Genomic DNA, 461,373 nt, shown 5'->3' with positions numbered 1-461,373 from the left:
GACCGTCACCAAATATATTTTCATTTCAAACCTTCAATATTATTTAAATAAACCAGAAAATCTTATCCCGAAAAAACAGCGATTAAATTAACAAAATACCGCCAAAGCGGATACTGCATTTTGGCTTTGAAAAAATCATTATTTAATCAGTTAGGATAAAATATCTATTTTGCTTTCTAACCAAAAAACCACATCAAAGCTAACTCCAAAACTTTTTCAGTCTAGCCATAGATGAATATCGTGGCGTTACACTTCGGCTTTGAATCCGCCCCAATACTATCTTAATAATTTAACCGTCAATTTTTGTGGCAGTAAGCGTAAACAAATCTAATGCCAACCGCGGTGCCAGCCGGATTTTGGATGATGCCAACCCCAACCGAATTGCGGATGGTATTGCCATACGTAACCATAACCCGGACTAGCGTAGCTGGGCGATATGTATGTCACGCCCGGCGGTGGCGCTACCGGACCTACCGGTGCAGACTGAACGACACACCCGGAGATTATCAGTGATAGAAAAACCGTATAGCCAAGACTTTTCACGAGATTACCTTTGTTAATATTTATGAAAATTAACTCAATTTATTAATTTACAGTTAATCAGCAATCAACTCATCCTGACTATTTTTTTAACAAAAAATTCAAATTTATTTACCGTTTTTCCTAAGCCTTTCCAGGGCAAAAACGATGAATCTATTTTTAATACGCGACGCGAAAAATATAATATATGCATACATCAGAAAGGCAAATACCGAACAAGAGAAGTTATCGTCAGAGGTAGTTAGGGCAATCGATAAATCGGCCAATAAAAACAGATGCAATAATTAATTTCCAAGCCATCCGGATTATGGATTAGCATTGCTCATGTCGGTCAAAGATCAAAAATAAACTCGGCAATAATTATCCAGGCCGATAAAACATGGAGATTTCAATTGTGCTTTGTTCAGAGCGATAAAAATACGGCCCGATCTTTAAACCGCACCAAACAAAACAAATTGCCAATCAAAAATTGATAAAAACCGATGCCATACCCAGGTGATGCATGGTCAGACTGGTTTTGCCGGTGGTGGCACTGACCGAATCCAAATACTGATTCATATAACCCAGCTCGGTTCTGACATTTTTATTAAACGTCCAACCAATCCCAGCAAACGCCCGGTTTTGATCAAAACCGGATTTTCCGCCCCAGGTGGTCGTGTTGACCCGGTAAAACGCTTCGTCCCAGGCAATCAGGCTCAGCCTAGGTTCAAATTCCATAGGGTGCATAAATTTGATCATTTGCCGAGGCCTTTCGCGAACTTGATTACCGACCACGAAGTTGGTCTCCCACATGGTGCGGAAGGTAAAAGTACCCACGTCGGTGGGCAGCACATAGCGGAATGCAGGCCAAACGTCCTGTTGCGAATAATAAGGTTTGCCAATATTCTGGGTTGGCAACCAAGTATAACCCGCCCAAATGGTAGCGCGATCACTTAGCGAATAGCCCACCGCAGTACGAACCATGCCTTGGTACCAATGATTCCAGTTGCCATCGAAACGCGATTGCCCTTCCAACCATACCCGCCCTTTCTTCAAGGACGGATCGATAAACTCCATACTGCCTTCCGCCACGGCTTGCAGCCATGCCCCGGTATCTTCGGCCAGTTCAGCGGCAGGTACGGCAGTGGCAGCACCCGACAGCGCTAAAACCGAACAGAGATAGAGGGATTTTTTGGTTACTTTTACAAACATGGAGCTCTCCGATAAAACAGTATCTTAATGTTATTTAAACGAATGAGTGGCTATCGGCCCTACCGCGAGTTCGACGGGGACGAAACGTCGATACCAGCCGTAATACAACGCAAATGCCACCAGAAAAACCAGGTAACCCGACCAAAGGATGTCGGATAAATAAGCCCACCTGACGTCATGCGGGTAAAACGCGATCCCCAGCGTAAGGATCAAATAAAAGTGCCTTGTATTGATTCACCAGAAAATATAGGGCAAAAAATGCATATTGATCCAGGTTGGTGAACCAAAACACCAGAGTGCTTGCCAAGGGCAAGCACCGTCAAGGCCATAAGTTCGTAGCGACTACACGCGATCCGCCTTTCATGCTGTTCCTGCCTAAAAAGCGATCCGGCGTTTGGCGGACAATTGGTGATTGGAGTAACTTTCGTGTTTATCCAGACCGACAATTTCGCAATGCCCGCCGGCATGGTTATAGTCTTCAGTGAAGTGGTGGATGAATTCCATCACTGTGTGGTCAATCAAATCCGTATCGCTCAGATCAAAAAACACCGTTTTGCCTTCTGGAAAATCAGCCAACAAGCTTTTCAGCGTAATGATATTGGAGAACACCGCTGCGCCGGACACGGCAATGTGGTAAGTGCCGGGTGCGGTTTGCCGCAACTGATAAGCCATTGAAAAGGTATTCCTGAGTTTTAAGCCGCGGCTAATGTGAATTGTCAGCTCGACCACAATACCGATCGCCACGCCAACCAATAAATCGGTGGTCAGCACGCCGATGATGGTGATCACAAACACCGCGAAATTATCGACTCCGATCGCCAAGGTTTTAGCGAACTCTTTCGGCGATGCCAGCCGAAAACCGGTAAACACCAGCAAGGCAGCCAGGGCGGATAACGGAATCTCGTGAATTAATTTCGGAAACAACGCCACAAAAATCAACAAAAACAGGCCATGAAAAAAATTGGCCCAGGCGGTCTTCGCACCGTTGTTGATGTTGGCCGAACTACGCACAATTTCCGCGATCATCGGCAAACCGCCAATCATGCCGGCGATCAAATTACCGGTGCCGACAGCGGCCAAGTCCCGATTCAGATTGGAATTGCGTTTGTAGGGGTCCAATTTATCCACGGCGGATGCGCTCAACAAACTTTCCAGGCTACCTACCAACCAGATAGTCACGACCGCGACCCAAAATTCCGCAGTTCCGATTTTGGAAAAATCGGGGAGATAGAATCCAGCCGAAAAGTTTTCCGGCACCGCGACTAAAAATGACGGACCGACGGTGAATTCATGATGCGGGAGAATTTCAGCATTCGGTAAAAACAAGTATTGGTGGACATGATCCAGATCGAAATACTGCCCTAGCGCCAAACCGACCAACACAACTAACAAGGGCGCCGGAATCATCTTCAAAGTCGGGTGTTTGATCAGGGACCAAACAATCAACAACAGCAAACCCGAAATGCCGATTAACGACACTTCCGGATTCAAGGCCGCGATGGAATGCGGTATTTCGGCAATAACTCCCAATAAGGCTTTGGATTCGGGTTTGACGCCAAGCAGGGTATGAATTTGCTTGGCCATAATAATAATGCCGATCGCCGCCAGCATGCCGTGCACCACCGAGGAAGGGAAGAAAGCGCTGAGTTTGCCGGCCTTGAATATACCCAACAAAATTTGCAATACGCTGGCAAACACGATGGCGGCCAAGGTATAACGATACCCTGCCATCGCATCGCCCTGCCCCAACGACTGCACGGCATCGACGATCACTACAATCAAACCGGCGGCCGGGCCATTGATCGTCACGTAAGAGCCGCTAATCCGCGAGACGACTACTCCGCCAATGATGGCGGTGATGATGCCGGACATCGGCGGAAAACCCGAGGCCATGGCGATACCCAGGCATAGCGGCAGCGCGATTAAAAACACCAGAAAACCTGACAGCAAATCACTACGCCAGTTTTCGATCAAACCGGGGATACCGATTTTAGGAGCAGTAGAGATGAAGGAATTGGACATGGTTTTTCTCTCAACAAGTGAAGGACAAATCCTCTTCAGCGATAAACGTGCCAGATTTCGACGTTTGCCGCCCAAGCCATGTGGAATAGGAGCTGCGTGCTGTTTGAGACGCACTCCCTGTCTACGAATCTGTGCAAAACAGGTGGAAAATCCCAATTTAACCATTTGGCTCCGGTTTTTTTGCACCACTACCGGAGTGAAGTCTGACCGATAGTGGAAAGCACAACGCGCAAAAAACGGGCTTGATTGCGCCGGTTTTACTTTGTCATTTGAATGTGTAAGCCCGGCGCGGCCAAAACTGTGATTGTATGCAACACAACAGCCATATCGTCCCGTCGAATTACAAGAAACTGAAAACCTGCGATTTACTGCTCTTAAAATTGGTCGCGCCTTTGGTTTAAAAAATAAATGCCGTTTAAGCGCAGAAATTTTAAAAGTCCCGACTAAAGCAATACTTTTTAAAAGAGCAGTATTAGCAGATTATAAATGGGATTTATATAGCAAGCCTAATTTATAGAGCCCATCGAAATGCTAGAGTGGACATATTTTTCGCCCATCAATATATAACGCTCGCCTTCTTTATTTTTTGCTTTCAAACTTGGAATAGTCTGAACCACATACATAATGCCTTTTGGAAAGACGCAAACAGGCGGAAGGCTATTTCTATCTTTTACCTGTATATTTTTGCCGGCGCAAGGACCGCCAATAAACGATATATTCATATTTTCCTCTCTGATAGTGCTATGTATCGCGATGAATAGTCCTATAAAATCTATCTATACTACATTTCACAAACACAAATTGACGTTGACGTTAGAAAGCCTAACGTATCAGTAATTGAGCGAATCTAACCTACTCACTCGCCAGCTATTCAGCAGAATTTATGCCACATTTAAAAACTGAACTTTTCGCCGTTACATCAGGCTTGGCAGTCAATCCGTTTGCTCGCCCTATCGAACGGATTACCCTCTCACGGCTGAAATTTTGGTTGTTCTGGTTTAATTGAACCGGGAAGAAAACAGTCAACGCCCGTAGAGTATTTTTTAATTGAAAAATACCAAAAAATTATAACCACAAACTGTTAATACTATTTTTTTTAAAAAAACCATATTGTAAAATATAAATAATTAATATAATACGAAAAAAAATATCCGACTAAATCAATGAGCAACGACTACCGCTATTTTTTTGGCGCGAAAATATACCGACGCTTCCCCATAAAACAAAAAACCCGGCGCATCGGGGATCGATGCGCCGGGTTTTTATGTAGCATAACAGCTTGGCAAGCTATTATGCAGCCGCAGAGCGTCGACGGAGACCGACTACACCGGCAATCGCGCTGCCGAATAACCAGACCGCGCCCGGTACAGGCACCGGTGACGTGGTTAAAGTCAACTTGTAGTTGTCGATCCCGGTATTCCACTTCGAGAAGCCGACACCGCCCAAGTAAATGGTGTAAATCTGCCCGGCCTGTGCGGTAAACGTGAAGTCGTTGGTGCCGGTGACGTGGTTACTGTAGCCGATATTGGTTAAACCGGCCGTTCCGGCAAATGGATTGTTTTTTGTGAACGGTGTAGGGGTTGCGCAAGCAGGGCAATTCCACGCGCCATGGTGGCTGTAAGCACCGGTTGCAGTATCCATTCCCTGAAACACCGTCACGCCGAAAGTGCTGAATGTGGTTGGCGTCAAGTTGCCGAGAGTTACCAAATTGATATGGACTTGCTGAGTCACATCCGATGCTATCAAACCAATATCGGTTTGATGTTTCCAGCCGGTTGGGGTTGCTGAATTATCTTGCCAAGCGCCGCCACCGGTATCGATTTCGGCGGCAACGCCGTAGCGTGCCAGAGAATCGGCGGCGGAAATCTCGGCGGTATCGCCGGCACTGGTCAATTTAGCTGCCCAGTTCAAAGAACCTGAGCCAATGTAATTGAACGGTCTGGTGTCGCCATATAAACCGGCTGTGCCGACCCAAGGCTGTAAAGCGCCGCTATTGGTAGTGCCGTTTGTATGCGTCCAACCATCGGTATTATTATTTAATCCGTTAACGTTCGGTATACCGGTCGAAACATTGGGCACACCGGCTGTGGAAAAAGTGTTGTACATAGTGTTCGACGCGAACGTAGTTGAAGCGCCCGCGGAAAGAACCGCACCAACCAGCGTCTTAGTAACGGCTTTAGCCAATTTGGTTTTTGTTAAGATCATATTTTTCACGTTTTTATGTCGTTATTTTAAATATCCAGTACTGTCTGCCAAACGCTTGGCAAAATTTACGGCACTGGGATTCTTCCTTGTTAACTCACGAATATGGCTGTCCGGTCATATTCGTAAAATCCAAGCCCTTTGTTTTAACCACACCGCCGAATAACAAGGAGGCATGAAAAATAAAAAGCCGGTGAATAGCGTCTGACAACCGATAGTCGGGTCACGATAAACAAGCCGCGACAGATTGTCAGTCTATCCGGCTTTAAATATCGCATTTTTCATGCCTATATTTAAAATAACGACAAGAACATTGAAAATCATATAATTAACAATAACTTAAAACACCCAAAACCCACTGAAGGACAAAAGATTTCATTATATTTTTAACCGAATTAATTAAACTTTGTTATATGAATATTTGTAATGCGGAAAACTGCATAAACTCTATGTTCAAGGGTACGTCCTTACCGATGGTTATAGAATAAATTAGGCGGAAACCTTGAATTATTGACTTATTCGGTTAAACAGGTAAAAGCATGCAATCCGGTGTAGTATCAACAATAGTCGGATCGGCGTGTTGAAAACCAGTTTTGGTGTCGATGATTTTTCACTGAAAGTTTTGCAACAGGGCGCAAACGGCGTGAATATTTTCTGTGGGGGAATTATAAAATTGTGCAAAAAAAAATCTGCGAAACCACTTATCTCAGCCTATAAAGCCAGCATATTGAGTAGCCGCTAAACGCAAAGCAGGCAATCAATGATAGCCAAATGCCGTTATATAAGGTTCTAAATATTGATTAATTCTGCGGTACTCCGTCTCATAATGTTTCCAACGGCCAACCGATGACGAATAAAGCGGCTGTGCCACCTGGCTGAAGCTAGGGCTGGCAATATATTTGCCAGCCGCGTTTTTGTGAAAGTCGGCTACCGATGCATCCCAGCTTAAGCCTAAAAAATCAAAGACTTTACGGAAAGCGGGTTCAAATTCAAACACGGCATCTTCATAGCGAAATTCTAGAAAATCCATCGTTAACCTGGGTTTAACATGCATCCACCAATCCATGACTTTTGCATAGAAGCTTGCCGTGTTTTGCCAGTCGATTAAATGCACCGTGGAGGGATTGGGGCGCATGGTTTGCAGGATGCAGCTCAAGCAAACATCGCGCGGGTCTCGAATTAAAAATATCAATTTGGCATCGGGGAATACACAATTGATCAGTCCCAGATCGATAGTGTTCATCGTGGTTTTGTCCAACAATAAGCGCTTGCCGATTTTTTCGCCGTAAAGCGTATTGGCTCTATCCCAATAGAATCTACGCAGGTGCAGCACACCGTCCAAATCCAGCCTTCGTAACTGCTGAGGAATATTACCTTGGCCCGACGACATTCTCGCCAGCTCCTTAACGACGGACATAATTAAATCGGTCTCGTCAGCGACAAACACATCGGGATGAGCACCCAACACTTCCTGGGTTAGCGTCGTGCCGGTTCGCATAAACCCCAATAAAAATGCCGGCGCCGCTTGTTCGGCTGGAAATTCGGTATTGGACCAACGCCCCAACAAATCGGCGTCGAATTCCGCCTTGTTGATGTCCAACATTTTGGGAACAAGACTCATGTCCAGGCTTTTAACTTCCGGCAAGCGAGGCGCAATCTCGGCGGAAGCGTCTAAGTGGGCGAAGACCTGTCGGTAATCGCCCAATTTATCGAGAAAACGGGCCTGCTCCTTATGGGCTCGAAACTTTTCTTCCGGTTTTAGCAATGGATTTTGCAACACTTTATCCAATCGCCGATTAGCGTCTTGCACCAGACCATCGCCCGCTTCCAGCGTGGCAAGTAAAATCGCCAGCATCATGTTGTCGGGCGCCAGTTTTAACGCTTGCCGCCCTGCCAACAAAGCGGCTTTTTTTTGGTTCAATCGGGAGTGACTTAATGCCAGTAACTGGAAGGCGCGAACTATGCGCGGATTGATTTGCGCGGCTTGTTTGCAAACTTCAAGTGCGCCGGGGTAGTCGCCCCAGTGCTGTAACTGATCGACCAGATCGAGCGTCAACTCAATGTCCCGCGTTTTACGGGCTTTTTTTAACAACAATTGTCCCGATTGGCGCAAATGCGAAATACCTTCGTCGAATTTGCCTAACCAACAAAACGATTGCCCCAGGCAAGCTTTGATCTGCGGATCTTTAGGCTTTTCCGCCGCCGCCTTGGCAAACCACTGAATGGCTTGTTCGAAATTCTTTTGTTGGACGGCCGCTTGGCCGAGCTGCAGGAATTGGCTCATGGTACTTATTGTTTTAGCATTAAACCGGCTATGACAGGGCTAGCCGGGAATGCTTTATCAGTAATGACTGCCACAGCGGCTGTCGGGGCTGCGGCTTTTAAGCTGCTCATAGTGCAAAAACCCGCCCGACACCAAGTGCGTATCCGGCGGGGCTTTTGCCGTTAATAGGCAACGGACGAACAGACTACGCGCTTATGCGCTTACGGCGTTGAAAACCAATCACGCCGGTCAACGCACTGCCGAATAGCCATACCGCGCCTGGCACCGGCACCTCGGCGGGAGTTTGAGATATGCTTAAAGCATAGCCGTCTATCGTATCGCCCCAAGAACCGTTCTTATAGCCGCCCAAAAATATCTCGTAAACTTGACCGGCAGTGGCGTTAAAGGTGATGGTGTTTAAGTTGCTCGGCGTTGCACCGCCAACGCTATAGGCAACGATATTGGCTATATTCAGCGCCAGCCCGCCGGCAAAGACTGCACCGGCCGGCACCGGATTTGACGCTGAAGTAAGACCCGCAGCGTTGTTGCCGCTATTCCATCCGCCATGGTGGTTATAGCCCGTGACGGTATCCATGCCTTTAAAGATGGTAAAACCAAAGTTAGTGCCACTCTGCAGGATGCCTTGTGCGCTTAGCGTTACCAGACCGGTGGTGTCCGACTTGAACAGGCCGACATCCAAATCATGCCGCCATCCGGACGCACCGCCCACCGCCGCATCGCTCCACGCGCCCTTGGCGGTGTCGATGTCGGCGTACGCGCCATAGCGGCTAAACGAATCAAGGGTGGAAATGGTACCCGAGCCACCGGCGCCGGCGGTGATTTGAAAGCCCCAATTCATGTGAGCACCGGTATAGCCGAAAGGCGCATTAGTGGCACCGCCGGTACCGGCCCATTTTTGATTGGCGATGTCGCCTACCGTACTGGTGGCGTTTGCATCCGCGCCATTGGCCCAGCCGTCGGTCGCGCCGGTTAATGCCGAGCTCCAGACGCCGCCCGCGGTAGGATTGGTAGTATTAGAACTCAAGTCCGCGGAGTTGCCGGTCGACAGATTGTACATAGTCGTTACGGTAGCGGACGCGGTTGACGCCGAACCCGCTGTTAGTGCAACGCCGGCAATTGCATATGCGATCGCTTTGGCGAGTTTTGTTTGTTTCATCATTTGAATATGCCTCTGGAATTAAATTGACAATTTCAGGCGATACGTCGATACGAAGCGATCCCGATCAAGTCGAACATTGTGTTTGGAAACAGGCAACGCGCCAATCCATGGTCGGGACTCGCGCATTCCGAACGTGCCTCGCGATAGGTAAAGCTTTCACTGTTCGTCACCCTCTTCTGCTAGGCGATAAGCTCGGCTCAAAAACCAGACCGACCCGAACTCTTATTACCAAAACCGATAAAGCACAGATTGTGCCACGTAAAACTTATGTTAAATCATATAGTTATATCGACACCCATTTGCAAAGTGCGGCAAATGCCTTATCAGATAGGTTATTTCCCGGATTTATGCGTTTAGCTTGTTTGAAAAAATCTATTTGATCCGGCAATAGAGCACTCATAACCGGACAGCCCTCGGGTAATATCTAGGCCGCAGGATAGAAGTTGCTTCGCACTCGGCGCAGATTGCCGCATATCAGGCCGCAAACGGAAGCGAAAACCCAGAATGCCGACGGCAGCGGAACAGGTTGCAAAGTCTCCGGCCGGAATGAAGTGAGTTTCAACAAATCGCCGCTGCCGTTTGCGGTGGCTAATCTGAAATACCAGCCGCTGGTATTGGGAGCGGAGCTGCCTTCGTTGGCGAGTAAACTGAAATCGCCGCCGGTATCGTAGCCTTTACCCCATTCGCCGCCATCGATGCTTTGTCCGACCAACTCCCGGGAAAAATCCAGGCTGCTGCCTTTGGTGTCCCAGATAAAACCGGCATAGTCGGTCAGGGAAAAGCTGCCGTTGCCAACCGAAGCGCCGGTGACAGTCAACGTCAAACCGGTGATCTCCAGACCAGGGACTAAGAAGCCGCCAATACTGTTGTTCGGAAACAGCGCGTCATCCACGGTCAATATGCCGTGAGCCTCCGCGTTATTGGAAAATATCGAGCCGCTCCAATCCAGCAGGAAGCTGGTGGAAGCCGCTTGCGCCGGTAAGGCAAAGGTTGAAAGTAATGCAGCGGCGGTTGCAAGACGGTGAATCGCGTTCATAAGGATTATTACCTAAAGTCTTTTAGTCATGTCCGGCGTTTTGACTGACGCCGAACTACGGTTGTATTTGATGAATCCCCCGCGGCGCTAGCGATGCAAGCGTCACGGGGGCCGAGGTTTTTAATAGCCGATTTCCGAGCAGTCGTATTGATTGCCCGCCGGCGGCACTACAACCGTCGCCGGCACGGCTGCATTCTGGTTGCAACTGGCGATGAGATTGCGCGCCGCCTGCTTTTGGCTAATTGCGTTATTGAGCAAAACGTTGCGTAGGGTTTGCGAAGGCGATAATTGGGCAAGGTTTTGGTAATAACCGGCTTGTTCCAGTTTTTTAACCGCATCCCATTGATTGCCCAGAACGCCGCCTTTCAGCACTTGAATCGCATCCTGATTTTCCTCGATTGCCAGTTTGGCCAGCTCTCGGGCGCTGGCATTATTGGCTATCTGTTTGGCTTGATTGTCCAGACGATCGGAAAGTCTGATATTTTCCAACGCGTTGATGGCACGTAGAAATGACGCTACCGCAACTATTTGAGTCGAATCCAATTTGACTTTGCGATCGGCGTTTTTGGATGTCAGCGATCCGGACGAACCGTTAAAAGCATCGCTGTTGTAGGCGGCGATCGCCTCTTCAAGGGTGCTGACGGCATTGTTATGGAAAAACGGTGCCGTATCCGCCGCTTCGATCAACGGCGGCGTGTTGAAGCGACCGTCGCCATAGCAAGGTTCGCCGTTGGGTCCGCATACGGCCGGCGTCGTGCCGAATCCGCCGTCGTAGGCTAAATCGGGCTTGAGCAGACGCGCCGGATGAATCTTAAATTGCTCGACGCCGGTATTGCGTGTCGGATTGGCGTTAGTGGTGGAGCTGCGGCCGCCGGCGTTTTGATGACAACCGTTGCAGTTCGCCGTTGTACCTTGCACGACACTGCCGCTGGCACAGGTTGCCGGGCCGTATTCGGCCAAAACCGGCGGATTGGCATTGAGATCGGCAACTCTGGTTTGATGGGTAACTTGTGCGGCGCCGTTGCTGCAGGGATTTTGTTTGGTGTCGATCAAAACCTTACCTGCCTGGGTCAACGGGTCGTTAAACGTCAGTTTATAAACCGGATAATCCTTGCTCCGCCCCAGCGACAGCATATAAGCCTCGACTGCATCCAACTCCGCATTGGTCGGTACGCGAAAATCGGTATCGGGAATCCGCTGAGTGTTTTTTGTCATATGTTGAGCCACGGCGCCTTTGGTAAATTCGCGCAACGAACCGGAGCCCGGTGCACCGTCTCCGCTCCAGCCGGTGGCATTGGCAAAGGCCTGGTCTGCCGGAAAATCGCCGCCGGCAACCAGTGTTTCGCTTCTGGCGGTGGTCGCTAGCGACAAGGTATGCGGGACGCTGCGGAAAATGTCGACATCGGGGCCGTCAACGTTGGTCAGGATCAAGGCGTGTTTGCGTAACAGGGTTGAGTCTTCCAGGTCTGCCAAGGCGGGGTTGGTTTCAGCGACGAACAAGGGATCGGTCGGCGGGAGCGTCAGAATGTAATTCGGATCCAGCGTGAAGTTGTTATCGGCCCGGTGGCAAGTACCGCAGGTTCGGCCGTTACCTTGGAAGGTTTCATTGTGGAAAATTTGCCGGCCAAGCGCAATTTGCGCGCCCAATACCGGGGTTAAATCCGAAAGCGTGTCTGCTTGCGCGGCCTTCGGCAATAAAAATTCAAAGCTGCTTGCCGGTTGCGGCACCACATTGTTGAAGTCGCCCATGGCGGTGGTCAGCCAAGGCTTATCCGCATAGTAAAGTTTGTGCATCAGATCCGGAGAACCGATGATGCTTAAGGCCTGTGCCGGACTGGCGTTCTGCGGAGAAACGACTACGGCGTCCAGAGTAAAGCCTGCTAATTGTTGACGTTGCAATTGCGTTGTAAACTCGCCCTTGCCGTCGGCGACGTGAAAGCTGCCTAATTGCATCATCTTGTCATTAGTCTTCGGCATCGCGGCGCCTGCGCCGTTATCGACAAGCCAAAGGCTGTAATCGCCGTTATCGAGTCCGCTGATTTTTAAATTCAGATTACCGGATTTAAGGTTTAATTCCATCAGTCCGCGGCCCGCGGTAAAGCTTTTGGACAAGACTTTTGAATAGCCCAGACTGAGTTTAAAGGTTTCCGGACTGCCGCCTTTGGCCTCGTAATTTAGTCTCCAGGCGTCAAGCGCGGTTTTAAGCGTTACCACATCGCCGTGGCCGACGGCACTCACGACTGACGCGGGTTGGCCGATAAATTGTGCGATCCTGCCGTCCAGGCCAAGCGCCAATGCCGACACCAGCGCCAGTGTTGCAGGTAATGCAAATGCTCTGCTTTTAATTCTTCTATTAACTTTCATGGGGAATCCTGTAAATTCAGACGTTTTGTCGGAAAGAATGCTTGCCGCAAATTAACTTTGGCGGACCTGCCATGGACCTGGCGGGCGATACAACGCCCGCAACGCTGTTCATGCTGTTATGCATTGATATATCCTCATCGGTTGATTGGTTGGCTGATGCGGCGAAGGACTAAACAGGCGGCTTTAGCAATATCCCAATGCGGATTGCCTGACTTTCGGGCGACCGGCTGCGCTGTATTTCGACATAACATCTCTCGGCTATCAGGCAATATCCATGCCTTCTTTCCGGTATTTTTAATTCTCAATCGGCATAAGCTTTTTAATCAATGCGTTACCGGCAAGCAGACCATAGGTTCTCCGACAAAAAATAGCGCTAGACCATTTTTTCCATATGTCAATAAATCCTTAAAATCGAAAATGCGTGATATGCCATAACGGCTAAGGGAAATGACGTATTTTTAGAAATACTTCGCAGTGAATTGGTGCATGAGTCGCTGCGCTAAGGGAAAAACCGATAGGTCGGCGACGAGCAAATGACGTTTATGCTCGGGCAAATTACCCAGGTTTAGCGGGCAAATTTCGGCTGATGGCGGAGCATGACTCCAATTATGCTGTTACTGCTTGTTTCATTTGCCAATCGGCACCACACCGCACCTTAATATCGGAGATTTCTCATGACGAACCACTGCTTTGACGACAGCCTGATTAACTGGCAAGTACTCGACGGCTTCGAGCACTTGCAATATTCGATACTGGCAATTGATGAACCTGGCAAAATCATCGACGTCTTGTTTAAATTTGCGGCGAACCAACAAATCGTCTTGCACCGGCATAAGGTCTTGAATAATACCTTTGTAATTCAAGGCGAACACCACCTGTATCACGCGGACGGTAACTTGAAGGAAATTAGGCCGACCGGCAGCTACACCGTCAGTCCGCCCAGCGACGAGCCGCATCGGGAAGGTGGCGGCGATATTGATGTGATTGTATTGTTCAGCATACGCGGCAGCGATGGTGTGCTCTATGAAATCCTGGATGACGAGCTGAACGTCGTCGCGACACTTGGCATGCCGGATTTTCTTGACTTGCATCGGAAACAGAAGCAACTTTAAGCGCGATACTGGCAACGCACGCCAAAATTTCCCACATGGCGAATCTACCGGAATAGCGAGTGTCGGCTTCCTGAGAGAAAGATTGCTAGCAATCTTTCCCACACCGCCACGTGATTGCCTCGGCCCCGCCCGTCCGCGTCACCTCAACTTTGACCCACCAAAGATTTTAAAGCCTTGATTATCGCTGTACCGTTATCAAACACGGCGCTGGCGATTATCCAGAAACAACTTGTCCGTAACATGAGACTTTTCACAGATTATTAGCTAAAGATTCAATAGTCTATTCTCCAGAGCTAACGAATCGGAGAAAAAGTCATGAACGCTATTACTCTTGATAGAAATGCCTTGAACGGCCTTTTTGAAAATCAAAAAAAGCTGGACGATTTGTTCGATTCAATTTTTGACGACGATAATTTTTTTATCGGCAGCACGCCATCGCCAGCTCAAGCCGCCACTTGCCACCTTGAATTTAAAAAAGTAGAGCATCCACGCGCGTATAACGACAGTAAGGGTATAAAGTCGTTTTACGCGATAAAACATCATCCGTTCTTTTTCGTCGTGCCGATTACGCTGGAATTAACTGTGCTTTATTTTGTGCTAACACATCTACTTTGAAGGCACAAAACCGAACTGAATCGCCCCGGTTTTCTCGGAGGCTCCAGCCTTTGAGAGAATGGAGCAAGAGGCCAACTATTATCGACAACTATCCGAGTCTGCTAAAGCAGTATGACTCACAACCCAAGGCCTCCCAGATTTCCGGGGCGATTCAGGCTCTCACAAAGAGAGTCCCTACGGCAACCAGGCCCACCCGCCTATTCAGGTATTGATATCAAAGCCTATCGCCTGCCGGTGTTTCTCCCAGGTTGTGTTGATACCGGTTGAAAATTGACGCGGATCGATGTAGATGCATTTCACCTGACCGGCATAGAACGGAACCAGTGCTTTCAAGGCTTCCAAGTTGTCGCCTTGCATCAGCATATTGCTGTTGCCGACATCGCCATACGACAAAGCCGACACTTCTTCCAACAAACGGTAAGCGCATTGGCTAACGGTTTTGACGGCCTGGTTTTTGTTGAGCCAGTGCAGAATTGGCAAGGTAGGGTCCTTTCGTAGAGTCGGTTAAAGTTACAAATTCAAGTCCGGAATGAATTTGAAATCCTTGGTATTCAGGGTGTACAGTGCCACATCATGGCTAAGCGCGGTCGCTGCAATCACCATATCGGGGACCGAGGCTTTATGGCTGAGCGAATAGCGCCGCATCAAGTCGACAAACAAGCTGGAAATGGCCGGATTCAGGCCTTAGCAATGGCACTGTCCGAGATGGCGTTCAATTTTGGCCAGTTCTTGCTTGTCTCTAGCGCCGTAAAACAGTTCGGCTTTGGTGATGACGCTGACCGCTATCTTTAGTTGGTCCAATGGTTCTGAGGGTTTGGATGATCTCCGGATTGCCTTTGTAAAATTCAATCAGGATATTGGTATCACAGAGAATCATCCGCGCCGATCCGGCCAGGCTTTGGCACGAATGAACGTTTGGTCGATGTCTTGATGTTCCCAAATGCCCGCATAGTTAAAGAAATCGTCTCCGGATGCAAGCTGAGCGATGACTTCCATTTCCTTTATCACTTCGTCATGCTCGATGACTTCGCCACGGTCAGCGGCGGTTATGCCTTGGCTGATTTTTTCAATTTGCCGGGCATGGGTTTTCAGATATTCGCGCAAGGCTTGATTGACCAAATAATTGCGGGAGCGATCCAATGCCCCGGCCATGCTATCGAGTTGATGCACGATGTCTGTTTCCGCTCTAACGGTAAATGCTTCGGTGGCCATGGTAGTTGCTCCGGTTAATGGTGGTTCGTTTGTAATCATATAGCATGGTTTAGCGCTTGGCTAATTGCGTATTTAGTTAGCTTCCAATTTGTCCGGTTACGATTCACTAATCGGACGCTGGCTAAATCATCGATCACTGATTTGACATATCAAACGGCGTTGAAAAGTTACCGAAAGCCCTTAGGTGTTCGCTATCACGCGGCACCGGTGCGCAACAAATGACCAACTCCAGAAGTGAACACGGTGACTTTTCAGCGGCTATACAACAGGAATAAATAACCAAATTTGCTATAATTTGTTATTCGTAGCCACAGCGAAGAACTCTAATCATGAACATTTCCCTTAACCCCCATTTTGAAGAACTGGTGAAGGCCAAGGTTGATAGCGGTCTTTACAATTCCGTTAGCGAGGTCGTGCGCGAAGCTTTACGCCTTTTGGAAGAACGGGATCAGTTACGAGCGTTGCGAATGGATGAATTGCGGCGAGAAATTCAAAAAGGGATAGACAGCGGCGATCCCGCCCCTTTGGACGTGGACGTCATTAAAGCCAGAGGCCGCCAAAGGCTGGCCGAGCGGAAACAATAAGGATAAAGATAAATGCCGCGTCTGCTCATCAGGCCAGAGGCCGAAAGCAATCTTGATGAAATCTGGTGGTATATCGCCCAAGATAGCCCGAACCAGGCCGACAAGTTTCTTTATCAGATTCAGGAAACACTATTGGCCTTGGCCGACTATCCGAAAATGGGATCCTGCCGCGACGAAATCAAAAACGGGGTGCGTAGTCATCTACATGACGGCATTGACATTATGCCGCGTGATGAACAAAGCGCGGGATATTGAAAACCTGCTCTAACATCAAAGAATACTATGCCTATTTTGTTCAGGTTGGCACGGAATAAGACCGTAGATACAAGGATGGAGCCGAATTTATTTTGATGGCTTTGGCCGGTAGCCTTTTTTACATTTATTGGCTGCCAGTGTGTCTTCCGCAGCTAAAGCTTCCCTTTCGTTGGCAAACCAATCTTTCCTCATCGTACCTGGTGAGCCTACCCTGCCCCACTCCCTAACCAACGACCAATCCCCGAAAACGCCTGGCGTCACAAACATCTGATAAAACCGGTGCAGGTTTTTTTCGGGGCCGTGGCGTTCCAGATGGATGTGACTCATGTTCTTGCCTCAAATATCAGCTACCAATTTACTCAACCGTTCCTGACCGGCATGGGTGTATATCTGCGTAGTAGCAATGCTTTCATGACCGAGCAAGGCCTGAATGTCGACCAGTTGCACATCTTTTTCCAGTAAGCGGATAGCGTAGGTGTGGCGCAGCTTGTGCGGCGTGACTTTCTTATCGATCCAGGCTTTCTCAATCAACTTCTTTAAATAAGCTCGCACGGCGTGGGCTGTTGGCGGTTTTCCGCCAGGTTTCTTGGCGAACAGGTATTCATCGCCGTCCTTCCCTCCAATTGATAAGGTCAGCACCCGGCCGAAGGCCTCCAGCAACGGGACTTGCCGCTCCTTGTTGCCCTTCCCTATCACGCGAAGGCTTTTGGCCACTCCATCGACCACGCGCACGTCACGGTTCTTCAAGCTCAAAGCTTCGTTGATGCGTAGACTTGATTTCTGGATCGGCTCGAACAGCAGCTCATAGCGTCGGCGGACTTCGAGCAGGCTTTCACGGCTGCGGCCAAAAATGTTTTCGGGAATGTCGTCGTAATTGCGGGTGGTCTTGATAAAGGCGTTTGCTCTTCGGTTTCCAGCCAAACCGGTATTCGGCGCGGACGTTTGGGTTTCCCGATCTGGTAGATGGGGTCTTCCTGGACTTTGCTATTACGCTTGGCTCATTTATAAAAGGTAGCCAGGCAGGAAATCTTTCTAGTCACCGCATGGGCACCTACCCCTTCGCGCGACAAATGCGAAACGAAATACTCAACATTTGTCGCGGCATAGTTTGCTTGCCTTTTGATTGAAAAATCTATCAATGAGGCAGAGCAGTTCAATTTCAAGGCTATCGTTCCAATATGGCAACAGCTCCTATTTGTTTTTAATAAACTGCAATCAATCGGAGTATTCCTATTAAAGACCTTCGCAAAAAAAATGCCATTTTCCTAATACAATATCAATTAAATTTAGGCGCTGAATTAGCATTCAATTTAGCTCACGCCCTGCAATTTATTCCATACATATCAAACAGTTGGATTTTTTCTCAAAATACAGACAACAAGCCGTCAAAAATCTGAGTTAACAAAAAGGCTAAGCCACTATCGATTTCAATAGTTGGAAGCGATGATATTGAACGGCGCCTGCTTGGTAGGTGTTAGCGCGATGTTATTTACGAAGCAGCTGGATATAAACTTCCTCAAGAAATTCGACTGCTTCATACGGTAGCAATGCTCCGTTAATTGAGTCGCCGCAGTCCATAACCGCCTAAGTGTTCCAGCGCACCGACTGAAACGCCAAAAACTTATACGCTGGAGGCGAGTCAGTCATAACTTGGAGAGATCACCATGAGCAAACCGCAAAAAAGCAATAAAGAAGACAAGAAGAAACCAGCCCACACTCAAAAAGAAAAAAAGGCGATTAAGAAAGCAAAGCAGGATTCAAATAATACTAGCGGCGGGTTGTTGTCCGGCAAATAACGGGAAGGGCGATTGTCTGGGTAGCGATTAACCGGGTACCCAAGAAGCCGAAGAACTTCAAGCGCTATTCCATGGTACTGAACTCGGACAATCGCCGGGGGCGCCCGACCCAAGTATTTTCTGTCGGAGAATGCTGCACGCTGTCGCCAAAATCAATTGTGCTAGCGATTTGTGACCGGCGAACCGGCCCGGCGCCAATGTTCGGAAGAATCCGGGCGCCGGGTCTGAATCTCGTTCTGCCGTATTGTCGAAGCCGGCGCTATATAGACGGGAAATTACTCGGAGGGCAGTCTACAGACGCCAGCTTTGCCGCAGCCGTCGTAGCGTCTGGCTTAGCGCCGGGCAAAATTAGAGGCTCTCTCCCCGGCGAGGAATTTCACCCGCAAAAAATCATCCCTTCAGGACTATAGTCTCCACTTCGTCCCCTCCTCTGGCAGACAGCGTTATTTTGTCTTCCTGCGCTAACCAACCGATACTCCGTTGAATAATGGCCTCTTCTTCCGGAAGCACATAGACTAACTTGGCAACCGGCGTGGCTCCGTTTTCCGCCAAATGATGCCAGATAACTCCAGCAGTCAGCCCTATCCGCTCATGCATAGAGACGACCACAGGCGCCGCCTTTGCCCCGGATTCCACAACGGGTTCCACTTTTGCGGCCTTCGTCTTAGGACTGGCTTTTTTCGGTGCCGCTTTAACAACGGGTGCCTCCGGCATTTTTTCGAGAATATTCGGGGAAACCGGCACCTCAACAGTTGGTTTGGGAGTTTCAGCAGCAGTCGCTTTAGGTTCGGCTTTAGTTTTGCCTGACGCAGCCGGAGCGTCTTGCGTTGCTTTAGCCGCAACCGGCTTGGCAGCTGTTTTTTTTGTCGCTTTTACCGGCGTAGACTTTTCGGTTGCAGCGACTGGTGTTTCAGAAACTGTCTTAGGTTTTTTCATAACGGTATTCAAATAGTTAAGGAGAGAAAAGTTTAAAACGTAGAAGCTTACTAGAATATCAAGCTACCGCGAGACTTGTTAAGTAGGTTTTCAAGCTTCAACAAAAAGTATATTCGATATTTAAGCACTCGGCTTATTAAGCGCAAGCCGCAAAAATTGTCTAAACGCTATTATTGGCTATTTCGTTTAAGTCCAAACTGGATAAGCCTACCAATTCGATCAGGGTTTTGTCAGACTTCGCCAGCAGATGAGAAAAAGCATTATGCAGTTTTTCCCATCCACGAAAGGAGATGAGTTCCCAACCTTGTGTGTTCCGGTCCCATTCGGTGTCGAACAGCACTCCCAGCGTCACCAGTTGAATGAATGTTTGATCGGATGGTGAATTGATATAAGCCTCCGCTGCATGCAGTTGGTCGAAGGAAACTAATCTTGTTGCGGGTTGGCCATTGCTAGCATGACGATTCGTATACATCACGTATCCGGGCTCGACGCCTACTCTTTGTAATTCATTGCAGTAGGTGTCGAAATGTTGCAGTTGAAACGGCAAATTGTGAGACATGATGGAAAACCTTATTTTTAAGCGTCTGGTGGCATATCGGTTAACTGGCCGAAGGCAGCTACATGTTTTCATCAGCTTATCGCAGAGTCAACACTGATAAAAATTTAGAACAGTTGTTTCCAGACAAAATTACCGACTTTTCCCATACCGGACTGGAGAAAACCGTCGTAAGCCGTATTCCGCAAGCCCTATAATCGAGAAAACCCATAAAAATCGCGCGTCTAATTCGGACAGCTTCAAAAGCGTCGCGGCGTCTCTATCGAGCGAGGTCTTAGAAAAAGTCATAAGCAAAATTGATTAATCTTGTAACTTTTTAACTCTCGGAATAATTTTGGTTCGGCGGTTTTAGGACTTCGGCTTGCGTCCTGAATGGAATCCGACATTGATAAGCCGAAGTTTGCGGCATCAAACCATTTGGTATTGCTCAACCATAGGCCTTGATACTCGACACCCAACTGCCGATTTATCACGACCGTTTTCCGCGCCAGAGCATCCATAAACACCATTCGGTTGTTTGGCCCTATTTTTGCCGCAATATACTGTTGAAAGGATTCGCTATGCAGTATTTGTGGCGTGCGCTGCAATAGTGGCGTCAAATAATCGTTCACCATATGCCAGCTGTCGGAGCGCCCTGGTATGCGGCAATGGATATTCAAGGTGCCATTATGCGCGACATAAATCGCTTTGGTCACTTGAAACGGATGTGTATTCGTCTTGGTAATATTACCCCGCGTGCGTAAACGCAGATGAATAACGCATTCATATTTTTCAACGCGTAAACAAGCACGGCGCAACTCGGCAAAATCAGTGTGGCGATGTCTGTGAATACTGATTTGCTGCGGCCCGGTGAGTGCCATTAAGCCATAGCCGTGGGGATTGTATTGGCTGGCCGAATACAATAAATCCGGGTGGACTTGAGCCCCTCGGGGCTTATGGATAATAAGACACATAAGCTATGCCGTGATTAATTCTATAGCTGCGGTAGTTGCTAAACAAACGCGCAGTCGGGTTGAGGTCAAGACTAGTGAGAACAAAGCCTTGACCTGCTCAAGCAATCGGATGTCCAAGCGTCCGCTGAGATTACCGGCCATAAAATGCGTTTGCTATGTAACAGCGAACTAATAGTTAGCCATCAACGGGAATTTGACCTTTCGCCTCTGGTTTTACCCTCAATAATTGCAAAACCGTGGGGTCTGCCATTTATCGGAACATTGCTATCAAGCTCCGGAATCGCGGCAATAGCAGTGCTTAAATCCAGTTCAAATTTCGGATCGAGCGTCAGCTTATTTTCGCTAACGGACAATACATGAACTTTATGATCGCCCTCAACTTGCACGATACCAATTGCTGAAGCATCGGCACCCAAGTTTTCATCGACAAAATAGTCGGTGACCACCAGCCGCTTTTCATCCCGGCTTAATTCCAGAAAATGCGGCCCTGATCCGGCGCCTAAATCGACTAAGCCTAATAATTTGGGCTTCTTTGGGTTCTCGATATTGAATTGCTCGACGCGTCCATGCTTACCTAAATAATTGAGGGTGATGAACAGTCGGGTACCTGTTTTGTTAATACGGATAAGATGCGGCCAAGGCGGGGTGCCGTCCGATTCGATAAAAGCAGGATGGGTATTAAAGTCGAATACCGGTATCGCGACACCTTGCCCGCGGTTACTTGTGGGATCTATCAGATACAATTTTCCGTCGATCACACCGCTGGCAAAAGCACGGCTTTTGTCGTCATCGGGAATCAACTCGACAGCAATCGTGCCCGCTTTACCGTCACCCACCGGAATAGTTTTACTGATTTGCCGGGTATCAAAATTCCAGTAACGCACACTGCCACGGAACAAATCGCCATTGCCGCCATCATGTTCGTGACCATATATTGTGTGTATCGGGCAGATAAAATCGCTCGTAACCAGCAGATTGCGATCTTCGTCTATCGAAATCCCGTGAGGATTAAAGCCGGCGGGGAGTTTGGCATCGTCTTTATCGGGCCATATTCCAACCAGATTGTGCGCATTATCGTATTCAATCAATCTTCCGGGTGCATTGCCTGACCAACTCCCCATGAACGTACCCAAAAAATTGCCATTGCTCAATGCCTTGAAATCATCTGCAATCGAGGCATAAGACAAACTGCCGTTTGGTTGCGCACCCTCAGCCGACACAAATTTTGGTTGTCGTGGATTACTGATATCAAAGAAAAAGGTTTGATTTTGTCCGTTTAATACGCTCAGCAAACCGCCGCCAATAAATGTTTTTTTATCAGCCGAAACACCAACATGATGCGGCTCGTTGCCGATGGCGCCGCCGTAATAATTGCCGGACTTATCAGTAATAGTTGCCCAGGGAGCAGAGGGCGCTGTTGGCAAAATGCCCGCGGGTAACGGTACTACATTCACCACTTTGCCATAGTTTAGGGAACGTTGATCAAAATCCACGACCGCGACGAAATCCGGGGCTTTATGAAGGGCGGATTCAAAACCGAAGTGCAACACCCCAAACACCAGTAAGGTATGCACATGGAATCCACCTCAAAACATTATCAACAGCTTCAGCCTGAAGATCGCATCACGATCAGCAGCCTGAAGCAACAAAACTACAGTCTTCGGGCGATAGCACGGGTTCTGCAACGGTCCGCCAGTACCATTAGCCGAGAGCTTCGTCGTAATGGTGCGGGCGATCATTACATCAGTGTCCAGGCACAGCAAACCTGTCAACGTCGTCGGCGTCAATCGCGTCCACGAGAGAAGCTGCATGCTGAGGGACTGCTGTTTGGCGTCGTCCAGTATTTTCTGCAACTTCGCTGGTCGCCGGAGCAGATCGCACTGGTGCTGGCACAGCTTTATCCCAAAGGCCATGAGTATCGCGTGTCACACGAAACCATTTACAACTGCATCTATGCGCAACCGGTCGGCGAACTAAAACGTGACCTGATTGCCTGCCTGCGCCAGGCTAAAAACAGACGTGTCCCCCGCAGCAAAGGACAAGACCGTCGCGGCCAGATACCCGACATGCTCAGCATCCATCTAAGACCACCCGACATCGAAGATCGCCAGTTTCCGGGACATTGGGAAGGCGACCTCATCAAAGGCGCGGCCAACGCCAGTGCGGTGGGTACCTTGGTGGAGCGGACCAGTCGCTTGCTAATGTTGATCAAACTACCCCATCCGCAGCCTGCCAGTGCCGCTAACGTGCTGCAAGCCTTTACCGACATGCTCAACCGCATTGCTCAACCAATGCGGTTGAGCATGACCTATGACCAAGGCCGCGAGATGGCTTTACACAAGCAGTTAACTGCGAATACCGGCATTGCCGTGTACTTCTGCGATCCCCATAGCCCTTGGCAGCGCGGCTCCAACGAAAATATGAACGGCTTGATCCGTCAGTATTTACCTAAGGGCACCGATCTATCAGGCTACACCCAGCAACAACTGGATACGATTGCCGATCAAATTAACGCTCGCCCTCGAAAAGGTCTTGGGGTACGCTGCCCGCTTGCTGTCTACAGGGAATTACTGCTGAACAGCTCACAACCGTCAAATCTCATTCATTAATAGCGTGGTGTTGCACTTCGGTTTTGAATCCGCCAAGTTCATCACCCGCCCAGAGTAATAGCGTATCTCCATTCCCGGAAGCTCGATGCTTACCCCTTGCTTCCGATGCCTCCGTGTTTTTGAATGAGAGCGCCGAACATATGATGACACCAAATAAGAAAAATAGGTGTTTATTCGATAGTTGACTTTCCTGTTCCATGTTTCCCCCAATTAATAATCAGGCGGATAAAAAATTAGTCCCTTTTTAATACCGCCCACTGACAAACAACCAAGCCGTTTCCAACACAGAAATTTCTGTTTTATGGTCGTGCGAGCAATGACAGCACTTTTGATGCCAAGTAATTAATTGTTGTAAAACAACCAGTTAATAGAAAACGACTTATCGAATGTTTCGGGGGAATCAAGGAATGCTGCTTACATGCCCATTTCCAAGCACTAGCAATATTGTTGGATTTTTGGGATAAATCCGATCGATGACCAGCGTTAAAGCCAGCATATCGGCTGTGTTAGTACCATCAACACAGCCAGTCGAATGAATGGGAATCCGACTTTGGCTCCGCCCCCAACGAGGCAAGCGTTAAACTAAAACGACCCGCTATTTCATCCAAGCGGTTTATATCGGCGGGAAAACGTTTGCCAATCAATCTCTACAGTTCCAAGCAACAAGCGGAAAATTCTCGCTTGGAAGTGCAAGATTTTAGCGCCCGAGCGGAGCGCTTATTTTGGGGAACATTTTGGTATTGAACTGAAACGATTGAGCTCGGCGGGAGAATCTGCCGCTTCCGAACTCGGCGACTGTCATTGATTGGCAGACACTGCCGCATTGTTGCAAACCAATGCGGCTTTTTACCGGACCTATGCGCTTATGAAAGCGATTCCCAGGCTATAAACAGTAATCAGCAGCATCTCGACCGCTGACCTAACAAGACTCTCAGATCGGCGTCAACATTCACCGCCTTTTCTTACTTCTTTGTTTACTCAATTGATCCAGTTTATTAGAAGCTTGTTCAAACGATTGCAGCATATTGTCAAAAGCCGTGCCGCTCCCAGAATTAAGTTCAGCCGGCTGGATAGGCACTTGCGCTCCGTCGTCTAGCTTGGTCGCAGTCTCCGGCACGGGCTTAGCCGCTTGGGTTTTAGCGGTCTTGGCATCGGCCGAGCCTTGAAGCGCGCTATCAACATCAACCTCATAGCTGCTGGCGTCATTTTTACCGTCATTGATCAAATTACGCCGATATTGCAGGAAAGACTCACGGGTGAACACATAGGGATCTAACGCGGCCTCGTTGATAAAGTTCAACGCGCCCTCGGCGTTTGCCCGGTCACTAATACCCTCGATAATACCGCTGCCCGGCACATAGGTGGCTGGGTTGGCCGCTTTGTCGATAATAACCGCACCGCCATCGCGTATCGTGGTCGGCCCCATAATTGGCATCACCAAATACGCGCCCTGCCCCACGCCCCAAACCGCCAAGGTCTGACCGAAATCCTCGACGTTGTTCGGCAGTCCAACTTCCGATGCGACATCGACAAGCCCTGCGACACCGATGGTGGTATTGGTTAAGAAACGTCCGGCATCCGAGGCGCTTTGTTGGAACTTGCCCTGCAGTACGTCATTCAGTACCACATTGATACCCTTCAGGTTACTGAAAAAATTGTTGACGCCGGTTTCCATAAAATCGGGGGTGATGAATTTGTAACCATCGGAAACCGGTTTAAAAAAATATTTATCCAGCGACAGATTGAAGCTGTACATGGATCGGTTAAAGCCTTCGTAAGGATCGGCTTGGTCGGCTTCATAGGCGGAAAGTCCGTCGTGTTTTTCGGTACTTGCACATCCAGCTACCAATAATGCGCTTGTCAATAAACACACTTCCGTCAAAAGTGCGCGGTTTTTGTCTGGATGCCATTGGGTAAACATTACGTAAAAATCCTGAAAGTATATTGTTTCTGCAAGCTTTAAATTTAGGGTCAAGACATAAGCAACCCTCAACAAAAGAATTGATTCGCTATTATAGCCTTTGCCGTCGTATCGCTGCGCCTTATCTCGAGTGTTCCATGCTAGGCGCGCAATTTCCACCGCCTCGTGTTTAATCTCCGCAGCTTCCCGCATATTTGACTAGACTAGCGCCTATACATCATAGCAAACCAGACGCATGCGGGAAGAACACAAATCCGAAGACCGAAAACTGGACATCAACCAAGTCATTAAATGGCTGCAAGAGGACGGCATGCTGTCCGCCAAGGATGTCGAGAAATGCCGGCAGTACGCAGTCGCCAAGATCAATCTGCACAAACACCCGTTAAAAGTGTTGGCCGAGTGCGAACTGACCGATCAAAGCCAACTGGGTATATCACTTAGCCAGGAAGACTTGACCCAATGGCTGGCAAAAAAACTGGCGTTGCCTTATTACTATTTCGACCCACTAAAAATCGACGTCCCCACCGTCACAGCCTTGTTTAGCAAGGCGTATGCCGCCAATTACAACATCCTGCCGATCAAAATCGACGCCGACGAAATTGTCGTAGCCACCGCAGAGCCCTTCATCCGCGCTTGGCAACTCGATCTGGCGAAAATGCATCAGGGCAAAATTCGCTGCGTGTTTTCCAATCCGGACGAGATCAAGCGCTATTTGGACGAGTTTTATAACTTTTCCAAGTCGCTGAAAGGCGCGCAAACCCATAACGATGGCCGCGCCGCGGAAGGCCAAAATTTCGAACAATTGGTCGAGCTGAGTAAAAGCGCCGATCTGGACGCCAACAATCAGCATGTGGTCAATCTGGTCAACTGGTTGCTGCAATATGCGTTCGACCAGCGCGCCAGCGATATTCACATCGAGCCGCGCCGCCAGCAGGGCAATGTGCGGTTCAGGATCGACGGTATTCTGCACAATGTTTATCAACTGCCGATGCCGATTATGAACGCGGTGTTGAGCCGCTTGAAAATTCTGGGCAGGATGAATATTGCGGAAAAACGCCTGCCGCAGGACGGCCGGATCAAAACCCAGAACAGCAACGGCAAGGAAATTGAGCTGCGGCTCTCCACCATGCCGACTGCGTTTGGCGAGAAACTGGTAATGCGAATTTTCGACCCGGAAGTGCTGCTGCGCGACTACGAGCAACTGGGCTTTAACAAGCAAGAGCTGACAATCTGGAACCGGATGACCGCCCAAACCCACGGCATTATTTTGGTGACCGGCCCGACCGGTTCCGGCAAAACCACTACTTTGTATTCCACGTTAAAACGGCTGGCCACCTCGGAAATCAACCTATGCACGGTGGAAGACCCGATCGAACAAATCGAACCGGCTTTCAATCAAATGCAGACCCAGGCCAATATCGGCCTAGACTTCGCCAGCGGCATCCGTACCCTGCTGCGGCAAGACCCGGACATCATTATGGTCGGCGAGATTCGCGATCTGGAAACGGCGGAAATGGCGGTGCAGGCCTCGCTGACCGGACATTTGGTGATCTCGACACTGCATACCAATAGCGCACCGGCAGCCGTGACCCGTTTGTTAAATCTTGGCTTACCCGGCTACCTCATCCAGCAAACCATACTCGGCGTGATGGCGCAGCGCTTGATCCGGGTGTTATGCCGGCAATGTAAGATCCCGGCGGCAGTGGACGAAGCGCAATGGCAGGCTTTGGTCGCGCCGTTTAAAGTCGCTGCCCCTAAGCAAATCTACAAAGCCGTCGGCTGTAAGACCTGCCGCAACACCGGTTTCGCCGGGCGCATCGGCATCTACGAAATTTTCGAAAACAACCCTGCCTTGCAAAAATTGATCGTGGAAGGCTGCGATACGCTTCTGCTGCAGCGCCTTGCCATTAAAGAAGGTATGCGACCGTTACGGCTAAGCGGCGCGGAGAAAGTCGCCGCCGGGATTACCACGATAGAGGAAGTATTACGGGTAGCGCCGGAGCGGATAGATTTTTGAGCTTCGCAATAGGCCAAAAACAAATTATCTTACCGATTGGGCAGCCGAATAGATCAAGCGTTGCGGGTTGCAGATTGACAATACTGTGTTTAGTCACCAGGCACTAGCGTGACGACATTTTCCCGGACAGAAACTAACTGCGGTTGATAAACGGCTTAAGGGGCGCGGGAAAACATCGGGCCTGAGCCCATGGATTGTTTCCCTGCTAAAGGTCTTTAGGCAGACGAAATCGTCGCAACTTAGTTGCGACTTTTTTTCCGATTGGCGTTGACGTTGCTGACAACGGTTGTGGTAGCAAATAACGCGGATGAAATAATAAATTCGCCGGACATAAAACCGATCACGCCGGTTATAAAAGCCAAGCCGTTAAGTATATCTTTTTGTAAGTCATTCATTTCTTCTACTCCATAATAAACACGCTTACACTATAAGGTAGAACTAATTTATTGACAATACCATTAAATATTCATTATTTGTTTCGCACAAAGAAACAATTGGAGATTAACACCAGTAAAATAGCACTCGCCTGCATGCCGTAACGCAGCCGCGTGCTCTTCGTCAATTAATACTCAGCGTCGTGATAAACGCTTTGCACATCGTCCAGATCGTTCAACATATCTAAAAACTTTTCGAACATCGCAACATCGTCGCCGCCGATAGAGGTAACGCTTCTAGGGATAAATTGAATTTCATCGACTTCGAAATCGATCTCTCCCAATAAATCAGTCAAGGCTTGCTTGGCTTTAGCGTAATCGGCGTGCGGCGTAAACACGGTCAACTTGCCGTCTTCGTTTTCGATGTCCGACACATCGACATCCGCACTCAGCAAGGCTTCCAGCACCGCATCTTCGTCGTCGTGTTTAAACGCCAGGATTGCCGAATGATCGAACATATGGCTGACCGCTCCCTGTGTGCCGATCTTGCATTTGGTTTTGGTAAAACACAGGCGCACATCGCCAAAAGTGCGGTTAGGGTTGTCGGTCAAACAATCGACGATAACCATACAGCCGCCGGGTCCGAAGCCTTCGTAGCGGGCAGGCGCAAAATCCTCGCCGCCGCCGCCCTTGGCTTTATCGATGGCTTTCTCTATGACGTGGGTTGGTACCTGATCCTTCTTCGCTCTCTCGATCAAGCCGCGTAACGCCAAGTTTCCGGACGGGTCGATACCGCCGGACTTGGCGGCTACGTATATCTCCCGGCCATATTTACTGTAGACCTTTGCCTTGGCATCAGCCGTTTTGGCCATTGACACTTTACGGTTTTGATACGCTCTACCCATACGGCTGTTGCTCCTGTGTTCGCTTGGCAAAAAAACCGGATTTTACAGATAAGTGTTTAGCCTGGGAATTTTTTGAACCGCAGGTCCGACCGGATGGCAATCTTACTTCGGTCCCGTTCGGAGTCGGGGTAGCCTTGCTTAGCAGCCGCCGAGCAGTTGCTGAAAATCGGCCAACGGCAAGGGCTTACTGAAAAGATAGCCTTGAAAGGTCTGACAGCCGTGGGTTTCCAGAAAAATACGCTGGTTTTCGGTTTCCACGCCCTCGGCTATCACGTCCAACCCCAGATTATTCGCCATGGCGATAATGGTTTGCACGATAACCGTATCATCGGGATCGACCGAAATATCCCGCACAAAGCTTTGATCGATCTTCAATTGATCGATTGGCAGCTTTCTTAGATTGGATAACGAGGAGTTTCCGGTACCAAAATCGTCCATGGAAAAACGCACGCCAATTTCCCGCAACTCATGCATCTTGCGGATCGTTTCATTGATGTCGTCCAGCACCAGACTCTCGGTCAATTCCAACTTCAACCGGTTGGGGTTGATGTCGGTCTGGCGAATGATGTCGGTTACCACGGCGACAAAATCCGCCTGCCGGAATTGCCGAGCGCTAACATTGGCAGCCAGCTGCAAATACCGGGTTTGCGCATTGCCTTCCCAGGTTTTGAGCTGGCGACATGCGGTTTCCAACACCCAACGACCTATGGGCACAATCAAACCGGTGTCCTCGGCCAACGGCACGAACTCCGCAGGGGAAATCAGGCCTCGCTCCGGGTGCAGGTAGCGCACTAACACTTCAGTGCCGATGATCCGCAAACTATGCGATACCTGCGGCTGGTAGTGCAATCGGAATTGATCGTTTGCCAGCGCCATGTGCAAATCCGCTTCCAAGGCGACACGCGCATTGATACTTGCCTGCATCGCCGGATCGAAAAAACGCACGGTATTGCGCCCGGCTTTCTTGGCCTGATACATCGCAATATCCGCTTGTTTCAACAAGCTTTCTATGTCCGCATCCTGATAGTTGAATAACACCGCGCCAATGCTGGGCGAGTTACGATATTCCTGATCGACAAGCATATAGGGCTGCGTCAAAGTACTCAGTATCTTGTTGGCCACAAACTCGGTCTGCGCGCCGGCGTCCACGCCCTCATCGCTCAAATCGGTCAACATCACCACAAATTCGTCGCCGCCCAAACGCGAAACCGTATCGCCCTCGCGCACGCAAGCCACCAAACGTTGCGCCACCAATTTCAGCAACAAATCCCCCATGTCGTGACCGAGGGTGTCATTCAGGGATTTAAAATTATCCAGATCGATGAACAGGATGGCGCCCTCCCGCCGACTGCGAGCGCTCGCTATCAGGGCTCGTTTCAAGCGATCTTGCAATAAGCGTCGATTCGGTAAACCGGTCAGCGCGTCGTAATATGCCAAGCGCTCGATTTCCGCCGCCGCAGCCTTGATAGCAGTGATATCCACAAAGGTAGCCACATAATTCTTCACGCAACCGGTCTGATCCTTGACCGTGGTCATGGCGAAATGACTGGGAAATATGCTGCCATCCTTGCGCTTACTGCAAATTTCTCCCTCCCAGCTCCCCGAATTATCGATCCGCTCCCACATCTCCGCGTAATACCTGACATCCTGCAAGTCCAACTCCAACACCCGCGGATTCTTGCCAACCACTTCCTTGCCGAGGTAACCGGTAATCCGGGTAAACGCCTGATTAACGCGCAAAATAAGACGATGTTCATCCAACACCACGATACCTTCCTGCGATTCAAACGCAGTCGCGGCAATCCGCAATTCCGCGTCCAGCAATTGCTGCTGCCGTAGCGCCTGCTCCAATCGGCTCTTTTGCGCCAAGCCCTCCGGCAAGGTCATCGCCAACATGCGGGCGATGTCGATTTGCACATGGGTCCAGGGTTCGCTACGGCCCAGCCACAATTCCGTCCACAGTTCGAAAGACTGGCGCGGAGTCAGCTGATGGTTACCGTCCCGATCTTTTACCAAGCCTTTTTCGGGTATGCCCGCCCAATTGACGGTGCGCGGCTTCTCCTTCCGCAACCAGACGATGCAATTCCGCATATCGCCGGGTAAAGGCGTGGTGAGGATTCCAGCAGCGATATGCGGATATTTGGCGGCCGGCGCAAACTCATACTCAAGATAATCGGTGCTAAAGATTTGCCCGCCGGGACGTTTGCCCAACCAGAGCAATAAGGCCCGCAGCTCGGCGGATTTGAGCATATCGCCGTATACGTGCCGCTGACCTTCGACCACCGCCACTATCCCGGTGGCATCCAACAATACCTGCAACTGCGGCAATAAGCGCTTCAATACAGCTCGCTCGTTGTCGATAAAAATATAGTTCAGCAATTCGCCGATCAGCCGGTTAGCGCTGGCAACACAGTTGTATTGTTCCAGAGCCTCTATCGACGCCAATTTCGACGACACCATGCGGCTGATCATGGTGACGGCTTCACGCTGAGCAATCGACACCCGTTTGGCGGTGAAATGATGACAGGCAACCAAGCCCCATAATCGGCCGTTTTGCAATAAGGAAATGACCATCGAACCTCGGGCCCCGATATTGCGCAAATATTGGATATGGATCGGCGACAGACAGCGCAAGGCCGAATAGGTCATGTCCAAAGGCTGTTTTGTAAACGGATTCAAGCTAGGTAGAACCGGAACCGGATCTGCGTCGATATCGGCCACCAACCGCACCAGATTGCAGGCATAAAGCCGACGCGCCTGCGGCGGAATGTCGCTGGCCGGAAAGTGCAGACCCAGATAAGACGGCGCATGCTCCACGCAATTTTGGCTGATCACTTGCCCGTTCCAATTGGAATCGAACCGATAGATCATCACGTTATCGTAGCCGCTCATACGCCGCACCAACAGCGCAACCTCATCGAAATAACGAGAAAAATCGCCCTGTGCGTCATCCAGCAGCAAGGACTCTTGCATCTGCATCAAAAACTCGGTCAATCTGGCTTCTTGGTCGGCATCACGATCCGGCACCAGTTCCAGCACGTTGAGACCGTCGCTGACATAGGCGTGCGCCTGAAGCTCCAGGGTGGCTTGGTGCCGGGAAATACTGAGCTTCCCGACCGAGGTATTTTTAAGCCGTGCCACCTGAAACAAAGGTTCTATTTGCGCCGCGACTTTTTCGCCCAGCAGTTCCGGCAGTGGGCGACCGTAAACATCTCCGGCCATTTCGGCAAAAAACTCACCAATATTGGCGCTGGCCTGCAACACCGAATAAGGATGATCGGCACTCAGCACCAGCAACGCGCCGTGCGGCTGAATCCGGCCGATCTGGTGAATCGGCTCCGCGGCGCATTTTTCCAGTGCTTCCGCCAAATTCTGTTGAGTTATTTCATCCATTACCGCAGTCCAAGGCCTTTTAGCTTAAGAGTACGCATAGGCGTCCAGCACATTGATAAACACTTGAAAAGTCTGGCATGCCGCCTGTTCTGCAACCAAGCATTCCCGAAGATCGCCGGCCAGGGTCTCGGCAAACCGTAGAAACGTTTGCCACATAATAACTGTCTCCACGCCGTAGCCATGGTAGAAGCAGGCTCCAGTTTCGCGGCTCAGTCCGTGATGCTTTGCCAGACTGCGGGCGATCATTTGTCCGCCCAGCATTGAACCTTCTATCACATACAACATGCCTACGTACGCGCCGATGCTGGTGATCGCCGGCACCGGCTGAATTTGCGTTACTGCGTGTTCCCGGCCATTACAGTCAATACCGAAAAACTCTAGATCGCGGCAAATCCAGGGGAGTTTGACGCGTTGCGCATAGTCAAATTGGTCAGCTTGGGAGCCCTGGAAGGCTATCAATCGACTTTCCAATGTCCGATAGAGATGATGGTAGGCCGTTAACAGTTGGCGATAATGATTCAGTGAATAGTCAGGTCGGAGTAATCCGGCTAGCAGACTATGTTGATTCAAGCAGTTGTGATATTCGTTGGTTGCGTCTTTCAAAGCGTCGCGCAAGGTCTGCTCAGGAGTTAACGCATTTAACTCGGAGGATTTCATCATGAACCCCAACAACCTTGTTTAGAGAAGGAACAGCCCCGGTTACTAAATATACCAACAATTCCAGATAAAACTAGGTGCATGCGGACTGGGGATAGCTCACGGCGATTACCCCAAAACCGCAAGCCGGAATACTTGGCCCTGTTTCTACTGATATAAAGCCAAAGTTACAGGCGCCGCTGCAAAATCTCGGCGATCTCCTTATCCGTCAATACGATGGGGTTGGTTTGCATGCTGCTGCCGCGGCTGTTGGCTACGATATGGGGCAAATCGTCCTGGTTGATGCCGTAGGCCCCCAAACGCGGCAGTTGCAACACATCGCTCCACTGGCTCAGCAACGCAATAAGCGCCGCGCGTGCAGCATTGTCGTCGCTATGCTTATCCCCAGTCAGTAGGCGGCCGACTTGCGCGTATTTTTGCAGTGCGGGATTGTTCGGTTCTCTGACTTGCATCGCCCGGATATTTACCTCGGTAGCGGCAGCGACCAAGGTGCCGCACACCACACCGTGCGGAATAGGGAAAAACGCACCCAGCGGCGACGCCAGGCCGTGCACGGAACCCAAGCCAACTTGCGCCAAAGTTATACCGGATAATAAAGCGGCATAAGCCATGGCCGCCCTACCCTCGCCGGCATCGGGCTCCATGCCGCGCCAAGCCGCAAAAAAACCCGATTCCACAGCTTCCATGCCGCTCCAAGCCAACGCATCGGTGAATGGATTGGCTTTGGCCGACACATAAGACTCCAGCAATTGCGTCAACGCATCCATACCGTCGGCGGCAATCAGTGCCGGCGAACAGGTAGCAAGCAAATCCGGGTCGATGATGGCATATTCCGGCACTAGGCATTCGTCACGAAAGGATTTTTTAAAACCTTCCGAGCCCTGCACGCTCAACACCGAGTTTTTTGTGGCCTCGCTGCCGGTGCCGGCAGTGGTGGGTATCGCAATAAACGGCGTGCTTGGACCGCGATAGGTCTTGTTTTTACCAACGCCTTCCAAATAATCCATCACGGAATCGCCGCTCGGCAACAGACCGGCGATGGCTTTGCCGGCATCCAGTACGCTGCCGCCGCCGATGGCGATAACCACATCGATAGCCTCTCCAAGAAAGCGCTGCACGGTTTCGTCCACCAAAGCGGGCGAAGGCTCACCGGCGATAATGCAATGTTGCCATTCCATACCTCGGGCCGCCAATGCCTCGGTAAATTGCCCCCAACGCGGCGTCGCGAAAAACGACTGTTTACCGGTCACCAATAACGCTTTGCTGCCGTAGGTGGCGGCCAAAGCCGGCGCATCGGCTATCCGGCCGCGGCCGAATTGAATCCGCGGTAGCCGTGCTATTGAAAAAGCTTTAAGTTGCATCATGGCTCAGGCTTCCGGAAACAGGCCATTATAGGCAATACCTTGCCGGGGCTGCGCCATCCAATCCGCCACCGCATCGCGCCAAGTCAAATAATGCGCGGTTTGTTTGTGGGCTGCGGCATCCGCTGCGGAAGCATAAGCTTCGTAAAGAATAAACCGGCCGGGATTTTCCGGCGTTTGCAACACATCGAATCGCTTATTGCCGGGCTCTTGAATGGATGCCAGATGATTTAATTGGGTAGCGGCGATGAAATCGTCGATATGTTCGGGTTTAACGTGGACGTGAACCAGAGTTACGTGCATAGCGGTGCCTAAAACAGATAATGGGAATTGTAATTATCGGGTCAGGATAGGCGATTTTATCGACGCTATGCAAGACCGGCGGGGAACTTGCCCACACGGTTTCAAAGTAGCGATTCAGCTATATTCGGCTTTGCTTAAAGCGAACAAGCTAAGCTGTTGGCTGGCGATACTTATACCCAGCCAACTTAAACTACGGCTGTTATCAATGCTTGCCCGGCTCCAGCTTCACCCCCCGCCGCTCATAGGTGACATAAGCCTGGATCGCGATCATTTTCGGATCGTCGGCGACCAAAGGCTGACCTTCCAGCGGATTACGCAAACACCAGTTGATCATTTCCCACAATGGAATGACTTTACCGATTTGCTTCTGAAACTTCGGATACGTCTCGGGGTGCGTGTTGGCGGCATTAGGGTGACATTGCGCGCAGACTACACCGTTACTACCCAGCGTTGGGCTGGTCCAAAGTTCCCGGCCCTGCTTGACGCTGTCCATGAATTGTTGTTGCCAGCGCTGTTCGTCGTCCTTGGTAAATTCGTCGGCTTGCGCTATAGCGCCAAACCCTATGCATAATGTCGCCGCAACCAGCATTGATAGTGTTAGCTTGTTATTTCTCATGTCATGCTCTCCTTTTACGCTGATCAATAGTGGCTTTGCGGCGGAATCCGGCTGGATTCGGCTTGATAATCGCTGTCTTCCGGGTGCTTGTTTTTAAGATTAAAGCGCACCGACCGTTCGCTGTTGTTGTACAAGGTAAAATTCAAATCGACCCGGCCGCTGGCGAGGTTGATGAACTGCCAGCCAGTGGCATCGCGTTCCTGGAACGGATCGGCCCGGTTCATCGGTACTGTTAACTTAGGCAAATATTGTTCGGCCTGTGCATAAGTCGACGGATACGGCCAGGGCCAGGCAGTGGCCATTACCGAGTTGAAGCTGATGTTACCGATCTGATTGTACTGAATCTGATGCACGTGGCCATAGATCACCGACACTTTGGCAAAGGGTTTGAGCAAAGCCTGAATCTGCTCTGCATCCTCGGTCCAGAAATTCCAGCCTTTGTAAATTTTTTGCAGCGGCGAGTGCGAGAACACCACTATTGGCGTAGTTTTAGCGACCTTGTCCAGATCGGCCTTCAGCCATTTGCGTTGCTCCTCGCCGACCATGAACGGCGAGCCGTTGGGATTGTCCAGCCCGGCCATTTCCGACATGCGTTGTTCGGCGGTCGGCCAACGCTTGTAAGTCCAGTCGTCGTAGGTGCGGATACTATTTAACACAATGAAATGCACGCCTTTATGCTCGAAGCTGTAAAACTGCGGTCCGAACAGTTTTTCCCAGTACGCCCCCAAATCCAGATAGTAATCGTGTTCGCCCATCACATAATGCACTTTGTGGCTGAGTGCCGACATGATCTCGGCGCCGTGATCCAGCTCGGGTTTGCTGCCCAACTGCGCCAAGTCGCCGCCGAACATCACAAAATCCGGCTTCGGCATTAACAGATTGGCTTCGGCGACTGCGCGTTTTAAGCCCTGGTCCCAATTGCGTACGAAACGATTGCCGCTGATATGCTGGATATGCGCATCGGAAATATAGGCAAACGTGAAATTTTCCGCGGTATCCGCAAACGCCATTTCCACCAGACTGATCGGCAGGGTGGTTCCTAAAGCCAAGGCTCCGCCGGTTTTGATGAAATTGCGCCGGCTGCTATTGATAATATTCATGACCTCTCTCCTTATTTGGCCGCCGCAGCGGTGGGTTGAGCATAGTGGGCGCTGGTCAAGGATTGCAGGAAAGCCACCAGATCGTCGATTTGGGCGTCGGTCAGATTCAAGGGCCGGATGCCACCACTTAAAAAGTCGTTGGGTTTGGCGCCGGCTGGCGTCACGCCGCCGTTGTTGTAATGGATCACGACCTCTTTCAAGGTTTTCAAGCTGCCGTCGTGCATATAAGGCGCGGTCAAGGCAATGTTACGCAGCGTCGGGGTCTTGAAGGCACCGATATCGGCCAAGGCGTCGCTAACGGCAAACCTGCCTAATTCGGAAGATTTCTTATCGGTCAACACGATTTTATCGACGTCGCCGCCTTTGCGTTTCGCCTCCAGAAATGCTTGCACCAGCGGCGTAATGTCTTGCTGCACAGCATTAATACCGACGCCGATATTGTGAAATCGGCTGTCGCTGAACAAGGCCTGATTCTGTTCGATAATATGGCAAGAGACGCAACGGCCTTGTTCCAGAAACAGCTTGAAGCCACGCTGCTGCTGTTCGTTAAGTGCAGTCTTATCGCCCTTGAAATAAAATCGGTCGAACGGCGAATTGCCGGCTACCAAAGTACGCTCGAAGCTGGCAATAGCCTTGGCGACATGATCGATCGTCACTTTCTGATCGGCGGCGTTAAATACCTCCTTGAAGGCTTTTTGATATTCCGCATCGGCGCGAATTATGTCCAACAAGGCTTGATGGTTGGGTAAGCCACCCTCCACCGGATTGACAAACGGACCTTTGGATTGCGCTTCCAAACTCGGCTCGCGGCCGTCCCAAAACTGCGAATGGTAAAATGCTGCGTTGATTACAGTCGGTGCGCTACGCGTGCCGGTCAAGCCGTGATGCCCTAACGAAACGGACAAATTATCGGTAAAGGCTTTTTTGTCGTCGTGGCAATTGGCACAGCTGACGGTGCCGTCTATGGAGAAGCGTTTATCGTGGAAGAGTTTATCACCGAGAGCGATTTTGGCGGGGGTTTGCGGGTTGTCGGCGGGGATGGGGATAGGCGGCAGGCCCAACAACTTGTCGCTGCCGCTCCCGTTAGTCTCGGCAACCGGTGTAGCCGGCTTAGCAAGCTCTTCCGCCTGCAAGGTAACGGCTAAACCCGCAATCAGTATCATCCAAAGGAATCGCATAAAAACCTCCTGATCAAAAAGCCAGCTGCCCAAAGGAGGTCAGCGGTTACAAGCTTTAACTGCAATCGATACACTGGCATCGGCATAGACGATCCGGCGGATCGGATAGTACTGTCCGGCGATTGTATGCCTAGCTAGCGCAGCTTTAAAGAAAATAATTCATGTTAAATATTTCGATGGCGCTATTGAAACTACCGTCGCCATACCCAACTTCGAAGGAAACTTTATAGACGGGCCGAAGTCTTTGCCAACACCGGCACTTAGCCGGATTACATGCTCATAACCAGGAGTAATTAGATGAATCCACAGGAACGCAACCAACTCAGTCAATTTCTGAGCCAATTGAACGAAGTAAGGCTACCGAGCAAGGATACCGAAGCCGAAGCGCTGATCCGTGATGCGGTTGCCAAACAGCCCGATGCCGCTTATTTGCTGGTACAGCGCGCTTTATTGCAGGATCAGGCCCTGAATGCCGCCAAAGCGCAGATCGCCGATTTGCAAAGCCAATTGCAAAACGGGGCAGGCGCGCAACGTGGCGGCTTTTTGGGCAACGACCCATGGGCGCAACCGGCAAGCAATAGCGCTACGGTACCTGGTGCCGGCAATTATCAAGTACCACGAGGCGCTCCGGCGCAAGCCCCAGGCTTTTTCGGCGGCGGGGCGGGCGGTTCCAGTTTCTTGGGCAATGTCGCCACCACCGCGGCCGGCGTGGTGGCCGGATCGTTTTTGTTCCAGGGCATCGAAAGTCTGATGGGACATCACGGTAACTCCGGCGCTTGGGGACAACAGGCTTTTGGCGATCATACGGCCGCGCCGGAACAAACCATCGTCAACAACTACTACGGCGACGACGCGATCCAACAGGCCAATACCGAAGACAACGACAACGACTATACGCTTAGCGATGCAGACTATAGCCTTCCCGACGCTAGCGACGACGACTCAGACTGGGTCTAACCTACCAATCCAGCTACACTTAGGGCAATCGAGCAGATTGCCCTTCTCTGCTCTCCCTCGGCTAAAGTCTTAGCCACTATCGCAAACTCGTCGAAACTAAATCTTATGGCTCTTGCCGCCATTAGTCCTTGAGCTTGTTCCATTCCCACTCGCCCACTCCAAAACCGCCGATTTCCCCAAAAAAATCCACAGCTAAAAATTGTCCGAACTTTTCCCTTGACTTAAAGATGATAATCATTATCATTTGTATCCGACAGTCATCTCTCGTACTGTCATTGCCGCACCTGCACAGCCTCCTAAGTTATCCAGCGTGCGGCAACTTTTTACTACCCTTAGCAACCCCCGAGGTCATCATGTTCGAAGACAACTCTATCAGCCTAGCGAATGGCCGGGATGTGGCACAAATACATGCCGCGACATGTTTGTTAATGACCCAATTCATCAACGGCCACCACAACCCCAAGTTGGCACATCTGATCGTACAGCAATTGAGCCGCCTGCTCAGCCATCCGGAGTTGGAACATAGTGCTTCCAGCCGCGATATGTACCTGCAATTATTGGAGCATTGGCAAACCGTTACCGGCCTGTTATTGGAGCGCAAAGCCGCTAGCCGACAACCAACGGCAACGCATTGATCGGTTTTAGCCTTTATCCGTCAACATTTTTAGTCCTATGAAAAATCCGTCAAACCAACCAATAGCGCGTTCGCCGACGGCCGAGGCTGCGTCCGAATTGCCCCAAGCCCGACCGCGACTAAACAGCCAATTACTGTTCGGGGCGCAAAACGAAATAGTGATCGAACATCAAGGCGACGAATATCGCTTACGCATTACCAGTAACGGCAAATTAATTTTGACCAAATAAACCGCTAGACCCGACAACAACAGCCAGCCAACCTCACGGTAGCCAGCCAATCGTTTTCAGATAAGTTAATCGAGAGGCCTGTATGTTACCGACCGCCAGTTTTCGCCAGCTTGCTTGCCTGGCCCCCATGCGCCTCGTAGCCAGCGAAGGGCCTTACAAATCGATATCCACGATACAAAAAACTGAATATAACGAACGCGGCCTGGGATTTCTCATCGCACTCGGCCTGCATTTAGCCTGGTTCGGACTGATGCCGAACAGCGAAAAGCAAGCGCCTGTCACACCTCCGCAGCCGATCATGGTGGAGTGGATAGGCGACGCCAAAACTCAACAAGCACCGCCAACGCCGCCGGCACAGCAAGCCAAAAAGCAGCCGGAAAAAAACCTCAACAAACCCAAAACGCCGCCCAAACCGGTCAAAAAACCGAACCTGCTGGCGACAGCCAGCAATGCGCCTGCAGCAATCGCGGCACCCGAGCCTACACAGCATCCGCCGCGCGCCGAACCCACACCAACGGCCACTGCGGCGGCACCTGCCCCGGCATCCAGTTCAGCCAGCACCAGCGAGGCTGCATCGACCCCAATGACTTTGCCCAACCTGAACGCCGACTATTTGAACAACCCGGCTCCGGCCTACCCCAGCGCCTCACGGCAACTCGGCGAGCAAGGCAAGGTGTTGTTGCGGGTACTGGTTAATACAGACGGCGCGGTCGAACAAATCACGCTGCGTAAATCCAGCGGCTACGACCGCCTGGATCAAGCCGCCCAGGAAACCGTTCAAAAATGGCGTTTCGTCCCTGCTCGCCGCGGCGAACAGGTGGTTTCCGCCTGGGTCGTGGTTCCCGTTTCATTCTCCCTCGAAGGATAAATCATGGCACTCAATCAAAGTCTCGACCATTTCCTGGCACAAACCGACAGTGTCGGCGCCTTCCTGTTTAGTTTGCTGCTGATCATGTCGGTAGCCAGTTGGTATTTCATCGTGGTCAAAGCCTGGAACGGCATCCAGGTCCGCCGCCGCGCCGAGCTGTTTTTACAGAAATTCTGGGCCAGCGACACACTGACCGACGTTGCCGGACACTTGGCCGACGGCGCCCAGGCAGACCCGTTTTCAAATCTAACCCGCCACGCACTGGCCGCGTCGCAACATCACGCCCGCCACGGTAGTCATGGCTTGCAACAGGCCGGCTCGACCACCGAGTTCCTGACCCGCTCGATGCGCCGCGTCATCGACGAAGAAACCGCGCAACTGGAATGGGGTTTGACAGCGCTGGCCTCCATCGCCAGCACCGCCCCCTTTATCGGTTTATTCGGTACGGTCTGGGGGGTTTACCACGCCCTGGTCAACATCGGCCAAGGCGGATTGGGTGGTCTGGACCAAATCGCCGGCCCGGTCGGCGAAGCGTTGATTATGACCGGCTTAGGTCTGGCGGTAGCGATACCGGCGGTGCTGGCCTATAACGATTGCGTACGCAGCAACCGTTTACTATTGGCCCGACTGGACGGTTTCGCCCACGACCTGTTTGCCTTTTTAACCACCGGTGCCACTATCGCCAGCGATCCGGCCGCTACGTCACAAAGCAAAGCCGCCGCAATCTCCGGCGTGGAACTGGCCTACGCCAGCGGAGAACAATAATGGCATTCGGCGGCTTCGATCAAAACAAGGGCGGCGGCCATACAGTCGCCGAAATCAACATGATTCCGTTAATCGACGTGATGCTGGTGCTGCTGGTGATTTTTATGATCACCGCGCCGCTGATGACCCATGCGGTGAAAATCGACCTACCCAAGGCTAGCAGCGTACCGCAACAACCCAGCGACGATCCGGTTGCGCTATCGGTGGATGGCGAGGGCCAGTTATTCTGGAACCAGGAAGCAATCGACCGCACCGTCTTGAATCAACGCCTGGCGGACATTGCACAATCGGCGCAGCAGCCGGAACTGCATATCCGTGCCGACCGGAACGTGCCGTACCACTTTGTCGCCGAAACGCTGGCGGATGCAGCCAAGGCCGGGGTCAGTAAAATCGGTTTCGTTTCCGAACCGGACAAAAAGTAAAGCAAGCCTTGGCTTTCCCGCCGATAACGGAAAGCCAAGGCCACACGAAGGAAAATAACGGCCGGTTTCGGGATGTCTGACCTAGGCAAGGCAAGGACTGCCGACTTGTAATGGCGAACAAAGCAGGATGCCTAAGCGTCAGACACCCCGAAACCGGCCGCACATAGCCCGTTAAATTTAGGGCCATACCCGTAAGCGCGACTTCAGCCGCGATTACAAAACCAAACAAAATAGCCACCTAGCCATTCGCGCCAGGCAGCCAGCATTTGAGACTGCACTGCCTGTTGGAATCGCTATGCCTTTATCTTTAAGCGCTCGACCTAGGTTGACCAAGCCCCGCGCGGACTACTGTGTTCGTGCGCGGCGTGACCAGACCGGCCGCCGCCCCGTTGTTAACGCATCGAAACTCAGCCGTTTCTATCCGCTCGCCGGCCAGACAATTTGCGCCCTGTTGCTGCTAAGCACGATGACCGCCAAGGCTGCCGACGATGCTGCATTAGACAATATCGATGAAACCGAGGATGTGGAACTAGCCCCCGTCACAGTAAAAGCCAAAATCGACCATCCGCCGGCAAAAGCCGTTCCCGGCACCGAATCGACGATAGACGCAGCAACGATAGAGCAGCGCATGGTGCGCAACATCAAGGATCTGATCCGTTACGAGCCTGGCGTAAACGTCGGCAGTGATCCGCAGCGCTTCGGCTCCACCGGCTTCAGTATTCGCGGTCTGGCCGGCAACCGGGTGCTGATGCAGGTCGACGGCATACGGCTGCCGGATAGCTTCAACATCGGTTCGTTCGCCAACTCCACCCGCAACGCAGTCGATATGGATGCCTTGAAAGCCGTGGAAATCGTGCGCGGTTCCGGACCGGCTATCTATGGCGGCGACGCGCTGGGCGGCACCGTCAATTTCGTCACCAAGGACCCGCGCGACTATTTAAAGATATTCGGTAAAGACTATTACACCAGCCTGAAGCTGAATTACAACACCACCGATAACGGCTTCGTCCAGACCGGCACAGCGGCCGGCGCAGTCGGTGGTTGGGAAAGCATGCTGCTGTTCACCCACAGCCACAGCAACGAAACCGATAACCACGGCGGCATAGACAGTCGCGATGGGACCCGGACGATGCCCAGTCCGCAGGACAATCAGGGCTACAATCTGCTCGGCAAATTGCTGTACCGCTTTAATGACGACAATGTGCTGCGCGTCAGCGGCGAATGGATGCACAAAACCTCGGCCATCGATGCGCTGTACGGCCAGAACCTGGACATTAGCAACCGCTTCGTTTACCGCATGCTAACCGACGACGGCCAGTCGCGCTGGCGCCTGTCGCTGGACCAGACGCTAAAACATCTGGACACGCCGCTGCTCGACGCCGCGATGTGGCAGTTTTACACCCAACGCTCGGCGACCCGGCAAGTCACCAACCAGGATCGGACCTCCGGCGCCAACGGCCATCAACTGGTCGAACGGATTTTCGATTTCGACAACGAGGACTTCGGCGGTCAACTGCGATTGGATAAACACTTCGCCTTCGCCGGCAGCGAACACGACCTGCAATACGGCGGCCAGATCAGCAAAAACAGCGTGGCGCAGCAACGCGACGGTACGCTGAACTGCCTTCAAGGCAGGCCATATAATCCAAGAACCCCGCGCATCCCCGACGGCGCTCCATCCCAAGATTGCCCCCAAGGTAAGGGGACCGTCACTAAAAAAATTACCCCGGACGAGTTCCCGGTCCGCGACTTTCCGCTCAGCACCATTACCAAGGCCGGTGCCTATTTGCAGGACACGATAGGCTTGTTCGAGCGGCGCATCGAACTGATCCCCGGCGGCCGCTGGGAATACTACCGTTTACTGCCGCAAAGCGATTATTTGTTCGAAAAAGCCTCCGCGCAAGCCGTTGACGAGGGCGAAGATTCCATCGTACCCAGCATCAAGGACGCCAACGCCTTCCTGCCCAAATTCGGCGCACTGCTGCACTTGAACGACAGCTTCACCCTTCACGGCCAATACGCTCACGGCTTTCGCGGCCCCAATTTCAGCGACAGCAACCTGGGTTTTACCAACGCAACCTTCGGCTATACCAGCTTGCCCAACAGCCAATTGCAGCCGGAAACCAGCGTCGGCGCCGAAGTGGGACTGCGCGGCAAGGGTAGCGCCGGCCAGTTTGACATCACCGTGTTCCGCAACGACTACGACCGTTTCATGTACGACGCGACGATTTGCGACCAGAGCAGCGGCTGCCAGTATCTGACCTTCCAAACCGTCAACGCTACAGACCCGATCCGGATGCAGGGCATCGAATTGAAAAGCCAGTTCTATCTGGATTGGCTGGATTCCGCATGGGCTGGAGCCAGTCTGTTGTTGACGGGTTCGTACACCGCCGGCCTCAACCTGCGCAGCGACCGAACCGACGACATCGCCTTGCGCAAAATCAGTCCGATGAAAGGCGTGCTCGGCCTGCGTTACGACCGGCCCGGGGGCGACTGGGGCTCGGAACTGATCCTGACCCTGGTCGGCCCAAAGCAAGCCAACACCGCGCCGACCGACGCCAGTTATTTGACCAGCGGCTACGGCGTCGTCGATTTCAACGCTTATTACAACGTCAACCGACACGTCAGCCTGAATCTCGGCGTATTCAACCTACTCGATAGCCGTTACATCGACTGGGAAGACGTCGACACCCAGGAAAGCAATCCGCACCGCAGTCTTGGACCGTTCGCCAACGCGGACATCCGTGACCGTTATTCCCGGCCCGGACGCAACCTCGGCGTCACTCTAAAAATCGCTTACTAGCGGAGAATCTGATGACTAACGAACATCGGCAAAACAGCCCGAAAAAGAAATTGGAAAGCCTATTCGACGATCTGCTGCGCCACGACGGTTTCGGCGATATGCGCGTAGAGATGCGGCTGCTGAAACGCGGCCAGAAGGAAGTGATTATTTACTGCGGCAAACAGTACCGCTATGTCGTGGACTTCGAGGACAAGCGCCCTGCGGCCGAAAACCCGCAGGCCAACCGCGAGGGTTTCGGCGGACCGCCATGAAATTTCGAAATTCCGCCACCGCGAAGGAATGTGGCATCGCGGATAGCCGGCACGGGGCCGAAACGGCGGAAGCTATTTTTGACAAAACCAACGGATCGTCTTCACGGAGAAGAGATACGTACACTCAATAACTTTAGGTACAAAAACATGAAAATCAACCAAAAACTGACTTTAATTGCCAGCCTAATGGCCGTATCCGGCATCGCGGCCGCTGACCTTACCAACGGTCCGGATCCTTATGCAACCGGCTACGGCTTCGACACCCCGACCGAAGCCGCCTGGGGCGGCTGGAATCGCGGTGATGCCGGCACTCTGTATGCGGAATGGGACTCCTTTGTCGACAGCTCTTATCCGGGTACCCGCACCGCCGCGCCGGACATCGGCAGCGCCGGCACCAGCAACGCCTATCTGGGCTGGAACGCGGGCACCTTCGTCAGCCGGCTCGGGCAATTTGTACAGTTTCAGCGTCGTGGAAAAGTTTGCCGCCACGATAGCCGGCAGCGTGGCCGCCGGCCCGTTGCGTGCCGCACTGCAATTCGAGACTTGGGGCATGCCTGCCGACTATTCAAGCATCCTGTTAAACGGTGTGGCGCCGACATTCACGGCGCAAACCTTTGACGATACCAATTACGCAAGTTCGTTCGGTAACGTCGAACTCATACAGTATTTGGCTTATTGGGATTTGTCCGCAGCGGCCTCGAGCTACGTGTTCACATTCAGCAGCAAAGAACCCAGCCTGAGCCTCGGCCAAGTCGCGCTGGATATCGGACCTAACACCGCCAGCGGACCGGTCTCCAGCGTACCGCTGCCGGCCGCAGTCTGGATGTTTGGCACCGGCTTTATGGGCATGCTGGGATTGAGTCGGCGTAAAGGTTTGCAGGCGTAAACCACCCGCCGATAAACGGCTTTGCGTTCCGCCTAGTTCGGCGCGAAGGCAAAGCCCTCCGGTCGCGATGTCCCGCAAGCGGACATCGCTATCGATTTACGGAGCTTAGCCAAATGGCAAAAACCATGATTAGACAGAACGAATCCATCGCGGAAACCTTGAAACAAGCCTGGCAAGAACTGCGCGCCGACCATCCGCACATGCGTATCCGCGACGCTGCGGCGACTTTGGGCGTCAGCGAAGCCGAACTGCTGGCGACCGGCTGCGGCAATCGAATCACGCGTTTGCGGGAAAACTGGCCCATGCTGCTGGACGCGGTCGGCAGCCTGGGGCCGGTCATGGCCCTGACGCGCAACGATGTTGCCGTGCATGAAAAAACCGGGCTTTACGACAAAGTGCACCATTACGGCAATGTAATACTGATTTCCGGACACAATATCGAGCTGTGCCTGTCGACCGGTGTTTGGCATTCGGGTTTCGCCGCTACCGAAGACACCCAACACGGTCCCCGCCACAGCCTGCAATTTTTCGGCACGGACGGCGAAGCGGCTCACAAGATTTATCTTACCGAGCAATCCGACGCCGGCCTTTACCGGCGCTTGGTCGATACCTTCCGAGCCGACGACCAGTCCCCAACCCTTGATTTGCCGCCCTTCAAAACCGAGCCGGCGCTCGGCGACCTGCGCCAACGCGACGACTTGCCGGAATACTGGAAGTGCCTGTTGCTTTGCAGCGGCCGCACCGAAAGCGAGCCGGACATTCACACTATTGGCCGGATTGCGCTACCACTATTCCGCGAGCTGTTGGCGCAATTGACGCAACTGATGCTGCCGATACAAATCCTGGTCGGCAATCGGGCTGCGATCCAATTGCATGACGGCCCGATTCAAAACCTGCGGATCACCGGGCCTTGGTTCAATGTACTGGATCAGAGGTTCAACCTGCATCTGAACGAAATGGCGATCGCCAGCGCGGACATCGTCACTGTCGCTTACCGGCAACACAATTTGACTGGCCTGCTGTTGCGCGATCAAAGCCACGGGACCGTGGCTTCGCTGTTCGGAAGCTATGACCAAGCGGAAGGCGAAAGCGCGGTTTGGCGCGACTTAATATCAGCCATGTCGATGACAGACCCTGTTTAGCGACGCCCGCAGCGTTGGCTGCTATGGACTTTCCCGTTCCACGGGCATCCGGCCACGGCATTTTTAGAACATCCGATAAACCCAAACTTTAGGACACAACCATGAACGATAAAACCATCGATCTCGAACAAGTCAGAGCAGCCTATGCCGCACTGCCGCAGAACTTTGCCTCCACGCTAATGGCCACAGTCAGCGCGGCCGGCGAGCCGGAGGCCAGTTACGCCGCCTATCTGCAACACGACGGCGATTATTACGTGTATGTCAGCGAATTGTCCGCCCACACGCAAAATTTGCTGACCAACGGCCGAGTCTGCCTGCTGTTCGTCGAGGACGAGGACAAAGCCGCGCATTTGTTCGCCAGGCAACGGGTGACTTACCACTGCTCGGCCGTGGAAGTCGACCGAGATACCGAGGCTTTCGAATGGATCCTGGGTCTATTCGAGGAAAAATTCGGCGCCTTTGTCAGACAGTTACAAAAAATGCAGGACTTCCATCTGTTCCGTATCCGTCCGCAACGCGGCAGTTTCGTGCAGGGCTTCGCCAAGGCCTTCGCGATCGAAGGCGAGCATCTGGAACAAATTCGCCATGTCAACGATGTCGGCCATAAGGAACGCCAACCCGAAAAACCCGCCGATGCGCTGACTTGATCGAACCGCCCGTTTTCACCTCGGCACTTCTCAAACTCACCGGTAAGGGCTGATTGGACAACGGCTAAAACCGATCCTGGCGGCGTAACCACAATTGCCGGACATGCAGTCCGATTCGATGAAACCATGCAATTGATCATCCGAAATTTATGAAAAAAATCAGACCATTACTTTGCCGGCTCGGCCTGCCGGCCTTGCTCGCAGCCGCGCTAGGCCTGCCGTTACCGGCGGCGGCCGGTACCCCGGCTCGCATCGTCTCGATCGGCGGCGCCTTGACCGAAATCGTCTATGCGCTGGACGGCCAGGCCAGTCTGGTCGGCGTCGATACCACCAGCTTGTGGCCGGAAGCCGCCAAAGCGCTGCCGCAAGTCGGTTATATGCGGGCGCTGTCGGCCGAAGGCATCTTGTCCTTGGCACCGACCTTGGTCATTGCCAGCGCCCATGCCGGACCGCCGCCGGTACTCGCGCAACTGCACGCCGCCGGTGTCGAAGTCAAAACCCTGACCGAAGAGTATTCCGAGCAAGGCATCGTCAATAAAATCGCAGACATCGCCGCAGTGCTTGGCAAACCGGTCGAGGGCGAACGGTTGGCGGCGCAAGTCCATGCGGACTTCAGCCGCCTGGCGCAATTGCGCGCCCAAGCCATCAAGCAGCCTAAGGTACTGTTTTTCATGGCCGTCTCGCACGGCGCACCGCTGGTATCCGGCCGCGACACCGCCGCCGACGCGATTATCGCGCTGGCCGGCGGCAGCAACGCCGCGGCCGATTTTTCAGGCAATAAGCCGATCGGCGGCGAAACGGTGATTGCGGCGGCACCGGACGCCATTTTATTGACCGAATTGACGCTGAATGCCGTTGGCGGTCTGGAGCAGTTTTATCAACTGCCGGGCATCGCCCATACCCCGGCCGGCCAAAACCGGCGGGTCATCGTGATGGACACCCTGAGTTTGTTGGGCTTTGGCTTGCGTAGCGGTCAGGCCGCACTGGACTTTGCCAAACAATTGCACCAGTTGCCGGCTGTCGCCGACCATAGACATTGATAGAGCCATGACCGTATCTTCCGTTTCGATAGTGCAACTGACGGCTATACGCCGGTTGAGGCCGGCAGTCTGGAATCGTTCCGCATTGTTGCTGGGCGTGGCGGCATTGTTGATATTAGGCAGCCTGTTCGCCCTTGGTCATGGCGCATTGACAATCGGTCCCGGAGCAGCCATGGCCATTGTCGCCGACCAATTCGGCATCGCCCTGCCCTGGCACTTTGCCAGAGAACAGCAAGCCGTGCTGTTGGCTATCCGCGCGCCACGGCTGGTGCTGGGGCTGCTGGTCGGCAGTTCGCTGGCGATTTCCGGCGCGGCGATGCAGGGCCTGTTCCGTAATCCGCTGGCAGATCCGGCTTTGATCGGCATCTCCAGCGGCGCGGCCTTAGCTGCGGTGGCGGTCATCGTGTTGCAACACAGCCTGTTCTCGGTGCTCAGCCTCTGGCTGGGCCATTATTTACTGCCGCTGGCGGCGATTGCCGGCGGCTTCGCGGTCAGTTGGCTGGTCTACAGGCTGGCCGACAGCGGCGACCGGCTGGACATCGGCTCGCTGTTGCTTGCCGGCATCGCCATCAATGCGCTGGCCGGCTCGGCTACCGGCTTGCTGGTGTATCTGGCCGACGACGATCAATTGCGCACGCTGACCTTTTGGAGCATGGGCAGCCTGAACGGCGCCGGCTGGGATAGCGTGATGCTGGGCGCGCCGTTTTTGTTGCTGAATCTGCTGTTATTGCCGCTGCTGGCCGACGCACTGAACGCGCTGCTGCTCGGAGAGGCCGAGGCCGGACATCTGGGTTTTCCGGTCGAGCGTATCAAAACCGCCATCGTGGCGCTGGTGGCGCTGGGCGTCGGTACCGCCGTCGCCTTGACCGGCGTGATCGGCTTCGTCGGCCTGGTGGTGCCGCACTTGCTGCGTTTGGCAATGGGACCCGACCACCGCTGGCTGCTGCCGGGTTCGGCGCTGTTGGGCGCATTGCTGCTGATCTGCGCGGACTATCTAGCCCGCAGCCTGGCCGCCCCCGCCGAAATCCCGATCGGCATCGTTACCGGCGTGCTGGGCAGCCCGTTCTTCGTCTGGCTGCTGTTTCGGCAGAAAATCATGGGGCATTGAGATGTTGACCGCGCAAAACATCACGGTTCGTATCGGCCGAAAAACCTTGCTCGATGGCGTCTCGCTGGCACTGCATCCGGGCGAGGTGCTGGCCGTGGTCGGCCCCAACGGCGCCGGCAAATCCAGTTTGCTGAAAACCCTAAGCGGCGAACTGGCACCGCAGGTCGGCAACGTGCTGATGAACGGCCGGCCGCTGGCCGATTGGGATACCCGGCAGGCGGCGCGGATGCGCGGGGTTTTACCGCAAACATCGGCCCTGGCGTTCCGCTTCAGCGTCCTGGAAGTCGTGTCGATGGGGCGCAGTCCGCACCGCCGCAGCCATAGCCATGCCGACAACGAAAAAATTGCCGGACTGGCGCTTAAACTGACCGACACCGAACATCTGGCCGAGCGCATCTATACCACGCTGTCCGGCGGCGAACGGCAACGGGTGCAGTTGGCCAGGGTGCTGGCGCAAATCTGGGAACCTTGCGGCCCGCTGCATCGTTATCTGCTGCTCGACGAGCCGACCTCGGCGCTGGATCTGGCCCACCAACACGCGGTACTGGCTATCGCCCACCGCTTCGCCGCCGCCAATGCCGCCGGGGTATTGGCGATTCTGCATGACCTGAATCTGGCTGCCCTCTACGCCGACCGCATCGCCGTGCTGCATCAAGGCCGGCTGATCGCCGTCGGCCCGCCAAGCCAGGTCTTGAACAGCGAACTGATTCAGCGGATTTTCGATTATCCGGTAACCATAGTCCGCCATCCGTTGTACCAGGATTGCCCGTTGATGATTCCGCACATCATGGGTCCGAACGGGCCGGAGGGCTGGATAAGCCACTAATGCCGGGGAAAACCCGGCTTGCATAACAACCCGGGCGCCGACGAGCGGCGCGGTATTGAATCAAAGCATTTGGTTACAACGGCTGCCGGCGAGCGGAGCGTTCTGACTCTTAATCTGACCGATAAGAAGGATACTCCGATGACAGCATTATCTGCATACCCCAGCTCTCCAAACTTCCGCGCAGCCAGCCCGGCCCTGGATATCGAAACCACAGCCAAAGCACCGCGCCGGCTCAGCGGACCTAGTCTGGCGCTATTGGCCGCGGCCTGCCTGGCCGCCGCACCCGCTCGGGCCACCACCATTGAAGTAGACGAGGACGTGATGACCTCCCCATTTTTCACCGGCAGTAATCGGGTCAGAGGCTACGACACCGATAACCGCGAGTTGCATCGCGTCTCGACCGACAGTCCATTTGGCGGTCCGGGCGCCGAAACCGTGTACTTGAGTTTCAACTACGATTTCGCCGGCAATTTTAGCGGTCCGGTTAAGGCCTTGTTGAACCTGCAAAGCGTCGAGGGCGGCGTTGCCGCCGACGCGTCCGCGGCAACGCCGTTTCTGGTCTCGGCACACGCGGTCAATGCCAACCCGTTAACAGCCATCGTCGATGATACCAATCCATCCGGCACCACCGACTGGCTGAGTTTCTACAACAGCCGAATCCTGCCGGCCGATGCCGCGGCCTCGACCAGTATCAGCGGTTTCGGCAACGTCCAATTCGACGTGTCGGCCATCGTCAACGACTGGATAAGCGGCGGCAACTCAATTTTCGTCATCGCCTTGACCGGCAAAAACGATAGTTCGGGCAACGATTTTTTGCATGGCTTTTTGAACAACTCGGCACATCCCGGCTCGACCTTTCTCAGCGTCAGTCAGGTACCGCTGCCCGGCGGTCTGATGCTGATGATTTCAGGTCTGGCGACCCTGGTGGCGGCTTCGCGCAAATCCAGGCCCGCGGCACTTTAGAGCGCTGCGAACCACTGCAGGTTTAAGGACGATCCGTTAACCCAGCCACAGGGATCGCGGTACTTAATCGAAGAGACGTTAACAAAGCTGCCAGGGATGGCGGCACCTTAATTTTCAAATTTTCGGAGCCATTTTCATGTCTTGCCTATCCAAACCTATTAACCAACGGATGCCCCCCAGCAAATCGGCAATACCGGGCCTCGGGCGCAATGCCGCCCGCGCCATGCGTCTGGCCGCGGCATTGGCATTACCGGCCATGGCCTTTCCGGCCCGGGCGATTACCGTTCAGTTTGATTATAGTTACGACACCCGCGGTTTTTTCACGGATTCCGTCAGCGGCGAACCCATTGCCGAACGCCGCGCCCTGTTGGAACTGGCCGCCGGCACTTACGCCCGCTTTAGCGACCACTTGACGCCGATCTCCCCGCAAGCCGGCGATACCTGGTCGGTGACCATCACCCATCCCAGCCTGGGCGGACCGCCGCTGACTTTGACCGACCTGTCGGTCGCGGCCGACACCATCCGCGTCTATGTCGGCGGCTCGCCTTCGGCCCCCGGCGTGTTGGGTTTTGCCGGCACCGGTAGCAATTTGAACGCCAACGGTTCCGCAGCGTTCGTTGCAGATGTCAATAGCCGTGGCCAAACGAACACCAGCGGCGATTCCGCCAGCGATTACGGCGTTTGGGGCGGCTATATCTGGTTCAACGCCGCGCAGGACTGGTACTTCGGCGCCGCCGCCGGACTATCCCCTGGCCGGCCGGACTTTTTAACCACCGCCACTCACGAGCTGGGCCACATTCTCGGCTTCGGCACCGCCGACTCCTGGTTCAGCCAAATCGACGAAACCGGCCATACCTTTACCGGTGCGGCCTCTACCGCCGTTTACGGCGGCCCGGTGCCGCTGGACAGCTTTTACAGCCACTGGGCGGAAGGCGTTAACAGCGACGTGGACGGTATTATCCAGGAAACGCTGATGGATCCCAGTACCGTGCGCGGTCAGCGTGAGCTGATGACCCGCCTGGATTACGCTGGCTTCAGCGACATCGGCTGGCAAGTCACAGCGGTACCGCTGCCCGCCTCTGCGTGGCTATTCGGCAGCACGCTGCTCGGCTGGTTCGGCCGCAGCCGGAGGAAATCCGCATGAAACGTTTGATATTGCTATCGGCGCTGGCGACTGGCAACGCCGAAGCGGCTTACTTTCCGATGTATTCCAGTTGGCCGCAACCGGCCGGCCCCGGTTCGGCCATCGAATTAAGCTACAGCTACGCCAATCTGCTGCACGGCAACATCCTGGATGCCCGTAGCGGCCAACCCATCGCTGCCGACTTGTTGCGCAGCGCATTCGAAGCGGCACTGCGGGATTACGCGGAGATCCTGCCGATCACCTTCCGGGAAGTCGCTGATGCCGGGCCTGCACCGGAAAGCGGCGAATACTATCCCACCGGCCTGGCAGATATTCGCATCGGCCAAGTCGCCCATATCGACGGCGCCAATGCTTACGCCTACTTTCCCCACGAAGGCAGCGGCCTGGCCGGCGACATCGTCTTTAACGCCGAACGCTTCGGCAACGACTGGTCGCTGGCACTGTTTTACGGTGTGGCACAGCACGAACTAGGCCATTCGCTGGGCATGGGCCATGCGCTGGACGAAAACGCTGCCGGCGGCGACGGGCAGCTTTCCGCCTACAACGGCCCGCTGTTTGCGCTGCAAGACGACATGATCAGCGCATTGCAGGCGGTTTACGGGACGGGACAAGGCAATGTGATTCCACTAACGCCCGCCACAGTGCCGCTACCGGCAGCGATTTGGCTGATGCCGTTTGGCTTGAGCCTGCTTGGCGCCGGCCGGTTCCACCGCCGGTCGGCGCGACAGTTAGCCGGCATCGTTAAACAATAACGGGAGAAGCTTTCATGAACTTAACCGTCACCGAAATCAAGGCCTTCGTGCCCGCCAAGGATTTCGAGCTATCGCTACGTTTCTACCGAGATATAGGCTTTACCCTGGCCTCTTCCGGCGACGGCGTCGCTTATTTTCACCACGGCCACGCGGCGTTTCTGCTGCAGGATTACTACCACCCCGGCTTGGCCGAGAATCTGATGATGCATTTGCTGGTGGAAAATGTGGATGCCTGGTGGCGGCAAATCGAAGCGCTGAATCCGGCGGAAAAATACGGCGTACGCCTTGAGCCGCCGGCACTGCAACCCTGGGGCATGCGCGACTTCATCCTGACCGCCCCCTGCGGGGTATTGTGGCGGATAGGGCAGAATGTGCCTATCAATCCTTCCGCTTAAACCGGCTGCGTACCGCCTCGGCAGACAGCATATTCAGCCAATCCAGCTCGTTAACGTGGATTTACATGGCCACATAATGTGGATTAACCACGCTATTTTTTAAAAGCCGGAAACGGATCGCCCAAACTACCCGCCTTCTAGCCGTTTTCTTTTTACTTATCCACAGCCGGTAACTCAAAATACCGGCACTAACACCGGATGAGTTCCTCCCAATAAGGATGTGTTTGGTTGCACGCATCAAGGCTGTGAACCGCCTTTCCGTAAGCCCAACACAGAATCCAGACCGGTGGCGTTTTTTAAACTTATCCCGTCGAAATTAGCGTGGCGAAAGTCGGCATCGGTCAATTCGGCACTGTTCAAATCCGCACCCGACAAGTCTGCCCATTGCAAGCGGGCTTTTCGCAAATTTACATTTTGCATTTTGGCGTAGGTCAATATCGCATGCGTAAAATTGGCGCCGCTCAGATCGGCGCCGGTCAGCACGGCATTATTCATCTCCACTCGAGCCGGCGCCATGCCTTGATTTGCCATATCCGCCCCCAAATCCGCACCGGAGAGTTGAGCCCTACTCAAATTAACCCCATTCGCCAATCCGATGATTCGGCTGTTGCTCAGGTTCGCGTCGGACAAGTCGGCATGATCCAGCACAACCGCATACAAGCTGGCGTTGGACAAATCGGCGTGTCTCAAAGTCGCTTTACTCAACTGCGCCCGGTTCAAGTTAGCGCCGCGTAAGTTCGCCCTGTCTAAATTGCAGCCGTTTAGGTTGGCGGAAAACAAATCGGCGCCTTTAAAGTCGATGCCCGACAGGTCCAGACCGGCAAGGTCTTTGTTGGCGAATTTGGCTGGCTGACGGCCGGCATCGTTAAGCATTGCTTCGACTTGTCCGCGGCTATATTCTGCTGCCCGGCAAGGAAACTGGTAAGCCGCGAATAATTGACCGGCAAATATCAACGGGTATACAAATAAAAACTTCATAAGGTCTCGACCGCGAAGGAAAAATGGCTTGGCTTGGCAGTGTAGTTCGGTCGTGACTTTGCAGGCAATCCGTTGCCGAAAAAAGGAAAAATGCCGCCAAACGTAGCGCTGCATGATTGTAATGGTGGGAGTCCAATTGGCTTGAAGACAATTTAAGGGCGACGCCCTTGGCCTTGACGACACTGAACTGTAATAGTCAACCCGCACGAATTGGATTGCCGTCACTTACAACTTGCGGCCTCCGGAGACTCTGCCGAGGCAGTAGCTTATTTTCGTCTGCCGCTTAGGAGGGTACCGGAGATGTAATCAATCTTTTTTCTTAAAAAAACCGAACCTAAAAATAGATTCCGCGACTTCTTGGATATTGGCCTGACCGCTAAGTACGCGGTCGATCAGCCTTTTATTACTTTTAGCGTAAATTGCCACGGCTATCGTTACCGCTGCTAACGCTATCCACATGACCTCCGCACCGTCGCCGCGAAATTCAGCGGCTATGTTCGCGCTGGTGTCGGGAAACAGAATTGCCGTAACGAAATAAAAAGATAGTGCGGCTGAAATCAACGCAATAAAGATCAATCCTGGATAGTATTTCATGCCCTCTCCCATTTCACTGTTGGCCCAAGGTAAATTCTTCAATTGAGCCTCGTGCTGGATTTAACGACGGTGAAACCCGCGCGTTTGCTTTTGTCTTTCCGGCCGGCTCTGGCCTGATGCGAGGCTTCCGCCATGGTATCGGCAAAACTCAGGAACTCGTTCACCTCTAGGCGCAAGGACATATTCTGTAGATGAAGGTGTACGACACCGCATTCGCGACAAATCAAGACTTTACTGAATTCGGTAGCCGCCAGACATTCGTGGGTACAGGGTTTCTTGCTCATACGTTTACTCCTTCAAAATCGTTAGGGATTGTGTAAAAAATTTAAAGCGCTTGATTTATTGCCGATCAGAACCGACTAAGCCGCGGCTGAGTTTGGCCTTTGCCTGAGCCAGAAACATCTTCCAAACGATCTGCTTCGAACCCAAATCCAGACACCGGAAATCCGTGGCATGGATTTCACCTTTTTCGACCAATGCCGCCAACACTTCAGGCGCAATTGCCAGCCTCACAACCGAAGGTTCACGAAATATAGGAAATAGTCTTTTCACGGTACGGAAGCTTAATTTGAACTTGCTTCAAATAATAATCATTCTCATTTAAAAAGTAAAGCGTCGCTTCCCCGTATGGATATTTGGAGGACGTTTGCCGCTTCCGTCCGAAAAGCTTGATTTGCGCAAGCCCTGAGGTTGCTAAACGCCTGTGCCAATCGAAAGCATCAAATGTATGGCGTGCTTCCAACGTTCGATTTCCATATGGGAAACAAACTGACAACCATTTCCGAAGTTGACATTACCGTCAAAAAAATTAAAATGAGAATCGTTATTATTTGAGAGTCAACTCATTTCCAACACTTTGGAATCGGTGAATCTCGAATACGGATCGATCGCCGGCCCACAATACCGGCACGTACACCGAAAATCTTAGCCACCCAGCATTCCCTGCCAGGCAGCCAGCAATATCACTAATGCTTATCAAGGGAATACTATGTCCGCAAACCGTTCGACCACCAAAAAAAACGCCGCCGCCAAATGGCGTCTGGGAGCGCTATTACCGCTGGGCGCGGCATTGAGCGGAGTGGCATTTGCCGCCGAGCCGACCGCCGACGTAACAGCCAACGACGACCAGGAAGTCGTGTTGAAAGACGTCAAGGTTAAAGCCAATCGCGATAAAAACACCCGCTTCAAGGCTGATTCCGCCACTACCGGCAGTAAAACCGAAATGGAATTGCGCGATATTCCACAATCGGTCAGTGTGGTGAAAAAGGAATTGATCGAATCGCAAAATGCCTTCAACTTGCGCGACGCCTTGAAAAACGTCAGCGGCCTGACCATCGCTGCCGGCGAAGGCGGCCGCACCGGCGACTCAATTACCCTGCGCGGTTTCGCCGCCAGTTCGGACCAATATCTGGACGGCGTTAAGGACAACGGCCAATACAATCGCGATACCTTTTTCATCGAAAGAGCGGAAGTCTTGAAAGGCGCCTCCTCGGTATTATTCGGCCGCGGCGCCACCGGCGGCGTGATCAATCAGGTTGCGAAGAAACCGACCGGCAAAACCGGCGTCAACGGCAATTTCACGTACGGCTTATACGACTTCAAACGCACCGCAATCGATGCGGAAACCGCCTATCAGGACCTGTCGGCCCGTCTGAACGTGATGTATCAGGATGCCGGCTCGTTCCGCGATTACAATCAGACCAGCCGCTGGGGCATCGCGCCGTCGTTTGCGCTCAAGATTACGCCGGATACCGACTTGTCGTTAAATCTGCTGCATCAACAAGAGGAAGGCGTATTCGACTATGGCGTACCTATGTATCGAGGCCGGCCAGCCGGTGTACCTATCAACACTTTTTACGGCTTTACCGACAACCGGATGATGGATACCGACGTCAACGTCGCCACCGTGGCGCTGACGCACCGGTTCAATGCCGATTTCTCGGTTAAAAATACGGTGCGTTACGGCGATTATGATCGCAAATATCTGACCCATTTATTTTCCGGTGCGGCGGCTCTGACCGGCGCCAATGTGGGAACGATAGCCCGCACCCAAGCCCTGCGGCAAAACATCCAGGAAAACGTCTACAACCAGACCGACTTCGTTTATAAAAAACCCTTGTTCGGCTTTAACAATACTTTGATGTTCGGTAGCGAATTCGGCTGGGAAGATTACGACTTCAAGTCCAAAGATTCGACGGGGGTAGATCGAATCTCGGTATTTAATCCATTCGTCACAGCCAGCGTTAGAGGCCTGGCCAACGATTTCAGCGGCACGCTGACCACCAATCGATTGACGCAAGCTCAATACTACGCCGGTTACATCATGGATCAAATCGAACTGACGCCGGAATGGAAGCTGCTCGGCGGTACGCGCTACAACGTCTTCGACGCGCAGCAGTTCGACCGCCTCAGCGCCGCCGGCAGTTTCAGCCGTAGCGATGCGCAATGGAGCCCGCGCGGTGGCTTGGTTTATCAACCCACCAAATCGCAATCCTACTACTTCAGTTACGGCAATTCGTTCAATCCATCGGCGGAAAGTCTAAGTATCGCGGCAAGCAATGCCAATCTGCCGCCGGAAACCAATAACAACTACGAGATTGGCGCCAAACTGGACTTCCTGAACGGCCGATTATCCGCCACCGGCGCATTGTTCAGGCTGGAAAAAACCAACGCACGGGTCACCGACCCCAACAACACCGCGTTACAAGTGTTGGGCGGCGAACAGCGCACGGACGGTTTTGAACTGGGTTTGGCCGGCGAAGTGTTGCCAGCCTGGGATGTTTCGCTAACTTATGCTTACCTGGATGGCAAAATTCTTAAATCCACCACCACCGCCACCGGTCAGGTCAGCGGCTTGCTGAAATCCATGCAAGGTATGACTTCGGTCAACGTGCCAAAACATAGCGGCGTGGCCTGGACCAGCTATCACTTGACCGAAAACTGGGAACTGGGCGGCGGCGTGTTTTACGCTACCGACCGCTATGCCGACAGCGTCAACGAAGCGGTTCTGCCGGGTTACGCGCGAGTGGACGCAGTATTGGCTTATCATCAAAAACATTACGACGTGCAGCTCAATGTGTTCAATCTGGGCAATACCGTTTACTACGAATCCGGCCAGCAAAACTCGGCCCTGCCCGGTGTACCGGTATCCGGCCAAGTCACGGTAAACTTTAAATATTAAGCAGAAAATATAATGAATACAGCTACCGACCCATTATTTCCGCCAGCCAGCCGCCCGCCCAAGAAAACCAACGGTGGCTATCTGTTTTTACCGAAAAACCTGTCACGCGGCGCGTTCCTGAAGTGGCTGCGCCGCACCCATGCCTGGTTCGGGCTTTGGGGCGCAGCCCTAGGTTTGCTCTTCGGTTTTACCGGGATTTTGCTCAATCACCGCGATGTGCTGAAAATCCCCATCGGCCGTATGGAACAAAAAGAAATCCAGTTGGCGCTGCCGGAACCCCGCCCCGCCGATCCCAAGGCAATGGCCGCCTGGCTGAGCCAAACCTTGGGCGTCGATACGTCCAACGCCAAAATTCGCAAGGAACCCGGCAAGACCGTGACCTGGAACAATCAAGCCGTGCAGCAACCGGCGTCCTGGCAAATCAACGTTCGTAACCCGCAAAAGATGCTGTCCGCGGACTATTGGGAAGGCAATGCTTTTGTCACGGTCAAGCAAGGCGAGGCAAACTTGTTGAACACACTGAACAATCTGCATAAAGGCACTGGCATGAGCGTGGGCTGGGTACTGCTGGTCGATACCTTGGCCGGCGGTTTGCTGCTGCTGAGCTTGACCGGGACTTTGCTATGGACCCGTCTGCACGGCAATCGCATTGCGGCAGCGGGTTTAGGATTTGGGTCAATGGGTTTGGCGGTGTTTTTTGCGCTGCAAGCCATATCGGGTTAAACCATGCTGATTGAAATTCCGGAAGTCCTCTCTCAAACCGAGCTGCAAACAGTCCGCGAGCTATTGGCCGATGCCCCATGGGCGGACGGCCGCATCACCGCCGGCAGTCAGTCGGCGCAAGTGAAAAACAACTGGCAATTACCGGAGCAAACCGAGCAAAGCCAGGCCGCCCGCGCCACCGTGCTGGAGGCGTTGAACCGCAACCCGCTGTTTTTATCCGCAGCACTGCCGAAAAAGATTTTCCCGCCGCTGTTCAATCGTTATTCAGGCGAACACAATACTTTTGGCAATCACATCGATAACGCCATCCGCCATTGCCAAATCAGCGGCGAACGGGTGCGCACCGATTTGTCGGCGACCCTCTTTCTGGCCGACCCGGACAGTTACGAAGGCGGCGAACTGATCATCGAAGATACCTACGGCGAACACGCGGTGAAACTGGCGGCCGGTGATATGGTGCTGTATCCGGGTTCCAGTCTGCATCGGGTGGAACCTGTCACGCACGGCGCGCGCTTGGCCTCGTTTTTTTGGCTGGAGAGCATGGTGCGGGAAACCGAACGCCGCCGCCTGCTGTTCGAAATGGATATGGCTATCCTGGAATTGCGCAACACATCGGGCGACAGCGCGCCGACTGTCAATCTGACCGGCTGTTACCACAACCTGCTGCGGATGTGGGCTGAGGTTTAGCGCCCCGCGCCGACGTCGTTGGCGCTATTTCCCTAACAGCCGGTTACGCCGCTAAACCACGACAGGCTCAATCAACATTCTGCCGCAAACTGCCGGCCGGCTGAAGCCGTATCACCGGGCCCAGGCGCCTCGCGTGCTTTATCCGGCACTCTCCCCGCCGTAAGACAACGCAAATCATCCGCCGATTTGACCGCACCGCAACCGCTGCCACAACACCAAACTTGGTCATCGGCATACCGTTAGCGCGAAAATCCGGCGCAAAACTTTGTGATAAATCCAAGCTACGCTACATTAACCACATACAAATCAATCAGCGAAGCGACATTGCCTCTCGATCCGCCTTTTGCATCATCAATGAAAAAACACCTTTGCGCCGTTTGGATGGCTGCACTCTACTTTGCTAAGTACGCGGCATCTGTCTCGGCCGACACCGACTTAACCGATTTGAATATAGAAGAACTGATGAAGGTCTCCATCACATCGGTTTCTAAAAAATCCCAAGCGCGCGGCGATGCGGCGGCAGCGGTATTCGTGATCAGTAACGACGATATCAAACGCGCCGGTGCCACTAATATTCCCGACGCGCTACGCCTGGCTCCCGGCATCGATGTCGGCCGTATCGACTCTAATAAATGGGCGGTCAGCTCGCGCGGTTTTAACGGCCGGTTTTCCAATAAGTTGCTGGTACTGATCGACGGCAGAAACGTCTACACCCCCGCCTTCTCCGGCGTGTATTGGGAATTGCAGGACGTGATGCTGGAAGACGTAGAGCGCATCGAAGTAATTCGCGGCTCCGGCGCGGCGCTGTGGGGGGCCAACGCCGTCAACGGCGTGATTAACATCATCACCAAACACTCCGCGGACACGCAGGGCGGCTTGTTCAGCGCCGGCGGCGGCAACGAGGAGCGCGGCTTCGGCGCATTCCGCTACGGCGGCAAACTGAACGAATACACCAGCGGCCGGGCGTATATCAAGGGTTTTGACCGCGACAGTATGAGCAGACCTGCCGGCCAGCCCGCCGGCGACGCCTGGAGTAAAATGCAAGGCGGCTTTCGGCTGGATTCAAACTGGTCCGCCGCCGACAACGCGACGCTGCAAGGCGACATCTATCATGCCGACTTAAACCAGCAGATAGGTTTGGCGTCGCTAAGCGCACCTTACCGCGAGACCATCGCCGACCAGGCGCAAGCCACCGGCGGTAATTTGATCAGCCGTCTGCAACACCGCATCTCCGACACCTCCAACTACGCGCTGCAATTATATTTGGACACCTACGACCGCAAGGAAAGCTATATAGAAGAACAACGCTATACCGGAGACGCCGATTTTCAACACCGCTTTGCGTTAACCCACTGGAACGAAATAATTTGGGGGGCCGGCTATCGCTACACTTATAGTGCGGTGACGCAGATTAAGGCTAACGTGTTTAATTTCAATCCCGTCAGTCGTGGCGAGAGTTATTTCAGTACTTTTCTACAAGACCAAATGGCCTTGGTCGACGAGAAGTTATGGCTAACCCTGGGTTCCAAACTGGAGCATAACGACTATACCGGCATCGAGGTGCAACCCACCGCACGGCTGCTCTGGGGACCGGACCCCAACCACCGGCTATGGGCGGCGGTCTCGCGCGGCGTACGTATCCCCTCGCGGGTGGACGCACATATGGAATTGATAGGCCAAGTCGTACCGCCATTTACCGCCCAAAATAACAGCTCATTGCCGCTGGCGCTGGCGGTAACCGGCTCCAACGCGTATCAGGCCGAACACGTGCTGGCGTATGAAACGGGCTACCGCTATACACCCGGCAACAATATTTCCTTGGACGTATCCCTGTTTTATAACGATTACAAAAATCTTCGCTCTTATCATCCGGGGGCGACGGACCTGTCAAATGCGCCGTTTTATATAAAACAGCCTTTCATCATCGACAATGCCGGCGACGGCAAAACGTATGGCGTGGAAACGGCAGCGGTTTGGAAGATGCTGGATTGGTGGCGCTGGGATCTGAGCTATAGCGTGCTGAAAACCGAACTCTCCAGCACCCCGTATTACCAGGAAGCTGTGTCGCCGCAGCATAAAACCTCTTTACGGGCACTGGTAAATCCCACGCCGGATATTACCCTGGACGCCTGGCTGCGTTATGTGGATAACGCCAGCGCCTTCACCCTGATCGGACCCGCGTACATTAAAGCCTACACCACGCTGGATCTGCGTCTGGGCTGGAAACTGAATCGCGCTGTGGAGTTATCCCTGGTCGGACAAAATCTATTGGACAACCAGCACCTGGAATACATCCAGGAAACCTTCACCCAAGCCGCCGAAGTGCAGCGCGGCTTCTACGGCAAAGTCGTTTGGGAGTTTTAACTCGGCAAGCCGGGCAGTGTATCGCTCGGTCCGGGCAAAAAATCTAAACAGACAACACGCTTATCAAGCCGCTAATACGGCCTTCCTACTCGCCGGACTTTAAGCAATGTTGTTCTTCATGTGGCAGACCGTCAACCAGCTCTCCGGCCAGATAGGCCGCAACGGCTTTTAACGGCGCAGTCTCGATGGTCGTATGCAATTTGGTGTTTCTCTCCAGCAGGTTACGCTTAACCCCTTCGCCGGCCGACCCGGCAATCGCCACATCGACATAATGCAGCGGATGGCGGTTGCCGTCGCCGCGCACATGCCATTCGTGCAGGCTGCCGATATCGGTTAAATCCAGCGTCCAAGCCAGACTCGCCTCCGCTTCGTTTCCCGCGACATAAACCAGCCAACGGGACGCCCTGCCGGCATGCGGCGCAATGCTCCCATCCTTTTCAACAGCCACGGCAATCAGTATTTCGTTCATCGATTCGGCACCTTTAACAAAGAAAACTCCTGACGGAGTAAACCCCCAACGCCGCAATTAGTCAACGTTATATACTTCCGCTAACCGAGCGGTTCCAGTAGTCTATGGATGACTATCTAAATCTATTGAACCGCACTACCCGCCGTTTCAGGTTTTAAAAATCGCAAGGTCATGCGATCGCTTTCGCCAATCGCCGCGTATTTATCCCTGTCCTTGCTGCCAAGACTATACGACGGCGGCAAAGACCACACGCCACCCTCGTGGTCTTTACTGTCGGCCGGGTTGGCATTGATTTCGCTGGCGGCCTGCAACACAAAGCCGGCCGCGCCGGCCCAGGCAATTAGCTGGTTTTGACCGATATAGCCTGAGAAATCGTCGTCCGTCACATCGCCGTTTGCCCGGTGTTCGACCAAACCCAGCGTGCCGCCGGGTTTAAGTACGTCGAAAAAGCCTTTAAACATCAATACGACGCTACCCGCTTCCCGCCAGTTATGGACATTGCGGAACGTCAGCACCGCATCCGCTGAACCGGGTTCACCGAACGCCGGCTTAGCCTCATCGAATAACCGAATCTCAGGACTGCCGTATATCCCTGGCGAAGCATGCAATTTGCGTTCAAGCGCGTTGATTTGCTTCGCATAATAGTTCTTGGTGTTGTCTTTGACGGCACTCTCAGGGTTTATCACGGCAGCGATGTAATGGCCGTTTTCTCGAAGTAAAGGCGCCAGAATTTCGGCATACCAACCGTAACCCGGCGTAATTTCGATCACGGTCTGTCGAGGGTTGACGCCGAAGAACTCCAGCGTTTGCAACGGATGCCGCCATTTGTCGCGAGCGGCATTGGCCGGGTCTCGCCATTTGCCGGCAACGGCCGTTTCGAGTACTAATGCTGGTTCTGCTTGGGTTGAGCCGGCGTTCTTGCCGGGACTACCTTCGTCCGATGACGTGCAACCGGCAAGTACTGCGATAACAGCTATAAAAATTGGTATGCGCATTGTGGCCGACTCATTATTCTCAGCGATTAGTTTCCACCCAAAGTTACCTTCCCGCCTTCCGTCACTTTGAATTGTCGGCGGAAATATCAACTACCTGCCTATCTAGCCACCTTTAACCGGACTCTGAATACGGCGGTATTTTGCCAGCTTACTTGGGTCCATCCGAAATTGAAAAATACACCGTAATTAGGCATTGAACACGCTTGCCTAGCTTCCAACGCAACCTCCGCCATGCCGTCCCGCGAAACCGTGATCCAAACGTAAACTGGCTCTTTTCCGATTAAGCTGAAAAATAAGTGATTTACCCTATTTTTATAATCCGTTCGTCACACTGGCGGGATCTTTATTGTCTGCCAGCGCGAAACTCCGCTCTGAACAGTGCCAATAATCATTTATAAAACAAAATCTTATCAATAAAAAGCGTATTCAGGAATTTCCAAATCAATTATGGTTTAAATTTTGCTGATTATTTTTACCGTATATAAGGAAACATAAAACCAGCTCGTTCGTTGAGATTTCCAGATAGGCGCAAACGACGTTTACTGTCCTAAAAGCATCAAAACGAATCAGGCACCCCCTTCAGCATGACTATCAATAAACTATTGGATAAATTATTTCGCCGACACCGTGAAGAATTGCTGGCCTTCGCGGAACGAAAAGGCAATTACGAATCCGCGGAAGATCTGGTGCAGGATGCATTTCTTCGCCTGCTGCAACATTCGGATCTGCCGGCAGTCAACAATCATCGCGCCTACCTGTTCAAGATCACCTCCAACTTGAGTGCCGACCAGTTCCGCCGGCCGTCGCTGGACCTGATCGAAGACGAGCGTTCAGATTGCGAAAACTATATTTGCCCGCATCCGCAACCCGACAGTATCGCCGAAAGCCAGGAAAAATACCGGTTAAGCATGCGGGCGTTACACGACTTGCCGGAGATAGTAAGAACCTGTTTTCTGCTCCATCGAATCGACGGCATTCCGCAAGCGGAGATTGCCAACGCCTTCAAGCTGCCTAGCCGCACGGTAGAACGCTATTGCGCCAAAGCTCTGGCGCATTGCTGCGCTACCCTGAAAGACCACCTCGATTGACTGCGGCCTTACCTCGCGATTTGCCGATTTAGCCGATAGATGCGATACACTCCAACCATGACGAACTCGACCGATCCCCAACTATTTGAGCAAGCCGGCCGCTGGGTATTGAAATTGCACAACACCGCAAGCTCCGATACCGAGCGGCGCGCATTTAAAGCTTGGCTGGCATCGGACCCGCGCCATTTACCTGCCTATCGGCATGCCGAAAGCCTTTGGCGGAGTTTCGATGCATCCTCGCAACAACCAGCCGACCCGCAATTGGTAAACGCCCGCGCCCGGTTCCGGGAAGCGCAAAAGCAGACTCAAAAACCTCGGCGCGCGCATTTACGCGGTATTGCCCTGGTAACGCTGTTAATCGCGGCAACGCCGCTAAGCTGGCAATGGTTAAACACCACGACCTATACCACCGCCAAAGGCCAGCGCCTTCGGATAATCTTAAGCGACGGCTCGAAGATCGAGCTGAATACCGATTCCCAATTGCGCGTCAAAGACACATGGCATTCGCGGCAAGCGACGCTGGAACAAGGTGAAGCGATGTTCGACGTCGTACACGATCCGATGAAGCCCTTCGAGGTTGCCGCTGCGGCCGGACGGATTCGCGACGTCGGCACCCGTTTCAACGTCAGCCGTTGGCACGACACCACCACCGTGAGTGTGCTGGAGGGCGAAGTGGAGGTATCCACCGCCAGTAGCACACTCCGAGAATTACTCCTGCCCGGCCGCCAAATCAGCTACGACCAGCGCGGCAGTTTGAGCGCTCAGGCCAAGTTCGATGCCGGCGAGGTTACCGCTTGGCAGCGGGATTTACTGGTGTTCAATAATACGCCGTTGGCTGACGCATTAAATCAACTCAGCCGTTACCACAATGTTGAACTCCGCTTGGCCGACCCATCGCTCGGATCCTTAAAAGTCAGCGGCGATTTTCCCAGCAAAAATCTGGACGCTGCTTTGCAAGTCATAAGCGCGGCATTGCCGGTCAAAGCGGCACAAAAATCGCCCGGCCTCATCGTCCTGGAACGTTAGCCTTTCCCATCGCTGCCACGCGGCAAAGCATGGCGGTTAGGTCGGACGGCACCTGCCGATAACACACTGTTACGATTCAAGGCGAACCGATTGTCGTAATATTTTTCGTCAAAAGTGGCGGTTGCGGCCGCCAAATCCCCTCTTACCGGATAGTGAAGCAAAAAATCACCACAGGAGGGAGTATGTATTCACTATCCAAAACCTTGTTGGGCGGCGTAATGGCAGGCGTCGCATTGAACGTAGCGGCGCAGGAAATTACCTTCGCACTCAGCATTCCCGCACAACCGCTGGCTTCCGCTTTGGGAATGCTACGCCAACAAACCGGTCTGCACGTGTTTTACGCCGAAGACATTATCAAAGGTAAGACCGGTACCGCCGTGGAAGGCCGTTTCAGCGCCGCCCAGGCCGTTGCCCGTTTATTGGCCGGCAGCGGTCTGGCACATACTTTCACCGCCTCCGACACCGTAGCGATCAAGCAAGCCGAAACCGGCGGCGATGCGACGCTACCGGCTGTGACTGTTCTCGGGAAAACGGTTTACGACTCGACCGACCCGTACAACGCCGATTACACGCGCGTCAGTACGTCCACCGCGACGAAGACCGATACGCCGATTATGCAAACCCCCGCCAATATCCAGGTAGTAACGCGAAAGGTGATGGACGACCAACAGGCAATTACCCTGCAAGACGCGGTCAAAAATGTCGCGGGCGTTCAACCGGGCTTCGGCGGCGGCCACTTGAACGACATTTTTACGATCCGCGGTTTCGGCACTGCCCCCTTCGACGTGTATTCCAGCACCAGCGTGTTTCGCGAGGGCATGTGGCTGTCTTTTGTGCCGCTTTCGACCGCCAGTCTGGACAGAATCGAAGTGCTAAAAGGCCCGGCAGCTGTGCTGTACGGCCGCATGGAACCCGGTGGATTGATCAATGCCGTGCCCAAGGACGCCTTGAAAACGCCTTATTATTCGCTGCAACAGCAATTCGGCTCCTACAATCTGTTCCGGACCAGCCTGGATGCAACCGGCCCGCTCTCTGCCGGCGGTGACGTACGTTACCGGACCAACGTAGATTACCTGGATAACGGCTCCTTTGTGGCCTGCGGCTTCAACCAACAATTGAATGTCGCACCCAATCTGACCTGGGACATTAGCGCCAACACTACACTCGAGTTGGAATTGAATTACCAGCATCAAAACCTTATCAGCAATCCGGCCCTTCCGGCGTTGGGACGCAGACCGGCTGACATTTCGATCAGTCGAAATCTGGGAGACGGTAAACTAGGCACCCATTTAGACCGCGACGACTACGTAGTTGATTTGGATCTGGAACACCGTTTTAACGACGACTGGAAAATTAACTGGAAGGGCGGATACGTTCACACCGAGTATAAAGAACAACAAACGGCGGGTTACTCCCTTGACGAAAACAGCGGCGACTTCAATCGATACTATTACACCGCCGACAGCGACCGAAACCAGTTTTTTACCTCATTGAATCTCACATCGTCTCGCAACGATTAAATACTCGAATCTATATCGCTAATGCCGCATAGCTGTCGTGATCGTCTATCGCAGCCGCAACTCTGGCGATCAATTCCAAATTACTGTGCTCATCCATCATGCCACCTATCGCCAACGTAACAATCATCGCTTCGAATGGGTACACCAGATGAGCGCGGTAACGCTGATAATACCTAACATCATCCAATCCCCCAATCCCGTGCTTGGCTAGCGAGATCAGATACAGTTCCAGTAATTGTTTTTCATGACGACGACGGCATTCCGGCTTGAGGGATGTCGCCATGAAGTAAGCAAGATCGCTAATGCCTTCACCCATGCGCACCAATTGCCAATCCAAAAACCCCGGTTCGCCTTGGTTCCAGAATAAATTACCGGGATGACAGTCGTGATGCACCAAAGTCTGTACGCCAGAAGCCAAGATTTTCGTAATTCGACGACGATCCGCAGCATAACGCAATGCGGAATGATGTAATTTGATGGGAACCAAGTTGCCGGCAAGAGTCAATCCACGCTTCATCAACGGTACGGCCAACAAAGTACCCATGTGATTTTCGATGTTATGACTAAATCCATTTAGCCAGCGGTGGGTTTTCAGTAATTCTGCTTTATTCCAATAATGAGCGTGAAAACCGGCCAGTTTCTCTACGACCCTGCGAGCCTGCTCCACAGTCAACGCATCGGCGGTATAACCGGGCTTACAGCCGAGTTCGTCCAGATCGGCCATCACTAACGTGGTACCACGGCCGAAACGGCTCTGCGCAGCGAGAATTTGCGGTAGATTAACCGGGGTCGAGCGCGATAGCGAGTTGTAAAAATGTACTTCTTTATGCAATAAGCGCGGCAATGCGGTAATCGCCCTGGACTTTATTGCCAGCGACGGTGTTTTTACAAACCAGCGGCTAGGGACTATTCCCGTCGCTTCATGATTGACGCTAAGCCGCAAGCGCGTCGACGTACCGATATTGATCGAATGAATATCGACGGACCTGACTTTGGCATTTGCCGCGTAGCGATTGACTATACGCTGCGCCCATTGTTTGGATAGCTCATCGGGGCGATGCACAACGATATTATTTTTTAGACTGTTCAGCATCGGATTAACACCGCCCCTGAATATTGATGAGACAAGCTGCCGTAGTTGCCGTATGCATTAAATATAAAACTCATTCGTCTGCCCTGTTTTTCGCTCAGGCTCCAACGCCAAGATTATTCCGATAGTAATTTATAATTTTCAGACAATAAAAAACCCGCCAAGTCAGGTAACTTGCGGGTTATGGCGAATTCTTAACAATAAACTTGGTCGGGACGGCGGGATTCGAACCCACGACCCCTTGTCCCCCAGACAAGTGCGCTACCAGGCTGCGCTACGCCCCGATGTTTATTGCTTAAGTCTGCTTCCGCGTAAGAAAGCAAGCCGCGCATAATATCATATTATTCAAGAATGACTATTTCAGCAGCTCTAAAATATCTTCAAGCTCGCCTATCATTTGATGAATCAGCTGCTTGGTGCGCAAGCTATCTTCTTTGGCACCGCCGCTCGCCAAGTGAGCCCGAGCGCCGCCTATGGTATAGCCTTGCTCGTACAACAACGCGCGGATTTGTCTGATCAGCAACACATCGTGACGCTGGTAGTAGCGACGATTGCCTCGCCGTTTCACCGGGCTAAGTTCGGTAAACTCTTGCTCCCAATAACGCAATACATGGGGCTTTACGCCGCAAAGATCACTCACTTCACCTATCGTAAAATAACGTTTGGCTGGAATAACCGGCAGTTCGTTGTTATTACTGGGTTCCAGCATATGCTTCCACTCGAGCTTTCAATTTTTGCCCCGTTCTAAAAGTCACGACACGACGCGGCGTGATCGGAATCTCTTCACCGGTTTTTGGGTTTCTACCTGGACGACCACTTTTATCGCGCAACTCGAATTTGCCGAACCCGGAGATTTTTACTTGCTCCCCACTCTCCAGACTTTTTTTAATTTCGTCGAAAAACAACTCTACGATTTCTTTAGCTTCCCGCTTGTTTAAGCCGAGATCTTCAAATAATTTCTCTGCAATATCTGCTTTGGTTAATGCCACAATCACTCCCTCAATTTTGCATTCAGTTTAGCCGCTAAAGTGTCCAGCACTTTGCGAAATATAGCATCAATTTCGATGTCGGTAAGGGTTTGTGCAAAATCCTGCAAAACCAAGGCTAACGCGACACTCTTGTATCCCTCCGCAACACCTTGTCCCCGGTAAATATCAAAGATCGATATTTCTCGTATCGCCGTCTCATGGCACTCTTCAATAGCGCCGGTAATCGCAGCAACCGATACGCCGTCCTCAACCAACAACGCCATATCGCGGCGCACCGACGGGTATTTGGATAAAGCGCTAAATTTAGGCGCTTGGCGTTGCAATACGGCGTCTTGATCCAGTTCAAACAAGAACACCGGACTACCAAAACCTAACTGTTTTTCCAGCGTCGGATGCAGCATACCCAATAATCCTATCGCTTCGCCGCGTCGATTGTTAATTTGCGCGGTTTGGCCGGGATGCAATGCCGGGTGTTGAAAGGCGACGAAATCAACTCTAAGGCCGGTCAGACCGAATAAAGCTTCCACATCGGCTTTTATATCGAAAAAATCCAGCTTTCTGGTTTTTTCACCCCACTGTTCAGCGTTAACCGTACCTAAGGCTAGACCGGATAACATTTTTCGCTGCTGAATTTGCCCATCTTTATAGAAAAACCGTAGGCCGGTTTCGAACAAGCGCACCCGATTCTGTTGGCGATTTAGGTTATACAAGGCTGCGTTTAGCAAGCCGCACCATAGCGTAGTACGCATCACGGCTAACTCGGAAGATATCGGGTTCTGAATCCGGATAAATTCTTCGCCGGGAGCCACGGCATTTTGCATCGCTTCATCGACAAAGCTATAGGTAATCGCCTCCTGATAACCGCGATCAACCAGGCAATCCTGCAATCGTGCCAGCGGTAGCTGCGCCTCGGGCGCCTTACCAAGCTCGGTACGCATTAACAAGCTGCTGCTGGGCAAATTGTTATACCCGTAGATTCTGCCAATTTCTTCCAGCAAATCTTCTTCGATGGCAATATCAAAACGAAAGCCCGGAGGGGTAATTTCCCAACCGTTCTCGACTACCTGAACCTGCATACCCAAGCCTTCAAACAGCACATGTACTTCATCGTCGCCGAATTGAATCCCTAATACTTTGGCAATACGCTGGCTGCGCAATTTGACCGGCGCTCTAGCCGGTAGCGCAGTAGCGCTAATCGCTTCTTGAACCGGACCGGGACTGCCTCCTGCGATCTCCAAAATCAATTGCGTCGCGCGTTCGATAGCGCGGCGCTGCAAATTAAAGTCCACGCCACGTTCAAAGCGATGCGATGAATCGGTATGCAAGCCAAATTGACGCGCCTTGCCGGCGACATTGATTGGCGTAAAAAAAGCACATTCCAGGAAAATGTCGCGTGTTTCGCCGAATACCGCGCTGTCCTTACCACCCATCACGCCGGCCAAAGCTAAGGCTTGCTGCTGATCGGCAATGACCAAGGCGTCGCCATCCAGCTCTATAGTTTGGTCGTTCAACAAAGCCAAGGACTCGCCGACCCGACTATGTCTGACCACGATAGGTGCGCTCAGTTTATTGGCATCGAAGGCATGCAGCGGCTGCCCCAGTTCGATCAACACATAATTGGTGACATCGACAACCGGACTCAAACTTCTAATACCGCAACGACGCAGACGTTCTTGCATCCACAATGGCGTGACCGCCGTAGGATTGATATTTTTGATCAAACGCCCCAGATAAACAGGGCAAGCGTCAGCCGCTTCAACCTTAACTTCCAAGGTTTCTTGGTGCTGTGGCTCGATAGCGGCGAATGTCGGCACTTGGAAAGACAGATTGTTCAGCACCGCCACTTCCCTGGCAACCCCTTCGACGCTCAAGCAATCGGCGCGATTAGGGGTTAAGCCGAGCTCGATCACATTATCGTTTAGCGCCAAATAGTCGCGAATATCGACACCCACCGGCGCATCAACCGGCAATTCCATCAAACCTTCGGAACTTACCGCCAGGCCTAATTCTTTTTCAGAGCACAACATGCCGAACGACAATTCACCACGCAGCTTGGATTCTTTTATTTTGAAATCACCGGGCAATACCGCACCTATCAATGCTGCCGGAATTTTCAAACCGGGCCTGACATTACTGGCACCGCAAACGATTTGCAACGGTTCGGCTTGTCCAACGTTGACTTGGCAAACTCTGAGTTTATCGGCGTTAGGATGCTGAATGGTAGATAATACTTCACCGACCACTACACCTGAAAATTCAGCCGCAACTGGCGTCACAGCATCGACTTCCAGACCGGCCATGGTCAGTTGCGCGACTAATTCGGCGGTGGCGACAGGCGGATTGACCAGTTCTCTTAACCAGGCTTCACTGACTTGCATGATTGCTACCCACCGTTACCTAAACTGTTGTAAAAATTTCAGATCGTTATCGAAAAACATCCGTAAGTCGTTGATGCCATATTTCATCATCGCCAGACGTTCGACTCCGGTCCCAAAAGCAAAGCCCGAATAAACTTGGTTATCGATACCGACCGATTTGAATACTTCGGGGTGAATCATGCCGCAACCGCCGACCTCCAACCAGCCGGTCTGTTTGCAGACGCGACAACCTTTGCCGTCGCACATGACGCAGGACACATCGAATTCGGCGGAAGGCTCTGTGAATGGAAAATATGAAGGACGAAAGCGCACGTTGACCTCCTTTTCGAAGAAGGCGCGCAGAAACTCAAAAATGACGCCTTTCAGGTCGCCGAAGCTAACATCGGTATCGACCAAAAAACCTTCCACCTGATGGAACATAGGTGAGTGGGTCATGTCCGAGTCGCAACGGTACACCCGGCCCGGCGCGATAATTTTCAAGGGCGGCTTTTCGGATTCCATCACCCGAATTTGCACCGGCGACGTGTGAGTTCTCAATACGGTATGCGCATCGAAATAGAAGGTATCGTGCATCGCTCGCGCAGGATGATGCTCGGGAATATTCAAGGCGCCGAAGTTATGGTAATCGTCTTCAATTTCAGGACCTTCGACGATACTAAAGCCAGCGTCGGCAAAAATTTTAGAAATCCGGCGCAAGGTAATCGTGACGGGATGCAAACCGGACACGGTTTGGCCGCGCCCAGGCAAGGTAACGTCGATAGATTCTTTAGCCAGACGAGCAGCCAATTCATCACATTCCAAAGTCAACTTCCGCGTTTCTAACGCTTCTTGAAATTTGTTTTTGGCATCGTTGATAACTTGCCCGGCACTGCGCCGTTGCTCGGGGTCCAGACTACCCAGCTCTTTCATCTGCTGAGTAAATAAGCCTTTTTTGCCTAGATAATTGACTCTGACCTGATCCAGCTGACTAAGGTCTGCTGCCTGTGCAAGCTCATGTAATGCCTGCGTAACAATATCTTCGATACTAGCCGACACGACTCAGCTCACTTTTGTCTGCAATTGAGGGAGATTCCAAAACGATAGGTTCCCGCCAAACGAGATGCGGCGGAACACTCCCCGCCAAAAACGGGGAGTCGAGCAATTAAGCCGCTCTTGCGGAGCGGCTTAATATTTTCCTTACGGTTTGCTTTGGTTAGCTATAGCCACTTTCGCGATCGCGCCGAAAGCGTCGATGTCACGAACAGCCAAGTCGGCCAATACTTTGCGGTCGATCGCAACATTGGCTTTATTCAGACCGTTGATCAAACGGCTATAGGAGATACCGTACAAACGTGCGGCAGCGTTGATACGCACGATCCACAAGGCGCGGAATTGGCGTTTTTTCTGTTTACGGTCACGGTAAGCGTATTGACCGGCCTTGATGACCGCCTGCTTGGCGACGCGGTAAACCCGGCTACGGGCACCGTAGTAACCTTTTGCCAGTTTTAAAATCTTTTTGTGTCTTGCTCTAGCGGTGACGCCGCGTTTAACTCTAGCCATGTTCTACTCTCTTCAATATCAATGATAAATCAACTGTACGGCAGCATACGCGCAACCAATGGCGTATCCGACGGATGAAGAATGGCTGTTTTACGCAGTTGTCTTTTACGTTTGGTGGTTTTTTTGGTCAGGATATGACGCTTATGCGATTGTTTGCATTTAAAACCGCCGCTTCCGATTTTCTTGAAGCGCTTGCCGGCACCACTATGGCTTTTCATTTTTGGCATTTGTTTTCTCCAATGATTAAAAGTAAAGTCCCTGAGATAAAACCCAGTGAGGCAAAATGCTTGGCCCCATTGAATTTCCGGACACAAAAGTATCCGCTAGCCGATTCGTTCCTGAATCGCGTTGCCGTTTTAAAAAACGGCAAAAACCGTGTGATCGAATTATTTCTTTTTCTTGGGGCCCATTACCATGACCATTTGCCGGCCTTCCAATTTAGGAAATTGCTCGACTATGGCCATTTCTTCAAGATCGGTTTCGATACGTTTCAACAAGTCCATGCCCAACTCGCGATGAGTCAGCTCACGACCTTTAAAACGCACGGTGATCTTGGTTTTGTCGCCTTCGTTTAGAAATTTGATCAGGCTGCGCAGCTTGACCTGGTAATCGCCTTCTTCGGTACCGGGTCTAAACTTGATTTCCTTGATCTGGATTTGTTTTTGCTTTTTCTTGGCGGCTTGCAGTTTTTTGTTTAACTCAAACTGGTATTTGCCGAAGTCCATGACTTTGCAAACCGGAGGATCCGCATTCGGCGATATTTCGACCAGATCCATATTAGCATCGTAGGCGAGCTGTAACGCTTCGTTTATTGAAACAACCCCGACTTGTTCACCTTCAGCACCTACTACCCGAACCCGCCTGGCGGTAATTTCGGTATTTAAGCGCGTTGCATCTTTTTTAGAGCTGATACCCTAATCCTCCAAGTTGTTATTATTTTCGATCCGCAATCTGGTTTCTCAAGCGTTCGCCAAGTTCGCCAATTGACAGACTTCCTAGATCCTCGCCCTGCTGCGTGCGTACACTGACAGTCCGAGTTTCTAATTCCTTGTCGCCGATAATCAAAAGATACGGCACCCGCTGCATGGAATGCTCGCGGATTTTAAAGCCTATCTTCTCGTTTCTCAAGTCAATTTTGACTCTAAGACCTTGTTTTTCAAGTTCTCGCCGCACCTGCTCGGCATAATCGGCGTGGCGATCGGTGATATTTAACACCACCAACTGCACCGGCGCCAACCATAGCGGAAAAGTTCCGGCATATTGCTCGATCAAAATCCCGATGAAACGCTCCAAGGAACCCAGGATCGCCCGATGCAACATCACCGGCACATGCCTGGCGCTATCTTCGCCTATATACGAGGCATCCAATCTTTCCGGCATCGAGAAATCTACTTGTATAGTACCGCATTGCCAGACCCGACCTATACAATCTTTTAAGGAGAATTCAATTTTAGGTCCGTAAAAGGCACCCTCGCCCGGCTGCAGCTGCCAATACAGACCTTTATTATTCAACGCCAACTCCAGCGCGCTTTCCGCTTTATCCCATACAGCATCGTCGCCCACCCGATTTTCAGGGCGAGTGGACAGCTTGATAATCACTTCCTCAAAACCAAAATCCTTGTACACCTCGAACAACAGATCGATAAACGTAGAGACTTCGGATTGAATCTGATCTTCGGTACAAAAAATGTGGGCATCGTCCTGCACAAAGTTTCTGACCCGCATCAAACCGTGCAAAGTACCGGATGGCTCGTTGCGGTGGCAGGAGCCGAATTCGGCCAAGCGCACCGGCAAATCCCGGTAGCTTTTAATGCCTTGGTTGTAGATCTGGATATGACACGGGCAGTTCATCGGCTTAACCGCGTAATCGCGGCTTTCCGAATGCGTGGTGAACATCATTGCACTGAATTTATCCCAGTGACCTGACTTTTCCCACAAGGTGCGATCGACAATTTGCGGGGTTTTGACTTCGCCGTAACCATTCACGCGCAATTTCTCACGCACGTATTGCTCGATCTGCTGATAAATAGTCCAGCCTTTGTCGTGCCAAAACACCATACCCGGCGCTTCTTCCTGAGTATGAAACAGATCCAGCGCTTTACCTATCTTCCGGTGATCTCGTTTTTCGGCTTCTTCCAGACGATGCAGATAAGCAGCTAATTCCTTAGCGTCGCCCCAGGCAGTACCGTAAATGCGTTGCAGCATTTCGTTTTTGGAATCGCCACGCCAATAGGCGCCGGCAATTTTCATCAATTTAAAGGCTTTTAATTTGCCGGTGCTAGGCACATGCGGGCCGCGGCACAAATCAGTGAACTCGCCTTGTTGATATAAAGACAAATCTTCATTAGCGGGGATCGACGCAATAATATCGGCTTTGTATTTCTCGCCCAAACCTTCGAAAAACTTTACAGCCTCGTCGCGCGACAACAGTGAACGGCTAATGGCAATATCTTGCGCAGCCAACTCCGCCATTTTCTTTTCAATGGCTACCAAATCTTCGGGCGTAAAGGAGCGCTCGAAGGCAAAGTCGTAATAGAAACCGTTTTCTATGACCGGCCCTATCGTTACCAGTGCGGAGGGAAATAGTTGTTTGACGGCTTGCGCCAGCAAATGCGCTGTGGAGTGGCGGATTACGTCAACACCCTCCACATCCTTGGCAGTGACGATTTGCAAACTTGCATCGGAATCGATCAGCGTACTGGCATCAACCAATTTGCCATTGACCTTGCCGGCCAACGTCGCCTTAGCTAACCCCGTACCGATAGACAAGGCCACATCCATTACAGACACCGCTTGGTCGAATTGACGCTGAGAGCCGTCAGGCAAAGTTATTACAGGCATTTTCGATTCCACAATAAAAAAAGCACCGTCATGCGGTGCTTTATGTTTTGGTAGGCGCGAGTGGACTCGAACCACCGACCCCCACCATGTCAAGGTGGTGCTCTAACCAGCTGAGCTACGCGCCTAAAGTCTATCGTTCGAGCCGCGCATTATAACGACCTAAATCGCTTATGCAAGCTTTTTCTGCCGAAGCCGAACAAATGCCCTGCTCAAGCCGTCGCCGATACGATAGAACCCGTACCGCCAGATACCGGCGCACTACTCTCACCGTTGCCCGCCAATTTATTCAAGAACTCCAACAAAGTTGGCTTTTTGCCATTCGCGGTAATACCGAGCGCGCTCATCAGGCTATCAAAACTATCCCGTAAATCTTTGTATTTGCCGCTAAGGCTGCTGGCGCTGTCGCTCAAGGCTGTTATTAAGCTTTGTAGGTTATCGGTGAATCGACCGTAACCGTTTCGCCCTACCGCTTTTAGGCCAGAGCCGCCATCGTCGCTATAAGACGACGCTTGACGCAGATCGCCGCTATATTTCAAGGCCTGCCGCAAATCATGTAAAAAGCTATGCAAGGCTTGGCGCACATCGGCCGCGGTTGCGCTTGTCGCCGAGCTTGCAGCTGAAGTTGTCGCGGCGCTTGGAGTAGCGACGTTATTCTGGGCGCCGCTTGACGCCGTTTGCCCGGCTGGCGTTGCAACTGTCGGCGTCACCGCGGCAGATCCGCTTTGTTGCAGCGAAGATTGCGCAACATTAGAGCCGGCTCCCTCACTGTTACCGGACTGTTGCACGCCGCTTTGTTTCAACACTTGCCGCAAATCCTGCAAAAACGTCTGCAGTAATTGACCCAGGCTGGAAGAATTAGTTTGCCCGCCGTCAGCATTGTTATTATCACTGGCAGACGAATCGCTATTACCACCTGGAATACTTAATCCAAAACTTTGCAAGGCTTGCACGACGTTATGCATAAACGCACCACCCGAGTGATGATGACCATGCTTCTCCTCCCCTCTGCCATTCACGGCCGAGCGCTGCCGGTCGTCGTCGTTTTGTGTGCTGGCGGTGCTGGATATACTGATAGTGGTTTGCGAAACATACAGGGATGTTGTCAATGAATTAATCGTAGTCATAAGATTCACCTAGACGCTGACAGACAAAAAACAAAACGGCAATTAAGCAGATCTAAACATCACGGACGCAACACCCAAATTCCGCATCCTTCAAGACCGTTAACACCATACCGTTTGTTATAGCGGCAGAATTTCTGTGAACTTTAACTAATAATCGAAAAAAAGCCTCAAGCCCACTTGACTATCGACAAACTCACATCTTTTAAATTTAACACTCAACAGACCCGGCCGCGCACGAGCAAGTAAAAACAGCTAGATCCCCAACCAATCGCGCGGCTGCAAATAGGAATCGTAAAGCTCCGCTTCCGGACTCCCCTGCTCCGGCTGCCAGTTGTATTGCCAGTGCGCCACCGGCGGCATCGACATTAATATCGATTCAGTTCTGCCTCCGGATTGCAGACCAAACAAAGTCCCGCGGTCATACACTAAATTAAACTCGACATAACGGCCGCGGCGGTACAACTGAAAATTGCGCTCCCGCTCGCCGTAAACATGGTCTTTACGCTTCTGCACAATAGGCAAATAAGCGTCCAAATAGTGATTCCCGACACTCTGCATGAAGGCGAACGCTTGCGCAAAATCCGGCTCATTCAGATCGTCAAAAAACAATCCGCCGACGCCCCGAGTTTCGTTACGGTGCTTCAAAAAAAAATACTCGTCGCACCATTTTTTATAGCGCGGATACACATCGTCGCCAAACGGCTGACATGCCTGACGCGCCACTTGATGCCAATGCAACACATCTTCACGGAATGGATAAAACGGCGTCAAATCGAAGCCGCCGCCGAACCACCAAATAGACGGCTCGCCTTCTCTTTCGGCAATAAAAAACCTTACATTGGCATGCGATGTCGGCACGTAAGGATTGCGCGGATGCATCACCAAGGACACCCCCATCGCTTCGAATTGCCGATTAGCCAACTCAGGCCGCTTCGCTGTCGCCGACGGCGGCAAACTGGCGCCAAACACGTGCGAAAAATTCACCCCACCCTGCTCAAATACTTCGCCATTCGTCAATACCCGCGACCGCCCGCCACCACCTTCGGCACGGTCCCAAGCATCCTCGACGAATCGCGCCGCAGGCTCCAGTACCTCCAAGCCAATACAAATTCGGTCTTGTAAATTCAACAAATAATTTTTTACAGCGGAGATATCGACATCAATCATGGTAAAGCGCGGTCCTGTTAGAAATCTGGGTTCGCCCGGCTAAGCGGCGGCGGATTGCGCGCAAATTAACACAAATTGCTTAGCCAAGACGCAGATAAACTAATCGCCCCCCGTCAAAACCCAACTTTAAACTTTTCCAGCAACTGGCTTACTTCCTGATTTGTCGCCGCCGAATCCTGGTAAACCGCGAAAATCGTGCGCCGAATTTCCGGATCGGATAAATATCGGGTTTTGAGCTTATCGCCCCGCTTCGGCACACTGAATTCCGGCATCAACGCCACGCCTATCCCGGCCCGCACCATGCTCAATATCCATTCCTCGCTGTTGCTTCTATAAGCCGCATAGAGATTGATCTGCCGGCCCAGGCAAACGCCGCGCAAGGTTTCGCGTAATTCGCAGTTTAGGCGATCCAGATAAGGCTCGGATTGGATGGTCGCCAAATCAATGATCTCCAATTGATTGAAGCGATGCTTGTCGTTAAAAACCACCACATAACGCTCTTCGTACAGCTTTAAGGACTGTAAATGCGCCGGCAGCGGCGAGGTCGGCGCACTGACCACCAGATCCAGCCGCCCGTCATCCAATTGTTGCAACAGATTACCCTCGCTATCCACCACCAATTCCAATTCCACATGCGGCCGTTCTTGCTGGAAGTCGGCGAAGAACGGGCTCATATGCTGCGCGGCAATAGTAGCCATCACGCCTATGCGTAGCGGCACGGTGTTCAAGCGGCTGAAACGGACAGCCTCGGCCTTGATGGTTTGCGCCTCGCGAAAGATCTGCCTCAGGGTCGGCTCCACCAAACGCCCCAGCGATGTCAAACGACAGCCGCTGCGTTCGCGGCTGAATAACTCCCCGCCCATTTCGTCTTCCAGCTTTTTAATCGCTTGCGTCAACGACGGCTGCGCGACATAAGCCGATTGCGCGGCCCGCGTAAATGACCCCTTATCGCATACCGCCAGGAAATAGCGTATTTGTTGCATTTCCATATTTGGCTCTCTATTGAATAGGAAAAACCTATTGTTTCATAGAAAACCGGTATTTTACTAATTCGCTATTTAGGAGTCTCATAGCGTCTCCCCTTTACAAAAACATTCGAGAAACCTATGAAAGCAGCAAAATTAATTGTGATGTACCCCGTACCGACCGATCTGGAAACCTTCGAACGCCGCTACGCCGACGAACACGTGCCGATGGCCGTGGAAAAGTTGGCCGGCAAAACCCGCTTCGTCGCCTCCCTGATTAAATCCAATGCCGACCAAAGCGCCGCGCAGTTTCATCGTATCGCCGAAGTGTACTTCCCAACCCTAAGCGACTTGCAAGCCTGCCTAAGTTCGCCCGGCGGCCAGGAAACGGCGGCACATGCGGTCGAGATTTCCAGCGGCGGCGCACCGACGTTTCTGATTTCCGAAGTGGAAACCTTCGATTTCTAATTGCATTGACCAGCTTAAGTTAAACGCTTTGCAGGAGGAAACCGATGAACACCGGACATAACAGCTATAAAAGCCAAGGAGCAAAGATAGCCTTGATCTTGGCGCTGGCGTGCCTGCCGTTGGGCAATGCCCACGCTCATCGCGGCCCGGCCGAAGAGGTCGATAACTGCAATGCGCGAGTGGGCTTTGAACGCGTGCATCTTACGGCGTATACCCCGACATTATCCGGCAACCGGGAATACTGCAACATCATTCCCGGCGTCGGCCCCACCAAGCTAGTGTTCGATTACGAGGGTAAAAGCCTGCGCCATGTCAGCGTCGAATTCGAGATCACCAAAGAGCCGGATGGTACGCGGGTGTTTTATCGGGAACCACAAAAAATCAAAACCGGTACGGCGAACGTCTCGGTGGACTTTAGCCGTTATGGCGCCGGCAATTACTTGGCGCATATTGCTATCGTTGATCAGGATAAGCGCCTGGATACCCATATTCCGTTCTCAGTCGGTCTGGAATCGGTGCCGGGTAAAAACTATACGCCGCTGCTGATAACGATAGCCAGCCTGTCTTTGCTGGCTTACGGCTTGTTCCGGGCCGCGTTAAAGCTTACGCCCAAGCAAAATCCGGAAGCCTAAACCAAGCGTCGAACCCATCAAGGGAGCCATCAAAATGAATATTGCGCAGTTAAAGTCTTATCTTCTTGAAAGCAATCGTTGGCAAAAAGTCTTGTTCGGATTGCCGGTAATAGCGCTGGTCGGCATGCTTTGGCTGGATCATAGCGGCGTTCCGGTGGAACTAGGGCAAACCGTTTACCGACCGGATATGCCGCGTGGCGCTTGCCAGCCGGATCTATTGAGTGGCGATACCGGAGAAACATACGGAGAAGAAACCGAAAACGGCATAAATTACAACGTCCGCACCCCTAAGAATTATGATGCATCGATTGCCCATCCTTTATTACTGGTATTTTCAGCGGCGGGTGCGAATCGCGCCAAAACGGAGAAGATGACAGGATTCACCTTACCCGCAACCCGCTCCGGCTTTATCGTTGCTTATGCCGATCATCCCGAGCTTTCGCCGAGCACCACCGTGGAACTGGGTACGATCCCCCATTCGATGGCCAAAAAATGGTGTATCGATGAAAAACAGGTATATGTAACCGGTCATTCCGATGGCGGCACCTCGGCAATGGCTTTAGCGTTTATGACAGGCACCCGGCACGTTCCTACAGCAATCGCCCCCAGTGCCGCCGGCGTAACCTATGAGGACTTACGCGACCGCAAATGCCCGGAACCCTTGCCGGTGATGATCATGCACAGCAGCAAGGACCGGCTGTTTCCGGGTTACGGACAGCAAACGGCCGGCTGGTGGGCGGCCTGTAACAAATGCGAGCCGATTCCCGATACGATAGGCAATGGTTGCGTGGCCTATTCCGGTTGCGCCAATGGCGTAAAAACCGTGTACTGCGAAGGCGACAAACCGCATGCGCAATGGCCGGAACAGCGTAGCGATGCCATCATCGATTTTTTCTTGCATCACCATACCAGTATGTAACCGGCTGCTGCGGGACAATGAACTCTGCAAGCCTAAGCGTCAGCTGTTAAGCGAGGTAGCGACGATTTCCAAATTCTATTTCACAAGTAGTGTACTGAATGCCGCCAAGCCGGCGTATCGGCTGGCGTTTCCCTCCCACAAGCGCATTATCCATGCCGCCCTGATCGACACCGGAATCGTTGCGCGTGCTTTTAAAAAACGCACATAAGGCTGTCACGGACACGAAAACGTTAACGGGCATCTTAGCGGACGGACCGCGCTACGCCCGTTATCGTGTTCAGGTCTAAAGGCCAAAAGCCCGCTTATACCTTAGGCATCGCCAGCAGCTTCTCGACCACCTTATCGCCAAACTCGACAGTGCTGATCATGGTCACGCCACTGCCGGGTTTGGACAGATCGGCGGTGGAATAACCGTCGGCAAACACGCCCTGCATCGCCGCCCAGACGTTTTTCGCTTCCGCTTCCATATCAAAACTGTTTTCCAGCATCATCGCCACCGAACCTATCATCGAATAGGGGTTGGCGATGTTTTTGCCGGCAATATCCGGCGCCGAGCCGTGCGATGGCTCGTAATAGGCTTTATCCGGGCCGATGCAGGCTGAAGGCATCAAACCCAAGGAGCCCAAGATTCCGCCGCCCTGATCGCTGAGGATGTCGCCAAACATGTTTTCCATCACCATCACGTCGAACTGGGTGGGTTTCAGGCACAACGCGGTAGCGGCGGCATCGACCAGCATATTCACCACTTGTACGTCCGGATAGTCTTTCGCCACTTCTTCCATCACCTCATTCCACAACACGCTGGATTTCAGCACATTGCTTTTATGAATGTTATGCAGCAATTTGCGGCGTTTGCTGGCCAGTTTGAACGCTTGCTGCATGATTTGACGAATTTGCGACTCGTCGTATTCCAGGGTTTCGCGCACATAACGCAAACCGGCATCGTTGACGCCCATTTCTTTTTCGCCGAAATACAGGCCGCCAACCAATTCGCGGACGATCACCAAATCGATGCCATCACCGATCACTTCCGCTTTTAACGGCGAAAAATGTGCCAGCGATTTTGGCAAGGACACCGGACGGAAGTTGGCGTAGGTGTTGTAACGGCGACGTAACGGCAGCAAAGCGCCGCGCTCGGGTTGCTCGTCGATAGGAATGCGTTTGGAGTCTTCGTGGCTCAAGCCGATCGGGCCTTTCAGGATCGCATCGGCCTCATCGCAGATGGCTTTGGTTTGATGCGGAAACGCCGAGCCGGATTCGAAATATGCACAGGCGCCGAAGGCAGCCGGCAACAATTCGAAGCTTACGTCGTTACGTTCTTCGATCACTTTCAGAACCTTGACGGCTTCTGCGGTAATTTCAGGGCCGATGCCGTCGCCGGCCAATATTGCGATTTTGTAGTTTTTCATGGGATGGTGATAGCTGAGTGGTTAAAGCGATAAATCGGGAATGTATGATCGATAAATAAACTGCGGATTTTATCAGATTGGTTGCGATGCTTCCCCCGAAAAACGGTTTGCTAGATAAACGCTGGCTAAACCCGAACGGAACTGGATTTATAGACGTTTTAATTGATTCACCTGGAAGCCAAATCGTTTCGGGCGGCTTGAGCAACCCGCCCATGCCGGGAAACCGAGCAATTTTCTCCAACGTTCGAGCGCAGAGCTGCAACGTTTTCGAAATTTTCCGGAATAGCCGAGTTCCTCGCTCCAACGATCAAGAAAATTTCTGCATCGCTCTAACGCCAAGCTCGAATGATCGAGAAATTTTCTAAAATGCTGCGGCTCCCAACCAAAACGTCCGAACGTCGATCTTCATCAACCCCACCAAACCCTCATAGTTCGCGGCGCTAGAATAGCGCCAACGCCGCGGCAAATTCACGTAACAGTGTTTAACCGGGTTGGCGTGGATGTAGTCCAGTTTTTCCCGCATCATCGCTTCGTTCAAAATCAATTCAGCATGCACACCTTCTTGCCAGAACTAATATCCGCGATCCTGTTTGTGCGCCGCTTTGGCAAAGCGCTGCCGTTGGAGCAGGCGCTCCACTTTCCGCTGCCGCAAATGATCGATGATCCGGCGCGCGGTATAGGCTTTGAAGCTGGCGACGCATTTGTCCAGTTCCGGGGCCTGGGCAATGAAGTGCAGATGATTTTCCAGGATCATGTAGCCGTAAAGTTTCAAGCCAGCCTGTTGGCGTTGGTATGGCCAACTGTCCATGGGGATTTGCACGGTTTCCGGGCGCGTGAAAACTGCCAGGCCTTCCACTACCGTGCTGATCATGAAATGGGGTTTGTCGGCTTCGGTGATGACATAGCGGCTTCTGCCCATGTTTGCCTTGTTTCAGCAGGACACCTGAGCGTCCAAGGCTGCATTACCACGCGCAGCGTGGGAACGATAAAAACGCAAGACGATGGCGAGGCACAACGGTCGCGGGCGCTGCGCCTCTTCGCATTTTGCTAACAACAGCCGTTGTGCGTGGGCATTATCGCATCGCTCCTAGCAAAACGGCTATTGCCATCAGGCACTCTTACGCTGGGTTCGCGAATAGGCGCCGATACCGCTCAAAGCCGAAAAAAACAACCATGCCGCGCCTGGAATCGGTACCGCAGAGGTATACAGCTGGCTGGTGGTGAGGCTGTTACCATTTTGCAATACCGTCAGTCCCGTGACGCCGCCGTCTTCAAACGCCAATACCTTAAAGGCGTAAAGACCGCTGTTGGTGAATTCGACATTAGCGGAGCCACCACTAAGACTGTGGTCGCCATCGGCATCGATCACGGTGGTGCCGCCGATCTGCAGTCTCGCACCGTCGTCTGACGCAACGCTGAATTGATAAGTCCCAGGGGCAACGATCGCTAAGTAACCGTTTAAAACCAGCCCGTGGTTCGACAAATTGTTAATGCTATTGGGCGATAGGCTGACCGCGTTCCCGCCTAGATATTGCGCCAGCGTCGAGTCATCGCCAATTGTCGTGCTGCAGGCGGGAAAACAGGCTGAAGTCGCGGTAAACGTAGCGGTTGGACCGCTCAACTGGCCGATTAGCGTTTCGGTGTTCGCCAGAGTTCCCGGCCATGAATTAAAGGCATAGTAACTACCGCTCAAACCGCTACCGGAAACGCCGGGCAGTGCAATCGAGCTAGTTAAAACCACGTCGGCGCGTGCCGAACTAATACCCACCAGTAAACCAAGGGGCAAACAAAGACAAACAAACGGCATTTTCATAATTTTTCTCCCAAGACTTAAGAGGACGATACCAGCGCGTTAACCGCCATAACCGGTTATCGCGCCGGCCAGCCAATTTCTGCCGCAAATAAAGTGGTTATTCAGCATCCTACCGAAAGGTGTCGCTTCCATCAAACCGGGTTGGCCATTTCCAGGGCTTTTTGGTACAAGGTGTCGTCAATGGTTACAGTGGTTCTCATAGCGTTTTCTCGGCATCAATTCTGATGATGTACTGTATCAAAAATCAGCTAATGAGGCCCGATAAGCGGTATTTCATCGTTTTCACGCTCCGCTGGGGAACGATAATAAAAACAGATTTATTTGGTGGCGCATTTACAACCGCCTAATTTTGCGATTGCCAGGAAATATCGATTTTTCGGTGGCTGGCAACGCAGTCACGAAGATACAGATTAATCAGGCTTTGGTACGGCACGCCGGATTCCTCGGCCATTTGTTTGAAATATTCAATGACATCCTCGCCCAGCCGCATGGTGACCGACTTTTTGAGCTTGGCCGCATACGGGTTTTTGCGTGATTTCATTTTTGATAAATCGTATTCAGCTTTCATGGCGTGGCCCCTGATAAAAGGTTGACTCGTTTTTGGTGGCTTTTCTGGCCGAGATAATGCGAATGGTATTGCCCTGATCGCGCTCGCAATGACACACAAGTAACAAGCGGGCCTTGTCGCTGAAGCCCAGCATCAGAAAACGGTCTTCCGCATTAGCATGTTCGTCATCAAAAAACTGCACGGCAAATTCGTCGTAAAACACCGATTGCGCTTCTTCGAAGCCTATTCCGTGCTTGTCATGGTTTATAACGGCTTTTGCCGGGTCCCATTCGAATTTAATCATCCATACATTGTATTGCCGCCTATAGTGCGTAGCAAGCTAGCAACTCGAAGGTGGTCACGATTAAAGTGCCCATGCGGAACTTGAAACTCAATGCTGGGCAAATTTACCCCCTACGTTGAAAATATCGCCAACACCTGCAAAAAACTATCTTCCAGCGCTGCCTGCAAATGCAGCGCCTCGCCGGTTACCGGATGCGGAAAAACCATCTCGGTCGCGGCCAACATTAATCGCCCTTGGCCGAAGCGCTCGGCAAAGTAGCGGTTATGGCGGCCCCGGCCATGGTTGGCGTCGCCGATGATGGGGTGGCTGATGTGTTTCATGTGCCGGCGCAGTTGGTGTTTGCGGCCGGTTTCCGGGTAAAGCTCGACCAGGCTGTAGCGGCTGGTCGGGTGGCCTTCGATGGCGACCGTGATTTCGGTAATCGTCAGGCGCCGATAGCGGGTACGGGCTGCGCGTTCCGGTTGCGGCTCGCTTTTTAGGCGCCGGTCTTCCGGTTCGTCTGTTAGCGGATGGTCAATCAGTCCTTGTTCCGGCGTCCAGCCGCGCACTACAGCCTGATAGGTCTTGTGCACGTCGCCGGCCATCAGCGCTTTGCCTAGCCTACTGGCGGTTTGCGGGTCTCGGGCAAACAGCAGCAGACCGGACGTCGGGCGATCCAGGCGATGCACCGGATAGACATGTTCGCCATCGTTTAGCGCCCTAGCGTATTGCAGGGCAAATTCGGTTTCGTGTTTATCGATGGGGCTGCGGTGCACCAGCAAGCCGGCGGGTTTGTGAACCGCCAGCAGCCACTGGTCACGGTAAATCTCGGTGAGCGGATTTTCCTTGGACAATGGCTGGATTGAAGGGATTGAATGGCATTTACTTTCGGCTTGGCTGGCTACCGTTCGGGCGGTTCGTCTAAGCTTGCGGGCTGTTGGCCATTTCATGCAGCTGGATGTTGATCAATTTGATGGTCGCCAAAATCCCGGCAAACACCTGGTTGACATGCACGCCCCGGGTTTTACGCAGTTCATTGCCGCAATCCCAGGTAATCACGCATTCGGTCAGCGCGCTGGTGTGGCCACCCTTGGGAATGCGGATTTCGTAATCGGCCAGGGTTGGTAAGGTGTAATCGTAATGTTGCAGCACCTTGCCGATGGCATCGATGAAGGCATCGAAGCCGCCGCTGCCGGCGCCAGTGGTTTGATGTTTCTCGCCTTTTACATCGACGCGAATGCTGACCGTAGACGGCAAATCCAATCCGCTATTAATCGAGCAAGCCAGCAATTTGATGTGCTGATAACTCTTGCTTTCCAGCACGTCGGCGATAATGAACGGCAGATCGTCGGTGGTGATGGTTTGTTTGGAGTCACCAATACTGACGATGCGTGCCAGGACTTTTTTCTGGTCTTCTTCCGACAGATCCAGCTCCAGTTGTTCCAGATTTTTCTTCAACGACGCCTTGCCGCTCATTTTGCCCAAAGCGTAACTGCGAATCCGCGAGAAGCGCTCCGGCCCCAGTTTGGTTTTATACAAACCGCCTTTCTGGTCGCCGTCGGCGTGGATGCCGGCAGTTTGGGTGAACACGTCGGCACCAACGATGGGCGCGTTGGCGGCAACGCGCTTGCCGGAAAAGTTTTCCACCATCTCGCTGATGCGCACCAAATGGCTTTCGTCCACGGATAACTCCATCGCCATTTTATCGCGCAGCACCACCGCCACTTCGGCGATGGAAGCGTTGCCGGCGCGCTCGCCCAGGCAGTTGACGGTGCAATGCACCGCGCTAACGCCGGCCCGCACCGCCGCCATCACATTGGCGGTCGCCAAGCCGTAATCGTTGTGCGGATGGAAATCAAATTGCAGCGCCGGGTAGCGCTGACACATATCGCTAAAGCTGGCGAATACTTCGTCCGGCGCCATCACGCCCAAGGTATCCGGCAGCATGAAGTGGCTGATCGGGGCGTGTTGCAAGCGTTCCATCAGACCGTAAACATAATCGCGGCTATCTTTGTAGCCGTTCGACCAGTCTTCCAGATAAACATTGACCTTCAAACCCTGTTCGTGCGCGTAGTCTATGGTTTGCAGGACATCGGCGCTATGTTGTTCCAGGGTTTTGCCGAGTTGTTCGCGGCAATGTTTCTCGCTGCCCTTGGCCAGTAAGTTAATCACCTTGCCGCCGGTGGATTTGATCCAGTCCACGCTACGGGTATGATCGACAAAACCCAGCACTTCCACACGCTCGGCAAAGCCTTCTTGTTGTGCCCATTGATTGATCAGGCTGACGGCTTCCTTCTCGCCTTCCGAAACCCGCGCCGACGCCACTTCGATGCGGTCAACGCGCAAAAACTGCAACAAAGCCTTGGCAATGCTGACTTTCTCCATCGGCGTAAACGCCACGCCCTGGGTTTGCTCGCCGTCGCGGAGCGTGGTGTCCATTAACTGGATGTGTCTCAAATTGGTAGACATGAATGTTGACTGTATTTTTATGGTAGCTTTGCGAGACTGCCCCTCAAAGGCAGCCGTCTATTTACAATAACGATTATGGTTCCGGCAAAGCCAAACCCAGCATTTTGAACCGTTATATTTCCAAACCCCGAGATCGCTTTCCAATCGACTTCCGGATGCTGCGCAATTAGTTAATGAATTGGTTTTCCCGGCAAATGCCCCGGTATTGTCAAAACTCGGCGTCAAGTTTCAAGCTTACAGCACGGCTTTACAGTAAGCGCAGACGTGTTGCGGAATCGATTGCAATACGCGTAACGCGCCATTTTCCCTTAAAAGACAATAAATTTGCAATTTGCCTGTCATTTCCCAGCGCACCGGTGGCACAGTTTCGCGCCTGTTTACCTCTCCATTCCGCGGTTTACCGGATTTAACTCGGTCCAAAGTTATTAGCAAGTTTGCATATCCCGCGAGCTAACATACTATTAGCCGGACCGGCCGGCCGTTAGAGCCATGCCAAGTTCGCTACGGATGACACCCTGGCCGGCACTTGCAACACATATAAACCTAAGACAAATTCGTATTCCAGCAGGCAATCGCTATACTCAGCAAAAAGGAGGTTCTATGCCTAGTAATACAGCACCGGCGTGGCTGGCATGGCTTGCCGTTGCCGGGCTTTATGCGCTGACGGCCAGATTGGCATTGCTGTATTTCGCGCCCGAAGGGGGAGCCAGTGTGTTCTTTATTGCCAGCGGGCTGGCATTGTCGGCCATTTTGCTGGGCGGGCGTCATTACGTCTGGGTGATTCTGTTGGGCGCATTGACGGTTAACCTGTTGCAAGGCAGACCCTTGTTAAGCGCGGCGGCAATATCAATCGGCAGCACCCTTGGTGCCTGGTTGGGAGCTTGGCTGCTACGCCGCGTTTCAGACTTTGATAATACTCTGCGCACCCTGCGCGACTACCTGTTGTTGATCATCTTGGGCGGGGTGGTAGCCTGCTCGCTTACGGCCGCGATAGGTACTTTAACCTTGCTGCTTACCGGCTCTATCGCGGAAACCAGCTTGTGGTCCGCCCTGCTCTATTGGTGGATGGGCGACACGCTGGGCGTAATTTTGGTCGCGCCGTTGATTTTGGTTTGGGCAAACACGGCCTGCCGTTTACGCAATACCAAACAATACGGAGAAGCGCTGGCGATTATCGTGCTGAATATTTTTGCGGGTCAGCTGGTTTTTCTGGACTGGTTTCACGACAGCATTGGCAGCTTCGCGAAGAGCTACTGGATATTTTTGTTCGTTAGCTGGGCGGCCGTCCGTCTCGGCAAGCGAGCGACCACGTTAATTTTAGTCGTCACAGCCACGCAGGCCATGTTCGGTCTGGTACAGCAACGTTCCGGCCTTTTCGATCCCAGCCTGGGCGACAATCACGAAATTAACTATTGGTTTTTCATGGTGGCCTTATCGGTGGTGGGTATGGCGTTGGCTTGTCACTTTGCCGAACGGCAGCAGGCGCTGGACACCTTAGCCGAAAAAGAAGACTTGTTGCGTACCCTGTTAAAGGCCATGCCGGACAAAATATGGCTGAAAGATCCGGACGGCGTTTATCTGTTGTGCAACCCCAGTTTCGAACCGGTATTCGGCAACCGGGAACAGCAAATTGTCGGCAAAACCGATTTCGATTTCATCGGCGAAACCCGAGCCCAGGCCTACCGCAAACAAGACGCTAAGGTCATAGCCGACGACAAACCGGTGAGTATGCGAAGCTGGGTGACCCATGCCGACGGCAAACACACCGCACTCTACGAAACCATCAAAACCCCGGTCAAAACCCAGGACGGCAAATTGATCGGCGTGTTGGGCGTAGCCCGAGACATCACCCAACTGCACGAAACCCAGATCGCCTTGAGCGAACGCATCAAAGAGCAACAATGTCTGTACGCGGTGTTTCGTGCCACCGAGGACATACAAAAACCATTGCCCGAGGTGCTGCAAACCGTGGTGGAATTATTACCGGGCGGCTGGTTTTATCCGGAAACCACCGCCGCGCGCATCGAATGGCAAGGCCGGATCTACTGCACCGCGAACTTCCGCAATCCCGTCGATGTATTGACCGCCGCGATTCAAGTCGAAACCGACAGCGGCAGCGTCGCGGTCGGCTATCTGCAGACCCGCACGGCCCGGCAGGAAGGCCAGTTTTTGCGCGAAGAACGCATCCTGCTCGATGCCGTCGCGGAACGGCTCTGCAGCTATATAGGCCGCCGTTTGACCGAAGAAAAAGCCGGAAACCGCGAGCGCATATTCAGCTCCATCGTCTCGCAAGCCACCGACGCCATCACCCTGATCGACGCGGAAAGTTACGAATTCATAGAATTCAACGATGCCGCCTGCCAAAGCTTGGGTTACAGCCGCGAAGAATTCGCCAATCTGCGCCTGACCGATATTCAGGGAGAATTCGACCCCGCCACGATAGCCAGCATGACTGCAAGCTTTATGCAAGCCGGCACCGCGCAATTCGACACCTTACGCAAGCACAAAAACGGCTCCTTGCGTAACGTCCATGTCAGCCTACAAGTGATCGAGATCAGGGGCCGCAAGCACCTATCGCTGATCTGGTCAGACATCACCGAACGTAAACAGATAGAGCAGCAATTTCGGCATTTGTTCGCGCATAACCCGGCGCCGATGTTGATCTACGAACGCCGCACCCTGGCCTTGGTTGCGGTGAACGATGCATTTACCGCCTTGTACGGTTACAACCAGGACGAAGCGTTGCGCTTGCAATTAACCGATCTTTACCCGGAAACGCAAAAACAAGCAATCGCCGATTTAATCCCCAGCCTGCAAGGCTATGCTAATTCCGGCGAATGGCAACATATCCGCAAGGACGGGTCGGTAATAACCATTATTTCCCGATCCCACGACATCCATTTTTCCGAACGCAGCTGCCGAGTAGCGGTGATAACGGACATCACCGAACTGAAACAGGCGGAAGCGGAACTGCGCAAACTCTGGCTCGCCGTGGAGCAAAGTCCCAATAGTATCGTCATCACCAACCTGAATGCCGAGATTGAATACGTCAACCAACATTTCAGTGCCGTCACCGGCTACAGCCGCGAGGAAGCGATCAGCAAAAATCCGCGGATTCTGCAATCCGGCCACACCAGCCAACTCACTTACGACCAGATGTGGCAAGCCCTGAACCGGGGTGAAAGCTGGTCCGGCGAATTGATCAACCGCCGCAAGGACGATAGCGAATATATCGAGTGGGCGCAGATTACGCCGGTTCGGCAGCCGGATGGCGCGATCACCCATTACTTGGCCATCAAAGAAGATATCACCGAGAAAAAGCGGGTGGAAACCGAATTGGACTCGTATCGACACCATCTGGAAGATCTGGTGACGGCACGCACCCAGGAGCTGGAACAGGCCCGCTTGGATGCGGAAGCCGCCACCTTGGCCAAGAGCCAGTTTTTGGCCAATATGAGCCATGAAATCCGTACTCCGATGAATGCGATTTTAGGCATGCTGTATCTGGCCTTGAAGCAGGATTTACCCTCGACTTTACACAACCATCTGACTAAAGCCCAAAGTGCGGCGCACTCGCTATTGGGCATCATCAACGACATCCTGGATTTCTCCAAAATCGAGGCCGGCAAACTGGAATTCGAAGCCGCCGAATTTGCCCTGGATAGAGTCATCGAGCAGCTCACCGATGCGATAGGTATGCAAGCCGAGCAAAAAGGCGTGGAGTTTTTGATCCGCTACGATGTGAACATCCCCGCCACTCTGCTCGGCGATCCGCTGCGTTTAAAACAAATCTTGCTGAATCTATGCGGCAACGCCATCAAATTCACCGAGCGCGGCGAAGTGGAATTGGCATTCAGGATGCTCAGCAACAAGGACGGCGCGGTTAGCTTGCAAATCTCGGTACGCGATACCGGCATCGGTATGGATAGTGAGCTGCAAAACCGTTTATTCCAGAAATTTACCCAGGCGGATCAGTCCACGACACGAAAATTCGGCGGCACCGGTCTGGGTTTGGCTATCAGCAAGCATCTGGTGGAATTGATGGGCGGACGCATCTGGATAGAAGACTCGCAACCGGGTCATGGCACCACCATTTGTTGCACGGTGCAGTTACGAGTCGCCCAACAAGCCGAAGCCCGCCGCCGCGAACTGTTTGCTCAGACCGGACCGTTATTGAAAGGCATCCGCCTGCTGGTGGTTGACGACAACGAGGTCTCGCGGGAAATTCTGGCGGAGATGTTGCGTTTCTTTCATTTGGAGGTCGATAGCGCCGGTGATGGCGCCAGCGCGATTCGCTTGCTGGAAAGCGCCGGCGAACAACCGTTCGATCTGGTATTGATGGATTGGCGCATGCCCGGCATGAATGGCGACGAAGCGACGCGGCGCATACACGTCAATCCCAATATTACTCGGCAACCCAAAATTGTTATGGTGACGGCTTACGGCCGCGAAGATGTCATGTTGCTGGCACATCAGGCCGGCGTGGACGGCTTTCTAATAAAACCGGTTTCGCCTTCGTCGCTTCTGGACAGTATTCTATTGGCATTGGGACGCGGCAGCGTACTGAGCAGAGCCGAACTGCCACACAGCAAACCGCTGCATCCGCCCAACTTCATCGGCCGCCACATATTGCTGGTCGAAGATAACGCCATCAACCGCGAGTTTGCGATCGAACTGCTGCGCAGTATGAATATCCAGGCTGACGAAGCCGTGGATGGCGAGGAAGCCTTGGCTATGGTGCAACAGCAGCAATACGACTGCGTCTTAATGGACATCCAGATGCCGGTGATGGACGGTCTGGAAGCGACGCGTCGTATTCGCGCACTGGCCGGACAACCGGGCGGTGAACGCTTTGCCAGCTTGCCTATTATTGCGATGACCGCGCTGGCAATGGCTCGGGATGCCGAAGAGAGTCAGGCTGCGGGCATGAATGACCATGTCACGAAACCGGTGGAACCGGAACGTTTGTTTTCCTGTTTATCGAAATGGCTACCGGCCGCCGCGACCAACGCTTTTTCCGAAAAGGCGACGAGTCATTCCGCGCCGATGCCGGCGCAAAGCGCTTACTCGGCCGATATATTGAGTCTGCACAGTCTGCAAGTGATCGAAGGCATTCGCCGCATCGGCGGCAAGGAAATCGCCTACCGTAAACAGCTAAAGCGTTTTCGCGAGCACTACGCCAACGCGATCGACCAATTACAGCGCTTGTTACAGGCCGACAATCTGGTACAGGCGGAAAATTATTGCCATTCTTTAAAAGGCGTGGCCGGCAACATCGGTGCAAATACGCTATACCTAGCCATCGCCGCCGTCGATACCCTACTCAAACAAAAGGAACTACCGGCCGCGGAACAGATCCGGGACTTGCAGGATTTATTGCAGCAGGTGATGACAGACATCGATAGTTTATCGCCACCGCCCGCGCCAACCGCCACCGTCGCCGAACGGCTATCGCCCGAGGCCGTCACGGCGAAAATAGCGCAGTTAACCACCGCATTGGAAAGCGATTTGGGCGCGGCCGACGCCTTACTCACCGACCTGCGCCAGGGCACGGCGGATAGCAACCTGGAAGCGGATATCGCCGTGATCGCCGCCGAAATCGATGCATTTAACATAGATCAAGCGTTGGCCCTTTTAGCCGCGTTACAACAGCGCATCACCGCCAGCACCTCTTTTAATTAGTACTATCGCCATGCTTGAATCTAACAATCGCAAACCCTGTATCCTGATCGTAGACGACGTCAACGAGAACCTGCATGCGCTACTAAGCATTCTGCGCACGGACTACGCCATTTTGGCGGCGACCAACGGCGAAAAAGCGCTGGAGCTGGCGGCACGCGCGCCCGGCCCGGATCTGGTATTGCTGGACATCAAAATGCCTGGCATGGACGGTTACGAAGTGCTGCGCCGGCTCAAAGCCGACCCCGGCACCGCCGATATCCCGGTGATTTTCGTCACGGCCTTGTCGGAATCCGCCGACGAAGCCGTCGGCCTGAAGCACGGTGCCGCCGATTACATCACCAAACCGATCAATCCGGATCTGCTGAAACAGCGCATACTGACCCAACTCGAATTGCGCCAATATCGGCGCAAACCGCTGGTTTCGCTGAACGAGCAGATGCTAATCCGCGCCGAACGCCCGGCGCTGCTGTTGGTGGACGATGTACCGGAGAATATCCATGAACTGGCGGAGGCCCTAAAAGAGGAATACCGAATACGCGTCGCCAGCAACGGCGCAAAGGCACTGGAAATCGTGCTGAGCACCAACCCGCCGGACCTGGTGTTGCTCGACATTCTGATGCCGGACATGGACGGTTACGAAGTATGCCGGCGGATCAAGGCCACCGCAATAGGCACCCGGATTCCCGTGCTATTCGTCAGCGTGATAGATAGTGCGTTGGACAAGGTGCGCGGCTTCTCTATCGGTGCCGCCGATTACATCACCAAACCCTTCGATATCGACGAAGTGCGCGCGCGCATCCGGACGCATCTGGAATTGAGCCGGCTATATCAACACTTCGAGCAGCTGGTGGAAATGCGTAGCGCCGAGCTGAGCCATTTGGCGGCCATCGTCAACCGTTCTCCGGTGATTGCAATCAGTTGGCGCAATGTCGACGATTGGCCGGTCAGCTACGTCAGCGGCAATATCTCGTCCTGGGGCTACCGCCCCGAACAGTTGCGCGGCGGGCAGTACAAGTACATCGATTTGATCCAGCCCGAGGACCGGGTGCGGGTAGCTGCGGAAATCGCCGAACATATTGCCCATGGCCCGGACGACTATTATCAGGAATACCGGTTTTTGCATGGCGCCGGCCATTGGATTTGGATAGGGGAATTCACCCGGCTAATCCGTAACGAAAACAACGCCGTGGTATCGATCGAAGGCTTACTCAACGACATCAGCGCCCGCGTGGAAGCGGAGCAAGCCTTACGCGAAAGCGAGCGTCAGTTGCGGGCTATGGGCGACAATCTGCCGGATGGCTATGTGTACCGCTACGAACTGAAAGCCGATGGCCGGGCAAGATTTCAATACGTCAGTGCGGGCTTGGAAAAACTTCATGGCTTGCAACCGGCACAGTTAATGGCGGACATGAGCTTGTTTATCGCGCAACTGGCCCCGGAATCGGTAGCGAGCAGCATCGAGGCGGAAGCAGCCAGCCTGCGCGAGTTAAGCGTTTACCGTAATACCCTGTTGTTTAACCTGCCCGACGGCGCACAACGCTGGATTGCGTTCCACTCCAGCCCGCATCGGCAGGCGGACGACACCGTGTCCTGGGACGGTGTCGCTATCGACGTCACCCAGCGTATCGAAAACGAACAAAAACTGATTTTACAAGCCCGCCGCGCCCAAGCCTTGCTGGAACTGCCCAAAGCCTCTGAAGACTTAAGCGAAGCGGCATTTATACAACGCGGCATTGCCTTGGCCGAGGAATTGACTGCCAGCCAAATCGCCTTGATGCATTTTGTTTGTCACGACCAACAAATTATCGAACTGGCGGCCTGGGCGGACGACACCAAGGTAAATAACGTTCGTGCTAATCCGGAGCATCGCTATCCAGCCGCACAGGCCGGTATCTGGGTTGAAGCGTTGAGATCGGGCAAGTCAGTGATATTCAACGACTGCGCCAAGCACTCCGAGAATTGCATATTGCCCGGCTGCACCTATCGGCCCACGCGTCTGCTCTCGGTACCGGTTATCGAAAACGGAAAAGTGGCGATGCTGATTGCCGTGGCCGACAAACCCAACACTTACACCGAACTGGACGTGGAAACCGTCGAACTGATTGCCAACGCCATCTGGCGGATTGTGCAACGCCAACGCATCGAGAAAAAAGCCGCGCGTTTCAGCCGAGTGTTGGAACGCTCCACCAATGAAATTTATATTTTCGATAGCGAGAGTTTGCGCTTCGTCGATGTCAATCTCGGCGGCCGCGACAACCTAGGCTATTCGCTGGCGGAGCTGGAACAAATGTCGCCACTAGATATCAGCCCGGAAATTACGCCGGAGGCGTTCGAGCATCTGCTCGCTCCATTACGGGCCGGCACCAAGCATCGCTGCGACTTTAGCACCCACCATCGGCGCCGGGACGGCACTGTTTATCCGGTGGAGGCAAAGCTGGAAATCACCGAAGATCAGCCGCCGCTGTTTGTTGCCATCGTCAACGATTTGACCGAAACCCTGCAAATGCAGGAGCGCATTACCGAATTGTCGCATTACGATTCGGTCACGGGGCTGCCTAACCAATTTTATTTCGAAGACCTGTTGTCCCTGGCAATTTCGGCAGCGGCACGCGAACACCACGAAATTGCCGTGGTGCGCCTGGACCTGGACAACTTTCATAACATCGACGATACCTACGGCTTCGATATAGGCGATCAGACGCTAAAGGTAATGGCCAGCCGCTTGGTGAAAGCCGCCGGCTCGGAAGGCATCGTTACCCGGATGGCGAAAGACAATTTTATCATTGCCTACCCGCTGGTGAAGCGTATTGCCGAAGCCAAGGCGCTGGCGGAAGATTTACAAGCCGCCGTGTCCGAGCCGGTTCTATTGGGCGATTACGAAATTCATCTGGAATCCAAACTCGGCATCAGTTTCTATCCGTCAGACGCCAAATTGGCAAACCAGCTGGTGCAGCGCGCCGGCATTGCGCTGAATCACGCCAAAGCCGACAAGATTTCGAATCTGCGGTTCTTCGAGCCGGAGATGAACGATTTGTTGCTGAGCAAGATAGCACTGACCAACGATATGCGGCACGGCATAGAGCGCGACGAGTTCGAGCTTTACTTCCAACCCCAGGTGGACCTGTCCACTCGGAAAATCATAGGCCTGGAAGCCTTGGTGCGTTGGAATCATCCGCAGCAGGGCTTTCTGCCGCCGGGCCGATTTATCGCCCTGGCGGAAGAATCCGGTTTGATTTTGCCCCTGGGCGACTGGATTTTACGCCGGGCCATTTATCAGATGGCGGACTGGATGGCCGCCGGCCTAGCCCGGCAAACCATTACGGTGGCGGTAAATGCCTCCGCCCTGCAAATGCAATCCGGTAATCTGGTACAGACGATAGCCAAGCTGCTGCATGAAACCGGGCTGCCGCCGCACTGCCTGGAGTTGGAGCTGACGGAAAGCCTGCTGATGAGTAACGTCGCCGAAACCCAGGCGCTGTTGCAACAGCTCAAGGCCATCGGCATCCAGCTATCGATAGACGATTTCGGCACTGGTTATTCTTCGCTGGCTTATCTTAAGCAGTTTGCGGTAGACAAACTCAAGATAGACAAGAGCTTCATCGACCATTTCACCACCGACGCCAACGACGCCGTGATTGTGCAAGCCACCATCGCAATGGCGCGCAGCATGGGCCTTTCGGTTATTGCCGAAGGCGTGGAGACCCTAGCGCAAGCCCTTTATTTGCGTACCCTGAACTGTAATCAGATCCAGGGCTATTATTTCAGCAAGCCGTTGCCGGCCGCAGACATTTTGCAGTTATTGGAATCGGACGCCATGTTGAATATGCCGGTTGCAGAGCACAAGCAAAGCCTGCTGCTGGTGTACGACGATCCGCATGTACTGGCATCATTGAAAACAGCGTTACAACAGCCGGAAGCTTATGAAATTTTAACGGCTAACGGCTGCGAAGAAGCCCTGGATTTGTTAGCCCGGCGACCGGTAACTGTGATTCTTTGCGATCAGAGTCTGCCCACCATCAGCGGAACCGAATTTTTGTCGCGCGTGAAACTTATGCACCCGCGCCCGGTGCGCATGATACTTACCGGCGACGCCGACCTTAGCGACATTACCGAAGCCGCGGACAAAGGCGAGATTTATAAATATCACATCAAACCCTGGGACGACGCTACTTTACGTAGCGACATCCGCGAAGCATTCGGCCGTTATGAAATGTGGAATAGCGCTTAACTCACTAGCGGCGCAAAAACCGATTCGGAACAACTGCGGTTGCGGTAGCGTTGGGTGGCCCACTTGATTTACACCTAAAATTTGCAACTTGGCGGCAAGTCACAAGGACAAGCCGGCTTACGCCCTGCTCATCTTGCGATTTAGAAGTTTTTTTTCATTGAAACGGCTAACCCGACCTGCTCGCGGCCGGGCTAACGGAAATACTTATTCCTTAGTCCATTTCGCCGCTAATTGCGCCGAGAGCTGACCAAAATAAGTACCCACCACAATCGAGATGGAAATCACTAATAGGGGATTGCTTAAAGATACGCCCAATAGCACGTCTGGTGTTAACTTATCCGGAGTTTGCAATAAATAAGCGAAGGTGGACGAATAGCCCAGCACGCTGGCCGGTATCGTCGCCAGCTGCGGAATATTGGCCGCCAGGCATAACACCACTACCGCGAAGGTCACGGTAATCGCCGCCATAAGCGGGAAACCCAGTGCGGTATCGGCGGGAATTTCGGTCAAAATAATCGCGGTAACCCAAGCCATGAATACCCCGAAAATGCCGCAGACAATGGTATTTTTCAAGGCTTCCTTGGTAGCGCCGAGGAAAAAATAGGCCGCCCAGGCAATAGTTGCGGCCCAGATAAAAAATATGCCGCTGGCCGGTCCCACCGCCAAAAAGGTGGCGACGCCCGCCAAAACGCCGATGCTTAAAGAAAGTGCTGTAAGTTTGTCCATTATTATCCCTCTGAAATAGCGCCTCGTTGATAGTGGTCCACTCGATTGTGCATTGAGGCTGCCCTGCAAAACCGAAATCCTTTTGCGGTCACGCAATCCCGCCTTGACCTCTCGGAATGGTAGCAGAGAATAGACTCCAGAGAAACATCAGGAGTACGGATTAACCCCGTGTCATCTAGTCGGAGAATCGGCGATACCATCCCCTGAGCATGGGGAGGTAATCGGATCATTGGACTAAGAGCGCCCCCTTGCAGATGCGTCGCCTGCTTGCGCCTACCGACTTGTAAATGGCCGCCGACGATGCCGGTTGGAATTTGATTGAGCAATGTTTTGACTAGTCCGCCCAAGCCGTGTGTCCGTAAATCGACTGCAAGCTCGAAAATCGGCACCATCAAACTTTCAAAAAACCAGTCTGCTCTTGCTGTTTAGTGTCGAGACAGTATTAACTGCAGCCCAGAGACGTTCCGAAAAAAACGGATGCGGACATTTTAGCTGCCTAAAACGAATTGCTCCTTTGCCGTAAATCGGAACGGATGCGGCGGCGATAGCGCTTAATGCGGCCGACTATAAATAACCCTTCTCCGCTAAAACCAATCCATTCAGCGGATACAGATACAAATTCCTGTATAGAGATAGTCGACGCCGCCATAGGTTTTGACCTCGAATTTATCGATATAATCGAACAGGTTATTGTCGATTTCATCGGTACCGCCATCCGGATTCATGACCCAATAATCTTGGCCGTCTTTTCGAGCCAATATAAAATGAGTGGCACCGCTACCATCCATAATAATGCTAATCAGCATGGCTCTTATACCGCCGTCTAGATCGCTCCGAGCCAACGAACGGGGTGTCCGCCACACCCATTCCTTCCATAGTTCCCCTGTATATTCCAGCCAGGCCGGTCCCAACTGCAAAGGCGCGTGGGCCATCAGTGCCGCCGTACGCCATGGCGCTTCCATCAGCCAAGCCTGGACGCCTCTTGCCTGAGCCGTTTTGACAACCTTGGCCGGGGAGGAGACTTCGTTTGGCGCCCTCTGCGTCGAATTGTAAATAAGTTGCTCAGTATTGTTATCCACTGCCCCGGTAAGGCGGCCCAACTCATGCAACGCACACATTAAGGAGGCGGCTCCGCAGGATTTGGGGCCTAGTTGGTTATGTTGAGTTCTAGCCATGATCACTTCCTCCGGTTCTATCGTTAAGATACTTCTTACACCTGCATACTGCTAACTGCCCTAACAAGTGCGGCAAAGACGATTAAGCGTCGAAACCGACAAACGTTCTAAATCCACCAAGAAAATACTTTCGAAGCCGCATACTAAAGTATAGTGAACTTCGTTTCTCCATCAAGCCAAGGCGATTCAATTCAATCCAAATATCCATGCGCGTGCTTTCTTATTTCACTTTTAGTCAGAAATTGCGGTGCGCACGGAAAAATCCAACTTATTCGCCCCCCTTCCTAACCATCATCCCCTTACTCGGGTTATAGCCCATGATCGCCGCGCCCATAAACAGCAAAAACGCCGCGCCGGTAAAGAGCAATGCCTGTTGATTAAACTGCTCGTACAAGGCAAAACGGATCAACTCCACCGCTTGCGAGAACGGGTTGTATTGCGCTAGCGTTGACAACAACTCGCTGGACTCATTGATCTTCCATAAGGGATACAAGGCGGTGGACATGAAGAATAGCGGGAAGATCACGAAGTTCATCACTCCGGCAAAGTTCTCCAATTGCTTGATGAACGAGGACAGTAATAGGCCTAAAGCCCCCAGCATCATACCCGCCAACACCAGCACCGGCAAAATCCAGACATAGCCCATCAACGGTGCCTGAATATCGTACAACCAGGCAATACCCAAGAAAGCGTAGGATTGCAGCACACCCACTGCGGTGCCGGCGATCAGCTTGCTGCACAATAAAAACCAGCGCGGCAGCGGGCAAACCATCAACATGCGCATGCTGCCCATCTCCCGGTCGTAGACCATGGACAGTGAGCTTTGCATACCGTTAAACAGCAGGATCATGCCGAGTAAACCAGGGGTGATATAAACCTCGTAAAGAATATAGGTCTCGTAAGGCGGCGCAATCGCTATACCCAATGCGGCGCGGAAGCCGGCGGCGAAAACGAACAGCCAAACCAAGGGCCGTACCAAGGCCGAGACAAAGCGTTCGCGCTGGTGTAGAAAACGCAGCAGTTCGCGGCCGACGATGCCGGCCGTCGCCCGCCAGTAATGTAACAGCCTCATGCTTGCGATCCTTGAGTCAATTTTTGAAATACTTGGCCGGGATCCGCCCAACCGGTGGTCTGCAAGATTTCGGACAACTTACCGCTGGCTTTGACCTGCCCTTTGTGCAGCACAATCAAACTGTCGTCGGCGGCAATTTCGTCGATCAAATGCGTGGCCCATAGCACGGCTAGATTTTGCTGACTTACCAAGTCATGCACATGGCTGACGATGGCCTGCCGGCTGGGCATGTCCAAACCAACGGTCGGCTCGTCCAGCAACAGCAAACTGGGTTTATGTAGCAAGGCTCTGGCGATTTCCACCCGGCGTTTGTGGCCGCCGTTCAGTTGCCTGACCTTTTCGCCGCGCCGTTCGAACATATTCAAACGCTCCAATTCCTCTTGTATGCGCTTATCGGCCGCTTTACGACTAATACCGTGCAGCGCGGCGTGATAGCGCAGGTTTTGCGTCACCGATAAATCCGGGTCCAGCGTGGTCTGTTGAAACACCACGCCTAACCGGGCCAAGGCTTGCAGGTTTTGTTTCTTGATATCGAAGCCGCACAGTTCTATGCGCCCTTCCCTGGCATCGTAAAGCCGGGTGATTAGCGAAAACAGCGTGCTTTTGCCGGCGCCGTTGGGACCGAGCAAGATTGTGCATTCGCCGGACTGCACATTAAAACTCACCTCATCCAGTGCCTTTTTCGCGCCGTAGGCAAAGTTCAGATTTTCAACCGCTAACGCAATTTCGGTCATGGTTTAACCGCCACGCCCCACGGATAACGGCCCACGGCGACCGACTTGATGACCTTATGATTTTCCAGATCGATGATAGACACATCGTTGCTGACGCCGTTGGTAGTGTAAAGCCGCTTTTGGTCCGGCGAAAAAGCCAGATTCCAAACCCGTTGTCCGACTAGGAAAAATTTTTCCACCTTGTAGGTCTGGGCGTTGATCACGGCAACCCTGCTGGCTGGCCCCATCGCCACATAGCCGTAACGGCGTTCTTTGTCGATCGCTATTCCCACCGGCTGAATTTGATCGCTGCTGATGCCTTGTACGTCCAGCTTGATGTTCTGCACGATCTGTTTGGACGCCGCATCGATGATGGTCAGCGTGCCGGCCATCTCCGAAGTCGTCCACAATTGCCGGCTGTCGTCGGTAAACATCACTGCGCGCGGACGCGGATCGACCAGCGTGTTATCAGCGATCTGCCGGGTATTGGTATCGATCCAATGCAGCATATTGGTGGTTTCCGAAGAGCTTATCGCCCATTTGTTGTCCGGACTAACGGTGATGCCTTCCGGTTCGACGCCGACTTTGATCTTGCCGACGGCTTTTTTCGCCGCGATATCGATTACCGTGACTTCCGCGTCATCTTCGTTAGACACGTACATAAATTTGTCGTCCGGGCTTAACGCGAATGTTTCCGGATCCTCGCCTGACGGTAGCTTGCCGATTTCCTTCAGCGTTTCGGAGTCGATCATGCGGATGGTGTTATCGTCGCTGGTAGCAACAAACAGGGTCTTGCCATCCCGACTGATCGCGATGCCGCGCGGCCGCTGGCCGACCGGTACTGTTTTTACCAACTTGCCTTCTATGGGATCGAGTACGGCAATAGCGTTATCTTTTTCCAGCGTAACGAATACGGTTTCGGCCTGCGCGATAGTCGCAAATAAGGCGGCGGCCATTCCGGCCATTTTTATCGGGTGCATAATGTTTTTCCTTGTATGCATACGTCAATTGAAACTGGTCATTAACTCAACGCCTGTCACAACGGGCATTGCAACGAACCGGCTATAGGCAAGGGGCGCGTCAGGCGGCAATCAGCCTAGCCCTCAATGCCGTTTAGTTAAGGAAGATAGGCCTTCTTCCGCCGTACCCTATACAGAGCTTAACTTAACGACATTGGCCTAGCCCCTGCGGCTCGCAAGTTTAACCCGAAGCAGGCCGGGATTACATCCCTTTGCGGTACGACCTCCATTAAGTAAAGTCGAAATTAAAGACTTGAGCGCCTTACCCTGCTATATAAAACCGAGTCTCTCCGAACAAAATCTTTCCCACATTACTTACTGCTCCACTTTTTGCAGTTTTACGTTTACGATTGCACCTTAGAACAATACCCGAACAAGCGATATCAAAGAGATGATAAGGCCCGAGTCAACAGCTTGTTAAAGCTATCACAAAAATAGCAAAATAAAGTTGCCAAAGGACGGCATGTAGCATCTGCAAAAAAACATTGAACAGAGCGTTGGCATTTAATTTGGACTACTAAGGACATATCATGAAAATTTACCTTATTACGGACGAACAGCTCGAAAACATCGAGAAAAAGCACGACTCACTGGCCAAGACCCAATCGATGTGCGATCTGATGCTCGATATCGCGGTGCAATCCGACGACACGCAAATCTTCGATGCTGCGCTTGAACTCGCCACCGGCGAATTAGATCGACTGGAATTGTTTTTCGATAGCAGTGATTTAAGTTTGACCGTATAAGAACTAGCCCTACGGCGGTTTCGGTTAATCCGACACTCGAAATTCGGAAAACGCGATAGCCATACGTCGTGTTTAATACGGTCAAAATTCGATAACGCGCATTCTGACAGCAGAGCCAAGCATTGGGCCAATCTGGCCATCACGCGGTAAATCAATGCCGATTCTGCGTCCGCCAATTCTCGACTATGCCCTCCACATCCAGGTCATCCGGGCCCTCGCGCCAACTGGTGTAATAGTCGACGTCGTTACTCTTCGGTTCCGGATTGGGCCGGTAAATTTGTACTCGCGTCGGTAGCGGCGCGGCCTCGCCAAGCACAAGCGCTTCACCTCGACCGAGAGAGCTGAGAATATCGGCCAAGTCACCTTCGGCCTCCGGTACCAAACCGCGAATGTATTGCTGGTCATCCGGGTTGGTGGTGCGCAGGCAAATAAACGAGCTGCATTGCGCCAGCATGGTTTCCGACAATTCGGTGGGCCGCTGACTGACCACGCCTATCGACACCCCGTATTTACGCCCTTCCTTCGCGATCCGCTCCATCATTTTCTTGGTGCCGTCGAATTGCCCGCCTTTTTCGCGCGGAATGTAGGCATGCGCTTCTTCGCAGATCAACGTAATTGGAAACTCCCTGCGGCGCGGATTCCAGTAGTTGAATTCATACGCCAAGCGGCCGACTTGCGCCGAAACCGCCGGACGCACATCGGTAGGTACGGAGCTGAGATCGACCACGGTGATGTTGGCTTTTTTTTGCCCCAAACCCACGAATTGTCTGAGCAAATCCGCCATGCTGGCCGAGTTGTTGCGTTTTTTAGGCTTCAATAAAAAATCGTAACGCACGTCATTGAAGCGGCTCTGCATCGTCACCAAAAATTCGTCAAACTGGCCGAACAAAGCGCCTTTGGTTTTACCGAAATCCTTGCGTTCCTCGTTGGCGGCTTTGAATTGCATATACATTTCCGCTAGCGAAAAATAAATCGGCGTGTCTATCGATACCACGCCCAGGCCGATGGCTTTGGCTTCCTTGCGCTTCAGTTGTTGCAGCACTTCGCGCATGAAGGACATTTGCATCGATGCACCTCTGTCGTCTCTATCGATGAACAAATCCACCAGCTCGGCATAAGACATCATCCAATACGGCATTTCCAGGTCCATCGCATCCACATAATTGACTTGTTCCTCTGGAAACGCCGATTCGATACTGCCATCCGGGCGCTTCCAGCAATACTCGCCGTGCAGATCCAGCATGATCATATGGGTTTTCGGCATCGCCCGCATCGTGTGCTGGATCAAACTGGTCACGGTCCAGGACTTACCGGAGCCGGACTGGCCGATAATCGCAAAATGCCGGCCGAACAAAGCGCGCGGGTCCAGACTCAGATGATAATCCTTATGGCTGGCCAGCTGTCCGATAAAAAATTCGTAATCGCGGAATTTGGAAAAAATCGCGTTGATCTCGCTGAGCCCGACCGCATATACCGCCGCGCCCGGCGTCGGATAGTGGCGCACACCGCGAATGAACACATTGTTCTCATTCAATTCGCCGACAGGAATCAAGGCGATGAAGCGGTCGGTGGCGCGATTGCCGGCGCCGTCAAAGCGGTCGCGTTCCCACATCTTGAATACCAAGGCCAGCACGCCGATATGCGACTGGCGAATCACCACATATGAACCAATATGGCCGGCCAATATTTCTTCATCGCCGAGTTTGATGATGGGTGCCGCCGTCGAATGTTCTTCGGTGATACGGGCGTCCATACCGTCGCCTCTGACTTCGGTTAAATGGCCGATCAGGATATTTTGCGTTTGCTGCGTCATGATGTTCTCTCTGGTAAAGCGCTGGGCTAAGCTTAGACGATTTTCTAAGTCCGGCCCGACCGCCGGCTGGCGTAGACAAGCAGCGGTTTTGCGCCAAATTGGCACTAAAATCACAACAAATTGTGCAAGAGAAGCCGGGCGTATTACCCTAAGCCATTGAACAGCAGGCATTTTTGATCGACTGAACACGACGGTCTAATTATTGCTATCATCAAACAGGCTTACTCAAAATATTGCACAAGAGGTGAATATGAAAATCGGCATACCCAAGGAAATTAAACCCAACGAAAATCGGGTGTCGCTGGTGCCGTCGGGCGCGGCCGCGTTGGTAAGCGGCGGACACAGCGTAACCATCGAACGCGGAGCAGGGATAGGCGCCGGCTTCGATGACGAGCAATATCTGGCAGCCGGCGCTCAGTTGGTCGATGGTCCGGAAGCGGTCTGGGCCGCAGCCGATATGATCGTCAAGGTGAAAGAACCTATCGAACCGGAATGGTCGCGCATCCGCCCGGGCCAAACGCTATTTACCTATTTTCATTTCGCAGCGAATCGGCCGCTAACCGAGGCGCACTTAGCCTCCGGCGCCACCTGTATCGCTTACGAAACGGTGCAACTGCCCTCGGGCGAACTGCCCTTGTTGACGCCTATGTCCGAAGTAGCCGGCCGGCTCGCGGTGCAAGAAGGCGCGCACTACCTGGAAAAACTCTACGGTGGCCGCGGCATGTTACTCGGCGGCGTGCCTGGCGTGTTGCCGGCCAAGGTGTTGATTTTGGGCGGAGGGGTAGTCGGCACGCAAGCTGCAAAAATGGCGGCCGGTTTGGGTGCGCAAGTCACGGTCATGGATTTATCGCTGGAGCGTCTGCGCCAACTTAGCGATATTCTGCCCGCCAATGTGCAACTGCTGTTTTCCAGCCGTCATGCTATTCTCGAGCAAATCCTCACTGCAGACTTGGTTATCGGCGGCGTACTCGTGACCGGCGCAGCCGCGCCTAAGCTGATCCGCGCCGAAGATTTAAAAGTGATGCAAGCCGGCGCGGTAATCGTCGATGTGGCGGTGGACCAAGGCGGTTGCGTGGAAACCACGCATCCCACCACTCACGCCGAGCCTATTTACATCGTGGACAATGTAGTTCATTACGCGGTAGCCAATATGCCCGGCGGCGTGCCGCGCACGTCCACGCTGGCGCTCACCAACGCCACCCTGCCCTACGTACTGCAACTGGCCAATAAAGGCTGGCAGCCGGCCTTGCGCGACAATGCGGCCCTATTAAAAGGCCTGAATATCGTCGCCGGCAATGTCACTTGCCAAGGTATTGCCGACGCCTTCGGATTTAATTGCCTGCCGCCGGAGCAATTCCTGGGTTGATCCACCAAATACCACAAAAGATTTCGACCAAGGGGCCGCGCGATTAAGCTATTTAAAATATTTAGTCTAATCAAATCCCGGCATGCTGTTGATCTCTTCGAACAGCCATTGCCGAAACGCTATGAAACTTGGGCTTTGCGCTGTCTCTTGGGTGTAAATCAAATAGTAGGTGAAATCCATCGTCAAACTTTTTTGAAACGGCATCACGAGTCGTCCAGCCGTTATATCCGAAGCCGCCAGCATGGTATGCGTGATGGCGACGCCCAGCCCATTGACTGCCGCCTCCAGCGCCATATAAGCGTGATTGAAGTGCATGCCGCGCACCGGATCGACCAGCTCGTTTAAACCCATCGCATCCAGCCAGATTTCCCAATACGAGCGCTGCTGGATCTGATAAATAGGATCCACATGCAAAAGCGTATGCCGGGCTAAATCGGCAGGTTTTCGTAACGGCTGTTTCCCGGCCAACAAGGTCGGGCTACATAAGGGCACGACCTGACCAGGAAACAGTTTTTCCACCTCGAAACCGGGAAAGTCTCCGGAACCAAAACGCACCGCGACATCGATGTTGCCGTGTTCGACATCCACCAATTCCCTGTCCTGCAATACGGTCATGGTTTTTGAACCCACCAATTTGGTACTCGCCGTAATTCTGACTTCAATATCCGGGTGCTTGGCGACGAACTGGTAAAGACGCGGCATCAACCACTTATTCGCAAAAGACGGCGTCACGTTTACGCTGAAAATGGGCGCTGCATCGAAAGACCGCATGTCTTCAACCGCGGCAATCAGTTGGTTGAAACCCGCTTGCAGTTTATCCAGCGAGGCTTGACCAACCGGCGTTAATGCCAGCGCGCGATTACCACGGTGAAACAGCCGCACACTGAGATGATCTTCCAGGGCCTTGATTTGGTGGCTAATGGCAGCCGGCGTCACATAAAGCTCGTCCGCAGCCTTTTTGAAACTCAAATGTCTGGCGGCGGCTTCGAAAGCTCTGAGAGCATTTAAAGGCGGTAAGCGACTACTCATAGGCACACATTGTTATTCGAAGAACAAACAATACACTAAATAATTTTTGATTGGTTTATTTTTTATAAACAATCAGGTGACTTTTTATCATTTGTCAGTTGGCGCTACGCTCCATATAGTGCAATCGTCGTCAACGAAACGGCGACATTGCAAAGCTAACCTTTAATGTATTTAAAACCTTGGACAAAATCATGAACATCAAAAATTTAATACTACTGACCTTGACCATGTCGGCCGGAAGCGGAATTGCCGGTGCGGCAACCTTGGATACGGTGCGGAAAAGTAATGGCGGATTACCGGCCAGCAGACTGCAATTTCAGGTATTAGCGGCTAGCCCCGTAAAAACTGCCGAATTCGCCCGCTTCGAGGCAATGCCTGTCCGCATAAAAAAAGCAGCCGTCGATCAAGGCCGTGCCATCAGTCCGAACCAGGCCGAGGTATTAGGGAAGAAAATGAAATAGATGAGGCGCCATCGATGATGCCCTCAAAGATTGCGCGCTTTACGGCAATACGCTGACTTTGATTAGCGTATTGCCGTCATCTTGCTTATTCGCATTGCAGTTGCTCAGTTGCAAGGACGGTGGCGACATGGAGAACAGCACCGAAGAGACTTTGCTTAAGGCGCTGAGCCCCAAAACCTCCGGCTCTCGCCCGGAAAGACAGCCACATCAACATTTTTAAGCACGCAACCATGGCCAACATCGATGGATTGAATCGTGTACAAGGAAACGTTTTTCACGGTACCGTCCGCCGTCACGCCCCTAATCTGATTCGCGTACTTGGCTTGGCCGTTGGCTTTTAGGATAGCCAGGGATTTTTCGTTGATAATGGTATGAGAGGAACCGGTATCGACCAAAAAATCCGTCTGCTCCAGACCTTTAATATGGATAGGAATATAAAACGTGCCCGCTTCGCTGACCCGCATCGCAATAGGTTGGTCCGTGCCGCTTCCCAGGCAATTTTCAAAGGACATTGCCCAAACAACCAACATGATAATTCGCTTCATCGCCTGCTCCGCCTCTCGTGCTTAGTCCGCAGCGTCGGCCAAACACACTGCGTGAGTCATTTTTATTGCTTGGAATCCTAACATTAATGCAGGGGGCGAACAAACGAAAGCCGCTTGCCACTAGGCAAAGCGTTTCGACTAATGGATAGACGCCGAATAAGTCCGGATAAACTCCGGTACGCACCCAGCCCCGTCTTGTGAATAGTATGAATATGGTCGCGATTATTAGCGCCCATGAAAACCGGACATAAAAAAGGGGCCTTGCGGCCCCTTTTGTCTGCCAAACCCGTAAGCTTAGTTAAATGTCGAACCCGGTGTGCCAGGCAATTGTGGCAGAGTTTGCTCGGGGAACTCGCCGGTCAAGGCATTCAAAAACGCCACGATGTCGGCAACTTCCGCGTCAGACAATTCCTTATTCAATTGCAATTTAGCCATCAGCCAAACCGCTTTATCCAAGGTTTTTACCGAACCGTTGTGCATGTAAGGCGCGGTTAGAGCCACGTTACGTAAAGTCGGGACTTTCCATAAGTGTTCGTCGCTTGCCTTCTTGGTGACTTCAGCCAAGCCTTTATCTTTTTGGAAGTGGTATTGCGCTTCGAAAAAGCCGCTGGAGTTAATCGGGAATTTTTGGAATACGCCTGGGCCATTGAATGCAGGGCCGCTATGGCAGCTGGTGCAACCCAGTTCTACTGCTTTTTTAAGGCCGCGCTCTTGCTGATCCGTCAACGCGTCTTTATCGCCTTTCACGTATTTGTCGTAAGCGCTATTCGGTGTGATCAGCGTTCTTTCGTATGCGGCAATGGCTTTGGTTGCATTGTCCTTGGTAATGGCTTCGGCATCGCTACCGAAGGCTAATTCGAAGGCACGGCGATAACCTTTAATGGTTTTCAAGCGCGCAACCACGTCATCCCAGCTTTTCATGCCCATTTCGATAGGATTGGTGACCGGACCAGCCGCTTGTGCTTCCAGGCTTTCGGCGCGGCCGTCCCAGAATTGAACTTTATTAAATGCAGCGTTCCATACTGTCGGCGCGCTACGGCCGCCGGTTTGCCCATTCACGCCCATGGAATTTGGTCTGTTATCTTCTCCACCCAGCATGGTGTTGTGGCAAGACGCGCAAGCAACGGTGCCGGTAGAAGACAAACGCGGATCGTGATAAAGCATTTGCCCCAATGCAACCTTTTCGGCAGTGGTGGGGTTATCGGCCGGCGCTGGCGCAGTGGTTGGCAAAGCGTCTGCTGCCATTACGGACATCGAACCAGTCAGCGCGATCGCAGAAACCAGCATACGAAATTTAAACATGAGATCCTCCTAAGTAATTATTGTCAGCCAAGGGCTGCGGAATTGTAAGATATTGGCGCTCGGCAGGTAAATTAAATTGCAGCCCGCCAAACTATAGCGGAAATTTTTGCCGCAATTCGAGCAATTGCTGCAATGCCTCGTCGATCGCAAACCGATCGACTTTGTTAGCGATTTCCGCAAGCAGCGGTTGATGCTCGTTTGTCGCCATCAGTTGGCGCAAGCGTTCCAACAGGGTTTCGGCGGCGCCCAAATCGTTTTCCAACAAGCGGGACAGCTCGGCCAAATCGGCGGCGATATCGGCCTTTAAGGCCGGGGTGGAGCCAAAGCCCGCAGTCCCGGCATTTACCAGCGGTACGCTTTGCAAGGTCTGAATTTCCGTTACCACGCGTTGCAATAAAACCTCCATCCGTTGCAGATGTTCGGCTGGCGGCACCTGATTGTGTTTCAAAACGATATCGATGCCGGCGGCGGCTTCGAATAATTCGAGCGCCCCCAAATTGCCGCTAACACCCTTCAATGCGTGGCAACGCTCTTCGGCTAGCCGCAATTCTCCGGCATTAATCAAGCCGCGAATTTCCGTAACGGCATCCGGATAATGTTCCCGGAATCGGCATAGCTGCTTGCGATACGCATCCGGATTGCCACCGATCCGGCGGATGCCTTGTACAATATCCAAGGAAGTCAATGCTTGCAAATCTTCTGGATAACCCCCGGCTGTCATTACGGGCGCCAATTGCTCGTCACCACCCTGGTAGCCGGCCAGCGGCACCCAGGTCGCCAGTGCCTTCAATAATCGATCGGGATCTATTGGCTTGGTGACGTGATCGTTCATCCCGGCCTCCAGACTTTTTTCGACATCGCGCACCATGGCATGCGCAGTCATCGCGATGATGGGTATGGTTGCGTAGCGTTGACTACCCGTCGATTGTGCCAAATCGCGAATTTGACGGGTTGCTTCCAAGCCATCGAGCACCGGCATCTGGATATCCATCAGCACTGCATCGTAGTTGTGATCTTGCACTTTGACCAGCGCCTCTGCGCCGTTGACCGCTTCCTCCACTTCAATACCGTGGCTGCGCAGCAATTCCGAAGCAAATTCCCGATTGATTTCATTGTCCTCGACCAACAGCAGCTTAATCCCTTGCAAATGCTGAGTATCCGAGGTTTTAGCGGCGCCGGCTTGCTTGAACTTATCCACCATGCCCACAATACGCCCACGCCCCAAGGCCGATTGAATTGCATCCAGCAAAGACGACGGCGATACCGGCTTGATCAGGAACCCGTCTATTCCCGCCCGTCCGGCCAAACGCATCACGTCCTCGCTGCCATATGCGGTGACCATGATGACCTTGGGCTGCATCGGCAGCGTGGCATCGGCGCGAATTTGCCGAATCGCTTCGTCACCGTTCATCACGGGCATTTTCCAATCCATCAATACCACATCAAACGGGTGGTGGACGGCACTCTCCTTCAACGCCACCAATGCCGCCGCCGCACTGGCCACGCAGGTTACTTGCAGCTGAAACGGCCGCAGCATATCGCCGATGATTTCGCGAGATACTTCGTTATCATCGACCACCAATACCCGCACATCCGCCAACATGGCGCCTATGCTTTGTTCCAAAGCCTGCTGATGCAGCAAGGTGTTACAGGCATTACCCAGACGCACGGTGAAACAGAATGTGGTGCCCTGCCCCAGATGGGATTCTTCGATCCAGATTCGGCCCTGCATCATTTCCACCAGGGTTTTACAAATCGCCAAACCCAGACCGGTACCGCCGAATCGCCGACTGGTACCTTGATCGGCCTGGGTAAACTCCCGAAACAGTTTTTGCTGATCGGCCTCGGACATGCCGATACCCGTATCGCGAATCGAAACCTGTAAATCAATATTGCTATCGGTCTTGGCCAAACACCGAAACGCCAGCTCCAATTCGCCGGTATCGGTAAATTTCAGCGCATTACCGCATAGATTGGTCAACACCTGGCCGAATCGCAAAGGATCGCCCAACAGTACAGGCGGAATTTGCGTATCGTGCCTAATCAAAAATTCGATACCTTTTAAACCGGCTTGGTAGCCGATCACGTCAGCCAACTGCTCCACAACTGCATCGAAGCGAAACTCGGTTTCTTCGAGCGATAATTTGCCCGCCTCGATTTTGGAAAAATCCAGAATGTCGTTGATGATGCCCAATAAAGCCCGCGCCGAGCTATGCGCTTTCGACAAATAGTTTCGCTGCGAAGCGGTCAATTCGGTCTGCAGGGCCAAGTGCAACATACCCAACACGCCATTCATCGGCGTACGGATCTCGTGCGACATGTTTGCCAGGAATTGACTTTTGGTCTGGGTCGCCGATTGCGCGGCATCCCGGGCTTCCTTCAATGCGGCTTCCGCTTGCTTGCGTAGCGTCACATCCTCGTAGGTGCTGACAAAACCGCCATCGGCAATCGGTCCGCCGCTGATTTCGATAACTTTGTCATCGAGCCGGCTCTGCGTAAAATGGTGCGGTTGAAATGTTCTGACCTGTTCCAGCAGCCGTTTTAGCTGATCATCCGAATTCTTAAAACGTAACTGCGGGTCATCCAGATCGAACCGCAGGAAATCGCCGTGGTCCCGCCCCACTTCCAGCATCGTTTCCGGATAGCCGCGCACCTCGCTGAGTTTTTTATTCCAAACCAACAGCTTTAACTGGCTATCGAATGCGATCAGACCCTGAGACATACTGTCCAGCACCGTTGCCAGGATCACGCTGTTGTGTTCCAACTTGGCATTGCTTTCCGCCAATTCGGCGGTTCTGGCCGCTACCCGTTCTTCCAAACCTTCATTGATCGCGGCCAACTGTTGTTCGTTGTCGGCCAACTGCCGATTGACAGCCAACAATTCCCGGTTGCGGGTCTCTATGGTGGCAATCATGGTATTGAAGGCCTTGATCAGCGCCCCCAGTTCGTCGTTGCTTTCTTGCATGGCACGCAAGGTATAGTTCTTTTCCTTGTTAATGGTCTCGACGGTTTTTTTCAATCTTACCAGCGGCCCCGAGACCACCCGTTGCAAGCGGGACGCCAGCAGCAAAGCGATTAAACACGACACCGACATGATGATCGCCCCCCAGATCAGCGAGCTTTTCCAGAGGGCATTTAAATCCGCCAGGCTAGCCCGTATCAACACGCTGCCCAACACCCGGCCATCCATTGCAATATCTTCTATCACGGAGCCCCGCCAGTCGTCGAACCAGGGTTTTCCGGTATCCAGCTGCGCCGGCCGCACCGGCGGACAGACGTCGCCATGTTGATAACTGGCAAAGAGTATGTCGCCGCCATCGTAGATACAGGCCGCCTCGATAGTATTCTTCACACTCAATGCCGTCAAAGTGGCCGTTGCCACGCTGGCATCGTTGAACGACAGCGCCGCGGTACTGCGACTGGCGACAATACGCGCCAAGGAACTTAAATCCCGTCCCAGTTCGTCCTTAACCCTAACGTGTTGCTGCGCGATAAATCCGGCGCCGGCCAACAGCAGCGCGACCAAGCTGGTGGCAAGCATAATCAGCACCAGCTTGGTTTTAATATTCAGATCGCGTTTGAACTCAGCCTGATTTGTCATGAGCTTCTAGGGATGGAATTTAATGGACGATACGTGCGATTTCCAGCAACAACGCATTCATTTTTAGCCCCGCATTACGCACCGCTTCCGGATTGATTTCCAATTTGATTTGCTCGTTTTCGCTATAAAAACGGATACAGCCGCGTTGACCGCTAAAACTCTCGGCGTCACTGACCGTCAGCACTTGATTACCATGCACTTGCTGCATCAACGCCGATAATTCCGGCACCTTATGATCGATGTATAAAATGTGACAAATTCGTGGATCGTCAACCCCGGACCATATTTGCAACAAATGGCCCTTGGTGTCCCGGCTGGCCAATTCGCTGAGCAGATTGACGATGGGCTCCGCCCCTACCACGCATATATGCAGGGTATCGTTGACCAGATCCGGCCACTCCACGAATTTGGTGAAATTAAACAAGAAATTAGCCTTGGTTTTGGCGGCCAGCGCATCGTCGGCCAGCGCTGCCGGGCTTAGACAGCTTAGCCCTAATATCAACAATATTCCTCCCATACCGCGCATATGCGAACAAACCGCATCCAGCAATTTTCGGCGCATTAAAACTCCAGGCGCGCGGTTAATTTCAAGGTCAGACCCGGTCCAGCCAGCGTCGTTAAAGGCGAGCCAAGGTTGGCCGAAGCGAAATCGCTGTTAAACGCCGAATAGTTTTTAAAATCGAATAAATTCAACACGTCAAAGCGCAACTTCATCCGAGTATCGTAGGGAGCGTCGAAGCTTTTAATCAGTGCTATATCGACTTGTTTGTAACCCCACCATTGGCCCGGAAAAATAAAATCGCTGCCTCTTGGCGTAAAGGTATCGAAACGGCAGGCGGCGCCGGTGCAATTGACCCCGGCCCGGGTTTCCGGTGTCGCCAGCGTCAGCTTGGTGGAAAATATTAAATCCCAGGGCAAATCGACGGTACCGGTCGCCACTAATTTGTGCTTGCGCACCCCGGCAGTGTCCAGCCAGCCTAGGGTATGGGTGTTAGGATGTTCAAACAAATAGCTGCTGCTGTCGACAAACGACTGCGATTTGTTTTCCTCGGAATCGGTGAAGGTATAAGCAAAAGTCAAACCCCAACCGCTGTCCTTGCTATACGGCTTTTCGGCTTTTAGAAATACCGAATTGGTTTTGGTCTGCACGCCGTTATCGAACAAAATCAATTGCCCATAACCCGGCACGGCCTGAAACGTGCCGCCGAAGCCGGAGCCGGCCGCATAAAAACTGCCGTCGGCATTGCGTCCGCCCAGTAATCCGACTAGACCGTCGTAACTATGTACATGCGAAACAGCCAGCTCGGTGTTCCAGTCTCCGAAGCGGTTGCGCAAGCCGATGCTGAATTGGTCGGAGTAAGGGGTACGCAGATTGTTGCGCATTAAATTAATTTCCCGGCTGCTGCCGGCGCTGGCGCCGGTCAAAGCTGAAAGTTGAGCCGGCGTATAGTTGATATAACCCGGGTCCCAGGGGATGCAATCGACACCGGCAACGCAATTGTAATTCGGATCGCCCTGAAAATTGACACTGTAGCTGGGATAACTCCCCTTGGTTCGCTCCAACTGCAACACGTCGTAAATATTTCTATCGTAAGCCCGTGCGAAACCGCCAAACAATACGTGGCGACGGTCTTGATTCAAATCGTAAGCAAAGCCCAAGCGCGGAGCGATATTATTGCTGTCAGCCGCGCGGTTAGCGCCGTTGCTGATGTAATCCTCTATGCGATAACCGGCGTTGCCGAGATTATTCCAGCCGCGCAGCGCGGCGCTGACATCCGCCGGCGTGACGAAATTCAAGTAGCCGGGGTTGTATTCGTAATCCCAGCGTGCTCCTAAATTAAGGCTAAGATGCCCAGTTACGGCCCAATCGTCCTGCAAATATAGCCCTACCTGGGTCAAATCGGTGCTAGCCGAACCGTCGCCTACCCCCGCCAACGGCGTCGCCCAACGTACTTGATACGGACTGCCGCCGGGATTGTTTAAATTGAAGCTGAACTGCGGGTGATAGGGATCGCGCTCTACCGCGCCCAGCTCGATTTGTTTCAACTTACCGCCCAGTTTAAACACATGCTCGCCGTACCATTGCAAACCGCTAAAGGTCAGATCGTCTTGAAAGCCGGGGCCGCTTTGGCCCTTATCCTGGTAATTGGTAGTACCGCCGGTATTCAATATGCCAAGATTGCTCAAATCGCCGCCGCTCAAACTTCCCTCCAACCGCCGCAATAATATACCGGGGCCTTGGCTGGCGGGAAATTGCCGCCAACCGGCATCTTCGTATGTAAAGCGGGCTTCGTTGACCCAATGTTCGGCACTGTATTGATATTTAAAATCCAGACGCTTTTCGCTATTGCCTTTTTCCAAGGCATAGGGCTGTGCGTTTTGACCGCCGATTCCCAGCATTTCGGATTCGTCGCGCAACTTAAAAGATACCTCGATCAGATTATCGTCATTTAACGCCCAATCCAGCTTGCCAAAGAACAAATCCTCCTCGAACGGCCTATTCACATTGCCGAGTAGCGCCTGATATTGGGCCGGCAATGCCGAATGATCGCCGGCGGCTACTGTGGCATAGTCGTCGTTGAGTTTACGTTCGTAGGCCATGAAAAAGTGTGCGACATCCTTGGCGATAGGGCCGCTCAAGGTCACCCCATATTGCGCTTGCTCGGTATCGGACTTGCCGCCGCCCAGCTGTTCGGCGGGCGTAACCGCACGCAAATCCTGGTTGGTGTGATCGTAAAACACTTCGCCGTGAAACTGATTGCCGCCGGTTTTAGTTTGCACCGAAATCGCCGCCGCGCCGACTTGATCGAATTCGGCTTTGTAGTTTTGGCTGATCACCTTGTATTCGGCGACAGCCGATTCCGGGAACACATTGCCTCGACTGGAATCCTGACCGGCTACGCCGCCTCTCACTACATAGTTTTTCTGACTGACGCCGTCTATGAACAGATTAACGCTATCCGGCCGCTGGCCCCCGCTTTGCAAGCGGGTACTGCCGTTTTGGTCGGTGACCACATTCACGCCGGGGGCCAAATCGGCATAATTGAGGAAGTTGCGGTTAACCTGCGGCAAGCGCTGCATTTGTTCTGGCGTCAGATAGGTAGCCAATTCCGCCGAATTGCCCGCAGCGGCATTGTCGGCGACACTCTCATTGCCTTGCTTGGCGTCCAACGCGACGTCCACTACCGCGACTTGGCCCACTTGCAAGGTGAGTTCCTGACGGGCTTGCCGGCCATCCGGCGCCAGGATATTAAGCTGATAACGGCCCGGTTTCAGTGCCATCAACACATATGAACCGTCTGCGCGGGAAAAGGTCCGCGTGGAAAATCCCCGTTCCAGGCTGGTAACTACTACTTGCGCGCCGCCGTTGCCGCCGGGCATATCGAGTTTGATCTGCCCGCGTATCATCGCCGCGCTAACGTCGGCACCAGCCGGCATAATCGATGCGCCGGCTAGCATCAGAAATATAACGGTTGCCGGTAGCCAGCGACGAAAAGCCTTGAAGTTGAAGATTGCTTCCATACTTCGGCGCGTTAACTTTTTACTCAGTCGTCGGAAGCGGCATGGGTGCGGGCTTGCCCAAATGGAACCCTTGGGAAAAATCGATGCCCAATTCGGTGACCTTGGCTTGTATCGCCTCGCTACCGACAAACTCGGCGATCGTACGCATGTCCAGACGGCGAGCGGCATCGACGATGACTTGGGCAATCACTTCCGAATCGGGATTCTCGATGATATTCATGATGATCGAGCCGTCTATTTTTAAAAAATCGATCTTTAACCGCAATAAGTGCACGAAATTGGAATAGCCGCTACCGAAATCGTCGATGGCAAAGCGGCAACCGTAGCCTTTAAGCCTATCGACAAACTCGCGCACTTCCTCATAATTTTCGATGCCTTCGGTTTCGGTGATTTCCAATACTATTCGCGAACCGACACCGGGCTGGGCCAATTTTTCTTGCAGGAAATTTGCGGTATTGGCATCAAGGATATCCTCTACTGTCAGATTAATGGCCATTTCGCCCTGACATGCGGGCAAATCCAACAAGACTCGTTCCACCATGCGTTTGGTCAAAGCGGTGTATTGCCGGGTACGCTTGGCAACATTCAGAAAAGTCGGCGGAATCACCGTGCCGTCCTCGTCTATCATCCGCATCAGCGCTTCGTATTTGACGATTTGCCCACTGCGATTGTCGACTATCGGTTGGTAGTAAGGCACGATACGGCCATCGGCCAAGGCACTCCTGATTTTCTGACTCCAGCGGATGTTGTCCTTGTAATGCGACTTAATCTGCATCTGATCGGTATAAATCAGATAATCGCGGTGTTCGATTCTGGCCCGTTCCAAAGCCAGCGCCGCATGCGTATAGGGATTATCGGTACCGGAACAAATCCCGGCGGTCACACGAATATTGATTTTGTCTTCACCGCAATCGACCGGCTCGGATTCCAACTGTGTGATGATGTGATCAATCAGCCGTTCGAAGCTGGCAAAATCGTCGTCATTCTTGTAAAACAATGCAAACAAATCCCCACCGATTCGATAGGCCCGAGCGCGATCGCCGCCGATGTTTCGCAAGCGTTCGCCAATCTCCAGCAATACCTTGTCGCCGTTGTAGAGGCCGTAAAAATCGTTGATCGCTTTGAATTGATCGATATTGATCATACCCAACATGCACCGCTCGGCTTTACCCAAATCCTGCATCAGTTTGACCCGATTCGGTAAACCGGTCAGCGCATCGGTAGTCTGTTCCCGTATCAATTCTTCTTGCTTGATCAGATGAGTGACGTTAACACTGGTCGATACAAATTCGCGGATAGAGCCGTCCGTATTCAAGATCGGCACAATGGTATTATTGACGTATACCACTTCACCGGTTTTGCTGAGGTTACTATAAGTACCGCGCCAAATAGCGCCGCTCAAAATCGTGCTCCACAAGTCCCGGTATAGACTGGGCGCGGTATCGGGATCGCTGATAACTCTATGGGTCTTGCCTATCAGTTCCTCGCGCGAATAGCCGTAAGTCGTGACAAAGGCATCGTTGACATAGGTAATCACCCCATCGGGATCGGTTCTGAACACAATGCTGGACAGATCTGTAGCCCGTTTATATTCGTTGAGGCGTTTGACCCGCCCTTCCAGCGCGCGGCGCAGCCTGCTCAATTCCAAATGCGTTTTAACCCTGGCGCGAACTTCGTCGATATCGAACGGCTTGGTAATAAAATCCGCGGCCCCCAAAGAGAAGCCGCGAATTTTTTCGATGGAGGCATCGACAATGGTAACAAATAGAACCGGTATATCGCGGCTTCTAGGATCGCTCTTAAGCCGCCAGCACACTTCATAGCCATCCATGCCCGGCATTTTTATATCCAGCAAAACCAAGTCCGGCGGGTTTTGTCCCTGCGCCAGTTCGACGGCTCTCTCGCCATCGGTGGCGATCATAATTCCGTATTCGTCTTTTAACGCTTCCAATAGACCGTGAATGTTTTCCGGCAGATCGTCTACGACCAATATGGACGGCCGGAGACTCGGCAATGTTCTTTCGTCTTTAATCATTGTCAAAGGAAATGGTTAAGACCAGCGTGGCCAGTCAACCCGAATGATTATAGTCGGCCGTAGCGTTTCCGATAGGTGTTCAACTCTAAATGCAATTCAACCCTAACTAACAGCATCTCGGGTATCACGGGCTTGAGCAAATAATCCGAAGCCCCCAGCTTAAAGCCTCGCATCTCGCCATTGACTTCCGCCGCCGCGGTGACAAATATCACCGGAATATCTTTCGTTAAAGAATCGGCCTTAAGATGGTGCAACACCTGGTAGCCGTCCATCTCGGGCATTTGAATATCCAATAAAATCAGCTCGGGAACCGGACTACGCCGCGCTATTTCCAAGGCTTTTGCGCCCGAAGTCGCGGCAAGAACCGCGTAGTCGCTACGCAGAATATTCAGCAAGGTGTGCAAATTTTCGTGAACGTCATCGACTATTAAGATTTTTGGCTTCTCATGCTGAATATTGGTGTCGGTCATAAAATTTTCCGGTTTCCTCTCAATACTAGCCATCGTTAGCGAGCTAACAAGCTGGCGAAATCCCTTTGTACGCAGTAAGTCTGCTTGACCTTAGGTTAACCAAAATTGATTTAACTCGCAATTTCGCCTGACTCTGTTATCGCTTTACTTTGAGCTGTAACGATCTGTCTTGAATGTTGAGCTGAGAGTATTGCAGCGACAGCAAATCGCTAATCCTAAGTGAAAGATTGACTCCGACTTTCCAAATATCAGCGTACAACTGACCAAACTTGTTCTCTAGTAGTGTATGGATCAAGTCAATTTCTGACTTGCTTGCTGCGTTTACAGTGTTCTATATGTAACTCGATTTGGTGAGTTTTTTAATCTGTTACATATGGTATAGCCTTAAGGCTATTTACTCCATATAATCAAATACTTAACAAGTAACACAACAACATTATGTTACTTACTGCTCTTAAAATTAGTTAAGTCATATTCATGGGATAATATCCTCATGAAATGCAAACGAGATTCAGACGGCCGAGAAATTGATCACCATACGCTGCAAGTGATGCGGCAGCAGGCGGTCAAGGCTGTGAAAAATGGGCAGACAGCGGCCAGTGTGGCGGCAGCGATGGGCGTTAACATTCGCACGGTGTTTCGTTGGTTGTCCGACTTTGCAACCGGTGGTCAAAATGCGTTGCTGACCAAGAAAATTACGGGGCGCCCACCGCTGGTGACGCCTGACGAAATGCGCTGGATCGTCGAGACCGTGCGGGATAAAACACCCTGGCAAATGAGGCTGGAGTTTGGCTTGTGGACCTTATCGTTGATTGGCGAAGTCATTTTCCGCCAGTTTGGCAAGGGCCTGACGGCACCGAGTATGGGGCGGATCATGCGGATACTCGGCTTTACCCCGCAAAAACCCTTATATCGGGCTTGGCAACAGGACCCGGTGTTGGTGGAAAAGTGGCAGTCGGAGGCGTTTCCTGCGTTGAAAGCCGAAGCCAAACGCACCGGTGCGGTGATTTATTTTGCCGACGAAGCCGGCGTGCGTGCTGACTTCCATGCTGGCACCACCTGGGCACCGGTCGGGCGGACGCCGACCGTAAAGACGACCGGACGAAGGTATGGTTTGAATCTGATCGCCGCCGGGCGACTTTCGCTTCATGGTGCAGGAAGGCAACGTCACAGCCGACGTGTTTGTCGAATTTCTGAAACGTCTGCTGCGCGGTGCAGAACAGCCGATCATCTTGGTCGTCGACGGCCATCCGATTCACAAGGCTAAGATTGTGAAAACTTTTGTGGAGCAACAGCAAGGCCGTTTGCAGTTGGTTTTTCTGCCACCCTACGCGCCACAACTCAATCCGGATGAACAGGTTTGGGGCTATATCAAGCCACGTGTTGCCAAGCAGATGCCGGAAAATAAAATCGAATTAAAGTGAAGTGAAAAAGGATCTAAGGCGTGATCTTTTGTTTAGAGTTTTCACGGGCGTTCCCTACAGTGATCCCAAATTAAACAAAAAGTCCTATAAACGTCGCGATGGAAAAATACCCATACCTAGATTGCGGAATAAACTGCCAATTTCCATTGAACAACAATTGGAAAAAAGAATAGAAACCGGGGATCGGCAAAAATTACGCGACCGTTTATGCCTTCGGCGCCCCGATTCGTCCGCGTCACCTCGTTTCGCCCCAACAAGGGGATCGAAACATTGGCTCTCGCATGACTTGACGCCGTGTCGCGATGCCTTGCAGGTTTTCTCCGCTTCGCTGCGAAAACCCGCCCGGCGCTACGGCTATCGGGGACTAAAAATCTTCACTTCGCTTGCGCTCCGTTTCCAAGATTTATTGGAAAGATCCAAACAGCAAATGGTTAAAGAAATGGAGTTCAAAGCCGTTAAGACAATGGCAACTACCTAAGGTTACTAAGGGCGGATTCAAAACCGAAGTGCAACACCACGCTATTAATGAATGAGATTTGACGGTTGTGAGCTGTTCAGCAGTAATTCCCTGTAGACAGCAAGCGGGCAGCGTACCCCAAGACCTTTTCGAGGGCGAGCGTTAATTTGATCGGCAATCGTATCCAGTTGTTGCTGGGTGTAGCCTGATAGATCGGTGCCCTTAGGTAAATACTGACGGATCAAGCCGTTCATATTTTCGTTGGAGCCGCGCTGCCAAGGGCTATGGGGATCGCAGAAGTACACGGCAATGCCGGTATTCGCAGTTAACTGCTTGTGTAAAGCCATCTCGCGGCCTTGGTCATAGGTCATGCTCAACCGCATTGGTTGAGCAATGCGGTTGAGCAATGCGGTTGAGCATGTCGGTAAAGGCTTGCAGCACGTTAGCGGCACTGGCAGGCTGCGGATGGGGTAGTTTGATCAACATTAGCAAGCGACTGGTCCGCTCCACCAAGGTACCCACCGCACTGGCGTTGGCCGCGCCTTTGATGAGGTCGCCTTCCCAATGTCCCGGAAACTGGCGATCTTCGATGTCGGGTGGTCTTAGATGGATGCTGAGCATGTCGGGTATCTGGCCGCGACGGTCTTGTCCTTTGCTGCGGGGGACACGTCTGTTTTTAGCCTGGCGCAGGCAGGCAATCAGGTCACGTTTTAGTTCGCCGACCGGTTGCGCATAGATGCAGTTGTAAATGGTTTCGTGTGACACGCGATACTCATGGCCTTTGGGATAAAGCTGTGCCAGCACCAGTGCGATCTGCTCCGGCGACCAGCGAAGTTGCAGAAAATACTGGACGACGCCAAACAGCAGTCCCTCAGCATGCAGCTTCTCTCGTGGACGCGATTGACGCCGACGACGTTGACAGGTTTGCTGTGCCTGGACACTGATGTAATGATCGCCCGCACCATTACGACGAAGCTCTCGGCTAATGGTACTGGCGGACCGTTGCAGAACCCGTGCTATCGCCCGAAGACTGTAGTTTTGTTGCTTCAGGCTGCTGATCGTGATGCGATCTTCAGGCTGAAGCTGTTGATAATGTTTTGAGGTGGATTCCATGTGCATACCTTACTGGTGTTTGGGGTGTTGCACTTCGGTTTTGAATCCGCCCTTTTGTTGATTGTAAAGACAAGAGTTGGACGGCAGAAAAAGGCATGCCTTCTGATGGGGCATCTATTCCTAGAGTTGCTTGGTCAATAATAGGGTCTCCACTCCAAGGACCATATGTACGACCAGCTGTAATACATGATCAGTATTGCATCACCCGAATTGAACCTTACAAGTCAGTACATAGGATGTTTTACGAAGCAATGCTTGCGTCTGGCGTTGGACAAGTAACAGCAACGGCAATGTATACTGCAGTGTTGTGTGGAGGTCCTAGATGGGATGAAATGACAGTAGAGGGCGCGGGTAAAGCATTTGATAAAAAAACAAAATCTGCATTATTAAAAAAAGCCCTCTCGCATAAAAACTCGTAACCCAAAAATTAAAGGGCGGATTCAAAACCGAAGTGCAACACCCCAAACACCAGTAAGGTATGCACATGAAATCCACCTCAAAACATTATCAACAGCTTCAGCCTGAAGATCGCATCACGATCAGCAGCCTGAAGCAACAAAACTACAGTCTTCGGGCGATAGCACGGGTTCTGCAACGGTCCGCCAGTACCATTAGCCGAGAGCTTCGTCGTAATGGTGCGGGCGATCATTACATCAGTGTCCAGGCACAGCAAACCTGTCAACGTCGTCGGCGTCAATCGCGTCCACGAGAGAAGCTGCATGCTGAGGGACTGCTGTTTGGCGTCGTCCAGTATTTTCTGCAACTTCGCTGGTCGCCGGAGCAGATCGCACTGGTGCTGGCACAGCTTTATCCCAAAGGCCATGAGTATCGCGTGTCACACGAAACCATTTACAACTGCATCTATGCGCAACCGGTCGGCGAACTAAAACGTGACCTGATTGCCTGCCTGCGCCAGGCTAAAAACAGACGTGTCCCCCGCAGCAAAGGACAAGACCGTCGCGGCCAGATACCCGACATGCTCAGCATCCATCTAAGACCACCCGACATCGAAGATCGCCAGTTTCCGGGACATTGGGAAGGCGACCTCATCAAAGGCGCGGCCAACGCCAGTGCGGTGGGTACCTTGGTGGAGCGGACCAGTCGCTTGCTAATGTTGATCAAACTACCCCATCCGCAGCCTGCCAGTGCCGCTAACGTGCTGCAAGCCTTTACCGACATGCTCAACCGCATTGCTCAACCGCATTGCTCAACCAATGCGGTTGAGCATGACCTATGACCAAGGCCGCGAGATGGCTTTACACAAGCAGTTAACTGCGAATACCGGCATTGCCGTGTACTTCTGCGATCCCCATAGCCCTTGGCAGCGCGGCTCCAACGAAAATATGAACGGCTTGATCCGTCAGTATTTACCTAAGGGCACCGATCTATCAGGCTACACCCAGCAACAACTGGATACGATTGCCGATCAAATTAACGCTCGCCCTCGAAAAGGTCTTGGGGTACGCTGCCCGCTTGCTGTCTACAGGGAATTACTGCTGAACAGCTCACAACCGTCAAATCTCATTCATTAATAGCGTGGTGTTGCACTTCGGTTTTGAATCCGCCACCTGTATATTTTTGCTTAAAAGATTCAAGCATGTAGATAGGCACTAATCTTAGCATCTTCTGTTTTGCATCGGTCAGACGCTATTTATTCAAGCTATTGGGTCAAATAACGATTTTCGCTGCGATACTTGCATTTCTTGATTATAGGACCACATCAAGGTTGTCATCCAACAAATCTGTGTTACAAAAATGAGCGCAATTACAGGCATATTTTTAACGCGCTTTACATAACGTTGAAAGTCTTTTTGAGCTATGAAATCAGATATTGCACTGGCGTCATGAGCAATATCAGCTCTCAAGCTAAGTCATTTTCCATCACAAAATCCCATCGCACAGCCTCAGTCAACAGTCAACAGTCAACAGTCAACAGTCAACATTTGTCCATATTTTCAGAGACTTAGGAAACGTATTTTTGTTACACAAAGCTGTAACACAATGCGATTTTTTGCCGAAAGTTAGCGCACTTAAGTTTAAGACAAAACCAAGCAACTGATTGCGCTAAGTCCAAGAAACTAATACAATTGTCAGCTGAACATTAGGAGAGATGGCCGAGCGGTCGAAGGCGCACGCCTGGAAAGTGTGTATACGGCAACGTATCGAGGGCTCAAGAAGGCTTCTCTCTTAACAATTTTAAGCTATTGATTATAAATAGCTTTCAAGTTTTTCTTGCCAAGCGCTTCATAATCTGTTAAGCATTTCTGCAACACAATAAGGTTAGTTTTTGTGGGGAAAATTCCCTACTTGTTTAGACGAAATAACGTCTACTACTTTAGAATTCGCATACCCATTGAGCTTCAAGAACCCCTTCAAGCAAAGGAAATTGTCCGGAGCTTAAAAACCGAAAATCGTCACGAAGCTACACCTCTCGCACTTCAACTCGCAGCAAACTTTGCAGCAGCACTATACGATCTAAAATCAGGTAGAAGCACTGAGATCAGCATGTCAGCGTTGATTGCTCAAGTCCCTGAACAACGCGCCATTACCACCATCACCTTTGCTCCACCCATCCCTAAACAGCCTAAAGCACCGTTGCTTTCTGTTGTCGTTGCTGACTTTATACGGCGTTACGACCCGAAGAATAAAGCCACACTGACCAAGCTAAAATCCACCTTACCAATATTGATTGAATTGGTTGGTGATAAGCCCATCAATACCATCCTGCAAGCAGATATAAACAACTACTTTGATCTGGTACAAAAGCTGCCAATCAGACATGATGCAAAAATATTTCGCGGACTGTCCATTAAAAGGATTATAGCCACCCACTCTGGCCGTTGTATCGCAGAAGGTACGTTTAAGAGCACCTATCGCGCTAGCGCTAGTTTGTTACTGAATTGGGCCTATGTACATTACAAAGACCAAGGATTTCCAAGTCTAAGCGTTCATGGAGCAGTCTATCGTGGTGATCGTTCGCACGGCATTAACAAGCAACGCGCTTTAACCCAAGACGAGATTAAATTGCTGTTTACTCACTCATTGATGCGCAAATACGCCGCCGATCCCAATAAAGCCCATTATTGTTGGTTGCCGTTGATTGGTCTATTTACAGGTGCCCGAATTAACGAAGTATGTCAGCTCAACCCATTTACCGACATCCAACAGGATCAAGCAACCAGCATCTGGTATTTTCACTTCACAGACGAAAGCGAAGCAGCTGATGGTGTCTCCAAAAGTATTAAAACCCATTCGTCACATCGGATCGTACCGATTCACTCCAAGCTAATTGCCTTGGGCTTTTTAGATTACGTTGAACGTATAAAAGGCCAAAACGACAAGCATCTATTTCCAGCCTGGAAACCCAATCATGGCAAAGCATCCGCCCGAGTGTCAAAGTGGTTTATTCGGTATCTTGGCAGCATTGGCCTCAGAGATAAAACCGAAGGTGCGCGCTTAAGCGGTTTTCATTGTTTCCGACATACTTTCATCACCTACGGCATACAACACAAAATTGCCGGTACGTTTGCGATTACTGGTCATGAAACCGATGTGGTGGATGGACTCGGCAAAATATCACCTGTCGCCAAAGGTTACTGGACGCAAGCGATCACCGACAATATTGTTGAGAAGCAAGCGACTATTGAACGGTTTAACTTTGGGGATTTTTTTGTTATGCCTACGACAAACTGAAAGCTAATTTAGAGAAATATACTGTTACCTTAGTTAACGAAACCAACTAAATGTCGCCTATTTTTAACCACCAAATAGGCATTTAATACAGGATGAAAAATCAGTAATATATATGGATATTTACTAGAGAGCTATGTGCATAGCTTGTGATTTTTCTTGTTTTTAGCTCGTTTCTTTTTATGATGAATATTTTTTGTATTAACTTGATTAACTTGATTAACTTGTATGTTTTCAAGAGCTTCCGCTAACATTTGTATACAAATAGCTTGATTGCTGTCAGTTTCTTGAATACATTGCCGAGTTAAATCTCTTTGATAAAAAAAACCAGTAGTATCCGTAAGAGCCTCTATTTGAGATAATAGAAAATCAACATCCGTTCCTAGTGATACTACATTGAGCAGTGCCGAACGGAAATTTTTAAAAGCCTCTGTATATCTTTTATTCCCCTGCAGAAAAATCCCATATGTTAGCGGACCTGAGAGTCCATTATCATGTATCGCTGCATTCTTTAATATTGAATCACTCCAGATTGGATCTATCTTTTTCCAAAGTATACCTGCCCACGATTCAACCCTTGGATCTCCCTTAGTCCAATTTATAATTCTAATAGTTGACATATGAGCTGCATATTGATGAACTTTTGGTATTTTTAGTTGATTTATACTGTGAATATATTTGTATGTTGTGCATAGAATGCTAAATTGAACCTTAGCATCAAAAGCCAATTCAACTGGATCATAATCACAAGGTTTATTATCAGATCTCTTGTTAAAATAATGACTATTGACAAATCTATCAATTGAGGATTCTGCTAACTTATTTGAAATGTCACCGTCACCGAGAAGATGCGCAAGAAGCGCCGCCTGCATTTTTAGCTCATAATCTTCACTTGAATTAGCCGCTTCCTTTACTTTAGGCATTAACTCATCTAAATCAAACTTAGAAATTTCCCTTTTATTAGTTCTCCGAATATACTCAAACTGCACCCATGCAAGCTTTCCTATTTCATTATCCCAATTTGGAGGAGATACTGTAGTTAAATGTGAATAATAAATAAGCTCATATATCTTATCTTTACAATCTGGCAGGCAAAATGGAAAGTCACGACCTATATTAGATATAAAATAAATCGGTGTTACAATTTCTAACACTATATTTGCTATATAACTTGGAATGTCAGAAATATCATTATTATCTAGGGAGAAAACATCCTTTCTCTGTTTTTTTTCACCCACTCGCTCCGATATTAGAGTAATTACAATATCACGCCCATTCAATACCAAGTAAATATCTATTTTAATATCTTCTCTTTTTAAGTATTGGCGAATTTTTGATATTAGCGGTTGCATTGAAAATTGCTTACCTACAACTTCTATGTTCACATTAGCATCTATATTTTGTAAGGTGGTAAGAACTTTAGGTTGGCCGGGGAGTATGCCTGGGATAGTCATATTTTCAGAGAGCGCCTGTAGCTCAAATGATAATCTCTTTTCAAAGGAGTCTTTTTCTAATCCAATGGGATATAGAATATCTGGCACAGACTGTAAAGTAATTGAAAAATGGCTTTTAATGTCGGTAATGTTGACATAAAAATTATATATTGGATATGCCAATCCTAAAACTGCAGAAAATGAAAACCCCAATAATATTTTCTTTAACCGAGCAGTTTGCAAACTCAAAGATCCAGAAAGGCCCACATCCTTTTGTTCTTTGCCAAAAAAAGATTGAATATACTCAATTAGTTCCATTAATGACTCTCTATATAGGCTGCATGTAATTAAAGTTAAAAACCATCATTACCGTAAACTTCAATTAAAATAATAACAAAAATATTTAATTACTGCTGAATCCTAAGGCATCACCGACAATATTGCTGAAAAACAAGCGACTATTGAACGGTTTAACTTTGGGGATTTTTTTGTTGCACCGCAATCTTAACTATTACTTGTTTCACCAGTCGTCCACAGATCAAGCCAAGCCTTATAAAATGTTTGTAACTTTTGATCGCTGACATCCGCAGCGATTGCCTGCTTGATTACTTCAGTCTTGTCAGTTAATTCTTGAAAATCAAAGCTGCCATTGTTTGCGAAGGCAAGCAACTCACTCCAAAGCAGACGTACAAGTTTAATGTTGATGGATGGCTCCCCATCCTCGCCACGTATCCAAAAACACGCGGTGCTAGCAATAAAACGCCAGATCAGTTCTGAGGGTGTAAGAATTTTTGTGTAAACGGTCATTAGGCAGGAAACTGCCCTTACTTTGAGGAGTAACTATGACCTTACCCAAATCGATCCCAACCGACCTAATCGATACCTTATTGTCCGGCTATCAAAAACCGGAAGACCTGCTGGGCGAAAATGGCCTGCTGAAACAACTCACCAAGGCGCTGGTGGAGCGGGCTTTAGAAGCTGAAATGACCGAACATCTGGGGCATGGCAAGCATGAGTCTGTCAGTAATGCTACGGGGAATACGCGCAACGGCAAAAGCCGTAAAACGCTGAAAGGTGATTTTGGCGCATTGCCGATTGAGATTCCACGTGATCGTCATGGTCAGTTCGAGCCGCAAATCATTGGCAAACACCAATCCCGTTGGACGGGCTTTGACGACAAGATTATTTCGCTTTATGCCCGAGGGCTGACGGTCAGGGAAATCCAGAGCCATCTGGAAGAGCTGTATGGCACTGAAGTGTCGTCTAGCTTGATTTCCTCAGTGACGGACGCCGTGATTGAGGAAGTGAAAGCCTGGCAAACGCGACCGCTCGACCCGGTTTACCCCATCGTTTATCTCGATTGCATCCACGTCAAAGTGCGCGATACCGGTGCGGTGCGGGTCAAGGCCGTTTATCTGGCGATTGGAATTAACCTAAGCGGGGAAAAGGAAGTGCTGGGCTTATGGATTGCCCAAACCGAAGGTGCCAAGTTCTGGTTACAGGTGGTGACAGACCTGAAAAATCGCGGCGTCCAAGACATCTTCATCGCCTGTGTCGATGGCTTGAAAGGCTTTCCCGAAGCGATTGAAACCGTCTATCCACACACAGCCGTTCAACTGTGCATCGTGCATTTGGTCCGCAACAGCCTCAACTATGTCGGCTGGAAAATGCGCAAACAGATCGCCGCCGATCTCAAGCAGATTTACCAGTCAGCCACCGTCGCCAAGGCGGAGCAGAAGCTGGCTGAGTTCGAGGTGCAGTGGAACGAGGCCTACCCTCCCATTGCCCAAATTTGGCGACGTCATTGGGATCGGATCATCCCCTTTTTCGACTATCCGCCGGAGATACGCCGCATCATTTACACCACCAATGCCATTGAGTCGGTCAACATGAGTTTGCGGAAAATCACCAAGAATCGCGGTTCATTTCCCAGTGATGAAGCCTTGTCGAAATTGTTCTATTTGGCCCTGATGAATATCAGTAAAAAATGGACCATGCCTTTGCATGACTGGAAAGCCGCGTTGAATCGGTTTAGCATTCAGTTTGAAGACAGGATGCACAATCGATAATTAAATCCCGTTTACACAAAATTCAGGACACCCTCCCTTGAGACGGCACCGGATTATTTGCTGCAATTTTTACTGCGCTATCCACGCCTTCAACACGTCAAATTTCTAAGCCAATTAGCGCGGAACGATTATTACGTTTTGAAAGACTGCGCCAAGCGACTGCAATCTGCGTTGATTAAGCGCGACATTGACAATGTCAACAAACAGCTAGCAGCAGTGCTAGCGACAAGTGACTCGCTACACACGCTCAGGGCTTACGAGAAGCGTGTATCCGACACGACACGCTAAACAGCGCTACATGTCTACGCAAAATCAAAGGAAATTGCGCTAGGCGCGTCCACAGCGCTTCCTCAGTGGATAACACAAGAACATTGTGTTACTTAACTACGATCAAGACGAGATTCAAATAAAAGCTAGCTCATTTCAAGGCAATCTGAAACGAGCTAGCGTCTAATGAGTTAGATCAAATTGACATCAGTAACAACTGGGACGCATTTGGTCTTTTGGAATGCTGTTTCTACTGTCAGTCTTGCCTCTAGTGGATATGAAAAGCTTGAAATCTTTTCAATCAGCGCAGGACTATCAACGATGTTAAGTTCCAATATTTCATAACCACCACATGCCGCCACTTGATAGTTTGTGCTTGATCTGTTCTCTACAGGTTGGAGAATAAATATTTTATTACTTTCAAAGTTACAGTTATTTTTACGAGAGTAGCCACTAGCTAATTTAAAGCCTGCAATATACGCTTTGTTGATCATGTCTTTATCCTCTGTTGTTTGAATGGTAGGTTGTATTTCTTCAATTACATATCGTGGTGCTGAATTTATAACGGCGTGCTTTATCTCTTCTCTGGTGAATTCGCAAGAAAGAAATTCTGACAAATCAATTTCAATCATTCTGATGCCATTATTGACTACAATGTCTCTTTTACGGCTATCTACTTCATGTGTAACTTTTATTTCAATTGCCAAATCATCTGCTTCGCCATAACCAACAGCATCAAACACCAAACCGTGGCCTCGCACCTCAATAGATAACTTATCAAAACGTAATAAATTAGAGGTATCTGTTGTTGCGGAAGATACTAAACATACACATTTTTCTTGTAGTAATATTTCTTTTGCTAATAAATGAATGGCAGTTTCCTGTGCTCCTAAACAGTTTTCAAAGTTGTAATGAGAAAAGTGATGCTTTCTAATATCACCTTTCTTTGCAACTAAAAAACTCCCGCACTTCGGGCATAAACAGTTTTCAGATAATCCGCTTTCGACTTCACTAATATGTATTAATTCGCCATCTAACATGCCATAACTTAATTCAATATCATTTGCTTTATATTTTGTTTCATTGCTCATTGAATGCCTCCGTATTGGGCTTGTTCCACACAACCAATCTGTTGTGCTCGGAACGCATTGGAGCAGGTTGTTGGCTATACTTTGAGAGTCAAACAGGAACAAACCGGTTTATGTAGGTATGCAGATGGATTCAGATCAGTTGAAAGACGCGGCGTTGTGCGCCCTTAAATTTATTGAGATTTACACAGGTAAAGACGCAAAAACTAAGCGCTACAAGGCGCTTAGAGCGTTAGCAGAGATGACGCTGAAGGACTTGGAAAGAGGCAAGTTAGACAATGAATGTAAATATACTGCTCAGGATGTTTTTCTCAGTGTGACGTCGTCAAAGTCATTTGAAGACTCTGATAAAAGAAACGTAAATCGATTTTTGAAGGATTTGCACGATGTTTTACCAACGCATGAGGCGATGTTAAAACAAATAGCAATTGATAATAATTTGGTTGCTATTCCAACTTATAATTTTGGCGCGAGCGTTGGGAATGGTGCTGGCGTTTACACAGAGCACTTTATTACCCCATTAGTGCGGGATTTAGATGATTGATCTTGCCCGGATTTGACGGACACTCAACTAAGCGACTTTTTTAGCTTCAAAATTTTCCGGGCTGATATAGCCTAATTTGGAGTGAAGCCTTTTTCGATTGTAATACACTTCGATATATTCAAACACTTGGTACTTGGCGGCTGATCGGGTTAAAAACCGTTCGCCATGAATCGCCTCGACTTTAAAACTGTGGTTCCAGCTTTCCATGGCGGCGTTGTCATAGCAATCGCCTTTCTTGCTCATGCTGCAAATCAATTGGTGTTTGGTGAAAAGCTTCTGGTAGGCGGCAGAGCAATACTGGCTGCCTCGATCCGAATGGACAATGACGCCTTTAGGCATTCGGTGACGCCATAACGCCATGATCAGGGCATCACAAACCAACGTTGCCGTCATCCGTTCGGAAATGGCCCAACCGATCACTCGACGTGAATAAAGCTCAAGTACCACCGCTAAATACAGCCAACCTTCTTCCGTCCAAATATAGGTGATATCCGATACCCATTTTTGATCGGGGCCGTCTGCCGTGAAGTTTTGTTCCAACCGATTCGGGGCGACCGGGAGGGTGTAAGAATTTTTGTGTAAACGGTCATTAGGCAGGACACTGCCCTTACTTTGAGGAGTAACCATGACCGAAACCCAATCTATCCCAACTGACCTAATCGATACCTTATTGTCCGGCTATCAAAAACCGGAAGACCTGCTGGGCGAAAATGGCCTGCTGAAACAACTCACCAAGGCGCTGGTGGAGCGGGCTTTAGAAGCTGAAATGACCGAACATCTGGGGCATGGCAAGCATGAGTCTGTCAGTAATGCTACGGGGAATACGCGCAACGGCAAAAGCCGTAAAACGCTGAAAGGTGATTTTGGCGCATTGCCGATTGAGATTCCACGTGATCGTCATGGTCAGTTCGAGCCGCAAATCATTGGCAAACACCAATCCCGTTGGACGGGCTTTGACGACAAGATTATTTCGCTTTATGCCCGAGGGCTGACGGTCAGGGAAATCCAGAGCCACCTGGAAGAGCTGTATGGCACTGAAGTGTCGTCGAGCTTGATTTCCTCAGTGACGGACGCCGTGATTGAGGAAGTGAAAGCCTGGCAATCGCGACCGCTCGATCCGATTTACCCCATCGTTTATCTCGACTGCATCCACGTCAAAGTGCGTGATACCGGTGCAGTGCGGGTCAAGGCTGTTTATCTGGCGATTGGCGTCAATATGAACGGCGAAAAGGAAGTGCTGGGCTTATGGATAGCTCAAACCGAGGGCGCCAAGTTTTGGTTGCAAGTCGTCACCGACCTCAAGAACCGCGGCGTCCAAGACATCTTCATCGCCTGTGTCGATGGCTTGAAAGGCTTTCCCGAAGCGATTGAAACCGTCTATCCACACACAGCCGTTCAACTGTGCATCGTGCATTTGGTCCGCAACAGCCTCAACTATGTCGGCTGGAAAATGCGCAAACAGATCGCCGCCGATCTCAAACAGATTTACCAGTCAGCCACCGTCGCCGAGGCGGAGCAGAAGCTGGCTGAGTTCGAGGTGCAGTGGAACGATGCCTATCCACCGATTGCCCAAATTTGGCGACGCAATTGGGATCGGATCATCCCCTTTTTCGACTATCCGCCGGAGATACGCCGCATCATTTACACCACCAATGCCATTGAGTCGGTCAACATGAGTTTGCGGAAAATCACCAAGAATCGCGGTTCATTTCCCAGTGATGAAGCCTTGTCGAAATTGTTCTATTTGGCCCTGATGAATATCAGTAAAAAATGGACCATGCCTTTGCATGACTGGAAAGCCGCGTTGAATCGGTTTAGCATTCAGTTTGAAGACAGGATGCCCAATCGATAATTAAATCCCGTTTACACAAAATTCAGGACACCCTCGCGACCGGTAACGAGTGGTTGCTGTTCGTTGTGGCTTTGTATTTCTTAGCCGCCTTCGCTCTCCAGCCATGGCTTCGCATGATCCTGGCTACCCGGTGTCGGCCTGCTGATTTTCCTTCGTCTTGTAGTCGCTGTGTAATTCTGGGTGAACCAGGACGGCCTTTCTCATCCTCAAAAATACGTTTAATCTCATTGGCTAGCCATTTATTCGCTTCGCCTCTATCGGAAAGTGGCCTGCACTTCCAGTCGTAGTAGCCACTCCGTGAGACCGTTAACAGGCGGCACATGAGTCCCACAGGGAATTGATCTTCATTAGCTTTGATCATGGCGTACTTCACTTGGGCTGTTTGGCAAAGTACGCTGCCGCCTTTTTTAAAAAGGCGACTTCCTCTTCCAGGCGGGTGTTTTCTCGTTTAAGCCGCGCCATTTCGGCCTGCTGTAGCTTTTGATCTTCGAAGGGCTGTCCTGTTTGGCGACGCTTGGCTCGCCAGTTGTACAGCATCGATTCGGCGAGCCCTAAATCTTTGGCCGCCTTTGGGATGCCATCCTTGTCGGCACGCTCCAGGGCTTGTTCTTTAAACTGCGCGGTATATTTGTTGCGGACAACGGGGATCTTTGATTCGTTTTGGGCTTTCATGATTTTCCTCGGGGTTAGAGATTACTCTCTTAGCCGAGTGTCCGATAGATCAGGGCAAGATCATTCTTCGTTGATAGAAATATTTGCTGTATTAAGTGCTTTATTCATCTGGGTAGCGCCTGGTGTAATGCCTACCAAAATGATTTTCGCATCAACGTTTATATAGTCAAAAGGAGCGTAATAGCACTCAAGATTCATTTTGCTATCTTCCCATAATAGAAGCTCCTTCATTGGCTTAGACTTATCGTTAAGTTGTGGTGAGTTTTCAATTACACTTCTGTATTTTTCAAATTTGTCAGTTATTAACACATTTATTCCTTATTAAATTATCACTCTGGATTATTAGTTGCTAAACTAACAGCATTTCTGATAACTAAGTTAAGCCACGCATTTAGAGATAGGTTTTCTGATTTAGCGATTTTTTTTGCTTTATCACTCAATACCTTTGGCAATCTAAGAGATATGTTTACTTCAGATGAACCTGCTTCTGGCATTTCACCAAAATAGTCTTCAATTTGTTCAGGACAGTTTAACTCCATCCACTTGAGTGCCTCATCATCTGTGTAGGGTTCTATGACATTTTCAAATCCAAAATCATCATGATAGTTTTTGTGTTGATCTCTTTTTAATAAGAAAAAAGCTCCGTGACGGGTTCTATAAAGCTCAGCTTCAGATGGATAGTAGAGACCCCATCCTAAAATATCCATCGGTTCATCTTGACCCTTTGTATGGAACACCAACAGTGATGTCGCAGTGTTATAAGATTTTCCGTTAATTATTCTCTTAACGGGCTTGGTGCGGTCTGTACTCTCAAAAGCCATTTTAATTTTCCATTTGCTGTAAGGTGGGCAAAGTATGAAATGTATACCACTTGATGTCAAGTGAAAAACTAACATGAATTCATGTTAATAACTTTGCATTAACTTTCAGCCTCGTCGTAAGCCGACGACTCTTGAAACTTCTACTTGTAGGATCTGATCACTAATCTCAATTCCCAAATTCAGTAATTTTTCATCATCAAAACCTGCTTCACAACCTCGTCAAAATCTCAACCTTTTTTCGTATTTTCCGTGGACTTAGGAAACGTATTTTTGTAACACAAAGCTGTAACACAAACGGAAAATTTTCTAAAAATGTGTACATTGCTGCTTAAGACAAAATGAAGCAACTGATTGCGCTAAGCCCAAGAAACTTATACAATCGTTAGCTGAACATTAGGAGAGATGGCCGAGCGGTCGAAGGCGCACGCCTGGAAAGTGTGTATACGGCAACGTATCGAGGGTTCGAATCCCTCTTTCTCCGCCAATTAAGCATCCACCAAGATGCAAAGAAGACTAAAAACCCGCAAGTTATCTAACTTAGCGGGTTTTTTATTGTCCAGTGACATGCAGCAAGATGTATTGAAATTCAGGGGTAACTGGGGGTAACATTAGGGGTAACTGACTTACCCCAAGTAGGAGTTACCCCCAAATGCTATCGGACACTGCATGCAAGAACGCCCACAGGAACGAGAAAGCCAGCACTGGCAAGCCCTTCAAACTGTCGGATGAGAAAGGACTTTTCCTGTTAGTACAACCCCAAGGCGAAAGTTGGGGTAAGTGGTGGCGTTTCAAATATCGATTTGGGGGTAAGGAAAAATCCCTTTCACTTGGTACTTACCCCGAAATTAGCCTGAGCCAAGCTAGAGAGAAGCGCGACGAATACAGGAAGCAAATTGCCAATAACATAGACCCAGGCATAACCCGCAAGATTGAAAAAGCCGGCAGTACCGAAAACACCCTGGCCGCCGTTGCTAAAGAATTTATGGAAGCCAACCGCAAGAAATGGAGCGCCAGCCACTTTGCTCACTTAGAGCAATGTTTCGAGCGTGATGTTTTTCCATGGCTTGGCAATAGGCCGCTTAAAGACCTATCCGCCGTTGAAGTATTAGCAACCTTACGCCGCATTGTGGATCGTGGCGCACTGGAAACCGCAGCCAGAACCAAGCAATTTATCGGTCAAGCTATCCGGTACGGTATCGCCACAGGCCGAGCTGAACGCGATGTAACCGCCGATTTACGCGGCGCGCTACCGTCGCCTAATCGCGGCCACTTTCCCGCCATTACAGAGCCAAAATCATTGGCAGAATTACTACGCGACATTGATGCTTATGGCGGGAATTTTGTCGTTAGAACCGCGCTACAGCTCCAACCGCTAATCTTTGCCAGACCTGCCAACATTGCGGCGGCTGAATGGTCAGAATTCGACCTGGATGCTGCCGAATGGCGCATTGCTGCCGATAAAATGAAAATGAAAGACGCGCATATCGTACCCCTCAGCAAACAAGCCATTGCCTTATTACGTGATATTTATCCGCTGACCGGTTCAAGCCGTTATGTGTTCGCCAGCAACCAAGGCAGAAAAGGAAATGAACCCCATATCAGCCGCGAATCCATAGGCGCGGCAATCCGGCGCATGGGTTATCAAGGCCAACACACCGCCCACGGCTTCCGCACCACTGCCAGCACCCTTTTGCATGAACAAGGCTACCATTCCGACATGATCGAGCGCCAGCTTGCCCATGCCGAGCGCAACCGGGTTAAAGCGGCCTACAATCGCGCCCAACACTTACCCGAGCGCCGGAAAATGATGCAAAGCTGGGCGGATTACCTGGACGGTTTGAAGGCTGGCGCGCAGGTGATAGCGTTCAGGAAAAACGGCTAGGCGCTGATATAATCGAATTTAACCGGATAGCCCGACGGGGCAACAAGCGGGATTCGTCCCCCGTTTCCGGTTAATCCTTTCGGACAGCTTGCACCAAGACGGGGTGTTGCTTTGACAAACGAATTTGATACCGATTGGTTTGACTTATCAAAATACAATGAACTTAAATCCTTCGGCTTGCGCGAATGGTATTGGCAAATATTATTTCGAAAGACTTTCTTCGAACTATTGAAAAATGCTGAATATGAAGATGTGAAAAGTATTTTTAAGCATTTTAAACTAGTGAATTGTGCCGACCCTTTTGAGCGCATAAAATCAAATCCGATATTAGAACTTGAAAACATGGATTTAAGTGATGAGCGAATCCTAAGGAGAAGGAATATTACTGATTTTTGTGTCAAAGTTCATAATATAGCGGATGTAAATCTGAAAATATACGATCAAATTGACTCTCTTTCCTTTTATTCTGTTTATCCAATGCCGGATTTTGAGCGTATCGAAAATGATTTTTTCAAAATAAATACATCGAAAAACCAAAAAATTTATTACTCGGAATTGAACCAACCTGATAGGCCTAGAACCGCAAGCCTTACTATTAAAGTTTCAGCATCGGACGAACAAATTTTATACGACTTTAAAGCGTGGCTTGATTCTTATAGGAAAGAATTTGGCATTAGACATCTTCAAAAAAAGTTCACTAACAAAAATCTTGATGAATGGTTCAAGTGGCGGTTGCTACCCTATCTTGATTTGTTGCTGGTTTCTAAAATAACTAAAACAGAACTAACACAGAACAGAATTGCTAGACTTCTGTTTAGTGATAATTATGACGTTGATATTGTTGATCGCCTTAGGCGTACGACAAAGCCCAAAGCCGAATGGCTAATAAGCGAGGAAACAATGCAAGGCCTTGCAGAAACAATCATGTCTGAAAATGCACAATATCGCCATAGTCTTTAATATTTTGCTGTTGTCGTAGTGGCATAGATTTTCATAATTTTGATGCCGGTAATAGCAACCCCTATTATTTTTGCCAGCATAAAAACTGTAGTTTTTCCTGCCTTCCAAAGGCTAAATATATGCGCATAATGCCTTAGCTATATCCACTGAAAGCCAAAGGAGGCTTATACGATATGGCAACATCCAACCTAGTAACTAACGACCAAAACTTAACCATCGCTTTGGGCTACCTGCGAATCTGGCAAATCGTCGGCGACCGCAAACGCGGCATTGAACCACTGTTGCCGGTTGGCCGCTCAACCTTTCTGGCCGGCGTTAAATCCGGCAAATACCCCAAACCCGTCAAGCTTGGCGAGAGAACCACCGCCTGGAAAAAAGCCGATATCCTGGCCTTGCTGGATAGCGTGGACGGTGCAGCATGAGAGGAAATATTTCTAACACCCCATCCAATACGTTGGGCCTAATTATCCATGGCGCGACCAATCAAATCAGCGTGGACAGTCGAATCATTGCCAAGGAATTTGAACGAGAGCATAAAAGCGTACTCAGGACACTAGATGATTTAGTGGCAGGCACAATCTCACGGCACGAATTTGTGCCGCGAAATTACCAAAAACGCGGCAAGGAATACCGCTGCTTTGAACTCAACAAAGCCGGTTGTTTAAAAGCCATGCCGTTTATTGGTGGCCGCAAATCGCGGGAAGGTCAAAAGCGTTTGGTTGATGAATTCTTGCGACTCGAACAGCAACTAAACCGGCAATCCAAAGAACGTGAAACCTTGGCCTATCAGGTGGCGCGATTGTCCGGAAAAGATAGTCGCGGGATCTTGACTGATGCCATTCAACAGTTTGCCGATTATGCCCGCAGCCAAGGCAGCCAGAACGCCGACCGGTATTTTGCCAACATCACCCAGGCGGTTTACAAAGCGCTGCTGGTCATAGAGCCGCAGGCAACCGAAATCCGGGAGTTATTGACGGCGGTACAGCTTAAAACCCTGGAACTGGCCGAACTAACCGCCGCCCAAGCTCTGACCGTAGGCATGGAAAGCCAACAGCCTTACAAAGACATTTACCAAGCCGTGAAAGCGGCCCTGGATGGTGTTGTCGGTGCTAGGGTTAAGATTCTAGGCGGTTAAGGCATGGCGGCCCGACGCAAGCAATACATCGCACAAGATGTCGATATGATCCGCTCTACCGCTTATCTGGATTTAAGCGGCAATGCGGTGAAACTATTGATCCTGATGCAAACCCACTGGCGCATGTACGAACCTATTGCCTACAGCATATCAGAGGCCCAAAAGCGTATAGGTTGCTGTCGAGGAAAGGCGCACGAAGCCTTTAGAGAGCTGGAAAGCCACGGTTTTATCAAGCTGATGCTGGAAGGCCATTTCAGCAAGCAATTAGCGCGAAAATGGCGGCTGACTTTCCGCGAGTTTAACGACCACAAGCCCAGCGATGAATGGAGGAACTGGCAACCGCAAAATTGATTTGCTTGTTCACTATATGAACGCTTCATGCCGTATGCTGAACAAGTCATGCCGTATAGTGAACAGGTGTTCATAATATGAACGCAAAACACCAACAATCAATAACTTAGCTTATCGAAAAATAGTCGTCAGTGTTCACTATGCGGGATGTACCTATTATTTACCATGTGCCTCGGCATGATTCAGCACGAAAACAGGCCGCAAACAAGGCTAACGCTGCACGGCGGCCCAAAATTTAGCCAAAGATTGCATGTTCCATATTCCACTTGAACACTACTATCTTTTCGAATTGATAGACGGCCATCGACCCGTTGCGGCCTATCACCTAACGTGATCCAATGACAGCCATTGGATCTTTGCTAGTCATAGCCGCCTATCATTGGTGATATACAGAAGGGAAAATCATATGCTGATCAATAAATTATCTTGCCGAAGGTCATTTTTCGTTGGATATACAGAACTTTCTAACTACTAGTTAGGCCATCATGAACGATTACCAAAACGATAACGACATTAAGACTGAGAGCCTGATGGATAAAATATCCATGCGGTTGTTGCGTTGGTGGGGAATGCTGTTTAGAGTTTTATTTATCGCTCTTATCGGAATTATCGGGTACCTATGGATGGACCCACAGCCCCTGGGCGATATTCCTCTGGGTCAGTTAACACTTAATCAAATAGCAAGAAACATCATGGGGGTTGTCATTCCCATTGCATGCTTTATCTGGCTATTCAAGCTAAATAAGAAGTATGGTGACGAGAGCCTGCCATATGAGGATTGGGGACGATTCGGCGGATATGTTTTGCTATTTGGGTTTATCGCATTTGGTTGGCTCACTAAAAAATAACGAACCAAAAGGAGGTCGACAGGCTGGTAGCAAATGCCTAGTCTTAATCACGCCTATGAGTACACCAGAACAACGAAAGCGGCTTAAAGAGTACTACCAACGCGGTAATGCCCTGTTGGCTGAATGGCGCGAACGCGACTATCGATACCCACCGCCACGCAGTGAACCCATGCCCGGGGATTTACGCACACTTCAATGCGGAGCAAAGACCCGAGCCGGAACAACCTGCAAACAGATAGCAATTTATTGCAATGGTCGTTGTAAATGGCATGGCGGGTGCAGTACCGGCCCAAAGACTGATGAAGGCAAACGGCGTTCAGCCATAAATGGAAACAGACCGAAGCAAAAGCGAAGTCATACCGGTGGATAAAACACTAGTTTCAAAAACACGCAGGAGTCACCCCGATGGCCGCATCCAGTTTCAAAACATCCGCCGAATATCAACGGGAACGGCGCGAATCGAATAAACGTCGCGGCATTCGCCGTCTGGATATTGAACTTCCGCCAAAGTTAATGGCGAGGTTACAACGCGAGCTAGCTGACTATGACGCGGCTACACATCCCGGCGCGGCGTTAGTCGAATGGCTGGATGATGTTTTGGACGATTTACCGGAATAAAATAGCAGCAAATAGAAAGGGATCGTTTATTTCAACCTAAACAGTCAGCTACCTATCCACCTAATAAATCAAGTAAATAGGTGGCGTGATAATGTAACAATCACGAACGCTAAACCCCGCTATCTTTTTCAAAATACTTAGACAGCCGCGCTCGATCAGGGGTAACTTTGGGGGTAACTTTCAATTTCAAAAAACCGCATAGCTTTATTTACAAGGCTTACAGCTTATTGTTCGATTGATTCAGGAGCAAAAATTCCATACCTCGTAAGACGAAAAAACGTCTTTTATTTCCGTCTCGGCGTTCCCGCCGACCTCCGCGAAATTGTCAAATCTCGCGAAATTATCCAAAGCCTTAGAACCGAAGACAGCGACGAAGCAACGCGCCGAGCGTTAAAACTTGCGGCTCATTTCAAATCACTATTGCACGAATTAAAGACAGGTAAGATAAGTTCAGAAATCTGTTTTGACTCGCTCGACCTCATTTCAGCGAAAAGCGACACACAAGAAACAGCAAGGCCGCTAGAGACAATCGCCACCCCTACCTCACCAGCAATAGAAACCCGACAAGCGCCTCTTTTGTCAGCTGTGGTTGACGACTTCCTGAATCGATACGACCAGACCAACAAAGCGACCTTCACCAAGCGTTCGGCAACCTTGCCGCTGTTGATTGAGTTGGTCGCAGACAAACCCATCAATCAAATCTTGCAGACTGATCTGAATGGGTTCTGTGATGATGTTCAGCGGCTACCGATAAAGCGCACAAAGAAAATCTACAGCGGTATGACGATTCGCGAAATCATCTCGGCCAATGACGGGCGAAGCATTGCCGAAGGGACTTTTGAAAGCACTTACAAGGCATGTGTCAGACAGGCTGCCGAATTTTTGCATATGTCGCCTGCTGTGTTGCGTCAGAAGGCTAAAGCCGGTTTGGTTAAGGGTGCCAAGCCTGGCAAATGCTGGGTGTTTCTGCAAGATGATCTTGCCGATTATTTGCGCTCGTTATATCTTGATGCTGGGCAAGCGCCGCAGAGTGGTTTACCAAGGGAGGTAAAATGATGTCACTCTTTAAACGCGGCAATATCTGGTGGACGCGGTTCACAACACCCAACGGCGAGCGCATACGCGAATCGACTGGGACTGACGACCGCAAGCAAGCCCAGGAGTACCACGACCGGCTAAAAGCGAAATATTGGGAAGTGCAAAAGCTGGGGGAAAAGCCTGAACACAGTTGGCAAGATGCCGTGATGCTCTGGTTGGATGAAACCAGCCACAAGGCTTCCCAGCATGATGATATTCATCATTTGCGCTGGCTCGATCCTTATTTTGGGGCGCTTAGCCTGAACAATATTACCCGTGATCGCATTGATCAACTGATTACCCAGCATAAAAGCGAAGGTGTCAGCAATGCCACCGTCAATCGAACGTTGGCGGTGATTCGGGCGATTCTCAGGCGAGCATCCTTGGATTGGGAATGGATCGACAAGATACCGAGAATCAAGCTGCTGCCGGAACCGAAACGGCGAATTCGCTGGATTACCCGCGAGGAAGCGGCGGCTTTGATCGAGGATTTGCCGGAACATCTGGCGGAAATGGTGCGCTTCTCCCTGGCGACAGGGTTAAGACAAGCCAATGTTACCCACCTGGAATGGTCGCAAGTCGATCTGGAAAGGCGGGTCGCCTGGATTCATGCTGATCAAGCCAAGGCTCGGGAAGCGATTTCGGTGCCGTTGAACGCTGAAGCGGTTTTAGTGCTTCGGCGGCAGTTGGGCAAGAATCAAACGCGGGTTTTTACCTATCAGGGTAAACCGGTGATTGATGTGAATACCAAGGCTTGGCGGCATGCCTTAAAGCGGGTCGGAATTGAGTTTCGCTGGCACGATCTGCGGCATACCTGGGCATCCTGGCATGTGCAAAACGGTACACCGTTGCATGTGCTCCAGGAACTGGGGGGCTTGGGAGTCGGTGGAAATGGTACGGCGCTATGCGCACCTGGGGCAAAATCGTCTGGCGAGTTATGCCGAAAGTTTGTGTCAGCTTCAAGCAGTCCCTGACACAATTTTGGCACAGCAAGCCGGAAGGCAATAAAAAAGGCCTAGGTGAAAAACACCTAAGCCTTTGATAAATATGAAGCTGGCAATGGGACTCGAACCCGCGACCGGCTGATTACAAAACCGTTTTTCTAAGTAACTTTGGGTTACTTTGTCTCACTATTTCTTTATTATTCATTAAGTTACAAAGTTAAATGATAACTTTGACTTACTCTTTACGACTATAAAATGGACACTTTGTGGACAGTATCGGAAGGCGTAGCCCGTTCGCATTCCTGCTCCGGTGCGCCGCGCCGGTAAAGGTCTCCCGCTGTGTAGCAAACTTTTTAGCGGCGCTTAATTCGGCCGGATAAGTCGCGATGTTTCAAAGTTTCCGGGGCCGGTCACGTAGCTAACTGTCTTCGTTTAAGCTTGTTCGATTTTGGCTTGGTAGTGCTGGGCGGTGGCAGCTTTGAGGCTGTGGGACGCGGTCGGCCGCTGGCTTTGCTGGCGGCCTGCGTGAAAGGGTGTTAGCGGTAGATGTCTCGACGGTGACCGATGGCAACCACCAGGATCTTCAACCGCTGATCTTCGATTGTGTAAACGATCCGGTAATCACCAACTCTTATCCGATACAAGTCGGCAACTCCGTGTAATTTTTTGTGCCCTAGCGGCCTGGGATTTTGGGCCAGTTCTTGAGCGGCGATATAAATGCGTTTTTGGACGTCTTTGGGTAGTTTCGAAAAGGCCTTTTCAGCGCTGGCTTTGAATGCAACGCTATAGGTCATATTTTACCTTTAGTTCATCCAGGCTGATTTCACCGGACTCTGTTAAAGCGTGTGCTGCCGCTTGGATGTCAGTTTGATCTTCAAGATATTCACGCAATAGGTTGTCCAGGAACATTACAGGACTTAGGCCGGCGGCGTTGGCGGCGTTGATCAGTAAATTCTCGGTGGGTTGCGGCAGTTGAATCATGGCCTTCGCTCCGGTGATGTTTCGGACATTATACCGGTACCGTTGGCGTTTCGTAACGGTTACGACCAGACTTTCGGCGCTAATTGTTTTTTGAATTGCCTATCGAAAGCCCGTTTGCGGCATGCCCCGTCATAATAGATTCGGCGACCCGTTACCGGACGTCCGCAGGAACAGGCGCAGAGGGTAACGCCCGTGGTTCGGTTTAAAACGGCTTGAGCCAAGGCGTAGGCCATGCCATATGGTACGCCGTTGCCGATGGCACGGGTTAAAGCGCCGCGCGTAAAGGCGGGTATGTCGAAATCGGACGGCAAACCCTGTAGGCCAGCTATCTCGGCTAGCGGTCTGTTGTCGTTCGCCAGCACGGTAGCGTTACTCGCCGGCGATTTTTTGCGGTCGAGGCGTAACGCCGAGCCGTCAAGCGCGCCGAATTGCACATGACGCAACCGGCGTTGGTCGTGGCCGAACTCGGAGGCGTTGAGGTCAAGCCGTTGCCAGCTGTAGCCGTCGATTCGAATATCGGGCACGCCGGGTACGTTTTCGGCTAACCACCACTGCGGTTTCGCTTCGGTGACCACCCGGACGAATTGACGCAGCATATCAGCGCCCTCGCCCGTTTGCTGGCTGCGCCGGGCTTTACTGAAATCCTGGCACGGCGGGCCGCCAATCACGCCGTCGAAACGGCCGGCCGGAGCATGAAAGCGGCGTATGTCGCCGCCGAAGATCAGATCCGGACCGCGCACGACGCAAAAACCGGCGTCTTCGAAGCCGCGATCCAGTAGACCGATACCGGGAAACAAAGACAGTACCAGCATGTTACCCGGCCGGCACGAATCGAATCCGGACAGTAACGATGGGCGTTACTTGGCCAGGCCGTCCGCTACCTGGTCGGTAACGGTTAACGTGATTTCGCCTTTGCACGTTGCCGCCTATTGACATGAAAAACCGTTAAGACCTTTCGACATTCGCGGCCTTAAAGGTGGGATTTTCATCGCTATTCAGCCGTGTCTGTGTGCTTTGCGGCACCTTGCCGTACACGTCAATCGGCCAGGCAGTGACCGCGATTGACTGCATGCCCCGATGCAATTCAAGACCGTATGGCCGCACACCCCAGGACCAGCCGAAGGACTCCAATTGCTTGAGGTCGAAGCGCTCTTTAACGTGGTTGGTTTCGTCCAGAAATTCCACGTAGCCAACCGTTTTGGGTTCGCCCTTCGGTCCCGTGCCGGTTATCAAACCGGCTAATCTAGGCTTGAATTTAGTTACGATCTGTTCGATGTATTGCGCGTGACTCAAAGCCTTGGGTAACTCCTTGGGCTTGTCCTGCTCTGCCCTCGCCTGCTCCACGTTGTCCCTGGTCGCTAATTGTCTCTCAGGCGGGCGGGTTTCGGCTTGCGCTTGCACCGCTTCGACCGGCTTCGGTTTGTTTACCTTGACCACCTCTTGACCGCCGGTCATGAAGGACACCAGATACCACACAGCAACCACACCCACGGCGACGGCACCCGGCAAGCCGTAGCGTATGGCAGACGATTTCAGCAGGTTTGCCCGGTCGTCGTTGTAGGTTTCTTTGTTCGTGGTGCCGTCGGTATGGCTCTTGTACAAGCCGAAGTATTGAGGATCGTATTTACCCTGGCCGGATCTGAGCTGTACAAATTTGCCTTTGTTCTGCTTGAACGTGGTCCAGGTATAGCGGTCGGCCATGCCGACGGCATCGAGTTTCACAAAGGTAATCAGCTGATCGATGCGCCGTTTCCAAAGCGCGTGACAGTCCCGGTGGTCCTGCCCCATGACCACGATGTCTAAACCCCGGTGGCCGTGCTGGGTAATGAACTGGGTTATCCCGTCGCCGAGCTTCGCCCGGTCTGACGGCCAGAAGTCTTGCAGCTCATCAATGATGACTAAGGAATCATTTTCAACGTGGTCAAAAATGTTCTTTACCTGATCTATATCTATTTGATGCAGCAAGCCCGGATAAGTCTTAATGCTCCAAGCATCTTTGCCCTTGTTGACACGCTGCTTTTCGTCTTCGGTCAGCGCCGCATACTCTTGCGTAGTCAATCGCTTATGCTCTACCCTGCCCTTTATTTCATCTAACGGCTTGCCGGTTATCTCGGCGAACTTTTCGTGATTAAGGCCTTCGATGTAGGCGAAAACCTTGCGGCCCGCTTTAAGCGCCGGAATGATGCGGTTAATCGCCGCCTCGTAACTTTTGCCCGATCTTGGCAGCCCCTCGTGAAAAATAATCATTACCAATGCCCCAGGGTAACCAGTTTACGAACCATGCGAAACGTTGCCGCCGCACCCAAACACGCCAGGCACGGCACCAGTCCGGCCCGGTCCAGGAAGTACACCGTGCCGGTTGCCGACGGTATAGCATCGACGGCACCTTGCAGACTTGCCGCGCCGGACATACAGCAATCGAGCATGCCATTGAACAAGTTAAACGCCCCTATCAGCGCATCGACGAACTTGTCGAAGATGACCAACGGCAGATCGAACAGCGCCGCTTTCATGCTTTCATAGATCAAGCGCAGCCAGGCAAACAAGGCATTGAACGCGCTGGCGATACCGTCCACCATCCAGTCGAAAAACTTCATATCGATTCCCCGTATTGAGCTTTACAAGAACGCCCAGGTAAAGGCGATCAGTAACGTAACGACATACAGCACCGCCCTAATCACCGGCCAGACATGGTTATCCATGACCGCCGCGCATTGCTGATCGATCACAATTTCCGGCGTCAACGCGGTATGCGGAATAGTCCAGGTCGGACAACTCGACGCCGGTATGGTCAGCTTGAAGATGTTGGTGACCGTTTGCCCGATCTGGCTGCTTAAGACCCCGTCTTTTAGCTTTGTGATCGAGCCGCCGAAGGTTTTACCGCTGGCCTCATACAGGCTCGACTCGCCCGGCACGCTGGGGTTATAGGCGGCGTGCGTCGTCCCGAGACCGGCCAGCGAGTCTTTAATGGCTTGGGTGTTCGCGGCCGTGTTGGCGGTGTTTAGATTGACTTGGCTTAAGTCGAGGTTTTGCCCTTGCTGCGACAAGCCATAAACCGTGTTTATATCGTTCGTTGTGTTCGATACCGTGGTTTTAGTGCCGTTTGCACTGGTGGTTGTGGTTCGGGTTTGCTGCTGTGCGCCTTGGATGGACGGTTGTATCGTCTCCTGCTTGGTTACTGACCCGTCAGGATTGGTCGTGGTCGTTTCGGTTGTTTTGACTTCCGGCTGACTGGATAAACAATAGGTTTTTCCGCCCGCCGTGTAGCACGTCGAGCCGGGCGGCTGCGTTTGAACCTCCTTCAAACACGTGAATTGACCCTCTCTATAAACGCAGTTTTGCTGATCCGCCGCACAGACTTTAGAGCTACCCACAAAGACGCACGGCGCTGTTTGTTCATCCGGCGCAGGTTTGACGCAAGTTGAACCTAAACCCGCGCCGAGCGGCGACAGGATGAAATCGGGTGGACAGGTTTTAACGTCGGGACACTTTGCAGGATATTTAACAGTTACGCCGCCGCCACAATCTATGTCCGGACACCCCTGCAACGGAAAATCCACATAATCACTGGTATAGCAGGATGACGGAGAACCCGCGATAGCTTCTCGACACATGGGAACAATCGCCGACGTATTAACACCTATAGATGAACACGAACTCGAACCGGTCGTCACACAGGTAGCGGACACGCCAGAACCCGACGCTAAGGGCGGATGGAACTTACCGGCAGGGCAATCAGCCACACATGTCCCAGCAATTAAAAACTGTCCAGCATCACAAGACGCGGATATAGAATTGGTCTGAAAACCCACACCGCCGAAACTCCACTGCTCGCGAATAACACAAGACGTTGCGGACTGTGAATCAATCGTAAAAGTAAAGCCCGTCGCACCCGCAGCAGAAGCGCGCGATATATCGCAACTCAACAACTGAGAACAAACCGCAGAGGCAGAAGATCCCGTAAATGTAGTGGAAGCAGGACAAATCTGGGTTGCTGAATAAATAATAGCGGACGCCATTTGTGAAAAAAACAACACACAAAGGGCTATCCCTGCCTTTATCATGGCTAAGCGACTGGGATATATCACGAGCTAAACCCCTGAATAACCGCCCACGCGCAAACGACACCGAGCAGGACAAACAGCAACGCCCACAGCATCAGTCGTCCTCGTCTTCGTCATCATCGCCGTCGTCGTCTTCGTCAACGTCCGCCGCCCACTCGTTCTGGTTGACCGTCTCTTCGGACGACCAGCCGCAGCCGAGGCATTCCAGGACGGTTTCGAAAACGCCGTGCCTGATTTCATCGCTGGCCCATCTCACATCGTAACCGCAGCACGGGCAAGGTTCGGCGTGCGGATATTCTCGCCAATTCGGCATAAGACCCCCTGGTTCAACAGTAAAGCGGGGCTTTTGACCCCGCCTTGTTTTTAGGCTTTTGGCCTGTTTAGCCGCGGAACCAGCCAATGACTTTATTGAAGCCCCACTTAGCAACGCCGGGCAGGATCTTGATGGCCGCGACGGCAGTAATTGCCGCCACGATGGTGGTGGCATCAATCGCCCCGGTCACGCCGGTGAAATCGAGCGCAGCTTGAGAAGCGCCGGCGGCAACAGCCAAACCGGCACCAACAGCCACTTGAGTGCTCAAAGCGCCGCTTTTAACGACTTCTTGTTGATGACGCTCGAATCTTTCTTCTTTAGACAAAAACATACATTTCCCCTTTTGAGGTTGATTGAATTGGGCTTTTGGCCCGGTTTATTCGCTCTGCTTTTTTTCGAACCAGCCGATAACCGACTGATACGCCCAGGCCGTTAGATAACAAATGACCGGCAGAGCGAACCCGATCATAAAAGCCTGCTGTAGGTCGTCCGCTATCGGAATAGCGAACAAATCCGTTAAGGTGGGAGCATCCGTGTAGCCTTGCGCCGTCACGGCGATATATTCCGTTGATGTGCAACTATTGGCGGCGGCGACTTCAACGCCGGACACCGCGCCCGACGGGGAAACGGCTAAGCACAGATAAGGCATGTTTAACCGGCCTTAGCGACTGGCGGTTGCACGTTGACGATGTAGTCCTTGAACATGCCTTTACCGGTGGCGATTTTCTCGAACTCGACTTGCAGCTCGACCACGCCCTGCCCAAACTGAATCTTTTGGAGCTGCTCTTTAATCTCCGGCAACGCCCGAAAATCGACACCGGCAAGACCGCGCTGGTTGTCTTTGCTTTCCATGCGCGCGATGGCGTAAACGGTGACGAAGTCATACGGCGTGCTGTCTTCAAGCGTGCCTTTTGAGTGTTTCCAGCCTAATGCTTTGATTTTTTCCATGGTTATTTGCCCCTTGCGGTATCAATGTTGAGTGGTATGTCGCCAGCCTCGAAAACTAGCGGTGTTTCGGTGTGGATAAATTCATCAATTGCCAATTGTTCATGCGTATCGAAATTGATGTTTTTGGGTAACTGTTCTTTACCCTTGGTCAGCATCTTGATGGTCTCGTCGGCACCGAATAAGGCCGAGTGCATCCAGATATGCTTGCCAAACTGGTGACGAGTCGTTTCTATCGATCTTTGCACGGTACTTTTCGCCGTGTTCTTGAAGGTTTCGACGCGCTTTTGGACGTGGTGGAACTTTGCCAAGGCCGGATAAGCGCCGGCCAGATATTGCCCCGGACGCAGCAAGCTATCTAACGGAATAACTCTATCTTTTGCGCCCAGCTCCAATTCGATGCGTATCCAGTCCGGATACAATTCATGGAAGCCGTTCGCCAGCTGTAGGCCTTTTTCGTAGATTCGCAGCAGCTTGCCGGACTCTTTCGAACCCAGATACAAGGTGCGGCCTTTGCCGTCGGGCCTGATCCAATTGCCCTCTTGTCTGACCTTGGGGAATCCCCTCAGCGAGAACAGGCCGGCGTGGTACAGCTGGAGATAGTCGTCCATACCGGTTTCGCTGGCGAAGTTATCGGCGGCGTAATCGACGCGGGTTAACTTGGCCCCCGGTATGGTCCGTAAGAACTGGTAAAGCCGCATTTCCCAGCCTGGCTTAGCGGCCATCAGGCCTTGACCCTTCACCGTAACCAGCACCGAATCCCGCTGGCCCCCTATCGAAACGGTGCCCCAGTTTTGAATCCCCATGTTCCAGGTTTCTTTGTAGAAGTTTTGGCCGCTTGGCAATTTGTGGGAAATGCCATAACCGCTCTAAACAAGGTCGATGTTGCCTTACTTGGCCTTGACTCAGACCAAATTAAGCAGATTGACACAGTTGTTGCCATTTTTAACAAGGCCCTCAGCCGGGCGCAATGCATCTTTGATGCAGCCGGCCAGCTTTATGCTGACCGTGATCAAGATCTATTGGTTGCTGCCACAATCAGACTCAGTCAAATTTCAAACGAAGAAGTCATCATAAAATTCAAACTGCGATCTTTGCCGGCCGACTACGCAGCAAAAACCAAAGAGCTCAGGGAAAAAATGTTTAGTGAAGCTGAAATTGAAAAAATAGTTACAAAACCCGACGCTGAAATGGCCGAATGCGCCAAGGCGTTAGATGATCTAACCGCCGAATCTAAAAAAATCATTGTATTTTTGGGTGATTCGCCTCGATATGACACGGCCATACTTAACTCCACCAAGGTCTTTGACGTTCTTGAAGTCCGAAATGCCTTAGGCTTGCATGCAACCATAGCGCGCTAAAGATTTAGCCATGTACAGCAGTATCGTGAATAAAACAGCCTCTCGACAACAACTGGAAGCCGCCATTTCCGGCTTGCGCGGGTTAACCGCCCAAGCGCTGGGATACGACAGGTCCGCAATTGAGCATTTTGCACAATCCTTGTGCTGGGCCGAGTCGATTTTGGATGAAGTCAACGGGGTTGCTCAGCCGGATACTAGCGCCGAAATGGCCATGATGGATAGAGGCCTTGTCGGCGCGGTTGCGCTGCGGGCATTTTCAATCGGCGCCGACATCGAGCGCGAGCAGCAACTCGGCCAATCGTTCATCAACGCCCACGCAGAAAAAGTCACCGAACTTCGCCGGCAAGGGTACACCGGCGACGAGGCATTGCTCATGGCGCCGTTTCCACAAATCAACATCGACGCTTTTGCCGCAAATATCGCCGATCTGGCGGCGGAGCGCGAAAAATTGGAAGCATTTTTGGCGTCGCCCGGCTTTGACACCAGAGTTTTATCAGGGACTCAGTTCGAACAACCCGAGCCAGTTTCACACTAATATCAAATAGTTATAGTAAAAATTATGAACATGCAAACGGTTGATGGAAATAAGCTGATCGAAGTAAAAAATCGAATCAAAGCACTCCAAGAAATAATCAGGTACAACCAAAACGACAAAATTGGTTATTCACTCTCCCAGCACTCGGCCCGGATGCATGGCGCCCTGCGAGACATTATGAAGCCCGCTGAATTCTTGTTGCTGTTCCCCAATGCCCCTGCCGATGCCGATGCCGATTTTGTGCCCGAAAACACAGAAATTGCCGCCAAGCAAACTACGCTTGCCGCCGCCATTGCAGCGCAGCCGGCAAACGATCCAGGTAACAACTACCGCAATTACACTGTCATTCCAATCCAAAACAGAATTGCCGAATTGCAGCGGCAAAAACAATTCAGCATTGACACGTACAACCGCCAAAAACTGAAGCCGGACAGACCTCTCACCGAAACTGAATTTTTACAGTTGTACCCTACACCAACCTTCACCGCCGAAAACGCGGCCATCGCTGCCGCGCAAACGGAATGCAACAAGCTTGATGCCTTCCTTAAATCCGGTCCTTACCCGCAGTATCCGGCCGCATACGACGTTGACTTGTTGGCCGGCACTGCTTCTTATCCATAACCTCGAGCGGCAACAATGACACTTCAAACTGATTCACAAGGATTTTTAGTCGGTGATCCAATCGATCTTGGCCGAATGCCAAGCTACTTGCGCGATATTAAACACGATGTCGCGGCCATCAGAAAAGCAACGGTCGGCGCCGGGCCTAATAGTACTCGCCAAGCCGCTAAGGCCGCCCAGTCATCCCCAATGGTGAACCGCCAGCAAGTGGCTACTCCGGCTCGGCGCGCGGCGAATGGACAGTTTTTATCTTCAGCCGCAAATGGCAAGGTGGCCGAGCCGGCCAAAACTAAAGCGGCGTCGGCCGACATTGCCGCCTTGGCCGCGCGCATCGGCAATGCCGCGCGGGGTGGGCTTGCAGGCGCCGGCAACATTGACCCAACCGCCAAAGCATTTCAAGAAGTGGCCGAGCCGATGCGGCGCGGATTGAGCTTTTTCAAGCAAAATGACAGCAAACAGGAAGGGTTACTCCGTAAGATATTTAAGTCTTTAAACCTATTCAAAAGAGACGAGACTGTATTCAATAAATCTCAGTTAAAAGTATTAAAAAACATCGAAGAAAAGCCAAACACCAAGGGCGGCAGCATAAACATATCCACCAACAACGGCGGCGGAATTGGCGGTTTGCTGCGGGGGATGTTGGGCGGCGGCATGCTGGGCGGACTGCTCAGTAAAGCGGGCCGGGGGGCCAAGGGACTGCTAAAACGCATCCCTATTCTGGGTACACTGTTTGCCGCTGGTGGCGCTGCGGTCGATGTGTTTGGCAGTGAGTCAGATCCCAATTTATCCCGCGCCCAGAAAGACGCGGCAGCTGGCAAGTCGATTGGCGGCTGGGCCGGAAGTCTGGGCGGTATCGCGGCTGGCGCTGCAGCAGGCTCCGCTGCCGGGCCCGTTGGGATGATCGTCGGCGGCGTTGTGGGCGGATTCCTTGGCGATCAGGCAGGGCAAATTATCGGCGAAAAATTTGGCGCTTGGGTTTCGGAGCTGAGGCAAGCCGATGTGCCGAGCAAACTCGTAAGCGCGTTTGAAAGCTGGACAGACGGTTTCGACTTCCAAAAAGGTTTCGAACTGTGGCTTGAGCGTACAAAAAGCAACTTTGCCCAAGCCGGAAACGTCGTGGGCGAGCAGCTCAACGACCTTAATAACTACACCAAAGCCAACACCGGAATCGACTTCAAAGACATGGGGGCAAAGTGGTGGGAGCGCACAAAAAACAATGTAGCCGGCGCCTGGGACACCATTAATGGCACACCGTCGTGGTTGCTCGACAACACAACATTTGGCAAGGCCGGTAAAAAAGCGTTCGGCTCGTTCGGCGGCAGCATTCCCGGTATGACGGATGCTCAGGCAGCGGCGTATGCGGCCGAAGTCATCCGAACCGAATCCGGCGGAGATCCGCGCGCCGAAAATCCGAAAGGGTTCATCGGCAAGTACCAGATGGGCGCGGAAACGCTTGCCGATACTGGCTTGGTCAATCTCGCAAAGCTCAAAGCCGCCCAGAAGTCCGGGCAATACAACCAAAAGGCGTTCTTGGCCGATCCAGAAAACTGGACCATTGCCGGCGGCAAAGAGGCCTACTTAAGTGATCCCTCGCTGCAAGACAAGGCCTTCACCGATATGCAAAAACTCAACTTTACCCGTGGTGTGAAATCCGGAGCAATCAGTATGGCCGCCTCACCGGAGCAGGTCGCCGCCTATCTAAAAACCGCGCACCTTGGCGGCGCCAGCGGCGCAAACGACTACTTCCTTCGAGGCATCGACAGGTCGGATGGCCATACTTGGATGTCAACGTACGCCAAACAGGGCGCAGCGGCAATCAATCCGGTATCTGTAAACGCACCTTCATACAAAGTACCAAGTATGCCGTCCGTGCCAAAAATCGCGGAAGCACCCAAAATATCTGAACCGCTCAATACCCAGCAAGATAAGGTGCAAGTCGTAAAAATCGAGGGCGGTTGTGACGTCGGGCAAGACCTATCTGACAGGTCTTGCGCGCATATCGTCACTGGAGGCTATTTCCCATTCATACGCTAAGGTTCGACACTAATTTTTTCAAAAAAAGGCCAAATAATGCTCGATAAAATCGATAAAGATGAGGTTTTAATTTCCAAAATGGTGGGCTTGAAACTGGTTGAAGCTCGCAAGCTATCTAATCAACACACTTTCACCCAACATCAAGCCGCCGAGCTACTGGGTATAAGCCAAAACGATCTTCGATTAATGGAGGAAGGGTTTATGCAGGTGCCGCTCGGCGTGATTAAAAAAGCGGCTGAAGTTTTTTATGTATCGACTGATTGGCTCTTATGGATTGTAGCGGATGATTGGGAACTAGCGCCGGAATCGCGCCGCGAACGAGATTTCCTTTCTGGCCTTGAAATGATACACCTTGAAAGCCGGGCGAAAGCAGTCGCAAAACAACTCGAACAAGACAGTCGGCTCGCCGCCCTATCTGACGCCGTCGCCGCACTCGGCCCGGCAATCCAAGCCATAGACGACTCATTCGTACAATTTTGGCAAAAAAATCCGGAGTTTCACGATATGCCCGGCGGCGCTTCAGTTTTGGGCAGGATCGACCAAGCCCAAGCAGCTGCGCGCGCCGCTGTGCTTCAGCTGGTCAGGGCAAAAGCCTTGCCGGTTCACACTCTTTCCACTCTGCCACCAAAACCCACTATACGGGTGTGGAAAAACCCGGCGCCCGAGCAATTGCCGCCGCCAGTAGCGCCCATCGCCGATCATAAGCCGCTGAGCAGAAAACGAAACCGCGCCCCGGTGAAATCCGAAAGACAATCATCTCAATCTGCCGAGCTTGCAGCCGGCTAAAAAATACAGGAAATAAAATGGCAAAAACAGAAAAACCAGTTGAACTGAGCTCCGATTGGGGCGGCCTGTCGCCGCACTTGATAGCCTCGTTTTGGCCGGTAGACCGAAAAGGCAAACGCCTGGAAGACATCACGGTCAAAGCGCCCCTTACCGAGTCTAATCTTGAAATGTCCCTCACCTGGCAAAGCCCGTTCGAAAATCAGGGCACGCAAAACATCACGCCCACACTCCAACAAATGTTACAAAGCGGCAGCATTGAGGGCTTCAGCCGGCAAAGTCGACAACATGTTCGGCAGTGATCTGCAACGCCTGGCGCACGGCCTCGAGGGCCGAACCGCGATAACCAAGCTAAATTCCACCCAAGTCTTCGTCGGTGCCACGCCGGCCAAATTCAACATTACCGCACTATTTCGAGCCTGGAAAGATCCGGTAAAAGAGGTCCATGAACCCTTCAACCAACTGATGAAGTGGGCATTGCCGGTGGAATTATCGGACGAAGGCAGTTTGGCCGCCCGGTTACTGCAAGACGGATTCAAATACGCTACAACCTTTCCGTCGGTCGCGCCGGTTCTATTGGCAGTAAAATATAAGGATGCCACCTATTGGCCGCTGGTCATCGAATCGATCAGCAAGGACACCAACGCGCCGGTTGATAAAAACGGCAAGTTTGTTGAGCTTTCGGTACCCATGCAACTGACCACATTGGCCGCAATTGATCGTGGCGACTGGGATAAATACCTATACTAATGATGCCTGGAGTTCGAACCAAAGGCGGTGAAAAGCTCGTTGGACGTTGAAGGTCAGGTGCTCGGACCCGGCATACCGAAATCAGATTTTTCACCGAGATGCTCGAAAAAATCTTTCTGTATAAATAGCCCCCTATTTGTTAAGTGACACTAACGTATTTTCTCTGCTACATTCAAAGCACTTCTGGTCCGTAAGTGGAGGGGGAATTACGATCAATGAATACAGGTTACTTAATTTTTCGCAACTCAATCATAAAAACATGGTGAACAAAATGAAAATAATAAAAACCGCTGTGCAAATTGTGTTTTTCACTTCAACGCTAACTGGTTGCTCAGCATTTTCGCCGAGAGATTTAGCGGAACCGAGCGAATTGGAAATTGATGTTGTTATGGGGAAAATCGGGACCGGATTTGCAAACATGAAAGCCGAGCTAAATAAGGGCAACACAAAATTAGGAATATGGCCGTGTAAGGTTACAACTACCTTAAACGTCACTGCCAGCGCAGAGCAAGGGGGAAAATTGGTATTGGATACTACGATTAGAGTCCCGACGGAAGTAGTAAACGCCGATATTAGCGGTCATGCGGAACAGACGAACAATTCCTCTGCTACCAGAGGCAATGTAATTAACATCGAGATGTATAATCCTGCTTGCGTCCCGAAAGATACGGTTGCTTATCAGATTGCAAGTTCAGGTAATTCGTCAGCAAAAGATCAAACTGCGGGCCAAGAAGCCACAGCCGAAGTCAAGCCTGCTCCAGCTGAAGCTAAGCCCTCTCCAGCAAAAGGCAAACCCGGGCAGGCTAAAGGCAAACCTGCTCCAGCTAAAGGAAAGCCGGCACCAGCGAACGGCCAGGCTGAACCCGCTAGTGGTCAGACTGGTCAACCTCCGAAAGGCGATACGACATCTAGTCAGCAAAAATCTCCTGCAGAAGAAATTAGAGATATGTTCAAAGATGATAGGGAAATGATGTTAGTACTCGACAAGAAGATTGACATAAATACTCAAGACCAAACCAGGGACCAAGCTGGCCCAGTTAGTAACCAAAAGCCGTAATAGGCGATAGCTTTGATCGTTATTGGGAATCTGGAAAAAACCGGTTCTATCAGTTTAGGCGATGGCTGATAGAGTCACACCAGAAAAGCGCAGCGAAATCATGAGCAAGGTCCGGAGCAAAAATACCTCTCCGGAACTTGCCGGTTGGGCCATTTCCGGACGGATGACGGCAACGTTGGTTTGTGATGCCCTGATCATGGCGTTATGGCGTCACCGAATGCCTAAAGGCGTCATTGTCCATTCGGATCGAGGCAGCGTTAGGATGGGTTGCGTCAAAAGATGGACGTGTAATACATGCGGACATTGAAATTTGGTGTTTCGCCCTATCTATTGTCTTCGGTATTTTTACCTTGGCGCTTGTTCCGATTGTGGCGGCGCAAATTAACGCAAGCATAGATTCTTTCTACGATGTTCGACCCAGGTTTCGCCCATTTTGGCTTTGGGGTGATGAAATTACGTTACCGATTAAGGCCGTTTGTTGGCCGCAACACATATTTTTCCTTATCGGCATTCTTGCCTATGCCAAGCATGCGGTGTAACCAAATACTTGGAAAGCAATCAATATAGCGCATCACTTTAGCCGGGCAATCCCCGGCTTTTTTGTGATCGGAAACCTTCATTAAAACCAGCTTTCCCGCGTGTTTCAATTTCCCATCATCCTAAAAATGTGGGGAAACCATGAAGCCGGCGAACGACCGATTCCAATTCCAAGAAAAATCAGACATCGTTAAAACATTCGGTCAGCGCATGACCACGGCCCGCGAGATGTGCGGGTTAACCGGATTACAGGCGGCCGCACTTCTTGGCTATCAAAACTCTTCAAAACTTTCCAAGATCGAGCACGCCAGCGACGGCGATACCATCCCCTCGTTTCTGCCCTACAAGGCGTCAATCGTTTACAACTGCAGCATTGATTATTTGTTTGGCCTGTCGGACGACTGGCAGCGCGACCCGGTAACCGCCCAAGAGTGCCACATTCAGCGCGCCCTCGAACAAGTCACCGTCGACGAGAACAACGCCATCCGGGATCTGTTTGATCAGCTGTCAAAGGTCGAACAGGCTGCAACGGTCGCCTTCAACCGATTCGGGGAAATCAAGCGACTCGTCAACCGGTTCCGCGAAATAAATCCGGAATTCGACGAACTGAAACTGGGCGCCAAACTGCTCAGAGTGGTCGAAGAAACCCATTCGGAAATCCTCACAATTGGGCGGCAATTAGAGGGCCATTATTCATCAAGCCAATACAAAACGTAGTTTCTTCAGCCCCTAAAGGGTAACACCCATGCCAAATACCAAAAAACACGCCGGCGGCCGACCCACCGCATTAAAACCGGAGTTCATAGACCAGGCTTATAACTATTGCCTGCTGGGCGCCACCGATGCGCAACTGGCCGGATTCTTCGGCGTAAGCGAGAAGACGATCAACACCTGGAAAAAGCAGGCACCGGAGTTTGCGGATTCCCTCAAGCGCGGCAAAACGCTGGCCGACGCTAGGGTGGCAGAGTCATTGTTTCATCGGGCAACCGGCTATAGCCATCCTGAAACCAAGGTGAACATCTATGAAGGTCAAGTCATTCTCACCGATGTCACCAAGCATTACCCGCCCGATACAACGGCAGCAATATTCTGGCTGAAGAACCGTCAGCCCGATAAGTGGCGCGATAAGGTCGAGGTCAGCAGTTCGCTAAAGTTGGATAAAGAAACGCTGGATATGATCGAAACCCAATTTGTCGCCAAAATGGCGGCCGCGCATGAACGCCAAAAAGCCGTATTGGCTGAACGCGAAATGAGGTCTGAACAAGAGTAGTCAGGCTTATGGCGAAGGCTTCGATCTTCCAAGATCCCCGATACCTCGAATTTGTTGAACGCTTTCACGCTGACCCGCTGCGTTTTGCGGTCAGCGTCTGCGGCATGTCGCCATCGTTCGACCAGGAAGAGTTGCTTTACGCCATTTCCCCGCCCAATGCCAAGGTGTCGGTGGTATCCGGCACCTCTACCGGCAAGACGGCGGGGTTTGGCCGGATAGCCTTGTGGCACCTGCTGTGTCATCCCGTCGCGGTGTATGAGGGTAAAATCGAAATCGGCTCGAACACCTACATCGGCGCGCCAAGGATCAATCAGGTTGCGGACGGTGTCTGGAAAGAGATGAACGACGTTTATCTCGCCATCGCCAACGGGCCCTATGGCTGGCTCAACGACTACTACGAGATTACCAAAACCCGAGTAGCGGTCAAGAGCTTTGAAGATCAGTGGTTTATCACCCAAGTCGCCATGCAACAAGGACAGGCCATTGGCGTAGCCGGTAAGCACCGATACTGGCAGTTGATCATCATTGACGAGGCGGCCGGCGTTAGCGACGACCATTTCGACGTAATCGAGGGCACCCAAACCCAGCCCGGAAACCGCACGCTGATGGCGTCACAGGGCGTGCGCAATGCCGGCCGATTCTACGAGTCGCACAACAACCTATCGCGGGACAACGGCGGATCGTGGACCGCATTGCGCTTTAGTTCGGAGCGGTCGCCATTCGTTACGTTGCAATGGCTCAAGGATCGCGCGGACGAAACGGGTGGGCGAGAGTCAATCGAGTATCGAATCCGGGTACTTGGTCAGTTTGCCGAGGATTCAGGCAGCAACCTGCTTACCCGGGTTGATCTGGAAAGAGCATTCGAGCGAGGGCAGATTATTCGTGACGATGAACCATTCGGGTTATTGGTGCTTAGCGATGTTGGCTTAGGCGAATACCGGGACGAATCGGTCGCGGTTATCGCCAAGGTTATTGGGTATGGCGACTTTGGCCCGGATGCGCGCCGAGTCGAATACATCGAAATACCCTACTGCACCAACAGCAAGAACGAAATCATCTTTGCCGGCGATCTGGCCAATCTGGTTGGGAAGCTGTCGAACGCCACGCTGATGGTCGATAACGGCGGCGTTGGCGCTACCGTCAATAAGCTGATCGAAGCCATGGGCGTGCCCGTCGTCAAGGTGAACTGGGGCAAGCCTTGCTTCAAGAAGGAATACCAGGACCGATTCTACAATCAACGGGCTTGCGCCATGGTCCGGATGCGCGACGCCATCAAGTCGGGTCGGGTGTCGTTCCGCATGAACATTGACCGCAGAATGAAAGAGAAGATCCTACTGCAGGGCGCTAGGCTTCCCTACCACTTTGCCGAGGCAGGCGGACTGCGGTACGTGATGGAAAAGAAAGAGGTCATGCGCAAGAACGGCATCAAGTCGCCCGATATATTCGATGCAAAGTCTTTTGCGTGGCTGGAAGATGCGGTTTACATGGTGTCGGAGAATGCCGGTAGCGGCGTCACTTCGGCAGTAGAGAACGCCAAGGCTGCGGCCGAGGCTATGTTTGCAGATGTGGCGTGATGGTGTATTGCCCAAGTTGTCGCCAGAGAGACTGCGGCCAATCCCCTTGGAGCATCCTGATCTATCCCCCTCATCTGACAGCGATTATGAATTTAACATAATGGTAGAGACTTGCGGTATTATTTGGTCGCTTTGCTCCAGCGCCCCGCTTGAGCGACCTTCACCGGCGTTATTTGAAGGTAGTGCTACAAAGGAGTCCTGATCACCGGAATCGGGAGCAGATGTCTCGGACTTCTGCCAAAGTAGTGATTTACTGGCCGGGTACGGGTGGCTCTTGACCGCCCGCTAACAACACCGGCCTTTTATTACCTTCAAATCCTCTCGTGGAGTTTGATGTCATGGCAATGGTTTTCAAGGGCTACCGCCCCCGTATCGCCAGGCAAATGGCCAGTGACGATAAACAATTATCCAGATGGTTGAGTACCGCCACTTTCGCTAAAACCAGCAATGGTTATTGGCTGGCTTGGCATGCGAATGCGACAGATCGTTTTTTGGTACTGCCGCCCGAAGGCTTAGCCGACAGGGAATGCCACTGGATTGAAAGCTGGGAGGGCGATTATACCGTTGACATGGCCTTCGACTACGTTGAATCCGGTCGGTTTGAGCAAGATGAGCCAGCGGTCCTTAACCTATTCATCCGAGACCCGGTAACGGGCGAGTGGCGTTAAGTCCTTGTTGTTGACTTCTTTTGAAGGCCGGGCACCGTCGCGGCTTTTTGCTGTCTGAAATTTCCGCTACTCGGCCTTTAAACATTGTGATCCGGCTTGCAAACCGACCCGCTCAAGAGGATTTCGACTATCTTGCCGAAGACGCCTCTCTCTTACTGATAAAAAAAGAAGGGTTACAGCGTGAACTAGCGGCGATGGAGCGGGAAAAACAACAGCGCTTGGGAACAAGACGCGGCAGCAACCGATCTAGGGCCTTCGGCGGTTGATAGCCCAGTCGGCAAGGTTAAAACCTTGACGGTGAATAGAGGGTTTGGGCTGTCCATGCGCATGTAGGGCCGGAGTAGTCGGCGGAACCTTTGAACGGTTCCGCCTTTTCGCAGGCAGTGCCAAATCACAGGCATTTATTGCCGCTTTTCTTTTTTATAACCTACAAAACCACTTGTACGCCAATCGGCTAAATCGCCCACTTTATTAAGATATTCTTGAATTTTAGTGTTATTGCTTTGGCCTAATAAAGCAATCATTCGGATATTGAGAGGTTCACATGTTTTTGCCTCATATAATCCAAAACCAAAATCAAGGCTATTTAAAACCTCTTTGTCAAGTTGCCCAATTATTGATTTGTTAAAGTAGATTACACCCTCTTTATTAATAAAATATGCCCCATCCTTTGCCTTTACTCGCATTCTGATATTTTCAATCCAATCTTCTTTTGCAGGCTTTGAATTAAGTATAAGCTGGGAGAAATCGTCTTTATACATCAAAAAACCATCTGGTTTATTTTGTAAATCTTTGATCTTAATCGGCAAATACGTGTCGTCACCAAAAAAGAAAAAGTAAACCTTCAACATATCACTACGATTACAAGCCAATGTACTTCCAGATATGCTTAGCAAGGTAATAAATAAAATTAATGACTTAAATATTATCATCAGTATTTTGTCCTGCTTGGCAAGCCAAGCTCTTGCCTAATTGGGTTTTCATTGGCATTGACATTGTTCATTCTATTTGGCCCATCATCCTCAATGCCCGTTGCCGCATGACCTATCTCATGCCCTAAGATTGATTCCGTAGGGGCTGGCTGAGAGCCTTCGGTTGTCTTCACCCGTGGGTGATATGTAGGATCAACAGTAATAGTTTTACTTACTTCATGATAAAAAGTTTTATCGGGTTTGAATCCAGGGATTTTGTAAGGAAACTTATTAGTAATGAGATAAGTGTCAGGTGAATTTTCTAAAGTTTCACATAGCTGACGACCTTTCTCAGTTGTTTTTATTTTGTTGTAGGCATTCTGTAGGGATTGAACAGCTTTATCAGGCCCATCGAAATCAACAACTAGCCCAGATGGATCAGTCCACCGCAAAGGGTTGTTGTAGGCGTAGGTATAGGTATTAATGCCCCCCGCCAACCCAATCGGATCGGAGCTGACATAGCGTCCGGTCTTCGGTTGGTAGTACCGATGCCAATTATAGTGCAATCCGCTTTCGGCGTCGAAATACTGGCCGGGGAAACGCAGATTGATTTGGGTTTGGGTGCCGTCGCCGTCCGGGTCTTGATTCGGGGTGCTGCCGCCGAAGGCTTCGCTGCTCCAGGTCCAGACGGTCCTGCCCTGGGCGTCGCTGGCCCGTATCGGACTACCGAGGTGGTCGGTGTGCAAGATCAGGCTTTCCAGGGTGCTGGCTGTGCCGCTGGTCGGGACACGGGTTTTGAAGCGGGCAATGGGCCGTTGGTTTTGCCAGACGTAGTCCAGCGAGGTCCAGTTGCCTTGGGCGTCTTTTGTGATTTCCGCCAGCAATTGGCCATCGGGGCCGTATTGGTAGACGGTTTTGCCGGTAGTCAGGGATTTTAAGGTGCGTTGCCCTTGGGCGTTGACGGTGTAAGCGGCGATCAACTGGCCGTTTTGATAGACGCGGTAGAGTTGGCCGCGGCGGTTGTATTGATAGCTGTAGTTACCGTCGCTGGTGACATTGCCGGCGGCATCGCTGCCGATGGCGCTGCCGGCTTTGCTGGTCAGGCGATTGGTGTTACCGGCATAGACATAGGTTTCCGTGATTGCTTGAGCGGTACGGCTTAGGCGATTGCCGTTATCGTCGTAGTTGTAGTGTTGGCTTTGCCCCAGGCTATCCTGTTGCTCCAGCCGGTCCAAGGCGTCGTAGCTGTAGGCCGGGTTACCGGTCAGGTCGCCCAGCAGGTTGCCATTGGCGTCGTATTGCCGGCAGCCAGCGGCCGCTGTGCCGATCTGTTGGCAGGTAAGCTGGCCTTGCAGATCGTAGTCACGGGTCTCTTGGATGCCGTTACCGTAACTCAGTACGCCAGGCAGGCCGTCCGCCCGGTAATCGATGTTGCTGGCAATGGTGGCGGTTTGGCCGCCCAGGGCACTGCCGATCTGACTGATGCGGCCGGCGGCGTCGTAGTTGTAGCCAATCTGCCGGCCGTCGGGGTAGATAACGGTTTTCAGGCGATTGTCGGCGTCGTAGCGGTAACCCAGGTTGAAGGTGCTGCCGGCAACAATCGATTGTTGGGCGAACAGATTGCCGAACAGGTCGTAGCCGTATTGGGTAGAGCCGCTTTCGTCGACGATTTTGCACAGCCTGCCGACGGCGTTACTGCTGCCGGCGCAGTTGTCGTAGCTGTACGTAATGTCTTCGGCGGTATCGGGATAGTTTTCGCCGAGCCTTCTATTCAAGGCATCGTAAGTGTAGCTAACGCTGATGCCGCGCGCGTCGGTGGCACTGGTCCGGTTGCCGGCCGCATCGTAGCCGTAACTCAGGGCGCCGCGATCAGGACTGGTTTCGCTGAGACGGTTACCGAGGTCGTCGTACGCATATTGGGTGGTAGCCTGATTGGGGGCTTGCAATTCAATCAGTCTGTCCTGACGGTCGTAGTGATAGTTGGCGGCATGGCTGAGCGTATCGATACGTTGTTGCAGGCGGCCGAGGGCATCATAGTGTTGCTCGGTCGCCGGGTTGGCGTTGGGGTCGATAACGTGAATGGTTTTGCCGGTGGCGTCGGTTTGAATTTCGGTCACCGAACCGGCGGCATTGATTTGCTTCAGGTGGTTACGCAGGTCGTAATCGTATTGCAAGGTACGCACGAGGTTATTGTCGGCGGCCAGCGTATTGGCCTGGATGCGGTTGCCTTTGGCGTCATACCGGTAATCGATGTGGTTGCCCAGACTATCGCTAATGCTGCGCAGATCGTGGGCGGCATCGTAGCCGTAGTTGACGGTGATGTTGGCCGGCGTGATCAGGCTAATCAGTTGCCCTGCCGCATCGTACTGGTAACTGGTGGTGCGGGGGCTGCCTTGGCCGACCGGCGGAGTTTGGATGATGGCGTTGACTTGGCCGCGCGCGTTGTACTGATAAGTAGTGACCAGTCCCAACGGATCGGTCATTTGGGTGAGCCGGCCATTGGCGTCATATTGGTTGTAATTCGTGATCCGGCCGAACGCATCGGTGCTGCTGGCCAGTTGGCCGCAGGCGCCGCCGCTGGTACAACTGTAGTAGCTAAAGTTCGTAATGTCGTTGACATCGGTACGGGGGCCGTCGATTTGCTTGACTTGACCCAAGCCGTAGTATTGGTAGCCCACGCTACGGCTGACGGGGGTACCATCGGGACGGAATCCGTTGATGGTTACGCTTTGGATACTGTAGTCCGGGTTATATTGGATCAGGGTTTCCCGGTCGTGGCCGGCGAAGACGCTAGGTGCGACAATCCGGATCGGCAGATCCACATCGGTTGTCAGATATTCGTATTGAGTGACGCGGGCCAGGGTGGTGCCGAAGGCTTCGGTCATGCTGGTACGCTGATTGTGGCTGTTGTAACCGTACTGGGTTTGCCGGCCTTCGGCATCGGTCTCGCTAAGCAGGTTGTTGTTGGCGTCATAGCTGCGGCCGATGCCTTTGTTGTCCGTCGGCAGCACCCGGCTTTGCAAGAGTTTAACGTTAAGATTGGTGGTGAAGGTCAACACCTCCGACGTACCGACGGCATCGGTGACCGTGGTTTGGGTGGCGCTATCGTAGCTGAGGCTGTAATGCTGTTGGCCGACGATGTTAGTGGTTTGGGCGTGTTCCGTCAGGTTGGCCTTGCCGTCGGCGGCATAGCCGTAAGTCGCAAAACGCTGACCATTTTCATCGGTGATGCCGGTCAAGGCATGTGGGTAATTGCTGTTTTCATAGTGATATTGCCTAACGCTCAAGTCGGGAGACGTGACTTGTTTGAGGTTGCCCTGAACATCATACTTGTAATGGCTGCTCAAACCGTCCGGATAGGTGACGCTCTCGATACGGTTGGCACTATCGTAAGTCAGTTGCAGACTGTGGCCGAAGGGGCCGGTAACGCCGGTCAGGCGTTGATTGCTGTCATAGTTGTATGAGGTGGTGCGGCCATTAAGTTCGGTACGGGACACAATGAGTCCGGCGGTATTGTAGCGTTCGCTATTGCCTTGTTGGTCGGTCAATGTGTAGCCGCTGGCGTCCTGGACCAGTCTTAACCGGCTATCGGCATCGCCTTGCCAGAGGCCGTTACTCAAGGTAAACCATTCGGCGCGGCCATCGGCCTGATGAACAAATATTTTGCCGGTTAGGATTTCCAGACTGGGGGCTAGTTGGTGGCTCCAGCCGTAGCCTAAGTTGCTAGTGTTCCGTAATTGTTGAATACTGTTATAGTGGCGGCTGAAAGATAAACCAATATTTTCATTAGAAAAGTCTGTATCTTTTTGATATTTATTTCCTGTTGCGGCGTCACATGGATTTCCGACTCTACTAGCGCAGCCACCATTTTCGCCAGCACTCTTTTGGTAATTGTCGCCAGCGCACGTTCCGTTAGCATAATTCGGTGCAGAACCATCAGGGCACGAAAGATCGGCTCTACATGTAAAGCCACCTCCACATCCAGTGCTTGGGCAATTAATCGTAAGTCCTTGCCCATAATAAGTGCACGAAGCAGGAGTCAAATACATGTCTGAGTGGCCAGGCCATGTGATGTGCCAGTCAGTTATTCGTCCATTCCCAGATGGAGGCATTGAAAGTTTGCCAGGGGCATAGCCATAGTCGTACCAGCTAATTACGGTTGCGGAATAGGTTGCCAATCCAGGGGTTGGTAACATTATTGCCATAATTAAAACTGTAATCACCAGAATAGAGTGATTTAGGTTATGAACCCACCGAGCAGCATGAGTTGCGGGCAATATTTTGTTTTGTTTACTTTTCATAATTTAGCCAAAAAATTTTCTAAAATCCTAATGTTAAGGATTCACGATTTGCGCTTGCTAACAATAGTTTTTCTCACTGGTATCAACCAAATTCAGAGCATTTTTTGCTATCTGAGCCGTTTTAAGGCACAAAAATATCCCTGTCCTTCGCTAATTTTGCCAACAGGAGTATAGGCTAAGAGTCAATCTTGAGAACGATATTGGGCGTTAATATGTATTTATGTGACCCAATCTACACTTCATGACGCCGGCTTTTTGGGCAATAACATAACGACACCATTCAATTTATCGGAGTCGTCATGTCTCACAAGATACTCAGAAAGCCAGATGTTCTGGCCAAACTTGCAATAAAAGAAACTCTGCTTAAAAAAATGCTCAGGTCAGGAGCCTTTCCAAGGCCAATACTGATTGGCGGCGATGACGCCAGGGCTACTGGCTGGCTTGAGAGCGAGATAGATGCATGGATCGATCAGAAAGTGGCTGAACATGACGCGGCTAATGCCGAGGGTGGTGTAGAATGAGCCGGCTAATCCCGTTTGAGTTTGAAAGTGCGTCAATTCGTGTTGTGATTGACGAAAACGGCGATCCCTGGTTTGTGGGGAAAGATATTTGCGAGAGTCTTGGTTATAAGGATCCGACCACGGCGATGAAGTCTCACTGTCGTGGGGTGCAAAAGCTGCACCCCATCGTCGATACTCTCGGAAGAAAGCAGGATGCTCGCATTTTGTCCGAGTCTGATGTTCTTCGGCTTATTGTTAGCAGCACACTACCGGAAGCAGAGAATTTCGAGCGGCTGGTTTTCGAAGAGATACTTCCGTCAATCCGCAAGACTGGTAGTTACTCTGCAAAGAATTCGGCATTATTGCCGCAAGACTACATCCAGGCAAACGAGGTGTTCACGTCCAATCTGAGCGTTGCAAAGCTTATCTTCGACGGCAACCAGGCTGTGCTGTCTGCAAACAGGGCAACCGTGAAGACAACCGGTGTGGATGTGTTGAGTAATCTTGGCGCGACCGCGCTAATTGCCGAGACCAAAGAGGCTCTGCTCACCCCTGCCGACATTGGCATACAGCTCAGCTTGTCAGCCCAAAAGGTCAACAAACTGATTGAGGCCGCTGGGTTACAACAGTGCTTACAAGGTGCAAAGAACAAAAAGATCTGGGATGTAACCGCAGCGGGCGCCAAGTATGCCGAAGTGCTCGACACCGGCAAAAAGCATGGTAACGGAACACCGATCAAGCAAAATAAGTGGTATAGCTCGGTGATCGGCTTAATTACTTAGGCATTTGCTAAAAGGCGGTCGAAACGGTAAATGTCGCCATCCTGGCGCGTGTAGCGGCGCGCCAGTTTTTTCAGTACCACGCCGCTAGGGTCGCTTGATTCAGTAAAGGTGGTCCCATCTCCGATCTTGGTAAACCTGCGCCGGCTTTGTCGATTTTTTACTTTCCCCCAGTGGGTGTATTCAGGAACTCGGCGGGCTACGGGGCTTTAACCTCTGTTTTGCGTCATTAACCTGAAAGCTAAATATCCGTGGTGGCAGGGTGCTCGTGTGTCGATCTAAAGTGATAAGACTCCACCGACATATCCAAATACTCCTGATAGTGCTGATCGGCCAACAAGGCATATTGCTTCGCTTGAATGACCAGATTCTGGCGTTTACAGGCCAAGCTCATTTGTTCGTAAATCTGAAACCGACTGAGGTGCCCGAATTTTTCCAGAAACGCCGAGCGCGGAGGATCGCCGCCAGGCCTCTGTCTAGGGACTTCGATATTTAAACGCCAATCAACTTCATCCAAAAGCCGGTGAAATTCAATGATCGCTTCGTTAAATTGCCCGGCCTTGCCCAATGCGAGTGGCAGCCTTAGCCAATGCTCCATTGGGTAGATTCCGGGGTGCTCCCGCATCCATTCGGCCTCCGCCCGCAAACGAGCCAACTTAGGGGTGGTAGCCTGGCTATTTCCCTTCGCCATCCTGCAGCCGCTCCCAAAGTGCCCGGATAATGACGCCACTTGCATCGTCCGGATGAATGCCGGTACCGCAGGCCGCCGCCAATTCGCTGCCGGGGTTGTGCAATCCAAACGCATTCCGGATCGCTACGCCAAGGCAAAAGTGGAACTCGACCAGTTCGTCTTCATCCGCGCAGGCGACTGCCCGGCGCTCGGTGTCGTTCATAATGAGCAAAAGCCGGCCAACGGCCTCGTCAACCGTGCGCGGTGTTCGCAATATCTCGCTGCTGAGTGCCGACCAAATTTCAGTCAATTTAACCTTCCTTGTTGCCTTGCGGCTACTTGCAAAGGGTTGTCACGGTTTTGTCACAGGGTTTTCCACAGATGCTGGGGATAACCGGTGGTGTCTAGTCGAACCACCTGGCCAGCAGTCGGCTGACAAAACCGACTTGTCTTTCGCCATACCGGTCAAGTTGGCCGACGGCAAAGTAATTCCGAATAGCAAAGAATCCGCAGATCAGCGCCAAGGCCATCGCGAGCCATTGGAGCCAATGAACACGCTTGGCGAATATCGTTTCTAGCACTGGCCGATACATATTGCTTTGCAGCGACTCGAGTTGGTGATTAATCCACGTCGGCAAAATCCAATAAAACACAACAAATTGCACTACCCCAAGAATCACGGCGCCTTGCCACGAAAAGCGGTTGGCCATGTAAGCAGTATCGGACAACAGGCCTCCGGCCATTGAGCGGTTTCGGCGGTAGCGGCGTTTTGGCATACGTTTGCAGAGGGTTTAATTTCAGTTCTTTAAAGCAATGGGGGCTAAACATGCAACAATAAAAGCCATGCCGAGCAGAACAATGGTTGTGACGCCTAGTTTTGCAATATCATCAATCGTAGCGCCGAAACCTCCTGCATGATGAACGACCATCGCGGCAGGAAGGATCAATAAGCAAATCAACCAAGTCCCAACCCCGAGATAGTATTTTGTGGTTGTCCCTGCCAGCATCAGCTCATTCGCTATCCAAAATAGCAATGCCAAAACGACGCCAACACAAACTGTAGGAATCAACTCGCCTTTGAACGCCTTGTCGGCGATGAGCATTACAAGGGACGCAATCAGAGTAGCTGATGCTGCAAATGTCGGAGCTCGTTTGTTAATTTGTGTGAAGAGTTCACCATATTGGTATTCCAATATTTTCACTCGCTTCAAAATACTCTCATACGCTTTTCCTGCCGCCAACCCAGTCATTACCACGCCAGCAATCGACATCAGGAATTGAAAAATGACAATCACTGCGTCCGAAATCAACCCAGTACCAATCTTAAAAGCCAGTACCAATACAGAAAAGCCTATTAACACTACCGCTACAGCCAAAGAAAGAAACAAAACCTTAAGCGCATCTTCACCGCTCATATTAGTAGCTCCCATGCTGATGATTAGCAATACCCCATATCATCGCCCACCTTTTCTATCTAGGCAATACCCTCATTCCTTTGTTCGGTCAAAAAAATTTCCTTGACACCATCACAACACCCAGCCTAAGCTTTAACTGCGCCGACACATTCGGTGCCGGGATTGAGACCCCGTTTTGAATAGGCGAGAAAATCGCCACTTTTGACAGTGGCTTTTTTATGCCCGTCATTTTTGCGTGGCTATGCTGTGCTTATCATTATGGCGTGGTTATTTGGGCAGCCGAAAGGCTGGCCGCACCTATTCGCGGTAGTCTCAACCCACTTAGCCACGTCGCCCGGAGATTGAGACCAAAGGGCGGCGTTTCAATGCCTCTGAATAGGAATACCGCCATGACCACCCAAACCGCCCCGAACATCAACAATCTACAAAACGCCTTCAACGCAGCTCAGCGGGCCCAGGCTATCCTTTCGCTTATCCTCGATGGCTTTGTTGAAAGCATTACCAACGAGAACGTCGTTAACTCCCTGTTTGCTGTTCAAGGCGCGGTTGATGATGCGCTCGGTAAATTAGAGCAATCGATTTGGGGCGACGAACAAGCGACCGTCACCGACAGCGAAATCAATGGCGGTGCTGCATGAGTACAAATATAGCAACCCCTAGCGTTGACAGTATTTTTGAGTCCGCACAGCGCGCCCACGCCGTGATTTCGCTGTTAATAGATGCCTGCTCCGCTCCCGTGTATGGTGACGCTATTACTTATTCGTTGTGGGCCGTTGAGCGTGAGATTAGAGAAATCAAAGAGGCGATGAACGTCACATTATGTGACGAGCCCCAAGACAGTCTAACGAAGCACAAAATGGGAGATGTAGCATGAATAACAATAAACTTACGCTTGATAAACCGACACTGGCCGAAGAGCTAAATATCAGCGTCCGGACTCTGGAAAGAATGATCAGCGATGGCCTTATGCCCGAACCCTGCGAGAAAATTGGAAAAATTGTTTGGCCGAGAGTGGTCATCGAGCAGTGGTTGATGGAGCAGTACAAAAAGCCAGAGCAATCGGTTGAAGGTAAAAAGCGCGGACGTAAAAGGTTGGCGCCATGAGCACCCCTAACTTCAATAACCTACAAAATGCCTTTGACGCCGCTCAACGTGCCAATGGGATATTGTCTCTGATCTTTGAGGGATTTATAGGCAGTATCCCCAGAAAAGATGTTCAGCAGGCTCTGTACTCGGTTCAGCAAGAAATTTATGAAGTTTTGCGCATCGTTGAAGCCTTCAATTTGGGCGATGATCTGAAAGTCGCCACCGTTCTGGCTGGCAGTGCGGAGAAGCAGACCGCGCGAGAACAGCCACACGCTGGCCAATCTGAGTTGTTCGACAAATTGTTTCGTTTTGCCGAGACCGTCACCGAACAAGCCGCAGGAATCGACGCCGAGTTGAAGAAATACCGGGCCGCAGCGGCAGTCAACGTTACTGCCACTGTTGGGGCGAGCCAGCCGGGCAAAGGCGGTGCGAAATGAGTCCGTCAAACACCCTCTCCACGCCTTCGAAAGCAGTTTTAAAGGCATCTTTATGACGGACGTCTAAGCCAAGTGCCCCAGAAACAAGAGCCGGGCCCCCCCCCGGCTTTTTTGTGACCAGCGTTTTATTTCCGCGCAGAAACTCCCGACTGATTTATATCTACGCCTAGACTTAGATCACAAGGCAGTGAGCAGATGATACGTACTAAACGGCCGATAATCCTCAATTGTGGGGGTATCGGCTTTTTTTGTGGCTAGCTGGTGGGCTCGATCCCCTTGTGGTCAACCACACCATCTGATTCAATGACAGCAAGACGAGACAGGATCTCACAAGGAGACGGACAGTGCGTGTAATGGTGCTCGTGAAGGCGACTGAAGACAGCGAAAAGGGCTTTCTCCCAACGGACTGGGCGTCCGAGATGCTTGAGGCGATGGGTAAATTCAATGACGAACTGCGCAATGCCGGCATCTTGCTCGCTGCCGACGGCCTCAAGCCTTCGATGTACGGAAAGCGTATCGCGTTCGATGGTACCGGTCGCACGGTCATCGACGGACCTTTTGCCGAGACACGGGAACTAGTCGCCGGCTTCTGGCTTTGGGAAGTCAAGGACATGGACGAGGCGGTTGCCTGGGTACAGCGCTGCCCAAATCCCATGCCGGGGCCGAGCGAAATCGAAATCCGACCACTTTACGAAGCAGCCGATCTGAGCTGAAAACCTGCTCGGCTTCCAGGCGCGGCTTATTTGGGGCGCTACATGGCGGTTTGGCAATCTATATCGGTTATTAGTGGGTCGATAGGTAGCAATTGACCGAACTTGATCCGTTAGGGGTGATCGGGTAAAACCGACCCTAAACGGCCATCCGCCATAACCAAAAGCAGCCGTTAATGAATGACCGCTTTTTTATGCGCCGGCAAATTATCAGTATCTATATGCCGAATGGAATTGATACAGCTAGCCTTGGGGCTCCAGGCGCTACCGATGTGTTTGTAACTAATGCAGCGGAGCTCGAAGGTTTGAATGCAGAACAGATCGCCGCGAAATTGACCATTCCAGAAAGTTCTACTGGCTTCAAAATCATTGAGTTTCCGACCCCAAGCGAAGGACTGGCCTCTCCTGTTTTTAGGAGTAACCCTGGGTTTGTTGGTGGCGGCCAAACCGCTGGTGGTGCTAGTGAGTTTGTTATACCTAATGGGCCAATACCGCCTGGCGCAACAATTAGAATAGTACCGTAAGGGTTAATGATGAAAATTAAAGCAGGTGAGTTCGAACTGATAGGGCAATGGATTATTTCGAATGGCAAAATAAAGAAAGATTCTATTTGTGAGCGTATCGATTGGCTCATCGAAAATCAATTGATAAAAGTGGCGGTAAGTAAAGAATTTGGCGATTGGGAAATTTTGTTCCAAGATCCCAATGACAATAGGTATTGGGAAAGAACGTATCCTAAAAGTGAAATGCATGGCGGCGGTCCGCCTACGCTTAAATGTCTTGATGAGAATGAGGCAAAAGAAAAATATCAATTTTGATGATGAAGGTTATTGATTTTATCTGGGCCTGTAGCCCAGAAACAGCCCTTTCTTAAACAGGGCAGAATATGGTGCCGAGAGCGCTAAATCCTCTAAGAAATGCTGTAAGTAACATCCATGCAACCATATTATGAACCATCACATTACTGCAGAATTTCGGCTTCTAGACAATGTCCCAGAGCCTAAGACGAAGGGCGTGAAAAGCAATGTTCACTCGCCTCATCATCGAATCGAAGGGGTTGAGTATCTTTGTAGCGGTCGTCATGCTTATGAGGATGACAATCTTCATTATCCGCCGGAAGTGTTGAGGACGAAAGTTTTCTTTCCAAGTTGGCAATATATAAAAGACAAAATTTTAGTCGGCCAAAAAATTCAAGTTTCAGAACTTGATCGGGTAATTGGCGAATTAATAGTTCTTTCGGTCGACTCTGACTGAATCGGCTAACCAGTGTGTTTAGATTTGGTCACTAATTACGCCAAATGATACTGAATATCGGTTTTCCGACAACTTTAAAGTTATTTCAGCGGGTCTGCTTATTAATCCAGGCCCGCAAAATACTTATATGGTCGGCTAATTGTACATCTTGGCAGTGCGGTCCTCTAGGTGATTACTCATAAAAGCATTATGGACTAGAACATACATCGCTGTTTTGAAGCAATGCCTAATGACTGTATATTTCCAATGTCCGCTTTTCAATTGCAGAGTCAAATTGGGGTATTCGCGCAAAGCCGACATTCGAAACTATTAACCCTTAAGCTCCAATGACCCCAATTGGCCGAACAGGGGCATTCAAACCCCATTTGTCGGTTATCGTCTGGTTGTGTACACATTCATCAATCGGATTCGAACCTGAAATCGGTGATTTAATCGCGTCAGGAACATTGCGGCAGTAACACCCAATACTAGGCATAAACTATTGGCTTTGAAACTCGAAATATCGCAATGATGACCATGCCAAAACCCCGCACACTGCCACCGCCTCGACCAGGCTGGAATTACGACGCCTATTTCCTGGCACAGTTGGCCAAGGCCAAGGAACAAAAGCCGTTGCAGTGATGGGTTCAGGCTTTGCGCCTCCTCAGGAGCCGACCAAATCGGAATCCGGAGTTCCGATTTGCAAGCTCACAAAATACCGCTCGCTCCGCGTATTTACTAGGCTGAGCGGTTAAACGGCTTGGAAACCAGCATAAAAACGTCATTGCGCTGATCGACCAATACGTGAAAGACTTTGAAGAGTTCGGAAGGGTCGCGTTTGAAACACGAACCATTGATACAGCCGGTGGACCGCTTAATCTTGCAAAGGGGTGGTGTTTCGCCACCCCTTGCGACATTGAAAGGGTAAGATTTGAAATCCGCTCCCTTGTTTCTATCATGATCCTTGAATTCCAGGAACCTACCGAAATACACGGCATTGTTTGTGATGGGTGCCCTAGCTTCAATCTAGGTTCTTCTGATAAGGCAAAAATCTTTTATCCATGGATTCAAAAGATTATGGAAATTTCCATAATGAGAAAATTCAAGGAGTTACGGTTGTATTAGATAATCGGGGCTATTGGTCTGAAGTGTTACTCGACCACTACCATGCCGATATTTTGGCGCGTTACGGAGATGAAAGGGTGCGAACATAATCCGCACCCCTTTGGATTCAGCCAATGCGGCTTCTGCGTCGACATCGATCCCAGCAGCCAAAGCTGGGGTTGCCGACAGTTTGAGTATAGACCAAAACCTGAGCGATCTAAACGAAATTCTTAATCTGTTAGCCATAAAAAAACCGACGGCCTCACCCAAAGACCGCCGGTTTCATGCATCCATGCCTTACATGAGCCAAACGCTAGAAATGCCGGCCGGTGAGCAATGACTGAATAACGCCCACCGCCGGCTACGATCAATCGCCATTGAACGCAAGGTAAGTATATCGAGCGGGAAATGGTGTTAGCGTGGCGGTTTCCGGTGTCGCCCTAAAAAGTGAAATTTACAACTTTGTGATCGATATTGGCTGGAATTTCACGTGCCCATTTAACTATTGTTTAAGTGGCGCAAGTGTAGATCAACTTAAATTTTTGTTAAACGCGCTCTTCGTCTCGCAGAGTCAGCACTTCGTAGCCATCTGCTGTAACCGCAATAGTGTGTTCCCATTGTGCAGAGAGTTTTTTGTCACGAGTAACAACTGTCCAACCATCACGCTTCGTTTTTACTTTAGCTTCGCCTTGGTTGATCATTGGCTCAATGGTAAAAGTCATACCTTCTTGCAGAACAATTCCGCTATTCGGTTTTCCGTAATGTAAAACTTTAGGCTCCTCATGCATTTCTTGGCCAATACCGTGGCCACAGTATTCGCGTACGACCGAATAGCCTTGTGAAGATGCAAATTTTTTAATCGCGTAACCAACATCACCGAGTGTTGCACCGGGTTTTACTGCGCGAATACCCTGCCACATAGCCTCGTATGTTTTATCAACCAGCCTTTGGGCAAAGGGTGAAGCATCGCCGACTATGAACATTTTACTTGAGTCGGCGATATAACCATTTTTTTCAAGCGTTATATCGACATTGATGATGTCGCCGGACTTAAGAAATTGGGTGGTGGAAGGTATGCCGTGACAAACAACATCATTGATTGATGTGTTTAGAACAAATGGGAAATCATATTGGCCTTTACTCGCCGGTCTTGCATTTAACGTGTTGGTAATAAAATCTTCGACCAGATCATTTATACCCATGGTTGAAATGCCGACTTTGATGTGTTGATCGAGATAAGTGAATACCGATGCGAGTAAACGCCCTGATTCACGCATCAAATCAAGTTCATTCTCATTTTTTAGGATGATACTAGCCATCGCTAACCTCACTTAACTCAACCGCAGCGAGACGTAATTGTTCTCGCAAAATCTCTGTGTAAGTCATGTTGGGATGAGTTTCGGCGAGCATGCCGATTTTTATCCAAAACTCAGCCTGGGAATTGATCGAACGAACCATAGTGCCACTGGCTTTCCGAATCTCTTCATGTAGTTCATCACTGATTTTAACGATACCCACAATCACACCCAATATACGAAACATATATGAATTATATATTGACGGAATGGTGATCACAAGAATCTATAAATAACATTTCAAGCGAATGCCGATCATCGCGATAGATAAATCAGGCTATCCCTTCGCTGATTCTTCACTCAAAAACGAAGATGGTGGAGTATTCTTTGATAGCGATTGGATAAAGCCAGTCGGTGATTTTTCATCACGAAGCCGACTGTTCTGGTAGGTCTCGATTTGATTAATGCCTGTTGGCGTTGATGCCAGGGTACTTGAAAACATCGGAGATACCAGCCGCTGGCGCCCTCCTCCCCTTCGGCCTAAATTGATCATCAGGAAACCTAAAGTTGCTTAGGGATAGCCGAAGATACGGCTCCAGAGCCATCGCAATTTAGATGCGGCGGAGTAGAATTGTGAAAAAAGCGGCCTATCTGTTACCACCCTTTTCTATTTCGTGTGGTGACTCTATGGTGACTCAAAATAAAAAAGGCCTAGGTGAAAAACACCTAAGCCTTTGATAAATATGGAGCTGGCGATGGGACTCGAACCCGCGACCGGCTGATTACAAATCAGCTGCTCTACCAACTGAGCTACACCAGCAAATTATTCGGGCATTATACCCAATATTTCGAACTTTTCCAGCACTAAGTTTCAATTAGTTAAACGCGGCCGTGTCACACGCCATGAATACTGCTCAGCATACTGCCGATATAATTGAGCGCTTCATGCAGAAAAATAATTAAATCATCAAGCTTATCCTGCACGAACACCAGGAAATGGCTGTGATTGAAGTTTTGATCGTGGTAAAAACTCAAACCATTGTTGATAGTGTTGGCACCCATCAATAACATGATGAACGCGGCAGCTTTCAGCATCAAGCCGCGCAACTTCACACTCATTTTGCCGAAGGCGACGCTGATAAACAGCATCATCGGCAATGTACCCGCGCCAAAGGCCAACATCAAGGCCCCTCCCTCAAGCAGGGTACTCGCGGTAGTGGCTTTTACCGCCATCGCAAAAGTCAGCATGCACGGCATCAAACCGTTCAACAAGCCGGCAATCACTGAGCCCAACAACGGCCCTCTCTGGTTAGCCGTTGCGTAACCTTTACGTAACAGTTGCATTGGAATCAAGCGTATCGAGCCTTGCCACGGTATCCAGCCCAATACGCCCAGCGCCAATACAATCACGACCGCGCCCATGAACATTTGCAGGATGCTCTGGATCTTGCCGAACAAGCCGCTAGATACCAGCACCACACCCAATGAAGCGGCTAATACGCCGATCAGGGTGTACACGGAAATTCGAGCGGCCTGGTAGGCAATATACGGTAGATAGCTTCGGCTTTTCCCGACCCGCATGAAATAACCGGATACCAGCGCCCCACACATTCCCAGGCAGTGCCCGCTGCCCAACAATCCGGCCACAAAAGCCAGGGAATAATCAAATCCCGTGGCTGCAGCCATTTCGGTCATGCCATGCATGGCATGATCCATACCTTCCATATTGTGTTCCATTTATTTATTCAATCGGAGTGAATTGACGATGACGGACACCGAACTCAGGGCCATTGCCGCGGAAGCAATCATCGGATTGAGTTTGCCTAACGCCGCTACCGGGATAGCAACCGTGTTGTAGCCGAACGCCCAAAATAGATTTTGTTTAATGACGCGAATGGTAAATGCGCTGAGTTCGATCGTATCGGTGACCTTACCGATATCGCCCTGCACCAAGGTCAGGTCGGAGGATTCGATGGCGATATCGGTGCCGCTGCCGACCGCAAAGCCAACATTGGCAGCCGCCAGCGCCGGCGCGTCGTTAATGCCGTCGCCTATCATGCCGACATTATGCCCCTCATCCTGAAGTTGCCGAATAATTTGTAGCTTTTGCTCGGGTTTGGCGTTAGCGACTACATCGGCTATGCCTACCTTGTCGGCGATGTAATACGCGGTTTTTTCGGTATCGCCGGTCACCATCATGGTCTTGATGCCTAATTGATGCAGGCGCTCGATTGCCGCCGCCGCCTCCGGACGCGGGCTATCGGCAATAGCAAATACAGCAGCCTCCTTGCCGTTGATTGCCATGTACACCGGCGTTTGCCCTTGCGACGCGAAATTGTCGGCCTGTTCGGCCAGCCGGACCACCTCGACTTGCTGATTCTCCAGCCAAGCCCGATTTCCCAGCAGCAATTCGTATCCGTCCACCTCGGCGCGAATACCGTGGCCGGTTTCGCTATAAAAATAGGCACATTCCTGTAACTCGACACCCGCGTCGCGGGCGAATGCCACCACGGCTTTGCCGAGAAAATGTTCGGAATTATTCTCGGCGGATGCCGCCAACATCACTAGTTTATTCTCGGCCAGACGGGATATTTTGTAGACCTTGCTCACCCTGGGCTTACCCTCGGTGATGGTGCCGGTCTTATCGAAGACGATAGCATTCAGTTTACTGGCAATTTCCAGGCTTTCGCCGTTGCGAATGTAGACGCCCTGCTTAGCCGCCTGACCGGTACCGACCATAATTGCCGCCGGTGTTGCTAGTCCCAACGCGCAAGGGCAAGCGATCAATAGCACCGTGATAGCATTACCAAAGGCAAACGCAAACGGCGCACCGGCCAGCAGCCAGCCTGTCAGCGTTGCGGCGGAAATTACCATCACCGCCGGCACGAATACCGCCGAAATTTTATCGACCTGTTTTTGAATCGGCAGCTTGGCTGCCTGGGCTTGATCGACCATATGCACGATGCCCGCCAGCACGGTATCCATGCCGATTGCCGTAGCCTTAATATGCAACACGCCGTTGCCGTTGACACAACCGCCGATCACTTGATGGCCGATGTTCTTCACCACCGGCATACTCTCCCCGGTGATCATCGCCTCATCAACCGTGGAAAGGCCGACAATCACCTCACCGTCGGTCGGAATTTTTTCGCCTGGCCTGACCAGCATCACATCGCCGATTTTGATGTCGTCGATATCGACGACCCGCTCAACGCCGTTAACCAGCAAGGTCGCTGTTTGCGGCTGCAGATCGACCAGTTTGCGGATCGCTTCGCCGGCCTTGCCTCTGGCCCGCTCTTCCAGATAACGCCCCAGCAGTACAAAAGTGATGATGGCCGCCGCCGCTTCGAAATACACATGGCCGCGCCGCCTGAACAAGGATGGAATGCTGTAACCGTAAGCAGAGCCCACGCCCAGCGCGATCAAGCTATCCATATTGGCCGCGCGTTGTTTAGCCAGCCGATACGCCTTGCTGAAAAATTGGCTACCGGTGCCAAAAACGACCTGCGTAGTCAGCGCAAACTGCAACCAACGCATCCAGGTGCGTCCGCCCATCGTCATGGCTATTGTCACCACGGGTGCGGTTAGCAGCCCTGCCCATACAAATCGACGCCGGGCTACGTCAATTCGTTGCAACTCCTTTTCGATGAGCTTCTTCCGCTGCGACAGCGTATCGATGGGCATGGCGCTATACCCCAGTTTTTCGATTTTATCGATCACCTCCGCCTTGCTAAGCTGCCCCTGCACCGTAACCGTTTCAGTCGCAAAATTAACGCCGGCTTTCTTGACCCGCTCGTCGCGGTTCAACACCATTTCGATTAATAAGGCGCAGGATGCACAACTCATGCCTTGCACGGCCAAATCGACTTCTTGCAGCGGCCCGTCGAAGGTTTTTTTCCGGTCTTTTTTTAAGTCGGCCTGCTTCAATGCGATATTTCCCAATACCGCGTCCAGCATAATCAGCAGGTTCTTCGCCGGCAAACGGCCGGAATCGAATTCGATCACTACCGAGCCAATGGCAAACACCGAGCGCACCCTTTTAATTTCCGGGCGTTTTTTTAGCAGGATTTCCAGGATGTAGCCGCGTTCAGGGTCGTTAAGCAACACGGGGGTGATAATCCGAATCCGATTTTTTAGCTGGTGTCGAACGGAAAAATGCACGTAGTTTCGAGTATCGGTTTCCATGGGCGACTGAGGATTTGATGGACAAGAGAGCCAATCCTATGAAAACCATAGGATTGGCGTTGGCAATACCTACTTAGGCCGGCGCGAACGAACTAACAAGAAAAACATATAAAACACCGCCATCCATTCGTAACGATGCACTATCGGTTTGACCAACCACTCTTGCGTGATACGGGTCCAATGGGTTTTGATCAGATACAAAACGAGCACATCATTCAAAAAATCTATCGTGGCTTTTTCAGGGTCTTTAAACAGGGCTTTCGGGCCTTTGGTACTGATCTTGCCGATAATTTTCGCCGCCTGTACCGTTTCTTTGCCGGCTTGGTATTTTTGATTAAACCAACCGCCAATGCGGGTGCTTTTCCAACGTTTTTTGATGCCTAGAACCGACTTTTTCGCCTGCTCGGCTAACGGCTTGCTTTCAAAATGACCGTGCCGTTCCAATTCGGCCAATATTCGAAACAGCTGCGTCGCCAAACTAGTAAAGCCGCAGATGGTTTCGTCGTAGCGGATTGATAATTTGCGCTGCCCGCGATAAAGATGCACGGATTGGACGCCGCTTAACACACTCACTTTGTCGCTTATCAACGCGGCTATGGCCGGTTGACATGCTTGAGCGGGCACTTGAAAACGCACATGACCGTCATGCCGGTAACGTAGTACAAATTCTTTTTGGATTGCCATAGTCTACAGAGAAAAGTAAAACGGGCGGTCCTGCTGCGCAGCGACCACCCGTTTCAAGTTACAACCAAATGCCCAAGTACCAAACGGGACTAATTGCCTTCTTTCGCTTCGGCAACGATGTCTTCGAGATTTTCCTTTTGATGCAACACAAAATCCTTGCCGGCATCGATAGTTTTTGTGGCACTGGAAATAATTTCCTTTCTGTATTTGTAAACAAAATAACCCGCCACCATGCCTGCACCGAACACCAACAGAGGGTGTTTCGCTAATTTAGTCATCAATTTTCCTCCAGTGTTTACAGTTGCAGTAGCTAGTGTACCAGCCACCACCTGCTTAGTCATGGACGAATCGTTTGGTTTGTTTTTTGACTTATGAACATGTGCCATATGCGCTCTTGGTGTTTATTAAGACTTTGTCTGTGCCGAATCGTCGGTATCTTCCGGCAAAACCTGTGCTTCGTGAAGCATTTGATAAATTCCTTTACAACCCTCGCAGCAAAAATGTTTGTCGCCTTGCCGGGTCTTTAAAGAAAAACCTTTTACTTCAACAGCCAAGCCGCAAAGATCGCAACTTTTATTGTTCTCATCGATAGTCACATGAACCCACTTTTATTTGCTAATCGGCAATATCAGCAAGAATTATAACGCCTAATCGAGCCAATCTAAACGCGCAGTCCGGCCGCTATAAACATTTTATACGCCGATCGACTGCCAGCAAAAACGCAGCCGCAACCTAGCTTCAACTCTTAAAATTTTGATGGGCGGTAGCAAATCAATGTTTGCCATGCGCTGCGCGGCTCGATGCCTTCATCAGCGCAATTCTCAATGCCCCAGTCAAACTGGCGCTTAAGCCGAGACGCGTGGCCAAGGCAGGTAATAAGATCATAGAAGCCACCGCCAATCCCGCGCCCAAAACTAAACCTGCGATATTGATTTGCTGAGTAACGATTTCTTGATTTACAGTAATTAATTCTTGAGCCATTAAACTTACCTCGCGCAGAAAAATTTAAAATCCACTAGAGGTAATTGCATAAAAAATGCCAAAATATAATCATTTGATTATATTGAATAAAAGTAAACGCCTTTTAAGAACCCGTCAAAAATGAGGGATATGCCTCTTTATTCTTAAGTTAATTAACATAGTTTTTTTATAAAGGGCACCAAAAAAATTCCCAGTCTTGTATCGGTATACGACACAAAAAACTGGGAATTATTGACCGTCTAGCGCTCGCAACGAGCAAAAATCAGCGTGCGGGCACTACTCCTGATCAAGGCCGAATGCTTTGTGCAGCGCGCGTACCGCCAATTCCAGATATTTTTCATCAACCACAACCGAAATCTTGATCTCGGAGGTGGAAATCATCTGAATGTTAATCCCCTCGTCGGCCAACACTTTAAACATAGTGCTGGCAATGCCGGCATGTGAGCGCATGCCGACACCTACGATAGACACTTTGACGATGCTGTTGTCACCGATAATCGTGGTATTGCCGCCCAAATCGATACGCAACCCTTCCAGGACGTTTTTTGCTCTGGCAAAATCGTTACGATTCACCGTAAACGTAAAATCGGTGGTGCCGTTGGCGGAAATATTCTGCACGATCATATCCACTTCGATATTCTCGGAGGCGATCGGCCCCAATATTTTCGACGCCACGCCTGGCAAGTCGGGCACACCGGTCAAGGTCAGCTTGGCCTCGTCCCGGTTGAAAGCTATGCCCGAAATTAATGCTCTTTCCATTTCTGATTCCTCGTAGGTAATAAGGGTGCCGCTGCCTTCCGTAAACGAAGACAATACGCGTAACTTGACATTGTATTTGCCGGCGAATTCGACTGAGCGGATTTGCAATACTTTCGAACCCAAACTGGCCATTTCCAGCATTTCTTCGAAGGTGATGCGATCCAGACGGCGGGCTTTCGGTACCACGCGCGGATCGGTGGTATAAACGCCGTCAACATCGGTATATATATGGCACTCATCGGCCTTCAGCGCCGCGGCCAAAGCCACACCGGTGGTATCCGATCCCCCACGCCCCAAGGTAGTGATATTTCCGTATTCATCCACCCCCTGAAAACCGGCCACAACGACAACGCGGCCGGCGTCCAAATCGGCACGCATATTCGCTTCGTCGATTTCGCGAATCCGGGCCTTGGTATGGGCGCTGTCGGTCAAAATCCGCACCTGGGCGCCGGTATAGGAACGAGCCTCGCAACCCAGCTGATGCAAGGCCATTGATAGTAGCGCAATGGTGACTTGCTCGCCCGTAGACAGCAAAACATCCAGCTCCCGATCCGTCGGCTGGGGCTGCATGTCTTTAGCCAGCGCCACCAAACGATTGGTTTCGCCGCTCATCGCCGAAACCACCACGACAATCTGATCGCCCGCGTCGCGGGCTTTTTTTACTTTCTCGGCGACCGCCTTGATACGGTCGACCGTACCAACGGAAGTGCCGCCAAACTTATAGACGAACAATGCCATATTATTATTGACCTTTGTGGCTTTGAAACACCCCTTTCTTCCCGGTTTTTTCAGTGAAAGCCCAGGCGGTGGGGAAAACAGTCGCTACGCGACAACTTATTTTATTGGTTGCACCGCTTGGATATGAGATAACACTACCCGACAAACGAAGGCAACCAAGAAACGAAAATGATTTCGGTATTTGGCTTCCGACAGAAATGAAGCCTATCGAGAGACAATACAACCCTTAAACCAGCAAGCTTTCGAGAACGCAAGAACTCCAAACACCTCTGCAAATCCGACGACTCCCAATATTTTACAAAAATATGGGTACCGAATTTTTTTTATTACTGCTCTCCATACCCTCAATGCCGTTATGTTAAGCGCCACTCCCACTGAACGACTGCGAGGACGCAGAAAGTTGGGCAACGCGGGGAACAGTTGCCGAGAGGATTGGGGTGAGGAAAATAATTAGGCAAAAGCGCGATTTGGTTCTCCCGCCTAACATTTTGCTTTATGCCCTTGTGGGTAGAAGGTAGAAGGAATTCTCCAATGTAACTTAACGGCATTGCCGATACCCTTACCCTTTCAAACTTTAGCAAACCTGGGGCTGAGATTATTTCAGCAGCGAGGTATTCTCACTGCGTCCATATTGCTGCAAAGTAACGAACGAGCATGACGATACCAAGTTCAATCTGTTCAACAATCTGTCTGCAAGCAACTAATTTTACGACCATCGATCGGCAACTTGATGCAAGCGCGAATCAAAACCCAAGCAAAACCCTTGGTTTTCCTTGACGAAAACGGCCAAAGACAGTAGCTTATCCAACCTTTTTTGTAAAATCTGCATTTCCCCGATTGATTAGTTTTTGAGGACGTAAAATTGGAACTCAGTGGCGGACATATTCTTGTCCAATGTCTTAAAGATGAAGGTGTCGAATTTGTATTTGGCTATCCGGGTGGCTCTGTCTTGCACATCTATGATGCCATTTTCCATCAAGACGAAGTGAAACATATCCTGGTTAGACACGAGCAAGCGGCAGCCCACGCGGCGGACGCTTACGCACGCGCCACAGGCAAACCCGGCGTGGTGTTGGTGACATCCGGCCCAGGCGCGACCAATGCTGTCACCGGCATTGCTACAGCCTACATGGATTCGATTCCGATGGTGATCATCTCCGGACAGGTCCCCTCGCCGGTGATAGGCAGCGACGCATTCCAGGAAGTCGATACGGTCGGCATCACCCGCCCCTGTGTGAAACACAACTTTTTGGTCAAGGACGTCAATGATCTGGCCGAAACCATGAAAAAAGCATTTTACGTCGCCACCACCGGCCGCCCCGGCCCAGTGCTGGTCGATGTACCTAAGGACATCACCGATCCGAATATTAAAGTACCTTATAAGTACCCCAAAAAGATCAGCATGCGCTCCTACAATCCGGTGGTAACTGGGCACAAGGGCCAGATCAAGCGCGCCGTGGAAATGCTGCTGACCGCGCAACGGCCGATCATTTATTCCGGCGGCGGCGTGATTTTGGGCGAAGGCCATAAGGAACTGACCGAATTGACGCAAATGCTCGGCTATCCGATCACTAATACCTTGATGGGTTTGGGCGGCTATCCGGCGACAGACAAGCAATTCGTCGGCATGTTGGGCATGCACGGTACTTACGAAGCCAATATGGCGATGCATGAAAGCGATGTGATTCTTGCGGTAGGTGCGCGCTTCGACGATCGGGTGACCGGCAAGTTGACCGAGTTCTGCCCTTACGCCAAGATCATCCATATCGATGTCGATCCGGCCTCGATCTCCAAAACCGTTAAAGTCGACGTGCCTATCGTTGGCGAAGTAAAACCGGTGTTGGAACAAATGATAGAGCTGATCAAAGACAGTAAAATCAAGCCGTCCAAAACCTCGCTGGAATCCTGGTGGCAGCTGATTCAAAGTTGGCGCGACGTGCATTGCCTGGAATACGACCGCAACAGCAAAGTGATCAAGCCGCAATATGTGGTGGAACAGCTGTATCAAGTCACCCATGGCGAAGCCTATGTCACATCAGACGTTGGTCAACATCAAATGTATGCGGCCCAGTATTACCACTTCGACAAGCCACGGCGCTGGATTAACTCCGGCGGCTTGGGCACGATGGGCTTTGGCTTGCCTGCGGCGATCGGCGTGAAATTGGCGTTTCCGGAAGCTAATGTCGCCTGTATTACCGGCGAAGCCAGTATCCAGATGTGTATTCAGGAACTGTCCACCGCCTTGCAATACAATGCGCCGGTGAAGATTATCAACTTGAACAACCGCTATATGGGCATGGTGCGGCAATGGCAAGAGTTCTCCTACGAAAGCCGCTACTCGCAATCGTACATGGACACCATCCCCGACTTCGTCAAGCTGGCGGAGGCCTATGGGCACGTCGGCATGCTGATCGAAAAACCGGAAGACGTACGCGGCGCTTTAGAACATGCATTTGCGCTGAAAGACAGAACCGTATTCCTGGATTTCATCACCGACCGTACCGAAAACGTTTACCCCATGATAGAAGCAGGCAAAGGCCATCACGATATGAAATTGCGCGTCGCACCCGGCACCCCGGTAGACAGGGAGTTGTCATAATGAGACACATCATTTCTATCCTGATCGAAAACGAAGCCGGTGCTTTGTCGCGCGTAGCAGGCTTATTCTCGGCGCGTGGCTACAACATCGAATCGTTAACCGTGGCGCCGACAGAAGACCCCAGCCTGTCGCGGATGACCCTGGTTACCAGCGGCAGCGACGAAATAATCGAGCAAATCACCAAGCAATTGAACAAGTTGATAGACGTGGTGAAGTTGATTGATTTGGCGGAGTCGGCGCACATCGAACGCGAACTGATGCTGGTAAAAATCAAAACCAGCCACGACACCCGCGAAGAAGTGAAACGCATGGTCGATATCTTCCGCGGCAAGATTATCGACGTCACCGCCAACAGCTACGTGGTGGAAATGACCGGCCAATCCAGCAAACTAGACGCCTTTATCCACGGCTTTGAGGAAGGCAGCATCATCGAAGTGGTGCGCTCCGGTCCGACCGGCATCTCCCGCGGCGAAAAAGGCTTACACCTATAACATTTATTATTTACCCAGCAACGAGAAAACCTATGCAAGTTTATTACGATAAAGACGCCGACCTTTCTGTCATCAGAAGCAAAAAAGTAGCCATCATCGGCTACGGTTCGCAAGGTCACGCTCACGCCAACAACCTGAAAGATTCCGGCGTTGATGTAGTGGTGGGTTTGCGCGCCAACTCGGCATCCGTCGCTAAAGCTCAAGCCAGCGGCTTGACCGTAAAAGACGTGCCGGAAGCCATCGCCGGCGCCGACGTGGTAATGATTCTGACCCCGGACGAGTTCCAATCCAAACTGTATAAAGAAGAAATCGAACCAAACATTAAACAAGGCGCAGCCCTGGCTTTCGCTCACGGCTTCGCGATTCTGTATAACCAAGTCGTGCCACGCGCCGACCTGGACGTCATCATGATCGCGCCAAAAGCCCCTGGCCACACCGTACGTTCCGAATTCGTGAAAGGCGGCGGCATCCCTGACTTGATCGCGATTCACCAAGATGCGTCCGGCATGGCGAAAGCAATCTGCTTGTCTTATGCATCAGCTATCGGCGGCGGCCGTTCCGGTATCATCGAAACCACTTTCCGCGACGAAACCGAAACCGATTTATTCGGCGAACAAGCGGTGTTGTGCGGCGGTGCGGTGGAACTGGTGAAAGCCGGTTTTGAGACCCTGACCGAAGCGGGTTATCCACCTGAAATGGCTTACTTCGAGTGCTTGCACGAACTGAAATTGATCGTGGACTTGATGTACGAAGGCGGCATCGCCAACATGAACTACTCGATCTCCAACAATGCTGAGTACGGCGAATATGTTACCGGCCCGAAAGTAATCAACGAAGAAAGCCGTTGGGCCATGAAACAAGCCCTGGAAGACATTCAACAAGGCAAATACGCCAAGCAATTTATCCTGGAAGGCCAAACCGGCTATCCTGAGATGACTGCCAGACGCCGCCTGAATGCGGAGCATCCTATCGAAGTCGTTGGCGGCAAATTGCGGGCAATGATGCCGTGGATCAAAGCCAACCAAATCGTCGATAAAAGCAAAAACTAAGCTTTTCGGCTAGGATTAAAGCCCATCTACACGATGGGCTTTTTTTTGCCCGCAGGATTTTGCCAAATGCCTGAGCGCTATTGCTTAAACCGGTTTTATCTCGGTGTCATCACTGCGACCTTGGCACTACCCTGCTCCGCTGAATTCTTGCAGTGGCGTAACAGCGAGATTCAATATCTACATGGTGCCAACTACAACGAGCCGTTCAATCCAAATGACGTCAGCCAATCCATCATCACAATAACCCACGCCCACGGCTGGGCTTATGGCCGCAATTTTTTCTTTATGGACACCCTGTTTACCGAATCGGGCCAGTCGTCACAAACCAATCTTTACGGCGAGGCTTACAGCACCTTCAGTCTGAGCAATATCAGCGGCCTGGACCTGTCATACGGTATATTCAAGGATTTTGGCGTTACTGCCGGTGTCAACCTGGGCGAGAATATGAACAGCCGGCGCAGTGGTTATCGGGCGTGGCTGTACGGCATTACCCTTGATTTCAATCTACCCGGTTTTGACTATTTCAATGTGGACTTTTTGCGCCAACGCGTTACCGAAACAGCGGACATAGGCACATCCTGGCAAATCACGCCGGTGTGGAAACTACCGTTCGAGATCGCCGGCACGAAGTGGAGTTTCGAAGGCTTTGCCGATTTCATCGGCCGCAACCACGGCGCCGCGCGCCAAGCTTTGGCTCAACCGCAGCTAAGGCTCGATATTGGCGATTTATGGGGTAACGGCAAACATCTTTATTTAGGTATCGAGTATCAATACTGGCACAACAAATACGGCATTAAAGGCCTGCACGACAACGTGCCGCAAGCCTTGCTGCTCTGGAAATTCTGACGCCAAACACCCGGCATTTAGTTAAGCAGCTGTCATATTCAGCATGTACAATGCCGCCAACTTTTCAACCTTTGTAGACTCATTATGATCAAGAAGCAGCCGCTTACGCGTCATCGTGGCATTTACTTATTGCCTAATCTGTTCACCACAGGCGCCATGTTTGCCGGGTTTTATGCGATCACGTCAGCAATCAACGGCCGCTTCGAAACGGCGGCTATTTCGATGTTCATCGCTATGGTTCTCGATGGTTTAGATGGCCGGGTAGCGCGTTTGACCAACACCCAAAGCGAATTCGGCGTGCAGTACGACAGTTTGTCGGACATGGTTTCGTTCGGCGCGGCCCCTGCCATCGTCATGTATCTCTGGACCCTGTCCAGTATGGGCCAGGCCGGCTTGTTCGCCGCCTTTGTCCACATGGCCGGCGGCGCCTTGCGCTTGGCACGCTTCAATACACAGGTCGAAGTTGCCGACAAACGTTATTTTCAAGGCCTGCCCAGCCCTGCGGCCGCGGCAATTCTCAGCCGGCGGCTTATGGTTCTGCGTAGAAAACGGCTATGACGTGGAAAACATCAAATATCTGGTATTGCTGACCACCATCAGTACCGGCCTGCTGATGGTCAGCAACTTCCGCTATTCCAGCTTCAAGGAAATCGACTTTAAAAACAAAGTACCGTTCATCGTTGCCATCATCGCGATGTTGGTTGTCAGTTTTATAATGGCGCAACCGCAGCGGATGTTATTTCTACTCTCCGTCGGCTACGCCATCTCCGGCCCCATCGTTACGCTGGTATTGCGTAAACGCAAGTTGCAAAGCCGCAAAAACTGAGACATGAGCGAACTTGGCGGCAAACAATTGATCGATGCGCTGGACGAACATTGGCGCAAATACCGTAAATTGCTGAAAGCATGCCGCCAAAACACCAGCGAAGATAATGTTCATGAATTGCGTGTCAGAACCAGACGCTTAATATCGCTCATCGAACTGCTGAATACGCTAGCCCCGCAAGCGGCGCTCGCCAAAATCCGCAAAGCGCTAAAAAAACAGTTGGATCAATTTGACGAGTTACGCGATACGCAAGTCATGTTGTTTGAAGCCGCCAAAAATATGCCTATTCTGCCGGAATTAGAGCCATTTTTAGCCTTTATGCATGAGCGCGAGCAACAATTGCTCATACACAGCGCATCCAATATCGCGAGCTTCTACCAGCCTAAACTTCGGCGCAAAGTCAAAAAAGCCGGCAAACGCTTCGAACGGCAAATTGCCAATACCGATCTAACTACAGCCCTGCCGGCGGCTATCAATCAGGTTTATGCGCTGGCAATCGCGCGTTATCAAACACTCGATCCGGCCAATTCCGCCAGCATCCATCAACTACGCATCGCCGTAAAAAAATGGCGTTACACATTACTTTCGGTACAAGCGCTAATTTGCTGTTTGCCGGAGACGGGGTTAAAACGGCTGCAGGAATACTTGAGCCAAATGGGCGATATTCAAAACTCCGTGGTGTTATTACAAACCTTAAACGTTTTTTTTGCAGACAAAACGCCCTTTTCCATCGAGCAATATTACCGAAAGCAACAACAAGATCTGATCCAAGCGTTTATGACGCACGCCGTGGAGATATTAGAATTTAGGGGAACCACCGAGCGGCTATCGCAATGAAAATTCGGCAGCGCTTATTTTGGCCACTTCTGGCAATCTACCTATAATTACCGCCGAGCCGACTTTTATTAGCACAAAATAAATATTTTAAGATTATGAGCACTAACCCTTTAATTTCCGTCATCGTCCCCACTCATAATCGTCCTGCTCTGTTAGAAGAAGCTATTGCCAGCATCGCGTCGCAAACGCTTAGCGACTGGGAAGCCATCATCGTCGACGATAATTCGACTCCCGCCGTCGATGAACAACAAATTCAAGAGAAATACGGCTCAAAATTTAGAGTGTTGCGTCACGAACATTCTCTAGGAGGCGCGGCGGCAAAAAATACCGGCCTTAAAGCGGCTGAAGGGGATTATGTCGCATTTTTAGACGATGACGACGTTTACTCCGCGGATTACCTGGAAAATGCCGTGACAACGCTGCAACATAATCCGCAAATAAAAACTCTGTTCATGAGTGTTGAATGGTTCGGGGACAACTCAAAATGGGCCCAACATTATTACACTGATGCGATGGATAAAATTTTGGCCGACGCAGCCGGAGCTCCGCTAGATGAAACCTTACTGCAATTCGAAGGCGACCTGTTGTTCAAGGCCTTACTAAAACGGGTGCCCATGGCTTTCCAACGGCCGGTGTCTACAAAAGCCCATTTTCTGGAAGTTGGTTTATACCAAGACGATTGTTTACTTTGGGATTGCGAATGGGCGTTACGCACAGTACTAAAAGGCACATGCGGTCTCCGCAATCAGGGTTTATACCGGCAACGTAGCGCGGGTCAAGGCTACTCATCGCAACCACGGCGCCGGCTCGATCATTTACTCTCCAATCTGGAAATCAAACGACAGCTGCTTAATCAAAATACCAGACAGGATTTAAGCGATACGATCAAATTAAATTACATCCAAGCAGCGCAAGATTTAAGTTGGGAATATATCAGTCAAAACCAAGGGTATTTAGCCTTTAAAACCATGCTAAACAGCTTTCGTTATGGTATTAATTTTCTGCAAATAAAGTTTCTAGCCCATACGCTGTATACCTGTGCAAAAAACTTCTTTTCCCGATAAATAAAACACACCGAGGCAAAACAAACTTATGTATTTAGCCGATCAGGGCCAAATAGTGAGTAGCCCCGCCGCCGGCACCCCAAAATCGAATAATAGCGTTGGGTAAAACCATCACAAACTTGAGCCGTCGTCGGCAATCAAGTATAGTTTGGGACCATGAACGATCAGACAATCATTTTTCATAAAATCTTAGTTTACATGCCGGCCCCTGGCAGCCTGTTGTTCGACCTGTCTCTAAGACTGCTGCCCTGAGGGGCGCACTCTATCCTCATCTAAGACCATACAACCCTTTACTGTTTTCTCGGCCGAAGCGCCGAACGTTTCATGAACGGAGTTCTCATGAAAGACAAATTAATTATATTCGACACGACTTTGCGCGATGGCGAACAGAGCCCCGGCGCATCGATGACCCGCGACGAAAAAGTCCGGATTGCCCGCGCACTCGAGCGTATGAAAGTCGATGTGATCGAAGCCGGCTTCCCTGCCGCCAGCCAAGGCGATTTCGAAGCGGTGCAAGCTGTCGCCGACGCGATAAAAGATAGTACGGTCTGCGGTTTGGCCCGGGCGCTGGATAAAGACATCGACCGGGCCGGCGACGCCTTGAAAGGTGCGAAAAGCTCACGCATTCACACCTTTATCGCTACTTCGCCCATCCATATGCAAAAAAAGCTGAACATGCAGCCGGATCAGGTAATTGAATACGCAGTGCGCGCAGTGAAGCGTGCCCGCCAATACACCGATAACGTCGAGTTCTCGCCGGAAGACGCCGGCCGATCGGAAGAAGATTTTTTGTGCCGTATCTTGGAAGCCGTTATTGATGCCGGCGCAACCACCTTAAACATTCCGGATACGGTCGGCTACAGCATGCCGCAACAATTCGGCTCGACCATTGCCAATTTGATCAAACGCATCCCCAATTCCGACAAAGCTATATTCTCTGTACATTGCCACAACGATTTGGGCTTGGCGGTTGCCAACTCCTTGTCGGCGGTCATGAATGGCGCCCGCCAGGTGGAATGCACGATCAATGGCTTGGGCGAACGCGCCGGCAACGCTTCGTTGGAAGAAGTGGTAATGGCGGTGCGCACCCGCCAGGACTTCTTCGGTTGCGATACCGGTTTGGATGCCCGCGAAATAGTCACCTGCTCAAAACTTGTGTCGTCTATCACCGGCTTTCCGGTACAGCCTAACAAAGCTATCGTCGGCGCCAACGCCTTCGCCCACGAATCCGGCATCCATCAGGACGGCGTATTAAAAAACCGCGAGACTTACGAAATCATGCGCGCCGAGGACGTGGGCTGGACCACCAACCGCATGGTCTTGGGCAAACATTCCGGACGCAATGCTTTCAAAACCCGCATGGCCGAACTAGGCGTGCAATTCGATAGCGAAGCCGATTTGAACGACGCCTTCTTCCGCTTCAAACAATTGGCCGATAAAAAGCACGAAATCTTCGACGAGGATTTGCAGGCCCTGATTTCCGAGCAAAGCTTCGAAGCCGAGGACGAGCACATCAAGTTGGTCGCCTTGAAAGTCTGTTCCGAAACCGGTGAGGTACCGAATGCCACGGTGACGATACTGGTCGACGGCAAGGAACTCACTGGCAGTGCCACAGGCGGTGGCGCTGTCGATGCCAGCTTGAAGGCAATCGAAAGCCTGGTCAAAACCGGAGCCACCTTGGCTTTGTATTCGGTCAACAACATCACTACCGGCACCGATTCTCAGGGCGAAGTCACTGTCAGGCTGGAGAATGCCGGCCGCATTGTCAACGGTTCCGGCGCAGATACCGACATCGTCATCGCTTCAGCCAAGGCCTACATCAACGCAGTTAACAAACTGCAAACGCCCGACCAGCGTCAGCATCCGCAAAAAGGCGATGTTTGATTCGTGAGCGGTAATGGATAAAGCAACCCGCTTGCAGTATTTGGAGGCGATGGGCATTGACGTCTGGGCAACCCGGCATCGGCTCAGCGCCGTTCAACCTGAAGATCCACTCGAAAACCTAGGGCGGGCTGAACAAGATGAAGTCCATCGAGATCAGCCTTCCAACCGAAGGCCATCAAACCTCGCCGAAACGGTCGATGCCGAGTTTCAGCCGCATTCGCCATCGCATGCATCACACGCTAACGAACAGACCTGGAAAGAGCTGCAGCACGAAGTGGCTTTATGCCGGGCTTGTTCCCTGTGCGAAACCCGCACCCAAACCGTGTTCGGCGTCGGCAATAAACAAGCCAGCTGGATGTTGATCGGCGAAGCGCCCGGTCAAAATGAGGATTTACAAGGCGAGCCTTTCGTCGGCAAGGCCGGACAACTGTTAACAGAAATGCTGCGCGCCATCGGTTTGCAACGCGAGGAAGTCTACATCGCCAATATGCTGAAATGCCGGCCGCCGAACAACCGCGATCCACAGGCCGAAGAAGTCGCCGCTTGTAACAGTTTTCTACAACAGCAAATTGAATTGATACAACCAAAAATTATTTTGGCGGTAGGCCGCATTGCCGCGCAAAACTTGCTCGCCACCCAACAACCTCTGGCAAAATTACGCGGCGTCCGGCACCAGTTACATAACATTCCGTTGATTGTCATTCATCACCCGGCGTATTTATTACGCTCGTTGCTGGAAAAAGCCAAAGCCTGGAGCGACTTGCAGTTTGCACTGTCGGTCTATCAAAAACTAGAAAAATAAAACCATGTGGAAACTATTACATAAATTGAAGGATGCGGTAATTTACGACGCGGACCGCGAGTTTTACGCCAAAATCTTTCCCGATTCTGTCGATAGCAAAGACCTGATGCGCATGCGGAAAATGGACCATGCTGATTTGGCTAGCGTGCTGCAGATTGAAAACCTGAACTATGAATTCCCTTGGTCGGAAGGCATATTTAAAGACTGTTTCCGCACCATGACTTATACCAACTGGGTCTGCGAAGCACCAAACGATACCATTGTGGGCTATTGCATTATCAATGTTGCGGCCGGCGAAGCGCATATCATGAACATCAGCGTCAACCCCCGTTTTCAGCGGCAAGGCGCGGGACGCAAAATGCTGGAACATCTGATCGAATACGCTCGTCCCCGTGCCGAAAAAATCTTCCTGGAAGTGCGCCCCAGCAATCCCGGCGCTATCCGTCTTTACCGCGAAGCCGGCTTTAAGGAGATAGGCATACGCAAAAATTATTATCCGGCCAAAAACGGCAAAGAAGACGCCATCATGTTCGAACTGGATTTGGTACCGATGCTGTAACTCCGGTGCTTGCATGGTATCTAGCTGCGCTTTGCCTGCCGGCCTTCACATTCATGACGGCGGATTTTAAGACTAATTCTTCCCATCCGCCCCACTAAGCAGCAACTTCCCGCATCTTAAGAGATCTGTATAAGCCAAGAACATACGAGACGATTCGGTTCCGCGGCACGATCATTGCTGAGTTTTTTGTGGATATGCAAATCCCGTGTTCACCTTACTTTTTATCCGGCACTCTTTAGGCAAGCATTATGGCTATCAGCGTCTTCGATATTTTTAAAATCGGCATTGGCCCTTCCAGTTCCCACACGGTTGGACCGATGCGGGCGGCGATGACGTTTGCCGGCAGCCTGGAGCAGCAAGGCATTATCGAAAAAGTGCAGCGGCTACGGACAGAGTTATTCGGCTCGCTGGGTGCCACCGGCAAAGGCCACGGCACCGATAAAGCCGTATTGCTGGGCCTGGAGGGCGAAGCCCCTGATTTAATCGACCCGGCGATCATTCCGCAGCGGCTGGCGGCGATCCGCGAGTCAGGGGTTGTTAAGCTGTTGCATCGCTATCCCGTGCCATTCGACGAAAAGACCGATTTGCTGTTTCAGCGCAAGGTTTTGCCCTATCATTCGAACGGCATGCGCTTTACCGTGTTCGATGCCACACGCAATGAACTACTGCAAACCGACTATTACTCGGTGGGTGGCGGCTTCGTCGTTACCGATGCGGCAGCAGCGGCAGATCGCTTGAGCAATGACGATACCTGCCTGCCCTACCCTTTCAAAACGGGTGCAGCGATACTAAAGTTGTGCGCGACGCACCATAAATCGATCAGCGACTTGATGCTGAGCAACGAAAAAGCCTGGCTTAGCGAAGAACAAATCCGCCGCAACCTATTGCACATCTGGCAGGTAATGCAGGCTTGCGTCGAACGCGGCTTACACCAGGAAGGCGTGATGCCGGGCGGCATGAAAGTACGGCGCCGGGCGGCAAATCTATATCGGCAACTTAGCGGCGAAATCCCCCGGCAAACCCCGAATATGCCGGTAGGCACCATGGAATGGGTGAATTTATTCGCACTCGCGGTTAGCGAAGAAAACGCCTCGGGCGGCCGCGTCGTGACAGCGCCGACCAACGGTGCGGCCGGCATTATTCCGGCCGTACTGCATTATTACTGGCGATTTTGCGAAGGCGCGAACGAGGACGGTGTGATTCGCTTTTTACTGACCGCCGCGGCAATCGCCATCCTGTATAAAGAAAACGCCTCGCTGTCCGGTGCCGAAGTCGGCTGCCAAGGGGAAGTCGGCGTCGCCTGCTCAATGGCGGCCGGTGCTCTGGCGGAAGTGTTGGGCGGTACGCCCGAACAGGTCGAGAACGCAGCTGAAATTGGTATGGAGCATAACCTGGGCCTGACTTGCGACCCAGTTGGCGGTTTGGTACAGGTACCGTGTATCGAGCGCAACGCCATGGGCTCGGTGAAAGCCATCAACGCCGCCAGAATCGCGTTGCGCGGCGACGGCAAACATTTCGTATCCTTGGACAAAGTCATTAAGACCATGCGCGAAACCGGTGCCGATATGAAAACCAAATACAAGGAAACCTCGCGCGGCGGCTTGGCGGTAAATTTGATCGAGTGCTGATATGACTATGAAAGGTCGTGTCATGCCAACGCCAAACCCGGACTCATCGTTTGGTTAAAACGGCCATTACCGGCTGGACACACACAAACGTACCCAGCCTATCCTTCGGTCAGCCTGTTTCTGCTACCGGCACGTGCAGCACACATTGCGCCTACCTAAGATTCCACCGGAGTTAAAATTAGCCATGGGTTCGAAATTCGATGGATTTATCACCGTCGTCGTAAATCGCCAAGCCCCGCCCAAGAATGCCGTCACGGCCTGAAGCGGCAAAAGCCATAATCTCAGCCGCTGTATCTTGCGGGATGTTCAATTGCTTAAGGCTATTTTGCAGTATTTCCAACACCACATCGTAATTGTCGTCGATGGGCTGTAATCTGAGCAAATGGGAGTGGCCCGGGCAAAGCAGGGTCAGGTGAGGTTTTTCATCGCTACCGACAATATCGCCGGTTACAAACATTTCCAGAAACGCAAAGTCTCGATTGTTAACCAAACTGGGCTTGGCATTCCCTCTGGCAAAGGCCGCCGCAAAAAAATCGTCAGCCAATTCCGAAAGTTTTTTAGGTTCGACGGGATTCCCAGCGAACATTGCGTTTAAAAGTCGTTTTAAAGGGTTGGTCTGGTCATCGATGGGTCTGGAATAAAAATATCGGTTGATTCGATAATCATCAAGCATGCTGGCGTAGAAAACATCTACAAGCTTAGATACCAGATTCTCGTCTATGGTCGGTGTCAGTTTGTCGTTCATCGTACTATCCCCCGCTTTTTTAGTTAATCGGCTTTGGCGCTTAAACCCAAAGCCGTGTAAGTTCCCCCTTATTCCGTGTCATTTAGACGGAGCGCTAGAGTATAAGTCCGTTCGGACGATAAGCGCATAACCGTTTTTCGGAAATTCGCACCTAAGCGGCGCAGACATACCATTTGAAAAAAATTTTTTAGCAAACAACATTAACGTCGAACGTTAAGCCTTTGAAGATGCGTAACATTGAAAATTCGCGCGACAGCTGTAGTTTAAAAACCACTTGAAATCTTCTTTTAACGTAGGAAAATCGCGAACCAATCGGCATTTTTATGAAGCCGTTCACACTTTATTCGATAAAAAGAGGAGGCACTATGAAAATCGCACTAGTCGCAATGGCGGGGGTCACTATCGGCGCATTGATAGCTATTTCAGCTTTCCAACTGTTGAAAGTCATTTTTCAAGAAATGTGCAAAATGGTAACCGAGGCTTGGTATAGACCAGAGCAATACTAAGAAGCCAAGTTACATAGTTACTTGCTAATTGAACGGCGCACTTGATTAGCTAAAAGTACACCCATATTCAAAAAAACGCCCCGCCGGTTTCCCGGCGGGGCGTTTTTAGTTTAATCGCTTTGCTTGAGCAATCCGCCTTCGACTACCCTTCTTGCGACTAGCCCAATTAACCCAGCTATCAGTCGTTGCCGCCGAATACGCCCAATAGTTGCAACAAGCTGGTGAACAGGTTGTAGATGGAAACATATAAGGACACAGTCGCCAATATATAGTTGGTTTCGCCGCCGTGGATGATTTCACTGGTTTGATACAAAATCATACCGGACATCAACAATACAAACATCGCGGAAACCGCCAACGACAGCGCGGGTACCGAGAACAATATCGCAGCCAAACCGGCAAAGAACGCTACCAGCACACCCACCATCAGGAAGCCGGCCATGAAACTAAAATCCTTACGGGTAGTCAGCGCATAGCCGGACAACCCCAGGAAGATCACACCGGTACCGCCCAGAGCGGTTAAAATCAGTTCATGACCGTTGCTAAACGCATGCACATACATATTTAGAATCGGCCCTAGCGTCATACCCATGAAACCGGTTAAGGCGAATACGAACACCAATCCCAGTGCGCTATTGCTGAAACGCGTGGTTAAAAACAGCAGACCGAAATAGCCGACCATGGTAATAATCAAACCGGGATGGGGTAAATCCAACACCATCGCTACCGCAGCCATGGCCGCACTAAACAGCAAAGTCATCGACAACAATAAATAGGTATTCTTTAAAACCTTATTGGTCGCCAGTATGCCGGCGTCCGAACGAGCAGTTGCAGTATTTAAACGCATGATCAGTTATCCTCTCAAAGTTACAAGTAATGCTGTGACCGCGAAATGCCTCGGGAGTTTCCGGGCATAGTCGGCACCGTCTGCTAGTATACCTAAAGAATTTGCATATACGAGGTTAAATAGGTAATGACCACCACCCCTTACGAGTTGATCGGCGGCGAAACGGCATTGCGCAGCCTGGTCGACAGATTCTATTTTTATATGGATATTCTGCCGGAAGCGCAAGGCATCCGGGCCATGCATGCCCCTAGCCTGGCAACGGCCAAAGACAAATTATTCAAATTCTTCTCGGGCTGGCTGGGCGGCCCCAATCTATTTATCGAAGAGTTCGGCCATCCGATGCTGCGTGCCCGGCATTTTCCGTTTTCGATCGGCGAATCGGAGCGCGACCAATGGATGCTATGCATGAACAAAGCCTTGGAAGAAATCAGCATGGATTCGCGCCTGCGCGAGAACATCCGTAACGCGTTGCAGCATTTGGCGACGCATATGATCAACCAAGAAGCCACGGGAAGTTAAGCCTCATGTCCTTATCCAAACAATTGTTAATCCTGATCTCGGCGCTGTTTTTGATGATTTTCAGCGTCAATTTCGCGTTGAGCGTCAACAACATCAAGGACTATCTGGAAGGCGAATCGAAAAATCACGCCCAAGATACGGCCACGTCGCTAGGTTTGTCGCTCAGCCCTTATATGACGGACAACCGCGATCCGGTGATTAAAACCATGATGAGCGCCATTTTCGACATGGGTTACTACAAGGAAATCCGTCTGGTGGATGCCGATAATCACGAGCTGGCGGCCTTGACCAGCGATAAGAAAGTGGAAGGTGTGCCGGACTGGTTTATCGAATTGTTGCCTATGACCTCCGCCACCGCAGAGAGCGAAATCAGCTCGGGCTGGAATATGAGCGGCGTAATTTATGTCACCGTCAACTCCGGTTACGCCTACCTAAAATTGTACGAGCAGGCGAAAGCCGGGTTTTATTACTCCCTGGCGGCGTTTTTGGTATCGATTGCCTTGCTGGCCTTACTACTGCGCATCACGCTGGCATCGCTAAGCCGAATCGACTTATTGGCGCAACAGATCAGCGAAGGCCGTTTCGAAAGCATAGCCGATCTGCCATGGACCCGCGAAGTGCGCAATGTTGCGGCTTCGATGAACACCATGTCGCATAAAATCAAAACCACGATAGCGGCATTGCACGGTAAATTGGACCAAATGGGTGCCAGTCTGCTGCGCGACGATCTGACCGGACTGTATAAAAAAGCCGTGTTCGAAACCGACATGAAACACTTGGCTTTGGAAGATACAGAGGCATTTATCGTATTGGTTAAAATCGACAGCCTGACCGACTTGGTTAAAGAACGCGACAGCGACGCGATCGATCAATTCTTACAAGCATTCGCTGCCCTTCTGGAAAAAATCGCCAAGCAAGCCGGAGAACACTCCGGCAAAGCTTATCGATTCTACGGTTCCGAATTCGCATTGCTCCTAAAAACCGGTAATGCGGAACAGCTCGAAGAACTGGTCAAAACCCTGAGTAGCGAATTTACCGATCTAGGCGAACGTTATCAAAAAACCGATTTGGCCCACATCGGCGTCGTCGCCTTCAATCCGCTGATCACCACCGATAGCCTGTTGGAGGCCGCACACGAAGCCTACGAACAAGCCCATCTGATCGGCGCCAACAGTTATTTCATCCGCACCGGCGATAATTTTGCCCGCGATATTGCCACATGGAAAGATCTGGTCTTCGACTGCGTCGATCATAACGGCTATTCGGTTTGGTACATCGGGCAGATCGCCGCGTTTAGTAGCGGCGAACTCTTGATGGAAGAAGCCTTTATTCAGGTACACGATAAACAAGGCGGCCTGGTGGCTATCGGCCCCTTCATCTCGATCGCCGAAAAATTCGCCAAAATCGTCGATCTGGATAAGGGCGTAATTCGCGTAGCGCTGGATCATATTCAACGCAATCATATCGAACATGCCATCGCGGTGAACGTGTCGACCCGGACGATCAAAAACAGCGATTTCCGGCTGTGGCTGGAACACCTGATCAAGCGCAATCCGGCGACGGCCAAACAGCTAGTGTTCAGTTTATCGGCTTATGCGGTAATCAAGGATATCGATGCCTACCAAGCGTTTATCGAAACAGTGCACCAATGGGGCGCGCGGGTAATGATAAAACGCTTCGAAACCCAATCAATGTCCGCCGACCTGGTCAAGCGCTTGAAACCGGACTTTATCCGTCTGGCGCGCGACATCGGCAACGGCGTCGACAGTTCCGCGCAAAAATATGCATTCGTGCAAACCATGCAAGAAATCTCCACATTGCTGGACATCAAGATTTTGGCCGAAAACGTGCAGTCCGACCAGGATTATCAAACTTTAAAGACGATAGGAATCGTCGGTGCCAGCCGTTAATAGCCGTATCGTAAAAGCCGCGAAATTCGCTTTCGTTTTAGCCAGCCTGTATTACAGCATTGTTCTGGCGGCCGGCTTATTGATAGATCAGGCATTACTGGACAAAGTGGACAAAAAATACGGTACCGCCGCGAAACAGCGCTTCGTGGACTGGCAAGAATTAATCGACACCGGCAAAGCTTGGCCGGAATCGGAAAAGCTGGAGCGGGTTAACAACTTTTTCAATCGCAATATCGAGTTTGTCGACGATATTATTTTGTGGCAAAAAATCGATTACTGGGCCGCGCCCACCGAATTATTGGCCAAAGGCGCCGGCGATTGCGAAGACTATTCGATAGCCAAATATTTCACGCTGGTGGAGATGGGCGTCGACGAAAACAAACTGCGGATCACCTACGTCAAGGCCCTGGAACTTAATCAGGCACATATGGTGCTGACGTATTTTGATTCGCCGCGCGCCGTGCCTTTGGTGCTGGACAACCTGAAACCCGGTATTATGCCGGCCACTCAACGCAACGACTTACAACCCGTCTACAGCTTCAACGGTACCGGCTTATGGCTTGCCAAAAGCAAGGGTTCCGGACAACATGTCGGCGGGTCGGATCGCTTGAGCATGTGGACCGAGCTTAAATTAAGAATGCTGGAATCGCCTTTTTGAACAGTCAAACCTTGCCTTTGCTTTACGAGCTACGCCGCAGCAGCCGGGCCAAGAACACCCGTATCGTGGTCACCGCCGACAAAATCGAAGTGGTGGCGCCGTTAAAAGTGTCCGAACGCCGTATCCAGGCTTTTGTGCATGCGCAAAAAGACTGGATAGAAGCCGCGCTGAAACGCGTCGCCGGCAGGGTGAATGCCACGCCGCGACTGGCACCGACCGAATATGTCGATGGCTCTCACATCCCTTATCTAGGTCGGCGCTTACCGTTAAAAGTTACCAGCAGTAAAACCAAAACCGTACGCATCGAATTGCTGAACGACGAGTTTTTTTTGGTGAAATTGCCGGCAGGCATCGATAATGACCGGCACTCTATTCTGATCCAACAAGCCTTGATCCGCTGGATGAAAAACCAGGCCAAACAGCATGTGCAGCAATTGGTCGATCTGCATGCGCCACGCTTTGCCCTGTTTCCGCGCAGCATAAGAATCAAAACCCAAAAAAGCCGCTGGGGCAGTTGCGGCCCGCAAAACGACATCAACCTGAATTGGCTGCTGATGTTAACGCCGCCGGCGGCGTTGGAATACGTGGTAGTCCACGAACTCTGTCATATCAAACACAAAAATCACTCGCAGGCTTTTTGGCAACTGGTTGCCGCGCATCTCCCCGACTTTAAGCAACACCGGCTCTGGCTAAAACAACATGGCGCCAGCGTGATGCAAGGCTTGTAATGTTGAAAAAACTGGGATTTTATCTATTTGCGGCGCTATTTATTTTTGCCGGGCAATTTCTGGTAAACCGGGATTTGGTCAGCGGCACGCCGCCCGCCATAGCCCACACCACGCTCACCGGCGAAAACGCGATGCAACGCGTAATCAAAGGCCCGGCCATAGTATATTTCTGGGCTGAATGGTGCGGGATATGCCGGAGCATGCAAGGCAGTATCAGCAGGGTAATGCAGGACTATCCGAGCCTAACGGTAGCAGTCAAATCGGGCGACGATAGCAAGTTGGGCGATTATCTGCGGGCCAAAAAATTGAATTGGCCGGTAGTAAACGACAACGACGGCAGCATCGGTCAACGTTACGGCGTGAAAGGGGTGCCGGCACTATTTATTACCAACGCCGCCGGCAATATTGTGTTTACCACGGTTGGGTTTACGTCGGAGTGGGGATTGCGCTTGCGTTTGTGGCTAGCCGGCCTGAGTTAAGCCGGTCAGTATTTATTGAGACGCCGTGTGCTCGGCAAGGTCTCCCAACGCCGCCAACTCTCGTTCCAATAATTCGCTATCGCCAAGATTTAATTCGACCAAACGCCGTAGCCGGGAAATACTGTCGATATCGATATGCACGCATTTAAAGCCGACTCTGTTGCCTTCGACGTGCGTCGCGTTGACTTCCATCGAAATACTGATTTCATCGGAGAGATCGAACTTCAGCTGATACGAGGCATCCTCGCTCCCAGCCCAAACTTCGGCAAAATCCAATAAACAGCCCCGCAAAGATAAGTCGACGATTTTGCAAGGGTAACTTTCGCCGGCACCGGTCAACAACGCACCGGCATGATAAAAAATCCGGTGAAAACGGCGTTTGTCATCGCTCTTTTCAAATGTCATGCCTTATTCCAAAAAAAAATTGCATGGAGGTGCCGTCAACAACAATCACATCGTTATTTTGCAATTGCACGGTTCTATCGCCCAGGGCTTCTTGATTGATGACCAAGCCATCGTGGCCCTGCAAGGCTGACAGGAAATAACCGTCCTTACGTCTGGCGATTACAATAACGCCGGCACCCTCGTGACCGAGGCGGGTCATGGCTTTCTTCAAGCGTAAAATACGGCCGATGTGCATGCCGTCCAGCACTTGTAAATTCGCGTCTGGGGATTTAACGGTTTCTTCGAGTTTCTCGTTAAGCGCCCGTAGATCTTCATCGCCGAAATCGGCGGGTCTTGAGACCAGTACTTTTTCGGGAAACTCATCGGTGGTGTTGTAAACGATGTAGTGTTTGCCGATATTGATGATGTCGTTATTTTGTAAATTCCATTCCTTGGTACGCTGGTCGTTCACCAATAACGGAAATTTTTCGTTCAACTGCTTCAATACGCAGGTGCCGCCCTTGATCACTGCCACGGCATGTACTGGCGCCACGGCCAGACTGTCAACCACAAGGTCACTGGTTTCATCGCGGCCAATATGCACAACACCGGAATCAAAAATACCTGAATGGATTGCTTTGTCTTTAAAATAAACGGTAAATTTCGCCATCGCTGTTGTTCAAGTAATCCCTGCGCCCGGCTAGTAGTATAGCCATTAACGCCGAGCTTGCAGAGTAATCAAAAATTATTTTCGGTGTTACTCTATTCTTGCCATTGAAATATTGAGCAGCAAGCACGTTTTTTTGCGGCGCAGAACGCCCGTCGAATTTTCCTTCAAAATACGGGTTCGCCAACCATGCCGCCCCATGGCAGCTTCCTGGGCTAGACTTTCTAATTAACTTACATTAAGTCATCAATCATGAATCCATCTCAGCCGAATGCGCAAAGCGAACCCTTGATTGCTCAGGACATCTATATCGCCTGCGTCGACGAAGGCAGCGGCAAAACCCTGATCATGTTGGCGATGATAGAAATGCTCTCCGGCTATACAGACAAATTGGGCTTTTTCCGCCCGATTATTCAGGGCAACCCCGACAAGGACGATTTAATTCAATTCATCAGCCACCGTTATCAGCTAAACGCGCCATCTAACGCAATGTACGGCTGCACCAGCGATGAAGCGCGGCAACTGCTGGCTACCGAGCAATACGACGAGTTACTGAAAATCATCCTGGGAAAGTATCGGGCCTTAAAAAACCAATGCGACCACGTGCTGTGCGTCGGCTCCGATTACAGCCATGGCAACGCAATTTTCGAATTCGATTTCAACGCCGATGTCGCCAATAACCTGGGCTGCTTGCTGATGCCGGTAATGCAAGGCGAAAACCGCGACAACGAGCAAATTCTCAGTAGTCTGGCCAGTCTGAAGCATTCCTTACACGAGCACGATTGCGAATTGCTGGCCACGGTCGTCATTGGCGTCGCCCCCAAACAAATGGACAGCCTGCACCACAGCGTGACTCACGCCAAGGAATTCCCGATCTATCTGGTGCCGGCCGAACCCTCGTTGGAAAAGCCCACCGTCGGCAATATCGCTAAAGCCATCGGCGCCAAGGTGCTTTCGGGCGAAAATTCGACCCTGGGCCGGGAGGTTTACCATTACAAAGTCGCGGCCATGCTGGTGCCGGATTTTCTGGATTATGTCGAAGCCGGCGATTTGATTATCACCCCCGGCGATCGCGCCGACATCCTGCTCGCCAGCATCATGGCTTATAACTCGGTCAACTACCCGCAAATCGCCGGCTTGGTATTGACCGGCCATCAACAAACGCCAATACAGGTGCAAAAACTGATAGACGGCTTGGGCGGTACGCCGTTCACGGTACTGGGCGTCGACTCGGACACCTTTACCACGGCTATGCAGGTGAGTCAGGTTACGTCTTTCCTGCATTCGCAAGACGACCGTAAAATCGCCACGGCCCTGGGTCTGATCGAAAGCAATATCAATATGGTGGAGCTACGCCTGCGTCTATGCAGCAAAGTCGCGCATAAAACCACGCCGCTGATGTTCGAGTACGATCTGCTGCAGCGCGCCAAAGCCAAGAAACAGCATATCGTTCTGCCAGAGGGCAGCGAGGAACGGATACTGCGCGCTGCGGAAATTCTACTGTTACGCGACGTGGTTAAAATTACATTGCTGGGCAACGAAACGGAAATTCGGCAGAAAATTCAAACCATGGCATTAAAGCTGGACAACATCAGCATCATAGACCCGATTACTTCCGAGCTGCGCCCGCTATTTGCCGAAACTTATTTTCAGGCGCGTAAACACAAATGCATTGTCTACGACACAGCATTCGACTTGGTAGCCGATCCCAGTTACTTCGGTACCTTGATGATACATTTGGGCTACGCTGACGGCATGGTCTCCGGCGCGGTGCATTCCACCCAACACACCATACGCCCGGCTTTCGAAATCATCAAAACCAAACCCGGCGCATCGATAGTCTCCAGCGTGTTTTTCATGTGCCTGGAAGATCGCGTGCTGGTCTACGGCGACTGCGCGGTAATTCCCAACCCTAACGCCTGGCAACTCGCCGACATTGCTATCAACGCCGCGGAAACCGCGCGCATGTTCAATATCGAACCGCGCGTGGCGATGCTTTCTTATTCGACCGGCGAATCCGGCAAGGGCGAAGCGGTGGATAAAGTGCGAGAGGCGGTAAAAATCGCCCAGAGCTTACGGCCGGACTTATTACTGGAAGGACCGATGCAATACGATGCCGCTGTGGATGTCAGCGTTGCCAAAACCAAGCTGCCCGACAGCCAGGTCGCCGGTCAGGCCACGGTATTCATCTTTCCGGATCTGAATACCGGCAACAACACCTACAAGGCCGTACAACGCTCGTCCGGCGCGATTGCGGTCGGCCCGATATTGCAAGGCTTGAACAAACCCGTTAACGATTTAAGCCGCGGCTGTACTGTTACCGATATCGTCAACACCGTGGTTATTACGGCAATTCAAGCTCAGGAAGCCGATAAAACATGATTTGCAAGGCTCTTCTAAGCTTACTGTTGTGCCTGCTCAGCTTTGACGCAGTGACACAAACCCGCATTGCCATTCTGGATTTTGAATTGAAGGACATGACCTTGGCGCCGGGCGTCCCCGCTGAATTACAGCGCACTGCTTCGATCAAGCCGCTCTTGGAACAAGAGTTAGAACGCGCCGGATACAGCATTGTCGAGATACCTGTGCAGGCGCGGAAAACTGCGGACAGCGGCGTCGGCTATTTGTTCGACCACGCCGATGCCGCCGCGCAATTGGGCCGGCAATTCCAGGCCGATTACATATTAGTCGGTAGGCTGCACAAACCCAGCTTTTTGTTTGCCTACCTGATGGGCCATCTGGTCAGAGTCGCCGACGCCAAATTGATCGGCGACTATATCTCCGAATCCAAAGGCCCTAATGCCAGCCTCACCATCAAAGCCGTGGAAAGTCTGACCGCCAAAATCGACCGAGATTTGGAACAGCGCTACAACCCGCCGCCCCCGGCTAAACTCGCGCCTCATTAACCCCTTCGAGAGAATTCATGAAAATTCTGGTGCTCAACGCCGGCAGTTCTTCAGTTAAATACAGTTTGTTCGACATGTCGGATCGCTCCGTATTGATAGCCGGCATCATCGAACGTATAGGTGAAGATAGTGCCAGCCATCGCTATAACTTAGGAAAGGCCGATCAGGTCAAGCTGGATATCGCCGGGCGTAACCATCAACAAGCCTTACAAGTACTATTTCAGACGCTCTCGGCTTGCGGCGTATTAAACGACCGCCGCGAACTGGCCTGCATCGGTCATCGGGTGGTGCACGGAGGCGAATATTTTTGCGAACCTGCCTTAATCGACGAACAGGTCATTGAACGGATTACCGAAGTCATTCCGTTGGCGCCGCTGCATAACCCCGCCCATCTGCAAGGTATACAGGAAGCGATTCGGCAAACGGAGAATGTACCGCAAGTCGCGGTTTTCGATACAGCCTTTCACCAAACCTTGCCTGATTACGCCTTTCGCTATCCCCTACCCAACGATCTGTACACGCAACACGGCGTGAGACGATACGGCTTTCACGGCACTTCGCATCGTTACGTGGCCGGGCAAGCCGCGCATTATCTCGGCAAACCTCTGTCGGAAACCAATTTGATCACCCTGCATCTAGGCAACGGCGCCAGCGTTACCGCCATTGAAAACGGCGAGAGCATCGACACCTCCATGGGTATGACACCCTTGGAGGGATTGATGATGGGCAGCCGCTGCGGTGACATCGATCCGGCGATACATTTTTACCTGGGCCGCACGCTAAATTTGTCGAACGCGGCTATCGAAGCATTATTCAACAGGGAAAGCGGTTGCAAAGGCATTTGCGGCGAAAACGATATGCGAGCTATCCACCGGATGGCGGAAGCCGGCGACGACCACGCCCGGCTGGCGTTGGCGATGTACGCTTATCGCATCAAAAAATACATCGGCGCTTATTTTGCGGTGCTGGGCCGGGTCGATGCCTTGGTATTTACCGGCGGTATCGGCGAGAACGACCCCTGGCTGCGCGAACAATGCTGTCGGGATATGACACTCTTCGGCATGGCCATAGACCCGCAAAAAAATCAGACCCCGAGCCGGCCCTGCGGCAATATCAGTCAAAGCGGCACCCGCTTGGCGGTATTGGTCATCGCTACCGACGAAGAGCTGGAAATAGCCGTTCAAGCCCAGGAATGCCTGGAGAAGCAAAAGCGGCAGGTAAAGCCTTAACGGTAGACGCTATCCAAACTTATCCAGCACTCATGTAGTAATAAACGATAACAGCAAAATGCAAGATTTGGTGTGATAATGTTGCACCCATGATTGTTATAATATAACATCTAAAAACCTATTCAGATCGTTGCATTTAACATGAAAAAAACCACCGCCCTGATTTTAATGCTGCCATCCACGGTTGTTCTGGCTGTGGATACCCCCCCCCCGCAAGAACTTGAAGAAATTGTCGTCACAGCCCCGCTGCAAGATAAAAAATCCGACAGTCCGGTGCCCGTCACCGTATTGAGCGACGATGAATTGCGCATGAAAACCGGCCACAGTATCGGCGACACCCTGAAAAACGAACTGGGCATCAGCAGCCAATCCTTTGGTCCCGGCGTCGGCACCCCGGTGATTCGTGGTCAAGCCGGGCCCAGAGTACGGGTATTGAGCAACGGCATCGGCAGCAACGACGTCTCGGCAATCAGCCCGGACCACGCTACCAGCGTCGAGCCGCTGCTGGCCGAGCGCATCGAAGTACTGCGCGGCCCGGCCACTTTACTCTACGGCAGCGGCGCGATGGGCGGCGTGGTTAACGTCATCGACAACCGTATTCCTGGCCGCCAGTTCGACAAATTGGTAGGTGCAGCATTGGAACAACGTTTCGATTCCACCTCCGACGAAACCAGCACCACCATGAAAGTCGAGGGCAGTAAGGACAACATCGCGTATCATCTGGACGGTTTTTATCGGCATCGCAACAATCTGGACATCGGCGGCAGCGGCATAGACACCGCCAAAGTAGCCATTACCGATCCCAGCCTGGAGATTGTCGATAACCCCAAAGGCTATCTCAACAACACCGGCGCCGAAGCGATCAGCGGTTCGGCCGGTTTATCCTGGATCGGTGCACCGGGTTTCGCCGGCGTGTCGATCAACAATCTGAACAACAATTACGGCATCGCGCCGGACGGCACCGGTGGCGAAACGACGCGCATCGCCTTGAGGCAGCAAAAATACGATTTCAAAAGCGAGCTGAACAACCCGTTTAGTTTTGCGAAAAACCTGCGTACCCGGCTGGGTTACACGGATTATCAGCATACGGAAATCGCCAATGGCTCACCCGGCTCGTTTTTTACCAATCAAACCTATGAAGGCCGGCTGGAATTAAACCACCAGGATATCGGTCCGCTGCGCGGCGTAGTGGGTTTTCAGGCACTGGCGAGCGATTTTAACGCTATCGACAAAAGCACCGGCGATACCATCGTGCCGCGCTCGCAAACCAATAGCTATGGCGTTTTTGCGGTGGAATCCTTCGATGTAGGCGCCGTGACCTATCAATTCGGTACCCGTATCGAACAAACCGGTATCAGCCCGCAGGACAAAGCCAGTTTGAGTTACACCCCGGTCAGCGCCTCCGCTTCCGCCGTTTGGAAACTGGATAACCGTAACAGTCTGAATTTGGCTGTCACCCGCTCATCCAGGGCACCCAACGTTCAGGAATTATTAGCCGACGGTTATCATGATGCCACCCGCAGTTTCGAGCGCGGCAGTCTGAGTCTGAAAGAAGAAACCTCATACAACCTAGACCTAGGCTATCGCTTAAAAACCGACTGGCTGCGCGCCGAGTTTGATCTGTTCCACAACTGGGCCAGCGATTACATTTATCAACAACGCAATGGCGAATTCGTTGACGAAGACGGTAATTCTTGCGCGGTGGATTGCAAACCGGTGGTGGTCAGCAGTCAGCAAGACGCCATCTTCAAGGGTTATGAAGCCAAGCTGATACTACCGATGCTGGAAAACCATTTCGGTCTGGTGGAATTAACTCTGTTCAGCGACTACACCCGAGGCCAATTCGTCAACGGCGGCGACGTACCGCGCATGCCGCCGTTGCGTTACGGTCTGCAACTGGATTACAACAAAGACCGTTTATCCAGCTACCTGCGCCTGACCCGCTCCGACGACCAAACCCACGTCGGCGAGTTCGAAACCTCGACCGCCGGCTATTACCTGCTCAATGTCGGTGTCAACTACCAGCTCAAGGCTTATCAGGACGCCAAATTAATGATATTCGCCAAAGGCAACAATTTGCTAAACGAAAATATCCGCAACGCGACTTCATATTTGCGCAATTTTGCGCCGGAAGCAGGTCGCGGCGCGGAGATCGGCTTTCGATTAAGTTATTAACACACTACGGGCGGTGCGATTCGTCGCTGGCGCCCATTTTTTTGGACTATAATTGTTATATTATAACATTACAATGATCGCACTAATACCATCCAAACTTCCTGTTACAGTCTTGTCCGGCTTTCTCGGCGCCGGTAAAACCACGCTACTGAACCATATCCTCGGTAACCGGGAAAACCGGCGAGTGGCGGTGATCGTCAACGATATGAGCGAAGTCAATATCGACGCGGCACTGGTCAAGAACGAGGTGCAACTGAATCGCGGCCAGGAAAAACTGGTCGAAATGAGCAACGGGTGTATTTGCTGCACCCTGCGAGAGGACTTGCTGATCGAGGTCGGCAAATTGGCCAAGGACGGCCGCTTTGATTACTTGGTGATCGAATCCACCGGCATTGCCGAACCACTGCCGATTGCCGAGACCTTCACCTTTCGTGACGACAGCGGCATCAGCCTGTCCGACATCGCCAGGCTGGATACCCTGGTGACCGTCGTCGATGCGGTGAACTTCATAAGTCAATATCAAGAAGCCTTGAGTCTGAAGGAAGCCGGCGAAGCCTTGGGTGAAGACGACGAACGCAACGTCGCCGACCTGCTGGTCGATCAAATCGAATTCGCCAACGTCATTTTGATTTCCAAGATCGATTTAATCGCCAGCGACGAAATCGCCAATCTGCAAGCGATTTTGCGCAGCCTGAATCCCGACGCCGAAATCGTGCCGATGACGATGGGCCAAGTCGATCTCAGCAAGGTGCTGGACACCGGTCTGTTCGATTTCGAAAAAGCCGAGCAAGCGCCGGGTTGGCTGAAGGAGTTGCGCGGCGAGCATGTTCCCGAGACAGAGGAGTACGGCATCTCCAGTTTCGTTTACCGCGCCCGCCGGCCGTTTCATCCCGAGCGCTTTTACTGCCACTTGCACGCAGGCGAATGGGACAACGGTACCCTGCTGCGCTCCAAGGGCTTTTTCTGGCTGGCCTCGCGCCCGGACTACGCCGGCAACTGGTCGCAGGCCGGCGGCATCATGCGCCACGGACTGGCAGGGCGCTGGTGGGCCTCGGCACCCAAGGAACAATGGCCAGCCGAGTATATGGACGACATCCGCGAACAATGGATCGAGCCATACGGCGATTGCCGCCAGGAACTGGTGTTCATCGGCCAGAACCTGGATGCCGAAAAGGTCTATCGCGAACTGGACGCCTGCCTGCTGACCGACGCCGAATTAGCGGCGGGTCCGGACGCCTGGCGTGGCTACCGCGACGACTTTCCACAATGGTTTAGCGATGTCGAACGCGGATAGCTATCTGAATTTGATTGGCGCCGAGATCCTACTAATGCTCTGGGCTGTCATGCGCTTGCAGGAGAAGTCGGCGTATCTGCGAGCACTCACCTCCGTCTTCATGCTGGTACTCGGTTTCATGACAATCCATCTCGTTTCGCACGTTATGCCCGAGCGTTTTGCTCATTTCCTCTACGGTACACATCGCGAATACAGATCGTTTTCGCGCCAGGGATAGCACCATGACTATTTATCTTGCAATCATCGCCGCCAGTCTCGCGGTCAGCCTATGTTCACTATCCGGCGCCTTTGCGTTATGGCTGCCGGCGGCAAGCTTAAAGCGCATTGTGCCGTTCCTGGTGGCATTGGCAGTCGGCGTATTGCTTGGCGACGCCTTTATTCATTTGATTCCGGACGCAGTAGCCCGCCAGGGTTCGGTGAGCGCCGTGTGCTTGATCGTATTGCTCGGCGTGTTCGGCTTTTTCATGTTGGAAAAACTGGTGCGCTGGCGCCACGACCACAACGTCGACACCCGGCCGGCCGGAAGCGAAATTCTGCCGCTGGCGAAAATGAACCTGATCGGCGACGCCATCCACAACTTCGTGGACGGCATTCTGATCGCCGGCAGTTTTCTGGCCGACCCGATACTGGGCCTGACCACCACGTTGGCCATCGTCGTCCACGAAGTGCCTCAGGAACTTGGTGACGTCGGCGCCTTGCTGCGCGGTGGATATTCGCCGAAGAAGGCGCTGTTGTACAACTTTTACTGCTCGCTAAGCGTACTGCCGGGGGCCTTGTTTACGTTGCTGCTCAGCCAAGTCGCCGCATCGTCCTTGGTCGTGTTGTTGCCGATCGCCGCCGGCGGCTTTATCTACATTGCAGCCTCCGACCTGATTCCGGTTTTGCACGAGCGTTCCAGCCTCCGCCAATTCGGCGGCCAAAGCGCCTCGTTCGCGCTCGGCATCGCCTTCATGCAAGGCATCGTGATATTCGAACAAGCCCTGTAAAACCCCTAAGGAGTTCCCATGTTTTCTCGCGTGCCCCTCTCCCAGCCCATTAGCGTCCCAACGGTGTTCTCCGGCCCATTCCGGCCGGTGACGATACGGCCCGAGACCAAATCGGTTATTTCGAGTCGTTTTGCCGATCTGGTGCGAATTTACGAAGACGACGTGAATCTGTGCCTGATCACGCGGCCAATGCCTAGGGATATCGAAACCTTCGTTTCCACGGCCCTGAAGGGCAGAGCCGGCGTCGAGATCAGCACTCCCGTCGACCCCTATCACTACGACTTCGGCCGACTATGGCCACAAGTCGCGGAACTGGCGGGATACCGAGCTTGGCTGGACGACATCATCTTGCTTTGCGAGGCCTTTGCCGAGTTATTCGGCCTCAACCAGGTCGGCCTGCGTCTGCGCACTCTGGATAAAGCCATGTGCCCGCGTTTTCACGTGGACCGGGTGCCGGTCCGGCTAATTTGCAGCTACGGCGGCATTGGCACGGAATGGCTGCCCGAATACGCGATAAACCGGGCCATGTTGGGTATGGGTGCTTGCAGAGTGCCTGACAACCAGTCCGACCTGATCACGGATGCGACCGCCATCCGGCAGATGCCGGCTTATACCATCGGCTTGATGAAGGGCGAACACTGGGAAGGCAACGAAGGCCGCGGTTTGGTGCACCGCTCGCCTACCCCGACCGCCGTTCAACCGCGAAGATTGATCATGACCATTGATGTCATGTAAACGATTTATCGGAACACACCGTGCGTGTGCCTTCGATGACTAACCCTTGCCGAAACGGCAAGTCCATCTGTAAAGAAAAGGAGAACAAAATGCGTAATAAATGGTTAATATCCGGATTGGCCCTGGCATTAGGCACCAGTCTTTCGATTGCTAATGCCGCCGATCAACATGCCGGCGACATTCAACCCTGGCGTTCCAATGGCCAGATCTTCGTCAACGGCGATTGGTTCGAAGCCGATTTCGGCGATTTGTCGGGCGGCCTGTATCGAACCGACGATCCGGGCTATGACGCCAACACCGAATTGGGTGCCTTCGGTGCCGGCAATTGGCTGTGGTTCGGCGGCCTAGGCAATTTACAATTCTGGAACGGCAGTATCTGGTCGAACGCCGCACCCAACGGCGAGCATGTCGAAATTACAGATGCCTTGGGCAACCTCACGACTTTCAATACCTCCGGCGTACAAAACGCTTCCGGGGTGATCGGCGAATTCAATAACGCCGGCGACCTCCACGAACACTTGGATATGGCCATCCGCAACGCCGCAAACGCGCTGGGAGGCACACCGGGCGCGTACTGGATCACACTGCAACTGTTCGAGACGCTGCCGGAAAGCACCTCGCCAGTCTCGACCGCATCCGCCCCGTTCCACATTCTGTTCAATCGCGGCCTGGCGCATGACGCGTTCGAAACCGCCGTATCGGCCGCCTCGGCCGTACCGCTACCCGCTACCGTCTGGCTGTTCGCTCCGGCAATGGCTGGCCTGTTGGGTATCGGCCGCCGCAAATCGTCCGAATGAGTCTGGCGTAACCCGTGCAACCGTTGCCGAGCTTCCCAAGCCCGGCAATGGTTGCGCGGCACGGAAAAATGCAAAAATCACGATGAAATCACACGCCTTATGGACGCTGCTGGCAGCATGCGCTTCATTGCCCGCAGCGGAAACTGGTTCGTCGAACCCGGTCACCGCCGCCCCGGCGGAGTCCGAAACGGAATTGCCGATGGTAGAAGTGACTGCGAACGCCCCCATCCAGCGCATCACACCCAGCTTCAACTCGATTACTGGCGACGCGTTGAAGCTGCAACAAGCCGACAGTCTGGGCCAAACCCTGCAAAACCAGATGGGCGTGGCCAACGCCTCCTTCGGACCTGGTGTCGGCCTGCCGGTAATCCGCGGCTTGACCGGCTCGCGGATCAGGATTATGCAGGACGGCATCGGCAGCCACGACGCGTCGTTTCTTAGTCCCGACCACGCCAGCGCCATCGAGCCTCTGTTCGCCGAGCAAATCGAGGTAGCGCGCGGCCCCGACACGATACGTTACGGCGGCAACGCCATTGGCGGCATGGTCAACGTCAAGGACAACCGTATCCCCGAACGCGTGCCGGAACGCCTGCTGCAAGGCGCACTGGAGCAGCGCTTCGACACCAACGCCGACGGCACGAACGCCGGCTTCAAACTGGATCTGGGCCGGGACCAGGTCGCGTTTAAAGTCGGCGGCTTTCACCGCAACAGCAACGACACCGAAATACCCGGCGAAGCCATCGCCGCCGACGCGGTCCGCGAGCAATTCGGCCTGAGCAATGTACTGAACGCCCACGGCACCATCCCCAACACCGACAGCGAGAGCGTCGGCGGTTTTCTCGGCGCCTCCTGGCTCGGCGACCATGGCATGGCCGGCATGTCGGTCGGCCATTTCACCAACCGTTACGGCATTCCGAAAAGCAGCCACGGCGTCGATCCGAGCAGTCTCGACGGTCTGGAGCTGATCCTGCCGGACATCGACCCGGCCTTGCTGGAACAGTTCGCCGACATTCTCAGCCCGCAAGCCCTGAATCCCGACATTCGTATCGACATGCGCCAAACCCGCTACGACTTCAAAAGCGAATGGTACGCACCGTTGCGCGGCATCGACAAAGCCGCGTTCCGCTACGGCCTGGTCGATTACACCCATACCGAACTGGAAGGGCCGCTGCCGTTCACGACCTTCAACAATCAGGTCGGCGAGGGCCGCTTCGAAATTGAACACCATCTTCTGGAACCCTGGTCCGGCACCCTAGGCGCCCAATGGCAGGACCGCTATTTCTCGGCGCTGGGCGTGGAGACTTTCGTACCGCCTACCGACGGCGACACGCTGGGCCTGTTTACTCTGCAAAAGCTGGCTTTCGGCCAGTGGCAACTCGAACTGGGTTTACGTACCGAACGCAGCAGTATCGATCCGACCGCCGCGCAACTGGCCTTTCCGGCCCCACCGGGACAAGTTTCGATCTACCCGGCAGTGGCCTTGCCGGGCTCTTTGAATTTCCGCGCAGACTCGGTCTCGCTGGCCGCCAGCTGGCAAGCCTCGACGGAGGCCACGCTAAGCCTGTCGCTGAACCGGGCTAAACGTTCGCCGGACATACAGGAATTGCTGGTCTTGGGGCCGCACTTGTCGACCCGCAGCTTCGAGATCGGCAATGTTCGTCTCGGCAACGAAACCGCAAATCTGGCCGATCTTAGCCTGGACTGGCATAGCGAACACCTGGCGGCGAAAATCAACGCCTACGCCAACTGGACCGAGCAGTATATCTACCAAAAGCGCCAGCCCGAGGGCTTTTACAATTACCACGAAGCCCAGTTCTACCCGGCCTGCGTCAACCTGATCGAATGTCTGCCGGTCTACGCCTACAGCCAGCGCGACGCCTTATTTCTGGGTTACGAAGCCGAGGCCCAGACCACCCTGGCCGATACCCGCTTCGGCCAATTAAAACTGACCATGTTTTCCGATTTCGTCCGCGGCCGGTTTGCCGACGACGACGTGCCGCGCCTGCCGCCGCTAAGGCTGGGCACGGAAATCGGCTTCGGCGATCAACGCTGGAACGCCGCGCTGCGCTATACCCGCGGCCAAATGCAAAACCGGCCGGGCAACGGCGAGACCGCCACCCCAGGCTACCACTTGCTCAGTGCGTCCGTCGATTACCACTGGCGCGGCCTGGAACCGCTGGATCTTTGGCTGTTCGCCAAGGCCAACAACCTGCTCAATGAAGAAATCCGCAGTTCGGTCTCATTTTTACGCAACTTCGCCCCGGAGCCGGGCCGCAGCGTCGTGCTCGGCTTCCGCGCCACGTTCTAGACGTTTCGCCGCCTTTCCGTTAACCGGATTACTATCCAGGAGTTTAACCCATGCCTTCTTCGATTCATCGCCCATTAAGCACGGCCGCATCCGCCGTCGTGTTGCCGTTCCGCCAATTCGCCCCACCCCGCCCCTTGTTCGGGCATTTAGCAGCCGCGTTGGCTTTCTTACTCGGTGTATCCGCCCCGGCACAGGCCGTGCACTTGGACGTGGAAATCTGGGGCGACGGCGACAGTATGGCCGCCGGCTTCTGCCGCACGCCGGGCGCGGTCGGTTGTGATCTGGCGCAACTGGTCGCCGGCCTGAATCTACCGCCGAACACGCTGCCGATCGAAGGCGCCACCGGCAAAATGGTGTTTTTGAGCGATTTTCGCGACTTTTCCGGCGGCCCCAATAAAACCCCGAATCCGGGCTTCCAGGCCGTGCAAAACATGCTGAATCCCGGCGAACTGGTGCGCTACCGGGCCACCGGCAAATTGCGCTACTGGGGCAGTACCGCCGGCGCCTGGGCCGACGCACCCGGTAATGTCCGCATCAAACTGGCCGGCGGCATCGATCCGGCGACGGTGATCACCGATTACAACCAATGCGGCGGCCAATTGTTTTGCTTTGCGCCAGGCAGCAGCGGCCAGGAAAGCTTCACCTTCTTTAACGGTAGCGGCATCGGCGGCAAAGCCGAAATGATTGTCGATGCCGCCAATAGCCAGGGCAGCCTGCACACCCATTTAAACTTCTTTCTGGAAAGCGCCGTCGGCGTCGCCGGTGGCCCGGTCGGCGCTTATCTGCTGGAACTGAAAGTCTTGTCCAACCAACGTAGTCTGGCCTCCGACCCGCTTTACGTATTGTTCAACGCCGGCCTGAGCGCCACCGATTATTCCGCCGCCTTGCTCGATCTGGTCGACACCCTCCCGCCGCCTCCCCCGCCGCCGCCGCAACAACCGCCGGTAGCCAATGCGGGTGCGGACCGCTTGGTCAGGCTCAACAGCAGCGTGACTCTTGACGGCAATGCCAGCCGCGATCCGCAACCCGGCCCGAATCCGCTCGGCTACGCCTGGCAGCAAACCCAAGGCCCGACGGTGACGCTGGTCGGCGCGGCGACCGCGACGCCGCGTTTCCTGCCGCTGCAAACCGGCAATTACACCTTCAAATTGACGGTAAACGACGGCGCCAATCCGGGCTACGATGAAGTCACCTTCAGCGTGCCGGTCCTGGGCGATGTCGATCTGGACGGCGATATCGACCGCATCGACATCGCACTGATTCTGGCAGCGGCCAGTAACGCGCCGCATGCCGCCGCCAACGACGTCCGCGACCTGGACGGCAACAACCTGATCAACGCCCAGGACGCGAAATTAGCTCAAGCCCGCTGTACCCTGCGCCTGTGCTATCCGAGCCGACGTTAACCCCAGCACTTGAACGGAGACTCCTAATGTCCGCTACAGCCAAATTGAACTACCCAGTGCCGGTCACCATCCTGACCGGTTTTCTTGGTGCCGGCAAAACCACGTTGCTGAATCGTATCCTCACCGAACACCACAGCCGCCGCATAGCGGTGATAGAAAACGAATTCGGCGAAGCCGGCATCGACAACGAGCTGCTGGTGCAAGCCGACGAGCAAATCGTCGCTATGAACAACGGCTGTATCTGCTGTACCGTGCGCGGCGACCTGGTGCGTATCCTCGGCGAATTGTCCGAAAGGCGCGAAAACGGCGATCTAGATTTCGAGCGGGTAATCATCGAAACCACGGGCTTGGCCGATCCGGCCCCGGTCGCGCAAACCTTTTTTATCGAGACGGACATTGCCGACAACTTCAAACTGGATGCAGTGGTCACCGTGGTCGACGCCGTACATGCGCATCAGCAACTGCGCGAGCATCACGAAGCCCAGGAACAAGTCGGCTTCGCCGACCGAATTTTACTGTCCAAAACCGACTTGGCGGCACCGGAAATCATTGCCGACCTGGAATCCCGCTTGCGAGCCATGAACCCCAGAGCGCCGATCAAGCGCGTGCATTTCGGCGCGACCGAGCTGCACGATATTCTGGATATCGACGGTTTCAATCTGGACGACATTCTGAAAATCGAACCGGATTTTTTGGAAGACGTCAGCCACGAACACGAAGACGACATCGGCTCGTTCGTATTCCGCACCGAACTAGAACTGGACGCCGCCCGGATCCTGGCCTTTCTGGACATCATGGTGCGCGACTACGGCAACGACCTGCTGCGCTACAAAGGAATATTGAACATCGCCGGCTGCGACAATAAAATCATCTACCAAGGCGTGCACATGCTGCTGACCGAAACCGTCGGCAACCCCTGGCCGGCCGACGAAACCCGCCGCTCGCGGCTGGTGTTCATCGGCCGCAACCTGCCCAGGCAGAACATGCTGGAGGCGTTGGCGTCCTGTCAAGTCGCTGAGTGAGCGACACGTCTATCCGTGTATAAAGCATATGTGGGCAAGACCGTAACTGTAAAGATATCGGAACGGCGGATTCCGCGACAAAAGCTCCGATTGCAGGCGGCTTTTGCCAATGACAAAACACTCTCCTGCGTTCCCCGAGAACTCCTTCTACCGTGCACTGAATAAACCGCGCCTAGCCACTGAAACTAAATTCGGCCGGTATCCGTGGTAGATTATCGGCACCGTTATCAAAGGAACTGTCTGTATGTCCGAAGAAGCCTTGCGGCGTATCGCCGAGAACAAGTTGACGCAAAGTCCGGAGCTGGATCTAAGCCACTGCGATTTAGCCTATTTGCCGGAGCAGCTTGAAGAATGCACTTGGCTGCAGTCGTTAAATCTAAGTTTTAATTCCGAGCTTGCCGACCTTACCCTGCTGGCCGGTTTGACCCAACTGCAGCAACTTTCCTGCTTCGCGACCCAAATCAGCGATTTGACACCGTTGGCGGGCCTGATCCAGTTGCAGTAACTCGGCTGCTCCGGCACCCAAATCAGCGATCTGATGCCGCTGGCGGACTTAACGCAACTACAGCAGCTTGACTGCTACAGCACCCAAATCAGCGATTTGACACCTTTGACCGGCTTACACAATTTGAAAAAGCTGGATGTAGGCCTTACTGAAATTACCGATCTTTGGCCGCTACGTGGCCTTATTCAAAATCGAATAGATGTGTCTTGGAATTCCAACGCATTTTTTGAGAATGATTCCGTCATTTGTATCGGAGATTGTCCGCTAATCTGCCCGCCAGTCGAAATCGCCCGCGAGTCGCCGCAGGCGGTGCGCGATTATTTCGAGGAATTGGCGGACGACGGCGAGCGGCTGAACGAAGTCAAAGTGATCTTCCTCGGCGAAGCCTCGGCCGGCAAGACTTCGCTGGTGAAACGGCTGATGAACGAAGCCTTCGACAGCCAAGAGAGCCAGACCCACGGCATCCGCATCCGCCAGGTGCCGTTTGAGATGAGCGACGGCGAGCAAGTCACCGCGCATTTATGGGATTTCGGCGGTCAGGAAGTGATGCATGCCACCCACCAGTTTTTTCTGTCGCAGCGTAGCGTGTACGTGTTAGTGCTCAACAGCCGCAACGACGACCAAGCCGAAAAATGGCTGAAACACGCCGACAGCTTCGGCGGCCGCTCGCCGGTGTTGGTGGTGTTGAACAAGATCGACGAAAATCCGTCCTTCGAAGTCGAGCGCAAGAGCCTCGTCGAAAAATACCCGCGTATTCAAGGCTTTTACCGGCTATCCTGCGCGCAAGCCGAGCATCCGGGCTTTATCGAGTTTCGCGAGGCCTTGCGCTGGCAAATCGAACAGGCCGACACCCGGCGCACGCCGTTTCCGGCGCATTGGTTGGCGGTGAAGCAGCGCTTTGTGCAGATGCAGCAAGATTACGACTACATCGAATCCGCCGAATATCGGCGGGTGTGCCAGGAACTAGGCGTCACCCGCCCGCTCAGCCAGGACGTGTTGCTGCAATTTCTGCACGATCTGGGGGTGTTGATCAATTTCCGCAACCTGCAGTACTTCGACACCCAAATCCTGAATCCGCTGTGGCTGACCAACGGCGTGTATCGCATCATCAACTCGGGCATCGTCGCCGAACGCGGCGGCTTACTGCGGGAAGCCGATTTCGATACGGTAATCAACGATCCGCGCTACCAAAGCCACAACACTAACGAGCGCGAATTCGTTTACCCTAAGCACAAACTGCATTACATCGTGCGGGTGATGCAGGAGTTCGAGTTGTGCTTCCCCATCGGCCCCAGCGATTTTATCGTGCCGCAATTATTGCCGGTCAGCGCGCCGGAATTTCAGGTCGAAGGGGCCTTGCTGCGGTTTGTGATGCATTTCCCGGCGTTATTGCCAAACAGCGTATTTCCTCGGCTGATGGTGAAATTACAGGGCTTTATTCGCGGCGAAGAACGCTGGCGTACCGGCATGGTGTTGCACAAACCGTCGGTGTTCGGCGCGCTGGCGAGGGTACGTTGGGACAGGGAAGATCAACAATTATTGATCGATATTTACGGTGCCGACCGGCGGCGTTTGCTGAGTTATATCCGGGAAACTGTAAAGGAAATCGTCGCTGACTTTACCGGTTTGGATTTCGTCGAGCGGGTGCCGGTACCGGATTGCGACGGCTACAAGGATTACGACGAATTGTTCGAAGCGGAAAAAGCCGGCGAAACCGACATTTTCGTTAAGGAACTGAAAAAGCGTATTCCCCTCGCCACGCTGTTGGACGGTATTGAAGAGGCTGCGATGCGCGATGAAAATCAGCAAGTGCCGGTCAGAGCCTTCGTTTCGTACTCGCACAAAGATTTGGCGTACGTCAAAACCCTGCAAAGCGCTTTGTCGCCATTGGTGCGTTTGCAAAAACTCAGCCTTTGGCACGACCGCGATATCGACGCCGGCGCGGAATGGCGCCCGGAAATTCTACAACAACTGGAACAGGCCGATATTGTGTTGTGCTTGGTTAGCCAAGACTTCGTCAACTCGGACTTTTGCTACCTGCAGGAGTTCGAGACGGCATTGGCTGCCCACCGGCGCGGCGAGAAGACCATCATGCCGATCAGGCTGAGAAAAACCGACTGGCAGGACTTACCCATTGCCGAAATTCAAGGCGCACCCGAGGAGTGGATTACCTCCGCCGCGAACCCGGACGAGGCTTGGTGCCGCGTTTCGGAACGGCTCAGACCGTTAATCGAAACAGCCAGGGCGCGGAAATTGCGCAAATTGCGGGAAGACGGCGAGCGAATCAGATAAATTCGCTTCTCGCAACTAAGCGCCATATTTTGGATTTAACATGCCTCAAGCCATCCCCGTCATTCTCATTACCGGCTTCCTCGGCAGCGGCAAGACCACGTTGCTGAACCGGCTGCTGGCGGATGGGGTGAAGACCGCCGTGGTGATTAACGAATTCGGCGAAATGCCTATCGATCAGGATTTGCTGGCAAACCAAAATCTACCGCTGACGGTACTGTCCGGCGGTTGCCTGTGCTGCAAAGTAAAAGGCACGCTGGCGCCGACCTTAAAAAACCTGCGGATGGCTTGGGAGCAAGCTGCAAGCAAGCCTTTCGAACGGCTGATTATCGAGGCTAGCGGCGTCGCCAGCCCGGAGCCGATTTTGGACACACTGTTGCGCGAACGCTGGCTGTCCGGCCGTTATCGTTTGCAAAGCGTTGTCACCACGCTGGCGATACCGTCGGCTATCGAGCAACTGGATCGTTTCGCGGAGGCTCGCGCCCAGGTTGCTTGGGCGGATAGTTTGCTTTTGACGCACGCCGATCTGGCTACCGACCAACAACAAATTGCGCTGGATCGGCGCCTGCCGCTCATTGCGCCGGCCACACCCAGGCACCGGACAGGCCTTGACACATACGCCGATAGCTTGTCGGCGATAACAAGCCCGACGATACGCCGCCTACCCGCCGATAACCCAGTGCCGGCTCATGGTTTCCGCAGCATCTCGCTGCATCTGGATCGGCCGCTGCCTTGGCCGCAACTGGAAGCGATCCTGCAAGCCTTGTTAGCGCGTCATCCGGTCGATTTGCTGCGCGTCAAAGGCGTGGTATATACGCCGGACACCGCCGAGCCGATCTCGATCCAAGCCGCCGCCAATCGCCTTTATCCCCCATACGCGCTGCCGTCCCGCGCCGCTGAAGACAAGCGCGGGCGGCTGGTTTTCATCGCCAACGGCGACATCGAACGGCTAGCCGACGATATAAAGCAAGTGTTTGGCTTCGGTATCGTAAGCAATGCACTCAGATTACACCGCTAACTCAACTAATTTGACCGGAACAAAAACCGATGCGCTAGGCTAGCGGCCGCATCAAGCCTTTAAAACCCAGGAAGCGTGGGCTTGTTTGTATTACCATAGCCGGCAGCGTATCTATAAACTTTATTGGGGGACCGCAGATGCAAGGCGATAAACAAGTCATAGCGCATTTAAACGAATTACTGGCCGGCGAGTTGACGGCTATCGATCAATATTTCATTCATTCCCGGATGTATGAAAACTGGGGCTTCAGCAAACTTTACGAACGCATCAATCACGAGGTGCAAGACGAAACCGGCCACGCCGACGCATTGATCAAGCGGATTTTGTTTCTGGAAGGCATACCGGATTTATCCAAGCGCGAACCCTTGGCGGTAGGCGCCACCGTACCGGAAATGCTGAAAAACGATTTGGCGGTGGAATATAAGGTAGTGGCGGACTTGCGCAAAGTCATCGCCTATTGCGAAAGCGTTCGCGATTACCAGACCCGGGAAATTCTGGAAGTGATGCTGGACGATACCGAGGAAGACCACGCCCACTGGCTGGAACAACAGTTGGGTTTGATAGACATCATCGGTTTGCAAAATTATCTGCAATCGCAACTGTAATCGCGGCGGCTCAGTCTCATCGACACTAAAATGCCGCAGTCCGTACTGCGGCTTTACACGGGGCAAACCTGTTTAATTTTCCGCATTCCGCAAGGTCAGCAACGCGGCTTGGTAGTTGAAAGCGTCCATTTGCCGGGTAAAAACCGTATAAGAATTACCCAGTTTCACGCTTAATAGTGCCGCGGATTCTCGGGCCAAACGACTTGCCCGAGCATCCCCGGTATTGAGTAGGCTTTCCAGTTCGGCAAGCAACAGGGCGTAGTTTTCCTGATCAATGTCCACTGCGTGCTGTTCGACCGGCGAGGATGGATCGAACAGCGCCAAAATGTCTTGCGTCAATGTATTCAACTCGATATCGCATAGCCCGGCCAACTCAATACATTCGGCTATATCGACATGCTCGCCGATCGCTTGAACCAACTTCCCCGCCAGTTCCGCAACCCGTCGCGCGCCCAGGGTGCCGGCAACGCCCTTCAAGCTGTGGCTCAGGCGCTTTGGCTCCTCGAAATCGCCGTTGGCCAGGCAGGCCTGAATTCGCCGCATATCTTCGCCGTGCGAATCAGCAAACATTCTTAACAAGCGTGCATACTTAGTAGCATCGCCCTTTGCCACCGCCAAGCCTTGCGTAATATCCAATCCGCCAATGGCCCGCAGCGCCGCGAATTCCGGCGTTGGATTGCTACTATTTTGCCGGTACTGAATAGCTTGCCTGGTTTTATCGGTCCGACGCCGCCGCGATCCGGAGCGCTCCAACCAACCCAGCAAAGCCGCATATAAGTCTTCCGGTATGACTGGTTTGGCGACAAAGTCGTTCATACCGGCCGCCAGGCAAATATGCCTATCCTCCTCGAACGCGGCTGCCGTCATCGCCAAAATCGGTAACGGCGCATAACTCGGCTGCTCGCGGATGGCTTTAGTGGCGTCCAGGCCATCCATCTCAGGCATCTGTACATCCATCAACACCAAGTCGTAGTCGTTTTTGCGGACTTTTTCCAGCGCAATCAAGCCGTTTTCAGCGGTGTCTACCGCCAGTCCGACGCCGTGCAATAACTCCAAAGCCACTTCGCGATTAATCGGGTTGTCTTCGGCCAACAGTATGCGGGCGCCGGCATAATTTCGCCGCAACAACATCTCGGCATCCGATGTTTTTTCCCTGTCAATCGCCGGAACCACCCCATGGCCGCGCTGCACACGTACGGTAAACCAAAAGGTGCTGCCCTGACCGAGCGTACTGTCCACGCCGGCGTTGCCGCCCATTATTTCGGCCAAACGCCGGGTGATCGCCAACCCCAGACCTGTACCGCCGTACTTGCGGGTGGTGGATACGTCGGCCTGGGCAAAGGCTTGAAATAACGCGACTTGCTTTTCCTGTTCGATACCGATGCCGGAATCGCTGACCTCAAACCGCAATAGCAATCCGGCCGAACTTTCTTCCAACACCCTCGCCGTCATACGAATCGAACCATGCTCGGTAAATTTTACCGCGTTGGTCGCATAGTTGAGCATGGCCTGCCGCAAACGCGTGGGATCGCCGCGCAACCAAAGCGGCACGTCGCCGCCGTCGACTTCAACTGTCAGGCCCTTGGTTTTAGCCTGATCGGCAATGATGGAACGAATATGATCCAATACCGCCGCCAGAGCAAAATCGGTTTGTTCCAGCTCCAGTCGGCCGGAATCGATCTTGGACAAATCCAGCACATCGTTGATGATGGACAATAAGTGCTGAGCGGCGGTGTCGATTTTGTCCAAGCGTTCGATTTGTTCGGGAGTGGGGTTATTTTGCCGCAACAAATAATTGAGACCGATGATGGCATTCATCGGCGTACGAATTTCGTGACTCATATTGGCTAGGAAAGCGCTTTTGGCCTGATTGGCGGAATCGGCCAATGCTTTGGCCGATTCCAGTTCGGCAGTACGGCTGGCGACCAAATCCTCCAAATGATGCCGGTACTGCTCCAACTCTACCGCGACCCGCTTTTTCTCGGTGATGTCTTCCTGCACCGCAACAAAGTGGGTAATGGTGCTGTCCGCCTGCCGAATCGGAATGATGATGGCAAATTCCACATATTCGGTGCCGTCCTTGCGCTTATTAAAAAACTCGCCTTTCCAGGTCTGACCGAGGCGGATGGTTTGCCAAACCGAGGCAATGGTGTCCGGCGGCGTTTTACCGGATTTAAGCAATCGAGGATTTTTGCCGATAACTTCCTCGCGGCTATACCCGCTGATCCGCGTAAACGCCTCGTTGACGTACTCTATGTCACCCTTCAAATCGGTAATAATGATGCTGGTGGGGCTTTGCTCCACGGCTTGTGCTAACTTGCGCAACTCCTGTTCGGCCTGTTTGCGTTGCGTGATATCCAGGTTAATACCAAACAGCTTTATCGGCTTGCGCTCGGCGTCGTACTCAGCGCGCCCCATACTGACCAGCCAGCGGGTTTCGCCGGAATCCAACAGGTAACGAAACTCGACCTGAAACGGTTCTCCCCGCAGGATATGTTCTCGCCACTGAGCATCGATCAAGGGTTTGTCTTCCGGATGCACATGCACCAGCCATTCCTGATTGCTGTGCAAGCTGCCACTGACCGGTACGCCGAAAAGCCGTTCGCATTCCGGTGACCAATAGCCTCTATCGCTCTGGATGTCCCAGTCCCATATACCAATGTGGGCACCTTCCTGCGCCATCAACAGTCGCCGCTCACTCTCGCGCAGGGCTTCTACCGCGGCCTCGGCGCTAACCCTGGCAGCGATCGCGTCCTCCATCAAATTCAATGCGGCCAGTTGCGCCTGATGCTGCTCCAACAACGCTCGCTCTTGATTTTCGCGCAAGGCTTGTTCGGCGGCCCTTCGGTTACGGCGTTCATCGCATTCTTGAATCGCGCGGCGGATGGACGGCTGCAAGCGAATCAGATTGTCCTTGAATACAAAATCCACCATGCCCAACCGCAGCAGATCCATGACGGTTTCTTCGCCGACGCTGCCGGATACCAGAATAACCGGCAGGTCGGGATGATAAGCTTGGATACGTTGCAGCGTGGCGCGGATATCCATGCCGGGTACGTTGTAATCCGACAGCACCAAATCCCATTCGCGCTGCAATGCCAAATTTAAGGCCGCCTCGCTATCGACACGAAGGCACTCGTTTGTCAGATCGTGCTGCCGCAAATGACGCTGCACCAACAGAAAGTCGGTTACAACATCCTCAATTATCAGTATGTTCAACTTGGCATTCATACCCGTATCAAAGTCAAACCGGCGGCTCGTTGGTCGCTAGCCAATAGACCCCCAATCGCGCCACGGTCTCGGCGAAATCCGCAAAACAAACCGGCTTGCGGACAAAACTATTGGCACCGATCCGGTAACTCTGCAACCGGTCAAGCTCTTCGTCGGAGGAGGTTAGAATGACCACAGGCAACAGTGCCGTCCGTTTGTCGGCACGCAGTTTTTCCAGCACTTCCAGACCGGAAAGCCTGGGCAAACCGATATCGAGCAGTACCACGGTCGGCAACGCCGGGCCTTCGCGGCCGGAAAACTCGCCTTCTTTAAACAAAAAATCCACGGCCTGTTGGCCGTCCCGCACGACATCAATCTGATTAGCCAGATTCGCTTTGCGCAGCGCGCGTAGGGTCAGCATTTCATCCTGAGGATTATCTTCCACTAACAGGATAGTCTTGGCGTCGCTCATATTGCCTCCGTTTTGTCCCGCGTCAGTCCGGCGGGAAACTCCGATAAAGTGAAGCAGAAAACTGCACCCTTGCCCGGTTCGCCGCTAGACTGGATGGTGCCGCCATGCCGATGCACGATTCGTTGTACCGTGGCCAGTCCGATGCCTATCCCCGGAAACTCTTCCTGGCGATGCAAGCGCTGAAATGGATGAAACAAGCGGCCGGCGTGCGCCATATCGAATCCGGCCCCATTGTCCGCCACGCAGAAACGCCTCCCACCATCCACTTGTTCCGTATAAACCCGAATGCAGGCGGCATCGGTCTTTGCCGTATATTTCCAGGCATTACCCAATAGATTGCGCATCAACACTTCTATGGTACGGCCATCGCCGTTCGCTAACAGGCCGGACTCTATTTCGAGCCGGACGTTACGTTCGGGTTCGGTTTGCTTTAGCTCCGCCAAAATTTGCGCTGCAAGCCCAGAAAGATTTATCCGATCAAGGCGTAACTCGCCGCGGCTGGTGCGGGACAGCGCCAATAAGCCGTCGATCAAATCGTTCATTTTTCGGCTGGCCAATTCTATTTGTTCAAGGAACACAGCGGCTTCGCCCTGCAATTTGTCGCCATAATCCTGAATCAGCGCTTGACTAAAACCGCTCATGGCGCGCAACGGCGCCCGCAAATCGTGCGAAACCGCGTAGGCAAAACTATCCAGTTCTCGATTCGCCGCGCTAAGTTCGGCGGTACGGGCAAGAACACGGTGTTCCAGATCGGCATTTAGTTGGCGCACCGCCTCCTCGGCAAACTTGGCAGCAGAAATATCTTCGGTCGAGATTATGATGCCGCCGATCTCGCCGTTTTCGTCGGTCCACGGCAATACCGCCCAGCGCAACCAACGTTTACTGCCATCGGCCTGTATCCACTGATCCTCGTCGTTCTGCACGGTTTCACCGTCCAGGCCTTGGCGGTGCACCTGCCGCCATTCCACCGGCATATCGGGATAAACTTCGTAATGATTGCAACCAACCAATTCGGCGCGCCCTCTGCCATAGTCCTGCAACCAACGACCACTAACGGATAAATAATTCATATCGCGATCGAACATCGCAATACTGACAGGCGCATGCTGGATGAAGGCGACTAACTGCGCGCGCGATTTCTTCAGGCTTTCCTCAATCTGTTTGCGCTCGGTGATATCTTCCACCACGGATATAAAATAATCCGGCGAGCCGTCCGCTTTATGCGTCAACGCCACCGTCAAATTAATCCAGACCAACCGGCCATCCTTGCGAATATAGCGTTTTTCCATGGCATAGTTTTCTATGACCCCGGCGACCAACTGGTTCAAGTAATTTAAATCGGTTTGCAGATCGTCCGGGTGAGTAATATCCTGAAAACCCAACAACATCAATTCATCGTGAGAATAGCTAACAATCTGGCACAATTTGCGATTAACCCGCAACCAACGGCCATCCGGCGCCACCAAAGCGATGCCGACCGCCGCTTGCTCAAAAGTGGCTGCAAACCGCGCCTCGCTCCGACTCAAGGTTTCGGCATTGCGCCTGTGCGCTAAAACCAGCCCGCTCACCCGCGCCAACAATTCATCGACCATGAACGGCTTGCCGAGATAATCCTGTACCCCGTTCTCGAGCATGGTTATACGTTGCTGATCGTCCGCCTTGGCGCTCAGCATCACGATAGGCACCTCCAACATGCTCGGTTGCCGGCGCAGTTCCGCCACCAGCTGGTCGCCGCTCAGCCGCGGCATCATTAAATCGCAGAGTATCAAGTCCGGGCGCAACGCCAAGGCGCGCTCGAGTCCCTCGCGGCCGTCATAGGCACTGGCGACTCGGTAGTATGGCCGCAGCGTCTCGGCAATAAACGCGTTCATATCGATATTATCTTCAACCACCAAAATCAGCGGCGCGCAGGCGCTGGCTTCGCCGGCGCCTGCGTGAACCGAATTCCGTGTGAAACCGTTGGCTTCATCCACGGGGCGATGCTCCAAAAGCAGATCGAGCCGGCTGGCCGAATCCCGAATCGTGCAGCCTGGCGGTGCCATTTGCGGTATGCGGATAAGGAATAAGGCCCCTCCATCCGGTGCGTCTCCCAGCCATACCGAACCGCCATGCAATTCGGCAAACTCCTTGACAATCGCCAATCCCAGGCCGGTACCGCCAAATCGGCGTTGCGCGCCGCCTTCCACTTGCCGGAAACGCTCGAATACCAGGGATCGCATGGCTTCCGGCACGCCTGGGCCGCTATCCGCCACCTCAATTAGGATACTACCGGTCTCCTGTCGCAGACCGATATGAATACGACCGTTATCGGGCGTAAACTTGAATGCATTGGCCAGCAGATTGAGCAAAATGCGCTGCACTTTTTCGCCATCCGCTTCGCAGATTAGCTGCTCCGGCACGTCAATCCGATAAGCAATACCCTTCTCCCGCGCCAGAGAAGCAAACTGTGCCGCTATGGTCCGGCTTAAACCGCCGATATCGATACGCGCGTACTCAATGTCCATCTGGCCGGCTTCCAATTTGGCCGCATCCAACAAGTCGCTGACCTGACGGTATAGGAGTCGCGCGTTGCGTAAGATCATTTCGTCTTCCCGGCGCAATTCTTCAGGCAGATCATCCGCCGCCTGCCGCCGCGTCAGCGGGCTGATAATCAGAGTTAAAGGCGTGCGCAGTTCGTGGCTGATGTTGGCAAAAAACTCGGATTTGAGTCTATCCAATTCCAAAGAACGCTGATAAAGCCCGGATAAAGTCTCTTTCGCCGCCCGGGTTTCCGCCAGCGCGATTTCGGTGTTCTGCTGCGCCCGCCGCAAACGCTCCTGGGTATCGCTGAATAAAATGCCCATGGCCAGAAACATGATCGCCGCATAGATATTAGATGGTTTCTCGATCGCCCAGCTCAATTGCGGCGGAATGAAAAAATACCAAACTAAAGCAACGCTTATCAAAGTACTGGTCAAACCGCCCCAAAAACCGCTCAGCCGAGCACTGAAGAATACAGCCGGGAAAAATAAAAACCAGACGAAGGGAGAAATCCAGGGCCACAGCATCCATTGCAGGCCCAATGCCAGCAGTGGCAAGACCAGACTCAGCCCGCGAACGGCAAATTTCATGACTTGGCGCCCACTGCTTCCCGCAAACCATCTTGCGTTAGGACGGCCAACGGATACAGCGGTTCTTGTCGTAGTTGTAACGAAAGCCGGTTCATCTGTTGCTTGAGTGCATTCATGTCCGCTTTCCGCCACGCCATGGCCCGATTCCGGAACAGGCTTTCGCTTTTTGCCGCAGCCCGTCCTCGCCCCCTAATAATCGATGCCGTCGTTGCCGCAAATACAACATAAATTCGCTCATCAGGCTAATCGATAAGCTACAGAAAATCAGTAGTATCCATTCAAGAGCACCGGATTCGGTGGCAACTACCAATCCATGAAACGGCGCAAGCATAAAATAACAGAAGACGATTGCCGACATTCCGGTTGCCCGCAGCCCAGGCCCTAAACCTCCTAACCAGGCGCTGACGATTACCGGAAACAAAAACAGCATGATGAGCGGGCAATTGCCGAAAGGCTGCGGCAATAAGCTGAGAACGGTCGGCGCGAGGACGGGAAACAACACGGCAAACAGATTTGCCGTTTTTCTCCGCCGCAAATAGAACGATCGGGCTTGTGTTGGTAAATCGTAGTCCGGCCGGCCAGCGCGGCTCATGGATCGCTCGGCTTGGAAGACTGCTCGGCATCCGCTAGAAAAGTCTGCGTATACGGCGGCAAGCGGCCAAGTTCATCTGATAACGCGTTGACCTGCTGTTTAAGTTTAATCATGTCCAATTCGCGTCCCACCATGGCGCGATTGAAGCGTTCCAATTCTTCATTACGCGCTTGTAACTCGTCCGCCTGCCGGCTCAGAGCGTCCTCGGTAGCTTTCCGGCTGCTGACATCAAGTATAAACCCTATAACAGCGGGCCGTTGCAGATACTCAAAGCTACGCCCATGTACCTCCAAGTCGATATATTGGCCATCGCGACGCATCCCCTCGAAGCAATAATGCAAATCGCGAATTTCACCGTCGATTCGCCGCCGCAAATTTTCCAACACCGTAGCGCGGTCCTTCGGACTAACCAGATCGGCGACAGATTTGCCCGCTATAATCTCCATCGGATCCTGATAGCCGAAGATAGCGGCAAAACCCGGATTGACGTAAGCGAAACGATCGTCCTGAATAATATAAATACCGGCCAGAGACTGTTCCACCAAGCCGCGAAAGCGGGCTTCGCTCTCGCGTAATTCGATCTCGGCCTGCTTGCGTTGAGTAATGTCGCGCGAAATACCGAACACACCTATCACCTTGCCGTCGGCGTCACATAACGGGCCCTTTGTGGCCAGGAACACTCGGGGGCCGAATTGGGTGTCGAGCGTTTCTTCCTGAGTTAAGGTGATATTTTCGGCCATCACCCGGCGGCCGACTTCTTGCAAATGCTCTGCTTGTTGCTGCGGAAATATCGTTTTATCGTCCTTACCCAATACCTCTTCAATCGGCACACCTACGAAGTTACTGGCAGCGGTATTAAACAGGATATAACGTCCATCGACGTCCTTGGCGAAGATGGCATCGGTAGAAAGGTCGGATATGGCGGCCAGCAAGTCGAGCGCACGGAGCCGTTCCGCTTGCGACTCCTGAATGGCCTGCACCAACGCCAAACTCTGGCTCTGCCGCAAGACATAAAAACCGGCGCACGCAATAAACAGGGTCAAGCAGCCGACACAAGCAATCCAGACAACTTCGCTTTTGGCCTTGCCATACATTTCGACCTTATCCAATTTGGTTAACAGCATCCAGTCGGTGCCGCGAATAGCCTGCGCCATGCCCAGCGCGGCAAAATTGTTATATTCCCTGCCCTCCAGGGCACTCCCAAATTTAACCTCACCGATAACAGCTTGACTGGCCAACAGGTTTTTCGTGTTGATTGGCAACCGTAGCGATAACGGAGCATCAGGCCGAAACCGCAACGGGCTGAGATAAACCACCTCGTCGCCATCGCGCCGCAACAAAAAAGTTTCTCCGCTGTCGCTGACCACCGGCCAGTTTGCCAGGACAGGGAATAGCCAATCTTGCAAATTAATATGCAGAATAACCAATGGCGCCGAAACCGGCTGCGCCATCAGCGGCACTACAAAATCCAATAGCACTTTCCCAGCGCCATCCCTGTAAGGATTGACCAGTTGGACTTGGCGACGGCTTGTCGATAGCTGCGCGGCGGCCGACACAGCGGCATTAAGTTCGATAGGAGCATCCGTGGACCCCCATAAGCGCTTACCTTGCGGACTGAGTAGGCTTATCGCAAAAATCCGCCGGCTTTGACGAAATTGGTCCAATCGCAGTTGCAGTCGTTCGGCGCTTTGCATATCGCCATTGATCTGCCAACGTTGATACTGCTCGACGAAAAGCTCGCTGGTCCGGATAAAGTCCGCATCGCCCCAGCGTTCGTTGAGCCAATCGTCGATTTGCCGGGCCTTGAGGCCGGCTATGGCCTGGATCCGCCCCAATTCTTCTTGTTCGTGTTGCTGAAGCGTGTAAAAAATGCCGGTAGCCGTCAAGGCAATAATAGCGGTCACCAAGACAGCTAAAGGCAATAGCAAACGTCGAGAACTCTGTATACCAACTTTAGGTTCCTGATTGCCGAGGAACCAGCGACGCATCAAACCATAGAGCAGCAAGGAGGTAATGGCCACATAAAACCAGCCTTTAAGCATACTCGCCAGCATGATTTGGTCCGGTTCGGTAAAAAACCGCTGTATCAAGCGATCGGAGACTAATATCCAAATGGCGGCAAAAATGGCGTATACCAATACAATGGCAATTATCCTGCTGCGCCTGACCGAGGTTAATGTTAAACGGTCATTATCGGCTGGCATATTGGTCTTCAAAGCAGGATTAACTAACTAACTCGCAAGGCTTGGAAACACCGTTCACTATGGCCAACACCGTGTTACCGTTGCCTTGATACTCGAGATAATCGAAACTCATCATCCTAGCCATGGCAATACCGCGACCGTGCAGATCGAAAACGCGTTCCGGCGAGAAATCCAGAAAATCCTTCGCATCGAAACCTTGGCCCTGATCTCGAATCGTAAAGACCAATTTGTCAGGCTGGCGCTGAAAATGAACCGCTACAACCCGGCTGGCAAACTCCGGCAACGCCAAGCGCCGTTGAATTTCTTCCTGCCAAGTACCTGCAAGTAACAACTCTCCCTTCTCAGCATATGAAATACCCAAATTACCGTGTTCGACGGCGTTAATCAAAAGCTCTTGCAAGCCCTGAATTACGCGTTCCGGCTCGGGGCAAGCTTTAGCCAGATAATTTGCCACTAGTCGGCCTTCTTCAAGACTGCGAAAACAAAAACTGCAATCGCGAATAAATGTCAGCGACTGTTCGACGCGGCTGACATTTTCCAACATCTCCTGCAATTCCTGGCTTTGTTGGAGCGCGGCATTGATTACCGCCAACAATATTTCGGGTTGGATCGGCTTGGTCAAATAGTAATAAGCGCCTTGGCTAAGGCCTTCCTGAATGCTCATCTTATCGCCGCGCGCGGTCTGGATAATCACCGGAATCCGGGCTAGCGCCGGCTCGGCTTTTATCCGGCTCAACAACTCTATCCCGTCCATCAAGGGCAAGCCTCTGTCCAGCAGCACTAAATCGTAGCGGGGATCGTTTCGCAATCTGTCCCATGCCGCTACGCCATTGTTGCAAACCGTAACTTGAAAACCTTCGGCGGCAAGCAAATCCCGAATAATAATCTCGATGATTTCTTCGTCTTCGACCAGCATGATGCGAGCGGCTTGGGACATTAGTCTTTACTCCACGCCGGAATCGAGATGACACGCGGCAATATCGCCAAACACGCCGAAATCGGCCAGAAATGCATCGGTCATATCCGGATCGAAATGTAAACCGCGTCCTTCGGCGATAATCGCTTTTACCTGATCGATTGCCATGGGTTCCTTATACACGCGCCGCGAAATCAGCGCATCAAAGACATCGGCCAAAGCCATAATTCGGGCCGATACCGGGATCGCATCGCCAACCAAAGCGTCCGGGTATCCGCTACCATCCCATTTTTCGTGGTGCCAATGCGCAATTTCCTTGGCCAAAACCAAAAACTCCACTTCCCGTGTCGCATCACGTTCGGCCATTTCGATCGCATCGCTACCCAATTTGGCATGGGTCTTCATCACTATCCATTCCTCCGCGGTCAGTTTGCCGGGTTTTTGCAGGATAGCGTCCGGAATACCGACTTTGCCAATATCATGCAGCGGAGCGGAACGTGTCAGCAATTCAATATAATGATCGGTCAATATCGAGGCAAAGCGCGGATGATTTTGCAAAGCCAGCGCCAAATGCTGCACATAGCCCTGGGTACGCAGAATGTGGTTGCCGGTTTCCGGGTCCCGAGTTTCAGCCAGATGCGCCAAAGCGCGAATGCTGACTTTTTGAATCAATTCGTTTTCGCTCATCCGTTTGGCGATTTCGGCCTCCAGATAAGAATTCTCGTCGCGCAGCCAATCCCGCGCCTGTTTCAACTCCAGTTGAGTACGGATGCGCGCCAGAATAATAGGCGGTAGGATGGGCTTGGTAATGTAATCGACAGCACCGACATCCAAGCCGTGCAACTCTGACTCCATGCTGTCCATCGCCGTGACAAATATTACCGGAATCGGCCTGGTAACTGGATCCGCCCTTAGTCGTTCGAATACTTGATAGCCGTCCATGCCCGGCATCATCACATCCAGCAAAATCAAATCGGGATGCGGCTGTTTGGCAACCATTTCCAGCGCTCTCTGCCCCGAGGTTGCCACAAGTACTCTATATAACGGCTGCAGCAATTCGCTTAGCACCGCCAAATTTTCCGGCGAATCGTCAACGATCAGAATCGTCTGGGTAGTGCCCTTTGGCATATTCACTCCGCAATTGGCATGACTGAAGTTTTCTTTGGAAGCATTGCTTAACATTGTAGCTGATTCGCTTTCACTTATAGCGGCGCGCGAATGATAAACAAAAAAAACAGATTCGTAAGATTTCTATAAGGAAGATGCTGGTGATTCGTCAAATTTCTCCGCGGTTATTGACATGCTGTTGACAAATTTTGGTAGCTAAATAGGCTCCAGGCGTATTTCCCGGTCTTAATCCATAACTCCACTGGTCTGCCGGGCAAAAAGACCGGATAATTCCGGGCTTTTTTACGCTTGCCGGATTTCCATGGAATTCAAACTCAAAACCACCGACGGCCACGCTAGGCGCGGCCAACTGACTTTCGCCCGCGGTATCGTGGAAACGCCGATTTTTATGCCGGTTGGCACTTACGGTACCGTAAAGTCTTTGACGCCGGAGGATTTAACTGAGTTGGGCGCGCAAATTATCCTGGGTAACACCTTTCATTTAATGCTGCGGCCCGGCATGGATGTGATGAAAGCTCACGGCGACCTGCATGATTTCATGCGCTGGCAGAAGCCGATTTTGACCGACTCCGGCGGCTTTCAGGTATTCAGCCTGGGAGCGTTACGCAAAATCAGCGAGCAAGGCGTGACCTTTAAATCGCCGGTCAACGGCAGCAAAATCTTCATGGGTCCGGAAGAGTCGATGGAGGTGCAGCGCGACCTGGGTTCCGACATTGTGATGATTTTCGACGAATGCACCCCCTACCCAGCCACCTATCAAGAAGCCGCCGATTCAATGCGGCTGTCCTTGCGCTGGGCGGAACGCAGCAAACGCGCGCACGAGGGTAATTCATCCGCATTGTTCGGCATCGTGCAGGGCGGCATGTATCCGCAGCTACGCGAGGAATCGATAGCCGGCTTGACCGATATCGGCTTTGACGGTTACGCGATCGGCGGTTTGTCGGTCGGCGAGCCCAAACACGAAATGCTGGCCACCCTGGATGCGATACATCGCAAAATGCCGGTCGACAAACCGCGTTACCTGATGGGTGTCGGCACCCCGGAAGACCTGGTGGAAGGCGTGCGCCGCGGCATCGACATGTTCGACTGCGTGATGCCGACCCGAAATGCCCGCAACGGCCATTTATTCACCCGCAACGGCGTCATCAAAATCAGGAACCAGCAATACCAGTTCGACACGCGTCCGCTGGATGAAAACTGCAGCTGTTACACTTGCAGAAACTACTCCCGGTCTTATTTAAAGCATTTGGACAAATGCAAGGAAATGCTGGGGTCCAGATTAAATACCATACACAACCTACACTACTATCTGGAACTGATGCAGGGTTTACGGGATGCGATAGAAACCCACAGCTTCGACGAATTTACCAATAATTTTTACGAACAGCGCGGCTCGAATAACCCGGTTTAACGCATAAGCCTCAACGCTAACGCCGATACCGAAAACCACCACCAACCGGCAAGTGCTCAATACAGTCCCTTGCCGCTATCCCACAGCAACACCTTACCGCCAAAAAATTCGTATTTCGTCTCGCAGGCCCTGTCCAAAAATGCCAGCAACTCGTCGGACATTTTTTTGTTTTCCATTTCATCCAAAATCACCCACACCCTGGTCTGGCGATTGAATAAATCCCGCACTTCGTCGATATTTTGGATTAATTTGCCGCCGCCCCAGCGATCGACGATTCCGCCTGTAACGCCGCTATGGCGATAGACCTCGTCATAGGACATCGCTTCCATCAAATAATAATCGATCCCGCCCAGTACAATCGCACCCGCCATCGGCGACACCGACATGACTTTGTCTCCGGCGTTTTTTTGCGCCGCAATAAAGTCGTAAGCCGATTCATGACCCATATTATTGGGCCGCAGATAGGAGTCTGCCATGGCTTGCGGGTCCGATTGCAAGGGGATCAGCAAAACTAAGATACCGACTACCATCGTAAGCCAACGCCGCTTGTAAACCGTTTCCACCGCGTCGCGTGCAAATAACTTGTCGGCAAAATAGCCGATCCAGCCATGCGCGGTCAGCACCGCGATGATGATTAAAAACGGATATAGCGGAAACACGTAGCGATTGGCAATCTGCATCAGCAACACCGATGCGATCAACACACTGACCAGGGTGATTAGATACAAGGTAATCATCACCGCCCGTTTGTCGGCGCGTAATTTAAACCAGTACACAATACCCGACAGGAATAAAGCACTGTAAAGCAAAGCAATACGTTGATTGCCGACAAAAAACAGATTAAAGAACACGTGCGGATTGATCAAATGCAACTGCATGATAGAGCCGCTGGAGGTGGCGATACCGACATGCGAGGTCAAACACAAAATCGTGAAAATGGCCATATCGGCCAGCGTGATAAACATCATCGTCACAAAGCCTATGACTACGTTACGGTCTTTCCGCCAGTCGAATGCTTTGTAAAATAATAAACCGGCGATACAGAAAGCCGGAAACGTGATCACAAACACTTCCTGACTCAATACTGTAGCAGTACAAAAAGCAAAAAACAGATTTTGATAAAATTTACCTTCCCGGTAGATAAAACCGCGCAGAAAGTAATACACCGTCATCACACCTAAAAACTGCATGAACTGATAGAAGCGGATGATTCTGGAAACATACACTTGCCAGGGATCCAGCGCCAACAATAATGCGACTAACAAGGCCAAGCCGGTATGCCGGCTCAGTTTCAGCGTCAAGGCATAAGATGCGGCAATCACTCCCAACCCAGGCAGCATCGACAATCCCCGGGCTACCTCTTTTACATCGCCAAACAGCCACAGCCAAACCGCCAATACGTAATGATATAAAGGTGAGCGGGTATAGAGCACACCGGACACGGCTTCCGGCGATAAACCCTTGGTAATGCCACGCGCGGCATCCCAGCTTACGTTTTCATCGGCTTGCAGGTCGTCGAAACCGATCTGGTAATAGCGCAACGCAAATCCGAGCACTAAGGTTAAGACCAAGAAGAAACCGCCGCGCTTGGATCGCCAATCGAAAATCTTGGAGTCTTTGAATACAGCCGGCTTTAGAAAGAACCCAAGCATCGCCACCAACAAGGCCAAAGGTACTAGGCCCATCCAGAAGTTTTGCAAAGCCGGATCGTCAAACCAGAGTGAGCTATCGGTTTCGCCGAAGCGTGCGCGCAATGCCGTCACCAACATTGCAATGAATACCGCAATCGAAAAACACCAGTAGGGAATTTTCTCCCGGCGATCCGTTAACCAGCTGGCTCGCCGACAAAGCAGACTGATAGCCACCAGCGCCATCCCGCATAGAATGCAAATCAACAACCAAAATTGTGTAAATTCAAAAAGCCCGAGACTATCGACCGGTACCGGCTGTTGAAAACTTATTTTGCCGGCAGGCATGGCGGTCGGTATCGCCGTCGCCGGCAGCCATTTTCCACCACCGTTTAGCCAGTCCGGATGTTCGTTTTGCAATGCCTGCCAATGTAAATTGGCGTCCAACACCTGACTACCGATCCTGCCGTCCAGCACCACATTGGGCGGACTATAATCGCCGTCCGGTCTGACCAGACGTAAACTCAGGCGGCCATTGCCGGCGCGTAAGTAACGGCTTACATCAAAAGCCTCGACATTTCCCGAAATGCCGCCCGCGCCGATTTGATTTTCGCCCCAAAACAGATAATACGGCCAAGTGCTCGCCACTCTAATCCATGCCGAAGACTCTTTAGCATCGGCATTTAGCGCAGCCAATTCGATAGCCAGGCGCACATCGCCGGTTAACTGCGGCCCACCGATGCCGACATCCTGACGAGGCGTGGTCCAAATCGCCGGATCCGCCGAAGCAAATACCGGTTTATCGATAGGACCAAGCGGCAAAGCCTGCGGCCAATCCAAATCCGAATAAGCCGGATCGAAATAACGTTGCTCGACCACATTTTTAGCAACAGGCACGGCTCGCCACTGATCGGCACGTCCGCCAACCAGCACGCTCATGCCGTCGCCGATTATCCGGCCCTTGATGGCAAAACGCGGACGATCCGGCGATTGCACGTATACCGCCAAAATATTCTTGCCGGGACGCAACACAGTGCTTAGATCGATATAACGCACCATGCGCCACTCTTCATTGGCGGCGCGCTGCGAGGTCGGGTTGCGCGGAATGTCCCAGCTATGCGGCAAGCCGGCTTGCGGCCGATCCGCGTAACGGCTCTGAAACGGCAAACTGGAATTAATGGAATACTTGTTCCAGGACACTTCCTTACCGTTGACAACCAATTGATAATCGTCGGCCAACAAGGCCACCCAGGCATGTTGCGGTTTAAACGGCAGCATAATTTCCTGCCGAAAAAACGCTCGCCGCTCCGCATTTGACGCGCTTATCCAACCGTCCGGCATCGTGTCTTCGATTAACCCAGCTCGCAACGGCAATAAGTAATTTGCCATGCTCAAGGCTATCAGCAAGGAACCTATCAACAGCCAAGCTATCGGCAACACCCTGAATTTGGCGGCAGGCAGGTTCATATTATTTCCAACTTTCCGGCGTGAGATATTGGCTGTAAAACAGCTGCGCAGCCGGTAGATCGCCACGTTGATAGGCATCCCAACTTTTCGTTAAATAGAACTGGCCGGTAATTGTCAGTTTTTTAAAGGTCAGATACTTTTGCAACATCACAACTTGCTGCATTTCAGCCGCCGCGCGATCAAATTGTTTGTATTTGATATGGACCAAGGCCAAGCCATGCCAGGCCATCGCGGCGGTAGGAAGTTGCAACAGGGTTTTCTGCCACAGTTCTTCTGCCAGCCCGTATTGGCCGGCATTAAAAGCCTGGATACCGTATTCCAGATAAACCGATGCCAGCCAATAACGATACCCCGGAATATCCGATAAAGGATAACGTTCTGCATGCATTGCCGCTTGTTCGGCGCGCCAATATTGACCGGTTTTGATGGCTTTAGCCAACTCATATAGCGCCGCCTCGGGACAATCCGCGCAACCGCGCTCCATCGCCAATTCGCCCAGCTTAGTAAAATAACCGAGAGAAAAGCGTAGAGACGGGTTCCACTCGCCTGCTTGCCGCCAATAGCGTTCCGCAATTAGCAGATCGCCTTTCGCATAACTGTCCTTGCCTTGCTCGATACAGTAATACCCTAATAGTTTGGGCAGCAGCAAACCCATCGTCAGCGTCGCGCAACTCAAGGCCCAAAGTCCGCGCTTGGCCTTGGAGGCGGGTAAGCCGCCGTCCAGTAAGTGCATGGCCAACATTAACAAAGTCAGCCCTACGAGCGCAAAAACCCAGGCGCGGCTGACGAGGTTTAAAAACTCGTTGGAATAGCCCAATATGTTCTGCAACACATGGGTCTGGTATTCCGGCAATATCGCTTCCAACCCCCAAATATCGTCGAAGACACTAGTGCCTATGGTTTCCGGCGGCTGGGATTTGGTATCAATTACATAGGTTTGCCGCCAATCGATTTGCTGCCAATTCAGACTGGCTTCCAGATCGTTGACCACCCGATCGACTTGGCGAAACACCACGCGGGTATCAACGCCGATTTCCGGATACCACTGATTAATTACATAGGGAAACGCCAAGACCAGGCCCAGCAACAGCCAGCCGATACCAGCCAGCAGACCATTTAGTCCCGGCCGACAACGCAGCACGGCAAACGCGGCGAATGCAAAAACCGGAAGCGCAATTCGCAAGCCCAACTCCCAGATTACCGGCGCATGCAACACCGGCGCCAGCGCATCGCGCTCAAAACCGGAAAGGCTGCTGGCGGGCAAAGGATACCAATCGCGCAGAGAAGCTAATAATATGGCCAAGAACGCAACCGCAAAAACATAATAGCCTCTGTGCAAGCCGGCGATCAGTCCTAATATCCTCATCGCTTTGCGCTCATCTTGACCGGGAGAAACTGCCTTGCAATAACAGTAATCCGCCAAACAGGCTGAGTAATAAATTGATGCTGTAAACGCTTAAGGAAATAGACAACACGTCAGCGCTGGATACCCCAATCGAACCGAACAGACTAATCATCACCGCCTCCCGCAGCCCCAAGCCGCCTATCGACAGCGGCACCATCGTAATAATAGTAATCGCCGGCAGGAACAACACAAAATAAATAAAATCGATTTGAATATGCAGTGCCTGGGCAGCCAAGGCATAGTAAATCGCAAACATCAATTGCAGCACCGCCGAAATCAGGGTCGCGCTCGCCAAGGTCTTGCGATGCTTCCGAAACGAATACAGAGCTAGATACAGCTGACTGAGCTTTTCATAGAACGCATGGGGAAACAAGGTCTTGGCAAGCCACAAATTGAAGCGAGCCATGGGCGGGCACCAAATAAACAGTACCACCATCAGCAAAAAAACCACTGAACCGGCCACAGCCATCAAGGTGACATCCGATTGCAATTTGACGAGATTAAACGGCGTGGCCAGCACCGCGATCAAGGTCAGCCCCAACAAACCGGTCAGACGCTCCAGAAACACCGAGACTATCGCCAGATTGGTATTGTTAATGGTTTGGTGCAGTCTGTAGCCCTTAACCACGTCACCGCCCAGGCCGCCCGGAATGAAGTTGTTCAAAAACATCCCTATCATGTAGAAATTGAACAGTTTCCCGACCGGTACGCTGGCGCCTTCCGCGGTTAAGAATTGCTGCCAACGGTAAGCCGAAATCCATTGGCAAATCGCATAATAAAACCAGCCAAACACCACAAACTCCGGCGACAGACTGGTTATTCTGGAAACGAACTGGTCAATATCGGCCACACTGAACAAATATGCCAGCAAACAGCCGCTGACGGTAATTTTCAGTAACAGCATTAATGTGTTTTTCACCTTGAGTTCCCGTTCCCTATCGCGCGAATCCGTTTCGAACCGTATGCCCTATTGCCGGCTTAACATCTCCAACGCCAGCTCCGCCATATTTTTCGAGCCGCCGCCGTCGCCGAGCCGCCGTTTGACTTGCTGCAGTTCATCGATACAGCGCTGTCGATAACCCGCATCGGAAAGCAAGCGGGTAACCTCTGCCGCCAGATTTTCAGCGGTGAGTTGCTCCTGAATCAACTCTTTGACAATGGCCTTGCCGGCGATGATATTTGGCAGACCGATAAACGGTATTTTCACCAGCCGCTTGCCCAACCAGTAACTAAAAGCCGCCAGCCGGTAAACGATCACCATTGGTACGCCTAGCAAGGCTATTTCCAGAGAAGCCGTGCCCGACGTCGTCATCACCGCATCGCAACACTGAATCGCATCGTAAGGCTGCTGTTTTACCACGTTTATCGTGACAGCCCTATTACCCAGATGCATGGCCAGTTCGGCATCGCTGATCGAATCCGCCTGCGGCAATAAAAACTGCAGTGCAGGTTGCCGCTCCGTCAATTTTTCCGCAGCGGCGAGCATAACCGGCAACATGCGTTTGATTTCGTTACTTCGGCTACCGGGTAAAATCCCTACCACAGGCCGGCCGGGATCGAGGCCGAACAAAACCGAATCCTCCGCCCGACTGCGTTGCGGGTGGACTTTATCCACCGAAGGATGGCCGACATAGCGCACCGGCACATTCTCTGCTTCGTAATATCGGGGCTCGAACGGAAAGATTACCGCCATCATGTCTATGGCCTTGCCGTAAGTTTTAACCCGCCCAGGCCGCCAAGCCCATACTTGCGGGCCAACGTAAAACAGCACTTTCACGCCTTGACCTTTGGCAAAGCGCGCCAGTTTTAGATTGAACTCCTTGTAATCGACGCAAACCAGTAAATCGGGCTTTTCATCAGCAATGATTTGCTTCAGCAAATTCAGCGCTCGGAGGGCCTCGCCGTAGTGCTTCAGGATTTCCACCAAACCAATCACGCCAATCCCCGCCGAATCGTAACGCACATCAATGCCGGCCTGGCGCATCTTGCTGCCGCCCATGCCGACACCGCGAATCGCCGGACAACACTGCTTCAGTTCCAAAAACATATTGGCGGCGTGTTGGTCGCCGGAGGATTCGCCGGCGCTGAACAGCACCGTGTAGGCTGGTTGCTTGGTCATTTCAGATTTGTTGGTGGGCTTTGCTCAGCCCACCCTACTTTATTGAATTATGCTGGGAAAACGCCGCGAATCACGCCGACGATTTGCTTGACGGTATCGTCGCTCAGATTGGAGCAAATCGGCAACGAGAAACAACGCGCCGCCACCGATTCGGTAACCGGCAAGGAGATACCGGCACACTCTTCCTTGAAAACGTTTTGTTGATGCAGCGGCACCGGATAATACACCGCACAAGCGATCTGCCGGTCTTGCAGCGCTTTCATCACCTCATCGCGGCGGTCCGACAACAAGGTATATTGATGATAAACATGCACGCCGATGCCGTCTTCATACGGCGTAGTCAGCGGCAGATCGGCCATTAATTCCGAATACAAATGCGCGGCATGGCGACGAGCCGAATTGTATTGGTCGATGCGTTTTAATTTGGCGCGCAACACCACTGCCTGTAATTCGTCCAACCGGCTGTTATAACCCACCACGTCGTGGTAATAGCGCACGTCCGAACCATGATTGCGGTATTGCTTGATCTTGGCGGCGGTCTCGTCGGAATCGGTGGTCACCAAGCCGCCGTCGCCGAAGCAACCCAAATTCTTGCTGGGGAAGAAACTAAAACCGGCCGCGTTGCCGAAACTACCGGTTTGCTTGTTATAAACGGTCGCACCGAAAGATTGCGCGCAGTCTTCTATCAATTTCAAACCGTGCTTGTCGCAAATAGCCTTGATAGCTGGCAAATCCACGGGCTGGCCGAATAAATGGACCGGCATCACCGCCTTGGTTTTGGCAGTAATCGCTTTTTCGATATTTGCCGGGGTGATATTGAATGTACCCGGATCGATATCGACAAATACAGGTTTGGCGCCGACATATTTGATCGCTTCGGCGGTGGCGATAAAGGTAAACGCACTGGTAATCACCTCGTCGCCTGAGGCTATTCCTTCGGCCAATAAGGCTAGATGCAAGGCATCGGTACCCGAGGCGCAACCGATAGCATGTTTGACGCCCAAATAGGCTGCGGCTTCTTTTTCGAAAGCCTGTACATTCGGCCCCAGGATAAACGCGCAATTATTAAGGGTTTCGGTGAAACCGCCGACGATTTCATCTTGAATTTCCGCATACTGCGCCTGCAGATTGACCATGGGGATCATAGTGACAGCCCTTTATCGATGGGTTAAGAATTTGGTGATTTCTATCGCGGTAGCCAGGGCTTTGCGGCCGGCTTCGCCGGGAACCAGCGGATTTTCGCCGGTCTTGATGCAATTGACAAAATGTTTAATCTCATCAAGCAGGGCGTCGCCGCTTTCGAATACCGATTCCTCGGTAACGATTTCCGGGATGCCTGGGAACATTTCCTTCTCGCCAGTTCTATGTTTAATCAAAACCCGATTTTGAAAATCCACGGAAATATAGGAACAGGGGCGGAACATCCGCATTTTACGTTCCATTTTCATGCTGATCCGGCTGGCCGTGACGTTGGCGACGCAACCGTTCTTAAAGGTGATACGGGCGTTGGCGATGTCTGTGCCTTGCGTGAGTACCGCCGTGCCGCTGGCATCGATTTTCTCAATTTCCGAATCCACCAAAGCTAAAATAATGTCGATATCGTGAATCATCAGGTCCAGCACCACGCTGACGTCGTTGGCGCGGGGATTGAACGGCGACAAGCGGTGCGATTCGATGAACAGAGGTTTGTCTTCCAGCTTTTCCAAACCGCGTACGGCGGGATTAAAACGCTCCAGATGACCTACCTGCAAAATGACGTTCTTTTCCTTGGCTAACTCGATCAGTTCGTCAGCTTCCTCGACCGTAACGGTAATCGGCTTTTCCACCAACACATGCGCGCCGGCATTTAAAAAATCCTTGGACACCTTGTGATGATAAATAGTCGGCACCACGATACTGACTGCATCGACTTGGCCCAGCAAATCCTGGTAATCCGTCAAAGCCTGAGTACCGTGTTTTTCCGCAACTTGTTGGGCCGCCTCGGCATTGATGTCTACCACTGCCACCAATTCGCAATCTTTCAACGACGCATATTTTTCCGTATGAAATTTCCCCAAATATCCGGCACCGATCACGGCACATTTCAATTTACTCATAAACGACCTAAGCTTGATTCGCGGTTTCCCAGCCTCTGATAGCAACGCGCCGGGCATAAAACCGTTCATTGTAACATTAGAATCCGTGTTGAATAAGCCGCGCGGTCATTCGTAAGCAGATCGCTGAATTGGCAGCGAAATATCGCGCAACTTGTAATGCAGGCAAAAGCAACTAATCTTGGATTCTGACCAAGATTCCTAATCAAACGTAGTCCTAGGCTTACACGGAAGAGACAGATATGAACGCTAAAAATCAGCTAATGGTCGTCACCCTGCTTAGCTTGGCGGGCCAAACCGGCAGCTGGGCGTCGGCGACGGAAGACGAGCATATTCGGCAAATTGTACAAAGCGTGCTTAAGGAAAAAGACCGGAAAATCGAACAGTTGGAAGCGCGTATCAAGCAACTGGAACAAGAACGCACCGGCACCGTCCCGGCCGTTTCAAATCAGCCTGCGGCCTTAGCCGAAACACAACAACCCGTGCCGGTAAAAACTGTCAGTACAGGTAAACCTGAACCGACATTGGATAACAAACTCAAGGCGCTGGACAAAAAAATTAACGACTTGAAAGAAGCTGCGGAAGCCGATGGGCTACAAATCAGCGGTTTTTTCGACGTCAATGCGAAAACCAGCAATTCCACCGACCAAACTTTTAGCGTGGGTTCGGTGGAATTGGACTTGGACTACGTACATGACAATCATTTCGGCGCCAGTACGGCATTAGTGTTGTGCGGTAACTCTTCCAACACCGATTACGCCGCACCCGTTTCTGTGACGTGCGGAAACAGCGGGCCGGGAGGGCTAAGCGGCGGCGGCACGGCAGCCGGCTTTGCGGTCGCTTTGGTCGACTACCATTTGTATAACGACCGCATCCCGCCGCGCGGCCGAATTTTCAACAACCAAGGCTTGCATGTTCAGGCCGGCCGTTTCGACTTGCCTTTTGGCAGCGACTATCAATATTTTGCCAATAAGGACAGAATCACAATCACAGCCCCCCTGACCACCTCCAGAATGCAACTAGGTGGTTACAACGGCGATGGCGTGCGTTCGTACGGTTCTTTCGGCATGTTCAATTATTCCGCTTTCTGGACCGACGCAATGTACGCGAACGACGGCCACGCAATTGGCGGCCGTCTGGGCATGGCGGTCGGCCAAAACACTTACAAAATTCACAACACAAGTCCGGAAGGCATAGAAATTGGCGTATCGCACCTTAGCGAGCTCGATCGAAACAATAACATCCGGAACACTGTTTACGGCGCCGACCTCAGCATCGGCTACGGTATGCTAAGGTTAAATAACGAAGTGATGCTACTACAATCGCATCAGGCAGTATTTCTGGACCCGGACGGAAATATAGTGCCCGACTTTTCAGACGCTAACACGCCTTTCGGCAAAGGCCATCAACTCGGTTATCACTCAACCTTGATAGCAGACCTCGAGAACTTAACCAAACAGCCAATTCATGCATTTGTCCGATACAGCAGCTGGAAACCTTCCCAAAAACTGGGTCTGGATTTTGACGGCAGCACCGTCGCCATAAACGATATATCGATGTTAAGTTTAGGACTTAACTACAAATTCAACGATCATGTACGAATCAAATTTGAATACAACGATTCCTTGGGAACTTGGATCGCTGAACGATACTTCGACAAAAAAATGGGTATAGCCCAAATTGTGATGTCATTCTGACCATGAACAAGCTTCTGTATAAATGCTTATCGACTGCCGGCACCGGTTTGCTGTTACTATTATTCGCTCACGGCGCACATACCGCCAACGAGAATCCGCACCTCATTTCCAAGCAGACACCGCTAGCAGGGTGTACTAACTGCCACAACACAGCGCCGGCATTTAAAGACGAAGGGATTTTGCATAGCAAAAACATGCCGGTCGATCAAACCACCTTCAGCAAGGACGGGGTGGCGATGTGCTCAGCCTGCCACAACCCCAACCAAGGCCACAAAGTTGGCTTAAATATCGATTTCCCGGTACCTGCCGACCTGCCGTTGAATGAAGAAAACGACATCACCTGTCTGACTTGCCACTACACGCACGGCAAACTGGATAGTGATCGTCCGCAAGCCAGTCACAGCTTCATGGATAAGCTGATGAATGCCGAAAGGCTGAAGAAAAGCTTTTTACTGCGCCGCAACAATAGCGACGGCGAACTTTGTCTAACTTGTCATAACGTCAACTAAGGTTCCAACCCATGAACAACACCTCTCAACGCCGTCAGGTTTTTATAAAAAAAGATTTCCAAGGCCGGTTTATCCTCGGCGCCTTTGCGCTGATACTGTTATCCGGTTTATGTTCGGCGCTGCTGATTTACTGGATGACCGGCGGCGACCTGCAAGCGCAGTCGCAATCGGCACACGCCAGTATCGTCAACGCCTCGGAACGACTGGGTATTTCGATTTTGATCGGCAACTTGGTCGCGATATTAGCCGCCGGCGGGATTGCGGTCGGCACCGTACTCTACGCCTCGCATAAGATCGCCGGCCCCTTGTACCGCTTCGAAACCTTGTGCCAGGAAGTAGGCAAAGGCAATCTGGATACAGTCACGCATCTGCGAGAAAACGATCAGCTACAGGATTTGGCTCAATCCTTTTCAACCATGGTCGCCAACCTGCGCAACCGCCGCGACCACCGCCAGCGCTTACTCGCCGAACTCGATCAGCAAATCGGCCGGTGCTTGATTAACAGCGGCACGGAACTGTCTCCGACCCAACACGAGGCCATCTCAGTATTAGCGAACTTGGTTGCCGAACTGGAAAAATTAGAAAAATAACCATCAAAACCTCATGTTTAAAAACACCTCGATTAAATCCACACTTATCTTAATTGCTTCGGCACTGGCCATTGCCAATCTATTGTTTGTCGTTTCGTTATGGCAGGCCTTTCAATCTATCGACGACAATTTGCAACAAGCCACTGAAAAACAGAACACCTCGGACTATCTATCGCATGTGCGTTTTCACATCGTGCAAATTCAACAGTTTCTTACCGACGTAGGCGCCACGCATGGCGATGGCGGCTTTGCGGAAGCTAAGCAAAATCTGGACGCCGCATTCGACAATCTGGACAAAGCCGCGCAAACCCAACCATCCCTGCAAGCGCAAACGGCATCCTTGAAACAACAGATTCAGGTCATGCACGATGCCGGTGTAAAAATGGGCTGGGACTATATCAATCTGGGTAACGAAGCCGGCACGGCAACCATGAAAGCGCCCGGCACGGGACTGGACGACACCGCGGTTCGCCTAACCGGTGAATTGAATACTCTCACCGAGCAGTTGGATCGGGAGTTAAATCAAGCCAAACTACAATTAAGTTCGTCCTTACACGATTACAGCCTAACGCGCATAGCATTTTCCATCGCACTATTGCTGTTTGTAATTGCTTGCCTGGGCATGCTTTATTTCAAAATCGAACCGCCATTAACTGCGCTACAAAGATCCTTACGCGTGTTAAAGCAAGGCGGCGGTGATTTGACCAGACGAATCCCCCACGAAGGCGAGGATGAAGTCGGGGTCATCGTCAAGCTGTTCAACGAATTTTTAAGCCTGTTACATGGCTTGATGCGGCAAGTGGCCATGGAGTCCCAACAATTGACCACCGCAGCCGATCGCCTGAGCCAAATGTCCGAGCGGGTACAACAAGACATTCTGAAACAACAGTTAGGTACGGATCAGGTGGCCGCCACGGTCACGGAGTTATCCGCCACGGTGACCGAAGTGTCGAACAACACCTATAACGCCGCCCAGACGGCGCAGAAAAGCAGCCAAGCCGCCAATAATGGCAGGGCCGTCGTTAACAACACCGTAAACTCCATTCATGCCCTCTCCAACAACATCGACAGAGCGAGCAGCGTCATCGGCAACGTCGAGCACAATTGCGTGAATGTCAGCTCGGTGCTGGATGTGATTCAAAGCATCGCCGACCAAACCAACTTACTGGCGCTGAATGCCGCGATAGAGGCTGCCCGAGCGGGCGAACAAGGCCGGGGCTTTGCAGTGGTGGCCGACGAAGTGCGGACGCTGGCCAGCCGCACCCAGGATTCCACCCACGAAATTCAAGCGATGATAGAACGCTTACAGCAAGGCTCGCGGGAAGCGGTAAAAGCGATGACCGAAAGTCAGAATCAAGCCAGGGAAACCGTCGCGGTGATCGAGAGCACCGGCGAGTTGTTGGATAACATTTCCAACATGGTGGCGCAAATTTCCGATATGAACACGCATATCTCGGATGCGGTGAAAGAACAGACCATTGTGGTGGAACACATCAATCAGAACGTCAACTCGATTAACGAAGTAACTATCAACAACACCATGGATGCAGAGCAAACCGCGCAAGAAGCGCATCATTTACAAAAAATCGCCAGCAATTTGCAATCCACTATTTCGCAGTTCAAACTGTAAATTCCACGCCGTTGTTTGCGCCGACAAAGGCGCAAACAACGGCCCCTTACTGCTCAAATACCTCCGCCAAAGGCAAAATCAACTCCGGCAAACTCAACAAGAGCATATTGTCCTCGGCACCGAATACATCGGCACTGCCATAACGGCCGTCATCGCCCAGAAAAAAGCGTTGCAGATAATTCTCCAACGGGTCGATCACCACATATTCGCGCACCCCGGCCCGTTCGTAGAGTGCTCTCTTTTCGCGCATATCCTTTAGCGCAGTGCTGGGGGACAAGACCTCCATCACCAAATCCGGCGCGCCGTGTATTGCTTTTTCGCCGATCTTTTCCGGCTTGCAGACTACCAACAAATCCGGTTGCACCACATCGTGTTCGGAGAGAATTACGTCCACTGGTGCTATAAAAGGTTTGCAAGGCTTACCTTTCAAGCCGTTTTTTAACTTCGTGGCAATAGTGATCACTACATTTTGAGCTTGATACTCGGCGCCGGACTCATATCGTAGGGTACGCCGTCGATTAACTCCCAACGCTCTTCGTCCGGCCAAGCCAGATAATCGTCGACGCTGAACTGTCGTGCGGACGAACTCGGTACGCTATTCATTTTTCGCGCTTACTTAATATCCAGTTTAATCCAGCGCAAGCGGTTGGCATTGCTGACGACGGTTACAGACGACATCGCCATTGCCGCGCCGGCAATCATTGGGTTCAACAATATGCCAAACAACGGATACAGTAAGCCGGCCGCAACCGGAATACCGATAGTGTTATAAAAAAACGCACCCAACAGGTTTTGCTTGATATTACTGACCGTCAATTTGGACAGCGCCATCGCTTCCGGCACTTTGGATAACGAGCCTTGCAGCAACACAATATCGGCACTTTCTATCGCCACATCGGTACCGGTACCGATCGCGAATCCGACATCGGCTTGCGCCAGAGCCGGCGCATCGTTAATGCCGTCGCCGACCATGCCGACAATTTCGCCTTGCTGTTGCAAGGCTTTGACCACCGCGGCCTTATCCTGCGGCAACACTTGCGCGCGCACTTCGTGTATCCCGGCTTGCGCCGCGATGGCTTTCGCGGTGATCTCGTTATCGCCCGTCACCATCAACACCCGGATTCCGTTCTGCCGTAATTTATGTATTGCTACGGCGGAATCGGGTTTGATCGGATCGGCCACGGAAACAATACCGACCACCGCGTTCTCTACAGCCAAAAACATCGGCGTTTGGCCTTTTGCCGCCAATTCGGCCATTTTTTCGCGATAAGCGCTAGCATCGACACCTTGTTCCGCAAGCAATGCCGCATTGCCGAACAAGCATTGTTGATCGGCAATACGCCCGACGATACCGTGACCGGCAACTGCCTGGAATTTTCTGACCTTATCCAGCTTCAATTGCTGCTGCTCCGCCGCGACTAAGATCGCCGCCGCCAAGGGATGCTCGGAACCGGCTTCCAAACTAGCGGCGAGCTGCAACACTTGGGCTTGGTTATAATCGCCAAAAGCGATCACTTCGGCCAACCCGGGCTTGCCGGCTGTCACGGTGCCGGTCTTATCCAAAACGATACATGTCAGTTTACCGGCGCTTTGTAAGGCTTCGCCCTTGCGGATTAATATGCCCATTTGCGCGGCACGGCCGACCGCCACCATCACCGAAATCGGCGTAGCCAGACCCAATGCACACGGACAGGCGATGACCAGCACCGTCATTGAAGTCACAAACGCATAACCCAAGGCGGGATCGGGCCCGATGGCCAGCCATATGAAAAAGGTAAGCACCGAGATCGCGACCACGGTCGGCACAAACACTGCGGAAATTTTGTCGGCCAGCTTGGCGATGGCCGGCTTGCTGTTTTGCGCTTGCCGCACACTTTGAATAATCTGCGCCAAGGCGGTATCGCGGCCGATGCGCGTCGCGCTGAATAAGAAACTGCCTTGCTGATTGATGGTGCCGGCAGCGACGCTGGAACCTTCCACTTTTTCCACCGGCATCGATTCACCGGTCAGCATGGACTCGTCGATGGTCGAATGCCCTTCCAGTACCACGCCATCGACGGCGATCTTTTCCCCCGGTCTGACCCGCAAGGTTTCACCGAGTCCCACTTGTTCGATAGGGATGTCGATGTCTTGCCCCTCGCGCACGACGCGGGCGGTCCTCGGTTGCAAACCGATCAAAGCCCGTATCGCCGCCGAAGTTTTACCGCGCGCCCTAGTCTCCAAAGCGCTACCCAGATTGATGAACGCCAAAATCACCGCCGAGGCCTCGAAGTAAGCGTGCGCCGACAGCGAAGGTAGTTGACTGGAATAGTCGATGACGATACAGGAATAGAACCACGCCGATCCGGTACCTAGTGCAATCAACGTATCCATATTGGCCTGCTTAACCAACAACAATTTAAGCGCGCTATGAAAAAAATGCCCGCCGGAATAGAACAGCACGGCCAAGGTCAGCAGGGCTACCTCGGACCAAAACACCGTACCGACGGAGCTTCCCATCATCGGAAACCAATCCAGATGCGCGCCCAGCATCAAGGGTAAACCCAAAGCACCCGCCACGCCGGCCTTAAGAAGTAAATCGCGATAGCGCTCCGCTTCCTGTCTTTCCTCTTCGCCTGGGTCTTCCAGGCCCTCCATCACCGCCGCGTCGTAGCCGGCGGATTTTAAGGCCAGCTTCATCGCTTGATGCTCAGGGTTACCGGCGACGGTAGCGGAATGATCGGCAAAATTCACGACAACCGATGCCACGCCCGGCACCGCCTCCAACGCCGTTTCCACGGCAGTGACGCAACCGGCGCAACGCATACCGAGTATCGATAGGCGTACTTCCTGTTGCGGATTAGTTGCTTGATCTGCACTCATGATTGGATTCCCGAACATTGTCATTCCGAACGCGGCGAAGCGCTATTGTGGTTTATTCGACCTTAAATCCGGCATCGCTGATAACGTCTTCAATTTCGTCCAGGTTGGTTTGAGCGGGATCGAATTCGACATCCACCCGGTTATCCTTATGCGAGGCCTGCACCGTTACCACGCCGGCTATTGCCGATACTTTGCCGACGATGTTATTTTCACAACCGCCGCATTTCATACCGCTTACTGTTAATGTCGCTGATTCGGACATGTTTATCTCCTTATGATTCAAATTAAGACCGGCCCGCCTCTCTCGACTTAATCTCGTTTAACATGGTATAAGGCGCGACCAATTCGCATGATAGTGCAATGTCCGGGAGCCCGTAAATAAATGACAGATTTTCTGATTGGCCGACAGCAAATTCTGGACCGCCATCTCGATACCTTTGCCTACGAAATATTATTCAGAGGACACGATTTTGACCTGAGCTTGAAAGATGGTGCCGCCAGCGCCACAAATCAAGTCATCACCGACACCATTCTGGAAATCGGCCTGAACGAATTAGTCGGCCCGCATAAAGCCTTTATTAACTTCACCACGCAAAACATACTCGACAAAACCCCGCTGCATCTACCAAAGGACCGGATCGTCATCGAAGTTTTGGAAAGTGTCGCTATCGATGCTCATATCGTCGCCAATCTGCGGGAATTGTCGCAACTCGGCTACACCATCGCACTGGACGATTTCGTACTGACACCGGAGTGGCTGCCCCTACTGGAGTTTGCGGACATCATAAAGCTGGATGTGATGGCCGACGGCCTGGAGGGCACGAAACAGCTAATTGAACAGCTGAAACCCTACAAGCTTCGCCTGCTGGCGGAAAAAGTGGAAACCCATCAACAATTCGAAACCCTGCGCGATTGGGGATGCGAACTTTTTCAAGGCTTTTTCTTCAGCAAACCCAATATCGTCGAAGGTAAACGGATCGGCGTAAGCCAAACCGCCGCCATCCAATTATTGTCCATCGTCAACAAACAGGATGTCAGCTTTGCGGAAATCGGCAAGATAGTCTCGCAAGATGTCGGTATCAGTTTTAAATTGCTGCATTACCTGAACTCCGCCTTCTTCGGCCTCCCCCAAAAAATAGAGTCGATTCAACATGCGATAGCCTGTTTGGGCTTGATCGAGATCAAGCGCTGGATCAACATTCTGACCCTGTCGTCATTATCCGACAAGCCGTCTTCCGTGCTGCAAAACGTGCTGATCCGCGCCAAAATGTGCGAACTGCTGGCGCAGGAAAGCAAGGCGGATCCGGAGCATTACTTTCTGATCGGCATGCTTTCCGGCTTGGACAGTCTGTTGGACTTGCCTCTAACCAAAGTACTGGAACAATTGCCGTTGGCGGAAGATGTCGGAGACGCCGTTTTGAATTATCGCGGCAACGCCGGTGAAGCGTTACAATTTTGCATCGCCTATGAGCGCTGGGAGCCGGGTCTTACCACGTTTCGCGACATTGGCCCAGAACGCATCGCCAATATTTATCTGGAAAGCATAGACTGGTGGGCAACCCGCATATTACCTTTCCTCGCTGCTTGAGCCTTTTACCGGACGTACCGAGTCGACTATGGCACTAAGATTAATCTCATTCTGGCTGGGCTGCGTGGCCGCCGCCTGTCTTTACGCCGCCGAGCTTGGTCAAGTGTCGGCGGAACAGTTGTTAAGCATGCAACAAAATAGCAATGCCTTAGTTGTGGACGTGCGCACTGCGGCGGAATGGCAAGCCACCGGCGTCATAGCCGATAGCCAAAAGCTGGAATCATTCGACAGTAACGGCCGCTTCGAGCAGGAAAAATGGCTGGTTAACCTAGAGAAGCTGAAATCCTCGCCGGAACAACCGGTGATTTTGGTCTGCCGTTCCGGTAATCGTAGCGGCAAAATCGGCCAAATTCTGACCGAACAGCTGGGTATGAAAAATGTTTACCATTTATCCAACGGCATCCAGTCCTGGATTAAATCGGGCCACCCTGTCAAAACCGATTGATAGCCCCACCCTACAAGTCGATATGTCCCTAAATACACTCAGCAATCAAACCATAGCCTTAGCCGGTATCGCCCAGGCCTGTTCGCTGGTTCATCAACTGGCGACAACCGGCAACTGCCAAAGCTCGGCGCTGGAAGCCAGCATAGCCAGTCTGCTGAAAATTGATGCCGACAGCGTGTTAGACATTTACGGCGGATTATCCGGTATAGAACATGGCCTGCAACAGCTCACGACCCAATTGGGAAGCCGGGTGCTGGCCAGTCCTGAGCAAGCCCGTTACGCCGCGCAGATAGTCTATTTGCAAAAACAATTGGCCGCGAAACCCGACATGCAGAAGACAATACAGGGTGGCGTCGGCAAAGCCCAATCGCAAGCCCAACATTTCGGCATACTGCACGAGAATGTATTAGCCAATCTGGCCGATGTATATCACAGCACCATCAGCACATTACAGCCCCGTATCATGGTGCAGGGCGATCAGCAATACCTGGGAACGCCAAGCACCGTCAACAAGATCCGTGCCTTATTGTTGGCGGGTATTCGCGCCACGCTGTTGTGGCGGCAATGCGGCGGCAGCCGCTGGAAGCTGCTGTTCTTCCGGAAAAAAATCCAGGACGAAGCAAAGTTCTTACTTACCCAAATCTGACACAAACATGCCGGAATTGCCCGAGGTTGAAACCAGTCGGCGCGGCATAGCGCCGCATATTGCAGGAAAAGTCTTCAAATCCGTGATCGTGCGTCACCCGCAGCTACGTTGGCCGGTGCCGGAATCGTTAGCAAAAGATTTACCCAGCCAACGCCTGGATAGCGTCGAACGCCGCGGCAAATACTTATTGCTCAGCACGGCGCGCGGCACGCTCATTTTGCACCTGGGCATGTCCGGGAATTTGCGAATCACGACACCCGAGCAAGCGCTACGCAAACACGATCATATCGATTTTATTTTTACCGACGACACCGTGCTGCGCTTTAACGACCAGCGCCGGTTTGGCGCGGCATTATGGACTTCCGACGACGTAATGACCCACCCATTATTGGCGGCGCTGGGACCCGAGCCGCTGTCGGCGGAATTCGATACGGCCTATCTGCAACAGCGCGCCGCCACTCGCGCTACACCTATCAAATCCTTGATTATGGACAGCCATATTGTGGTCGGCGTTGGCAATATATACGCCAGCGAAGCCTTGTTTTTGGCGGGAGTTCAGCCAACACGACCGGCTGCCAAACTGAATACACGCGAATACGGTGCATTGGTTGCGGCAATAAAAACAGTATTGCAACTAGCCATAGACAAAGGCGGCACCACCTTACGCGACTTTAGCAATGCGGAAGGCAAACCCGGCTATTTCAAGCAATCCCTACAAGTCTATGGCCGCGCGGGTGAAGCCTGCCATCGTTGCGAAGAACCGATTCAACAACTCAAAATCGGCCAACGCGCCAGTTATTTTTGCGCCAGTTGCCAGCACTGAACCGAACGCATCGGTCTTGCCGCCAACAGGCATCATAATGACTAAACGCCCGCCGCTACAGGCTGATGAACAATCTATAAACAGCTTCCGGCCATTCGTCAGTTCATCGTAAAGATGGGTAAAACATAGGCTTAACTCTCGATGAAAGCTAATTGCTTTATAATCGCCGCTCCCGTAAATATAGTGCCGGCCATGACGATTTTATTTTTCTCGCTAAGAGGCGTGCCCAACGACGAGGCCGACGATGTTCGCCAATTGCTGACCAGTAACGATATTGAGTTTTACGAGACGTCGGCTGGCAACTGGGGAATTTCCATGCCGGCCATCTGGCTATATCGACACGAGGATTTCAATAAAGCCAGACTGCTATTCAACGAGTATCAACAACAACGCCGCCTTTACCAACGCGAACGCTATCTGCAACTCAAGGCCCAGGGCGAAAACAACGGCTTTTTACGCCACAACTTAAATAAACCGATACGATTCCTCGCTTATAACTTGGTAATCGGCCTGGTTTTATACGTTTCGTTGAAATGGTTATTTGAACTGGGGTTTTGATCCGCGCTCAATTCGACTTCAATATCGTCAGCATCCGTTGCGCATGTTCAGCCACTTCTATTCCCAAGTCGGTCAGATAACCGCCATCGTGCTGAGTTACCAGCCCCTTGTCGAACAGGCGTTGCGCCGCGCCGATCAAGCCCGGATCGGCATTGCCGTGTACCTTGACGCCCTCTTGCGCGGACTCCAGATTGAACAAAGATAAAAGTTTGATTTCCGCGACCAATTCGTCGGTTAAAAACATGTGTCACACCTTATGTAATAATTATTAATTTTCGCTGACCGTCGCGGTCAGCCAACTGTATACGCGCTTAACAAGCAATTCGTAATCTTGTTGATAGCCATGATCCTCGCCATCCATTCTTATCTGCCGGAACACCGGATTGTCCTTCCCTGCCATGCGCCGTTGCCGGGCAGTATCGATCACCGCGGGCAAATCGAATTCGGCATAAACATCTAGAAAAGGCAGCTGCACTTTTTTAATCAACTCGAGACTCTGCGCCTGGGGAGCCGTGGTTTGCGGCACCGGCAAACTGATCGACACCAGCGCCATGACGTCGTTGGGTTTATCGCCGAGCCGATACGCCGCCATCAAGGCGCCCATGCCATAACCCACAATCGCGATATGTTTCGCGCCACTTTTCAGCAAATACTCGACAGCGGCATTGATGCGATCTCGCGCCTCGTCAAACAGCGGATAATAATCGTCCGTTCGCGCACCGCTTTCCCTGATCGGCATTTGCAAAGACAAGCTGGCCCAATTGTGTAACGGTAATGCGGTTCGCATGCGGTGAACCAAAGGTTTTGCATCGGGATGCTCGCCCATCTCGTGCAATACGATAACGACGTTGCTGTTATCGGTTTTTTCCGCTTCGGTATAAAGCCCCAGAAAGGGCTGATCGGCAACCTTCAACCATACCGCCTGCCCCATTGTCAGCTGTTGCTGTATTTCCGTAGCGTAATCCTGTTCGCGGCGACTATCGCTCGCCTGTCCTATCGGAGTTAAACCCACCAATACCGCCAATAACGCCGCTCTGCGCATGGCCAATGTTACCCGTTACTGTAAAAACCGCTAAAAGTATAGCGTTCATGAACGTGCCGCAGCAGTACCATGATCACCGAGGCCACCGGCAGCGCTAACAATACCCCTAAAAACCCGAACAAGCGGCCGCCGGCCAATACCGCAAACATGACCGCCACCGGATGCAAACCAATTTTGTTACCCACCAGCCAGGGCGTCAGCAGCATGCCTTCGATGCTCTGCCCGACGCCAAATACGATCAATACCGGCAATAGATGCATAGCGTCCTGAAATTGCAATAAAGCCGATATACAAGCAAAAACAATCCCGGTAATCGCTCCCATATACGGTACGAAGCTGACCAAGCCGGCCATCATGCCGATCACCAAAGCCAATTCCAGATCGACCAGCCATAAACCAAAGCTGTAAATCACGCCCAGCGCCAACATGACGTAAAACTGACCGCGCATGAACGCACCCAACACATCGTCGGCCTCGCCAGCCAGTTTCGCGACAGTGCCGGCAAAGCGGCGCGGAAACAAATCGTGAATTTGCGTCATCAATTTATCCCAATCGCGCAGCAGATAAAAAGTGATCACGGGAATCAACACCAAATTCATCACCCAGCCAATGACTAAGGCACCGGAATGCGAGACCGACTCGAACAGGCTTTCGGCGGCACCGTCGCCGTTTTGCCAATGACTTTTGATCAAGACAATCAATTGATCTTCTCGCAACGGCCGGATGCTTCGCCCCACATACTTTTGTAAAACCGGGATCACCGATTTGTTTATCCAGTTCAGATAAGACGGCAGTTTGTCGATGAACTCGCCGATCTGATATTCCAAAGCCGGAATAATAACGATCAACAGCGCGGCAATAAAAAAAATGATGCCGGAAAAAACCACCATAACAGCCAGCGTTCGATTTAAACGCCAACCCCGAATTTGCAAGGTCTCCAGCCTATCCACCACCGGATCGCCGAGATAGGCGAGAATGGCCGCAAACGCAAATGGCATTAGCACCGGCGCCAACAAATACAGCAGGCCGCCGAAGGCCAAGACAAACGCCAGAACAAACCATTTTTGCGAATCGCTCATCTCAACCATTTTCCTTACCTATTGGCGGGCTTGCTTACGCGCTTTCCAGACTTCCAATACAATCGGCAACACGGACACCAGCACTATCCCCAAAATGACCAGTTCGAAATTCTGCTTCACCACCGGGATATTGCCGAAAAAATAGCCGGCAAACACACAGACCAGCACCCAAGCGATGCCGCCGACAATATTGTATAAAATGAAGTAACTGTAGGACATCCGGCCGATACCGGCGACAAACGGCGCAAAAGTGCGCACAATCGGCACAAACCGCGCCAAAACGATGGTTTTGCCGCCGTAGGTATCGTAAAACGCTTGAGCGCGATCCAGATGTTCGCGGTTTACCCAACTTAAGGAATAAGCCCGTTGGCCTATACTCCGGCCTATCCAATAGTTAACGGTATCACCCAATATCGCCGCAAAAGCCAGCACCCCGAGCAATACCGGCAAATTAAACGCATCCATCGCCACAAAAGCGCCGGCGGCGAACAACAAGGAGTCGCCCGGTAAAAACGGCATCACCACGAAACCGGTCTCGACAAAAATAACGATAAACAAAATCGCGTAAGTCAGCGTACCGTATTCGCCAATGATGTTGGCCAAATGTTTATCGATATGCAGCAGGATGTCGATCAGATAGTGTAGCCAGTCCATGTGTCACTCTTTGCGTTAAAAAATTGGTAAAAACTGCCAACGGTAACGTAATTTCGTCACCTTATAAAAGATACGCCGCCACCGCCGCACTGATCAATCCCAGCACCGCCGCCAGCAGCCATAGCCACAACTTGCCCGGTCTGGCCGTTTTCTCTTGATATGCCACCCCATCAATTTTGGCATTGACGGCTTTCAGCTTTCCGCCGTTATCGCGGGCAACTTCGTAAAATATTACATCCCCGCGCACTGGCCGGCGGGACATGCCTTTTAGCGAGGAAATATGCACAAAAACATCTTTTTCGCCATTGTCGGGTTCAATAAACCCAAAGCCTCTATCGTCTTTCCACGTTTTTAAAACACCCTTCTGGATGGAGGTATCCGCCATCTTTTTCACTCCTTAATTATTGGCTATTGTTATTCCGAAACGCCAGACGACCATAAACAAATGCCGAATACACGCGCCAAAGCTAACCAAGCAAAACCGTTTTACAATGCCTAAAGCCCGCGCAAGCCATTCGTCGGCGCCGGCTATTGTTTATATTCCACGGCAAAAGGACATCACGACGCTGACTCTGTTGCGATTATCTCAACTTGCCGGATAGACATCCATGCTACGCGTCCGCGTTCAGAAAATACTGATAAAATCGGCTAAAGGCACTCGACCGATAACCGATCTCATTGGAGACAAACAACGTTTTCCGCTATCGCGAGAAAACGTTGAATTTGATTAAAATTTCTTGTCAATCAAAACCTTATCGTCGATAACAAGTTTGGAGACGCCACCCAATGCCAAATGCAATGTGCAAGAAGCTGTTTTGAAGTTGGAGTCTTTCTCGCCTACCCATTCCATCGTCACGTAACTCGTTTTATCGGTATCGGTTTTGGACGGAAAATATACTTGGGTACCGGTTTTGTTTTCGATCAACTTCGGACATTTTTGGTTAGCCATTTCCTGCATGGCAACCAATGTGCGAATTTGCGCGGCAGCTTCTTTTTCCTCGTTGGATTGATCCTTACTAACGCCCACCAAGACAAAACCGGCTACAAACACCCCCACTACAGCGATCATCAATTTCTGTGTTTCACCCATTGTTGCTCTCCTCTGTTTTGTAGTTATTTTTTTCGGCGAATCCGAATGTAACCTTTCGGATTCTATGCCAATTAGCCGGCATCGGCAATGCGCCAGACAAAAGCCTTACTGCGGATCGACCTGGGCAATCCAATCGCCCAAATTATAATAGTTGGTGATGCGAGCTACTTTACCGTCGCGGATGTCGAAAAAAGCGCCGGCCGGCAAACGATAAGTTTGACCGCTGGCTTCCGGCAGACCTTCATCAGTATTCAGATATTCGCCCAATACCACAAACTCCGCAGCGCCGCGGGTGCCATCTTCGTTGGCCATTACCACCATATCCACCAATTGCTCTTTATAGTGGTGATTCATTTTCTTCATGAATTCGGCGAATGCGGCCTTACCTTGTTCGCGGCTACCTTGGTTGATGTCGTGTACCACATCGTCAGTCAACAAACTCAGGAAAGTATCCATATCGCCGTTGTTGAATGCTTGATAGTACTGCTCGATAAGTTTTTTTGCCTGTTGCATAGTAACCTTGTTGCCTGGGAATAAAAAGGCGGCAATTTTGCCAGAAGCCCGGTTTTTTTTCAGCTTAAAATTCAACGCCCTGCTCGGCTTTGATGCCGGCGGCGTATGCATGTTTAATTCCGGTCATCTCGGTAACCGTGTCGGCAACCTCGATGACTTCCGGCACGGCGTTACGTCCCGTCATAACCAAATGCAGCCAGGCTGGTTTGTCGTGTTTGACGAAATCGGCGATCTCCTGGCCGCTAATCCAGCCGTAGCCGCAGCAATAATTGATTTCGTCCAGGATCACAAGATCGAATGCTTCGGAAAGAATTTTTTGTTTGGCAAACTCCCAAATTTCCCGGCTGGTTTTAATATCCTGTTCCGGGTTCTTGGTATCCCAGGTAAAACCGTCGCCCAGGGCGTGCCATTCGATTTCCTCAAAACGCGTTGCAGCCCTTTGCTCCCCGGTTTGCCATTGACCTTTGATGAATTGAATTACGCACACCTTCATCCCCCAACCGGCAGCGCGGAACACCATGCCAAACGCACTGGACGATTTGCCCTTACCTTCGCCGGTATGCACCAACACTACACCGTGTCTTCTATCTCTGGTTTTCATTGATAATGCTTCTCTGATCACTGCATCAGCAGCTTGATTAAGTTGATCGGCATTGTAACAACTTAGCAGCAACTTAGAGATAGAAGCAGGCCTGCAACGCTCAGTCTGTTGGATTAGGGGCTAGAACGGCAAAAGTTTCCATTTTTGAATACTTTTGCCGCCTTTGTGAAGGGAATCAGCTGCTGAACTAACTTTTTATCCGCTTGCGCAAGGTGGAAAAACCAAATGCACACAATCCGGTAGCAAAGCTCAAAAACGCAGCAGGCACTGGCACTGGCGCGTAGCCAAAACCGCTGCCGCTCTGTAACTGATAACGACTATCGGCAATACCGAGATATACCAATCCAGTGCTACCGAAATTGGCGTAGGACTCGGTTAAGGTGGGTTTGAAATAGCTGCTGGCTCCTGCCCCCACTTCCAGGAAAGCGTCCAGCGAAATCAAGGTATTCACCGGCACCGAAAACGTCGCTACGCCAGTGCACGATGCGATCCACGAGCAGCTGAAACTACGCGGCGTATAACCGTTTTCGGTGAAAGAAATACGATCACCGGTGCTTAGTTGGACGACACCGCTAGCGGTAGCGGTGCCGGACAGTGCGCCCGACACCAAATAAGTCAACGTGAGATCGATTTTTCGGCCGCTGGGTCCCGCCAAGATGAAATTATCGGCAAACGACACCTTGCTACTACCACTGGCGAGATTGGCGGCGTAGGGAGTCGCGCTGGCACTGGCGCTGGCTTTCAACACACCTGGACTCACAAAACCGCTGGCGGACGAACGATAAATCTCCGAGAGACTGCCCGGCCCACCGTTATTGGGTACTTTATAAAATGCATTGACGGAATCCACCGACGGGCTATCGACGTTATTCAAAACCTTGGAATCCGCATCATAGGATTGACTGCCGTAGGCGGCATTGGCGCTGGCTATCACGGTCAAGGAAGTGGTGTACGCGTTGGCCGCCGGTACATAAGCCAATACCGCGCATAACGGCAGCAAAAAGAGTAAACGATTCATAAATATCCTCCGATTGATTAATGTTGTTAAAAATTGATAGTTGGCGCCTGGGCCTCTGGCGCTTAAGCTGTAGCGAAATAGCCAACCTCTGCTTTCGAAAACCATGAACATTTCAGATGCTGGTCGCCGCTATAACTTGCCGGCGATGCGCCCCAACCAACATAAGCGCCGCTGACCCGAACAGCCAAACGGCCGATGGCAGCGGCACTTGAGAAACTCCCGAGACGTTCGCATACGCGTGGGTGGTAACCCTAAAGGAAATCCGACCGATACTCGTGGTCGGTAAGGTGACCGATAGAGTCCCCGTCGCCTGGGTCGGCAAGCTACCGACGAGATTGGCATTTAGGAATAGATCTTTACGGCTAGACAAAGACCGGTTGGGATCGCCGAAATCGTTGACCACCAGCAACACCCAAGCCGCCGCGACATCATTGGTCCCACTGCCCGGCACCAAACCTATGTTCATACTGTAGTCGACCGAGAAAGTGGTCGCCCCAGTTCCAGCGCCGGTGAAACTGCCGGTACGATAGCTCTCGGTAGTCACCGCATCGCCAAATGCTGGGTCGATATCCTGGGAATAGGCGTGCAGCAGGTAAGGATCGACATCGGCTTTCGAGGTAAGCAAACGAATCCCGCTTCCAGTTTGTAAGCTGGTCAACGGCGTCACCCAGTCGGATGAATAGGTACCTTCGCCGTAAGGTGTGTCCATACGCGTATCCACCCGCGAAGATTTATCGTACCAAGCGATTCCGGCATTGACGTCGGTTCCCGAAGTTACTCTAAAGCTATTCCAATCAATGGTAGCTTCGGCGGTAGCGTTCGCGCTAGCAGCGGCATCAGTATTGAAACCCGCCAGATTGAGGGCGGACAGGGCGAGCAAAGCAGTTTTGAATTTCATGATATTTCCTGGGTATGCGGAGTTTTGGGGGTTAGCAATCGACTTTAATTACCGAACTAAAGCATTTGCGATTTACGCGCTCGGGCCGATAGCCAGATAACTGCAGACAACATCCACATCGGTCGCCAGACCGTTTTCGGTATTGGCCGCCGAAATGGCGATCAAGTCTCGACCGCCGGCCGCACCCTCCGGCACATACTCGATAGACCAAGGAGCAAATGTGGTGCCGGCATTGGTCATACCCTCGGCCGAATAGATGCTGACTGTGACATCCGGCCGCGACGAGAACGGCGGCACGCTGGCCCAAAGTAGTCGAGTATGTGCACCGCCCTCGCCAGGCGTCATGTTTTCCGTGCCGCTGACAATTTGGGTGTTATTGATGTTCAGAATTTGTTGGGTCATGGCGAATACTCCATATTTTTTGGTATTTAATTAAGGTACCATAGAAATACCAGATAGAAATATGTGCGTCAATCGTAAATTATTGTTTTCAATTCGGTACTATTTCACAGATTTTTCCCAGAATTGGAGCTTGCATGCCCATCCTAGTCCTAGCCAGTTATATCCGCGCTCACTGCCTAAATGTCGAGCGACTGCCGGTATCCGGCGAATCCTTGCAAGCAGGGGGGTTGATTACGGAACACGGTGGCAAAGGCTTGAATGTCGGCGTCGCCGCGCATCGGCTAGGCGCCGACGTAGCCATGCTATTGCCATTGGGAGAAGACGCGGACGAAGCGATAGAACTACTGCTGAACGAAGGTCTGGATAACCGCTTGACGTTAAAACTAGGACCGCAATCGGGTTTTGGCGTCGGCTTTATCGGCCCTGATGGCGAGAATTTTTTAGCGGTCTATCCCGGCGCCAACGCACTGCTAAACAGCGAACATGTCGAAAAATCGTTGGCAGCCCTACCCCGATTAGAATTGATTTACGCCCAGTTCGAGATCCCCGAGTCACCGGTCCGCACAGCATTTGACATCGCTCGCCGGCGCGGGGGCATCCGCACCATGTTAAATCCCTCGCCTTGGCACCGACCCGATCCCGAGCTATTGGCGTTAACCGATATTCTGGTGGTAAACGAAACCGAAGCAGCGTTACTGTTCGGCGTGAGCGATAGCGAAATACGCAGGGATCAGTGCTTGAACGGCTTATCGGTATGGGCCAGACAAATCGCCTGGTCGGGAGAGTTATTAGTCGTGACGCTGGGGGAACACGGCTGCGTAGCCTTAACGGGTGACACAATTCTCCACCAACCGGCATGGCCTGTCGCCGCCGCGGATGCAACCGGTGCAGGCGACGCCTTCAGTGCTGGTCTAGCTAGCGCTCTCTTGCAACAACTGAGCGTGCCGGAAGCCCTGCGCAAGGCTTGCGCTTGCGGCGCCTGGGTTGCGGCGCATCACGGCGTGCTGAGAAGCTTGCCGACTCAAATAGAAATCGACCGTTTTATCGAAACCAATCCAATACCAAAAGCGATTTAACTTGGTCTGATCTTAAGGTTAACCCGGTAGGTATAAGCGTCGCCACGAAACGTACCCTCCACGTATTCCACAATCAAGCCGTTGTCGGCGTAAGTCTTGCGCTTCAATAACAAACACGGTCCCGGCTGCTCGAAACCGAAGACCGCCGCTTCGGTTTCATCACTGAGCACCGCTTCAATGGTTTGTTCAGCGTGCACCAAGCCCAACTCACAATTTTTTTCCAGATATTGATAGGCCGAACCGTCGCCGTCCCATTCGGCCAAGGCCGGTGCTACGACAAGATCGTACCAAGCCACTTCCCGGGACAACGGCATACCGTCTCCCAAACGTACCCGCACCAAACGCAAAAATCGCGTAGACGCCGGACGATTAAAAATGGAGGCGATGGTGCGATCCGCAACAATCCGTTGTTCGAGAATCCGCGTTGACGGCGTGACGCCCAGCTCACGCATTTCCTCGGTAAAGCCTTTCAGTTTACCCATCTCGGGATTAATCCGCGACGGCGGCGCCTTAACCGTAACACCGGATCGGCCATGGGTAGCGATATGATCCTGCGCCCGCAGCTCTTCATAGCAGCGCCGCACTGTCGTGCGACTGAGATCCAGCGCCTCGGCCAGAGCCCGCTCGGATGGCAAACTAAAACCGTCGCCCAGCTCCCCGGATTGAATCATATTGATGATACGCCGTTGCAGCTGCTTATAAACCGGCTCGGAAATTCCGGTATTCGGCCGAATTTTCTCAATGAAAGCACTGCTGTCGTTGGCGGCGGAACTATCTGCTATTATTTCGATATTGCTGGAAGCACTTGAAGACATTGCGGCTGACTCGGCATTTTCATTTGCGCAATAAATTGCGAATCTTAACGGTAAGAATGGCCGCCGCCAGTAAAAAGGTTACGGCATTGGCCACTATGATAGCCAAATTCGCCAGATAAATGCCGTAAATCAACCACAACAACACACCCAGCGTAAACATGCCGTACATGCCTAGCGATAAAGAATCGGTATCCCTGGTCTTGAACGTCATAATCGCCTGCGGTAAAAACGAGGCAGTAGTCAGCGTCGCGGCCAAATAGCCGATCAGCTCGGGAATCATATTCATTGCCGTCAATCGGTAAAACGCTGCCAGCCAAAGTAGGACAGAGCGATCAGCAGTAATTGCGAAAAAGCTAACAGCCAGAAGTATCCGACAAAAAGCATGATTTTAACGGGCGTTTCCTGATTTTGATTGGAACTTAACAACCAACCGCCGACCGCCGAAATTCCGGCAACGATCAGTAATCCGATAACGGCGAGATTCATCGCGATCAACGGGGCGGCGGCGCCAGCACCTCGCGGGAACCATTGGTTTCCGGCATGCTGACCACACCGGCGTTTTCCATGTCTTCGATGATGCGCGCCGCCCGGTTATAACCGATTTTAAAGCGGCGTTGCACGCTGGAAATAGAGGCTTTGCGCGATTCGGTGACAAAAGCCACCGCTTCGTCGTACAACGCATCTGACTCACTGTCTTCGCTATCCAAGCCGGCGACTTCGCCGCTATCGGTACGTTCTTGAGTAATCTCGTCCAGGTAATTGGTGGGGCCGGTTTTTTTCAAGAACTCCACCACCCGATGCACTTCGTGATCGTCCACAAACGCCCCGTGAGCACGCAACGGAATGCTGGTACCGGACGGCAGGAACAACATGTCGCCGTTACCCAGCAGGGCTTCCGCTCCGCCTTGGTCGATAATGGTCCTGGAGTCGATCCGCGATGATACCTGGAAGGAAATTCGAGTCGGTACATTGGCCTTGATCAAACCGGTCAAAACATCCACAGACGGTCTTTGCGTCGCCAATACCAAGTGAATACCAGCGGCACGGGCTTTTTGCGCCAAACGCGCAATCAGTTCTTCGACCTTTTTGCCGACCACCATCATCATGTCGGCCAACTCGTCAATGACGATGACGATACTGGGCAGCGTGTCCAGTAGCGGATAATCGTCTAAGGCCACCGGGGTTTCGGGACGGAACAAAGGATCGCGAATCGGCTGACCCGCCGCTTCCGCTTCTCTGACCGCCTGGTTATAACCGGCCAGATTCCGTACCCCCACTTTGGACATCAATTTGTAACGGCGCTCCATTTCCGCCACGGCCCAACGCAAGGCGTTTTGCGCGTCCTTCATGTCGGTAACCACAGGGGTCAGCAAATGCGGAATGCCCTCGTACACCGACAACTCCAGCATCTTCGGGTCGATCATGATCATCCGCACATCTTCCGGCTTGGACTTGTAAAGCAAGCTGAGAATCATGGTGTTGATCGCCACCGACTTACCGGAACCCGTGGTACCGGCTACCAGCGCATGCGGCATTTTGCCTAAATCGGCCACCACCGGCGTACCGGAAATATCCTTGCCCATCGCGATGCTGAGCTTGGATTTTGCCCGTTCAAACTCATCGGACACCAACAAATCGCGCAGCGAAACCATTTCCCGTTCTTGATTGGGAATCTCCAGACCGATAACGGATTTGCCTTCGATGATCTCGACGATACGCACGCTGGTTACCGACAAACCGCGCGCCAAATCCTTGGCCAGACTGCTGATACGGCTGACTTTGACGCCGGCCGCCAAGCGCAACTCAAAACGGGTAATCACCGGTCCCGGCAATACCGCCTCCACTTCGGCGGCGATACCGTAATCCTGCAACACGTCTTCGACTTGGCGGGAAATTTCTTCCAGCTCGGTTTTGGAATAGCGCTTGACTTTGATGTCGCGTTTATCCAACAACGACAGCGGCGGCAACGCGTTCAGGTAAGCGCTGGCGTCCAAATTATCCAAAGGTTTGCTGTCTTTCCTGCGCAGCGGCCGTATCTCAGCCGCTGGGGTGGGTTGAGCAATTTCCAATACTTGAATCTGCGGTTTTTTGCCTCGTTCTTCGGTTTTAGCTTCCGGCTGGGTGCGCGACTTTTTGGCTTCTTTAACAGACTCCGGGCGGGAGGGCTTTTCGGTACGGTAGCGTTCGGGCACTGTTACTGCTTGCCTACCGACCACCGAACAGGCCGCCATCGCGGTTTTGCCGATCAAGGTCATCACCATTAACCAAGACAAACCGGTAAACAAGGTCACGCCGGTCATAAATATAGCGAGCAACAACAGCGTGGAGCCGGAGTTACCTAACAGATGCACCAAGGCGTCGCCGATCTCCCGCCCCAGGATGCCGCCCGGACTCTCGGGTAAATCCATTTTGGTTCTGAGAAAATGCAAATGTAAAAACAAAATGGCCGAACCGGAAATCATCGTGGCGATAAAACCGGTGGAGCGCGCCAGCATCAACCACTGCCCGCATTGCTGTTGACTGCCGCCGCGATACAGCATGTAGCCGTACCAGAAAATCATGATCGGAATCAGATAAGCCATCAACCCCAGAAAGCTCAGCACAAAATCCGCCAACCAGGCGCCGAACAAACCGCAGGCATTGCTGATCGATTGATAGGAAGTGCTATGACTCCAGCCCGGGTCGTTGGAATTGAATGTCACTAAGGCAATTAAAAAAAATAGCGCACAACTCGAAAGCCCCAGTAATGCGATTTCGCGATAGCCTCGCGCAGCTCTCTCTTCCACAACAGCAACCATGGTTGTCGGCTCACAATAAAAGCATAACAAAACATGATTATAGATGATGTAAATCGATTTAACATTAGCTTTACCGGCCACGCCATTAAAAACCAGTTGGTAAATCGGTTTTATCCCGGAGGGAATGCCCTTATAATTTTGCCACCCTAACCCGCATGGAGACTCGACATAATGGCTGCCGCAAAACATTGCAAACTTTTGATCCTAGGTTCCGGCCCGGCCGGTTACACCGCAGCTGTTTACGCCGCACGCGCCAACCTAAATCCGGTAATGATCACCGGCATGCAACAAGGCGGACAATTAACGACCACCACCGAAGTGGACAATTGGCCCGGCGACGTGGAAGGCCTGCAAGGCCCGGACTTGATGGAACGGATGCGTCTACACGCCGAGCGCTTCAATACTGAAATCATTTTCGACCACATTCACACGGCCGATCTGTCGCAAAAACCGTTTACCCTCACCGGCGATAGCGGCGTGTACACCTGCGACGCCTTGATTATCGCCACCGGTGCTTCGGCTAAATATCTGGGCCTGCCTTCCGAAGAAACTTTCAAGGGCCGCGGGGTTTCCGCTTGCGCGACCTGCGACGGTTTCTTCTACCGCAATAAACCGGTAGCGGTAATCGGTGGCGGCAATACCGCAGTCGAGGAAGCGCTGTATTTATCCAACATTGCATCCGAGGTGATCGTGGTGCATAGACGCGATAAATTCCGCTCCGAAAAAATCTTGTCTGACAAACTGATCGAAAAATCCAAATCCGGCAATGTCCGCATCGAATGGAACCATCAGCTGGACGAAGTACTGGGCGACGAGATGGGTGTTACCGGTCTGCGCATCAAGAACAGCCAGGACGGCTCGACTAAGGACTTGGATGTGCACGGTGTATTCATCGCCATCGGCCACACGCCCAATACCGATATTTTTACCGGTCAATTGAAAATGGAGCATGGCTACATCGTCGTGAATAGCGGTATTCACGGCAATGCCACCGCCACCAGCGTGCCCGGCGTCTTTGCGGCCGGCGACGTGATGGACTCGCACTACAAGCAAGCCATCACCTCGGCTGGCGCCGGCTGTATGGCCGCGTTGGATGTGGAAAAATATTTGGATGAACTGGCGGGATAAAGCTCAATAATACTGTTGGGGCGGTTACTATCGCCCCTTTCAATATACCCAAGGCAACAACCGCCAGGTCGATGCGCAAAAATCGGTATAAACAGCGCCGAATTGATTAAAAAGCATCCGTTCTTCAATCTCGACCCTAAGTTTAAACGCCCAAAATGTCGGTGCGAGTAAAAGCACCAATGCAATAAAGTCGCCCATTGCCAACCCGGCCGCGAACAATGCAATCAACAAACCGGTATAGGCAGGATGCCGCAACCAGCGGTAAGGCCCTTCCGTAATCAAGCTGTGTTCCCGCTGGATCGCCACATCGGTGGTGAAGAATCTGCCCAATTTCGCAACCGCCACATAACGCAGATAAAGTCCGGCGGTAAACAACAGCATCGCCAAGACCTGTCTTGGCAGGTAAGCCAACGGGATCGGCGCCCAAGTCAAATTCTTAAACAGCAAGGCCATACCTAAACCGCTCAAGACAGTCAGCCATAACCGCCGCTGCGAATTTCGTTCCGTAAACAAGATTTGATCAGCCCCGACTATAGACCGCCTGGCCAGTTTGATTTCGGCGGCTACCCATATCAAGCAAAGCACTAGCCACAAAATACGTACCGAAGTCATTGATCGCCCTCCGGCGAAGTATTGGTAAGATGACGGGCATGCCACGCTGCCCCGCGCCTCGTGTAACATACCGCAATTTGCCGGCCGTTATGAAAAAGATCATCGAATTGAAACAGGTCTACAAGGATTACCCGCAGGCCGGTACGCTGCAAACCGTATTGCACGACATCAATCTGGACGTCTATCCCGGCGAATTTGTCGCCATCGTCGGTCCTTCCGGCAACGGCAAATCCACCTTACTCAACCTGCTGACCGGTATCGACCATCCCAGCCGGGGCAAGATATGCGTCAACGGGACTGCTTTACAAAATTTAAGCAACGAAAAATTAACGCAATGGCGCGGCGCCAATGTCGGCATCGTGTTTCAGTTTTTCCAGTTACTCCCGGCCTTAAGCCTGCTGCAAAACACCGTACTACCGATGGACTTTCTTGGCTTATTAAGCAAAAACCAGCGCCGGGAACGGGCCATGCATTTGCTGGAACTGGTCGGCCTGGCTGATGCGGCGGAACGCTTGCCCAGCCAGGTTTCCGGCGGCCAGCAGCAACGGGCGGCGATTGCCCGCGCCCTAGCAAACGACCCGCCGCTGATTGTCGCCGACGAACCGACCGGTAATCTGGACGCCGCCACCGCCGACTCGGTCTTTGACTTGTTCGCCCATTTACGCGATCAAGGCAAAACCCTGATGATGGTGACGCACAACGAAATGCTGGCCGACGCCGCCAGCCGCAAGCTGGAAATCCGTTGCGGGCGGATTCATACCGACACCAGCCCGGCGGATACGTTTTGAATACGCTCCGGCATAAAGTCCTGGCCGATCTGTGCTTTAGCAAAAGCCGCACGCTGCTGGCTATCGCCAGTATCGCCATCGGTGTCTGCTGCGTCGGCACCCTGTTCGGTATGATCGATCTGCTGCTGAGTAAAATGGATGCTGCTCACCGCCAATCACTACCCTCGCACATCAACCTGATTTTGCGCGGCGACGCCGATTTAAGCTTGCTGGAACAGGTCAAAGCCATCCCCGGCGTAGCCGACGTCGATACCATGACGCCGGTAACGCTAAATTTCCGCCGGCCCGGCACCAGCGAATGGACGTTGGGTACGCTGATCATTCGGCCGGATTACAACTTGCAACGCTATGATAAAACCACACTACAGTCCGGCACCTGGCCAGTCAAAGATGACATCGCCATCGAAAACCTCTCCGCGCAATCCAGCGGCTTAACGATAGGCGAGTCAATCGAATTCGAAACCGCGGAAGGCTCGCAAACTTTGAACATAGGCGGCATAGTCCGCCACCCGTTCGTCAAGCCGCCTAAATTCGGCGGCCAAGTGCATTTTTTCGCCAATTCCGATAACACCGCGCAGTTTGGCGTCACGCCCCACAGCTTTCGGCAGTTGCTGGTGCATATCGCCGCGCCGTACGACATCGATCAAGCCCGTGCTGTCGCCGGCGAAATACGCACACTACTCGCGCAACGGCATATCGGGGTCAACGTCACCCTGCTGCAAGATCCGGAAAGACATTGGGGCCGGCCGTTTTTGGCAGGAATCAATGACATACTGCAAATCATGGCGCTGGTTTCATTGGCGCTCTCCAGCGTACTGATTTTAAACACCGTGTCGGCGCATATCGCACAACAAACCGACCAGATCGGCGTGATGAAAGCCCTGGGCGGTTCCACTTCAGCCATCGCCAAACTCTATCTGACGGAAATTCTGGTGTTGGCCGTGATAGCGACCGCGATAGCGATTCCGCCGGGCCTGATGGCGGCGCATTTCAGTTCCTGTCGGCTGTTGGCTTTGTTCAATATCGATTGCGGTACGTTTACCCTCTCGCTACCCGCCGCCGAATACATGTTGCTAGGCGGCTTACTGATGCCCTTATTGGCAGCCTTAAACCCGATTTTGCGCGGCGCGGCGATGACGGTGCGTGCGGCGATCGCCAGTTACGGTGTAGGTGCCGATTTTGGCTACAACCGTTTCGATTTGTTTATAGAAAAATTCGGCGCGCGGTTTCTGCCGACCTTATCCGCCGCCGCGTTGGGCAACCTATTCCGCCGTAAAGGCCGGCTATTATTGACGCAAAGCGTGTTGATCATAGCCGGCGTGATGTTTTTAGTGTTGATGAGCCTGATCGCCTCGCTGAATTTAACGCTGGACCGGGAAATGGCCCGCAGCCGTTATGATGCACGCCTGGGCTTCGTTAGTGACCAGCCCGCCCAAAGAGTGCGTGACCTCGCCGCGTCGGTTGCCGGCACGGAGAAACTGGAAGTCTGGCAAAGATTCACGCTGCAGATAAACCAGCACGGCAAAGCTCTTAGGCAAAAAGGCAGTCTGGGCCTGCAAATGCTGGCGCTGCCGGCGGACTCGACCCTGTATCAACCATTGATCGAATCAGGGCGCTGGCTGCAAGCAGCCGACGCCGGGCAACGCGTATTGGTGCTGAGCGCAGACACCGCCGCGCTGAACCAAATTCAAGCCGGCGATATGCTGAACGTCGAACTGGGTGCCAGCCGCGAACAATGGCAAGTGATCGGCATTTATCGTTGGCTGGCTGGCAGCAGTTATGCAATCGAACCGGTTTATGCGCCGCTGGCAACTTTACAAGACCTAACCAATAGCCGGAATCTGGCCTCGTTCGCACTGCTAGACGCACCAATAGCCGACCTGAATCAGGAACTGCTTTATCTGCGCCAACTCAGACAACGCTTTCAAGACCAGGGGCTCAAACTGGACGTTTACAGCACGCAGGGCAAACTGGAACAGCGCCAGTTCGCCCGCAACCAGTTCAAACCGGTGCTGAATACGCTGTTGGGGCTGGCTTGCATGATAGCCGCTGTCGGCGGCATCGGTCTGTCCGGCACCTTGGCGATAAGCGTGTTGCAACGCACACGGGAAATAGGCGTTTTGCGGGCCATCGGCGCCCCTTCCAAAGCAGTATTCGGCATATTTTTATTGGAAGGCCTACTCCATGGTATCGTCGCCTGGCTGCTGAGCATCCCGCTGGCCTATCTGGCAGCCGAGCCCTTGGCCCGACAACTGGGCCAAACCATGCTGGGCATGCGCTTGGATTTTAGCTTCGACGACCGGGCGCCTGTTTACTGGCTGGGTATTATTTTAATACTGGCTTGGTCCGCCGCATTCTGGCCGGCTCGCAAAGCAAGCCGCTTAAGTATTAAGGATTGTTTGGGACACTAAAAAATGCCAAACGACCGGAATTTACCTTAAAAAACCAGCATTGTATTTTTATGCCGATGAGTCGTGAAAAGGTAACCATAAAAAACAACAACTTGTCCGCTCTACTCGGCAAGATACTGTTGTTCGGCTGTTTGCTAAGCGCCAGTTTCGGGACTTGGGCGGAACCGCCAGTGCACATCGGCGTATTGGCCTATCGGCCCAAAGCGCAAATCCTGGCGCAATGGCAGGCGCTGGCCGACGTATTACACCAAGCCATCCCCGAGCGCGAGTTCATCGTAGAAGCATTGGACTACAGCGAAATCGAAGCGAGTGCGGACAGTAAAAAGTTGGACTTTGTGCTGACCAATCCCGGACACTACCTCCACATCAGCTATCAACATGGTTTTTCGGCACCGTTAGCCACCTTGGTCAGACACGAGAACGACCGTTCCCAGGACACCTTCGGCGGCGTGATCTTCGTGCTCGCCGGACGCGGCGATCTAAACGCGCTCGGCGATCTGCGCGGCAAAAAAATCGCCGTGACAAGCCAAAACTCACTGGGCGGCTTTCAGATGCAAGCCTATGAAGCCGCGCAAGCCGGCATCGACATTACCAAGGCGGCGGAATTACTGTTTACCGGCATGCCGCACGATGCGGTGCTGGAACAAGTGTTGTCCGGACAAGCCGATATCGGTTTCGTTCGTAGCGGGGTTCTGGAGGCCTTGGCTCAAAGCGGCAAGCTCGATCTACGGCAAATCAAAATCCTTAATGCGCAAGCATCCGCTGAGTTTAAACTGTTATCGACGCGGCTATATCCCGAGTGGCCGTTCTTAGCCATGCCAACCGCAGACCGTGAGTTGGCCAAAAAAGTCGCCGGTACTTTGTTGCTGATGGGCCCTGGTCGTATTCAGGGGATTGACGGCTTCACCATACCCGCCGATTACAATTCGGTGGAACAACTGCTGCGCACGCTCCGCGTCACGCCCTTTAACACGATTCCGCAATTCACGCTGGCGGACATTTGGCAACGTTATCCCACACCGGCACTAGCGCTAAGCGCCGGCATGTTCTTGGTGGTTTTGCTCAGTTTGACGTTGTTCTGGACGAATCGCTACTTGGCGACGGAGCGGCAAATGGCCAGCGAGCAGAATATCCGGCTTCAGGATAGCGAATATCGCTGGAAATTCGCGCTGGAAGGCGCCGACGAGGGAGTATGGGATTGGGATATCGCCAGCGGAACGGTATTTTTTTCACCTCGCTGGAAATCGATGATAGGTTACCAGCCGGAAGAATTCGCCAATGCCTTCGAAGCTTGGCGGGATGCGCTGCACCCGGACGACAAAGCGCGCGTTCTCGCCACCCTCGATAATTATTTCGACGGCAAGGAAATGCTGTATTGGGTCGAGTTTCGCATGCGCTGCAAGGACGGTCATTATAAATGGATACTGGCCAAAGGCATGGTTGTGACCAAAACCGCGGACGGCAGACCGCAACGTATGTTGGGTACCCACGTCGATATCGACAAACTAAAACAGATCGAGCATGACTTACAGCAAAGCCACGACGCGCTGCTGCGCTCCAACGTCGATCTGGAACAGTTTGCCTACAGCGTCTCCCACGATATGCGCCAACCCTTGCGAATGGTGACCGGCCATTTACAGTTTTTAGCCCGCCAATTGAAAGGCTCGCTGGACGAAGACCAACAGCTAAATCTAAATTTTGCGCTGGAAGGCGCCAAACGCATGGATGCGATGATAATTTCGCTATTGGATTATTCCCGCGTCGGACGAAAAACCGAGCAAAAAACCTGGATTGCCAGCGCTGAGATTCGAGACGAAGCCTTGCAGTTTGTCGAGCCACTAGCCGATCAATGCCAAGCCCGTATTAGTTGCCGGGGCCGCTGGCCGACGGTTTACGCCAGCCGCGACGAACTGAGCCGCTTGCTGCAAAACTTATTGGTAAACGCCCTGCACTATCGTCAAGCCGACATCGCTCCCGAAATTGAGATCCAGTCTCAAACCGGCAATGACATATGGCGTCTTAGCTTGCGCGACAACGGTATCGGCATCGCCCCGGAACAGTTCGACCGCCTGTTTCAATTTTTCAGCCGCCTGCATCCGCGCAGCCGCTTTGAGGGTACCGGCATGGGCTTGGCCTTATGTCGCCGCATAGTCGAGCATCACCATGGCAGAATCTGGGTGGAGTCTGCCGGCGAAGGTAAAGGCGCCTGTTTTATCTTTGAAATCCCTCAAGCTCGATCAAATGCGCCGGATAGCGAACCGACATGAACGACACGAAAGCCGCACTCGCCGGCCGTCGGCCCGCCAAGCCCGACGTCCGGAAAAAACCCGGTTATTACAGCCATTGGCTGACTGCCGCGGTGTTGACCGTAACCATGATCGCCAGCTATCAAGCCTGGCGCTTTGCCGAACAGGATCTGGAGCACGAGCGCCAGCTTTACTTCCAATTTCGGGTCAGACAATTGGTCACGAGCATCGAACAACGGCTACAAACTTACGAACAAATGTTGTATGGTGCGCGCGGCTTGTTCGCTGCTTCGGGACTGGTTAAACGAGACGAATATCGGGCATATGTATCGGCACTGAACCTCGATCAACGTTTTCCCGGTATTCAGGGCGTGGGCTTTTCCCTGTGGATTCCTGAAGCAGAGAAGGACCGGCATGTCGCCGAAATGCGCAGTCAAGGCTTCGCCGATTACGATATCCATCCAGCCGGCGAACGAGACTTCTACACCTCGATTATTTATTTGGAACCGTTTAGCGGCCGCAATCTGCGTGCCTTCAGTTACGACATGTACTCAGAACCCACCCGCAACCTCGCATTGAGCTATGCCCGCGATAACAACCGCCTGAGTGTTTCCGGAAAAGTAAAGTTGTTACAGGAAACCGAGCAAGACATACAGGCCGGTTTTTTAATGTATCTGCCGGTGTATAAGAAACAGTCGGCACTAGACACACCGGAGCAACGCCGCGCCAATTTACTGGGCTGGGTATATGCTCCGTTCCGCACCAAAGACCTGATGACCGGCATTGGCGGCGAACTTGAGAACGACTTGCGACTGGAAATTTTCGACGGCACACAAATTAATGAAGAAACCCGCATGTACGGTTCGGCGAATACGCGGAACACTCACCCGCTATTAAGTTCGACGCAACAAATCGCGCTGGCCAATCGACCCTGGACCCTGTTGATTCATGCCGAACCGCATTTTCAAACCCGGCTGGACCCAAGCAAACCCTTACTGATTGCCGGTAGCGGCCTCAGTCTGAGCCTATTGCTCGGCTTGCTGACCTGGCAACTGGTCAACGGCCGCGGCCGCGCGCAAGCCTTGGCAGAAGCCATGACCACCGAGTTACGTGAAAGCGAGAATCGCTTCCGCGCGATGGCCGACTCGGCGCCGGTGATGATTTGGCTGACAGACAAACATCGGCGCTATTGCTGGTTCAATAAAGTTTGGCTGGACTTTACCGGACAAACGATAGAGCACGAACTGGGCAGTGGTTGGATCAATGGCATCCACCCGGACAATCTCGATGTTTTTCAAGAAAACTATCAATACCATTTCCAACGGCAACTTGCATTTAGTATGGAATACCGCCTGAAGCGCCACGACGGCGAATACCGCTGGTTACTGGATACCGGGATTCCCCGCTACGACGACCGCGGCGAGTTTGTCGGGTATATCGGCTCATGTATCGACATTACCGAGCGCCGGCAAACCCAGATCGACCTGGAGCATAGTAACGCCGATCTGAGCCGTTTCGCGGAAATTTCCGCCCACCATCTAATGGAACCCACCCGCCGCTTCGGCAGTTTTACCCAACGCCTGCGCACCGCCCTAAGCGCGTATCCCGACATATCGAATAACGCCGATATTGCTGCCAGCCTTTCCTACCTGGAACAGGATGCACAGCGTTTGCACAGTCTGGTACGCGATATTCAGCGTTATATCGCGGCCGATCAAGCCCGCGACAAAATCAGTGTTGTCGATGCCAATACAGCCGTCGAATCGGTTTTACAACATTTTGCAGATAAAATTGCCGCAAGCGGGGCAATCATCAGTGTCGGCCAACTGCCCAATGCCTATATCGACCTGCCGCGCCTGATCGAATTGTTCAGCCTGTTTTTGGAGAATGCGCTGCTGCATGCCCACCCCGCCGAACCAGAACAGCCAATACGCATTGAAATCGACGGCATGGCCCACCAAAATATAAGCCGTTACCATGTGCGCGATAACGGCGCGGGAATTAGCGCCGAATATCGGCAACGCGTGTTCGAAATTTTCGAGCGTCTGAATCATGCCGGCACCGAAGCCGGCACCGGTATCGGTCTATCGATTGCCCGCCGTATCGTCGCCAGCTGTCGAGGTAATATCTGGATTGAAAGCAGCGATTTGAATGGTACTACTTTGGTGTTCGAGCTTCCCAATATCGAGAGTAATTCAGTATGACCGCTAATATCGTTCCATTATTCGAGGTGCTGCTGATCGAAGACGAACCGGCGGACGCGCATCTGCTGAGAATGAGTTTCAAGGAAAATCGGCTGCAATGTGCGCTGCATCATGTCTGCGATGGCGCGGAAGCGATGGCGTTCTTGCGGCATGAGGGCGATAGATACGCGGCCGTGCCGCGTCCCGATTTAATCCTGCTGGATCTGAACATGCCGCGGATGAACGGCCGAGAGTTTCTGGCTAAAATCAAGTCGGAACCGGATTTGGCCAGCATACCGGTAATCATACTCACCACTTCGGATATCGAACGCGATGTAGTCGTTAGCTATCGGCTGGGAGCCAACAGTTACATCACCAAACCGGTGGACGTCGAACAGTTTATCGAGGTGGTTCGGCAAATCGGCGCTTACTGGTTCAAGGCGGTACGCTTACCGGGTAGGCAGGCAATATGACTGAAGAGACAAACTGCTGCGTGTTATTGATCGAAGACGAACCCGGCGACGCCAGTTTGGTTCGGCAATATTTGCGGGCCTCGCAAAACCTACGTTTCGAACTGATTTGGCGCGAAAATCTAGCTGACGGCAAAAAAGCCCTGGCCCAACAAAACATCGACGTGGTACTGGTGGATTTAAGTCTACCCGATTCGCACGGCCTGGATACCCTGTTAAGCATCCGTAAAGCCGTCACCAAATCACTGCCCATTATCGTCTTAACCGGCCATGACGATAACGAATTTGCGCTGACAGCGCTGGATTGCGGCGCCCAGGATTATTTGGTCAAGACCGAAATCGCCACCAACAGCCTGGTCCGGGCGATTCGTTATGCGCTAAGCAGGGTCAGCCTGGAAAAACGGCTTTACGAATCGGAACAACGCATGAGCATGGCCTTGGATAACGCCAAGTTGGGCTTGTGGGATTGGCATATTCCCAGCGGTAAAGTCATATTCAACGAGTTGTGGGCCGGTATGCTGGGTTATACGCTGGACGAGTTGAAGCCGGTGATTCAGAGCTGGGAGCGTCTGGTGCATCCCGACGATTGGCCGGCAATCAAGGCTTCGCTGGAGCCGCATTTTCGCGGCGAAACCGATTTTTATGCCGCGGAACACCGATTGTTGCACAAGCTCGGCCACTGGATTTGGGTCCATAACAGCGGCAGGGTACTGGAACGCGATCACCTGGATCAGCCGGTCCGCGCAGTCGGTATCCATCAGGACATAAGCTTACGCAAGGCATCGGAGTTGCGCGATCACTTATTGGTGTCAGCCCTGGAAACGGTTGAACACGGCATCGTGATAACCGACATCCATGCCAATATCGAATGGGCAAATAAAGCCTTCGAGTCGTTAACCGGTTTTAACCGCGAGGAAGCAATCGGTATGCGGCCCAACGAATTGGTCAAATCCGGCATCCAAGACTCGGCGTTTTATCAAAACCTCTGGGATACCATACTATCCGGTAACACCTGGCGCGGCGAAATCGTCAACCGGCGCAAAGATGGCGAACTCTACGACGAAGAGCTGGTGATTACGCCGGTCAGGGATCGACAAGGTTGCATCCGCCATTTCGTCGGTATCAAGCAGGATGTCAGCGAGCGTAAGCGAATACAATCGGAACTCTGGGAACTGGCGACAACCGACGGTTTGACCGGATTTTTAAATCGCCGCCACTTCATGACGCGTCTGGAGGACGAATTCGCCAGAGTTCGGCGCAATAATCATCGGGTAGCGGTATTGATGCTGGATCTGGATCATTTCAAGCAGATTAACGACAGTTACGGTCACCCAACCGGTGACGCAATGTTGCAACACTTTGCCGGCATTATTCGCGCGGAATTGCGCAAGATCGACGTGGTGGGCCGCATCGGCGGGGAAGAGTTCGCGATTTTCATGCCGGATACCAGTGCCGAACCGGCCATGGTATTTGCCGAGCGCTTGCGCGACCAACTGGCGGAGACACCGCTGACTTTCAACGATCGGACTATTTCCGTCACCGTCAGTATCGGCATTGCCTCTATGCATGCCGATAGCGGCACGGCGGACTGCGTCTTGACCAAGGCCGACAAAGCCCTTTACGCCGCCAAGGAACACGGACGCAATCGGGTGCGCGTCTGGCTTTAGCGTCCGGGATAGCGTTTGGGGCTAGCTAAAGATCTATTTGGTAGAAAACGTTGGAAAAATCGATGTAGATTTCGATGCGATTTCCGCGCCGCCGATCCTGAATGCGTTTTTCGACAAACTCCCGCGGCACCGGCAAGCCGTTGCGGCGCCTATCGTTATTAAAGTCGCGCTGCTTGTAACATCTGACCAATATCTCGCAGCCATCGAGCAACAGGCCGTTCAGATTCTTGATTGCGCGGATGCCGGTTTCTTCGGAATCCACCGAGACCAAGCCGTGATGCTCCAACTGATTGGTTCGCTTATCCCGAATCACCATCACGTCAGCTTTTATCACCTGTTTGGCCTGTTCCTTTGAGTCTTCGCTAACCGCTAAAGCCACAAAAGCGTACAACTCGTTCGGCCGGGTCGGCGCGGGAATATTCCGAAAAAAAAGCATCATAACCATCTGGCGTCTATAAGCTTAATACTGCAAATAAGTCGACAACACCGGCTATGCCAAAGTTTGCCGGCAAAAACGCGTTTCCTGACCAAACACTCGCTTGCGCCTACCGCAAATCCGCCAAAATTTTATCCCGCACCAATTGCCCGGACAAAGTCACCATCGGCATGCCGCCGCCGGGATTGACGCTCCCGCCAACAAAATACAAATTCGACAACTGATGACTGCGTTGCGGCGCCTTAAAGCCCAGGTTTTTCCAACGATCCGCGACCACGCCGTAAATCGAACCCAGGTTAGAATAATATTTGGTCTGTATATCCAACGGCGTCCAATATTCCTCGGTGACGATGTGCTTGCGCAGATCAGTCAAGCCCATCCGTTCCAGCTTAGCCAACACCCGCTCGCGGAGCGCCCAATAATCTTCCGCCGTCAGCGGTTTGTCCGGGTTGATATGCGGGATATGCGGCAGGATTTTGATGATCTCGCAACCGGCCGGCGCCTGGCTGGGGTCGGTTTTACAGGGCGCCACCAGATAAATCGTCGGATCGTCGGACAGTTTGCCGCTATGAAACACCGCATCGAAATGCTCGCGCGGATGATCGGAATAAAAGAAATTATGATGCGCCAATTGCGGATACAGCCGATTCACCCCCAAATGCAAAACCAGACCCGAACAAGTCGGCTCGAAGCGCTGCATTTTTTTGAGTTCCGCCGGCGAACTGTGCAGCAGTTTGTCCATGGCCGGAATCACTTCCATATTCGACACCACGATGTCCGCCGCCAACACCTCGCCGCCTTGCAGCTTAATACCAGTGGCCTTACCGGTTTGATATTGGATTTCTTCGACTTCGCTGTTTAAACGTATCGTCACACCCAACTCGATCGCCAGCTTTTCCATGGCTTGTGCCAAGCCGTACATACCGCCCTTCACATACCAGAGGCCGTATTCGTATTGGATGTAGGGCATCAGATTCATCAACGCCGGCGAGTCGTAAGGCGAGGAGCCGACGTATTTGATGAAGTAATTGAGGATATCGACCAGTTTAGGATGAGAAATAAAGCGTTTGACGCCCTGATCCATCGAGCGAAATACGTCGAAATTCAAAGCCCGAATCGGGCCGTAAAACTTCAGCAAGTCCCAGAAGGTATCGAGGCCCTTGGCAAAATAGCCGGCTTCGGTTTCGGTACCCAGTTTTTTGGAATAGGCCATGAAGCGAGAGAACTCCTCAGCCGTGTTCGGGCCAAGTTTGTCCAGTTCACGGCGCTGATTTTGTTCGTCTTCACATAAATCAACGGTCGTGCCGTCTTCGAAGAAATTGCGCCAGTGCGGCTCGACTTTTTCGATACCGACATAATCGGCCATGTTTTTGCCGACTTTGCTGAACAGCGCTGCGAAGATATGCGGCATGGTCAGGATCGAGGGTCCCAAGTCAAAGGTAAAGCCGTCTTTGGTCATGATGTTCAGCTTGCCGCCGACCTTGTCGTTTTTCTCGACCAACTCCACCGCGAAGCCTTCGCTAGCTAGCGAAATCGCTGCGGACAAACCGCCCAGACCGGCGCCGATGATGACGACGCGTTTAGTATTGTTTTGCTTCATCAGTAGTCCCGTTTCCATGACAACAGTAATTTAAGATTTTGCCAGCGTTGCGTTAAATCGAAGGCAGAATATTCCCGAAACGCTTGCAGCGCCGGCCAATTGCGTTTGATGCGTTGTATCAGCGAACCTTCGCCATAGACAAAGTCCATATAGCCTTTGAAGTGTTGATAGCGTTGTTCGGAATACGGAAACCAGTTCGGTTCCTTAAGCAAATGGCTGCGGCTGGTCATGCCTGACACCGGATAGGTAAAACTGCGTAAACCTTCTGCACCGTGATAACGACCAAAGCCGCTTTTTTTCACGCCGCCGAACGGCAAGCCCGGATGCCCAATGTTTTTGATGACATCGTTGATCGCCCAGTTGCCGACTTGCAGTTGGCCGGCAACTCGCTCGGCTTTAGGAATATCCTGGCTCCAGACGCTGGCATTTAAGCCAAATTCGCTGTCGTTGGCCAAACGGATTGCTTCGGCTTCATCGCGAAAGGCCATCACCGGCAATAGCGGCCCAAAGCTTTCCTCTTTCATTACCCGCATACCGTGATGCACATTCCACAGCACGACAGGCTTAACGTAATTGCCCTGCTTTTCCAGCGGACCCGAGGCTTGCGCGCCTTGAGCGATGGCGTCCTGATAGTGCGCTTCGACAGTCACAAACTGCCGCTCAGTGGTTATCGCACCCAAGTCGCCTTGTGGGTCGTGACCGACTCGCAGTTGCGATACACCTTGCTGCAACAAGCTTAAAAACTCGTCGTGACAGTCTTGCTGGACATACAAGCGCTCCACCGATACGCAGACTTGGCCACTATTGCAAAACGCGCCATACAAGGCTGCGTCAGCGGCGCGCTGCATTTGCGCATCGTTGAACACCAGCATCGGGTCCTTGCCGCCCAACTCCAGCAATACGGGAATCGGATGCTGGGCGGCCCGCTGCATCACAGCTTTGCCGCTATTCAGGCCGCCGGTAAAAAATACCAAATCCGGGCCGGCGTCGATTAACTGGGCGCCAATTTCAACGTCGCCGACCAGCCATTGCACCAGTCCCTCAGCTAAATCCAATTGTTTAAATAAGTCGCCTATCAGTTGCCCGACCGGCAGACTCAATTCGGAGGGTTTCAGAATTACCGCATTGCCGGCAAACAAGGCTGTCAGCATCGGCCCCAGCGAGAGTTGGAACGGATAATTCCATGGCGAAATCACCGCAACCACCCCATACGGCCGACGTTCGATTCCCGCAGTAGCGCCAGGAAACGCAAACGGCGAGGTGGGAATACCTCGATAGGATAAGATGTTGGCGGCATGCTTTTGGTAATAGCGCAGCAAATCCAAAACAGGATAAATCTCGCCCAGCAAGGCCTCGGTGCGGACTTTACCGGTGGTCAGGCTGATTAATTCGCAAATCGAATCCAGCTCCGCCATTAACAAGGGCACCAGCTTGGCCAAGATTTTGGCCCGCTCGGCTACAGGACTCTTAGCCCAAACTTGCGCCGCTGAGCGAGCAGCAAGCATTTGCTGCTGAATTGCCGCCGCCTCGCTAACCGGAAAGTCACCCAGCACTCTGCCATCGACCGGTGAAACGGCCTGCATCATCGCCATAGCTTAGGCCTTGGCTTTCTTCAACCAGGCGCTTTGCTGAATTTCATGGAAATTCACCCGGTGTTTGCGTGAAATTAGGTTTGAGGAAATCCGCGCGGACTCATAGATGGTGGGTAAGCCGCTCCCAGGATGGGTACCGCCGCCTACCAAATAGCAGTTATCCAACTCTTCGAAACGATTGTGCGGCCGCCAATACAGCATCTGGCTAAACTTGTGCGACAGACTAAAGGTAGCGCCTTTGTAGACGTGCTCGTCGCTTTCCCAGGTGCCGGGGGTGATGATTTTTTCGCATTCGATGTGTTCACGAATGTCGGTTAAACCCAGACGTGCCCCCAGGGTATCCAGCACTTGCTCGCGCACATCGGCGCAATGGGCTTGCCAATCGACGCCGCTGTCGTTATTGGGCATCGGCACCAACACATACAAAGCCGATTTGCCTGTTGGAGCCAAGCTGGCATCGGTAACAGAAGCATTTTGCACGTAAAATGAAAAATCCTCGGTCAAGGTTTTATTACTGAAAATATTGTTAATGTTGGTCCGATAGTCCTTAGCAAACACAATAGTGTGGTGCGGCAGGTCATATAGCTTGTCCAAACCCAAATACAGCATAAAGGTCGAGCACGAGTACTCTCGCTTCTCCAACTCTTGATGATCGTATTTCCGCAAGGTGCCCGGCTCCAGCAAATGGGTCATGGCATGCGCAAAATCGGCGTTAACAATAACCTCATCGCCGCGCACTTCCTCGCCATTCTGCAATTTCACGCCCTTCGCTACCCCATCCTCAACAATCAAAGACGCAATCTCGGCGTTTAAATGAATCTCGCCGCCGGACTCGGTCACCACCTGCGCCATCGCCGAAGCGATGCGATTCAAGCCGCCCGCGACATGGTAAATGCCGTATTCGTGCTCCAAATAAGGCAACATGGTAAACAAAGCCGGACAGTCCCAGGGCGACATACCCAAGTACTTGGATTGGAAGCAAAAGGCCAAGCGCATTTTTTCCTTATCAAAGTACTGGCCCAAGTTTTTGAAGACACTTTTCGGAAACGCCAACCAAGGCAAAGCCTTGATCAAATCCAACGAGAAAAACGAGGCTAGGGTTGAATAATCCCGGGTGATACAAGGGTACAAGCGGTTGAAACGGCTGCGCTCGTTATCCATGAAACGCTCATAGCCGGCACTGCCTTCGTCGAATACCCGCTCCAATTCGGCGCGCATGTTTTCCCGATCCGAGTAGACGTTGATCTCGCGATCGTCGTACAGCAATCGATACATCGGACTAAGCGGCATGAACTGCATATAGTCCTCAGTGCGCCGACCGCACAGTTCAAACATTTCGTCCAGTACGCCTTTCATCAGCAAAAAGGTCGGGCCGGTATCAAACGTAAAGCCATCCATGGTGATGGCCCGATTGCGGCCGCCAACATTGGGATGTTTATCGAAAATGGATACTTTAAAGCCGCGATGGCTCAATAACATACCGGCGCATAAGCCGCCCGGACCGGCGCCGACGATGATGATGTGTTTGGAATTGGGCATGTCGATTATGAACCGGTTATTGCCGAAGCATTTTATTTAAAACCGGCTAATGTACCAGCAAAATACCAAATGTGAGCTAATCGGCTGTTTCCGACCGAACGCCAAGCCTGACAATGCAAATTGAATTTGCGCAATTTAGCTTGTCATTCCTGCCTGAAAGGCTAAATTTTTCAGTATCAGGCCGAGCCGAATCGTCGACGCCGAAACCTCAGGAAATCTTAATTTTTAGACCGGGAATTTTTTCTGCGAGCAAAACACATCAATTTGTCGAAGTATTAAACGAAATGCGAGCCGGCGCGGCATAATAGGAACCATGAAAACACCGAAAAGATTAGAACCTTTAATAGACAGCGGGCTGGTTGACGAAGTTGTCGGTTCGCTGAAAAGCGGCAAGGAAGCAGCGGTATACGTTGTGCGTTGCGGCGCGGAAATCTGTTGCGCCAAAGTGTACAAGGAGGCCGAGCAGCGCAGCTTCAAACAGAGCGTCCTGTATCAGGAAGGCCGCAAAGTCCGCAATAGCCGGCGCGCAAGAGCAATGGAAAAAGGCAGTAGCTATGGCCGTAAGGAACAGGAATCCGCTTGGCAAAATGCCGAGGTCACGGCTTTATATCGCTTGGCGGACGCCGGCGTCAGAGTTCCGAAACCCTACAATTTTATCGACGGCGTATTGCTGATGGAACTGGTCGCCGACGCCGACGGTAACCCCGCCCCCCGGCTTAACGACCTGGAAATGCCGGCGGAATTGGCGCGGGAATACCACGCCTTTCTGATCGGCCAAATCGTGCGCATGCTCTGCGACGGCCTGGTGCATGGCGATTTATCCGAATACAACGTACTGGTCGGCCGCGACGGGCCGGTAATCATCGATTTACCGCAAGCGGTGGATGCGGCCGGTAATAATAACGCCCGAGCAATGCTCGAGCGCGATGTGGCGAATATGGCTGCTTATTTCGGCCGCTTTGCACCAGAGTTGTTGACAAGCCACTACGGTAAGGAGATGTGGAAGCTGTATCAGAGCGGCGAGTTGCATCCAGAGAGCAATTTAACCGGCTATTTCGAGGACAGCGCCAAACCAGCCGATCTACGTAGCGTGATTCGCGAGATTGATGCCGCGCGCGAAGAAAACGAGGCGAAACAACGTTTCTTACAAAATCAGAGTACGGGTTTGACGCGCTAATCGTTGGAAATCGTTAATTTGCGACGCAAGCCGTCCGACAGTCGCAACCGTCAAACGCTCTCGTTACGTTGCGCGAGGGCTTGCGCCATGCCTAACTTTAACTCGTGTCCGCCCAGCCGGTGAAATTTAATACCGGCTCGAGATAGACCGGAATTTTTCCATTCCACCCCAACCTTCCCGCACAAATATTCCTGATCCTGCTAGACCTCGTGCATTCTTGCGGTCCCGCTGCTGAAGCATGCACGGACCTCAGCGCTGCTTTTGCATAAACACTGCTTGCACACGCACAAAATCAATCCGGCCTTCCCGCTGCCACAACCAAAATTGACAATCAATCGATTGATTGATATTGTTTAAATCAATCGATTGATTTATTTTATAGCAAACACTTTCGCCGAGGCAGCATGGTCACAACCGAAAACCCCGAAACAGAAACCCACGACGCTCGCAGCCGGCTGGTAATGGCGGCATTGCGGCTGTTCGCCGAAAAAGGCTACAAAGCCGCCTCCACTAGGGAAATTTGCGAACTGGCGGGCGCCAATATTTCAGCCATTCGCTATTACTTCGGCGATAAAGCCGGTCTATATCGCGCCGCGTTCTTCGAACCGATGGGCGACACGCCTTGCGGTTCCGATGTCGCGGCCTATGCCAGCTTACCGTTGCCCGAAGTGTTGACCCGGTTTTTCGGCGAATTCCTCGAACCGCTGAAAAAAGGCGAGGAGCTGGGACTCGTGATGAAACTGCACTTCCGGGAAATGATCGAGCCGACCGGCGCCTGGCAGCAGGAAATCGATGCGGAGATCAAACCGCAACATGAAGCCTTGGTTTCGCTACTCAAGGAACATTTGGGATTGGACCGCTTCGACGATGACTTACATCGGCTGGCTTTAGCGATGATAGGCATGGCGGTGTATTTTTATGTGGGGCAAGACGTCATCTCGCTGATCTCTCCGCAAATTTTAAATTCCCCACAAAACATCGATGTGCTGGCCGAACGTCTGGCCGGCTACGCTCTGGCCATGATCGAAGGTGAAGCCGCGAGGCGTGCTCGGGATGGCAAGCATGAGCAATAATATTTCACGTCCGCTTGGCTTTAGTCTTATCCCCTTGCTACTGTCGGCTTGCGGGTCCGGCGGTTTATTGACTACCGTCGGCCCGGACTATCAAGCCGAACCGTTGCCGGCGCCGGCCAGCTGGCAAGCACCGCAAGCCGATGCGGCCAGGCGGCAACAGGCACATCAAGGCGACCCCGCCGAGCTGATGCGCTGGTGGGACCGTTTTCAGGATCCAGCCCTGACTCGCCTGTTGAGCGCCGCCGAGCAAGTTAGCGCGTCGGTCGCCGATGCCAGAGCGCTTATTGAAGAAGCTAGGGCAAATCTCGTGGGCGCCGATGCCGCCTTGCTGCCTAAATTGGACTCCGATCTCGCCTCCAAACGCTCCTCGTCTTCGTTTGGCGGCACACCCTTCATCTGGAACCAATTCTCGGCCGGACTGCAATCCAGCTGGGAAATAGATTTATTCGGGGGCTTGGCCCGGCAACAAGAAGCCGCCCAAAGTCAGCTGGCATCACGCAACGCCTCCTGGCACGATGCTCGGGTCGCGGTAGCGGCGGAAGTTGCCGATGCCTATCTGGCTTATCGCTATTGCGAAGCGCAAGTGGATTTATTGCGTACCGACAGCGATTCACGCCTCGAATCGGCGCGAATGACAGTGGCCGCCGGGCAAAGCGGCTTCCGCTCGCCGGGCGATGTCGCCTTGGCCACTGCCAGCGCCGCCGAAGGCAACAGAACCTTGCTGCAACAACAAGCCCAATGCGAGCGTTCGATCAAAAGCCTGGTGGCGATGACCGGCCTCGAAGAAGCCGACATGCGGTCATTACTGAACGGCTCGGCGGATCAGGCCGCGAAACTGCCCACCCCACCGGCATTCGAAATCGCCTCGCTGCCCGCTAAGGTGTTATTGCAACGGCCCGACGTGGCCGCCGCCGAACGCGACCTCGCCGAGGCCAGCGCTAATATCGGCGTGCAACGAGCCAAGCAATTTCCGAAATTGAGCCTGTCTGGCAACATCACCCCGACGCTGCAAAATATCAACGGCGCGGCGCTGATGCTGGCGCAGACCTGGGCGATAGGGCCGACGCTGAGCTTGCCGTTGTTCGACGCCGGCAAGCGCGCGGCCGATGTGGAAGTTGCCAAAGTGCAATACCAAGCGGCGGAAAGCCGTTTCCGCGGCAAGGTGCGTACGGCGGTCAAGGAAGTCGAAGACGCCCTGGTCCGTTTGGACAGCACCCGCCAACGCTTGCCGCAAGGCCGCGACGCGGTCAGCGGCTACCGGGCAAACTTTCAGGCGCTGCAAACCCTTTACCAAAGCGGTCTGGGTAATTTACTCGACGTGGAAACGGCCCGCCGCAACGTGCTTGCCGCCGAACTGGCACTGAAGGAACTGGAGCAGGAGCAGGTCGACGCATGGATCGCGCTTTATCGCGCGGCCGGCGGCGGCTGGGCGGACGGCGGCGATTCGCAGAGCCGGGACGCGGCAACCGCGGACCAATCGAAACCTAAAGACCTCGGCAACACTCAATTATTTCCGAATCAATACGACACGCTCACCGGAGGAAAATCATGACCAAGGGAAAAATAGGCGCGCTATTCATCGCCTTACTGCTATTAATCGGCATCGGGGTGGCTATCGGCCGCGTCAACGAGCCAGCTCCATCGACCGAAATGCCAGCCGCTAATCCGGCGCTCAGCGTTTCCGCGATCCGCCCGCAAACGCACGATATACCGCTCAGTCTGAGCGCCAACGGCTCGATCGCCGCCTGGCAGGAAGCCGTGATCGGTGCGGAAGTCGGCGATCTGCGTCTCAGCGCGATCAATGTCCAAGTCGGCGAAGTGGTTAAAAAAGGCCAGGTGTTGGCGACTTTTTCAGACGAAAGCGTACTGGCCGACGTCGCGCAAAGCCGAGGCGTAGTAGCCGAAGCCGAAGCCAATTTAGCCGAAGCACGGCTCAACGCCGAGCGGGCGCGCAAGGTATCGGTGTCCGGCGCTTTGAGCGCGCAGCAAGTGGATCAGTACCTGACCGGCGCCAAAACCGGGGAGGCCAAGCTGCAATCCGCCAAGGCGCAATTGGATGCGCAATTATTGCGGCTGAAATACACCAAGGTGTTGGCCAGCGACGACGGCGTAATTTCCTCGCGTAGCGCTACCTTGGGCGCGGTCGCAGCCAAAGGCCAGGAATTGTTTCGTTTGATCCGGCAAAACCGGCTGGAATGGCGCGGTGAAGTCACGGCCGCCGAAATGACGCAATTAAAGCCGGGTACTAAGGTGACGGTCGAAGTACCCAATGTCGGCCGCATAGACGGCAGCGTACGCTTCCTGGCTCCGACCTTGGACGTGCAAAACCGCAACGGTCTGGTTTACGTCGATCTACCGGAGGCAGTATCGAGCGGATTGCGCGCCGGCATGTTTGCCCGCGGCGAATTTCATTTGGGCAGCTCTACCGGCCTGACCGCGCCGCAAGAGGCCTTGTCGCTAAGGGACGGCTTTAGCTATGCATTTCTCCTCACCGAACAAACCGAAGACCGGGCGCGCGTCAAACAGGTAAAAGTGCAGTTAGGCCGCAGGTACGGCAACACGCTGGAAATTTTATCGGGAATTGCCGCCGAAGATCGGCTGGTTGCCAGCGGTGCATCCTTTCTGGCCGACGGCGACAGCGTCAGAGTGGTGTCGCAATGAACATTTCAGCCTGGTGTATCCGCAACCCGATTCCGGCCTTGATGCTGTTCGTGATGCTCAGTTTCGGCGGTTTGATCAGCTTCAGGGCTATGAAGATTCAAAACTTTCCGGATCTCGACCTGCCCACCATCACCGTTTCGGCGTCCTTGCCCGGCGCCTCGCCGTCGCAGCTGGAAACGGAAGTATCCCGAAAAATCGAAAACGCCATCGCCACCCTGCAAGGCCTGAAGCACATTACCTCCAAGGTGCAGGACGGCAATGTCACCATTACCAGCGAATTTCGCCTGGAAAAACCGGTACAGGAAGCCTTGGACGATGTGCGTTCCGCCGTGTCCAAAGTCCGTGCCGATTTGCCTGGCGACTTACGCGATCCTATCGTCACCAAGCTGGATTTGGCCGGCTCACCGATCTTGGCCTTAACCGTCAGCTCAGCGCAACGCGATGACGAAGCGCTGTCCTGGTTCGTTGAAGACACCGTAGCCAAAAAACTGCTGACGGTGCGCGGCGTGGGCGCGGTCAATCGAGTGGGCGGGGTTAGCCGCGAAATAAGTATCGCGCTGGACCCGGTCAAACTCCAAGCCCTGGGAGCAACGGCCGCCGACATTTCCCGCCAACTGCGCGAAATGCAACGCGAGAGCGCCGGCGGCCGGATCGACTTGGGCAGTGGTGAACAACCGCTACGCACCCTGGCGAACGTGGCCTCGGTGGATGAAATCCGTCCCTTGCAATTATCCTTGAGCGACGGCCGCCGGATTCGGCTCGATCAAGTGGCCAAAGTCGAAGACAGTGTCGCCGAACCGCGCTCTCTCGCCTTGTTGAACGGTAAACCGGTAGTCGGCTTCGAAGTAACGCGCAGTCGGGGTGCCGGCGAAGTGGAAGTCGGCGCCGGCGTGCAAAAAGCCCTGGCCGAACTGCGCGCCGCCAACCCGGATATCGAGTTCAACGAAGCGTTCAACTTCGTCACCCCGGTCGCAGAGGAATTTCAGGGCTCCATGACCATGCTTTACGAAGGGGCCTTGCTGGCGGTGTTGGTGGTTTGGCTATTCTTACGCGACTGGCGGGCTACCTTTATTTCCGCCGTGGCGCTGCCGCTGTCGGTAGTGCCGGCTTTTCTGGGCATGGACTACCTGGGTTTTTCGCTCAATGTCATCACGCTGCTGGCGCTATCGTTGGTAATCGGCATCCTGGTGGACGACGCCATTGTTGAAGTGGAGAACATTGTCCGCCATCTGCGGATGGGGAAAACGCCTTTCCAAGCCGCGATGCAGGCCGCCGACGAAATCGGTCTGGCAGTGGTCGCCACCACGTTCGCGCTGGTCGCGGTATTTCTGCCGACCGCGTTCATGAGCGGCATTGCCGGCCGGTTTTTCAAGCAATTCGGCTGGACCGCGGCGCTGGCAGTATTGGCCTCCTTGGTAGTAGCCAGGATGCTGACACCGATGATGGCGGCTTATATGTTGAAAGACAGCGGCCACTCGGAAGCCAAAGAAGGTTTCGTCATGCGCACCTATATGCAGTTGGCGGGCTGGTGTTTGCAGCACAGATTTACCACGGTCTGCGGCGCGGCGGCGTTTTTTATCAGTTCGTTGTTTTTAATTCCGTTGTTGCCCACCGGCTTCATTCCAGCCGACGACAACCCGCAAACCCAGGTATTCGTGGAGTTGCCGCCGGGTTCAAGCTTGGCGCAGACCAAGGCTACCGCCGAAACCGCTAGACAATTGGTCGCCGGTATCGATTACGTGAATACGGTTTACACCACCATCGGCAGCGGCTCCGCCGGTACCGATCCTATGGCCGGCGCTCAAGGCAGCGGCGAGGTTCGTAAAGCCACCTTGACGATAACCTTGGCCAACCGCCAGGACAGAACGGTGCGCAAGCAGTTTATCGAGCAAGAGATCCGCCAGGCTCTGCAAAAGCTGCCAGGTGTCCGTACCAAAGTGGGTTTGGGCGCCTCCGGCGAGAAATACGTATTGGTGTTGAGCGGCGACGATCCACTGACGCTAGGCACCGCCGCCCGGAATCTGGAACGCGATCTGAGAACCATTCCCGGTCTCGGCAGCATTGCCTCCAGCGCCGCGTTGGTTCGGCCGGAAATCGCGGTACGGCCGGACTTCGCCCGCGCCGCCGATCTGGGCGTGACCACCGCCGCACTCGCGGAAACCCTGCGCATTGCCACATTGGGCGATTACGACTGGTCTTTGTCCAAGTTAAATTTGGCGCAACGCCAAGTGCCCATGGTCGTTAAATTGGCCGAGGAAGGCCGGCACGATCTTGCCGTATTGGAACGGCTGGCCGTGCCGTCCGCGAAAGCGGGCATCGGTGCGGTGATGGTTGGTCAGGTAGCCAAACTGGAGCTATCCAGCGGACCGGCGGTGATTGATCGCTATGACCGCTCGCGCAATATCAATTTTGAAATCGAACTGTCGGGCACGCCACTCGGTGAAGTCACTACCGCAGTGCAGAATCTGCCGAGCATCAAAAACCTGCCCGCAGGTGTCAAACGCATCAACATCGGCGACGCGGAAATGATGGAAGAGCTGTTCGCCAGTTTTGGCTTGGCCATGCTGACCGGCGTGTTATGCATCTTTATCGTATTGGTGTTGCTGTTTAAAGACTTCTTGCAGCCGATTACTATTTTGGCGGCCTTGCCGCTGTCGTTTGGCGGCGGCTTCGTAGCGCTGTTGTTGACCGGCAAAGCCTTTTCGATGCCATCCCTAATCGGCTTGGTGATGCTGATGGGGATAGCCACCAAAAACTCCATCCTCCTGGTGGAGTATGCCATCGTCGCCCGGCGTGAACACGGCATGAGCCGCACGGAAGCGCTATTGGATGCTTGCCACAAGCGCGCCAGACCGATTGTGATGACTACCATCGCGATGGGGGCCGGCATGCTGCCAATTGCGATTGAAATGGGTAACGCGGATTCGTCCTTCCGCAGCCCGATGGCGGTTGCCGTTATCGGCGGCTTGGTGACTTCAACCTTGCTGAGCCTACTGGTGATTCCGGTAGCCTATACCTATCTGGACGATTTCAAAAATTGGAGTACGGGCCTTTGGAAACGCTTTTCCATAGCCAAAGCAGGCATAGCCGAATCGCGATTTTCGAATTGATACCGGACAACTGAAAAAACAAAATAGCCATCAATAAAAAGCCGGTATTACCCGGCTTTTTACTACTAGCTGGAACCGCTAACGCTATCAGGCATAGGTGTCGATGTTACTGCCTTTTCTAACATCGTTATCACCATCTGCATCTGCGTCTTTTGCAACGGCTTGCACCGGTGCTGTTGCCGCTTGCTGATTCGCTACGGGTTGTTTCGTTTGGTTGGTGATGGGGAAATACGGCGTTGAACCTACTCCCGATACGGATGACATGGTTTATCTCCTCTGGATTGAAAAGTACCCGCCATGTTTCGGCTGGCAACCGGTTATCGGCCCGGGTTTAAAAAGCTTTAAGCAAATTTATAACCGGGGTGCGTTTTGCTTCCTACTCCAAAACCGGCGCGGCGGGCTCTGTTCGCCGGCCACTAATCAGGTTTATCAGTCTTTAAGCAGTTGGTCCCGTATCGGTAGTTGCCGTATGCGCTGACCGGTCGCGGCAAAAATGGCATTGCATAGCGCAGGCGCTATCGGCGGCACGCCCGGTTCGCCAACACCGCCCAAAGGAGTATCGAATTCGGCGGACGGCAGCAAATGCACTTTAATTTCGCGCGGCGCGTCGTCGATGCGCGTGAGCTGGTACGCGTGAAAATTGTCCTGCTCTACCGCGCCGTTTTTAAAGCTGATTTCGCCCAGCGTCGCCAAACTGACACCCATGATGCAAGCGCCTTCGATCTGCGAGCGAATCCGCTCGGGGTTGACTTGCGGACCGCAATCGACAGCCACATCGACTCTAGGGATGCTCAATTTACCCGCATCATCGACCGCGACCTCCACAACGATAGCCACATAAGTCACGAAGCTGTAATGCGCGGCCAGCCCCAAGCCTTGGCCCTTGGCCAGCTGACGGCCCCAGCCGGCTTCGCGAGTCACGGTTTCGATGGTTCGGCGCAGGCGGCCGGTATCGACCGGGTAAAGCGCCGGCGATTCGCCGTGATTCCAGACATCGCCCAAACTGGTTGGATCGATGCGCCGCGCCGGGCCGATTAAATCCAGCAGAAAATCCCGGTGATCGCGCCCCGCTGCTGCTGCCATCTCAGCCACAAAAGACTGCACGGCAAAGGCATGCGGAATATTGGACACCGAGCGAAACCAGCCGATACGGGTATGCGCCGCTGCCAGCGGGTTTTCGATGCGCAGATTGTCGATTGCGAACGGCACGTTGATCACCCCCATCCCCAATTCCACCGGCATTTGCTGCTTGCTGTCCGGTCCAAAGGTGGAGGAAATGCTGGGCGCCGCCGTTCTATGCAGCCAGGCTACCGGTCTGCCCTGCGCATCCAAGCCCGCCTCCAGCCGCTCCAGGGATACCGTGTGGAAATAGGAATGGTGTAAATCGTCCTCGCGGGTCCAGGTCAGTTTCACCGGTTTGCCTTGCATCGCCTGCGATAACAAAGCCGCTTCGATAACGTAATCGGGTTTGGATTTGCGCCCGAAACCGCCACCCAAGAGTGTGACATTGACAGTCACTTTGTCTTCCGGCAGTTTCAGCCATTTGGCGACTTTATCCCGCGTCAACTGCGGCGCCTGGGTGCAGGTCCAAATTTCGCAATGTCCCTTGACGATGCGGGCCGTCGCCGCCGGCGGTTCCATCGGCGCTTGGGCCAGATGCGGCAAATAATATTCCGCCTCCAGGCGTTTGGCCGCGCCTTGCAATGCGGCATCGACATCGCCTTGTTGGCGCACCACTTTACCCGGTTGGCGGACAGCGGCTTCCAGTTCGGCTTTGTAGGCTAGCGAATCGTAGCTGGCGTGAATGCCGTTGTCCCATTCGATTTTCAAGGCGTTGCGGCCCTGAATCGCCGCCCAGGTGTTGCTGGCAATCACTGCAACACCACCCAAGGGATTGAATTCCGCGGGAAGCGGACTGCTAGGCAGTTCCACGATCTTTACGACACCCGGCACTTTAAGGGCGGCGCTGGCATCAAATTTTAACAGCTTGCCGCCCAACACCGGAGGCCGCGCCACCACGGCATAAAGCAAGCCCTTCAGCTGCGTATCGATGCCATACATGGCGCGTCCGGTCACAATATCCCGGCCATCGTAAACGTCTTGCCGGCCTTTGCCGATGTAGCGAAATTCCGTCGAACTCTTCAAACGCAACGTATCTCGGTCTGGCACCGGCAGTTTTGCCGCCGCTTTGGCTAATTCGCCGTAGCCTAAGGTTTTGCCGCTGGGCATGTGCATTACTTGGTGTTGCTCGGCGCGCACTTCCGTTACCGGCACGCGCCAGCGCGCGGCGGCGGCAGCTTCCAGCATTTGTCTGGCAGCCGCGCCGGCCCGGCGCATCGGCATAAAAAAGTGGCGCATGCTGCGCGAGCCGTCGGTGTCTTGATTGCCGAAGCGTTTTTCGTCGCCGGGCGCTTGCACGACACGCACCCTGGACCAATCGGCTTCCAGTTCATCGGCTACCACCATCGGCAAGCTGGTACGCACGCCCTGCCCCATCTCGGAACGGTGACAGATGATGCTTACCGCGCCATCGGCGGCAATGGCCACAAAGACCAGGGGATTATCCACCCAGCCGTGCGGCATCGCATCGGCACCGAACTTGCCGGCCGCGGCCGGCTCGGCAGTTTCATCCGCTCTGAGCAGCGTAGGCAGGCCCACGGCCAACACAAAGCCGCTCAACGCGAACTGTTTGATAAAAATCCGGCGGCTGACATTGTCGATCACATAAGCGTCGTCGGCAGCGCTCTGATCGGTATTTGCTTGCAGAAATTCGGCTGAGTTTTTCATGATTGCCCCTCCGGCAAACCGGCGGCCTGCTTGATCGCGGCGCGAATCCGCGGATAAGTGCCGCAGCGGCACAGATTGCCGCTCATGGCTTTATCAATCTCCGCGTCGCTGGGTTGTGGATGCTGTTTCAGCAGTGCGGTAGCTGCCATGACTTGTCCGGCCTGACAGTAGCCGCATTGCGGTACTCCCAGATTCAGCCAGGCGTCCTGGACCTTTTTACCGGTTTGATCCTGTTCTATAGCTTCGATAGTGACAATTTTTTTGCCGACCACAGCCGCAATAGGCGTGACGCAGGCTCGGGTCGGCTCGCCGTCGATATGCACCGTGCAGGCACCGCATAGTGCCATGCCGCAACCGTACTTGGTACCGGTCAAACCCAGTTGGTCGCGCAGCGCCCAAAGCAGTGGCGTGTCAGCCGGCAGATTTATCTTGCGGCTTTTACCGTTAATATTCAGCGTGATCATGATGTTTCTCGCTTCGGTCAGCGGTTGATTACGGCACCGACACATCAAGCGACAACATCGGCGGGATAGTTTGCCGCATGGTACACGTGCTGTATTAGTCAGTAAAGCCGCCCAGTTTCCGGCGTTTTCGACTTACGCCAAGATCGTAATCTTTTGTATTCACGGTAACGGCCAAGTCGCTCGCATGGAGCTCTCGACCCTATCGCAAACGAACTTCCAACGAGACACCTGAGAAAATTTCGGTTCCCGGCAAAGCTGAAGCTGACGTGTCGTGGGGATGTCGCTTGATTGACAAGTCAGGAAAATGGTACTGATGACGCGCCTTTAGCTATCTCCCGACCTAAAGACTATCGTCACCAGCACCATGCGTGAGTTTCGCCAACAACCCGCTCGGCTCAATCACCGCCACGCAAGTCATTAACTGTTTTACAGCCTATCGAAGCATATGAGATTGCCGGTGATTTTGTCTGATTGCGCTCATGGAAAAATTAAATTTCTCACCACCGGCAACCTCATGCGTCAGAGGTTACCGTGCCTGACTTGATAGTCAAGTCAGGCACGGTAATAGAAATTTTCGGCGGGGAAAACCGGCGCGTTAGGCAACAATTGCAAACAGAGATCGCCCAAGGTTGGGCTAATCATCAGATTACTTTTGACTTTGCATAGAATGCGGCGCCGACGATACCGGCCTGATTTAAAAATGCCGCCGGCTTGACCGGAGTATTTACCGCGAGTTGCGTTTTAAACTTATCAAATTTTTTACTGGCGCCGCCGCCCAGAATAATCAGATCGGGCCAAAACAGTTTTTCCATCGTGCTTAGGTAAATATTGAAACGGTTACCCCAGGACTTCCAGCCCAAATCCTCAAGTTTTCTGGCTGCATCGGATGCATAACGTTCGGCTTCCAGGCCATTCTCAAGATATAAGTGGCCCAGCTCGGTATTGGGTAGTAGGTTACCATCGGTGAAAAGTGCGGTACCCAGGCCGGTGCCTATAGTCACTAACAACACTACTCCGGCCTGGCCGGCGCCTTCGCCGAAATGCATCTCCGCCATACCGGCCGCATCCGCGTCGTTAAGATTATGACAATCGCAGTTTGTGGCGTCTGAAAACAATTTATCGATATCGGCGCCAATAAACGACTTGGATATATTTGCCGCCGTGCGCACCACGCCTTGCTGAATAGCCGCCGGGAAACCGCAACCGACGGGTCCGTTCCAATTAAAATGCAACACCAATTGCGCCAGCACTGCAGCAATCGCTTCCGGCGTAGCCGGTTGCGGTGTCCCTATTCTGAGACGTTCCGTGACAAGCTCGCCGGTTAAGGTATCGACAATCGCGCCCTTGATACCGGAACCGCCGATATCCACACCGAGAATTTGCATAACATATCCTGAAAATTAACTATATAAGCCACGCATTCTAGGCGAATGCCAAGCAATCGGCTTAGAAAAATTCCGGTGATTCCCGAAGATAAACAGAAACCAGACAGAATGTATCGCGTTTGAAACCGGCTATAGGCTGGATAAAAAGCTACGCTTGACTAATTTTTAGTCAATTTAACGGCAACTCTCAAATTACAGCAACTTAGCTTGCCTTTTACCAACGAACCAACAACCTTATCCACAGCTTTTGTGGACAAACAGCACAATGACCAATAAGCTGTTGACAAATAAGCAATGATCAAACCGGCTTCCGAGTAGCTTGCTCTCGGCGCTAACGTGCAAAAAACGTCTGTCGACGCAAATCTGCGCGACTGTTGCCGTATTTCTGTTATAACTGGCGGACAACAATAACAATAGCTAGGAGTAAAAATGATTACAGCGACAATTTATGTATTAACCATGCTTTTTGCCGGTTACGTCATATACAGCGTGCGTAGTAAGTAATATCGGACACGCACAAAAAAAGCCTCTAACGTGAGAACGCTAGAGGCCATAGAGTGTGTAGAGCAGCGATCACTGCTCAACGAGGGAGGTCACACATAAAGCTAAGCACGAGCGGGTCTAGCAAAATCAAGGTTACTGGCTAAAGATGCAGTACCGAACAATATTGTCAAAATCAGGAATTGACCGGACAAAAACCTCAAAACGCCGGTAAGAAATAACAACCCGGCTTGATATCTTTGTAAAAATTGTTTGCGGCATTCTTCTTCCCGCCTTGACCGATTCAGGTCGATTTGAAGTACGTCTTCACTATAACCTTCTAAGGAAAATTTACAATTAGGCATTCCTGTTATGAATAATTTCCTTTTAACAAACAATAACAGGGGAACTTTTGCGACATGGCGAACGCACTTATCCCTTAGCAAATAGCTAATGTCCACCATCCTGATTATCTACTCTACGAAAGAAGGGCAAACCTTAAACATTTGCCATACGCTGCAAGCATTTTTGAGCCAACGGCAACATCGGGTCTCGGTTGTACCAATCGCCGACGCCTATGAAATCGACCTACTCGGCTTCGACAAGATCGTTATCGGTGCCAGCGTTCATTATGGGCATCACAGCCCGCTGATTTATAAGTTTATTCGGCACCGCCAAGCGCTATTGGACAGCAAGCCCAATGCTTTTTTCTCGGTCAATATGGTGGCGCGCAAGCCCGAAAAAAGCAGTGCCGCGACGAATCCGTATCTACAAAAATTTCTAAAACAAATAAGCTGGACTCCCAAGGTGATCGGCGTTTTCGCAGGCAAGATCGATTACCCGAGCTATACCGCTTTTGATAGGACCTTGATCCGCTTGATTATGTGGCTGAACAACGGTCCGACCGATCCCACCGCGGTGGTTGAATATACCGATTGGCGGCAAGTGGCGTTGTTTGCGGAACGCATTGACGATATGTGATGTCCAGCAAACCTTACTGGCAGTAAAGATGGCAAATCGAGCCGCAAAAAAAATCCGGCTTGTAGCCGGATTTGAGGGAGGAAGTTATTGCACTGAACATCTCTGCAATGTCGCGTATAATATCAGTTATTTCTTATATTCAGAATGCGACATATTGTCACGTACGACAACTTGCCCCGGAAAACGCCGCACGGCTATAAGCCGATTTCTAACCGATACATTCGGTTAAACTAGATCCCATTCACGATTCAGGAGTAAATTTATGTCTCATTCGATGTACGTTGCCACGGTGCCACCGATTACGCGTAGCCTGACAAATCTGCGGGCTATCCTTGAAAAAGCCGCTGCCTTTGCCGAAGCCCGGAAAATCGAACCCTCGGTCTTGATCAATGCCAGGCTTTATCCGGATATGTATCCGCTGGCGCGGCAAGTGCAAATCGCTACCGATGTCGCCAAGGGCGCCGTCTCACGGCTAGCCGGCCTGGAACCACCCAAATACGACGATAATGAAGTGACGTTCCCGGATCTGCTGGCCCGCATCGATAAGACCTTGGCATTGCTCGCATCCTTTGCGCCGGCGCAACTTGAGGGCACGGAAGATAAGACGGTACTTGTGCCTATGCGCGACAAAACCGCGACCTTCCAGGGTTTGTCCTATTTGTTGGATTTTGTGCTGCCCAACGTCTACTTCCATGTCGCCACGGCCTATGCCATTTTGCGGCATAACGGCGTCGAGATTGGGAAGCGGGATTTCTTGGGCGATATCTACTAAGAAAACCTGCCGGCAGCCGATTGGCTGCCGAGGCTCAAGCCGCCAACACTTGGGCGCACTATGTTTTGCATAAGCATCGCCCCGGCCGTGGCAATTGGACCGATTTACCCGCTTAGAGTGAGTTACGGGTTTCCGTTGCCAATCCCAATGCGGCCTGTCTTCCGGGTACTTTGCGTTTTTTAGGAGCGAAGGTCTTAACCAACCTCTTCCAGCCCACCACCAGCGAACTGGCGCCCAGCACCAAACCGAAACCCACCCAAGTCAACATCCAGACATCCCAAATAGGCCGTTGATACAGCCAACCAAAATCCCAATGATGCAGTCCGGAATACAACCAGCGATAAACTCTTCTGCTGCGATCCAGCCTGGCCAACAGCCGGCCGTCTTGCGGGTCCAGATAAAACCGCGTTCCCGCCTCGTCCGCAAGCTGCACCGCCACAACCGGCAAGGGTTTCTCCACCAAGCCTTGATGATGCCGCGGGTAGTAATAGCTGTCATATTCGTCCAGCAATTCCTGGCTGGCTATCGGCGTATCGGCCGCAATGCGGTTAACAGCCGCAGTCAAGGCCACTTTACTGAATTGCGGAGCAGCGCCGCCGGAAGTTTGCGGCAACCTCTGGCCATCGCGGCCATATGCCAACAATACGGCTTCGCCGCCTAAGTGACGCCAACCCAGCTCGACAATATCCGCGTTCTCCCCGGTACCGAACGGTGCAGGTTGCCAATTGCGCATCGCTTCAGGGATTTCCTTACCCAAATAGCGACTGAATTCTTCACGGCTAGGATTGGCTTCGGAAAATAACTTACCGGGATTGGTGTCGATAAATCCGCTAAGAGCCCAGGACAGTGCCACCGTACCGCCGATCAGGCCGCTCCAGAAATGCCACTTGAACCAAAACTCGCGATAGGGTTGCGTGCGCCCTTGCGAATAGGTTGGCTTGCCGTTAAAACCCGGCCGCCAACGCAACCAGCCGATAATCAAACCGGTGATACAGGCGATGGTCGCGCCCAAGCCTGACCACAATTGCACATCGTGACGATATTGCCCCAAGCCGATGGCTTCCAGGGGCTTGAATAAATGCAACCAGTTGCCGGCATAGTAAAACGCCCTATCGACGCGGGTCGAGGCATGCAGCACTTCGCCGGTACGCGCCGAAATCAGCAACTCGTCCCCATCGTCGCTAGCTACCCGATGAAACGGCCGCAAGGCATCCTGATTACGCAGAATAATAGGCGCTTCCACCGTTTCCACTACTTGCAAATTCTGGTTAATACCATCGCGTTTGAACCAGTCGTCGGCGATGCGTAGCGCCTGCTCTACCGAGGTTTCGCGTAAGCTGCCGTCCAGTGCCGATAACGCGAAGCGCGCACCTTTGGTATCTTCCACCAACCAGAACGGCTCGTCGTTACGTCTTACCAGACGGGCATCGGCTATACCGACAGCTTGTTCTTTACCATTGCCCGCCTCGGCTTTTGCCTGCGCGCCATGTTCACCCATGTTAGCCGGCTTGGATTTATGTTGCACGGCAAACAGCTTGCGCTGCTCGGCACTGCGATCCCAGGCTTCGCCCAGGCTCAACCAACCGGCCTCGGGAGCCAGGCTTTCCGCATGCGCCAGTTGCTGGCTGCGGTTTTGCGTGGTCGGTGTGGCATAAATGATCGCGATGCCGGTAAAAAACCAGAAAAACATAAACAAAGCCAACACCACGCCCAGCCAGCGGTGGGTTTCGTATAAAAACCAATTCAAAGACTTCTTCATTGCCGTCCTCTTAAACAGCCATTGTTGATGACACTATCCGTTGAAAATAACACTGCACTTCGCCCCCGCTACACCCATCCTTAACACGCTATTGACCAGCCTGTGCGGACTTGCCCAAACCTTGCACTATCTCCAGCGCTTTTTCGACATTTTCGGCCGGTTGCAAATCGCCGACGCTGGCCACTATCTTGCCGTCCGCCGCCACTACAAACGTGGTACGGGCAATAGAACCGTGATTGACCTGTACGCCCCGGCTGTCCAAACGCCCCGATCTCGATTCGTCCACGCTCAAGCCGTAGGCATTGGCGATCTTGCCGTCCGCATCCGAGGCCACCGGAAATTTGCTGGCGCAATAATCAGGGTCTGCCGAAAATTCGTTCAGCCGTTCTATGCTGTCCAGCGACACGCCTACGATGGTCGCGCCGGCGGCGGCGAATTTTTCATGGTTAATCGCAAAGGTTCGCGCTTGAATATTGCAACCGCGCCCGTAAGCAGTCGGATAGAAATACACCACCACCGGCCCCTTACCGCGCGCCTCTTTTAAGGAATAGGCAAACGGTTTGCCCGCAAACGAAGCCTGAGTATCGAAATCCGGCGCCACATCGCCTTCTTGCAAGCCAGCCAACGCCGAGAACGCCGCCAACAGCAATAACGCGCAACCCAGAAAAAAACGTTTCATATCAACTCCGTAAAATGGATGGGAATAAGCTTCGGGCGGGACACTCATCTTGTTACAACCCCGAGATATAATCGACTAAAGCCTCAATTTCGTCTTCGTTAAGCGATTTGCTTACTTGGTTCATCACCGCATCCGGGCTATTTTTCCGTTCGCCCAATTTCCAATTCACCAATTGCCGACGCAAATACATTTTGTTCTGGCCGCCGATCACCGGATAGATCACATTGTCCGCAACCTTGCCTTTACCGTTTTCGCCGTGACAGCTGACGCAGGATGGAATATCTCTAGTCCGATCACCGTTCAGAAATAAATTTTTCGCCACCGGTTTGTTGTTGCCCGAACCATCGCCTTGCATCGTCTTCTGACTGGCAAAATACGCGGCAATATCTTCTATATCAGCCGGACTTAAATCGGCCGCCATCTTCATCATGATGTCGTGCCGGCGTTCGCCGGATTGAAAGTTCCGCAACTGCTTTACCAGATAACCGGCGTACTGCCCGGCATGCTTAGGTATTCGGGCGTCTTCGGCGTTCCCGGTCTCGCCGTGACATTCCTGGCAGCGCTCGGATTCGGATTTTTGCTTGCCGGCTACCGGATTGCCGCTACCCATGCGTAACAAGGTATCGCTACTTTGTTCCGCCACCGCGGTTTTGGCCGACGCCAACAATGCAAAGGTGCCGAATGCCAACCAGGAGCGTTTTTTCCATTGTCTGCGCGATAGATATTGCCGATATCGCACGCGGTCGCCGAAACCCAACAAGGAAGCCGGCGCTTGATTCAGATGCGACATCCAGCGACAAAGCCCCATGATCAATTAGCCTTCTGTCGGCCGGCAGCAAGGTTTTGCACGGTTTCCAATGCTTTCGCCACATTCTCTTCCGGTTTCAAACCGCCCAAGGTAGCGGAGATCTTGCCATCGGGCGTGACGATGAAAGTGGTTCGTTCGGCAAAACCGTGGTTAATTTCCACGCCACGGCTATCGGTTTTACCTGGAGCCGCGTCCCGTACCGCAATGTCGTAATCCCCGGAAATCTTGCCGTCCGCATCGGATGCCACCGGGAATTTGCTGGCGCAATAATTAGGATCGGCGGAAAAATCGTTCAAGCGTTCGATACTGTCCAACGACACGCCGACGATGCTGGCACCGGCCGCGGCAAATTTTTCGTGATTGACCGCGAAGGTATGCGCCTGCAAATTGCAGCCGCCGGTATAGGCGGATGGATAGAAATACACCACTACCGGGCCTTTTTTCAGCTGGTCTTTCAGCGAGAAATTAAACGCCTTACCGGCCAGGGACGCTTGGGCCTGGAAATCCGGAGCCGGATGACCCTCCGGCAAGGCGGCCTCGGCGGAAAATGCGAGCAAACCTGGCACCAGGCATTTCAATAAAATACGTTTCATGTTGATCCAATTAAAGGGGTTTATATTTGTCGTGGCAGGCGCCGCGGCACTGTTTGGAAAAATCATTGGCGGCGGCGGCGGCAGTATCGAAATCGCCGGCAGTTAGCGCCGTTTGAATATTCATCGCCTTATTCTGATACTCCTTGGCGTTATGCGAGGCATCGGCGGCATCGCCGCGCTTCTCGAAGAAGCCCTCGACCAGTTTGAACTGCTCTTGCAATTCCTTGGCTTGGGTACTGGCTGTCGCCGCGTCCTTAGCCGCAATATTGTTCTGTACGTTCTGGATTTTGGTTTCGACATCGTTCATCAACTCTTCGAAATCGAATTCGCTTTCGGCGAATGCCAGGCCTGAAAATGTTGCGAATAAAATCGCTGGAAAAATCAATTTGTTAAGCATAATGAAAAAAAACGTTTAGCAAAAAACCTTGCGGCGCAAACTACCGCCGGCTTGGCCGGAAACGGCTAAACCGGCATTTTTCTTGGCCATGCAAGCATTACGAGGGCAGCATCTCTAGGCAATCAAATCCTTGATGACCTTGCCGTAAACCACGGTTGGCCTCTCGGACCGTCCCTGGTATTTGTAGATCAGTTTCAAATGATCAAGACCCAATTGGTTCAGCACCGTGGCGTGCAAATCGTAGGTATCGACTTCCTTGCCCTTCTCCGCCTGCAAGCCGATTTCGTCGGTGGAACCGTAAGTCGTGCCGGCGTTGATACCGCCGCCGGCTATCCATTGCGTGTAACCCCATGGATTGTGATCGCGACCGTCGCCGGATTCGCTCCATGAGGTACGGCCGAATTCCGATGTCCAAACCACCAGCGTGGAATCCAACAAGCCCTTGGCTTTCAAATCCTTCAATAAACCGGCAATCGGCTTATCGACGATCCGAGCGTGGGTGCTGTGGTTTTCCTCGATGTTTTGGTGTGCGTCCCAATCGCGGCTATCGCCCTTGATGTCGGTCGGACCCGATACCACTTGGATGAATCGCACACCGCGCTCGGTCAAGCGCCGAGCCCGCAGCAACAGCTCGCCGTAAGCTTTGGTTGCTTCGTTGTTGAGGCCGTATAACTCCTTGGTGGCTTCGGATTCCTTGCTGAAATCGACGGCTTCCGGCGCGGTTTCCTGCATCCTGTAAGCCAGCTCGTAGGACTCGGTTCGCGCTTGCAGCTCGGTGTCGTCCGGATAGCGGCCGTCGTGTTTCTGATTCAGTTGTTTCAACAAGTCCAAGGCTTGGCGCTTTTCGGCCACCGCCAGATACTCCGGATTGTTCAGATGCAGAATCGGCGAATTGCCGGGCCGAAACGGCGTGCCTTGATAAACCGCCGGTAAAAAACCCGACGACCAGTTGGTAACGCCGCCGCGAGGCTCGCGTTTATCGTTATATAGCACCACATAGGCCGGCAGATTCGGATTCGCCGAACCCAGCGCATATTGCACCCAGGCTCCCAAGGTAGGCCGGCCCGGATTCAAACCGCCCGAATTCAGCTTCATGATCGAAATATCGTGAGTAGCTCCGATAGTGACGCTGGATTTAATAAAAGCCATGTCATCGGCATGCTCCGCCAGATTCGGCAGCAAATCGGAAAACCAGGCACCGCTCTGACCGTGTTGTTTCCAGGTGCGTTTGGTAGCGATCAATTTGGTGACACCGCCTTGAGTACTGGTTTTAATGCCTTTCAAAAACGACGCAGGCACGCCGGTACCCGCCAATTTGATCAAATCCGGTTTGTAATCGTACAAATCCAGGGTACTAGGCGCTCCCGCCATATGCAGCCAGATCACGGTTTTGGCCTTGGCCGCGAAATGCGGCACTTTGGAGGCCAACGGGTTGCCGCCGGCCAACGCCTCCAGGCCGGCATCGTCAGCCAATGCACTGGTTATCACGCCGCCGCCGGGCATAAAGTCGCTCACCGCCAACCCGCCGAGTCCGTAGCCGGTCTTCAATAAAAAGTCTCTACGCGACTTGTTATGCATAATCTTTACCTCTTGTGCTGGGAATAGTCTTTAAAATCGGTAGATAAACTCGTTGGAATTGGCCACGACATGCACCAAGTCGACGAAAGCCGAAGCTCTAACGGGATCTATCTGTACGTTTTCTTTCAAACCGTTCGGCACGTTGACTTCGAACTTTCCGGTTGCCACTTTTTTACGTATCACATTCTCTTGATCGTCGAGAAAAGCTTGCAGACTGCTTTTTTCGTCGTCGTTGGCATTACGCCCGAATAGAATTTGGTACAGCCTGTCCAGCCGTTCGGATTCATCAAGGCCGGCTTCATTGATCATCCTGCCCGCCAAGGACTTCGACCAATCGAAGATCAGTTCGCTATTGAACAAAGTCAGGGCTTGCAGCGGCGTGGTGGTCACCTCGCGCTTGCTATGGGCTTCCTGCGGAGAAGCCATATTGAACGAATCCAGAATCGGATACGGCAAACTGCGCCGGGTAAAGATATACATGCTGCGGCGATTATGATCCTTAGCGTCCTTGGAGGTCTTCCAGGCCGGATCGCCGTTGACGTTAGCACTATTGCCGGCGTTGATACTTTTCGGCAGGGGCGGATAAACCGACGGCCCGCCCACTTTCTCCTCCAGTTTGCCTGCCGCAACCAGTAAAGAATCCCTGACTTGCTCGGCCTCCAAGCGTTGCCGCGGAAATACCGCCAGCAATTTGTTTTCGGCATCGGCCTGATGCACGTCTTCGCGATAGTCGGAGGATTGCCGGTAAACGCTAGATAATAAAATTTCCTTATGCAGATTTTTAATACTCCAACCGTCCTTGACGAATTTAGACGCCAGATAATCCAGTAACTCAGGGTTGGTCGGCTTCTGACCCGCCTTACCGAAATCGCTAACCGTCTCGACGATGCCGTGACCGAAATATTGATCCCACACCCGGTTGACGTAGACTCTGGCCGTCAGCGGATTGGTCGGACTCGCAATCCATTTCGCCAACGCGGACCGGCGGCCCGATGAAAACGGCAACGGCTTTATGTCCGGTTTTTCGTCGGTAATCGCCGGTGGAAAAGCCGGCTGCACTTGTTCCAGCGGTTTTTCATGGTCGCCTTGCGCAAACACGAAGCTCGGCGGCGCATCGGCATGACCCAGCTCCGTCATCGCGGAAATCGTGTTTGAAGCTGTCGTCGGTTTCAAATCGTTGAACTTTTTCAGTTCTTTGTTCAACTTATCCAGCTCCGCCCATTGCGCGGCAATTTCCTTGTTCTGTGTTTTAGGGTCGCTACTTTCGCCTTTTTCCCGGAAATAGGCTTGCAGACTGGCTTCGTCGGTGACACTGACCAAACGGTGATTAACCCAGCGGTCCTGCGCGGTCCACTGCTCCTTGGGTTTGAAGATAGCCGCCCTGGAATCGGTCAGATAACGTTCCTTGTGATACTTAAGCGCATCCTCCCGGTGAGTATCGATAATGGCCTTTTGCTTGGCGCGAATATCCTTGGTGGCTTCTTCCCATTTCGCCCATTGTTGATCGTAAGCCAGCTCGACCGCCCCTTTTTTGGCAGGAATGTTATCCACCGGCGCCACATTGGCAAAAAACGACTGCAGCGAGAAATAATCCTTCTGGCTGATTTTGTCGAATTTGTGATTGTGGCTACGCGCGCATTCCAATGTTTGCCCCAAAATCACCTTGCCCACCGTATCGGTAATATCGGTGGTAATCTGGTATTTGCGCTGCACCAGATCCCGCGAGTTGGCGTTATCGGGAAACTGCGCCATGAATCCGGTCGCAATCAAGGCCTCCTCCTGGTCCGGCCACAATTCGTCGCCGGCCAATTGCTCCTGCAGAAAGCGGCTGTAAGGCTTGTCCTGATTGAAAGAATTGATCACGTAATCGCGATAACGCCACATATTTAAACGGTCGTTATCGTTCTGAAAGCCGGTACTATCGGCATAGCGGGCCAAGTCCAGCCATTTGCGCCCCTGCCGTTCGCCGTATCTGGGCGAGGCCAACAAGCGTTCGACCAGTTTCTCGTAAGCATTATCGGAGTCGTCGTTGACGAAGGCATCCACTTCTTGCGGCGTCGGTATCACACCCCAAACATCCAGCGTGGCTCGACGAATAAAAGCCGCTTTGTCGGCATCCGGCGATGGCCTCAGACCTTTTTCTTCCTGTTTTGCCAAAATAAACGCATCAATCGGCGTTCTGACCCAGTCCTGCTGCTTTACAGCCGGCAGAGCCGGCGTCTTCACCGGCTGATACGACCATAGCTTCGATTTGGCTTGCGAGGCTTCCTCGGTTGGCGCCGGCTTTTCGTCGGCCGCCTTGGCGTCACCGCCAATTGCCACCGCCAACCCCCAGACCACGGCGGTATATAAATTTTTTCTCATTGAATCACTCCAAAACAAGCGGAAAACGGCATCAAGGGGCGATGCGTATGAAAAAAGCTTAGTGACACCAATAAAGCAACTTATATGCCAGCAAAAAAAGTACGACTAGAAAAAAACTAAGGAGATGCAAGCAACTGTTTTAACGGGGTATTTAGCAAATAAATTCGGCGTATGCGCGCCGCCTGCTTAGCCGGCTACTCTTACTTTCCGGACCGGCTGATGAATAAACAACAGTCCCTCAGCACTCACTGTTGCTGGACTAGCATATACAATGGCCAAACGTAGCGAACAATCAAAGAAGCTAGGCGCGCAGGCAAAAAAAACGGGCGCAGAACGTGTCTTTGCCCGCGGTAAAAACCCTCACTAGAGCTTGGGACAGCGCATCAGCTAAGTGTGCCGATGAGCAAGAATTCGGTAATGGCCGGTTCCCGCACCGGCCTGGCGTAACACTTTTCCTACCATCCCTAAGCCATTGTTCCTTCAATGGCTCGGCTTAGATCAGAAGCAAGCAAGGAGACATGCGACTCAGATCTGTTTGCCAGGCATCCCTGCCGGTTAAAGAAAAATTTCTGTCTCGAAAACGCTTTTATTTGGCGCGGCTGCTGATGCCGCGAGCCAGAAGCGGAATCTTGTATGCAGAACCGCGTCCGACCACATACAACAGGTTTTTGTTAGGACCGGCGAATGCCAGGTTTTGCGGTTTTTTCGGAATTTCGATCACCCCCAGCGCATCGCCTTTAGCGCTAAAAATCTCCACACCCGCATTCGAGGCCACATACAAACGGCCGTCGTCGTCCACCGCCAAACCATCGGCGCCGCCGGACCACTTACCGTCCTCGCCTTTTTGCCAGCCTGCAAGTTTGGCGAAATTGCGCCGGTTTTGAATAACGCCGTCGGCCGCGATGTCGTAGGCCAATACGTGCTCGCCGGGAGTATTCGCGACATATAGCGTTTTCTCGTCCTTACTCAATTGAATGCCGTTCGGACGCTCTATGTCGGTGGCCAGTTGTTTCAACTCGCCGCCCGGACTTATATAAAACACACCGGGATGCGATGGTGGCGGACTAGGGTTTTCCTTGCTGGGCCGAGTCCCGCTATCGGTGAAGTAAATGCCGCCGTTACTGGCGCGCACCAGATCGTTTGGCCTTTGAAATGCAGTGCCCTGATAATTTTCGGCTAATGCGTGTTTCTTGTCGGCCGGATAAACCACACCCACTTGGGTTTTCAAGGTCTGTACCGCCACAATTTCGCCGCCCGGCGTCAAGGCTAAGCCGTTAGCGCCATTGGATTTTTCCAGAAAAGTCGAAACCGTGTCGTCCGGTGCGATGCGAATAATTTTATTGGCATTGGTTTCTGTAAACAGCAGGCTACCGTCGGTGTAACCGATGGGGCCTTCCGTGCCATTAAATCCTTCCTTGATCACATCGACCAACACACCGCCGGCCGCCACGCCGGGAATCGGCGGCGTTACGAGATCGTCGGCTAGCGCACCCCCTGTATAAAGTAAGGCGCTTATACTGAATGCCAACAAACTTTTGGCTACCATCTATATCTCCTCCAAATCGAAAATGATTGGCTAAAACATCGCTTATTAAGCCCGCCTTCTCAAAGACCGTTCGCCCCTCGCTTGCCGAGGAACGAACAATCCTTTAGAGCGGAATCAACAACCCAATGAGCCTAAGCAATCAACTCTTTGATAACCTTGCCGTACACCACAGTCGGACGCTCAGAGCGGCCGTTGTGGAAATAGGTGGTTTTCAAGTGATCGAGGCCCATCAGGTGCAACACGGTGGCGTGCAAGTCATAGGTATCGACTGCAGTACTCTTATCAGCCACTTGGAGACCGATTTCGTCGGTACCGCCATGGGTATAACCGGCTTTGACGCCGCCGCCCGCCAGCCATTGGGTATAACCCCAAGGGTTATGGTCGCGGCCGTTACCGCTTTGGCCGTAAGAAGTCCGACCGAACTCGGAGGTCCAAACCACCAGAGTGGTATCCAGCAAACCCTTAGCTTTCAAGTCGGTCAACAAGCCGGCAATAGGTTTATCCACCGCATAGGAATGTTTCTTGTGGTTTTCTTCCAGGTTGGTATGACCGTCCCAGTTACGTTGATCGCCGGCCACTTCCTGCGGACCCGACACGACTTGAATGAAACGCACGCCGCGCTCGACCAAGCGCCGAGCCCGCAGCAACACTTCGCCGTAGCTTTTGCTGCCTTCGTCGTTGATGCCGTACAGCGCCTTGGTGGCTTCGGATTCTTTTTTCAGATCCACCGCTTCCGGCGCGGTACGCTGCATCCGGTCGGCCAATTCGTAGGCTTGCAGACGCGCTTCCAATTCGGTATCGCCCGGGTATTTGGCATCTTCCAATTGATTCAAGCGTTTCAGCAGGTCCAGCGTGCTGCGCTGCTCGGATGCCGAAGTCAACTCCGGACGCTCCAGGTACAGAATCGGCGATTCGCCTTGGCGGAAGGCGGTACCTTGATAAACCGCGGGCAGGAAGCCTGAACTCCAGTTGATCGAGCCGCCGGTCGGTTCCTTCTTGTCGTTGTACAACACCACATAAGCCGGCAAATCCGGATTGGCGGTACCCAGCGCATATTTGATCCAGGCGCCAAGCGACGGCCGGCCTGGGTTCAAGTCGCCGGTGTTCAATTTCAGGATGGAAATGTTATGGGTCGCGCCGATGGTGACACTGGATTTGATGAAAGCCAGTTCGTCGGCATGTTGCGCCAAATTCGGCAGGAAATCGGAAAACCAAGCCCCGCTATCGCCGTGCTGTTTCCAGGTGCGGTTGGTGGCAAACAGTTTACCGGTACCGCCGCGCACACCTTCCTTGATACCGGCCATGAATGATTTCGGAATATCCTGACCGTGCATTTTGACCAATTGCGGTTTGTAGTCGTACAAATCGATGGTGGAAGGCGCGCCATCCATATGCAACCAAATGACCGATTTCACTTTCGGGTTGAAATGCGGCGCTTTTGGCGCCAATGGATCGACGATGCCGGCTCCGGCCGCCAACTCGGAAGCCATCGCACTGGAAAAGCCGTTCAGGCCGGGCAACATACCGCCTAAAGCCAAACCGCCCAGACCATAGCCGCTCTTGATCAAAAAGTCTCTACGTGATTTGTTATTCATAATTTAATTCCTAATTCAAAAGTATGCGATTGCCGTTAGAAGCGATAGACGAATTCGTTGGAATTGGCCACCGCGTGCACCAGGTCGACAAAGGCTGAAGAACGCACTGGATCCAGTTTTTCCGCTTCCTTGACACCGACAGGTACGCTGGCAGTAAATTTGCCTTCCGCAACCTTCTTCTTAATCACGCCTTCCTGTTCATTGAGGAAACTTTCCAAAGTGTCTTTTTCCTCGTCGGTTGGGCTGCGGGCAAATAGAATTTGATACAACCTTTCCAATTGATCGGACTCGTCGTTTCCGGCTTCGTTGATCACGCGTCCCGCCAAAGCCTGCGACCAGCTAAATACGGTATCGCTGTTAAACAAAGCCAGAGATTGCAGCGGCGTGGTGGTAACGTCGCGTTTGCTATGCACTTGCTGCGCCGACGCCATATCGAAGGTATCCAGCATGGGGTAAGGCACGCTACGTTTGGTAAACACGTACAAACTTCTGCGATTGGTATCTTTCGGCGCTTTATCCACCGGCCATTTGTCACCGGCATTTAGACCGGTAGGCACTTCCGGGTAAACGGCGGGACCGCCCAAGCTATCTTCCAGTTTCGCGGCAGCAACCAATAATGAATCGCGGATTTGCTCGGCTTCCAGACGCTGTCTTGGAAATACCGCCAGCAGTTTGTTATCCGGATCGGCTTTAGCGACGTCTTCACGCGGCTCGGACGATTGACGATAAACGCTCGACAACAAAATCTCCCGATGCAGTTTTTTGGCGCTCCAGTTTTGTTTCACGAAATTGTCGGCCAAGTAATCCAGCAATTCGGGATTGGTCGGTTTAGTACCAGCTTTACCGAAGTCGCTGACGGTTTCCACGATACCTTTGCCGAAATATTGCCCCCACACCCGGTTCACAAACACTCTGGCAGTCAACGGGTTGGTCGGGCTAGCTATCCATTTCGCCAAAGCAGCACGGCGACCCGAGGAAACCGCGGAGGGTTGAATCACCGGTTTTTCGTCGGAAATGGCGGCCGGGAAACCTGGTTGCACTTCTTCAAGCAGTTTGTCGTACTCGCCGGCAAAGTGGACGTGAGTCGGCGGCGGATTTGGGTTGCCAAGTTCCGAAACGGCGGAAATGAAAGTCGAACCTTTAACCGGCTTCAGCTTTTCCCATTTTTTCAACTCTTTATTGATGGCTTTGAATTGCTCGACTTTATCCGCATAACTAGGATCATAGCTGTACGCGCCTTTAGCGGAGTTGTCTTGGTAAAACGCTAACGCTGCCGCTTCTTCGCTTTCGTTACTGTTGTAGCGATGATTAATCCAGCGATCGGCAGTGGTCCATTCAGCTTCGGGTTTGTTCAAAGCCGCTTGGGTATCCAGGGAAAACCGTTCGTAGTTGTACTTTCTGGCTTTATCCTTAACAGGGTCAATCAACGCCTGTTGTTTAGCTTTGATATCTTTAACGGCCTCTTCCCACTTGGCGTTGGCTTTTTCCCACTCAAGTTCCGCTTGACCTTTGTGAGGCACCGGCACGTTATCCACGGCATTGACGTTGGCGAAGAAAGATTGCAACTGGTAATACTCTTTCATCGAAATTTTGTCGAACTTATGGTTGTGGCATCTGGCGCAACCGACGGTCTGCGCTAAGAATACCTCGCCCACGGTATCGGTAACATCGGTGGTGTTCTGGAATTTTTTCTGTACCAGGTTGCGGGAGTTGCTATCGTCCGGATAGCTTCTGATAAAGCCGGTAGCAATCAAGGCTTCGGGATCGCCCGGCTTGATTTCGTCGCCGGCCAACTGCTCCTGAATGAACTGCGAATAAGGTTTGTCTTCGTTGAACGCCTTAACCACATAATCGCGGTAGCGATACATATTGTTGCGGTTCTCGTCGTTGGTAAAGCCCGAGCTGTCGGCATAACGTGCCAAATCCAGCCAACGGCGGGCCTGACGCTCGCCGTATTTAGGCGAAGCCAACAAGCGATCAGCCAGTTTCTCATAGGCATCCTTGGAATCATCGTTAACAAACGCCTGAACTTCGTCTGGCGTTGGAATAACGCCCCAGGCATCCAGCGTCGCGCGACGAATAAACGCGGCGCGATCCACTTCCGGCGACGGGGTTAATTCTTTAGCTTCCAGCGGAGCCAGCACGAACGCATCGATCGGCGTTCTCACCCAATCCTTATTCTTGACGCTAGGTGCCGCGGGCGACTTAACAGGCTGATACGCCCAATGCTTGGATTTCGACTGCCCGGACTCCGAAGCACTGGCTTCGGCCTTCTCGGGCGCCGCTTTCTCCTCTGCCGCATGGGCATTGCCGGCAATAGCTACCGCAATCCCCCAGACCAAGGCGGAATATAGTTTTTTACTCATGAACTTCCTCCAAATAGAACAAATTAGACTCGTGGTTTTTTATTTTTTCGGTTCCGGCGGCGCGATCTTGGTCAACTTGCCGCCCTCTTCTTCATAGTTCTGCGCGCCAACGGCGCCAACTACCTTAAAACCCTTGCTCGCCAACAGATCGGCCGCCGCCCCGGCACGGCCGGCATGATTGGAAACGGTAACGACATTTCTGTCCTTTGGTATGTAAGCCAGGCTTTTCTCAATTTCAGTGGATTGAATACTCAAATACACCGGAAATCCGCCTTTGGTAGTCAACTCGTCGGGACGGCGCACATCGATAATCGTCAACTGCTCGGGCTTGGCCAATAACTCATCAAATTGGGCGCGGTTCAGCTTTGGCGTTTTATATTTGTATTCGGCGGCCGGTGCCGCGGCTGTGGCGGGCGCCTCGGCTTTTTTGTCTTTATGATGCTCGTCGTGGCTCGCACCCATAGCAACCGGCGCCGCGAACAGCATTGCCAAAAACGCCAATTTGATAGTCTTATTCATTTTGTTTCTCTTCCTTTCAGTTGATAGTAATTGCACGCCGCGGCGCACATAAACGCAGTCTCACCGCCAAGGAATTGCAACTAATATGCCACTAAAACTGAAATACATCCGATACCGGAAAATAACTTTTACATATTGATTTATAAGGAATTATTTTCAAATAACCGTTTTAAAAAGTACTTGATGGAGAATATCGCCAAGCAATCGGCTTGTCGATGTGATGGTAATTCAGCAGCATCACAGCAACCGCTGTTGTTAAGATAGCAGAGCCCGCCACGGCAGGACTGGCGCGGCTTGGCATTTATTCGATCCGCGCCCTTCGGCAAAAACCGCAAATCGAATAATCGCTGACCATAATGCCCGCATGCCGGCAGTCTGCAATAACCCGATCCATGGCAATCCAACTAAAAAATATAAAATTTTGGTCAAAAAAAAACGGGTTAGGAGAAATCTCCTAACCCGCGGAGGCACCACGAGAGTCGAATGTTAAAACTTGCCGTTAACCGTCAGAGCAAACCATTGCGGGATACCCGGCTGCCAGCTATTCCAGGTTTTGGCATACGGTGTCTGATTGTTAAAAATATTTTTCGCTACCAGAGACACATCAAAGGCCTTGTCGCGGCGGCCGATACCGATAGACAAGTCGGTAGTGGTGTTAGCCGGAATCACACTGTACTCGGACAACGCCACATCGGACTTGTAACTACTGGTAAACGAGGTGGTAAAGCTGGTGTGGAATTCGTTTTTACCGCCCAAAAATTCAACCGGATATCTGAATTCCGGACTGATACTGAAAGTAAATTTAGCGGCGCCGGGCAAAGTCTGCCCGGTAAGATCGAAGGTGGACGCACTCAGGTTATTCCATTCGGCAGGTTTACTAGAGTTTTTAAAGTCGGTGTAGAAAGCTTCGTTATAGGAACCGGAAAAGTTAACCGAGGTAAATGGAATGGTATCCACCAATGAACCATCAACCTCCACGCCATAGGCTCTAACACCTTTGGCATTGCCGGTAATCGAGGTATAGGTATCCTGACCCAATGCCGCCGTCTGATATTGGTCGATCACCTGCACCGCTTGCTGATAGTTGTTGATTTCGGTCCAGAAAAAATCGGTATTCAAAGTCAATGCTCTATCGAACAATGTCGACTTCAAGCCAATTTCAAACGAATTGGTTTTTTCCGGCTCGACTAGATAAGAAACACTATTAACCGTCTGCGACAAACCGGCTTTTTCGTTGTAACCCCAGGATACATAACCGGTATAGTCTTCGTTGAATTTATAACTCGGTCTGACTTGATACCCAGGCTGAGTCGATCTAAACGGCTTGCCCGGCTCTCTGTCCCATAACAAACCCATCTGCCCGCTCCGCAGGGTTTTGGCATAGCCAACCTGCTGTTTCTGCGCGGCGTTAAGCGCCGAGTAAGTCGATATACCGAAATACTTTAAGGCGACTTGGTTAGCTCTCGCCACCTGAGTACTATCTGCCAGCGCGCTCGCTGTCAAAGTACCATTGGTATTTGTATCGAAACCACCGGTTGCCTTGCCGTTAACTTGAAACGGACTCAGCAAGGTACCAAATCCGTTGTTGGTAATAAATTTGTCAGTGGACTGACGGCGATTCTCGATGTTAAAGCGCAAACCGGTTTCCACTGTCAACGGCTCGGTAATATGCCATTTGGCATTTAAAAATGCCGAAGCCGTCTTATTATGGATGTAATACGGGTTATCGGTGTGAAGCCCATTCAGCGAATCGCTCAATAGCGCTCTATTGGAGACCGAAGTGGTAGTTACGCCACCGCTAGTCAGAGAATAGATACCGTTATTTGGGACCAAAGCGTTATATGTAGTATTGTTCGCTAGCCAAGCCCCCGCATCCGATCCAAAACCTACGCGGTTACCTTTGATCATTTTCCGATCGTTCAAATAAATACCGGTGGTGTAATCGACCAGATCACCCACTTTAGAAGCAAATTTCAACTCCTGACTTAACTGTCTAAAGTCGGGCACCGCACCGCCGCCGTTTTTCTGTACATCAAAAGGCGTAGAATCGCCGTCGTTCCGCGCCTGGAATTCGAAATCCCGATATGCGGTGATCGATGTCAGTTTACCGTAACCGGTATCCCAATTGGTCTCCACCGACCCGCCCTTACTGGCCGTAATCAATGCAGCCTGAGCATCCTGGTTGAAAGCGTTTTGACCACCACCGTAAAGATAATTTTTTTGATAGCTATATTCCGGGTTACCCTGCACAAACCAACGGCGAGCCAATCGAGTGGAAGCGTCATTGTTAAGATTGGTAAGGCCACCGTTAGCCGATATTGTCGGCGTTGGCTTAAAAAAACTGTTGCCGTTGTTAAACTCTTCACCGCGCGGGTTGGCGTCGAATCGGATCAAGGTACTGATATTCTCGGTTGGGGTCAGCAAAAACTGTATCCTACCAGCCAGCCTGTCGCGGTTGTACCAGGTTTGATCGGTGTTATAGAGGTTTTTGGTAGCCCCCTCGCCTTTATTGACGTGGAATGCGCCGCGCCAAGCCAGAAAATTATCAATTACCGCACCACCCAATGCGGCATCGCCGATGTAAGTGTTAAATTGGCCGTAAGTCGCCGAATAGGTCGCTTCACGATTAAAGGTTGGCCGTTTGGTATTGATATTCACTCTACCCAAGCTGACGTTTTTGCCGCCGTCCGTACCTTGCGGACCGCGCTCTACTTGAATCGAGTCAATGTCGTAGTGATCGAAGCTGGTCAGAGGGTTATAGGCATAGGGCACGTTATCCACAATAGTACCGACACTGGGATCCATCGCATCGGTTTGCGCTTGCTGACCGACGCCACGCATCGACAAACTGCTGGTACGCGCGTTACCGTAATTCCATTTAACGTTACCGGCACGCTTCAAAATATCGCCTAAGTCCATCGCCAACTCTTTATGCAGTTCCTCACCGGTGCGGACCGAGGTGGAGTTAGGAATATCTTTAAGCTTTTGCAATCTTGGACGCGCCCGGACCACCACTTCGCCCAAATCGCCTTTTTGATTTTCCTCGTTCTGAGCCAATTCCTCGGCCGGCGCTTCGCTTTCGGCTGCAGCCGTAGCGGCCGGCGCAGCAGTTCCGGCTGCGCCGGCGGGCGCGGCGGCCACGCCTTTTTTAATCAAGTCCAACTCGCGTTGCTTGGCTGCTTGCAATTCCTGACGCAGACGTTGATTTTCCAATTCCAGCTCGCTAACCACCTTGGTGGCAACCGGTTTTCTAGCGGTTTTCTTCGGCGCTGCGGCCTGCACATTCAAGGCCGCAGCCATCGAAACGCCGGCTACTGTCAATGCGACGCAAGTCGATAGCTTACGCCGCCGGCTAATGGTTTCCGGCACCGGATTCTGCCCCTGGGCCCAAGCGTCTCCTGCAAAATAGTCTTTCACTCTCTCACCTAAATAGAATGTTAAAAAATCTAATTCAAGCCGGCATCCTTAACAATCCAGGACGCGCTACTTGCTTGAACCAGATTCAGCAATGGGCATGCCAACATTCAGAAAATGGTTTTTTATGTGAAACGAAAGCCACAAAATCGAAAGTAAAATATTGAATTTAAGCGGTTATTTATTTTGCAAAATTTAGACATTTGTTGTAAAAACCGCACAATGTCAGCAGTGCTAACCTGCCAATTACTGTTGAACGGCGGTCAGTATCTGTTGCCGAACTGCGCCTCATCCAACAACTCGCAGTATCCCGTAGATATAAAAGGCCCACTAAACAAGAGTCGCATGGATTTGCGCACACCCATCGATTGTAAAAGAAAGCTTCGACCCTAAATACCCGGCTCTGAACCACATTAGCCGGGTTCAATCAATTACTTACACATCAGTCTAATTGCCGCCGCCAATGACGGGCACAGATTGAATAAGCCACCTCCACGCCCGACGACTGCGTTGACCTTCAGTCTTCGATGTTATTCCTGGCCCGTAATTTGCTTTACCCCTTGACAAACACTCGCATTAGCAAGCATCCAAGGAATCGTTGCATGTCACTACCTATCGGCACTAATCGTCCCATATACAAACTGCTCGGTAACGGTCGAACCGTAACCGCGCCAACGCGTTTGGCTCTGCAACAAGCGATATTGATTGCGCTGGGAGTTGCACTTAGCGTGTCCGCATTCGCCAGTCCCAGTATTTACCCTACAGGTACTACCCGCTACGACCCGAGCAAGGCATACAATTCTTTCGTCTTGTTTAGCGGGGGCGACGATCTTGCTCACTTGATCGACTTGAATGGAAACTCGGTGCACGAATGGAAAGATCCCGCCGGCCACCACAGCACACTGATCGATCCGGCCTTGATAGGTGGCAAGCTGGGCCATATCTTTGTGGCACTGGAAAACACCGAAGGCAAGGGAACCGGCCTGATCCCCGGCCAGATCAATCGGCAGGTATCCAAAACCATAGGCGAGCTGGATTGGGACGGCAAGACAGTTTGGACTTTTGGCGAGAAAGCGCCTGGCGGCGCGGCGCAACAGCATCACGATTGGGCCAGGCTGCCGAACGGCAATACCGTGGTCCTGGCCAATCTGGTTCATCCGGTAAAAAATTTCAAACAGCCGGAAGTGCTTGACGATGTGATTTACGAAGTGAATCCCGCCGGCGAAGTGGTCTGGAAATGGATTGCCACCGAACATTTGACCGAATTCGGCTTTACCCCGGCGGAATTGAAACTGGTACGCAATGCACCGATTGCCGATGTGTTTCATACCAATAATTTGAAAGTCGTAGGACCGAACCGTTGGTTTGCCGCCGGCGACAAACGTTTCGATCCCGAAAATTTGCTGTTCGACGCCCGCAACGGCAATTTCATCGCCATTATCGACAAAAAAACCGGCAAGATAGTTTGGCGCTTGGGCCCTCATTATCCCCTAGCCCGCGAAGATCAAGCCCTGCCTCGTAAGGTGCCGAGACCCGTCGATCAAATCAGCGGTCAGCACGATGCGCATATCATCCCCGAGGGTCTGCCGGGAGCCGGCAACCTGTTAGTGTTCGACAATCAGGGCGTAGCCGGCTACCCCAGCGCCGCTGTCCCAAGAACCGGCGGCTCGCGGATACTGGAGATCGATCCGATCAAAAACGAGATTGTCTGGCAGTATAGCGGCGAAGATTCCGGCGGCCCCGGCTGGTCGTTTCGCAGCACCAATATCAGCTCAGCCCGCCGCCTGCCCAACGGCAATACCTTTATAGACGAAGGTCAGAGCGGCCGGCTGTTTCAGGTGACTCGCGACGGCGAAATCGTGTGGGAGTACGTCAACCCTTACGCCCGCATCGGCAAGGATTCGGTGACAGGCAGGGCCACCGTCAATAATTCCGTGTATCGCGGCCAACCCGTACCTTACGAATGGGTACCGGCCGGCACACCGCATAGCGAAAAGCCGGTCAATCCGCCGGAATTAAGCAAATTTCGCATCCCGGCCGCACCGGCTTTATAAGTAAGGAATAAGCAAGCGACTGTGGGTTTCGGGGTATCCGGTTAGCGGTATTGGCGGCCGGGTTACCGCCATTAAGCCAAATGGATGATGCGCGCACTAACCGGATACCCCGAAACCCACAGTTCAGTGTTTAATTTTGGAGAAACAGATGAAGCATATTTTTTCTATACACCGGCTACCTTTGGCATTGGCCCTGAGCCTAGGCTTTGGTCACGCCGGCGCGGCCGACCTCGACCCCAAGGCGATTTCCATCAAGCTGCCGGAGCAAATTAATTGGATCGCAAACCCCAGCGGCTCCGAGAGCGCGGTCCTGGTAGGCGATCCCAACAAACCCGGCCTGTATGTGGTGCTGAACAAGTGGAAAGCGCATCACAACAGCAAACCGCATTCGCACCCGAACGACCGCTTCATTACCGTAATCGCCGGCACTTGGTGGGTAGGTACCGGCACGGATTACGACCCCGAACATCTGCAACCGGTACCGGCCGGCAGCTTCGTCACTCATTACGGCAACGAAATTCATTACGACGGCGCCAAGGATGAAGACACGATTTTACAAATCGTAGGGATCGGCCCAGCCACTTCGACACCGGCAAAATAATTCAAATTGAGGGGAATCCCCACCCCTCGAGCGTGGCAAAAAGCGCGGCCCGTTAGAGAGCGCTTAATTCACAAGGATGTGAACCTTATCGTTACCCCGGCTTCGACGATAATATGCCAACCATCGCCAAAGCCCGGCGCCAAAAGCGACCACCCAAAACCTGAGTAGTCGCTGCCGTGCCAAGACACCGAAATTCTTAATCTTCCAGTTCGTGATAGGCGCCGACCAGTTTTTTCGTACCGTTAGGCAGCATGCCGTATAAACCGAGCTTATGCCGCAGCACGTTGCGGCTTATGTCCAACAAGCGGGCGGTTTGCACCTGATTTTCTTCGCAAAACTCAAATGCCGTGCGAATCACGGTTTCCTCGATAATATCGAACAGTTTGGGCGGCGCCTGCTCGCACAGACGTATCAGCGAACTTTCCAGCGACGAGGTCGAAACCGCCGGTCCGGTCTGCGACGCTCGTACGCCCGACAATTTGAAATCCTCCGGCCGTAACCGATTGCCTGGGCAAACCAATAAAGCCCGATGCACGGCATTTTCCAGTTCGCGAATATTGCCCGGCCAATCGTAATTCAACAACGCCAACTCGGTCGCCGGCGACAGCTTGATTTCGGTGTAACCCAATCTATCGCCGTAGACTTTCAGAAAATGGCGCGCCAAAGGCAAAATATCGCCCGGCCGCTCGCGTAACGGCGATAAATGGATAGCGGCCACATTAAAACGGTAATACAAGTCGGCACGAAAATGCGAGGCGGCAACCGCTTCTTCCAGGTTGACGTTGGTAGCGGCGATAACCCGAACATCCACCGGCGACGGGGTGCGCGAGCCGACTTTGACAACTTCCCGCTCCTGCAATACCCGTAACAATTTGGCCTGCAAGCCTAGCGGCAAATCCCCGACTTCGTCCAGAAACAGACTGCCTTTATTCGCGGTTTCGAACCAGCCGTCCTTACTATTCAAGGCGCCTGTGAATGCGCCCTTCTCATGTCCGAACAGCTCGCTTTCTATAAGGTTTTCGCTAAGCGCCGCACAATTTAACGCACCGAACGGGCCGTGAGCCCGCTTACTCAGCGCGTGCACGTGCCGGGCGACCAACTCCTTGCCGGTGCCCGTTTCGCCGATAATCAACACGGTGGCGTCGCTTGGCGCGATACGTTCGATATGTTCTAACAATTTTCGTGAAACCGGATCCTCGAAAACCATCGCCGTGGCTCGCACCGAGTGCGACAACGATCGTAACTGCAATTCGTCAAAAGCCAATAATGTCATGCGGTTTCCCCTTTACTGCGAGCGACATAGCTGCCGCTCAAAAATGTATCCATGAAAAATCCTATCCTTAGGTTTTAAAAAATCCGTTCCGCCCGTCGATCAACCACAAATATCGGTCTGCCAAACGTGGCTATGCGAATGACGGGCCAAAAAAAAGCCAGAGGTCGATTAAGACTCACTGGCTTCCGGCGATCCGGTCAGCATAGATGGAATTTACCGAGATTGTGCTCGGAAGATAACAGCGGTATAGCAGGCATTAAGCACAGTTCATGCCACTTAAAATTATGCTAAATAATAGAGGATTACGCGTCCTTGCGAAAGAGATGTGTTGATATATCAACAATTTCTGTTGATTGACTGCTGATATATCAACAGTTTGCGGAAAATTTAAAACTCATAAACCAGCCTAAAATCGACGCGCTGCTGGCCGGGGTCGACGGTGCCTTGCCGGTAAAACGGATAGCTCCAGTCCAGCTCGCCCAGCAGATACTTGAACCATTGCGTACGCAGGCCGATGCCGGCGGACGCCAGGTGCGCGGTGGCCGGGGTGGGGGCGATAGGGTGGTCGATCCAGATGTTGGCCCAATCAAAAAAGCTCAGCAGGCGTAGGTTCTGGCTGTCGTCCCAATCCCCCGGCAGCAGGTGCGGCGTTTGCAGTTCCAGCGACAGGTTGACGCCGTGATCGCCCAGCAGTTGGGTTTGATGGTAGCCGCGCACGCTGAGCGGGCCGCCCGCCGAGTACTGTTCATTGCTGATCAGGGCCGACATGCTGGCCTGGCCGCCGGCCCGGGCCAGCAGCCGAAAATCCCACGGCAGGCGTTGCTGATGCTTGAGATCGCCGGTCAGGTACAGGAAGTTCGGTGCGGCATCGCGCCGCTTGTTGGCGAACTGCTGGGCGTCGTTACCCAGGCCGCGGAACGAGAAGTGGCTGGCCAGGCTCAGCGCGGTGGTGCTGTCGGCCGTGCGCAGGCTGCCGTCGTAGCCGGTCATGAACGACGCGTAGCTGATCGGGGTATTTTCGGTGAGGCTGGCGATCTGTTGCTCGAAGCTTTTGTAGTCGAAGCCAAAGCTCAGGCTGTGCGTCACGTTGTCGGACGCCCCCGGCAGCGGCTTGACCAACCGGGCGCCGTAGATCGAGCCGGCGCCGACCACGGACAGGCCGCCGACGTTGACGCCGAGCTGGGTGTTGGAGCTGATGCCGATGCCGTACAGGGCCAGGCGGGTGTCGGCCCAGCCGGTGGGCAGCACGTAGGTGCCGGACCAGACCTGGACTTCCTCGCTGATTTCCGGCGACACCTGATACTGGAAGGAGGCGCTATGGAACTTCTGCCACAGGTTGTCGTAGCGCAGCGATCCCAAAAGCCGGGTGTAACTGGTATGTTCGGAGTTGCGGCTGTTCATTTCGAGATTGCCGTGCAATGGCAGTTCGTCCTTGACCTTTAATTCCACTTCCATTTTGCCCGGCGTGCTGCCGGCCCGGAACACCGGCGTCACATTGCGGTCGGCCGATTGCTGGGCCAGGGTATTCATCTGCGCCTGCACCTTGGGCATGTGCGGCACCTGGCCCTCGGCCAGGGCCGGTACGCCGTCGCGGATCTTACCCAGCGCGTAATAGCGCGAGCCGCTGATGTGCAGGGTCTCGATGGTGCCTTCCACCACGCTCAAGCGCACGGCCCCGCCTTCGACATCCTGTTCCGGTATCGCCACCACCACGGTCGGATAGCCGGCGTTGCGGTAGGCTTCTTCCAGGGAAGCCCGGGCTTTTTCCACGTCCTCGACGGTTTTGTCCGGCCCCAGGTGCGGATAGACGGCCCGCTCCAGGGTTTCGTCATCCAGAACAGTGTTGCCGTCGATCTGGTAATCCAGCACGTCGAAACGCGGTTGCTGGTCGCCGGCCCATTGGGCGGCGGTCTCGTTGGCCGGGGCGGCCGCCGGTTGGACGGCGTTTTGCGGCGGCGCGGCCGGATTTTGCCCGGCGTCCGCCGCATGTACCGCCACCGTGCCGTGCAGGATCAGGCCGATCGCGGTCAATAATGTCTGACGCGTCATCGGCCCGCCTCCGGACTGGCGTCGCCCTGTGCGCCGGGCTGGCCGGCATCCTCCTTCGCCGGCACCGCACCGGCCACCGGCAAGGCAGTGTTTGCGCCATCGGCCGGCGCAGTGGGCGTCGATAACTCGCTCTGACGGCCTTGTCCATCTTGAACATTTTGTGCGCCTTGAACATTTTGTCCGCCTTGACCATTCGGCACGCTGGGCTCGAACGGGGTGATCTTCAACTGCTGCAATTTATAGCGGTACGCTTCCGCCACCGCTTCGGTTTGCACTTGGCCGATGCCGGTCAAGGGCTCCAGTTCCGCCAGTTGTTGCAGCAGACCTTTATTTTGGTACTGCTTGAGTATCTCCTGATTGGCGGTCCGCAACTGCTGGTTGACATCCGTGCATTGCGCGATCCATTGTTCGCGCTCTTGCACGGCCTGCACCAGCAAGCTGTTGTCGTCGCGGATGTCGCGGGCCTTGGCAACCACGTCATTATGCTTTTGCAGCAAGGCCTGTTCCCGCTGCCGCTGTTGGCCCAGTTGCGCTTCCAGATTGCTGCGCACCGTTTCCAGGCCGGCTTTATAGCGGGCCACTTCGGCCTGCAAGGGTTGCAGTTGGGCCACGGCGGCATCCAGGCTTTTGACTTTGGCCTCCAGCGTGGCTTTTTCGCCGGCCCAGGCGGTTTTCTCGGCTTCCAGCGCGGCTTTCTCCTGGCTGAGCTGGCGGATCAGGCCTTGGGCTTTTTTGATGGCCTCGCCGCCGGGGGCGGCCGCTTTGGGTTCGGCCAGGGTCGGACCGGCGCTCGCCAGCAGGCCGCTGACGAGCAGGCCGGCCAGCCAGTGCCTGAGCCGGGTACGCGACCGGACCGATATGGACCGGTGTATTTGCTGTCGATGCTTCATCCTCGCCGCCTCCTTAGAACCGTGCATTCAGATCGACGTTGAGGGTGTCGATGCTGTATTTCGGGCCGTCGATGGCGTCGGTGCTTAACCAGCGCAGGTTGAGCCAGGTGTTCTTGGCCAGGCCGTATTGCACGCCGGCCACCCAGCCCTTGGCATTGGTGCCGCCCAAGTGAAAGATGGAGTCGGTGAAGGCATCCAGCACGGCGTCGCGCTGCACGTAGCGGTAGGCCAGATTGACGCTCCAGTCGGACCAGCGCCGCACGTCCGGTTGGCCGACATCGACGCGGATTTGGTACGCCATAGTGCGCGGTTTGTTATTGGTGTAGTTGACGATGCCGTTCTGAAACTCGGCGGCGATCTTTTGCTTGTCGTAACCCAGGTTCTTGGCGTAATCAACAGTCAACAACACATGGGCCGGGTCAAAGCCGGCGTAGTCGAACATCGCCGTGGCATTGAACACTTTGAACTCGGACGCCAAGCCGAATAAGCAGCCGACGGTATCGTCGCAGACGCCGTTGAGGGTGTTGACGTCGGTGATGGCGACCATCGAGTTACCCTTTTGCACGAATTGCGGGGCGGTCCAGTCGTAGACATGGCTGCCGAGTGGGTTGCGGCGGGCGTTGACGTTTTGGAATTCGTAGTACGATGCCGCGACATTGAACCGCGAGTCGTTGAATACCAGCCAGTCGGCGCCGACTTGGCCGGCGTATAGCCATTTGTCGTTGACCGAGACGTCGATGTCTTGCAGCGGGAACACGCCCAAGGTCAGGAACAGGCTGTCGGGGGTTTGCTGCCCCTGATTGATGCCGAAGCGCGCGGTGGGGTTCGGCGCTTTGTAGCCGGCCAGTTTGTTGCTGCCGCGGTTGAACGGCAGGCGGAAACTGCCGGCCACGCCTTCGAAGCTGAGATCCGGATCGTAGACGATGTCGGTGGAGACGAAGGGATTGATGATGCGGCCGGCGTACAAACTAAACCAGTTAGTGTTTTTGTCGTCGATATAGTCGTATTGCAGGTAGGAACGGTCGATCGCAAACTGGTAGGACTGGCCGGTATTGCCCAGGGTCTGGTCGTTGGACACCGGGTTGTTGAGGTTGCTGGTGGCAAAACGAATCCCGGCTTTCAGGCCGTCGGCAATATTGGCTTCGAAACCCAGACGGAAGCGTTCGCGCAGGCGCAAGCGGTCTTTTTGATTGTTGACAATGGCTTCGTTGGGATTGAGCGCCACCTGCCGGTTCAAGCCGCCTTGCGGGGTATTGCCGGCGCGGTTGATGGACAACCAGTTATAGGGGCCGAAGAAGTTGCCGGCGGTATCGATACCGACATTCTCGATGCCGCCAGCATTTTCTTTGCCGTAAAACTCGTCGGCAAAGCGGATGCGCATGTCAAAGCTGGGGTGGATCGCCGCCACCCATGCCGGCAAGGCGCCGGGGATGCCCCAGCCTTCGGTTTTAGCATCCTGTTTGACGTCTTGCAGGACGTCGGCTTTCAGTTCGGCCCGGACTTGGTCGCGGATTTCTTTTTTCACGAACTCCGGCACGTAGCCGACGTGTTTGATTTTGCCGGTTTTGGCTTTGGCATTGGCCGGTTCGCCCGCCCACTCGGCGGCGACGGCGCCCTCGCCGGCCGGGAGGTTGGCCGTCGTCTGATCGCCGGACGCGGCTTTGCCGGTGCCGGCAACCGCGGCGTTGGCCGCCGCTTGGGCGGCCTGGGCCGCGGCTTCCTGTTCGGCGGCGCTGACCAGGCCTTTGCCTTCGTCTTGGTTGATCACGCCGCGTTGCACCAGCAGGTCGACCAGATTGACCAGGGTGGATTTTTTGACCGAAATCGTCTCGTCGGCGGCATGCGCGCCGGTGGTGGCGGCCAGGCTGCCGGTCAGCAGCAGGGCTAGGGTTTTGGTGGCGGTAGTCATGGTTTGTCGCTTAATCAATAGTCTTAAAAATCGGTGGTGTGGTCCCTACACCCGGGAGGTCAGCCGGATCCGGATCGGCTGCGGCATGTTCTCCGGCGGCGGCCGGCCGACGCTGGCGCGCAGGCGCGGCAGGGCGGCGCGGATGGCTTGGTCGACCTCGGCCTTGCCGCTGCCGCCGGACAGTTCGCTGCGGCTGATGCGGCCGTCGGCGCCGACCCAGACTTCCAGGATCACGCTGTAGCCGGCCTGACTGGCGGCGCTGTCAGCCAACAGGCCTTGCAAGCCGTTCTCGACCTGGCGTTGGATCTGTCCGCCGTACCAGAGGATGGCATTACCGCCGCCCCCGCCCAGGATCGAGCGCCCGCCCTTGCGCGCGGCCAGCCCGAAGCCATCGCTGCCGGCCGCGCCGTCGGCGTCCAGGCCCAGTTCTTCCGCCGGCGGCGCTTCATCCTGCTCCGGCGCGGGTTCCGGCTCTGGCTCGGGTTCCGGCTGTTCGATCTTCTCTTCCTTGATCTCTTCCGGCGGCGGCTTTTGCTCGGGCGGCGGGGGCGGTGGAGGTGGCGGCTGGATCATGGTGATCTGCTGCACCACCTTTTTGGTTTGCGGCGGCTTCTCGAACTTGTCGGCCAACCACCACACGCCCAACGCAGTCAAAAGGGCTAAACCTATGCCCAATAACACGGGCAAGCGGCGGAGCCAGGCATATTTGTTTGTCATCTCGTTACATTCATTCGTGGTCACGGGTCCCAAGCGCCCGCGCTCTCAAGTCAGTCCTAGCCCAACAGCGGCTGTTGTTTCGCGTCGGCATGCCGCGTGGGCACTCATCGTGCCCACCCTACGCCTGCTGCCATCCATCTTCCTTAATTCCCCAGTCGTTCTAAGTGTGGGGATGGGGTTCTTCCCGTTATTCCGCCCCGAGCATCGCAGCTTTTGGCGAGATCAGCCCGCAGGGGAGCGGCAGGGATGCCGCTCGTTTTCGGAGGGGCAGGAAGCCCCTTCCGAAAACCCTCGCCAAAAGCAACAAATTTGCCAGGAGCAAATTTGAACAGCCGATAGGCTGGCCCGCAGGGCGAAAACCATGGATGGTTTTCGTAAAGCACAGGAAATAGGCGGAATGTCGGGTGGCCTTTTCTTTGAATACTTTCTTTTGGCGACGCAAAAGAAAGTATCTCGGCGGTCGGGCCGAGACCCGACTTTAAAACCAGCCGTCGCGCCAGCGACACCACGCCCCTATTTCACCAACTTCTGCGTCACCAACCCCAACTGACTAATCTGCAACCGGGTCACCACATCCAACACTTCGATGACTTTCTGGTACTGCACGCTGGCATCGGCTTTCACCACCACCGGCAAGTCCGGGGTAGCGGCTTTGTATTGGCCCAGCCGGGTTTCCAGTTCCTGAATCGATACCGGGTAGGTATCGAGATAGATGCTGCCGTCCGGGGTGATGGAGATGGCCTTGGTTTTGGGTTTGGACAAGGACGGCGTGCTGCTGGCCTTGGGCAGGTTGACGGTGATGCCCTGCACGGTGGCGGTGGTCATGATGATGAAAATCAGCAAGAGCACGTAGGCCACGTCCAGCATGGGGGTGATGTTGATGTCGTCGTAGACTTTGCCTTCTTCTTCGACTTTCATGGTTTAGGCTCCGCGTGATTGTTGAGCGGCGCGCATCGACAGCACGGCCAGGAATTCATCGGCGAACACTCGCATGCTGGCGGTGATGTCTTTGATTTGGGTTAAGAGATAGTTGTAGGCAAACAGGGCCGGGATGGCCACGGCCAGACCGGCGACGGTGGCCAGCAGCGCGGCGGCGATGCCGGGGGCGATAGAGTTGATGTTGACGTCGCCCGAGGCGGCAATGGCGGCGAAGGTGATCATCACCCCGACCACGGTGCCGAGCAGGCCGAGGAAGGGACCGCCGGCGATGGCGATGGTCAGCAGCACCATGTTGCTGTTCAGGCGCTGGCTTTCGTTGACGATCTGGCTGTCGAGTTTGACCCGCAGGTAGTCCCAGGCTTCGCGGGTGACGACTTGGTCGGCGTTGCCTTGCAGTTTTTGCAGCTCGTGAATGGCGGTGTGGTACAGGTGGTACAGGGTCGAGCTTTGGAAGTGGTCGTGCTTGCCGACCAGGGCGGTCAGGAGGTCGGAGTCGGCCAGTTCTTGGTCTTCGGCGCTGTCGTCTTGGTCCAGGGCGCTGAGTTTGTTGGGGTCGAGCTGGCGGTACTGGCTCAGGAAGGCGCGGTTGTCCTTGGTAATCCGGTTGATGACCAGGGTTTTGCTGACCATGACGATCACGGCCACCACCAGCATGATCAGGGTCAGGCCGATCACGACCCAGCCGTCGACGGTGACGTTTTGCACGATGACCATGAAGTGGCCGGCGTCGCCGCTGCTGTTGGATTCGTCCTGGCTGTAGCTGAGTACCGAGAAGTCGGGACTTTGGCTGCGGAAGCCGAGTTTGAGCCAGTCGGCACTGCGGGCGGTGGCGGCGATTTGTACTTCGTCGAGCAGACCGACCAGGTTGCGGCCGATGGCAATCGTCGGGTTGACGGCGGCTAGAGTGATGGCGGCATTGCCGGCCAATACGCCATCGACGTACAGTTCGAGTTTGTCGCTGTTGGCGGTGACGGCGATATGTTGCCATTTGCCCAGGGTCAGGTTGACCGGGGCGGTGCTCACGGCGCCGGTCGGGCCGGTCCAGCGCGCCGATAAGGCCGTGCCTTGCAGGCTGAGGTCGAGGCCGTTGCCGGCTTCGCGGGCCTCCAGCAGGCTGGCGCCGGTCTGCGGCTGGTCGAGTTTTAGCCAGGTAGAGAAGGTCCAGCCTTTGTCAGGCGCAATAGCGAGCTGCGGCGCGGGATTGATCGTCAACGGGCCGGCGCCGGTGAATTGAGCGGCGGCACCGATCCAACCGGCCGGCTGAATCGTGGCTTTGGAGTCGGCGGCATGCGAGCCATAGGCGGTGGCGTCTTGCGGCAGGGCTTCGCCATCTTTGAAGTGGTAGACCAGGCCTTGGGCCACGTCGTACAGGTTTTTGGGGTCGGAGCCGTCCGGGGCGTTGGCGTTGCCATAGTACAGCCAGAAGTCGTCGCTGCTCACGCCGCCGCGCACTTGCGGCAGTTTGACCCAGATCAGACCGATCTCGCTCAACACGTCGAGTTGCTCGATGTCGTACGCCATTGGGGTTTTGTCGTCTTTCAAAAAGCGCAGGTCACGGCCGTTCTCGGCCAGTTCGGCAAAGTAGCCGAAGTTGCCGGCGTGCAGCCGCACCAACACCGGCACCTCGCTCAAGGTCTCCTGAATGTCGGCCCCCGTCGCCGCCCCATCCACCGCTACCTGACGGCGCGAACTCCAGTCGGCGTTCCACCAGGCCAGCGCTAGAACGGGAAATAATAGTGCGGCCAAGCCGGATAGATAGGACTTTTTAATCATGGGATAGTGTTTAATTAACGGATACTCAGTTTGGGCAAGCGAGCTCAGCGCTTACATAACGGTTAAAAATAAACGGCCGGTTGGCTCACATCCGCCTAAAAATAACAAAGCCAGTGCTCTCGGAGAAGATACACTGGCTTCCGGCGGTCCGGTCGGCATTAAAAGCGTGTTTCAAGTATGTTTATGCAGAAACCATGCCACGAACAGAATTACGATATTTCATAGACTTACATATAACCCTGCTCTCAACATGTTTGATTATCAACACTTACTGCTGATCATGTGCTGATATATCAGCAATTGCCTAAGCCATGCTCTTCCTTCAACAGCTATTCAGCAGCATTGCAACAAAAACGAATGTCGCCCAAGTTCATCAACCACCGCAACCTGCTTTGCCTTCTTTAACATCGCTGACACTGCATTGGCCGTAGCCGACTACATCGGTGCTTAACATCGCCACAGAGGATTTTTTCTTTTCTCCATCTGCGTCTTTGCTATCTTTGTTGCCGGCAGCAGTACTCTCGCCAGCTGATTTTGCGGCGCTGGTAGCCGCGCCGTCAGCGCCGGTGGGTACTACCGGTGCAGCAACAGCAGTTGGCACTCCAATCGTCCCCCCACTGGCCTGGATATTCGACGCGCCGATCACAGCAGTAGCCGCGATGATAACTTGACCGCCACTAATCCCTGCTTCGCCGGCATCCACAACCCCGACGGGAGCCGCCAAATAAACGTTACCCCCGCCAATCGCCTGGATCCCGCTTCCAGAGATAATCGGAGGAAATTCTGTTTTAACATTACCCTTTTCATCGACAGTTGTAATAGGGGCCGGCGCCGATAGCACCGACTTGGCTCCCTTACCTGCGTCAATATCGCCTTTGGAAGACCAGGCTACAATATTGCCACCGCCTAAAGTGAACACCCGCGATTGGTTAACGTTGATATCCCGCTCAGCCATGATATTCAGATTGCCCTTTTGCTGAACCACAATCCCCAATTTGTCGGCTTTCTTGCTGTTTCCTCCCTGACTACCGGCCAAACCCACATCGACTTTGCCGCCCGGCACCACCAAATTGATGTCGCCACCCGCAACGGTTTTTATTTGGCTATAGACTAAAGCCAAATCACCCGAATAATGTTTCCCAGGGAACAAGGCTTCGATTGCATCAAAACCGCGTTTATACAGAGCAGCTCTTTGATTTTCAGGAGCCGCCGCTGCCGTTGCTGCCGATTTTTTGATCTCTTCGAAAAGCACCGTGAATAAGATATCGACGTACTGACTTTTCTTGTCTTCGCTAATATTCGCCAAATTTTCTAATAACGCACTGTAGGCGCTATCGGACTTATATTTATTAATAAATCCGGCATAATCGATCTCGTCGGATAAGCCGGCCAGAGCATTGATACTTGCGCCCTTACCGCCCAATACGGAATTCAATACATTGCCGACAGTCTGGATACCCGCCGAACTCCCTAGATTAATAGTGTTACCCGCAATCACATCCAATTGCCCAGGGCCGGCTAATTGAATCTTTGTGTCATTGGCATTGACTACTCCGTTGTCATCAAATATCGCATCGTAATTAATACTGCCACCGGCTTTGATTAGCGTAACGTCGTTCTCCGATAAATTTTGTCCGGAAAAATCCAGGTTATTGATATTGCCGCCAGCTATAAAACTAGCTGCCAGCGGTAAATCGAAGAAGATTGCCGAGCTTGACGAACCGATATCTCCGAACTTGGCCATAATCAACGGCTTGTTCGGGTCATTTTTATGCAGAGGGGTTGCCGCATGAATTAAGGACGTATCGGCCTGCAGGGGATTCAAGTAGTTGTATGCAAAAATACCATCTCCCTCCAAAGTACTTGCCGGTTTGGCAATACTAGGAAACCTTACCGGATCGGCATCCGACATAAATACAGATCCTGAATCGGAAACCACATTCCGGTTAGCCAACAACTGCAATTGCCCGTTTTCCGAAGGGTACAGCTTCATCGAACCACCGACACTCACATCGCCCGACAAAGCCGCTGCCTTCAATATGCCAGGGTAAAGGGTGTATTGAAATCCGGAATCGCTGGCATCGAATGGAATTTTCTTCAATGTTTCAATCAGCGAGTAATCGTTTTGAAATATCACATTGCCGGCGATGGATTGCAGCGTAACCGCGCTATTTTTCCCATAAGTGACAAATCTTGAATCGACTTTAAAACCTTTGTCCGGCAATTGCGTCTGTTTGATCAAGGTAGGGTTTAAAGCGGTAGCCAAATTCACATCCAAACGCGCCTGCATGTCGAATGTCGCATCACCCAAATCTAAAATAACGCCGATATTAGCTTCGGGATTAGTTGTACTTTGGGCGATGTTATCGCCGGCAACCAAACGTCCCGTTCCCAAACCGGTGTAAAACTCGCCGCCCACGATGTTGGCGCCTGCTGTTACCTGCAAATTACCGCCACCATTGATTACGGTACCGTTTTCGACCCATACATTATTTGCGCTCAAAATGCCCAAGGGTTTGCCCGTGGTGGGTATCATGACGGAAAGATCGCGAATATCGCCACCGGCCTGGACACTAACATTACCGCCACCGAGAGCACCGATGTTTTGATTAAAGTTTCGAATACCCTTGGCATACACCGTATTCCCGGAAACCGAGGCGGAGCCGGCAGTAAGTTGATCGCCGCTAATATTGATACCCCAGGCAGTCGGCCGCTTGGTGGTATCGTTCCAGGCCCCGCTACGCACCAACCAATCCGTCATTTGCTGGCCGGTTTGCGCGCCTTGAATATTACCAATTGCCGTCAATTTGATATCCCCACCGCGGATTGGGTATTCGGCGTACATATAGTTTCCGGATGCCGAACTCCCCCCAACACGAGTTTCATCCAACAGGCCGTAACGCAATACTTGATTTAACTGCTGCGTAGTTAATCCCGCCAAGTAATGTTGCAGAGTCTCATTGGCTTGTTTAGCCGGAATACCGGGAATTGCACCCGCCAACAGCTGACTACGGTTATACAAAGCCGTCGTTCCCACGGTATAAATGGCCGCGGCATTATTTGAAGTATTACTATTGCTGCTGTCTTTACTTATAACGATATCATTGCCAGCCTGAATATCAATTTCCCCGGTGCCCGTCCTCACGACCAGCTGTTGCTTAATGGTGCCGTTAGCAGATAACGGATTGGGCCCATTATAGAAAGCATCAAAATTGACATTACCGCCGGCAACCAAGTTATAGCTCCAGGAGCGACCCGATTGAATGACATCTTGGGAGCGCAAAGTCGCGGACTGCCCAACGATGGGCGTCGTTGCCAAACCGTCCGTCAGACTGGCCTTGATATTCAAATCACCGGCCGCGCGCAAGGTTAGAAAACCCGGCAGTGATTTATTAGCCGCTGAATCCGAGTATCGCCAGTTGGAGTTCCAAGAATTGCTGGCAGTCGACCAACTGCCATCCATGAAATCCCATTTATTAGTTAACGCCAGATCGCCGCTACTGCGTATTTCGATACCGGGCAATAAATCGATCAGCGCTCCCGATGAGTTGCTAATGAGCGGCCGATTATTCATGAAATTGACGGTATCGGCTTTCCAGGTGTTGATATTGGCAGTCGTTATGGATGACTGATTGGCGTATACCCGAGTGGCTTCCATCGCGCTGCGCAATGGATCGGAACCTTGCACGGTGCTGTTGATTGCCGTAACTGCGACTTGATTGCTAGTGTTGCGTCCGGTACGTAAATGAACGGCGCCGCCCGAACCGCCGATACCAGCGGAGACATCGATTAAGCCGCCCGTTGCCGACAAGTCCAGCGTGCCGCTACCGGCATCATCTAGATGCACGGTATCCAACGTGACTTTACCGCCATCGTTGTTGGCACCGTCGGCTTTAGCCAGAATTTTTCCGCTGGAAGCCAGCGCGATGCCGTCTCTGCCGTACATGGACACTTCGCCTGATTGGTCGCCCGATGCGTCTATCTTGCCGGCAATCGTGACCTTGCCTTGATCGGCGGATAGACTGAATTGATGCGCCTTCACATTATCGTTGGCGGCGATCGTCACATCGCCGTTACGTTGTTCAAGAACTTGCTGTTCACTGAATCCCCCGGCCGTCAGTTTACTATTTAACACCGAGTAGCCCTGGTCGCCGAAATTGTCCACATCCAACTGGAAACGGCCTTGTTGCAGATCCGATGAGGCAGCGGCGGAACCTTTGGCATCGACGCTACCGCCCCAATTGAACAGGCCATTACTGGCTAAAACCGCCAACGAACCCGCATTGCTGGCTTGCCGACCGTTGTAGCTTGCCGCGGTCAGATTGATGACGGATCCGGCTCGCAGATTCACGTCACCTTGCTCGGCTTTTAAGGTTAAGCTACCCGCATTAGAGGCTTTAATCACGTCACTAAATGCAAACACCCGCCCCGATAAATCTATAGTACTGCTGCCCTGAAGATCCAAATCACCGGCGACGGCTTTGAATTCCAATATCCCGGAAGGCAAGTCAAAACGGGCATTACTGGTAATATCGTCCCCCGTTATCGACCAGCGAACACCCAAACCGATGCTGCGATTGGCATTAACGAGCGTGGGGGAGTTCAAAGTTACGTGATGTCCGCTCGCGTCTATACTGGTAGTCGCGCCATTACCGCCACTAAAATTGGCAGCCTTTAAGTTAAGATCGCCGGCAACGCTTAGTTCGCCACTGGCTTTCAGGCTTTTCTCACCTGACAACGGATCTACAAATTGTCCGAATTCGACGGTGCTGTTCCCTGTAACAGGATTGATTACCTGACCAACGCCATTGATCGACTCGGAAGCGTTCATATTAACTTTAGCAAAGCCGTTGATGGCGTATTGCCCGTTACCGAACACGATGTTTCGCGCATTCAAATTCAATTCACCGCCGCCACTACCCGACTGAGTGCCGGTAGCCCCCTGGTTGGATAGCTTGATCAAATCCGCGGAAACGCTTGCCGCGTCACCAGCGCTACCGAACCCATTGATATTGGCGGCAGAAATAATTAATTGCTTGGTGTTTAAAGCAACATTGCCATAAATATCGAAATCGCCGGCGCTGGTTAAGCGCAGTTCATCCAAATTAAAGTCGGTGTTGGTCAACACCAGACCAGACTGGCCCGCAGGTGCGTTACCAATACTAATCACGCTGGAATTCAAGGCCAACGAACCTTTCTGCATATCTATAATGCCGTCAAAAACAGTGTCTCGACTGGAATCCAGCAACATCGAGCCTTCTGCTTTTAAACGCGCCCCCGACTCAACCGTCAGCACCCCGCCGTTACCGCTAATTTCTCTGTCCCGAATAACATTAACCTGGCCGGTATTCGAGACTCTAAGCAACGCCGCGTCGCTGGTGGAATTCACATTATCCAACAACAGCGTGCCGCCAGACCCGCCAGTACTGCCATAACTCTCCAGCACGGCACCGCTTGCCACGGTCACTTTGTCGATAGCGGCCAGCAGGATTTCCTGCCCTTTTAAGTTCACATTACCGTCGACTTTAATCTCTTCGGACGATACCGTTATCCTTTGCCCTTTGGCGTCCTTACTGCGTTTGCCGCCTAACAGCAAACTTGGCGAATTAAGCTTGTATAAATCGTCAACCAATAAGCCCACGGTGCCGAAAGCAACCGCTGCCAGATCCTGACGTTGACCAACCAATTCCAAGCGATCAGCGGCAATGTCTACCTGCCCTCCCTGGCCTCTACCAAACGGATTCGCAACTAAATTGGCAGCCAGCGCCAAACTGTTTTTTGCATCAACGACCAGACTACCTGCATCCCAAGGCAACTGCGGCAATGCGCTACCGTCCTTGGCCGCTTTAGCGCTAAAAAACTGATTGGCGGTGTAATCGGTATATTGAGAGCGCGTACGCGCAATTGAGCCCTGCTCCACGGCGAAACCCTGTGAACGCGAGTTTTGTATATCCGTGCCCGCCACCCCATAATACCCGGCAACAATCGACGTACCGGCCAAATCTGTTGTGGTTTGGTATTGATCCTGAGTGCCGACCTTCGGAGTAACCAGATATGCACCGGGCAATAAGGCGTAATGCGCGGGAAGTAAGGTATACCAGCCAGCGGCCAGCCCGCTGCCCGCGTTCAGATAAACGCTCGTCCCCACGGCCGGGCTCGCAGCAGACCATTCCATCGGATCATAAGGCGCCAACACGTTATTAAAACCGGGTAGAACCGCATATTTTTGACTATAACCGGCGGCCGTCGGATCCAAGGTATCAACGCTGCCGCCAGGTCCGGTGACGAACTCATAGGCATACAGATCACCACCACCGGATAAATCTATGGTGGCGCCCGCTTGCAGATCAACATTTTTACCGATTAATTCCAGCCGTTTTTCCGGTGGCGTATTCACGACAATATTGCTTTTACCGGCATTATCTAATTGATAAAGCCAGTTTACCCCTCCTGAGCCCCGGCCAAACGGCACGGTCAGACCATTACCGGATACCGAAGTAAGGCTGCCGGCGGCCAACTGCAAATTCTGATCGGCGTTTAAATTCAGTTCACCGAAAGGTGCTTTTAAAATACCTTTTTGAATGATATTAGGTGCATTGACGGTCAAGCGGCCACCAGCGGAATAGACCGGCGCCTGAGAACCGCCATTACCCATAAAAGTAACCGTTTTGCCGGAGGAGCCGGTGAGGTTGATGGTGAAATCGCTTAAAGTAGCGGGATATAACTGACTCGACGTAATGTTCAGGTTACCGGCCACATTCAACTGACCCAGAAAATTTTTATTCCCGTTCGTATCGGCAATACCGCGGAATCTGACGTCGCCATCGCTCTGCAAATTCACTGTCCCAAAGCCGTCGTAGCTTAAGCCACCGACGAGATCGATGCCCTTGGCTCTGAGATTGAATTGGCTGGCCCCATCGCTAGCAACCGGCGCCAATGTTTGTACCCCTGCGTTCGCCCTAACTTTGGTCGATCCCAATGCGGCATAATTTGTCGTGAGCGTAATTATGGCGTTGTCGGCTTTGATACTAGGTGTATCCAAGATAATTTGCCGGCCAGCCGTCAACTGCACATTGCCCAGAAACTCGATACCGCTTGTAAATTCACCATTCCGTGGAATAGCATCGGTAGTCAAGGTTATCGAGTCAAAGCCGGCGTTGGTAATTTTGCCGCTTTTTAATTTAGCCAAACCGCTATAAGTCGCGGAATCTATAGCATCCCCTGCTTTTAAACTAGCCGGAACCACCGCACTATTATCGGCGGTAACTTGAATGGTCCGCGATAATCCCAAACCAATTTCGTCCGGAAAACCGGCGTTGATTCCAGCGCCCCGCAAACTGCGGTCCAAATTGACCGTTAACGCACCACCCGCTGCGCCAGTCCCACCTGATGCGGCTTTGAAATCACCGTCCGCCAGTATGCCCTCTCCGGCCGCCAGACTGATACTACCTGCGTCCGAAGCCACATTCCGCGATACCTTACGCCGCCCTTCGAGAAAATCCAGCGTTTTCGATGTACCTGACACATCGATTTTCGACCCTAAGGAACTTATCAAATAACCGCGATTGGCGTTCAGTTCAACCTTGCCGCCGGCCAGTACATCGCCGGTAACCAAGCCCGAAGTATTGAGCTGCGATTTAAAAACACCCCGTGCCAACAATTGGCTATGAGCACCCAGCCAAATTTCTTGCGACGGGAAGAAACCCAAATCAATTTTTGCCAGATTGATATTTAGCGAAATGTTGCCTGCCGGCGTGTTGATAGTGCCGTCAACAAAAATCGAGGTATCCGAATTTAACTCGACACTACCATTAGCGTCGGTTTGTATTAGCGAACCGGTACCTATACTCAATGCTTCCTGACGATTCTGTCCGGTAAGTTCGGCAAACGACAACTTTAAATTGACCGGATTGCGCAACGGTTCCGGCAAAATCACTTTCTGACTTAAACTCTTGATCTTACTACCGGTAACGGCATTAACCGCGGAACTAGTCAGCTGTAGGTTTTTCTGCTGGAGACTAAGCCGCACATTATCGGCAACTTTTAACCCATAAAAATTGGCGGTAAGATCGTAATTGGAAAAGCCGCCTTTCTCAAAAAAAGCCGGGGTTAACAATAATGCTTTTAAGTCGGAACTAGTTCTTAATGGCTCATCGCTCGCCGAGCCAATTACGATTTCATTCGTTTGCACACCGAGGCTGCCATTTTTATTCAAACCCAGCGCATGTATATCGCCATCCAGAATAACACTGCCTTTTTGCACAAGCTGGTCGTTACTGGCAGCCGCTAATTTAATAGTTCCGCCATCTCCGGCCGTTACCTTACCATTGCTTTGGCGCCAAGCGCCGCCGTCCGCTTCAATTACGCTACCGCTGGCAAGACGAACGTTACCCTGTTCGGCTACCAGATTGACGCTGCCGCCTTTAATCGCTAACGGGCTTAAAGCTTGCCCGGCGCGCATATCCTGCAAATCGTTAATCCACAAGCCGCTGACATCGATCAGCGCCGACGAACCCAAGGTTATAGAACTGGGTTGAATCACGTCCTTATCGGCTTCGTGCAGCACGATCGGTTTTAAACTGACTGTCCCGGAAGGGCTAACTATAGCGCCCTGTATGTTGAAGTTTTTCGCCGACAAATCCAGTTTGCCGAAAACGGGTAAATCAATGCGGGTATTTTGATTAACGCTCACTGCACCGTTGGTTTTGACAGTGATATTTGTAATTCCGGCGTTTTTCAACCTTCTGGTATCGAGAGCCAAGGCTACCGGCTCGGTGGAACCACCGGATTTTCTCGGTAGCGGACCACCCGGAGTTACTGACTGGACAAAGGCATTCTGATCGAATACCACATCCTGTTTACCAAAATTATTGCTGTGACTTAAATCGATTGACAGCGAACTTCCCGGCGCCAGATTAGACTCCTGTCTTTGCAACTGTCCGTTAATGGTCTGTCCGTTCAGATTACCGTCCAGCAGTGCTTCATAACTGCTAATACTCAACGAACCGCCAGCCTTGCCTTCCACATAGCCGGTATCGAAACGTCTGCTGAGCTGGGTAAGTATGCTGCTGTATTGGCGATTGGGATCGGCTTTAGCTATATCAAAAACCTGGCCATTTGACACAAGTTTTGTGGTTTCAATATTACCGGCCTGATATGCAACCGAACCGCCCGAGAAATCGACCGTACTACCGGTCTGGGCCACGACATCGCCACTAGAGTTCAAATTTATAGTGCCGCCCGACGTGCTGCGCTCATCGATATTACGCGCAATCCTATCAACCGCACCTTTAACATCGGCAATGGGAATCGTTGCCGACTTTAAGGAACCGTCAGCGGCATAAGTAAAGTCGACATCGCGCAGATCGACCGAGACGGTTTTGCCGTACAACACCCCATCGCGCTGTAATGGCGAATCGCGCAGCTCATTCTTGCGCAGTTCAACCTTAATGATGTTACGGTCCGCCGCCAACTGCACATTCTTGATGCCTGAAACATCCACTTTGCTGCCCGCTTCCAGATAGACCCTGGCATCGCCTTTTTCCAAGGAGATGTCTGGATTATCAAAGGCATTAATATCAATATTTCCGGAGTTTGCTTTTACTAGAGACTGATTCCTCAGTAAGACCTTATGCCCGCTGATCTCGATTTTCGAGCGCTGTTGCGCCTGAGCGTCGATTGCCGTTGCCGACTTGTCGGCATCCAAATCGACGCTGGTGACGCTTCCGCCCGCTAACTCTACCGTCGCGCTGGTACCTAAACCGTCATCCAGCTGCGCAGCACGGGCAGCAGTGCGGGTAGTGCTTCGGCCCTGCAGCACACCTGATTCACCAGTTTGAATGCCTTCACGCGCCAACAATCTGACCGAACCATTCAATTGCACCGAAGTCGTTGCCGACGCCACACCTTTTTGATTAACCGCAAAACCGATCAAACTGGTGTTGCCGCGTTCCGCCAGGATTTTACCGACGTTATTAACTTGACCACCTGTCTCCACTTCCACCAACAAGCCCCGCAAATTCGGATCACCCTTGGCTTCTTGTAAATAAACCTTGTCCTTGGCCGCGGCCAGAATAGTCTGACCATCCGGCGTTTCTATCGTGCCTTCGTTCGTCACCGTCGGCGCGGCAATAATGACCCGTCCATTCGGTGCATTGGTTTTGATATGAGCGCCCGCTTCGACAAACACCTGGATTTTGACTTTTTGCCCGTGTTGATCGAGTACAAAATTGCCCTGATTGTCTTTTACATAAATTTCGCCATTACTCTCGAAGGCGGCGGCACCTTGACTGAAGTCGAATGCTTTGGTGATACCGTCTTTAAGGCCGGCCTCACTGATGTTGAGCGTCGAGGCAACCAGCGAGTTGACATTGATCTGTGAATTTTTGCCAAACAGAAAGCCGTTTTGATTGATCAAATACACCTGACCGTTGGCGGTCAACGAACCCAATATTTTACTGGCGTCGCTCTGATGGATATTGTTTATCGCTATCGAGGTAGCCGATGGCTGATTGATCCGGACGCTGCTTCCAGCATCGATATTGAAACTCTTCCAATCCAGCGTCGCCTTGTCGGTGACTTGCTGAATAGTCATCGCATTTCCCGTGACGGCCGCAGTCGCATGACCGGCCGTGGCAATATCCACCGGCGTTGGTGTTAACGTTACCGGAGCGCTGGGTATCGGCAATTCCGCTCTGACTGGCGAAACGCCGGCACCAACCACAAAACCACCGGCAATCAAGGCTCTAATAGCCGAAACCAAGGGCTTTTGCTTGCTGACGGGCAGGTCGGAGGACAGAAAGTGACGATTAACCATGCGAAAGGCTTCCAGTAATAAAAATACAGTTTTTTCGATTCAACATAAAAAAGGGAATCTCTAATAATGGATTACGCCGCGATAGAACCATCAACACCGTTCTACCTGGAACCGGTTAATCGTCTCAACGAAACCCATTATTAGAGACTCCCTTAGTCATCCTAATCCAGCTGATCACTCCCTAAGTTCTCCCTCTGATCATTCCTACAACATCCCGGTCGACCGGTTCCATTCTCCGGTCTTTGTATCCTGTTATTCCGTGAAGGCGGCGGAGGTCTGTACTGTACGGTTTTTGTCGTCAGCCAAACCGGCCACCGCCCTCACGAAATATTTCAAAGTACTTGCTTGTAACCACGGGATACCCATAAAAAGGGGGAGGGGCACCCGTGAACCCAACGCTTACTTTTCCCTATCCTGCCGATCGCTCCTTAAACTCCTTCCGATCATCCCTTGTAAAATCCGTTTCCGGCCGTTCCTTAGACCACTCCGTCTTCCTATAACGAAATCAAACAACGACTCCGTCCCGATTGATGATTCGCCTGCCCATCCTTAAACCGGCGCATCCTCACTGTCCCATCTTGATCCCTGGATGGCGTCTTCCCTGACGATGACACTAATGCTTATTTCAGCTGAATGGTGTTGATGGTATTACCTGTACCATTCACGAATGGCACCGGTACGATACCTACTCTAGGCACTGTAGGGTCCCCCGCTGAATCGTGCTCCAGACCGGAAACCGGTTTAGTGCTATCGAACGGTATGCTGTTGATTGCAGCTTGGTTGGTATAAGTTGTAGAGAAAATACCGGTATCGCCCCAAGCCGCTTTCAAACCGGCGTTAACCGCCGAAGCAACCGTATTGTCCCGACCCAGATCGTTGGCGTATTTAGTCAAGATCGCTTTTTTAGCGGCCTTGAGTTTAGCTGCGGTGTAACCTGATAAGGCTGTGTTATCCGCACCTTCACCGGTACGAGTGGCCTGGATGCGGACCAATACTTCACCTTCAGCCCAGTAGGGGTAGGCGCCAGCAAACACATTTTCCAGGGTTGGAGCCGCACCATCGATTTTGATATAACGCCAGCTGTTAGCTGCCGAACTGGTACCCGCGGCAGGAACGGCCGCGGCATTCAGTTTATCTGCACTATTCAAAGCGAAGCCCCAAATCCGACGACCGGCAACATTCAATGGATTGCCGTTCGCATCAATGGCTGTGGTTGTGCCGTTATTCCAGTCGGCCAGATTTTTACCGGAATCACCAGCACCACCAGATTCTTGCACGTTAGGAAACCCGGCACCAGGATTCAGCCCGCTTGAGCGAGCCGGCTTGTAACTGCCCGCAACATTGGGGTAATTCAATAATTTACCGTAAGCTACGGCGCCGATCGCCGCACCAGTATTGCGGGTGCTAACCCCAACCGCAGTATCCGTAGGCAATGTAATCGCAGGCAAAGCTACGGACAAGTCGGTACCAGCGGCATATGCATCAGATGCGATTTGGAGCAATGTTTTGGCCGTACGACTGGCCACCGGTATAAAAGCCCCCGTGCTATCGTAAATCGGCACTACTTTTACATCGGCCCAATCCGCAATGCTGCCGGCATAGATAGCCGCCAGGAAGTTACGGTTTAAACTCGGCAAGGCTTTTTCGTCATAACGGCCGAAAGTGTTCTGCGTTACGTTAGCGGCATCTTTATAACTGGGCGCCAAGGTACCGGTCAGGATCTGGGCTTTTTGCAAAACCTTATACAGATCCAAGGTTACGCCAATCCCGTAAACCAAACCGCCTGTAGGTACGACCGCATCAACACTACTCAAATTATCAGCAGTAAAACTACTGGACCAGCCTGCCGTTAAACCGCCGCCATTAGTGACAAACTCGGTCACTGGGTCCGGATAGTTAAAGGTGCCAGGCTGCAGCAAGGTAGCGGCATCGACACCGGTAAAGCCGCCGTCGGCTACCTTGGAATCCAGATAATTCGCCGGACCAGCAACCGCCAAGGTCGCGGCGGTCGTACCGTTGGCACTGACTTGGTAAACGCCGGTCAAACCGTTAGGCGGGCTTGCCACTGGCGCCCATTTGCCCAATGTATTGGCTGTTGATTTAAAAATATTCAGGTTGTCATGGGCAATATTTCCCACTATAGGCACGACCCCATAGCCCGCCGCCCCCAAGGAGCGCTTGGTGATGTAAATCTTCTTGCCCGCCAAGGTAGCATAAGGAGAAGCAGTGCCAGGCAGGGAGTTGAGATTGGTGGAACCCGAAAAGTAGTAAGCTGCAAAACGTTTGGCATCGTCCTGGAATTTATGCACAGTGCCAGAAGCCGCTAAATTACTGGTAATCACTCTTTCCAAAGCATCGTCTTGCGCCGCACCGCCCGAGGTATAGATCACGATATCAGGATTGCCATCGGTCCATGGCGTCAGCGCCTGGGCTGTTTGCGAACCGGCCAATAAAGATACTGCCGCAGCCAGCAACTTGATTTTCTGTTGTTTGTTCGTATTCATTTTAGTCCCTATAAATTACAAGTTGGTTATGTCGGCCACGGCTCAAACCGCCGCCAATTGTTTACGGCGAGATAAGCCAAGCATACCCAGCATGCCACTTAAAAATACCCATGCCGCTCCAGGCAATGGTACTGCCGCCACATTCACAGACTTCCAGGTCAAGAGATTATTTTCGGACAGTGAAAAGCTTCCCAAAAGCAACGGAACGTTACTTCCCGAGTTAGCTCCGGTAGCGGAACCACCCGCACTATTAGTGACCCAGAAAAAATCAATGGCACCCGCACCAGAGGCATGCAACAAACCACCTGGCACCAACCCCTGGCCTAACTGATCAAGATTCCCGATTTTTTGGTTATATTGCGAGTTGGCACCATTGTTAATACTGATGACATCGGCGACATTGCTGGCTGAAAATTGGCTATTGGCATAAGTAAACCAACCACCCAGCTTACCAGCATCCCCTATCGTATCGGCGATCGCCTTGTTACCGACGCTTTTGAAATTGCCTGTCTCCTGAGCGGTTGCCAATACACCCCAGGGTGCTACTGCACCAGACGTAGACCATGTAGGATTGGCGTTGGCAACGGAAGTTGTATTACCCAAGTTTGCTCCCGCACCGGCAGCCACCCTTTGATCGCCACTGACGACAGACCATCTAAAATCCGCGGTATTTGCCGCGTATGAAGAAAAAGACGTTCCGCCAATTGCGCTCAAGTCCCAAGTCAAAATACCGTTGGTTCCTTCGCTACCATCCAGAAAGCTGTTGTAATTCAGCCCGGAATGACCACCCAAGGCTAAATCCAAAATAAAGGTGTGTTTATAGTTGGCATTAGTATCAACATCACCAGCATTGTCCTCAACCTGGAACAACACCGAAGCGAGGCCGTTGCCCAATTGCGGCTTAACCACGGCCGCCGACGCATTTCCTGCAGCAAGAGCCAGCGACGCGACCGCCGCGAGTTTGTGTATAGTCTTCATTATGATTACCTCAAAATAAAAAAATTAACTTCAAAAGGTGATGGGCTAACAAAGGAGCAATCCCTTGCAAAGCTAATAAAGCAAAATTTGAGCCATATATTAAATATATGATTTAAATAACATTTCAGAAAAATAATCACTTTTCGCTGCTGCTACGCGTGCAGTCGTTGCTGATTATGTGTTGATTTTCAAGCACATTAATCACAGCAATACCCATGATATTTGTACAGTTATTGCAAAATTCACTGCGCCCAAACGACCAATTGACAACAGTTTCGCCGCCCGAAATCATTCAATATCGTCCGGCATTGCACTGTTGGGCATTGTTTTAATTTAAGTTTTCTGCTTTACAGTCACGCATTCAGCAATTGATGCCCGCTTCCGAGCAGTAGCGTTTCAATTACTGCACGCAGAACGCCAACCATCAAACCATCTGCTCCAAAAACAACAGCGCATGCTGACCATCTGGTGACCAGGCACCAGACTACCTTTCAGCAGCAGAACCAAAACCCGGATTTACCTAAGCCCCGCGTTCGACCTTGCAATCTGTTCACGGGACCGCGAGGTAGCAAACTCAAGCGCTGACGCTTCTATTAAGACTCTGTTGAATTATTTATCGACAAGCAAATTTCAGATTGGCATCCGAATTGCTCTAACTAGCCGGAACCAATTTCAACTATTTACAAATAACTTGTGAGGCGTGAGGACAGAAACCAAGTTGAACCGGCATTGCTTGTTCAAACCGTAGCTGCCGCTTTATCCAAAACCATCAAAAACAACCAGCTTGGCCTGACGACATCCCGGCCAAGCCGGTATCAATTCAAAGAAAACTTTAAAGGGAGAAAAATATGGGCTTGAGCATTCCCCACCTATTAGTGGTTTTAGCCATCGTGGTCTTGGTGTTTGGTACCAAACGCCTAAAAAATGTCGGGTCGGATTTGGGCGATGCCATTAAAGGTTTTCGCAAGGCCGTGAAGGAAAACGAGGAAGACAACGCTATCGCCCCAATCGACGTCGACAATCTGGTTTCTGAAATAGTCGGCGAACGCGAAAAAAGCAAAATATAGCTAAAGCGAGAATTCGTCGACGCTTGGCAGGAGACTGTGGGCAACACCGTTAAGTTAAGCAGTTTGATTGCGCTAGGGCTGAATCTATTCGGCCCGAAAAAAGCCTACAGCGCGAATGAATTTGCACCTAAGGCTTTTAACTTAACCGTATTGCGGGGTGAGGGGGATAAATAACGTCAGGCGTTGGTTTTATAAACCCCATCCTAACCTACTCCTTTCCGCCCTGCGGTTACCCAGGAAGAAGGAACCGTTCCGTCTTTTACGCCAGCCTCAAGAGGCCGGCACGATACACAACACCTATAAACAGGAGCCATTCAATGAACCCAACACCCAAGCTGCTAGGCGCCTTGGCAGTAGCCGGATTTCTCGGTGCCGCGCTGCCCGCTAACGCCCACCACGCCTTTTCCGCGGAATTCGACGCGGAAAAGCCTATCGAATTAAAGGGCCAGGTCACCAAGCTGGAACTGGTCAACCCGCACAGTTGGCTATATCTGGACGTAAAACAACCGGACGGCTCGGTCGCCAATTGGGGTTTCGAATTTGGCGCGCCGTTTAGCCTGAAAGAAAAAGGCATCACCAAAGCCAGTCTGCCGGTAGGCAGCGAGGTCAGCATTCAAGGCTTTCGCGCCAAGAACGGCAAGAATTTCGGTTACGCCGTAACCACCACTCTGGCCGACGGCCGAAGCGTTAAAACCGGCGGCGCCCAGGATGCGCCGGGCGCTCAAGCCGCCGCCCCGCAATAATGCCGATTCGATCCACGGACCAAGGAGATCACGTCTTGAATAAATTATCGATGAAGCAGGCTGCCGGTTTGCGCTCGCTCGGTGCCGCACTGGCCCTGGCCTCCGGCATCCTGATGACGTTGCTGCCGGTTGCCGCCGCCGAGGCGGCTAATCAGAAAATTCCGCGCCTGAACAACGGCAAACCGGATTTTTCCGGTATCTGGCAAACCACCAGTGCCGCCGATTACGATTTGGAACCGCATGCCAACCGCAAGGATGCGCCGCCCGGCGCCGGTGTTGTGGAAGGCAGCTATCTTCCTTACCTGCCCAAGGCGCTCGAACAGAAAAAGAAAAATTTCGAAACCCGCGACAGCAACGATCCGGCCCTAAAAGGCTACACACTGGGCGTGCCGCGCGGGATTTACTACCCGGAACCGTTTCAAATTTTCCAACGCAAGCAGGATCTGACGCTGGTGCATCAATTCGGCCATTCGGTGCGCACCATACATACCAATAACACCGACCATCCCAAAGACCCTTACGACTGGTGGCTGGGCGATTCGCGCGCGCATTGGGAAGGCGACACGCTGGTGGTGGACGTGAAAAACTTCAACGACAAAACCTGGTTCGACCGCGCCGGCAATTTCCATAGCGATGCGCTGCACGTCGTCGAAAAATGGACTTATTTGGACCCCAACACCATCGAATACACCGCCACTATCGAAGACCCCAATGTGTTCAGCCGCCCCTGGAACCTCGGCGTGATTCTGCATCGGCATCGGGAAAAGAATTTTCAATTGATCGAAGACTATCGATTCACGCTGGACTATGCCGAGCATTATCCGCCGAAGCCGAACGCGAAATGACACGCGGCAGTTGCTGAAACGGACAGGTTTAACGAATAGATGAGGATGTTATGAAACACAAAAAAACACATCGAAATCTCGGTGTTTCCGGTTTGGTGGCGCTGCTGTCGCTGGCGCCCCATATCGCATCGGCGGCCGACGAAGCCAAAAAGCCGGAGGCCCAGCCAGCGGCGCAAACCCAGCCGCCCGCGCCAAGACAGTTACGTTTAGGCGGACCGGGCATTCCGCAAGAAAAAAGCTTTCCAAAAATCGAATCCGGCAAATGGACCGGCCCCAGATTGGCGGACGGCCAACCCGACGTACAAGGACATTGGTCCAACACCATAGCCAACCACGACAATTTCACCGATCCGCAAGGCGGCATAGTTAATGACCCCAATCCCAATCGGCGGCCCAAAGGTCCGCGCGAAGAACGCGCCCCCAGCCGGGTAAGCGATCCGGCGGACGGCCAAGTGCCTTTTCAGCCGTGGGCGCTTGAGAAAGTTAAAGAATTTCAAGCCAATTTCAACGACCCGGTCAAACCCGAATATATCGAGCCATTGGCTCGTTGCGCGCCTGCCGGCATCCCCAAATCGCTGTATTGGCACGGCTACGAAATCAGCCAATATCCGGGCTATGTGCTGTTTCAGTTCAATTCCGGCACCCGCATCATTCATCTGGACGGTAAACCGCATCTGCCGGAGAACATCAAGTTGTGGAACGGCGATTCGCGCGGCCATTGGGAAGGCAACACCTTGGTAGTGGATGTCGCCAACCATAACGGCAAGGCCCTGTTTGGCCGCTCCGGCGAGTTCATCAGCGAAAACGGCAAAATTCAGGAACGCTACATTTTCAGCAACGAGCAACGCGACCGCTACACCTACGAAGCCGTGCTGACCGATCCGACCGTCTATACCCGGCCGTTCACCGTCACCGTGCCGGCCCGTAAATGGACTGAAAAAGACAAACCCAATGGCTGGCATTTCGAAGTTGAACCGGCCACCCATGCCAGCAAGGAATTGATCCTTGATCAATACGAACGCATCTGTGCCGAAAACAACGGCGGTTTCGGCCTAGTAGCGGAGGAAGGTAAAAAATGATCGGCAAATTCAAGCTGCCAACGAGGAAACATCCATGTCTCTGATTGAAATAGCCCAGACCCTGAACGATTCCGATCTGGGTACCGCATTGCGCGAATCGGTATATGCCTTCCCTATCGTCGAGGGCCTGCATCTGATTGGTCTGGCGCTTTCGGTCGGCTTGATACTATTTGTGGATCTGCGCCTGCTGGGTTTGTTCCTGAAACAAGTGCCGGTGGAAGACATCATGCATCCGTTGCGGCCCTGGCTGCTGGGCGGTTTTGCGACGACCATAGCCACCGGCGTACTGCTGTTCGTGGCCGCCGCCGCCAAAATTATCCTGCTGCCGGTGTTTTTTTATAAGCTGGGATTCATCGCACTGGCCGGCGTCAACGCCTTATGGTTCGAGCTGAAATGGGGATGCCGGGTCAGCGAATGGGGCACTTGGGCGGAGCCGCCCACCGCCGTCAAATTCGCGGGCTTTGCTTCCCTCACGCTCTGGAGCCTGGCGGTAATCGCCGGCCGCTTGATTCCCTATCTGAGCTACGAATAAAGGAAACCGCATGTCCACGCTCGAACTATTCAAAACGCTACAAACCAGCGACTTCGGCAGATTCGTCGGTGGCCTGGATCATCTGTTTTGCGCCACCTTGGAACTGGCGCATATCGTCGGTATGATCCTGGTGCTGTCGTCGATAGCGCTAGTCAGCTTGCGCTTATTAGGCGTCGGCTTACGCAAACAGGCACCCGCATTGCTGGCTAGGGCTACGTCCCGCTTTTTTTGGGTGGGCCTGGGCTTATTGGTGGTATCCGGCAGCTTGATTTTTCTGCCGGCGGCGACCAGCTATTATCCGAACGAATTCTTTTGGAACAAGTTGATCCTGCTGGCGCTGGCACTGACGGTACATGTCACTGCATATCGCAAAATCGCCTATACAGAACAAGTCAATCCGCTAGCCGGCCGAGTTACCGCCGTGCTCAGTTTAGGCCTTTGGTTTTCGGTGGCGTTTGCCGGCCGTTTCATTGGCTTTTTCTAAACCCCGCCAAACTCACCCCCGCGCCGGTAAATTTCGCTAAAGGAGTTAATTTTGAAACAAGCGCTACTGTTCTCGTCCGTACTGCTCGCCGCCGGGCTGTCTGCTTGCTCGCAACCTGCGCCGGAGCCAGCACCGCCCTCGCCGTTCCGGCCCAGCGCCACCGTGCAAGACATCATGCTGTCGATTATCGATCCCAATATCGACGCTGTCTGGAATTCGGTGTCTTCGGTCAGCACCGCGCAAGGCAGCGAGGAACGCCGGCCGCAAACCGATGACGAATGGAAAATCCTCAGACAACATGCTCTCACTGTGGCTGAAGCCGGCAATTTATTGTTAATAGAAGGTAGACAGATAGCGGCCGCCGGCGTCAACACGGCCAGCGGCGGCGCCGAACTGAACCCGCAAGACATACAACAGCTGATTGCCGCCAACCATGCCGAATTCGTCGACCGGGCTCATGGCTTGCACGACGCCGCGCTGGAACTGGTTGCCGCAATCGACCGGAAAAACCCGGAAGAACTGGAAGAAGCCGGCGGCAAGGTGGAACACGCTTGCGAACAATGCCATTCGCAATTCTGGTATCCCAACGACAAGCGGCCGCAATAAGTTTCTGATGCAAAACTGCTGCTAAATCAGCAGACCTGATGCTGTGCTGCTGAAATTCCAGCAGACTTGGTCCATTTGTTGTGGGCGGCGTTCCAAACCAACATCGGCAAGCCGCGGAATAGTGACTTTTTAAAATCCTTATATAACAACAGCAACCACTGAAGACGGCAACCGCGCCGCCACGAAACCGCATGAAAATAGAGTCTTGGTATGTGAATTGCTTACCAATGACGGCGTATAGTCTGTTCCCATACACCGATAAAAAACGCCGGGCCCTCCGACATGGGCTCCCAATTCAACCGGATCGTGTAAAACCCTCCTCATGTGGATCGTCCAAATAGCCCTACGCCGCCCATACACCTTCGTGGTAGCGGCTTTACTGATATTGTTGTCCACCCCTTACGTACTGCGGAAAATGCCGACCGACATTTTTCCGGTCATCGATATTCCGGTAGTGGCCATGCTGTGGGATTACAAAGGCATGACTCCCAAGGAAATCGCCGACCGGTTGACCGGTTCGGTGGAGCGTTCGATGTCCTTGATCGACGGCATCGAACACAGCGAATCCCTGTCTTTCGCCGGCGCGGCGATGATCAAAGTCTTCTTCCATCCCGGTACCGACATCCGCACCGCGATTGCGCAAGTCATGTCCAGCAGCAACTCGGTATACCGTTCCTTGCCGGCCGGCACCATGCCGCCTCAGGTGATTCAGTATTCGGCGGCCGATCTACCGCTGGTACAGTTGGGTATTTCCAGCAGCAGCGTACCGGAAACAGAGGTCAACGATCTGGTGAATAATATCGTCCGAACCGAGTTGCAATCCAAGCGCGGCGTGGCGATGACCAATCCCTTCGGCGCCAAGAACCGGCAAATTACATTGGATGTCGATGCACCAGCCTTGCTCGCTCGCGGTCTATCGCCCGCCGATTTAAGCGAGACGCTGGCCGCGCAGAACCTGATATTGCCGACCGGCACCGTCAAGCTTGGCAGCAACGAATACGATGTTACCCTCAACGGCGCCATCGCGTCGATTCCGCGCCTAGCCGATCTGCCGGTTCGCACCGTGAACGGCGCCACCACGCTGGTCCGCGATGTCGCCACGGTGCGTGACGGCCCCTCGCCGATTACGACCATTGCCCGCCAGAACGGCGAACGCGGCATCCTGACTTCGATCTTCAAGGTCGGCCGCACTTCGACGCTGGAAGTGGTGGACCACGTCAAAGAAACGATTCCGAAGATGCTGGCGTTGATGCCGGAAGGCATCAATATGCGCTTGATGTTCGACCAGTCGCTGTTCGTGAAGGCGGCAATCGGCAACGTGCTGCACGAAGCCCTGATCGCCGCCGGCCTGACTGCCGCGATGATCCTGCTGTTCCTGGGTAACTGGCGCACCACCTGCATTATTGCGGTATCGATTCCGCTGTCGATCATGTGTTCCCTGATCGCTTTATATTTAATCGGCGAAACCATCAATCTGATGACGATGGGCGGTTTGGCCTTGGCGGTAGGGATATTGGTGGACGACGCCACGGTCGAGATCGAAAACATCGAGCGGCAAATGCTGCTGGGCAAAAATCCGCATCAGGCCATCCTGGACGGCGCGGCGGAAATCGCGATGCCGGCGCTGGTATCCACGCTGTGTATATGCATCGTATTCGTACCGATGTTTTTCCTGGCCGGCGTGGCGCGCAGCCTGTTCGTGCCGATGGCCGAAGCGGTGGTATTCGCGATGCTCGCTTCATACGTGTTGTCGCGCACCCTGGTGCCGACGCTAGTCATGTATGTGATGTCCGGCCATCACGGCCATACCGATGCGCCGCCAACCAACCCCCTGGCGCGCGGCTTTCAGCGCCTGCATCAGGCTTTCGAGCGCGGCTTCGAACAATTTCGCGGCCATTATTTGGTACTGGCCGGTCATTTGCTGAAACATCGTTTGCGTTACAGCTCGGCGATTTTGGGCTTTTGCTTGGCATCGCTGGGCCTGGTGCCGCTATTGGGCGAAGACTTGTTTCCGGCGGTCGATGCCGGGCAAATTCGTTTACACATTCGCGCTCCGTCCGGCACCCGTATCGAGGAAATGCCGCAACAAATCGACGCTGTGGAAAAGGTTATTCGCGAACTCATCCCGACCGAGGAAATCAGCGATTTGCTGGACATCATCGGCGGCCCGTACAGCACGCGTAACACTTTGTTCGGTAACTCCGGCACCGTGGAAACCGCCGACACCGAAATCATGATCTCGCTGCGCCCCGGCGACCATGCCCCCAGCGCCGACTATATCAAACGCCTGCGCGCCGAATTACCCAACCGCTTCCCCGGTCTGGAGTTTTTCTTCCAACCCGCCGATCAGGTCAGCCAGACCTTGAACTTCGGCGTACCCGCACCTATCGACATCCAGTTCATCGGCGGTAAACCGGAAGAAGTCATGCCGCAGGTTATCGCGCTGGAAAATCGTTTACGGCAAATCCCCGGCATCGTCGATGCGCATATTTATCAACGTATGAACCGGCCGGCGCTGGACCTGGAAATGAATCGCCAGCAATTGCAACAACTAGGTTTGTCAGCCCGTGATCTGGCGCAAAATCTGCTGTTGACCCTAAGCGGCAGCATGCAAACCGCGCCGTCGTTCTGGTTGAATCCGGCCAACGGCAATTCGGTGAATATCGGCGTGATGGGCAATCCGCTGGATTTCGATAACCTGGATGCCTTGATGCGCACCCCGGTCGGCGGCGGCAACGGCCAGCCGCAACTACTGGGCAATCTGGTCAAATTAAAGCGCACGGTGATGCCGGCCGCAGTGACACATTACAACGCCAACAATGTGTTCGATGTATACGCCGGCGTGGAAGGCCGCGACCTGGGATCGGTCAGTCAGGAGATCGAAACCTTGGTTGCCGAGGCGCGCGAGCATCTGCCGCGCGGCGTCGAGCTGAATGTGCGCGGCCAGATCCAAACCCTGAATAGTTCGTTCACCGGTCTTGGTGCTGGTTTGGCCGTCGCGATTGTGTTGCTGTACCTGCTGCTGGTGGTGAACTTTCAATCCTGGCTGGACCCGATGATTATCGTCAGCGCCCTGCCCGCTGCGTTGGCGGGCATCGCCTGGACCTTGTTTTTGACCGGCACCACCTTGAGCATCCCGGCCTTAACCGGCAGCATCATGGCCATGGGCGTGGTCACCGCCAACAGCATCTTGCTGGTGTCTTTTGCCCGTACCCGGCTGGCGGCCGGCGTGCCGCCGGTGACGGCAGCGCTGGAAGCGGCGGCAACCCGGCTCAGACCGGTGCTTATGACCGCCTTTGCGATGATCGTCGGCATGTTGCCGATGGCTATCGGCTGGGGCGAAGGCGCCGAACAAAACGCGCCGCTGGGCCGCGCGGTGATCGGCGGCCTGACCTTCGCCACGGTGTCCACTTTATTGTTCGTACCGCTGGTGTTTGCCGGCACTCACCGCTGGCTGGTCCGCCGGCAGTCGAATCGTACCCTCTTCGTCACTCCATAAAACTTTTATGAACAGTATCCCCTCATCTACCTTTGCATTGCCGTCCGTCGACAATCCGCACCGTACCCTGCTGGTAGTCAAGCGGCTCGGATTAGGATTGTTGTTGTTATTACTGCTGGCCGGAACCTGGCGCTTGGCGCAGAATCTACAGCAAACGGAAACCTTACAAACTCAGACGGCGGCCAGCTTGCAGCGAAGCGTGATTGCGTCGCACTCCCGCCCTGGCGAGTCGACCCGTAAACTGGTGTTGCCGGCCAGTTTACGCGGCAATACCGAGACTCAAATCTTTGCCCGCAGCAACGGCTATTTAAGCGTCTGGCACAAGACCATAGGCGATCAGGTTAAGAAGGGCGATTTGTTGGCGGTTATTGACGTACCCGAGTTGGAACAGGAACTAGCGCAAGCGCGCGCCGCGCTGGCGCAAGTGAAAGCCCGCCTGGAACTGACCCGCACTACTTTGCAACGCTGGACGCAATTAAACGGCACCGATAGCGGCACGCAGCAAGAGTTCGACGAAAAGCGCAGCGCTTTTCTGCAAGCCGAAGCCGATTTCGCAGCGGCGCAAGCCAATGTCAAACGTCTGGAAAATATCGAAGGCTATCGGCGTATCGTCGCGCCGTTTTCCGGAGTAATTACCCGTCGAGCGGTCGATGTCGGCAGTCTGATCGTCGCCGGCAATCAGGAATTGTTTGCGTTGACCCAAACCGACCCGCTGCGGTTGACGGTCTGGGTGCCGCAAGTCTACGCCGACGACATCAAGGCCGGCCAGGAAGTTTCGGTTCGGGTGCAGGATTCGCAAGCCAAACCGGTGAGTGCGCATATCGATCATGTAGCCGGTGCGTTGGATCCAGTCAACCGTTCCCGGCAAGTGGATATAACCCTGCCGAATAAAGACGGTAAATTACTACCCGGTTCCTACGTGGAAATTTCGATTAATGTCGCCGGCAAATCCAACCCTTTGGTGGTGCCCGCTAATGTGTTGGTGATCGACCAGGCCGGCCCGCATATCGTCGTCGTCGATGCGGAACACCGCATTGCCTTTCGCCCGGTGAAATTAGGCCGCGACTTTGGCAAGGAGTTGGAAATATTGGAAGGGATTACCGCCAGCGACATACTGGTCGCCAGCCCATCCGATCTACTGGTGGAAGGCGAAACCGTCACCGTTACAGAAACACAGCCTAAGCCGAGTCAGAAACCGGCCGGCAAATCGTGATAAAGTCAGACCGCTGCGGCCGTTCAGCCGTTGGACCGCAGCGGACACCACCGCCAAACTGAGATAGTAAGCGATGACAGCAAGACCCCAACCGGCTCAAGCTTAGGACTAAATACCGATAAGGTATTTCAGTAACCTTCGCTGAATATTATTAAATCACTAACTTTCAATCAGGAATCATCATGGAACGTAGAGACTTTATTCGCTTATCCGCCGCCGGCGCCGCCGCCGTTGGTTTGATTACTCCGGCCCTGGCCGGCGCCGAACCCGGCAAACAGCCGACCCCGCCGGGCGACGTGTTTTATACCAAGGACTCTCAAGGCCGTTGGGCCGGCAAGGCCGCTACGCATTTGCCGGTGATCGAAGCCGGCAAGGCAGACGGTAAAACCACGGTCAAAATCACTACGCCGCACGAAATGAAAGGCTACGAGCATTACATCGTCAAACATGTACTGCTGGATAAAGACTACAAATTCCTGAACGAGCGTCTGTTCGACCCCAGCAAAGACCCGGTAGCCATTTCCGAATTTAGTCTGGCGGGATACAGCGGCACGGTTTACGCATTAAGCCTGTGCAACAAGCACGATCTTTGGCTGAGCAGCGCCGAGGTTTAAAGCAGTGGAATCAGCGATAACAGGGACGTTATCGCCGTTTGATCAACTATTTGCCGACGAAACTTCCCGGACATCGGCAGTCATCGGCCGGATAAGCCAGTGCCAAGCTTCAAAACTCAAAATCCCTGCAAGTTACACTCACGATAGCAGGTATGAAAACTTAAAAACCATGAAATAACTAAACGGTGGGTTGACCGGAGTTATTTCTGTTTTTGACGCTATCGGTAGAGTCGAGATGTGGCGCGGTAGCATTAGGTTTGGCTTGTCTGTTGCCGCCTCTTTTGTTTGACGGTGCCCTAATAGCCTTACCGTAACCCCGTTTCCACACCCAGCTCATCGAACCGGACTGGCGGATCTCCCGCATCCGGCTCTCGGACAAGACATCACGTTTTCACCCACGGCACGTCGCATCCCAACCGGGTCAGGCGCACAAGACCAAGTGTCTCGTAAAGATATGAAGGTGGATAACCTCCGCCCGAATGACCCCCTGACTTTGTATTTGTGGCGCAACCACCGACGCAACCGCGCCGCTGTATAGTTGTCGAGCGCCCGATAGGCGCGATTGACGGTGCCTACATTAAAGTAGTTCGCCCATCCGCGCAGCATGCGATTCAACTTGTATATCAGCATCCTGGTTTCATGCCATGACATTGCATATGCCGTCAGGACATGTATTTTCTCGACCATGCGCCGAATACTTTTCTTCGATGGTCGGTAGCTCAGATAGGGTTTACCGCTTTGCGGCCTATACATCAGACCGAAGGTGTAACCCAGAAAGTCAAATTCGCCTTCCGGCACCTTGCACACTTGTGTTTTCTCCTCATTCACCATGAGCTTTAGCTGCTCCATGATCTTACGCATCCATTGCAAGGCTTCTTCGGCCTTACCGCATCGGCATAAGATCACCAGATCGTCAGCATTGGTAACGATGCGGCTGCCGAGCCGCCACTCCAGCCCAAGAGACTTCCATGCCAACACAAAACGTCTCATGTATAAATTCGACAGTAGGGGCGAGATAGGCGAACCTTGCGGAATGCCTCGTCGGTTATATTTGGCTTCGGTGGTGCGTGTCTGCCGTCCTTGTCTGTCGGTTTCCTCCACGGCACATTCCAGCCACATCGTGATGAGATGTAACACACACGCCGATCTACGACACGGCGAGCCACCGATTTCAATAGCTCAGCATGCGGAATACTTCCGAAGTAATCGGCGAGATCAGCATCCACGACGTCAAGATGACCTTTGAACATATGGCGATTGATTTCGCCAACCGCCTGTTGGGCATTACGGCCCGCTCGGTAGGCATATTGCTCATCGAGTAAATCGGCTTCGAAGATCGGTTCCAATATCAGCATCGCTGCTGTCATGCAGACCCGATCCCGTAAGGTCGACATGCCCCAGCGGCCTTAGCTTGTCATTGGGTTTGGGGATATAGATTCGTCTGATAGGATTCGGTCGGTAACTCGCTTCTCTGAGCGCAAGCGCCAGTTCACCCAGCCACCTTTCCCGTCCATTCGCTTCAACATCGGCAAAGTCCTGATGGTCCACGCCCGCCGCGCCCTTGTTGGCACGGCAGCAGGCATAGGCATGCGCCAAGATGTCTTCCCGGTATATCTTGTCGTACAGCGCGTAGAAACGATAGCCGGCTTCAGCCTTCGCTTTTGCGTGTAACGCCATCTGCAGTTTCTGAACTTTTAGGGGAGTTGATAGGTTGCCCAATCTCCGGTCCTTGCCTACTTAGTGCGTTGATCTTGAACTAAGGCCCCTTCCCTCCACCGGCATTGCCCGGCTTCCCCGGCACTACGAACCTCTCCGCCACCCCACGGCGCCCGGCCTGTCCATCGCGGGCGTCCGGTTGGTCATCGCTGACCACGCTGTAGGGCTTCCCGTGTTGCGTGCGCTTACCTTGTGTACATGCTGTCACCACTACCCCGGCGCAGCGACTGGAGATGTTCTTCGCTCATTTTCCCCAGCCGTATCAACCTTCCCCGAAAGGGCTGTCGGGTCGGCCTGCGCATCGACCTTTTCGAGGCTTGCTCAGTGTTCACTCGCGTTACGGCCTGCACACTCGCTGAATCGCCTAACGCGATCTCTTTACATCGAAGGCTCCAGCCACTTCGTTACCTCCATGACTGCTCCGATTGCTTCCGGTCGGAGCGACTTAGCCGGGTGGGTCTCTCACCCACAGGTCAAGCGCCGCCTTTGCACGGCGCACACCCGTTGCGGTCTATCGTTCATTCTGATTCAATGGCAGCAATAGAATGGTCATCAGTCATAACCACCTATCGCCGATGATATACAGAAAGAAAAAATCATATTCGGCGTTTGCCGGTTGCAAGTCGGTTTGCAAACTCTTCGATAAAAGCAACAGCTTCTGCCCGGCTTTGGTTAGAGCATCGTAGTTAGCGAGCAGGCCAGCCCTCGCCAGCAAAATATCGCGCATCAATTCCGCATCGCGTAATTCGATGATGCGCAGCGTGCTTTGCAGGCGGTTACGCCGCTCCAGTTCCGGACTGGCGCTTTGTATCCATAAATAGGTTAAGGCCAGCAACAAACCGACGATGATCAGCCTGGGCTGCCAGGAAATTGCGATCATAGATGGGCTGCTTTGTTGATGGTCAAAGCCTTGCCGGCATACTCACCGGTCAAGGTGTTTAAAAACTTAACGATAGCATCGCGCTGTCTCACCGCCAGTCGCTTGCCCAATTGATGCTCGGCCATCGTCTCCACTGCAGTTTCCAGGTTGACGGCGCGGCCATCGTGAAAATAAGGCGCGGTGACCGCGACATTACGCAAACTCGGCACCTTCTTTTTGGCACGGTACTAGCGTTACTAGAAACAGAAGTTGTCAGCAGCTTCTTTACCCGAGACGAGTTCTCAGCACTTAAATCATTTTAGGAGTATTTCCATGCAAACTAAGCTTATCCCCATCCTGGCTATTTCGACCCTGTTCGCCGCCAACTCCCATGCCAACGCCTTCTCACTCAGTACCGGAGATCCGGATTTCAAAATTGCCACCGGCTCGCGCCTCGGCAGCACAGATAAGATTGAAATAGAATCGGCGGACGATTTCGTGCTAACCCAACATACCCAGTTAAATCACGCCACCTTCACCGGCTTATTGGCCGGCGCCACATTGAGCGACGTCGCCAACGTCAATGTAGAGATCTACCGGGTATTCGGTAAGGATCGGTCAATCCGCCGTCCGGCCGCGTTCCTAACCGCGTCAACTCGCCTTCCGACATCGTCTTTGAAACCCGCGAATCGGCCAACAACTCACTGAGCTACAGCGTCACCTTGCTAAGCGCTAACGCCACGGCCGCAAATTCGGTACTGAACGGCATAGACCCGATTCCAGATCAGACCACCGGCGGCGAAGGCGCGCTTTCCGGGCAGAAAGCAAAATTCGATGTGGATTCTAGGAACGCGATTTCGCTCGCGGCCGACCATTACTTTTTCATTCCGCAGGTGAAATTAAAAAACAGCAATTTCCTTTGGTTGTCGGCCGCCAAACCGATTGTCGGCAGCAGCGGCCGATTTAGCCCTGACTTGCAATCCTGGATACGTGACGAAAACCTGGACCCGGCCTGGTTGAAAATCGGCACCGACATCGTCGGCGGTACTGCCTTTCAAACCGAGAACCCTAACTAATCAACCGGTCACGCCGACGGATATCAGGAATATACCCATTGCCCGGGATACTGATCTCCTGATACCCTTTAAGCCCTATCCGATAAAAGTCGCGCGAATTTGTGTACGCTAGCGAACAGACGCACATGAAGGAATAGAAAATAATTCGCTTGATGCCGAGTCAACATGGCATCGATATCGATTCTTTAAACAGACTATTCTCCATGACTAAAACCAAATATCGTTCCGTGTTTACGGATGCCACCGACCAACAACGCTGTGAAAATTTCGAAGACTATTGGCGGTTTACCCAAGGTCACAGCGGAGAATTACTGGAAGAGGAACAGGACTTGTCCAAAAAGCGGACCACCTTGAAAAAATTTCAACAGCATCCCGTCAGATTAAAAACGCCTATTGCCAATCCGGATAGTTTTTATCGAAATTATGTCGAGCTGGTCGATGATCCCAAAACACTGGAACCATTGATATTGCTGCTATGCGCTATTTATAAATTTGCCCGCCACGAATGGGTCGGCATTAAAGCCGCTTGGGATGTCACACCCGACATGGCGCATTGCGTTGCGTTAGAAGACAAGATTTCCCGCGTGCATTTGGCTGAAGAGTTTTGCCATGTGCGTTTGTTCGACGAGATGTTGAAAACCTGCGGCCTGGAGCAGGTAAAATGGGTGCCGCTGTCGCCGTTCAAAGAAAAAGTGTACGAACAGTTTCCAAAACTTCCCGGTTTTATCATAGATACGCCGGCCTTCGTTACCGAGTTAATGGGCGTTACGTTTTACTGTCATTTGTATCGCTTATTCGATGAGATATTGGTCGATGAACCGGAAGTGCGAGACCGGCTAAAAGCCTTACTCGACGAAATTACCATTGACGAGATTGCCCACGTAGGACAGCGGCGCAACTTTATCGGCCCGTTGGGAATTAGAGTGGCTCAATCTTTAGTCAAACCGCTCTATACCAATTTCTTCAAAGATATACCGGAAGTTGCCGAAATAATGGATGTCAAGCAAATGATACGGGACGGTCTGGCTTTCGACTTTAACCAATTGCCGGATTATATGATCGAACGCAGCTGGATTCCGTCGTATTGCAAAACGCCATCCGAAAGTCAGCAATACCAAGCCTAGATTAATCTTGTTGTCCGGGAAGCCAAGCTTTCCGGGTACCGGATCAAGTATAAATACTCCGCTTACTACTTAGTGATTACAAGGCATGCCGCAATAGAGCAATCCCCACGCCGCCAAAGCCGATTGTCGTTATCACGAAACTGGCCGCCGAAAAAACCTTCCATTTGGTTTTATTCCAAAAATCGGGATCGAACGCCGCGATAGTGAAAATGGTGGGGTTAGCAAATCCGCCTATGGCCACACACCAGCAAGCCAAAACCGGCAATTCGATACCCACGCCGTAGAAGCCTAAATTAAATAACGCCATCAGCGCGTAATCGACATGCGCTCTAATCATGGTTTTGTAATCGACCAAAAACTTACCGTCGATGCCGTCGATAGGGAACCAACGGGCAAAGGTCATCAGCCATGCCGACAGGATTAATGCGGCCATACAGGCGACGGCACCTACTAATAAAACTTCCATAACACCTCTTGTTGATTGTTCAATTAAAAATTTACTATCGAAAATCCAAACTTACCAGTCAGTAAGTTGTACTATTACTTACCGTTCAGTATAGTGTCAAATTGTTTCTTGTCTTTAAGATCAGAATGGAAATTAAACCGCGAGACCGTATCCTGCAAGCCGCGTCAGAGCTATTTTACCGTCAAGGCATCAAGGCTACGGGGGTGGATGCGATAGCCGCCCTGGCCGGCTCCAACAAGATGTCACTGTATAAGCACTTTCCATCCAAGGACGATTTAGTAATTGCCTTTCTACGCAAGCGCGACGCGGATTTTCGGGCTTGGTTCGTCGCGCAGATCGACGGCAGGGCCGAGCATCCCCAAGACAAATTGCTGGCGGTTTTCGACGTGATAGGCGAATGGCTGGCGATTCCGGAGTTCCGTGGCTGTGCGTTCATCAACGCGGCGGCGGAGTTTCCGCTCGAGGGTAATCCGGTACACCAGGTGTCTGCAGAGTTTTACGATCAATTCCGTGTCTACATCGGCACTTTGGCCGGCGAATGCGGCATCGCATCGCCTGAAAACCTAGCCCTACAATTGAGTTTGTTGGTAGAGGGGGCGATCGTATCGGAGCAAATGAAGCGTCATTCCGGCGCGGCCGAACAAGCGAAACAGGCCGCCAGTGTGTTGATCCAAAACAGCCTGAATGCCAGCAATACCACCTACTAGAGAAAGGCTAAGCCGTTACGCCATGATATAAAAACGGCACTTGAGTTCAGGGCAAAAGCTTACTCAATTCCGGTTGCTTAAGTTTGGTAATGGCGAATTCGGTCCCGATAATCCTGAGGCACCTTGGTTTTCCCACAGTTACTTTAAACAATTATCGAATGATGCCGCTCGCGGTTATAAATTCGAACACTGCTCCGGCCACTCATTGTGGTCAGGAATCCGGACATTTTTCGATTTATACGGCCGGCAAAAATAGAGCTATTCGGCAAGTGATCTCGTAGTTATCAGTGACCGAATCGATGCTTGCGCAATAGATAAGGCAAGTTTCGCGGATCGATACCCAACAAACTTGCCGTGTCTTTCTTGACGCCGTTGGTTTTTTGCAAGGTCTCGAAAATAATTTGCTTTTCCAGCGCATTCAGCTTTTCCCTCAAACCGTTAAACGCCGCGTATTCCTTATCGTTATCGGCGCCGGCAGATTTCAGTCCCGCCAAATTAATCGGCAGACTACCGGGGGCGATAATATGATTCTGTTCGACAATTGCGGCATGCTCGATCACATTTTCCAGTTCGCGAATATTGCCCGGCCAATCGTGCTGCATCAGTAAGGTGTATGTAGCGGGGGCAATGGCGTCTATCGATTTACCCAGATTGACATTGTTTCGATAAAGAAAATGTTGAGCCAATAACTGAATATCCTGCTTACGCTCCCGTAACGGCGGTAACGGTATCGAAAACACATTCAGCCGATAATATAAATCCTCGCGAAATTTTCCCTGTTTTACCGCCGCCGCCAGATCGACATTGGTGGAAGCCAGCACCCTGACGTTGACAGGTAAAGTAACCGAACTACCTACCGGCTCGAACTCATGTTCTTGCAACACCCTGAGCAGCTTAGCTTGACCGGCCAGGGACATACAGCCGATTTCGTCCAACAGAATTGTGCCGCCGTTGGCCTGCTGGAAACGGCCGCGGCGGTCGCGTATCGCCCCGGTAAACGCGCCCTTTACGTGGCCGAACAGTTCGCTCTCCAACAGGGTTTCGGATAACGCGGCGCAATTGACTTTCACGAACGGATGATTGGCGCGCAGACTGTGCACATGAATGGCATTGGCCACCACCTCCTTGCCGGTACCGCTTTCACCTTGAATCAACACGGTGGCATCGGTTTTAGCCACCGAACCGATCAAGCGGCAGACATCGCGGATTTTTTCGCTCTGGCCGATGATGTTTGGAAAATCTTTCAGCTCCGCCCAGACTTGATCGCCGGTGCCGAGGTAGGAATAGGCGCTCACCGTGCCATCATCGCTAGCCCTGGCGATCAACACCAGATACTTTCCGGCCTGACAATCGATACAAAACGCATCGAAAGCGGTACCTACCGCGCCGCCGACTTTAGCGATGAAACACAACTCGCAGGCCAACCGACTCCCACAACACGTCTCCGCGGTACCGGGAAATTGAAACAGCGCTTTATAGCTAAGGTTTTGCAATGCCTCTGCCGGCAAGCCTGTCAACCGCGCCGCCTGCGGGTTGGCATCGAGAATACGTTCGCTCTCTATATCGACAATAAAAACCGACTCGCCGATTGCATGGAAAAACGCCTGGTAAAGATCGGATGCACTATTCACGCTTGCCTCCCGGTATCGTTTTTGTGTGGGGCGGTAGACGCCCCTCTGCTTCTGCCGGATGGAAATCAGATGCTATGGATACGGCAGCGCTTCGCCGTGATCGAGGCAGCCAAGGATAGCTAGTACATGAACCTTCCTTTTCTTGCTGACCGGGACCGGCTAGATCTCATTTCAACAGAGAGCGGCAGGCCGCTGCAAGTGAAGCTTCGCACGAAGAACCCGGGTATTTTTTCACTGTCTTGCAGCCGACGTAGCCGGCAATCGGAATATCGCCTAGCGTTTGCTGAATCGCGCTACAGCAAAACAATTTCCATACTCGTGATAGCGAGACAAGAAAGTGGGACAGGGAACGCACCGATGGTTGCATACGTCTTGCAAGGATAATTAAGGCGTATCGCTCCGGTTCAATTCCAAGAGATTCGCATACACATACTCCTTCAGCAATACCGGTGCCGGCAGCTCTCTTACGTAAGCCAGGTCTCCGGCGGCTACCAATAGAAAAATTTCCGCGCCCGGTTGCCGTAAGCGCGCGACTTTGAGCAAACGTTGCACCGAAAAATTCGGCGCGGAAACGCTGAGTAGAATCAGTGCAAAATGCATCTGACGTAATTCTTTCAATACCGACTGAATGGAAACGGCCGTGCGGATATGCGTGTACCCCGACGCCAACAGATAATTTCTAAGTCCCTCGCGAAACGGCTTCTGCCGATCGAAAATCAGGATAGCGGCCGATTTTTCGAATCTGTTTGCCATCTTTTGCCTCCAGCCGCGTATCGCGCAGACAGAAGATCTATCTGCGCGAGCCATTATTATTCTGCGTCCGGTTTAGGCGTGCGGCGGCAGCGTTCTAATCCCGTCGGCTATCAGTGTGCGCACGGCGGAATTCAACAGTATGGCCTTCTTGCGGGCGCCGTTATCGATATCGCCGGCATGTAAGGCCAGCAGCATGGGTTTGCCATCCCGGAATTGCCAGATCGGGCCGCCGCTCATTGATGGCGCACTGTCCAGTCCGTGAGCGATCAGCGCCGCCGTATCGTCGATATCCGGAAACAAGGTACGTGAGAGTATGCCCTTGGTTCGTGGCCCAGGCTCGGTGCAGCCGTCTATCCTGATCCTGCCGATAATGCGCCCCCTACTGCGATACATGGCTTGAGCCTTGTTATCGGTAGGGCGTACCGGATAACCGGCCAGATGGGCAGCAGTTGTGGCGATCGACGCCGGCTCGAACGGCAGCAGCGGCCAAAATCCAGCCTCCGCCGGCCGCGCCAAGCGGATAATGGCCAAGTCCGCATTGGCCGTCTGGCAATCGTTCCAGCGCCAACGCGGATTTACCGACCAGGCATCGGCGCGAATGGGCGGCCGCTTGTCGTTGGCACCGTTTTGCCCCGGCAGCACTACGACTTCCCGCATAGCATGCGGATCGTTCCGCGGATAAAGCACATGCGCGCAAGTCAACACATGATAGCGGCTCACCAGCACGCCGGAGCCGAAGGAATGGCCGCGATTGGCGGTACTCACATGAATCCGGCAGATGCAGCGGAACGGCGCGGACGAAGTATCCAACACGCGCGTCAGCGCCAGCGGCATAATCGGGCCAGCCGTTTCGCCGCTGGCGCGCGGAGCCGGTTCGGCTCGTCCCAAATGCAGATACATAAGTTAATACTCGGCGTAAACGGTTTTGGCTTTGTTTTTTAAAAGCTCGCTTAGGCGTTGACCGAAATTGGCTTCCAAAGCGGCTTTCTTATTCAAGATGCTGGAAAATTGCCGCCTGGCCCGAGCAAATGCCTCCAAACCATTGACGATATCCTGATCCAGCTCCAGCAATTTCCGGTTCAATCCTGCCGCCGACAACCCAGCCGGACCGCCTGCCTGCCCACATAGCTCGCGAAAATACTCCGCAATCCCCGACCAGTGGAACGCGAACATCACAGAAGTTGAGCCCGGCCGAATGAACGAGTCATCCCCACCGGCCAAGGCGTTGCTCAACGCCGCCCACAATCGCGAGCCGATTTTTGCATCCAGATTTCGATTATTACCAATCTGCACTAGCGCCCGGCGCATCAGCTGTTCGTGACACGGTTTGACTGTGACCGCTTCCGGCGGAAAATCGATTTTGCTTTGAAACTCTATCAGCACCGAGCGATTGCGGGCACGCCCTACCCGGTCGGTATTGGATCCGATATAGGTATCGACCGGGGCCGGCCCGAAGAATTTGAGCTTGCTTCTGGCCACCGGCCCCAACAAATCCCGAATCCGCCGCGCCCGCTCGCGGCGCAGCCAAGTGTGATAAGCGGCGTTACCCGGACCGATACAATCGGTAAAACCGTGTATCCTGATTTCGGCGATGGCGGGATCGGTCTCGAAGCGGCGTAACAGCGGAGCAAGCTCGATTTTCGCCGCCCCTTTGACGCTGCGTCTATCGATACCAAAATCCGCGACCAGCACGCCTTTATCGGTAATTTCAACGTCTTTACCCAGAACACCGGCCGCAGTATGCGATAAGGCCACCTCGCCGGGGTCCGGATTGCATGCGGCCGGAGCCGCTTGCCCCAAACCTTCATCTGCCTGAATATACATATCTAGCACTCCTTTCCGTTAGCAAACTCGTAACAGCGCTACCGAACGATTTAAGGCGGACAAGGCGCCGTCCCCCGGCACATGCAAATATCGATGGGATCGACGCCAAAACCGGCGACGCGCAACGCGAACGCCTCGTAACAATGAGCATTCGCGCGTCTGACACCATGTAACAAGAAATCGCGATACAGCAAATGCAGCATTTCGTGAATGATTACACCCGCCCGGTAATATGGCGCCGGCAATCCGCGCAATCCGGCCGGCGGCGTCCAAAAGCCGGCGCATAGATTTAAGGTGTTCGCTTCCCCGGCAGGATTGACCCAGGCATTGGCGGTGGTCGAACAACAAGTCAAATCGTTATCGGCACAGCCCGCCGTGGTCGGCAAGCAATGAAAAGTGGTATTGCGCCCGCCCTTCTGCAAAGCCTTGGCCACCGCCCGGAAGCGCTTCGCCACACTGGTGGCCGACTCCTCGCCGCCGGCCCAGGGAATCGGCTGATTAGGCGGATGGTTGAAGAAAAACCTAAAAAATTTGACGACGCCTGGGTCGCGCGCCTCGAGTTTGCCGGCGGCGTTATCGGCCAGTTTTATCGCCTCGCGGATGGCCTGACGCAGCACCGCCCGGCATTGCGCTTCGGTGCCGATACCGCAATTCGTGCCCGCCGCACAATCGAACCGAAACACTGGTTGCACCGCCGCCGAGGCTGGAGCGGGTTGGCCGAAACCGGCCAGCGTGTTGGCGTACCTTTCAAATCCGCCGATGCCGTCCGCCTCGGATTTTCCGGCGAAACGCGGGCCGGTGACTTGGTTTGCAAATAGATACATGGCATTTCTCCTATGCTGGTCGCGTGGCTATCGGCTTGAAATTGATTTACGCTCAGTTAATTCAGCCGCCATAGGCCGTGTTGTACCAAATACGCCCTAGCAGGCGGCCACCTACCTTTTTCAAGATCTGCTGCCGGTCGTTGACATTGCGAATCGCAAACTCCAACAGACAGCCTTCTTCCAGACGCAACGCCACCGGAAACCCGGACAAGCCCCACGGATTGATGATGTGGGAAAAAGTCAGATAAGGATCGCGCGGCTGGCCGTCGCAACGAATCTGCCATTGGTAACCTGGCGTTTGCACCTCTACCGGGTTCGCGGCATAAACATCGGTGAATTGCGCAAAGTACATCAGCAGCCCGCAGTAATTGCGGTGCAAGCGATAGCTGGCCAAAATCACTTCTTCGCCGAATGCCGGAGCATCGTGAATCGAAGACTCGTCGAAAAAACCGGCATCCTGCGGCACGCCGCAGATTTGGCAGATGTTCATGGCGCGGTGCCGTAGCCTAGAATTTTGTACCCGTGCAGCACCAGATATAGCTCGGCACCCTTGTATATTGAGCCTACCGACACTTCTTGAATTTCGATACGTATCGTCGAGCGCGGCATAAACATCATCGGTTTTGCCAGCGGCCGAAACGGCCGTTCGCCACTGGCTTCGCCCAGGCCGGCAATATTGTGTATCGGTTGATTTTGCAGCTCCCTACCGCTACCGCTGTCGACGATGCTGTATTTAAAGTCGATACCGCAAGCTTTAACAAATAGCGCTTGGCTCAGTAGCCGCTGATCCGCTTCTGTCAACTGTGCAATCAAGCCATTCAGACCTTCGGCCACCAGCGGAATCGGCGCCGACGCTTGAATATCCAGCTTGGCGGGGATAAAGCTGTAGCCGATTGACACCGCGACGAACACGCCCTCGGTACTGATATTAATCACATCCTGTAGCCGATTGCCGAAATTGCCTTGCAGCTGGAATTTGGCCACGTAATCGTAGGGAATTTCCTTGGTGGTCGGCGCGACAGCGGAGGCAGGGCTGCCCTCCGCTATGGGCCGCTGGTAGCCCGGCTCCTGACCTAACTGAAGTCCTGCTCTCATGATCGTGATCTCCCATGGTTTTGCCTGCCGTCATCATTGTGGCCGCGAAAACCGGCACTCGGCAGTAGCATAATGAATGTCAAGATTTGCATTACCATAGCGGCTTCCAGACGTCGGGAGGACTGGACGGCACATGCCAACGGGTTTGCAGCGGCTGTTCCGGTTCGTAACGTTCCAGGCCGTTCACGCCGTCTTGTTTGACATAGCCTTCCACGCCTTGCATATCCTGGTCGTCGGCAAAACCTTGCAGTTCGTCCTCGCCGTCATAACCGGCAAATTCGTCGTCCGCGTCCAAACCTTGCATCAGTTCGTCGTCGGGTCCGTACAAATCGCCGCCGTCGGCATAGCCTTGCAACTCGTCGTCCGCGGCCAGACCTTGTAACTCATCCTCGGCAAACCCAGACATCGCTTGCGCAACATCATAAGGCTTGTGCTGTTGGCAATTACAGCCGGACAACCCAGCCTGTTTCATCAGCGGTGCGGCCGCCGTCAGCGCTTCCGTGCCGCCCGGTATCGCCGACGCCACTTGTCTGACCATAGGTATGGCTTGCTGTAAATAAGGGCTGACAGCTTTCAGAGCCAAACGGGCCGGCTGAAACTGCAAGGCTCTTTTACCCAATTTGCGCAATTTGCTCCAAAATCCGCCGACATTACCCAGTCCATCTACACCTTGCAGGTACTGATACAAATTACCGTCGGGGCCTTGGCGGATTTCGCCGACATAACCCAGACCCATGATTTGATCCAGACTGTCTTCGTCGATACCGTAGAATTGTTCCGGTTCGCCAAGCCCTTGGACTTGATAGACATTGCCGTCCGGCGCTGCATATAACTCGCCGATGCCGTCCTGGCCTTGAATGCCGGCTTGCCGAAGAAACGGCGTGGCTGCGGTAAGCACTGCGGAGCCGCCCGGAATAAAAGGCGCAAAATGACGGGCGATCGGCAACGCTCGTTTCAGGCCGTGCTTGACTCGGCTCCAGAACCCGCCTACCGGATTGCCGAGACCGTCGACTCCCTGCACGAATTGATACAACTGGCCGTCCGGTCCCTGACGCACTTCGCCCAGATAACCGATGCCCATCATCTGCGTGACATCGCTTTCGCTTAAATATTGCATGATATTTCTCCTGTCGGCTGCGGGACTTACTGCACGTCGCGGGTCAGATAACCGTCCAGCACCACCCATATGCGTAACGGTCCGATCACGTTAGCCAGACGTTTTTCCGGCGAATCGACGCTTAGTTCCGACCCAGGCAAACCTTGCGGAAAAGCCAACTCCACCCGAAAATTTTGCTGCGACTCGATAAACACCGGCTCCGCGAAGCGGAAGGTGGCGGTGGGATCGGGTTCGCCGTGATTGCTGACAGTCGGGAAACCGGGGCTGATACCGGCCCCGGACGGAAACCAGAAAGTCGGCATCTCGATCATGGTTTTTTCGCCGACGATCAGGGAAATGACCGAGTTGTAGATCAGGTCGGCCAGGATTTCGCTTTCGCTAGTTACAGCCAGACTTTCAAGTTCCACACTGCCGCCGGCGCCGCCTTTCGGTGTGATTTTTTTCTTTTCGGCGATGCGCATATTCGAGACGATAACCCGCAGCGCGCGGGCTTCGAAGGTATTCAAACTCGGTAACACCCCGGCCGCCTGCATATTGGTTTCCAAGCGGGTTTTGCCTTGCACATCGACAAAAAATCGAATCACGCGCGGATCGGTCATAAAATCCTTAAAGATCTTTTTCGGATCTTTATCCGATACGTGAAACGCGTCGTACAGCGGTGCGTGCAGTTTTTCTTTCACGCCTTGCATCTTGGCCATGACCATCTCCTCAACTAATGTAGTTTTATCGATTCAATCAATCCGCATCAGGCGGTTTGAAAAGGTTTACCTGCGGTATTCAGCTAATTCGTTCGTACAAGCGGCCGTCTTCGCCGAGGAAATAGCGGCCCAGCGTTTGGCTCGCGGCCATCGACGCGGTCTCGTCAACATCGGCTAAGCCACCGATTTCGGCGTTGCCTGTTTGGTAAAGCTGACCGTCTTCTCCGAGAAAGAATTGCCCTGCCCCAGGCTCATCCTCTGTAGCTGGCAAGTCCTGCAACTGATACAAAACGCCGTCCTCACCCAGAAACAAACTTTGCGTTCCCAGGCAGCCGGGATTTACGATCATCAATTCGTCCAAGCCCAATTGCCGGTCGCTACTCATATCAGTCTCCGAAGTTTGCGGTTTGTTGCAGCCATTGGCCTAACCTTCGATACCTTGCGCCGTGACCCGATAACTACCGCCGACAATGTAAAGTTGCGTGCCTTCGACGTTACTGACCAGTCTGGGCGGATCGTCCATCCGGTGGATGTAAGTCAGCTTTTGTCCCTGCTGGCCCCTGTCGGAGCGATAGATCACACCGACCAATTCGCCCAGCTCCACCACAACGGGCGGGATGGTTCGACAATGCTTAACCGTCATCACGCCGGTTGCGCCGAAGCTGTTGAAACGGTTGTATAAAGCTTCGGCTTGCGTCAACTGTTCTTCCTTAACCGCATCGAACACCCGTCCACTACCCGCTGAAAACGGTGGCTGATGCGTGGTCATTTTCCTGGCCTGCGTAGTGTGTGCGGTTGTAATTCCACCGCACGCATCGATTGCATCTTCACTGGCCTGACCGAACCCACAGCCTTCAAAGCCACCGGCCTTAAGGTTTGCATTGCGGCGGGCGCCATTACGGGTTTTGGCGTTGCATGCATATGGTTGGGTGACAACAGCCGCCACTCATGCAACAGACGTTCAAGCCGTTTAGTCAGGCGTGGACGCGGTTTGGCTGCCAGACCTTGCCGCCAAACCCGTCGCAACATCGCTTGCAACCATGCGCTTTTTTGTAATAAATGCCGATGCCGCAACATTTGCCACAATGCCTTAATACGCGGATCGTGCGGTTTGAATGCTTCGTGGCGGATGGCTCGCAGCAAATCCGGTAGTAGCGAAGACACGTCAGGAGTTGCATCCAGGCCGTGTAATGTGACGCTATCCGCTGCCTCCACACGTCGCGGCAAGGCTACAATTTTTTTTACCGGCGCTTGTGACGACCAACCCATCGCATGCGGCATCGTCGCGTCCAGCGCCAGCCATTGATCTCGATACAGCACTTCCAGATAAATATGACTGAACTGGTCCGGTCGCGCCGGATTGGCCCCGCTTAACACCAACCTGACCGGATGACCGATGGCTTCCAGCATCGAGCCGAGCAGAATGGTCATATCGTCGCAATCGCCTGCCCGCAGCTGCAACATGCGCTTAGCCGAATGCAGCACCTCCACTCGAAAGGTATCCTTGGTATAGCGAATGTTTTGTTGTACCCATTCGAATAAGGCTTTGATTTCGGCCAGATAGTCCTTGGGCTTGACCGCGCGCTGCAGCAAAATGTCGATCGCCGACTGGCGTACCGTAAAGTCTTTCGCCCCGGTTTTGATCAACTCGCAGACTTGTTCCACCGTCTGCAAGGTGCCCGGATAACCGCTGGGGATTTGTCTGATCTGGATGTTAGGTTGCGTGGGCATAGTGGTTTAGCTTCCGGTGTTTTGCTTATCCAACAGTGGGATCAAAGTCGTCTAAAGCTAATACAGCAACCCCCATGCCAGGAACGACAGCAATCGACTTACAGATATAAGCCATTGTTTTTAATAATTATTAAAAACAAAATCCCAATCTTGCTTAGCAGACAAAGCCGTTCGGCTTCATAAAATTTATGATGCCGAGACCTCATGGAAATACGCTTGATGATTGACTCGGCATGACAATTACGCCGGTCATAAAAATTATGACCGGACTCATGAAATTTATGAGCAGCACGGCAGTGGATAGCCGAGCGCATTGACTACGGCAACGGCGGTTTCTCCAGACTTATTTTGTTAGAAAACTTCCGGCAAAACCCTTATTCTGTAGCCGCTGCCTTAAAACTTCGGCAGCAGGGAAACTACCCTACCTACACCCGGAACTCGGCTGAGATTAAAACCATGAACGATTCAAAAACCCGGCTGGACAAAATCAACGCCCGGATCAGAAACAACCCGGTGCTTTCCTTATTGATAGTCGTCAGCACCCTGGTAATCGGCTTGTCGAGCTTTACCAATGCCACCCGCAACCTGATGGATCTGTTTAGCGGCGCGGAACAGCGGCCACCGATCAACGGACTATGGCAAGCTCAGGTAAGCTACGACTGGCCCAACGCCAATTATCAAGAAAGCTTTAATTTCGCCGGTAGCGGCCGGCAGCTATACGGCAGCGCGTCGTTTACCGGCAGCGTGAACGGCATTTTGGAAGGCGAGATCTCGGGCGATACCTTGCGTTTTATTACCAAGACGCCCGAATATATAGGCTCTGGGGCCATACAAGAAGCTGTCCATCGCTATCAGGGGAAAATTGTCGGCGACGAAATTAAATTCGCGATGCAGACCGAAGGCGGTTTTTCGGCGCATGTGCCTATTGAATTTACCGCAAAAAGAAACGGCGATCCGTTACCGACCCAACCGGCTCCCTAGTGAGCCGGACGTTGGTCACGGAATTAACACGCACCTTTCCACAGTTGATGCTAAAACGGAAAACGGCTTCCAATACCGTAACAAATTTAGCTGCCGTTTTCCATACCATTCGAGTCTGTACCCCCATTGCCTCCAACTATACAACCTTCACATATCATTCAAATTAGGAGTTTAGCCGTTGTTCTCGCAGCCCATCCACCACGATAACCCGTTCCCCTTTTTTTATGTCAATTCGGCATTCTCTGAAGAGCAGTGTGCCGCACTCGAGGATTTATTTTTGCAAGACGGTGAGTGGCAGCATCGGGATGGGGCGTTTTACCGGTGTTCTCTTAGAGATGTTACCGAATATATTCCCGCTGCATTTCAAGCGGAAGTGCTCGGCAGAATGCGCGAGATTACCGGATTGCCACTCACGAATCGCGTTCTGGTCACCGCTCAGCGTATGCTGCCCGGACAAGTTATTGGTATACACAGCGACCGGCCGCTAGTGGGGTACGAGATTGCTCGACTGGTCGTGCAACTCAATCAGCAATGGCAAGCCGAGCATGGCGGAGTTCTGGAATTATTCGCTTCGCCGGAGAGTGCAGCGGTTTGTAGGGTTAATCCCGAGTACAACAAAGCCTTTGGCTTTCTGCTACACGCCGATTCATACCACGGTGTCACCGAGGTTACCCGGCCGCGCCAAACAGTCGTTTTCAATTTCTGGCATGCGGCGAACACACCGGCACTTGCCGCGCACATTCAGGCCTTGTTTGCCAACATGCATTTCTCCGAACTGCCGGCGGCACTCGATCCAGTGGTGTCGACTGCGGAATCGAGTCTGCCCGAGGAGACGACATTTCATGCCGGCACGGCTGCGCTTGCACTCCATCGCTGGGGCTATGATGAGACTACCGTTATCACCGGGTACCGGCACAGCGCCGGATTAGCTATCTACAAGAATAACGATGCCGAGACTTATGCCGCAGTGCTATTGGCGGATTGGGTTGCGTATTTGTACCGGGATTCGTTTGATCTGGCACGTTGGAAGACCTTGCGCCGCGAACTTGAAGGAATAGAAATGTTTACACGCCTGATGCCTACCTGGCGGCTTTGTCTGCCGGAATAGACCCTTTTCTATCGATCATCCTATTCCATTGAATGGCGGAATATTGATCTACACCTGCCACCAGTTATTGGAGGATTGTATAATATGCATTCCTCATGGCCAAGATTAGCGAAGAAGTTAACCCTCAACTTTCTGACGCATTGCTAATCATTTCTACGGCCCCATTTAAAACTTGTAAGCAAGCTGTGCAGAATGATAGAAACAAGAGCAAACGAGGGTTGATACAGCCAACTTCGAAATCGGACTTTACTCTTATTTCGGTTTATTTAGCCTGACTCAAAACCGAAGCCAAATTCACACCCTTGGGACTGGAGATACACAAAATGATAGGTCCGACGCTGAGCATCGCCAGCTTGTTGACGGCACCGACAATGACGATCTGTTCGATCTCGCCGAGCCCTAAGGAGGTTTCGCCGTGCTGGGCGGCGCGGATCGTTTCCTGAATGATCGCCCCGAACGCATCCATGTTGGAGGCTTCGGCGGATTGGGCCAGGATCAGGCCGTCGTGGTAGGCCGCGCAGGCGCTCACGCCCTTGATTTTCACAACCTTATCCACCAAGGCCTGCACCGCGTCGATGAATGCCGCACGCTTTTGCCGGGTGATTTCGCTGACATTGACGATGTCGGCGGCCGGTTGCCGTCGCGCAGAAAGATAGTCGTCGGCGAGCGTATCCAGCCGCACCAACTGCGATTCAAACCAATGCATGTTCTGGCTCTGGGCAGCGTTTAGTTGGACAGATAACTGGTGAACAATTTTTTCAACACCGGAATGGTTTCTTTCAATTCGAACCGCACCCGGCCCAATAGGGCCTCGCGTTGCGTTACCAGAGCGAGAATAAAACCCGCGTCTATCGGCGTGGATAAAATATAACCGTCGGCGTTTTCGCAGATCACCATATTGGTCAAATGATGGCCGACGTGCTGCGCCGCTTTCGCCGCCGCGCCGAACACCACCTGCACCGAGGCGCCGATGGCGTCGGTGTTGATTTCGAAATCGCGGTGAATATGCGTGACAAAGCCGTCGCTATCGACAATGGCCGCCGCCGACACTCCCTGGATGTTCATCAGATTACGCAAGATGGAATCGATTTCGTTGTTCTGAGATTTTCGAGGATCGAGAAATTGGACATTACTGCTCATATTGCACTCCTGATTCTTTTATTGATTATCAACCTATAGTAAATCCACGCGGATCAAGCAGGTTTTGTCGCCCAATGCATTGCACTTGGTTTCGGTGGCCTTTACATTGCGATTGAAAAAGGTTCTGACGATGCCGCCGACCATGCCGGCTTCGAAATGGCAGATCGGCGCGGAGACGTTATGGATACCGGCGCAGGAAACGCATTCGTCCACCCGCAATTCCAGTACACCGGCCGACAAGTCCACTTTATCCGGCACCACTAGGCCGATGCTGAGCTGCCGGCACAGCAGCTTGATTTTGCCGACATAGGTTTCCAGGTCCTTGTCGATATTGGCGGCGGCAATCTGGCCCATGGCCAAGCCCAAACTTTGCCCTGAATGGTAAACCAGCGAGGGTGCACCCTGCCCCAATATGTCTTCCACGTTCGATCCCAAAGCCACCATGCGCAGAGCTTGAAACAAGCGGATCGGAATCAAGGGCCCCAGATCCTTCCGATTTTCGATATCGAATTCGCCGGAAATAATGCCGTCGAGAATTTGCTGCTGGGCGATCTGATAGTCTGATTTAGAGTTTTGTAACATAAGGTCCACCTCTTAAATTCGGTTAATTATCCACACACTGCAGTTCGACCCGACGGTTTAAGGCCTGGCCCTCTCTGGTATCGTTCGGTGCCGCCGGTTTTCTCATGCCTTCCGATGCGGTGAGGATGCTTGTGGCGCCGATGCCGTTGGCGATCAATAATTTTTTTACCGCATTTGCCCGCGCCAATCCCAACTGCAAGTTACCGGCATCGCCGCCCAAGTTACAGGTGTGCCCGGTCAGTTTAATCCGGCTCACACAGCTTTTTGCCGCATTCAGCAACTCGCCGTTGCTGTTGGTCGATTCCGGCGTCAATCTGCTGGAATCGAATTTGAAATACACGGTAAATGGCACCGCGTTAGCAGCCTTTGCAAGGTTATTGGCGGGCGATTTGGGAATACCCGCCGCGGTCGGTTCGCTGGGTAACTCAGGCAGCGGTTCCGGGGCCTGTATATTGGCGCCGCCGGCGGTCGACCGCTGCGTGTCCGGGTTCGCCGCAAGCGCGTTGTCCGGTTTAGCCTCGGCAATCAAGGTTGGCGTCGAGTCGGCCGGCGGTTTCGGCGTCTCGGTATCGGCGTTGTCCGTGGCTACAAGCGGTTCTAACGCATGGTTTGTGGCCGGCGGATTGGTTGGCTCGGCCTGCTGACTCAGGGCCGCGGTCCGTTCCGGAACAGCTTCCGGCTTTTGCAATACGCCGGGTATCAATACCGCGACCAAGGCCAGTAAACCGATCACGCCAAGCAACCACGACACTTTGCTGTGCATCGGCTTTTTTAAGGTTTTGTCTGATTTGCCTTGCGGATTGCCGGATTTCAGCCGTGCATTATTCGTGGACGGGATAATGCCATCCAAGCCGTCGTGATCGAGCGATCGAGGTTTTTTCATGCAATTTCCTTGTTTCCGTTCACCAGAAGCAGCCGCAAAATTTCCCGGTATCTTGCACGCAAGCACCCGCTGAAATCTGCCCGGCTATCATAGGCAGTTTTCTATATATAATCAAAATTCATAGTGGTTCAAATAATTAAATTTTAGGGTTTGACATTGAACGCCTTAACTGCGTTTAAAAACAAACCCTATCCGGCGCCAGTGGTGCGTTGCGAATTAAATGTCGATTCCGAGAACTTCGCTACACTTCATAATACTGATCGCAGAGAAAGCACCCCGCTTAAGCAAGGATGACCAACATCCCGATATCGATTACGAGAACCAGCCATGCCGCAAAAATCCGAGCCACCTTCTCCGCTAGCCCAAGCCAATACCGACTTACCCAGTTGTCATCATTGCCGGGACCTGGACGAGTTGGATTTTGAATTTAGCTTTGCCTATCAACCCATCGTCAATTTTTTTGCCCGGACTATTTTTGCTCACGAAGCCTTGGTACGCGGGATTAACGGGGAATCGGCGGTATCGGTGTTATCCAGGGTAACTGACGAAAACCGCTATCGCTTCGATCAAAATTGCCGGATTAAAGCCGTGGAAGGCGCCGCTAAGCTGGGTATACAAGAGTTCGTTTCGATTAATTTTATGCCGAATGCGGTGTACCAACCGGAAGCCTGCATCCGTTCGACTTTCGAAGCGGCGCAAAAATACAATTTTTCCAAGGACCGCATCATTTTCGAAGTGGTCGAGGGCGAGGACGTTTCCGACCGGCCGCATCTGATCAATATATTCACCGAATATCGCCGCTTCGGCTTCAAGACCGCGATCGACGATTTCGGCGCGGGCTATGCCGGCCTGAACCTACTCGCCGAATTCCAGCCCGATGTGCTTAAGCTGGATATGGATCTGGTACGCGACATCAACCTTAGCAAGCCCAAACAGGCGATAGTGGCCGGGGTTGTGCAAATTTGCCGCGAACTCAGCATCGAAGTACTGGCCGAAGGTATCGAAACCAAGGCCGAGCGGGATTTTCTGTTGGCCTGCGGCGTCACGCTGTTTCAAGGTTATTTGTTCTGCAAACCCGCATTTCAGGCTATCGGCCGGATCAATCCGGACGCCTGGTCGTGACCATCTACCTTACACTTTAAAAGTGCACCGTTTGGCGTTTGGCGCCCCAATCGCCCGGTAACGGATTGAAAAAACCCGCGCAGGCACTGCCGCAAAACCGGCAATTGCCGGCGGCATCCAGATTCCAATCCGACAGTTCGTACCAATCGCGACCGATCAAAACTTTGCCGCAACCGTGGCAATAAGTGCTCTCCGCCGACTTGTCGTGGACATTGCCGACATAGGCGTAACGCACGCCGTTTTTCAAGGCTATGCTGCGAGCCAATAACAAAGTCGAGCGCGGTGTGGGCGGCGTATCCGGCATTTTCCAATCCGGATGAAAGGCGGTGAAATGCATCGGCACATCCGGCCCCAAATGCTCGACCACCCATTGCGTCATCGCTTCCAATTCGGCCTGGGAATCGTTCGCGCCGGGAATCAGCAATGTGGTCAGCTCGAACCAAACCGGGGTTTCGTGTTTCAAATATTGCAAGGTTTCCAGCACCGGCTGCAAATGGCCGCCTGTGACTTTGCGATAAAAATCCTCGCTAAAGGCTTTTAAATCGACGTTAGCGGCGTCCATATAGCGGTAAAACTCGGCGCGCGGTTCGGCACAAACATAGCCGGCGGTCACCGCCACCGATTTCAAACCCAGTTCCCGGCAAGCCTGCGCGGTGTCGATGGCGTATTCGTGAAAGATCACCGGGTCGTTGTAGGTGTAAGCGACACTGCCGCATCCGTGTTCCAGCGCGGCCCTGGCGATGGTTTCCGGCGATGCCAGACTCATCAAGGTGTCCATTTCCCGCGACTTGCTGATGTCCCAATTCTGGCAAAACTTGCAGGCCAAATTGCAGCCGGCGGTGCCGAAGGAAAAAATCGGCGTACCGGGCAAAAAATGATTTAGCGGTTTTTTCTCGATAGGATCGATGGCAAAACCGCTGGAGCGGCCGTAACTGGTCATCACAATCTGCGCATCCAAATTCTGCCGCACAAAACACAATCCGCGCTGGCCTTCGTGCAATTTGCAAAAGCGCGGGCACAGATCGCACTGCACTTTGCCGTCCGTCAAAACATGCCAGTAGCGGGTGGCAACCGTGTTTGCGTTAAGTCGTGTGGTCATGGCAATGCTCCTTGAACCCCAAGCATAAAATCGGGTTGTTATCTGCGAGAGTTAGCAGTAGAATAAACCCTAGGCGAGCGGGGTATTCAATTTTTTAATTCTCCGCGCTACGCCCGGCCTCTGATCGTATTAAAACTTTAAAAAAGGATCAGCGCATGAACAGAAAACCCGCCGTTGCAGGACGGTTTTATCCTGCCCAGCCCCAACAACTCCATGACGCCGTGATCGGCTATTTAGCCGACGTAAGGCAGACCGGCCAAGTACCCAAGGCCATGATCGTGCCGCATGCCGGCTACATCTATTCCGGGCCGATTGCCGCCACCGCCTATGCCCGCTTAAAGCCGGCCGCAGCCAGCATCACCCGGGTGGTATTGATAGGCCCTTCACATCGTGTAGCGTTTCGCGGCCTGGCAGTCAGTAGAACGCACGCCTATAACACGCCGCTCGGCGACGTCGAAGTCGACCTAACCGCGATAGCCGAATTGCTGCAATTGCCATTTGTCGAATATATCGAGCAAGCTCATACCCTGGAGCACAGCCTGGAAGTGCACCTGCCATTTCTGCAGGAAGTTTTGCAAAAATTCACGCTGATCCCTATCGTCGCCGGCGACGCCAGTCCCGAGCAAGTCAGTCAGGTGTTGGACATGCTGTGGGGCGGCAAGGAAACCCTGATAGTCGTCAGTTCGGACCTCAGCCACTATCACGACTACGACACCGCGCTACGATTGGACAAGGCTACCAGCCAAATGATCGAACAATTGCAATACAAAGAAATTTGCGGAGAAGACGCTTGCGGCAAAGTGCCGGTCAACGGCTTATTGAAGTTACTGAAACAAAAAGGCCTATCGATCAAAACCATAGACCTGCGCAACTCCGGCGATACCGCCGGCGATAAACAACAAGTGGTGGGTTATGGCGCTTATGTCGTGGACTGAAACCGAGAAAACTCAATTGCTGGCACTAGCCCGGCAATCCATAGTCCACGGCCTGGAAACCGGGGGGCAGCTACCAGTCGATCTGGACGATTACCCCGAGGCATTGCGCCAAATACGCGCGACCTTCATTACCCTGGAACGCGGCGGGCAGTTGCGCGGATGTATCGGCATGCTGGAAGCCGTCAGACCGCTAGCGCAAGACGTAGCCGAAAATGCGTTTGCCGCCGCCTTTCGCGATCCTCGCTTTCCGCCCCTTTCAAACGGCGAGCTGGCAGACCTCGAACTGCATATCTCCATCCTTAATCCCGCGACCGCGATGAGCTTCGATACTGAAGCGGCTCTGATCGCCCAACTTCGTCCCGGTATAGATGGCGTGATTTTGCAAGAAGGCGGCCGGCGCGGCACTTTTTTACCTTCAGTGTGGGACGATTTGCCGGACCCCAAACAATTCTTGCAACACCTGAAGCAAAAAGCCGGCTTGCCCTCCAACTATTGGTCGGAAACCATCAAAGCTTATCGCTACACCACCGAGATGTTCGGCTGACCGGCAAGCGTTTCATGTTCCGCAAACCCAAGTAAATCCGGCCTTTGCGGCCTTTAATCTTGTTCCGAGCGGCCAACGAACATTATAATGTCGGCATTTTCGACTGATCCGGGCCTGGAGTTTTCTGCAAATTGCGCTTTTTGCGTACTGCATTCGACCAGCCAAAGCCGATCAAACATCTTCTTCATTCCTGGTATCACTAATGAAAAACCACAATTACAAGCCCTGCGACCTAGTCATCTACGGCGCATTGGGAGATTTATCAAAACGAAAGCTGCTGATTTCCTTATACCGACTGGAACAATCCAAACTATTGGAGCCGGACACCCGCATCATCGGCGTTGACCGCCTGGACGAAACCAGCGAAGGTTTTGTCGAAATCGCCCATAACAGCCTGAAATCGCACTTAAGCATACCGATCGATGACGAAATTTGGAGCAGCTTAGCTAATCGGCTGTCGTATATAAAAATCGACCTGACGCAACCGGAGCAATATCTAAAACTGAATGACGCTGTCGACGCCGAGAAACGGGTGATGGTCAACTATTTCGCGGTCGCGCCGTTTTTGTTCAAAAATATTTGCCAAGGCCTGCAAAGTTGCGGGGTATTGACCCGCGAATCGCGCATGGTGATGGAAAAACCCATCGGCAACGACTTGAAATCGTCCAAGGAAATCAATGATGTGGTCGCTGACGTATTTCACGAAGACCAGGTTTACCGGATCGACCACTATCTGGGCAAAGAAACCGTATTGAATTTGCTGGCGTTGCGTTTCGCCAACTCGATCTTCACCACCAACTGGAACCACAATACCATCGACCATATCCAGATTACGGTCGGCGAGGACATCGGCATCGAAGGCCGCTGGGAATACTTCGACAAAACCGGCCAGCTGCGCGACATGCTGCAAAATCATTTGCTGCAAATTCTGACCTTCGTCGCCATGGAGCCGCCCGCCGACCTGGAAGCGGAAAGCATCCACATGGAAAAAATCAAGGTATTGAAATCCTTACGGCCGATCACCGCGCGCAATGTGGAAGAAAAAACCGTGCGCGGCCAATATACCGCCGGCTTCATCAAAGGCTCGGCGGTGCCGGGTTATCTGGAAGAGGAAGGCGCCAATAAGGAAAGCACCACCGAGAGCTTCGTGGCGATTCGGGTGGACATCGACAACTGGCGCTGGGCCGGCGTGCCGTTTTATATGCGCACCGGCAAACGCATGCCCAACAAACGCACCGAGATCGTAGTCAACTTCAAGCAATTGCCGCATAACATCTTTAAGGATAGCTTCCGCGATCTGCCGGCCAATAAACTGGTCATCCATTTACAGCCAAACGAAGGCGTGGACGTGGTGATGCTGAACAAGGTGCCGGGTATCGACGGCAACATCAAATTGCAACAAACCAAGCTGGACTTGAGTTTTTCCGAAACCTTTAAGAAAAACAGTATTTTCGGCGGTTACGAAAAACTGATTCTGGAAGCCCTGCGCGGCAACCCGACCCTGTTTTTAAGCCGCGAGGAAATCGAACAAGCCTGGGCCTGGGTCGACTCGATCCAAGACGCCTGGGCGCAAAGCCACAGCGCTCCAAAATCTTACCCGGCGGGCAGCTGGGGGCCGATTGCCTCGGTGGCATTATTGGCCCGCGACGGCCGCGCCTGGGAAGAGTAATTATCTGTATCCATCACGAGAACAACGAACATGGTTAGAGAATTTTTTTTCGAACAACGCAGTCACCTGTTTACCGCATTGGTTGCCGAATGTCAGGATGTTTTGTCCGAAGCAGTCAGTAAACACGGCCAGGCGACTTTATTGGTGTCCGGCGGTACCACCCCGGCCCCGCTTTACGAAGCCTTATCCAAATCCGATCTGAATTGGAAAAAAATCAAGGTAGCACTAGTGGACGAACGCTGGGTAGACAGTCAACATAGTGCCAGCAACGAAGCCTTGATCCGCCGCAGCCTGCTGATCAACAATGCCAAAAACGTCGATTTCATCGGCATGAAAACGCCGGCCGACACCGCCGAGCAGGGTCAAGCCGAAACCGAAGGCCGTTACGCCAAACTGCCGCAGCCGTTTACGCTAAGCATCGTCGGCATGGGTCCGGACGGTCATACCGCCTCGCTGTTTCCGCATGCCGAAGGTTTGGCGGCGGCGCTTAGCGAAGATAACCAGCAACTGACAGCCGCCATCACCGCCAATCAAAGCGAAGTAACCGGCCCCAATGTCGAACGCCTGACTTTAACTCGCAACGCGCTGTTGAAATCCGAACGCATCGTGATTCTGTTTACCGGCGAAGATAAATTAGCGGTATTCAGTAGCGCCCAAAAGCCGGGCCCTGTGGAAGACATGCCGATTCGTGCCTTGTTGAATCAGGAAGACGTGCCCGTCGAATTGTACTGGGCCCCTTAGCCGCTTAAATGTAGGGTGGGTTAGACGCGCATAACCTGATCACTCTCGATTCCAAAACGCTGTTCGGCGCGTCGTCCCCCCACCCTATCCGCTGCCCTGGAGAGCATATGCATCCTGTTTTAGAAAAAGTGACCGCCGACGTGGTGGAACGCAGCCGGGAAAGCCGCGCTGCTTATCTGGCCCGCATTGACGCCGCCATTGCCAACGGCCCACAGCGCACCAACCTGCCGTGCGCCAATCTGGCCCACGGTTTTGCCGTCTGCTCCGCCAACGAAAAAGACGCACTGTCGCATGCGGTCAAAGCCAACGTCGGCATTATCTCCGCCTACAACGACATGCTGTCGGCGCACGAACCTTATCAACACTACCCGGAATTGATTAAACAAGCGGTGCGCGAAGCCGGCGGCGTAGCGCAATTTGCCGGCGGCGTGCCGGCCATGTGCGACGGCGTAACGCAAGGTATGCCCGGCATGGAGTTATCGCTGTTCAGCCGCGACGTCATTGCCTTATCCACTGCGATCGGCCTGAGCCATAACATGTTCGACGCCGCCTTGTATCTGGGCGTTTGCGACAAAATTGTGCCGGGCCTGCTGATCGGCGCCTTGAGCTTCGGCCATCTGCCGGCGATTTTCGTGCCGGCCGGCCCGATGACCACCGGTATCTCCAACAAGGAAAAATCCCGCACCCGGCAAAAATTCGCCGAAGGCAAAGTCGGTGAAAAGGAGTTATTAGAGTCAGAATCCAAGGCTTACCATAGCCCTGGTACCTGTACCTTTTATGGCACCGCCAACAGTAATCAAATGATGGTGGAGATCATGGGCCTGCATTTGCCCGGCAGCTCTTTCGTCAACCCCTATACGCCACTACGCGACGAACTGACCAAGGCCGCCGCCAAACAAGTGTTGAAGTTCACCGCGCTGGGCGACGACTTCCGGCCGATTGCCCATGTCATCAACGAGAAAGCCATCATCAACGCGATTATCGGTTTGCTGGCGACCGGCGGCTCGACCAACCACACGATCCATTTGATCGCTATCGCCCGCGCGGCCGGCATTATCATCAATTGGGACGATTTCGATAACCTCTCCAAGGCCATTCCGTTATTGACCAAGATTTATCCAAACGGCGCGGCCGACGTCAATCAGTTCCAGGCTGCCGGCGGCATGGGTTTATTGATCCAGGAGTTGCTGGAGCATGGCTTGCTGCACGGCGATATTTTGACCATCGGCGACCAACGCGGCATGGAGCAATATAGTCAGGTACCCACTTTGCAGGACGGCAAACTCGATTGGGTGCCAGGGCCAGCCAGTTCATTGGACCCGGACGTCATTAGCAGCGTGGAGCACCCTTTCGCCACTGGCGGTGGTCTGCATGTGATGCACGGCAACTTGGGCCGCGGCGTGTCGAAAATTTCCGCGGTCGCGGAAAAACATCAGGTGGTTACCGCCCCAGCGATGGTGTTCGACGACCAATTGGATGTGGTGGCGGCATTTAAACGTGGTGAACTGGAAAAAGACGTGATCGTGGTGTTGCGCTTCCAGGGCCCGAAAGCCAACGGCATGCCGGAATTGCATAAATTGACCCCAGTACTGGGCGTACTACAAGACCGGGGCTTTCATGTAGCCTTGGTCACCGACGGCCGGATGTCCGGCGCATCGGGCAAGGTGCCATCGGCGATTCACATGTGGCCCGAATGTATAGACGGCGGTCCACTGGCCAAAGTCCGCGACGGCGATATCATTGCGCTGAACACCCAAACCGGCGAAGTCAACGTACAGGTGGATCGAGCCGAATTCGACGCCCGCGTGCCCACCGCCAACAGCGCCACCGGTCACCATTTTGGTATGGGCCGCGAATTGTTCGGCGCGATGCGGGCCAGGGCTTCGACCTCGGAAACCGGGGCAACCAATCTGTTTTTCGTGGATTGAATCGACTGACATTTAAACGATTTAAGCAATGCCTTCTTAGTTTCACTTTGCCAAATCCGTCCTTCCTCCGGGAAGGACGACTTTCTTGAAACCAGAATTAAGCAACATTGTGTAATAACCCAACAACGTCAACGTTTACAGTAGGCAAACACATGAAAGCAAATATCGGTTTAATCGGCCTGGCGGTTATGGGGCAGAACTTGGTCCTGAACATGAACGACCACGGTTTCAAGGTAGCGGTGTATAACCGCACCACCAGCAAAGTCGATGAATTTTTAGAGGGTCCCGCGAAAAATACCCAAGTCGTCGGCGCGCATTCGCTGGAAGAGTTGGTGAACAGTCTGGAGTCGCCGCGCAAGGTGATGTTAATGGTCAAGGCAGGCACTGTCGTCGATCAATATATTGACGACTTGATACCCTTGTTAGCAGCCGGTGACATCATCATCGACGGTGGCAATTCGCTATTTACCGACACCAACCGCCGCACCCAATATTTGCAGGAAAAAGGCCTGCTCTATGTCGGCACCGGTGTCTCCGGCGGCGAAGAAGGCGCCCGCCACGGCCCATCCATCATGCCCGGCGGCAACCGAGCAGCCTGGCCGGCTGTTAAGCCGATTTTTCAGGCCATCAGCGCCCATGTCGACGGCGATCCTTGCTGCGAATGGGTTGGCGATAACGGCGCCGGCCACTATGTAAAAATGGTACATAACGGCATCGAATACGGCGATATGCAACTGATATGCGAAGCTTATCAACTGTTGGCCGAAGGGCTGAACTTAAGCACCGACGAGATGCAGGCGATTTTCGCCGAGTGGAATCAAGGCGAATTAAGCTCGTATTTAATCGAAATCACCGCCAATATCCTGGCTTACAAGGAAGACAACGGCCAAGCGCTGCTGGATAGTATTCTGGATACCGCCGGCCAAAAAGGCACCGGCAAATGGACCGGCATCAACGCGCTGGACTTGGGGATACCGCTGACCTTGATCGGCGAATCGGTATTTGCCCGCTGTCTATCCGCGCAAAAAGACGAACGCATCAGCGCAGCCAAAGCCTTGCCTAAAACCAGCGCCAGCTTTAGCGGCGACAAAGCGGCGATGATTCAGGCTATTCGCCAAGCCTTATATGCCTCGAAAATTATTTCCTACGCGCAAGGTTTCCGATTGATGCGCGAAGCCGCCAAGGAATACAAATTGGCGCTGAATTATGGCGACATCGCCTTGATGTGGCGCGGCGGCTGTATTATTCGCAGCCAATTTCTGAACGACATCAAACAGGCTTACCAGCAAAATCCCGATCTGGAAAATTTGCTGCTGGCCGATTTCTTCGTCGAAGCGATGAAACAAGCCGAAGCGGGCTGGCGCCAAGCCGTAATCCTGGGCATCCAACTAGGCATTCCGACGCCGGCGTTCTCGTCCGCCTTGGCCTATTTCGACGGCTATCGCACCGAACGGCTGCCGGCCAATCTGCTGCAAGCACAAAGAGATTATTTCGGCGCGCATTCGTATGAACGCACCGACCGGCCCCGCGGCGAGTTTTTTCATACCGACTGGACCGGACACGGCGGTAAAACCGCATCGACAACTTATACGGTATAAGACAAATTCGTTTGGCTGTTATCGTTACGTCAACCAGGCACACTTCACTGCGTGGCTTTATCCAAGCACCATCACATTAGGAAAATAAGAAATGACCGTATCAATAAAAGAAGTCATGAACACCTCGCCGGTAATGCCGGTGATGGTTATCAATCAACTCGACCAGGCCGTACCCTTGGCACGCGCACTGGTGGAAGGCGGTTTGAAAGTATTGGAAATCACCTTGCGCACCCCGGTGGCGCTGGATGCGATCCGCCGCATCAAAGCCGAAGTGCCGGGAGCGATTGTCGGCGCGGGCACCATCATCAACATTCAGACTTTACACAACGCGATCGAAGCCGGCGCCGAATTCATCGTCAGCCCCGGCGTCACCGACAGCTTGCTGGACGCGGCCCTGGCTTCCGGCGTACCGATTTTGCCCGGCGTTATCACTCCCAGCGAAGTGATGCGTTTGATGGACAGAGGCATTACCGCGATGAAGTTTTTCCCGGCCGAAGCGGCGGGCGGCATCCCGATGCTGAAATCCATCGGAGGCCCCTTGCCGCAAGTGACTTTCTGCCCGACCGGCGGCGTCAATCCGAAGAACGCGGTTGAATATCTGGCATTGAGCAATGTTGCCTGCGTCGGCGGCTCCTGGATGGCGCCGGCCGACTTGGTGGATGCCGGCAATTGGGCGGAAATCACCCGCCGCGCGGCGGAAGCGGCGGCTCTGAAAAAGTAAGCGATTTACACAGCCGGCGACGAGGTACTCGGAAACGAGTATTTCGTCGCCGCCACCTTGACAATTTTTCCGGTTACCGGGAAAACGCTGTTTTCGGCTATTCCATGAAATCGTAAACCTTATATTTATCCACCAAAGGCCGCAACACTTGCTGCGCCACCCGCAGATACTCCGGATTTTTCAAAAACGCCTCGTAAGCCTCCCGGTTTTCATAAACCGCGGCAACCGCCACGTCATAACTTTCATCGACTGCCGCGTTAGCATGCCCGCGATTAATCGCGGCCGGCGTACCGACCTCATAAGCCAACACGCCGGGCAATTCGGCCAAACGTTTGCTCTCATCGATGTATTGCCGACGAAGTTTTTCATCCCCGGCCTGTTTCAACCAGACGATGACTGAATGATGAACCTTATGGCTTTCCGCATCGGCGTCGGCCTGAGCGGCCGAGAAACCGCTAGTACCGCCAATTGCCAACATAAGCGCCAGCGCAACTCGATAAAGGCGTTTCATGATTTTTTGGTGCTCCTGATTAAGGTAAAGCAATTGATAAAACCCAACGCGGGCATTTTACATCCCGCGCAGGCGATTGATGCGTTCCTCGGTGTTGGGATGGCTGGATAAATAATCCATGGCTTTAGCGGATTTTGCCGCTATTTGCGTTGTTTCGGCTTGATGCGCTGCTTCCAGTTTCTGCAATATATCGGCCAGCCGGCTGGCAGGGATGCCGTTAGCGCGCAGCATCTCCGCGGCGAAGGTATCGGCGCTACGCTCGAAATCCCGGGAATAGCGAGTTTGCAGCAGCACGGTCGGCGCGGCCGCCAACAAGCTACTGACATCGCCGATGTACCATGCCATCGCCAAACCCACCACCGAAGCCTGCAGCATTTGCCGCAAAGCATGTTTCTCGCTGATATGCCCCATTTCATGCGCCAGCACGGCGAGAATTTCTTGGTCGTTATCGGCCAAGTTCACTAACTCATCGAGCATCACTATGCTCCCGCCCGGCAGAGCGAAGGCGTTGGCGCCCAACTCCGGACTACTGCGAAATTCGATTCTGTCCGGCCTCGCGCCTCCCGGCGGCAATGCTAAGCGCTGCAAGGCATCCTCTATTGTTTGCCGACGCCGAAGTTCCAAGCCGCTAGGCTTGAGCAAGGTTTGATCGAGACTAGCAAAAAACTGCTGATCTATTTGCACCGCCAAGGAAGACGGTACCCGGTCCGCCACGATTCGAGCGACATAAGGTAAGCCGAATACATAGGCGCCGGCCAGCAAGCACAAGGTAATCGATAAAGCCGCCAGCGCATACCACCAGCTATTTTCCATACCGGCCACTGCGCTAGCGGCGGTTTGCGGCAACATGTCCGCAAACCGCCGCCGATCAGCCACTTCACAGCGAGCACCATCCGCGAACAAGATCAGACGCGGCGTGCTGCCGAGCGGCGGCGGAATTTTCAGGCTGTTTAGCGGCTCGCGTCTAGCGATATCCCGACCCTGCAACAGCAGATTGTCGCCCTCGACACAAAGCGTAACCGGATGCGCACGCGCCTGCCGTCCGTCGTAATAGACCCCGGTGAGCCACATTTACAAGGCGATATCGAAATCGAACATATCGGCCATTTCGTCGCCAGTAGCCGAAGCATGGCTCTGCAAACCGGCGACTAATTCGTCGATACTACCAGCGGGGAAAAAGGCAATATGTTGCACCCGATAACGCGCTAGGCGAATATCGGCGAACGGTTTGTACAGTCCCAAGGTCAATACGATCAGCAAAACATTCGTCAGCATGATACCCAGCATCTCCCGCGCCCGCACGTTGGCTTGGAAATGATGTTCTTCTAATGCGGTGGAATTCCAAACCAAATTTTGCAAGCGCGCCGCAACGTAGGGATACGCAATCAAGAACAAGGCCAGATAGGTGCCTATAGCGGCGATCAACACACTCATCGCCACTAATTGCCCTGCTTCCACCGGGATTAGCTCCTTACTGCCGAGTAGCGTTACGCAGGCCATCAGAGCGGCGAATACCAATACCCCCATCACTATCGTCATCAAATAAATGCCGTAATAGGCGCCTGGGCCGGCGGAAAAATGGAAGCGCGCGCTGCCATAGCTGCTGTTCTCCCGCGTGAAACAGGCAATTCGCTGCTGCGCCAACGGCCACAACCCTCCCAGGGTCAAGCCGGACACAAAGGGCCAAAACAGAAAATTGATATATGCCGGCCCGGTTTGCCCGTGAAACGCAAAACGCAGACCGCGGTAGCTGGTGTTATGCAACCTAAAACGTAACGATCTGACCAATAACCAAGGCATCAACGCCATGATCGTGGCCAGGATTACCAATGCCGCGGCTTGATTGAACTGACCGACCAGGGAATAGCAGGCAAACATCGAAAACGCAATAATCCTCCCTTTCAGGATAACTTTTGGGTCGCCGTGATAATCGAAACCGGCACCCGCTAGCGTCGTATGTCTATAAAAATATTGATTACGCCGGACCTTGGCCCAGGCCGAATAAATGCCGAGAGTCACGATACTCAAACAGACGTTCACGACCCAGATTCGAAAATACTCGGCGCCGCTACCGCTGAATTGCAGCGGGCGTACTTGGTGTTCAGACATTTCCATCCCCTTTTGTAGGTTTTTATCGGTGCAAGCATAGCGCATACCTGAAATCTAACAAAAATATCAGCCGCCTTGCTGCTTCCTGGCGCCGATAAACCGAGCTCGACCATTCCGGGTGAAGCAGGTTGGATTGAGCCGGTTTTCACCATAAGGTTTTCCGAAGATTTCCTTAGCAATAAATAAGGATTCCCCTATAATCTTTAAGCATTAATTTATACGTCGCGCGCCGCAAGCCGTTATGCGAAAACGGGCCATCAGCTAGCAGAAAATAACAATTATGAGAAAGAATCTACCTGTTACCCAACGCGAAGTCAGCTTCAACACATCGACGACAATTACGTCCGCCACCGATCCGGCCGGCCGGATCACCTATGTAAACAACGATTTCTTAAAAATAAGCGGCTTTAGCGAGGCTGAGCTACTTCAACAAAGCCATAATATCGTCCGCCATCCCGACATGCCGCCAGCCGCCTTTGCCGACCTGTGGCAAACCGTAAAAAGCGGCCGGCCGTGGATGGGCATCGTGAAAAACCGTTGCAAAAACGGCGACCACTACTGGGTCGACGCCTTTGTCACGCCGCGCTTCGAAAACAGTAAGATTATCGGTTACGAGTCGGTACGGGTTAAACCCCAAGCCGATAGCATTGCCCGCGCCAACGCAGCCTATGAAAAATTGAATGCCGGCAAAAATATAGGCCTCCGCCTGAGCCGAGCCGGCATACCCGGCAAGCTGACAGCCGGTTTTGCCGTACTGCAATTGGCTGTCGCCGCCAGCCTTTACCTGAACAGAAGCCTAGACTTAAGCGCGGCGGCAGTAATCTGGGCCGGTCCGGCGCTAGCTGCATACTTTTTGATCTCGTTAGTCTTACGCCCTCTGCATTCGGCGGCAGCGGAAGCAAGGCAGGTGATCGAAAATCCGGTGATGCAACAAATTTACACTGCCGACGACAGCGAGATCGGCCAACTGCTGCTGGCGGTAAAACTGTTGAAAGCCAAATCCAGGACCATCATTCGCCGTTTGATCCAAGCGACCGAACCGCTGGCCGGCAAAGCCGATGCCAGCTATAGAGCGGTCAGCCAGGTTAGTTCTGCCATGGATAGACAACTGGCGGAAATCGAACAAGTGTCGTCCGCGATACACGAGATGAGCGCAACCGTCAGCGAAGTGGCCAGAAGCGCGGCGAATGCCGCAAACGCCGCGAACGATGTGAATAGGCAGTCCCAGGAAACCATGTCTCGGGTCAACGACACTATCCATATGATAGACCGGTTGGAAACAGCGGTCGGCCAAGCAGAAGCGGTAATCCAAATTTTGGCCGATCACAGTAAAAAAATCGGCGGCGTTCTGGACGTAATTCAAGGCATAGCCGAACAAACCAATCTACTGGCACTCAACGCCGCCATCGAAGCCGCCCGCGCCGGCGAGCAGGGCCGCGGGTTTGCGGTGGTAGCCGACGAAGTCAGAACGCTGGCCGGCCGCACGCAAAAATCCACCGAAGAAATTCATAAGATGATAGACGGCCTGCGTTCCGGTGTACAAAACGCGGTCCAGGAAATGGCTAAAGTCCGGGAAATGGCAGCGACCGGTGCCGAACATGGGAAAAACTCCACCGAGTTATTACAACAGACCACTAGATCGGTTAACTTCATTAATGAAATGATTGTGCAAATCGCCGGCGCCGCCGAACAACAGCACATTGTTGCCGAAGAAATTTCCAGAAACGTGGAAGCCATAGGCACGCTGTCCCGGCAAACCTCCGACCACGCGGTTCAGGCCAGCGCAGCCAGCGGTAGTGTCTCGGAACTAAGTAAGGAACTGGATCTAATGGTGGAACAATTCGACGATAAACAAGGTTAAGCGCCAACCGTGACATATCCCGGAATCGCGCGAGATCGGTCTGCAACATCAAAAGCGCGTTGCTTAGCTAGTCCGCGTTTTTCCATTTGATATTACAGCCGATACTCGGAATCTGTTCTTCGGCAATCGGCAAACCCGCCAGCAAATTATCCAAGGCGTTGCGCAGATCCTCGCCGCTGACCGGCACTGCATTCTTCGGAGTAGCACCGTCCAGGCGACCGCGGTAGACGCAAGCCAGATTGGCATCGAACAGATAGATATCCGGAGTACAGGCGGCTTGATAGGCCCGCGCCGTTTCCTGGGTTTCGTCGTACAAATACGCGGCGAATGGATTTCCCCATTCCGCCATCAGTCGTTGCATTTTATCCGGCGCGTCCTCCGGGTAATTCTCGATATCATTGGCGCTAATCGCAATCGTCGTAATCCCTTGCGGGGCGTATTGCCGGGCTATCGCGATCAACTGCTGCTTAATGTGCAAGACGTAAGGACAATGGTTGCAAATAAACAGAATTAACGTGCCCTGCCGGCCTTTTAACTCTGATAAGGCATATTCGCTGTCGGTAACGGTATCCGGCAAACAAAAATCCGGGGCGATAGTGCCCAATGGCAACATATTGGAAGCTGTCGCAGCCATGGCCGCTCCTATGGTTATTAAACGAGACTGGAATTATAAATCGGCCGGCTTCCGGCTTTGCCGGAAATCGCTTCGCCATCCTAGCCGGCTATCCGCAATTTTAAGCAGAATTATCGAATGATCGATCTCATCACAAGAACGGCAGCACTGCAGAATGCGCCGCAACTGGATAGTTACGTGCTAACCGAAAAACTCGGCGAGAGTCTGCAAGCCACGGTTTACAAGGGCTATCACAAGCATGTGCCGGAATACGCGCTGATCATCAAATATTTGAAGTTGCTGTCCAGTTGGGATGAGCAATCCCGGCATCTGCGGCAAAAAATCGACCGTCTGAAAGTATTGCACGACCCGAGAGTCAACACACCATTAGCGCTGGAATCGAACGATGGCGATCAATTTATTGTGCAACCCTGGTTCAACAGCCAACCGCTAAACCACTGGGTTAGCCAACAGCAAGCCGTAAAACTGGCCGACTTTTTTACGCTGGCCTGCTCGCTGGCCGACACCTTGCAATCGGTACACGATGCCGGCATCACGCACGGCGGTATCAAGCCGCATAATATCCTGCTGCAATCGGGCAGCCTGAACTTACGTCTGACCGATTTCATCACGCCTCTGGATATCCGCGATGTCAGCCATTTTATCTACGATCCGGAGTTCGTCCGCAATACACTAGCCTATACCTCGCCGGAACAAACCGGACGCATCAACTACCGCGTGGACTTTTCCACCGACTTATACTCACTGGGCGTCGTATTCTACGAACTGCTAATCGGCAGACTGCCGTTTTTTTCAACAGATCCCCTGGAATTGATTCACTCGCATCTGGCCGAGGAAGCGGTTAAAGTCCACGACATCAGCCCCGGCATCCCGCGCAGCTTAAGCGAAATCATCGCCAAACTGATTTTAAAACAACCGGAAAAGCGTTACCAAAGTGCCTCGGGCCTACTGGCGGATTTACTACGCTGCCAGAAAGAACATGAAACCACCGGCCAAGTGTCCAATTTTGCTGTCGGTCAGCACGACCGCAGCCGCCGCGTAATTTTCATTTCGAAAATGGTCGGCCGCCAAACCGAAACCGCGCTGATCCGCCATGAATACGGACAAGTCACTAAAGGCCAATTCCGCTCGGTGTTTATTTCCGGCTTGTCCGGCATCGGCAAAACCCGCTTGATTCAGGAACTGCAAAAGCCACTGGTAAAAAATCGCGGCTATTTCAGCTCCGGCAAATTCGATCAATACCAAAAAAACATTCCCTATAGTTCGCTGATCCAGGCCTTACGCAATCTGATTCGCACCTTTTTGACCGAAAGCGATACGCAAGTGCAACAGTGGTCCGCAAAAATTTTGGATGCCGTGGCTCATGCCGGCGGGGTGATCATCGAAGTCTTACCGGAACTGGAATTTATCATAGGTCCGCAACCGGAACCCCCGCACTTGCCGCCGGTGGAGGCCAGAAACCGCTTCAACAACCTGTTCGGCAAGTTTTTGGCGTGTTTGGCCAGCGAAGACAATCCCTTAGTGTTGTTTATCGACGATTTGCAATGGTGCGACAGCGCCACTTTCGATTTCCTGCAAAACCTGTTTGCCAACCATCGTGAACACCCCTATCTATTCTTCATGGGGGCCTATCGCCATAACGAAGTGGACAGCTCTCATCACTTGATCAAGCTAATCCGCAACGTTCAAGAAAACAGCGGGCCGCTGGCCGAGATTCGCTTGGAAGCGCTGAGCGAGAACGACTGTCATGAGATGGTCGCCTACATTCTGGATTCGCCGTTAACAGCCACCGCCAATCTGGCCGAGTTTATCGCTCACCTGGCCGAAGGCAACCCTTTGTTCGTCAGTGAAAGTCTGGCCTGGCTCTACAACGAAGGCTTACTCAGCACCGATAAGGCGCAACACTGGCAATGGGATATGAAGCGCATCCGCGACACGCAAATGCCGGCCAGCGTGGTGGAATTATTCAGCGCCAAAGTACGCAAGCTACCGGCCAAGACGTTGCACATCCTCTATCACTGCGCCTGTATGGGTAATCGCTTTACCGCCAGCGACGTGGCCTTGGTGCTGGATATTCGCATAGAGCAATTGTTCGAAGATTTGAAACCGGTACTGAGCATGGGACTGCTGTTGGAAAATAAAGCCGACTTGCAATTCGTGCATGACCGGGTGCAGGAGGCGGTATTGCAGCAAGTGACGGCAGCCTCCCGGCCGAATATTCACTGGCGCATCGGCAGCCGCTTGTTATCGGCGGTGCCGATCGGCACCGAACTGGCCAGCCTGGACAATCTGTTCACCATCGCCGCGCATCTCAATCAGGGCTGCCCGGCACTACCGGATGAAGAGACCGCCTATTGGCTGGTGGACATCAATTTCCATGCCGGCAATAAAGCGCTCTATGCCTTGGCCGGCGATGCCGCAAACGAATTTTTTCTGAAAGCCCACAATTATCTCCCCGCCGATTGCTGGGAACAGGCATACGCGCAGACGTTTCGAATTTATCAACGCTTGGCGAAAACCGATTTGATGTGCGGCCGTTACGAGAATTCGGAAGCCCTGCTGAATCACTTGATCGAGCATGCGGTCAGCGATCTTGACAAGGCCGAAGCTTTGGCGGAACAAACCACTTCGCTATCCTCCTTCGGCAACTTCAATCAAGCCATCGCCACCGCCAATCGCGGCTTGGCCTATTTCAACAAGTCCATACCCGACGACCCGCAAGAAGCCGCGCATCGCATGAAAAGCTTGATGGCGCAAATTGAGCAACAAGGTGACGTCTGGCAAAAAATCCTGAACATGCCGTTTACCGGCCAACGTCAGAGCAAAATCGAACTGGCGTTTTACAGCGAACTGATTCCGGATTTGTACATGTGCGGACTGGTGCCGCAGCTTTACTTATCCGCCGCCCAATCCACGCTGCATTGCCTGGAAGGCGGCATGGACGAATCGGTCATTTATTCGTTCTCCATCATGGGGCTTAATCTCGGCGAACAGGGCAAATTCGACCAAGCGTTTCGTTATCAAGACCTGGCGCACGACCTCTGTGCCAAACATCCCAATACGTTTGGCGCCACCAGAGGCATGAACGGCATTGTCTGGTGCAATATGCACTCGCGCAGCCACCCGGCCGACATCGTCGATTACGCTCACAAAGCCGTTCAGTCCGGGAAAAACTGCGGCGATTTATACAACGCCGGCTTGTCTTACGGTCCCTTGATGTGGAATTTGTTTGCGCAAGGTAAAAACCTGCGCTGGATTGAAGAAACCGCCGAGGAGTGTCTACAGTTTTCCCGAAAAAATCAGCTGTCGTTTTCGGTTGGCCTGGCCCAGGCAGTATTGGCCGGCTGGGTGATGCCGATGAAACCCGACGCCCGTCCGGTCGATATGCGCGCCACCTTGGCCGACTGGGAGTCCAACCATTATGTCGCTGCAACCGGCAGCTATTTTGCGTTGCTGGGTTTTTCCCAATATTACCTGGGCGACTACAGTGCGGCGGCGGTCTCGTTGCAAACGGTTGAACGCTACTTGCACGGCCTGACCGACAACGTACTGAAGCGCCTGTGGTACGTGTTCCGGGTTTTAAACCGCCTGCGTGTAGAAGTTGCATCCGGCTCGCCGGAAATCCACCACGAAATTGCACCGCTGCTGAGCCAACTGGAAATCTGGGCGCAACTGGGTCCATTGCTGAAACCCTATCTGGTGTTCATCTATGCGGAGATAGCCAGACAACAGAACCAATATCGCGAAGCGCGCAATCTGTATCTGGACGCCATCGCACTGGCAACGTCGCAAAATTACGGTTTGTTGACCGGCCACCTCTATGAAAGCATGGCGGATTTAATCATGACGCATCACCTCGGCGACGCGGAACTTTATTTCGGCGAAGCCCGCCGTCATTACCGCTTATGCCGGGCCGACGCCAAAAACAATCGGCTGCAGGAACGTCATCAATACGTCAGCCCGGACACTGGAGCCAGAATAGCCAAAACCCATCCGGCTCCCGCCACCCTGCCCAGTCTGGACATCAGCTATCTGATGAAGTCGGCATTGGCCCTGTCGGCGGAAATCGATCTTACCCAATTGATGCAAAAAATCATGGCCGTAGTTTTGGAAAGTTCCGCCGCCCAGCACGCCTATCTTTTAATCAAACAAAACGACGAGCTACTCATCGCCGCCGAACAGCATGTCGGTAATAGACGCACGATACACAAACATTATTACAGCCTCAACAAAGCGCGCGGCATCTGCCACGCCATCGTCAATTACGTCCAACGCACCCATGAAAAAGTAGTATTGCGCGACGCCTGCAGCGAAGGTGAGTTTCAAAATGCAACCGAGGTCGTCGCATTGGGATTACGCTCGGTGTTGTGCTTACCCGTCATTAAACAAAGCGAATTGATCGGCCTGTTGTATTTGGAAAATCGCTTATCCGAGGGCGTATTTACCCCTGAAAAAATCAGTATGACCGAACTTTTGACCGCGCAAGCCGCCATATCCCTCGAGAACGCCCGCTTGCTGGAACAAACGCGCCAAGCCTATAAGCAATTACAGGAAAACCAGGATCACATGCTGCAAATGGAAAAATTATCAGCACTCGGTACCCTGGTCGGCGGTGTGGCGCATGAGATCAATAATCCGCTGATGGGAGTGATGAATTTCGTGGAATTCGTTTCCGACCGCACCGAAGACCCAAAATCCAAACAAGTCCTCGCTCAAGCCTTGAAACAAATTCAGCGCATCAAGAATATCGTGTCCAATATGCTGGTGTTCATGCATCATAAAACCGCGCAAACCGGTAGTTGTTCGGTAGCGGAAGTGCTGAATCAAACCCTGCTGTTACTGGAGGGCGAACTACGCAAAACCGCGATCAGCGTAAGCATCGATCTGCCCGACAGTTTACCGAATGTCGCTTGCACGGCGGAAAGCATGCAACAGATTCTGATTAACTTGTTGATCAATGCCCGCGATGCATTGCGCGGCCGGGAACGACCTACCATTGAAATCAGCGGCCGTTCGGTGGAAAAAATGCTAGAGTTGGCGCTAAAAGACAACGGCCCCGGCATCCCCGACGATGTTCAAAGCCGCATGTTCGACCCGTTTTTCACCACCAAGCCGCCGGGTCAGGGCACCGGCCTCGGCTTATCGGTTACCCGCCGTCTGATGCAGGATGCTCGCGGTTCCATTGCGGTTGAAAGCCGCGTTGGCGAGGGTTGCTGCATACGGTTAAAATTTCCTCACTACTAACATATTTTTTCAAGGCTGAGACAGAAGCGATGGTAAACAACATTCTGGTAATTGACGACGATCCAGCGGTACGCGGCGCTTTCAAGCTGATTTTGGAAGAAGAAGGTTATAGCGTGAGGGAAGCCGAGGATGGTTTGCAAGGCATCGCCATGGCGGAAACGGATCGCCCCGATCTGATATTTCTGGACCTCCGCATGCCCGGTATCGACGGCGTGGAAACGCTAAGGCGCCTGAAAGCACTGGACGATAGTTTGAATGTGTATATTGTCACGGCGTTTGCCGCCGAATTCATGGATCAGTTGAAAGACGCCCATGAGGAAGGCTTGCAATTCGAGCTGGCCAGCAAACCCTTGTCCGCGTCGCAGATCCGGAATATCGCCCAAGTCGTCCATATCGCGAAAATTCATGAAGAACGCCGCGCCAACCATCACAAACTGGTTCTGACGCTTTATGTGGTCTCCTTAAATCCGGAAACTCGCCGCCTGGTCGAACAAATTAGCGCGGTATTGGCCGGCATTTACGAGCCCGGCCATTGGGTATTCGATGTGGTCGAGGTGTTGGGGATGCCGGAAAAAGCCCTGGAAAAAGAAATCTTCGCAACACCTATGCTGGTACGCGACCTGCCGGAACCGGTGCTGAAACTACTTGGCGATCTCTCCAGGATGTCATCGGTCATGGCAGCGATCACTACCCAGAACATCGGCACCGGTGTGCAAACCGTGATCGTTTGAGGCTTGGCCGTTTAAACCTAAATGCCGCAAACACTCAAACAACTCAACCTGATCCTCGACACCATTACCGACGGGGTAATGGTGGTCAACCCGCAGGGCATCGTCATGTACGCCAATCAGGCTGCGGAACAGCTATTGGAAAACGGCAACCTGATTGGGCAATCGTTGGCGATCCCCATTCCTACCGATAAAATCCAATTTCAGGACATCAACCTGATTCGTCCTAGCGGCATAGCCTGGGCGGAATTGCGCTCCGCCCCGCTGGAGTGGGAAGGCCTGCCGGCCTACGTGATCGGTCTGCGCGACATCACAGCCCGTAAACAGGCGGAAATCGCACTGCAAGAGAGTGAACTACTGTTCCATACCTTATCGAAAATTGCCCCGGTCGGTATTTTTCGCACTAATCAAAAAGGCGAATGCGATTATGTGAATCACCGCTGGTGCGAGATCACCGGATTGCAATTCAGTGCCTCGCACGGCGACGGCTGGATCAACGGCCTGCTGGCCGAAGACCGCGAACCGGTTACCGAGGAATGGGTCCGTTGTCTCGCGAATTTGCAAGCTTTCAATATGCAATACCGTTTTCAACATGCCGATGGCAGCCTGCGCTGGGTTGTGGGCCGCGCCGAACCGGAGTTGGACGACAGCGGCAGCCTGTGCGGTTACGTCGGCACCATCACCGATATATCAGACATCAAAGCCAACGAAGAACGCCTTGGCCAAGCGGCCGCAGTGTTCGAAAGCACTCGCGAAGGCGTGATGATTACCGATGCGCAACGCCGGATTACGATGGTCAACAAGGCATTTACCGACATTACCGGCTACCGCAACGAGGATGTGATCGGTAATAAGCCGAGCATTATGAGTTCCGGCCGGCACAACGCCGATTTTTATCGGGAAATGTGGGCCAACATTGCCGCGACCGACCATTGGCAAGGCGAAATCTGGAACCGGCGCAAATGCGGCGAGGTGTATCCGGAATTATTGAGTATCAGTACCGTCAAGGATCACGACGGCCACGTTACCCATTACGTCGGCGTCTTTGCCGACATTTCCAAGTTGAAAGCATCGGAAATGGAGTTGGAGTTCCTGGCTCACCACGACCCGTTGACCAAGCTGCCCAATCGGATGCTGTTTCTGTCGCGCCTGCAACACAACATCGAAAAAGCCCGCCGCCAGTCCAACAAGATGGCCGTTTTGATGCTGGATTTGGATCGCTTCAAAGACGTGAACGATAGCTTCGGTCATCTGGCCGGCGACGATTTATTGCAAATGGTTGCGGAACGCCTGACATCCCGTTTACGCGCCACCGACACCATTTGCAGGCTTGGCGGCGACGAATTTGTGGTGTTACTGGAAGAAATCAACCAGCCCGAAACCGTCGCGCACGTTGCCACGCAAATCATCAATGCGCTGAGCCAAACTTGGCAGCTGGCAAGCGGTCACGAAGTACGAATTGGCGTCAGCGTGGGTATTGCCATGTTTCCGGATCACGGCAGCTCCTCGGATGAACTGATCCAGCAGGCCGATACCGCGTTGTACCAAGCCAAAAACGAGGGCCGTAACCGTTTTAAATACTTTTCCGAAGATTTGACTCGCGCCGCCCGTGAACGTATCGATATCGAAATCCGCCTGCGTCAGGCCATTGAACACGGCGAGCTCAGAGTGTTTTTTCAACCGCAAATCCGTATCGACGATGGCGCAATAGTCGGAGCCGAAGCACTAGTGCGCTGGCAGACCGCTGACGGCGACCTGATACCGCCGATCCGTTTTATCCCGATTGCCGAGGAAACCGGATTGATTACCGCTATCGGCAATTGGGTATTAAAGGAGACTTGCCGCCAGGGCAAACAGTGGTTACAAGCCGGTTTTCCAGCTCTACGGCTTGCGGTCAACCTATCTCCGCAACAGTTTCTGCATAGCGATATTAGCGTTGTCGTAGCCAAAATTCTCGAAGAGACCGGTTTTCCGGCAGAATATCTGGAGCTGGAACTCACTGAAAGCGCATTAATGAAGCGCGAAAAAGAAGCCATCGAGATACTGCATAAACTGCATGATTTGGGTGTGCACCTAGCCATCGACGACTTCGGCACAGGCTACTCGTCCCTGGCCTATTTAAAAGCATTCCCGCTGGACGTGTTAAAAATCGATAAAAGTTTTATCGAGGACATCCCCTCGCATACCGACGACATGGAAATCACTGCCACCATCATCGCAATGGCGAAAACCCTGCGTATGCTGGTGATTGCGGAAGGCGTGGAAACCGAGGAACAATTGGCGTTTCTGAAAAGCCGGCAATGCGATCTATACCAAGGCTATTTAACCAGCCAACCCTTGCCGGTTGAGGAGTTCGAGATATTTTTGGCCGACTACCGTCCTAACAGGCGGTTTTTCGCCGAATAAAGTTCTCAAACACTATTCATAAAGGCCTTGGCTGCCCATCCATCAGCGGTTTTAGCTAATCTGTGGAAAAAAGTTATAATGCCGCTTTTTAACCTCACCAATAAGGATCAAAAGATGGCTGACAATCTGATTGCACCTTCCATACTTTCCGCAGACTTCGCGCGCTTGGGCGAAGAAGTTGTTAATGTCTTGAATGCGGGCGCAGACATTGTGCATTTTGATGTTATGGACAACCATTTTGTGCCAAACCTAACCATCGGTCCGCTGGTCTGCGAAGCGTTACGTAAACACGGCGTGACCGCACCTATCGACGTACACTTGATGGTGGAACCGGTGGACCGCATCATCCCCGATTTCGCTAAAGCCGGTGCCAGCTACATTACTTTCCACCCCGAGGCCTCCAGACATATTGATCGTTCACTACAAATGATCAGAGACCTAGGTTGCAAATCAGGTCTGGTATTCAACCCTGGCACCCCCTTGCATTATCTGGAACATGTGCTGGACAAAGTCGACATGATTTTGCTGATGTCGGTCAACCCCGGATTCGGCGGCCAATCATTCATTCCGTCGGCGCTGGATAAGCTGCGGCAAGCCAGAAAAATCATCGACGACAGCGGCCTCGAGATTCGCCTGGAAATCGACGGCGGCGTAAACGTCGGCAATATACGTGAAATCAAAGAAGCCGGCGCCGATACCTTCGTTGCGGGCTCGGCCATTTTCGGCAAACCGGACTACAAAAAAGTCATTGACGAAATGCGCGCTGAATTGGCTAAAGCCAAGTAAGTTTGCAAATCGGCTGCTCCGGCGTGCCGCCCGAGCAGCCTCTCCGCCATTCCCCGCCGATTGCACTTATCCAAGCTCGCAGCGTATTTAACGCGCCCCCCTTGTCCATGTTAGCCATACTTTAATCACAAGGCTATTCCAAGTTACCGAAGTGTTGCTGGACGCTTCGTTTTAGCGGCAAGCATTCGAATGCGATCTGCCTCCTTTTTGAAAGCCCAAAGCCGAACCGTAAGCGAAAATGTTCACATCAATGGTAACAATTGAGCCAAGATCTTATTGTTTGTCGCCAAAACCTGTTTCGGAAACACCCCCGGATTGCCTTTAAAGTCGGTAATGCTGGCCCCGGCCTCTTTAGCGATCAGAACCCCGGCGGCTATATCGTACAAATTCAGCTCTTGCTCCCAAAAAGCGTCGACCTGTCCATCCGCCACCGTGCACAGATCTAGTGCCGCCGACCCCAAGCGACGTTGGCCGGTGGTGGCCTGAGCGATGCGATTGAAGCGCGGGAGATTATTCTCTTCCAAATACTGGCGCAAGCAGGCGAATCCGGTCGATACCATACTGTTGGCGAGACTGGTTTCATCCGACACCTGGATCGGTTTACCGTTCTTCCAGGCACCCTTGCCTTTTTCCGCACAATAATAATCGTCCAGGGCAGGTCCGTAGACCGCGCCCATCAATAATTCGCCGTCGATTTCCAAAGCCACGCTGACGCCCCAAAAATATTGGCCTTTGGAAAACGAATGGGTGCCATCGATCGGATCGACGATCCAACGGCTGATTTGATTGGCGGTTTGCCCGCTTTCTTCCCCCCAGAAGCCGTATTCCGGACAGCATTCGCTCAGTGCCTGTTTCAAATGATTTTCCACCGCGACATCGGCGTCGGTGACCAGATCGCGAGCACTTTTTTTATTGATCGCCAGCGAATCTAAATCATTAAAATAGCGCATCGCCACTGCGCCGGCGGCACGAACGATGGTTTCTAGAGCTTCGAGAGTGATGGGCATGATTTTCCTGAACTTTAAGGGATGCGGGCAGATTGGCTAACCGCCCTGCCCATTATGAAAAGCCAATAGTTTAACGGCTAATGTTTACAGATTGTGGTAACCGGTTTCTTCGTGCAGCACGATATCCAGACCTTGTTGCTCTTCGTCCTCGCTAACGCGCAGACCGATGCAAATATCGATCAGTTTCAACAAGACATAACTGAATAACGCGCTCCAGGCAGCTGTCACCAGTACCGCCAGTGCTTGCACACCGACTTGCTCGGCAATGCTAATACCGTTCAAACCCAAACCGCCGAAGCTTTCGGCAGCGAATACGCCAGTCAAAATCGACCCCACGCAACCGCCAACGCCATGTACCGGAAAGACGTCTAAAGAATCGTCGATTTTTAAACGCCGTTTGACAAATTGCGTGGCGTAAAAACACACCACACCAGCCACGACGCCGATCGCCAGTCCACCTATCGGCCCGACAAACCCCGAAGCCGGCGTAATGGTACCCAAGCCTGCCACCATGCCGGTGACGATACCCAATACGCTGGGCTTACCAAAACGCAGCCACTCAATGGTCATCCAGGTCAAAGCACCGGCAGCGGCGGCAATATGGGTTACGGCAATCGCCATGCCGGCGCTGCCATCGGCTTTCAAGGCGCTGCCGCCATTGAAACCGAACCAGCCGAACCAAAGCATCCCGGCGCCGGTGACGACCATGGTCATATTGTGCGGCGGCATCGCCACAGTCGGAAAACCCTTCCGACGCCCCAATACCAATGCCGCTACCAGGGAAGCAACTCCTGCGTTGACGTGAATCACAATCCCGCCGGCAAAATCCTTGGCTCCCAAAACCGCCAGCCAACCATTGCCCCAGATCCAGTGGCAAATCGGCATATACACCACGATCAGCCAAAGGCCGCTAAACCACAACATCGCCGAAAACTTCATCCGTTCGGCAAAAGCGCCGACGATCAACGCCGGGGTAATAATCGCGAACGTCATTTGGAACATGAAAAACACGGTTTCCGGAATATCGCCAATCAGGTTTTGCGTGCCCATTTCGGGTAGAAAAATCTTACTGCCCCCGCCCAAAAATTGTTGCCAGCTGCCGCCGTCGGCAAACACGAAGCTGTAAACGCCAGCCAGCCACAATATCGAAACCAGGCAGGTAATCGCAAAGCACTGCATCAGCACTGACAGTACGTTCTTGCTTCTAACCAAGCCGCCGTAAAATAGCGACAAGCCGGGAATGGTCATGAACAGTACTAGTGCGGTGGAAGTTAAAACCCAGGCCGTATTGGCCTGGTTAATGCCGTCGGCCCAAGCCTGCTCCGGCAATATCAGACTGAATGCCATCAGCATCAGCGCTCTTGTTATTGTTGTCATTGTCTATCACGAAATGATGGTGTGTTGTCATTATTAAGCAGGCTATAAACGACAAAATCGCCCTGGTCTGCGAATAACTCGCAGACCAGGGCGATTTTTGATGTTTTACCGCTTTTTATTTTTTGTCTTGAAGACTTAGATAGCGTCTTCTCCGGTCTCGCCGGTTCTAATGCGGATGATCTGCTCCAGATTTGTCACAAAAATTTTCCCATCGCCGATTTTACCGGTATTGGCGGCCTTGACGATAGTTTCGACAGCTTGGTCGACCACATGATCCGCGACAGCGATTTCCAGTTTGACCTTGGGCAGAAAATCCACGACATATTCGGCGCCGCGATATAACTCGGTATGGCCTTTTTGCCTACCAAAACCTTTGACTTCAGTTGCAGTCACGCCGGCCACGCCGATCTCGGACAAAGCTTCCCTGACGTCGTCCAGCTTGAATGGTTTGATAATCGCTGTAATTAATTTCATGCTATCCCCAAATTCGAATGATTAAAAAGCTGTTTCGCCACTGTTTGCCGCCAAAAAAATAATAAGTAAATCCACTAAAAACTACAATTTACACGGGCAAAAGCACCAAAGTTGTGCTTTATGATAACAAAAACGGGCAGCCATCGCCGACCACCCGTTTTTTTCGCGTTAACCGCAGCGTTCGATCCTATACGTGATAAGCGGTTTCGCCATGTTCGGTGACATCCAGACCTTCACGCTCGGTAGCTTCGCTGACGCGCAGCCCCAAGGCCACGTCGGCAATTTTGAATGCCACGAAAGAGACGACACCGGACCAAACAATCGCAACACCGACACCCCAGGCTTGGCTGGTAAGTTGCGTCAATACGCTGTAGTCAGGCAAGGTCGCGTTGGTCACGTAATCCCATACCCCAGTACCACCCAAATCTGGGCTGGCAACCACTGCGGTACCCAAGGCACCGATGATACCGCCCACCCCATGCACGCCAAACGCGTCCAGCGAGTCGTCGTAGTTCAATGCGTGCTTTAAAAAGGTTACCGACCAGAAGCAAACCGCGCCGACCACTAGACCCAAACCGATAGCTCCCATCGGCCCTGACCAACCGCAAGCAGGGGTAATCGCGACCAAACCGGCAACCGCGCCGGAAGTAGCACCCAACATACTTGGTTTACCGCGCACGGCCCATTCCGCCCCCATCCAAGCCAATGTCGCCGCGGCGGCTGCCAATAAAGTGTTGACGAAGACCAATGCCGCCAAGCCGTTGGCTTCCAGGTTGGAACCGGCATTGAATCCGAACCAGCCTATCCACAGCAAGGACGCACCTATCATGTTCATGGTTACGCTGTGCGGTGCGATGAATTCCTTACCGTAGCCGATACGTTTGCCTATCATCAAGCAACCAACCAAGCCAGCAATACCCGCGTTAATATGTACCACGGTGCCGCCCGCAAAATCCAAGGCGCCTTTTTGGAACAGAAAGCCTGCAGTCGCACCGGCGGTTTCCGCGGCGGCGGCGTCGGTATAAGCATCCGGACCGGCCCAATACCAAACCATATGCGCCATCGGCAAATAGCAGAAGCTAAACCAAATCACGGTAAACAACAGTACCGCCGAAAATTTAACCCGCTCGGCAAATGCGCCGATGATCAATGCCGGTGTGATAGCCGAAAACGTTAGCTGAAACGCCACGTAAATGAATTCCGGCACATAGGCGCCTTTACTGAAAGTCGCCGCCATCGAATCCGGGGTAATGCCCTTCAGGAAAGCCTTACTAAAGCCGCCGAAGAACGCGTTGCCTTCGGTAAAGGCCACACTATAACCGTAAGTAGCCCACAACAGTGCCGACAAAGAAAAGATTACAAAGACTTGCATCAGAATAGACAACATATTCTTGGCGCGCACCATGCCGCCATAAAACAGCGCCAATCCGGGAATTACCATCAAGGCCACCAATATGGTCGCCACTATCATCCATGCGGTATCGCCTTTATTGACGGTAGCTTGCACGGCAGGCGCGGCTACTTCTTCCGCAAACGCCACGCCCGAGAGTCCAAACAGCGCGAACAGCGCCATGCCTGTTAAATATTTCATTGTTCGTTTCCCCATCTTGATATTAAAGAGCTTCTTCGCCGGATTCGCCGGTTCTAATCCGAACCACCTGTTCCAGATCGGTTACAAAAATTTTGCCATCGCCGATCTTTCCGGTATTGGCTACTTTCACAATCGCTTCTACGGCTTGCTCAAGCAAAGCATCCGCAACCGCTACCTCTATTTTTGCCTTGGGTAAAAAATCCACCACATATTCGGCACCGCGATACAGTTCCGTATGGCCCTTCTGCCGACCAAAGCCTTTTACTTCAGTAACCGTTACGCCAGATACACCGATATCCGACAACGCTTCGCGCACGTCGTCCAGCTTAAACGGCTTAACCACCGCTGTTATCAGTTTCATAGTTCAACACCTCTTTGCTTGAGTTAGTAAATTCCCGAAACAAGCAAAGCATGATGCATGCCATTATTTATTTGCATGATTTTTAACGATTTATTAAACCCCCGCCCTAAAAGCACAATAGAATCGCACTCTATTGGTGCGCGCACCAAAGGATTGCACCATTGCAACTCAAGCCCTTGCTGCAAGCCTTGATACACCTGTTTGGCTTCATTTCCATTATAAAAACCAAGGCCTTGTAGCAACACAGCAACATCGCATCACATTGGTGCAACAAAAAGAATTTGCACCATTGCGATTCATGAACTAGCCTACATATGGAGCTTATCTTGTTGATTTTTAATAAATCGAATCTGGCCTAAAAAATGCTAAATAATTTCCAGTAGTCACTGACCCTAGGGGATAACCACCATGAGAAACAACATAACGTTAACAAAACCACACACCCGCGCTTACTTAGCGAGTGTGTTGGTGATTTGCAGCGCAGCGGCTAGCGCGGAGAGCTGGACAGAAGCATCCGGCCTGCTTGGTGCCGCCGGGATTGATCCGAATGAAGCGAAGTTTATGAAAGATCATAATCTGAAGTTCGGCGGCTGGCTGGAAACGAGCGTAAGCGTGAATGCTAACTCCACGCACAATGGCTTTAACGGTCCCGTGACATTTCAAGACAGAGATTCGCAGTTCCAAATGAACCAATTGAATTTCTATCTGCAAAAAGCGATTACAGTGGGTGGTGATAGTTTCGATTGGGGCGGTCGGGTTGATTTTATGTACGGCTCCGATGCCATTTTCACCCAAGCATACGGCAACCCTGCTTTCAATCCGTTAACGGGTGCAGCCGCGCCACGTGGCAACTGGGATTTACATTTATCAGGCGACCAAAATTACGGCATCGCATTGCCTAACGCTTATGCGGAATTCAATTTACCTGTAGGTAGCGGTATTGATCTTAAAGTCGGCCATTTTTACACCCCATTGGGCTATGAAGTGGTTACATCGCCCGACAACTTTATGGTTTCTAAACCATATACGATGCAATATGGCGAGCCTTTCACTCACACCGGCGCTTACGGCACATACAGTCTGAACAGCAATTGGAGCGTAATGGCAGGCGCGGTTACCGGCAGCGCCACTGGCGGCTGGGATGGTAACTTCGATCGCAACCTGGGAACCTGGTCATGGTTAGGCGGCGGTACCTGGACTAGCGATGACGCCGGCACATCTTTAAATTTAACCACCACCCTGGGTCGACAAGCAGACAACAACAATAACCTATGGGGCATCTACAGCTTAGTCGGTAAACACAACTTCACCGACAAACTGCATTTCATCATTCAACACGATCACGGCTTTGCTGAGAAAGTCATAACCGCCAATGGCATCAATGCAGTTGCTGCCGGCATGACTAACAGCAACCTGCAAAATGCCGAATGGTACGGCATCAATTCCTACCTGATTTATGATGCTACCGACAAATTGAGCGCCGGTGTCAGGGCGGAATGGTTCCGCGACAACAACGGCTACCGTGTTAACGGTGCGGGCCGTTGCGTCGCAGGCGTCAACACTTACGGCGGTAATGGCGCCGCGTATAACGTCACTGGCGGCTCTTGCAACGGCTGGATGAGTGGCAACGGCAATTTCAGCGTACCAACTCCCGGAACAAACTATTACGAATTGACTGTTGGCTTAAACTACAAACCAGCCAAATGGTTAAGTTTAAGACCTAACATGCGTTTGGATTACTCTGATCAAAAAGTGTTTGGTGTTGACGCAAATGGCATTGGAAACAATAGAACCCAATTCCTGTTCTCGGCCGATGCCGTAGTCACTTTCTAAATGGCTAAATTGAAAATCTTTTAGATAAAAATAAACGCGCCTCCAACACACGGTTGGAGGCTAGGTTTGTTATAGCTCTTTACTGCGTTTGATGATATTGTTAAACCGTTTTAGCTTCTCAACCAAAACAACTACAACCTACGGAGACCCTCACTAATGTCTGTTGATCACGTTCTGAAATTAATCCAAGAAAACGACGTAAAATTTGTCGATTTCCGCTTCTGCGACACCCGCGGTAAAGAGCAACACGTTACTTTTCCAGCACACACTATCGACGAAGACACCTTTGAAGAAGGTAACATGTTCGATGGTTCATCCATCGCCGGCTGGAAACACATCAACGAATCAGACATGATTCTGATGCCGGATCCAAGCACTGCGGTTATCGATCCTTTCTTCGACGACAAAACCCTGATCTTGCGTTGCGACATTATCGAACCTAAAGATATGCAAGGCTATGCGCGCGATCCACGCTCCATCGCCAAGCGTGCCGAAGCTTATTTGCAATCTACCGGTATCGCCGACACCGCGTTCTTCGGCCCTGAAAACGAATTCTTCATTTTCGACGACGTACGCTGGAACACTGGCATGGGCGGCTGCTCTTACAGTATCGATTCCGAAGAAGCCGGCTGGAACTCCGAAAAAGTTTACGAAAACGGCAACATCGGTCACCGTCCAGGCGTTAAAGGTGGTTATTTCCCTGTACCGCCAGTCGACTCTTTCCAAGACATGCGCTCTGCAATGTGCTTGGTTCTGGAAGAAATCGGCCAAACCGTCGAAGTTCACCACCACGAAGTGGCAACTGCCGGCCAATGTGAAATCGGCGTTAAATTCAACACACTGGTTAAAAAAGCCGACGAAGTACTGGGCTTGAAATACGTGATCGCCAACATCGCTCACGCCTACGGCAAAACAGCCACATTCATGCCTAAACCACTGGTAGGCGACAACGGTAGCGGTATGCACGTTCACCAATCGCTGGCAAAAGGCGGCGTTAACCTGTTCACAGGTAACCTGTATGGCGGCCTGTCTGAAACCGCGCTGTACTACATCGGCGGGATCATCAAACACGCTAAAGCATTGAACGCGATTACCAACCCTTCAACCAACAGCTACAAACGTCTGGTTCCAGGGTTCGAAGCGCCGGTGATGCTGGCTTATTCAGCGCGTAACCGCTCTGCGTCTATCCGTATTCCTTACGTCACCAACCCAAAAGGTCGCCGTATCGAAGTACGTTTCCCTGACTCCACTGCTAACCCATACTTGGCATTCTCTGCCATGTTGATGGCGGGTCTTGACGGTATCCAAAACAAGATTCACCCAGGCGAAGCGATGGATAAAGACTTGTATGACTTGCCACCAGAAGAAGAAAAAGCGATCCCGCAAGTCGCTTTCTCTTTGGACGAAGCATTGGCCGCCCTGGATGCAGACCGTGAGTTCTTGACTCGTGGCGGCGTATTCACCGACGACGTAATCGACGGCTACATTGCCCTGAAACAAGAAGATGTGACTCGTCTACGCATGAGCACTCACCCTGTTGAGTTGGATATGTACTATAGCCTATAACGGTTAAGCCTGTTTCAGACAGGCCAGACCAATCCAAAACCCCGCAAATCTCAAGGCTTCGCGGGGTTTTTTGTGCCCCAAGCATTCCCAGTAAAACCCATTGAAGCCTTTAACTTTGCCCTTTTTGAGTTATTTTTTGAGCATCCTTTAATAACCGGCCGATATGGCGGTTTATTTCAATTGCGAACGAAGCAAGAGGCATGGAGTCACATCACAACCAACATTCCCGATTAATCAAGCCGATACCAAACGCCACATTCTTTATGTGCCGAAGGAATGATGCGCCGTTTCATAGAGCCAGCAACCTTCACGATTAACGATTATGGCTGGAGAAATGGCAAAAATATTGATGCTCTAGCCTAGGATGTTGACACGTTACATTCAATGCGGACTGAGGGCGCAGGCTTTTTGCACTCTCTTCTATGCATAATTACCTCAACACAGGCGGACAAGTACATACCGTAGCGTTTGCCGCATCAATAGAATGAACTTGCCAACTGGTCTGAAGGAAGTCTAATTACCCCACATCGATTTGACGCCGAGTTTGACCAGCAAGCACTCGTCCGTGTTCTGGTGTCGACATAAAACTCAAGGATGTCTCGACCGGAAGCGGACTGACCGATAGTAACTTTGTTTTTGGAGAATTCGAGATGAACATAATCGCAGATAATAATTTTAGCGTGCTGACGGCCGAAGAAATTGAGGCCGTTTCCGGTGGATGGTGCGGAACCGTTGCACCAGGAACTTGGCCTAGACCAGCCCCAACACCAGACCCTTGGTTTAGCAGCATAACCAGCACACTGTCCAAAGTGAGCCTTAACCCTCAGCCCTTGCCACCACGTACGGCCGGTTTGACTCTTCTCTGACCCCCAGCAACAGCAGACCACTGTTGTATATCCAGCGAGGTTTAATATAGTCGAATCGCAAAAAAAACGCCGGTAGCCGTGGAAGGTTTGCCGGCTTTTGTTTGGCGGCCGCTTTAGCGTCCCGCAGATTGTAAAACGTTGACTGGTCAATACCCATAGCTTGCTTTTATAGTCTCTCCGTTCGACTTTGATGTCGGCGAGTTGCTCAGTTTAACTTGGCCGGGCGCCCAATGAGAGTTACTCCGCATATCCGTAATTAATCCGGGCTGACGCCATCAAAACTGCGAGGCGTTATACAGCATCAATTTGGGAAAACTGAATAATTGGTTCCACGCGAATAAATTGAATGGAGGTGGGTGATGAATTGGCAATATTTATTAAGTGGGAGTTTGGCGCTATATATCGTTGAAACAGCCGGCAACAATCATTCGGACGTGGCAATTGCCATTATGGCCTTTTCGATTTGTTTTATTCCTGATTTTATAAATGCGCTGTTATCCCTTACCCGGCACGAACATAAAAAAATATTTCACAATCCCCATTCAAACTAAGAGGGGAAGATGTAATCGACAGGGCAAAGCCCGACAAACAAAATGCTCCCTATTTTTAAGCCTCCTGGATATCTGCATTTTACAGGCATCGAGCATTAAAACCCGTACTGCGACCTTTGTGCAATTGTTGCCAAATCAATAAGCAAGTCTAATGTATCCGGTCTAAACAATAACTATTTGGAAACAATTAATGAAAAATAGATTCATCACAAACATTGCTGTAACCTTATTACTAATTTGTTCCGCAAGCGTTGCAAGCGCTTCGGTGGTTATTACCCAACTGAACTCCAGCATCAGTATGGACAATGGCTACGAAATTTATCTTGCCACTAATGACAATGAGCAAGGTGTTTCCTTTGGTAGCGGTAACGATTGGACCACTACTTTTCAAGACACCGCATATTTAATTGCCGGAGTTGATTATTATCTGCATGTTCGTGGCTATGACCAAGGCGTCATTGCCGGTTTTCTCGGACAATTTTCCTTAACAGGCACTGAACATGTATTTAGCAATAACAGTTCGTCATTAACCACTAACACCAGTGATTGGCACGGTAATAATACGGGTTGGGGACAAAGCTATTTAGCTTCATTAACCCAGCTCGGATCGAATGGTGCAAGTCCTTGGGGTAGCCGCCCGAATATTTCTTCCGCAGCGACATGGATCTGGGCTGGCGATGAACATACCGATAGCCTAGCTTACTTTTCCACGAAAATTTCCGCCGTGTCGGCAGTCCCTGTTCCTAGCGCGATTTGGTTATTCGCTACAAGTTTAGGTCTGTTCTCACTCAAGAATCGCCGGAAAAGACTCGATAATTAGTCCCACACCGTTAGTTTAAAACATTAAGCCGGGAACAAACCCGGCTTTTTTATGCATCTATTTCGCCTCGTCGGGTATCACCGGCTCCTGCCATGAACCGCGCTTATGAGCATCCATCACGGTTTTCCAGCCATCTTCCACTTCTTTCTGACTTAAACCGAAATGATCTAGAACCCCATTCAAACCAAACGGTAAGCCGAACGCCGATTTCGACTTGCTATTTTGATCCAGCGCATTCCTGGGCGCGGCTGAAATCAACACGCTACCGTTAATTGGTTTAACAATTCCTTTCGCGCAACGCGCGATATCATCGGTATAGATAGTCTTTCCTCCGACAACACACTTCATCGGTTCGGCTACAGCCTGACCAAACATAAAAAAAGCCGCGATAGCAACGCCGATTTCGAATGTTGTTTTCATTGCCCTACTCCAATATTTCCAGTTTCTGCTAGCCCTAAAAACTTGAATAATCGAGTTCTTAGTGTAGCCCGGAATATGCGATTTCAGCAGATGCGCATAGCAACGTAGGAATGCCATCTCTTAGAAATCAGTAATTGACAGTCCAACCAACGAGACCTAAAACTGTTTGCATATGATCCGTTCAACATCACCGAGGTAAAAGCCATGACAAGAATGTTGTTCGAGATAGCAATAGTCCCACCCCTTGTCGGCGGCCTGCTGTTTGTTACCAAGGTAATAGCGAAAGAAAACAGCTCGGACAAAGCGTTGCCGGAAAACGGCGATTCCGCCGAAGACCCTTCAGAGAGAGAATTGAACCGACACAAACGGATCTCGTACCGACGTTACCAATCCTTACCGGACTTTAGCAGAGCATAACCAATATCATTGATTTAAAATAATCGCCTACAGGACTGCTTGACTTAAAAAACAGCAAGATTCGCCACACCTTCAAATATTGGCATACTTAGCCATAGAGAGCTTTGCAGAATAAAATTGACGAGTTATCTCGGATATATTTGCCATACCACCTCAAATAGCCTATTTAACGACTAAATTCCAACCAATAACCATGCTCCGCATCATCTCCGCCAATCTCAACGGCATTCGTTCGGCTACCAGCAAAGGCTTTTACGAATGGTTAGAAACCCAAAATCCCGATTTTGTCTGCATGCAGGAACTCAAAGCCCAAGCTGGCGATATGACAACCGGCATGCTGAAGCCGAACGGATTACACGGTTATTTTCATTATGCGGAAAAGAAGGGCTACAGCGGTGTAGGCATCTACAGTAAACGACCAGCCGATCAGGTGATCGAAGGTTTAGGCCAACTCGACATCGATAGCGAGGGGCGCTATTTGGAAGTACAAATCGGAAACCTATCGGTAATTTCCTTGTATCTGCCATCCGGTTCCAGCAGCGAAGAACGGCAAAGCGTTAAATTCAGTGTGATGGAGCGATTCTATCCGCATCTTGCCGCACTAATAGCCAGCGGGCGCGAAGTAGTGATTTGCGGCGACTGGAATATCGCCCATAAAGAAGCTGATTTGAAAAACTGGCGCGGCAACCAGAAAAACTCCGGTTTTTTGCCGGCGGAACGGGCCTGGATGAGCCTAGTATTCGACGAACTGGGCTGGGTCGATACCTATCGCTACCTGCATCCAGATACTACCGACGCATGCTACACGTGGTGGAGCAATCGCGGCCAAGCTTGGGCCAAGAATGTCGGCTGGCGGATCGATTATCAAGTCGCCACCCCCGGCATCGCGCTCAAGGCTCGAGCAACCAGCATTTTTAAAGAGCAACGTTTCAGCGATCACGCACCGCTAATCGTCGATTACGACTTTTAACCGAATTGCCCATCAAAACCCGGCGCACAGGAAGCTAGCAACAGAGGCTGACAGACGTCTAAATCCTCGCCATTTAAAAAAGCACTGATAACCCAAACATGGTTCCTAGAACCGGGAGAACATAGACCCGTAAGCGGCTTGAACGTTCCATCCTCTCCCAACACACTTGCTCGTCGCCCTTTTACACAGACAAAACACGCACACAACTGGTGCATAGCTATTTAAACCGATGTTGACGGAGACATCTGGCGAGAGCATGCCATGGTTGTTTTGAAAGGTATCAGCGCGGAACATCTCGTCAATTGCGGAATGCGGCGGTAGCGAGGCCCCTACAGATGCAAACAGGGTCTTAACGCATAAAACCATTCTTTAAAACGGCTTTAAATGGGGATTAAATCGCAAATACCTGAATGAGCTGAGAAAGTTACAGCCTAAATCCGGTGAAGCGGCCAACCTGTTGAGAGGGATATTCTGGTGCATTATTCGAAATGACGCACAATTATGGCGCATAAAAAGCCACACGCCGATATTTTAAAGCCACGGCCAGCTACTCAGCCTTGGCTAACTCATCAGCTTTCCTGTTTTAGCATTTACTAACCAATCGGACACCGCGCGCACCACAGGAATGTTGACCACCACCGATGCGGTGCCAACACTAGCTTGATAGCCCCAGGACAACTCCACCCCTGGTATCCAGCTAATGTGAATTAGCCCAATAGATATATTTCTGTACTGCCAACTCATATCTATCGGGCGGCTTTGTGCACCAAAACACCTTGCACGTGATTTCGAAACCCCTCGTATTAATTGGATATACCATCGATTAAGCTCCGTAATAGTCGTTCTTAAACAATTTGCTGCCTAATGTCGGGTGGCGAATAGCCAACGATGCCGCTTTTCGGACAAAAATTAACGTGCGAAACACTTTTTAGCGGCAATAATTTCCGACCATCCAGCCACTTCGCACCAATACAGACCACCCACTCAGAGGTTTGCACTAAAATGGATAGGCAACATCATTTTTTGGTTTTCCAAGCGCGTAAACGGGCAAATTTCAGCTATGGCGTACATATTGCTTGAGCTAATCCAACCCTTAGAACTTCATCTATCCAGTGCACAAAAAGATACTAGATCACTTAAACGAAGCAATCCTGCTGTTCGACAAGGATTTGCGTCTGACTTATATCAATCCCGCCGGCGAAATGTTGCTAGCCGACAGCGCCAAGCATTTGCTTGGTCAATCCGCGCATAAATTATTCAAAACCGTGCATAACACGTTGTTTAACGATTTATTACCGCGTTTATATGCGCACGAGCCGCTAGTCGATAGAGAACTAATCCTAGAACGGCTCAGTCAATCGATTACCGTCAATCTTAGTGCCACGCCTTTATTGGAAGACGGACAATTACACGAAATCCTGATTGAACTGCAACAAGTGGATAGGCATTTGCGGATCACCAAAGAAGAACAATTGTTGGCCCAGCAAAATACCAGCCGCATGTTGGTGCGCGGCCTGGCGCATGAAATCAAAAACCCGCTGGGCGGCCTGCGCGGCGCGGCACAATTGCTTGACCTGGAATTACAGGATCCGGAATTAAAGGAATATACGCAAATCATCATTGCCGAATCCGACCGTTTGCAGGATTTGATGGACAAAATGCTCGGCCCCAACAAACCGGCGCATAAAAGCCAGTTGAATATCCACGAAGTGCTGGAACGGGTGAGACACTTGGTAATGGTGGAGGCCAGCCACGGCATCATGCTGCATACCAATTACGACCCGAGCATACCTGAGATTTTCGCCGACAAAAATCAGCTGATCCAAGCCATACTTAACATAGTGCGTAACGCGGTGCAGGCGGTACAAAACCACGGTGTGATTACTATGAAAACCCGCGTGCAACGGCATATGACCATAGGCCGCAAACGCTACAAACTGACGGTAAAAATCGACATTATCGACAACGGCCCGGGCATCAAACCCGAGCTGATGGGACAAATTTTTTATCCGATGATTACCGGCCGCGCAGAGGGCACCGGACTTGGCCTGTCTATTGCTCAATCTTTGATCAACCAACATAACGGCTTGATCGAATGCGAAAGCGAACCGGGCAACACCGTATTTTCCATATACCTACCTTTGGAGACGAATCATGCAAATACCTGACAAGGTCTGGATTGTCGATGATGACAAATCCATCCGCTGGGTACTTGAAAAAGCCTTGCAAAAAGCCGGCGTTAATACCCAAAGCTTTGCCAATGCCAACGAGCTGCTGAAATCGCTACCCGGCGGTTTACCGCAAGTACTGATCACCGATATCCGTATGCCGGGTATGGACGGTTTCGAATTGTTGCGCAACATTCAAAATAGTTATCCGGATCTGCCCGTAATTGTAATGACGGCGCATTCCGACCTGGAAAGCGCCGTGTCGGCGTTTCACGGAGGGGCGTTCGAATACCTACCCAAACCCTTCGACGTCACGGAAGTCGTCGAAACCGTGCAACGCGCCTGCGCCCACAGCAAACAACGGCAAAGCGATAGCGTGGTAACGCCCCCGACCGTTGAAGAAACCCCGGAAATCATCGGCGAAGCGCCCGCCATGCAGGAAGTATTTCGGGCGATAGGCCGGCTGGCGCGTTCTCATATCACGGTGCTGATAAACGGTGAATCCGGCACTGGTAAGGAATTAGTCGCCAAGGCTCTGCATCGCCACAGCCCGCGCGCCGAACAGCCGTTCATCGCCTTGAACATGGCGGCCATTCCAAAGGATCTGATGGAATCGGAATTGTTCGGCCACGAGAAAGGCGCATTCACCGGCGCCCAAGCCCGTCGTATCGGCCGCTTTGAACAAGCCAATAACGGCACCTTATTTTTGGACGAGATCGGCGACATGCCGGCCGAGTTGCAAACCCGTTTGTTACGGGTCTTAGCGGACAACGAGTTTTATCCGGTCGGCGCACATACTTCCGTAAAGGTGAATGTCCGCATCATCGCCGCCACCCATCAAGACCTGGAAACACTGGTCGCGCAAGGCCGGTTTCGCGAAGACTTGTTTCATCGCTTGAACGTGATTCGAATTCATATCCCGCCGTTGCGCGAGCGCCGCCAGGATATCGGCTTATTGATGCGGCATTACCTATATCAAAGCGCGAAAGAACTGAATACCGAAATCAAATTGCTGAAACCGGAAACCGAAGCATTTTTAAGCAATTTGAAATGGCCCGGCAACGTCCGGCAACTGGAGAATATCTGCCGCTGGCTGACGGTGATGGCCTCCGGCCGGGAAATTCATATCGAAGATTTACCGCCCGAACTCACCCATAACTCGGCCGATTCTCCGTCGGGCGAAGCCAAACCGGGCGATTGGGAAAGCCAGTTTAAAAGCTGGGTCAAGCAACAGCTCGCTATCGGCAAAGTGGATATCGCCAAACAGGCCATTCCGACGCTGGAGACCTTGTTGATCGAAGCCGCCTTGAATCATACTCACGGCAGAAAGCATGAAGCCGCGCTACTACTGGGCTACGGACGCAACACCCTGACCCGTAAAATCAAGGAACTCGATATCAAGGAATAAGCCGTAATAACGCTAAATTGGTTAAATCCGCAAGCCGGCAGCGGCGGATTGCGGCCCAATTTCAAGGCATCGGCCACCATGCAAAACCGGCAGGATTTTTTATCCGTTTAAATGCCATCGGTGTATACTCCCCGCCGTCTGATTAACCTCAATAACAAGCAGAGAAGGTTTACATCTCATGGCGGATAAAACGGTAAGTAAACACCTGACTAACTTGGAGCGACAGTTCGCGGCGACCGACCCGGTTTTGCAAAAAACCGCCAAGATTTTTCAGGAGCTGGATCAAATCGAATTCGAATTGGGTTTGATCGATAACGAAGAAACTACCGCGCGCAAAACCAGCTGGTGGCCTATCGTCAGCACCTTGGGCGGTTATTCGCCAGCCAAATCCGATTTTATCACTCGCTATCTGGGTATCCAGGCGCATACCGCCCGCCATAAATTTACGGTGTTGCAATACACCCCGCAGGCTAATACCGCCACCCTGCCCGGCACCGCATTGGATGCCGACCACCGCCTGCCTTTCTATCAAATTGGCCGCGAGATCGATCTGGTTGCCGCTGGCGAAGGCAACAAACTCAACAGTTACCTGGAACTGGTCACCGCCAACAGCAACAAACTGAAAAACAAGCTGGTTATCGACACACCGGTATTAAACCCGGCCGCGGAAAGTGCGGTGATCAGCCTGTTACGGCATCATGTGATAGAAATCTCCGATCTGGTTTTGGTGTTTAACGATTTATTCGAAGCCGATCCCGATCTGATCAAAGACACGCTGACCAATATCGTCGCCCACCAAGATTCCAATAAATTCATTTTCGTGATCGATCATTCGGAGATCAATATCGATGCGGCGAAAAGTCAGGAAATTTCCGCTTCCTGGCAAAGACGTCTGGCGGAATTGGGCATCCACACAGGACAGTTCGTGGTGTTGTCGCAAGCCGGCGATACAGCGGTTTTCGACCAGCGCTTCAACAATATCAATAATGATCGCTCGTACCGGATACTGGGCACGCTGGAAAGCAGCATCCGCGCGGTAGATGATGTGATCATGCCGGAAGTCGAACAGGCGTTGACCACTTGGAAAGATCGCAGCAATGCCTCGACCCTGATCGTACTGGGTTTTGTGGCAATGCTCATGTTGTTTGCCGAAATAGCGGTCGGCATCCTCGAACTGCTGCTGGATCCGATAATCGGCCCGGCCATTATCGGCGTGCTGATTGCCATATTGACACCACTACATATCGTCGTCAGCCGCGTACATGCCAAATTTCTGATCAAACAATTGCATAAACGCCAAAAGCAGTTAAATCTCACCGAAGACTTGGCCGGTTTGTTTGAAAAAAGCCTGAGTTTCTGGCGAATCTTGATGCCGATTACCGATCCGGTAGGTAAAAACAAAAAGACCCGCAAAAAACTGAATGCGCTTATTGAACAGAGCAAGGACCTGGTACAAGCCTTGAACGATCAATTTAGTCATAGTCAGCAACAGGAATACCGTAACCAATACGATGCATATCCCTACGCCGATCAAGAGGACAACTAAACCTTAAAGAGAGTGCCTTGCTATGGACATCATCAGACATTATTTCCCGCTGTGCTGGCTAAATGTCTCTGTTTTAGACCTGCCCAAATCGACGCGCTTTTTTAAACACAATGCGATTTTTTATTTTATCGCGGTGTTTTTTATCCAGTTCAACATGTCAGACGACATCGACACCATCTTCGAGGTGTTGCTGGAGACTTTACTAACCCTGGGTTTCATCGCCTTGGTGTTACTGCTGAATCGAACCTTTAACATTTTTATTCAAGTCGCGTCGGCCATTTTGTTTTGCGAAAATGTCGTCGCGATCTTTCTGATCCCTATCGTATTCTGGGTAACCGTGGCAGAGGACACACCCAGCTATACGACGCTGGCGCTGTTTCTAAGCTGGGACATGGCCATCATCGCCCGGATCTTCAAGGATGTATTACAGGTAAACACCCCGGCCAGCCTGGTCGTTTCCCTGTTTTATTTTTTAACCTCTTACGGCGGCGCTTACGGCATTTACAGCTTAGTGATTGGCTGATGTCTCCGGCTTAACGCCGTAGTAATTGGACAATACATCGTAAGCACCCTGCACGCCGGCGACAACCGCGCCTTTTAAAGGCAAACACGCGCTGTTCCACTGTTTAATTTTACCGTCGAAATAAAACGCCCATTCCCCCTGCCAGCAATTGCCTTTCTTAGCGATGCGTCCGGCCATCACGGAGGTCACTTCATAACGGGCAGACACGGCTAATAAATTTCGGGAATCCGCGCTCAGCACCTCGCTGAGCGAGATTTTTTGTTGCTCTTCCAAATCCAGCATCGGATATATCATCGGCACGCCTTTAATTTTTGAGGCGAAGGCCAAGGCGCTTTCCAATTCCGGCATGCTGTCGGCGTTGTAAAACCGCCGCCCTTCTTCGTCATCGACCACCAGCCATACCAAAGTTTCCGGCCTGATCTCGCTCCAAATACCCACTTGGCTTTTGCGCATGACTTCCATAAGTTGATCCTCATCGAACTGTACACGTAGCAAGCGAGCCTCGGTCTCCGGCAGTTCGTCCGTGGAAATCAAGGAAAACTGCGACTGCTTAACGTAGTTCTGCGCGCTGTTCAAGGCCTGCTGCACCACCGGAATTTTGGAAATATCCTCGGATACCAGAACCCGGCTCAACACCGCATACATAGCCTGTTTGATCGCCACAGTTCTATCCTCGGCTGACTGACTGTTGGCTATCAACTCAATCTCATACAAGCCTTTGACTTCCACCGCATCCGCTAGCTGAGCGTTGCATAGCAATCCCCACAAGCACAGCCTTAAAAACCCGGATTTACCCTTCATAAAAACCTTGACCACAAGCCTACCCTGACAGTGCATTAATGGGAACTATAGTACAATATCGGTCGGTTCAACCTTAACTTTAACGAGAGACTGACATTGAGCGAACAACAACAAGACCGCCTGAATTATAAGAGCGCGGGCGTCGATATTGAAGCCGGCAACGCTTTAGTCGAGCGCATCAAACCCATCGCGGCCAAAACCCGTAATGCGGGCGTCATGGCCGGTTTAGGCGGCTTCGGTTCGCTGTTCGAATTACCGCTGGATCGTTACAAACAGCCGGTCTTGGTGTCCGGCACCGACGGCGTCGGCACCAAATTGAAACTGGCGCTGGATTTAAACATCCACAACAGCGTCGGTATCGACCTGGTTGCGATGTGCGTTAACGACATCATCGTCCAAGGTGCCGAGCCGCTGTTTTTCCTGGATTATTTCGCCACCGGCAAACTGGAAGTCGACACCGCCGCCAGCGTTATTGAAGGCATAGGCAAAGGCTGCGAACAAGCCGGCGCGGCGCTGGTCGGCGGCGAAACCGCAGAAATGCCCGGTATGTACTCTGATGGCGATTACGATTTGGCCGGCTTTTGCGTCGGTATCGTCGAAAAAGACCGCATCATCGACGGCAGCCAAGTGCAGGCCGGCGACAAACTGATCGCCCTGGCCTCGTCAGGTCCGCATTCCAACGGCTACTCCTTGATTCGTAAAATCGTCGCTCGCAGCGGTCTGGCCTGGAGCGATAGCGTCAACGGCAAACCGCTCGGCGAAACCCTGCTGACCCCGACCCGCATCTACGTCAAACCCTTGCTGGAACTGCTGAAAACCGTGCCGGTACATGCGATGGCCCACATCACCGGCGGCGGCATCACCGAAAACCTGCCGCGCGTATTGCCAAATGGCCTAAATGCCAATGTACAGCTATCCGCTTGGCAATTGCCGGAAATTTTCGTTTGGCTACAGCAACAAGGCAATGTCGAATTGGCCGATATGCTGGTCACCTTCAACTGCGGCATCGGCATGATCGTGTGCGTCGCGGCGGCAGACGAAGCCGCTACTCTGGAAATATTAAAACAACAAGGCGAAACCGCGTTCAGCATCGGCGAAATCGTCGCCGGCGACGGCAAACCGCACGTCGTCTATTCCTGATTTTTTCCATAACACCACCATGTCTGCGAGCAGGCATGGTATTACCTCTAAAAAACCGAAGAAACCTTCCTATTCCTGAGCAATCGTCGTAGAACGGTCCCTTTTCCCTCCGGGAGAAGGCTAGGATGAGGGGAGATAATAGAATTTCCCCTTCAAGCCTCTCCTTTAAGCCCAGTGGGTACACGGGGAGAGGGAGCTTTTACGACAACCTCGCCAGGGCACGGGATTCTTAGAGGTGCCTTTTTATTAACCCGGCTGTCTCGCAGCTTATCAACCCAACGGAATAACCATGAGCGATCTACCCAATTGCCCGAAATGCGGCTCGGAATACACCTATAACGACGGCACCATGAATATTTGTCCGGACTGCGCCCACGAATGGTCGGCCGATGCCGCCACTGACAGCGGCGACGATACTAAAGTGATCAAAGATGCCAACGGCAACGTACTGCAAGACGGCGATACCGTCACAGTGATTAAAGACTTGAAAGTAAAAGGCTCATCGCTGGTCGTAAAAGTCGGCACCCGGGTTAAAAACATTCGTTTAGTGGACGGCGACCACGACATTGACTGCAAAATCGACGGTATTGGCGCGATGAAATTGAAATCGGAGTTTGTGAAAAAGGCCTAATCGTAAAGCCCCGTCGCTTAAGCACTACCCCAAAACTCACAGAGACTTTCTAAATACTCGACGGGGCACATCGGGAGGTCGAAGAGGCACTTCCGAAGTACCCTTTCCAGTTTCGGAAGTACCTCGTCGAGTATCCGAAATACCCCGTCGACCCGGCGAACTACCCCGGCGAGTATCAGAACTACCTCGCCGATCTTCGGCACAACCGCGCCGACCATTTTTGCCTCCATGCCGACCTTATTTAGTACCAAGCCGAGGCTCGCCAGTACCCGACGACTAGATTGATATTCAAATTCAAGCAAAATTGGAAATCGGCTATCCTTCTTTTGCCGAATCGTTGATGGTGATTGACGATTTTCGACCCCAAGCAGACTATCGATTAATTTTCCGAATGACAGCAAGTTTATGATTATCGGTCATAGTCACCTATTACGTTTTTCGTGAACTGACATTGCTTGTCGTTGATGAGGTTATACCGATATTTCATTCATCGGCCACTAAGGAATGTTGTCTTCCTGAGCCCCACGATTGGCATCTTTTTGCGCTGCATTCCACCAAGTGTTAAAAATCAGCCTCAAACCCAACCACCATGCGTAAATGGCAAACTCGGAGTAACAGTCGTCCTCTTCCAACAGGCCATGTGCGAGTGCGTTGCGTAAGTTTGGACCAAACGCATCGCAGAAAAGAGCCTTGAGTTCGAAAGCCAAATCTTCACCAAACACTCGTTTAGCTTCAGGCAGATCTATTAAGGTACTCAAGCCATTCTCGTTTTCTATGCCATCTTTATCGAGATTCGAAGTTTTTGCCCCCGCTTGCTTAAGATGTATTCGTACCATATGTTCGATTTGTGGAATCAACAGATGTAGAGCTGATACGAAGTCGCGGTCGAACCCGGAGAACAAGGCCTTACCAAACAGGCGTTCTCGCCCTTTGGGTACGATGGGCGATTGACCAGCCAATCCTATAAAATCGGCTTCTCGTAAGCGATGTTCGAGTAATAAAACTTCAAGTGCGGGCCAGATGTCACCTCGAACGACGATGCTGACTAGTATCCCGTGGTCTCGGATCATCTCTGGATAGATATTGGCCTCATCATCTGAAGCTGATTCAATGTCCAGACCCATTCCTGATTTTTTGGCAATTACCCTACCATCGGGACTCATCATTGTCGATGAGAAGAAAGATTGCAAAGGAAACTGCCTCATGCGCTTGAGTGCGTCCTTGCGAAGTTGATCTACTTTTGCTCCAGTATGAAGGTTTGCAAATGCCCTCAAAGCTTCGACAAGAGGTTTTCCACGCACGGCTTCACGAGAATTCTCAATCAGCTGCGTAAGATCAATACCAGGTGTACTGATCATTCCCATCTCAGCTAATGATTTCTCTCCCGAATCGTTCAAATGAGAGCGAAGTTCGATGATACGTTCGTCGACACGGTATGCTGCACGCTCGGATCGGGGTATCGTCCGATAGGTTTGTATGGCATTTTCATAAAAAGTCGCGGCCAACATATGGCTAGGATTTGCCGAAGAACATTGGAATATCGCTTCTTTGACCCAACCCTCGGCCAACGCCACGATCATTGATGCCGCCTTTGATTCATCTCCATTGCGTTTGAACCATTCTGCTGAAGCGCTGAAATACTCGCGTGCACGGTGTAGGTCGCCCATCCCGTCGAAACTCTGTGCCAGAAATTCGAGTTTCTGAGCAATGCTTGAACCTTTATCACGAGCCAATTCATATGTTTCAAGCAAATCAGCCAACCAAACACCCAAGAAGCCATCGGCACTTGTCACGGCTAAAAATGCATCAAAAATTGCAGCTTCCATTTCTGTAAGTCGATCGCCAGCTCCCGCCCTGAGCATACGAGCCAAGCTAAGAGCTCGTTCCCAACATTCGCGCCCACCTCGATTCCAAGTTTCTGTATCAAGAGAAATTGACCGATAACTGATCTTGCCCGGATTTGACGGACACTCAACTAAGCGACTTTTTTAGCTTCAAAATTTTCCGGGCTGATATAGCCTAATTTGGAGTGAAGCCTTTTTCGATTGTAATACACTTCGATATATTCAAACACTTGGTACTTGGCGGCTGATCGGGTTAAAAACCGTTCGCCATGAATCGCCTCGACTTTAAAACTGTGGTTCCAGCTTTCCATGGCGGCGTTGTCATAGCAATCGCCTTTCTTGCTCATGCTGCAAATCAATTGGTGTTTGGTGAAAAGCTTCTGGTAGGCGGCAGAGCAATACTGGCTGCCTCGATCCGAATGGACAATGACGCCTTTAGGCATTCGGTGACGCCATAACGCCATGATCAGGGCATCACAAACCAACGTTGCCGTCATCCGTTCGGAAATGGCCCAACCGATCACTCGACGTGAATAAAGCTCAAGTACCACCGCTAAATACAGCCAACCTTCTTCCGTCCAAATATAGGTGATATCCGATACCCATTTTTGATCGGGGCCGTCTGCCGTGAAGTTTTGTTCCAACCGATTCGGGGCGACCGGTAACGAGTGGTTGCTGTTCGTTGTGGCTTTGTATTTCTTAGCCGCCTTCGCTCTCCAGCCATGGCTTCGCATGATCCTGGCTACCCGGTGTCGGCCTGCTGATTTTCCTTCGTCTTGTAGTCGCTGTGTAATTCTGGGTGAACCAGGACGGCCTTTCTCATCCTCAAAAATACGTTTAATCTCATTGGCTAGCCATTTATTCGCTTCGCCTCTATCGGAAAGTGGCCTGCACTTCCAGTCGTAGTAGCCACTCCGTGAGACCGTTAACAGGCGGCACATGAGTCCCACAGGGAATTGATCTTCATTAGCTTTGATCATGGCGTACTTCACTTGGGCTGTTTGGCAAAGTACGCTGCCGCCTTTTTTAAAAAGGCGACTTCCTCTTCCAGGCGGGTGTTTTCTCGTTTAAGCCGCGCCATTTCGGCCTGCTGTAGCTTTTGATCTTCGAAGGGCTGTCCTGTTTGGCGACGCTTGGCTCGCCAGTTGTACAGCATCGATTCGGCGAGCCCTAAATCTTTGGCCGCCTTTGGGATGCCATCCTTGTCGGCACGCTCCAGGGCTTGTTCTTTAAACTGCGCGGTATATTTGTTGCGGACAACGGGGATCTTTGATTCGTTTTGGGCTTTCATGATTTTCCTCGGGGTTAGAGATTACTCTCTTAGCCGAGTGTCCGATAGATCAGGGCAAGATCAAACTATCGATAGCAAGTTGCGCAAACTTTACGTTTCGGGGGGAGCTTTTCAGCCAAACAAGGTCGGCAATACGAGCCTTGAGCCAATTGTCATCCACAAATTCGACAATATCGGCAAGGAATTCGATATCAGCATCCAAAAGATCATCAGGAATGACGGAGCGGCGCCCTTCCATCACCATAAATGGTTTGAAAGGTTCGTTGAGGCTTTTAGGGGAAAGCGCCATCGAACAGATATCCGCAAATAGCCATAGAATTTTTGCCCTGACTGATTCCCCTTCCTCAGTGGCTTGCCTTGATCCAGAAGAAAAGGCTCGCCACAAAGAGGAATATCCCTGCCAATCAGGTATATTGCTCAGTATGTCTTTCCAGTTGCAATTCAAAAAATCATTGTAACTAATCTCAACATTTGCGGGATAGCTATCCTTGTTCATTTTGGCCTTAAAGAATTATTCTGGTTAAGAAATTAGTCTGAATTTTATATACGCTCTGACTAGGTTGCCTTATCAAATATGCGCCTAGCAAAAAGTTACCGTAAATTTTGAGACAAACTCACGTCCAATTTTATCAATGGTGTTTTCACGGAACAGAAACGAGGTCAAGTCTTGCAATAAAGCATTTATAGTGAATACGTAAGGCAGCTATCTATTCAAGAGCTGTCATACGTAACAGTAACGTAGGAGGCGGCTTTTGGCCGTTCTAGTCAGCCCAGACTTCATTAACTTTGAGCATCAACAAGGACCCAAACCGCGACTCTCAAAGCGCGTTGCCGCGATTAGCGAAGCGTAATCGCGGCAACGAAGAAATTTACCAGGAATTGACACATTGCCAGTCCAAATCAAGTACCAACAAACCTCAAACCGCCCCTCTCAGCTCTACCGGCCGCCCCATGCAAAGCCGTAGATAGACTCTGGCGATAGCAATGCCGTTGATTACGAAAGACACGGTAATCGGCGCGGCAAACCACGGATGTTGGCTGCTGGCATGCGACAGCAACAAATCCTCACCCAGAAATGCCGGCGTAATCGGAAAGCCGACTAGACCTAAGAAACTCAAAAACAGCATCAGCGACCAGCCGGGACGGGTTTCGGCAAAGGCCCGGAACACGAAAGGCGCATCGGCAAAATTGTAATGCCTCAGCAACACGCTCAGCGCCCAGATACCCAAGGCCCAGGATGGAATGATGCCGCTGAAGAACAAGGCCACATCGGCCCAGGCCGAAGGCACCATCAGCCACACCGCAACGCCGGCCAAGATGCTGCTCAAGGCCACGCTGTGCCAAACCTGGAATGGGCTGTGTTTGTTGCTGAACGCGCTCAACGATACTACCGCCATCGCCAACGAAATCGGCATGGATAGATAGATTCTGGCCACACTGCTGACACCGGACGCGGCGATAGCGATGATCAATAACAGCGCCAGACCCGCCAACAGCTTAATCCACAGGCTCACCCCGTTCAGTTGCCGGCCCACGTTTTTCAGAGGCTCCCACAAAATCTTCTTCACCAACAGCTCCAACTGTCCTTCCTGTAATGCAAACACGTACAAGGTGTTTTGCAATACATCCGGCAAGGAGTCGCGAATCGACGCCGGTAAAAACGTCAATTTGTCGTTGTTATTGATGTAAAAATCGCTGTCGACATTGCCTTCCACCCGCAGTAAATGCGCGACGATGGACGGCGACACCAGCAATTGATAGCAGCGTAAAAACGCATTACCCATAAAGTGCAACAACACCAAACCTTCCAGGCCCAGAGCCAGCTCGACGAACATGATCCCTACCTGAGCGATGGACGCATAAGCCACTTGGCCTTTGATATTGGATTGGGTCTTTTCAGCCAATGTGGCGACAAACACCGTCAACACGCCGATACTCAGGACTATCAGACGCGGCAGATAGTGATAACTCCAGATCGGCATGGTCCGCAATAACAGAAAAACGCCCAGATGTATCGATAACGCGCCGTAGAAAATCGCACTGGACGGCGTCGGCCCTTCCATCGCCCGCGGCAGCCAAAAACTGAACGGAAACTGCGCCGATTTGCCGGAGGCCGCCAAAATAATCAGCCAGGATAAAATCGATAAGGACGCGTAGCCGGCCGGTGGAATGCTGTGCGCGTCGAACATGACCAACAATTGACTAAAATGCTGACTTTCGTGAAACAGCAAATGGCTCATCCAGGTACCGACCAGCAAGCCCACATCGCAAAAGCGGTAAATGGTATAAGCACGTAAGGCATTGCGCACCGGTTGCGGCCGATGCCGGTAAAAGGCGATGAGCAAAAACGAAGATATCCCGACGATTTCCCAGCCGGCAAACAGCATATCGATACTGCCGGACAGCACGATCAGATTCAGGCCGAATGCAAACCCGAAAATAGCCTGAAAGAAGCGTTTGTAGCCGGCTTCCCGGTGCAGATAAACCCGGCAATATTTAACAATCGCCGAGAAGACCGCCCACACCACGAACAAATAAGCGGCGCCGACCCTATCCAGAAAGAACAGCAAAGGAAACTGGTAATCGTCGTGCTGGTACAACACCAGCCATTGGTATTCGTAATTGGCAAAACCGTTGGCGGCCCAGGCTGCCAGCAACCCGAGTACGGCAACCCCTTTTATCCGGGTCATCCACAGGCTGATCGACGCAATCCTGTGTTCATTATCCGGGCTAAAGAAAATCAATAAAAAGCCGAGCAGCGGCAACAGCACGCACGCTAATAATAAAACGCTCATCCGTGTCTCCTTTCCAATTCGTGAACCGGAATAGTCCGGGTTTGTCCGACGATAATTTTTTCAGAACGGCTGCTTATCGGAAACGGCTTATCACTGGCCGGCTCTGCAAGTTGCCAGCCCTTACTGCTGTATAAATACAAGGTGCGGGTCAACGGTTCGCAAGCCACCAACCGTATCCACTCGTTCTCCAACCATTCCCGCAAGCCGCCCAAATTGGCAATGGCTTGATCGATGATAGCCGTGCCTTGTTCGACTACCATCAGCAGCCTGGCGGGTTCGTGCACCTCGATCATTTGTGACGGCAAGCCGGTACGCAGATCGCCCTCCACGCCATTGGCCACGCCCAACAAGCCGATCACGTTATGCGGCAGTTTGGTGCCGGCGCCATAGACCGAATTATCGATGCGCGAAAACAGATATTCCAGATTGATACCGCCGCAGACCGGTATCGCCGCAGTGAGTATTTTGACCAAGATCGAACCGTCATCGTCGCTGCCGGGGTCGTAGGATTGCAGGAACGCCCTTCTATCCATAAACAAATGCCGGGTCAAAGCACGCCGCCCGACCACGCAATACAAATTATTGGAATGATTCAACTCCGGCCGAGGCTCGAAAATCGAAGAAGCCCGCGCCACCACATGTCGATGCGCTTCTTCATTGCTGTGCGATTGCGGGCCCAGCTCAAACCAGCGGCAACGCTCGCGGGCATTGCGCTGCAAGGCATGCTGCATGCTGTGTTGAAAACTATGTAGCGCCTGACGCGCGGCTTTATTCAATGCCTGCTGATCGAAATAACTGATCTCGTCGCGGCTGGTGTTATGCAAAGCCGGCACAAAATGCGTATCGTCGGGAATGGCGATGCCGCGTTCGCGCAAGATTTCCCGCACCGGCGGATGGTTGGCCATCCAGGCAAAAGCCCTCGCGTTCGGCGCACCGGGCTTACCGGAGCAAGCCCCGCAATCGTAAGCGGCGAAATGTGGATTGTTGACGCTGCTGGAACCGTGAGCAACGATCACGATCAACGGCGCAAACTGTTTAGTCAAACCGATATTGCGCAGCAGTCCGCCCACCCGATCGGCCATTTCCGTCAACGAAAAGCCCAACAAATAACCATCCTCGTTGGGCTCGTCGCTTTCGCGCAGCAAATGCAGATGGCCATGCGCCTCGACTTCGCTCAAGCTTTTAATACCGGGCAACTGGCCGCCGGGGCGCAATACGCTCCATCCCAGACGCAAGGCATAAGCCAAGCCCAAGGTTTGCGTATAAAGCCAACCGCGCAGCATGGAATGCGCGCCAAAATGCATGGTCGACAGCGATTCGCCCTTATCCGTTTTGTCGGGCTGCGGCTTATCGGTCGATTCCAGAATAAGATGTTTGGGTTTAATCACCACCGGACATTGCGCTACCGGATACACATCGTCCAATCCTTGGTACAAAAAATCGATGCCGAAAAAACCCGGCGCCCCGAAAGTTTCGATACCGGAATCCATTTCTTCCAGGTAGCGGCGTAGCGAACATTCCCTATCGTCGATGCAAAACAGCGCCTGCACTTTGGGCGCATGCTCGGTTGGCTGGTCGAGAGGTGCTTGCTCGCGCAACGCCAGCAACAACTCCGAATGTAGCGACCATTCCATGGCTTCGTGCCACACCCGCATTTTCAGCGGCACCTGCGGTTTGGTCGCATCGCGCTCCAATAATGGAATGGCGTGTAAGTTAGGCAATTGCTCGATCCGTAGAAAATTATGGCCATACTTTTTATCGATAAACGCCAGTTCGCAAGCCAGTTCCACCGCCAACAATTCTTTTAACGAAATGCCTCTTGGCGCCAGCAACACTTTGGGCTGAGTCTCAATAATCCGCACCATACCGGACCAACCAGGATGAGCCAGCAACACTTCCAGCAGGTATTGCCCGTATAAAGTTTCGTCGCCGACGATCTTGGCCAGACAATTCAAAATCACTTGATCGGGACCCTCGTCCAACATCTGCCGGACCACGGGCTGATGAAACGGATACAAAGGCAATAGGCTGTTTTGCACCAGGCGTAATACGCAATGCCAAAAACGCTCGTCCGGCTTTGGCATAGCCCAGCGGCTAATACCTTGATCGAGAAAATTGCTCAATAATCTGAACATCACCGGATGCACCATACCGTTCAGATCTATCTCCAGCTGATTCAGCCACGCGCTTCTGATGCCGTGGTTAGCCAAAGACTGCGGCGGATAGTGACTGTGATCGTCCGGCTCGAACAGCGACGCCCGCAATGCCTCTTCCTGAAATACGCTGCAACCGGCCTGAGCGATTGCCCAATCCAGCGCCTTTTGGTTTATTCGCCCTTCGGCAAACCGTTGTTGGTAATCCTTTAGCGGCAAATAGCTTTTGGCCCCATAGACCTGAGCGGCCACCGCCACCCCTTCGTGAAATGGATAGTCCTGCACGGCATGCAAGGTATTGTGATGAATAAAATCCTTGATCGGGCCCTGACTGGGTAGCCAATGGGCAATGTGGTCTATCGCCACATCCAAATCAAACGCATCGTTATGAGTATTATGCTGAGCGGAAACGGACATTTTTAGCTTGAACCTCGCTAGTCGAACGGAATTTGAGGCAAATAGCCTCTTACGCTTCACTCAGCATAGTACGTGCCAAATCCACAAGAGCCGGTATACATCTGTTTACAGCGTATTTGGCGACGACTAAACCAAGGCTTCCGGTGCAAATCAACCGCCCGATTGGTTGAGGCCGACGAATCAACCGGAGCAAACGAACCAAATACATTCGGATTTTGGCTCTCGCCCCCGCGTCACCCCTTGATCCTGCGGCATTAGCCCGATTCCTGCAAAATTGGCATGTTTCTCGCTGTACATTGGTTTTCCTTGGCCTCTTGAGAAAAACCATGACCACATCAACTTCAGCCGCTTTGCCAAAAACCGGGCTGCCCGGTTTGATCGAAAACTGGCGTAGCGATCTACTCTCCGGATTTTTAGTGTTTTTGATCGCGTTGCCGCTGTGCCTAGGCATAGCCATGGCATCAGGCTTCCCCCCGATGTCCGGCATCATCACCGCAATCATCGGCGGCGTGCTGGTTTCCAGAATCAATGGTTCATATGTCACCATCAACGGCCCGGCCGCCGGCTTAATCGTCGTCATCGTCGATGCAGTGCAAGCGCTTGGTCAGGGCGACGCAATGGCCGGTTATCGGTACACGCTGGCAGCCATCGTCATCGCCAGCATACTGCAAGTCCTGCTGGGTGTTTTCAAAGCCGGCAAACTCAGCGCCTTTTTTCCGTCATCGGTCGTACATGGCATGCTGGCGGCGATAGGCATCATTATCATGGCCAAGCAGATCCACACCTTGCTGGGCGTTAAACCGGAAGCCAAGTCCTTATTGGGCACCATTGCCGAGATCCCGCATTCGATAATGGAAATGAACCCGGAGGTATCGCTGATCGGCTTACTGGGCTTGTTGTTATTGATACTTTGGTCGGTGATCAAACACCCCACCCTGAAAATGATCCCCGCCCCGCTATTGGTGGTACTGCTGGGCTTGGCCTTGGGACAGTATTTCGATCTGGATCATATCCACCAATACATGTTCCTGCCGGACGCGGCAATTCTGCCGCACCACGAATTCAGCGTCGGCCCCTCATTTTTGGTCGCCGTACCCGAACATTTTCTGGCCGGCTTTTATCTGCCGGATTTTTCCAAAATCACCACCGGCGAATTCTGGCTGTCGGTGTTAACCATCTGGCTGGTCGGTAGTCTGGAAAGTTTGTTAAGCGCTTCCGCCGTCGATAAGCTTGACCCGTATAAACGCAACTCCAACCTCAACCGCGACTTGACGGCTGTCGGTATCGGCAATATGGTCGCCGGCATGATAGGCGGCTTGCCGATGATAGCCGAGATCGTCCGTAGCTCCGCCAACATCAATAACGGTGCAAAAACCGGCTGGTCCAACTTCTTTCACGGCCTGTTTTTATTGGTCTTCGTCGCGCTGTTTCCGAAGTTGATTCATGAAATCCCATTGGCGGCTCTGGCGGCTTTATTAGTGTTTACCGGCTTTCGGCTGGCATCGCCAAAAGAATTTGCCAAAACCCTGGCGGTGGGCGTCGATCATTTCGCGGTATTCGTTATTACTATCCTGGGCGTATTGGCAACCGATTTGCTGGTCGGCGTAGCGATTGGGATAGCGGTTGAACTGGCGATTCACGTCAGCCGCGGCTTAAAACTGCGTAACGCTTTTTCGATGGCTTTTCACGTACACAAAGCCGATGCCGACACATATCACATCGAAGTTTCCGGTGCAGCGGTGTTCTCCAACTTCATTACGCTAAAAAGCTTGCTGGCCGATTTTCCGGAACGTAAAACCGTGTTTTTCGATCTCACGGCGGCTGAATTAATCGACCATACGGTGATGGAATTCATTCATCATTTTACCGAGGAATATAACCATGCCGGCGGCCGCTGTGAAATTGTCGGCTTGGACAATCATGAAAGCTATTCGGATCACCATCTGGCCGCAAGACGCAAAATCGTACTTTAATTTAATAGTACTTCCCACCGCCGCCTAATCGCGGCGGTGGGAAAATTAAAAGTCTGTCGCGGCGTGATTAAATTCGTTGCATTAAATACACCCGACACAAATAGATGCATCGCCAGACCGATAAGCCCCTATCCGCGGCACCGAACGGCGGCATTAAAAATTACGACGGCAACGCCTGCGTATTTTTCTGACGGTTTTTACCGAGACTATGAACCTCACTGGGCATAGTCGGCTCCTACCTGACCGGCACTTCGGTGCCGGTTTTTTTTCCGTTCTTTAATCTCCATCTCTCATGCAATCACCCAACCGTTACCGGCGTTTTGCGGATATTTCCACCAGTGAACGCATTCTGAACACCGTGTTTCTGCTGACCATAGGCTTGGCTTACATCATGGCCTTGATCAATATGTACTACACCCATCAAGGGCGGGACGGCAAGCCGGGCCTGTCGATCGAAGACATCGTGATCATGTATCACGGCTCCAGCAAGCAAACCCGCTTGGGTTCCGCTATTACCGGCATCATGGAGCCGAATTTGAAATACAAAAACGATAAGGACGTCATCTTGAAATGGATACACGACGGCGCCGACAAACCCGGTTATGACCAGGACATCGCCCCCATCCTGAATCGGGACTGCGTACACTGCCATACGCCCAGCATCAATCCGTCGTTACCGGATTTAAGCAATTATGCCGGCGTTGCCGAAGTGGCGCGGGCCGGCGGCGCCACCTTGCCCGCTTTGGTCCGCGTCTCGCACATCCATCTGTTCGGCATCGCCTTTATCCTGTTTTTTATCGGCAAAATATTCCTGCTTTGCGATATGAACATTTACGTAAAACGGGTCGCGGTCGTGATTCCGTTCGTAGCGATGCTATTGGATGTGTTGTCCTGGTTTGTGACCAAGAACATTGCCCAGTTTGCCTATGTTGTCGTGCTCAGCGGTGCGCTGATGGGCTTGTCGATGGGCGTGCAGATTTTATTGAGTATTCAGCAGATGTGGTTTTTTCGAAAAAATTAACGCGTGAATACAAGCGCAGCACCTATATGGAACGCTGAACCGCGGCTGTTAAACACAAGCATTTTGCAGACCTTACTCAGGCAATTGCTATAATCAAAACGCTTAAACACGGAGCCGACATGAACCGCATCTTTATTATTTTTATAATATTTTTCAATGCCGTATCCTGCTCCACGGACTCCAGGCTGGAGCCGGCCGTCGCGCGGCAATCATCCGACACTCGCCCGGTGCTGGCAAAAAACGGCAAAACCCAGGAACCGCCGGAGACCGGCGAACCCGCCATGCACGCGATTCAAAACAATCACCTGCAGCAGATCATGCAACAGATCAATGAACTTGTTTACGCCCAACTCAGCAGCGAAATAGACTTGGGAGAACAACGTCAGTTGAAAACAGCGGAAATCGCCAGAATCGCCAACGAATTGGCGATTAGCGAGAAGTCAATTGTGGAAACCCTGCCCACGCTAAACCTGAAACCGGACGAAGAAACCACCTTTCTCGCGTTGGCGGACAAACTGCGCATGAGTGCCGTACAAATGCAAGATTTGGCCGTTCAAAATCAATTGCGCGCAATTCCGGCGACATTGGACACCATCACCAATACCTGTATCTCTTGCCATGTGTTATTTAGAAAGAGCCGCAGTTTGTTAGAAAAATGTAAAGATCCCAGATACACCTGCTAACAGCCGATTAACGCTCGACGAGCCTTAAATTCATATAACAATCATGGCTTTTAATCGCGATATGAACCACAACCTGACGCTGATCGCCTGTTTGCTAGCTTATGGCCCAGTATTTAACCCTACGGCGGCACTTGCGGCCGACGGCCACGCCGATCCGCATTGGACTTACGAGGAACAGGAAAGCTGGGGCGAATTAAAGGACCAACTCTACAGACCGCCTTTTCCGTATGCGGAATGCGGCATCGGCCAAAAGCAATCGCCGGTCAACATCGATCCGGGCAGCGCCGTTAAAGCGGAAAAAATAGACGAATTGCAACCCAATTATCTGGAAATACCGCTGAGCCTGACCAACAACGGTCATACCATCCGCGCCAACACCACAAAAGGCACGTTAAACTTCGGCAATAACGAATACGATTTGGTGCAATTTCATTTCCACGCCCCCAGCGAGCATTTGCTGAACGGCGCGGCCTATCCGCTGGAGATTCATTTCGTCAACGGTACCGCCGACGGCCGGATGGCGGTGCTGGGCGTGTTGGTCAAAGCCGGCGCGCATAACCCGGCGTTTCAAGAAATCCTCGAACAATCGCCCAACCGCATGGGCGAAACCAGCAACCCGCCCATCATGATCCGCCCTGCTCGTTTATTGCCCGAACATACCCAACATTTCTATACCTATGCCGGCTCGCTAACGACGCCGCCCTGCAGCGAGGGAGTACAGTGGTTCATCCTGCAAGACATCTTGGAAGTATCGGAACAGCAAATACGAGATTTCAACAGTAAGTTCTACCATGACAATGCTCGTGTCGAACAAAAACTGAACGGCCGGGTATTGGATGCGCATTAATCGCGCACAAGCAGCCCCAAGACTGCTCCCACCCGATCGCATAGCACCGGCCCGACAAACGCCACACCCATAGTCTGCCGCACACGCAACAATAACCGAGTTGGAAGCATGCCAATCAACATCGCCCCCAAACAGCCGGAGCCCTTTTGGCATAGCCCTATCCAAACGCTATTCCGGCAATTGCAAACCGACGAACACGGCCTGACCGGGCAAGAAGCCGCATCCCGCCTAAAACGCTTCGGCGATAACCGCCTGCGAAATCACAAACCGCCCAGCGCCTTGGGATTGTTTTTGGGGCAATTTAAAAGCTCAATCATCCTGATCCTGCTGTTTGCCACCGGCCTGTCGTTTTATCTACATGACAAACTGGACGCCATCATCATCCTTTGCATCATTCTGATGAGCGCGCTGTTGGGCTTTTGGCAGGAGAAAGGCGCCGCCGACGCAGTCAGCAAATTGCTGGCGATGGTACAAATCAAGGTTGCCGTGTGCCGCGACGGCACCATGCAAGAACTGCCTGCCGAACAGATCGTCCCGGGCGACATCGTGCAATTGCGAGCCGGCGATGTGATACCCGCAGACTGCCGGCTGCTGACATCCGACAATCTGTTCGTCGACGAAGCCATACTCACCGGCGAAAGCTATCCGGCCGAAAAATACGTCACCGAATGTCCGATCGATACCGGCCTTAGCCAACGCCAAAACTGTTTGTGGATGGGTTCGCATGTACAAAGCGGCAGCGCCACGGCCTTGGCGGTCGCAACCGGACCTAATAGCGAGTTTGGCAAACTCTCCACGCGCATCAAACTGAAAGCGCCGGAAACCGAATTCGAACATGGCATACGCCGCTTCGGTTATCTGTTGATGGAAGTGACGCTGACGCTGGTGATCATGATTTTTGCGGTGAACGTGTTTCTGGATAAGCCGGTGATGGACTCGTTTCTGTTCGCGCTGGCCCTGGCGGTCGGTTTAACGCCACAGCTGCTGCCGGCGGTGATCAGCATCAATCTCGCGCACGGTGCCAAACGCATGGCCGAGCAAAAAGTCATCGTCAAACAACTGGCCGCTATCGAGAACTTCGGCAGCATGAACGTGCTGTGTTCCGACAAAACCGGCACCTTGACCGAGGGCACGGTACAGCTTAAAGACGCTTTGGATATCACGGGTAAGAGCAGCGATAAGGTCGCGCGCTACGCTTACCTGAATTCGGCCTACGAAACCGGCTTCAACAATCCCATCGATCAGGCCGTCCGTCAATTCAAAAGCTTCGACATCGCCGCAGAAGGCAAACTCGACGAAATCCCCTACGACTTCCATCGCAAGCGGCTAAGCATGCTGGTGCAAGATAAGGGCGAAACTCTGATGATCTGCAAAGGCGCATTAAACAATATCCTGGAAATTTGCAGTACGACGGAAAATGCCGATGGCGAACTGCAACCTATCGCGGCGGCTTACGATGCCCTTCAGGAACGTTATCGGCTATATAGCAGCCAGGGTTTTAGAACCCTGGGCATTGCGTATAAACCCATGCCCGATGCGACAAAGTTCGCTAAGGGCGACGAAACCGATTTGCGTTTCTTGGGGTTTTTAACGTTCTTCGACCCGCCGAAGGCCGATTGCGCGGAAACTATCGCCCTGCTGCGCGAACAAGGCGTAACCTTGAAAATTATCACCGGCGATAACCGTTTGGTGGCGCAGACCGTGGCCGGACAATTAGGCCTAAGCTCTCCAACCATTCTGACCGGTACCGACCTGGCCGAAATGAGCGAAAGAGCCTTGATCCATCAGGTCGCTCAGGTCAATTTGTTTGCCGAAATCGAACCCAATCAAAAAGAACGTATCATCGTTGCTCTGAAAAAAGCGGGCTTCGTGGTGGGTTACATGGGCGATGGCATCAACGATGTGTCCGCGCTGCACGCCGCGGATGTCGGCATTTCGGTGGACAGCGCCGCCGATGTCGCCAAACAAACCGCGCAAATCGTGTTGTTGGAAAAAGATCTGCGAGTCTTGCTGGGCGGCATCCGCGAAGGCCGCATCACCTTCGCCAACACCTTAAAATATGTATTCATGGCCACCAGCGCCAACTTCGGCAATATGTTCAGCATAGCCGGCGCTTCGCTGTTTTTGCCTTTCCTACCGCTATTGCCCAAGCAAATTCTACTCACCAATCTGCTAACCGATTTTCCGGAAATGACCATCGCTTCCGACAACGTCGATCCGGAAATGCTGGCTCGGCCGCACCGCTGGGATATAGGCTTTATCCGTAAATTCATGATTACTTTCGGCATTATCAGCTCCTTGTTCGATTACCTGACCTTCGGCCTGTTATTGTGGCTGCAAGTGCCGGTAGAGCAATTCCGCACCGGTTGGTTTAGCGAATCGGTGGTTTCCGCCGCGTTGATCGTATTCGTGGTGCGCAGCCAGAATCCCTTGTTCAGCAGCCGTCCCGGCAAGTATTTGATGATCACCACTGCGGTCATCGTTACGTTAACAGTGGGGCTACCTTACACGCCCTTGGCGCCGCTGATCGGTTTTCAACCTTTACCCCTAACGATTTCCGGCTGGCTAGGTTTAATCGTGCTGCTTTACATCCTTACCGCGGAGTTGGCCAAGCGGATTTTTTATCGGCATGTCAGCCTGTAATCAAGCTATTTATATTTATTTGAAACGCCCAATGAAACAAGCTTACAACAACGATCTTTCCCACCATATTCTGCCGAATTCGGCAACGATGGTGGGAGTTTGCATTATGGTTATCAGCATCGTTAAAGGTCAGCCCTCCGATATCGTCAATTACGTAATCGATAAGGCGCTGGCAATCGACAGTTTGCTATTCACCATCAGCGCACTGCTATCGTTTTTATCGATTCGACTGGAGAGGTCTACAATAGGTCTGGAACGCTGGGCGGAAGTGCTTTTTATATTGGGATTGGTGTCGATGACAGTCATTGCCCTCATTTTCTCGTTCGAAATTGTTTAGACGCTTTCGCCGGAAAAAACGGCTAAGCGGTAACAGGGCTTTTCGGCCGTTTGCCGGCAATTTATTGGTTTATATAAACCAAGCATAGTCTAAATAACCATTAGACCGGTAATTCCTAACTAGAATTAAGGTTGAAATCAGCCGAATCGCCGGCGTTCAGCGGGCGCGCGGAGACCTTGGCAGGCTAATTGCTGATAGTCTTTATAATCCACGTCCAATAGAGCGACTCCGGTAATAAACCATGCAAAACAAACGTTTCATCTATAGCGCGGCGCTATGCTTGCTTGGAGCTCTGATGGCTTTCGAGGCCCACGCGCAAAGCGTACCTTTATCCATCGACGAAGCGCTGGCGATTTTTTACCAGCGCAACCTCGATCTGATCGCCGCGCAATACAATATCGATCAATCCCGCGCCGACGCAATCGTCGCCGCAGCCATTCCCAACCCGACCTTGGGCGTACAGATTTCCGAGTTGAGCAACCGGCCCAACATGGGCTCCAACGCCACCGGCTGCAATCACGCTGCCAACGTGTCCTGCGGCCCCGCCGAATATTTTTCCTTCAGTCAGTTGATCGAAGTCGCCGGCAAACGCGGTCTGCGTATCGAAAGCAGCGGTTTCGCCACGCAGGCGGCGGAAAGCGATTTCCGCGATGCAGTGCGAATTTTTTCCAATATGGTCCGAGACGCGTATTACGATCTGGTACTGGCACAAAAGAATCATTGGCTGGCCCAAGAAATCGTCGACCATTATCAGACCATATCCAAAGCCAACCAGCTCAGAATGAACAGCGGCGACATAGCCGAATCCGATTTTCTGCGGGTCAAAATGGAAGCGATGCGCGCGCAATCCGATCTGGATACCGCGCAAACCGCGGTGGAACAGGCGCAAGCCGGTTTGGCGGTCATCTTGCGCTGGCCGGATAACGGCCTGCATTTCGAAGCCAAGGAACAATGGCCGGATATCAAAGACATCGGTCAAAGCCTGTCCAAAGACGACTTGATGAACAAAGCCTTACAACAACGCCCGGATTTACTGGCCGACAAACAACGAGCCGCCCAAGCGGAAAAAGAACTGGAATTGGCCAGACGCCTGAAATACCCGGATGTCACCGTCAATGCCGGCTACGCGCGCGACCCCAGCAATAACACGCTAAATTCGTTTTTCGTCGGCGTCAGCGTACCGGTCCCATTGTTTTATCAATACCAAGGCGAATCGGATAAAGCGGCAGTCGCGTTAAACCAGAACCAGTTGGCGGTAGAACAAACCGAGTTGGGCATTCGTAACGATGTCGCCAGCGCCCTAGCCACCTGGAATAGCGCGGATAAAATCGTGCAACGCTTCCATGGCGGCTTGCTTGACGATGCGCTATCGGTGCGCAACAGCGCCGAATTGGCGTATAGCAAGGGCGCTACCGGCGTGCTGGACTTTATCGAAGCGCAACGCAGCTACAAGAATGTGATGCGCGATTACAGTCAGGCCATGATCAACCGCGCCAACGCTTATTACGATCTGGCCAAAGCCTTGGGCGAGGAAGTCGGCAGCGACAATGCCGCCGGTAACAAGGCGCAGGACCACACTCAATTGCAATAGCATGCTGGAACGCATAATCGACATGAATACATCTATCCAATCTCTCGGCAAAATATCGCTACTCTGCTGTTGCTTGCTCGCCGCCGGGATATTACCGGCTTGTTCCGACTCGGCCGACAAGGCGCCGCCGCCAGCCAAACCTGCTACACCCGCCGGCGAAGTCGTCCTGGCGCCCGATTCGCCGAAAAAGGCCTACGTCAAAACGGCGCACCTGAGCTTGTCTCAACATCCTCTGCTGGAACCCTTGGCCGGCAAAATCGTATATGACGAAAGCCTGACCTCGCGCATCAGTTCGCCTGTCGCCGGTCGGGTTGTTGCCACGCCCGTCGCGCTGGGCACGCCGGTTCAGGCCGGTTCCACCTTATTGGAATTGGACAGCCCGGACGTCGCCGATGCCGAAGCCGACTTCGCCAAGGCGCAAGCGGCGGTAACCCTGGCCAGCCACGCCTTCAACCGCCAACAAGAGCTGTACGCCGGCAAAGCCATTTCCCGTAAAGAACTGGAACAAGCGCAAAACGACTTTAGTAGCGCCCGCAGCGACTTGCAACGCGCTGCCGACAGGTTAAAGAACCTGCATTTGTCAGCCCGCCAAGCCGACGGCCGCTTCGCATTGCGCGCGACGATTCCCGGCGTGGTCGTGGAACGTAACGTCAATCCGGGCATGGAAGTACGGCCGGATAGAGATACGCCGTTGTACGTAGTTTCGGATCTGAAACATTTGACGGTGTTAATGGAAGTGTTCGAAGTCAACATCGGCAAAATCAAGCTCGGGCAGCAGGTGTCCGTCTCGGTACCGGCCTACCCCGGCGAAGCGTTTCCGGCGACCGTGCAATACATCGGCCAAGTGCTCGACGAAACCACCCGCACCGTGCAGGTGCGCTGTAAACTGGATAATCCGGATGACCGCCTGATGCCGGGCATGTACGCCACCATCACGGTAGAAAGCGCGGCGGACGACAAGGCATTCGTGATTCCGCTGACGGCGGTGTTTACCGAAGGCGATGCCGATTATGTCTTCGTTGCCTTGGACGATAACCGTTACCGGCAACGCCGGGTCGAGATCGGCTTGCGTTTGAAAGACAAGGCAATCGTCACGCAAGGCCTGGAAGCTAACGAGCTGCTGGTGACTGAAGGTGCGCTGATGCTGCGCGCCGAAGAAGAAGTTGAAACCGAAAATAATAACCAGCCCTAGCGCCATACCCAGGACACTGACATGATCGAGCGTCTTATCGCGTTTTGTTTGCAACAACGGCTGATGGTCATCGGCGCCACGCTGGCGATTGCCGTTTCCGGCATCATCGCCTTCGAAAACCTGCCGGTACAGGCCTTTCCTGACGTGCAAAACGTTTTTGTGCAAGTGGTCACCCAATTTCCCGGCCAAGCCCCGGAAGAAGTGGAAAAACAGATATCCCTGCCGATCGAACGGGAAATGAACGGCTTGCCGCATTTAATGAATATGCGTTCGGTCTCCATTTTCGGCTTGTCGGTGGTGACGCTGACTTTCGACGACAAGGCCGAGGATTATTTCTCCCGCCAACAAGTGCTGGAACGCTTGCAATACGCCGACATCCCGACGGACACAAAACCGCAACTGGGTCCATTGTCGACCGGCGTCGGCGAAATTTTGCGTTACGTGATCGATGCGAAAAACTTACCCTTGGTCGAGCAACGCGCGCTACAGGATTGGATCATCGAGCCGCGGCTGCGCTCGGTACAAGGCGTGGCCGACGTGGTCGGTTTCGGCGGCGGGGTGAAGGAATATAAAGTCGCCGCCAAGCCGGACCAATTAAAAAACTACCGCGTCGATCTTAACCAAGTGTTCCAGGCGATTGCCGCCAACAATACCAATACCGGCGGCGGCTATATCGAGCACGGCGACGAAGCCTTGGTGGTTCGCGGCACCGGTTTACTGAAATCCGCGGCGGAAATCGGCGAAATCGTCGTCACCACCAACGACGGCGTACCGGTACGGATCAAGGACATCGCGGAAATCAGTGTGGGGCCGCAACCGCGCAACGGCATGGTAGGCATGAATCAGCGCGACGATGTGGTTGAAGGCATCGTGTTGTTGATCAAAGGCCGCGACGCGGTCAATGTCCTGGATGGGGTGAAACAGAAAATCAAGGAACTCAACGACTTCGGTCTGCCGCCCGGCGTAAAAATCACGCCGTTCTACGATAGGACCGAACTGGTCGGGCATACCATCCATACCGTCGAACACAATATGATCGAAGGCGCGATCTTGATCCTGATTATCTTGCTGGTGTTTTTGCGGCGCTTTGTCGCGGCGCTGCTGGTCACGCTGATCATTCCATTATCCCTGCTGTTCGCCTTCATCCTGGTGGACCTCGGCGGCATTTCCGCCAATCTGATTTCCTTGGGCGCCATCGACTTCGGCATCATTGTCGACGGCGCGGTGGTACTGGTCGAAGCCGTGATGGTGCAAGTCACGCTGGATTTGCAACGCAATGCCGATATGCGGCATCTGCGGCAATCGCTGCTCACCACCGCCAAGGAAATGGGCCGGCCCATCCTGTTTTCCAAAGCCATCATCATCATCGCCTTCTTGCCGATTTTTACCTTCCAGCGCGTGGAAGCCAAAATTTTTTCGCCGATGGCCTATACCCTGAGTTTTGCGTTGGTAGCCTCCATGCTGTTCAGTCTGACCTTTGTGCCGGCGATGCTGACCTATTTGCTGGGCCCGAAACTCGCCGAGCAACACAATCCGCTGGTGCACGCGATGGAAACTCGTTACCGTCAGTTACTGGAATGGGTATTGCGCCATGCGCGAGCGGTATTTATCACCGCCATCACGGCGCTGGTATTGAGCTTCATGTCGGTGAAACTGATAGGCACCGAGTTTATGCCTAAACTCGACGAAGGCAATATCTGGCTCACCATCACGTTGCCGACGCCGGTATCGCTGAGCACGGCCAAGCAACTGGAACGGCAGGTACGCGAAACCCTGGAAACCTTTCCGGAAGCCAAAACCATCATCACCCAACTGGGCCGGCCGGAAGACGGCACCGATCCCAAAGGCTTCAACAACCTGGAGGTGCTGATTGATCTAAAACCCAAGGATACCTGGCGCTATAAGCGAAAAGACGATTTGGTGCAGGCCATGGACAAGGCGTTGGCCATTTTTCCGGGCATACTCACCAACTTTTCGCAGGTGATTCAGGACAACGTCGAAGAGGCCATTTCCGGCGTGAAAGGCGAAATCGCCATCAAAATCTTCGGCAGCGATTTGCAAACCTTGCAGGACAGAGCCGATCAAGTCACGCATATCCTAGCCGGCATTCAGGGCGCCACCGATGTCGCCGCCGAACAGCAGGCCGGCCTAGCGCAAGTCATCGTCGATATCGACCGGGCCAAGGTGTCGCGCTACGGCATCAATGTCGCCGACGTGGAACGGGTGATGGAAATCGGCATGGGCGGCAAGGCGGCTTCGCAGTTTCTGGAAGGTGAACGCCGTTTCGACATCAGCTTGCGTTACCAGGATAACGCCCGCGATTCGGTAGCCGATCTGGAAAACTTGACGGTGCAAACCCCAGCCGGCCAACGCATCCCGCTATCCGAACTGGCGACCATCAAAATCAATCAGGGCGCGTCCCGCATCAGCCGCGAAGACAATATGCGGCGGATTGCCATCAAATGTAACCTGATCGACCGCGACCAGGGCAGCTTCGTCGCCGAGGCCCAGCAAAAAGTCGCGGCGCAAGTCGATTTGCCGCCCGGCTATAACATCGTCTGGAGCGGACAATTCGAAAACCAGCAACGAGCGATGAAGCGTCTGGCTGTCATCGTGCCGATCAGTTTGGGCCTGATTTTTGTATTGTTGTTCTGGGCTTTCATGTCGATTAAAAATGCCTTGCTGATCGTGATGAACGTTCCGTTCGCGATGATTGGCGGCTTACTGATTCTATTAGCTACCGGCATTAACCTGAGCGTATCGGCGGCCGTCGGCTTCATTGCCCTGTTCGGGATTGCCGTGCAAAATGGCGTGATTCTGGTGTCGCAATTGAACAAGCTGCGCCGCGAAGGACATTCGCTGCACGACGCTATCGTCAACGGTTCGGTGAGCCGCTTGCGGCCGGTGGTGATGACGGCCTTGATGGCCATGCTCGGTTTATTTCCGGCCGCGCTGTCGACCAGCGTCGGCTCGGAAACCGCCAAGCCTTTTGCCATCGTCATTATCGGCGGTCTGATCACCGCCACCATTTTGACCCTGACCCTGCTACCCGCGTTGTATCGCTATTTCGCCGAGCCTGACGAACCTTAGAGGATTACCATGAAAGAAATTCGCGCTTATGTACAACCGCACAAGCTGAGCCAGATCACGATGGCCTTGATGGAGATACCGGGTTTTCCGGGTATGTCGATAGTCGATTGCGAAGGTTTCGGCCGCGAACGGACGGAACACGTGCAGGATTACAAACCGTTTTTGGCTCGCAAGCGCCTGGAGATTTTCGCGCCGGACGAGCTGGTCGAGGTTATTTTCGAAACCATCATGCGCACTGCCCGCAGCGGGCATCATGGCGACGGCAAGGTTTACATCATCGACGCCCACGAAGGCGGCCGCATCAGCAGCGGCGAGCGGGATAAGGATTTGGGTTGACCACCATGTTCAATCTACCGCTCGAGGCAATTTCCTATGGCGCAATGCTGGCGTTGATGCTGTGTGTCGCCGGCGTCAACGCCGAGGAACAACAGTCCGCCGCCGCGAACGGCAATTTTTCGTTCATGCAGCTGCTGGCCGATCAAGGTCTGCACGATATGGCCGACGAGCGCTGGAATGCCTATGGCCAAGCCACCTATATTTCTAGCTGGAAACCGGCTTTCCCCGCCCAATACACCAATCTCAACGGAACGCCGCACTCGCTGCTACCGGATGCCGAGCGTTCCTTTACCGGCACCGTCACCGCCTATTTTGGCTTGAAGGCGTGGCAAGGCGGCGAAATTTATTTGGCGCCGGAAATGATTTCCGAACTGCCCTTATCCGATTTAAAGGGTTTGGGCGGCAGCATCCAAAACTTCGAATTGCAAAAATCAGGATCGGTTAGCGCGACTTGGTACAAATCGCGTTTTTATTTAAAGCAAACCTTCAATCTGGGCGGCGACAGCCATTCAGTGAGCTCCGGCCCCATGCAATTGGCCGGTAGTTTTAATAGCCATCGTTTGGTAATTACCGGCGGCAATCTCAGCATCCTGGATATTTTCGATAAGAACAGCTATGCCGCCGATTTACGCCAGCAGTTTCTGAACATGGCATTTCTAACCAACGCCGCTTACGACTTCGCCGCCGATGCCCGCGGCTACAGCGTCGGCCTAGCAGCCGAATATTATTTCGACGATTGGAGCTTTCGCCTGGGCCGCTTCGCCACGCCGCAAAACCCCAACGACTTGCCGCTGGATTTCCGCATGTTCAAATATTACGGCGATCAAGCGGAGCTGGAGCATCGCCATGAACTATTCAAGCAACCGGGCGCCGTCAGGCTGTTGGCATACCGAAACCGGGAACGGATGGGACGCTGGGACGACGCCATCGCCGCCTACCAAGCCAATCCGGCGCAAAACGCGGCGAATTGCACCGCCTTCAACTACGACTCGGCCAATAGCGGCGCGCCCGATCTGTGCTGGGTGCGCAAAGCCAACGTCAAAATGGGCATAGGCATTAATCTGGAACAGCAGCTATTCGACGGCGTGGGCGTGTTTTTTCGCGGCATGTACAGCGACGGTAAGACCGAGGTGTATTCCTATACCTCGGCGGATCGTTCGCTGTCGTTCGGCACCTTAATCGGCGGCGACAGTTGGGGCAGGCATTACGATGCACTGGGAGTGGCTTATGCCAGCAGCTGGATTTCAGCCGGGCATGTCGACTACTTACGCCTGGGCGGCGTGGACGGTTTTATCGGCGACGGCAATCTGCGTTATCGGCCCGAACAGGTGGTCGATATTTATTACAAACTGAGATTGATCCCTTCCGCCTGGATGACGCTGGATTACCAACACATCGCCAATCCCGCCTATAACGCGGATCGCGGACCGGTCGATGTTTACGGGCTTAGAGCGCATTTTGAGTTTTAAGCATCGCCGGACAAAAAGGATTGCGCGGTGTAATGGATAACCTAATTGGCGACGCTTCAGCTGAAAAGAATCGATCGCCTCAAGAAGGGCTTGCCCTCAACAACCGGAAATTCGCGGAGTATCCATGCAGAGATCTTATAAATGTTTAACCGTTTGCCTGCTATTGCTGGCAAGCCCCGTATTTGCCGTTGCGGAACAGACTTTGGAAATCGGCAAGGGCGAGCGCTTGCTGGTATTGGCCCCGCATCCCGACGACGAAAGTCTGAGTTCGGCCGGCCTGATCCAGCAAGTCCTGCAAAACGGCGGCAGCGTGCGCTCTACGGTAGTCACGTCCGGCGATGCTTACGTCGGCGCGGTGATGCTGGATAGCGGCAAACGTAACCCGTCGGCGGCCGATTATCTGGATTTCGGCGAAAAGCGTTTGGAAGAATCGCGCCGCGCCGCCAACATTTTAGGCCAGGGCTTTGTACATCTGGATTTATTGGGATTTTCGGACGGCAGCATTTATTCGGCGCTGGTTTCACATTGGCGGCATAACAACCCGATGCGTTCCGAATACACCGGCTTTGACCACGTGCCCTACAGGGAAGCGGAAGATCGCGGCTTTGCCCAGGACGGCCAGGATTTGCTTAACGAACTGGTCGCCATTCTGCAGGACACCAAACCCACGATCATCGCGTTTCCCGATGTGATGGAAAACGACTCCGACCACGCAGGACTGGGTATGTTTACATTGCTTGCCGTGCATAACTGGCTATCGCAAAACCCGGCCCACCGCCCGCAACCGAAATTACTGGCCTATTTGATTCATTGGCAAAACGGCTGGCCGCCCGGCTCCAATTGGGGCATGGCGCAAGACTGGAGCGACCAATCGCTGCCGTTACCCGCCGACTTGCCGCTACGCGGCCACAGCCGGGTTTGCGTGGCTCTGTCGCCCGAGCAAATCAACTTAAAGCGGACGGCCCTGGCCGAGTACAAAACCCAGCAACGCATCATGGGCGACTTTTTGTCGGCCTTCGTCCGCCGCAGCGAGTGCTTTACCCAGCTTAAGCCCAGCGACGGCAACCATATCGAGCAGGTTCTGGAACATTGGCGGCATGTGCGCAAGGTATTCGATAATCATCCGTTGAGCCGGCGTAAAATTTTGCCGGCCGGGTCATAACCTCCGCAGCGCTACGATAAACATTACATATCCGGCAGCAACCAATACGAGAAAGAAAGCATGCTGAAACTTCTGTTACGTCCGGTGATATTCGTCACGATAGTGATGAGCATTCTGGTGATTGGCGAACTGCTGGCCATCGGCCGCCTGACTTGGCGTAACCATGAGCGCATCCAAACCATAGAAACCGACATCGGCAAGGGCCATCACCTGGAAGAAACGATTTTCGAATTATTGGAACTGCAATCGCAATTGGCCTTGCACCGCAGCAATTCCAGCCTGGCCGCCGAGCAAATCAACGAAATTCAAGACCGGCTGCTGGATCTGCTACAGACCCATAATAAAAGCGCCGAATTCGCGGTTGCGGTCGATCTGAACACCTTGCAAACCAAATTTGCCGCCGCCAGCAACGGCGATCCGCAAGCGCTGATCGATTCGGTGAATATGATCCGGCAGGTATTGGATAGACAGACCAACGAAGAGGAAAAAATGTTGATCAATGTTGAAGACGATAGCCGATTGGAGTTGCAGCTGGCCGTGGTTCTGCCCTTGCTGCTGTTCTGGATAGGCCATTACTTCTTCCGCAATAACGTGCTGGAGCCTTTGGATGCGTTGCGCGATTTGCTGTCCGGTCTGGCGGAAGGCGTCAAGCAACCCATCACCCGCGAAACCGCCGATCCGATATTGCGCGACCTGTTCGACCGCTATAACAACTTGGTCGAGCATTTGATCGAACTGGAACAGGAACATCTGCATTACACCAATCGCCTGGAACAACAGGTACGGCAAACCAGCCACGCCCTGCTGGAACAAAGCCAACGTCTGGCCAAAGCCGAACGCTTGGCGGCCTTGACCGAAATGGCCGCCAGCACCGCGCACGAATTGCGTAATCCGCTGGCTATTATTCAAGTCGCATTGGAAAACTTGTTGTCGGAATCGAGCGACCCCGACCTGCGCCAACGTATCGGGCTGCTGCATAGCGAAGTGCAGAGACTGACCAATCATCTGAACGATCTGCTCAGTTCCGCGCGGCATAGCAGCAAAATTGCCCAACCGACCGACGTCAACGCCGTCGTCAACGACTTGATCACGCTATTCAAATATCAGGCGACCGATAACATCCGCTTTGCGGTACATGGCAAAGCCGATACCGCTGTCATGCTGCCGGAAATCGAATTCCGGCAAGCGCTGTTGAATCTGTTGCAAAACGCGGTGCAAGCCATCGGCACCCGCAACGGCAGCGTGGAAGTGGATATTGCGCAAACCGCTCAACAGTTATCGGTCAGTGTGAGCGACAGCGGCGATGGTTTCAGCGAGGCATTTTTACGGCAAGGCATCCGGCCTTTCGTCAGCCTGAAGGAAAAAGGCAGCGGCCTGGGTCTGGTGATGGTGCAACGTTTTGCCAAGGATCTTAGCGGTCAACTCAAGTTGGACAACGATGCCGCCACCGGCCACGGCCGGGTAACCCTGACTTTACCGTTGGCTTAAAGCTATGAAAACCCAAACCGAATATAGCGAAGATAAAGGCTGCCAGGCCGAGCATTACTCGGCCGGCAATTCGAACAACGCCGCAACTAACTGAAACGACCCCGACCATGATGCCCAATACCCTGTTAATTATCGAAGACGAAACCTTGTTAGCCTCGGAGCTGGCCCGCTATTTCGGCAAGGGCGGCTGGGAAGTCAGCATCGCTCATACGCTGCAACAAGCCGAACAATATCTGTGCGGACAGACCCTGGACCCCCTGGTGGTATTGTCCGATATGAATTTGCCGGACGGCAACGCGCTGGATTTACTGGAAAAGCTCAAACCGGAGATCGGCAGCAGCGAATGGGTGTTTTTGACCGGCTACGGCAGCGTCACCGATTCGGTGCGGGCCGTAAGGCTAGGCGCTTACGACTTTATCGAAAAACCCTGCTCGCTGGACCGCCTGAATTTATTGGTGGAAGGCGCCGCCCGCAGCGCCCGTGCCCAGCGCCGGCTGGAACAGCAAACCGCCTCGCAAAATCATCAATACAGCATCGACAGTTTGATCGGCTCCAGCCCCGCCATGGGCCAGCTGCGAGCCATGCTGAAACAAATTGCCAATGTGCCCTTCTCCAGTCTGATCGTCAGCGGCGAAACCGGCACCGGCAAGGGCATGATCGCCCGCATTCTGCATTATTCGGGCAGCCGCGCCGCCGCGCCGCTGGTCGAAATCAACTGCGCCGCGCTACCGCGCGAGCTGCTGGAGGCCGAATTATTCGGCTACGAAGCCGGCGCCTTTACCGGCGCGAAAAAGCGCCATCGCGGCCTGTTCGAACAGGCGCATACCGGCACGCTGTTTCTCGATGAAATCGGCGAAATGGATCTGGATTTGCAGAGCAAACTGCTGAAAGCCGTGGAAGATTTACGCATCCGCCGGGTGGGCGGCGAAGCCGAGATCAGCATCGACGTGCAAATCATCGCCGCCACCAATTTGGACTTGGTGGAAAAAGTCGCCGAAGGCGCGTTCCGCCGCGATCTCTATCATCGTTTGAACGTGATCAATATCCGCATGCCGGCCTTGCGCGAACACAAACAAGACCTGGAACAACTGGTGCCGCAATTCATCGGCGAATGCAATCGCAAATCGGCCAAGGCCGTCAGCCATATTCCGGAGCAAGCCTGGCAGGCGCTGAAAAATTACGATTGGCCCGGCAATATCCGCGAGTTGCACAATGTGTTGGAGCGTTGCGTGTTGCTGTCCAACGACCATAATTTACCGGTGGAATGGCTGCAGTTACAAGCGCCGCAAGCTCCCGCCACTCACAACGCCAAGGTCAATCAGGAAGGCGTGTTCATTCCGCTGGACGGCAGTATCAGCCTGCACGAAATGGAAAAATTTATTATTCAGGAAGCCCTGAACCGCAACGATGCCAATGTCACCGGCGCGGCGCGCATGCTCGGCACCACCCGGGAAACCCTGCGCTACCGGGTGCAGAAATATCATTTGAAATGCAAGTTTTAACTGACTAATCTGGCCTGGATTGATTTATCGCGGACAAAAAAATGCGCCCTGACCGCCCGAAGAACTTCGACCAACCAGAGCGCCACGTCCACACATGAGAACAGGTAGGAGTAACAACACATTTTGAATAAAGCAAAGTTGATGCCAAACGGCGGACACCTTGATTTTGCTGGATTTGTGGTATTTACGGCCAATGAAACACCGGGAGATTTGCACCAGATGCAACCGGAATTTGTCTGAAATGCACCAGGATGGCTCAGATAGGCATGTACTCGAACAGCCGATATGCCGGCGGGTGACATCAAACCCGCAATCCCGACCGTACAAATACAAATGCCATGCCCTCACGCCGCCGGCAATATTGTCTAATTTTTTTACACCCGCCGATATAAGAACGCTAACAAATCACACATCGCATTGATTTTAATCATTAAATTCATATGGGCTTGATTAATGCTTTATCGATATAGTTCGTTTCAAATTTGCGCTTGTCGGCGTAATTTGCCGGCACAAAGACTCGCCAAATCATTTTTTCATTTATTCGGAGGCAATTATGTTTTCAAAAAAGCACGCTGCGTTGCTGGTTTTATCATTGGGAATGCAAACTGCGCACGCATCGAGTTCGATCGACCAATATGCTTCAAGCGTTCTGGATTTTAGCTCCCAGTGGAGCCCTAATGGTTGGGCCGCAACTCAAGTTTTAGGAGAACCTGACACAGCCACTTATGGTGATATTGGAACTTCATGGGCGCCAGGGCCGAAAAACGGGTCGCTGGAGTTCATCACCGTGGGATTTGATACGGCTGTTTATGCAAGCGGTGCCACAATACGGGAAACCTACGGTAACGGATTCGTCTATCAAATCGACGCATTGGATACCCTAAACAATTTGATCACGGTTTGGACCGGTACCGATAGCAGCCAACCCGGATCTCCCGTGGACTTTCTCGCCACATGGGCCGAAACTGCCTTCGCGGTGAAGGGCTTGAAAATCTATACCAACACCGATCACGATCCGAACGCTTGGGAAGAAATCGACTCAATTCAGTTGCATGGCACACCAGCCGCCGTTCCACTGCCGGCTGCTTTTTACATGATGGGTGCGGGCTTACTGGGTTTGGTTAAAGCTAGCGGCCGCAAACGCGTCTGAAGTAAGCACTAAATACCGCTCAAGTTTTGGCAAGGGCTAAGTGTTACTTAGCCCTTTTTTATGTACGACAACTTCGTCAATATCGTTTTAAGCCCTCAATCGTCGGCCAAACAACCTATTTAACGCGTTAACCCTGGGTATGCCGGCGATTCAAATCATCGCAAATTCGAATGCCGTAATCGTTCGCGCGGATTCCGACCAACCTTATAACCCTTCTTGCGTTGAAAACAGAAATTTCGCCGCCGTCCACGTTCGGAACTAGGACGATGCACAAAATAAGGCTAACGCTCAAGCTTGCCGCGAAAATGCCCGAGTAATTTCGGAGAACAGTCGAGAAAAAAGCCTGGCTGTTTTACCAGCGAACAACATCGTTCTACAAAATTTGTCGGCCATTCTCGTTCGAAGCTCGGCGATTGCCCAAAATTACGCCAACGCTCGAGCTCGCCGCGAGAATGCCCGAGTTATTTTGGAGAATGATCGAGAAAATAGCTCGGCCGTTTTACCCGCGAACTACATCGTTCTACAAAATTTGTCGGCGATTCTCGTTCGGAACTCGGCCATTGCACAAAATTACTCCAACGCTCGAGCGCCCAGCGAGAATGTTCGAGAAAAAAGCTCGACGGTTTCAGAAGACCGCGGGGATAGCCAGGCATGGATTCTGACGGGACGAATTCGAACAACCAAGCGGCTAAAACCGGACATCGTGACGCCCGAACATTTAATCACCGCACTCGTAAAAACCGTATCCACCCGGTATGATTTGCCTGAGTAAGGTCCAAAAGCGTAATGTAAATGACGCAGCACAAAACTCAACGCAGTTCTTAACCTTATCCGGGAGTCCGCCCATGCGAAAATTCATTTCCGGTACATTGCTAGCCGCCATCACCCAGCTTAGCCACGCCATGCCTCCCGAAGCCCGCTCCCTGCCGCTGGAAAAAATCAGTATCGAACACATCGATCTTCAAGGCCAGCTTCGGACCTGGAAACTCAATAAAGTGTGTATCGACCAGCAAGCTTACCTATTGCTGATGAAAGGTTTGACCGAACCGATCAGCATTTCACCGTCCTTCAAAGACGGCAGACCGGAGCAATGCCGGGTAGCAAACTAAAGCCGGAAACACTTACAATTATTCCAGCCTGTGGTTTTATCGGGGTAGTTTAGTCGCGTGGGCACAGAAACCGTGCCAACCCTACGCGGCTTGGCAATTCAACACCATGCGTACGATTACGCGACCGATGCGCTTTACTTCGTTCAGCACATCCTACGGCCCTGGTTTTATCCCCGTATGCCGCGCCGAGCACCGGAGCTTTTGGCGAGAATAGCCCGAAGGGGTGCGGCAGGGATGCCGCACGTCGGCGGAGGGGCTGGGAAGCCCCTTCTGCCGACCCTCGTCAAAAGCGAGGAGCGCAGGGAACAAGCGGCATTCGGGCCGCCTTTTCTTTGGATACTTTCTTTTGGCGGAGCAAAAGAAAGTATCGCGGTTGTCGGTCCGCGAACCGACATTAAAACCAGCCGTCGCGTTAGCGACACATCCCCCAATCACCGCGTGGGCACAAAAAGCCGTGCCCACCCTACTTAGCTTGGCAATTCAACACCATGCGTACGATTACGCGACCGATGCGCTTTACTTCGTTCAGCACATCCTACGGCCCTACTGCGAAATCGGGATGGTTTTCTTCCCGCATGCCGCGCCGAGCGCCGGAGCTTTTGAACGGATTAGCCCGTTAGGGGCGCCGCAAGGATGCGGCGCGTTGCATGCAGGGGCAGGGAAGCCCCTTCAGGCAACCCCGTTCAAAAGCGAGGAGCGCAGGGGATAAGCGGCATTCGGGTGGCCTGCTGACTCCGCGCCATCCGGGCGCTCGCACTTCGTGCGCCTATGGCGTCCAAATCCGCTCCCGGCGGATTTATCTTTGGATACTTTCTTTTGGCCACGCAAAAGAAAGTATCGCGGTTGTCGGTCCGCGAACCGACATTAAAGCCAGCGGTCGCGTTAGCGACACACCAGATTCAAAAGCTGTCACCGCGTGGGCACAAAAACCGTGCCCACCCTACCGACTTAGGATGGTTTTCTTCCCGTATGCCGCGCCGAGCACCGGCGCTTTTGAACGGATCAGCCCGAAGGGGTGCGGCAGGGATGCCGCACGTTGCCGAAGGGGCAGGAAGCCCCTTTCGGCAACCCCGTTCAAAAGTTTCGGAGCGCAGGATAAAAGCGGCATCCGGGTGGCCTTTTCTTTGGATACTTTCTTTTGGCCACGCAAAAGAAAGTATCGCGGTTGTCGGTCCGCGAACCGACATTAAAACCAGCCGTCGCGTTAGCGACACATCCCCCAATCACCGCGTGGGCACAAAAAGCCGTGCCCACCCTTGGCTACGAAAGCCAGTCGGCAACAAGTTTCTCAACCTCTTCAATCATAGAGCTGACATTAGCATCATCAAATTCAGCGGAGTTTCCGTGCGCCGCGCTATTCCGAATCGCAGCTAGTGCGGTAATTCTTTTTTGGACAAGTGAATTGTACTGACCGACTTTTGCAAGGTCGGCATTCATCTTATCTAGCTTGCCTAGGCTTAAGCCGTGCGCTTCGCACAAGCTGCGTAAGTTTGTCTCAAGGACGACACCACAAATCACAGCAGCAGGAATACGATAGCCCGCTTTGAGAAGTTCGCGGGCCTGTTCGAGCTCGGTTGAAAAAACCTCTGCTTGGACCAGGCTGCGGACTGACGAAAGATACCCACCTTCAAAATCTTCTTTAGCGGCAAGAAAAACGGCACGGAGACGACTTAATCTTGTTGGATTTTCTTCGTAGAAACCAGGTTCTTCAGCCTTAACGAATGCCTTGAAGTGCTCGGACTCCGTACCACAGGCAGAGGCAAGTAGATTTCGTGTTTTAACGCACCAGCCAAGCAGGAGGTCAGTATCGACTTGTTCGTAAGAACCCGAAGCTGACTGTACTTTGCTTGTTTTGTGGCAGCAACTTCATTGGCTTGGGTGAGTAACTCGTCAAAGCGCTTCTTTAGATGCTTGATCACTAATCGACTCCAGAAGACAACGCATAACAAGTAATTAAATGGTTTCCGTATATCATCCCAACAATTCCCTAAACCACTAACCGCGGCACCGCCCCCAACAACTTTTGAGTATACGAATGCTCCGGCGCCCCACAAACCTTCGCAGTTAAGCCTTCTTCCACAATCTTCCCCTTATACATCACCACCGTCCGATCACTCAGATACTCCACCACCCCAATATTGTGCGTAATAAACAACAAAGTCAGATTACGCCGGCGGCGGATGTCCAACAGCAATTGCAGAATTTCCGCCTGCACCGATACATCCAGCGCGCTGGTGATTTCGTCGCAGACTACAAACTCCGGATTCAAGGTCAATGCTCTGGCCAAACCGATGCGTTGCCGTTGGCCGCCGGAAAACTCGTGCGGGTAGCGCCACAGCGATTCGCGGCTGAGCTGCATGTCTTCCAGCAGCTGTCCGGCCAGTTCGATACGTTCTTCTTGATTGGCGCCGATGCCGTGTACCTTCATCGGTTCGGTCAGCGTGGTTTCCACCAGCAAACGCGGATTTAGCGAGGATTGCGGGTCCTGAAACGCAATCTGCATCTTGCGGCGCAACGGCCGCAGTTCGCGGGCAGACAAGCCGGTGAGCTCCTGACCGTCGATGCGAATACTGCCGGCAGTCGGCGGTTCCAGTTGCAGCACCGCCCGGCCCAAGGTGGTTTTACCGCAGCCGGATTCGCCGACCAAGGCGACTATCTGGCCTTGCGGAATATCCAGCGACACCTCATCCACGGCTTTTACATAATCGACTGTTTGCCGGAACAAACCTTTTTTGATGGGGAACCAGACTTTCAGATCGCGGATTTGTAGTAGAGGCTCGGCTTCCTTTGTCACTATCCGGGGGGAAATTTTATGACTATCTTCATCGCCCCGTGCCGGACGGTTAGTCTCTTCTCGCCGTTGAGGAGGCTGCCGCAAAAGCTCCCTCTCCTCGTAGGAGAGCGGGAACGAATAAGGTGAAGCATCGCTTTGCAAGCCCTCACCCTGCCCTCTCCCCGCAGGAGAGGGTTCGGTTTTGGCTTCTATGACCGGCTCATCTGGCAGAGAGTTGTCAATCGAAACGTTTTGCGCTGCCTGTAGCCTTAAGCCGGCACGCTCCAGTACGGAAAGCAGCTTTTTATCGCTCTTACTTAGTTCCACATCCTCCGGCGGCTGTTGCACGAGTTCCTTCTTCTCGTGGGAGAGAGGGGGCGCATCGATTTGCATCCCCTCTCCCTGCCCTCTCCCGGAGGGAGCGGGTTCTATTTTGGCTTCTACGACAACATCTTCTGGCAGAGTTAGAGTTTCCGGGATTGGTGATTCGACGATCTCGGGAGCAGCAGGATTGACAGCTACGGCCGCACTGCCCGGTTTGGCCAGATTCTCCGGCACCGAGGCCAGCAGTTTTTGCGTATAGGGGTGTTGGGGATTGCGCAATACTTCGGCGCAAGTGCCGACTTCCACCAACTTGCCTTGCTGCATTACCCCCACCCAATCCGCCATCTGCGCCACCACGCCGAAATCGTGGGTGATGAACAGCATGCTCATGCCGGTATCGTCCTGAAGCTTGCGCATCAAGCGCAGAATCTCGGCTTGCACGGTCACATCCAGCGCGGTGGTCGGTTCGTCGGAGATGAGCAAGTGCGGCTCGCAAGCCAGTGCCATCGCGATCATCACCCGCTGGCGTTGACCGCCGGAGAGTTGATGCGGATAGTCGCGGAAGCGGCTGGAGGCGTTGGGGATTTGCACCTGTTCCAAAGCCCTGATAGTGCGCTCGGTGGCTTCCGCGTCGTCCATATCGGGATGATGCAATTGCAGCGCTTCGGTGATCTGCTCACCTATGCTCATCACCGGATTTAAGGAGGTCATCGGCTCCTGGAAAATCATCGCGACTTTTAAACCGCGCACCGCGCGGATGCCCGGATCGTCCAGCTTTAACAAATCCTGCCCGTTCAACAAAATCTCGCCGCTGGGGTGCGAAGCCACACCGTCCGGCAACAGACGAATTACGGATAAAGCGCTGACCGACTTGCCGCTGCCGGACTCGCCGACCAGGCAAAAGGTTTCGCCTTTGGGGATGCTGAAACTGATGTCGTCCACCGCCCGCACTTCGCCGCCGCCGGACCTTAAATAGGTGCGCAGGTTGCGGACTTCCAACAAGGCTTGGCTCATGATTTGACCCCGGCCTTGTCGGACAGGCGCGGATCGATGGCATCTCTAAACGCTTCGCCGATCAGGTTGTAGGCAAACACCGTCATGAAAATCGAACCGCCGGGGAATACCGCCATCCACCAGTTAAAGGTCGAGGATTTGACGGCTTGATCCAGCATCGCCCCCCAGGATGGCGCGTCGACCACGCCCAAGCCCAGGAAGCTTAGCGTCGCTTCCGACAGGATCGCCCCGGCGACACCGAAACTGACCGCAACCAATAAAGGCGCGACGCCGTTGGGCAGCATGTGGCGGAACAAAATAGAGCTTAAGGGCAAACCGCTGGCGACCGCCGCCTGCACATAATCCTGTTTGCGCAGTTTCAAAAACTCCTGCCGCACATAACGGGCATAGCCGGACCAGCCGGTGACGCCGATGATCACCATCATCATGTATAAACTGCGGCCGAAGAAGGCGACGAACGTCAGCAGTAAAAACAACGTCGGAATGTCTTCAAAAATCTCCACCAGCCGCATACCCAACATATCGACGATACCGGAGAAATAGCCCATCAAGCCGCCGACCACCACGCCAATGGCCAACGCAATACCCGACGCGATCAAGCCTATGCTCAAGGAAATGCGACAGGCATGGATCATTCGGCTTAGGACGTCGGCGCCGTTTTCTTCCGTGCCCATTAAATGGGTATGGCCCTCGGTGGCGAAAGGCGCTTCCAGGCCCTTGCTACCCAGATCGCGCAGATAATCGACCGGCGCATAAGGTATCGGTGGCATGATCTTCCAATCCACTTGCGTGTAAGCGGCGCTGCGGAAGTCGTCATAGATCACCAGCACCGGCGGCTTGACGAAGACATTGACCGCAACCGCTGCTAACGCGCTGCCCAGCAAAAACAGCAAAATCTGTTTGCCGCCGTCGATTTTTAGCCGGTAAACCGCCAGTGCGACGAAAAAGCTGGCCAGGACCCAGGCGTCTTCCACCGATAAATACTCCAGCACCGGCGCGGAAATGACGCCGTCCTTGCTCATCAGCAAGGGCATCGAGTTGGCGAGAAACGGCGCGAATACCGCGCAAAACACCAGCAATGCCACCCAGGCCAGACCCAGCTTAACGCCGACGCCCGCCAGCGTCTTGCGCCAGATACGGGCGGCGAAGGACTCGCGGCTGATCACGGGCTTAGTCATAACTCACCCGCGGATCGGCCAGGGTGTAACAGAAGTCGGCTATCAAATAGCCTATCAGCGTTAAAAAGCCGCTGATCCAGGTAATCGAAAGCACCAGCTCGCGGTCTCGGCCTTTCACCGCTTCCACCGCCAGTTGGCCCATGCCATTAATGCTGAAAATATTTTCCACGATCAACGATCCAGCCAACAAACTGGGCAGCAAGCCGGCCGAGACGGTAATCAACGGTAACAGGCTATTGCGGAACACATGTTTCCACAGTACATCGTTTTCGGCCAAGCCTTTAGCGCGGGCGGTGCGGGCATAATCAGAGCTGAGGTTTTCCAGAATGGAAGTGCGCGTCAGCTTCGCTAATGCGGCAAAGCCGCCATATGACAGACAGATCACCGGCAAGATCAGATGCCAGATTCTATCCAGCAGGAATCCGCGTACGAAACCGCCTGTATCCCAGTGCGGCAGGAACGGCATATCTTGCGCTTCCCGGCTGCTGATGCCGGCGGTTGGGAACCATTGAAAGTGTTGGATGTTAGCGAAAAAACCCAGTAACAATACTCCGGCCAGCATCGTTGGAATCGACCATAAGGCCAGCATAGACATACCGGCACCGACATCGAAAGCGCTACCACGCTGGGTCGCCGCTTTCATGCCGACCATGATGGCGATGATATAGGTAAACGGCAGCGTCACCAGATTCAGCAGCAAGGTGATCGGAATGCGTTCGACCAAAATGTCCGACACCGGCCGGCCATATTGAAAGCTGGTACCCAGATCCATGCCTTTGCTAAACGAAAATTCGCCGCGCTGGCCTTGGGCGTCAGTGACGAAACCGATCGGTGAGACATTATTCAGCCAGCGTAGGTATTGCACCGGTGCCGGCTGATCCAGGCCATAGCGTTTGTTGTAATAATCCAGCAGAGCCTGCTTTTCCTGCGGTTTCATATCCATGCCGCCGATCAAGGTCTGGGCACTGATGCCGCCCGGCGACATAGCCATGACGCTGAACACCAACACGGTAATCCCCAACAGCGTGGGGATCATCAACAGCAGGCGCCGTAGTAGATAAGTCAACATCGGCGAGTCCTTGGCCTATTGGGTGTATTTTTGCTGCGCCAGCGGCACGTAGTTTTCCAGCGGCAAGGCGCCGAAGTTTAAGCCCAGTTTGGTCATTTGCAGATTGTGGATGCGCTTGTCTACGAACAGCAAACTCTTACGGCGCATTAAAAAGGTATAAGGCTGATCTTCGTATAGGATACGTTCTGCCTGCTGCCAGAGCGGCATGCGTTTGCCTTCGTCGACGGTACGGCGAGCGTCGTCGATTAATTTGTCGAGAGCCGGATTTTTATAACTGACGTAGTTATCGCCTTTGCTGATTGCTTGCGAGCTATGGAAGATTTGGTACAAATCGGTTTCGATACCGCTGGTCCAACCCAGGGTAATCGCATCGAAGTCTTTTTTATCCAGATTTTCCAGCATCACCGGCCATTCTTGCGGTGTTGGAATCATCCTGACGCCGGCGCGGGCATACAAGTCCTTCAGCAACAACACCATGCGTTTGGTGTCTTCGTTAGCTTGAAAGTAGGTCAATTTAAATTCGAAAGGCTGACCGGCTTTGTCTTCCAGTACGCCGTCGCCATTCTTATCTTGGTAGCCAACTTCTTTGAGCAAGGCCTTGGCTTTATCCAAATCGGCTTGATACGGCCGCAAAGCCGCATCGTGTTGCTTGCTGGCTTTACTGAACGGGCTGACGGCAGGCTCGGCGTAATCCAACATTACGTCTTTTATTACCCGGCTGACGTCGGTCAGATAAGTCATAGCCTGGCGCACACGTTTGTCGGCAAAACGCGTCGGCTTGCCGCCGCGCTCTTGGTTCCAACCGATGTAGCTATAACCCACCACCGGCGGCATGTATTCGAAGTTTTGACTCTTGGCCTGGATTTGCGGATCTTTTTTCAGCTCTTGATATTCAACCGGACGCGCCGAGTATGAATCGATGTCGCCATTACGAAACGTGGTTAAGCGGGCGCTATCGTTTTGAATGATCTTCCAGAGAATTCGATGATAAGACGGCTGCACATCGCCCCAGTAGCGCTCGTTGCGCACGAGTTCGATATTGCCTTTGTCCGGCGTCCAGCTTTTCGGATCGGCCAGCCGGTAAGGCCCGCTGCCCAACAACAAACCTTTGGATTCGTTAAATTTTTGCGGCTCTTTTAGATAAGGCTCGTAAAAATGCTTGGGCATGATGCCGATGCCGCCAGCCAGCGACAACGCTTCAAAATACGGCTCTCTGAAAGTAAACACCACCTGGTATTTACCGTTGGCTTTAACACTCTTGATTTTTTCCAGGTAGGCGCGTTCACGCGGCGCCTGGATCGCGTCGGTCATGATGAAATCGAAACTGAACACCACGTCGTCGGCGGTCAGCGGCTGGCCATCTGAAAAACTGACGTCCTCGCGCATATTAAAGCTGATCACCAAGCCGTCTTCGCTAATAGTCCAATCCTTGGCAACCAAGCCTTCCCATTCCAAAGTATCGGGGTTGCGGTTAATCAAGCTTTCCAGCACATAGCTTTGCACATTGGAAGCATAGGCGTCGCTGGAGACCAACGGGGTGATGGTTTTTAGATTAGTGCCGAAAGCGTCCACGCTCCAATCGCCTTGGGCATAATCCGGCAAACGGCTGGCTGCCTGTGCGCGTTGGAAGGCCTGAGCGGCTTCGCCGTCTGCAGGCGAACTTGCCGATGTTTTTGCGGAAATGGCACCGGCGGCAATGGCCCCGCGCAATTCCCGCATATCCTTGGCTTGCTCAGACAGCGCGCTTTGCATCTCGCTCAGTTTCAGCCACTGCCGGTCGATTTGGTACATCGCCAACACGATCAGCAGAATAGTCAAACAGAGTAGCGAATAGAGAATCCAGTCTCGGGTAGTTGATTGTGTTTGCATGTTTCCAGTGTTTCGCAGAGATTAAACAGAAACTTCAGCAACGCTTTCGCTTGATGCCGGAGACCTTATCAGTCCCGGTCAGCATCGAGCGTGCCGCTTTCAAAAACGCCAGTCGTCCTTATTTTCGGCTGAGCGGGTAGCCGCCATACTACCAGCCCAGCTAGGTCTTTACCCCAAATTGGCGATCGGCGCCTCGGGGCTCACATCCGCATCGTAATCCACGCCTTCGATTTCGAAGCCGAAGAGTTTAAGAAACTCGTGTTTGTACCCGGCAAAATCGCTCAAATCGTTGATATTGTCGTTGTTGATTTGTTCCCACAAGGCCGTGACCTTGTCTTGCACTTGCGGTTGCAATTCTTTTAGATCGGCCCGCAGGCGGCCGGTATCGTCCAGGATGGGATTGGCACCATACAGACTGTCGCGAAACAAGCCGTTGACCTGTTCGATGCAACCTTCGTGCGTACCGGCTTCCTTCATGGTTTTGAACAATAAGGCCAGATACAGCGGCATCACCGGGATTGCGGCGCTGGCTTGAGTCACGACGGCTTTCAATACCGAAACGCGGGCGTCGCCGCCAAGTACGGCCAACTTGCTGCGAATATCGACGACGCGTTTGTCCAAATCTTTTTTCGCCGCGCCTATGGTGCCGTCCCAGTAAATATCCCAGGTGATTTTCTCGCCAAGATAAGTAAAGGCGGTAGTCTTGGCACCTTCGGCCAATACGCCGGCGTCAGCCAGGGCATCGATCCACATTTGCCAGTCTTCGCCGCCCATCACGGCGACAGTGTTATCGATTTCTTCCTGGGTGGCGGCCGGCAAGGTAAACGATTTAATCACCTCTTTGTCGGTATCGATACCGTTTTGCACCAAATCCTTGCCGATGGGTTTCAGCGTCGAATTATGCGTGACGCCGGTTTTGGGATGTGTACGGCGCGGCGCGGCCAAGCTATAAATCACCAAGTCGACTTTGCCCAAATCCTGCTTGATGGCGGCTATGGTTTTTTGTTTGATCTCGTCGGAAAAAGCGTCGCCGTTGATGCTCTTGGCATAAAGGCCTTCCGCTTCGGCAAATTTATGAAAAGCCGCGGAATTGTACCAACCAGGGGTACCGGTTTTATCGGCCGTGCCTTCGCGCTCGAAAAACACGCCCAGCGTTTTCGCGCCCGACCCGAAAGCGGCGACGATACGTGACGCCAGACCATAGCCGGTGGAAGCCCCCAAAATCAGTACATTTTTCGGGCCATTAGCGATGGCGTCGAAACCTTTGACATAGTCGATCTGTTGTTTGACATTGGCTTCGCAGCCGACCGGGTGGGTGGTGACGCACATAAAACCGCGTACGCGAGGTTTGATAATCATGTTGATCCTTAAATCAAGCTATTAAAAATTAAGACTAGTACTGAGATGGCAAGCGTTATTCGTTGCAAATTTTAAAGTTTATCCCATGATCCGGCCGAACAGGAAAATTATATCTATACGCCATGATTCGAAAAAATTAGCTGATAGATTATGCCTAAAACCCCTAAATAGCTGCAAGCCAACGCTCTGTTCCGGGTGCCGGCGCTGGGAGCTAATTCCTCTTGTTTTGATGAACAAGGTTTGCGAAGTCCATAAAAAAGGGAGCGCTGGGCTCCCTTTTTGTTGTTCGCAATTTTAGCGTTACGGTTTCTGAGCGTGAACGACGATATCGGCCTTGGATTGCAGTGCATTCAATACCGCTTCCATCTGGGCTTTACCGATCGCCGCCGCCATGTTTTTGGCGATAAGTGCCTGTTTGCTCTTTTCGCTATCGGATATCACGCCTTCGTTGACCTTATTGACGCTAACCACCAGTTTGCCGCCGTCGGCTTGATCTATGATCGCGACGCTAGGCTGGCCGCCCTTCGGCTTCGCCGTTCTAAAAATCTCTTGCGTGACGGTAGCCGGCAAATCGCTAGCGCTTCGGGCCAGGCCATTGATTTTCTTAACTTGCAAATGCTGCGCTTCAGCGACTTGAGCCAGGGTTTTACCCGCCGCCAATTCCTGCTTCAGCTTATCGGCGGTAGCTATTGCTTGCTGTCTCGCCTTGTTTTGCTGGATTGCGACAATCACTTGAGATTTAACATCTTTCAATTCTCTATTGGTTGCCGGTTGATGCGATAGCATGCGTAATACGACGGCTTTATCACCGCCAATTTCCAACGGTTCGCTGTTGCTGCCTTTAAGTACGTCTTCCGAAAATGCCGCAGCTCGAACTTTTTCGTCCGCAGCGATACCGGGGCCGGAGGCGCGGGTAAACGGTTCGGTTTTGTTGGTTGCGCCGCCCACTAATTGCGCAACTGCTGCCAGACTATCCGGATTCTCGTAACTGACTTCGGCAACTTTCTCAGCCAAGGTATTGAATTTGGCTTCGGCCTGCGCTTTTTTATAAGCTTTGCTTACTTCGGCTTTCACGGCTTCAAAAGGCTTCACTTCACCGGGAATCAACTCGGTGACCTTAATCAAATGATAACCAAAGGCCGATTTAACCGGTTCTGAGACTTCCCCCAATTTCAAGCTGCCGGCCGCATCTTCGAACGCCTTTTCCATCACGCCGACATTAAACAAGCCCAGATCGCCGCCATTTTTTGCGGTTAACTTGTCGTCGGACACTTCCGCTGCGAGAGTCGCGAAATCCTTGTTTTTTAGTTCTTCCTTGGCCTTCAGGGCTTTTTGCAAGGCCAAGTCGTCCGCGGTTTTGTCTTTGTTGAAAGCAAACAGAATATGACTGATTTTTCTGCGCTCCTTGGTTGTGAACAGGGCTTTTTGCTCTTCGTAATAGGCTTTCAGCTGTTCATCGCTGGCTTTGATTTCCTCGGCCAATTTATCCAGTGACAATTCGACATATTCAATAGCCACTTGCTCTTCGGTCTGATAGGCATCTTGGTGTTGCTGATAATATGCGCTTATCTCCTCGTCACTCGGCGGCTGACCGACGGGCGCTAAAGGCACGGCCACGTATTCGATGTCGCGGGTCTGATTCTGGATTTTAAAGAAATTATTGATTTCAGCCGGTGTGGCAAAGCTGCTATCGACAATCGCGCGTTGGAATTGCTCCATTACCAGCGCTTTTTTGATGCGATTAACGAATTCGGCGGAAGACATGCCTTGGGAACCCAACAGACTCTGATATTGGGTTTTATCGAATTTGCCGTCTTTTTGAAAATACTCCAGCGTTTGAATGAATTCTCTGGCGGTGTCATCGCTGACGAGCAGGTTTTGATCCTGAACGTGCTGCAACAATACCTCGTCGCGCACCAATTTTTCCAAAGCCTGTTTTTTCAAAGTCTCTTCATCGAACTTCATACCGGCCAGATTCTGCGCATATTGCTGATAGGCCTGATTAACATCGCGCTGAAAAAACTCCTTGTCTCCAACCGATACTACGGGCGTCTCTTTTCCACCGCCAAGATAGTTTTGGATGCCCCATAAACCGAAAAGCACACAAATCAATATCAATATGATCGATGCAAACAGACCGTGCACCTTTTCTCTAATCTCTAAAAGCATAAACGCTGTCCTTAAACAGTATTAAACCCGATCGCTTCAGGCCATAAAATTAACAGGCAAAAAAAAACCTCGGACCATACGGCCCGAGGTTTCTGTTTTGGCGGAGCGGACGGGGCTCGAACCCGCGACCCCCGGCGTGACAGGCCGGTATTCTAACCAACTGAACTACCGCTCCAAAGTCTGGTGGGTGCTGAGGGGTTCGAACCCCCGACCCTCGCCTTGTAAGGGCGATGCTCTCCCAGCTGAGCTAAGCACCCGACTAAAGAGCGGCTAGTTTACAGCATCTTTTAAAGATTTGCCAGCTTTAAATGAAGGAATTTTTGCAGCCTTGATTGTAATCTCTTCGCCGGTTTGCGGATTACGACCTTTACGTTCTGCTCTTTCTTTAACGTCAAATGTGCCGAAGCCGACCAAGGCAACTGAATCGCCTTGTTTCAAAGCATCTTCTACTGCTTTAATAAAACCATCTAAAGCACGACCTGCATCGGCTTTGGTTAACTGGGACGCACTGGCGATTGCATCGATAAGTTCCGATTTATTCATTTATTTCCCCTTAGGATGTCGTTGTATTAATTATGCTCAGTAAACAAACGCTTGGATTTGCCCACCAACCGGTTTTCCACCAACCCGATTTATAGCCTCTCCTGGTTCGAGAGGCCGACATTTATATCAATCGCCAACGAGCAATGTCAAGCTTTGAAGTCGGCGGAAGCCACGATTTTGATGGTTTCCACCGATTCAACCCGACATTTAGTGTGCAACAACACCCGTCTGTTTGACCTCTACCTTGGCAGTAGATGCTTCGCTTAGCTCTGCGACCGGAATAGCCGCGATCGGCGTCGGCATATACTGCAAAGCCAACTCTAAAACCTCATCTATCCAACGGACACATTTAATCGCCAAATTGCGCTTAATATTCTCCGGTATTTCCGCAAGATCCTTTTCGTTTTCAGCAGGAATCACCACGGTCGTAATCCCGCCGCGATGCGCGGCCAATAACTTCTCTTTTAGACCGCCGATGGGCAACACTTCACCACGTAACGTAATCTCACCAGTCATTGCCACATCCGCACGCACCGGAATTTTGGTCAGCGCTGAAATAATAGCGGTGCACATCCCTATCCCCGCGCTGGGTCCGTCTTTTGGCGTGGCGCCTTCCGGAACGTGGATATGAATATCGCTCTTCTGAAACACATCGCAATCGATACCCAGAATATCGGCTCTACTTCTGACCACGGTGACAGCGGCCTCTATAGATTCTTTCATCACATCGCCGAGCTTACCGGTGGCCAACTGCTTGCCCTTACCCGGCATTACCGCCGTTTCGATAGTCAGCAATTCGCCGCCAACTTCGGTCCAAGCCAACCCCGTAACTTGCCCGATTTGATCGTTATCTTCCGCCATGCCATAACTAAACCGCCTGACACCAAGATATTTATCCAAAGTTTTCTCGGTAACAGAGGTACGGCTTTTCCTGGATTTCAATAACAGATCCTTCACGACTTTACGGCAAATTTTCGAGATTTCCCGTTCCAGTCCGCGCACCCCTGCTTCCCGAGTGTAGTAACGGACAATGTCCTTAACCGCAGCTTCGGAGATATGAATTTCAGATTCCGCCAAACCGTTGTTTTTGACCTGTTTCGGGATCAAAAACCGCATGGCGATGTTGATTTTTTCGTCCTCTGTGTAACCGGCCAGACGAATAATTTCCATTCTATCCATCAAGGCCGCCGGAATATTCATGGTATTGGCGGTAGCAACGAACATCACGTCCGACAAATCGAAATCCACTTCCAGATAATGGTCCGAAAAGGTGTGATTTTGCTCTGGATCGAGCACTTCCAACAACGCAGAGGCTGGATCGCCGCGAAAATCCGCCGCCATCTTGTCGATCTCGTCCAGCAGGAACATTGGATTACGGGTTTTGATTTTCGATAAATTTTGCAGAATTTTACCGGGCATAGAACCAATATAAGT

Annotated in this window: 410 protein-coding genes, 6 tRNA genes and 8 pseudogenes (2 of these 424 running past the window's edge); 201 read left to right on the top strand and 223 right to left on the bottom strand. The window is 52.5% G+C overall.

The genetic code is table 11. The annotated features are described in order from the left end of the window. From ACH50O_RS03710 to ACH50O_RS03670, 9 genes are all read right to left on the bottom strand, one after another. Positions 1-24 carry the 5' end (the start) of an MlaC/ttg2D family ABC transporter substrate-binding protein gene (locus ACH50O_RS03710; protein ID WP_446810698.1) on the bottom strand. 618 nt of this gene lie to the left of the window's left edge, so only the first 24 of its 642 coding nucleotides appear in the window; its start codon is at positions 22-24; its stop codon lies beyond the left edge, outside the window. A gap of 978 nt (positions 25-1,002) precedes the next feature. Next, positions 1,003-1,731 (bottom strand): DUF2490 domain-containing protein, encoded by a 729-nt coding sequence (locus tag ACH50O_RS03705; protein WP_446810697.1) that lies wholly within the window; start codon positions 1,729-1,731, stop codon positions 1,003-1,005. Between the two features lie 375 nt (positions 1,732-2,106). Beyond that, positions 2,107-3,753 carry a SulP family inorganic anion transporter gene (locus ACH50O_RS03700; RefSeq protein ID WP_446810696.1) on the bottom strand — a complete coding sequence of 549 codons (1,647 nt, stop codon included), beginning with the start codon at positions 3,751-3,753 and terminating at the stop codon, positions 2,107-2,109. A 506-nt stretch (positions 3,754-4,259) separates the two neighbouring features. Continuing rightward, positions 4,260-4,475, bottom strand: coding sequence for a hypothetical protein (locus tag ACH50O_RS03695; RefSeq protein ID WP_446810695.1), 216 nt, complete (start codon positions 4,473-4,475; stop codon positions 4,260-4,262). Between the two features lie 568 nt (positions 4,476-5,043). Beyond that, entirely contained in the window at positions 5,044-5,958 is a 915-nt protein-coding gene (locus tag ACH50O_RS03690; protein WP_446810694.1) for a VPLPA-CTERM sorting domain-containing protein, read from the bottom strand. Between the two features lie 754 nt (positions 5,959-6,712). After that, complete coding sequence (locus tag ACH50O_RS03685; protein ID WP_446810693.1) at positions 6,713-8,239, bottom strand: tetratricopeptide repeat-containing sulfotransferase family protein; 1,527 nt, start codon at positions 8,237-8,239, stop codon at positions 6,713-6,715. 184 nt (positions 8,240-8,423) lie between these two features. After that, complete coding sequence (locus tag ACH50O_RS03680) at positions 8,424-9,398, bottom strand: hypothetical protein (RefSeq protein ID WP_446810692.1); 975 nt, start codon at positions 9,396-9,398, stop codon at positions 8,424-8,426. Positions 9,399-9,822: 424 nt separating this feature from the next. Beyond that, entirely contained in the window at positions 9,823-10,434 is a 612-nt protein-coding gene (locus tag ACH50O_RS03675; RefSeq protein ID WP_446810691.1) for a hypothetical protein, read from the bottom strand. A gap of 120 nt (positions 10,435-10,554) precedes the next feature. Beyond that, positions 10,555-12,798, bottom strand: coding sequence for a hypothetical protein (locus tag ACH50O_RS03670; protein ID WP_446810690.1), 2,244 nt, complete (start codon positions 12,796-12,798; stop codon positions 10,555-10,557). A gap of 41 nt (positions 12,799-12,839) precedes the next feature. Here ACH50O_RS03670 and ACH50O_RS03665 point away from each other — a divergent pair, with 41 nt between their 5' ends. From ACH50O_RS03665 to ACH50O_RS03655, 3 genes are all read left to right on the top strand, one after another. After that, on the top strand, positions 12,840-12,971 hold the full coding sequence (locus tag ACH50O_RS03665; protein ID WP_446810689.1) for a hypothetical protein: 132 nt from the start codon (positions 12,840-12,842) through the stop codon (positions 12,969-12,971). Between the two features lie 501 nt (positions 12,972-13,472). Then, on the top strand, positions 13,473-13,910 hold the full coding sequence (locus ACH50O_RS03660) for a regulator (protein WP_446810688.1): 438 nt from the start codon (positions 13,473-13,475) through the stop codon (positions 13,908-13,910). 315 nt (positions 13,911-14,225) lie between these two features. After that, complete coding sequence (locus ACH50O_RS03655) at positions 14,226-14,525, top strand: hypothetical protein (RefSeq protein ID WP_446810687.1); 300 nt, start codon at positions 14,226-14,228, stop codon at positions 14,523-14,525. 201 nt (positions 14,526-14,726) lie between these two features. Here ACH50O_RS03655 and ACH50O_RS03650 read toward each other — a convergent pair whose 3' ends face one another. Then, a complete protein-coding gene (locus ACH50O_RS03650; RefSeq protein WP_446810686.1) occupies positions 14,727-15,005 on the bottom strand; it encodes a hypothetical protein in 279 nt (92 codons plus the stop codon). Positions 15,006-15,146: 141 nt separating this feature from the next. On the opposite strand from ACH50O_RS03650, the gene ACH50O_RS03645 reads away from it, so the two are divergent. Then, complete coding sequence (locus tag ACH50O_RS03645) at positions 15,147-15,317, top strand: hypothetical protein (protein WP_446810685.1); 171 nt, start codon at positions 15,147-15,149, stop codon at positions 15,315-15,317. An 81-nt stretch (positions 15,318-15,398) separates the two neighbouring features. Here ACH50O_RS03645 and ACH50O_RS03640 read toward each other — a convergent pair whose 3' ends face one another. Then, positions 15,399-15,737, bottom strand: a complete 339-nt coding sequence (locus tag ACH50O_RS03640; RefSeq protein WP_446810684.1) for a CopG family ribbon-helix-helix protein — start codon at positions 15,735-15,737, stop codon at positions 15,399-15,401. A 329-nt stretch (positions 15,738-16,066) separates the two neighbouring features. On the opposite strand from ACH50O_RS03640, the gene ACH50O_RS03635 reads away from it, so the two are divergent. Both ACH50O_RS03635 and ACH50O_RS03630 read left to right on the top strand, forming a co-directional pair. Further along, positions 16,067-16,321, top strand: coding sequence for a type II toxin-antitoxin system ParD family antitoxin (locus ACH50O_RS03635; RefSeq protein WP_446810683.1), 255 nt, complete (start codon positions 16,067-16,069; stop codon positions 16,319-16,321). Between the two features lie 12 nt (positions 16,322-16,333). Further along, on the top strand, positions 16,334-16,576 hold the full coding sequence (locus ACH50O_RS03630; protein ID WP_446810682.1) for a type II toxin-antitoxin system RelE/ParE family toxin: 243 nt from the start codon (positions 16,334-16,336) through the stop codon (positions 16,574-16,576). An 87-nt stretch (positions 16,577-16,663) separates the two neighbouring features. On the opposite strand, the gene ACH50O_RS03625 is transcribed toward ACH50O_RS03630, so the two are convergent. Both ACH50O_RS03625 and ACH50O_RS03620 read right to left on the bottom strand, forming a co-directional pair. Next, on the bottom strand, positions 16,664-16,903 hold the full coding sequence (locus ACH50O_RS03625; RefSeq protein WP_446810681.1) for a WGR domain-containing protein: 240 nt from the start codon (positions 16,901-16,903) through the stop codon (positions 16,664-16,666). Positions 16,904-16,912: 9 nt separating this feature from the next. Then, positions 16,913-17,497 (bottom strand): tyrosine-type recombinase/integrase, encoded by a 585-nt coding sequence (locus tag ACH50O_RS03620; protein ID WP_446810680.1) that lies wholly within the window; start codon positions 17,495-17,497, stop codon positions 16,913-16,915. Positions 17,498-18,240: 743 nt separating this feature from the next. Here ACH50O_RS03620 and ACH50O_RS03615 point away from each other — a divergent pair. Next, positions 18,241-18,372, top strand: a complete 132-nt coding sequence (locus ACH50O_RS03615; protein WP_446810679.1) for a hypothetical protein — start codon at positions 18,241-18,243, stop codon at positions 18,370-18,372. Between the two features lie 390 nt (positions 18,373-18,762). On the opposite strand, the gene ACH50O_RS03610 is transcribed toward ACH50O_RS03615, so the two are convergent. The 4 genes from ACH50O_RS03610 to ACH50O_RS03595 all read right to left on the bottom strand — a co-directional run bounded on the left by ACH50O_RS03610 (position 18,763) and on the right by ACH50O_RS03595 (position 22,310). Then, positions 18,763-19,308 carry a winged helix-turn-helix domain-containing protein gene (locus tag ACH50O_RS03610; RefSeq protein WP_446810678.1) on the bottom strand — a complete coding sequence of 182 codons (546 nt, stop codon included), beginning with the start codon at positions 19,306-19,308 and terminating at the stop codon, positions 18,763-18,765. A 160-nt stretch (positions 19,309-19,468) separates the two neighbouring features. After that, on the bottom strand, positions 19,469-19,867 hold the full coding sequence (locus ACH50O_RS03605; protein WP_446810677.1) for a hypothetical protein: 399 nt from the start codon (positions 19,865-19,867) through the stop codon (positions 19,469-19,471). Between the two features lie 281 nt (positions 19,868-20,148). After that, positions 20,149-20,817: a class II glutamine amidotransferase gene (locus ACH50O_RS03600; RefSeq protein ID WP_446810676.1), complete on the bottom strand. Its 669-nt coding sequence runs from the start codon at positions 20,815-20,817 to the stop codon at positions 20,149-20,151. 182 nt (positions 20,818-20,999) lie between these two features. Further along, entirely contained in the window at positions 21,000-22,310 is a 1,311-nt protein-coding gene (locus ACH50O_RS03595; protein ID WP_446810675.1) for a selenium-binding protein SBP56-related protein, read from the bottom strand. 81 nt (positions 22,311-22,391) lie between these two features. On the opposite strand from ACH50O_RS03595, the gene ACH50O_RS03590 reads away from it, so the two are divergent. After that, positions 22,392-23,426 carry an IS30 family transposase gene (locus tag ACH50O_RS03590; RefSeq protein ID WP_446809065.1) on the top strand — a complete coding sequence of 345 codons (1,035 nt, stop codon included), beginning with the start codon at positions 22,392-22,394 and terminating at the stop codon, positions 23,424-23,426. Between the two features lie 949 nt (positions 23,427-24,375). Here the strand turns inward: ACH50O_RS03590 and ACH50O_RS03585 are convergent. Then, positions 24,376-25,347, bottom strand: coding sequence for an MlaA family lipoprotein (locus ACH50O_RS03585; protein ID WP_446810674.1), 972 nt, complete (start codon positions 25,345-25,347; stop codon positions 24,376-24,378). Positions 25,348-25,582: 235 nt separating this feature from the next. Between ACH50O_RS03585 and ACH50O_RS03580 the strand changes: the two genes are divergently transcribed. Then, positions 25,583-27,364 carry a GspE/PulE family protein gene (locus ACH50O_RS03580; RefSeq protein WP_446810673.1) on the top strand — a complete coding sequence of 594 codons (1,782 nt, stop codon included), beginning with the start codon at positions 25,583-25,585 and terminating at the stop codon, positions 27,362-27,364. A gap of 239 nt (positions 27,365-27,603) precedes the next feature. On the opposite strand, the gene ACH50O_RS03575 is transcribed toward ACH50O_RS03580, so the two are convergent. The 9 genes from ACH50O_RS03575 to ACH50O_RS03535 all read right to left on the bottom strand — a co-directional run bounded on the left by ACH50O_RS03575 (position 27,604) and on the right by ACH50O_RS03535 (position 37,251). Then, positions 27,604-27,759, bottom strand: coding sequence for a hypothetical protein (locus tag ACH50O_RS03575; protein ID WP_446810672.1), 156 nt, complete (start codon positions 27,757-27,759; stop codon positions 27,604-27,606). A 167-nt stretch (positions 27,760-27,926) separates the two neighbouring features. After that, the gene (locus tag ACH50O_RS03570; RefSeq protein ID WP_446810671.1) at positions 27,927-28,610 is read right to left on the bottom strand and encodes a YebC/PmpR family DNA-binding transcriptional regulator; all 684 of its coding nucleotides are present in this window, start codon (positions 28,608-28,610) and stop codon (positions 27,927-27,929) included. Between the two features lie 171 nt (positions 28,611-28,781). Continuing rightward, positions 28,782-32,036: an EAL domain-containing protein gene (locus tag ACH50O_RS03565; RefSeq protein ID WP_446810670.1), complete on the bottom strand. Its 3,255-nt coding sequence runs from the start codon at positions 32,034-32,036 to the stop codon at positions 28,782-28,784. A 24-nt stretch (positions 32,037-32,060) separates the two neighbouring features. Then, a complete protein-coding gene (locus ACH50O_RS03560) occupies positions 32,061-32,696 on the bottom strand; it encodes a biliverdin-producing heme oxygenase (protein ID WP_446810669.1) in 636 nt (211 codons plus the stop codon). 164 nt (positions 32,697-32,860) lie between these two features. Continuing rightward, positions 32,861-34,057 (bottom strand): iron-containing alcohol dehydrogenase, encoded by a 1,197-nt coding sequence (locus tag ACH50O_RS03555; protein ID WP_446810668.1) that lies wholly within the window; start codon positions 34,055-34,057, stop codon positions 32,861-32,863. Between the two features lie 3 nt (positions 34,058-34,060). Continuing rightward, complete coding sequence (locus tag ACH50O_RS03550) at positions 34,061-34,357, bottom strand: antibiotic biosynthesis monooxygenase (RefSeq protein WP_446810667.1); 297 nt, start codon at positions 34,355-34,357, stop codon at positions 34,061-34,063. A 202-nt stretch (positions 34,358-34,559) separates the two neighbouring features. Beyond that, positions 34,560-34,973, bottom strand: a complete 414-nt coding sequence (locus tag ACH50O_RS03545; protein WP_446810666.1) for a cytochrome C — start codon at positions 34,971-34,973, stop codon at positions 34,560-34,562. A 23-nt stretch (positions 34,974-34,996) separates the two neighbouring features. Further along, positions 34,997-36,073, bottom strand: coding sequence for a metallophosphoesterase (locus ACH50O_RS03540; protein ID WP_446810665.1), 1,077 nt, complete (start codon positions 36,071-36,073; stop codon positions 34,997-34,999). Between the two features lie 11 nt (positions 36,074-36,084). Then, entirely contained in the window at positions 36,085-37,251 is a 1,167-nt protein-coding gene (locus ACH50O_RS03535) for a cytochrome-c peroxidase (protein ID WP_446810664.1), read from the bottom strand. A 297-nt stretch (positions 37,252-37,548) separates the two neighbouring features. Between ACH50O_RS03535 and ACH50O_RS03530 the strand changes: the two genes are divergently transcribed. The 19 genes from ACH50O_RS03530 to ACH50O_RS03440 all read left to right on the top strand — a co-directional run bounded on the left by ACH50O_RS03530 (position 37,549) and on the right by ACH50O_RS03440 (position 53,084). Next, positions 37,549-38,208 carry a DUF2076 domain-containing protein gene (locus ACH50O_RS03530; RefSeq protein WP_446810663.1) on the top strand — a complete coding sequence of 220 codons (660 nt, stop codon included), beginning with the start codon at positions 37,549-37,551 and terminating at the stop codon, positions 38,206-38,208. 353 nt (positions 38,209-38,561) lie between these two features. Beyond that, the gene (locus tag ACH50O_RS03525) at positions 38,562-38,843 is read left to right on the top strand and encodes a hypothetical protein (protein ID WP_446810662.1); all 282 of its coding nucleotides are present in this window, start codon (positions 38,562-38,564) and stop codon (positions 38,841-38,843) included. A gap of 37 nt (positions 38,844-38,880) precedes the next feature. Further along, on the top strand, positions 38,881-39,072 hold the full coding sequence (gene hemP, locus ACH50O_RS03520; RefSeq protein ID WP_446810661.1) for a hemin uptake protein HemP: 192 nt from the start codon (positions 38,881-38,883) through the stop codon (positions 39,070-39,072). Positions 39,073-39,154: 82 nt separating this feature from the next. Next, positions 39,155-39,940: an energy transducer TonB gene (locus tag ACH50O_RS03515; RefSeq protein ID WP_446810660.1), complete on the top strand. Its 786-nt coding sequence runs from the start codon at positions 39,155-39,157 to the stop codon at positions 39,938-39,940. A gap of 3 nt (positions 39,941-39,943) precedes the next feature. Next, positions 39,944-40,705 carry a MotA/TolQ/ExbB proton channel family protein gene (locus ACH50O_RS03510; RefSeq protein ID WP_446810659.1) on the top strand — a complete coding sequence of 254 codons (762 nt, stop codon included), beginning with the start codon at positions 39,944-39,946 and terminating at the stop codon, positions 40,703-40,705. Next, a complete protein-coding gene (locus ACH50O_RS03505) occupies positions 40,705-41,127 on the top strand; it encodes an ExbD/TolR family protein (RefSeq protein WP_446810658.1) in 423 nt (140 codons plus the stop codon). The genes ACH50O_RS03510 and ACH50O_RS03505 overlap by 1 nt, the downstream gene beginning before the upstream one ends. A 295-nt stretch (positions 41,128-41,422) precedes the next feature. After that, the gene (locus tag ACH50O_RS03500; RefSeq protein WP_446810657.1) at positions 41,423-43,930 is read left to right on the top strand and encodes a TonB-dependent hemoglobin/transferrin/lactoferrin family receptor; all 2,508 of its coding nucleotides are present in this window, start codon (positions 41,423-41,425) and stop codon (positions 43,928-43,930) included. An 11-nt stretch (positions 43,931-43,941) separates the two neighbouring features. Beyond that, positions 43,942-44,181: a hypothetical protein gene (locus tag ACH50O_RS03495; RefSeq protein ID WP_446810656.1), complete on the top strand. Its 240-nt coding sequence runs from the start codon at positions 43,942-43,944 to the stop codon at positions 44,179-44,181. 147 nt (positions 44,182-44,328) lie between these two features. Further along, positions 44,329-44,799, top strand: a complete 471-nt coding sequence (locus ACH50O_RS03490) for a hypothetical protein (RefSeq protein WP_446810655.1) — start codon at positions 44,329-44,331, stop codon at positions 44,797-44,799. Continuing rightward, positions 44,732-45,067 carry a VPLPA-CTERM sorting domain-containing protein gene (locus ACH50O_RS03485; RefSeq protein WP_446810654.1) on the top strand — a complete coding sequence of 112 codons (336 nt, stop codon included), beginning with the start codon at positions 44,732-44,734 and terminating at the stop codon, positions 45,065-45,067. Before ACH50O_RS03490 ends, ACH50O_RS03485 begins: the two co-directional genes overlap by 68 nt. Before the next feature lie 125 nt (positions 45,068-45,192). After that, positions 45,193-46,209 carry a ChuX/HutX family heme-like substrate-binding protein gene (locus ACH50O_RS03480; RefSeq protein ID WP_446810653.1) on the top strand — a complete coding sequence of 339 codons (1,017 nt, stop codon included), beginning with the start codon at positions 45,193-45,195 and terminating at the stop codon, positions 46,207-46,209. Positions 46,210-46,310: 101 nt separating this feature from the next. Continuing rightward, positions 46,311-46,856 (top strand): HugZ family pyridoxamine 5'-phosphate oxidase, encoded by a 546-nt coding sequence (locus ACH50O_RS03475; protein ID WP_446810652.1) that lies wholly within the window; start codon positions 46,311-46,313, stop codon positions 46,854-46,856. A gap of 149 nt (positions 46,857-47,005) precedes the next feature. Next, positions 47,006-47,896: a heme/hemin ABC transporter substrate-binding protein gene (locus ACH50O_RS03470; RefSeq protein ID WP_446810651.1), complete on the top strand. Its 891-nt coding sequence runs from the start codon at positions 47,006-47,008 to the stop codon at positions 47,894-47,896. 7 nt (positions 47,897-47,903) lie between these two features. Next, positions 47,904-49,004 carry a FecCD family ABC transporter permease gene (locus tag ACH50O_RS03465; RefSeq protein WP_446810650.1) on the top strand — a complete coding sequence of 367 codons (1,101 nt, stop codon included), beginning with the start codon at positions 47,904-47,906 and terminating at the stop codon, positions 49,002-49,004. Between the two features lies 1 nt (position 49,005). After that, positions 49,006-49,830: a heme ABC transporter ATP-binding protein gene (locus ACH50O_RS03460; RefSeq protein ID WP_446810649.1), complete on the top strand. Its 825-nt coding sequence runs from the start codon at positions 49,006-49,008 to the stop codon at positions 49,828-49,830. A 138-nt stretch (positions 49,831-49,968) separates the two neighbouring features. Then, complete coding sequence (locus ACH50O_RS03455; protein WP_446810648.1) at positions 49,969-50,793, top strand: hypothetical protein; 825 nt, start codon at positions 49,969-49,971, stop codon at positions 50,791-50,793. Positions 50,794-50,929: 136 nt separating this feature from the next. Then, complete coding sequence (locus tag ACH50O_RS03450) at positions 50,930-51,937, top strand: peptidase M10A and M12B matrixin and adamalysin (protein WP_446810647.1); 1,008 nt, start codon at positions 50,930-50,932, stop codon at positions 51,935-51,937. Continuing rightward, positions 51,934-52,689 (top strand): matrixin family metalloprotease, encoded by a 756-nt coding sequence (locus ACH50O_RS03445; RefSeq protein WP_446810646.1) that lies wholly within the window; start codon positions 51,934-51,936, stop codon positions 52,687-52,689. The genes ACH50O_RS03450 and ACH50O_RS03445 overlap by 4 nt, the downstream gene beginning before the upstream one ends. Before the next feature lie 14 nt (positions 52,690-52,703). Continuing rightward, positions 52,704-53,084, top strand: a complete 381-nt coding sequence (locus ACH50O_RS03440; RefSeq protein ID WP_446810645.1) for a VOC family protein — start codon at positions 52,704-52,706, stop codon at positions 53,082-53,084. A gap of 237 nt (positions 53,085-53,321) precedes the next feature. On the opposite strand, the gene ACH50O_RS03435 is transcribed toward ACH50O_RS03440, so the two are convergent. The 4 genes from ACH50O_RS03435 to ACH50O_RS03420 form a co-directional block, all read right to left on the bottom strand. Next, positions 53,322-54,062: a pentapeptide repeat-containing protein gene (locus ACH50O_RS03435; RefSeq protein WP_446810644.1), complete on the bottom strand. Its 741-nt coding sequence runs from the start codon at positions 54,060-54,062 to the stop codon at positions 53,322-53,324. A gap of 306 nt (positions 54,063-54,368) precedes the next feature. Further along, complete coding sequence (locus tag ACH50O_RS03430; RefSeq protein WP_446810643.1) at positions 54,369-54,698, bottom strand: hypothetical protein; 330 nt, start codon at positions 54,696-54,698, stop codon at positions 54,369-54,371. Further along, entirely contained in the window at positions 54,695-54,940 is a 246-nt protein-coding gene (locus tag ACH50O_RS03425) for a hypothetical protein (RefSeq protein WP_446810642.1), read from the bottom strand. Before ACH50O_RS03425 ends, ACH50O_RS03430 begins: the two co-directional genes overlap by 4 nt. Positions 54,941-54,995: 55 nt before the next feature. After that, positions 54,996-55,169 (bottom strand): hypothetical protein, encoded by a 174-nt coding sequence (locus ACH50O_RS03420; protein ID WP_446810641.1) that lies wholly within the window; start codon positions 55,167-55,169, stop codon positions 54,996-54,998. Positions 55,170-55,644: 475 nt separating this feature from the next. Between ACH50O_RS03420 and ACH50O_RS03415 the strand changes: the two genes are divergently transcribed. The 4 genes from ACH50O_RS03415 (at position 55,645) to ACH50O_RS03400 (ending at position 61,611) form a co-directional block, all read left to right on the top strand. Next, on the top strand, positions 55,645-57,837 hold the full coding sequence (locus ACH50O_RS03415; RefSeq protein WP_446810640.1) for a TonB-dependent receptor: 2,193 nt from the start codon (positions 55,645-55,647) through the stop codon (positions 57,835-57,837). A gap of 12 nt (positions 57,838-57,849) precedes the next feature. Next, positions 57,850-58,560, top strand: a complete 711-nt coding sequence (locus ACH50O_RS03410; protein WP_446810639.1) for a PepSY-associated TM helix domain-containing protein — start codon at positions 57,850-57,852, stop codon at positions 58,558-58,560. A 3-nt stretch (positions 58,561-58,563) separates the two neighbouring features. Next, complete coding sequence (locus ACH50O_RS03405) at positions 58,564-59,247, top strand: Fe2+-dependent dioxygenase (RefSeq protein ID WP_446810638.1); 684 nt, start codon at positions 58,564-58,566, stop codon at positions 59,245-59,247. A gap of 381 nt (positions 59,248-59,628) precedes the next feature. Continuing rightward, positions 59,629-61,611 carry a TonB-dependent receptor plug domain-containing protein gene (locus tag ACH50O_RS03400; RefSeq protein ID WP_446810637.1) on the top strand — a complete coding sequence of 661 codons (1,983 nt, stop codon included), beginning with the start codon at positions 59,629-59,631 and terminating at the stop codon, positions 61,609-61,611. Positions 61,612-61,696: 85 nt separating this feature from the next. Here the strand turns inward: ACH50O_RS03400 and ACH50O_RS03395 are convergent, their stop codons facing one another. Together ACH50O_RS03395 and ACH50O_RS03390 are read right to left on the bottom strand one after the other, a co-directional pair. Beyond that, the gene (locus ACH50O_RS03395) at positions 61,697-62,080 is read right to left on the bottom strand and encodes a NifB/NifX family molybdenum-iron cluster-binding protein (RefSeq protein ID WP_446810636.1); all 384 of its coding nucleotides are present in this window, start codon (positions 62,078-62,080) and stop codon (positions 61,697-61,699) included. A gap of 122 nt (positions 62,081-62,202) precedes the next feature. Next, positions 62,203-63,075 (bottom strand): class I SAM-dependent methyltransferase, encoded by an 873-nt coding sequence (locus tag ACH50O_RS03390; RefSeq protein ID WP_446810635.1) that lies wholly within the window; start codon positions 63,073-63,075, stop codon positions 62,203-62,205. A gap of 584 nt (positions 63,076-63,659) precedes the next feature. Here ACH50O_RS03390 and ACH50O_RS03385 point away from each other — a divergent pair. The 3 genes from ACH50O_RS03385 to ACH50O_RS03375 all read left to right on the top strand — a co-directional run bounded on the left by ACH50O_RS03385 (position 63,660) and on the right by ACH50O_RS03375 (position 66,709). Beyond that, positions 63,660-64,163 carry an RNA polymerase sigma factor gene (locus ACH50O_RS03385; protein ID WP_446810634.1) on the top strand — a complete coding sequence of 168 codons (504 nt, stop codon included), beginning with the start codon at positions 63,660-63,662 and terminating at the stop codon, positions 64,161-64,163. A gap of 57 nt (positions 64,164-64,220) precedes the next feature. Further along, positions 64,221-65,189, top strand: coding sequence for a FecR family protein (locus ACH50O_RS03380; RefSeq protein WP_446810633.1), 969 nt, complete (start codon positions 64,221-64,223; stop codon positions 65,187-65,189). A gap of 182 nt (positions 65,190-65,371) precedes the next feature. Continuing rightward, a complete protein-coding gene (locus ACH50O_RS03375; protein ID WP_446810632.1) occupies positions 65,372-66,709 on the top strand; it encodes a TonB-dependent siderophore receptor in 1,338 nt (445 codons plus the stop codon). A 10-nt stretch (positions 66,710-66,719) separates the two neighbouring features. Here ACH50O_RS03375 and ACH50O_RS03370 read toward each other — a convergent pair whose 3' ends face one another. The 14 genes from ACH50O_RS03370 to ACH50O_RS03305 form a co-directional block, all read right to left on the bottom strand. Then, a complete protein-coding gene (locus ACH50O_RS03370; RefSeq protein ID WP_446810631.1) occupies positions 66,720-67,802 on the bottom strand; it encodes a phosphotransferase in 1,083 nt (360 codons plus the stop codon). A 204-nt stretch (positions 67,803-68,006) separates the two neighbouring features. Next, positions 68,007-68,083 (bottom strand) — tRNA-Pro (locus ACH50O_RS03365). A gap of 71 nt (positions 68,084-68,154) precedes the next feature. Further along, positions 68,155-68,508: a MerR family transcriptional regulator gene (locus tag ACH50O_RS03360; RefSeq protein WP_446810630.1), complete on the bottom strand. Its 354-nt coding sequence runs from the start codon at positions 68,506-68,508 to the stop codon at positions 68,155-68,157. After that, positions 68,492-68,788: an integration host factor subunit alpha gene (ihfA, locus tag ACH50O_RS03355; protein ID WP_026146839.1), complete on the bottom strand. Its 297-nt coding sequence runs from the start codon at positions 68,786-68,788 to the stop codon at positions 68,492-68,494. The genes ACH50O_RS03360 and ihfA overlap by 17 nt, the downstream gene beginning before the upstream one ends. A 2-nt stretch (positions 68,789-68,790) precedes the next feature. Further along, positions 68,791-71,166 (bottom strand): phenylalanine--tRNA ligase subunit beta, encoded by a 2,376-nt coding sequence (pheT, locus tag ACH50O_RS03350; RefSeq protein ID WP_446810629.1) that lies wholly within the window; start codon positions 71,164-71,166, stop codon positions 68,791-68,793. A gap of 15 nt (positions 71,167-71,181) precedes the next feature. Beyond that, on the bottom strand, positions 71,182-72,201 hold the full coding sequence (pheS, locus tag ACH50O_RS03345; protein WP_446810628.1) for a phenylalanine--tRNA ligase subunit alpha: 1,020 nt from the start codon (positions 72,199-72,201) through the stop codon (positions 71,182-71,184). A 141-nt stretch (positions 72,202-72,342) separates the two neighbouring features. Next, a complete protein-coding gene (gene rplT / locus ACH50O_RS03340; RefSeq protein WP_020481986.1) occupies positions 72,343-72,705 on the bottom strand; it encodes a 50S ribosomal protein L20 in 363 nt (120 codons plus the stop codon). Positions 72,706-72,734: 29 nt separating this feature from the next. After that, positions 72,735-72,932: a 50S ribosomal protein L35 gene (gene rpmI, locus ACH50O_RS03335; protein WP_020481987.1), complete on the bottom strand. Its 198-nt coding sequence runs from the start codon at positions 72,930-72,932 to the stop codon at positions 72,735-72,737. 159 nt (positions 72,933-73,091) lie between these two features. Then, positions 73,092-73,577, bottom strand: coding sequence for a translation initiation factor IF-3 (gene infC / locus ACH50O_RS03330; RefSeq protein ID WP_026146840.1), 486 nt, complete (start codon positions 73,575-73,577; stop codon positions 73,092-73,094). 61 nt (positions 73,578-73,638) lie between these two features. Then, positions 73,639-75,546, bottom strand: coding sequence for a threonine--tRNA ligase (gene thrS, locus ACH50O_RS03325; protein WP_446810627.1), 1,908 nt, complete (start codon positions 75,544-75,546; stop codon positions 73,639-73,641). A gap of 48 nt (positions 75,547-75,594) precedes the next feature. Continuing rightward, positions 75,595-75,671: transfer RNA gene (locus ACH50O_RS03320), tRNA-Val, on the bottom strand. An 84-nt stretch (positions 75,672-75,755) separates the two neighbouring features. After that, positions 75,756-76,670, bottom strand: coding sequence for a hypothetical protein (locus tag ACH50O_RS03315; RefSeq protein ID WP_446810626.1), 915 nt, complete (start codon positions 76,668-76,670; stop codon positions 75,756-75,758). 252 nt (positions 76,671-76,922) lie between these two features. Continuing rightward, the gene (gene hemF, locus ACH50O_RS03310; RefSeq protein WP_446810625.1) at positions 76,923-77,837 is read right to left on the bottom strand and encodes an oxygen-dependent coproporphyrinogen oxidase; all 915 of its coding nucleotides are present in this window, start codon (positions 77,835-77,837) and stop codon (positions 76,923-76,925) included. A gap of 113 nt (positions 77,838-77,950) precedes the next feature. After that, the gene (locus ACH50O_RS03305) at positions 77,951-78,826 is read right to left on the bottom strand and encodes a LysR family transcriptional regulator (protein WP_446810624.1); all 876 of its coding nucleotides are present in this window, start codon (positions 78,824-78,826) and stop codon (positions 77,951-77,953) included. A gap of 117 nt (positions 78,827-78,943) precedes the next feature. On the opposite strand from ACH50O_RS03305, the gene ACH50O_RS03300 reads away from it, so the two are divergent. From ACH50O_RS03300 to ACH50O_RS03290, 3 genes are read left to right on the top strand one after another with little or no spacing between them, the layout of a single operon-like run. Further along, entirely contained in the window at positions 78,944-79,270 is a 327-nt protein-coding gene (locus tag ACH50O_RS03300; RefSeq protein WP_026600967.1) for an EthD family reductase, read from the top strand. A 44-nt stretch (positions 79,271-79,314) separates the two neighbouring features. Then, entirely contained in the window at positions 79,315-79,902 is a 588-nt protein-coding gene (locus ACH50O_RS03295) for a hypothetical protein (RefSeq protein WP_446810623.1), read from the top strand. 34 nt (positions 79,903-79,936) lie between these two features. Further along, positions 79,937-80,821 (top strand): alpha/beta hydrolase family esterase, encoded by an 885-nt coding sequence (locus ACH50O_RS03290; RefSeq protein WP_446810622.1) that lies wholly within the window; start codon positions 79,937-79,939, stop codon positions 80,819-80,821. Positions 80,822-81,123: 302 nt separating this feature from the next. Here the strand turns inward: ACH50O_RS03290 and leuB are convergent, their stop codons facing one another. The 8 genes from leuB to ACH50O_RS03250 all read right to left on the bottom strand — a co-directional run bounded on the left by leuB (position 81,124) and on the right by ACH50O_RS03250 (position 87,342). Continuing rightward, positions 81,124-82,230 (bottom strand): 3-isopropylmalate dehydrogenase, encoded by a 1,107-nt coding sequence (gene leuB, locus ACH50O_RS03285; RefSeq protein ID WP_446810621.1) that lies wholly within the window; start codon positions 82,228-82,230, stop codon positions 81,124-81,126. A 361-nt stretch (positions 82,231-82,591) separates the two neighbouring features. Further along, on the bottom strand, positions 82,592-82,786 hold the full coding sequence (locus ACH50O_RS03280) for a hypothetical protein (protein ID WP_446810620.1): 195 nt from the start codon (positions 82,784-82,786) through the stop codon (positions 82,592-82,594). Positions 82,787-82,801: 15 nt separating this feature from the next. After that, positions 82,802-83,149: a hypothetical protein gene (locus ACH50O_RS03275; RefSeq protein WP_446810619.1), complete on the bottom strand. Its 348-nt coding sequence runs from the start codon at positions 83,147-83,149 to the stop codon at positions 82,802-82,804. 189 nt (positions 83,150-83,338) lie between these two features. Beyond that, positions 83,339-84,043 (bottom strand): PA14 domain-containing protein, encoded by a 705-nt coding sequence (locus tag ACH50O_RS03270; RefSeq protein WP_446810618.1) that lies wholly within the window; start codon positions 84,041-84,043, stop codon positions 83,339-83,341. Positions 84,044-84,386: 343 nt separating this feature from the next. Beyond that, positions 84,387-84,584: a BrnA antitoxin family protein gene (locus ACH50O_RS03265; protein WP_446810617.1), complete on the bottom strand. Its 198-nt coding sequence runs from the start codon at positions 84,582-84,584 to the stop codon at positions 84,387-84,389. Between the two features lie 16 nt (positions 84,585-84,600). After that, positions 84,601-84,894, bottom strand: coding sequence for a BrnT family toxin (locus tag ACH50O_RS03260; RefSeq protein WP_446810616.1), 294 nt, complete (start codon positions 84,892-84,894; stop codon positions 84,601-84,603). Positions 84,895-85,004: 110 nt separating this feature from the next. Next, the gene (locus ACH50O_RS03255; protein WP_446810615.1) at positions 85,005-85,823 is read right to left on the bottom strand and encodes a pseudouridine synthase; all 819 of its coding nucleotides are present in this window, start codon (positions 85,821-85,823) and stop codon (positions 85,005-85,007) included. Continuing rightward, on the bottom strand, positions 85,795-87,342 hold the full coding sequence (locus ACH50O_RS03250; RefSeq protein WP_446810614.1) for an alpha-isopropylmalate synthase regulatory domain-containing protein: 1,548 nt from the start codon (positions 87,340-87,342) through the stop codon (positions 85,795-85,797). Before ACH50O_RS03250 ends, ACH50O_RS03255 begins: the two co-directional genes overlap by 29 nt. 600 nt (positions 87,343-87,942) lie before the next feature. On the opposite strand from ACH50O_RS03250, the gene ACH50O_RS03245 reads away from it, so the two are divergent. Then, positions 87,943-93,024 (top strand): PAS domain S-box protein, encoded by a 5,082-nt coding sequence (locus ACH50O_RS03245; RefSeq protein ID WP_446810613.1) that lies wholly within the window; start codon positions 87,943-87,945, stop codon positions 93,022-93,024. A gap of 10 nt (positions 93,025-93,034) precedes the next feature. Continuing rightward, a complete protein-coding gene (locus tag ACH50O_RS03240) occupies positions 93,035-97,252 on the top strand; it encodes an EAL domain-containing protein (RefSeq protein WP_446810612.1) in 4,218 nt (1,405 codons plus the stop codon). A 204-nt stretch (positions 97,253-97,456) separates the two neighbouring features. Here ACH50O_RS03240 and ACH50O_RS03235 read toward each other — a convergent pair whose 3' ends face one another. From ACH50O_RS03235 to ACH50O_RS03215, 5 genes are all read right to left on the bottom strand, one after another. Then, positions 97,457-97,978 carry a DUF1097 domain-containing protein gene (locus ACH50O_RS03235; protein WP_446810611.1) on the bottom strand — a complete coding sequence of 174 codons (522 nt, stop codon included), beginning with the start codon at positions 97,976-97,978 and terminating at the stop codon, positions 97,457-97,459. Between the two features lie 599 nt (positions 97,979-98,577). Then, positions 98,578-99,153, bottom strand: a complete 576-nt coding sequence (locus ACH50O_RS03230) for a hypothetical protein (protein ID WP_446810610.1) — start codon at positions 99,151-99,153, stop codon at positions 98,578-98,580. Between the two features lie 268 nt (positions 99,154-99,421). Then, the gene (locus ACH50O_RS03225) at positions 99,422-100,225 is read right to left on the bottom strand and encodes an ABC transporter permease (RefSeq protein ID WP_446810609.1); all 804 of its coding nucleotides are present in this window, start codon (positions 100,223-100,225) and stop codon (positions 99,422-99,424) included. Then, positions 100,222-100,959, bottom strand: coding sequence for an ABC transporter ATP-binding protein (locus tag ACH50O_RS03220; protein WP_446810608.1), 738 nt, complete (start codon positions 100,957-100,959; stop codon positions 100,222-100,224). Before ACH50O_RS03220 ends, ACH50O_RS03225 begins: the two co-directional genes overlap by 4 nt. Continuing rightward, positions 100,956-101,918, bottom strand: coding sequence for a PQQ-dependent catabolism-associated beta-propeller protein (locus tag ACH50O_RS03215; RefSeq protein ID WP_446810607.1), 963 nt, complete (start codon positions 101,916-101,918; stop codon positions 100,956-100,958). Before ACH50O_RS03215 ends, ACH50O_RS03220 begins: the two co-directional genes overlap by 4 nt. A gap of 569 nt (positions 101,919-102,487) precedes the next feature. Between ACH50O_RS03215 and ACH50O_RS03210 the strand changes: the two genes are divergently transcribed. After that, positions 102,488-102,703: a hypothetical protein gene (locus ACH50O_RS03210; protein ID WP_446810606.1), complete on the top strand. Its 216-nt coding sequence runs from the start codon at positions 102,488-102,490 to the stop codon at positions 102,701-102,703. Positions 102,704-102,854: 151 nt separating this feature from the next. Here ACH50O_RS03210 and ACH50O_RS03205 read toward each other — a convergent pair whose 3' ends face one another. Further along, a complete protein-coding gene (locus ACH50O_RS03205) occupies positions 102,855-104,516 on the bottom strand; it encodes an ATP-binding protein (protein ID WP_446810605.1) in 1,662 nt (553 codons plus the stop codon). A gap of 250 nt (positions 104,517-104,766) precedes the next feature. On the opposite strand from ACH50O_RS03205, the gene ald reads away from it, so the two are divergent. Then, positions 104,767-105,882: an alanine dehydrogenase gene (gene ald / locus ACH50O_RS03200; protein ID WP_446810604.1), complete on the top strand. Its 1,116-nt coding sequence runs from the start codon at positions 104,767-104,769 to the stop codon at positions 105,880-105,882. A gap of 66 nt (positions 105,883-105,948) precedes the next feature. Here ald and ACH50O_RS03195 read toward each other — a convergent pair whose 3' ends face one another. Then, entirely contained in the window at positions 105,949-106,911 is a 963-nt protein-coding gene (locus ACH50O_RS03195; protein ID WP_446810603.1) for a transcriptional regulator GcvA, read from the bottom strand. A gap of 191 nt (positions 106,912-107,102) precedes the next feature. Here ACH50O_RS03195 and ACH50O_RS03190 point away from each other — a divergent pair, with 191 nt between their 5' ends. After that, on the top strand, positions 107,103-107,372 hold the full coding sequence (locus tag ACH50O_RS03190; protein WP_446810602.1) for a hypothetical protein: 270 nt from the start codon (positions 107,103-107,105) through the stop codon (positions 107,370-107,372). 155 nt (positions 107,373-107,527) lie between these two features. Here the strand turns inward: ACH50O_RS03190 and ACH50O_RS03185 are convergent, their stop codons facing one another. The 7 genes from ACH50O_RS03185 to ACH50O_RS03155 form a co-directional block, all read right to left on the bottom strand. After that, the gene (locus ACH50O_RS03185) at positions 107,528-107,917 is read right to left on the bottom strand and encodes an aspartyl protease family protein (RefSeq protein WP_446810601.1); all 390 of its coding nucleotides are present in this window, start codon (positions 107,915-107,917) and stop codon (positions 107,528-107,530) included. Positions 107,918-108,211: 294 nt separating this feature from the next. Next, the gene (locus tag ACH50O_RS03180; RefSeq protein WP_446810600.1) at positions 108,212-109,219 is read right to left on the bottom strand and encodes a cytochrome-c peroxidase; all 1,008 of its coding nucleotides are present in this window, start codon (positions 109,217-109,219) and stop codon (positions 108,212-108,214) included. 91 nt (positions 109,220-109,310) lie between these two features. Then, positions 109,311-112,820, bottom strand: coding sequence for a response regulator (locus tag ACH50O_RS03175; RefSeq protein WP_446810599.1), 3,510 nt, complete (start codon positions 112,818-112,820; stop codon positions 109,311-109,313). A 19-nt stretch (positions 112,821-112,839) separates the two neighbouring features. Next, positions 112,840-113,382: a YfiR family protein gene (locus ACH50O_RS03170; RefSeq protein WP_446810598.1), complete on the bottom strand. Its 543-nt coding sequence runs from the start codon at positions 113,380-113,382 to the stop codon at positions 112,840-112,842. Next, complete coding sequence (locus tag ACH50O_RS03165) at positions 113,382-116,342, bottom strand: TonB-dependent receptor domain-containing protein (RefSeq protein WP_446810597.1); 2,961 nt, start codon at positions 116,340-116,342, stop codon at positions 113,382-113,384. Before ACH50O_RS03165 ends, ACH50O_RS03170 begins: the two co-directional genes overlap by 1 nt. Positions 116,343-116,361: 19 nt before the next feature. Further along, a complete protein-coding gene (locus ACH50O_RS03160) occupies positions 116,362-118,356 on the bottom strand; it encodes a two-component system response regulator (protein WP_446810596.1) in 1,995 nt (664 codons plus the stop codon). Positions 118,357-118,424: 68 nt separating this feature from the next. Continuing rightward, positions 118,425-118,847 (bottom strand): response regulator, encoded by a 423-nt coding sequence (locus ACH50O_RS03155; RefSeq protein WP_446810595.1) that lies wholly within the window; start codon positions 118,845-118,847, stop codon positions 118,425-118,427. Between the two features lie 493 nt (positions 118,848-119,340). Here ACH50O_RS03155 and ACH50O_RS03150 point away from each other — a divergent pair. Continuing rightward, a pseudogene (locus ACH50O_RS03150) lies at positions 119,341-120,268 on the top strand (IS630 family transposase); the annotation flags it as partial. Positions 120,269-120,299: 31 nt separating this feature from the next. Further along, entirely contained in the window at positions 120,300-120,749 is a 450-nt protein-coding gene (locus tag ACH50O_RS03145; protein WP_446810594.1) for a hypothetical protein, read from the top strand. Positions 120,750-120,793: 44 nt separating this feature from the next. On the opposite strand, the pseudogene ACH50O_RS03140 reads toward ACH50O_RS03145, so the two are convergent. Next, positions 120,794-121,841 (bottom strand): annotated as a pseudogene (locus ACH50O_RS03140) (IS30 family transposase). A gap of 95 nt (positions 121,842-121,936) precedes the next feature. Between ACH50O_RS03140 and ACH50O_RS03135 the strand changes: the two are divergent. From ACH50O_RS03135 to ACH50O_RS03125, 3 genes and pseudogenes are all read left to right on the top strand, one after another. Further along, positions 121,937-122,260, top strand: coding sequence for a DUF1353 domain-containing protein (locus tag ACH50O_RS03135; protein ID WP_446810593.1), 324 nt, complete (start codon positions 121,937-121,939; stop codon positions 122,258-122,260). Between the two features lie 65 nt (positions 122,261-122,325). Beyond that, positions 122,326-123,373, top strand: a pseudogene (locus ACH50O_RS03130) (IS30 family transposase). A gap of 757 nt (positions 123,374-124,130) precedes the next feature. After that, positions 124,131-125,534 carry a DUF6538 domain-containing protein gene (locus tag ACH50O_RS03125; protein WP_446810592.1) on the top strand — a complete coding sequence of 468 codons (1,404 nt, stop codon included), beginning with the start codon at positions 124,131-124,133 and terminating at the stop codon, positions 125,532-125,534. Positions 125,535-125,665: 131 nt separating this feature from the next. Here ACH50O_RS03125 and ACH50O_RS03120 read toward each other — a convergent pair whose 3' ends face one another. After that, on the bottom strand, positions 125,666-127,282 hold the full coding sequence (locus tag ACH50O_RS03120; RefSeq protein ID WP_446810591.1) for a hypothetical protein: 1,617 nt from the start codon (positions 127,280-127,282) through the stop codon (positions 125,666-125,668). Positions 127,283-127,468: 186 nt separating this feature from the next. Continuing rightward, a complete protein-coding gene (locus ACH50O_RS03115) occupies positions 127,469-127,771 on the bottom strand; it encodes a hypothetical protein (protein ID WP_446810590.1) in 303 nt (100 codons plus the stop codon). Positions 127,772-127,806: 35 nt separating this feature from the next. Here ACH50O_RS03115 and ACH50O_RS03110 point away from each other — a divergent pair, with 35 nt between their 5' ends. Further along, entirely contained in the window at positions 127,807-129,033 is a 1,227-nt protein-coding gene (locus ACH50O_RS03110) for an IS256 family transposase (RefSeq protein ID WP_446809210.1), read from the top strand. A gap of 458 nt (positions 129,034-129,491) precedes the next feature. Here ACH50O_RS03110 and ACH50O_RS03105 read toward each other — a convergent pair whose 3' ends face one another. Next, positions 129,492-130,391 carry a competence protein CoiA family protein gene (locus ACH50O_RS03105; protein WP_446810589.1) on the bottom strand — a complete coding sequence of 300 codons (900 nt, stop codon included), beginning with the start codon at positions 130,389-130,391 and terminating at the stop codon, positions 129,492-129,494. Positions 130,392-130,515: 124 nt separating this feature from the next. Here ACH50O_RS03105 and ACH50O_RS03100 point away from each other — a divergent pair, with 124 nt between their 5' ends. Continuing rightward, positions 130,516-130,932, top strand: a complete 417-nt coding sequence (locus ACH50O_RS03100; RefSeq protein WP_446810588.1) for a hypothetical protein — start codon at positions 130,516-130,518, stop codon at positions 130,930-130,932. A 27-nt stretch (positions 130,933-130,959) separates the two neighbouring features. Here the strand turns inward: ACH50O_RS03100 and ACH50O_RS03095 are convergent. After that, positions 130,960-131,505, bottom strand: a pseudogene (locus tag ACH50O_RS03095) (IS3 family transposase); the annotation flags it as partial. 52 nt (positions 131,506-131,557) lie between these two features. On the opposite strand from ACH50O_RS03095, the gene ACH50O_RS03090 reads away from it, so the two are divergent. Continuing rightward, complete coding sequence (locus ACH50O_RS03090; RefSeq protein WP_446808924.1) at positions 131,558-132,784, top strand: IS256 family transposase; 1,227 nt, start codon at positions 131,558-131,560, stop codon at positions 132,782-132,784. A gap of 22 nt (positions 132,785-132,806) precedes the next feature. On the opposite strand, the gene ACH50O_RS03085 is transcribed toward ACH50O_RS03090, so the two are convergent. Genes ACH50O_RS03085 through ACH50O_RS03070 form a run of 4 tightly spaced genes read right to left on the bottom strand, consistent with a single transcriptional unit; the run spans position 132,807 to position 134,277 of the window. Continuing rightward, positions 132,807-133,145: an IS3 family transposase gene (locus tag ACH50O_RS03085; protein WP_446810587.1), complete on the bottom strand. Its 339-nt coding sequence runs from the start codon at positions 133,143-133,145 to the stop codon at positions 132,807-132,809. Positions 133,146-133,153: 8 nt separating this feature from the next. Next, positions 133,154-133,456, bottom strand: coding sequence for a transposase (locus tag ACH50O_RS03080; RefSeq protein ID WP_446810586.1), 303 nt, complete (start codon positions 133,454-133,456; stop codon positions 133,154-133,156). Positions 133,457-133,516: 60 nt separating this feature from the next. Then, positions 133,517-133,765, bottom strand: coding sequence for a hypothetical protein (locus ACH50O_RS03075; protein WP_446810585.1), 249 nt, complete (start codon positions 133,763-133,765; stop codon positions 133,517-133,519). A 20-nt stretch (positions 133,766-133,785) separates the two neighbouring features. After that, the gene (locus ACH50O_RS03070; RefSeq protein ID WP_446810584.1) at positions 133,786-134,277 is read right to left on the bottom strand and encodes a hypothetical protein; all 492 of its coding nucleotides are present in this window, start codon (positions 134,275-134,277) and stop codon (positions 133,786-133,788) included. A 396-nt stretch (positions 134,278-134,673) separates the two neighbouring features. Between ACH50O_RS03070 and ACH50O_RS03065 the strand changes: the two genes are divergently transcribed. The 12 genes and pseudogenes from ACH50O_RS03065 to ACH50O_RS03010 all read left to right on the top strand — a co-directional run bounded on the left by ACH50O_RS03065 (position 134,674) and on the right by ACH50O_RS03010 (position 142,122). Further along, a tRNA-Ser gene (locus tag ACH50O_RS03065) sits at positions 134,674-134,761 on the top strand. A 165-nt stretch (positions 134,762-134,926) separates the two neighbouring features. Further along, a complete protein-coding gene (locus ACH50O_RS03060) occupies positions 134,927-136,159 on the top strand; it encodes a tyrosine-type recombinase/integrase (protein WP_446810583.1) in 1,233 nt (410 codons plus the stop codon). Between the two features lie 111 nt (positions 136,160-136,270). Beyond that, entirely contained in the window at positions 136,271-137,119 is an 849-nt protein-coding gene (locus ACH50O_RS03055) for a DUF6387 family protein (protein WP_446810582.1), read from the top strand. Between the two features lie 173 nt (positions 137,120-137,292). Next, positions 137,293-137,541 carry a helix-turn-helix transcriptional regulator gene (locus tag ACH50O_RS03050; RefSeq protein ID WP_446810581.1) on the top strand — a complete coding sequence of 83 codons (249 nt, stop codon included), beginning with the start codon at positions 137,293-137,295 and terminating at the stop codon, positions 137,539-137,541. After that, a complete protein-coding gene (locus tag ACH50O_RS03045) occupies positions 137,538-138,254 on the top strand; it encodes a Rha family transcriptional regulator (protein ID WP_446810580.1) in 717 nt (238 codons plus the stop codon). Before ACH50O_RS03050 ends, ACH50O_RS03045 begins: the two co-directional genes overlap by 4 nt. A gap of 3 nt (positions 138,255-138,257) precedes the next feature. Beyond that, a complete protein-coding gene (locus ACH50O_RS03040) occupies positions 138,258-138,605 on the top strand; it encodes a hypothetical protein (RefSeq protein WP_446810579.1) in 348 nt (115 codons plus the stop codon). Between the two features lie 485 nt (positions 138,606-139,090). Next, entirely contained in the window at positions 139,091-139,453 is a 363-nt protein-coding gene (locus tag ACH50O_RS03035) for a hypothetical protein (RefSeq protein ID WP_446810578.1), read from the top strand. Next, entirely contained in the window at positions 139,356-139,823 is a 468-nt protein-coding gene (locus ACH50O_RS03030) for an HGGxSTG domain-containing protein (protein ID WP_446810577.1), read from the top strand. Before ACH50O_RS03035 ends, ACH50O_RS03030 begins: the two co-directional genes overlap by 98 nt. A 35-nt stretch (positions 139,824-139,858) precedes the next feature. Continuing rightward, positions 139,859-140,071 (top strand): hypothetical protein, encoded by a 213-nt coding sequence (locus ACH50O_RS03025; RefSeq protein ID WP_446810576.1) that lies wholly within the window; start codon positions 139,859-139,861, stop codon positions 140,069-140,071. Positions 140,072-140,254: 183 nt separating this feature from the next. Further along, positions 140,255-140,446: pseudogene (locus ACH50O_RS03020) on the top strand (DUF6538 domain-containing protein); the annotation flags it as partial. Positions 140,447-140,491: 45 nt separating this feature from the next. Then, positions 140,492-141,127, top strand: coding sequence for a helix-turn-helix domain-containing protein (locus tag ACH50O_RS03015; RefSeq protein ID WP_446810575.1), 636 nt, complete (start codon positions 140,492-140,494; stop codon positions 141,125-141,127). Beyond that, a complete protein-coding gene (locus tag ACH50O_RS03010) occupies positions 141,124-142,122 on the top strand; it encodes a tyrosine-type recombinase/integrase (RefSeq protein ID WP_446810574.1) in 999 nt (332 codons plus the stop codon). The genes ACH50O_RS03015 and ACH50O_RS03010 overlap by 4 nt, the downstream gene beginning before the upstream one ends. A gap of 506 nt (positions 142,123-142,628) precedes the next feature. On the opposite strand, the gene ACH50O_RS03005 is transcribed toward ACH50O_RS03010, so the two are convergent. The 11 genes from ACH50O_RS03005 to ACH50O_RS02955 all read right to left on the bottom strand — a co-directional run bounded on the left by ACH50O_RS03005 (position 142,629) and on the right by ACH50O_RS02955 (position 149,201). After that, positions 142,629-142,886, bottom strand: a complete 258-nt coding sequence (locus tag ACH50O_RS03005; RefSeq protein WP_446810573.1) for a type II toxin-antitoxin system RelE family toxin — start codon at positions 142,884-142,886, stop codon at positions 142,629-142,631. Next, positions 142,876-143,073 carry a hypothetical protein gene (locus tag ACH50O_RS03000; RefSeq protein ID WP_446810572.1) on the bottom strand — a complete coding sequence of 66 codons (198 nt, stop codon included), beginning with the start codon at positions 143,071-143,073 and terminating at the stop codon, positions 142,876-142,878. Before ACH50O_RS03000 ends, ACH50O_RS03005 begins: the two co-directional genes overlap by 11 nt. Positions 143,074-143,132: 59 nt before the next feature. Further along, positions 143,133-143,885 carry a DNA cytosine methyltransferase gene (locus ACH50O_RS02995; protein WP_446810571.1) on the bottom strand — a complete coding sequence of 251 codons (753 nt, stop codon included), beginning with the start codon at positions 143,883-143,885 and terminating at the stop codon, positions 143,133-143,135. A gap of 133 nt (positions 143,886-144,018) precedes the next feature. Then, the gene (locus ACH50O_RS02990; RefSeq protein ID WP_446810570.1) at positions 144,019-145,320 is read right to left on the bottom strand and encodes a zonular occludens toxin domain-containing protein; all 1,302 of its coding nucleotides are present in this window, start codon (positions 145,318-145,320) and stop codon (positions 144,019-144,021) included. After that, positions 145,320-145,670 carry a hypothetical protein gene (locus ACH50O_RS02985; RefSeq protein ID WP_446810569.1) on the bottom strand — a complete coding sequence of 117 codons (351 nt, stop codon included), beginning with the start codon at positions 145,668-145,670 and terminating at the stop codon, positions 145,320-145,322. The genes ACH50O_RS02990 and ACH50O_RS02985 overlap by 1 nt, the downstream gene beginning before the upstream one ends. 21 nt (positions 145,671-145,691) lie before the next feature. Then, on the bottom strand, positions 145,692-146,687 hold the full coding sequence (locus ACH50O_RS02980) for a hypothetical protein (RefSeq protein WP_446810568.1): 996 nt from the start codon (positions 146,685-146,687) through the stop codon (positions 145,692-145,694). Positions 146,688-147,231: 544 nt separating this feature from the next. Beyond that, entirely contained in the window at positions 147,232-147,450 is a 219-nt protein-coding gene (locus tag ACH50O_RS02975; protein WP_446810567.1) for a hypothetical protein, read from the bottom strand. 67 nt (positions 147,451-147,517) lie between these two features. Further along, entirely contained in the window at positions 147,518-147,781 is a 264-nt protein-coding gene (locus tag ACH50O_RS02970) for a hypothetical protein (protein ID WP_446810566.1), read from the bottom strand. A gap of 45 nt (positions 147,782-147,826) precedes the next feature. Beyond that, complete coding sequence (locus ACH50O_RS02965) at positions 147,827-148,099, bottom strand: hypothetical protein (protein ID WP_446810565.1); 273 nt, start codon at positions 148,097-148,099, stop codon at positions 147,827-147,829. Between the two features lie 2 nt (positions 148,100-148,101). After that, complete coding sequence (locus tag ACH50O_RS02960; protein WP_192375770.1) at positions 148,102-148,398, bottom strand: hypothetical protein; 297 nt, start codon at positions 148,396-148,398, stop codon at positions 148,102-148,104. A gap of 2 nt (positions 148,399-148,400) precedes the next feature. Next, the gene (locus ACH50O_RS02955; RefSeq protein WP_446810564.1) at positions 148,401-149,201 is read right to left on the bottom strand and encodes a replication initiation factor domain-containing protein; all 801 of its coding nucleotides are present in this window, start codon (positions 149,199-149,201) and stop codon (positions 148,401-148,403) included. Here ACH50O_RS02955 and ACH50O_RS02950 point away from each other — a divergent pair. From ACH50O_RS02950 to ACH50O_RS02890, 13 genes and pseudogenes are all read left to right on the top strand, one after another. Then, positions 149,190-149,756 carry a hypothetical protein gene (locus ACH50O_RS02950; RefSeq protein WP_446810563.1) on the top strand — a complete coding sequence of 189 codons (567 nt, stop codon included), beginning with the start codon at positions 149,190-149,192 and terminating at the stop codon, positions 149,754-149,756. The genes ACH50O_RS02955 and ACH50O_RS02950 overlap by 12 nt on opposite strands. A 10-nt stretch (positions 149,757-149,766) precedes the next feature. After that, positions 149,767-150,291: a hypothetical protein gene (locus ACH50O_RS02945; RefSeq protein WP_446810562.1), complete on the top strand. Its 525-nt coding sequence runs from the start codon at positions 149,767-149,769 to the stop codon at positions 150,289-150,291. A gap of 24 nt (positions 150,292-150,315) precedes the next feature. Next, entirely contained in the window at positions 150,316-150,912 is a 597-nt protein-coding gene (locus tag ACH50O_RS02940) for a hypothetical protein (RefSeq protein WP_446810561.1), read from the top strand. A 318-nt stretch (positions 150,913-151,230) separates the two neighbouring features. Next, on the top strand, positions 151,231-152,946 hold the full coding sequence (locus ACH50O_RS02935) for a hypothetical protein (RefSeq protein ID WP_446810560.1): 1,716 nt from the start codon (positions 151,231-151,233) through the stop codon (positions 152,944-152,946). A gap of 36 nt (positions 152,947-152,982) precedes the next feature. After that, the gene (locus ACH50O_RS02930; protein ID WP_446810559.1) at positions 152,983-153,732 is read left to right on the top strand and encodes a helix-turn-helix domain-containing protein; all 750 of its coding nucleotides are present in this window, start codon (positions 152,983-152,985) and stop codon (positions 153,730-153,732) included. Positions 153,733-153,749: 17 nt separating this feature from the next. Further along, positions 153,750-154,031, top strand: a complete 282-nt coding sequence (locus ACH50O_RS02925; RefSeq protein WP_446810558.1) for a hypothetical protein — start codon at positions 153,750-153,752, stop codon at positions 154,029-154,031. After that, complete coding sequence (locus ACH50O_RS02920) at positions 154,018-154,479, top strand: hypothetical protein (protein ID WP_446810557.1); 462 nt, start codon at positions 154,018-154,020, stop codon at positions 154,477-154,479. Before ACH50O_RS02925 ends, ACH50O_RS02920 begins: the two co-directional genes overlap by 14 nt. A gap of 271 nt (positions 154,480-154,750) precedes the next feature. Continuing rightward, entirely contained in the window at positions 154,751-155,536 is a 786-nt protein-coding gene (locus ACH50O_RS02915; protein WP_446810556.1) for a hypothetical protein, read from the top strand. Positions 155,537-155,663: 127 nt separating this feature from the next. Beyond that, positions 155,664-155,792, top strand: a pseudogene (locus tag ACH50O_RS02910) (IS3 family transposase); the annotation flags it as partial. A 422-nt stretch (positions 155,793-156,214) separates the two neighbouring features. Next, on the top strand, positions 156,215-156,790 hold the full coding sequence (locus ACH50O_RS02905; RefSeq protein ID WP_446810555.1) for a helix-turn-helix domain-containing protein: 576 nt from the start codon (positions 156,215-156,217) through the stop codon (positions 156,788-156,790). A 28-nt stretch (positions 156,791-156,818) separates the two neighbouring features. Then, on the top strand, positions 156,819-157,343 hold the full coding sequence (locus ACH50O_RS02900; RefSeq protein ID WP_446810554.1) for a helix-turn-helix domain-containing protein: 525 nt from the start codon (positions 156,819-156,821) through the stop codon (positions 157,341-157,343). An 8-nt stretch (positions 157,344-157,351) separates the two neighbouring features. Then, a complete protein-coding gene (locus ACH50O_RS02895) occupies positions 157,352-158,917 on the top strand; it encodes a hypothetical protein (protein WP_446810553.1) in 1,566 nt (521 codons plus the stop codon). A gap of 338 nt (positions 158,918-159,255) precedes the next feature. Beyond that, positions 159,256-159,585, top strand: a complete 330-nt coding sequence (locus ACH50O_RS02890) for a hypothetical protein (protein WP_446810552.1) — start codon at positions 159,256-159,258, stop codon at positions 159,583-159,585. 401 nt (positions 159,586-159,986) lie between these two features. Here ACH50O_RS02890 and ACH50O_RS02885 read toward each other — a convergent pair whose 3' ends face one another. The 3 genes and pseudogenes from ACH50O_RS02885 to ACH50O_RS02875 form a co-directional block, all read right to left on the bottom strand. After that, positions 159,987-160,517: a hypothetical protein gene (locus ACH50O_RS02885; RefSeq protein WP_446810551.1), complete on the bottom strand. Its 531-nt coding sequence runs from the start codon at positions 160,515-160,517 to the stop codon at positions 159,987-159,989. After that, on the bottom strand, positions 160,517-164,116 hold the full coding sequence (locus tag ACH50O_RS02880; RefSeq protein WP_446812106.1) for an RHS repeat-associated core domain-containing protein: 3,600 nt from the start codon (positions 164,114-164,116) through the stop codon (positions 160,517-160,519). The genes ACH50O_RS02885 and ACH50O_RS02880 overlap by 1 nt, the downstream gene beginning before the upstream one ends. Positions 164,117-164,185: 69 nt before the next feature. Then, a pseudogene (locus ACH50O_RS02875) lies at positions 164,186-164,545 on the bottom strand (DUF6531 domain-containing protein); the annotation flags it as partial. Between the two features lie 551 nt (positions 164,546-165,096). On the opposite strand from ACH50O_RS02875, the gene ACH50O_RS02870 reads away from it, so the two are divergent. Beyond that, on the top strand, positions 165,097-165,318 hold the full coding sequence (locus tag ACH50O_RS02870) for a helix-turn-helix transcriptional regulator (protein ID WP_446810550.1): 222 nt from the start codon (positions 165,097-165,099) through the stop codon (positions 165,316-165,318). After that, complete coding sequence (locus tag ACH50O_RS02865) at positions 165,315-166,079, top strand: BRO-N domain-containing protein (protein ID WP_446810549.1); 765 nt, start codon at positions 165,315-165,317, stop codon at positions 166,077-166,079. The genes ACH50O_RS02870 and ACH50O_RS02865 overlap by 4 nt, the downstream gene beginning before the upstream one ends. Before the next feature lie 238 nt (positions 166,080-166,317). Here ACH50O_RS02865 and ACH50O_RS02860 read toward each other — a convergent pair whose 3' ends face one another. The 4 genes from ACH50O_RS02860 to ACH50O_RS02845 all read right to left on the bottom strand — a co-directional run bounded on the left by ACH50O_RS02860 (position 166,318) and on the right by ACH50O_RS02845 (position 168,161). Continuing rightward, positions 166,318-166,767, bottom strand: coding sequence for a hypothetical protein (locus tag ACH50O_RS02860; protein ID WP_446810548.1), 450 nt, complete (start codon positions 166,765-166,767; stop codon positions 166,318-166,320). Then, complete coding sequence (locus ACH50O_RS02855; RefSeq protein WP_446810547.1) at positions 166,751-167,056, bottom strand: DUF6794 domain-containing protein; 306 nt, start codon at positions 167,054-167,056, stop codon at positions 166,751-166,753. Before ACH50O_RS02855 ends, ACH50O_RS02860 begins: the two co-directional genes overlap by 17 nt. A 94-nt stretch (positions 167,057-167,150) precedes the next feature. Continuing rightward, entirely contained in the window at positions 167,151-167,522 is a 372-nt protein-coding gene (locus ACH50O_RS02850) for a hypothetical protein (protein ID WP_446810546.1), read from the bottom strand. A 21-nt stretch (positions 167,523-167,543) separates the two neighbouring features. After that, positions 167,544-168,161, bottom strand: a complete 618-nt coding sequence (locus ACH50O_RS02845) for a hypothetical protein (RefSeq protein ID WP_446810545.1) — start codon at positions 168,159-168,161, stop codon at positions 167,544-167,546. A gap of 389 nt (positions 168,162-168,550) precedes the next feature. On the opposite strand from ACH50O_RS02845, the gene ACH50O_RS02840 reads away from it, so the two are divergent. The 7 genes from ACH50O_RS02840 (at position 168,551) to ACH50O_RS02810 (ending at position 171,648) form a co-directional block, all read left to right on the top strand. Further along, entirely contained in the window at positions 168,551-168,799 is a 249-nt protein-coding gene (locus ACH50O_RS02840; protein ID WP_446810544.1) for a hypothetical protein, read from the top strand. A gap of 232 nt (positions 168,800-169,031) precedes the next feature. Then, positions 169,032-169,265, top strand: coding sequence for a helix-turn-helix transcriptional regulator (locus ACH50O_RS02835; protein WP_446810543.1), 234 nt, complete (start codon positions 169,032-169,034; stop codon positions 169,263-169,265). After that, entirely contained in the window at positions 169,262-169,684 is a 423-nt protein-coding gene (locus ACH50O_RS02830) for a hypothetical protein (protein ID WP_446810542.1), read from the top strand. Before ACH50O_RS02835 ends, ACH50O_RS02830 begins: the two co-directional genes overlap by 4 nt. Positions 169,685-170,037: 353 nt before the next feature. Continuing rightward, on the top strand, positions 170,038-170,397 hold the full coding sequence (locus ACH50O_RS02825; RefSeq protein WP_446812105.1) for a YciI family protein: 360 nt from the start codon (positions 170,038-170,040) through the stop codon (positions 170,395-170,397). 173 nt (positions 170,398-170,570) lie between these two features. Beyond that, positions 170,571-170,918 (top strand): polymorphic toxin type 10 domain-containing protein, encoded by a 348-nt coding sequence (locus tag ACH50O_RS02820; RefSeq protein WP_446810541.1) that lies wholly within the window; start codon positions 170,571-170,573, stop codon positions 170,916-170,918. 6 nt (positions 170,919-170,924) lie between these two features. Next, a complete protein-coding gene (locus ACH50O_RS02815) occupies positions 170,925-171,212 on the top strand; it encodes an Imm27 family immunity protein (RefSeq protein ID WP_446810540.1) in 288 nt (95 codons plus the stop codon). 130 nt (positions 171,213-171,342) lie between these two features. After that, entirely contained in the window at positions 171,343-171,648 is a 306-nt protein-coding gene (locus ACH50O_RS02810; RefSeq protein ID WP_446810539.1) for a hypothetical protein, read from the top strand. A gap of 1,628 nt (positions 171,649-173,276) precedes the next feature. Here ACH50O_RS02810 and map read toward each other — a convergent pair. The 10 genes from map to ACH50O_RS02760 all read right to left on the bottom strand — a co-directional run bounded on the left by map (position 173,277) and on the right by ACH50O_RS02760 (position 181,373). Further along, a complete protein-coding gene (map, locus tag ACH50O_RS02805) occupies positions 173,277-174,050 on the bottom strand; it encodes a type I methionyl aminopeptidase (RefSeq protein WP_446810538.1) in 774 nt (257 codons plus the stop codon). Beyond that, entirely contained in the window at positions 174,043-174,249 is a 207-nt protein-coding gene (locus tag ACH50O_RS02800; RefSeq protein ID WP_446810537.1) for a ParD-like family protein, read from the bottom strand. Before ACH50O_RS02800 ends, map begins: the two co-directional genes overlap by 8 nt. 521 nt (positions 174,250-174,770) lie before the next feature. Continuing rightward, positions 174,771-174,846 (bottom strand) — tRNA-Thr (locus ACH50O_RS02795). Between the two features lie 74 nt (positions 174,847-174,920). Further along, positions 174,921-175,763 (bottom strand): sulfite exporter TauE/SafE family protein, encoded by an 843-nt coding sequence (locus ACH50O_RS02790; RefSeq protein WP_446810536.1) that lies wholly within the window; start codon positions 175,761-175,763, stop codon positions 174,921-174,923. Continuing rightward, positions 175,764-178,211, bottom strand: coding sequence for a heavy metal translocating P-type ATPase (locus ACH50O_RS02785; protein ID WP_446810535.1), 2,448 nt, complete (start codon positions 178,209-178,211; stop codon positions 175,764-175,766). A gap of 69 nt (positions 178,212-178,280) precedes the next feature. Then, the gene (locus ACH50O_RS02780) at positions 178,281-178,895 is read right to left on the bottom strand and encodes a hypothetical protein (protein WP_446810534.1); all 615 of its coding nucleotides are present in this window, start codon (positions 178,893-178,895) and stop codon (positions 178,281-178,283) included. An 89-nt stretch (positions 178,896-178,984) separates the two neighbouring features. Next, positions 178,985-179,236, bottom strand: coding sequence for a hypothetical protein (locus ACH50O_RS02775; RefSeq protein WP_225587427.1), 252 nt, complete (start codon positions 179,234-179,236; stop codon positions 178,985-178,987). A gap of 63 nt (positions 179,237-179,299) precedes the next feature. After that, the gene (locus ACH50O_RS02770; RefSeq protein ID WP_446810533.1) at positions 179,300-179,491 is read right to left on the bottom strand and encodes a heavy metal translocating P-type ATPase metal-binding domain-containing protein; all 192 of its coding nucleotides are present in this window, start codon (positions 179,489-179,491) and stop codon (positions 179,300-179,302) included. A 175-nt stretch (positions 179,492-179,666) separates the two neighbouring features. Then, a complete protein-coding gene (locus tag ACH50O_RS02765; protein ID WP_446810532.1) occupies positions 179,667-179,876 on the bottom strand; it encodes a hypothetical protein in 210 nt (69 codons plus the stop codon). Positions 179,877-180,152: 276 nt separating this feature from the next. Further along, positions 180,153-181,373 (bottom strand): aspartate kinase, encoded by a 1,221-nt coding sequence (locus ACH50O_RS02760; protein ID WP_446810531.1) that lies wholly within the window; start codon positions 181,371-181,373, stop codon positions 180,153-180,155. 862 nt (positions 181,374-182,235) lie between these two features. Here ACH50O_RS02760 and ACH50O_RS02755 point away from each other — a divergent pair. The 11 genes and pseudogenes from ACH50O_RS02755 to ACH50O_RS02705 all read left to right on the top strand — a co-directional run bounded on the left by ACH50O_RS02755 (position 182,236) and on the right by ACH50O_RS02705 (position 193,958). Further along, the gene (locus ACH50O_RS02755; RefSeq protein ID WP_446810530.1) at positions 182,236-183,972 is read left to right on the top strand and encodes an acetolactate synthase 3 large subunit; all 1,737 of its coding nucleotides are present in this window, start codon (positions 182,236-182,238) and stop codon (positions 183,970-183,972) included. Next, positions 183,972-184,463 carry an acetolactate synthase small subunit gene (ilvN, locus tag ACH50O_RS02750; protein WP_033158861.1) on the top strand — a complete coding sequence of 164 codons (492 nt, stop codon included), beginning with the start codon at positions 183,972-183,974 and terminating at the stop codon, positions 184,461-184,463. Before ACH50O_RS02755 ends, ilvN begins: the two co-directional genes overlap by 1 nt. A gap of 32 nt (positions 184,464-184,495) precedes the next feature. After that, the gene (gene ilvC / locus ACH50O_RS02745; protein WP_064010956.1) at positions 184,496-185,512 is read left to right on the top strand and encodes a ketol-acid reductoisomerase; all 1,017 of its coding nucleotides are present in this window, start codon (positions 184,496-184,498) and stop codon (positions 185,510-185,512) included. Between the two features lie 66 nt (positions 185,513-185,578). After that, the gene (locus tag ACH50O_RS02740) at positions 185,579-186,358 is read left to right on the top strand and encodes an outer membrane protein OmpK (protein ID WP_446810529.1); all 780 of its coding nucleotides are present in this window, start codon (positions 185,579-185,581) and stop codon (positions 186,356-186,358) included. An 84-nt stretch (positions 186,359-186,442) separates the two neighbouring features. Further along, positions 186,443-187,184: pseudogene (gene pssA / locus ACH50O_RS02735) on the top strand (CDP-diacylglycerol--serine O-phosphatidyltransferase). A 3-nt stretch (positions 187,185-187,187) separates the two neighbouring features. Continuing rightward, entirely contained in the window at positions 187,188-188,021 is an 834-nt protein-coding gene (locus ACH50O_RS02730; RefSeq protein ID WP_446810528.1) for a CHAD domain-containing protein, read from the top strand. Positions 188,022-188,116: 95 nt separating this feature from the next. Next, a complete protein-coding gene (locus tag ACH50O_RS02725) occupies positions 188,117-189,085 on the top strand; it encodes a glycosyltransferase family 2 protein (protein ID WP_446810527.1) in 969 nt (322 codons plus the stop codon). 339 nt (positions 189,086-189,424) lie between these two features. Further along, a complete protein-coding gene (locus ACH50O_RS02720) occupies positions 189,425-190,969 on the top strand; it encodes a 2-isopropylmalate synthase (protein WP_446810526.1) in 1,545 nt (514 codons plus the stop codon). 13 nt (positions 190,970-190,982) lie between these two features. Next, a complete protein-coding gene (locus ACH50O_RS02715) occupies positions 190,983-191,771 on the top strand; it encodes a uracil-DNA glycosylase (RefSeq protein WP_446810525.1) in 789 nt (262 codons plus the stop codon). 4 nt (positions 191,772-191,775) lie between these two features. After that, entirely contained in the window at positions 191,776-192,330 is a 555-nt protein-coding gene (gene rimI, locus ACH50O_RS02710) for a ribosomal protein S18-alanine N-acetyltransferase (RefSeq protein WP_446810524.1), read from the top strand. A gap of 248 nt (positions 192,331-192,578) precedes the next feature. Further along, positions 192,579-193,958, top strand: a complete 1,380-nt coding sequence (locus ACH50O_RS02705) for an L-serine ammonia-lyase (protein WP_446810523.1) — start codon at positions 192,579-192,581, stop codon at positions 193,956-193,958. A 178-nt stretch (positions 193,959-194,136) separates the two neighbouring features. Here ACH50O_RS02705 and ACH50O_RS02700 read toward each other — a convergent pair whose 3' ends face one another. Then, complete coding sequence (locus tag ACH50O_RS02700; RefSeq protein WP_446810522.1) at positions 194,137-194,703, bottom strand: hypothetical protein; 567 nt, start codon at positions 194,701-194,703, stop codon at positions 194,137-194,139. Between the two features lie 365 nt (positions 194,704-195,068). Between ACH50O_RS02700 and ACH50O_RS02695 the strand changes: the two genes are divergently transcribed. Beyond that, positions 195,069-195,209, top strand: coding sequence for a hypothetical protein (locus ACH50O_RS02695; protein ID WP_446810521.1), 141 nt, complete (start codon positions 195,069-195,071; stop codon positions 195,207-195,209). A 178-nt stretch (positions 195,210-195,387) separates the two neighbouring features. Here the strand turns inward: ACH50O_RS02695 and ACH50O_RS02690 are convergent, their stop codons facing one another. Continuing rightward, the gene (locus ACH50O_RS02690) at positions 195,388-196,056 is read right to left on the bottom strand and encodes a Bax inhibitor-1/YccA family protein (RefSeq protein ID WP_446810520.1); all 669 of its coding nucleotides are present in this window, start codon (positions 196,054-196,056) and stop codon (positions 195,388-195,390) included. 126 nt (positions 196,057-196,182) lie between these two features. On the opposite strand from ACH50O_RS02690, the gene ACH50O_RS02685 reads away from it, so the two are divergent. Genes ACH50O_RS02685 through ACH50O_RS02665 form a run of 5 tightly spaced genes read left to right on the top strand, consistent with a single transcriptional unit; the run spans position 196,183 to position 200,350 of the window. Further along, a complete protein-coding gene (locus ACH50O_RS02685; protein WP_446810519.1) occupies positions 196,183-196,575 on the top strand; it encodes a group II truncated hemoglobin in 393 nt (130 codons plus the stop codon). A gap of 5 nt (positions 196,576-196,580) precedes the next feature. Further along, positions 196,581-198,485, top strand: coding sequence for a bifunctional diguanylate cyclase/phosphodiesterase (locus ACH50O_RS02680; protein ID WP_446810518.1), 1,905 nt, complete (start codon positions 196,581-196,583; stop codon positions 198,483-198,485). Next, a complete protein-coding gene (locus ACH50O_RS02675; RefSeq protein ID WP_446810517.1) occupies positions 198,472-199,143 on the top strand; it encodes a transglutaminase-like cysteine peptidase in 672 nt (223 codons plus the stop codon). Before ACH50O_RS02680 ends, ACH50O_RS02675 begins: the two co-directional genes overlap by 14 nt. Then, complete coding sequence (locus ACH50O_RS02670; protein WP_446810516.1) at positions 199,140-199,871, top strand: M48 family metallopeptidase; 732 nt, start codon at positions 199,140-199,142, stop codon at positions 199,869-199,871. Before ACH50O_RS02675 ends, ACH50O_RS02670 begins: the two co-directional genes overlap by 4 nt. Then, positions 199,871-200,350 (top strand): protein disulfide oxidoreductase, encoded by a 480-nt coding sequence (locus ACH50O_RS02665; RefSeq protein ID WP_446810515.1) that lies wholly within the window; start codon positions 199,871-199,873, stop codon positions 200,348-200,350. The genes ACH50O_RS02670 and ACH50O_RS02665 overlap by 1 nt, the downstream gene beginning before the upstream one ends. Before the next feature lie 12 nt (positions 200,351-200,362). Here the strand turns inward: ACH50O_RS02665 and ACH50O_RS02660 are convergent, their stop codons facing one another. Both ACH50O_RS02660 and ACH50O_RS02655 read right to left on the bottom strand, forming a co-directional pair. Next, positions 200,363-200,755, bottom strand: coding sequence for a PilZ domain-containing protein (locus ACH50O_RS02660; protein WP_446810514.1), 393 nt, complete (start codon positions 200,753-200,755; stop codon positions 200,363-200,365). Further along, positions 200,745-201,404, bottom strand: a complete 660-nt coding sequence (locus ACH50O_RS02655) for an FHA domain-containing protein (protein WP_446810513.1) — start codon at positions 201,402-201,404, stop codon at positions 200,745-200,747. Before ACH50O_RS02655 ends, ACH50O_RS02660 begins: the two co-directional genes overlap by 11 nt. Before the next feature lie 249 nt (positions 201,405-201,653). Between ACH50O_RS02655 and pta the strand changes: the two genes are divergently transcribed. The 15 genes from pta (at position 201,654) to bfr (ending at position 220,673) form a co-directional block, all read left to right on the top strand. Continuing rightward, complete coding sequence (gene pta / locus ACH50O_RS02650) at positions 201,654-203,783, top strand: phosphate acetyltransferase (protein ID WP_446810512.1); 2,130 nt, start codon at positions 201,654-201,656, stop codon at positions 203,781-203,783. Next, entirely contained in the window at positions 203,780-204,307 is a 528-nt protein-coding gene (locus ACH50O_RS02645) for a DUF2380 domain-containing protein (RefSeq protein WP_446810511.1), read from the top strand. The genes pta and ACH50O_RS02645 overlap by 4 nt, the downstream gene beginning before the upstream one ends. Before the next feature lie 17 nt (positions 204,308-204,324). After that, entirely contained in the window at positions 204,325-205,536 is a 1,212-nt protein-coding gene (locus tag ACH50O_RS02640) for an acetate/propionate family kinase (RefSeq protein WP_446810510.1), read from the top strand. A 141-nt stretch (positions 205,537-205,677) separates the two neighbouring features. Next, complete coding sequence (locus ACH50O_RS02635) at positions 205,678-207,711, top strand: TonB-dependent receptor (RefSeq protein ID WP_446810509.1); 2,034 nt, start codon at positions 205,678-205,680, stop codon at positions 207,709-207,711. A gap of 73 nt (positions 207,712-207,784) precedes the next feature. Beyond that, positions 207,785-209,005 carry a zinc metallochaperone GTPase ZigA gene (zigA, locus tag ACH50O_RS02630; RefSeq protein WP_446810508.1) on the top strand — a complete coding sequence of 407 codons (1,221 nt, stop codon included), beginning with the start codon at positions 207,785-207,787 and terminating at the stop codon, positions 209,003-209,005. A 221-nt stretch (positions 209,006-209,226) separates the two neighbouring features. After that, positions 209,227-209,991 carry a ZIP family metal transporter gene (locus ACH50O_RS02625; RefSeq protein WP_446810507.1) on the top strand — a complete coding sequence of 255 codons (765 nt, stop codon included), beginning with the start codon at positions 209,227-209,229 and terminating at the stop codon, positions 209,989-209,991. Positions 209,992-210,009: 18 nt separating this feature from the next. Beyond that, positions 210,010-210,726 carry a DUF1826 domain-containing protein gene (locus ACH50O_RS02620; protein WP_446810506.1) on the top strand — a complete coding sequence of 239 codons (717 nt, stop codon included), beginning with the start codon at positions 210,010-210,012 and terminating at the stop codon, positions 210,724-210,726. 89 nt (positions 210,727-210,815) lie between these two features. Continuing rightward, positions 210,816-211,523 (top strand): hypothetical protein, encoded by a 708-nt coding sequence (locus ACH50O_RS02615; RefSeq protein ID WP_446810505.1) that lies wholly within the window; start codon positions 210,816-210,818, stop codon positions 211,521-211,523. An 82-nt stretch (positions 211,524-211,605) separates the two neighbouring features. Then, on the top strand, positions 211,606-213,831 hold the full coding sequence (locus tag ACH50O_RS02610; protein ID WP_446810504.1) for a TonB-dependent receptor: 2,226 nt from the start codon (positions 211,606-211,608) through the stop codon (positions 213,829-213,831). Positions 213,832-213,881: 50 nt separating this feature from the next. After that, the gene (locus tag ACH50O_RS02605) at positions 213,882-215,234 is read left to right on the top strand and encodes a PKD domain-containing protein (protein WP_446810503.1); all 1,353 of its coding nucleotides are present in this window, start codon (positions 213,882-213,884) and stop codon (positions 215,232-215,234) included. A 26-nt stretch (positions 215,235-215,260) separates the two neighbouring features. Next, on the top strand, positions 215,261-216,256 hold the full coding sequence (locus ACH50O_RS02600; RefSeq protein ID WP_446810502.1) for a CobW family GTP-binding protein: 996 nt from the start codon (positions 215,261-215,263) through the stop codon (positions 216,254-216,256). Between the two features lie 244 nt (positions 216,257-216,500). Continuing rightward, positions 216,501-216,761: a leucine-rich repeat domain-containing protein gene (locus tag ACH50O_RS02595; protein ID WP_446810501.1), complete on the top strand. Its 261-nt coding sequence runs from the start codon at positions 216,501-216,503 to the stop codon at positions 216,759-216,761. A gap of 33 nt (positions 216,762-216,794) precedes the next feature. Beyond that, entirely contained in the window at positions 216,795-219,053 is a 2,259-nt protein-coding gene (locus ACH50O_RS02590; protein WP_446810500.1) for a COR domain-containing protein, read from the top strand. A gap of 40 nt (positions 219,054-219,093) precedes the next feature. Further along, positions 219,094-220,068, top strand: coding sequence for a CobW family GTP-binding protein (locus ACH50O_RS02585; protein WP_446810499.1), 975 nt, complete (start codon positions 219,094-219,096; stop codon positions 220,066-220,068). Between the two features lie 137 nt (positions 220,069-220,205). Next, the gene (gene bfr, locus ACH50O_RS02580) at positions 220,206-220,673 is read left to right on the top strand and encodes a bacterioferritin (protein WP_446810498.1); all 468 of its coding nucleotides are present in this window, start codon (positions 220,206-220,208) and stop codon (positions 220,671-220,673) included. Between the two features lie 72 nt (positions 220,674-220,745). On the opposite strand, the gene ACH50O_RS02575 is transcribed toward bfr, so the two are convergent. The 7 genes from ACH50O_RS02575 to ACH50O_RS02545 form a co-directional block, all read right to left on the bottom strand. Beyond that, positions 220,746-223,892, bottom strand: coding sequence for a response regulator (locus ACH50O_RS02575; RefSeq protein WP_446810497.1), 3,147 nt, complete (start codon positions 223,890-223,892; stop codon positions 220,746-220,748). A 25-nt stretch (positions 223,893-223,917) separates the two neighbouring features. Next, the gene (locus ACH50O_RS02570) at positions 223,918-224,355 is read right to left on the bottom strand and encodes a response regulator (RefSeq protein ID WP_446810496.1); all 438 of its coding nucleotides are present in this window, start codon (positions 224,353-224,355) and stop codon (positions 223,918-223,920) included. Beyond that, positions 224,352-227,465, bottom strand: a complete 3,114-nt coding sequence (locus ACH50O_RS02565) for an ATP-binding protein (protein ID WP_446810495.1) — start codon at positions 227,463-227,465, stop codon at positions 224,352-224,354. The genes ACH50O_RS02570 and ACH50O_RS02565 overlap by 4 nt, the downstream gene beginning before the upstream one ends. A 112-nt stretch (positions 227,466-227,577) precedes the next feature. Continuing rightward, complete coding sequence (locus ACH50O_RS02560; RefSeq protein WP_446810494.1) at positions 227,578-228,057, bottom strand: DUF4118 domain-containing protein; 480 nt, start codon at positions 228,055-228,057, stop codon at positions 227,578-227,580. Continuing rightward, positions 228,054-230,261, bottom strand: a complete 2,208-nt coding sequence (locus ACH50O_RS02555; protein ID WP_446810493.1) for a PAS domain-containing protein — start codon at positions 230,259-230,261, stop codon at positions 228,054-228,056. The genes ACH50O_RS02560 and ACH50O_RS02555 overlap by 4 nt, the downstream gene beginning before the upstream one ends. 19 nt (positions 230,262-230,280) lie before the next feature. After that, a complete protein-coding gene (locus tag ACH50O_RS02550) occupies positions 230,281-231,198 on the bottom strand; it encodes a response regulator (RefSeq protein WP_446810492.1) in 918 nt (305 codons plus the stop codon). Between the two features lie 6 nt (positions 231,199-231,204). Continuing rightward, complete coding sequence (locus tag ACH50O_RS02545) at positions 231,205-232,305, bottom strand: response regulator (protein ID WP_446810491.1); 1,101 nt, start codon at positions 232,303-232,305, stop codon at positions 231,205-231,207. Positions 232,306-232,606: 301 nt separating this feature from the next. Here ACH50O_RS02545 and tgt point away from each other — a divergent pair, with 301 nt between their 5' ends. After that, positions 232,607-233,716: a tRNA guanosine(34) transglycosylase Tgt gene (gene tgt, locus ACH50O_RS02540; protein WP_446810490.1), complete on the top strand. Its 1,110-nt coding sequence runs from the start codon at positions 232,607-232,609 to the stop codon at positions 233,714-233,716. Between the two features lie 56 nt (positions 233,717-233,772). Here the strand turns inward: tgt and ACH50O_RS02535 are convergent, their stop codons facing one another. Genes ACH50O_RS02535 through ACH50O_RS02510 form a run of 6 tightly spaced genes read right to left on the bottom strand, consistent with a single transcriptional unit; the run spans position 233,773 to position 242,431 of the window. Then, positions 233,773-236,811 carry a hypothetical protein gene (locus ACH50O_RS02535; protein ID WP_446810489.1) on the bottom strand — a complete coding sequence of 1,013 codons (3,039 nt, stop codon included), beginning with the start codon at positions 236,809-236,811 and terminating at the stop codon, positions 233,773-233,775. 1 nt (position 236,812) lies between these two features. Further along, positions 236,813-238,177: a tetratricopeptide repeat protein gene (locus tag ACH50O_RS02530; RefSeq protein ID WP_446810488.1), complete on the bottom strand. Its 1,365-nt coding sequence runs from the start codon at positions 238,175-238,177 to the stop codon at positions 236,813-236,815. 10 nt (positions 238,178-238,187) lie between these two features. Continuing rightward, the gene (locus ACH50O_RS02525; RefSeq protein WP_446810487.1) at positions 238,188-239,135 is read right to left on the bottom strand and encodes a lysylphosphatidylglycerol synthase transmembrane domain-containing protein; all 948 of its coding nucleotides are present in this window, start codon (positions 239,133-239,135) and stop codon (positions 238,188-238,190) included. Positions 239,136-239,183: 48 nt separating this feature from the next. Next, positions 239,184-240,335, bottom strand: a complete 1,152-nt coding sequence (gene lpxB / locus ACH50O_RS02520) for a lipid-A-disaccharide synthase (protein ID WP_446810486.1) — start codon at positions 240,333-240,335, stop codon at positions 239,184-239,186. Positions 240,336-240,382: 47 nt separating this feature from the next. Next, a complete protein-coding gene (locus ACH50O_RS02515) occupies positions 240,383-241,480 on the bottom strand; it encodes a DegT/DnrJ/EryC1/StrS family aminotransferase (protein ID WP_446810485.1) in 1,098 nt (365 codons plus the stop codon). 12 nt (positions 241,481-241,492) lie between these two features. Continuing rightward, positions 241,493-242,431, bottom strand: coding sequence for a Gfo/Idh/MocA family oxidoreductase (locus ACH50O_RS02510; RefSeq protein ID WP_446810484.1), 939 nt, complete (start codon positions 242,429-242,431; stop codon positions 241,493-241,495). A 239-nt stretch (positions 242,432-242,670) separates the two neighbouring features. Here ACH50O_RS02510 and ACH50O_RS02505 point away from each other — a divergent pair, with 239 nt between their 5' ends. The 4 genes from ACH50O_RS02505 to ACH50O_RS02490 are packed head-to-tail and all read left to right on the top strand — an operon-like array spanning position 242,671 to position 246,854. Next, positions 242,671-244,125 carry a hypothetical protein gene (locus ACH50O_RS02505; RefSeq protein WP_446810483.1) on the top strand — a complete coding sequence of 485 codons (1,455 nt, stop codon included), beginning with the start codon at positions 242,671-242,673 and terminating at the stop codon, positions 244,123-244,125. Positions 244,126-244,127: 2 nt separating this feature from the next. Further along, the gene (locus ACH50O_RS02500; RefSeq protein ID WP_446810482.1) at positions 244,128-244,634 is read left to right on the top strand and encodes a hypothetical protein; all 507 of its coding nucleotides are present in this window, start codon (positions 244,128-244,130) and stop codon (positions 244,632-244,634) included. Positions 244,635-244,645: 11 nt separating this feature from the next. Beyond that, positions 244,646-245,224: a hypothetical protein gene (locus ACH50O_RS02495; protein WP_446810481.1), complete on the top strand. Its 579-nt coding sequence runs from the start codon at positions 244,646-244,648 to the stop codon at positions 245,222-245,224. A 13-nt stretch (positions 245,225-245,237) separates the two neighbouring features. Beyond that, positions 245,238-246,854: a methyl-accepting chemotaxis protein gene (locus tag ACH50O_RS02490; RefSeq protein ID WP_446810480.1), complete on the top strand. Its 1,617-nt coding sequence runs from the start codon at positions 245,238-245,240 to the stop codon at positions 246,852-246,854. A 46-nt stretch (positions 246,855-246,900) separates the two neighbouring features. On the opposite strand, the gene ACH50O_RS02485 is transcribed toward ACH50O_RS02490, so the two are convergent. The 4 genes from ACH50O_RS02485 to ACH50O_RS02470 are packed head-to-tail and all read right to left on the bottom strand — an operon-like array spanning position 246,901 to position 249,978. Further along, positions 246,901-247,317, bottom strand: coding sequence for a Uma2 family endonuclease (locus ACH50O_RS02485; protein ID WP_446810479.1), 417 nt, complete (start codon positions 247,315-247,317; stop codon positions 246,901-246,903). Further along, the gene (locus ACH50O_RS02480; protein ID WP_446810478.1) at positions 247,317-247,457 is read right to left on the bottom strand and encodes a hypothetical protein; all 141 of its coding nucleotides are present in this window, start codon (positions 247,455-247,457) and stop codon (positions 247,317-247,319) included. The genes ACH50O_RS02485 and ACH50O_RS02480 overlap by 1 nt, the downstream gene beginning before the upstream one ends. Before the next feature lie 9 nt (positions 247,458-247,466). Next, entirely contained in the window at positions 247,467-249,716 is a 2,250-nt protein-coding gene (locus tag ACH50O_RS02475) for a heavy metal translocating P-type ATPase (RefSeq protein WP_446810477.1), read from the bottom strand. Between the two features lie 52 nt (positions 249,717-249,768). After that, positions 249,769-249,978 (bottom strand): heavy-metal-associated domain-containing protein, encoded by a 210-nt coding sequence (locus ACH50O_RS02470; RefSeq protein WP_446810476.1) that lies wholly within the window; start codon positions 249,976-249,978, stop codon positions 249,769-249,771. Positions 249,979-250,098: 120 nt separating this feature from the next. Between ACH50O_RS02470 and ACH50O_RS02465 the strand changes: the two genes are divergently transcribed. The 5 genes from ACH50O_RS02465 to ACH50O_RS02445 all read left to right on the top strand — a co-directional run bounded on the left by ACH50O_RS02465 (position 250,099) and on the right by ACH50O_RS02445 (position 253,776). Beyond that, entirely contained in the window at positions 250,099-251,304 is a 1,206-nt protein-coding gene (locus ACH50O_RS02465; protein WP_446810475.1) for an EAL and HDOD domain-containing protein, read from the top strand. A gap of 28 nt (positions 251,305-251,332) precedes the next feature. Then, positions 251,333-251,749 carry a rhodanese-like domain-containing protein gene (locus ACH50O_RS02460; protein WP_446810474.1) on the top strand — a complete coding sequence of 139 codons (417 nt, stop codon included), beginning with the start codon at positions 251,333-251,335 and terminating at the stop codon, positions 251,747-251,749. Positions 251,750-251,771: 22 nt separating this feature from the next. Next, positions 251,772-252,395: a high frequency lysogenization protein HflD gene (gene hflD, locus ACH50O_RS02455; protein WP_446810473.1), complete on the top strand. Its 624-nt coding sequence runs from the start codon at positions 251,772-251,774 to the stop codon at positions 252,393-252,395. Between the two features lie 7 nt (positions 252,396-252,402). Next, positions 252,403-253,218, top strand: a complete 816-nt coding sequence (mutM, locus tag ACH50O_RS02450; RefSeq protein WP_446810472.1) for a bifunctional DNA-formamidopyrimidine glycosylase/DNA-(apurinic or apyrimidinic site) lyase — start codon at positions 252,403-252,405, stop codon at positions 253,216-253,218. Positions 253,219-253,410: 192 nt separating this feature from the next. Beyond that, positions 253,411-253,776 (top strand): DUF6164 family protein, encoded by a 366-nt coding sequence (locus tag ACH50O_RS02445; protein WP_446810471.1) that lies wholly within the window; start codon positions 253,411-253,413, stop codon positions 253,774-253,776. Positions 253,777-253,783: 7 nt separating this feature from the next. On the opposite strand, the gene ACH50O_RS02440 is transcribed toward ACH50O_RS02445, so the two are convergent. The 11 genes from ACH50O_RS02440 to ACH50O_RS02390 all read right to left on the bottom strand — a co-directional run bounded on the left by ACH50O_RS02440 (position 253,784) and on the right by ACH50O_RS02390 (position 261,073). Further along, positions 253,784-254,020 carry a TIGR02647 family protein gene (locus ACH50O_RS02440; protein WP_446810470.1) on the bottom strand — a complete coding sequence of 79 codons (237 nt, stop codon included), beginning with the start codon at positions 254,018-254,020 and terminating at the stop codon, positions 253,784-253,786. 24 nt (positions 254,021-254,044) lie between these two features. Further along, complete coding sequence (locus tag ACH50O_RS02435; RefSeq protein WP_446810469.1) at positions 254,045-254,818, bottom strand: DUF3530 family protein; 774 nt, start codon at positions 254,816-254,818, stop codon at positions 254,045-254,047. An 8-nt stretch (positions 254,819-254,826) separates the two neighbouring features. Beyond that, the gene (locus ACH50O_RS02430; RefSeq protein ID WP_446810468.1) at positions 254,827-255,897 is read right to left on the bottom strand and encodes an AI-2E family transporter; all 1,071 of its coding nucleotides are present in this window, start codon (positions 255,895-255,897) and stop codon (positions 254,827-254,829) included. Positions 255,898-255,915: 18 nt separating this feature from the next. Next, positions 255,916-256,551 carry a DedA family protein gene (locus ACH50O_RS02425; protein ID WP_446810467.1) on the bottom strand — a complete coding sequence of 212 codons (636 nt, stop codon included), beginning with the start codon at positions 256,549-256,551 and terminating at the stop codon, positions 255,916-255,918. Positions 256,552-256,612: 61 nt separating this feature from the next. After that, the gene (locus tag ACH50O_RS02420; RefSeq protein WP_446810466.1) at positions 256,613-256,936 is read right to left on the bottom strand and encodes a cold shock domain-containing protein; all 324 of its coding nucleotides are present in this window, start codon (positions 256,934-256,936) and stop codon (positions 256,613-256,615) included. 342 nt (positions 256,937-257,278) lie between these two features. Further along, positions 257,279-257,641, bottom strand: coding sequence for a hypothetical protein (locus ACH50O_RS02415; protein ID WP_446810465.1), 363 nt, complete (start codon positions 257,639-257,641; stop codon positions 257,279-257,281). Between the two features lie 105 nt (positions 257,642-257,746). Further along, entirely contained in the window at positions 257,747-258,154 is a 408-nt protein-coding gene (locus tag ACH50O_RS02410) for a ketosteroid isomerase-related protein (protein ID WP_446810464.1), read from the bottom strand. A 64-nt stretch (positions 258,155-258,218) separates the two neighbouring features. Further along, positions 258,219-258,755 (bottom strand): cob(I)yrinic acid a,c-diamide adenosyltransferase, encoded by a 537-nt coding sequence (gene cobO, locus ACH50O_RS02405; RefSeq protein ID WP_446810463.1) that lies wholly within the window; start codon positions 258,753-258,755, stop codon positions 258,219-258,221. Positions 258,756-258,942: 187 nt separating this feature from the next. Further along, a complete protein-coding gene (locus ACH50O_RS02400) occupies positions 258,943-259,773 on the bottom strand; it encodes a hypothetical protein (protein ID WP_446810462.1) in 831 nt (276 codons plus the stop codon). A gap of 112 nt (positions 259,774-259,885) precedes the next feature. Continuing rightward, the gene (locus ACH50O_RS02395; protein ID WP_446810461.1) at positions 259,886-260,671 is read right to left on the bottom strand and encodes a hypothetical protein; all 786 of its coding nucleotides are present in this window, start codon (positions 260,669-260,671) and stop codon (positions 259,886-259,888) included. Positions 260,672-260,743: 72 nt separating this feature from the next. Further along, entirely contained in the window at positions 260,744-261,073 is a 330-nt protein-coding gene (locus tag ACH50O_RS02390) for a hypothetical protein (RefSeq protein WP_446810460.1), read from the bottom strand. A gap of 134 nt (positions 261,074-261,207) precedes the next feature. Here ACH50O_RS02390 and ACH50O_RS02385 point away from each other — a divergent pair, with 134 nt between their 5' ends. Beyond that, positions 261,208-262,149, top strand: coding sequence for a PfkB family carbohydrate kinase (locus ACH50O_RS02385; protein WP_446810459.1), 942 nt, complete (start codon positions 261,208-261,210; stop codon positions 262,147-262,149). Here the strand turns inward: ACH50O_RS02385 and ACH50O_RS02380 are convergent. From ACH50O_RS02380 to ACH50O_RS02365, 4 genes are read right to left on the bottom strand one after another with little or no spacing between them, the layout of a single operon-like run. Further along, positions 262,146-262,964 carry a GntR family transcriptional regulator gene (locus tag ACH50O_RS02380; RefSeq protein ID WP_446810458.1) on the bottom strand — a complete coding sequence of 273 codons (819 nt, stop codon included), beginning with the start codon at positions 262,962-262,964 and terminating at the stop codon, positions 262,146-262,148. The genes ACH50O_RS02385 and ACH50O_RS02380 overlap by 4 nt on opposite strands. Before the next feature lie 19 nt (positions 262,965-262,983). Next, positions 262,984-263,250, bottom strand: a complete 267-nt coding sequence (locus ACH50O_RS02375; protein WP_446810457.1) for a SemiSWEET transporter — start codon at positions 263,248-263,250, stop codon at positions 262,984-262,986. A 5-nt stretch (positions 263,251-263,255) separates the two neighbouring features. Beyond that, on the bottom strand, positions 263,256-263,450 hold the full coding sequence (locus ACH50O_RS02370) for a hypothetical protein (RefSeq protein WP_446810456.1): 195 nt from the start codon (positions 263,448-263,450) through the stop codon (positions 263,256-263,258). A gap of 5 nt (positions 263,451-263,455) precedes the next feature. Further along, positions 263,456-265,762 (bottom strand): DNA translocase FtsK, encoded by a 2,307-nt coding sequence (locus tag ACH50O_RS02365; RefSeq protein ID WP_446810455.1) that lies wholly within the window; start codon positions 265,760-265,762, stop codon positions 263,456-263,458. Positions 265,763-265,933: 171 nt separating this feature from the next. On the opposite strand from ACH50O_RS02365, the gene trxB reads away from it, so the two are divergent. Next, the gene (gene trxB / locus ACH50O_RS02360) at positions 265,934-266,890 is read left to right on the top strand and encodes a thioredoxin-disulfide reductase (protein WP_446810454.1); all 957 of its coding nucleotides are present in this window, start codon (positions 265,934-265,936) and stop codon (positions 266,888-266,890) included. Between the two features lie 39 nt (positions 266,891-266,929). On the opposite strand, the gene ACH50O_RS02355 is transcribed toward trxB, so the two are convergent. Next, a complete protein-coding gene (locus ACH50O_RS02355) occupies positions 266,930-267,502 on the bottom strand; it encodes a methyltransferase family protein (protein WP_446810453.1) in 573 nt (190 codons plus the stop codon). Positions 267,503-267,591: 89 nt separating this feature from the next. Between ACH50O_RS02355 and ACH50O_RS02350 the strand changes: the two genes are divergently transcribed. The 6 genes from ACH50O_RS02350 (at position 267,592) to ACH50O_RS02325 (ending at position 277,267) form a co-directional block, all read left to right on the top strand. Next, complete coding sequence (locus tag ACH50O_RS02350) at positions 267,592-268,290, top strand: ABC transporter ATP-binding protein (protein WP_446810452.1); 699 nt, start codon at positions 267,592-267,594, stop codon at positions 268,288-268,290. After that, complete coding sequence (locus ACH50O_RS02345) at positions 268,287-270,701, top strand: FtsX-like permease family protein (RefSeq protein ID WP_446810451.1); 2,415 nt, start codon at positions 268,287-268,289, stop codon at positions 270,699-270,701. The genes ACH50O_RS02350 and ACH50O_RS02345 overlap by 4 nt, the downstream gene beginning before the upstream one ends. A gap of 92 nt (positions 270,702-270,793) precedes the next feature. After that, positions 270,794-272,968, top strand: a complete 2,175-nt coding sequence (locus ACH50O_RS02340; protein ID WP_446810450.1) for a PhnD/SsuA/transferrin family substrate-binding protein — start codon at positions 270,794-270,796, stop codon at positions 272,966-272,968. Continuing rightward, positions 272,965-275,151 (top strand): CHASE domain-containing sensor histidine kinase, encoded by a 2,187-nt coding sequence (locus ACH50O_RS02335; RefSeq protein ID WP_446810449.1) that lies wholly within the window; start codon positions 272,965-272,967, stop codon positions 275,149-275,151. Before ACH50O_RS02340 ends, ACH50O_RS02335 begins: the two co-directional genes overlap by 4 nt. Continuing rightward, entirely contained in the window at positions 275,148-275,603 is a 456-nt protein-coding gene (locus ACH50O_RS02330; protein WP_446810448.1) for a response regulator, read from the top strand. Before ACH50O_RS02335 ends, ACH50O_RS02330 begins: the two co-directional genes overlap by 4 nt. Then, a complete protein-coding gene (locus ACH50O_RS02325) occupies positions 275,600-277,267 on the top strand; it encodes a diguanylate cyclase (RefSeq protein WP_446810447.1) in 1,668 nt (555 codons plus the stop codon). Before ACH50O_RS02330 ends, ACH50O_RS02325 begins: the two co-directional genes overlap by 4 nt. 25 nt (positions 277,268-277,292) lie before the next feature. Here ACH50O_RS02325 and ACH50O_RS02320 read toward each other — a convergent pair whose 3' ends face one another. The 4 genes from ACH50O_RS02320 to ACH50O_RS02305 all read right to left on the bottom strand — a co-directional run bounded on the left by ACH50O_RS02320 (position 277,293) and on the right by ACH50O_RS02305 (position 282,434). Beyond that, the gene (locus tag ACH50O_RS02320) at positions 277,293-277,706 is read right to left on the bottom strand and encodes an RNA recognition motif domain-containing protein (RefSeq protein ID WP_446810446.1); all 414 of its coding nucleotides are present in this window, start codon (positions 277,704-277,706) and stop codon (positions 277,293-277,295) included. 106 nt (positions 277,707-277,812) lie between these two features. Beyond that, complete coding sequence (locus ACH50O_RS02315) at positions 277,813-279,303, bottom strand: phytoene desaturase family protein (RefSeq protein ID WP_446810445.1); 1,491 nt, start codon at positions 279,301-279,303, stop codon at positions 277,813-277,815. After that, positions 279,303-280,895, bottom strand: a complete 1,593-nt coding sequence (locus ACH50O_RS02310) for an aldehyde dehydrogenase family protein (RefSeq protein WP_446810444.1) — start codon at positions 280,893-280,895, stop codon at positions 279,303-279,305. The genes ACH50O_RS02315 and ACH50O_RS02310 overlap by 1 nt, the downstream gene beginning before the upstream one ends. A gap of 3 nt (positions 280,896-280,898) precedes the next feature. Then, the gene (locus tag ACH50O_RS02305; RefSeq protein WP_446810443.1) at positions 280,899-282,434 is read right to left on the bottom strand and encodes a phytoene desaturase family protein; all 1,536 of its coding nucleotides are present in this window, start codon (positions 282,432-282,434) and stop codon (positions 280,899-280,901) included. Between the two features lie 313 nt (positions 282,435-282,747). Between ACH50O_RS02305 and ACH50O_RS02300 the strand changes: the two genes are divergently transcribed. The 5 genes from ACH50O_RS02300 (at position 282,748) to ACH50O_RS02280 (ending at position 290,455) form a co-directional block, all read left to right on the top strand. Then, the gene (locus ACH50O_RS02300) at positions 282,748-283,611 is read left to right on the top strand and encodes a PA4780 family RIO1-like protein kinase (RefSeq protein WP_446810442.1); all 864 of its coding nucleotides are present in this window, start codon (positions 282,748-282,750) and stop codon (positions 283,609-283,611) included. Positions 283,612-284,015: 404 nt separating this feature from the next. Then, positions 284,016-284,684: a CerR family C-terminal domain-containing protein gene (locus tag ACH50O_RS02295; RefSeq protein WP_446810441.1), complete on the top strand. Its 669-nt coding sequence runs from the start codon at positions 284,016-284,018 to the stop codon at positions 284,682-284,684. Beyond that, positions 284,674-286,236: an efflux transporter outer membrane subunit gene (locus tag ACH50O_RS02290; RefSeq protein ID WP_446810440.1), complete on the top strand. Its 1,563-nt coding sequence runs from the start codon at positions 284,674-284,676 to the stop codon at positions 286,234-286,236. Before ACH50O_RS02295 ends, ACH50O_RS02290 begins: the two co-directional genes overlap by 11 nt. Beyond that, on the top strand, positions 286,233-287,345 hold the full coding sequence (locus ACH50O_RS02285) for an efflux RND transporter periplasmic adaptor subunit (RefSeq protein ID WP_446810439.1): 1,113 nt from the start codon (positions 286,233-286,235) through the stop codon (positions 287,343-287,345). Before ACH50O_RS02290 ends, ACH50O_RS02285 begins: the two co-directional genes overlap by 4 nt. After that, positions 287,342-290,455, top strand: a complete 3,114-nt coding sequence (locus ACH50O_RS02280; protein ID WP_446810438.1) for an efflux RND transporter permease subunit — start codon at positions 287,342-287,344, stop codon at positions 290,453-290,455. Before ACH50O_RS02285 ends, ACH50O_RS02280 begins: the two co-directional genes overlap by 4 nt. 87 nt (positions 290,456-290,542) lie before the next feature. Here the strand turns inward: ACH50O_RS02280 and ACH50O_RS02275 are convergent, their stop codons facing one another. From ACH50O_RS02275 to ppgK, 4 genes are all read right to left on the bottom strand, one after another. Next, positions 290,543-290,719: a hypothetical protein gene (locus tag ACH50O_RS02275; protein ID WP_446810437.1), complete on the bottom strand. Its 177-nt coding sequence runs from the start codon at positions 290,717-290,719 to the stop codon at positions 290,543-290,545. A gap of 165 nt (positions 290,720-290,884) precedes the next feature. After that, positions 290,885-293,242, bottom strand: a complete 2,358-nt coding sequence (locus ACH50O_RS02270) for a molybdopterin cofactor-binding domain-containing protein (RefSeq protein WP_446810436.1) — start codon at positions 293,240-293,242, stop codon at positions 290,885-290,887. Continuing rightward, the gene (locus ACH50O_RS02265; protein WP_446810435.1) at positions 293,239-293,706 is read right to left on the bottom strand and encodes a (2Fe-2S)-binding protein; all 468 of its coding nucleotides are present in this window, start codon (positions 293,704-293,706) and stop codon (positions 293,239-293,241) included. The genes ACH50O_RS02270 and ACH50O_RS02265 overlap by 4 nt, the downstream gene beginning before the upstream one ends. 641 nt (positions 293,707-294,347) lie before the next feature. Then, positions 294,348-295,091, bottom strand: coding sequence for a polyphosphate--glucose phosphotransferase (gene ppgK / locus ACH50O_RS02260; RefSeq protein ID WP_446810434.1), 744 nt, complete (start codon positions 295,089-295,091; stop codon positions 294,348-294,350). A 933-nt stretch (positions 295,092-296,024) separates the two neighbouring features. On the opposite strand from ppgK, the gene hemG reads away from it, so the two are divergent. Further along, positions 296,025-296,552 (top strand): menaquinone-dependent protoporphyrinogen IX dehydrogenase, encoded by a 528-nt coding sequence (gene hemG, locus ACH50O_RS02255; protein WP_446810433.1) that lies wholly within the window; start codon positions 296,025-296,027, stop codon positions 296,550-296,552. 262 nt (positions 296,553-296,814) lie between these two features. After that, positions 296,815-297,324 (top strand): DUF1993 domain-containing protein, encoded by a 510-nt coding sequence (locus ACH50O_RS02250; protein ID WP_446810432.1) that lies wholly within the window; start codon positions 296,815-296,817, stop codon positions 297,322-297,324. A 112-nt stretch (positions 297,325-297,436) separates the two neighbouring features. Here the strand turns inward: ACH50O_RS02250 and ACH50O_RS02245 are convergent, their stop codons facing one another. From ACH50O_RS02245 to ACH50O_RS02190, 12 genes are all read right to left on the bottom strand, one after another. Then, positions 297,437-299,083 carry a PepSY domain-containing protein gene (locus ACH50O_RS02245; protein ID WP_446810431.1) on the bottom strand — a complete coding sequence of 549 codons (1,647 nt, stop codon included), beginning with the start codon at positions 299,081-299,083 and terminating at the stop codon, positions 297,437-297,439. Between the two features lie 88 nt (positions 299,084-299,171). Then, entirely contained in the window at positions 299,172-299,762 is a 591-nt protein-coding gene (locus tag ACH50O_RS02240) for a peroxiredoxin (RefSeq protein ID WP_446810430.1), read from the bottom strand. 52 nt (positions 299,763-299,814) lie between these two features. Then, on the bottom strand, positions 299,815-300,570 hold the full coding sequence (locus ACH50O_RS02235; protein WP_446810429.1) for a c-type cytochrome: 756 nt from the start codon (positions 300,568-300,570) through the stop codon (positions 299,815-299,817). A 2-nt stretch (positions 300,571-300,572) separates the two neighbouring features. Beyond that, positions 300,573-301,163 carry a peroxiredoxin gene (locus ACH50O_RS02230; protein WP_446810428.1) on the bottom strand — a complete coding sequence of 197 codons (591 nt, stop codon included), beginning with the start codon at positions 301,161-301,163 and terminating at the stop codon, positions 300,573-300,575. A 10-nt stretch (positions 301,164-301,173) separates the two neighbouring features. Further along, positions 301,174-301,560 carry a hypothetical protein gene (locus ACH50O_RS02225; RefSeq protein WP_446810427.1) on the bottom strand — a complete coding sequence of 129 codons (387 nt, stop codon included), beginning with the start codon at positions 301,558-301,560 and terminating at the stop codon, positions 301,174-301,176. A 114-nt stretch (positions 301,561-301,674) separates the two neighbouring features. After that, positions 301,675-303,138 (bottom strand): DUF1501 domain-containing protein, encoded by a 1,464-nt coding sequence (locus ACH50O_RS02220; RefSeq protein ID WP_446810426.1) that lies wholly within the window; start codon positions 303,136-303,138, stop codon positions 301,675-301,677. Positions 303,139-303,168: 30 nt separating this feature from the next. Then, positions 303,169-305,502, bottom strand: coding sequence for a DUF1549 and DUF1553 domain-containing protein (locus ACH50O_RS02215; RefSeq protein WP_446810425.1), 2,334 nt, complete (start codon positions 305,500-305,502; stop codon positions 303,169-303,171). Positions 305,503-306,088: 586 nt separating this feature from the next. Further along, complete coding sequence (locus ACH50O_RS02210; RefSeq protein ID WP_446810424.1) at positions 306,089-307,048, bottom strand: SMP-30/gluconolactonase/LRE family protein; 960 nt, start codon at positions 307,046-307,048, stop codon at positions 306,089-306,091. Between the two features lie 131 nt (positions 307,049-307,179). Next, a complete protein-coding gene (locus tag ACH50O_RS02205; protein WP_446810423.1) occupies positions 307,180-308,643 on the bottom strand; it encodes a DUF1501 domain-containing protein in 1,464 nt (487 codons plus the stop codon). Between the two features lie 35 nt (positions 308,644-308,678). After that, entirely contained in the window at positions 308,679-311,009 is a 2,331-nt protein-coding gene (locus ACH50O_RS02200) for a DUF1549 and DUF1553 domain-containing protein (protein WP_446810422.1), read from the bottom strand. A gap of 39 nt (positions 311,010-311,048) precedes the next feature. Next, entirely contained in the window at positions 311,049-311,528 is a 480-nt protein-coding gene (locus ACH50O_RS02195; RefSeq protein ID WP_446810421.1) for a rhodanese-like domain-containing protein, read from the bottom strand. Positions 311,529-312,014: 486 nt separating this feature from the next. Beyond that, positions 312,015-314,945 (bottom strand): TonB-dependent receptor, encoded by a 2,931-nt coding sequence (locus ACH50O_RS02190; RefSeq protein WP_446810420.1) that lies wholly within the window; start codon positions 314,943-314,945, stop codon positions 312,015-312,017. A gap of 599 nt (positions 314,946-315,544) precedes the next feature. Between ACH50O_RS02190 and ACH50O_RS02185 the strand changes: the two genes are divergently transcribed. Together ACH50O_RS02185 and ACH50O_RS02180 are read left to right on the top strand one after the other, a co-directional pair. Next, positions 315,545-316,996 (top strand): aryl-sulfate sulfotransferase, encoded by a 1,452-nt coding sequence (locus tag ACH50O_RS02185; RefSeq protein ID WP_446810419.1) that lies wholly within the window; start codon positions 315,545-315,547, stop codon positions 316,994-316,996. Between the two features lie 148 nt (positions 316,997-317,144). Further along, positions 317,145-317,597, top strand: coding sequence for a cupin domain-containing protein (locus ACH50O_RS02180; RefSeq protein WP_446810418.1), 453 nt, complete (start codon positions 317,145-317,147; stop codon positions 317,595-317,597). Positions 317,598-317,793: 196 nt separating this feature from the next. Here ACH50O_RS02180 and ACH50O_RS02175 read toward each other — a convergent pair whose 3' ends face one another. The 10 genes from ACH50O_RS02175 to ACH50O_RS02130 form a co-directional block, all read right to left on the bottom strand. Next, positions 317,794-318,870 (bottom strand): sigma-54 interaction domain-containing protein, encoded by a 1,077-nt coding sequence (locus ACH50O_RS02175; protein ID WP_446810417.1) that lies wholly within the window; start codon positions 318,868-318,870, stop codon positions 317,794-317,796. Positions 318,871-319,257: 387 nt separating this feature from the next. Further along, a complete protein-coding gene (locus ACH50O_RS02170; RefSeq protein ID WP_446809763.1) occupies positions 319,258-320,919 on the bottom strand; it encodes a ShlB/FhaC/HecB family hemolysin secretion/activation protein in 1,662 nt (553 codons plus the stop codon). After that, on the bottom strand, positions 320,916-321,809 hold the full coding sequence (locus tag ACH50O_RS02165) for a hypothetical protein (RefSeq protein WP_446809762.1): 894 nt from the start codon (positions 321,807-321,809) through the stop codon (positions 320,916-320,918). The genes ACH50O_RS02170 and ACH50O_RS02165 overlap by 4 nt, the downstream gene beginning before the upstream one ends. 13 nt (positions 321,810-321,822) lie before the next feature. Next, a complete protein-coding gene (locus tag ACH50O_RS02160; protein ID WP_446810416.1) occupies positions 321,823-323,718 on the bottom strand; it encodes a putative porin in 1,896 nt (631 codons plus the stop codon). A gap of 45 nt (positions 323,719-323,763) precedes the next feature. Further along, positions 323,764-324,435, bottom strand: coding sequence for a TonB family protein (locus ACH50O_RS02155; RefSeq protein WP_446809760.1), 672 nt, complete (start codon positions 324,433-324,435; stop codon positions 323,764-323,766). Between the two features lie 513 nt (positions 324,436-324,948). Continuing rightward, positions 324,949-325,353 (bottom strand): ExbD/TolR family protein, encoded by a 405-nt coding sequence (locus tag ACH50O_RS02150; protein WP_446809759.1) that lies wholly within the window; start codon positions 325,351-325,353, stop codon positions 324,949-324,951. A gap of 3 nt (positions 325,354-325,356) precedes the next feature. Further along, positions 325,357-327,147, bottom strand: a complete 1,791-nt coding sequence (locus tag ACH50O_RS02145) for a DUF2341 domain-containing protein (RefSeq protein WP_446810415.1) — start codon at positions 327,145-327,147, stop codon at positions 325,357-325,359. Between the two features lie 373 nt (positions 327,148-327,520). After that, entirely contained in the window at positions 327,521-337,963 is a 10,443-nt protein-coding gene (locus ACH50O_RS02140; protein ID WP_446810414.1) for a filamentous haemagglutinin family protein, read from the bottom strand. Between the two features lie 620 nt (positions 337,964-338,583). Continuing rightward, positions 338,584-340,467: a hypothetical protein gene (locus ACH50O_RS02135; RefSeq protein WP_446810413.1), complete on the bottom strand. Its 1,884-nt coding sequence runs from the start codon at positions 340,465-340,467 to the stop codon at positions 338,584-338,586. Between the two features lie 42 nt (positions 340,468-340,509). Next, positions 340,510-341,445, bottom strand: coding sequence for a hypothetical protein (locus ACH50O_RS02130; protein ID WP_446810412.1), 936 nt, complete (start codon positions 341,443-341,445; stop codon positions 340,510-340,512). An 848-nt stretch (positions 341,446-342,293) separates the two neighbouring features. Between ACH50O_RS02130 and tatA the strand changes: the two genes are divergently transcribed. The 10 genes from tatA (at position 342,294) to ACH50O_RS02080 (ending at position 352,127) form a co-directional block, all read left to right on the top strand. Next, positions 342,294-342,512 carry a twin-arginine translocase TatA/TatE family subunit gene (tatA, locus tag ACH50O_RS02125; protein ID WP_446810411.1) on the top strand — a complete coding sequence of 73 codons (219 nt, stop codon included), beginning with the start codon at positions 342,294-342,296 and terminating at the stop codon, positions 342,510-342,512. A gap of 317 nt (positions 342,513-342,829) precedes the next feature. Continuing rightward, positions 342,830-343,255: a DUF6152 family protein gene (locus ACH50O_RS02120; protein ID WP_446810410.1), complete on the top strand. Its 426-nt coding sequence runs from the start codon at positions 342,830-342,832 to the stop codon at positions 343,253-343,255. 35 nt (positions 343,256-343,290) lie between these two features. Continuing rightward, positions 343,291-344,100, top strand: coding sequence for a hypothetical protein (locus ACH50O_RS02115; protein WP_446810409.1), 810 nt, complete (start codon positions 343,291-343,293; stop codon positions 344,098-344,100). Positions 344,101-344,150: 50 nt separating this feature from the next. After that, positions 344,151-345,179, top strand: coding sequence for a hypothetical protein (locus ACH50O_RS02110; RefSeq protein ID WP_446810408.1), 1,029 nt, complete (start codon positions 344,151-344,153; stop codon positions 345,177-345,179). A gap of 34 nt (positions 345,180-345,213) precedes the next feature. After that, on the top strand, positions 345,214-345,711 hold the full coding sequence (locus ACH50O_RS02105; protein ID WP_446810407.1) for a DUF6644 family protein: 498 nt from the start codon (positions 345,214-345,216) through the stop codon (positions 345,709-345,711). Between the two features lie 10 nt (positions 345,712-345,721). After that, on the top strand, positions 345,722-346,195 hold the full coding sequence (locus ACH50O_RS02100) for a DUF6644 family protein (RefSeq protein WP_446810406.1): 474 nt from the start codon (positions 345,722-345,724) through the stop codon (positions 346,193-346,195). Positions 346,196-346,246: 51 nt separating this feature from the next. After that, a complete protein-coding gene (locus ACH50O_RS02095; RefSeq protein ID WP_446810405.1) occupies positions 346,247-346,801 on the top strand; it encodes a cytochrome c in 555 nt (184 codons plus the stop codon). A gap of 322 nt (positions 346,802-347,123) precedes the next feature. Then, positions 347,124-350,300: an efflux RND transporter permease subunit gene (locus ACH50O_RS02090; RefSeq protein WP_446810404.1), complete on the top strand. Its 3,177-nt coding sequence runs from the start codon at positions 347,124-347,126 to the stop codon at positions 350,298-350,300. A 7-nt stretch (positions 350,301-350,307) separates the two neighbouring features. Further along, the gene (locus ACH50O_RS02085; RefSeq protein WP_446810403.1) at positions 350,308-351,513 is read left to right on the top strand and encodes an efflux RND transporter periplasmic adaptor subunit; all 1,206 of its coding nucleotides are present in this window, start codon (positions 350,308-350,310) and stop codon (positions 351,511-351,513) included. Between the two features lie 182 nt (positions 351,514-351,695). Then, the gene (locus ACH50O_RS02080; protein ID WP_446810402.1) at positions 351,696-352,127 is read left to right on the top strand and encodes a desulfoferrodoxin family protein; all 432 of its coding nucleotides are present in this window, start codon (positions 351,696-351,698) and stop codon (positions 352,125-352,127) included. A 333-nt stretch (positions 352,128-352,460) separates the two neighbouring features. On the opposite strand, the gene ACH50O_RS02075 is transcribed toward ACH50O_RS02080, so the two are convergent. Beyond that, positions 352,461-353,246, bottom strand: coding sequence for a group II intron maturase-specific domain-containing protein (locus tag ACH50O_RS02075; RefSeq protein ID WP_446812104.1), 786 nt, complete (start codon positions 353,244-353,246; stop codon positions 352,461-352,463). A 65-nt stretch (positions 353,247-353,311) separates the two neighbouring features. Here ACH50O_RS02075 and ACH50O_RS02070 point away from each other — a divergent pair, with 65 nt between their 5' ends. Further along, positions 353,312-353,449, top strand: a complete 138-nt coding sequence (locus ACH50O_RS02070) for a hypothetical protein (protein WP_446810401.1) — start codon at positions 353,312-353,314, stop codon at positions 353,447-353,449. Here ACH50O_RS02070 and ACH50O_RS02065 read toward each other — a convergent pair. From ACH50O_RS02065 to ACH50O_RS02055, 3 genes are all read right to left on the bottom strand, one after another. Next, positions 353,439-353,804: a hypothetical protein gene (locus tag ACH50O_RS02065; protein WP_446810400.1), complete on the bottom strand. Its 366-nt coding sequence runs from the start codon at positions 353,802-353,804 to the stop codon at positions 353,439-353,441. The two genes, ACH50O_RS02070 and ACH50O_RS02065, sit on opposite strands and share 11 nt — an antisense overlap. 595 nt (positions 353,805-354,399) lie before the next feature. Continuing rightward, on the bottom strand, positions 354,400-354,723 hold the full coding sequence (locus tag ACH50O_RS02060; protein ID WP_446810399.1) for a DAHL domain-containing protein: 324 nt from the start codon (positions 354,721-354,723) through the stop codon (positions 354,400-354,402). Beyond that, positions 354,720-354,923 carry a hypothetical protein gene (locus tag ACH50O_RS02055; protein ID WP_446810398.1) on the bottom strand — a complete coding sequence of 68 codons (204 nt, stop codon included), beginning with the start codon at positions 354,921-354,923 and terminating at the stop codon, positions 354,720-354,722. The genes ACH50O_RS02060 and ACH50O_RS02055 overlap by 4 nt, the downstream gene beginning before the upstream one ends. Positions 354,924-355,035: 112 nt before the next feature. Here ACH50O_RS02055 and ACH50O_RS02050 point away from each other — a divergent pair, with 112 nt between their 5' ends. The 3 genes from ACH50O_RS02050 (at position 355,036) to ACH50O_RS02040 (ending at position 356,902) form a co-directional block, all read left to right on the top strand. Further along, the gene (locus ACH50O_RS02050) at positions 355,036-355,410 is read left to right on the top strand and encodes a hypothetical protein (RefSeq protein WP_446810397.1); all 375 of its coding nucleotides are present in this window, start codon (positions 355,036-355,038) and stop codon (positions 355,408-355,410) included. 14 nt (positions 355,411-355,424) lie between these two features. Further along, positions 355,425-355,778 carry a hypothetical protein gene (locus ACH50O_RS02045; RefSeq protein WP_446810396.1) on the top strand — a complete coding sequence of 118 codons (354 nt, stop codon included), beginning with the start codon at positions 355,425-355,427 and terminating at the stop codon, positions 355,776-355,778. Between the two features lie 203 nt (positions 355,779-355,981). Then, complete coding sequence (locus ACH50O_RS02040) at positions 355,982-356,902, top strand: hypothetical protein (RefSeq protein WP_446810395.1); 921 nt, start codon at positions 355,982-355,984, stop codon at positions 356,900-356,902. A gap of 76 nt (positions 356,903-356,978) precedes the next feature. Here the strand turns inward: ACH50O_RS02040 and ACH50O_RS02035 are convergent, their stop codons facing one another. Then, entirely contained in the window at positions 356,979-357,368 is a 390-nt protein-coding gene (locus tag ACH50O_RS02035; protein ID WP_446810394.1) for a hypothetical protein, read from the bottom strand. Between the two features lie 125 nt (positions 357,369-357,493). Between ACH50O_RS02035 and ACH50O_RS02030 the strand changes: the two genes are divergently transcribed. After that, positions 357,494-358,075 (top strand): TetR/AcrR family transcriptional regulator, encoded by a 582-nt coding sequence (locus ACH50O_RS02030; RefSeq protein ID WP_446810393.1) that lies wholly within the window; start codon positions 357,494-357,496, stop codon positions 358,073-358,075. Positions 358,076-358,359: 284 nt separating this feature from the next. Here ACH50O_RS02030 and ACH50O_RS02025 read toward each other — a convergent pair whose 3' ends face one another. The 12 genes from ACH50O_RS02025 to ACH50O_RS01970 all read right to left on the bottom strand — a co-directional run bounded on the left by ACH50O_RS02025 (position 358,360) and on the right by ACH50O_RS01970 (position 367,748). Then, positions 358,360-359,706, bottom strand: coding sequence for a sigma-54 interaction domain-containing protein (locus tag ACH50O_RS02025; RefSeq protein WP_446810392.1), 1,347 nt, complete (start codon positions 359,704-359,706; stop codon positions 358,360-358,362). A 384-nt stretch (positions 359,707-360,090) separates the two neighbouring features. After that, the gene (locus ACH50O_RS02020) at positions 360,091-360,459 is read right to left on the bottom strand and encodes a hypothetical protein (RefSeq protein WP_446810391.1); all 369 of its coding nucleotides are present in this window, start codon (positions 360,457-360,459) and stop codon (positions 360,091-360,093) included. Between the two features lie 72 nt (positions 360,460-360,531). Next, positions 360,532-361,359 carry a trypsin-like serine peptidase gene (locus ACH50O_RS02015; protein ID WP_446810390.1) on the bottom strand — a complete coding sequence of 276 codons (828 nt, stop codon included), beginning with the start codon at positions 361,357-361,359 and terminating at the stop codon, positions 360,532-360,534. 3 nt (positions 361,360-361,362) lie between these two features. Beyond that, positions 361,363-362,283 carry a hypothetical protein gene (locus ACH50O_RS02010; RefSeq protein ID WP_446810389.1) on the bottom strand — a complete coding sequence of 307 codons (921 nt, stop codon included), beginning with the start codon at positions 362,281-362,283 and terminating at the stop codon, positions 361,363-361,365. 50 nt (positions 362,284-362,333) lie between these two features. Beyond that, a complete protein-coding gene (locus ACH50O_RS02005) occupies positions 362,334-363,107 on the bottom strand; it encodes a M35 family metallo-endopeptidase (protein WP_446810388.1) in 774 nt (257 codons plus the stop codon). Between the two features lie 61 nt (positions 363,108-363,168). Further along, positions 363,169-363,597 carry a hypothetical protein gene (locus ACH50O_RS02000; protein ID WP_446810387.1) on the bottom strand — a complete coding sequence of 143 codons (429 nt, stop codon included), beginning with the start codon at positions 363,595-363,597 and terminating at the stop codon, positions 363,169-363,171. After that, positions 363,594-364,202: a hypothetical protein gene (locus tag ACH50O_RS01995; protein WP_446810386.1), complete on the bottom strand. Its 609-nt coding sequence runs from the start codon at positions 364,200-364,202 to the stop codon at positions 363,594-363,596. Before ACH50O_RS01995 ends, ACH50O_RS02000 begins: the two co-directional genes overlap by 4 nt. A gap of 91 nt (positions 364,203-364,293) precedes the next feature. After that, the gene (locus ACH50O_RS01990) at positions 364,294-365,319 is read right to left on the bottom strand and encodes a hypothetical protein (RefSeq protein WP_446810385.1); all 1,026 of its coding nucleotides are present in this window, start codon (positions 365,317-365,319) and stop codon (positions 364,294-364,296) included. A 26-nt stretch (positions 365,320-365,345) separates the two neighbouring features. Beyond that, positions 365,346-366,017, bottom strand: a complete 672-nt coding sequence (locus ACH50O_RS01985; protein WP_446810384.1) for a hypothetical protein — start codon at positions 366,015-366,017, stop codon at positions 365,346-365,348. A gap of 79 nt (positions 366,018-366,096) precedes the next feature. Then, positions 366,097-366,402 carry a hypothetical protein gene (locus tag ACH50O_RS01980; protein WP_446810383.1) on the bottom strand — a complete coding sequence of 102 codons (306 nt, stop codon included), beginning with the start codon at positions 366,400-366,402 and terminating at the stop codon, positions 366,097-366,099. 39 nt (positions 366,403-366,441) lie between these two features. Then, positions 366,442-366,786 carry a hypothetical protein gene (locus ACH50O_RS01975; protein ID WP_446810382.1) on the bottom strand — a complete coding sequence of 115 codons (345 nt, stop codon included), beginning with the start codon at positions 366,784-366,786 and terminating at the stop codon, positions 366,442-366,444. Further along, positions 366,783-367,748 carry a transglutaminase-like domain-containing protein gene (locus ACH50O_RS01970; protein ID WP_446810381.1) on the bottom strand — a complete coding sequence of 322 codons (966 nt, stop codon included), beginning with the start codon at positions 367,746-367,748 and terminating at the stop codon, positions 366,783-366,785. The genes ACH50O_RS01975 and ACH50O_RS01970 overlap by 4 nt, the downstream gene beginning before the upstream one ends. A gap of 456 nt (positions 367,749-368,204) precedes the next feature. Here ACH50O_RS01970 and ACH50O_RS01965 point away from each other — a divergent pair, with 456 nt between their 5' ends. Both ACH50O_RS01965 and ACH50O_RS01960 read left to right on the top strand, forming a co-directional pair. Continuing rightward, complete coding sequence (locus tag ACH50O_RS01965) at positions 368,205-368,729, top strand: hypothetical protein (protein ID WP_446810380.1); 525 nt, start codon at positions 368,205-368,207, stop codon at positions 368,727-368,729. A gap of 178 nt (positions 368,730-368,907) precedes the next feature. After that, the gene (locus ACH50O_RS01960; RefSeq protein ID WP_446810379.1) at positions 368,908-369,837 is read left to right on the top strand and encodes a 2OG-Fe(II) oxygenase; all 930 of its coding nucleotides are present in this window, start codon (positions 368,908-368,910) and stop codon (positions 369,835-369,837) included. Positions 369,838-370,099: 262 nt separating this feature from the next. Here the strand turns inward: ACH50O_RS01960 and ACH50O_RS01955 are convergent, their stop codons facing one another. The 4 genes from ACH50O_RS01955 to ACH50O_RS01940 are packed head-to-tail and all read right to left on the bottom strand — an operon-like array spanning position 370,100 to position 372,442. Further along, on the bottom strand, positions 370,100-370,543 hold the full coding sequence (locus tag ACH50O_RS01955; protein ID WP_446810378.1) for a roadblock/LC7 domain-containing protein: 444 nt from the start codon (positions 370,541-370,543) through the stop codon (positions 370,100-370,102). Between the two features lie 20 nt (positions 370,544-370,563). After that, a complete protein-coding gene (locus tag ACH50O_RS01950) occupies positions 370,564-370,977 on the bottom strand; it encodes a roadblock/LC7 domain-containing protein (protein ID WP_446810377.1) in 414 nt (137 codons plus the stop codon). Positions 370,978-371,010: 33 nt separating this feature from the next. Further along, a complete protein-coding gene (locus ACH50O_RS01945) occupies positions 371,011-371,559 on the bottom strand; it encodes a V4R domain-containing protein (RefSeq protein WP_446810376.1) in 549 nt (182 codons plus the stop codon). Between the two features lie 22 nt (positions 371,560-371,581). Beyond that, positions 371,582-372,442, bottom strand: a complete 861-nt coding sequence (locus tag ACH50O_RS01940; protein WP_446810375.1) for an OmpA family protein — start codon at positions 372,440-372,442, stop codon at positions 371,582-371,584. Between the two features lie 327 nt (positions 372,443-372,769). On the opposite strand from ACH50O_RS01940, the gene ACH50O_RS01935 reads away from it, so the two are divergent. Beyond that, entirely contained in the window at positions 372,770-373,564 is a 795-nt protein-coding gene (locus ACH50O_RS01935; protein WP_446810374.1) for an EAL domain-containing protein, read from the top strand. Positions 373,565-373,580: 16 nt separating this feature from the next. On the opposite strand, the gene amrS is transcribed toward ACH50O_RS01935, so the two are convergent. Next, a complete protein-coding gene (gene amrS, locus ACH50O_RS01930) occupies positions 373,581-374,663 on the bottom strand; it encodes an AmmeMemoRadiSam system radical SAM enzyme (protein ID WP_446810373.1) in 1,083 nt (360 codons plus the stop codon). Positions 374,664-374,818: 155 nt separating this feature from the next. On the opposite strand from amrS, the gene amrB reads away from it, so the two are divergent. The 7 genes from amrB to ACH50O_RS01895 all read left to right on the top strand — a co-directional run bounded on the left by amrB (position 374,819) and on the right by ACH50O_RS01895 (position 382,799). After that, positions 374,819-375,598 (top strand): AmmeMemoRadiSam system protein B, encoded by a 780-nt coding sequence (amrB, locus tag ACH50O_RS01925; protein ID WP_446810372.1) that lies wholly within the window; start codon positions 374,819-374,821, stop codon positions 375,596-375,598. Next, entirely contained in the window at positions 375,585-376,142 is a 558-nt protein-coding gene (amrA, locus tag ACH50O_RS01920; RefSeq protein ID WP_446812103.1) for an AmmeMemoRadiSam system protein A, read from the top strand. Before amrB ends, amrA begins: the two co-directional genes overlap by 14 nt. A gap of 202 nt (positions 376,143-376,344) precedes the next feature. After that, complete coding sequence (zwf, locus tag ACH50O_RS01915; protein ID WP_446810371.1) at positions 376,345-377,811, top strand: glucose-6-phosphate dehydrogenase; 1,467 nt, start codon at positions 376,345-376,347, stop codon at positions 377,809-377,811. Positions 377,812-377,841: 30 nt separating this feature from the next. Further along, entirely contained in the window at positions 377,842-378,552 is a 711-nt protein-coding gene (gene pgl / locus ACH50O_RS01910; protein WP_446810370.1) for a 6-phosphogluconolactonase, read from the top strand. A 107-nt stretch (positions 378,553-378,659) separates the two neighbouring features. Then, a complete protein-coding gene (edd, locus tag ACH50O_RS01905; RefSeq protein WP_446810369.1) occupies positions 378,660-380,480 on the top strand; it encodes a phosphogluconate dehydratase in 1,821 nt (606 codons plus the stop codon). Between the two features lie 152 nt (positions 380,481-380,632). Beyond that, positions 380,633-382,078, top strand: coding sequence for a decarboxylating NADP(+)-dependent phosphogluconate dehydrogenase (gene gnd, locus ACH50O_RS01900; RefSeq protein ID WP_446810368.1), 1,446 nt, complete (start codon positions 380,633-380,635; stop codon positions 382,076-382,078). Positions 382,079-382,169: 91 nt separating this feature from the next. Beyond that, positions 382,170-382,799, top strand: coding sequence for a bifunctional 4-hydroxy-2-oxoglutarate aldolase/2-dehydro-3-deoxy-phosphogluconate aldolase (locus ACH50O_RS01895; protein WP_446810367.1), 630 nt, complete (start codon positions 382,170-382,172; stop codon positions 382,797-382,799). Between the two features lie 97 nt (positions 382,800-382,896). On the opposite strand, the gene ACH50O_RS01890 is transcribed toward ACH50O_RS01895, so the two are convergent. Genes ACH50O_RS01890 through ACH50O_RS01880 form a run of 3 tightly spaced genes read right to left on the bottom strand, consistent with a single transcriptional unit; the run spans position 382,897 to position 385,419 of the window. Next, entirely contained in the window at positions 382,897-383,310 is a 414-nt protein-coding gene (locus ACH50O_RS01890; protein ID WP_446810366.1) for a Dabb family protein, read from the bottom strand. Positions 383,311-383,367: 57 nt separating this feature from the next. Continuing rightward, a complete protein-coding gene (locus ACH50O_RS01885) occupies positions 383,368-384,381 on the bottom strand; it encodes a M48 family metallopeptidase (RefSeq protein ID WP_446810365.1) in 1,014 nt (337 codons plus the stop codon). Further along, a complete protein-coding gene (locus tag ACH50O_RS01880) occupies positions 384,382-385,419 on the bottom strand; it encodes a YjgN family protein (protein ID WP_446810364.1) in 1,038 nt (345 codons plus the stop codon). It lies immediately after the preceding gene. A gap of 280 nt (positions 385,420-385,699) precedes the next feature. Here ACH50O_RS01880 and ACH50O_RS01875 point away from each other — a divergent pair, with 280 nt between their 5' ends. Beyond that, complete coding sequence (locus ACH50O_RS01875) at positions 385,700-387,280, top strand: methyl-accepting chemotaxis protein (RefSeq protein WP_446810363.1); 1,581 nt, start codon at positions 385,700-385,702, stop codon at positions 387,278-387,280. Between the two features lie 67 nt (positions 387,281-387,347). Here the strand turns inward: ACH50O_RS01875 and ACH50O_RS01870 are convergent, their stop codons facing one another. Then, on the bottom strand, positions 387,348-387,914 hold the full coding sequence (locus ACH50O_RS01870) for a thioredoxin family protein (protein ID WP_446810362.1): 567 nt from the start codon (positions 387,912-387,914) through the stop codon (positions 387,348-387,350). Positions 387,915-388,031: 117 nt separating this feature from the next. Here ACH50O_RS01870 and ACH50O_RS01865 point away from each other — a divergent pair, with 117 nt between their 5' ends. The 4 genes from ACH50O_RS01865 to rpe all read left to right on the top strand — a co-directional run bounded on the left by ACH50O_RS01865 (position 388,032) and on the right by rpe (position 397,078). Beyond that, positions 388,032-393,158 carry an ATP-binding sensor histidine kinase gene (locus ACH50O_RS01865; protein WP_446810361.1) on the top strand — a complete coding sequence of 1,709 codons (5,127 nt, stop codon included), beginning with the start codon at positions 388,032-388,034 and terminating at the stop codon, positions 393,156-393,158. A gap of 29 nt (positions 393,159-393,187) precedes the next feature. Continuing rightward, the gene (locus ACH50O_RS01860; protein WP_446810360.1) at positions 393,188-393,889 is read left to right on the top strand and encodes a response regulator; all 702 of its coding nucleotides are present in this window, start codon (positions 393,188-393,190) and stop codon (positions 393,887-393,889) included. 21 nt (positions 393,890-393,910) lie between these two features. Next, positions 393,911-396,292: a sensor domain-containing protein gene (locus tag ACH50O_RS01855; RefSeq protein ID WP_446810359.1), complete on the top strand. Its 2,382-nt coding sequence runs from the start codon at positions 393,911-393,913 to the stop codon at positions 396,290-396,292. 114 nt (positions 396,293-396,406) lie between these two features. Continuing rightward, a complete protein-coding gene (gene rpe / locus ACH50O_RS01850) occupies positions 396,407-397,078 on the top strand; it encodes a ribulose-phosphate 3-epimerase (protein WP_446810358.1) in 672 nt (223 codons plus the stop codon). Positions 397,079-397,320: 242 nt separating this feature from the next. Here the strand turns inward: rpe and ACH50O_RS01845 are convergent, their stop codons facing one another. The 6 genes from ACH50O_RS01845 to ACH50O_RS01820 all read right to left on the bottom strand — a co-directional run bounded on the left by ACH50O_RS01845 (position 397,321) and on the right by ACH50O_RS01820 (position 402,133). Then, positions 397,321-398,085: an inositol monophosphatase family protein gene (locus ACH50O_RS01845; protein WP_446810357.1), complete on the bottom strand. Its 765-nt coding sequence runs from the start codon at positions 398,083-398,085 to the stop codon at positions 397,321-397,323. An 84-nt stretch (positions 398,086-398,169) separates the two neighbouring features. Continuing rightward, positions 398,170-399,462 (bottom strand): ammonium transporter, encoded by a 1,293-nt coding sequence (locus tag ACH50O_RS01840; RefSeq protein ID WP_446810356.1) that lies wholly within the window; start codon positions 399,460-399,462, stop codon positions 398,170-398,172. A 135-nt stretch (positions 399,463-399,597) separates the two neighbouring features. Further along, the gene (locus tag ACH50O_RS01835; protein WP_196435702.1) at positions 399,598-399,936 is read right to left on the bottom strand and encodes a P-II family nitrogen regulator; all 339 of its coding nucleotides are present in this window, start codon (positions 399,934-399,936) and stop codon (positions 399,598-399,600) included. Positions 399,937-400,123: 187 nt separating this feature from the next. Next, complete coding sequence (locus ACH50O_RS01830; RefSeq protein ID WP_446810355.1) at positions 400,124-401,527, bottom strand: ammonium transporter; 1,404 nt, start codon at positions 401,525-401,527, stop codon at positions 400,124-400,126. Positions 401,528-401,549: 22 nt separating this feature from the next. Continuing rightward, the gene (locus tag ACH50O_RS01825) at positions 401,550-401,888 is read right to left on the bottom strand and encodes a P-II family nitrogen regulator (RefSeq protein WP_020485491.1); all 339 of its coding nucleotides are present in this window, start codon (positions 401,886-401,888) and stop codon (positions 401,550-401,552) included. Positions 401,889-401,911: 23 nt separating this feature from the next. Then, positions 401,912-402,133 (bottom strand): hypothetical protein, encoded by a 222-nt coding sequence (locus ACH50O_RS01820; protein WP_446810354.1) that lies wholly within the window; start codon positions 402,131-402,133, stop codon positions 401,912-401,914. A 163-nt stretch (positions 402,134-402,296) separates the two neighbouring features. On the opposite strand from ACH50O_RS01820, the gene ACH50O_RS01815 reads away from it, so the two are divergent. The 3 genes from ACH50O_RS01815 to ACH50O_RS01805 all read left to right on the top strand — a co-directional run bounded on the left by ACH50O_RS01815 (position 402,297) and on the right by ACH50O_RS01805 (position 407,524). Next, entirely contained in the window at positions 402,297-403,721 is a 1,425-nt protein-coding gene (locus tag ACH50O_RS01815) for a porin (protein WP_446810353.1), read from the top strand. Between the two features lie 156 nt (positions 403,722-403,877). Further along, positions 403,878-405,287 (top strand): glutamate--ammonia ligase, encoded by a 1,410-nt coding sequence (gene glnA, locus ACH50O_RS01810; protein WP_446810352.1) that lies wholly within the window; start codon positions 403,878-403,880, stop codon positions 405,285-405,287. Between the two features lie 1,607 nt (positions 405,288-406,894). Next, entirely contained in the window at positions 406,895-407,524 is a 630-nt protein-coding gene (locus tag ACH50O_RS01805) for a PEP-CTERM sorting domain-containing protein (protein ID WP_446810351.1), read from the top strand. 57 nt (positions 407,525-407,581) lie between these two features. On the opposite strand, the gene ACH50O_RS01800 is transcribed toward ACH50O_RS01805, so the two are convergent. Beyond that, positions 407,582-407,944 (bottom strand): hypothetical protein, encoded by a 363-nt coding sequence (locus ACH50O_RS01800; protein ID WP_446810350.1) that lies wholly within the window; start codon positions 407,942-407,944, stop codon positions 407,582-407,584. 204 nt (positions 407,945-408,148) lie between these two features. Between ACH50O_RS01800 and ACH50O_RS01795 the strand changes: the two genes are divergently transcribed. From ACH50O_RS01795 to ACH50O_RS01770, 6 genes are all read left to right on the top strand, one after another. Further along, on the top strand, positions 408,149-408,361 hold the full coding sequence (locus ACH50O_RS01795) for a hypothetical protein (RefSeq protein WP_446810349.1): 213 nt from the start codon (positions 408,149-408,151) through the stop codon (positions 408,359-408,361). A gap of 193 nt (positions 408,362-408,554) precedes the next feature. Then, complete coding sequence (locus ACH50O_RS01790; protein ID WP_446810348.1) at positions 408,555-409,331, top strand: exodeoxyribonuclease III; 777 nt, start codon at positions 408,555-408,557, stop codon at positions 409,329-409,331. Positions 409,332-410,443: 1,112 nt separating this feature from the next. Continuing rightward, positions 410,444-411,499, top strand: a complete 1,056-nt coding sequence (gene glnL / locus ACH50O_RS01785; protein ID WP_446810347.1) for a nitrogen regulation protein NR(II) — start codon at positions 410,444-410,446, stop codon at positions 411,497-411,499. After that, positions 411,486-412,907: a nitrogen regulation protein NR(I) gene (gene ntrC / locus ACH50O_RS01780; protein ID WP_446810346.1), complete on the top strand. Its 1,422-nt coding sequence runs from the start codon at positions 411,486-411,488 to the stop codon at positions 412,905-412,907. Before glnL ends, ntrC begins: the two co-directional genes overlap by 14 nt. A 178-nt stretch (positions 412,908-413,085) precedes the next feature. Beyond that, positions 413,086-414,453, top strand: a complete 1,368-nt coding sequence (locus tag ACH50O_RS01775; protein ID WP_446810345.1) for a hypothetical protein — start codon at positions 413,086-413,088, stop codon at positions 414,451-414,453. 22 nt (positions 414,454-414,475) lie between these two features. Further along, positions 414,476-414,976 (top strand): hypothetical protein, encoded by a 501-nt coding sequence (locus ACH50O_RS01770; RefSeq protein ID WP_446810344.1) that lies wholly within the window; start codon positions 414,476-414,478, stop codon positions 414,974-414,976. Here the strand turns inward: ACH50O_RS01770 and ACH50O_RS01765 are convergent. Next, a complete protein-coding gene (locus tag ACH50O_RS01765; RefSeq protein WP_446810343.1) occupies positions 414,962-415,777 on the bottom strand; it encodes a DUF2066 domain-containing protein in 816 nt (271 codons plus the stop codon). The genes ACH50O_RS01770 and ACH50O_RS01765 overlap by 15 nt on opposite strands. 96 nt (positions 415,778-415,873) lie before the next feature. On the opposite strand from ACH50O_RS01765, the gene purM reads away from it, so the two are divergent. Continuing rightward, complete coding sequence (purM, locus tag ACH50O_RS01760; protein WP_446810342.1) at positions 415,874-416,917, top strand: phosphoribosylformylglycinamidine cyclo-ligase; 1,044 nt, start codon at positions 415,874-415,876, stop codon at positions 416,915-416,917. Positions 416,918-417,206: 289 nt separating this feature from the next. Beyond that, positions 417,207-417,548 (top strand): zinc ribbon domain-containing protein YjdM, encoded by a 342-nt coding sequence (locus tag ACH50O_RS01755; RefSeq protein WP_446810341.1) that lies wholly within the window; start codon positions 417,207-417,209, stop codon positions 417,546-417,548. A 497-nt stretch (positions 417,549-418,045) separates the two neighbouring features. Here the strand turns inward: ACH50O_RS01755 and ACH50O_RS01750 are convergent, their stop codons facing one another. The 5 genes from ACH50O_RS01750 to ACH50O_RS01730 form a co-directional block, all read right to left on the bottom strand. Further along, positions 418,046-419,410: a DUF4209 domain-containing protein gene (locus tag ACH50O_RS01750; protein WP_446812102.1), complete on the bottom strand. Its 1,365-nt coding sequence runs from the start codon at positions 419,408-419,410 to the stop codon at positions 418,046-418,048. Positions 419,411-419,523: 113 nt separating this feature from the next. After that, positions 419,524-420,683 (bottom strand): IS3 family transposase gene (locus tag ACH50O_RS01745; protein WP_446807918.1). Its coding sequence is split into 2 segments (ribosomal slippage): positions 419,524-420,410 and positions 420,410-420,683, totalling 1,161 coding nucleotides; the frame shifts between segments, so codons are not numbered across the junction. A 49-nt stretch (positions 420,684-420,732) separates the two neighbouring features. Then, a complete protein-coding gene (locus tag ACH50O_RS01740; RefSeq protein WP_446810340.1) occupies positions 420,733-421,179 on the bottom strand; it encodes a DUF7380 domain-containing protein in 447 nt (148 codons plus the stop codon). Between the two features lie 421 nt (positions 421,180-421,600). Continuing rightward, on the bottom strand, positions 421,601-423,478 hold the full coding sequence (locus tag ACH50O_RS01735) for a proton-conducting transporter transmembrane domain-containing protein (protein WP_446810339.1): 1,878 nt from the start codon (positions 423,476-423,478) through the stop codon (positions 421,601-421,603). Beyond that, positions 423,475-426,048 carry a YbcC family protein gene (locus ACH50O_RS01730; RefSeq protein ID WP_446810338.1) on the bottom strand — a complete coding sequence of 858 codons (2,574 nt, stop codon included), beginning with the start codon at positions 426,046-426,048 and terminating at the stop codon, positions 423,475-423,477. Before ACH50O_RS01730 ends, ACH50O_RS01735 begins: the two co-directional genes overlap by 4 nt. A 326-nt stretch (positions 426,049-426,374) precedes the next feature. Here ACH50O_RS01730 and ACH50O_RS01725 point away from each other — a divergent pair, with 326 nt between their 5' ends. The 16 genes from ACH50O_RS01725 (at position 426,375) to ACH50O_RS01650 (ending at position 447,641) form a co-directional block, all read left to right on the top strand. Then, positions 426,375-428,021: a SulP family inorganic anion transporter gene (locus tag ACH50O_RS01725; protein ID WP_446810337.1), complete on the top strand. Its 1,647-nt coding sequence runs from the start codon at positions 426,375-426,377 to the stop codon at positions 428,019-428,021. 292 nt (positions 428,022-428,313) lie between these two features. Continuing rightward, entirely contained in the window at positions 428,314-429,042 is a 729-nt protein-coding gene (locus tag ACH50O_RS01720) for a hypothetical protein (RefSeq protein ID WP_446810336.1), read from the top strand. A 119-nt stretch (positions 429,043-429,161) separates the two neighbouring features. Next, entirely contained in the window at positions 429,162-429,725 is a 564-nt protein-coding gene (locus tag ACH50O_RS01715; protein ID WP_446810335.1) for a hypothetical protein, read from the top strand. A gap of 43 nt (positions 429,726-429,768) precedes the next feature. Next, complete coding sequence (locus ACH50O_RS01710; protein ID WP_446810334.1) at positions 429,769-430,572, top strand: carbonic anhydrase; 804 nt, start codon at positions 429,769-429,771, stop codon at positions 430,570-430,572. Between the two features lie 108 nt (positions 430,573-430,680). Then, positions 430,681-433,215, top strand: a complete 2,535-nt coding sequence (gene mgtA / locus ACH50O_RS01705; RefSeq protein WP_446810333.1) for a magnesium-translocating P-type ATPase — start codon at positions 430,681-430,683, stop codon at positions 433,213-433,215. Positions 433,216-433,246: 31 nt separating this feature from the next. Further along, positions 433,247-433,552: a hypothetical protein gene (locus tag ACH50O_RS01700; RefSeq protein ID WP_446810332.1), complete on the top strand. Its 306-nt coding sequence runs from the start codon at positions 433,247-433,249 to the stop codon at positions 433,550-433,552. Positions 433,553-433,793: 241 nt separating this feature from the next. Beyond that, on the top strand, positions 433,794-435,143 hold the full coding sequence (locus ACH50O_RS01695; RefSeq protein ID WP_446810331.1) for a TolC family protein: 1,350 nt from the start codon (positions 433,794-433,796) through the stop codon (positions 435,141-435,143). A 22-nt stretch (positions 435,144-435,165) separates the two neighbouring features. Continuing rightward, complete coding sequence (locus ACH50O_RS01690) at positions 435,166-436,335, top strand: efflux RND transporter periplasmic adaptor subunit (RefSeq protein WP_446810330.1); 1,170 nt, start codon at positions 435,166-435,168, stop codon at positions 436,333-436,335. A 21-nt stretch (positions 436,336-436,356) separates the two neighbouring features. Continuing rightward, the gene (locus ACH50O_RS01685) at positions 436,357-439,425 is read left to right on the top strand and encodes an efflux RND transporter permease subunit (protein ID WP_446810329.1); all 3,069 of its coding nucleotides are present in this window, start codon (positions 436,357-436,359) and stop codon (positions 439,423-439,425) included. Positions 439,426-439,434: 9 nt separating this feature from the next. Continuing rightward, a complete protein-coding gene (locus tag ACH50O_RS01680) occupies positions 439,435-439,761 on the top strand; it encodes a P-II family nitrogen regulator (RefSeq protein WP_446810328.1) in 327 nt (108 codons plus the stop codon). A 5-nt stretch (positions 439,762-439,766) separates the two neighbouring features. Further along, complete coding sequence (locus ACH50O_RS01675) at positions 439,767-441,230, top strand: carbohydrate porin (protein WP_446810327.1); 1,464 nt, start codon at positions 439,767-439,769, stop codon at positions 441,228-441,230. Between the two features lie 124 nt (positions 441,231-441,354). Continuing rightward, positions 441,355-442,392 (top strand): PIG-L deacetylase family protein, encoded by a 1,038-nt coding sequence (locus ACH50O_RS01670; RefSeq protein WP_446810326.1) that lies wholly within the window; start codon positions 441,355-441,357, stop codon positions 442,390-442,392. A 60-nt stretch (positions 442,393-442,452) separates the two neighbouring features. Next, complete coding sequence (locus tag ACH50O_RS01665) at positions 442,453-443,880, top strand: sensor histidine kinase (RefSeq protein WP_446810325.1); 1,428 nt, start codon at positions 442,453-442,455, stop codon at positions 443,878-443,880. Between the two features lie 110 nt (positions 443,881-443,990). Further along, a complete protein-coding gene (locus ACH50O_RS01660; protein ID WP_446812101.1) occupies positions 443,991-445,382 on the top strand; it encodes a sigma-54-dependent transcriptional regulator in 1,392 nt (463 codons plus the stop codon). A gap of 553 nt (positions 445,383-445,935) precedes the next feature. Next, entirely contained in the window at positions 445,936-446,532 is a 597-nt protein-coding gene (locus ACH50O_RS01655; protein WP_446810324.1) for a VPLPA-CTERM sorting domain-containing protein, read from the top strand. A gap of 845 nt (positions 446,533-447,377) precedes the next feature. Then, entirely contained in the window at positions 447,378-447,641 is a 264-nt protein-coding gene (locus ACH50O_RS01650; RefSeq protein WP_446810323.1) for a hypothetical protein, read from the top strand. A gap of 1,260 nt (positions 447,642-448,901) precedes the next feature. Here the strand turns inward: ACH50O_RS01650 and ACH50O_RS01645 are convergent. From ACH50O_RS01645 to lon, 11 genes are all read right to left on the bottom strand, one after another. Next, entirely contained in the window at positions 448,902-449,078 is a 177-nt protein-coding gene (locus ACH50O_RS01645) for a hypothetical protein (protein WP_446810322.1), read from the bottom strand. A gap of 550 nt (positions 449,079-449,628) precedes the next feature. Beyond that, positions 449,629-451,752, bottom strand: a complete 2,124-nt coding sequence (locus tag ACH50O_RS01640; RefSeq protein ID WP_446810321.1) for an ABC transporter ATP-binding protein — start codon at positions 451,750-451,752, stop codon at positions 449,629-449,631. After that, on the bottom strand, positions 451,749-452,930 hold the full coding sequence (locus ACH50O_RS01635; RefSeq protein WP_446810320.1) for an ABC transporter permease: 1,182 nt from the start codon (positions 452,928-452,930) through the stop codon (positions 451,749-451,751). Before ACH50O_RS01635 ends, ACH50O_RS01640 begins: the two co-directional genes overlap by 4 nt. Further along, positions 452,923-453,999 carry an ABC transporter permease gene (locus ACH50O_RS01630; RefSeq protein WP_446810319.1) on the bottom strand — a complete coding sequence of 359 codons (1,077 nt, stop codon included), beginning with the start codon at positions 453,997-453,999 and terminating at the stop codon, positions 452,923-452,925. Before ACH50O_RS01630 ends, ACH50O_RS01635 begins: the two co-directional genes overlap by 8 nt. A gap of 15 nt (positions 454,000-454,014) precedes the next feature. Beyond that, positions 454,015-455,868, bottom strand: coding sequence for a peptide-binding protein (locus tag ACH50O_RS01625; RefSeq protein ID WP_446810318.1), 1,854 nt, complete (start codon positions 455,866-455,868; stop codon positions 454,015-454,017). Between the two features lie 168 nt (positions 455,869-456,036). Then, on the bottom strand, positions 456,037-457,227 hold the full coding sequence (gene fabV, locus ACH50O_RS01620) for an enoyl-ACP reductase FabV (protein WP_446810317.1): 1,191 nt from the start codon (positions 457,225-457,227) through the stop codon (positions 456,037-456,039). 300 nt (positions 457,228-457,527) lie between these two features. After that, positions 457,528-459,396 carry a SurA N-terminal domain-containing protein gene (locus ACH50O_RS01615; protein ID WP_446810316.1) on the bottom strand — a complete coding sequence of 623 codons (1,869 nt, stop codon included), beginning with the start codon at positions 459,394-459,396 and terminating at the stop codon, positions 457,528-457,530. A 98-nt stretch (positions 459,397-459,494) separates the two neighbouring features. Next, a tRNA-Asp gene (locus tag ACH50O_RS01610) sits at positions 459,495-459,571 on the bottom strand. Between the two features lie 6 nt (positions 459,572-459,577). After that, a tRNA-Val gene (locus ACH50O_RS01605) sits at positions 459,578-459,653 on the bottom strand. Positions 459,654-459,666: 13 nt separating this feature from the next. Beyond that, positions 459,667-459,939, bottom strand: a complete 273-nt coding sequence (locus tag ACH50O_RS01600; protein ID WP_020482925.1) for an HU family DNA-binding protein — start codon at positions 459,937-459,939, stop codon at positions 459,667-459,669. A 207-nt stretch (positions 459,940-460,146) separates the two neighbouring features. Next, a protein-coding gene (lon, locus tag ACH50O_RS01595; RefSeq protein ID WP_446810315.1) for an endopeptidase La crosses the window boundary here: on the bottom strand, positions 460,147-461,373 show its 3' portion. The gene runs 1,191 nt beyond the window's last position; 1,227 of the gene's 2,418 nt are visible here — the last part of the coding sequence; its start codon lies beyond the right edge, outside the window — the gene reads right to left on this strand; it ends in the stop codon at positions 460,147-460,149.

It is taken from the genome of Methylomonas sp. 2BW1-5-20, assembly GCF_052474515.1.
Note: the sequence above shows the minus strand (reverse complement) of the source record. Positions and strands in the feature narration are given on the sequence as shown.

Excerpts from the sequence above, each read along its gene's own strand:
- ACH50O_RS03705 (WP_446810697.1), bottom strand. The coding sequence starts at position 1,731 with ATGTTTGTAAAAGTAACCAAAAAATCCCTCTATCTCTGTTCGGTTTTA.
- ACH50O_RS03700 (WP_446810696.1), bottom strand. The coding sequence starts at position 3,753 with ATGTCCAATTCCTTCATCTCTACTGCTCCTAAAATCGGTATCCCCGGT.
- ACH50O_RS03695 (WP_446810695.1), bottom strand. The coding sequence starts at position 4,475 with ATGAATATATCGTTTATTGGCGGTCCTTGCGCCGGCAAAAATATACAG.
- ACH50O_RS03690 (WP_446810694.1), bottom strand. The coding sequence starts at position 5,958 with ATGATCTTAACAAAAACCAAATTGGCTAAAGCCGTTACTAAGACGCTG.
- ACH50O_RS03685 (WP_446810693.1), bottom strand. The coding sequence starts at position 8,239 with ATGAGCCAATTCCTGCAGCTCGGCCAAGCGGCCGTCCAACAAAAGAAT.
- ACH50O_RS03680 (WP_446810692.1), bottom strand. The coding sequence starts at position 9,398 with ATGATGAAACAAACAAAACTCGCCAAAGCGATCGCATATGCAATTGCC.
- ACH50O_RS03675 (WP_446810691.1), bottom strand. The coding sequence starts at position 10,434 with ATGAACGCGATTCACCGTCTTGCAACCGCCGCTGCATTACTTTCAACC.
- ACH50O_RS03670 (WP_446810690.1), bottom strand. The coding sequence starts at position 12,798 with ATGAAAGTTAATAGAAGAATTAAAAGCAGAGCATTTGCATTACCTGCA.
- ACH50O_RS03660 (WP_446810688.1), top strand. The coding sequence starts at position 13,473 with ATGACGAACCACTGCTTTGACGACAGCCTGATTAACTGGCAAGTACTC.
- ACH50O_RS03655 (WP_446810687.1), top strand. The coding sequence starts at position 14,226 with ATGAACGCTATTACTCTTGATAGAAATGCCTTGAACGGCCTTTTTGAA.
- ACH50O_RS03645 (WP_446810685.1), top strand. The coding sequence starts at position 15,147 with ATGGCTGAGCGAATAGCGCCGCATCAAGTCGACAAACAAGCTGGAAAT.
- ACH50O_RS03640 (WP_446810684.1), bottom strand. The coding sequence starts at position 15,737 with ATGGCCACCGAAGCATTTACCGTTAGAGCGGAAACAGACATCGTGCAT.
- ACH50O_RS03635 (WP_446810683.1), top strand. The coding sequence starts at position 16,067 with ATGAACATTTCCCTTAACCCCCATTTTGAAGAACTGGTGAAGGCCAAG.
- ACH50O_RS03630 (WP_446810682.1), top strand. The coding sequence starts at position 16,334 with ATGCCGCGTCTGCTCATCAGGCCAGAGGCCGAAAGCAATCTTGATGAA.
- ACH50O_RS03625 (WP_446810681.1), bottom strand. The coding sequence starts at position 16,903 with ATGAGTCACATCCATCTGGAACGCCACGGCCCCGAAAAAAACCTGCAC.
- ACH50O_RS03615 (WP_446810679.1), top strand. The coding sequence starts at position 18,241 with ATGAGCAAACCGCAAAAAAGCAATAAAGAAGACAAGAAGAAACCAGCC.
- ACH50O_RS03610 (WP_446810678.1), bottom strand. The coding sequence starts at position 19,308 with ATGAAAAAACCTAAGACAGTTTCTGAAACACCAGTCGCTGCAACCGAA.
- ACH50O_RS03605 (WP_446810677.1), bottom strand. The coding sequence starts at position 19,867 with ATGTCTCACAATTTGCCGTTTCAACTGCAACATTTCGACACCTACTGC.
- ACH50O_RS03600 (WP_446810676.1), bottom strand. The coding sequence starts at position 20,817 with ATGTGTCTTATTATCCATAAGCCCCGAGGGGCTCAAGTCCACCCGGAT.
- ACH50O_RS03590 (WP_446809065.1), top strand. The coding sequence starts at position 22,392 with ATGGAATCCACCTCAAAACATTATCAACAGCTTCAGCCTGAAGATCGC.
- ACH50O_RS03585 (WP_446810674.1), bottom strand. The coding sequence starts at position 25,347 with ATGTTTACCCAATGGCATCCAGACAAAAACCGCGCACTTTTGACGGAA.
- ACH50O_RS03580 (WP_446810673.1), top strand. The coding sequence starts at position 25,583 with ATGCGGGAAGAACACAAATCCGAAGACCGAAAACTGGACATCAACCAA.
- ACH50O_RS03575 (WP_446810672.1), bottom strand. The coding sequence starts at position 27,759 with ATGAATGACTTACAAAAAGATATACTTAACGGCTTGGCTTTTATAACC.
- ACH50O_RS03570 (WP_446810671.1), bottom strand. The coding sequence starts at position 28,610 with ATGGCCAAAACGGCTGATGCCAAGGCAAAGGTCTACAGTAAATATGGC.
- ACH50O_RS03565 (WP_446810670.1), bottom strand. The coding sequence starts at position 32,036 with ATGGATGAAATAACTCAACAGAATTTGGCGGAAGCACTGGAAAAATGC.
- ACH50O_RS03560 (WP_446810669.1), bottom strand. The coding sequence starts at position 32,696 with ATGATGAAATCCTCCGAGTTAAATGCGTTAACTCCTGAGCAGACCTTG.
- ACH50O_RS03555 (WP_446810668.1), bottom strand. The coding sequence starts at position 34,057 with ATGATGCAACTTAAAGCTTTTTCAATAGCACGGCTACCGCGGATTCAA.
- ACH50O_RS03550 (WP_446810667.1), bottom strand. The coding sequence starts at position 34,357 with ATGCACGTAACTCTGGTTCACGTCCACGTTAAACCCGAACATATCGAC.
- ACH50O_RS03545 (WP_446810666.1), bottom strand. The coding sequence starts at position 34,973 with ATGAGAAATAACAAGCTAACACTATCAATGCTGGTTGCGGCGACATTA.
- ACH50O_RS03540 (WP_446810665.1), bottom strand. The coding sequence starts at position 36,073 with ATGAATATTATCAATAGCAGCCGGCGCAATTTCATCAAAACCGGCGGA.
- ACH50O_RS03535 (WP_446810664.1), bottom strand. The coding sequence starts at position 37,251 with ATGCGATTCCTTTGGATGATACTGATTGCGGGTTTAGCCGTTACCTTG.
- ACH50O_RS03530 (WP_446810663.1), top strand. The coding sequence starts at position 37,549 with ATGAATCCACAGGAACGCAACCAACTCAGTCAATTTCTGAGCCAATTG.
- ACH50O_RS03525 (WP_446810662.1), top strand. The coding sequence starts at position 38,562 with ATGTTCGAAGACAACTCTATCAGCCTAGCGAATGGCCGGGATGTGGCA.
- hemP (WP_446810661.1), top strand. The coding sequence starts at position 38,881 with ATGAAAAATCCGTCAAACCAACCAATAGCGCGTTCGCCGACGGCCGAG.
- ACH50O_RS03515 (WP_446810660.1), top strand. The coding sequence starts at position 39,155 with ATGTTACCGACCGCCAGTTTTCGCCAGCTTGCTTGCCTGGCCCCCATG.
- ACH50O_RS03510 (WP_446810659.1), top strand. The coding sequence starts at position 39,944 with ATGGCACTCAATCAAAGTCTCGACCATTTCCTGGCACAAACCGACAGT.
- ACH50O_RS03505 (WP_446810658.1), top strand. The coding sequence starts at position 40,705 with ATGGCATTCGGCGGCTTCGATCAAAACAAGGGCGGCGGCCATACAGTC.
- ACH50O_RS03500 (WP_446810657.1), top strand. The coding sequence starts at position 41,423 with ATGCCTTTATCTTTAAGCGCTCGACCTAGGTTGACCAAGCCCCGCGCG.
- ACH50O_RS03495 (WP_446810656.1), top strand. The coding sequence starts at position 43,942 with ATGACTAACGAACATCGGCAAAACAGCCCGAAAAAGAAATTGGAAAGC.
- ACH50O_RS03490 (WP_446810655.1), top strand. The coding sequence starts at position 44,329 with ATGAAAATCAACCAAAAACTGACTTTAATTGCCAGCCTAATGGCCGTA.
- ACH50O_RS03485 (WP_446810654.1), top strand. The coding sequence starts at position 44,732 with ATGCCTGCCGACTATTCAAGCATCCTGTTAAACGGTGTGGCGCCGACA.
- ACH50O_RS03480 (WP_446810653.1), top strand. The coding sequence starts at position 45,193 with ATGATTAGACAGAACGAATCCATCGCGGAAACCTTGAAACAAGCCTGG.
- ACH50O_RS03475 (WP_446810652.1), top strand. The coding sequence starts at position 46,311 with ATGAACGATAAAACCATCGATCTCGAACAAGTCAGAGCAGCCTATGCC.
- ACH50O_RS03470 (WP_446810651.1), top strand. The coding sequence starts at position 47,006 with ATGAAAAAAATCAGACCATTACTTTGCCGGCTCGGCCTGCCGGCCTTG.
- ACH50O_RS03465 (WP_446810650.1), top strand. The coding sequence starts at position 47,904 with ATGACCGTATCTTCCGTTTCGATAGTGCAACTGACGGCTATACGCCGG.
- ACH50O_RS03460 (WP_446810649.1), top strand. The coding sequence starts at position 49,006 with ATGTTGACCGCGCAAAACATCACGGTTCGTATCGGCCGAAAAACCTTG.
- ACH50O_RS03455 (WP_446810648.1), top strand. The coding sequence starts at position 49,969 with ATGACAGCATTATCTGCATACCCCAGCTCTCCAAACTTCCGCGCAGCC.
- ACH50O_RS03450 (WP_446810647.1), top strand. The coding sequence starts at position 50,930 with ATGTCTTGCCTATCCAAACCTATTAACCAACGGATGCCCCCCAGCAAA.
- ACH50O_RS03445 (WP_446810646.1), top strand. The coding sequence starts at position 51,934 with ATGAAACGTTTGATATTGCTATCGGCGCTGGCGACTGGCAACGCCGAA.
- ACH50O_RS03440 (WP_446810645.1), top strand. The coding sequence starts at position 52,704 with ATGAACTTAACCGTCACCGAAATCAAGGCCTTCGTGCCCGCCAAGGAT.
- ACH50O_RS03435 (WP_446810644.1), bottom strand. The coding sequence starts at position 54,062 with ATGAAGTTTTTATTTGTATACCCGTTGATATTTGCCGGTCAATTATTC.
- ACH50O_RS03425 (WP_446810642.1), bottom strand. The coding sequence starts at position 54,940 with ATGAGCAAGAAACCCTGTACCCACGAATGTCTGGCGGCTACCGAATTC.
- ACH50O_RS03415 (WP_446810640.1), top strand. The coding sequence starts at position 55,645 with ATGTCCGCAAACCGTTCGACCACCAAAAAAAACGCCGCCGCCAAATGG.
- ACH50O_RS03410 (WP_446810639.1), top strand. The coding sequence starts at position 57,850 with ATGAATACAGCTACCGACCCATTATTTCCGCCAGCCAGCCGCCCGCCC.
- ACH50O_RS03405 (WP_446810638.1), top strand. The coding sequence starts at position 58,564 with ATGCTGATTGAAATTCCGGAAGTCCTCTCTCAAACCGAGCTGCAAACA.
- ACH50O_RS03400 (WP_446810637.1), top strand. The coding sequence starts at position 59,629 with ATGGCTGCACTCTACTTTGCTAAGTACGCGGCATCTGTCTCGGCCGAC.
- ACH50O_RS03395 (WP_446810636.1), bottom strand. The coding sequence starts at position 62,080 with ATGAACGAAATACTGATTGCCGTGGCTGTTGAAAAGGATGGGAGCATT.
- ACH50O_RS03390 (WP_446810635.1), bottom strand. The coding sequence starts at position 63,075 with ATGCGCATACCAATTTTTATAGCTGTTATCGCAGTACTTGCCGGTTGC.
- ACH50O_RS03385 (WP_446810634.1), top strand. The coding sequence starts at position 63,660 with ATGACTATCAATAAACTATTGGATAAATTATTTCGCCGACACCGTGAA.
- ACH50O_RS03380 (WP_446810633.1), top strand. The coding sequence starts at position 64,221 with ATGACGAACTCGACCGATCCCCAACTATTTGAGCAAGCCGGCCGCTGG.
- ACH50O_RS03375 (WP_446810632.1), top strand. The coding sequence starts at position 65,372 with ATGTATTCACTATCCAAAACCTTGTTGGGCGGCGTAATGGCAGGCGTC.
- ACH50O_RS03370 (WP_446810631.1), bottom strand. The coding sequence starts at position 67,802 with ATGCTGAACAGTCTAAAAAATAATATCGTTGTGCATCGCCCCGATGAG.
- ACH50O_RS03360 (WP_446810630.1), bottom strand. The coding sequence starts at position 68,508 with ATGCTGGAACCCAGTAATAACAACGAACTGCCGGTTATTCCAGCCAAA.
- pheT (WP_446810629.1), bottom strand. The coding sequence starts at position 71,166 with ATGCAAGTCAGTGAAGCCTGGTTAAGAGAACTGGTCAATCCGCCTGTC.
- rplT (WP_020481986.1), bottom strand. The coding sequence starts at position 72,705 with ATGGCTAGAGTTAAACGCGGCGTCACCGCTAGAGCAAGACACAAAAAG.
- rpmI (WP_020481987.1), bottom strand. The coding sequence starts at position 72,932 with ATGCCAAAAATGAAAAGCCATAGTGGTGCCGGCAAGCGCTTCAAGAAA.
- thrS (WP_446810627.1), bottom strand. The coding sequence starts at position 75,546 with ATGCCTGTAATAACTTTGCCTGACGGCTCTCAGCGTCAATTCGACCAA.
- ACH50O_RS03315 (WP_446810626.1), bottom strand. The coding sequence starts at position 76,670 with ATGACTACGATTAATTCATTGACAACATCCCTGTATGTTTCGCAAACC.
- hemF (WP_446810625.1), bottom strand. The coding sequence starts at position 77,837 with ATGATTGATGTCGATATCTCCGCTGTAAAAAATTATTTGTTGAATTTA.
- ACH50O_RS03305 (WP_446810624.1), bottom strand. The coding sequence starts at position 78,826 with ATGGAAATGCAACAAATACGCTATTTCCTGGCGGTATGCGATAAGGGG.
- ACH50O_RS03300 (WP_026600967.1), top strand. The coding sequence starts at position 78,944 with ATGAAAGCAGCAAAATTAATTGTGATGTACCCCGTACCGACCGATCTG.
- ACH50O_RS03295 (WP_446810623.1), top strand. The coding sequence starts at position 79,315 with ATGAACACCGGACATAACAGCTATAAAAGCCAAGGAGCAAAGATAGCC.
- ACH50O_RS03290 (WP_446810622.1), top strand. The coding sequence starts at position 79,937 with ATGAATATTGCGCAGTTAAAGTCTTATCTTCTTGAAAGCAATCGTTGG.
- leuB (WP_446810621.1), bottom strand. The coding sequence starts at position 82,230 with ATGAAAAACTACAAAATCGCAATATTGGCCGGCGACGGCATCGGCCCT.
- ACH50O_RS03275 (WP_446810619.1), bottom strand. The coding sequence starts at position 83,149 with ATGGGCAGAAGCCGCTATGTCATCACCGAAGCCGACAAACCCCATTTC.
- ACH50O_RS03270 (WP_446810618.1), bottom strand. The coding sequence starts at position 84,043 with ATGAAAATGCCGTTTGTTTGTCTTTGTTTGCCCCTTGGTTTACTGGTG.
- ACH50O_RS03265 (WP_446810617.1), bottom strand. The coding sequence starts at position 84,584 with ATGAAATCACGCAAAAACCCGTATGCGGCCAAGCTCAAAAAGTCGGTC.
- ACH50O_RS03260 (WP_446810616.1), bottom strand. The coding sequence starts at position 84,894 with ATGATTAAATTCGAATGGGACCCGGCAAAAGCCGTTATAAACCATGAC.
- ACH50O_RS03255 (WP_446810615.1), bottom strand. The coding sequence starts at position 85,823 with ATGAAATGGCCAACAGCCCGCAAGCTTAGACGAACCGCCCGAACGGTA.
- ACH50O_RS03250 (WP_446810614.1), bottom strand. The coding sequence starts at position 87,342 with ATGTCTACCAATTTGAGACACATCCAGTTAATGGACACCACGCTCCGC.
- ACH50O_RS03245 (WP_446810613.1), top strand. The coding sequence starts at position 87,943 with ATGCCTAGTAATACAGCACCGGCGTGGCTGGCATGGCTTGCCGTTGCC.
- ACH50O_RS03240 (WP_446810612.1), top strand. The coding sequence starts at position 93,035 with ATGCTTGAATCTAACAATCGCAAACCCTGTATCCTGATCGTAGACGAC.
- ACH50O_RS03235 (WP_446810611.1), bottom strand. The coding sequence starts at position 97,978 with ATGGACAAACTTACAGCACTTTCTTTAAGCATCGGCGTTTTGGCGGGC.
- ACH50O_RS03230 (WP_446810610.1), bottom strand. The coding sequence starts at position 99,153 with ATGGCTAGAACTCAACATAACCAACTAGGCCCCAAATCCTGCGGAGCC.
- ACH50O_RS03225 (WP_446810609.1), bottom strand. The coding sequence starts at position 100,225 with ATGAGGCTGTTACATTACTGGCGGGCGACGGCCGGCATCGTCGGCCGC.
- ACH50O_RS03220 (WP_446810608.1), bottom strand. The coding sequence starts at position 100,959 with ATGACCGAAATTGCGTTAGCGGTTGAAAATCTGAACTTTGCCTACGGC.
- ACH50O_RS03215 (WP_446810607.1), bottom strand. The coding sequence starts at position 101,918 with ATGCACCCGATAAAAATGGCCGGAATGGCCGCCGCCTTATTTGCGACT.
- ACH50O_RS03210 (WP_446810606.1), top strand. The coding sequence starts at position 102,488 with ATGAAAATTTACCTTATTACGGACGAACAGCTCGAAAACATCGAGAAA.
- ACH50O_RS03205 (WP_446810605.1), bottom strand. The coding sequence starts at position 104,516 with ATGACGCAGCAAACGCAAAATATCCTGATCGGCCATTTAACCGAAGTC.
- ald (WP_446810604.1), top strand. The coding sequence starts at position 104,767 with ATGAAAATCGGCATACCCAAGGAAATTAAACCCAACGAAAATCGGGTG.
- ACH50O_RS03195 (WP_446810603.1), bottom strand. The coding sequence starts at position 106,911 with ATGAGTAGTCGCTTACCGCCTTTAAATGCTCTCAGAGCTTTCGAAGCC.
- ACH50O_RS03190 (WP_446810602.1), top strand. The coding sequence starts at position 107,103 with ATGAACATCAAAAATTTAATACTACTGACCTTGACCATGTCGGCCGGA.
- ACH50O_RS03185 (WP_446810601.1), bottom strand. The coding sequence starts at position 107,917 with ATGAAGCGAATTATCATGTTGGTTGTTTGGGCAATGTCCTTTGAAAAT.
- ACH50O_RS03180 (WP_446810600.1), bottom strand. The coding sequence starts at position 109,219 with ATGTTTAAATTTCGTATGCTGGTTTCTGCGATCGCGCTGACTGGTTCG.
- ACH50O_RS03175 (WP_446810599.1), bottom strand. The coding sequence starts at position 112,820 with ATGACAAATCAGGCTGAGTTCAAACGCGATCTGAATATTAAAACCAAG.
- ACH50O_RS03170 (WP_446810598.1), bottom strand. The coding sequence starts at position 113,382 with ATGCGCCGAAAATTGCTGGATGCGGTTTGTTCGCATATGCGCGGTATG.
- ACH50O_RS03165 (WP_446810597.1), bottom strand. The coding sequence starts at position 116,342 with ATGGAAGCAATCTTCAACTTCAAGGCTTTTCGTCGCTGGCTACCGGCA.
- ACH50O_RS03155 (WP_446810595.1), bottom strand. The coding sequence starts at position 118,847 with ATGACCGACACCAATATTCAGCATGAGAAGCCAAAAATCTTAATAGTC.
- ACH50O_RS03135 (WP_446810593.1), top strand. The coding sequence starts at position 121,937 with ATGCCTTCTGATGGGGCATCTATTCCTAGAGTTGCTTGGTCAATAATA.
- ACH50O_RS03120 (WP_446810591.1), bottom strand. The coding sequence starts at position 127,282 with ATGGAACTAATTGAGTATATTCAATCTTTTTTTGGCAAAGAACAAAAG.
- ACH50O_RS03115 (WP_446810590.1), bottom strand. The coding sequence starts at position 127,771 with ATGACCGTTTACACAAAAATTCTTACACCCTCAGAACTGATCTGGCGT.
- ACH50O_RS03110 (WP_446809210.1), top strand. The coding sequence starts at position 127,807 with ATGACCTTACCCAAATCGATCCCAACCGACCTAATCGATACCTTATTG.
- ACH50O_RS03105 (WP_446810589.1), bottom strand. The coding sequence starts at position 130,391 with ATGAGCAATGAAACAAAATATAAAGCAAATGATATTGAATTAAGTTAT.
- ACH50O_RS03100 (WP_446810588.1), top strand. The coding sequence starts at position 130,516 with ATGGATTCAGATCAGTTGAAAGACGCGGCGTTGTGCGCCCTTAAATTT.
- ACH50O_RS03090 (WP_446808924.1), top strand. The coding sequence starts at position 131,558 with ATGACCGAAACCCAATCTATCCCAACTGACCTAATCGATACCTTATTG.
- ACH50O_RS03085 (WP_446810587.1), bottom strand. The coding sequence starts at position 133,145 with ATGATCAAAGCTAATGAAGATCAATTCCCTGTGGGACTCATGTGCCGC.
- ACH50O_RS03080 (WP_446810586.1), bottom strand. The coding sequence starts at position 133,456 with ATGAAAGCCCAAAACGAATCAAAGATCCCCGTTGTCCGCAACAAATAT.
- ACH50O_RS03070 (WP_446810584.1), bottom strand. The coding sequence starts at position 134,277 with ATGGCTTTTGAGAGTACAGACCGCACCAAGCCCGTTAAGAGAATAATT.
- ACH50O_RS03060 (WP_446810583.1), top strand. The coding sequence starts at position 134,927 with ATGCTATCGGACACTGCATGCAAGAACGCCCACAGGAACGAGAAAGCC.
- ACH50O_RS03050 (WP_446810581.1), top strand. The coding sequence starts at position 137,293 with ATGGCAACATCCAACCTAGTAACTAACGACCAAAACTTAACCATCGCT.
- ACH50O_RS03045 (WP_446810580.1), top strand. The coding sequence starts at position 137,538 with ATGAGAGGAAATATTTCTAACACCCCATCCAATACGTTGGGCCTAATT.
- ACH50O_RS03040 (WP_446810579.1), top strand. The coding sequence starts at position 138,258 with ATGGCGGCCCGACGCAAGCAATACATCGCACAAGATGTCGATATGATC.
- ACH50O_RS03035 (WP_446810578.1), top strand. The coding sequence starts at position 139,091 with ATGAACGATTACCAAAACGATAACGACATTAAGACTGAGAGCCTGATG.
- ACH50O_RS03030 (WP_446810577.1), top strand. The coding sequence starts at position 139,356 with ATGGTGACGAGAGCCTGCCATATGAGGATTGGGGACGATTCGGCGGAT.
- ACH50O_RS03025 (WP_446810576.1), top strand. The coding sequence starts at position 139,859 with ATGGCCGCATCCAGTTTCAAAACATCCGCCGAATATCAACGGGAACGG.
- ACH50O_RS03010 (WP_446810574.1), top strand. The coding sequence starts at position 141,124 with ATGATGTCACTCTTTAAACGCGGCAATATCTGGTGGACGCGGTTCACA.
- ACH50O_RS03005 (WP_446810573.1), bottom strand. The coding sequence starts at position 142,886 with ATGACCTATAGCGTTGCATTCAAAGCCAGCGCTGAAAAGGCCTTTTCG.
- ACH50O_RS03000 (WP_446810572.1), bottom strand. The coding sequence starts at position 143,073 with ATGATTCAACTGCCGCAACCCACCGAGAATTTACTGATCAACGCCGCC.
- ACH50O_RS02995 (WP_446810571.1), bottom strand. The coding sequence starts at position 143,885 with ATGCTGGTACTGTCTTTGTTTCCCGGTATCGGTCTACTGGATCGCGGC.
- ACH50O_RS02990 (WP_446810570.1), bottom strand. The coding sequence starts at position 145,320 with ATGATTATTTTTCACGAGGGGCTGCCAAGATCGGGCAAAAGTTACGAG.
- ACH50O_RS02985 (WP_446810569.1), bottom strand. The coding sequence starts at position 145,670 with ATGAAGTTTTTCGACTGGATGGTGGACGGTATCGCCAGCGCGTTCAAT.
- ACH50O_RS02980 (WP_446810568.1), bottom strand. The coding sequence starts at position 146,687 with ATGTGTCGAGAAGCTATCGCGGGTTCTCCGTCATCCTGCTATACCAGT.
- ACH50O_RS02975 (WP_446810567.1), bottom strand. The coding sequence starts at position 147,450 with ATGCCGAATTGGCGAGAATATCCGCACGCCGAACCTTGCCCGTGCTGC.
- ACH50O_RS02970 (WP_446810566.1), bottom strand. The coding sequence starts at position 147,781 with ATGTTTTTGTCTAAAGAAGAAAGATTCGAGCGTCATCAACAAGAAGTC.
- ACH50O_RS02965 (WP_446810565.1), bottom strand. The coding sequence starts at position 148,099 with ATGCCTTATCTGTGCTTAGCCGTTTCCCCGTCGGGCGCGGTGTCCGGC.
- ACH50O_RS02960 (WP_192375770.1), bottom strand. The coding sequence starts at position 148,398 with ATGGAAAAAATCAAAGCATTAGGCTGGAAACACTCAAAAGGCACGCTT.
- ACH50O_RS02955 (WP_446810564.1), bottom strand. The coding sequence starts at position 149,201 with ATGGGGATTCAAAACTGGGGCACCGTTTCGATAGGGGGCCAGCGGGAT.
- ACH50O_RS02945 (WP_446810562.1), top strand. The coding sequence starts at position 149,767 with ATGTACAGCAGTATCGTGAATAAAACAGCCTCTCGACAACAACTGGAA.
- ACH50O_RS02940 (WP_446810561.1), top strand. The coding sequence starts at position 150,316 with ATGAACATGCAAACGGTTGATGGAAATAAGCTGATCGAAGTAAAAAAT.
- ACH50O_RS02930 (WP_446810559.1), top strand. The coding sequence starts at position 152,983 with ATGCTCGATAAAATCGATAAAGATGAGGTTTTAATTTCCAAAATGGTG.
- ACH50O_RS02925 (WP_446810558.1), top strand. The coding sequence starts at position 153,750 with ATGGCAAAAACAGAAAAACCAGTTGAACTGAGCTCCGATTGGGGCGGC.
- ACH50O_RS02920 (WP_446810557.1), top strand. The coding sequence starts at position 154,018 with ATGTTCGGCAGTGATCTGCAACGCCTGGCGCACGGCCTCGAGGGCCGA.
- ACH50O_RS02915 (WP_446810556.1), top strand. The coding sequence starts at position 154,751 with ATGAAAATAATAAAAACCGCTGTGCAAATTGTGTTTTTCACTTCAACG.
- ACH50O_RS02905 (WP_446810555.1), top strand. The coding sequence starts at position 156,215 with ATGAAGCCGGCGAACGACCGATTCCAATTCCAAGAAAAATCAGACATC.
- ACH50O_RS02900 (WP_446810554.1), top strand. The coding sequence starts at position 156,819 with ATGCCAAATACCAAAAAACACGCCGGCGGCCGACCCACCGCATTAAAA.
- ACH50O_RS02895 (WP_446810553.1), top strand. The coding sequence starts at position 157,352 with ATGGCGAAGGCTTCGATCTTCCAAGATCCCCGATACCTCGAATTTGTT.
- ACH50O_RS02890 (WP_446810552.1), top strand. The coding sequence starts at position 159,256 with ATGGCAATGGTTTTCAAGGGCTACCGCCCCCGTATCGCCAGGCAAATG.
- ACH50O_RS02885 (WP_446810551.1), bottom strand. The coding sequence starts at position 160,517 with ATGATAATATTTAAGTCATTAATTTTATTTATTACCTTGCTAAGCATA.
- ACH50O_RS02870 (WP_446810550.1), top strand. The coding sequence starts at position 165,097 with ATGTCTCACAAGATACTCAGAAAGCCAGATGTTCTGGCCAAACTTGCA.
- ACH50O_RS02865 (WP_446810549.1), top strand. The coding sequence starts at position 165,315 with ATGAGCCGGCTAATCCCGTTTGAGTTTGAAAGTGCGTCAATTCGTGTT.
- ACH50O_RS02860 (WP_446810548.1), bottom strand. The coding sequence starts at position 166,767 with ATGGCGAAGGGAAATAGCCAGGCTACCACCCCTAAGTTGGCTCGTTTG.
- ACH50O_RS02850 (WP_446810546.1), bottom strand. The coding sequence starts at position 167,522 with ATGCCAAAACGCCGCTACCGCCGAAACCGCTCAATGGCCGGAGGCCTG.
- ACH50O_RS02845 (WP_446810545.1), bottom strand. The coding sequence starts at position 168,161 with ATGAGCGGTGAAGATGCGCTTAAGGTTTTGTTTCTTTCTTTGGCTGTA.
- ACH50O_RS02840 (WP_446810544.1), top strand. The coding sequence starts at position 168,551 with ATGACCACCCAAACCGCCCCGAACATCAACAATCTACAAAACGCCTTC.
- ACH50O_RS02835 (WP_446810543.1), top strand. The coding sequence starts at position 169,032 with ATGAATAACAATAAACTTACGCTTGATAAACCGACACTGGCCGAAGAG.
- ACH50O_RS02830 (WP_446810542.1), top strand. The coding sequence starts at position 169,262 with ATGAGCACCCCTAACTTCAATAACCTACAAAATGCCTTTGACGCCGCT.
- ACH50O_RS02825 (WP_446812105.1), top strand. The coding sequence starts at position 170,038 with ATGGTGCTCGTGAAGGCGACTGAAGACAGCGAAAAGGGCTTTCTCCCA.
- ACH50O_RS02820 (WP_446810541.1), top strand. The coding sequence starts at position 170,571 with ATGAATGACCGCTTTTTTATGCGCCGGCAAATTATCAGTATCTATATG.
- ACH50O_RS02815 (WP_446810540.1), top strand. The coding sequence starts at position 170,925 with ATGATGAAAATTAAAGCAGGTGAGTTCGAACTGATAGGGCAATGGATT.
- ACH50O_RS02810 (WP_446810539.1), top strand. The coding sequence starts at position 171,343 with ATGAACCATCACATTACTGCAGAATTTCGGCTTCTAGACAATGTCCCA.
- map (WP_446810538.1), bottom strand. The coding sequence starts at position 174,050 with ATGGCTAGTATCATCCTAAAAAATGAGAATGAACTTGATTTGATGCGT.
- ACH50O_RS02790 (WP_446810536.1), bottom strand. The coding sequence starts at position 175,763 with ATGGAACACAATATGGAAGGTATGGATCATGCCATGCATGGCATGACC.
- ACH50O_RS02785 (WP_446810535.1), bottom strand. The coding sequence starts at position 178,211 with ATGGAAACCGATACTCGAAACTACGTGCATTTTTCCGTTCGACACCAG.
- ACH50O_RS02780 (WP_446810534.1), bottom strand. The coding sequence starts at position 178,895 with ATGGCAATCCAAAAAGAATTTGTACTACGTTACCGGCATGACGGTCAT.
- ACH50O_RS02775 (WP_225587427.1), bottom strand. The coding sequence starts at position 179,236 with ATGACTAAGCAGGTGGTGGCTGGTACACTAGCTACTGCAACTGTAAAC.
- ACH50O_RS02765 (WP_446810532.1), bottom strand. The coding sequence starts at position 179,876 with ATGGCTCAAGAATTAATTACTGTAAATCAAGAAATCGTTACTCAGCAA.
- ACH50O_RS02760 (WP_446810531.1), bottom strand. The coding sequence starts at position 181,373 with ATGGCATTGTTCGTCTATAAGTTTGGCGGCACTTCCGTTGGTACGGTC.
- ilvN (WP_033158861.1), top strand. The coding sequence starts at position 183,972 with ATGAGACACATCATTTCTATCCTGATCGAAAACGAAGCCGGTGCTTTG.
- ilvC (WP_064010956.1), top strand. The coding sequence starts at position 184,496 with ATGCAAGTTTATTACGATAAAGACGCCGACCTTTCTGTCATCAGAAGC.
- ACH50O_RS02740 (WP_446810529.1), top strand. The coding sequence starts at position 185,579 with ATGCCTGAGCGCTATTGCTTAAACCGGTTTTATCTCGGTGTCATCACT.
- ACH50O_RS02730 (WP_446810528.1), top strand. The coding sequence starts at position 187,188 with ATGAGCGAACTTGGCGGCAAACAATTGATCGATGCGCTGGACGAACAT.
- ACH50O_RS02725 (WP_446810527.1), top strand. The coding sequence starts at position 188,117 with ATGAGCACTAACCCTTTAATTTCCGTCATCGTCCCCACTCATAATCGT.
- ACH50O_RS02720 (WP_446810526.1), top strand. The coding sequence starts at position 189,425 with ATGAAAGACAAATTAATTATATTCGACACGACTTTGCGCGATGGCGAA.
- ACH50O_RS02715 (WP_446810525.1), top strand. The coding sequence starts at position 190,983 with ATGGATAAAGCAACCCGCTTGCAGTATTTGGAGGCGATGGGCATTGAC.
- rimI (WP_446810524.1), top strand. The coding sequence starts at position 191,776 with ATGTGGAAACTATTACATAAATTGAAGGATGCGGTAATTTACGACGCG.
- ACH50O_RS02705 (WP_446810523.1), top strand. The coding sequence starts at position 192,579 with ATGGCTATCAGCGTCTTCGATATTTTTAAAATCGGCATTGGCCCTTCC.
- ACH50O_RS02700 (WP_446810522.1), bottom strand. The coding sequence starts at position 194,703 with ATGAACGACAAACTGACACCGACCATAGACGAGAATCTGGTATCTAAG.
- ACH50O_RS02695 (WP_446810521.1), top strand. The coding sequence starts at position 195,069 with ATGAAAATCGCACTAGTCGCAATGGCGGGGGTCACTATCGGCGCATTG.
- ACH50O_RS02690 (WP_446810520.1), bottom strand. The coding sequence starts at position 196,056 with ATGCGTTTAAATACTGCAACTGCTCGTTCGGACGCCGGCATACTGGCG.
- ACH50O_RS02685 (WP_446810519.1), top strand. The coding sequence starts at position 196,183 with ATGACCACCACCCCTTACGAGTTGATCGGCGGCGAAACGGCATTGCGC.
- ACH50O_RS02680 (WP_446810518.1), top strand. The coding sequence starts at position 196,581 with ATGTCCTTATCCAAACAATTGTTAATCCTGATCTCGGCGCTGTTTTTG.
- ACH50O_RS02665 (WP_446810515.1), top strand. The coding sequence starts at position 199,871 with ATGTTGAAAAAACTGGGATTTTATCTATTTGCGGCGCTATTTATTTTT.
- ACH50O_RS02660 (WP_446810514.1), bottom strand. The coding sequence starts at position 200,755 with ATGACATTTGAAAAGAGCGATGACAAACGCCGTTTTCACCGGATTTTT.
- ACH50O_RS02655 (WP_446810513.1), bottom strand. The coding sequence starts at position 201,404 with ATGGCGAAATTTACCGTTTATTTTAAAGACAAAGCAATCCATTCAGGT.
- pta (WP_446810512.1), top strand. The coding sequence starts at position 201,654 with ATGAATCCATCTCAGCCGAATGCGCAAAGCGAACCCTTGATTGCTCAG.
- ACH50O_RS02645 (WP_446810511.1), top strand. The coding sequence starts at position 203,780 with ATGATTTGCAAGGCTCTTCTAAGCTTACTGTTGTGCCTGCTCAGCTTT.
- ACH50O_RS02640 (WP_446810510.1), top strand. The coding sequence starts at position 204,325 with ATGAAAATTCTGGTGCTCAACGCCGGCAGTTCTTCAGTTAAATACAGT.
- ACH50O_RS02635 (WP_446810509.1), top strand. The coding sequence starts at position 205,678 with ATGAAAAAAACCACCGCCCTGATTTTAATGCTGCCATCCACGGTTGTT.
- zigA (WP_446810508.1), top strand. The coding sequence starts at position 207,785 with ATGATCGCACTAATACCATCCAAACTTCCTGTTACAGTCTTGTCCGGC.
- ACH50O_RS02625 (WP_446810507.1), top strand. The coding sequence starts at position 209,227 with ATGACTATTTATCTTGCAATCATCGCCGCCAGTCTCGCGGTCAGCCTA.
- ACH50O_RS02620 (WP_446810506.1), top strand. The coding sequence starts at position 210,010 with ATGTTTTCTCGCGTGCCCCTCTCCCAGCCCATTAGCGTCCCAACGGTG.
- ACH50O_RS02615 (WP_446810505.1), top strand. The coding sequence starts at position 210,816 with ATGCGTAATAAATGGTTAATATCCGGATTGGCCCTGGCATTAGGCACC.
- ACH50O_RS02610 (WP_446810504.1), top strand. The coding sequence starts at position 211,606 with ATGAAATCACACGCCTTATGGACGCTGCTGGCAGCATGCGCTTCATTG.
- ACH50O_RS02605 (WP_446810503.1), top strand. The coding sequence starts at position 213,882 with ATGCCTTCTTCGATTCATCGCCCATTAAGCACGGCCGCATCCGCCGTC.
- ACH50O_RS02600 (WP_446810502.1), top strand. The coding sequence starts at position 215,261 with ATGTCCGCTACAGCCAAATTGAACTACCCAGTGCCGGTCACCATCCTG.
- ACH50O_RS02595 (WP_446810501.1), top strand. The coding sequence starts at position 216,501 with ATGTCCGAAGAAGCCTTGCGGCGTATCGCCGAGAACAAGTTGACGCAA.
- ACH50O_RS02590 (WP_446810500.1), top strand. The coding sequence starts at position 216,795 with ATGCCGCTGGCGGACTTAACGCAACTACAGCAGCTTGACTGCTACAGC.
- ACH50O_RS02585 (WP_446810499.1), top strand. The coding sequence starts at position 219,094 with ATGCCTCAAGCCATCCCCGTCATTCTCATTACCGGCTTCCTCGGCAGC.
- bfr (WP_446810498.1), top strand. The coding sequence starts at position 220,206 with ATGCAAGGCGATAAACAAGTCATAGCGCATTTAAACGAATTACTGGCC.
- ACH50O_RS02570 (WP_446810496.1), bottom strand. The coding sequence starts at position 224,355 with ATGAGCGACGCCAAGACTATCCTGTTAGTGGAAGATAATCCTCAGGAT.
- ACH50O_RS02565 (WP_446810495.1), bottom strand. The coding sequence starts at position 227,465 with ATGAAATTTGCCGTTCGCGGGCTGAGTCTGGTCTTGCCACTGCTGGCA.
- ACH50O_RS02560 (WP_446810494.1), bottom strand. The coding sequence starts at position 228,057 with ATGAGCCGCGCTGGCCGGCCGGACTACGATTTACCAACACAAGCCCGA.
- ACH50O_RS02555 (WP_446810493.1), bottom strand. The coding sequence starts at position 230,261 with ATGCCAGCCGATAATGACCGTTTAACATTAACCTCGGTCAGGCGCAGC.
- ACH50O_RS02550 (WP_446810492.1), bottom strand. The coding sequence starts at position 231,198 with ATGTCCCAAGCCGCTCGCATCATGCTGGTCGAAGACGAAGAAATCATC.
- ACH50O_RS02545 (WP_446810491.1), bottom strand. The coding sequence starts at position 232,305 with ATGCCAAAGGGCACTACCCAGACGATTCTGATCGTTGACGATTCGCCG.
- tgt (WP_446810490.1), top strand. The coding sequence starts at position 232,607 with ATGGAATTCAAACTCAAAACCACCGACGGCCACGCTAGGCGCGGCCAA.
- ACH50O_RS02535 (WP_446810489.1), bottom strand. The coding sequence starts at position 236,811 with ATGAACCTGCCTGCCGCCAAATTCAGGGTGTTGCCGATAGCTTGGCTG.
- ACH50O_RS02530 (WP_446810488.1), bottom strand. The coding sequence starts at position 238,177 with ATGAGGATATTAGGACTGATCGCCGGCTTGCACAGAGGCTATTATGTT.
- lpxB (WP_446810486.1), bottom strand. The coding sequence starts at position 240,335 with ATGACCAAGCAACCAGCCTACACGGTGCTGTTCAGCGCCGGCGAATCC.
- ACH50O_RS02515 (WP_446810485.1), bottom strand. The coding sequence starts at position 241,480 with ATGATCCCCATGGTCAATCTGCAGGCGCAGTATGCGGAAATTCAAGAT.
- ACH50O_RS02510 (WP_446810484.1), bottom strand. The coding sequence starts at position 242,431 with ATGAGTAAATTGAAATGTGCCGTGATCGGTGCCGGATATTTGGGGAAA.
- ACH50O_RS02505 (WP_446810483.1), top strand. The coding sequence starts at position 242,671 with ATGAACGCTAAAAATCAGCTAATGGTCGTCACCCTGCTTAGCTTGGCG.
- ACH50O_RS02500 (WP_446810482.1), top strand. The coding sequence starts at position 244,128 with ATGAACAAGCTTCTGTATAAATGCTTATCGACTGCCGGCACCGGTTTG.
- ACH50O_RS02495 (WP_446810481.1), top strand. The coding sequence starts at position 244,646 with ATGAACAACACCTCTCAACGCCGTCAGGTTTTTATAAAAAAAGATTTC.
- ACH50O_RS02490 (WP_446810480.1), top strand. The coding sequence starts at position 245,238 with ATGTTTAAAAACACCTCGATTAAATCCACACTTATCTTAATTGCTTCG.
- ACH50O_RS02480 (WP_446810478.1), bottom strand. The coding sequence starts at position 247,457 with ATGAATAGCGTACCGAGTTCGTCCGCACGACAGTTCAGCGTCGACGAT.
- ACH50O_RS02475 (WP_446810477.1), bottom strand. The coding sequence starts at position 249,716 with ATGAGTGCAGATCAAGCAACTAATCCGCAACAGGAAGTACGCCTATCG.
- ACH50O_RS02470 (WP_446810476.1), bottom strand. The coding sequence starts at position 249,978 with ATGTCCGAATCAGCGACATTAACAGTAAGCGGTATGAAATGCGGCGGT.
- ACH50O_RS02465 (WP_446810475.1), top strand. The coding sequence starts at position 250,099 with ATGACAGATTTTCTGATTGGCCGACAGCAAATTCTGGACCGCCATCTC.
- ACH50O_RS02460 (WP_446810474.1), top strand. The coding sequence starts at position 251,333 with ATGGCACTAAGATTAATCTCATTCTGGCTGGGCTGCGTGGCCGCCGCC.
- hflD (WP_446810473.1), top strand. The coding sequence starts at position 251,772 with ATGTCCCTAAATACACTCAGCAATCAAACCATAGCCTTAGCCGGTATC.
- mutM (WP_446810472.1), top strand. The coding sequence starts at position 252,403 with ATGCCGGAATTGCCCGAGGTTGAAACCAGTCGGCGCGGCATAGCGCCG.
- ACH50O_RS02445 (WP_446810471.1), top strand. The coding sequence starts at position 253,411 with ATGACGATTTTATTTTTCTCGCTAAGAGGCGTGCCCAACGACGAGGCC.
- ACH50O_RS02440 (WP_446810470.1), bottom strand. The coding sequence starts at position 254,020 with ATGTTTTTAACCGACGAATTGGTCGCGGAAATCAAACTTTTATCTTTG.
- ACH50O_RS02435 (WP_446810469.1), bottom strand. The coding sequence starts at position 254,818 with ATGCGCAGAGCGGCGTTATTGGCGGTATTGGTGGGTTTAACTCCGATA.
- ACH50O_RS02430 (WP_446810468.1), bottom strand. The coding sequence starts at position 255,897 with ATGAGCGATTCGCAAAAATGGTTTGTTCTGGCGTTTGTCTTGGCCTTC.
- ACH50O_RS02425 (WP_446810467.1), bottom strand. The coding sequence starts at position 256,551 with ATGGACTGGCTACACTATCTGATCGACATCCTGCTGCATATCGATAAA.
- ACH50O_RS02420 (WP_446810466.1), bottom strand. The coding sequence starts at position 256,936 with ATGGCGGATACCTCCATCCAGAAGGGTGTTTTAAAAACGTGGAAAGAC.
- ACH50O_RS02415 (WP_446810465.1), bottom strand. The coding sequence starts at position 257,641 with ATGGGTGAAACACAGAAATTGATGATCGCTGTAGTGGGGGTGTTTGTA.
- ACH50O_RS02410 (WP_446810464.1), bottom strand. The coding sequence starts at position 258,154 with ATGCAACAGGCAAAAAAACTTATCGAGCAGTACTATCAAGCATTCAAC.
- cobO (WP_446810463.1), bottom strand. The coding sequence starts at position 258,755 with ATGAAAACCAGAGATAGAAGACACGGTGTAGTGTTGGTGCATACCGGC.
- ACH50O_RS02400 (WP_446810462.1), bottom strand. The coding sequence starts at position 259,773 with ATGAATCGTTTACTCTTTTTGCTGCCGTTATGCGCGGTATTGGCTTAT.
- ACH50O_RS02395 (WP_446810461.1), bottom strand. The coding sequence starts at position 260,671 with ATGAAATTCAAAACTGCTTTGCTCGCCCTGTCCGCCCTCAATCTGGCG.
- ACH50O_RS02390 (WP_446810460.1), bottom strand. The coding sequence starts at position 261,073 with ATGACCCAACAAATTCTGAACATCAATAACACCCAAATTGTCAGCGGC.
- ACH50O_RS02385 (WP_446810459.1), top strand. The coding sequence starts at position 261,208 with ATGCCCATCCTAGTCCTAGCCAGTTATATCCGCGCTCACTGCCTAAAT.
- ACH50O_RS02380 (WP_446810458.1), bottom strand. The coding sequence starts at position 262,964 with ATGTCTTCAAGTGCTTCCAGCAATATCGAAATAATAGCAGATAGTTCC.
- ACH50O_RS02375 (WP_446810457.1), bottom strand. The coding sequence starts at position 263,250 with ATGAATATGATTCCCGAGCTGATCGGCTATTTGGCCGCGACGCTGACT.
- ACH50O_RS02370 (WP_446810456.1), bottom strand. The coding sequence starts at position 263,450 with ATGAATCTCGCCGTTATCGGATTACTGATCGTTGCCGGAATTTCGGCG.
- ACH50O_RS02365 (WP_446810455.1), bottom strand. The coding sequence starts at position 265,762 with ATGGTTGCTGTTGTGGAAGAGAGAGCTGCGCGAGGCTATCGCGAAATC.
- trxB (WP_446810454.1), top strand. The coding sequence starts at position 265,934 with ATGGCTGCCGCAAAACATTGCAAACTTTTGATCCTAGGTTCCGGCCCG.
- ACH50O_RS02355 (WP_446810453.1), bottom strand. The coding sequence starts at position 267,502 with ATGACTTCGGTACGTATTTTGTGGCTAGTGCTTTGCTTGATATGGGTA.
- ACH50O_RS02350 (WP_446810452.1), top strand. The coding sequence starts at position 267,592 with ATGAAAAAGATCATCGAATTGAAACAGGTCTACAAGGATTACCCGCAG.
- ACH50O_RS02335 (WP_446810449.1), top strand. The coding sequence starts at position 272,965 with ATGAACGACACGAAAGCCGCACTCGCCGGCCGTCGGCCCGCCAAGCCC.
- ACH50O_RS02330 (WP_446810448.1), top strand. The coding sequence starts at position 275,148 with ATGACCGCTAATATCGTTCCATTATTCGAGGTGCTGCTGATCGAAGAC.
- ACH50O_RS02325 (WP_446810447.1), top strand. The coding sequence starts at position 275,600 with ATGACTGAAGAGACAAACTGCTGCGTGTTATTGATCGAAGACGAACCC.
- ACH50O_RS02320 (WP_446810446.1), bottom strand. The coding sequence starts at position 277,706 with ATGATGCTTTTTTTTCGGAATATTCCCGCGCCGACCCGGCCGAACGAG.
- ACH50O_RS02315 (WP_446810445.1), bottom strand. The coding sequence starts at position 279,303 with ATGAAGCAAAACAATACTAAACGCGTCGTCATCATCGGCGCCGGTCTG.
- ACH50O_RS02310 (WP_446810444.1), bottom strand. The coding sequence starts at position 280,895 with ATGGCGATGATGCAGGCCGTTTCACCGGTCGATGGCAGAGTGCTGGGT.
- ACH50O_RS02305 (WP_446810443.1), bottom strand. The coding sequence starts at position 282,434 with ATGCCCAATTCCAAACACATCATCATCGTCGGCGCCGGTCCGGGCGGC.
- ACH50O_RS02300 (WP_446810442.1), top strand. The coding sequence starts at position 282,748 with ATGAAAACACCGAAAAGATTAGAACCTTTAATAGACAGCGGGCTGGTT.
- ACH50O_RS02295 (WP_446810441.1), top strand. The coding sequence starts at position 284,016 with ATGGTCACAACCGAAAACCCCGAAACAGAAACCCACGACGCTCGCAGC.
- ACH50O_RS02290 (WP_446810440.1), top strand. The coding sequence starts at position 284,674 with ATGAGCAATAATATTTCACGTCCGCTTGGCTTTAGTCTTATCCCCTTG.
- ACH50O_RS02285 (WP_446810439.1), top strand. The coding sequence starts at position 286,233 with ATGACCAAGGGAAAAATAGGCGCGCTATTCATCGCCTTACTGCTATTA.
- ACH50O_RS02280 (WP_446810438.1), top strand. The coding sequence starts at position 287,342 with ATGAACATTTCAGCCTGGTGTATCCGCAACCCGATTCCGGCCTTGATG.
- ACH50O_RS02275 (WP_446810437.1), bottom strand. The coding sequence starts at position 290,719 with ATGTCATCCGTATCGGGAGTAGGTTCAACGCCGTATTTCCCCATCACC.
- ACH50O_RS02270 (WP_446810436.1), bottom strand. The coding sequence starts at position 293,242 with ATGAAAAACTCAGCCGAATTTCTGCAAGCAAATACCGATCAGAGCGCT.
- ACH50O_RS02265 (WP_446810435.1), bottom strand. The coding sequence starts at position 293,706 with ATGATCACGCTGAATATTAACGGTAAAAGCCGCAAGATAAATCTGCCG.
- ppgK (WP_446810434.1), bottom strand. The coding sequence starts at position 295,091 with ATGCAAATTCTCGGTGTGGATATCGGCGGTTCCGGTATCAAGGGCGCG.
- hemG (WP_446810433.1), top strand. The coding sequence starts at position 296,025 with ATGTCCACCATCCTGATTATCTACTCTACGAAAGAAGGGCAAACCTTA.
- ACH50O_RS02250 (WP_446810432.1), top strand. The coding sequence starts at position 296,815 with ATGTCTCATTCGATGTACGTTGCCACGGTGCCACCGATTACGCGTAGC.
- ACH50O_RS02245 (WP_446810431.1), bottom strand. The coding sequence starts at position 299,083 with ATGAAGAAGTCTTTGAATTGGTTTTTATACGAAACCCACCGCTGGCTG.
- ACH50O_RS02240 (WP_446810430.1), bottom strand. The coding sequence starts at position 299,762 with ATGAAACGTTTTTTTCTGGGTTGCGCGTTATTGCTGTTGGCGGCGTTC.
- ACH50O_RS02235 (WP_446810429.1), bottom strand. The coding sequence starts at position 300,570 with ATGGGGCTTTGTCGCTGGATGTCGCATCTGAATCAAGCGCCGGCTTCC.
- ACH50O_RS02230 (WP_446810428.1), bottom strand. The coding sequence starts at position 301,163 with ATGAAACGTATTTTATTGAAATGCCTGGTGCCAGGTTTGCTCGCATTT.
- ACH50O_RS02225 (WP_446810427.1), bottom strand. The coding sequence starts at position 301,560 with ATGCTTAACAAATTGATTTTTCCAGCGATTTTATTCGCAACATTTTCA.
- ACH50O_RS02220 (WP_446810426.1), bottom strand. The coding sequence starts at position 303,138 with ATGCATAACAAGTCGCGTAGAGACTTTTTATTGAAGACCGGCTACGGA.
- ACH50O_RS02215 (WP_446810425.1), bottom strand. The coding sequence starts at position 305,502 with ATGAGAAAAAATTTATATACCGCCGTGGTCTGGGGGTTGGCGGTGGCA.
- ACH50O_RS02210 (WP_446810424.1), bottom strand. The coding sequence starts at position 307,048 with ATGGTAGCCAAAAGTTTGTTGGCATTCAGTATAAGCGCCTTACTTTAT.
- ACH50O_RS02205 (WP_446810423.1), bottom strand. The coding sequence starts at position 308,643 with ATGAATAACAAATCACGTAGAGACTTTTTGATCAAGAGCGGCTATGGT.
- ACH50O_RS02200 (WP_446810422.1), bottom strand. The coding sequence starts at position 311,009 with ATGAGTAAAAAACTATATTCCGCCTTGGTCTGGGGGATTGCGGTAGCT.
- ACH50O_RS02195 (WP_446810421.1), bottom strand. The coding sequence starts at position 311,528 with ATGAATAAGACTATCAAATTGGCGTTTTTGGCAATGCTGTTCGCGGCG.
- ACH50O_RS02185 (WP_446810419.1), top strand. The coding sequence starts at position 315,545 with ATGTCACTACCTATCGGCACTAATCGTCCCATATACAAACTGCTCGGT.
- ACH50O_RS02180 (WP_446810418.1), top strand. The coding sequence starts at position 317,145 with ATGAAGCATATTTTTTCTATACACCGGCTACCTTTGGCATTGGCCCTG.
- ACH50O_RS02175 (WP_446810417.1), bottom strand. The coding sequence starts at position 318,870 with ATGACATTATTGGCTTTTGACGAATTGCAGTTACGATCGTTGTCGCAC.
- ACH50O_RS02170 (WP_446809763.1), bottom strand. The coding sequence starts at position 320,919 with ATGACGCGTCAGACATTATTGACCGCGATCGGCCTGATCCTGCACGGC.
- ACH50O_RS02165 (WP_446809762.1), bottom strand. The coding sequence starts at position 321,809 with ATGAAGCATCGACAGCAAATACACCGGTCCATATCGGTCCGGTCGCGT.
- ACH50O_RS02160 (WP_446810416.1), bottom strand. The coding sequence starts at position 323,718 with ATGACTACCGCCACCAAAACCCTAGCCCTGCTGCTGACCGGCAGCCTG.
- ACH50O_RS02155 (WP_446809760.1), bottom strand. The coding sequence starts at position 324,435 with ATGACAAACAAATATGCCTGGCTCCGCCGCTTGCCCGTGTTATTGGGC.
- ACH50O_RS02150 (WP_446809759.1), bottom strand. The coding sequence starts at position 325,353 with ATGAAAGTCGAAGAAGAAGGCAAAGTCTACGACGACATCAACATCACC.
- ACH50O_RS02145 (WP_446810415.1), bottom strand. The coding sequence starts at position 327,147 with ATGATTAAAAAGTCCTATCTATCCGGCTTGGCCGCACTATTATTTCCC.
- ACH50O_RS02140 (WP_446810414.1), bottom strand. The coding sequence starts at position 337,963 with ATGGTTAATCGTCACTTTCTGTCCTCCGACCTGCCCGTCAGCAAGCAA.
- ACH50O_RS02135 (WP_446810413.1), bottom strand. The coding sequence starts at position 340,467 with ATGAATACGAACAAACAACAGAAAATCAAGTTGCTGGCTGCGGCAGTA.
- ACH50O_RS02130 (WP_446810412.1), bottom strand. The coding sequence starts at position 341,445 with ATGAAGACTATACACAAACTCGCGGCGGTCGCGTCGCTGGCTCTTGCT.
- tatA (WP_446810411.1), top strand. The coding sequence starts at position 342,294 with ATGGGCTTGAGCATTCCCCACCTATTAGTGGTTTTAGCCATCGTGGTC.
- ACH50O_RS02120 (WP_446810410.1), top strand. The coding sequence starts at position 342,830 with ATGAACCCAACACCCAAGCTGCTAGGCGCCTTGGCAGTAGCCGGATTT.
- ACH50O_RS02110 (WP_446810408.1), top strand. The coding sequence starts at position 344,151 with ATGAAACACAAAAAAACACATCGAAATCTCGGTGTTTCCGGTTTGGTG.
- ACH50O_RS02105 (WP_446810407.1), top strand. The coding sequence starts at position 345,214 with ATGTCTCTGATTGAAATAGCCCAGACCCTGAACGATTCCGATCTGGGT.
- ACH50O_RS02100 (WP_446810406.1), top strand. The coding sequence starts at position 345,722 with ATGTCCACGCTCGAACTATTCAAAACGCTACAAACCAGCGACTTCGGC.
- ACH50O_RS02090 (WP_446810404.1), top strand. The coding sequence starts at position 347,124 with ATGTGGATCGTCCAAATAGCCCTACGCCGCCCATACACCTTCGTGGTA.
- ACH50O_RS02085 (WP_446810403.1), top strand. The coding sequence starts at position 350,308 with ATGAACAGTATCCCCTCATCTACCTTTGCATTGCCGTCCGTCGACAAT.
- ACH50O_RS02080 (WP_446810402.1), top strand. The coding sequence starts at position 351,696 with ATGGAACGTAGAGACTTTATTCGCTTATCCGCCGCCGGCGCCGCCGCC.
- ACH50O_RS02075 (WP_446812104.1), bottom strand. The coding sequence starts at position 353,246 with ATGTGGCTGGAATGTGCCGTGGAGGAAACCGACAGACAAGGACGGCAG.
- ACH50O_RS02070 (WP_446810401.1), top strand. The coding sequence starts at position 353,312 with ATGCGGAATACTTCCGAAGTAATCGGCGAGATCAGCATCCACGACGTC.
- ACH50O_RS02065 (WP_446810400.1), bottom strand. The coding sequence starts at position 353,804 with ATGGCGTTACACGCAAAAGCGAAGGCTGAAGCCGGCTATCGTTTCTAC.
- ACH50O_RS02060 (WP_446810399.1), bottom strand. The coding sequence starts at position 354,723 with ATGATCGCAATTTCCTGGCAGCCCAGGCTGATCATCGTCGGTTTGTTG.
- ACH50O_RS02050 (WP_446810397.1), top strand. The coding sequence starts at position 355,036 with ATGCAAACTAAGCTTATCCCCATCCTGGCTATTTCGACCCTGTTCGCC.
- ACH50O_RS02040 (WP_446810395.1), top strand. The coding sequence starts at position 355,982 with ATGACTAAAACCAAATATCGTTCCGTGTTTACGGATGCCACCGACCAA.
- ACH50O_RS02035 (WP_446810394.1), bottom strand. The coding sequence starts at position 357,368 with ATGGAAGTTTTATTAGTAGGTGCCGTCGCCTGTATGGCCGCATTAATC.
- ACH50O_RS02030 (WP_446810393.1), top strand. The coding sequence starts at position 357,494 with ATGGAAATTAAACCGCGAGACCGTATCCTGCAAGCCGCGTCAGAGCTA.
- ACH50O_RS02020 (WP_446810391.1), bottom strand. The coding sequence starts at position 360,459 with ATGGCAAACAGATTCGAAAAATCGGCCGCTATCCTGATTTTCGATCGG.
- ACH50O_RS02015 (WP_446810390.1), bottom strand. The coding sequence starts at position 361,359 with ATGTATCTGCATTTGGGACGAGCCGAACCGGCTCCGCGCGCCAGCGGC.
- ACH50O_RS02010 (WP_446810389.1), bottom strand. The coding sequence starts at position 362,283 with ATGTATATTCAGGCAGATGAAGGTTTGGGGCAAGCGGCTCCGGCCGCA.
- ACH50O_RS02005 (WP_446810388.1), bottom strand. The coding sequence starts at position 363,107 with ATGTATCTATTTGCAAACCAAGTCACCGGCCCGCGTTTCGCCGGAAAA.
- ACH50O_RS02000 (WP_446810387.1), bottom strand. The coding sequence starts at position 363,597 with ATGAACATCTGCCAAATCTGCGGCGTGCCGCAGGATGCCGGTTTTTTC.
- ACH50O_RS01995 (WP_446810386.1), bottom strand. The coding sequence starts at position 364,202 with ATGAGAGCAGGACTTCAGTTAGGTCAGGAGCCGGGCTACCAGCGGCCC.
- ACH50O_RS01990 (WP_446810385.1), bottom strand. The coding sequence starts at position 365,319 with ATGCAATATTTAAGCGAAAGCGATGTCACGCAGATGATGGGCATCGGT.
- ACH50O_RS01985 (WP_446810384.1), bottom strand. The coding sequence starts at position 366,017 with ATGGCCAAGATGCAAGGCGTGAAAGAAAAACTGCACGCACCGCTGTAC.
- ACH50O_RS01980 (WP_446810383.1), bottom strand. The coding sequence starts at position 366,402 with ATGAGTAGCGACCGGCAATTGGGCTTGGACGAATTGATGATCGTAAAT.
- ACH50O_RS01975 (WP_446810382.1), bottom strand. The coding sequence starts at position 366,786 with ATGACCACGCATCAGCCACCGTTTTCAGCGGGTAGTGGACGGGTGTTC.
- ACH50O_RS01970 (WP_446810381.1), bottom strand. The coding sequence starts at position 367,748 with ATGCCCACGCAACCTAACATCCAGATCAGACAAATCCCCAGCGGTTAT.
- ACH50O_RS01965 (WP_446810380.1), top strand. The coding sequence starts at position 368,205 with ATGAACGATTCAAAAACCCGGCTGGACAAAATCAACGCCCGGATCAGA.
- ACH50O_RS01955 (WP_446810378.1), bottom strand. The coding sequence starts at position 370,543 with ATGCATTGGTTTGAATCGCAGTTGGTGCGGCTGGATACGCTCGCCGAC.
- ACH50O_RS01950 (WP_446810377.1), bottom strand. The coding sequence starts at position 370,977 with ATGAGCAGTAATGTCCAATTTCTCGATCCTCGAAAATCTCAGAACAAC.
- ACH50O_RS01945 (WP_446810376.1), bottom strand. The coding sequence starts at position 371,559 with ATGTTACAAAACTCTAAATCAGACTATCAGATCGCCCAGCAGCAAATT.
- ACH50O_RS01940 (WP_446810375.1), bottom strand. The coding sequence starts at position 372,442 with ATGAAAAAACCTCGATCGCTCGATCACGACGGCTTGGATGGCATTATC.
- ACH50O_RS01935 (WP_446810374.1), top strand. The coding sequence starts at position 372,770 with ATGCCGCAAAAATCCGAGCCACCTTCTCCGCTAGCCCAAGCCAATACC.
- amrS (WP_446810373.1), bottom strand. The coding sequence starts at position 374,663 with ATGACCACACGACTTAACGCAAACACGGTTGCCACCCGCTACTGGCAT.
- amrB (WP_446810372.1), top strand. The coding sequence starts at position 374,819 with ATGAACAGAAAACCCGCCGTTGCAGGACGGTTTTATCCTGCCCAGCCC.
- amrA (WP_446812103.1), top strand. The coding sequence starts at position 375,585 with ATGTCGTGGACTGAAACCGAGAAAACTCAATTGCTGGCACTAGCCCGG.
- zwf (WP_446810371.1), top strand. The coding sequence starts at position 376,345 with ATGAAAAACCACAATTACAAGCCCTGCGACCTAGTCATCTACGGCGCA.
- pgl (WP_446810370.1), top strand. The coding sequence starts at position 377,842 with ATGGTTAGAGAATTTTTTTTCGAACAACGCAGTCACCTGTTTACCGCA.
- edd (WP_446810369.1), top strand. The coding sequence starts at position 378,660 with ATGCATCCTGTTTTAGAAAAAGTGACCGCCGACGTGGTGGAACGCAGC.
- gnd (WP_446810368.1), top strand. The coding sequence starts at position 380,633 with ATGAAAGCAAATATCGGTTTAATCGGCCTGGCGGTTATGGGGCAGAAC.
- ACH50O_RS01895 (WP_446810367.1), top strand. The coding sequence starts at position 382,170 with ATGACCGTATCAATAAAAGAAGTCATGAACACCTCGCCGGTAATGCCG.
- ACH50O_RS01890 (WP_446810366.1), bottom strand. The coding sequence starts at position 383,310 with ATGAAACGCCTTTATCGAGTTGCGCTGGCGCTTATGTTGGCAATTGGC.
- ACH50O_RS01885 (WP_446810365.1), bottom strand. The coding sequence starts at position 384,381 with ATGTGGCTCACCGGGGTCTATTACGACGGACGGCAGGCGCGTGCGCAT.
- ACH50O_RS01880 (WP_446810364.1), bottom strand. The coding sequence starts at position 385,419 with ATGTCTGAACACCAAGTACGCCCGCTGCAATTCAGCGGTAGCGGCGCC.
- ACH50O_RS01875 (WP_446810363.1), top strand. The coding sequence starts at position 385,700 with ATGAGAAAGAATCTACCTGTTACCCAACGCGAAGTCAGCTTCAACACA.
- ACH50O_RS01870 (WP_446810362.1), bottom strand. The coding sequence starts at position 387,914 with ATGGCTGCGACAGCTTCCAATATGTTGCCATTGGGCACTATCGCCCCG.
- ACH50O_RS01865 (WP_446810361.1), top strand. The coding sequence starts at position 388,032 with ATGATCGATCTCATCACAAGAACGGCAGCACTGCAGAATGCGCCGCAA.
- ACH50O_RS01860 (WP_446810360.1), top strand. The coding sequence starts at position 393,188 with ATGGTAAACAACATTCTGGTAATTGACGACGATCCAGCGGTACGCGGC.
- ACH50O_RS01855 (WP_446810359.1), top strand. The coding sequence starts at position 393,911 with ATGCCGCAAACACTCAAACAACTCAACCTGATCCTCGACACCATTACC.
- rpe (WP_446810358.1), top strand. The coding sequence starts at position 396,407 with ATGGCTGACAATCTGATTGCACCTTCCATACTTTCCGCAGACTTCGCG.
- ACH50O_RS01845 (WP_446810357.1), bottom strand. The coding sequence starts at position 398,085 with ATGCCCATCACTCTCGAAGCTCTAGAAACCATCGTTCGTGCCGCCGGC.
- ACH50O_RS01840 (WP_446810356.1), bottom strand. The coding sequence starts at position 399,462 with ATGACAACAATAACAAGAGCGCTGATGCTGATGGCATTCAGTCTGATA.
- ACH50O_RS01835 (WP_196435702.1), bottom strand. The coding sequence starts at position 399,936 with ATGAAATTAATTACAGCGATTATCAAACCATTCAAGCTGGACGACGTC.
- ACH50O_RS01830 (WP_446810355.1), bottom strand. The coding sequence starts at position 401,527 with ATGAAATATTTAACAGGCATGGCGCTGTTCGCGCTGTTTGGACTCTCG.
- ACH50O_RS01825 (WP_020485491.1), bottom strand. The coding sequence starts at position 401,888 with ATGAAACTGATAACAGCGGTGGTTAAGCCGTTTAAGCTGGACGACGTG.
- ACH50O_RS01815 (WP_446810353.1), top strand. The coding sequence starts at position 402,297 with ATGAGAAACAACATAACGTTAACAAAACCACACACCCGCGCTTACTTA.
- glnA (WP_446810352.1), top strand. The coding sequence starts at position 403,878 with ATGTCTGTTGATCACGTTCTGAAATTAATCCAAGAAAACGACGTAAAA.
- ACH50O_RS01805 (WP_446810351.1), top strand. The coding sequence starts at position 406,895 with ATGAAAAATAGATTCATCACAAACATTGCTGTAACCTTATTACTAATT.
- ACH50O_RS01800 (WP_446810350.1), bottom strand. The coding sequence starts at position 407,944 with ATGAAAACAACATTCGAAATCGGCGTTGCTATCGCGGCTTTTTTTATG.
- ACH50O_RS01795 (WP_446810349.1), top strand. The coding sequence starts at position 408,149 with ATGACAAGAATGTTGTTCGAGATAGCAATAGTCCCACCCCTTGTCGGC.
- ACH50O_RS01790 (WP_446810348.1), top strand. The coding sequence starts at position 408,555 with ATGCTCCGCATCATCTCCGCCAATCTCAACGGCATTCGTTCGGCTACC.
- ntrC (WP_446810346.1), top strand. The coding sequence starts at position 411,486 with ATGCAAATACCTGACAAGGTCTGGATTGTCGATGATGACAAATCCATC.
- ACH50O_RS01775 (WP_446810345.1), top strand. The coding sequence starts at position 413,086 with ATGGCGGATAAAACGGTAAGTAAACACCTGACTAACTTGGAGCGACAG.
- ACH50O_RS01770 (WP_446810344.1), top strand. The coding sequence starts at position 414,476 with ATGGACATCATCAGACATTATTTCCCGCTGTGCTGGCTAAATGTCTCT.
- ACH50O_RS01765 (WP_446810343.1), bottom strand. The coding sequence starts at position 415,777 with ATGAAGGGTAAATCCGGGTTTTTAAGGCTGTGCTTGTGGGGATTGCTA.
- ACH50O_RS01755 (WP_446810341.1), top strand. The coding sequence starts at position 417,207 with ATGAGCGATCTACCCAATTGCCCGAAATGCGGCTCGGAATACACCTAT.
- ACH50O_RS01750 (WP_446812102.1), bottom strand. The coding sequence starts at position 419,410 with ATGCTCAGGGCGGGAGCTGGCGATCGACTTACAGAAATGGAAGCTGCA.
- ACH50O_RS01740 (WP_446810340.1), bottom strand. The coding sequence starts at position 421,179 with ATGAACAAGGATAGCTATCCCGCAAATGTTGAGATTAGTTACAATGAT.
- ACH50O_RS01735 (WP_446810339.1), bottom strand. The coding sequence starts at position 423,478 with ATGAGCGTTTTATTATTAGCGTGCGTGCTGTTGCCGCTGCTCGGCTTT.
- ACH50O_RS01730 (WP_446810338.1), bottom strand. The coding sequence starts at position 426,048 with ATGTCCGTTTCCGCTCAGCATAATACTCATAACGATGCGTTTGATTTG.
- ACH50O_RS01725 (WP_446810337.1), top strand. The coding sequence starts at position 426,375 with ATGACCACATCAACTTCAGCCGCTTTGCCAAAAACCGGGCTGCCCGGT.
- ACH50O_RS01720 (WP_446810336.1), top strand. The coding sequence starts at position 428,314 with ATGCAATCACCCAACCGTTACCGGCGTTTTGCGGATATTTCCACCAGT.
- ACH50O_RS01715 (WP_446810335.1), top strand. The coding sequence starts at position 429,162 with ATGAACCGCATCTTTATTATTTTTATAATATTTTTCAATGCCGTATCC.
- ACH50O_RS01710 (WP_446810334.1), top strand. The coding sequence starts at position 429,769 with ATGGCTTTTAATCGCGATATGAACCACAACCTGACGCTGATCGCCTGT.
- mgtA (WP_446810333.1), top strand. The coding sequence starts at position 430,681 with ATGCCAATCAACATCGCCCCCAAACAGCCGGAGCCCTTTTGGCATAGC.
- ACH50O_RS01700 (WP_446810332.1), top strand. The coding sequence starts at position 433,247 with ATGAAACAAGCTTACAACAACGATCTTTCCCACCATATTCTGCCGAAT.
- ACH50O_RS01695 (WP_446810331.1), top strand. The coding sequence starts at position 433,794 with ATGCAAAACAAACGTTTCATCTATAGCGCGGCGCTATGCTTGCTTGGA.
- ACH50O_RS01690 (WP_446810330.1), top strand. The coding sequence starts at position 435,166 with ATGAATACATCTATCCAATCTCTCGGCAAAATATCGCTACTCTGCTGT.
- ACH50O_RS01685 (WP_446810329.1), top strand. The coding sequence starts at position 436,357 with ATGATCGAGCGTCTTATCGCGTTTTGTTTGCAACAACGGCTGATGGTC.
- ACH50O_RS01680 (WP_446810328.1), top strand. The coding sequence starts at position 439,435 with ATGAAAGAAATTCGCGCTTATGTACAACCGCACAAGCTGAGCCAGATC.
- ACH50O_RS01675 (WP_446810327.1), top strand. The coding sequence starts at position 439,767 with ATGTTCAATCTACCGCTCGAGGCAATTTCCTATGGCGCAATGCTGGCG.
- ACH50O_RS01670 (WP_446810326.1), top strand. The coding sequence starts at position 441,355 with ATGCAGAGATCTTATAAATGTTTAACCGTTTGCCTGCTATTGCTGGCA.
- ACH50O_RS01665 (WP_446810325.1), top strand. The coding sequence starts at position 442,453 with ATGCTGAAACTTCTGTTACGTCCGGTGATATTCGTCACGATAGTGATG.
- ACH50O_RS01660 (WP_446812101.1), top strand. The coding sequence starts at position 443,991 with ATGCCCAATACCCTGTTAATTATCGAAGACGAAACCTTGTTAGCCTCG.
- ACH50O_RS01655 (WP_446810324.1), top strand. The coding sequence starts at position 445,936 with ATGTTTTCAAAAAAGCACGCTGCGTTGCTGGTTTTATCATTGGGAATG.
- ACH50O_RS01650 (WP_446810323.1), top strand. The coding sequence starts at position 447,378 with ATGCGAAAATTCATTTCCGGTACATTGCTAGCCGCCATCACCCAGCTT.
- ACH50O_RS01645 (WP_446810322.1), bottom strand. The coding sequence starts at position 449,078 with ATGAATGCCGACCTTGCAAAAGTCGGTCAGTACAATTCACTTGTCCAA.
- ACH50O_RS01640 (WP_446810321.1), bottom strand. The coding sequence starts at position 451,752 with ATGAGCCAAGCCTTGTTGGAAGTCCGCAACCTGCGCACCTATTTAAGG.
- ACH50O_RS01635 (WP_446810320.1), bottom strand. The coding sequence starts at position 452,930 with ATGACTAAGCCCGTGATCAGCCGCGAGTCCTTCGCCGCCCGTATCTGG.
- ACH50O_RS01630 (WP_446810319.1), bottom strand. The coding sequence starts at position 453,999 with ATGTTGACTTATCTACTACGGCGCCTGCTGTTGATGATCCCCACGCTG.
- ACH50O_RS01625 (WP_446810318.1), bottom strand. The coding sequence starts at position 455,868 with ATGCAAACACAATCAACTACCCGAGACTGGATTCTCTATTCGCTACTC.
- fabV (WP_446810317.1), bottom strand. The coding sequence starts at position 457,227 with ATGATTATCAAACCTCGCGTACGCGGTTTTATGTGCGTCACCACCCAC.
- ACH50O_RS01615 (WP_446810316.1), bottom strand. The coding sequence starts at position 459,396 with ATGCTTTTAGAGATTAGAGAAAAGGTGCACGGTCTGTTTGCATCGATC.
- ACH50O_RS01600 (WP_020482925.1), bottom strand. The coding sequence starts at position 459,939 with ATGAATAAATCGGAACTTATCGATGCAATCGCCAGTGCGTCCCAGTTA.